Annotated in this window: 379 protein-coding genes, 14 tRNA genes, 1 other RNA gene, 26 pseudogenes and 1 riboswitch (1 of these 421 only partly in view); of the genes and pseudogenes, 205 read left to right on the top strand and 215 right to left on the bottom strand. The window is 35.3% G+C overall.

Annotation, left to right across the window (positions count from 1 at the left end):
• The 5 genes from groL to ABWU23_RS02085 form a co-directional block, all read left to right on the top strand.
• A protein-coding gene (gene groL / locus ABWU23_RS02105) for a chaperonin GroEL (protein ID WP_264688251.1) crosses the window boundary here: on the top strand, positions 1 to 1,449 show its 3' portion. 201 nt of this gene lie to the left of the window's left edge; 1,449 of the gene's 1,650 nt are visible here — the last part of the coding sequence; its start codon lies beyond the left edge, outside the window; it ends in the stop codon at positions 1,447 to 1,449.
• Positions 1,450 to 2,080: 631 nt separating this feature from the next.
• A complete protein-coding gene (locus ABWU23_RS02100; protein WP_353270719.1) occupies positions 2,081 to 2,356 on the top strand; it encodes a hypothetical protein in 276 nt (91 codons plus the stop codon).
• Positions 2,305 to 2,583 carry a protein-disulfide reductase DsbD domain-containing protein gene (locus ABWU23_RS02095; protein ID WP_353271031.1) on the top strand — a complete coding sequence of 93 codons (279 nt, stop codon included), beginning with the start codon at positions 2,305 to 2,307 and terminating at the stop codon, positions 2,581 to 2,583. The genes ABWU23_RS02100 and ABWU23_RS02095 overlap by 52 nt, the downstream gene beginning before the upstream one ends.
• 254 nt (positions 2,584 to 2,837) lie before the next feature.
• Positions 2,838 to 4,172, top strand: coding sequence for an alanine/glycine:cation symporter family protein (locus tag ABWU23_RS02090; RefSeq protein WP_353270718.1), 1,335 nt, complete (start codon positions 2,838 to 2,840; stop codon positions 4,170 to 4,172).
• A gap of 109 nt (positions 4,173 to 4,281) precedes the next feature.
• Positions 4,282 to 6,969, top strand: a complete 2,688-nt coding sequence (locus tag ABWU23_RS02085) for a hypothetical protein (RefSeq protein ID WP_353270717.1) — start codon at positions 4,282 to 4,284, stop codon at positions 6,967 to 6,969.
• Positions 6,970 to 7,243: 274 nt separating this feature from the next.
• Here ABWU23_RS02085 and ABWU23_RS02080 read toward each other — a convergent pair whose 3' ends face one another.
• Entirely contained in the window at positions 7,244 to 7,675 is a 432-nt protein-coding gene (locus ABWU23_RS02080; RefSeq protein WP_353270716.1) for a hypothetical protein, read from the bottom strand.
• Positions 7,676 to 7,740: 65 nt separating this feature from the next.
• A tRNA-His gene (locus ABWU23_RS02075) sits at positions 7,741 to 7,816 on the bottom strand.
• Between the two features lie 150 nt (positions 7,817 to 7,966).
• Here ABWU23_RS02075 and murJ point away from each other — a divergent pair.
• The 4 genes from murJ to ABWU23_RS02055 all read left to right on the top strand — a co-directional run bounded on the left by murJ (position 7,967) and on the right by ABWU23_RS02055 (position 13,049).
• Complete coding sequence (gene murJ, locus ABWU23_RS02070; protein WP_353270715.1) at positions 7,967 to 9,463, top strand: murein biosynthesis integral membrane protein MurJ; 1,497 nt, start codon at positions 7,967 to 7,969, stop codon at positions 9,461 to 9,463.
• The gene (locus tag ABWU23_RS02065) at positions 9,456 to 9,728 is read left to right on the top strand and encodes a hypothetical protein (protein ID WP_253309641.1); all 273 of its coding nucleotides are present in this window, start codon (positions 9,456 to 9,458) and stop codon (positions 9,726 to 9,728) included. Before murJ ends, ABWU23_RS02065 begins: the two co-directional genes overlap by 8 nt.
• Complete coding sequence (locus ABWU23_RS02060; protein ID WP_353270714.1) at positions 9,725 to 12,277, top strand: AsmA-like C-terminal region-containing protein; 2,553 nt, start codon at positions 9,725 to 9,727, stop codon at positions 12,275 to 12,277. The genes ABWU23_RS02065 and ABWU23_RS02060 overlap by 4 nt, the downstream gene beginning before the upstream one ends.
• 97 nt (positions 12,278 to 12,374) lie before the next feature.
• Positions 12,375 to 13,049, top strand: a complete 675-nt coding sequence (locus tag ABWU23_RS02055; RefSeq protein WP_265044955.1) for a hypothetical protein — start codon at positions 12,375 to 12,377, stop codon at positions 13,047 to 13,049.
• 302 nt (positions 13,050 to 13,351) lie between these two features.
• Here ABWU23_RS02055 and ABWU23_RS02050 read toward each other — a convergent pair whose 3' ends face one another.
• The 3 genes from ABWU23_RS02050 to ABWU23_RS02040 all read right to left on the bottom strand — a co-directional run bounded on the left by ABWU23_RS02050 (position 13,352) and on the right by ABWU23_RS02040 (position 15,244).
• The gene (locus tag ABWU23_RS02050; RefSeq protein WP_264688245.1) at positions 13,352 to 14,536 is read right to left on the bottom strand and encodes a phage portal protein; all 1,185 of its coding nucleotides are present in this window, start codon (positions 14,534 to 14,536) and stop codon (positions 13,352 to 13,354) included.
• 235 nt (positions 14,537 to 14,771) lie between these two features.
• The gene (locus tag ABWU23_RS02045) at positions 14,772 to 15,014 is read right to left on the bottom strand and encodes a type II toxin-antitoxin system RelE family toxin (RefSeq protein WP_264688493.1); all 243 of its coding nucleotides are present in this window, start codon (positions 15,012 to 15,014) and stop codon (positions 14,772 to 14,774) included.
• Complete coding sequence (locus ABWU23_RS02040) at positions 15,011 to 15,244, bottom strand: DUF6290 family protein (RefSeq protein ID WP_010081986.1); 234 nt, start codon at positions 15,242 to 15,244, stop codon at positions 15,011 to 15,013. Before ABWU23_RS02040 ends, ABWU23_RS02045 begins: the two co-directional genes overlap by 4 nt.
• Before the next feature lie 275 nt (positions 15,245 to 15,519).
• Between ABWU23_RS02040 and lipB the strand changes: the two genes are divergently transcribed.
• The 3 genes from lipB to ABWU23_RS02025 all read left to right on the top strand — a co-directional run bounded on the left by lipB (position 15,520) and on the right by ABWU23_RS02025 (position 17,860).
• Positions 15,520 to 16,137, top strand: a complete 618-nt coding sequence (gene lipB / locus ABWU23_RS02035) for a lipoyl(octanoyl) transferase LipB (RefSeq protein ID WP_353270713.1) — start codon at positions 15,520 to 15,522, stop codon at positions 16,135 to 16,137.
• A complete protein-coding gene (locus tag ABWU23_RS02030; RefSeq protein WP_253309636.1) occupies positions 16,137 to 17,114 on the top strand; it encodes an LD-carboxypeptidase in 978 nt (325 codons plus the stop codon). Before lipB ends, ABWU23_RS02030 begins: the two co-directional genes overlap by 1 nt.
• Before the next feature lie 548 nt (positions 17,115 to 17,662).
• Positions 17,663 to 17,860 carry a hypothetical protein gene (locus ABWU23_RS02025; protein ID WP_353270712.1) on the top strand — a complete coding sequence of 66 codons (198 nt, stop codon included), beginning with the start codon at positions 17,663 to 17,665 and terminating at the stop codon, positions 17,858 to 17,860.
• A gap of 89 nt (positions 17,861 to 17,949) precedes the next feature.
• Here ABWU23_RS02025 and ABWU23_RS02020 read toward each other — a convergent pair whose 3' ends face one another.
• On the bottom strand, positions 17,950 to 19,197 hold the full coding sequence (locus ABWU23_RS02020; protein ID WP_353270711.1) for an IscS subfamily cysteine desulfurase: 1,248 nt from the start codon (positions 19,195 to 19,197) through the stop codon (positions 17,950 to 17,952).
• Between the two features lie 462 nt (positions 19,198 to 19,659).
• Between ABWU23_RS02020 and ABWU23_RS02015 the strand changes: the two are divergent.
• A pseudogene (locus ABWU23_RS02015) lies at positions 19,660 to 20,675 on the top strand (IS110 family transposase).
• 227 nt (positions 20,676 to 20,902) lie between these two features.
• On the opposite strand, the pseudogene ABWU23_RS02010 reads toward ABWU23_RS02015, so the two are convergent.
• The 4 genes and pseudogenes from ABWU23_RS02010 to dapE all read right to left on the bottom strand — a co-directional run.
• A pseudogene (locus tag ABWU23_RS02010) lies at positions 20,903 to 21,605 on the bottom strand (transposase); the annotation flags it as partial.
• Positions 21,606 to 21,709: 104 nt separating this feature from the next.
• Complete coding sequence (locus ABWU23_RS02005; protein ID WP_253309626.1) at positions 21,710 to 22,459, bottom strand: alpha/beta hydrolase; 750 nt, start codon at positions 22,457 to 22,459, stop codon at positions 21,710 to 21,712.
• A gap of 1 nt (position 22,460) precedes the next feature.
• Positions 22,461 to 22,988 (bottom strand): c-type cytochrome, encoded by a 528-nt coding sequence (locus tag ABWU23_RS02000; protein WP_353270710.1) that lies wholly within the window; start codon positions 22,986 to 22,988, stop codon positions 22,461 to 22,463.
• Between the two features lie 644 nt (positions 22,989 to 23,632).
• Positions 23,633 to 24,838 carry a succinyl-diaminopimelate desuccinylase gene (gene dapE / locus ABWU23_RS01995; RefSeq protein ID WP_253309628.1) on the bottom strand — a complete coding sequence of 402 codons (1,206 nt, stop codon included), beginning with the start codon at positions 24,836 to 24,838 and terminating at the stop codon, positions 23,633 to 23,635.
• 42 nt (positions 24,839 to 24,880) lie between these two features.
• On the opposite strand from dapE, the gene ABWU23_RS01990 reads away from it, so the two are divergent.
• Positions 24,881 to 26,218: an iron-containing alcohol dehydrogenase gene (locus ABWU23_RS01990; RefSeq protein ID WP_353270709.1), complete on the top strand. Its 1,338-nt coding sequence runs from the start codon at positions 24,881 to 24,883 to the stop codon at positions 26,216 to 26,218.
• 195 nt (positions 26,219 to 26,413) lie between these two features.
• Here ABWU23_RS01990 and ABWU23_RS01985 read toward each other — a convergent pair.
• The 7 genes and pseudogenes from ABWU23_RS01985 to ABWU23_RS01955 all read right to left on the bottom strand — a co-directional run bounded on the left by ABWU23_RS01985 (position 26,414) and on the right by ABWU23_RS01955 (position 35,386).
• Positions 26,414 to 26,486, bottom strand: a tRNA-Met gene (locus ABWU23_RS01985).
• Positions 26,486 to 27,778: an adenylosuccinate lyase gene (gene purB / locus ABWU23_RS01980; protein ID WP_353270708.1), complete on the bottom strand. Its 1,293-nt coding sequence runs from the start codon at positions 27,776 to 27,778 to the stop codon at positions 26,486 to 26,488. The genes ABWU23_RS01985 and purB overlap by 1 nt, the downstream gene beginning before the upstream one ends.
• 112 nt (positions 27,779 to 27,890) lie before the next feature.
• Positions 27,891 to 28,436, bottom strand: coding sequence for a 50S ribosomal protein L9 (gene rplI, locus ABWU23_RS01975; RefSeq protein ID WP_264735518.1), 546 nt, complete (start codon positions 28,434 to 28,436; stop codon positions 27,891 to 27,893).
• Between the two features lie 7 nt (positions 28,437 to 28,443).
• Entirely contained in the window at positions 28,444 to 28,719 is a 276-nt protein-coding gene (rpsR, locus tag ABWU23_RS01970) for a 30S ribosomal protein S18 (RefSeq protein ID WP_064125330.1), read from the bottom strand.
• Positions 28,719 to 29,501, bottom strand: a complete 783-nt coding sequence (rpsF, locus tag ABWU23_RS01965; RefSeq protein ID WP_265016769.1) for a 30S ribosomal protein S6 — start codon at positions 29,499 to 29,501, stop codon at positions 28,719 to 28,721. The genes rpsR and rpsF overlap by 1 nt, the downstream gene beginning before the upstream one ends.
• A 48-nt stretch (positions 29,502 to 29,549) precedes the next feature.
• Complete coding sequence (gene dnaE, locus ABWU23_RS01960; protein WP_353271030.1) at positions 29,550 to 32,990, bottom strand: DNA polymerase III subunit alpha; 3,441 nt, start codon at positions 32,988 to 32,990, stop codon at positions 29,550 to 29,552.
• Between the two features lie 1,380 nt (positions 32,991 to 34,370).
• Positions 34,371 to 35,386, bottom strand: a pseudogene (locus ABWU23_RS01955) (IS110 family transposase).
• 223 nt (positions 35,387 to 35,609) lie between these two features.
• Here ABWU23_RS01955 and ABWU23_RS01950 point away from each other — a divergent pair.
• Positions 35,610 to 36,156: pseudogene (locus tag ABWU23_RS01950) on the top strand (IS256-like element ISWpi15 family transposase); the annotation flags it as partial.
• 2 nt (positions 36,157 to 36,158) lie between these two features.
• On the top strand, positions 36,159 to 36,374 hold the full coding sequence (locus ABWU23_RS01945) for a transposase (protein ID WP_373457553.1): 216 nt from the start codon (positions 36,159 to 36,161) through the stop codon (positions 36,372 to 36,374).
• Positions 36,375 to 36,421: 47 nt separating this feature from the next.
• Here ABWU23_RS01945 and ABWU23_RS01940 read toward each other — a convergent pair.
• The 6 genes and pseudogenes from ABWU23_RS01940 to ABWU23_RS01915 all read right to left on the bottom strand — a co-directional run bounded on the left by ABWU23_RS01940 (position 36,422) and on the right by ABWU23_RS01915 (position 41,374).
• A pseudogene (locus tag ABWU23_RS01940) lies at positions 36,422 to 36,806 on the bottom strand (transposase).
• 217 nt (positions 36,807 to 37,023) lie between these two features.
• On the bottom strand, positions 37,024 to 37,902 hold the full coding sequence (folD, locus tag ABWU23_RS01935; protein WP_253309370.1) for a bifunctional methylenetetrahydrofolate dehydrogenase/methenyltetrahydrofolate cyclohydrolase FolD: 879 nt from the start codon (positions 37,900 to 37,902) through the stop codon (positions 37,024 to 37,026).
• Entirely contained in the window at positions 37,886 to 38,551 is a 666-nt protein-coding gene (locus ABWU23_RS01930) for a UbiX family flavin prenyltransferase (protein WP_353270707.1), read from the bottom strand. The genes folD and ABWU23_RS01930 overlap by 17 nt, the downstream gene beginning before the upstream one ends.
• Positions 38,544 to 38,810, bottom strand: coding sequence for a DUF2312 domain-containing protein (locus ABWU23_RS01925; protein WP_064125346.1), 267 nt, complete (start codon positions 38,808 to 38,810; stop codon positions 38,544 to 38,546). The genes ABWU23_RS01930 and ABWU23_RS01925 overlap by 8 nt, the downstream gene beginning before the upstream one ends.
• Before the next feature lie 13 nt (positions 38,811 to 38,823).
• Positions 38,824 to 40,107: an HlyC/CorC family transporter gene (locus ABWU23_RS01920; RefSeq protein ID WP_353270706.1), complete on the bottom strand. Its 1,284-nt coding sequence runs from the start codon at positions 40,105 to 40,107 to the stop codon at positions 38,824 to 38,826.
• Positions 40,108 to 40,195: 88 nt separating this feature from the next.
• Entirely contained in the window at positions 40,196 to 41,374 is a 1,179-nt protein-coding gene (locus ABWU23_RS01915) for an aspartate aminotransferase family protein (protein ID WP_353270705.1), read from the bottom strand.
• Positions 41,375 to 41,648: 274 nt separating this feature from the next.
• Here ABWU23_RS01915 and ABWU23_RS01910 point away from each other — a divergent pair, with 274 nt between their 5' ends.
• Entirely contained in the window at positions 41,649 to 42,821 is a 1,173-nt protein-coding gene (locus ABWU23_RS01910; protein ID WP_353270704.1) for an NADH-quinone oxidoreductase subunit D, read from the top strand.
• An 18-nt stretch (positions 42,822 to 42,839) separates the two neighbouring features.
• Here ABWU23_RS01910 and recJ read toward each other — a convergent pair whose 3' ends face one another.
• Positions 42,840 to 44,579, bottom strand: coding sequence for a single-stranded-DNA-specific exonuclease RecJ (recJ, locus tag ABWU23_RS01905; RefSeq protein ID WP_264687720.1), 1,740 nt, complete (start codon positions 44,577 to 44,579; stop codon positions 42,840 to 42,842).
• Positions 44,580 to 44,706: 127 nt separating this feature from the next.
• On the opposite strand from recJ, the pseudogene ABWU23_RS01900 reads away from it, so the two are divergent.
• Both ABWU23_RS01900 and ABWU23_RS01895 read left to right on the top strand, forming a co-directional pair.
• Positions 44,707 to 45,643, top strand: a pseudogene (locus ABWU23_RS01900) (IS481 family transposase); the annotation flags it as partial.
• A gap of 90 nt (positions 45,644 to 45,733) precedes the next feature.
• A complete protein-coding gene (locus tag ABWU23_RS01895) occupies positions 45,734 to 46,900 on the top strand; it encodes an aspartate kinase (protein ID WP_253309957.1) in 1,167 nt (388 codons plus the stop codon).
• 179 nt (positions 46,901 to 47,079) lie between these two features.
• On the opposite strand, the gene ABWU23_RS01890 is transcribed toward ABWU23_RS01895, so the two are convergent.
• The 3 genes from ABWU23_RS01890 to ABWU23_RS01880 all read right to left on the bottom strand — a co-directional run bounded on the left by ABWU23_RS01890 (position 47,080) and on the right by ABWU23_RS01880 (position 48,172).
• A complete protein-coding gene (locus ABWU23_RS01890) occupies positions 47,080 to 47,568 on the bottom strand; it encodes a transposase (RefSeq protein ID WP_151807721.1) in 489 nt (162 codons plus the stop codon).
• A 158-nt stretch (positions 47,569 to 47,726) separates the two neighbouring features.
• A complete protein-coding gene (locus ABWU23_RS01885; protein ID WP_253309376.1) occupies positions 47,727 to 48,020 on the bottom strand; it encodes a transposase in 294 nt (97 codons plus the stop codon).
• Complete coding sequence (locus ABWU23_RS01880; RefSeq protein ID WP_264735643.1) at positions 48,005 to 48,172, bottom strand: hypothetical protein; 168 nt, start codon at positions 48,170 to 48,172, stop codon at positions 48,005 to 48,007. The genes ABWU23_RS01885 and ABWU23_RS01880 overlap by 16 nt, the downstream gene beginning before the upstream one ends.
• A 61-nt stretch (positions 48,173 to 48,233) precedes the next feature.
• Between ABWU23_RS01880 and ABWU23_RS01875 the strand changes: the two genes are divergently transcribed.
• The 5 genes from ABWU23_RS01875 to ABWU23_RS01855 all read left to right on the top strand — a co-directional run bounded on the left by ABWU23_RS01875 (position 48,234) and on the right by ABWU23_RS01855 (position 52,479).
• Positions 48,234 to 48,425 carry a hypothetical protein gene (locus tag ABWU23_RS01875; RefSeq protein WP_341814144.1) on the top strand — a complete coding sequence of 64 codons (192 nt, stop codon included), beginning with the start codon at positions 48,234 to 48,236 and terminating at the stop codon, positions 48,423 to 48,425.
• 138 nt (positions 48,426 to 48,563) lie between these two features.
• On the top strand, positions 48,564 to 49,742 hold the full coding sequence (locus ABWU23_RS01870; protein WP_353270703.1) for a hypothetical protein: 1,179 nt from the start codon (positions 48,564 to 48,566) through the stop codon (positions 49,740 to 49,742).
• 174 nt (positions 49,743 to 49,916) lie between these two features.
• On the top strand, positions 49,917 to 50,132 hold the full coding sequence (locus tag ABWU23_RS01865) for a hypothetical protein (RefSeq protein WP_264688148.1): 216 nt from the start codon (positions 49,917 to 49,919) through the stop codon (positions 50,130 to 50,132).
• A 170-nt stretch (positions 50,133 to 50,302) separates the two neighbouring features.
• On the top strand, positions 50,303 to 51,406 hold the full coding sequence (locus ABWU23_RS01860; RefSeq protein ID WP_309166543.1) for an ankyrin repeat domain-containing protein: 1,104 nt from the start codon (positions 50,303 to 50,305) through the stop codon (positions 51,404 to 51,406).
• Positions 51,407 to 51,501: 95 nt separating this feature from the next.
• Entirely contained in the window at positions 51,502 to 52,479 is a 978-nt protein-coding gene (locus ABWU23_RS01855; protein WP_353270702.1) for a hypothetical protein, read from the top strand.
• Between the two features lie 89 nt (positions 52,480 to 52,568).
• Here the strand turns inward: ABWU23_RS01855 and ABWU23_RS01850 are convergent, their stop codons facing one another.
• From ABWU23_RS01850 to ABWU23_RS01830, 5 genes and pseudogenes are all read right to left on the bottom strand, one after another.
• Positions 52,569 to 52,757: a hypothetical protein gene (locus ABWU23_RS01850; RefSeq protein WP_353270701.1), complete on the bottom strand. Its 189-nt coding sequence runs from the start codon at positions 52,755 to 52,757 to the stop codon at positions 52,569 to 52,571.
• The gene (locus tag ABWU23_RS01845) at positions 52,732 to 54,816 is read right to left on the bottom strand and encodes a hypothetical protein (RefSeq protein WP_353270700.1); all 2,085 of its coding nucleotides are present in this window, start codon (positions 54,814 to 54,816) and stop codon (positions 52,732 to 52,734) included. Before ABWU23_RS01845 ends, ABWU23_RS01850 begins: the two co-directional genes overlap by 26 nt.
• Positions 54,807 to 56,555 carry a hypothetical protein gene (locus tag ABWU23_RS01840; protein WP_353270699.1) on the bottom strand — a complete coding sequence of 583 codons (1,749 nt, stop codon included), beginning with the start codon at positions 56,553 to 56,555 and terminating at the stop codon, positions 54,807 to 54,809. The genes ABWU23_RS01845 and ABWU23_RS01840 overlap by 10 nt, the downstream gene beginning before the upstream one ends.
• Positions 56,556 to 56,791: 236 nt before the next feature.
• Positions 56,792 to 58,022, bottom strand: a pseudogene (locus ABWU23_RS01835) (IS256-like element ISWpi15 family transposase).
• A gap of 501 nt (positions 58,023 to 58,523) precedes the next feature.
• Positions 58,524 to 58,679, bottom strand: coding sequence for a hypothetical protein (locus ABWU23_RS01830; RefSeq protein ID WP_253309621.1), 156 nt, complete (start codon positions 58,677 to 58,679; stop codon positions 58,524 to 58,526).
• A gap of 253 nt (positions 58,680 to 58,932) precedes the next feature.
• On the opposite strand from ABWU23_RS01830, the gene ABWU23_RS01825 reads away from it, so the two are divergent.
• Together ABWU23_RS01825 and ABWU23_RS01820 are read left to right on the top strand one after the other, a co-directional pair.
• Positions 58,933 to 59,577, top strand: coding sequence for an alpha/beta hydrolase (locus tag ABWU23_RS01825; RefSeq protein ID WP_309166945.1), 645 nt, complete (start codon positions 58,933 to 58,935; stop codon positions 59,575 to 59,577).
• A gap of 5 nt (positions 59,578 to 59,582) precedes the next feature.
• Positions 59,583 to 60,398, top strand: coding sequence for an SDR family oxidoreductase (locus ABWU23_RS01820; protein WP_253309623.1), 816 nt, complete (start codon positions 59,583 to 59,585; stop codon positions 60,396 to 60,398).
• Positions 60,399 to 60,689: 291 nt separating this feature from the next.
• Here the strand turns inward: ABWU23_RS01820 and ABWU23_RS01815 are convergent, their stop codons facing one another.
• The 4 genes from ABWU23_RS01815 to carB form a co-directional block, all read right to left on the bottom strand.
• Positions 60,690 to 61,415: a hypothetical protein gene (locus tag ABWU23_RS01815; protein ID WP_353270698.1), complete on the bottom strand. Its 726-nt coding sequence runs from the start codon at positions 61,413 to 61,415 to the stop codon at positions 60,690 to 60,692.
• Between the two features lie 99 nt (positions 61,416 to 61,514).
• The gene (locus ABWU23_RS01810; protein WP_353270697.1) at positions 61,515 to 61,970 is read right to left on the bottom strand and encodes a hypothetical protein; all 456 of its coding nucleotides are present in this window, start codon (positions 61,968 to 61,970) and stop codon (positions 61,515 to 61,517) included.
• Positions 61,971 to 61,999: 29 nt separating this feature from the next.
• Positions 62,000 to 62,161 carry a hypothetical protein gene (locus tag ABWU23_RS01805; RefSeq protein ID WP_264688451.1) on the bottom strand — a complete coding sequence of 54 codons (162 nt, stop codon included), beginning with the start codon at positions 62,159 to 62,161 and terminating at the stop codon, positions 62,000 to 62,002.
• A 129-nt stretch (positions 62,162 to 62,290) separates the two neighbouring features.
• Complete coding sequence (carB, locus tag ABWU23_RS01800) at positions 62,291 to 65,593, bottom strand: carbamoyl-phosphate synthase large subunit (protein ID WP_353270696.1); 3,303 nt, start codon at positions 65,591 to 65,593, stop codon at positions 62,291 to 62,293.
• 384 nt (positions 65,594 to 65,977) lie between these two features.
• Here carB and ABWU23_RS01795 point away from each other — a divergent pair.
• Positions 65,978 to 66,993 (top strand): annotated as a pseudogene (locus tag ABWU23_RS01795) (IS110 family transposase).
• Positions 66,994 to 67,115: 122 nt separating this feature from the next.
• On the opposite strand, the gene ABWU23_RS01790 reads toward ABWU23_RS01795, so the two are convergent.
• On the bottom strand, positions 67,116 to 68,708 hold the full coding sequence (locus tag ABWU23_RS01790) for an ATP-binding protein (protein WP_264687818.1): 1,593 nt from the start codon (positions 68,706 to 68,708) through the stop codon (positions 67,116 to 67,118).
• A gap of 132 nt (positions 68,709 to 68,840) precedes the next feature.
• The gene (gatB, locus tag ABWU23_RS01785; RefSeq protein ID WP_264687817.1) at positions 68,841 to 70,265 is read right to left on the bottom strand and encodes an Asp-tRNA(Asn)/Glu-tRNA(Gln) amidotransferase subunit GatB; all 1,425 of its coding nucleotides are present in this window, start codon (positions 70,263 to 70,265) and stop codon (positions 68,841 to 68,843) included.
• A gap of 374 nt (positions 70,266 to 70,639) precedes the next feature.
• Between gatB and ruvX the strand changes: the two genes are divergently transcribed.
• Positions 70,640 to 71,107: a Holliday junction resolvase RuvX gene (ruvX, locus tag ABWU23_RS01780; protein ID WP_253309368.1), complete on the top strand. Its 468-nt coding sequence runs from the start codon at positions 70,640 to 70,642 to the stop codon at positions 71,105 to 71,107.
• Between the two features lie 44 nt (positions 71,108 to 71,151).
• Here the strand turns inward: ruvX and ruvC are convergent, their stop codons facing one another.
• The 12 genes and pseudogenes from ruvC to pheS form a co-directional block, all read right to left on the bottom strand.
• Positions 71,152 to 71,640 (bottom strand): crossover junction endodeoxyribonuclease RuvC, encoded by a 489-nt coding sequence (gene ruvC / locus ABWU23_RS01775; protein ID WP_353270695.1) that lies wholly within the window; start codon positions 71,638 to 71,640, stop codon positions 71,152 to 71,154.
• Positions 71,641 to 72,468, bottom strand: a complete 828-nt coding sequence (locus ABWU23_RS01770; RefSeq protein ID WP_265017353.1) for a cytochrome c oxidase subunit 3 — start codon at positions 72,466 to 72,468, stop codon at positions 71,641 to 71,643. It abuts the gene before it with no gap.
• A 47-nt stretch (positions 72,469 to 72,515) separates the two neighbouring features.
• A complete protein-coding gene (locus tag ABWU23_RS01765; protein ID WP_341816373.1) occupies positions 72,516 to 73,175 on the bottom strand; it encodes a TenA family transcriptional regulator in 660 nt (219 codons plus the stop codon).
• Positions 73,176 to 73,215: 40 nt separating this feature from the next.
• Positions 73,216 to 73,539 (bottom strand): hypothetical protein, encoded by a 324-nt coding sequence (locus tag ABWU23_RS01760; protein WP_265045020.1) that lies wholly within the window; start codon positions 73,537 to 73,539, stop codon positions 73,216 to 73,218.
• Positions 73,536 to 73,889, bottom strand: a complete 354-nt coding sequence (locus ABWU23_RS01755; protein WP_265045018.1) for a hypothetical protein — start codon at positions 73,887 to 73,889, stop codon at positions 73,536 to 73,538. The genes ABWU23_RS01760 and ABWU23_RS01755 overlap by 4 nt, the downstream gene beginning before the upstream one ends.
• Positions 73,890 to 74,014: 125 nt before the next feature.
• Positions 74,015 to 75,186, bottom strand: a pseudogene (gene metK / locus ABWU23_RS01750) (methionine adenosyltransferase).
• Between the two features lie 63 nt (positions 75,187 to 75,249).
• Positions 75,250 to 75,326: transfer RNA gene (locus tag ABWU23_RS01745), tRNA-Ile, on the bottom strand.
• A gap of 9 nt (positions 75,327 to 75,335) precedes the next feature.
• On the bottom strand, positions 75,336 to 75,605 hold the full coding sequence (gene rpmA / locus ABWU23_RS01740; RefSeq protein ID WP_096617064.1) for a 50S ribosomal protein L27: 270 nt from the start codon (positions 75,603 to 75,605) through the stop codon (positions 75,336 to 75,338).
• 10 nt (positions 75,606 to 75,615) lie between these two features.
• Positions 75,616 to 75,918, bottom strand: a complete 303-nt coding sequence (rplU, locus tag ABWU23_RS01735; protein ID WP_353270694.1) for a 50S ribosomal protein L21 — start codon at positions 75,916 to 75,918, stop codon at positions 75,616 to 75,618.
• Between the two features lie 330 nt (positions 75,919 to 76,248).
• The gene (locus ABWU23_RS01730) at positions 76,249 to 76,716 is read right to left on the bottom strand and encodes a P44/Msp2 family outer membrane protein (protein ID WP_264687812.1); all 468 of its coding nucleotides are present in this window, start codon (positions 76,714 to 76,716) and stop codon (positions 76,249 to 76,251) included.
• Positions 76,717 to 76,787: 71 nt separating this feature from the next.
• On the bottom strand, positions 76,788 to 78,080 hold the full coding sequence (glmU, locus tag ABWU23_RS01725; protein ID WP_353270693.1) for a bifunctional UDP-N-acetylglucosamine diphosphorylase/glucosamine-1-phosphate N-acetyltransferase GlmU: 1,293 nt from the start codon (positions 78,078 to 78,080) through the stop codon (positions 76,788 to 76,790).
• A complete protein-coding gene (gene pheS / locus ABWU23_RS01720; protein ID WP_353270692.1) occupies positions 78,081 to 79,124 on the bottom strand; it encodes a phenylalanine--tRNA ligase subunit alpha in 1,044 nt (347 codons plus the stop codon).
• A 145-nt stretch (positions 79,125 to 79,269) separates the two neighbouring features.
• Between pheS and ABWU23_RS01715 the strand changes: the two are divergent.
• The 3 genes and pseudogenes from ABWU23_RS01715 (at position 79,270) to ABWU23_RS01705 (ending at position 82,557) form a co-directional block, all read left to right on the top strand.
• A pseudogene (locus ABWU23_RS01715) lies at positions 79,270 to 81,057 on the top strand (hypothetical protein).
• Positions 81,058 to 81,297: 240 nt separating this feature from the next.
• Positions 81,298 to 81,894 (top strand): riboflavin synthase, encoded by a 597-nt coding sequence (locus ABWU23_RS01710; RefSeq protein WP_353270691.1) that lies wholly within the window; start codon positions 81,298 to 81,300, stop codon positions 81,892 to 81,894.
• Between the two features lie 57 nt (positions 81,895 to 81,951).
• A complete protein-coding gene (locus tag ABWU23_RS01705) occupies positions 81,952 to 82,557 on the top strand; it encodes a CvpA family protein (RefSeq protein WP_253307316.1) in 606 nt (201 codons plus the stop codon).
• Positions 82,558 to 82,607: 50 nt separating this feature from the next.
• On the opposite strand, the gene uvrC is transcribed toward ABWU23_RS01705, so the two are convergent.
• The 10 genes from uvrC to ABWU23_RS01655 all read right to left on the bottom strand — a co-directional run bounded on the left by uvrC (position 82,608) and on the right by ABWU23_RS01655 (position 95,620).
• Positions 82,608 to 84,428: an excinuclease ABC subunit UvrC gene (gene uvrC, locus ABWU23_RS01700; protein ID WP_353270690.1), complete on the bottom strand. Its 1,821-nt coding sequence runs from the start codon at positions 84,426 to 84,428 to the stop codon at positions 82,608 to 82,610.
• A 7-nt stretch (positions 84,429 to 84,435) separates the two neighbouring features.
• The gene (glyS, locus tag ABWU23_RS01695) at positions 84,436 to 86,529 is read right to left on the bottom strand and encodes a glycine--tRNA ligase subunit beta (RefSeq protein ID WP_353270689.1); all 2,094 of its coding nucleotides are present in this window, start codon (positions 86,527 to 86,529) and stop codon (positions 84,436 to 84,438) included.
• Positions 86,530 to 86,532: 3 nt separating this feature from the next.
• Positions 86,533 to 87,372, bottom strand: coding sequence for a glycine--tRNA ligase subunit alpha (locus tag ABWU23_RS01690; RefSeq protein ID WP_253307313.1), 840 nt, complete (start codon positions 87,370 to 87,372; stop codon positions 86,533 to 86,535).
• Positions 87,373 to 87,416: 44 nt separating this feature from the next.
• Entirely contained in the window at positions 87,417 to 88,175 is a 759-nt protein-coding gene (locus ABWU23_RS01685) for a phosphatidylglycerophosphatase (RefSeq protein ID WP_253307312.1), read from the bottom strand.
• 683 nt (positions 88,176 to 88,858) lie between these two features.
• Positions 88,859 to 89,857, bottom strand: a complete 999-nt coding sequence (gene hemB / locus ABWU23_RS01680; protein ID WP_265045006.1) for a porphobilinogen synthase — start codon at positions 89,855 to 89,857, stop codon at positions 88,859 to 88,861.
• Positions 89,850 to 90,875 (bottom strand): NADH-quinone oxidoreductase subunit NuoH, encoded by a 1,026-nt coding sequence (gene nuoH, locus ABWU23_RS01675; protein WP_264687804.1) that lies wholly within the window; start codon positions 90,873 to 90,875, stop codon positions 89,850 to 89,852. The genes hemB and nuoH overlap by 8 nt, the downstream gene beginning before the upstream one ends.
• Positions 90,859 to 92,907: an NADH-quinone oxidoreductase subunit NuoG gene (gene nuoG / locus ABWU23_RS01670; RefSeq protein ID WP_353270688.1), complete on the bottom strand. Its 2,049-nt coding sequence runs from the start codon at positions 92,905 to 92,907 to the stop codon at positions 90,859 to 90,861. Before nuoG ends, nuoH begins: the two co-directional genes overlap by 17 nt.
• A 5-nt stretch (positions 92,908 to 92,912) precedes the next feature.
• On the bottom strand, positions 92,913 to 93,125 hold the full coding sequence (locus tag ABWU23_RS01665; protein WP_006015760.1) for a hypothetical protein: 213 nt from the start codon (positions 93,123 to 93,125) through the stop codon (positions 92,913 to 92,915).
• A gap of 245 nt (positions 93,126 to 93,370) precedes the next feature.
• Positions 93,371 to 94,873, bottom strand: a complete 1,503-nt coding sequence (locus ABWU23_RS01660) for a leucyl aminopeptidase (RefSeq protein WP_264732578.1) — start codon at positions 94,871 to 94,873, stop codon at positions 93,371 to 93,373.
• 96 nt (positions 94,874 to 94,969) lie between these two features.
• Positions 94,970 to 95,620, bottom strand: a complete 651-nt coding sequence (locus ABWU23_RS01655; RefSeq protein WP_253310013.1) for a protocatechuate 3,4-dioxygenase — start codon at positions 95,618 to 95,620, stop codon at positions 94,970 to 94,972.
• Between the two features lie 513 nt (positions 95,621 to 96,133).
• On the opposite strand from ABWU23_RS01655, the gene ABWU23_RS01650 reads away from it, so the two are divergent.
• Positions 96,134 to 96,352 carry a hypothetical protein gene (locus ABWU23_RS01650; protein ID WP_353270687.1) on the top strand — a complete coding sequence of 73 codons (219 nt, stop codon included), beginning with the start codon at positions 96,134 to 96,136 and terminating at the stop codon, positions 96,350 to 96,352.
• Between the two features lie 529 nt (positions 96,353 to 96,881).
• Here the strand turns inward: ABWU23_RS01650 and ABWU23_RS01645 are convergent.
• Positions 96,882 to 97,897 (bottom strand): annotated as a pseudogene (locus ABWU23_RS01645) (IS110 family transposase).
• A 304-nt stretch (positions 97,898 to 98,201) separates the two neighbouring features.
• Entirely contained in the window at positions 98,202 to 98,387 is a 186-nt protein-coding gene (locus tag ABWU23_RS01640) for a hypothetical protein (RefSeq protein ID WP_264732356.1), read from the bottom strand.
• Here ABWU23_RS01640 and ABWU23_RS01635 point away from each other — a divergent pair.
• Entirely contained in the window at positions 98,381 to 98,506 is a 126-nt protein-coding gene (locus ABWU23_RS01635; protein WP_265016525.1) for a hypothetical protein, read from the top strand. The genes ABWU23_RS01640 and ABWU23_RS01635 overlap by 7 nt on opposite strands.
• Before the next feature lie 87 nt (positions 98,507 to 98,593).
• On the opposite strand, the gene pdhA is transcribed toward ABWU23_RS01635, so the two are convergent.
• Entirely contained in the window at positions 98,594 to 99,574 is a 981-nt protein-coding gene (gene pdhA, locus ABWU23_RS01630) for a pyruvate dehydrogenase (acetyl-transferring) E1 component subunit alpha (RefSeq protein WP_253302779.1), read from the bottom strand.
• A gap of 65 nt (positions 99,575 to 99,639) precedes the next feature.
• On the opposite strand from pdhA, the gene hemJ reads away from it, so the two are divergent.
• The 4 genes from hemJ (at position 99,640) to ABWU23_RS01610 (ending at position 108,134) form a co-directional block, all read left to right on the top strand.
• Entirely contained in the window at positions 99,640 to 100,068 is a 429-nt protein-coding gene (gene hemJ, locus ABWU23_RS01625; RefSeq protein ID WP_253302778.1) for a protoporphyrinogen oxidase HemJ, read from the top strand.
• Positions 100,069 to 100,337: 269 nt separating this feature from the next.
• A complete protein-coding gene (gene miaB / locus ABWU23_RS01620; RefSeq protein ID WP_264688421.1) occupies positions 100,338 to 101,657 on the top strand; it encodes a tRNA (N6-isopentenyl adenosine(37)-C2)-methylthiotransferase MiaB in 1,320 nt (439 codons plus the stop codon).
• A gap of 334 nt (positions 101,658 to 101,991) precedes the next feature.
• Positions 101,992 to 105,378 (top strand): isoleucine--tRNA ligase, encoded by a 3,387-nt coding sequence (gene ileS / locus ABWU23_RS01615; RefSeq protein WP_353271029.1) that lies wholly within the window; start codon positions 101,992 to 101,994, stop codon positions 105,376 to 105,378.
• A gap of 68 nt (positions 105,379 to 105,446) precedes the next feature.
• Positions 105,447 to 108,134: a hypothetical protein gene (locus ABWU23_RS01610; protein ID WP_353270686.1), complete on the top strand. Its 2,688-nt coding sequence runs from the start codon at positions 105,447 to 105,449 to the stop codon at positions 108,132 to 108,134.
• Here ABWU23_RS01610 and pheT read toward each other — a convergent pair.
• Together pheT and ABWU23_RS01600 are read right to left on the bottom strand one after the other, a co-directional pair.
• The gene (gene pheT / locus ABWU23_RS01605; RefSeq protein WP_353270685.1) at positions 108,128 to 110,524 is read right to left on the bottom strand and encodes a phenylalanine--tRNA ligase subunit beta; all 2,397 of its coding nucleotides are present in this window, start codon (positions 110,522 to 110,524) and stop codon (positions 108,128 to 108,130) included. The genes ABWU23_RS01610 and pheT overlap by 7 nt on opposite strands.
• Before the next feature lie 120 nt (positions 110,525 to 110,644).
• Positions 110,645 to 110,932, bottom strand: a complete 288-nt coding sequence (locus tag ABWU23_RS01600; protein WP_253309467.1) for a hypothetical protein — start codon at positions 110,930 to 110,932, stop codon at positions 110,645 to 110,647.
• A 230-nt stretch (positions 110,933 to 111,162) separates the two neighbouring features.
• On the opposite strand from ABWU23_RS01600, the gene ABWU23_RS01595 reads away from it, so the two are divergent.
• The 6 genes from ABWU23_RS01595 to ABWU23_RS01570 all read left to right on the top strand — a co-directional run bounded on the left by ABWU23_RS01595 (position 111,163) and on the right by ABWU23_RS01570 (position 115,735).
• The gene (locus tag ABWU23_RS01595; protein WP_253309466.1) at positions 111,163 to 111,888 is read left to right on the top strand and encodes a F0F1 ATP synthase subunit A; all 726 of its coding nucleotides are present in this window, start codon (positions 111,163 to 111,165) and stop codon (positions 111,886 to 111,888) included.
• A gap of 59 nt (positions 111,889 to 111,947) precedes the next feature.
• Positions 111,948 to 112,175: a F0F1 ATP synthase subunit C gene (locus ABWU23_RS01590; protein ID WP_250294934.1), complete on the top strand. Its 228-nt coding sequence runs from the start codon at positions 111,948 to 111,950 to the stop codon at positions 112,173 to 112,175.
• A 3-nt stretch (positions 112,176 to 112,178) separates the two neighbouring features.
• Positions 112,179 to 112,658: a hypothetical protein gene (locus ABWU23_RS01585; protein WP_264688424.1), complete on the top strand. Its 480-nt coding sequence runs from the start codon at positions 112,179 to 112,181 to the stop codon at positions 112,656 to 112,658.
• A gap of 8 nt (positions 112,659 to 112,666) precedes the next feature.
• A complete protein-coding gene (locus ABWU23_RS01580; RefSeq protein WP_064125097.1) occupies positions 112,667 to 113,143 on the top strand; it encodes a hypothetical protein in 477 nt (158 codons plus the stop codon).
• Positions 113,144 to 113,288: 145 nt separating this feature from the next.
• Positions 113,289 to 114,755, top strand: coding sequence for a glycosyltransferase family 2 protein (locus ABWU23_RS01575; RefSeq protein ID WP_253309464.1), 1,467 nt, complete (start codon positions 113,289 to 113,291; stop codon positions 114,753 to 114,755).
• Entirely contained in the window at positions 114,737 to 115,735 is a 999-nt protein-coding gene (locus ABWU23_RS01570) for a COX15/CtaA family protein (protein ID WP_253309463.1), read from the top strand. Before ABWU23_RS01575 ends, ABWU23_RS01570 begins: the two co-directional genes overlap by 19 nt.
• Here ABWU23_RS01570 and ABWU23_RS01565 read toward each other — a convergent pair.
• Complete coding sequence (locus ABWU23_RS01565; protein WP_353270684.1) at positions 115,718 to 117,796, bottom strand: acetyl-CoA carboxylase biotin carboxylase subunit; 2,079 nt, start codon at positions 117,794 to 117,796, stop codon at positions 115,718 to 115,720. The genes ABWU23_RS01570 and ABWU23_RS01565 overlap by 18 nt on opposite strands.
• A gap of 72 nt (positions 117,797 to 117,868) precedes the next feature.
• Positions 117,869 to 118,621 carry an ankyrin repeat domain-containing protein gene (locus ABWU23_RS01560; RefSeq protein ID WP_253309461.1) on the bottom strand — a complete coding sequence of 251 codons (753 nt, stop codon included), beginning with the start codon at positions 118,619 to 118,621 and terminating at the stop codon, positions 117,869 to 117,871.
• 149 nt (positions 118,622 to 118,770) lie between these two features.
• On the opposite strand from ABWU23_RS01560, the gene gltX (ABWU23_RS01555) reads away from it, so the two are divergent.
• Positions 118,771 to 120,201 carry a glutamate--tRNA ligase gene (gene gltX, locus ABWU23_RS01555; RefSeq protein WP_253309460.1) on the top strand — a complete coding sequence of 477 codons (1,431 nt, stop codon included), beginning with the start codon at positions 118,771 to 118,773 and terminating at the stop codon, positions 120,199 to 120,201.
• Between the two features lie 968 nt (positions 120,202 to 121,169).
• Here the strand turns inward: gltX (ABWU23_RS01555) and purH are convergent.
• The 5 genes from purH to ABWU23_RS01530 all read right to left on the bottom strand — a co-directional run bounded on the left by purH (position 121,170) and on the right by ABWU23_RS01530 (position 124,815).
• The gene (gene purH, locus ABWU23_RS01550) at positions 121,170 to 122,681 is read right to left on the bottom strand and encodes a bifunctional phosphoribosylaminoimidazolecarboxamide formyltransferase/IMP cyclohydrolase (protein ID WP_253309458.1); all 1,512 of its coding nucleotides are present in this window, start codon (positions 122,679 to 122,681) and stop codon (positions 121,170 to 121,172) included.
• A gap of 80 nt (positions 122,682 to 122,761) precedes the next feature.
• Positions 122,762 to 123,661, bottom strand: coding sequence for a methionyl-tRNA formyltransferase (fmt, locus tag ABWU23_RS01545; protein WP_253309457.1), 900 nt, complete (start codon positions 123,659 to 123,661; stop codon positions 122,762 to 122,764).
• A 19-nt stretch (positions 123,662 to 123,680) separates the two neighbouring features.
• A complete protein-coding gene (gene rplT, locus ABWU23_RS01540) occupies positions 123,681 to 124,046 on the bottom strand; it encodes a 50S ribosomal protein L20 (RefSeq protein ID WP_064125369.1) in 366 nt (121 codons plus the stop codon).
• Positions 124,047 to 124,066: 20 nt separating this feature from the next.
• Entirely contained in the window at positions 124,067 to 124,273 is a 207-nt protein-coding gene (gene rpmI, locus ABWU23_RS01535) for a 50S ribosomal protein L35 (protein WP_253309456.1), read from the bottom strand.
• 98 nt (positions 124,274 to 124,371) lie between these two features.
• Positions 124,372 to 124,815, bottom strand: coding sequence for a PAS domain-containing protein (locus ABWU23_RS01530; RefSeq protein ID WP_253309455.1), 444 nt, complete (start codon positions 124,813 to 124,815; stop codon positions 124,372 to 124,374).
• Between the two features lie 174 nt (positions 124,816 to 124,989).
• Between ABWU23_RS01530 and alaS the strand changes: the two genes are divergently transcribed.
• The gene (alaS, locus tag ABWU23_RS01525) at positions 124,990 to 127,599 is read left to right on the top strand and encodes an alanine--tRNA ligase (protein WP_353270683.1); all 2,610 of its coding nucleotides are present in this window, start codon (positions 124,990 to 124,992) and stop codon (positions 127,597 to 127,599) included.
• A 902-nt stretch (positions 127,600 to 128,501) separates the two neighbouring features.
• On the opposite strand, the gene gatA is transcribed toward alaS, so the two are convergent.
• Positions 128,502 to 129,971 (bottom strand): Asp-tRNA(Asn)/Glu-tRNA(Gln) amidotransferase subunit GatA, encoded by a 1,470-nt coding sequence (gene gatA, locus ABWU23_RS01520; RefSeq protein WP_264688431.1) that lies wholly within the window; start codon positions 129,969 to 129,971, stop codon positions 128,502 to 128,504.
• 98 nt (positions 129,972 to 130,069) lie between these two features.
• Here gatA and ABWU23_RS01515 point away from each other — a divergent pair.
• The 4 genes and pseudogenes from ABWU23_RS01515 to gpmI all read left to right on the top strand — a co-directional run.
• Positions 130,070 to 130,181: pseudogene (locus ABWU23_RS01515) on the top strand (IS5/IS1182 family transposase); the annotation flags it as partial.
• Between the two features lie 35 nt (positions 130,182 to 130,216).
• A complete protein-coding gene (locus ABWU23_RS01510) occupies positions 130,217 to 130,408 on the top strand; it encodes a hypothetical protein (protein ID WP_253309452.1) in 192 nt (63 codons plus the stop codon).
• 19 nt (positions 130,409 to 130,427) lie between these two features.
• Positions 130,428 to 130,499: transfer RNA gene (locus tag ABWU23_RS01505), tRNA-Asn, on the top strand.
• A gap of 33 nt (positions 130,500 to 130,532) precedes the next feature.
• The gene (gene gpmI / locus ABWU23_RS01500) at positions 130,533 to 132,107 is read left to right on the top strand and encodes a 2,3-bisphosphoglycerate-independent phosphoglycerate mutase (RefSeq protein ID WP_264688433.1); all 1,575 of its coding nucleotides are present in this window, start codon (positions 130,533 to 130,535) and stop codon (positions 132,105 to 132,107) included.
• 31 nt (positions 132,108 to 132,138) lie between these two features.
• Here gpmI and fabD read toward each other — a convergent pair whose 3' ends face one another.
• Complete coding sequence (gene fabD, locus ABWU23_RS01495; RefSeq protein ID WP_253309450.1) at positions 132,139 to 133,119, bottom strand: ACP S-malonyltransferase; 981 nt, start codon at positions 133,117 to 133,119, stop codon at positions 132,139 to 132,141.
• 128 nt (positions 133,120 to 133,247) lie between these two features.
• Here fabD and rpmE point away from each other — a divergent pair, with 128 nt between their 5' ends.
• The 3 genes from rpmE (at position 133,248) to ABWU23_RS01480 (ending at position 136,134) form a co-directional block, all read left to right on the top strand.
• On the top strand, positions 133,248 to 133,460 hold the full coding sequence (gene rpmE, locus ABWU23_RS01490) for a 50S ribosomal protein L31 (RefSeq protein ID WP_353270682.1): 213 nt from the start codon (positions 133,248 to 133,250) through the stop codon (positions 133,458 to 133,460).
• A gap of 27 nt (positions 133,461 to 133,487) precedes the next feature.
• Positions 133,488 to 134,282 carry an NAD kinase gene (locus tag ABWU23_RS01485; RefSeq protein ID WP_264688435.1) on the top strand — a complete coding sequence of 265 codons (795 nt, stop codon included), beginning with the start codon at positions 133,488 to 133,490 and terminating at the stop codon, positions 134,280 to 134,282.
• A gap of 91 nt (positions 134,283 to 134,373) precedes the next feature.
• A complete protein-coding gene (locus tag ABWU23_RS01480) occupies positions 134,374 to 136,134 on the top strand; it encodes a hypothetical protein (protein WP_353270681.1) in 1,761 nt (586 codons plus the stop codon).
• A gap of 862 nt (positions 136,135 to 136,996) precedes the next feature.
• Here ABWU23_RS01480 and ABWU23_RS01475 read toward each other — a convergent pair.
• From ABWU23_RS01475 to mnmE, 3 genes are all read right to left on the bottom strand, one after another.
• Positions 136,997 to 138,013, bottom strand: coding sequence for an NAD(P)/FAD-dependent oxidoreductase (locus tag ABWU23_RS01475; protein WP_353270680.1), 1,017 nt, complete (start codon positions 138,011 to 138,013; stop codon positions 136,997 to 136,999).
• A gap of 168 nt (positions 138,014 to 138,181) precedes the next feature.
• Positions 138,182 to 138,269: transfer RNA gene (locus tag ABWU23_RS01470), tRNA-Ser, on the bottom strand.
• Between the two features lie 47 nt (positions 138,270 to 138,316).
• Complete coding sequence (mnmE, locus tag ABWU23_RS01465; RefSeq protein WP_264688437.1) at positions 138,317 to 139,645, bottom strand: tRNA uridine-5-carboxymethylaminomethyl(34) synthesis GTPase MnmE; 1,329 nt, start codon at positions 139,643 to 139,645, stop codon at positions 138,317 to 138,319.
• A gap of 213 nt (positions 139,646 to 139,858) precedes the next feature.
• Between mnmE and nuoI the strand changes: the two genes are divergently transcribed.
• From nuoI to infC, 4 genes are all read left to right on the top strand, one after another.
• Positions 139,859 to 140,341: an NADH-quinone oxidoreductase subunit NuoI gene (gene nuoI, locus ABWU23_RS01460; RefSeq protein ID WP_038199316.1), complete on the top strand. Its 483-nt coding sequence runs from the start codon at positions 139,859 to 139,861 to the stop codon at positions 140,339 to 140,341.
• Between the two features lie 65 nt (positions 140,342 to 140,406).
• Positions 140,407 to 140,595 carry a hypothetical protein gene (locus ABWU23_RS01455; RefSeq protein WP_187297136.1) on the top strand — a complete coding sequence of 63 codons (189 nt, stop codon included), beginning with the start codon at positions 140,407 to 140,409 and terminating at the stop codon, positions 140,593 to 140,595.
• The gene (gene thrS, locus ABWU23_RS01450; RefSeq protein WP_253309443.1) at positions 140,592 to 142,493 is read left to right on the top strand and encodes a threonine--tRNA ligase; all 1,902 of its coding nucleotides are present in this window, start codon (positions 140,592 to 140,594) and stop codon (positions 142,491 to 142,493) included. Before ABWU23_RS01455 ends, thrS begins: the two co-directional genes overlap by 4 nt.
• 12 nt (positions 142,494 to 142,505) lie before the next feature.
• Positions 142,506 to 143,024, top strand: coding sequence for a translation initiation factor IF-3 (gene infC / locus ABWU23_RS01445; RefSeq protein WP_353270679.1), 519 nt, complete (start codon positions 142,506 to 142,508; stop codon positions 143,022 to 143,024).
• 28 nt (positions 143,025 to 143,052) lie between these two features.
• Here the strand turns inward: infC and nuoF are convergent, their stop codons facing one another.
• Positions 143,053 to 144,306: an NADH-quinone oxidoreductase subunit NuoF gene (gene nuoF, locus ABWU23_RS01440; RefSeq protein ID WP_253309962.1), complete on the bottom strand. Its 1,254-nt coding sequence runs from the start codon at positions 144,304 to 144,306 to the stop codon at positions 143,053 to 143,055.
• Between the two features lie 19 nt (positions 144,307 to 144,325).
• Positions 144,326 to 144,398 (bottom strand) — tRNA-Lys (locus ABWU23_RS01435).
• Positions 144,399 to 144,840: 442 nt separating this feature from the next.
• On the opposite strand from ABWU23_RS01435, the gene ABWU23_RS01430 reads away from it, so the two are divergent.
• From ABWU23_RS01430 to ABWU23_RS01415, 4 genes are all read left to right on the top strand, one after another.
• A tRNA-Ala gene (locus ABWU23_RS01430) sits at positions 144,841 to 144,916 on the top strand.
• A gap of 198 nt (positions 144,917 to 145,114) precedes the next feature.
• Entirely contained in the window at positions 145,115 to 146,647 is a 1,533-nt protein-coding gene (locus ABWU23_RS01425; protein ID WP_353270678.1) for an MgtE intracellular N domain protein, read from the top strand.
• Positions 146,648 to 146,709: 62 nt separating this feature from the next.
• Entirely contained in the window at positions 146,710 to 147,024 is a 315-nt protein-coding gene (locus ABWU23_RS01420; RefSeq protein WP_253309440.1) for a hypothetical protein, read from the top strand.
• 121 nt (positions 147,025 to 147,145) lie between these two features.
• Positions 147,146 to 147,574: a hypothetical protein gene (locus tag ABWU23_RS01415; protein WP_253309439.1), complete on the top strand. Its 429-nt coding sequence runs from the start codon at positions 147,146 to 147,148 to the stop codon at positions 147,572 to 147,574.
• A 77-nt stretch (positions 147,575 to 147,651) separates the two neighbouring features.
• Here ABWU23_RS01415 and ccmE read toward each other — a convergent pair whose 3' ends face one another.
• Genes ccmE through ABWU23_RS01370 form a run of 9 tightly spaced genes read right to left on the bottom strand, consistent with a single transcriptional unit; the run spans position 147,652 to position 155,785 of the window.
• Complete coding sequence (gene ccmE / locus ABWU23_RS01410) at positions 147,652 to 148,044, bottom strand: cytochrome c maturation protein CcmE (protein WP_253309438.1); 393 nt, start codon at positions 148,042 to 148,044, stop codon at positions 147,652 to 147,654.
• Positions 148,028 to 148,165, bottom strand: coding sequence for a hypothetical protein (locus tag ABWU23_RS01405; protein WP_253309437.1), 138 nt, complete (start codon positions 148,163 to 148,165; stop codon positions 148,028 to 148,030). Before ABWU23_RS01405 ends, ccmE begins: the two co-directional genes overlap by 17 nt.
• On the bottom strand, positions 148,162 to 148,884 hold the full coding sequence (locus ABWU23_RS01400) for a biotin--[acetyl-CoA-carboxylase] ligase (RefSeq protein WP_253309436.1): 723 nt from the start codon (positions 148,882 to 148,884) through the stop codon (positions 148,162 to 148,164). Before ABWU23_RS01400 ends, ABWU23_RS01405 begins: the two co-directional genes overlap by 4 nt.
• Positions 148,885 to 148,901: 17 nt before the next feature.
• A complete protein-coding gene (locus ABWU23_RS01395) occupies positions 148,902 to 150,266 on the bottom strand; it encodes an NADH-quinone oxidoreductase subunit N (protein ID WP_353270677.1) in 1,365 nt (454 codons plus the stop codon).
• On the bottom strand, positions 150,263 to 151,705 hold the full coding sequence (locus tag ABWU23_RS01390) for a NuoM family protein (RefSeq protein WP_253309434.1): 1,443 nt from the start codon (positions 151,703 to 151,705) through the stop codon (positions 150,263 to 150,265). The genes ABWU23_RS01395 and ABWU23_RS01390 overlap by 4 nt, the downstream gene beginning before the upstream one ends.
• Positions 151,706 to 151,708: 3 nt before the next feature.
• Positions 151,709 to 153,556: an NADH-quinone oxidoreductase subunit L gene (nuoL, locus tag ABWU23_RS01385; RefSeq protein ID WP_253309433.1), complete on the bottom strand. Its 1,848-nt coding sequence runs from the start codon at positions 153,554 to 153,556 to the stop codon at positions 151,709 to 151,711.
• A 4-nt stretch (positions 153,557 to 153,560) separates the two neighbouring features.
• A complete protein-coding gene (nuoK, locus tag ABWU23_RS01380) occupies positions 153,561 to 153,869 on the bottom strand; it encodes an NADH-quinone oxidoreductase subunit NuoK (protein WP_019236815.1) in 309 nt (102 codons plus the stop codon).
• Complete coding sequence (locus ABWU23_RS01375; protein ID WP_253309432.1) at positions 153,860 to 154,447, bottom strand: NADH-quinone oxidoreductase subunit J; 588 nt, start codon at positions 154,445 to 154,447, stop codon at positions 153,860 to 153,862. The genes nuoK and ABWU23_RS01375 overlap by 10 nt, the downstream gene beginning before the upstream one ends.
• A gap of 60 nt (positions 154,448 to 154,507) precedes the next feature.
• Complete coding sequence (locus tag ABWU23_RS01370; protein ID WP_353270676.1) at positions 154,508 to 155,785, bottom strand: hypothetical protein; 1,278 nt, start codon at positions 155,783 to 155,785, stop codon at positions 154,508 to 154,510.
• Between the two features lie 260 nt (positions 155,786 to 156,045).
• Between ABWU23_RS01370 and ABWU23_RS01365 the strand changes: the two genes are divergently transcribed.
• On the top strand, positions 156,046 to 157,959 hold the full coding sequence (locus tag ABWU23_RS01365; RefSeq protein WP_353270675.1) for an ATP-dependent helicase: 1,914 nt from the start codon (positions 156,046 to 156,048) through the stop codon (positions 157,957 to 157,959).
• Positions 157,960 to 158,318: 359 nt separating this feature from the next.
• Entirely contained in the window at positions 158,319 to 159,227 is a 909-nt protein-coding gene (locus tag ABWU23_RS01360; RefSeq protein WP_353270674.1) for an Rpn family recombination-promoting nuclease/putative transposase, read from the top strand.
• A 23-nt stretch (positions 159,228 to 159,250) separates the two neighbouring features.
• On the opposite strand, the pseudogene ABWU23_RS01355 reads toward ABWU23_RS01360, so the two are convergent.
• Positions 159,251 to 159,797, bottom strand: a pseudogene (locus ABWU23_RS01355) (IS256-like element ISWpi15 family transposase); the annotation flags it as partial.
• Positions 159,798 to 160,020: 223 nt separating this feature from the next.
• Between ABWU23_RS01355 and ABWU23_RS01350 the strand changes: the two are divergent.
• Positions 160,021 to 161,036, top strand: a pseudogene (locus ABWU23_RS01350) (IS110 family transposase).
• Positions 161,037 to 161,328: 292 nt separating this feature from the next.
• Complete coding sequence (locus tag ABWU23_RS01345; RefSeq protein WP_265017381.1) at positions 161,329 to 161,463, top strand: hypothetical protein; 135 nt, start codon at positions 161,329 to 161,331, stop codon at positions 161,461 to 161,463.
• A gap of 572 nt (positions 161,464 to 162,035) precedes the next feature.
• Here the strand turns inward: ABWU23_RS01345 and ccmA are convergent.
• The gene (ccmA, locus tag ABWU23_RS01340; protein ID WP_353270673.1) at positions 162,036 to 162,659 is read right to left on the bottom strand and encodes a heme ABC exporter ATP-binding protein CcmA; all 624 of its coding nucleotides are present in this window, start codon (positions 162,657 to 162,659) and stop codon (positions 162,036 to 162,038) included.
• 3 nt (positions 162,660 to 162,662) lie between these two features.
• Positions 162,663 to 163,094: a hypothetical protein gene (locus tag ABWU23_RS01335; protein WP_253309472.1), complete on the bottom strand. Its 432-nt coding sequence runs from the start codon at positions 163,092 to 163,094 to the stop codon at positions 162,663 to 162,665.
• A 195-nt stretch (positions 163,095 to 163,289) separates the two neighbouring features.
• Between ABWU23_RS01335 and aspS the strand changes: the two genes are divergently transcribed.
• Complete coding sequence (gene aspS, locus ABWU23_RS01330) at positions 163,290 to 165,092, top strand: aspartate--tRNA ligase (protein WP_353270672.1); 1,803 nt, start codon at positions 163,290 to 163,292, stop codon at positions 165,090 to 165,092.
• A gap of 35 nt (positions 165,093 to 165,127) precedes the next feature.
• Positions 165,128 to 166,390, top strand: a complete 1,263-nt coding sequence (locus tag ABWU23_RS01325) for an MFS transporter (RefSeq protein ID WP_353270671.1) — start codon at positions 165,128 to 165,130, stop codon at positions 166,388 to 166,390.
• Between the two features lie 7 nt (positions 166,391 to 166,397).
• Here ABWU23_RS01325 and ABWU23_RS01320 read toward each other — a convergent pair whose 3' ends face one another.
• Complete coding sequence (locus ABWU23_RS01320) at positions 166,398 to 167,318, bottom strand: RluA family pseudouridine synthase (RefSeq protein ID WP_341816378.1); 921 nt, start codon at positions 167,316 to 167,318, stop codon at positions 166,398 to 166,400.
• Between the two features lie 214 nt (positions 167,319 to 167,532).
• Here ABWU23_RS01320 and ABWU23_RS01315 point away from each other — a divergent pair, with 214 nt between their 5' ends.
• Positions 167,533 to 168,828 carry a Na+/H+ antiporter NhaC family protein gene (locus ABWU23_RS01315; RefSeq protein WP_265016436.1) on the top strand — a complete coding sequence of 432 codons (1,296 nt, stop codon included), beginning with the start codon at positions 167,533 to 167,535 and terminating at the stop codon, positions 168,826 to 168,828.
• Here ABWU23_RS01315 and ABWU23_RS01310 read toward each other — a convergent pair.
• Complete coding sequence (locus ABWU23_RS01310) at positions 168,788 to 168,922, bottom strand: hypothetical protein (protein ID WP_353270670.1); 135 nt, start codon at positions 168,920 to 168,922, stop codon at positions 168,788 to 168,790. The genes ABWU23_RS01315 and ABWU23_RS01310 overlap by 41 nt on opposite strands.
• A 783-nt stretch (positions 168,923 to 169,705) precedes the next feature.
• Positions 169,706 to 172,441: a pyruvate, phosphate dikinase gene (gene ppdK / locus ABWU23_RS01300; RefSeq protein WP_353270669.1), complete on the bottom strand. Its 2,736-nt coding sequence runs from the start codon at positions 172,439 to 172,441 to the stop codon at positions 169,706 to 169,708.
• 210 nt (positions 172,442 to 172,651) lie between these two features.
• Here ppdK and ABWU23_RS01295 point away from each other — a divergent pair, with 210 nt between their 5' ends.
• Positions 172,652 to 173,503, top strand: a complete 852-nt coding sequence (locus tag ABWU23_RS01295) for an Rpn family recombination-promoting nuclease/putative transposase (RefSeq protein ID WP_253309476.1) — start codon at positions 172,652 to 172,654, stop codon at positions 173,501 to 173,503.
• A gap of 106 nt (positions 173,504 to 173,609) precedes the next feature.
• On the opposite strand, the gene ABWU23_RS01290 is transcribed toward ABWU23_RS01295, so the two are convergent.
• Positions 173,610 to 174,965 (bottom strand): phosphomannomutase/phosphoglucomutase, encoded by a 1,356-nt coding sequence (locus ABWU23_RS01290; protein WP_253309477.1) that lies wholly within the window; start codon positions 174,963 to 174,965, stop codon positions 173,610 to 173,612.
• 130 nt (positions 174,966 to 175,095) lie between these two features.
• Between ABWU23_RS01290 and ABWU23_RS01285 the strand changes: the two genes are divergently transcribed.
• Positions 175,096 to 176,046 carry a hypothetical protein gene (locus ABWU23_RS01285; RefSeq protein WP_353270668.1) on the top strand — a complete coding sequence of 317 codons (951 nt, stop codon included), beginning with the start codon at positions 175,096 to 175,098 and terminating at the stop codon, positions 176,044 to 176,046.
• Positions 175,995 to 177,290: a hypothetical protein gene (locus ABWU23_RS01280; RefSeq protein WP_353270667.1), complete on the top strand. Its 1,296-nt coding sequence runs from the start codon at positions 175,995 to 175,997 to the stop codon at positions 177,288 to 177,290. The genes ABWU23_RS01285 and ABWU23_RS01280 overlap by 52 nt, the downstream gene beginning before the upstream one ends.
• Before the next feature lie 677 nt (positions 177,291 to 177,967).
• Here ABWU23_RS01280 and ABWU23_RS01275 read toward each other — a convergent pair.
• A complete protein-coding gene (locus ABWU23_RS01275; RefSeq protein WP_410530052.1) occupies positions 177,968 to 179,173 on the bottom strand; it encodes a hypothetical protein in 1,206 nt (401 codons plus the stop codon).
• On the opposite strand from ABWU23_RS01275, the gene ABWU23_RS01270 reads away from it, so the two are divergent.
• Positions 179,064 to 179,288 carry a hypothetical protein gene (locus ABWU23_RS01270; protein ID WP_410530051.1) on the top strand — a complete coding sequence of 75 codons (225 nt, stop codon included), beginning with the start codon at positions 179,064 to 179,066 and terminating at the stop codon, positions 179,286 to 179,288. The two genes, ABWU23_RS01275 and ABWU23_RS01270, sit on opposite strands and share 110 nt — an antisense overlap.
• A 160-nt stretch (positions 179,289 to 179,448) precedes the next feature.
• On the opposite strand, the gene lon is transcribed toward ABWU23_RS01270, so the two are convergent.
• The 5 genes from lon to ABWU23_RS01245 form a co-directional block, all read right to left on the bottom strand.
• Positions 179,449 to 181,899: an endopeptidase La gene (lon, locus tag ABWU23_RS01265; protein ID WP_353270666.1), complete on the bottom strand. Its 2,451-nt coding sequence runs from the start codon at positions 181,897 to 181,899 to the stop codon at positions 179,449 to 179,451.
• Between the two features lie 15 nt (positions 181,900 to 181,914).
• Positions 181,915 to 183,192, bottom strand: a complete 1,278-nt coding sequence (gene clpX / locus ABWU23_RS01260) for an ATP-dependent Clp protease ATP-binding subunit ClpX (protein ID WP_353270665.1) — start codon at positions 183,190 to 183,192, stop codon at positions 181,915 to 181,917.
• Positions 183,192 to 183,818 carry an ATP-dependent Clp endopeptidase proteolytic subunit ClpP gene (gene clpP / locus ABWU23_RS01255; protein ID WP_253309482.1) on the bottom strand — a complete coding sequence of 209 codons (627 nt, stop codon included), beginning with the start codon at positions 183,816 to 183,818 and terminating at the stop codon, positions 183,192 to 183,194. The genes clpX and clpP overlap by 1 nt, the downstream gene beginning before the upstream one ends.
• Before the next feature lie 11 nt (positions 183,819 to 183,829).
• A complete protein-coding gene (gene tig / locus ABWU23_RS01250) occupies positions 183,830 to 185,164 on the bottom strand; it encodes a trigger factor (protein ID WP_264688507.1) in 1,335 nt (444 codons plus the stop codon).
• Between the two features lie 158 nt (positions 185,165 to 185,322).
• A tRNA-Leu gene (locus ABWU23_RS01245) sits at positions 185,323 to 185,404 on the bottom strand.
• 140 nt (positions 185,405 to 185,544) lie between these two features.
• On the opposite strand from ABWU23_RS01245, the gene ABWU23_RS01240 reads away from it, so the two are divergent.
• The 3 genes and pseudogenes from ABWU23_RS01240 to ABWU23_RS01230 all read left to right on the top strand — a co-directional run.
• On the top strand, positions 185,545 to 186,141 hold the full coding sequence (locus ABWU23_RS01240; RefSeq protein ID WP_064124795.1) for a BON domain-containing protein: 597 nt from the start codon (positions 185,545 to 185,547) through the stop codon (positions 186,139 to 186,141).
• A 60-nt stretch (positions 186,142 to 186,201) separates the two neighbouring features.
• A complete protein-coding gene (gshB, locus tag ABWU23_RS01235; protein WP_353270664.1) occupies positions 186,202 to 187,131 on the top strand; it encodes a glutathione synthase in 930 nt (309 codons plus the stop codon).
• 104 nt (positions 187,132 to 187,235) lie between these two features.
• Positions 187,236 to 187,938: pseudogene (locus ABWU23_RS01230) on the top strand (transposase); the annotation flags it as partial.
• A 227-nt stretch (positions 187,939 to 188,165) separates the two neighbouring features.
• On the opposite strand, the pseudogene ABWU23_RS01225 reads toward ABWU23_RS01230, so the two are convergent.
• The 4 genes and pseudogenes from ABWU23_RS01225 to secB form a co-directional block, all read right to left on the bottom strand.
• Positions 188,166 to 189,181 (bottom strand): annotated as a pseudogene (locus tag ABWU23_RS01225) (IS110 family transposase).
• A 603-nt stretch (positions 189,182 to 189,784) separates the two neighbouring features.
• Complete coding sequence (putA, locus tag ABWU23_RS01220) at positions 189,785 to 192,925, bottom strand: bifunctional proline dehydrogenase/L-glutamate gamma-semialdehyde dehydrogenase PutA (protein ID WP_353270663.1); 3,141 nt, start codon at positions 192,923 to 192,925, stop codon at positions 189,785 to 189,787.
• A gap of 118 nt (positions 192,926 to 193,043) precedes the next feature.
• The gene (acnA, locus tag ABWU23_RS01215) at positions 193,044 to 195,629 is read right to left on the bottom strand and encodes an aconitate hydratase AcnA (protein WP_264688329.1); all 2,586 of its coding nucleotides are present in this window, start codon (positions 195,627 to 195,629) and stop codon (positions 193,044 to 193,046) included.
• 14 nt (positions 195,630 to 195,643) lie between these two features.
• Positions 195,644 to 196,147 carry a protein-export chaperone SecB gene (gene secB, locus ABWU23_RS01210; protein ID WP_353270662.1) on the bottom strand — a complete coding sequence of 168 codons (504 nt, stop codon included), beginning with the start codon at positions 196,145 to 196,147 and terminating at the stop codon, positions 195,644 to 195,646.
• Between the two features lie 164 nt (positions 196,148 to 196,311).
• On the opposite strand from secB, the gene ABWU23_RS01205 reads away from it, so the two are divergent.
• The 6 genes from ABWU23_RS01205 to lpdA (ABWU23_RS01180) all read left to right on the top strand — a co-directional run bounded on the left by ABWU23_RS01205 (position 196,312) and on the right by lpdA (ABWU23_RS01180) (position 203,425).
• The gene (locus ABWU23_RS01205) at positions 196,312 to 196,962 is read left to right on the top strand and encodes a Tim44/TimA family putative adaptor protein (protein WP_264688327.1); all 651 of its coding nucleotides are present in this window, start codon (positions 196,312 to 196,314) and stop codon (positions 196,960 to 196,962) included.
• 24 nt (positions 196,963 to 196,986) lie between these two features.
• A complete protein-coding gene (dnaQ, locus tag ABWU23_RS01200) occupies positions 196,987 to 197,682 on the top strand; it encodes a DNA polymerase III subunit epsilon (RefSeq protein ID WP_253309507.1) in 696 nt (231 codons plus the stop codon).
• 44 nt (positions 197,683 to 197,726) lie between these two features.
• Entirely contained in the window at positions 197,727 to 198,335 is a 609-nt protein-coding gene (locus tag ABWU23_RS01195) for an SCO family protein (protein ID WP_253309508.1), read from the top strand.
• Between the two features lie 69 nt (positions 198,336 to 198,404).
• Complete coding sequence (locus tag ABWU23_RS01190; RefSeq protein WP_264688326.1) at positions 198,405 to 198,635, top strand: hypothetical protein; 231 nt, start codon at positions 198,405 to 198,407, stop codon at positions 198,633 to 198,635.
• 165 nt (positions 198,636 to 198,800) lie between these two features.
• Positions 198,801 to 201,188: a DNA topoisomerase (ATP-hydrolyzing) subunit B gene (gene gyrB, locus ABWU23_RS01185; protein WP_253309509.1), complete on the top strand. Its 2,388-nt coding sequence runs from the start codon at positions 198,801 to 198,803 to the stop codon at positions 201,186 to 201,188.
• An 851-nt stretch (positions 201,189 to 202,039) separates the two neighbouring features.
• On the top strand, positions 202,040 to 203,425 hold the full coding sequence (gene lpdA / locus ABWU23_RS01180; protein WP_264736150.1) for a dihydrolipoyl dehydrogenase: 1,386 nt from the start codon (positions 202,040 to 202,042) through the stop codon (positions 203,423 to 203,425).
• A gap of 1 nt (position 203,426) precedes the next feature.
• On the opposite strand, the gene ABWU23_RS01175 is transcribed toward lpdA (ABWU23_RS01180), so the two are convergent.
• A complete protein-coding gene (locus tag ABWU23_RS01175; RefSeq protein ID WP_264688321.1) occupies positions 203,427 to 203,819 on the bottom strand; it encodes a hypothetical protein in 393 nt (130 codons plus the stop codon).
• A 73-nt stretch (positions 203,820 to 203,892) separates the two neighbouring features.
• On the opposite strand from ABWU23_RS01175, the gene murG reads away from it, so the two are divergent.
• Positions 203,893 to 204,978, top strand: coding sequence for an undecaprenyldiphospho-muramoylpentapeptide beta-N-acetylglucosaminyltransferase (murG, locus tag ABWU23_RS01170; protein WP_253309512.1), 1,086 nt, complete (start codon positions 203,893 to 203,895; stop codon positions 204,976 to 204,978).
• Here murG and ABWU23_RS01165 read toward each other — a convergent pair.
• A pseudogene (locus ABWU23_RS01165) lies at positions 204,919 to 206,149 on the bottom strand (IS256-like element ISWpi15 family transposase). The gene murG and the pseudogene ABWU23_RS01165 sit on opposite strands and share 60 nt — an antisense overlap.
• Positions 206,150 to 206,238: 89 nt before the next feature.
• Here ABWU23_RS01165 and ABWU23_RS01160 point away from each other — a divergent pair.
• The gene (locus tag ABWU23_RS01160; protein ID WP_264688485.1) at positions 206,239 to 206,457 is read left to right on the top strand and encodes a hypothetical protein; all 219 of its coding nucleotides are present in this window, start codon (positions 206,239 to 206,241) and stop codon (positions 206,455 to 206,457) included.
• A 261-nt stretch (positions 206,458 to 206,718) separates the two neighbouring features.
• Positions 206,719 to 207,324 (top strand): hypothetical protein, encoded by a 606-nt coding sequence (locus ABWU23_RS01155; protein ID WP_264688155.1) that lies wholly within the window; start codon positions 206,719 to 206,721, stop codon positions 207,322 to 207,324.
• Between the two features lie 173 nt (positions 207,325 to 207,497).
• On the opposite strand, the gene ABWU23_RS01150 is transcribed toward ABWU23_RS01155, so the two are convergent.
• The 5 genes and pseudogenes from ABWU23_RS01150 to ABWU23_RS01130 form a co-directional block, all read right to left on the bottom strand.
• Positions 207,498 to 208,877, bottom strand: a complete 1,380-nt coding sequence (locus ABWU23_RS01150) for a hypothetical protein (protein WP_353270661.1) — start codon at positions 208,875 to 208,877, stop codon at positions 207,498 to 207,500.
• Positions 208,878 to 209,092: 215 nt separating this feature from the next.
• Entirely contained in the window at positions 209,093 to 210,241 is a 1,149-nt protein-coding gene (locus ABWU23_RS01145; protein WP_353270660.1) for a hypothetical protein, read from the bottom strand.
• Between the two features lie 207 nt (positions 210,242 to 210,448).
• A complete protein-coding gene (locus tag ABWU23_RS01140) occupies positions 210,449 to 213,007 on the bottom strand; it encodes a hypothetical protein (protein WP_353270659.1) in 2,559 nt (852 codons plus the stop codon).
• Positions 212,968 to 213,186, bottom strand: coding sequence for a hypothetical protein (locus ABWU23_RS01135; RefSeq protein ID WP_353270658.1), 219 nt, complete (start codon positions 213,184 to 213,186; stop codon positions 212,968 to 212,970). The genes ABWU23_RS01140 and ABWU23_RS01135 overlap by 40 nt, the downstream gene beginning before the upstream one ends.
• A 1,228-nt stretch (positions 213,187 to 214,414) precedes the next feature.
• Positions 214,415 to 215,430: pseudogene (locus ABWU23_RS01130) on the bottom strand (IS110 family transposase).
• Between the two features lie 223 nt (positions 215,431 to 215,653).
• Between ABWU23_RS01130 and ABWU23_RS01125 the strand changes: the two are divergent.
• Positions 215,654 to 216,200 (top strand): annotated as a pseudogene (locus ABWU23_RS01125) (IS256-like element ISWpi15 family transposase); the annotation flags it as partial.
• Between the two features lie 19 nt (positions 216,201 to 216,219).
• Here ABWU23_RS01125 and ABWU23_RS01120 read toward each other — a convergent pair.
• On the bottom strand, positions 216,220 to 217,503 hold the full coding sequence (locus ABWU23_RS01120) for a M16 family metallopeptidase (RefSeq protein ID WP_353270657.1): 1,284 nt from the start codon (positions 217,501 to 217,503) through the stop codon (positions 216,220 to 216,222).
• 1 nt (position 217,504) lies between these two features.
• On the bottom strand, positions 217,505 to 218,113 hold the full coding sequence (locus ABWU23_RS01115; protein WP_264687915.1) for a superoxide dismutase: 609 nt from the start codon (positions 218,111 to 218,113) through the stop codon (positions 217,505 to 217,507).
• A gap of 858 nt (positions 218,114 to 218,971) precedes the next feature.
• On the opposite strand from ABWU23_RS01115, the gene ABWU23_RS01110 reads away from it, so the two are divergent.
• The 11 genes from ABWU23_RS01110 (at position 218,972) to dapA (ending at position 228,599) form a co-directional block, all read left to right on the top strand.
• Positions 218,972 to 219,709 carry a hypothetical protein gene (locus tag ABWU23_RS01110; protein WP_264735927.1) on the top strand — a complete coding sequence of 246 codons (738 nt, stop codon included), beginning with the start codon at positions 218,972 to 218,974 and terminating at the stop codon, positions 219,707 to 219,709.
• A gap of 191 nt (positions 219,710 to 219,900) precedes the next feature.
• The gene (locus ABWU23_RS01105; protein WP_410530043.1) at positions 219,901 to 220,113 is read left to right on the top strand and encodes a GIY-YIG nuclease family protein; all 213 of its coding nucleotides are present in this window, start codon (positions 219,901 to 219,903) and stop codon (positions 220,111 to 220,113) included.
• Positions 220,114 to 220,425: 312 nt separating this feature from the next.
• Positions 220,426 to 221,433: a tRNA (adenosine(37)-N6)-threonylcarbamoyltransferase complex transferase subunit TsaD gene (tsaD, locus tag ABWU23_RS01100; protein ID WP_353270656.1), complete on the top strand. Its 1,008-nt coding sequence runs from the start codon at positions 220,426 to 220,428 to the stop codon at positions 221,431 to 221,433.
• A gap of 558 nt (positions 221,434 to 221,991) precedes the next feature.
• Positions 221,992 to 223,737: a type I secretion system permease/ATPase gene (locus ABWU23_RS01095; RefSeq protein WP_264735926.1), complete on the top strand. Its 1,746-nt coding sequence runs from the start codon at positions 221,992 to 221,994 to the stop codon at positions 223,735 to 223,737.
• Positions 223,730 to 223,855, top strand: coding sequence for a hypothetical protein (locus ABWU23_RS01090; RefSeq protein WP_264687919.1), 126 nt, complete (start codon positions 223,730 to 223,732; stop codon positions 223,853 to 223,855). The genes ABWU23_RS01095 and ABWU23_RS01090 overlap by 8 nt, the downstream gene beginning before the upstream one ends.
• Before the next feature lie 204 nt (positions 223,856 to 224,059).
• Complete coding sequence (locus ABWU23_RS01085) at positions 224,060 to 225,499, top strand: hypothetical protein (protein WP_253309206.1); 1,440 nt, start codon at positions 224,060 to 224,062, stop codon at positions 225,497 to 225,499.
• 4 nt (positions 225,500 to 225,503) lie between these two features.
• Complete coding sequence (locus ABWU23_RS01080) at positions 225,504 to 226,112, top strand: hypothetical protein (protein ID WP_353270655.1); 609 nt, start codon at positions 225,504 to 225,506, stop codon at positions 226,110 to 226,112.
• Positions 226,113 to 226,116: 4 nt separating this feature from the next.
• Positions 226,117 to 226,932, top strand: coding sequence for a hypothetical protein (locus ABWU23_RS01075; RefSeq protein WP_353270654.1), 816 nt, complete (start codon positions 226,117 to 226,119; stop codon positions 226,930 to 226,932).
• Positions 226,933 to 227,042: 110 nt separating this feature from the next.
• Positions 227,043 to 227,116 (top strand) — tRNA-Arg (locus ABWU23_RS01070).
• Between the two features lie 67 nt (positions 227,117 to 227,183).
• Entirely contained in the window at positions 227,184 to 227,657 is a 474-nt protein-coding gene (gene ssb / locus ABWU23_RS01065; RefSeq protein WP_096616007.1) for a single-stranded DNA-binding protein, read from the top strand.
• Between the two features lie 9 nt (positions 227,658 to 227,666).
• Positions 227,667 to 228,599, top strand: coding sequence for a 4-hydroxy-tetrahydrodipicolinate synthase (gene dapA / locus ABWU23_RS01060; RefSeq protein ID WP_253309202.1), 933 nt, complete (start codon positions 227,667 to 227,669; stop codon positions 228,597 to 228,599).
• On the opposite strand, the gene ABWU23_RS01055 is transcribed toward dapA, so the two are convergent.
• The 4 genes from ABWU23_RS01055 to ABWU23_RS01040 all read right to left on the bottom strand — a co-directional run bounded on the left by ABWU23_RS01055 (position 228,589) and on the right by ABWU23_RS01040 (position 232,736).
• Positions 228,589 to 229,125, bottom strand: coding sequence for a hypothetical protein (locus ABWU23_RS01055; protein WP_353270653.1), 537 nt, complete (start codon positions 229,123 to 229,125; stop codon positions 228,589 to 228,591). The two genes, dapA and ABWU23_RS01055, sit on opposite strands and share 11 nt — an antisense overlap.
• A gap of 176 nt (positions 229,126 to 229,301) precedes the next feature.
• Positions 229,302 to 230,243, bottom strand: a complete 942-nt coding sequence (locus tag ABWU23_RS01050; protein WP_309166848.1) for an Rpn family recombination-promoting nuclease/putative transposase — start codon at positions 230,241 to 230,243, stop codon at positions 229,302 to 229,304.
• Between the two features lie 344 nt (positions 230,244 to 230,587).
• Positions 230,588 to 232,585 (bottom strand): NAD-dependent DNA ligase LigA, encoded by a 1,998-nt coding sequence (ligA, locus tag ABWU23_RS01045; protein WP_253309199.1) that lies wholly within the window; start codon positions 232,583 to 232,585, stop codon positions 230,588 to 230,590.
• 4 nt (positions 232,586 to 232,589) lie between these two features.
• On the bottom strand, positions 232,590 to 232,736 hold the full coding sequence (locus ABWU23_RS01040) for a hypothetical protein (RefSeq protein WP_264687924.1): 147 nt from the start codon (positions 232,734 to 232,736) through the stop codon (positions 232,590 to 232,592).
• A gap of 78 nt (positions 232,737 to 232,814) precedes the next feature.
• Between ABWU23_RS01040 and gltX (ABWU23_RS01035) the strand changes: the two genes are divergently transcribed.
• Together gltX (ABWU23_RS01035) and ABWU23_RS01030 are read left to right on the top strand one after the other, a co-directional pair.
• Positions 232,815 to 234,137 carry a glutamate--tRNA ligase gene (gene gltX, locus ABWU23_RS01035; protein WP_264687925.1) on the top strand — a complete coding sequence of 441 codons (1,323 nt, stop codon included), beginning with the start codon at positions 232,815 to 232,817 and terminating at the stop codon, positions 234,135 to 234,137.
• A gap of 163 nt (positions 234,138 to 234,300) precedes the next feature.
• Entirely contained in the window at positions 234,301 to 235,182 is an 882-nt protein-coding gene (locus tag ABWU23_RS01030; protein WP_353270652.1) for an Rpn family recombination-promoting nuclease/putative transposase, read from the top strand.
• A gap of 9 nt (positions 235,183 to 235,191) precedes the next feature.
• Here the strand turns inward: ABWU23_RS01030 and ABWU23_RS01025 are convergent, their stop codons facing one another.
• From ABWU23_RS01025 to ABWU23_RS01015, 3 genes are read right to left on the bottom strand one after another with little or no spacing between them, the layout of a single operon-like run.
• Complete coding sequence (locus ABWU23_RS01025; RefSeq protein WP_264735675.1) at positions 235,192 to 235,587, bottom strand: cytochrome c-type biogenesis protein CcmH; 396 nt, start codon at positions 235,585 to 235,587, stop codon at positions 235,192 to 235,194.
• The gene (locus ABWU23_RS01020) at positions 235,571 to 236,611 is read right to left on the bottom strand and encodes a hypothetical protein (RefSeq protein ID WP_353270651.1); all 1,041 of its coding nucleotides are present in this window, start codon (positions 236,609 to 236,611) and stop codon (positions 235,571 to 235,573) included. The genes ABWU23_RS01025 and ABWU23_RS01020 overlap by 17 nt, the downstream gene beginning before the upstream one ends.
• A gap of 2 nt (positions 236,612 to 236,613) precedes the next feature.
• Positions 236,614 to 236,973, bottom strand: a complete 360-nt coding sequence (locus tag ABWU23_RS01015) for a ferredoxin family 2Fe-2S iron-sulfur cluster binding protein (protein WP_064125547.1) — start codon at positions 236,971 to 236,973, stop codon at positions 236,614 to 236,616.
• Positions 236,974 to 237,892: 919 nt separating this feature from the next.
• On the opposite strand from ABWU23_RS01015, the gene murD reads away from it, so the two are divergent.
• The 3 genes from murD (at position 237,893) to ABWU23_RS01000 (ending at position 241,353) form a co-directional block, all read left to right on the top strand.
• Entirely contained in the window at positions 237,893 to 239,299 is a 1,407-nt protein-coding gene (murD, locus tag ABWU23_RS01010) for a UDP-N-acetylmuramoyl-L-alanine--D-glutamate ligase (RefSeq protein ID WP_353270650.1), read from the top strand.
• A 6-nt stretch (positions 239,300 to 239,305) separates the two neighbouring features.
• On the top strand, positions 239,306 to 239,905 hold the full coding sequence (locus ABWU23_RS01005) for a COQ9 family protein (protein WP_264329272.1): 600 nt from the start codon (positions 239,306 to 239,308) through the stop codon (positions 239,903 to 239,905).
• Between the two features lie 89 nt (positions 239,906 to 239,994).
• Positions 239,995 to 241,353, top strand: coding sequence for a hypothetical protein (locus ABWU23_RS01000; protein ID WP_353270649.1), 1,359 nt, complete (start codon positions 239,995 to 239,997; stop codon positions 241,351 to 241,353).
• On the opposite strand, the gene rsmD is transcribed toward ABWU23_RS01000, so the two are convergent.
• The 8 genes from rsmD to ABWU23_RS00960 form a co-directional block, all read right to left on the bottom strand.
• The gene (gene rsmD, locus ABWU23_RS00995) at positions 241,350 to 241,898 is read right to left on the bottom strand and encodes a 16S rRNA (guanine(966)-N(2))-methyltransferase RsmD (protein ID WP_253309159.1); all 549 of its coding nucleotides are present in this window, start codon (positions 241,896 to 241,898) and stop codon (positions 241,350 to 241,352) included. The two genes, ABWU23_RS01000 and rsmD, sit on opposite strands and share 4 nt — an antisense overlap.
• 120 nt (positions 241,899 to 242,018) lie before the next feature.
• A complete protein-coding gene (locus tag ABWU23_RS00990; RefSeq protein ID WP_253309160.1) occupies positions 242,019 to 242,651 on the bottom strand; it encodes a hypothetical protein in 633 nt (210 codons plus the stop codon).
• The gene (locus ABWU23_RS00985) at positions 242,635 to 246,009 is read right to left on the bottom strand and encodes a type IV secretion system protein (RefSeq protein ID WP_353270648.1); all 3,375 of its coding nucleotides are present in this window, start codon (positions 246,007 to 246,009) and stop codon (positions 242,635 to 242,637) included. Before ABWU23_RS00985 ends, ABWU23_RS00990 begins: the two co-directional genes overlap by 17 nt.
• Before the next feature lie 90 nt (positions 246,010 to 246,099).
• A complete protein-coding gene (locus ABWU23_RS00980; protein WP_353270647.1) occupies positions 246,100 to 249,093 on the bottom strand; it encodes a type IV secretion system protein in 2,994 nt (997 codons plus the stop codon).
• Complete coding sequence (locus ABWU23_RS00975; RefSeq protein ID WP_353270646.1) at positions 249,090 to 251,489, bottom strand: type IV secretion system protein; 2,400 nt, start codon at positions 251,487 to 251,489, stop codon at positions 249,090 to 249,092. Before ABWU23_RS00975 ends, ABWU23_RS00980 begins: the two co-directional genes overlap by 4 nt.
• A gap of 33 nt (positions 251,490 to 251,522) precedes the next feature.
• Positions 251,523 to 254,075 carry a type IV secretion system protein gene (locus ABWU23_RS00970; protein ID WP_353270645.1) on the bottom strand — a complete coding sequence of 851 codons (2,553 nt, stop codon included), beginning with the start codon at positions 254,073 to 254,075 and terminating at the stop codon, positions 251,523 to 251,525.
• Positions 254,068 to 256,473 (bottom strand): VirB4 family type IV secretion/conjugal transfer ATPase, encoded by a 2,406-nt coding sequence (locus tag ABWU23_RS00965; RefSeq protein WP_353270644.1) that lies wholly within the window; start codon positions 256,471 to 256,473, stop codon positions 254,068 to 254,070. Before ABWU23_RS00965 ends, ABWU23_RS00970 begins: the two co-directional genes overlap by 8 nt.
• Positions 256,474 to 256,482: 9 nt before the next feature.
• On the bottom strand, positions 256,483 to 256,779 hold the full coding sequence (locus ABWU23_RS00960) for a type IV secretion system protein VirB3 (RefSeq protein WP_253307377.1): 297 nt from the start codon (positions 256,777 to 256,779) through the stop codon (positions 256,483 to 256,485).
• 131 nt (positions 256,780 to 256,910) lie between these two features.
• Between ABWU23_RS00960 and ABWU23_RS00955 the strand changes: the two genes are divergently transcribed.
• Entirely contained in the window at positions 256,911 to 258,446 is a 1,536-nt protein-coding gene (locus tag ABWU23_RS00955) for a lysine--tRNA ligase (protein WP_353270643.1), read from the top strand.
• Between the two features lie 33 nt (positions 258,447 to 258,479).
• On the opposite strand, the gene ABWU23_RS00950 is transcribed toward ABWU23_RS00955, so the two are convergent.
• Together ABWU23_RS00950 and ABWU23_RS00945 are read right to left on the bottom strand one after the other, a co-directional pair.
• Positions 258,480 to 259,076, bottom strand: coding sequence for an RDD family protein (locus ABWU23_RS00950; protein ID WP_253309168.1), 597 nt, complete (start codon positions 259,074 to 259,076; stop codon positions 258,480 to 258,482).
• A 24-nt stretch (positions 259,077 to 259,100) separates the two neighbouring features.
• A tRNA-Leu gene (locus ABWU23_RS00945) sits at positions 259,101 to 259,183 on the bottom strand.
• Positions 259,184 to 259,290: 107 nt separating this feature from the next.
• Here ABWU23_RS00945 and ABWU23_RS00940 point away from each other — a divergent pair.
• The 3 genes from ABWU23_RS00940 to ABWU23_RS00930 all read left to right on the top strand — a co-directional run bounded on the left by ABWU23_RS00940 (position 259,291) and on the right by ABWU23_RS00930 (position 262,347).
• Positions 259,291 to 260,742: a replicative DNA helicase gene (locus ABWU23_RS00940; RefSeq protein WP_353270642.1), complete on the top strand. Its 1,452-nt coding sequence runs from the start codon at positions 259,291 to 259,293 to the stop codon at positions 260,740 to 260,742.
• Between the two features lie 124 nt (positions 260,743 to 260,866).
• Entirely contained in the window at positions 260,867 to 262,066 is a 1,200-nt protein-coding gene (locus ABWU23_RS00935; RefSeq protein WP_353270641.1) for a hypothetical protein, read from the top strand.
• A gap of 35 nt (positions 262,067 to 262,101) precedes the next feature.
• Positions 262,102 to 262,347: a hypothetical protein gene (locus ABWU23_RS00930; RefSeq protein WP_353270640.1), complete on the top strand. Its 246-nt coding sequence runs from the start codon at positions 262,102 to 262,104 to the stop codon at positions 262,345 to 262,347.
• Here ABWU23_RS00930 and metG read toward each other — a convergent pair.
• Positions 262,344 to 263,921 carry a methionine--tRNA ligase gene (metG, locus tag ABWU23_RS00925; protein WP_264687937.1) on the bottom strand — a complete coding sequence of 526 codons (1,578 nt, stop codon included), beginning with the start codon at positions 263,919 to 263,921 and terminating at the stop codon, positions 262,344 to 262,346. The genes ABWU23_RS00930 and metG overlap by 4 nt on opposite strands.
• A gap of 139 nt (positions 263,922 to 264,060) precedes the next feature.
• Between metG and ABWU23_RS00920 the strand changes: the two genes are divergently transcribed.
• Positions 264,061 to 264,531 (top strand): TrbC/VirB2 family protein, encoded by a 471-nt coding sequence (locus tag ABWU23_RS00920; RefSeq protein WP_353270639.1) that lies wholly within the window; start codon positions 264,061 to 264,063, stop codon positions 264,529 to 264,531.
• Between the two features lie 25 nt (positions 264,532 to 264,556).
• Here ABWU23_RS00920 and ubiG read toward each other — a convergent pair whose 3' ends face one another.
• Positions 264,557 to 265,726 (bottom strand): bifunctional 2-polyprenyl-6-hydroxyphenol methylase/3-demethylubiquinol 3-O-methyltransferase UbiG, encoded by a 1,170-nt coding sequence (gene ubiG / locus ABWU23_RS00915; RefSeq protein ID WP_253309173.1) that lies wholly within the window; start codon positions 265,724 to 265,726, stop codon positions 264,557 to 264,559.
• Positions 265,727 to 265,901: 175 nt separating this feature from the next.
• On the opposite strand from ubiG, the gene dnaG reads away from it, so the two are divergent.
• On the top strand, positions 265,902 to 267,650 hold the full coding sequence (gene dnaG, locus ABWU23_RS00910) for a DNA primase (RefSeq protein ID WP_264735691.1): 1,749 nt from the start codon (positions 265,902 to 265,904) through the stop codon (positions 267,648 to 267,650).
• Between the two features lie 184 nt (positions 267,651 to 267,834).
• Positions 267,835 to 268,916, top strand: a pseudogene (locus ABWU23_RS00905) (efflux RND transporter periplasmic adaptor subunit).
• A gap of 73 nt (positions 268,917 to 268,989) precedes the next feature.
• On the opposite strand, the gene grxD reads toward ABWU23_RS00905, so the two are convergent.
• The 3 genes from grxD to ABWU23_RS00890 all read right to left on the bottom strand — a co-directional run bounded on the left by grxD (position 268,990) and on the right by ABWU23_RS00890 (position 270,948).
• Positions 268,990 to 269,313, bottom strand: a complete 324-nt coding sequence (grxD, locus tag ABWU23_RS00900) for a Grx4 family monothiol glutaredoxin (RefSeq protein WP_164224629.1) — start codon at positions 269,311 to 269,313, stop codon at positions 268,990 to 268,992.
• Between the two features lie 9 nt (positions 269,314 to 269,322).
• Positions 269,323 to 269,547, bottom strand: a complete 225-nt coding sequence (locus ABWU23_RS00895; protein WP_353270638.1) for a BolA/IbaG family iron-sulfur metabolism protein — start codon at positions 269,545 to 269,547, stop codon at positions 269,323 to 269,325.
• A gap of 78 nt (positions 269,548 to 269,625) precedes the next feature.
• Positions 269,626 to 270,948, bottom strand: coding sequence for a malic enzyme-like NAD(P)-binding protein (locus ABWU23_RS00890; RefSeq protein WP_265045111.1), 1,323 nt, complete (start codon positions 270,946 to 270,948; stop codon positions 269,626 to 269,628).
• Positions 270,949 to 271,074: 126 nt separating this feature from the next.
• Here ABWU23_RS00890 and pgsA point away from each other — a divergent pair, with 126 nt between their 5' ends.
• From pgsA to lepA, 11 genes are all read left to right on the top strand, one after another.
• Positions 271,075 to 271,617 carry a CDP-diacylglycerol--glycerol-3-phosphate 3-phosphatidyltransferase gene (pgsA, locus tag ABWU23_RS00885; protein ID WP_253309177.1) on the top strand — a complete coding sequence of 181 codons (543 nt, stop codon included), beginning with the start codon at positions 271,075 to 271,077 and terminating at the stop codon, positions 271,615 to 271,617.
• 100 nt (positions 271,618 to 271,717) lie between these two features.
• Positions 271,718 to 272,716, top strand: a complete 999-nt coding sequence (locus tag ABWU23_RS00880) for a hypothetical protein (protein WP_253309178.1) — start codon at positions 271,718 to 271,720, stop codon at positions 272,714 to 272,716.
• Between the two features lie 60 nt (positions 272,717 to 272,776).
• On the top strand, positions 272,777 to 273,484 hold the full coding sequence (locus ABWU23_RS00875; RefSeq protein ID WP_353270637.1) for an outer membrane protein assembly factor BamD: 708 nt from the start codon (positions 272,777 to 272,779) through the stop codon (positions 273,482 to 273,484).
• 59 nt (positions 273,485 to 273,543) lie between these two features.
• Positions 273,544 to 274,284, top strand: a complete 741-nt coding sequence (locus ABWU23_RS00870; RefSeq protein ID WP_353271025.1) for a YebC/PmpR family DNA-binding transcriptional regulator — start codon at positions 273,544 to 273,546, stop codon at positions 274,282 to 274,284.
• Entirely contained in the window at positions 274,281 to 275,219 is a 939-nt protein-coding gene (locus tag ABWU23_RS00865) for a M23 family metallopeptidase (RefSeq protein WP_253309180.1), read from the top strand. The genes ABWU23_RS00870 and ABWU23_RS00865 overlap by 4 nt, the downstream gene beginning before the upstream one ends.
• Before the next feature lie 7 nt (positions 275,220 to 275,226).
• Positions 275,227 to 276,072, top strand: a complete 846-nt coding sequence (locus ABWU23_RS00860; protein WP_353271024.1) for an SPFH domain-containing protein — start codon at positions 275,227 to 275,229, stop codon at positions 276,070 to 276,072.
• A 76-nt stretch (positions 276,073 to 276,148) separates the two neighbouring features.
• Positions 276,149 to 276,251, top strand: a riboswitch (TPP riboswitch).
• Positions 276,240 to 276,482 (top strand): SemiSWEET family sugar transporter, encoded by a 243-nt coding sequence (locus ABWU23_RS00855; RefSeq protein WP_253309181.1) that lies wholly within the window; start codon positions 276,240 to 276,242, stop codon positions 276,480 to 276,482. Its footprint overlaps the riboswitch before it by 12 nt.
• A 13-nt stretch (positions 276,483 to 276,495) precedes the next feature.
• Positions 276,496 to 277,185: a thiamine diphosphokinase gene (locus tag ABWU23_RS00850; RefSeq protein ID WP_253309182.1), complete on the top strand. Its 690-nt coding sequence runs from the start codon at positions 276,496 to 276,498 to the stop codon at positions 277,183 to 277,185.
• 448 nt (positions 277,186 to 277,633) lie between these two features.
• Positions 277,634 to 277,759 (top strand): hypothetical protein, encoded by a 126-nt coding sequence (locus ABWU23_RS00845; RefSeq protein ID WP_353270636.1) that lies wholly within the window; start codon positions 277,634 to 277,636, stop codon positions 277,757 to 277,759.
• Positions 277,760 to 277,969: 210 nt separating this feature from the next.
• Positions 277,970 to 279,373, top strand: a complete 1,404-nt coding sequence (locus ABWU23_RS00840) for a malonyl-CoA decarboxylase (RefSeq protein ID WP_264687944.1) — start codon at positions 277,970 to 277,972, stop codon at positions 279,371 to 279,373.
• 79 nt (positions 279,374 to 279,452) lie between these two features.
• Complete coding sequence (gene lepA, locus ABWU23_RS00835; protein WP_265045113.1) at positions 279,453 to 281,249, top strand: translation elongation factor 4; 1,797 nt, start codon at positions 279,453 to 279,455, stop codon at positions 281,247 to 281,249.
• Here the strand turns inward: lepA and ABWU23_RS00830 are convergent.
• Positions 281,221 to 281,364: a hypothetical protein gene (locus ABWU23_RS00830; protein ID WP_353270635.1), complete on the bottom strand. Its 144-nt coding sequence runs from the start codon at positions 281,362 to 281,364 to the stop codon at positions 281,221 to 281,223. The two genes, lepA and ABWU23_RS00830, sit on opposite strands and share 29 nt — an antisense overlap.
• Positions 281,365 to 282,346: 982 nt before the next feature.
• On the opposite strand from ABWU23_RS00830, the gene ABWU23_RS00825 reads away from it, so the two are divergent.
• Positions 282,347 to 282,688: a TrbC/VirB2 family protein gene (locus ABWU23_RS00825; protein ID WP_253309185.1), complete on the top strand. Its 342-nt coding sequence runs from the start codon at positions 282,347 to 282,349 to the stop codon at positions 282,686 to 282,688.
• 43 nt (positions 282,689 to 282,731) lie between these two features.
• Here the strand turns inward: ABWU23_RS00825 and ABWU23_RS00820 are convergent, their stop codons facing one another.
• On the bottom strand, positions 282,732 to 283,745 hold the full coding sequence (locus ABWU23_RS00820) for a pyruvate dehydrogenase complex E1 component subunit beta (protein WP_253309186.1): 1,014 nt from the start codon (positions 283,743 to 283,745) through the stop codon (positions 282,732 to 282,734).
• A 301-nt stretch (positions 283,746 to 284,046) separates the two neighbouring features.
• A complete protein-coding gene (locus ABWU23_RS00815; RefSeq protein WP_264687946.1) occupies positions 284,047 to 284,169 on the bottom strand; it encodes a hypothetical protein in 123 nt (40 codons plus the stop codon).
• Positions 284,170 to 284,462: 293 nt separating this feature from the next.
• Here ABWU23_RS00815 and topA point away from each other — a divergent pair, with 293 nt between their 5' ends.
• Positions 284,463 to 286,913 (top strand): type I DNA topoisomerase, encoded by a 2,451-nt coding sequence (gene topA / locus ABWU23_RS00810; protein WP_353270634.1) that lies wholly within the window; start codon positions 284,463 to 284,465, stop codon positions 286,911 to 286,913.
• A 164-nt stretch (positions 286,914 to 287,077) separates the two neighbouring features.
• Here the strand turns inward: topA and ABWU23_RS00805 are convergent, their stop codons facing one another.
• Complete coding sequence (locus tag ABWU23_RS00805) at positions 287,078 to 287,905, bottom strand: rhodanese-related sulfurtransferase (RefSeq protein WP_265017441.1); 828 nt, start codon at positions 287,903 to 287,905, stop codon at positions 287,078 to 287,080.
• Between the two features lie 129 nt (positions 287,906 to 288,034).
• Here ABWU23_RS00805 and ABWU23_RS00800 point away from each other — a divergent pair, with 129 nt between their 5' ends.
• Positions 288,035 to 289,633, top strand: a complete 1,599-nt coding sequence (locus ABWU23_RS00800; protein WP_264687949.1) for an ABC transporter permease — start codon at positions 288,035 to 288,037, stop codon at positions 289,631 to 289,633.
• 10 nt (positions 289,634 to 289,643) lie between these two features.
• Here the strand turns inward: ABWU23_RS00800 and ABWU23_RS00795 are convergent, their stop codons facing one another.
• Together ABWU23_RS00795 and apaG are read right to left on the bottom strand one after the other, a co-directional pair.
• Positions 289,644 to 290,597 carry an Rpn family recombination-promoting nuclease/putative transposase gene (locus ABWU23_RS00795; RefSeq protein WP_353270633.1) on the bottom strand — a complete coding sequence of 318 codons (954 nt, stop codon included), beginning with the start codon at positions 290,595 to 290,597 and terminating at the stop codon, positions 289,644 to 289,646.
• Between the two features lie 323 nt (positions 290,598 to 290,920).
• On the bottom strand, positions 290,921 to 291,322 hold the full coding sequence (gene apaG / locus ABWU23_RS00790; protein WP_353270632.1) for a Co2+/Mg2+ efflux protein ApaG: 402 nt from the start codon (positions 291,320 to 291,322) through the stop codon (positions 290,921 to 290,923).
• A 96-nt stretch (positions 291,323 to 291,418) separates the two neighbouring features.
• On the opposite strand from apaG, the gene ABWU23_RS00785 reads away from it, so the two are divergent.
• Positions 291,419 to 292,483, top strand: a complete 1,065-nt coding sequence (locus ABWU23_RS00785; RefSeq protein WP_353270631.1) for a 5-(carboxyamino)imidazole ribonucleotide synthase — start codon at positions 291,419 to 291,421, stop codon at positions 292,481 to 292,483.
• A gap of 512 nt (positions 292,484 to 292,995) precedes the next feature.
• Here the strand turns inward: ABWU23_RS00785 and ABWU23_RS00780 are convergent.
• From ABWU23_RS00780 to ABWU23_RS00765, 4 genes and pseudogenes are all read right to left on the bottom strand, one after another.
• Positions 292,996 to 293,208: pseudogene (locus ABWU23_RS00780) on the bottom strand (toprim domain-containing protein); the annotation flags it as partial.
• 87 nt (positions 293,209 to 293,295) lie between these two features.
• Positions 293,296 to 295,317 (bottom strand): ankyrin repeat domain-containing protein, encoded by a 2,022-nt coding sequence (locus ABWU23_RS00775; protein ID WP_353270630.1) that lies wholly within the window; start codon positions 295,315 to 295,317, stop codon positions 293,296 to 293,298.
• Entirely contained in the window at positions 295,221 to 295,556 is a 336-nt protein-coding gene (locus tag ABWU23_RS07235) for a DnaJ domain-containing protein (RefSeq protein ID WP_410530042.1), read from the bottom strand. Before ABWU23_RS07235 ends, ABWU23_RS00775 begins: the two co-directional genes overlap by 97 nt.
• 1,237 nt (positions 295,557 to 296,793) lie before the next feature.
• Positions 296,794 to 297,828 (bottom strand): aspartate-semialdehyde dehydrogenase, encoded by a 1,035-nt coding sequence (locus tag ABWU23_RS00765; RefSeq protein ID WP_253307369.1) that lies wholly within the window; start codon positions 297,826 to 297,828, stop codon positions 296,794 to 296,796.
• 140 nt (positions 297,829 to 297,968) lie between these two features.
• On the opposite strand from ABWU23_RS00765, the gene ABWU23_RS00760 reads away from it, so the two are divergent.
• Positions 297,969 to 298,415 (top strand): hypothetical protein, encoded by a 447-nt coding sequence (locus ABWU23_RS00760; RefSeq protein WP_253307368.1) that lies wholly within the window; start codon positions 297,969 to 297,971, stop codon positions 298,413 to 298,415.
• Positions 298,416 to 298,423: 8 nt separating this feature from the next.
• Here the strand turns inward: ABWU23_RS00760 and ABWU23_RS00755 are convergent, their stop codons facing one another.
• Positions 298,424 to 299,701, bottom strand: coding sequence for an APC family permease (locus tag ABWU23_RS00755; RefSeq protein ID WP_353270629.1), 1,278 nt, complete (start codon positions 299,699 to 299,701; stop codon positions 298,424 to 298,426).
• A 122-nt stretch (positions 299,702 to 299,823) separates the two neighbouring features.
• Between ABWU23_RS00755 and ABWU23_RS00750 the strand changes: the two genes are divergently transcribed.
• Positions 299,824 to 301,242: a hypothetical protein gene (locus ABWU23_RS00750; RefSeq protein ID WP_265017439.1), complete on the top strand. Its 1,419-nt coding sequence runs from the start codon at positions 299,824 to 299,826 to the stop codon at positions 301,240 to 301,242.
• A 1,136-nt stretch (positions 301,243 to 302,378) separates the two neighbouring features.
• On the opposite strand, the gene ubiA is transcribed toward ABWU23_RS00750, so the two are convergent.
• The 5 genes from ubiA to ABWU23_RS00725 form a co-directional block, all read right to left on the bottom strand.
• Positions 302,379 to 303,236 (bottom strand): 4-hydroxybenzoate octaprenyltransferase, encoded by an 858-nt coding sequence (gene ubiA / locus ABWU23_RS00745; RefSeq protein ID WP_253307364.1) that lies wholly within the window; start codon positions 303,234 to 303,236, stop codon positions 302,379 to 302,381.
• Between the two features lie 3 nt (positions 303,237 to 303,239).
• A complete protein-coding gene (locus ABWU23_RS00740) occupies positions 303,240 to 303,656 on the bottom strand; it encodes a ribosome-binding factor A (RefSeq protein WP_164225054.1) in 417 nt (138 codons plus the stop codon).
• A 9-nt stretch (positions 303,657 to 303,665) separates the two neighbouring features.
• Positions 303,666 to 305,990 carry a translation initiation factor IF-2 gene (gene infB, locus ABWU23_RS00735; protein ID WP_353270628.1) on the bottom strand — a complete coding sequence of 775 codons (2,325 nt, stop codon included), beginning with the start codon at positions 305,988 to 305,990 and terminating at the stop codon, positions 303,666 to 303,668.
• A 9-nt stretch (positions 305,991 to 305,999) separates the two neighbouring features.
• Positions 306,000 to 307,562 (bottom strand): transcription termination factor NusA, encoded by a 1,563-nt coding sequence (nusA, locus tag ABWU23_RS00730; protein WP_264731488.1) that lies wholly within the window; start codon positions 307,560 to 307,562, stop codon positions 306,000 to 306,002.
• Between the two features lie 88 nt (positions 307,563 to 307,650).
• Entirely contained in the window at positions 307,651 to 310,725 is a 3,075-nt protein-coding gene (locus ABWU23_RS00725) for an efflux RND transporter permease subunit (RefSeq protein WP_353270627.1), read from the bottom strand.
• Between the two features lie 175 nt (positions 310,726 to 310,900).
• Between ABWU23_RS00725 and ABWU23_RS00720 the strand changes: the two genes are divergently transcribed.
• Positions 310,901 to 311,464: a hypothetical protein gene (locus ABWU23_RS00720; RefSeq protein WP_353270626.1), complete on the top strand. Its 564-nt coding sequence runs from the start codon at positions 310,901 to 310,903 to the stop codon at positions 311,462 to 311,464.
• 3 nt (positions 311,465 to 311,467) lie between these two features.
• On the opposite strand, the gene ABWU23_RS00715 is transcribed toward ABWU23_RS00720, so the two are convergent.
• Positions 311,468 to 312,205 (bottom strand): glutamine synthetase, encoded by a 738-nt coding sequence (locus tag ABWU23_RS00715; protein ID WP_265017437.1) that lies wholly within the window; start codon positions 312,203 to 312,205, stop codon positions 311,468 to 311,470.
• A gap of 326 nt (positions 312,206 to 312,531) precedes the next feature.
• Here ABWU23_RS00715 and dnaA point away from each other — a divergent pair, with 326 nt between their 5' ends.
• Positions 312,532 to 313,914: a chromosomal replication initiator protein DnaA gene (gene dnaA / locus ABWU23_RS00710; protein WP_253309363.1), complete on the top strand. Its 1,383-nt coding sequence runs from the start codon at positions 312,532 to 312,534 to the stop codon at positions 313,912 to 313,914.
• A 27-nt stretch (positions 313,915 to 313,941) separates the two neighbouring features.
• Here the strand turns inward: dnaA and ABWU23_RS00705 are convergent, their stop codons facing one another.
• Positions 313,942 to 315,207 carry a metallophosphoesterase family protein gene (locus tag ABWU23_RS00705; protein ID WP_353270625.1) on the bottom strand — a complete coding sequence of 422 codons (1,266 nt, stop codon included), beginning with the start codon at positions 315,205 to 315,207 and terminating at the stop codon, positions 313,942 to 313,944.
• 190 nt (positions 315,208 to 315,397) lie between these two features.
• Here ABWU23_RS00705 and ABWU23_RS00700 point away from each other — a divergent pair.
• The 8 genes from ABWU23_RS00700 to ABWU23_RS00665 all read left to right on the top strand — a co-directional run bounded on the left by ABWU23_RS00700 (position 315,398) and on the right by ABWU23_RS00665 (position 323,666).
• Positions 315,398 to 315,485: transfer RNA gene (locus ABWU23_RS00700), tRNA-Leu, on the top strand.
• Between the two features lie 31 nt (positions 315,486 to 315,516).
• Entirely contained in the window at positions 315,517 to 316,599 is a 1,083-nt protein-coding gene (locus tag ABWU23_RS00695; protein WP_253309361.1) for a GTP cyclohydrolase II, read from the top strand.
• Between the two features lie 72 nt (positions 316,600 to 316,671).
• Positions 316,672 to 317,352: a virB8 family protein gene (locus tag ABWU23_RS00690; RefSeq protein ID WP_253309360.1), complete on the top strand. Its 681-nt coding sequence runs from the start codon at positions 316,672 to 316,674 to the stop codon at positions 317,350 to 317,352.
• Positions 317,339 to 318,139, top strand: coding sequence for a P-type conjugative transfer protein VirB9 (virB9, locus tag ABWU23_RS00685; RefSeq protein ID WP_253309956.1), 801 nt, complete (start codon positions 317,339 to 317,341; stop codon positions 318,137 to 318,139). Before ABWU23_RS00690 ends, virB9 begins: the two co-directional genes overlap by 14 nt.
• 16 nt (positions 318,140 to 318,155) lie before the next feature.
• Positions 318,156 to 319,652 carry a TrbI/VirB10 family protein gene (locus ABWU23_RS00680; RefSeq protein WP_353270624.1) on the top strand — a complete coding sequence of 499 codons (1,497 nt, stop codon included), beginning with the start codon at positions 318,156 to 318,158 and terminating at the stop codon, positions 319,650 to 319,652.
• A gap of 1 nt (position 319,653) precedes the next feature.
• A complete protein-coding gene (virB11, locus tag ABWU23_RS00675) occupies positions 319,654 to 320,646 on the top strand; it encodes a P-type DNA transfer ATPase VirB11 (RefSeq protein WP_353270623.1) in 993 nt (330 codons plus the stop codon).
• Positions 320,647 to 320,676: 30 nt separating this feature from the next.
• Positions 320,677 to 322,692, top strand: coding sequence for a type IV secretory system conjugative DNA transfer family protein (locus ABWU23_RS00670; protein ID WP_253309357.1), 2,016 nt, complete (start codon positions 320,677 to 320,679; stop codon positions 322,690 to 322,692).
• A gap of 122 nt (positions 322,693 to 322,814) precedes the next feature.
• Positions 322,815 to 323,666 (top strand): P44/Msp2 family outer membrane protein, encoded by an 852-nt coding sequence (locus tag ABWU23_RS00665; protein ID WP_353270622.1) that lies wholly within the window; start codon positions 322,815 to 322,817, stop codon positions 323,664 to 323,666.
• Between the two features lie 194 nt (positions 323,667 to 323,860).
• Here ABWU23_RS00665 and prmC read toward each other — a convergent pair whose 3' ends face one another.
• On the bottom strand, positions 323,861 to 324,700 hold the full coding sequence (gene prmC, locus ABWU23_RS00660; protein WP_253309355.1) for a peptide chain release factor N(5)-glutamine methyltransferase: 840 nt from the start codon (positions 324,698 to 324,700) through the stop codon (positions 323,861 to 323,863).
• A 597-nt stretch (positions 324,701 to 325,297) separates the two neighbouring features.
• Entirely contained in the window at positions 325,298 to 326,626 is a 1,329-nt protein-coding gene (ispF, locus tag ABWU23_RS00655; RefSeq protein WP_353270621.1) for a 2-C-methyl-D-erythritol 2,4-cyclodiphosphate synthase, read from the bottom strand.
• A gap of 84 nt (positions 326,627 to 326,710) precedes the next feature.
• Here ispF and ABWU23_RS00650 point away from each other — a divergent pair, with 84 nt between their 5' ends.
• The 10 genes from ABWU23_RS00650 (at position 326,711) to ABWU23_RS00605 (ending at position 338,437) form a co-directional block, all read left to right on the top strand.
• On the top strand, positions 326,711 to 327,619 hold the full coding sequence (locus tag ABWU23_RS00650; RefSeq protein ID WP_353270620.1) for an alpha/beta hydrolase: 909 nt from the start codon (positions 326,711 to 326,713) through the stop codon (positions 327,617 to 327,619).
• A 49-nt stretch (positions 327,620 to 327,668) separates the two neighbouring features.
• The gene (locus ABWU23_RS00645; protein ID WP_353270619.1) at positions 327,669 to 328,742 is read left to right on the top strand and encodes an AI-2E family transporter; all 1,074 of its coding nucleotides are present in this window, start codon (positions 327,669 to 327,671) and stop codon (positions 328,740 to 328,742) included.
• A gap of 129 nt (positions 328,743 to 328,871) precedes the next feature.
• A complete protein-coding gene (locus ABWU23_RS00640) occupies positions 328,872 to 329,507 on the top strand; it encodes a DnaA ATPase domain-containing protein (RefSeq protein ID WP_253309351.1) in 636 nt (211 codons plus the stop codon).
• A 373-nt stretch (positions 329,508 to 329,880) separates the two neighbouring features.
• On the top strand, positions 329,881 to 330,867 hold the full coding sequence (locus ABWU23_RS00635; RefSeq protein ID WP_353270618.1) for a tyrosine recombinase: 987 nt from the start codon (positions 329,881 to 329,883) through the stop codon (positions 330,865 to 330,867).
• A 55-nt stretch (positions 330,868 to 330,922) separates the two neighbouring features.
• Positions 330,923 to 331,648 (top strand): lysophospholipid acyltransferase family protein, encoded by a 726-nt coding sequence (locus ABWU23_RS00630; protein WP_320109404.1) that lies wholly within the window; start codon positions 330,923 to 330,925, stop codon positions 331,646 to 331,648.
• A 51-nt stretch (positions 331,649 to 331,699) separates the two neighbouring features.
• On the top strand, positions 331,700 to 331,969 hold the full coding sequence (gene rpsT, locus ABWU23_RS00625; RefSeq protein ID WP_006279236.1) for a 30S ribosomal protein S20: 270 nt from the start codon (positions 331,700 to 331,702) through the stop codon (positions 331,967 to 331,969).
• An 80-nt stretch (positions 331,970 to 332,049) separates the two neighbouring features.
• The gene (locus ABWU23_RS00620) at positions 332,050 to 333,300 is read left to right on the top strand and encodes a citrate synthase (RefSeq protein ID WP_353270617.1); all 1,251 of its coding nucleotides are present in this window, start codon (positions 332,050 to 332,052) and stop codon (positions 333,298 to 333,300) included.
• Between the two features lie 1,211 nt (positions 333,301 to 334,511).
• Positions 334,512 to 334,709 (top strand): hypothetical protein, encoded by a 198-nt coding sequence (locus tag ABWU23_RS00615; RefSeq protein WP_353270616.1) that lies wholly within the window; start codon positions 334,512 to 334,514, stop codon positions 334,707 to 334,709.
• A 36-nt stretch (positions 334,710 to 334,745) separates the two neighbouring features.
• Positions 334,746 to 337,310, top strand: coding sequence for a DNA polymerase I (polA, locus tag ABWU23_RS00610; protein WP_264687966.1), 2,565 nt, complete (start codon positions 334,746 to 334,748; stop codon positions 337,308 to 337,310).
• Between the two features lie 59 nt (positions 337,311 to 337,369).
• Positions 337,370 to 338,437, top strand: coding sequence for a hypothetical protein (locus tag ABWU23_RS00605; RefSeq protein WP_410530050.1), 1,068 nt, complete (start codon positions 337,370 to 337,372; stop codon positions 338,435 to 338,437).
• A 37-nt stretch (positions 338,438 to 338,474) separates the two neighbouring features.
• On the opposite strand, the gene ABWU23_RS00600 is transcribed toward ABWU23_RS00605, so the two are convergent.
• From ABWU23_RS00600 to ABWU23_RS00580, 5 genes are all read right to left on the bottom strand, one after another.
• The gene (locus ABWU23_RS00600) at positions 338,475 to 339,254 is read right to left on the bottom strand and encodes an exodeoxyribonuclease III (protein ID WP_353270614.1); all 780 of its coding nucleotides are present in this window, start codon (positions 339,252 to 339,254) and stop codon (positions 338,475 to 338,477) included.
• Positions 339,254 to 339,961: a uroporphyrinogen-III synthase gene (locus ABWU23_RS00595; protein WP_353270613.1), complete on the bottom strand. Its 708-nt coding sequence runs from the start codon at positions 339,959 to 339,961 to the stop codon at positions 339,254 to 339,256. Before ABWU23_RS00595 ends, ABWU23_RS00600 begins: the two co-directional genes overlap by 1 nt.
• A 152-nt stretch (positions 339,962 to 340,113) precedes the next feature.
• Entirely contained in the window at positions 340,114 to 340,497 is a 384-nt protein-coding gene (locus ABWU23_RS00590) for a hypothetical protein (RefSeq protein ID WP_253309343.1), read from the bottom strand.
• Between the two features lie 81 nt (positions 340,498 to 340,578).
• The gene (locus tag ABWU23_RS00585; protein ID WP_264688469.1) at positions 340,579 to 341,052 is read right to left on the bottom strand and encodes a hypothetical protein; all 474 of its coding nucleotides are present in this window, start codon (positions 341,050 to 341,052) and stop codon (positions 340,579 to 340,581) included.
• A 70-nt stretch (positions 341,053 to 341,122) separates the two neighbouring features.
• Positions 341,123 to 341,207: transfer RNA gene (locus tag ABWU23_RS00580), tRNA-Leu, on the bottom strand.
• A gap of 62 nt (positions 341,208 to 341,269) precedes the next feature.
• On the opposite strand from ABWU23_RS00580, the gene tldD reads away from it, so the two are divergent.
• The 4 genes from tldD (at position 341,270) to ABWU23_RS00560 (ending at position 347,224) form a co-directional block, all read left to right on the top strand.
• A complete protein-coding gene (tldD, locus tag ABWU23_RS00575) occupies positions 341,270 to 342,688 on the top strand; it encodes a metalloprotease TldD (protein WP_353270612.1) in 1,419 nt (472 codons plus the stop codon).
• Between the two features lie 1,110 nt (positions 342,689 to 343,798).
• Positions 343,799 to 344,908 carry a PQQ-binding-like beta-propeller repeat protein gene (locus tag ABWU23_RS00570; protein WP_253309341.1) on the top strand — a complete coding sequence of 370 codons (1,110 nt, stop codon included), beginning with the start codon at positions 343,799 to 343,801 and terminating at the stop codon, positions 344,906 to 344,908.
• On the top strand, positions 344,901 to 346,289 hold the full coding sequence (gene lpdA, locus ABWU23_RS00565) for a dihydrolipoyl dehydrogenase (RefSeq protein WP_253309340.1): 1,389 nt from the start codon (positions 344,901 to 344,903) through the stop codon (positions 346,287 to 346,289). Before ABWU23_RS00570 ends, lpdA (ABWU23_RS00565) begins: the two co-directional genes overlap by 8 nt.
• A 2-nt stretch (positions 346,290 to 346,291) precedes the next feature.
• Positions 346,292 to 347,224 (top strand): tyrosine recombinase XerC, encoded by a 933-nt coding sequence (locus ABWU23_RS00560; RefSeq protein ID WP_253309339.1) that lies wholly within the window; start codon positions 346,292 to 346,294, stop codon positions 347,222 to 347,224.
• Here ABWU23_RS00560 and ABWU23_RS00555 read toward each other — a convergent pair.
• The 6 genes from ABWU23_RS00555 to ABWU23_RS00530 form a co-directional block, all read right to left on the bottom strand.
• Positions 347,169 to 348,173, bottom strand: coding sequence for a hypothetical protein (locus ABWU23_RS00555; protein ID WP_353270611.1), 1,005 nt, complete (start codon positions 348,171 to 348,173; stop codon positions 347,169 to 347,171). The two genes, ABWU23_RS00560 and ABWU23_RS00555, sit on opposite strands and share 56 nt — an antisense overlap.
• A gap of 35 nt (positions 348,174 to 348,208) precedes the next feature.
• Positions 348,209 to 348,748: an ankyrin repeat domain-containing protein gene (locus tag ABWU23_RS00550; protein WP_353270610.1), complete on the bottom strand. Its 540-nt coding sequence runs from the start codon at positions 348,746 to 348,748 to the stop codon at positions 348,209 to 348,211.
• Between the two features lie 236 nt (positions 348,749 to 348,984).
• Positions 348,985 to 349,923 carry a thioredoxin-disulfide reductase gene (gene trxB / locus ABWU23_RS00545; RefSeq protein ID WP_264687975.1) on the bottom strand — a complete coding sequence of 313 codons (939 nt, stop codon included), beginning with the start codon at positions 349,921 to 349,923 and terminating at the stop codon, positions 348,985 to 348,987.
• Positions 349,910 to 350,509, bottom strand: coding sequence for a peroxiredoxin (locus ABWU23_RS00540; RefSeq protein WP_265045135.1), 600 nt, complete (start codon positions 350,507 to 350,509; stop codon positions 349,910 to 349,912). Before ABWU23_RS00540 ends, trxB begins: the two co-directional genes overlap by 14 nt.
• 539 nt (positions 350,510 to 351,048) lie before the next feature.
• On the bottom strand, positions 351,049 to 351,804 hold the full coding sequence (locus ABWU23_RS00535) for an SDR family oxidoreductase (protein ID WP_353270609.1): 756 nt from the start codon (positions 351,802 to 351,804) through the stop codon (positions 351,049 to 351,051).
• Positions 351,791 to 352,606 carry a YihY/virulence factor BrkB family protein gene (locus ABWU23_RS00530; RefSeq protein WP_253309333.1) on the bottom strand — a complete coding sequence of 272 codons (816 nt, stop codon included), beginning with the start codon at positions 352,604 to 352,606 and terminating at the stop codon, positions 351,791 to 351,793. The genes ABWU23_RS00535 and ABWU23_RS00530 overlap by 14 nt, the downstream gene beginning before the upstream one ends.
• Positions 352,607 to 352,740: 134 nt before the next feature.
• Here ABWU23_RS00530 and ABWU23_RS00525 point away from each other — a divergent pair, with 134 nt between their 5' ends.
• Complete coding sequence (locus ABWU23_RS00525) at positions 352,741 to 353,070, top strand: TrbC/VirB2 family protein (protein ID WP_264687977.1); 330 nt, start codon at positions 352,741 to 352,743, stop codon at positions 353,068 to 353,070.
• Between the two features lie 329 nt (positions 353,071 to 353,399).
• On the opposite strand, the gene ABWU23_RS00520 is transcribed toward ABWU23_RS00525, so the two are convergent.
• Entirely contained in the window at positions 353,400 to 353,552 is a 153-nt protein-coding gene (locus ABWU23_RS00520; protein ID WP_264687978.1) for a hypothetical protein, read from the bottom strand.
• Positions 353,553 to 353,948: 396 nt separating this feature from the next.
• Here ABWU23_RS00520 and ABWU23_RS00515 point away from each other — a divergent pair, with 396 nt between their 5' ends.
• Complete coding sequence (locus ABWU23_RS00515) at positions 353,949 to 354,098, top strand: hypothetical protein (protein ID WP_353270608.1); 150 nt, start codon at positions 353,949 to 353,951, stop codon at positions 354,096 to 354,098.
• Here ABWU23_RS00515 and ABWU23_RS00510 read toward each other — a convergent pair.
• From ABWU23_RS00510 to ABWU23_RS00500, 3 genes are all read right to left on the bottom strand, one after another.
• A complete protein-coding gene (locus ABWU23_RS00510) occupies positions 354,075 to 354,926 on the bottom strand; it encodes a ParB/RepB/Spo0J family partition protein (protein ID WP_264731549.1) in 852 nt (283 codons plus the stop codon). The genes ABWU23_RS00515 and ABWU23_RS00510 overlap by 24 nt on opposite strands.
• Positions 354,923 to 355,765: a ParA family protein gene (locus ABWU23_RS00505; protein ID WP_353270607.1), complete on the bottom strand. Its 843-nt coding sequence runs from the start codon at positions 355,763 to 355,765 to the stop codon at positions 354,923 to 354,925. Before ABWU23_RS00505 ends, ABWU23_RS00510 begins: the two co-directional genes overlap by 4 nt.
• Before the next feature lie 90 nt (positions 355,766 to 355,855).
• A complete protein-coding gene (locus tag ABWU23_RS00500) occupies positions 355,856 to 358,336 on the bottom strand; it encodes a response regulator (protein ID WP_253309329.1) in 2,481 nt (826 codons plus the stop codon).
• A gap of 160 nt (positions 358,337 to 358,496) precedes the next feature.
• Here ABWU23_RS00500 and hemF point away from each other — a divergent pair, with 160 nt between their 5' ends.
• From hemF to sucD, 7 genes are all read left to right on the top strand, one after another.
• Positions 358,497 to 359,321 (top strand): oxygen-dependent coproporphyrinogen oxidase, encoded by an 825-nt coding sequence (gene hemF, locus ABWU23_RS00495; RefSeq protein ID WP_353270606.1) that lies wholly within the window; start codon positions 358,497 to 358,499, stop codon positions 359,319 to 359,321.
• Between the two features lie 406 nt (positions 359,322 to 359,727).
• Positions 359,728 to 359,799: transfer RNA gene (locus tag ABWU23_RS00490), tRNA-Glu, on the top strand.
• 28 nt (positions 359,800 to 359,827) lie between these two features.
• Complete coding sequence (locus tag ABWU23_RS00485; RefSeq protein WP_264687982.1) at positions 359,828 to 360,514, top strand: 16S rRNA (uracil(1498)-N(3))-methyltransferase; 687 nt, start codon at positions 359,828 to 359,830, stop codon at positions 360,512 to 360,514.
• Positions 360,515 to 360,739: 225 nt separating this feature from the next.
• Positions 360,740 to 360,813 (top strand) — tRNA-Pro (locus tag ABWU23_RS00480).
• A gap of 155 nt (positions 360,814 to 360,968) precedes the next feature.
• A complete protein-coding gene (gene rpsU / locus ABWU23_RS00475) occupies positions 360,969 to 361,169 on the top strand; it encodes a 30S ribosomal protein S21 (protein WP_064125049.1) in 201 nt (66 codons plus the stop codon).
• Between the two features lie 29 nt (positions 361,170 to 361,198).
• Positions 361,199 to 362,350, top strand: coding sequence for an ADP-forming succinate--CoA ligase subunit beta (sucC, locus tag ABWU23_RS00470; protein WP_264687983.1), 1,152 nt, complete (start codon positions 361,199 to 361,201; stop codon positions 362,348 to 362,350).
• Positions 362,351 to 362,353: 3 nt separating this feature from the next.
• A complete protein-coding gene (sucD, locus tag ABWU23_RS00465; RefSeq protein ID WP_353270605.1) occupies positions 362,354 to 363,226 on the top strand; it encodes a succinate--CoA ligase subunit alpha in 873 nt (290 codons plus the stop codon).
• Positions 363,227 to 364,067: 841 nt separating this feature from the next.
• Here sucD and ABWU23_RS00460 read toward each other — a convergent pair.
• Together ABWU23_RS00460 and ABWU23_RS00455 are read right to left on the bottom strand one after the other, a co-directional pair.
• Complete coding sequence (locus ABWU23_RS00460) at positions 364,068 to 364,544, bottom strand: RDD family protein (RefSeq protein WP_353270604.1); 477 nt, start codon at positions 364,542 to 364,544, stop codon at positions 364,068 to 364,070.
• 22 nt (positions 364,545 to 364,566) lie between these two features.
• Positions 364,567 to 365,046, bottom strand: coding sequence for an RDD family protein (locus tag ABWU23_RS00455; protein WP_264687985.1), 480 nt, complete (start codon positions 365,044 to 365,046; stop codon positions 364,567 to 364,569).
• Between the two features lie 143 nt (positions 365,047 to 365,189).
• Here ABWU23_RS00455 and icd point away from each other — a divergent pair, with 143 nt between their 5' ends.
• The 6 genes and pseudogenes from icd (at position 365,190) to ABWU23_RS00425 (ending at position 369,333) form a co-directional block, all read left to right on the top strand.
• On the top strand, positions 365,190 to 366,608 hold the full coding sequence (icd, locus tag ABWU23_RS00450) for an isocitrate dehydrogenase (RefSeq protein ID WP_253309322.1): 1,419 nt from the start codon (positions 365,190 to 365,192) through the stop codon (positions 366,606 to 366,608).
• 27 nt (positions 366,609 to 366,635) lie between these two features.
• On the top strand, positions 366,636 to 367,274 hold the full coding sequence (gene nth, locus ABWU23_RS00445; protein WP_253309321.1) for an endonuclease III: 639 nt from the start codon (positions 366,636 to 366,638) through the stop codon (positions 367,272 to 367,274).
• A gap of 152 nt (positions 367,275 to 367,426) precedes the next feature.
• Positions 367,427 to 367,528: an IS630 transposase-related protein gene (locus tag ABWU23_RS00440; RefSeq protein WP_253309320.1), complete on the top strand. Its 102-nt coding sequence runs from the start codon at positions 367,427 to 367,429 to the stop codon at positions 367,526 to 367,528.
• 52 nt (positions 367,529 to 367,580) lie between these two features.
• Positions 367,581 to 367,865, top strand: a pseudogene (locus tag ABWU23_RS00435) (IS630 transposase-related protein); the annotation flags it as partial.
• Between the two features lie 54 nt (positions 367,866 to 367,919).
• A complete protein-coding gene (locus ABWU23_RS00430; protein ID WP_264687987.1) occupies positions 367,920 to 368,045 on the top strand; it encodes a hypothetical protein in 126 nt (41 codons plus the stop codon).
• Positions 368,046 to 368,102: 57 nt separating this feature from the next.
• Positions 368,103 to 369,333: pseudogene (locus tag ABWU23_RS00425) on the top strand (IS256-like element ISWpi15 family transposase).
• 44 nt (positions 369,334 to 369,377) lie between these two features.
• Here the strand turns inward: ABWU23_RS00425 and ABWU23_RS00420 are convergent.
• The 3 genes from ABWU23_RS00420 to nuoE all read right to left on the bottom strand — a co-directional run bounded on the left by ABWU23_RS00420 (position 369,378) and on the right by nuoE (position 373,079).
• Positions 369,378 to 371,087 (bottom strand): hypothetical protein, encoded by a 1,710-nt coding sequence (locus tag ABWU23_RS00420; RefSeq protein WP_353270603.1) that lies wholly within the window; start codon positions 371,085 to 371,087, stop codon positions 369,378 to 369,380.
• Positions 371,088 to 371,366: 279 nt separating this feature from the next.
• A complete protein-coding gene (gene tgt, locus ABWU23_RS00415) occupies positions 371,367 to 372,578 on the bottom strand; it encodes a tRNA guanosine(34) transglycosylase Tgt (protein ID WP_253309318.1) in 1,212 nt (403 codons plus the stop codon).
• Positions 372,579 to 373,079 (bottom strand): NADH-quinone oxidoreductase subunit NuoE, encoded by a 501-nt coding sequence (nuoE, locus tag ABWU23_RS00410; RefSeq protein WP_253309317.1) that lies wholly within the window; start codon positions 373,077 to 373,079, stop codon positions 372,579 to 372,581.
• A gap of 342 nt (positions 373,080 to 373,421) precedes the next feature.
• Between nuoE and ABWU23_RS00405 the strand changes: the two genes are divergently transcribed.
• The 3 genes from ABWU23_RS00405 (at position 373,422) to rnpB (ending at position 376,822) form a co-directional block, all read left to right on the top strand.
• Positions 373,422 to 373,871, top strand: a complete 450-nt coding sequence (locus ABWU23_RS00405) for a hypothetical protein (RefSeq protein WP_265016635.1) — start codon at positions 373,422 to 373,424, stop codon at positions 373,869 to 373,871.
• Between the two features lie 261 nt (positions 373,872 to 374,132).
• Complete coding sequence (locus ABWU23_RS00400) at positions 374,133 to 376,316, top strand: hypothetical protein (RefSeq protein WP_353270602.1); 2,184 nt, start codon at positions 374,133 to 374,135, stop codon at positions 376,314 to 376,316.
• Positions 376,317 to 376,473: 157 nt separating this feature from the next.
• Positions 376,474 to 376,822: RNase P RNA component class A (gene rnpB, locus ABWU23_RS00395), an RNA gene on the top strand.
• A gap of 48 nt (positions 376,823 to 376,870) precedes the next feature.
• On the opposite strand, the gene ABWU23_RS00390 is transcribed toward rnpB, so the two are convergent.
• A complete protein-coding gene (locus ABWU23_RS00390; RefSeq protein WP_096616586.1) occupies positions 376,871 to 377,641 on the bottom strand; it encodes a response regulator transcription factor in 771 nt (256 codons plus the stop codon).
• Positions 377,642 to 377,966: 325 nt separating this feature from the next.
• Here ABWU23_RS00390 and ABWU23_RS00385 point away from each other — a divergent pair, with 325 nt between their 5' ends.
• Genes ABWU23_RS00385 through ABWU23_RS00370 form a run of 4 tightly spaced genes read left to right on the top strand, consistent with a single transcriptional unit; the run spans position 377,967 to position 381,400 of the window.
• The gene (locus ABWU23_RS00385; protein WP_253309313.1) at positions 377,967 to 378,950 is read left to right on the top strand and encodes an NAD(P)H-dependent glycerol-3-phosphate dehydrogenase; all 984 of its coding nucleotides are present in this window, start codon (positions 377,967 to 377,969) and stop codon (positions 378,948 to 378,950) included.
• Positions 378,951 to 378,969: 19 nt separating this feature from the next.
• Positions 378,970 to 379,452, top strand: coding sequence for a phosphatidylglycerophosphatase A (locus ABWU23_RS00380; protein ID WP_265016633.1), 483 nt, complete (start codon positions 378,970 to 378,972; stop codon positions 379,450 to 379,452).
• Positions 379,442 to 380,221 (top strand): GNAT family N-acetyltransferase, encoded by a 780-nt coding sequence (locus tag ABWU23_RS00375; protein ID WP_253309312.1) that lies wholly within the window; start codon positions 379,442 to 379,444, stop codon positions 380,219 to 380,221. Before ABWU23_RS00380 ends, ABWU23_RS00375 begins: the two co-directional genes overlap by 11 nt.
• A 42-nt stretch (positions 380,222 to 380,263) precedes the next feature.
• Positions 380,264 to 381,400: a hypothetical protein gene (locus ABWU23_RS00370; RefSeq protein WP_353270601.1), complete on the top strand. Its 1,137-nt coding sequence runs from the start codon at positions 380,264 to 380,266 to the stop codon at positions 381,398 to 381,400.
• On the opposite strand, the gene ABWU23_RS00365 is transcribed toward ABWU23_RS00370, so the two are convergent.
• The 8 genes from ABWU23_RS00365 to ABWU23_RS00330 form a co-directional block, all read right to left on the bottom strand.
• The gene (locus tag ABWU23_RS00365; protein ID WP_353270600.1) at positions 381,379 to 382,191 is read right to left on the bottom strand and encodes a succinate dehydrogenase iron-sulfur subunit; all 813 of its coding nucleotides are present in this window, start codon (positions 382,189 to 382,191) and stop codon (positions 381,379 to 381,381) included. The genes ABWU23_RS00370 and ABWU23_RS00365 overlap by 22 nt on opposite strands.
• An 86-nt stretch (positions 382,192 to 382,277) precedes the next feature.
• Complete coding sequence (ybeY, locus tag ABWU23_RS00360; RefSeq protein WP_253309310.1) at positions 382,278 to 382,730, bottom strand: rRNA maturation RNase YbeY; 453 nt, start codon at positions 382,728 to 382,730, stop codon at positions 382,278 to 382,280.
• Complete coding sequence (locus ABWU23_RS00355; RefSeq protein ID WP_253309309.1) at positions 382,724 to 383,122, bottom strand: EVE domain-containing protein; 399 nt, start codon at positions 383,120 to 383,122, stop codon at positions 382,724 to 382,726. The genes ybeY and ABWU23_RS00355 overlap by 7 nt, the downstream gene beginning before the upstream one ends.
• Entirely contained in the window at positions 383,122 to 384,318 is a 1,197-nt protein-coding gene (gene ftsZ, locus ABWU23_RS00350) for a cell division protein FtsZ (protein WP_253309308.1), read from the bottom strand. The genes ABWU23_RS00355 and ftsZ overlap by 1 nt, the downstream gene beginning before the upstream one ends.
• Positions 384,319 to 384,556: 238 nt before the next feature.
• The gene (locus ABWU23_RS00345; protein WP_264687995.1) at positions 384,557 to 385,009 is read right to left on the bottom strand and encodes a hypothetical protein; all 453 of its coding nucleotides are present in this window, start codon (positions 385,007 to 385,009) and stop codon (positions 384,557 to 384,559) included.
• Between the two features lie 84 nt (positions 385,010 to 385,093).
• Entirely contained in the window at positions 385,094 to 386,557 is a 1,464-nt protein-coding gene (locus tag ABWU23_RS00340) for a YifB family Mg chelatase-like AAA ATPase (RefSeq protein WP_353270599.1), read from the bottom strand.
• On the bottom strand, positions 386,487 to 388,118 hold the full coding sequence (locus ABWU23_RS00335) for a recombinase family protein (RefSeq protein WP_353270598.1): 1,632 nt from the start codon (positions 388,116 to 388,118) through the stop codon (positions 386,487 to 386,489). Before ABWU23_RS00335 ends, ABWU23_RS00340 begins: the two co-directional genes overlap by 71 nt.
• Positions 388,018 to 388,236 (bottom strand): hypothetical protein, encoded by a 219-nt coding sequence (locus ABWU23_RS00330; RefSeq protein ID WP_077188242.1) that lies wholly within the window; start codon positions 388,234 to 388,236, stop codon positions 388,018 to 388,020. Before ABWU23_RS00330 ends, ABWU23_RS00335 begins: the two co-directional genes overlap by 101 nt.
• Positions 388,237 to 388,436: 200 nt before the next feature.
• On the opposite strand from ABWU23_RS00330, the gene ABWU23_RS00325 reads away from it, so the two are divergent.
• Together ABWU23_RS00325 and ABWU23_RS00320 are read left to right on the top strand one after the other, a co-directional pair.
• Positions 388,437 to 389,633 carry a hypothetical protein gene (locus ABWU23_RS00325; RefSeq protein WP_353270597.1) on the top strand — a complete coding sequence of 399 codons (1,197 nt, stop codon included), beginning with the start codon at positions 388,437 to 388,439 and terminating at the stop codon, positions 389,631 to 389,633.
• Positions 389,599 to 390,708 (top strand): hypothetical protein, encoded by a 1,110-nt coding sequence (locus ABWU23_RS00320; RefSeq protein ID WP_264378039.1) that lies wholly within the window; start codon positions 389,599 to 389,601, stop codon positions 390,706 to 390,708. The genes ABWU23_RS00325 and ABWU23_RS00320 overlap by 35 nt, the downstream gene beginning before the upstream one ends.
• Before the next feature lie 12 nt (positions 390,709 to 390,720).
• Here ABWU23_RS00320 and ABWU23_RS00315 read toward each other — a convergent pair whose 3' ends face one another.
• From ABWU23_RS00315 to ABWU23_RS00295, 5 genes are read right to left on the bottom strand one after another with little or no spacing between them, the layout of a single operon-like run.
• Positions 390,721 to 392,742, bottom strand: coding sequence for an AAA family ATPase (locus tag ABWU23_RS00315; protein ID WP_143689650.1), 2,022 nt, complete (start codon positions 392,740 to 392,742; stop codon positions 390,721 to 390,723).
• A 22-nt stretch (positions 392,743 to 392,764) separates the two neighbouring features.
• The gene (locus ABWU23_RS00310; RefSeq protein WP_077188246.1) at positions 392,765 to 393,991 is read right to left on the bottom strand and encodes an AAA family ATPase; all 1,227 of its coding nucleotides are present in this window, start codon (positions 393,989 to 393,991) and stop codon (positions 392,765 to 392,767) included.
• Positions 393,988 to 394,476: a hypothetical protein gene (locus tag ABWU23_RS00305; protein WP_015587751.1), complete on the bottom strand. Its 489-nt coding sequence runs from the start codon at positions 394,474 to 394,476 to the stop codon at positions 393,988 to 393,990. The genes ABWU23_RS00310 and ABWU23_RS00305 overlap by 4 nt, the downstream gene beginning before the upstream one ends.
• Before the next feature lie 23 nt (positions 394,477 to 394,499).
• A complete protein-coding gene (locus tag ABWU23_RS00300; RefSeq protein ID WP_077188248.1) occupies positions 394,500 to 395,297 on the bottom strand; it encodes an ATP-binding protein in 798 nt (265 codons plus the stop codon).
• Positions 395,298 to 395,348: 51 nt separating this feature from the next.
• Positions 395,349 to 395,840, bottom strand: a complete 492-nt coding sequence (locus ABWU23_RS00295) for an RNA polymerase sigma factor (protein ID WP_077188249.1) — start codon at positions 395,838 to 395,840, stop codon at positions 395,349 to 395,351.
• An 874-nt stretch (positions 395,841 to 396,714) separates the two neighbouring features.
• On the opposite strand from ABWU23_RS00295, the gene ABWU23_RS00290 reads away from it, so the two are divergent.
• The 22 genes from ABWU23_RS00290 to ABWU23_RS00185 all read left to right on the top strand — a co-directional run bounded on the left by ABWU23_RS00290 (position 396,715) and on the right by ABWU23_RS00185 (position 413,913).
• Positions 396,715 to 397,185: a Holliday junction resolvase gene (locus ABWU23_RS00290; protein ID WP_077188250.1), complete on the top strand. Its 471-nt coding sequence runs from the start codon at positions 396,715 to 396,717 to the stop codon at positions 397,183 to 397,185.
• Between the two features lie 133 nt (positions 397,186 to 397,318).
• Entirely contained in the window at positions 397,319 to 397,798 is a 480-nt protein-coding gene (locus tag ABWU23_RS00285; protein ID WP_353270596.1) for a hypothetical protein, read from the top strand.
• 14 nt (positions 397,799 to 397,812) lie between these two features.
• Positions 397,813 to 399,279, top strand: a complete 1,467-nt coding sequence (locus ABWU23_RS00280; RefSeq protein WP_410530049.1) for an ankyrin repeat domain-containing protein — start codon at positions 397,813 to 397,815, stop codon at positions 399,277 to 399,279.
• Positions 399,276 to 401,102 (top strand): phage terminase large subunit family protein, encoded by a 1,827-nt coding sequence (locus ABWU23_RS00275; protein WP_353270594.1) that lies wholly within the window; start codon positions 399,276 to 399,278, stop codon positions 401,100 to 401,102. Before ABWU23_RS00280 ends, ABWU23_RS00275 begins: the two co-directional genes overlap by 4 nt.
• Position 401,103: 1 nt before the next feature.
• Positions 401,104 to 401,328 (top strand): gpW family head-tail joining protein, encoded by a 225-nt coding sequence (locus tag ABWU23_RS00270; RefSeq protein WP_353271023.1) that lies wholly within the window; start codon positions 401,104 to 401,106, stop codon positions 401,326 to 401,328.
• Positions 401,329 to 402,747, top strand: coding sequence for a phage portal protein (locus ABWU23_RS00265; protein ID WP_353270593.1), 1,419 nt, complete (start codon positions 401,329 to 401,331; stop codon positions 402,745 to 402,747). It begins immediately after the preceding gene.
• Complete coding sequence (locus ABWU23_RS00260; RefSeq protein WP_353270592.1) at positions 402,747 to 403,781, top strand: S49 family peptidase; 1,035 nt, start codon at positions 402,747 to 402,749, stop codon at positions 403,779 to 403,781. The genes ABWU23_RS00265 and ABWU23_RS00260 overlap by 1 nt, the downstream gene beginning before the upstream one ends.
• A 77-nt stretch (positions 403,782 to 403,858) precedes the next feature.
• Positions 403,859 to 404,233, top strand: coding sequence for a head decoration protein (locus tag ABWU23_RS00255; RefSeq protein ID WP_353270591.1), 375 nt, complete (start codon positions 403,859 to 403,861; stop codon positions 404,231 to 404,233).
• A 36-nt stretch (positions 404,234 to 404,269) separates the two neighbouring features.
• Positions 404,270 to 405,274 carry a major capsid protein gene (locus tag ABWU23_RS00250; protein ID WP_353270590.1) on the top strand — a complete coding sequence of 335 codons (1,005 nt, stop codon included), beginning with the start codon at positions 404,270 to 404,272 and terminating at the stop codon, positions 405,272 to 405,274.
• A gap of 83 nt (positions 405,275 to 405,357) precedes the next feature.
• Entirely contained in the window at positions 405,358 to 405,663 is a 306-nt protein-coding gene (locus ABWU23_RS00245; protein WP_052265018.1) for a hypothetical protein, read from the top strand.
• A 1-nt stretch (position 405,664) separates the two neighbouring features.
• On the top strand, positions 405,665 to 406,156 hold the full coding sequence (locus ABWU23_RS00240; protein ID WP_353270589.1) for a phage tail protein: 492 nt from the start codon (positions 405,665 to 405,667) through the stop codon (positions 406,154 to 406,156).
• 9 nt (positions 406,157 to 406,165) lie between these two features.
• Entirely contained in the window at positions 406,166 to 406,648 is a 483-nt protein-coding gene (locus ABWU23_RS00235; protein ID WP_353270588.1) for a hypothetical protein, read from the top strand.
• Entirely contained in the window at positions 406,635 to 407,099 is a 465-nt protein-coding gene (locus ABWU23_RS00230) for a phage baseplate assembly protein V (protein ID WP_264328558.1), read from the top strand. Before ABWU23_RS00235 ends, ABWU23_RS00230 begins: the two co-directional genes overlap by 14 nt.
• Positions 407,096 to 407,350, top strand: a complete 255-nt coding sequence (locus ABWU23_RS00225; protein ID WP_250295033.1) for a PAAR domain-containing protein — start codon at positions 407,096 to 407,098, stop codon at positions 407,348 to 407,350. The genes ABWU23_RS00230 and ABWU23_RS00225 overlap by 4 nt, the downstream gene beginning before the upstream one ends.
• A gap of 2 nt (positions 407,351 to 407,352) precedes the next feature.
• Entirely contained in the window at positions 407,353 to 407,688 is a 336-nt protein-coding gene (locus ABWU23_RS00220; RefSeq protein ID WP_264328559.1) for a GPW/gp25 family protein, read from the top strand.
• A gap of 2 nt (positions 407,689 to 407,690) precedes the next feature.
• The gene (locus ABWU23_RS00215; protein WP_353270587.1) at positions 407,691 to 408,491 is read left to right on the top strand and encodes a baseplate J/gp47 family protein; all 801 of its coding nucleotides are present in this window, start codon (positions 407,691 to 407,693) and stop codon (positions 408,489 to 408,491) included.
• On the top strand, positions 408,476 to 409,636 hold the full coding sequence (locus ABWU23_RS00210; RefSeq protein WP_353270586.1) for a phage tail protein: 1,161 nt from the start codon (positions 408,476 to 408,478) through the stop codon (positions 409,634 to 409,636). Before ABWU23_RS00215 ends, ABWU23_RS00210 begins: the two co-directional genes overlap by 16 nt.
• 168 nt (positions 409,637 to 409,804) lie before the next feature.
• Positions 409,805 to 410,542, top strand: coding sequence for an ankyrin repeat domain-containing protein (locus tag ABWU23_RS00205; protein WP_264328563.1), 738 nt, complete (start codon positions 409,805 to 409,807; stop codon positions 410,540 to 410,542).
• A gap of 68 nt (positions 410,543 to 410,610) precedes the next feature.
• Positions 410,611 to 411,144, top strand: a complete 534-nt coding sequence (locus tag ABWU23_RS00200; RefSeq protein WP_353270585.1) for an ankyrin repeat domain-containing protein — start codon at positions 410,611 to 410,613, stop codon at positions 411,142 to 411,144.
• Between the two features lie 236 nt (positions 411,145 to 411,380).
• Positions 411,381 to 411,947 carry an ankyrin repeat domain-containing protein gene (locus ABWU23_RS00195; RefSeq protein WP_353270584.1) on the top strand — a complete coding sequence of 189 codons (567 nt, stop codon included), beginning with the start codon at positions 411,381 to 411,383 and terminating at the stop codon, positions 411,945 to 411,947.
• Between the two features lie 23 nt (positions 411,948 to 411,970).
• Entirely contained in the window at positions 411,971 to 412,402 is a 432-nt protein-coding gene (locus ABWU23_RS00190) for a DUF2924 domain-containing protein (RefSeq protein WP_265037894.1), read from the top strand.
• A 2-nt stretch (positions 412,403 to 412,404) separates the two neighbouring features.
• On the top strand, positions 412,405 to 413,913 hold the full coding sequence (locus ABWU23_RS00185) for a recombinase family protein (RefSeq protein WP_353270583.1): 1,509 nt from the start codon (positions 412,405 to 412,407) through the stop codon (positions 413,911 to 413,913).
• Between the two features lie 405 nt (positions 413,914 to 414,318).
• On the opposite strand, the gene ABWU23_RS00180 is transcribed toward ABWU23_RS00185, so the two are convergent.
• Complete coding sequence (locus ABWU23_RS00180; RefSeq protein WP_353270582.1) at positions 414,319 to 416,742, bottom strand: ankyrin repeat domain-containing protein; 2,424 nt, start codon at positions 416,740 to 416,742, stop codon at positions 414,319 to 414,321.
• A gap of 688 nt (positions 416,743 to 417,430) precedes the next feature.
• Between ABWU23_RS00180 and ABWU23_RS00175 the strand changes: the two genes are divergently transcribed.
• From ABWU23_RS00175 to ABWU23_RS00165, 3 genes are all read left to right on the top strand, one after another.
• Positions 417,431 to 418,693, top strand: a complete 1,263-nt coding sequence (locus ABWU23_RS00175) for a hypothetical protein (protein WP_353270581.1) — start codon at positions 417,431 to 417,433, stop codon at positions 418,691 to 418,693.
• A 199-nt stretch (positions 418,694 to 418,892) separates the two neighbouring features.
• Complete coding sequence (locus ABWU23_RS00170) at positions 418,893 to 420,452, top strand: OTU domain-containing protein (protein ID WP_353270580.1); 1,560 nt, start codon at positions 418,893 to 418,895, stop codon at positions 420,450 to 420,452.
• A gap of 21 nt (positions 420,453 to 420,473) precedes the next feature.
• On the top strand, positions 420,474 to 430,442 hold the full coding sequence (locus ABWU23_RS00165; RefSeq protein WP_353270579.1) for an ankyrin repeat domain-containing protein: 9,969 nt from the start codon (positions 420,474 to 420,476) through the stop codon (positions 430,440 to 430,442).
• 337 nt (positions 430,443 to 430,779) lie between these two features.
• Here ABWU23_RS00165 and ABWU23_RS00160 read toward each other — a convergent pair whose 3' ends face one another.
• Entirely contained in the window at positions 430,780 to 431,676 is an 897-nt protein-coding gene (locus tag ABWU23_RS00160) for an Rpn family recombination-promoting nuclease/putative transposase (protein ID WP_353270578.1), read from the bottom strand.
• Between the two features lie 113 nt (positions 431,677 to 431,789).
• On the opposite strand from ABWU23_RS00160, the gene ABWU23_RS00155 reads away from it, so the two are divergent.
• The 4 genes from ABWU23_RS00155 to ABWU23_RS00140 all read left to right on the top strand — a co-directional run bounded on the left by ABWU23_RS00155 (position 431,790) and on the right by ABWU23_RS00140 (position 436,097).
• On the top strand, positions 431,790 to 432,689 hold the full coding sequence (locus ABWU23_RS00155; protein WP_353270577.1) for a helix-turn-helix domain-containing protein: 900 nt from the start codon (positions 431,790 to 431,792) through the stop codon (positions 432,687 to 432,689).
• A gap of 206 nt (positions 432,690 to 432,895) precedes the next feature.
• Positions 432,896 to 433,564: a RadC family protein gene (locus ABWU23_RS00150; RefSeq protein WP_262986483.1), complete on the top strand. Its 669-nt coding sequence runs from the start codon at positions 432,896 to 432,898 to the stop codon at positions 433,562 to 433,564.
• Positions 433,565 to 433,834: 270 nt separating this feature from the next.
• Positions 433,835 to 435,076, top strand: a complete 1,242-nt coding sequence (locus ABWU23_RS00145) for a hypothetical protein (RefSeq protein WP_353270576.1) — start codon at positions 433,835 to 433,837, stop codon at positions 435,074 to 435,076.
• 91 nt (positions 435,077 to 435,167) lie between these two features.
• Positions 435,168 to 436,097: a helix-turn-helix domain-containing protein gene (locus tag ABWU23_RS00140; protein WP_353270575.1), complete on the top strand. Its 930-nt coding sequence runs from the start codon at positions 435,168 to 435,170 to the stop codon at positions 436,095 to 436,097.
• Positions 436,098 to 436,156: 59 nt separating this feature from the next.
• Here ABWU23_RS00140 and ABWU23_RS00135 read toward each other — a convergent pair whose 3' ends face one another.
• The 23 genes and pseudogenes from ABWU23_RS00135 to ABWU23_RS00025 form a co-directional block, all read right to left on the bottom strand.
• Positions 436,157 to 437,077: a patatin-like phospholipase family protein gene (locus tag ABWU23_RS00135; RefSeq protein ID WP_353270574.1), complete on the bottom strand. Its 921-nt coding sequence runs from the start codon at positions 437,075 to 437,077 to the stop codon at positions 436,157 to 436,159.
• Between the two features lie 20 nt (positions 437,078 to 437,097).
• Positions 437,098 to 437,325, bottom strand: a complete 228-nt coding sequence (locus tag ABWU23_RS00130) for a hypothetical protein (protein ID WP_353270573.1) — start codon at positions 437,323 to 437,325, stop codon at positions 437,098 to 437,100.
• A 67-nt stretch (positions 437,326 to 437,392) separates the two neighbouring features.
• The gene (locus ABWU23_RS00125) at positions 437,393 to 437,923 is read right to left on the bottom strand and encodes an ankyrin repeat domain-containing protein (protein WP_353270572.1); all 531 of its coding nucleotides are present in this window, start codon (positions 437,921 to 437,923) and stop codon (positions 437,393 to 437,395) included.
• A gap of 52 nt (positions 437,924 to 437,975) precedes the next feature.
• Complete coding sequence (locus tag ABWU23_RS00120; RefSeq protein ID WP_213863737.1) at positions 437,976 to 438,911, bottom strand: contractile injection system protein, VgrG/Pvc8 family; 936 nt, start codon at positions 438,909 to 438,911, stop codon at positions 437,976 to 437,978.
• Positions 438,912 to 439,120: pseudogene (locus ABWU23_RS00115) on the bottom strand (tail protein X).
• Positions 439,117 to 439,473 carry a phage tail protein gene (locus tag ABWU23_RS00110; RefSeq protein ID WP_353270571.1) on the bottom strand — a complete coding sequence of 119 codons (357 nt, stop codon included), beginning with the start codon at positions 439,471 to 439,473 and terminating at the stop codon, positions 439,117 to 439,119. Before ABWU23_RS00110 ends, ABWU23_RS00115 begins: the two are co-directional and overlap by 4 nt.
• A complete protein-coding gene (locus ABWU23_RS00105) occupies positions 439,473 to 441,737 on the bottom strand; it encodes a phage tail tape measure protein (protein ID WP_353270570.1) in 2,265 nt (754 codons plus the stop codon). The genes ABWU23_RS00110 and ABWU23_RS00105 overlap by 1 nt, the downstream gene beginning before the upstream one ends.
• A gap of 115 nt (positions 441,738 to 441,852) precedes the next feature.
• The gene (locus tag ABWU23_RS00100) at positions 441,853 to 442,107 is read right to left on the bottom strand and encodes a phage tail assembly protein (RefSeq protein WP_353270569.1); all 255 of its coding nucleotides are present in this window, start codon (positions 442,105 to 442,107) and stop codon (positions 441,853 to 441,855) included.
• 88 nt (positions 442,108 to 442,195) lie between these two features.
• Positions 442,196 to 442,702 carry a phage major tail tube protein gene (locus ABWU23_RS00095; protein WP_353270568.1) on the bottom strand — a complete coding sequence of 169 codons (507 nt, stop codon included), beginning with the start codon at positions 442,700 to 442,702 and terminating at the stop codon, positions 442,196 to 442,198.
• A 14-nt stretch (positions 442,703 to 442,716) separates the two neighbouring features.
• A complete protein-coding gene (locus ABWU23_RS00090; RefSeq protein ID WP_353270567.1) occupies positions 442,717 to 443,874 on the bottom strand; it encodes a phage tail sheath C-terminal domain-containing protein in 1,158 nt (385 codons plus the stop codon).
• Between the two features lie 15 nt (positions 443,875 to 443,889).
• Positions 443,890 to 444,447 carry a hypothetical protein gene (locus ABWU23_RS00085; protein WP_353271022.1) on the bottom strand — a complete coding sequence of 186 codons (558 nt, stop codon included), beginning with the start codon at positions 444,445 to 444,447 and terminating at the stop codon, positions 443,890 to 443,892.
• A 22-nt stretch (positions 444,448 to 444,469) separates the two neighbouring features.
• Positions 444,470 to 445,925: pseudogene (locus ABWU23_RS00080) on the bottom strand (hypothetical protein).
• Positions 445,922 to 446,116, bottom strand: a complete 195-nt coding sequence (locus ABWU23_RS00075; protein ID WP_265022291.1) for a hypothetical protein — start codon at positions 446,114 to 446,116, stop codon at positions 445,922 to 445,924. The pseudogene ABWU23_RS00080 and the gene ABWU23_RS00075 overlap by 4 nt, the downstream one beginning before the upstream one ends.
• Positions 446,116 to 447,108, bottom strand: a complete 993-nt coding sequence (locus ABWU23_RS00070) for a hypothetical protein (RefSeq protein WP_353270566.1) — start codon at positions 447,106 to 447,108, stop codon at positions 446,116 to 446,118. The genes ABWU23_RS00075 and ABWU23_RS00070 overlap by 1 nt, the downstream gene beginning before the upstream one ends.
• Positions 447,109 to 447,236: 128 nt before the next feature.
• Positions 447,237 to 448,526 (bottom strand): group II intron reverse transcriptase/maturase, encoded by a 1,290-nt coding sequence (gene ltrA, locus ABWU23_RS00065; RefSeq protein ID WP_353270565.1) that lies wholly within the window; start codon positions 448,524 to 448,526, stop codon positions 447,237 to 447,239.
• 1,325 nt (positions 448,527 to 449,851) lie between these two features.
• Positions 449,852 to 450,618, bottom strand: a pseudogene (locus ABWU23_RS00060) (IS5 family transposase).
• Between the two features lie 90 nt (positions 450,619 to 450,708).
• Positions 450,709 to 452,232, bottom strand: a complete 1,524-nt coding sequence (locus ABWU23_RS00055) for a hypothetical protein (RefSeq protein ID WP_262986568.1) — start codon at positions 452,230 to 452,232, stop codon at positions 450,709 to 450,711.
• A 150-nt stretch (positions 452,233 to 452,382) separates the two neighbouring features.
• Positions 452,383 to 454,473, bottom strand: coding sequence for an AAA family ATPase (locus ABWU23_RS00050; protein WP_353270564.1), 2,091 nt, complete (start codon positions 454,471 to 454,473; stop codon positions 452,383 to 452,385).
• 35 nt (positions 454,474 to 454,508) lie between these two features.
• The gene (locus ABWU23_RS00045; RefSeq protein ID WP_353270563.1) at positions 454,509 to 455,693 is read right to left on the bottom strand and encodes an AAA family ATPase; all 1,185 of its coding nucleotides are present in this window, start codon (positions 455,691 to 455,693) and stop codon (positions 454,509 to 454,511) included.
• Positions 455,690 to 456,181, bottom strand: a complete 492-nt coding sequence (locus ABWU23_RS00040; protein WP_264374871.1) for a hypothetical protein — start codon at positions 456,179 to 456,181, stop codon at positions 455,690 to 455,692. Before ABWU23_RS00040 ends, ABWU23_RS00045 begins: the two co-directional genes overlap by 4 nt.
• A gap of 31 nt (positions 456,182 to 456,212) precedes the next feature.
• Positions 456,213 to 457,019, bottom strand: coding sequence for an AAA family ATPase (locus ABWU23_RS00035; RefSeq protein WP_353270562.1), 807 nt, complete (start codon positions 457,017 to 457,019; stop codon positions 456,213 to 456,215).
• Positions 457,020 to 457,042: 23 nt separating this feature from the next.
• Positions 457,043 to 457,855, bottom strand: coding sequence for an ATP-binding protein (locus ABWU23_RS00030; protein ID WP_353270561.1), 813 nt, complete (start codon positions 457,853 to 457,855; stop codon positions 457,043 to 457,045).
• A 52-nt stretch (positions 457,856 to 457,907) separates the two neighbouring features.
• Positions 457,908 to 458,396: a sigma-70 family RNA polymerase sigma factor gene (locus ABWU23_RS00025; protein ID WP_065095315.1), complete on the bottom strand. Its 489-nt coding sequence runs from the start codon at positions 458,394 to 458,396 to the stop codon at positions 457,908 to 457,910.
• A 251-nt stretch (positions 458,397 to 458,647) separates the two neighbouring features.
• On the opposite strand from ABWU23_RS00025, the gene ABWU23_RS00020 reads away from it, so the two are divergent.
• From ABWU23_RS00020 to ABWU23_RS00005, 4 genes are all read left to right on the top strand, one after another.
• Positions 458,648 to 459,331, top strand: a complete 684-nt coding sequence (locus ABWU23_RS00020; RefSeq protein WP_265027167.1) for a hypothetical protein — start codon at positions 458,648 to 458,650, stop codon at positions 459,329 to 459,331.
• 25 nt (positions 459,332 to 459,356) lie between these two features.
• Positions 459,357 to 459,653, top strand: coding sequence for a hypothetical protein (locus ABWU23_RS00015; RefSeq protein WP_353270560.1), 297 nt, complete (start codon positions 459,357 to 459,359; stop codon positions 459,651 to 459,653).
• Between the two features lie 17 nt (positions 459,654 to 459,670).
• Positions 459,671 to 460,423: a Tc toxin subunit A gene (locus tag ABWU23_RS00010; protein WP_353270559.1), complete on the top strand. Its 753-nt coding sequence runs from the start codon at positions 459,671 to 459,673 to the stop codon at positions 460,421 to 460,423.
• Between the two features lie 98 nt (positions 460,424 to 460,521).
• Positions 460,522 to 461,373 (top strand): hypothetical protein (locus ABWU23_RS00005; protein ID WP_353270558.1); only part of this gene is annotated, 852 nt, incomplete at its 3' end.

The raw sequence follows: 461,373 nt of genomic DNA, 5'->3' as shown, positions 1-461,373 counted from the left end.
GCAATAGCAAGCATCTTTGCCCAAAGTTGTTCTCAATGTAACGACAAAGTTGGTGATGGTACAACAACGTGCTCAATATTAACTAGCAGCATGATCATGGAAGCTTCAAAATCAATTGCTGCTGGAAACGATCGTGTTGGTATTAAAAACGGAATACAGAAGGCAAAAGATGTAATATTAAAGGAAATTGCATCAATGTCTCGTACAATTTCTCTAGAGAAAATGGATGAAGTAGCGCAAGTTGCGATAATCTCTGCAAATGGTGATAAGGATATAGGTAACAGTATCGCTGATTCCGTGAAAAAAGTTGGAAAAGAGGGTGTAATAACTGTTGAAGAGAGTAAAGGTTCAAAAGAGTTAGAAGTTGAGCTGACTACTGGCATGCAATTTGATCGCGGTTATCTTTCTCCGTATTTTATTACAAATAATGAAAAAATGATCGTGGAGCTTGATAATCCTTATCTATTAATTACAGAGAAAAAATTAAATATTATTCAACCTTTACTTCCTATTCTTGAAGCTGTTGTTAAATCTGGTAAACCTTTAGTTATTATTGCAGAGGATATCGAAGGTGAAGCATTAAGCACTTTAGTTATCAATAAATTGCGTGGTGGTTTAAAAGTTGCTGCAGTAAAAGCTCCAGGTTTTGGTGACAGAAGAAAGGAAATGCTCGAAGATATAGCAACTTTGACTGGTGCTAAGTACGTCATAAAAGATGAACTTGGAATCAAGATGGAAGATCTGACACTTGATGATCTTGGTACTGCTAAAAATGTTAAAATTACTAAAGATAATACCACAGTTGTCAGCGAAAATAGCGATTCTGACAGTGTGAAAGCTAGAATCGAGCAGATCAAATCTCAAATTGAAACTTCAACTTCTGATTATGATAAAGAAAAGCTAAGAGAACGTTTAGCGAAATTATCAGGTGGTGTTGCTGTGCTAAAAGTTGGTGGAGCAACTGAAGTGGAAGTTAAAGAACGTAGAGATAGAGTTGAAGATGCGCTGCATGCAACAAGAGCTGCAATTGAAGAAGGCATAGTTCCAGGTGGTGGAGTTGCACTTCTTTATGCTTCATCTGTTCTCGACAAATTAAAAGGTGCAAGTGACGAAGAGCAAATAGGCATAAACATTATTAAGAAAGTTCTCAGTGCTCCAATTAGAAGGTTAGTTAAAAATGCTGGTCTTGAATCTGCTGTTATCATTGACTATTTGATTAAGCAGAATGATAAAGAGCTTATATACAACGTTGAGGCTATGAATTACGCTAATGCATTTACAGCTGGTGTGATTGATCCAGCAAAAGTGGTGCGTATTGCTTTTGAAACAGCGATATCTGTTGCGAGTGTGCTGATTACTACTGAATCTATGATAGTTGATGTACCAAGCAAAGAAAATGCTTCATCTCCTATGGGCGCAGGAGAAATGGGTGGCATGGGTGGATTCTAAGTAGAGTGAAACCGTGGAGCAATTGCTCCACGGTAGTTCCAAAAAATCTCACATTTTACTATTCGTTAAAGGTAATACGTTTGGTGCAGAAAGGCACTACTGTTTGCATCCGTTTCACCCCTTTATATTGTGGTTGTCTAATAACAAAAAGGCAGCATAAGAAAACTATAATCCCTAGTATATTTATACTATAGCTGACCCAAGCAACACGTCATACCGCGATTCATTCACGGTATCTCTTGGCATAGATCCCGCTAACACGTAGCGGAATGACGAGCTTATTGTCATGCTGCCGCGAACCGTCATACCGCGATTCATTCGTGGTATCTCATCCGCTAACACGTAGCAGGACGACAGCAATCCTACGTCATACCGTGATTCATTCGCGGTATCTCGGCATAGATTCCGCTAACAAGTAGCGGAATGACGAATTTTTGTTTTTCAAATTGTCGGTAAATCTAAGTCAGTTTAGCTATATGTGTTTTCCACAATGACTTATTCTTTTCACCCATTTATATTACAGTTGTATATATTAGAATAATGCTATATTAATAAATAATCTATATAATGCTATTAAATATAACACTTAAAATCTAAATCACTTTCTCTATAAAAGGAGAAATTTGCCTTAATGAAAATACATATATATTTAATATTGTTTTTATTTTTTTCTTGCACCCAACTATATGCTGACGAGGAAATTGCAAAATTTGATTTACTTATTGGCGAGATAAATGAAGCAAACCTCACTCTTAAAGGTGCAATAAAGGTTACAGTAGAACCAGGCTGGCACATATATTATAAAGATCCTGGAGATTTCGGTCTTCCCACTTCTTTTGATTGTAAGGGTAACACATTAAACATAGTATTTACTGGCCTACTCCAAAGGAACATAGAGATAAAGTAGGAAGAGAGATATTTATCAGTAACGTATATAAGGATATGGTATTATTTCCCTTTAAGATGAATGTGTTTTCAAATCAAGGGTATATTGACCTTAACTTCCATATAAATTATGCGATATGTAAAGATAGGTGCATCCCTAAAAATGTTGAGATAAAAACCAGGCAACCACTAAAGGATTTTATAGATTCTGATATCAATAAACTTATAAATGAGTGGTATGAAAAATAGGGTTCTCATGGGGTAGGTGTCATTCCAGTGCGTGACACTGGAATCTCATTTACTTTTTTGTTCACTATGTGAGGAACTTGGGCCTACAAGTATATAAACATAATGGTTTCGCATAAAAAATTTAGATCCCAGTGTCACGCACTGGGATGACAAGAAAAGGTTTCTAGAATGACGGAAACGAAGTCATACATAGAAAATAGGTTAGGTATTCTCAATTTTTGTTGTATACTTAAATAAAAATCTCACTTTTACAGATGGATACAGTAAAGTTTGTTTTATTACTGCCAACAATATTACTCATGCTAGTTGCTGGTGTTTACCTATCGGTTAAACTAAAATGGCTACAGATATTTAGATTGCCGTACGCCCTTTCACTCATTGGAGTTAAAAGAGGGGAAAATAAATTTTCTTCTATAGCCGCCCTGTTTACAATCTTAGGGGGAAATTTAGGAGTAGGAAACATTTCAGGAACTGCTGTTGCTCTAAAAACCGGAGGACCGGGCTCTATTTTATGGATGGCAATAATTATTGTTATCACTTCTGTGATAAAATATGTCACTTGTTATCTAAGTATAAAAACCAGAAAGGAAAAGAACGGACGGTTTATAGGTGGCCCTGTAGCCTATATGGCTGATGCATTTAATTCTAGAAAAGCTACAATTGTGTTTCTGGTTGTTATGATGATGGTTTCAATAACAACTGGTAACCTTGTTCAGGTAAATTCTCTATCAATACCACTTAACATGATAGATGTGCCTGTAGTCATTGGTGGCATTGTAATGGCCATAATATTTTTTGTTGTTGCAGTTCTCAGCTTAAAAAAAATTAAAATTTTTATATCGGCTATGATACCGATAATGACGGTAAGTTACCTCACACTTTGCGGTATCATATTATTTAAGTTTAGTGAAAATATCCCTCCTTCTCTAAAATTAATAACAAGCAATTTTTTGACAGCTAGTAGCTTTAACTCTGGTTTATCTCTAGGTTTGATTTTAGAAATGTTGACTATTATTCAAGTCGGAACTTTGCGAGGTATTTTTGCAACAGATATAGGGCTTGGCCTCGAAGGAATCGTACATTCTTCAATTGTTCCTAAGAAAAATAATAATAAATTTATTATTGAGCAGAGTCTAATTACAATAATATCGCCTTTTATAGTTGCATTTATAGTGTTTATTACAACAATGGTACTGCTTGTCACAGATTCTTGGGTCACTGATTTAGAGAGTACTAACATGTGCATATTTGCTTTTAGAAAAGCTATGAATTGGCCCTATATTGACTATTTAATTATGGCCATAATGTTTTGTTTTGCCTTTACTACTATTTTTACTTGGTTTTTTTGCTCAAAACAGACAATACGCTATGTGTCTATGAATAATAAATACACTAAAATCTGGATTGTAATTTTTACCATGATCATTCCGCTTGGTGCAATAGGTAAAGTCCGATTGCTATGGGATGTCGCTGATATCTCGATTGCTGCTTTGTTATTTATCAACATACTCGCTATACTCAAGCTAACTTCTCAAGATCCAGAAGTGTTTACTGTGAGCAACAGATATTTAAAATTAGGCGCCAACTAAAAGTTGCCATCTGAGTAACAACACAACCTTCCTTAATAAAAATTCAACCAATGCTCGTGATAATTATATTAGCTAGAACTAAAGGCAGAGGGTTATTAGTGAGGGGTATATGAATACTAACAATATACAACAAAAACACATTTATAATGAGCGCGTTCAAGAATTTTTTCCTTTATTTGATGAAATAAAAAAGGAAGACGACCTAATTTATAATGTTAGAGTTGATTTTAACACAGTAAAGTTTTTAACAGAACACGCCGACTGGAATTGGGACGAAGATGAAAACAAAAATAAAGCATGTGGAGTTATTCTTCAGGAATGCAACAAGACAGCTAGACAAGAGCTTGAAGATAAAGCTAAAGAAGAGTTGAATAAATATATTACTAGTGCTAATAACATTAATGATGATGTTGAAGATAAAAAAGTTTCAATATACGGTAATCATGCCAGTATTACACTGGAGGATAACAAGAAAGAGTTCAAAATCAGCGAATTTTTAAACAGTGATTTTTGTCAGAAGAATGGAATCTCGGGATTTTCAACGTTGCATAGTGATGGAAAGAGCGGAATGCATGGTTTTGTTGCCGAGGAAGGAGGGAAAAAAATAAGACATTATGTCGTAACCGATGGTTCATATGAGATGACTCTGAAATGGTATGCGAAAGGGGAAGAATGCAAGATCAAAATTAAGATTGATGCTAACGGTGTAGACCTTGTTAAAGGTGATGATTTTTCTCTAGAACGGTTAGAAGCGAATCAAGATGTAAAAATAGGTGGTTTATTCTTGCATGAAATAAAATTTAGGGAAAAAGGAAAAGTGAATGAGGTGCAACATGACGGAAAAGACAATCAAGCCCTTAACAAATCATCTGAAATCGCAATAAAAAGTAACAGTAGAGATATTGAGCAAGAGGTCAAAAAACCTGTTCAAAAACACCAAGCTACTCATATGAATCGAGAAATTGGGTCTCAGACCCCTTCGCTGCCACCACTTAGAACTACACCTGAAAAAGATGTTTTCAATGAGCAAGGGAGTGGAAGCCAAAAACCAGATAGAAGTGAGCAAACACCTAATAATCAGCAAAAAGGTGCAACTTCTGATCCTTCGGACAGTTCTACTTTCACCAAGTCTGTAAGCCACAATCAAGATAATAGGCAAAAAGATGAACGGTATGACAATCCTACATTTGGACATGCTGTACCTGGAAGCCAAAAACCAGATAGAAGTGAGCAAACACCTAATAATCAGCAACAACCTAAAACCCAGCAACAAGAAGGAAATAGCAAAGGCGATCTATTACAAGACATCAGAAATTTCAAGAGAAACAGCTTACGGCGCACTGGTGTTGTTGATGGTAGCGGAGCATCAATGGAAGGAGGCAGGAAAAATGAATCAACGTCTTCTATATTAGAAACATTAAAGGACAAAGTTCCTTACTTGCCTTATTCAAATATACATGAACATGACAGTGATAACCGTGGTGCCAGTGATGCTGAGTGGGAAGAAAGTAAACAGCCACTTTCTGTTCCAAAACCCAATAGCAAAAGTGACTCGGGCTATTCACCTCAAATTCATGCTCAACCTCAAGTAGATCCTGAGCAGCCAAAGAGGAGCTTAGAGAACATTGAACAAAGTGACCAAACTCCACCTGAAAATCTTCTTAAAGAAATCAGAGATAGATCACAGCAAGATAATAGAGGATTAAGGCAAGTTGATCCTACTGATAAACTGTCACAAGATAAAGAAGATGGGTTGCTAAAAGACAGTTCAACAGATGTAAAAACAAACGATTCGGGCTATTCATCTCCAACTCATGCCAATCATGGACAATCTCAAGTAAATCCTGGACAGTTAAAAGCGAGCCTAATGAATATTGAACAAAGAGATAACACTCTACTTACGGAATTTACCAGTAAGTTGGATAAAGAAACTCAGAAGTTCCCACTAAAACCGGTGGATCAAAAAGGAATTAGTGAACAAACCAAAGAACATTTATTAGCAGCAGGATTGCTAAAAGACAGTTCAACAGATGTAAAAACAAACGATTCGGGCTATTCACCTCAAATTCATGCTCAACCTCAAGTAGATCCTGAGCAGCCAAAGAGGAGCTTAGAGAACATTGAACAAAGTGACCAAACTCCACCTGAAAATCTTCTTAAAGAAATCAGAGATAGATCACAGCAAGATAATAGAGGATTAAGGCAAGTTGATCCTACTGATAAACTGTCACAAGATAAAGAAGATGGGTTGCTAAAAGACAGTTCAACAGATGCAAAAACAAACGATTCGGGCTATTCATCTCCAACTCATGCCAATCATGGACAATCTCAAGTAAATCCTGGACAGTTAAAAGCGAGCCTAATGAATGTTGAACAAAGAGATGACACTCTACTTACGGAATTTATCAGTAAGTTGGATAAAGAAACTCAGAAGTTCCCACTAAAACCGGTGGATCAAAAAGGAATTAGTGAACAAACCAAAGAACATTTATTAGCAGCAGGATTGTTAAAAGACAGTTCAACAGACATAAAAACAGTGGCAGAACAAGAAAACAATGACACTAATTCAATTGTAGATAAAAATAGTAATCTATATAAATTACTAGAGAAAGATGAAGCACAACTGAAAATTGGAGTAATAGAAGAAGAAAGAAAAGATACTTTAACGGAACACACTGATAGTTATGATCGCAATAGAATTGCATTAGGTAACAGAAATAAAAGGCCACTGGATTGGACTAAACGTATTGCTGAGTCACAACAAGAAAAAGATACCAATAAAGGTATTTCAATATAAATTGAGGTTAGGGAATGTTCAAAAAAGCATACGCGTCAAGTTAAGGCCCAATATAGCACCATTCTGATACAATGTTGAACATTTCTTTTTGCATTTTGAATTCTATGGTATTTTGTTTAACATTGAAGCAAGAGTCCAGGCACTGCCTTTGTGTTTGAGGCAAAACCGGCTATAACACTTAACACACTGCCTTTGCAAACAAATGTTCGTACAGCTATATGCTGCACACTAGAATAACAGAAAGCAGAAACCTTACTTAATTGGTTTAAAGTGATTAGCACCCCTTCCCTTTTGAAGAAAAACACTCAACTATAGGAGAAATAATATATTCATTCACTTTTTTAGCAGCAAATGATGTAGCTATGATTGCAAATATCCCTGCAATTGGCGCTATGGCTCCTATTGCCGCACCTGTTAAAGCTGCAGAGCCCATTCCAAGCATTGCACCAGGAAAAATAGCAGTTGCGGCTGCAGCAAGGCCAACTCCAATTGCAGCGCTTGCAACGCATAAAACGGCCATATTGAAAAGATCTTTCTTGGAGCATTCTCCTTCGCATATATCACATGCAGTCAATAATATTACAGGAACGTCAGCAATAATTCCACCTATAACCAAAGGTGACAAAGCTGTGAAACTCAATCCCAAACCTGTAAGTGCACCTATTACTGATGCTACACCTAAAAGTATTAAATCTCCTTTATACATACAACCTCCCTAATTAATTGATATATTACCATTTGTTCATATTTCTGTAAAGCAGAAAATTTTAGTGGGGCGAGCGACCAGGATCGAACTGGCGACATTCAGTACCACAAACTGACGCTCTACCAACTGAGCTACGCCCGCCAAGATATAAAATATCTAACATACGAGCGCAAATAGTCAATTGATTATTTAACTCTCCTTTTGTAGAGGGTTTTAAGTTTAGCCAATAAATATTTTCATTGATACTTTTACTATTATAGTTAATTGTATTGATACTAATGAAGTAGTGGTATGTTTAAAAGTATTTTCACATTTAGTTTTTTTACGGCTATTTCAAGGATCTCAGGGTTAATAAGAGATGTATTGATTGCTACGGTTATTGGTGCAAACTCTCTTGCAGACATATTTTTTTCTTCGTTTCGTTTTGCCAATCTATTTCGCGCATTTTTTGCAGAGGGAGCATTTACCACGTCCTTTATACCGTTATATTCAATAGAATCACACGATGATAAAAAGGCATTTAATTTTGCAAGTAGTGTAATATCCATTACGTTTATTATCTTAGTAATTTTTTGCCTTATCATGCAAACTTTCTCCCCTTATATGATTCAAATTTTTGCTCCTGGATTTGACCAAAGTAAGTTTACCCTTACTTTTACTTTATCAAGAATTATGATGCCCTACATAATCTTTGTTTCAATTGCATCACTTATTGGTGGAATGCTGCAAGTAAAGCAGCATTTTGCTTCAACAGCTATTGCACCAATCGTTTTGAATCTCTGTTTAATCATCAGTTTGTTTGTGCCTTACATAAAAACTCCAGCGCACAACCTTTCTATAGCTGTCCTTATAGGAGGAATTTTCCAGCTACTTTTGATACTATTTAGTGCATACAAGTTAAAGGCAGCTTTTTCTTTTAGCCTTGAATTAAGCAATGAAGTAAGGTTGTTTTTTAAGCGTGTGATACCTGCAATTATCAACAATTGTGTAACTCAAATAAGTGTATGGATTGACACAATCATGGCGAGTTTTATACCAAATGCGGTGTCCTATATATATTATGCCGATAGACTAAATCAACTACCGCAGGGAATAATCGGTACTGCAATCGGTACAGTGCTTCTTCCTTTAATTTCAAAACAGGTAAATAATACTGAAAATATAGTCAAAATACAGAACAAGGCTCTCAACATAGGATTAATGTTAATTATGCCAACAACTGCTGCCTTTATTATTATTCCCGACATAATTTTACTTACGCTTTTTTCTTACGGCCGGTTTGATCATTATGCAGTGCAGCAAACTGCTCCCACGTTAATAGCATTTTCTCTTTCTTTACCTGCATTTATTATAAATAAAGTATTGCTACCCACGTTTTTTGCTAAAGTCAATCTAAAAATACCAACTATGTCCTCACTAATGTGCCTTGGAATTAATGTAGTGCTAAACCTTTTGTTAATGAACGAGTATCAGCACACGGGGATTGCTATCGCTACTTCCGTTTCCACTTGGATAAACTCCATTCTATTAATTAGTTATTTAACAATAAATAAAATATATAAGGTTAGCCAAGCGTTATTGTTAAATATCATGAAAATTTTTGTAGCAACGGTAGTCATGTCAATAGCCCTTTATATTTTTAATTCTTTGTTGGCAGGATTATTTTTTGATAAAATATTGGCTCGTATTGTTTATTTAACGACTTTAATAGCTTTGAGTGTTATTGTTTATTTTGGTATTCTCTATTTAATGTTTAGAGGAAATTTGAATAATTTGAAATATGTATAAACTAGATCTTTTGCTAAAGGAACAGCAAACGGTGTCATCCCAGTGCTTGACACTGGGATCCAGATATAAAAATATTTGCAAATTATGCAATAGACAACAGATTCTAGGAGCATACGCTGAAATAATGCCCATGATGAAAATAAGATGGATCCCAGTGTCAAGCACTGGGATGACAGGAGTGGGTGCTGGGATGACAAAGATAGACATTGAGATGACAAAGGTAGGAAATAGAGTAACTCCATTGCAATTAAGAGGCATATTATGAAGCTCTCAATATACGCCATATTATCAATCTCGCTGCTATTAATTCTCATGCACGTTGCTGCAACTTTTAAGGATTGGAGTGGCTACAGGAAATATATCATAAAAGAGTTGGAGAGAACGTATGATGCTAAAGTGCATATTGGAGGGAAAGTTGAAGTTTCACTCATTATTCCAAAGCTCACTATTCATAATGTATATATACAATACAACGAAAATAAAGAGCAAAAGCTATCAGATTTAATTAGTGTAAGAAAAATTGAAATAAGGCCATCGTTCCTATCGTTGCTTTTATTCTCGTTGCAACCAAAGTCAATCACATTGTTTGGCATGAAAAGCAATAAAGAAAATTTAATTAATATTATAAATACAAAAGCCAGTGGTAACACAGTCGATATAGTAATAAAAGACAGCCAAGTAAGTTTTAAGAATGATTTCGCTAATTATAGCAGCATTGTTAATATAAAGGAAGTTGCTGTAAAAAAAAATAGGCAATTCTCCGGTAAAGTAAAGGTAGGTGATAATAATTACGATTTTTCAGGAAAGGTTGATATCACAAAAAAGAATGTACACATTAGTGTTGAATCAAATTTTGTAAATTTGCTATTTACAGGTAATAGAAATCAAGAAGAACTCCAGGGTAATTTAACATTAACAATTAATAACAGTTCCGGTTCTGTGGGTGATTTAGCAAAAATCATTAATCTTAGCTTTCTCTCTTGTGTTATTCCTAGCGAAAATATCAAGATATCATCCAATATAAGTCTTAATGAAAGTGAGTTTACGGCAACTGACTTAAAAATTGATTCCAAAAGCATGCAAGCCAGCGGTACAATACAAAATGATAGAAAAAGCGATCACACTAATTTCAATATTAGCTTCAGTAAAGTTGACTTAGATTCCATACAAGACAATTCACAAAAAACAACGAATATAAAAGACCTTCTGGAATGTTTTAGAGCAGTTGTGCCAAAGAACTTGAGCTTAAATTTTAATATGGAAGCTTCTAACATTCAATATCAAAACAAAATATTGGACAATTTCCGTGCTGTACTAAAATCCACTGATGGCAAAGTAAAAGTTAATACGCTTCTTAAATTTCCTGGAATCAATAATATATCTTACTTATCAGGAGAGATCTCAAACAATAATGTCCTATCTGAATTCAACGGTGATTTGTTAGTAGAAGGAAATGATTTTGAGTCATTCATTTCATGTTTTTTTCCTTCTATAAAGATGAAAGAAAACCAGAAAAATCAATTTACACTAAGTTCTAAACTGCACCTTGCACCAAGAATATTATCTATCTCAGACATTAGACTGCTAAATAATAAGGAATCCTTGCAAGGGTCAATTAGAGTAAGCCACACAAAAAAACGCAGTGTGGTTGATGGTAAATTTAGCATGCATAATCTTGATGCAGATAAATATGATCATTCATTATTTAGCAGTTTATCTAAAATGCAACGGCTGAAAAATTTTCAGTATGATGCAAATATAAAGGCCAGTGTTAATAACCTTACATTGAATGATACGAAAATTAAAAATTTGGATTTTTTGCTGAAAATGGAAAAAGGTAAGCTAGTTGCAGATAAAATAAAACTATCTGGAGAAGATTTCGATATTACCGGTAATGCAAAAATATTAGTAGATCAAAAATACGCCAAACCTTTATTAGATGTGAACCTTACGGGCAATAAATTTAATGGAAATATCTTTAAATTACCAAATTTAGTAGAGGTAAAAAGAAATTCAAGAAATGAGATAGATCAAATTCAATGGTCAACAAAGCAGCTTGATTTTTTGGATGACAAAGAAGGCTTTGATGCAAATGTGCAAATCAATACTGCAGAATTTAAAACCGAGCAGAATGTTTTGAAAGATTTTAATTTGGATGCGGTAATGAGAAACAACGTTATCACTATCAGGCAGGCAAGTTACGTATTAGAACACGGGCAAGTGTTTTTTCAGGGTTATTTAAGATCAGACTCAATGAATACAAGATTTTCTATTGTAAATTTGGACACTAAAAAGATTGGTAAGGTTATAGGAATGGACAATGTAAATGGTCAGATAAGCTTAAGTGGTGCAATCAAAACTCAAGGAAAAAGTTTTCATGATTGGGCTAATAGCTTATCAGGAGATGTAAACTTACAAGCGCAGGGAATAGAAGTTACTAATGTAGATTTCAATTCATTTATCGCTAATTTGTTAAGCAGTAAGAATAAGTCTGAAATTTCCACATTTGCTTATGTTGATATATATAATGGCAGTACATTTTTTGAAAATATTAGCGGAAAAGCAAGTATTAAGAGTGGTATATGTTCAACTAGTTTACAATTCGGGATTGATCAAGCATCAGGGTCGATCTCTTCTAATTTAACCTTATCTAACTTCGCTTTAGCTTCTATATTCAGGTTCTTTTTCATACCACCAAACTATAGTAATCCAATCTATATCGATATGCATTTGTATGGCCCTATTTGGCGTCCTAAGATGAGTTTTGATGTAGACCAAATCTTCATCGCTCTGGTTGGCAAGAGAAATAGTTAATTTACTAACATCTGTTTATAAGAGTCATATGTGCTTGACACCTGGTTAATATTAGGTTAATATATTGATATGAGCGTTAAGTTGTAGGTAAAAAAAAATGTTTAGTATGTTTTCGAATCTTTTTGGCAAAAATTCTAATAATTCAAGTGTTATTGGAAGTGATGTAGAAGTTAGCCCTATAAAAGAAACAGTGACTCCTGTAGATATTGATGAGGGTTTTGAAGAGATTGATCTTGCAGAAATTGATGAGAAAGAATTTTTTGAATGTGCAGCAACACAAGAAGAACTAAATTCGTTGCTTGAATCTGAATCACAAGGTAAAACTATTTCTTATGCCCTTAAGCCATTGCTTTATACTGCAAAATATGGAGCTAAAGCGCTATCAGCAACAACGGTAGTTGTATCGTACGCCTTAAATGGGGCTTCATATGGTATAGCTGGTATATCTTATATTCCTCATGGTGCATCAAAAGTGCTTAAAAAATGCAAAGGAGAAGATAAAAACACAGTAGGGTATAAAATTACCACTTCTTCTCAGAACTTACTAGATTTTACGTCAGGTGCTATATATACTGTGTCATATGTACCATATGGTGCTGGAGTAGTTTTAAATGGAGTGTCTGGTATAGCGAATCAATTAGATTCCTCTTTATCTCCTAAAAAAATAGAGCAGATCTGCACTAAATCAGATTTGTTTGTAGACAACTTATCCAGTAAATTAAAGGGAATAAAAATAGAGAATTTTTCACAAGCTCTAGCGGTAGCTTGTTAGGCGTGTACGGTTTAGGAGACAATAAACTCATCTGAACGGATATCTTCAAGCATATCTGTTCAATGGTGCGGTAGAAAATGGTTGCGCAGACAAAGTTGCTATAGCTAGTGCAACCCTACGTCACACCGCCGCGGCGCTAACATGTAGCAGAATGAAGAACCCTCGGTAAACCCAAAACTATAGGATAAAATAGACTAAATATGGTGTAATTTGGCTGATTTTTTTAATATTTTACAAAGTACAAAGCAAAAACTTAAACTCTTTTAAGTTGTCTTTTAGCCGCACAACTGAACGGATCAAACTTAACCTAACTCATCACCACCTGGCAGTGGTGGCAAGCCAAATGCTTCCCTTTTTTCATTGAGTGTCATAAAGCTTGCGTTTTCTACGTATTTCCACAACTTTTGCCTCTTTTCCATGAGAATTTCTATTGCATCTTTGTCGTACGACAAGCACAGATCCTCGCCAAATTTTGGTGTTAGCCAAGAATTCAGGTGACAGATAATATTTTCTAGCGTTGGTAAAACCGTCTGTTCCCAGAGGGATAAGCGTGCTTCGACTAAATTGCTATAAGTGTTATCACCTGGTATGCCAAGCAACTGCGGTGGGACGCCAAAAGCCAGGGCAATATCACGAGCTGAACTGTGTTTGGACTCAATAAAATCCATATCCCTTGGTGATAAGCTCATTTCCTTCCACTCCAAGCCTCCTTCAAGCAATATCGGTCTTCCAGCATTGACAGAACCTGAATAATGATCATTTATTTGCTCTTTTAAGCGTTGGTACTGCTCTTGACTTAAACTTCCACCACTCCCGTCCTTCGCTGATTTCACAACTATTGCACCACTTGGTCTTGCCCCATTTTGCAACATCGCTTGATTCCAAGCACCCGCCTGATTATGCTGATCTATACTGTATGCAGCTGCCTCAATTGGTGATAATCCATACCAATCATTCAAAGGGTTAAAGGTCTTTAGGTGCAACACTGCTGAACGTCCGGTTAGTTTATCAACTTTAAAGTCATAACCGTTGTTATTTATGGTATAACGATAGATATAAGGAACGTTATTTCTCCCTGGAACAATTTCAACCCTATCAGGGCGCAGAAGATAAAGCTCTGTTGGTGGTTTTCTATTGTTCTGCGACTCAACCATCAATATATAAGAATTGCCGTTAACTAACCGATAAGTTACAATCCCCTCAATAAATTCCGATTTTGATGTCATTGGATTAGGAGAATAAAGTAATTTCAGTAATGGATGGGCTTTTAGTTGCGATTTTCCCTGTTCAGTAAGCTGGCAGAGAGTAAAAGGTACTGAAGATGCAGCACTTGCAATCATATTAATTGCTCGAAAGGCAATAACATTTTTTATGTAACCTTCCTCAGCAAAACTTACATAATCACGCTTACTCCAACTTGGTTCCATCATTAGCTGCAAAGCAGAATATTCACTGCTTTTCTTTCTTTGAAAAATGTTGAAATTCATATGTGCCTCCTAAAAAATTGAATTTGTGGTAGAATTATATCAATTGGTGTCACAGGAAGGATATACTAACGTACGAACATTATGTTTGAGAGCAATCTCTACACAGTAGTTAAATGGCAGGCACAATAAGGGGTAGCAAAAAGAATGAGCTTTTTTTTTGAGCTGAGCGAAGCCACCTAAGGTAGAAAATGAATCAGGAAGGAGTAAAAATATATTTAATGTTTATATGATGTACTTACTTATAAATATCTTTTCTGTGTCCTATCTCTGTGATAACCACTTCATATTTTATAATATTTACGGAATAGATAACGCGATAATCACCTACCCTTAATCTTCTTTGTCCTTTAAATCTGTAATATAATGGCTCACCAAGGTTAATGGGATCAATTGTAAGGCGCTTATTTATCGCATTTATGATCCTTAATCTTATTGTTTTTGGAAGAGCTGGAAGGTCTTTCTCAAGAACGCTTTCTATGAAGATAATATTGTATTCCAGTCTACATCCTCACTTCTAATTTTCTTTACACCTGAAACATTACGTTTAGCAGCACGCTCAATTAGTATTTTATCTTCCTCATTTTCAATTGCTTCTTGTATTAGCTTCTCTGTTAGTTCTTTAATGGACTTATTTCTTATTTTAGCTAGTCCAGCAAGACACTCTGAAATTTCGTTGTTGAAAGTTATGCTAAATTTTGAGTTTGCCATATATTTCACCTAAAATCTACTAATAATTATACAACATTTTTCTGAATTTTTCAATAAAAAAAGTTGCCTATACGTAAAGAGGACCTGTGTTGACAAACAATTAAACATTTGTCATGTACTATGTTTGTTAAGGAGAAATAGCACAGAAGTTAGTATTAAGTATATTAGGAATAAGAAAGGCTGCGCTCAGTGTCACACACTGGAATGACAAGAAGAGGGCACTTGGATGACAGGAAAAGAATGCATTGCTATACTAAAAAGAAAAGAAATTGAACATGACAGAATGGCTAATATCTAATCAGCTTATTGATTATAACTGTGCCGTAAAATCTATGGAAGAAAAAATTCAACAAATTTACAATAATTCAGCAGACGAATTGGTATGGCTACTCCAGCACCCTCCACTTTATACTGCAGGAATCAGTGCAACAGATGATGATATTGTTGAAAAACTATTTCCTATATATAAAACAGGAAGGGGTGGTAAACACACATATCATGGTCCAGGACAGCGCATCATATATTTAATGTTAAACCTTAAAAAAAGAAATAAATGTGACATAAAGCTATATATTAGAGACCTAAGTAAGTGGATAATAAATGTTTTAAAGCAATTTAATATACTTGGAGAATTTAAAGAGGATAGAATAGGTGTTTGGGTGAATAACAATGGAGTAGAAAAAAAAATTGCAGCTTTTGGTATTCGCTTAAGAAAATGGGTAACTTATCATGGCATAGCGCTTAACGTCTTTCCAGATCTCTCTCACTATAAGGGTATTATTCCTTGTGGACTGCAAGGTTATGGCATCACATCAATGGAAGAACTAGGAGTGAAAGTTCCACTCTCTGAATTGGATGATATACTAAAAAAAGAGTTTTATAAGATATTTTAATGATCATTTACCTTTTATATTTTATTTTCACTTTATGTGCTAACACAGGTATTCATGCAATCGACCGAGTTGATATTATTGCTCCTTCTTCCAAGGGAAAAGAATCAGATCTGACTACTATAAAAGAATATGTAGAAGCTTCGGATTTTAATCCCCATATTTCGGAAAAAATATATAGTAATGACAATCCATTTTATTCCAACTCTGATGAATTCAGAGCAAATGATTTGGTTAGTGCACTAACTAATGATAGTAAAATAATTTGGTGTATCAGAGGAGGAGAAGGGGCTTCTCGGTTAATTCCCTATCTAGAAAAGTTACCCAATGATAAAAAAGAAAGGATTGCTCAAAACAAAAAAATCCTCATAGGCTATAGCGATATAACTGCCTTGCACATCTATCTACAAGCTAAATATGATTGGCAAACTCTTCACGGCACCATGTTGGAAATGATAGTAAATAGCTCCGTTTCTGAAAGCTCTGTTGAAAAATTGAAAGAGTTAATTCTTAACAAGCGGGATTCTATCAGATTTGATAACCTAAAGATGATAAACAATGGCATTAGACTAAAAGATGGCAGATTAGAGTCTAAAGTCATCGGTGGTAATATGACTTTAGTTGAAAATAGTATAGGAACCGCTTGGCAAATAAATGCGAAAGGTAAAATTCTATTTTTAGAGGACATAAGAGTTTACCCATACGCAATAGAGCGCAGTTTAGATCACCTAAAACAAGCTCACATTTTTGATGGAGTGCATGCAGTAATCTTTGGGGATTTCGTTAACTGTTATAATGATAATCTTGTTGAAGTTGTAAAAGAAAGGCTTGCAAAAAGTGTTAACTTTCCTGTATTTACAATGAAAGGGGTAGGCCATGGACATACAAATGACCCTTTACCTCTTAACACTCACGCTATTATTAGCGTTCAAGACGAAAAAGAAGGTTTGTTTTTTATGGATGTGCAGAATGTTAGCTAATCTTATAGCTAATGCGAGCTCTACGTCATGCCGCCACGGTATCTCTTAGCCGCTAACACGTACTTAACCGTCATACCGCGATTCATTCGCGGTATCTCTAGATCCCGCTAACACGTAGCGGGATGACGAGTTATTATACCGCCGCGAACCGTCATGCCGCCGCGGTATCTCTTAGCCGCTAACACGTAGCGGGATACTTAACCGTCATACCGCGATTCATTCGCGGTATCTCTAGATCCCGCTAACACGTACTTAACCGTCATACTGCCGCGGCGCTAACAACTGTACGAACGTTGTAGTTTGGGCCACCAGTGGGGTGTCATCCATAAGTGTTGAAAGTGCTATAAGTGGCATTATATAAGGTGGTTAACGGCATAAATTTCAATGGTAATAAAATAAATTAAAAAAGCGCCTTTTTGCCTGTGGTTAGAAGGTTTAAGCGAATTTTCGACGTGGTTTATCTGCTTTCCCAACAACGAAGGTTGATATCAAGAGGAGATTTACATACCATTAATCACCTTGTGTGATTGCACTTTCAACACTTATGGGTGTCATCCCAGTGCCCAGACACTGGGATCCAGCTTCTATGCAACTTAATTAAAAACGTTTGTTTTAGCGTAAGACAACTACCTTTAGCTCATCAGCTCAGTTATAAGCAAAATTTCTGGATCCCAGTATCTGGGCACTGGGATGACACCATTTGCTGTGCACTTTACCTTCAAAAACGAATGTTCGTACAGCTATGAGTGAGATCAAAGAATTGCAGAATTAAGTGTGAATGGTTACAGAGTAATTTCAAAGTGCATTTGCAGTTGGACTGGCTGAATAGATATACTTAATGAAAGTCCCATTTCACGGTGTTCAAATCTACTCCTTCTTGTACCATCTCCCAAAGTGGGCTCATTTCTCTCAGTCGGCCAATATTTTTAGCAACAAGATCTGCTGCGTACAAAACTTCTTCTTTAGTTGTAAATCGGCCTAGGCCAAATCTAATTGATGAATGCTCAAGGTCGTGGCCATTATTTAGCGACCGTATGACATAGGAAGGCTCAAGAGACACAGACGTGCACGCAGAACCAGAACTTACTGCTAAATCCTTGATTGCCATGATGAGAGACTCACCCTCAACATAGGGAAAGCTCAAGTTTAGGTTGCCAGGAATTCTATTTTCATAATCACCATTTAAAACGATATCAGGAAATGCTTCTTTTATCTTATTGTACAAAATATCTCTCAGTCCTTCCAATTTGCTTGCTTCTGTTTCCATTTCTTCTTTAGCGATACGTGCCGCTTCACCAAAACCAACTGCAAGAGGTGTTGGAACTGTTCCAGAACGCATACCTCTTTCTTGTCCACCACCACTAATCAATGGTATCAGCCTAACACGAGGATTCTTTCTACGGACATATAATGCGCCTATTCCCATAGGTCCATAAATTTTGTGGCTAGAGAGACTCATAAGATCAATGCACATCTCATTAACATCAATTGGAACTTTTCCAAAGCTTTGAGCTGCATCTGTATGGAAAAATATATTATGCTTTCTGCATATTTTACCAATCTCCTTTACAGGCTGAATTACTCCGATTTCATTATTTACCATCATCACTGAAACCAGGATTGTTTTATCAGTAATTGCTTCCTCAAGCTTTGATAAATCTATAATTCCGTTTTGCTTAACAGGCAAATATGTAACTTTAAAGCCTTCATTTTCCAGATGCCGACAAGAATCCAGAACACACTTATGCTCCGTGCAGACAGTTATTATATGATTTCCTTTATTTTTGTAAAAGTGAGCAATGCCCTTGATTGCTGTATTATTTGACTCAGTTGCACCTGAGGTAAAGATAATTTCTTTGCTATCTGCGTTCACCAGATCAGCGATGTGTTTCCTTGCTTTTTCCACTGCTTCTTCAGCAGTCCAACCAAATGAATGGCTGCGAGAGTGTGCATTACTGAACTCACCAAAATAAGGTATCATTACCTCCAAAACACGGGGATCCACTTTAGTAGTAGATTGATAATCAAGAAATATTGGTAATTTTATTTTAGTATCATGTATTTTCTTACTTTCAACATTCATAAAGCTACCACAGGGACAAAATTTACAACTATTTAATAGCACTAAAACTTAATTTTTTCAAGGTATAATCTTGCATCAACAAACATTTTCACCAAAGGGATGTGTGTATGACGCTGGTTCACTCTGTGATGGTGTCATTCCAGCGCCCCTATGATGTCATCCGAGTAAGCTCCTTTTTTTGTCATCCGAGTAGCTGACACTGGTTCACTCTATAATAGTATCATCCGAGTAGCCCCTTCTTGTATCTTGAAAAAAGCATCTAGTGTTTTAAGCTTAAGCATTAGGTGGAGAAGGGAGGAACTCTGTGCTTCTTCTTAGATATAAAATCTGTAGAGGAGATAAGAATTCCCTTCTCAAAAGTATAGGCTGGACGGTATCGTAGAAAGACCTGAATGGTTCTAATTCTGTATTCACAAGACTAGCCTTACTTTTCATTTTTAATGGTAACGTATGGGGTTATATATGATCAACAACTTTTTGGGCATAGATATATCAAAAGATCGCTTTGATGTTTTTCTCTCATTTATAAGCAAAAAAGGAAAGCGTGAAACTAGAAAAAGAAGCTTTAAGAACGATGGTTTCAAAGTCTACTGAATTTTCTACACAAACATAATGTAGAAAAAGTAAAAACCTGCATGGAATCTACTGGTTGTTATAGCGAAGCACTGGCTGAATTTCTACACAATGCTGGACATTTTGTAAGTGTTGTAAATCCTTATTGCATAAAATCTTATGCAAGGAGTAAGCTGATACGACAAAAGAATGATCAGACCGATGCAGAAGTTATTGCTGATTATTGCCAAAGACAGGAACCTTCTAGTTGGACACCACCTTCTCCTGAAATGAAAAAATTAAAACATCTTTATCGTTGCTCAGTTGCGTTAAAAGATGAGTTAACATTAGTAAATAACCACTTAGAAAAAAAAGAGAGACTGCCTAAAGAAGTTGCAAATGCTTGGGAAGACCTTGCAATGAATATAGCTCAAAAAATAGAAACAATAAAAAACTCCGTACGTGAACTATTAAATCAACACAAAGAATTGTTGGAAAATTTTCAACTTCTATTGACTATTCCAGGCATAGGAGAAGAATCAGCAATAGCTATTTTAGCTGAAGTTTCTGATATAGAGGTTTTTAGAGATGCCAGGCAATTGGCAGCATATACAGGAGTTATACCACGAAATATGACGTCAGGTTCCTCTGTATATGCCAAACCCAGATTAAGTAAATCCGGTTCACAAACATTACGTAAGGCACTTTTCTTTCCTGCCATAGTAGCTAAGAATCACAATCCTATCATTATGAGCTTTTGCCAAAGATTAAAGGAAAAGGGTAAGCATAATATGGCCATCGTTGGTGCTGCAATGCGTAAGCTACTCCATATCATTTTCGGTATTCTGACATCCAAAAGTGCTTTTGATCCTAACCATATCAAAAACTACAGGGCTAGGAGGTTGACTGAAGGTTTAGTACTTTAAAATCAAAAATGCTTCCTATCTATCTTATGTAAAGTGGTATCTTACACAAATTTATTGAATGTTGTTGGTTAGTGGATATGTTGATAAGTAAATTTCATCTGTTTTGTGCGTATAAAACTAATTTACTTATCAACATATCCACTAACTATAATCTGTGTACTGTTACACAATTGGAAGTATTTTTTGATTTTATGATGCAACTTGGGAAATTTTATAATTTTTTTGTTGACTAACAAGACGGTATCTCCTCTTTCTTTGAGGTCATTTAGCACTCCCAACCAGAAGTTAGCTCCTTCACTTTCAGCCAAATAAAAACCTAATACTTCTTTTTTGCCATTTTGATCTATGCCTAATATGTTATACATGCATTTACTTACGCAATGCCCGTCCTCTTTGACTTTAAAAAACCATGAAAACTATCGGATATACAGACTGCAGCGGGCGACTACGCCATTCGTTGATTACTGGTAGCAATTTGTCAGTAATACTTGATATCTCTGCCACCGATATTTTGTGATCATAAATTTCCTCAACATGTGACACTATATCTCTATAGCCCATACCACTGGCAAATGTGCTCAAAATCTTCGTTTCAAGCTCTGGATGTAAGTTTGTTTGCCTTTTTTTGACTATTTGTGGTTCGAAACTTCCTTCCCTATCTCTTGGCGTCAAAAGCTCAAATGACCCTGCGCTTGTACGTAAAGTCTTTGCATTCCTCCCATTTCTTCGATTATTCTCTTCGCTTTCAGCCGACAAGTGGTTTTCTATTTCACCTTCCAGGCTTACCTCCAGCAACTTTTTTATAAACGGTGTTAATGCTCCATCTCTTCCTGTCAACGGTCTTCCTTCTCGTATAGACGACAGGATATTTGTTTCTAATTCTTTATAATCTACCAAACCGGTAGTTCTGTTTACTACTTTCTGACTCATTGTCAAACCTCCATTTTTTTATATCAATTTATTACTTTTTTTTCGGTTTGACACAGTTTATTTAACACTCCCGATTGAAGAATTAAGTGGAAATCTGTGAACGGTTACCTATATGTTTTTGCTGGCAAAAATTCTCTAATGGTCTTAAATAAAACTTTCAGTGAGTGATTGTCAGACATGTTGTGCTCTGCTGATTTCATCAAGTATACTTCAACATCGGTTGACTTAATTTTTTCAGCTAAATTCAATGAAGTTTGATAAGGAACATCTTTATCATTAATGCTATGCAATAAGCGCACAGGACAGTTTATATCTATTGCTTCTCTGTTTAAAAGAAGGTTCTTTCTTCCATCTTCGATCAAATTTTTAGTTATTTTGTATGTACAATGCTCTGAAGTAAAATCTATTACACCTTTAGAACCTAGTTCTTCTTTTTGCTTGCCTGACAATTGCTTGAATATCAAATCTTCAGTAAAATCAGGAGCAGACGATATGCCGATTAATGCTGCAATTTTTTCTGAAAATTGAAGGGCAATGAGCAGCATCAGCCATCCTCCCATACTTGAACCTATAATTATTTGTTTATCGCTAGTTAATTCACTTATCACTTTAGCACAATTTTCTTGCCAATCACTTATCGTGTAATCAATAAAATCACCACTTGAATGACCGTGACCAAAATAATCAAATAGCACAAGTGCTATATCGTTTTCTTGGCAAAATTTGTAAATAGCAGTTGCTTTAGTTCCATCCATATTAGATGCAAATCCACCGAAAAAAACTACAGAAGCTTTCTTTCCTTGTAGCTTTCGATATGCTATGTGACCATTATTTCCATCATTACAATAATCCATACTACTTTGGCAAAGCAACCGGGTTATCACTCAATTGACGCAAATAACTAACTAGATCTGCAATTTCTTGTGGATTGGAAATACCTGCAAATGCCATACGCGTACCTTTTATATAGGCTTTTGGGTTCTTTAAGAAAGCAAATAGCTCCTCATACCCCCATTTTCCACCTCTTTCAAGCACTGCTTTTGAGTAATTGAATGAGCTACCAAGATGAGCCTTTTTGTTTCCAACTACGTTCCATAAGTTTGGTCCTACTTTATTCATTCCACCTTTCTCAAAACTATGGCAGGCTATACATTTCTTCGCTGCTGACTTGCCTTTTTCAAAGCTAGCATTCTGCATGAGCGCTCCAATATCGAGCGCCACTTGCTCGATTTTTTGCTGGAACTCATTGTTACCAGCAGCTACTATCGTTTGGTGTTCAATCTTATATTCCTCTGGACTATACAGCATATCAACTACGTTGCTGACTATCATAATGATTAGCCCAGAAAGTAAAATCGATGCTGCAATCTTATTAAGCTCCATAGTTAATTTTTATCAATTAATGTTGCTTAAATTATGCAAATATTTTCGCAAATAGCAACCAATTACCTTGAAGCTCGCTAAAGATGAGAGTCTCTAGCTACAAATATTAAGAAATTTACCAAATGGAAAAAAAGGCAAAAGAAGCCCCGTGGTTGGCTAATTACTTACATTATACTTTCAAGTATGGCGTTTTTTTATTCTAAACGCTTAATAACCGCGATTTAGCTGCTTTTTAATGCAACTAACCTTTAGTCATAAATGTTTAAGAAATTTACTAAACAGAAAAAAAGGCAAAAGAAACCCTAGGGTAGCTAATTATTCACTATCCATTTTTTAAGTTGGCGTTTTTTAATGTTTTAAATGCTTTATAAGCGTATTTCAGCTTGTATAGGTAAAAACCTAGAAATTTGATAAAGACATAGAGTGCACATAGTGCAAAAAATTAAACATGAGACGCCAAATACGTTGAGTTTTTTTGTCATTTAATCTGTACAGAGAAGATAAATAAATAGCTTCATTTTCATGATAAGGGGGCTGGCGGAGTTTGTCAAGTGGTTTTTGTAGCTCTCATGGTTTTTGGATTCTAACGTCACACGCTGGCAGTTGTTACTCAAACAACAGTTATGCAAGAGATCTGATTACATCTAAGCTAACAATGGACCACTAGATATATTACTAACTACGTTGACCTGACTCAATATTTTATTAGTGGGATTGAAATAATTTTCTATAAATTCCTTATATATAGCTGTTAATTTATGTATATCATTTACTAATACGCATTCGTTTATCTGATGTGCGGTTTTGTTGATTATACCAAATTCAATCACTGGACAAACATCTTTGATAAACGCAGCGTCAGATGTGCCACCACTTGTGCTCAGCACAGCATCAATACTGGTAACTTTATTTATCGCATCAAGCATAATATCAGTATTTCTATCAGGAGTAGAGAGGAAAACGTCCCTGCTGCTATGCATAGAAAGTTTATAATCGTTAGTTACACTGGAGCATATTTCATCAATCAGCTTATATAAGCCGTCAGGTGTTTGTGTATCGTTATATCGAATGTTAAAACGTGTAGTTGCTGAACTAGGTATTAGATTGCTAGTATTATTTCCAACATCGATAGTAGTAACTTCGCAATGTGAAGGCTGAAAGTATTTATTACCATGATCAAAAGTAGTATTTTTTACCTTACTCAATATCGATATTACCTTATATATTGGATTATCTGCTAGGTCTGGGTAGGCAACGTGTCCTTGTTTTCCATGGCAAATTAATTCAAATGTTACAGAACCTCTTCTGCCTATTTTTATGGTATCACCTAATTTCTCACTACTGGTTGGTTCGGCAACTACACAAAAATCTATCTTTTTTTGCTTACTTTTCATCCATTCCAAAACTGCCTTTGTTCCATATTCTTCCGTGCTTTCTTCAGCACTGGTAATCAATGCACTTATCGAACCATTAAATTGAAACTTTTCTGCAATTAAATTTGCCATAGCAGCAATAAATGCAGCTATTCCGCTTTTCATATCAGCTGCTCCTCTTCCATATAGCATTCCATCTCTAACTTCTGGATTAAATGGACCAAATGCCCAATCTTTTAACTGACCCGGTGGTACAACATCAACATGCCCAGCAAAGCACAAATTTGGTACTCCATTTATATATTTCGCATAAAGATTTTTAACTTTAGTTCCATCATCACCAAATTCTAAAATCTCACAGTCAAAGCCACTTTTCTTGAAGATTGTTGCTATATGCTCTATTGCCCCGCCGTCCCTTGGTGTTATACTCTCAAAAGAGATCAATTTCTTAGTTAGCTCTACAGGGTCAATTTTCATGTCAACCTTAAAATAATTATATTGCTATATTGTAAACACTCTATGCACTATTTAAAACAAATATTACATCAAACCGAACAAACTTTTCTAAGAGAAGTAATAACAGATTACCACCTTGCTGATGATATCTATGAAATATGCACACGACACGGAAATGACATCTTTCTAGTTGCAGATGAAAATACAGCAAAACTTTTAAACAAAAACGTATTTAATAAAATTTCTCACTTAATTATCCCGAGCAATACCATTAGGCCTCTTGCAAAACCTCATATCATTTCGGATGCTCCCTACATTTTATCATCCCAGTCCTTCGAGACTGGGATCCAGGAAAAAAAATCAGCGTCACGCGCTGGAATGACACCAACCATGGGTACTAATCTTTCACTTGCCTCTCTTGAAACCATAAATCTAGTTAGAAACAAAGCAAAAGACAGTGACTTAATAGTTGCATTTGGTAGCGGCACCGTTAACGACATCTGCAAATATGCAAGCTACCTCGAGAAAAAAGATTATATATCGTTCCCAACAGCCGCTTCCATGAATGGATATACATCCGCAAATGCTTCAATATTAGTAAATGGATACAAAAAATCGTTCAAAGCACATCTTCCAAGAGCGATATATATAGATATAGACATACTTACCAATGCACCACTGCGCCTCACATTAAGCGGATTTGCAGATTTCATTTGCCGTTCGACAGTTCAGGCTGACTGGCTACTATCTCATTTGTTGCTTGGCACAGAATACAATGAATTACCTTTTACACTTGTTCGCGATTTGGAGCAAATTTTGCTAAGAGAGTATACGGCGCTTACTAAAAGAAGTAGAAAAGTGGTCCTATTACTTATGGAAGTTCTACTAATTTCAGGACTTGGAATGGTAATATCAAAAGGCAGCTATTCTGCAAGCCAAGGAGAGCATATGATAGCTAACGCAATGGAAATGGTAACAAGAGATCATTCCTCACTACATGGCGAAAAAATTGCTGTTACGACGATTACCATGGCTAATTTGCAGGAAAAAATATTATCAATACAAAACCCGATTATCAACCCGACCACTTTAGATGTAAAACATATAACTCAGTGCTTTGATAATATCGAATTTGTAAGAACTTTTGAACAGAAGCAAATTATGCAGCAAAAAATCCAAGAGATTATTTGTAAAGAATGGACTAATATTTCCAATTTAATTAAGCAAAATTTACTACCTGCAAAATACCTGCAAAAAATATTTGAAGATCTATCAATTCCGCACTTACCAGAGCACCTCAGTTGGAATAAAGAACAATATTGTAAAGTGGTCGATCTTGCGTTTGCAACAAGAGATAGATTCACCTTTCTTGACTTAGCTAATTGCATAGAAGAAAGTTAAGTTTTGTAGTGAAATTCTGTCATTTAAAGAGATCATAGGCCAAAAGCTAAACCCTTTTCACAATCTCTTATCCATTTTCCTCTAAACTGTACACCTAAGTGGATATACAACTGAACGTAACCATTCCAAGTAGCTGACACTGGGTCGCACTACTTCACCAATAGCACTATCTTGCTAAACATAGTTTAGTTCGAGTGGCTGAGGAGGGACTTGAACCCCCGACCAAGAGATTATGATCCTCCTGCTCTACCAACTGAGCTACTCAGCCTAATTGAAAACCTTGCTATATATGTGACCTACATGCTTTGTATAATATTTCAAATCAAACAAAGATTCAAGTTTTTCCGAGTTAATAACCTTAAGTAAAGGTTTATCTTGTTTCAATTCGGCCAGAAAATCACTGTTGTTTTGTTTCACTTTCATTGCATTGCTCTGAACAATTTTATACGCCTCTTCCCTCGCCAAACCACTATTTACTAACTCAAGCAATACACGCTGTGAGAAAACTAAACCTTTTGAAGAATTTAAGTTCTTTTCAATGTTTTCCTTATTGATTACCAATTTATCTATCAAATCTGTTAATCGCACTAAAGCAAAATCGATTGTTATACAAGCATCAGGAGCAATGCATCTTTCCACAGACGAGTGTGATATATCACGTTCGTGCCACAATGCAACATTTTCTAACGCAGGAAAAACATAACTGCGTATTAAACGTGAGAGTCCCGTCAGATTTTCACTTAAAATAGGATTACATTTGTGTGGCATAGCAGAGCTTCCCTTCTGCCCAATGGAAAAATGCTCAGAAATTTCGCCGATTTCAGTTCTTTGCAAATGACGAATTTCAATTGCAATATTTTCTATTGAGCTTGCAATCACTCCCAAAACCGAAAAGAACATGGCATGTCTATCACGAGGAATGACTTGAGACGATATGGTTTCAGGTATGAGTCCCATTTCTTTTGCTACATACTCTTCAACAAACGGATCAACATTTGCAAAATTACCTACTGCACCTGATATTTTACAAATTGAGATCTCTTTTTGCGCGCTAATTAATCTCTGATAATTGCGTTTAAATTCAGCATAAAATCTAGCAAATTTTAATCCAAGAGTTGTTGGTTCTGCATGCATTCCATGACTGCGCCCAACACAAACAATATCTTTATAGTCCTCAGCTTTTTTTTTCAATACTGCAAGTAAATTTTTTAGATTCCCGAGTAAAATATCACATGACTCTTTCAACTGCACCGCAAGGCATGTATCCAAAACATCAGAACTTGTCATTCCATAGTGGAGATAACGAACATCAACTCCCGCTTTTTCAGCAACATATGTCAGAAAAGCTATAACATCATGTTTTACAATGGATTCAATTTCGTTGATACGTTCAATATCAAATTCAATAGCACCAGAGAGCTTCTGAGCAACACTATTTGGAATCACTCCTAACTCTGCTTGAGCTTCACACGCTAATTTTTCTATTTTAAGCCATATATTAAATTTATTATTTTCCTCCCAAATGGAAGACATTTCTTTTTGGCTATAGCGCGGGATCATTAAATGACCCCCGTTTTATCTTTGAACATGCTAGATCCCAGTGTCACGCACTGGGATGACAGAAAAAAAAGGCACTGGAATGACAGGAATAGTTGATATATTTTATTCACTGCTATTTGTTATTTGTATCTTCTTGCTCCACTGCTTCACCTTCTTGTTGCTCAGACTTCTGATTTTGCAACTTTACTTGCCTTAATTCATGCGCATCTGTTTCGGATTTCACGACGTATATAGTAATTGGTACTACTACTTCACTATGTAATTCTACGTTTACTTGGTATTCACCCAAGTTTTTGATGCTTATTCCACCAAAAGATAAACTACGATGATCTATCGCATGTCCTTCTTGTAGTAAAACTTTCGCAATTTCACGTGTTGTTACAGAACCAAAAATTTTACCATCCTCTGAAGCTTGCTTTATCAATACCACAAACTTATCATGTAGTGACAATGCAAGCTCTTTTGCTACATTTAATCTTTTTATATTCTCTTCTTCCAGTAATAAACGTTGCTCCTCTAGCTTTGTTAAATTTTCCTTGGTAGCTTTCACCGCTTTTCTTTGTGGAAAAAGAAAATTACGTGCATAACCTGGTTTAACTTTGACAACTTCACCAAGCTTACCTAAAGTCCTTATATTTTCCTTTAAAATTATCAACATAAATTACCTAAACTTTTTTAGTACAGTAAGGAACAAGAGCCAAAAAACGTGCCCTTATGATCGCTAAGCGTAACTTCCTTTGTTTTTTTGCACATACGCCTGTTAACCTTCTAGGTAATATCCTACCATAGTCAGAGGTAAACTTGGATAATAAATCTGTATTCTTATAATCTATGTCTTCATCTTTAGACGTAGCAAGAGGGCAAACTTTAGAACGCCTAAAGCCAGTCCTATTATTTACAGATACGTAAGAATTATTAAAACTATTTCGTCTTTTCATCATTATGCGTTTTGCTCCTCAATTTGTTTATTCATCATATAAGATTTACCTTCAAAAAATTTATCAACCTGCACAGACAAGTGGCGAATAACGTTCTCATTAAGTTTCATTCTACGCACAAATTCATCCAGAATGTTTGCAGTAGAACTTATGCACATTATACAATAATGACCGCTCTTCATCTTATTTATTGGATATGCAAAATCCAAAAGACCCCAATGTTCATACTTGATTAATCCCGATGCTTCAATGTTTTCCAAAAGCATCTCCAATGCTTTACTCGATTGAGTTGGACCGTTTATTCTAAAATCTTTCAAAATATCTTGAAAAATCTTTATTAGATGTTCTGAAATATTTCTCTTCAAAGCATTTACTGCATTATGGATAAACGCACTTTTAGTAATTTGCTCACTGCCTCCTAGAAATTTTATAAAATCTTGCGTTATTCCTAAATCTTTTAGGTCATCTTTCAACTCTTTATCGATTTTTGACTTCACTTCTTTCAAATTTGAAAGATCTTCTTCCAATTCAACCCATAAAATTTTTGTAAGATCTTCCAAGAAATCAGAGTAAGCAACTAGACCTTCTTTAATGTCTTCAGCACGCGTTTCTAACTCTTGTTTTGTAAGCGTACTATTTTGCCTTTCCATAAGACTCTTGATCTTCTGGAAAATAACATCTGCTTTAATATTTTTCAATGAAACAGCTAGCTCTTGGACCATCTCCTCTACTTCTTGCTGTAATAATCCTTGTTGTGCTATAAAAGTAAATTCATAAAGATTCACTATATCTTCCTTTAATACCGATTAAATATTTCATTATATAAAGCTTTTTTATATAAGCAAGTTATTTGTATTAATTTCTACGCCTTTAATCCAGCTTAAGTTAGATATTTCATAAATAACTTGAGGAGCAATTGAGTATGCACCTGGTAATAAGATGCTCACTTTATGTTTTTCGAGAAGAAGTTTTAGCATTATTTTGGTTCTGCCTTTATCTTTCAATATTGCATTTAATTCCATAGCGGCTTTTTGCGAATCCGTGCACTCAGTGGTGAGAACTAATTCCTTTATTGTAGAAGCGATTCTTTTTGTAAACTCAGATATATCCTTGCCTGCTAATCTTGTCGTATTTTCCGAAGCTTCAAGATCAATTATCACAAATGTTCCTGGTGAAAATAAATCTCTTTTTTCTTCTATTATTTCATTATTATAAAATGCTATTTCAGAAACGTTATGGGGATCAGAAAGTGTGAGTATAACAAACCTTCCACGCTCTGAAGTTCTCATACGTGCATTTAATATTACCCCAGCAGTTTTTGCTGTTCTATTTTCTCCGATAAACCCAATATTTAACTTTTCCAGAAGAATTCTAAATTTTTCAAGTGGATGATTAGTTAAATAAAATCCTAGTGAAAATAACTCATGCTCTAATTTTTCCTCTTCATCAAAATCTTCCACATTCTCAAATTTCGGTTTGAGGACATCAAGACTACCAAACAAAGCAGCTTGACTTGATTCCCTATCCTGTTTGTTTTTATTTGCAAAGTAAATCAGCATGTCCATTGACTCATATAGCTGCTTTCTGTTCTTATGCACGCTATCGAATGCCCCGGATTTAATTAGGCTTTCTAGCGCTCTCTTATTTATTATATGACCTGAATTTTGAATGAATTCCCATATGTCCTTATAAGCGCTTGAACGTGTGTTCACTATTCCTTCTGCTATAGAAAAACCAACATTCCTCAAGGCAGCAATACCATAACGTATGCACTCACCCTCTATTGAGAATTCAGCTTGAGACTTGTTTATATCAGGTGGAAGAACGGTAACGCCACTAAACTTTGCTGCATGATAAAATAAATTCAGTTTATCTCTATCATCAATATTTAGATTCATTAGTGCTGTAAAAAATTCTAATGGATAATTAGCTTTAAGGTAAGCCGTTTGATAAGATATAACCGCATATGCAGCTGCGTGAGATTTATTAAATCCATAACCAGCAAATTTTGCAACAAGGTCAAAGATATAACTTGCCCTGTCATAATCAACGCCATTCTTCGTTGCCCCTTGGATGAAAAGTTCACGTTGTTTATCCATCTCTTCCTTAATTTTCTTACCCATGGCACGTCTCAGCAGATCTGCTTCCGCTAAGCTATACCCGGAAAGAATACGGGCTATTTCCATCACCTGCTCCTGGTAGATTATTACCCCAAATGTTTCTTTTAACACTCCTTCAAGTAACGGATGAATATAATCTGGCTTTTCAAGTCCATGCTTTCTTGCAACATAAGTTGGAATGTTATCCATAGGTCCTGGACGATAAAGGGAAATTAAAGCGATAATATCTTCAATGCAATCTGGCTTTAATTTGATTAAAGCTTCTCTCATTCCCGAACTTTCAAGCTGGAACACTCCAATTGAATCACCGCTAGAGAGCATCTCATAGGTTTTTTGATCATTCAAAGGAACTGAAGAAATATCGATCTTTTTTTCATCACGATTAATTAAACGACATACATGATCTATTAGTGTTAGCGTACCAAGTCCAAGAAAATCAAATTTTATTAACCCAGCTTTCTCCACATATTTCATGCTGTATTGAGTGATTGGCAGAGCCGAATTTGGATCGTAGTACACAGGAACAAAATTTTCCAACTTTTGATCACATATTACAATTCCAGCAGCATGAGTTGAAACGTGACGATATATTCCTTCAAGCTTTAGTGATATATCAAGAAGCTTTGCAATTATCTCATCACTATCCCGTTCTTTCTGCAGGTTTTGATCAAGCTCTATCGCTTGCGATAAAGTTACAGGATTTACTGGATTAAATGGAACCATTTTAGATATTTTATCCACTTGAGAGTAAGGCATTTGCAATACTCTACCAACATCACGCAATACTGCCCTTGCTTGCAATTTTCCAAAAGTGATTATTTGAGCAACATAACCGTACTTTTTCTGAACATAATCAATAACCAGGCCCCTTTTCTCTTGGCAGAAATCGATATCAAAGTCAGGCATTGATACACGATCGGGATTTAAAAACCTTTCAAATATTAGGCCAAACTTTATTGGATCAAGGTCTGTAATCTGTAAGCTCCAAGCAACAATTGATCCAGCACCAGAGCCTCTTCCTGGACCAACTGGAATGCCATTTGCTTTGCTCCAACGAATGAAATCAGAAACTATCAAAAAGTAGCCAGCGTAGTTCATCGAAGTTATTACGCTTAGTTCATAATCTAACCTGTCGTAGTATTGCTTGAAATCGATATCATGTTGTGTGTCATCATCTGGTTTGGTGTCATTCCAGCGCGTGACGCTGGAATCTCTCTGGATCCCAGTATCAAGTACTGGGATGACAGTGGAGGGTGTTCTGGTGACAGAAGAGGATTTTGCAATACGCAGCTTCAATCCTGCAACTGCCTGCTCCCTCAGTTCTTCATTCTCAGTTTTATTTTCTCGACAAGGAAATTTAGGCAAGATAGGCTGCCTGCTTCTTGGCATGTAAGAGCACCGCTTAGCTATCACTAAAGTGTTATGAATTGCTTCAGGAATGTCGCTAAACAGCTCCTCCATTTCTGCCACAGATTTGAAGTAATGCTCGGTAGTTAACTTCTTTCTGTTATTCTCCAGGGCATAACTCCCCTCCGATATGCACGTTAATATGTCATAAGCCTCATAATCAGACCTATTTGGAAAAAACACATCGTTCGTTGCAACCAGTGGTACATTGCGCTGATAAGCAAAATCTATTAAAGCTTCTTCAAGCTCTAGCTCTTTATTCAGCCCATGACGCTGCAATTCAACATATAAATGACCATCGAATGCTGAAAGCAGTTTTTCAACCGTTTCTTTATCTTGCCCCAACAATAGTTGAGCCAAACATCCACCGGTTAAAGCGATCAGACCCATACTTAAATTCAATAGCTCATCAAAATCAACGTAAGGAATATCGCTGTTATTCTTGCGCTTTTTAAAAGACTCACTCACCAAAGTGACTAAATTAGTGTACCCTTGCTCATTTTTTGCAAGCAATAATATAGGTAAATTTTGTTCTGAATGTTTAACTATAATATTGCATCCTATTATTAGCTGTATTCCCCTACTTGCTGCATATTCTGAAAATTCGAGCGAGCCAAACAAGTTGCCTGAATCAGTAATTGCAACCGCTGGCATTTTATTTCGCAAACAAAGGCCTATCAGCTCCTCAATTTTAACCGAGCTTTCAAGCAGCGAATAAACACTATGAACACGTAAGTGTATGAACATAAAAAACTTTAGATCAACAAAAAAGGATAACATTAATTTACCCATGAGAACATAATTTCATGAAAACAAAAGCCTATAAAATTCTAAAATTAAAATACAAAAACTTCCTTGACAAACTCCGCCAGCCCCCTTATTATGATAATAAGGGTATTTATGACTCAAAACTTGTTTTTGATCTGCGCAGGTTCAACAACAAAAATTCAGTAAAAAACTCAGGGTATTTATTGGCGGATTAGATAAAATTATAGCGGCTGCATGTCTTTTTTATTTTTTCTACATTCAGCCAAATCGCGCTTAAACTAAGCGTCAGCACATTATTACAGCGCCACTTACAGTAATATAGAGTCAAAACTCGCTACTCGGGGCTTCTTTTGCCTTTTTTTTCGTTTGGTAAATTTCTTAAATATTTATGGCTAAAGTAATTTAGGCCTACCGACAACCGTCATCCCGCTACGTATTAGCGGCTAAGAGATACCGCGAATGAATCGCGGTATGACGGTTCGCGGTGGCATCTCGTCATCCCGCTACGTGTTAGCGCTTACTATTACCCACAAATAAAGACATGGTATTGTATTTACTCAAATAATTTAATTTTATTAACCTGAAAGCTTATTGGATTAAAATTATTAAATTAAGAGTTATAATTTTAGCAACTAAAAGCTGTAAATTGCACCATATAAACAGTTATTTCAAGCAAAAGTTATGCCATTAAGAGCTATGCAACAAACATTTATATTTGTGGGTAATAGTAAGGTGTTAGCGGGATCTAGAGATACCGCGGCGGTATAATGGTTAAGTAATTCGTCATCCCGCTGCTTGTTAGCGGGATCTATGCTAAGGAGATACCGCGGCGGTATGACGGTTCGCGGTGGCATGACAATAACTTCGTCATCCCGCTGCTTGTTAGCGGGATCTATGCTAAGAGATACCGCGGCGGTATGACGGTTAAGTAGGGTGTCATTCCAGTCTGGAATCTAGTTCTTATTGTACATTTACTTGGTGTAGAGTTAAGTTTCCTGGATCCAAGTAGTCTGGGCACTGGGATGACGAGAAAGGAGCACTGCCATTATAGAGTAAAATGAGATCCCAGTGTCAGCTACTCGGATGACAAAAAAAGAGCACTGGGATGACAGGAGATACCGTCTTGTTAGTCAACAAAAAAATTATAAAATTTCCCAAGTTGCATCATAAAATCAAAAAATACTTCCAATTGTGTAACAGTACACAGATTATAGTTAGTGGATATGTTGATAAGTAAATTAGTTTTATACGCACAAAACAGATGAAATTTACTTATCAACATATCCACTAACCAACAACATTCAATAAATTTGTGTAAGATACCACTTTACATAAGATAGATAGGAAGCATTTTTGATTTTAAAGTACTAAACCTTCAGTCAACCTCCTAGCCCTGTAGTTTTTGATATGGTTAGGATCAAAAGCACTTTTGGATGTCAGAATACCGAAAATGATATGGAGTAGCTTACGCATTGCAGCACCAACGATGGCCATATTATGCTTACCCTTTTCCTTTAATCTTTGGCAAAAGCTCATAATGATAGGATTGTGATTCTTAGCTACTATGGCAGGAAAGAAAAGTGCCTTACGTAATGTTTGTGAACCGGATTTACTTAATCTGGGTTTGGCATATACAGAGGAACCTGACGTCATATTTCGTGGTATAACTCCTGTATATGCTGCCAATTGCCTGGCATCTCTAAAAACCTCTATATCAGAAACTTCAGCTAAAATAGCTATTGCTGATTCTTCTCCTATGCCTGGAATAGTCAATAGAAGTTGAAAATTTTCCAACAATTCTTTGTGTTGATTTAATAGTTCACGTACGGAGTTTTTTATTGTTTCTATTTTTTGAGCTATATTCATTGCAAGGTCTTCCCAAGCATTTGCAACTTCTTTAGGCAGTCTCTCTTTTTTTTCTAAGTGGTTATTTACTAATGTTAACTCATCTTTTAACGCAACTGAGCAACGATAAAGATGTTTTAATTTTTTCATTTCAGGAGAAGGTGGTGTCCAACTAGAAGGTTCCTGTCTTTGGCAATAATCAGCAATAACTTCTGCATCGGTCTGATCATTCTTTTGTCGTATCAGCTTACTCCTTGCATAAGATTTTATGCAATAAGGATTTACAACACTTACAAAATGTCCAGCATTGTGTAGAAATTCAGCCAGTGCTTCGCTATAACAACCAGTAGATTCCATGCAGGTTTTTACTTTTTCTACATTATGTTTGTGTAGAAAATTCAGTAGACTTTGAAACCATCGTTCTTAAAGCTTCTTTTTCTAGTTTCACGCTTTCCTTTTTTGCTTATAAATGAGAGAAAAACATCAAAGCGATCTTTTGATATATCTATGCCCAAAAAGTTGTTGATCATATATAACCCCATACGTTACCATTAAAAATGAAAAGTAAGGCTAGTCTTGTGAATACAGAATTAGAACCATTCAGGTCTTTCTACGATACCGTCCAGCCTATACTTTTGAGAAGGGAATTCTTATCTCCTCTACAGATTTTATATCTAAGAAGAAGCACAGAGTTCCTCCCTTCTCCACCTAATGCTTAAGCTTAAAACATTAGATGCTTTTGACAAGATACAAGTAGAAGATATCCTTATTGCCTGCGTTGATGGGCTGAAAAGCTTTCCTGCAGCTATAAACAGTGTCTTTCCTAATGCGGAAGTGCAGATGTGTATAGTGCATCAGATACGCAACTCACTGAAGTATGTGGCCAGTAAAGATGCGAAGAGTTTTTTGAGCGATTTAAAGAAGGTATATCAAGCTTCAAGCAAGGAAATTGCCGAGAATTATCTGTTGGAATTAGATGAAAAATGGGGGCACAAAGTACCCTATGGTTATAAAATCTTGGCAGAATAATTGGGAAAACTTGTCTGGTTATTTTAAGTATTCTGGTCCAGTTAGGAGGATAATCTACACCACCAATCCCATAGAGGGGCTACATAGGCAAATTAGGAAATTCACTAAGACCAAAGGCTCATTTACCAGCATAAATGCCTTGTATAAGCAGGTATATTGTGCTATAAAGAAGGCAGAGGAAAAGTGGACGATGCCTGTACATGATTGGGCATTAACTATCTCTCAACTTGATGTTTTCTTTCCTGGCAGATTGAAAATTGAGTTGAACTAAAAATGCGGTTTGACACAGTTTATTTAACACTCCCAATAGAAAGTGTTGGATGTAAAGTTTTATTTTTGCCGCCATACTCGTCTGATTTAAATCCAATTGAGAAGTTCTGGTTTGCCATCAAGCATGCCATAAAAAAAGCGCTGCCAAGCTTTTGGCCTGATATCAATTCTGCTATTGATTTTGTTTTTCAGTATTCAGGTAACCCTTTCTTGGGTTAGCTATAGGATCATCATCTATTCTTTTTTCTCTACAAGTATAGTATTTTCTAAAACGAATGATAAACGTCTAAAATGGTATTACCAACTAAAAGGTGTAAGTCTGTACATTGATGCATTAGAGTTCTGAGGCGACTTTTGATGGTGTGCCAACAATGCTCTATCGGATTTAGATCAGGTGAATATGTTGGAAGATAAAGCAAATGACAGCCAAAAGACTCTATTAATGACTTTGTTTTGGGAGTTTTATGGAATGTAGCATTATCCATAACTATGGTTGTATTACGCTGCAATTGTGGTTCGCTCTAACCATACATTAAATACATCTTTATTACACCCTCCTGTGAAGGTCATTGGTGCAATAAACTTCTTTTCAATCCATCCACCTATTATACTCACTCTTTCCCGCTTTTTTCCTGGAACATCAGCATATATTTTTTCTCCTCTTGGAGCTCGTGCATATTCTCAGTATAGAATATATTATACCTTTATCATTCGCTTTTGAAAATACTATACTTGTAGAGAAAAAAGAATAGATGATGATCCTAAATATTTAATAAATTTGACTACTGAGGAATTTCAAAAATCTCAATTTTTTATTAATTGTGAGATGTGGTACATTCTATCTTCATATAGCTTTCCTCTTCATACCTCAACTAATGAAATTAGAAGCATCAACTCCCTTCTGCAAGCAAGCAGCAATAACAGTGTTCATCATTAGAAATGCAATTGTCATTGGGCCAACGCCTCCGGGTACTGGGGTAATAGCTTTGGCTTTCCCTTTTATTCCCTCAAAGTCAACATCACCTACAAGCTCTCCTACATTAACACTATTTATGCCAACATCGATCACTATTGCACCTTTCTTTATCCAGTCTGCTTGAACAAAATTTGGCTTTCCGACTGCTGCAACTACTATATCCGCTTTAGAGCAATATTCAGCTAAATCTTTACTCTGTGAGTGCAAGATGGTAGCAGTGCAATTTTCCTGCAGCAATAGGTGAAACATTGGCTTGCCCACGATATTTGACCTACCAATCACCACTGCGTTTTTACCGGAAAGGTTCTCTTCAATTGATTTAATTAAATGCAAAGAACCTTTAGGAGTGCAAGGTATAAGGCAGTTTTTTTCACCTTTAACTAATCTACCAACGTTTTCATCGTGGAAGCCATCTACATCTTTTTCAATACTTACTGCGTTAATTACTCTGCTTGCACTAATATGATTTGGTAAAGGCAACTGTACTAAAATGCCATGCACAGATCGATCTTCATTTAACTCATTGATTTTTTCAATCAATTCATCTTCTGAAATATTATTAGGCAAAACAATGGTCTCAGAACTTATGCCTATTGATTCCGCTTTTTTCTGTTTGTTGCGAACATAAACCTGACTTGCTGGATTGCTGCCCACGAGAATTACTTTCAGGCAAGGAAAAATGTTATACTCTCTCTTTAAAATATCAATTTTTTGTGATAGCCTCTCACATAGGTCGTTTGCTATTTTTTTACCATCAATAATAATTGTCACTTCCTTGCCACTCCTTAAAGTCAGGTAATTTGATATCAAATAAATCCAATACTTTGCCAACAGAATGATTAATAATATCATCCAACGATTTTGGTTTAATATAGAAAGCAGGCACTGGTGGAGCAATTATTGCTCCCATCTCCGTTAATTTTAACATATTTTGTAAATGCCCAAGATGTAGTGGTGACTCTCGCACCATAAGAATTAATTTTCTTCTTTCTTTTAGCGTTACATCTGCAGCCCTTGTCAATAGATTGGAAGTAACACCTGATGCAATTTCAGACATTGTCTTCATAGAGCATGGTGCTACAATCATTCCTGAGGTTTTAAATGAGCCACTTGCTATTTTTTCTCCTATTTTTTCTTCAGAATAGTAAAAATCTGCAAGTGATGTAATATCTTCAAGTTTTTCTTTAATCTCATGAGCTAGAGTTATTTTTCCAGCACGACTTATCACTAAATGAGTTTCATAACCAAATTTGCAGCGCGTGACGCTGGAATCTATATTTCTTTTTCCCTGGATCCCAGTGTCAGCTACTCGGATGACAGGGATAAGAGATTTATTAATATTTCTTAACGCCTCTAAAATACGTACACCGTAAATAGAACCAGATGCTCCACTTATTCCAATTACAATTCTGCTATTCACTTAACTCTTCTTCGTAGCTCATTCCCAATGCACGTTTATAGGTATCAAGCAATATTTCCTGTTCCTCTCTGTCATCATCATCCATCTTCCTCAGCCTAATAATTTGTTTCATCACTTTTATATCCCAACCTTCATCTGCGGCTTTTACATATACATCACGAATGTGATCTTGCACATCCCTCTTTTCTTGTTCAAGTTTTTCGATTCTCTCTATGTAACCCTTCAACTCTTCAGCCGTTATTTTTACTGTATCTTCCATGAAACTCCACTAATTAATTGCTGCTACTAGTATTACCAGTTTTTACTTGCACTTCAACAACAGTAATAATATTTTTATCTTTTTTTAAAATCTTAAAGCGAAAACCATACATGGAAAACTCCTCGCCTTCGTCAGGAATGCGCTCTATTTCATTCACAATCATACCTGCTAGAGTTGTAGCTTCTTCATCAGGGAGATTCCAGTGTAACTGCCTGTTAATGTCCCTAATAGTAGATTTTCCTTCTATGTGATACATATTGTCAGATATTTTCTTTATGAAATTCTCCGTGATCAAATCATGTTCATCCGAAATTTCTCCAACTATTTCTTCCAGTATGTCCTCAAGAGTTACAATTCCCTGCAGTGCTCCATACTCATCAATAACAAATGCAAGGTGTTTCCTGTTCTTACGGAAGTTATGAAGTTGCACGCTGAGCGGTGTACTTTCTGGTATAAACCAAGGCTTTGACATAACTTGGGTAATGTCAACTTCTTCCGCTTTATTATTCTTTTCACGCAAGGCATTTATTAGACCCTTCACGTGAATTACACCGATAATATCATCTGGTTCTTTTTGCCATAAAGGTATCCTACTATGACTGCTAGTTAAAATTTCCCTTATTAACTCTTCTTTACTTCGATTTATATCAAGAGAAAATAAATTTCTTCTATGGGTCATAATTTGTGATATTTCTGTCTCAGCCAAATCAAGTATGCTGCTTAGCATATCTAAATCCTGTTGTAACATAGTTCCTTCACTGCGGTGAAGAGTAATCATATTACGCATTGCATCCGCTGCAGATATTACTTCCTTATCTTTATGCAGCCCACATAATTTCAGGATGAGGTTAACAATAAATTGAATACCTAGCGTCAATGGAGAAAAAATCTCTACAAAAAACAATACAAAATAAGCAGAAAATGATGCAAATTTTTCAGGATTTTGAATAGCATAAGTTTTTGGTAGAACTTCGCAGAATAATAAAATACAAAATGTCATTATAATTGTTGATAGGAGAATGCCCTCATTTCCAAAAAGATTGATAAATATTGCTGTAAATAAAGCAGAGCAAGTAATATTAATAATTGTATTGCCGAGCAATACCGTTCCTATTGTCAATTCTTTCTTATTTAATAAGCGGTCTATTATCCTGGCTCTTTTGTTACCGTCTAGCTTTAGCTTATTAACTCGAGAACGGCTAATTGAGGTTAAGCCTATTTCTGCTCCTGAGAACAAAAACGATAAAATTAACAAAATAAAAATTGCTGATGATACTAAGACCAATAACCAATCCATTAAAGTACGATGTTATTGTGATAAAAAATAAAATTAATTTTACATGTTATGAGAGGTATTTGCAAGCCTGAATTTATATTGCCGAATTTTATATATCTTTAATCTTAAAAAATAAATCATAAAGCATATTACACGCCGCATTCACATACTCATCCTCAATGATAAGTGGTGGGGTTATCCTTACTACTTTGTTGTTTGAAACCCTAGTTATTATTAAACCTTTATCAAGAGATCGACTAATAACTTTATCAGCTACAGGAGTTGCTAGTTCTATTCCCATTAGTAACCCTTCTCCACGAACTTCTGAAATCATCTCAGGAAATTCTTTAGCTAAAGGCAACAGCTTTTCTTTTAAATATTTACTAATTCTCTTAACATGATCAAAAAAGCCTTCTTTTAGCATTATATCGAGCACTGCATTACCAACAGTCATGGCAAGTGGATTGCCACCATAGGTTGATCCATGAGTTCCTGGAGTGATTGCTTCTGCTATGTAATCTTTTACTAAACATGCAGCTAGAGGAAAACCGTTACCCATAGCTTTTGCACAGGTTAGCATATCAGGTTCAATGCCGACATTTTGATAATAAAATAAAGAACCGATGCGTCCATATCCGCATTGCACTTCATCAAAGCACAAAATTATCCCTTGAGCTTTTGTTATTTTCCTTACTTTTTGAAGATATTCTACGTCTAGTGGATATACTCCGCCTTCGCTTTGTATGGGCTCTAAAAACACAGCAGCTGTTTCATTGCTGATTTTTTTCTCCAAAGCTTTAATGTCATTTCTTGGCACTTTATCAAAACCAGAAAGAAGCGGAGCAAAACCTTCGCGTGATTTTTCACTGTTTCCAGCAGAAATTGCAGCAATACTGCGGCCATGAAACCCTCCTTCAATTGTAACAATACGATTACGTTTTGCTTGCCTTTTTGAATAAAAGTAACGACGAATAAACTTAATTGCAGCTTCTGTTGCTTCAAGCCCACTTGAGCAGAAAAAAACTTTATCTGCAAAAGTAAGGGTTGTTAAACGGTCAGCAAGCCTTTCTTGCTCGGGAATAGTGAAAATGTTAGAGCAGTGCCATAGTGAGCTCAATTGCTCTTTCAGTTTGTCTGTAATGTATGGATGACAATGCCCTAAAGAAGTTGTAGAAATACCTGCAGCAAAATCTAAATATTTTTTACCATCTTTGTCAAAAAGATATGCCCCTTCTCCCCTAACTATAGGAGTGTCAAGTCTATTGTACGCATTAACAACATGATCCATTTTATAAGTATTGTGGTATTATCTGTATTATACCTGAAATGAATCCATTAACACAAAGCTTTTCCTTTAACCTCTTATGCTACCTCAACTAAAAATTTGGCTAATGCAAACCTTTTTTGTCATTCTATAGCTAAAGTGACTTAGTTTTACCAACACTTATTAGCATTGTAAAAGTTTTTGTTTCTATTGAATGACAGTTGTAGCCTATGCAAGAAGTCTATTGACTTTGAGCGCACTTTAGCCTATACAATTTTAATATCTTAAACTACTGGACATGCCCGATCTAAAGACAATGATGTTAAATTTTGGCCCTCAGCACCCAGCTGCACATGGAGTGTTGCGCCTTGTTTTAGAGATGGACGGCGAAGTGGTTGAGAGAGCTGATCCTCATATTGGGCTTTTGCACCGCGGTACTGAAAAATTAATAGAACATAAAACGTACCTTCAAGCTTTGCCTTATTTTGATCGCCTTGATTATGTATCACCAATGTCACAAGAGCATGCATATTCACTGTGTGTGGAGAAATTGTTGCAATGCGAAATTCCAATTAGGGCAAAGTATTTACGTGTCTTGTTTTGTGAACTGACGAGAATACTAAATCATTTACTGAACGTCTCTTCTCAAGCACTTGATGTTGGAGCAATGACTCCCCTTTTATGGCTCTTTGAAGAAAGAGAAAAAATACTGGAATTTTACGAAAGAGCTTCAGGTGCAAGGTTTCACGCAGCTTACATCAGGCCAGGTGGAATTGCAGCAGATGTTCCAGAAGGTTTGATTGAGGATATTGCAAAGTTTATAGAGCAATTTCCAAAGTATATAGACGATGTTGATGAACTTTTAACAGAAAATAGAATATGGAAGCAACGCACTGTAGGAATTAGTGAAATATCAGTAGCGCAAGCACTTGATTGGGGCTTTAGTGGCCCAATGTTGCGCGCTGCTGGGCTTGCTTGGGATTTGCGAAAAAGCCAGCCATATGAGATATATGATCAACTAGATTTTGATATACCGATCGGCCAAAATGGCGACTGTTATGACCGTTATCTAGTTAGAATGGCAGAGATCAGTCAGTCTGTTAGCTTAGTGAAGCAGTGTATAGAGAAAATGCCTGAAGGGCCAGTAAAAACTGAAGATAGAAAAATTTCTCCACCGCCAAGAGCGGAGATGAAAAAATCTATGGAAGCTCTCATCCACCATTTTAAACTTTATTCGGAAGGGTATCATGTACCAAAAGGTGAGGCTTACACAGCTGTTGAGGCACCAAAAGGCGAGTTTGGAGTGTATATAGTTTCAGATGGTACCAATAGACCTTACAGATGCCGAATAAGAGCACCTGGCTTTGCACATTTACAAGCCTTAGATTTTATGGCAAAAGGACACATGCTTGCCGACGTTGCAGCAATTATTGGCTCACTCGATATAGTTTTTGGTGAGATTGATAGGTAATTATTGTAAAATAGCAACTCAACTAATGGTCAATACATCTTCTATTAAAAATTGTACAAATTCATTGCCATTCCAGTAATTCATAGAGATTTTACCCAAAATAGCTTTAACATTACCCTGCATGATAGCAGAGCCAAGATGAGTATTTGCAGAACGAAATGCAATAGCTCTTACCATAATATTATCATCAGCAATAAAACATTTTATATGGTCAACTCCTATAACTTCAGGCTTTCTTATCTTTGCTCCTTGGATAATAAACCTTGGTTCAGGATTCCCAACTCCAAATGGTCCCAAGCGTTGCAATTGATTCCATAAAGATAAATTTATTGCTTTAGCAGTTACTATACTATCAGCTTTTAAAGTTTTCTCATTTATAGAGTTTGAAAATCTTTCAGTAAAAAAATCATGCAAATCATTTATTTTGTCTTCTTTAATTGAAAATCCTGCCGCCATACTATGGCCACCACCTTCAATAATTAAATTTGTAAACTTTGCGGAAAGGACTGCAGCACCGATATCAACTCCCAAAATTGATCTACAGCTTGCTTTTCCTATTCCATTGTTTAAAGACATCACTATTGTTGGTAAGTGAAACTGCTCCTTTAGCCTCGATGCAATTATACCGATTATTCCCTGGTGCCAGTTGCCGCTTACCATTATAAAATTTACACCTAATTGGGCAAATTTTTCCGCTTGTGCTGTAGCTTCCAAGAGAGCCTCATTTTCTAACACTTTCCTTGCATTATTCAAATCTATTAATTTTAGCGCGATTGAATGTGCCTCTTCATCATCATCGGTGGAAAGCAACCTTGCACCGAGCGATGCTTCTCCAATTCTTCCTCCAGCATTTATGCATGGCCCAATACTAAACCCTAATCGTGAAACACTTGGTTTTTCAAGGATCCCCAAAGCATCAAATAAAACACGCAAGCCAACGTTTTTTCTTGCTGACATAACTTTTAATCCTTGTGAGACAAATGCTCTATTGAGGCCTGTAATCTGCATAACATCGCAAACAGTTCCAAGGGCAACTAAATCCAGCAGATCAAATAAATCTGGTTCTTTTTTGTTGGTAAAAAATCCTTGCTCACGTAGGCTTTTATTAAGAGCAATAATCAGCAGAAATGACACTCCAACTGCTGCAAGGTTAGTATAAGGAGAGCTTTCATCAAGGCGGTTTGGGTTAACAACTGCTACGGCGCTTGGTAACTTTTCCGTACCAAGATGATGATCGACAACTATAATATCAAGACCAAAGACCTTTGCATCTTCTATTGGTTGATATGCAAGCGTACCGCAATCAACGGAAATACATAAATCGATCCCGTTTTTTTTAAGTTGTAATAAAGCATCTGTGTTTAATCCATAGCCCTCATCAACACGATCTGGAATGTAGATTATAGAGTGTATATCGATTGCTCTCAGGTACCTGTTAATCAATGCTGACGACGTTGCACCATCAACATCATAGTCACCAAATATTGCAATGTTTTCATTATTTTTTATTGCCCGTATTATACGAGAAACAGCTTTATCCATATCAAGAAGGTGAAAGGGATCTGGTAATAGCGATCTGATTAGTGGATATAAGAAGTCGCTCGCATTTTCTATGTTAACACCACGAGTAACCAATATTCTTGCTAGTACTTCTGGCAACTCAAATCTCTGTATAAGAGTTAAGATTTCCCTTTGATCTGCTTCTTGCAACTTCCACAATGCATTTGTTATGCTGCGCTTTTCAATTTCAAGTAGCATATTCTTTGTAAATAAAACTACTTTACCAGAACTTTTAAACTTGTTCTATAATTGTATTAGATGCACAGTTCCAGAGTGTGATGGTATGATAAAATGTGAGAAAAAAATATCATCAAAGGGAGGAATTATGGGACAAGTATTACATGGGTGCGCCAGAACAACAGAGACAATTCGTAGAGCAATACAAAATAGTAAAGAGAGCATAGCAAAACTCTCCAAGTGTTATAACCTTAAACCAAAAACTATTATTAAGTGGAGAAAACGCTCATTTACCAAAGATGCTGGTATGGGTCCAAAGCATCCAAGATCAACTGTTTTAACTTTAGAAGAGGAGGCTATAATTGTTGCATTTCGTAAGAATACTCTATTGCCATTAGATGACTGTCTCTACGCTTTGCAAACCTCAATCCCACATTTGAGTCGCTCCAGCTTACATCGTTGTTTACAAAGGCACAACATTAGCAGACTACCAGATGTCGATGGTGAAGTTAAATCAAGAAAGAAATTCAAACAATATCCTATAGGCTATTTCCATATTGATATCGCGGAAGTTAGAACAGAAGAAGGAAAGCTGTATTTGTTTGTTGCAATAGATCAAATTCACCTACGTTGAGTTGCACAAAAGTGCTACAAAACCCATAGCTGCTGAGTTTTTAGGTAATATGATTAGAATTTTACCGTATAAAATCCACACTATTTTGACAGATAATGGCATACAATTTACAAATCAGAAGCGCCATAAATACGCCTTCCAACACATGTTTGATAGAGTTTGTGAAGAAAATAACATTGAACATCGTCTGACAAAAGTTAGCCATTCTTGGACAAATGGACAAGTTGAACGTATGAATAAAACTTTAAAGAATGCTACAGTTAAGAAATATTACTATCGTTCGCATCAGCAACTTAAGGAGCATCTTTATGACTTTGTTATGGCCTACAATTATGCAAAGAGACTCAAAGCTCTTAGGGGTCTTACGCCTTTTGAATTTATATGTTCTCAGTTGACAAAGTCTCCTGAATTATTTATAATAGATCCACACCATCACACTCTGGAACCATACATCTTATACTCTACCTTAATTCTAGTTTCCGGACAACCTCTATCTCTACAAAAACTATATTTTTCTTCAGAAGAGAGTTATATTATAACTATGGACAAAATAATCATAAAAAAATTTGGTGGGACTTCGCTAACTGATTTAAACCGAGTTGCAAATTTGATAAAAAACGATATTGAGAAAGGTTGTAATGTAATCGTTGTTGTATCTGCTGTTGCAGGATTTACTGACCAAATGGCTTTTCAGGCTAGGCAAATCTCAAATTTAAGTTGCAGACAAGAGTTATCAGAGTATGACGTTATGCTTTCAGCAGGAGAACAAATTTCTTGCGGTCTATTAGCTATCACTCTCCAATCGATCGGAGTTAATGCTAAATCGTGGCTTGCCTGGCAGTTACCGATTGTAACTGATGATTTTTATTCTGAGTCTAAAATAAAAACAATAAAGATTGACCGTGTGAAAAGATCTTTTGCTGAGGGTTATACTGCTGCGATCATCGCTGGTTTTCAGGGTATAAATGATGATAGAATCACTACTTTTGGAAGAGGAGGCTCTGATATATCAGCAGTTGCCTTCACGGTAGCCTTTGGTGTTAGAACTTGCGAAATTTTTACTGATATTGATGGAATATATACAGCAGACCCGAGAATTGTTCCAAAGGCACGCAAGCTCAAATTTATCTCTTACGATGAAATGTTGGAAATGTCGTCATCTGGTGCTAAAATACTGCATAATCGTTCAGTACAACTTGCAATGAAGCATAACATTAAAGTGCAAGTGCTATCCACTTTTAAAGAAGTAGAAGGCACCACAGTACTACACAAAAGGGATGTACTAGAGAGATACTTAATTACTGGAATAGCTTATAGCACTAATGAAGCTCTTGTAACTTTCACTAACCTTGCAAATAACTTGCGTACTTTAAGAGATATAGTAGGGGCAAACGTTAAAATTGATATGATACATGGGTCAAGTTTTGTTATCTCCAAATTTGATATTGATTTAATGGAAAAGTTACTGAATAAGAATGAAAATTATGCTATAAACGATAATGTAGCTAAAATTTCAATAATTGGTATTGGTGTTATGTCTAACACTGAAGTGATGCACCGCACACTCAAGGTTTTAAGCGAAAAAAAGATAGAAATACTTGCTATCACAACATCCGAAATCAAAATCAGTATAATTGTTCAAAAAGAATACGTTGTAGCTTTGGTCAAAGATTTACATACTGAGTATGAGCTTGATATGCAACACTAGGATAGGCTCGACGTCCACAACTGTACGAACATTGCAATTTGGGCCTACCAAGGAGGGTGTCATTCTCCTGTCATCCAAGTAGCTGACACTGGTTCCTTTATGACGGTGTCATCCCAGTGCCCAGACACTGGGATGGCTTTGTTGCATCACACTTTATGAGATGGTGATTTATGGTAAATTCATGTAACTATCTCAAATTTAGCCATACCAATATCAGTGAATTTATTAAGCAAATAGCATTTGATTAGCAGTTCTTTTTCTCGATTTATCTCAGATTTATTCCTAAAACTAAATCCGAATATTTGCTTTAATCTTGAGAAAAACCCTTCAATATAAGATCTTTTCCCATAATTTACTTCTTTTTTCCATTCTTTCATGCCATCTTCACCGTATAATTTTATTAACCTAATAGCAGCATTCCTGTCAGACATATAATCTATTTCTGGATGTTCTGCCGCATTGTTTATTGGTGGAATTTTTGTCTTTATATCATATTCGTTACACAACTTATAAAACTTGTGCCTATCACATGCTCTATCTGCATATAGTGCTTTTATGGCATGCTGAAAATCAACTTCTTTTAGCAAATCACAAGCTCCATAGTGATCAGAGTAGACACCGTTACTGTATTTTACAGCTATGGCTTTTTTGTTGTTTATATTCAACATTACGTGCAATTTTCTCGTTTGCTCATAGCCACGATATTTTCTGTCAGTGCTATTTTCCTTGCTGTGTGTTGTTGTATATACTAATTCCTGTACTGTCTATAGCAATTTCGATATCTTCCATATTATTTTTATCAATTCTGCAATCATTTATCTTAATATTAAGTTTCTTTTGATGCTTGTGAATAGCTGATAACTGCCAAATCTCTTCCTATTTGTTGCAAATACCCTTTTATAAACCCGACTGTTTGTCTTAAACCAATTCTAAAGAAACTGACGATTATATGCACCAAAATCACAACTTTATCACTATAAATATAGTTGCCGCCCTGCATTTTTGGACAATTCTCGTACCAATTTTCTATGGCGTCATTGATATAACAAAAAATGCTTCCTCTTTCTTGGAGAAATTTGTTATATTCATGGCAGTTACTGACTCTCATTTTTTGTGGCATATTTTTTCTTCAACAGTTAAATGGCTATTTATAATGAATTTTGTCAGTAACTGCCAGTTCTTTTCACTTGAGCGATGCAACAAAGCCATCCCAGTGTCAGCTACTCGGATGACATCATAGGGGCGCTGGGATGACACCCTGACAATCGTCATCCCGCTACTTGTTAGCGGCTAAGAGATACCGCGGCGGTATGATGTAGGGGTTGCCGAGAACTTGTCATTCCAGTGCTTGACACTGGAATCTAGTTCTTATTGTACATTTACTTGGTGTAGAGTTAAGTTTCCTGGATCCCAGTGTCTGGGCACTTTAGACAATGTTACAAAAAATAATATCATAGAATTCAATAGGATAATCCCTAGAGAATTACTCATCTACAAAAAGCCAAATCGTGTTAATGCTGTTTAGATGTAAAAGATAAGCTAAATCTTTACAGGGAATTTAAAACAGTAGAATACCTTTGATTGAAAGAAAGCACCAACTTTATGGGGTGAGCAACTGCAACTACTACCACTAAATCAATAAATCTTAATAGGGGAAAACATTATGAAAACGTCAAAACTGACATTAGTATGTGATATATATGAGTTAACAGATAAAGATAGAAAGAATATACAAAAACTAGCAAGAAAAATAGAAGAAGGGGAAGGTGTTGCCGAAAAGTTCAAAAATGGAATATTCAAAAAGTCCAGCTATAACGCAAGCACGATTCTTTTAGCAAAAATAACTTACGAGTATCATGGTAGAGAGGAGACGTTGTCACTACTACATTATGCTATAAGTCATAAAAATAATCAAGCTGTAAAAGATCTTTTAGAAGAAGCCAAAAAACAAAAACTATTAAAGGAAGTTCTGAATGAAGAGATGACCACAAAACATTCAGATGGTCGGGAAGAAATTCATACAATACTTACAGATGCTATATCACGTAGAGACAATGACATGATTAGAGCAGTGTTAAAGATCTCTGAGGAAAATGGTATTTTGAAAGATATTCTAAAAAAGAGAATAATTATAAAACATTCAAATAGCAAGGAAATGACTTACACCCCATTCACCTATGCTGAAGCGTGTGAAAATAGTGAAGCTGTAAGAGAACTGGGAAATATTCTTAATAAGAGAGCAACCCAGCAGCCCACTGTTGTAACAGCCAAAACTACTACAGCTAGAAGTGAAAAATTGCTTCAAGATACTATCGGTAATATCGAGGCACCGGCTAACGCATATGAAAATAATAATGAAAGTAGTCTTGAAGAATCTATAGAACATAAATATCTTGAGCCATGCGAAAATAGTAATGAAAGTAATACAATAGCTATAGAGCACATCGCTGCTTCAATAGAAAAGCTTGATAATACTGGAATATGCGAAAAAAATGAAACTGCTGTAACAGAAACTGACATACAAGAACCAAATGCTTCCAACAGCCTTTCTTCTGCTGCATGTTTTGATAATGGATCTAGCAAAGAAAATACTGCAGACAAAAAAGAAAAACCATCAATGCAACAAAGACGAGCAATCTTGGCTGGTAGTGTTGGTGCGGCGTTACTAGTCAGTAGTGTTGTAGCTTATATATTGAAAATGTATGCCATAGCGATTATTGGGGGAAGTGTTGGATTAGCGTGTATAAGTTTTGCGTTGTATGATGCACTAAAGCCCAGCACACAGCTCGAGAAAGTGGAAAATGTAGAGCAACTAGATGTTAAATCTCTTCCTAGTTTGTGAAGGAAATGCTCTACCGAAATTAATATATTGATATCCTTACTATTATTAATAACAAATAAATATTTAAAAAATTTCTTGACTTCCGCCAAAATAGATGGCTTTATGCCAATACTACTAAGAAAATAGTAGTAAACATTAAAAAAAATTGAAGCGTTAATTAGTGAGGATTTTTACATGAGTAATAATAACAATAACCGAGAATCAGTGTTAGCACGACTACTATCAAAGACCCCTGAGCAGCTAAAACTATACTGCAAACTGCTCGATAATGAGAAAAGACAAGATCTTTATCAAAAGGTGCTAAAGGAAATGCGTGAGAACCCAGAGGTTAATCAGGTGAAGAAGCTGAACGAAATAGCTGCTGTTATAGAAGAGGCCATTGAAGAGTGAAGAAAGTGAGTTTATTAATTAATATATATAAGATATTAACACGATTAGGAGTATCCTCATGAGAGAGAATAAGCAGTGCATATAGGAATTTATACGGGTTTTATAGTTAATAAAAAAATAATGTTTGTGTCTGTAGAATGGAATAGTTTTATTAATTTAGTGAGGTTGGTATGTGTAATATCATAGAAAAGTATTTAGTAGATAAGAAAGATGTTAATGTTAAGAATGATGAAGGGAATACGCCTTTGCATTTAGCTGTGGAAGAAGGTAATCTTGAAGCAGTTAAACATCTTATAGAAAAAGGTGCTGGTATTAATGCTGTTAATAGGTATGGATATACTCCTTTGTATATTGCTGCTTATAAAGGTAGCACAGATATAGCTGTATATCTTGTAGAGAAAGGGGCTAATGTTAGTGATAACATTCTACATGAAGCAAGTAACTTAGATATAGTAAGACATTTTATAGCAAAAGGAGCTAATATTAATGCTACTAAAGAAAATGGTGAAACATTTCTGCATATAGCTGCTATAGACGGTAAGTTAGAAATAGTTCAATATCTAGTGGAAGAAAAAAACTTCAACATAAATGCAGCAAACAAGAAGGGTAATACTGTTCTGCATCACGCTGCTCATGGTGGTTGTGAGAGAACAGCTAGATATCTAGTAGAAAAAGGAGCAAACGTGAAAGCAACTAATAGACATGGGATAACACCCTTGCATATAGCTGCTTTTTGTGGGTACTCATATGTGGTAGAAAATCTTATAGAAGATGGTGCCGACAAGAATGCCATTAGTAGCAATGGTTGTACGCTAGCACATTATGCAGCTATAGGCGATGAGTCTGGTATGTCATGTGTCCTTGAATATCTAGTAGAAGAAGAAGGAATAAATTTTAATGTCACTGATAATCTAGGTAGTACACCACTACATTGGGCAGCTTATTGGAATAATAGTGAAGTAGTAGAGTATCTTGTGGAGAAGCGAAACGTGGATATAAATGTAACTGACAATGAGGGCAGAACGCCTCTACATTGGGCTGCTTACCACGCTAACATTGATTTAGTAAAATATTTCATAGAGAGAGGAGCTGAAATTAAGGCCACTAAGAAATATGGGAATACACCATTACATTATGCCCTTAATGGTCAATGGAATGATGATTATTTAGAGGTAGTTGAATACATAGCAGGAACAAGAAAATTAACTATTCCCGAAAATGTTGAAAACGTTGAGAAGGACAGCTTGGACATCATCAAATATGATTTTTACTGAAGTCTTACTCTCTTACGGTAGTGCAAAGGAAAGTCTCCTTTAATAGAATCTTAGGTTAAAGAGTATATCTTTTCTTGAGATTCTTTTAAAGAGACATGACTAATGACACAAAGTTAACAGACTACGAAGTAGGGAAAAAATTAAAACATGAGAGGGAAAAGAAAAGATATACTCAGGCAGGTCTAGGAAGTAAAGTCGGAGTATTAGAGAAGCAAATGTCCAGATATGAGCGAGGGGAAAATCCGATTTCAATCATTATATTCTGTATGATAGTAGTGGAACTAATGATTGATATGGCAAAACTACTGCCTGAATCGATGGCATCAGAGAAAGGTGAGGTAGAAAAAACATTAAATCTAGTTAGAGAATGTAAAAAATTTAGGAACCAGGAATTATGTAAGATAGCCTCTGCATTAAATAAATCTATCCAGGTGGGGGAAGAAGAAGGTAAAAAAGCAGGAAAGATTAAAGTAGCAAAGAATTTACTTAAAGCGGGTATTTCTGTTGATATCATTCTCCAAACAACAGGCTTGTCTAAAGATGAACTTGAGAAACATAATAAAACAGAGATAGTTAATTTTATAGCCTATAAAACAGGGGAAAATATGAAAGACTGGAGGCTAGCAAGAGGACGTTCTCAGGAGGATTTAGGAAATGAAGTCGGTTTAACAGGTGGTCAAATACGACGCTATGAGCAAGGAACACATATCATGACAATAGGAAAACTATGTAACGCAGCAGACAAATTATCAACGCACGCTCAAACTCTACTGCCGAAAATTAGTGAACTAATAGAAAAAGGCAATGTTGAAATTGAAAGAAGTAATGAGGATAGAGAAGGAGAAAATGGAGTACTAGATTTAGTGAGAGAGTATAATAAAATTGAGGATGAAGAAATACGTGATAAATTTTATTCATTAATTATGTCAGTATCTAAAAGAATACAGATTGATAAAGAAAAGGGTAAAAAAATAGGGAGAACAGAAATGGCAAAAAATCTACTTGAAGTGTGTATTCCTACCAATGTAATATGTCAAGTGACTGGCCTACACAATCTTGAAGCTATAAGATAATTTCTTTAGAAAATCTCTTAAACCATTAACCTAACATTACCTCCTTTCACACTTGTGCCATTTCCGCTTAACTTGCTACGCCTGTCAGATTAACGACATTGTGATCTGCTGTCTATTTTAATATCACTATCGTTATAATATAAAGAACTTAATGACTGACTGTGTGGAATTGGTTGCACTTTACTTAACCTGCTACTTGGACCTGACTGATCGTTATTGCTACTGCCAGAACTTGACAGGCTTGACGACCTACTACGCGACATTGGCAGCTTGAGCATTTGGTTTTTGTTGCTGATCAAATTTAGCATTAGAAGCCTGAATAGCTGATTCTTGTTGTTGATCGTTAGTACCTTGAGCATAGGGTTGTTGTTGGCTAGTACTTGCCTCTTCATTCTGAGCTATTCTGCTATATCCTATATAGTTAAACAATTCTTGCGTAAAGTTTTGTAACTCTTTTCTCGTTTTTCTACTCTCTTCTGTAGATCTCCTACATTCTTCTTCAAGTTTTGCATTCCCTCTTATGACCCTATTACAATCTTCTCGAAGCTTCCTATTCTCTATTCTAGAGCTCTCTATATAAGTGTCAGTATCAGCTATAGACTTCTCTGCTCTTTTCAATACATCATCCATAATCTTTGTCCATTTAATGTACTCTTCCATAATATATTTTCCAACACCACCTTCTATATAAGAATCAGGTTTAAATTTATGTGCTAAATTATTCTTGATTATTTTTATGATTTCAAAAAATCTATTTCTCACTTTTTCATGGCTGATTTCCTTATTACCTGTTATTTCAAGGATGTCTCTTACTTTTTTTCCGTATTCATTATTGCCGTTAAAATACGATGCTAAACAATGCGCATAACCGTATAACACCCTTTCTTGTTCAAAATTAATCTCTGAATTTTCCTTCGTTTCCTGTGATGAATTCCCTTCCAGAAGGAAAGAAAACCATGATTTCTTCTCTTTGTTTTTCTTTTTTTCTACGTTAACACACATCTTACTGCACATCAATAAAACGCTAACATATTCTATAAACGGTAGCACAAAATATTCATCCGCATCTTCATAAACTCTGGGAGGTTGAAACTTTTTTTGTAAGGAGTCTGTAGCAAACTCATCTAATTCTTGCAACATATCCAATTGCATTTCACTCTCAATTAACATATTACATATTGAAGAATATATACCTTTCAGTGCTTTATCTTTCTCGCACACTTTCCCACACTCTTTTTTTACTTCATTAAACTCTTTAACTAATTTTTTATATCCCTTAACACACATGCTTAAATAGAGTAGAGCATCATCTCTATTTCTTTTAAAATTATCCAACTCATCATTAATAAAACTTTCTATACCACATTGGCCTGCCTTTAAAAAGCTATTTATGTTTGCTATTATTTTCCCTTGTTTAATTTCTGACACTCTAGCTAATTTATTTAATATTCCAAAATTCAGCTTGTTTACCTCATCTTCATTTCCTAGTAAACTAATTTCCATTTTTGCATAAAACCCATACTTATAGTCAACATCAAGATCCTTTAAAAATGCTTTAGTAAGGCTATTTAATACCGTTCTTGTTGTACCCAGTGCGGTTTGCATCTCTTTAGCTTGTGCTACTTCTTCATCAGAGCCACCTCTATTTTGAACTCTATCAGGGTGATACTTTAAAGACAAATTCCCGATTTCCTTATCAGCATCCTTAACACGTTGTTCATGTTCTTTTTCATCCTTTATATGCCTTCTTACCTCTTCAAGACTAACGTCAAGTTCTTGTAGCAGCTTAGGTAAACCAAACAATTTTAATACATCACCCAGAGTCATCAAATCAGGTCCTTTATTTAAATTATCAGAAATATTAGTCGATGTTGTTGGTACTTCTTGACTTCTGTTTCTTGCTTGATTTCTGCCTTCAAAACTTCCCTTTTTAAACATACAACCCCCATAATAATTTGTAACTAAACTGTTCCATTGTAGAACCCGGCAATGAATCAAAACTGAAGTAAATAGACCCAAAACTATCTTCCAAAACCAAGAATAGTTCCCATATTCTCCTGCCCTCTGACATTGTTTCTTATCTATTTGAGCATCTCTTAGCTTACCACTCCACGGCCACCACCAATACAACTTTTCCTCACCAAAAGCCTCAAGCAATGTTATACACTGTTCTTTTATTCCTTCAGAAAACTTATCTTCTAAAAGTTTTTTAGCATTAAAGCCTTTCTTTTTGCATAAACTCTCAAGCAGAGTGGGGCCAAAACCCCACCATAGTACTCTATATTTTCTCTGCCCAGCAAGAAAATTAATTGCTTCTTCTTGCCACATTAACGACATTGTGATCTGCTGATTATTTCAACATCACTATCGTTAGAATGTGAAGAATCCAGTGACTGACTGCGCGATATTGGCTGCACTCCACTTAGCTCGCTACTTGGATCTGGCTGATCATCTGCTTGGTTTGCAGGCTGTTGCTGGCTAGATGAGCTACAACTAAGTTTGTTGCGTTGTTCTTTAACACTTTCAATCATTTTTTTTAACCTTTCCTCCCTTTCTGCACTGGCTGCTTCCTCACGTTCTAAATGTCCTATTAAGAACTCTGAATCTTGCCTACAAGACTCTGAAGCTTGTTTATAAAATTCTCCTTGCTCGCGAATTTGTTCGCACATCTCTGATACTACTTCATTCCGCTCCAAATGCACTTCGTAAAGTTGCTCATTGTATTGCCTCAGATCTTTACAAAATTCATCACCCAAATTTTTCATTGTCCTCAGAAAATTCATCTGCACTTCTGCAACTTTTTCATAAAAATCCTTTTCAGGCTGAAATTCCTTTTCCAGATAATTTGAGTATACATTGATTATTTGAACAAGCAGCTGTAATGCATGTTCTTTATCCAATGAGTTAATATGCAAAAGCTTAGCAGCTAATTTTCCATTTTCCTCATTTCCATAGCAATAATATGTTACAAGGTAATGAGAAAGTTCATGCAATGATAAAAAGCTATTTAAATTTCTAATAACCTTGTTATCAGCCACAGTTTTATATATTGTTTCATTACTAACAAGCTCTCTCCACCTTTTTGTATTAACTATCTCATTACATATAGCTAAAATGTTAGTATACTCTATAAACGGTAAAGTAAAATCTTTCTCTGCTTGTTCGTAACTTCGTTTATCATTAATGCAATAAGAATATTCGTGATTTATTAAATGACCAGAAACTTTATTTAATATTTTACCCTGAGTTTTACACTCTTCTAACATCTGAGTTGCAATAGGTTCCATGCGATCATTTTCTTTGCATAGATCACAAAACAACTCTAGATTAGTACGCAATTCTTCATAACCAATTAAATAACTTTGAAAATAACATTCAGCATTATCTTTTTCTTTTTGGAAGTGGTCCACATTATTTGAGATAAAACCTTTCATGCTAGCTTGACTTGACCTTAAAAACCCATTGAGATCAGGTACCAACCTCTCGTACTTAATATGAGATAACTCGCCTAGCTTGTTTAGTACTGTGTAAGTTATGTTTTTTAATTTTTCCTTGTTACCTAAAAAATCAACTCGTACTTTGCTAAAATAGCTGTATTTAAAATTATCACATTGGGAAAAGTTTTCATTAAAATGCTTCAATATACTTCGTATGTCATCTAATTTTGCCTGTATTGCTTGAGCTTTTGGTCTTTCTTCTTCAGGTATACTGTGCCATTTTGGCGAGTTAGGATGATATTTTTTACAAAGTTGTGTAAGTTTCTTGTCAACTTGTGTTTTAAAATATTCCTTGTGGTTTTCTATAGTTCTCTTTCCCGCTTTAACGTCCTTTAGATCATTATCAAGCTCAGACAACACGTTATCAGATTTAAGTATCCTGAGCGTATCTTCCAAAGTCATATGATCTATTACTGTTAAATCATCTTGCCTCTGTTCTCTTTGAGAATTAGATGCAGTAGGAATTTCTTTATCCTTACGTTCTACACCTTGAGAATTAAGTGATACATTAGGAACTTCTTTATGTTGTACACTTCCCATACCAGTGCTACTAGCACCACCATTTTTATTTGGTAACATTTTACTACCCTCCTTTTTCCATTTAAAAAAATACATTAACAATAAAATAAGCAAAAGAACCACTAATGCTACAATTAATAAGAGGACTACAAGATCCCTATTTTTCACAAAAACCCCCTTATAACTATAACATTATAAATCATCTGCTGAGGTTATTACTTACGTGATTAGACAATACAGGCTCGTCTATATCAGAGCTTAGGGGAGTGTTAAATAAACTGTGTCAAACCGCATTTTTAGTTCAACTCAATTTTCAATCTGCCAGGAAAGAAAACATCAAGTTGAGAGATAGTTAATGCCCAATCATGTACAGGCATCGTCCACTTTTCCTCTGCCTTCTTTATAGCACAATATACCTGCTTATACAAGGCATTTATGCTGGTAAATGAGCCTTTGGTCTTAGTGAATTTCCTAATTTGCCTATGTAGCCCCTCTATGGGATTGGTGGTGTAGATTATCCTCCTAACTGGACCAGAATACTTAAAATAACCAGACAAGTTTTCCCAATTATTCTGCCAAGATTTTATAACCATAGGGTACTTTGTGCCCCATTTTTCATCTAATTCCAACAGATAATTCTCGGCAATTTCCTTGCTTGAAGCTTGATATACCTTCTTTAAATCGCTCAAAAAACTCTTCGCATCTTTACTGGCCACATACTTCAGTGAGTTGCGTATCTGATGCACTATACACATCTGCACTTCCGCATTAGGAAAGACACTGTTTATAGCTGCAGGAAAGCTTTTCAGCCCATCAACGCAGGCAATAAGGATATCTTCTACTCCTCTTTCTTTGAGGTCATTTAGCACTCCCAACCAGAAGTTAGCTCCTTCACTTTCAGCCAAATAAAAACCTAATACTTCTTTTTTGCCATTTTGATCTATGCCTAATATGTTATACATGCATTTACTTACGCAATGCCCGTCCTCTTTGACTTTAAAAAACCATGAAAACTATCGGATATACAGACTGCAGCGGGCGACTACGCCATTCGTTGATTACTGGTAGCAATTTGTCAGTAATACTTGATATCTCTGCCACCGATATTTTGTGATCATAAATTTCCTCAACATGTGACACTATATCTCTATAGCCCATACCACTGGCAAATGTGCTCAAAATCTTCGTTTCAAGCTCTGGATGTAAGTTTGTTTGCCTTTTTTTGACTATTTGTGGTTCGAAACTTCCTTCCCTATCTCTTGGCGTCAAAAGCTCAAATGACCCTGCGCTTGTACGTAAAGTCTTTGCATTCCTCCCATTTCTTCGATTATTCTCTTCGCTTTCAGCCGACAAGTGGTTTTCTATTTCACCTTCCAGGCTTACCTCCAGCAACTTTTTTATAAACGGTGTTAATGCTCCATCTCTTCCTGTCAACGGTCTTCCTTCTCGTATAGACGACAGGATATTTGTTTCTAATTCTTTATAATCTACCAAACCGGTAGTTCTGTTTACTACTTTCTGACTCATTGTCAAACCTCCATTTTTTTATATCAATTTATTACTTTTTTTTCGGTTTGACACAGTTTATTTAATACTCCCTTTCTATTAATTCTTTCGTCTTGTCAGACTTATGAAAACTCGCATTGTCAAACCTAGCCAGGTTTTAATATTGGCATAAGCCTATTTTCAACATACGCTTCAAAAAGCTCACTGTTGCAATATCCCTCATGGTGCCTCTTCACTTAGGGCTCCAATTATTTCTTCCTTTGTATCCTGGTTTCTCCGCAAATAGCCCTTTTCCTCTTCGAGACCATCCATATTCATAAAATTCGTTGTCTTCTATACCTGATTCATCTATGAATACTAAATTTTCTTCATTTATTTCTGCTACCTTTTGTATGACTTCCTTTCGTTTTCCTTCATCCCTTTCCTGGTAGAGAAAAGTTTTTTTTATACATATAGTTCACTTTTTTAAGGTAGTTATATACTTTGTCTTTGCACATATTGCCAAATTTTTCAATTATCTTTTCAACTCTGATTTTCATCTAGAAATTCGACAAAGCTATCTAAGTCTTTAATTTTATGACTATGCCCCTTTTGATAGCCTGAAGATGGTTTTATGCTTCCTGTTTCTTCTCTTCTTTTCCTCCACCAATATATTGTTTTTCTATCAATTTTGAACATCTTCCTCCATAGTCATTTTTTTCTCGTCTACTACTTTCAAAACACGTTCCCTCAGATCCTCACTTTGGCATCATTCTACCTTATCCAAAGCCATTTTATACCTTTTTATCCCTTCTGAGGTAACCTTTTTTCAGTTAGCTATAGGTATAAAATAATGGAGTATGTCTCTCCATCATTCAACAGCAATCACAGTATGTTTTTACAAATTTGAAAATTGGTGTTAAATAAAAATATAAATGCAAAAGGAAAAGAAATGATTGAACTTAAAGGCCAAGAAATTTGTGCAGGCGGAAATAAGAAAAATTTGATTATTTTTTTACATGGTTGGGGCTCAAGTGGCGATAATTTCATTCACCTTGCTAAAGTTATGAGCAAGTTTTTACCCGAGTCATATTTTGTAGCACCCAATGCTCCGTTTGAAAGAGAAATAGGTGATGGTTATCAGTGGTTCAGCTTGGAAGATCGTAGTGAGGAAGCGCTATATAATGGAGTAAAAAATGCTACATCAATTGTAAATCATTTCATTGATACAAAATTAAAGGAGCTTAATTTAAAAGATACGCAACTTTCTTTGGTTGGATTTTCTCAAGGAGCAATGCTTGCAATACATACAGCTCTCACCCGCTCTCAATCCTGTGCATCAGTTGTTGCATACTCTGGTAGGTTTCTTTCACCTTCAAAAACTGCACCAGAGATCAAGTCAAAACCTAACATATGTGTTATCCATGGTGATGCTGACGACGTGGTACCTTTTTCGTCCCTCGACTTAGCGGTTAAAGCTTTGAAAGAAAATGGAATAAATGTTGAAGGGCACCCAATTCATGCATTAGGGCATATTATTAATGAAGAGGGGATAAAATTAGGAGTAGAATTTATCAAGAAGAATTTTAAAAATTAATTTTCATGCACTTGTTTTGCTTTGGTTATGGATATGTGGCTAAATTTTTATCGAAAAAACTGCTGAACTTAGGTTGGAAAGTCAGTGGAACATCAAGAAGTAAAAATATACAAAATGTAATCCTCTTTAATTATGAGAAAGTTAGTCAAGATCTGCTTAAAAGCGCAACGCACGTTTTAATTTCTATTCCTCCAGATGGTGATGATGTTATGGAGAGATATGGTGATTGCCTGCAAAATGTTAAATGGTTTGGTTATTTGTCTGCAACTAGCGTTTATGGTGATTACTCTGGTAATTGGGTGAATGAGGAATCTGAAACAAAACCTATAGAAATCAGAGGAGAAAAGCGCCTTAGATCTGAAAAGAAGTGGCTGAATAGCAAACTGCCTGTACATATTTTTCGTTTAGCTGGAATATACGGTCCTGGTAGGAACGTGTTAATTGACTTGCAGCTTGGCAAAGCAAAAAATGTGAAAAAAGAAGGGCATTTTTTTTCTCGTATTCACGTTGAAGATATATCGAACATTCTATTTTCTTCCATGCAAAACATAAAACCTGGTGAAGTATACAATTGTGCAGATGATTTACCCACTACACAATCTGAAGTGATAATGTATGCAGCCAAACTCCTCAATGTTAGTCCTCCAGAGCCAATTGAGGTTTCTTCCTTACCAGATTATGCACAGAGTTTTTATTTAGGGTCAAAAAAAGTAAGTAATGTTAAAATTAAAAAAGATCTTAATGTCTCTCTAATTTATCCTAACTATAAGGTGGGATTAGAGAGTTTGCATGTAAAAAAAACTGAAATCACATTAGAATGAAGTAGATAGACCTATTGTTTAGTTGTATCCGTTCAGCAAAGTGGCAAAATAGGTAGGCGAGATAAACCAAAAAATCAAGAAAAAAGTAAGTTTACAACAAATGGTGTCATTCCAGTGCTTGACACTGGAATCCAGCCTTTCCATAATCATCAAAACATTGTATTTTAACGTAAAACAGCTATTTTTATGCTCACCAACTTAATAAAATTCCTGGATCCCAGTGTCTGGGCACTGGGATGACAAAGGAGAGCAGTGTCAAGCACTGATCACTTTTGCTTCAATATTTGCACATTAGCCATGCCTTGAATCAATACGTTTAGTTCTGTAATTGTGTCCGCTCAGACTAATGTTCTCTAGGTAAGATTGTGGAGTATTCGTTGCAGCATTTGGCTGTTCAATTACGCTAGTTGGTATAATACTTCTATTTCTTTCAAAATTTCCATCTCGTATAGCTTCCAGAACGCTTTTTCCTCCTAAAAGACAGTTTTCTCCTAAACTTTTCCCCTTATCTTCTAACTCGTTAAGCCTTGCTTCGCTCTCCTTATCAATCTTTACTTCTATTTCATTACTATTTTCCTTAGGATTTAGATGAATACTGATTTTTCCTGCTTCACTATCAAAAGATAATGTTACACCTTGCTTACAAACATCCAGATAATTTCTTTTTCCGTTGTAGCTTTCAACTCTTACTATACTTTTCCCAATTTGCAGTATACCAACTCTTAAGTTTAAACCTTTATTCTTTTCATTGCTTAGGATTTTTGCAACTTCAACAGTACTATCTTGTGGATATTTTATACAAAAGCACTCATTATCTATCTCTACTTTTAATTCTAATTTGTCCTTTTGAGCTTGCTCATTTTTGTTTACAATACTTTCATATGCTGCATTTTTTAGATCGTTTTCAATTTCCTTACATTGTGCAAAGAGATCATTTACATAATCAGAATCAGAAGTTACATGTCCTAGCTCACCACCATCGAAAAGACCTCTTTCTACTTTCCCACCTTTTAACAATAAATCCCTAATGGTGTTTCTTATGATGTCTAAATTACCATCTTCCAGTGCTTCATTCGTGTTGTCATCATCTTGATCTTCATTGTTACAGGAAACATCCTAACCTCTAAATGCATGCGCTTTACTGCTAGGGCATAGGCCTTCATTATTGATAACATCTATTATTTCTTCAAATATCAAATTTGTTACAGTTCTATAACGATCACCATAACATGAATTTAGTCTTATCCCTTTCCCTAAATATTTATTTGTTATGTCTCGAACAAGCCTTAAAGCACTTCCTTTGTTATTTTCTTCTTCCACCTTTTTCATCTCCTTACAAAATTCATCAATCAGCTTCTCTTCATTTTCAGTTAATGGTATTTCTAGATCCATTAAAAGTGAGCCACCTTCCGGAAAATAAGAATAATCTGAACTACAGCTCGAATTTGAGTCCCAATCACTTGGTTCAGTACAAGGCGTCTGATTACCATCAGCAGAACTATCATATGAATCATAATCACTAAAGTTCTGTAGTCGATTATCACTTTCGTGTTCATCTGTTTTGTTTGACAAATCACTGCGAGAGAACTCCATCGGATCTTTTATATTACTTCCAAACTTTGTTGATTATCACTTTCGCCTAACCTAATATCAGTTAGTGTTGGATCATATAATTCTTGGGTATTTTTTGCTTCTGTTTTCCTCGTCTTACGTAATGGATAAGGCTGATAAAATTGAGTTCGTTTCCTTTTTACCTTATTCATGTTGCATAACCGTTATTCAATAATTCTTTAACAAATACCATAATACATAGGCAAGTCAGTAAAAAAATTTGACTTACATTACTCTACCACAATTTTGAGATAGAGTAATGAATTATTTTCGTTTGGCATTTAAACGTTTTGTATCTGCTGTAATGATTTCACTTCCAATTTGCTATTCTTTACATATTGAATTGCAAGCACTAACGCTTTACTCCCAGAAGCTGCGGTGCTATAAGCTATATTTTGCAAAATAGCAGTTCTCCTGATATCTTTGCTATCTGAGACTGATTTCACACCTTTTGAAGTATTGATTACTAGATTTATTTTTCCATCTTTGAGCATATCAACTATGTGGGGTCTGCCTTCTCTCACTTTATTTACAGCTTTTGCAGCAATGCCGTTATTATTCAGATATAAAGCTGTGCCTTTGGTTGCATATATTTCAAAACTCAGTTCTTTCAACATTCGTGCAACAGGCAATATATACTCTTTATCATCATCTTTTACTGAAACCAGAGCTGTTCCTTCTATTGGTAACTTGTATCCTGCAGCCATGTGCGTTTTTGCAAGTGCAGCTTCAAACGATGAGTCAATTCCCATTACTTCTCCTGTTGATTTCATTTCAGGACCAAGTAGAGTGTCAATTCCCGAAAAGCGCGTGAATGGAAAAACAGCAGCTTTAACTGCAAAATGATTGAAAGGCTTGTTTTCCTGATTCAATTTTTTACCCAAAATAACCTGAGTGGCAAGCTTTGCAATAGGAATATTGATTACCTTGGAAATAAAAGGAACGGTTCGACTAGCTCGTAAATTTACTTCAAGTATGTATACATAACTCTCTTGAACAGCAAACTGAATGTTTATCAGACCTTTCACTTCTAGTGCAAGAGCTATTCTTTCAGTTTGGAGCTCGATCTCTTTTATTACTTCGTCACTCAATGTATTTGTCGGTATTGAGCATGTTGAATCGCCAGAGTGGATACCAGCTTCTTCAATATGCTCCATGACCGCTGCAATGAAAACTTTTTTCCCATCACACACAGCATCAACGTCAACCTCAACTGCATTGACTAAAAATTTATCAAGAAGCAGCGATCCGTGTTCAAAAATTTTGGTTTGATTCAAGACATACTCTTTAAAGCTCTGAGTATCGTGTCTAATCGACATAGACTGACCGCCGAGGACATATGATGGCCTGACTACTAGTGGAAACCCCACCTTTTCTGCGTTGGTTAACGCTTCTTTTACTGAATGGCAGATAGAACTTTCAGGTTGTTTTAAATTAAGTTGCAAAGCAAGGTTTTTAAACCTCATGCGATCTTCTGCAAGGTCAATAGAATCAAACGAAGTTCCCAGAATTTTGAAACCTCTCTCGTTAAGCACTTTGGCTAACTTTAAAGGTGTTTGACCACCTATTTGAACTATTACACCAACCAGTGTGCCATTTTCTTGCTCTTTACTTAGTATTTCAAGCACATCCTCTGCAATCAGTGGGGCGAAATATAAACGATCAGCGGTATCATAATCAGTTGAAACGGTTTCTGGATTACAGTTGATCATTATTGTTTCATACCCCATTTCTTTGGCGGCAGAAGCTGCATGTACGCATGCATAATCAAACTCAATACCTTGACCAATGCGATTTGGACCACTTCCTAAAATGACAACCTTTTCTCGGTCAGAAACATCTGCTTCGCACTCCATTCCCTCTGTCATCCGAGTAGCTGACACTGGGATCCATTCTTCCTTATCTCTGGATTCCAGCGTCAAGCGCTGGAATGACATCATTGTGTTACCCTCATAACAGCCATACATATAAGCAGTGCTCGATTCAAATTCAGCTGCACAGGTGTCTACACGCTTATAAACTTGTTTAATGCCAAATTTTTTTCTTATTTCTTCAATTTGCTCTACTTTCTTATTGCTTAATTTTGCCAATCTTGCATCTGAAAACCCCATTTTTTTCAGCTCTAACATTTCATATGCAGTCTCAGGAAGGCCGTTTTCCTTGATTTTTTGTTCAGCTAATATAATTTGCTGTATATTCTGCAAAAACCATAAGTCATATCCTGTAATCGAATTTATTTCTTCTATGCTTATTCCATGACGCATTGCGTCAGCAGCAATCAGTAATCTGTTTGGCAGCAATTTTGCTAATTGAGATCTGATGTGATCAATATCAGTATTTTCAGGAAATACTTCATTAAGTCCCGTAAGCCCAGTTTCAAGCGAGCGAAAAGCTTTCTGCAGCGACTCATTAAAAGTGCGGCCGATCGACATCACTTCCCCCACTGATTTCATGGAAGTTGATAGTTCACAATTCGTCCCCTTAAACTTCTCAAATTCAAAACGAGGAATTTTAGTGACGATGTAATCAATCACTGGTTCAAATGCAGCAGGTACAACTGGAGCGCAATCATTACGTATCTCATCGAGTGAATAGCCGATAGCAAGTTTAGTTACAACTTTTGCAATAGGATAACCTGTTGCTTTTGAAGCAAGTGCAGAAGAGCGAGAAACCCTTGGATTCATTTCAATCACAACGAGGCTTCCATCTTCTTTAGGATTCACTGCAAACTGAACATTTGCACCACCGGCACTAACATCAATTTCTCTTAGCACTGCTATAGATGCATTTCTCATCTGTTGGTATTCTACGTCACGCAGAGTCAAAGCAGGAGCAACCGTGATACTATCTCCGGTGTGCACTCCCATTGGATCAATATTTTCTATCGAACAGACTATTATGCAGTTATCTTTACAATCACGGATAACTTCCATTTCATATTCTTTCCAGCCGATAATTGATTCATCTATCTGAACTTCATTTATTGGCGAAATTTTGAGAGCACTTTCTGCAATATTGAAAAACTCCTCTTTATTGTATGCTATGCCGCTACCTGCACCACCAAGGGTGAATGACGAGCGGATGATTGCTGGTAATCCAATGTAATCCAAAGCCTTTCTTATTTGTTCTTGATTTTTTATAATGATACTTTTGGGGTATTTTAGCCCTATTTTATCCATGGACTGACGGAATAACTCTCTATCCTCTGCTTTTTTTATTGCTTCTCTATTTACCCCTATTAATTCTACATTGTATTTGTCTAACACTCCATCATCTGCAAGTTTTATTGCGCAATTGAGTGCTGTTTGCCCGCCCATTGTTGGCAATATTGCATTTGGCATCTCCTTAATTATAATTTTCTCTATGATTTCAGGCAGTACCGGCTCAATATAAGTTGCATCAGAAAACTCAGGATCTGTCATTATAGTTGCGGGGTTGGAGTTAACCAAAATGACTTTATAACCTTCACTTTTTAATACTTTACAGCTTTGCGTTCCGGAATAATCAAACTCGCATGCCTGACCTATAACTATTGGGCCTGCTCCTATTACTAATATAGATTCTATATCTGTGCGTTTTGGCATAATTACAATAACGATTTCTGTTCAAATAATGTTACCAATCTTTCCTGTATATGTGAATTTTTATTAAACCTATTAGCTAACTGTTTTTAGGCTTGACGCATAACTGTACGAACATTGTGATTTGAGTCCACTAGGAGGGCGTCATCCAAGTAGCCTTCTACTTGTATCTTGTCAAAAGCATCTAATGTTTTAAGCTTAAGCATTAGGTGGAGAAGGGAGGAACTCTGTGCTTCTTCTTAGATATAAAATCTGTAGAGGAGATAAGAATTCCCTTCTCAAAAGTATAGGCTGGACGGTATCGTAGAAAGACCTGAATGGTTCTAATTCTGTATTCACAAGACTAGCCTTACTTTTCATTTTTAATGGTAACGTATGGGGTTATATATGATCAACAACTTTTTGGGCATAGATATATCAAAAGATCGCTTTGATGTTTTTCTCTCATTTATAAGCAAAAAAGGAAAGCGTGAAACTAGAAAAAGAAGCTTTAAGAACGATGGTTTCAAAGTCTACTGAATTTTCTACACAAACATAATGTAGAAAAAGTAAAAACCTGCATGGAATCTACTGGTTGTTATAGCGAAGCACTGGCTGAATTTCTACACAATGCTGGACATTTTGTAAGTGTTGTAAATCCTTATTGCATAAAATCTTATGCAAGGAGTAAGCTGATACGACAAAAGAATGATCAGACCGATGCAGAAGTTATTGCTGATTATTGCCAAAGACAGGAACCTTCTAGTTGGACACCACCTTCTCCTGAAATGAAAAAATTAAAACATCTTTATCGTTGCTCAGTTGCGTTAAAAGATGAGTTAACATTAGTAAATAACCACTTAGAAAAAAAAGAGAGACTGCCTAAAGAAGTTGCAAATGCTTGGGAAGACCTTGCAATGAATATAGCTCAAAAAATAGAAACAATAAAAAACTCCGTACGTGAACTATTAAATCAACACAAAGAATTGTTGGAAAATTTTCAACTTCTATTGACTATTCCAGGCATAGGAGAAGAATCAGCAATAGCTATTTTAGCTGAAGTTTCTGATATAGAGGTTTTTAGAGATGCCAGGCAATTGGCAGCATATACAGGAGTTATACCACGAAATATGACGTCAGGTTCCTCTGTATATGCCAAACCCAGATTAAGTAAATCCGGTTCACAAACATTACGTAAGGCACTTTTCTTTCCTGCCATAGTAGCTAAGAATCACAATCCTATCATTATGAGCTTTTGCCAAAGATTAAAGGAAAAGGGTAAGCATAATATGGCCATCGTTGGTGCTGCAATGCGTAAGCTACTCCATATCATTTTCGGTATTCTGACATCCAAAAGTGCTTTTGATCCTAACCATATCAAAAACTACAGGGCTAGGAGGTTGACTGAAGGTTTAGTACTTTAAAATCAAAAATGCTTCCTATCTATCTTATGTAAAGTGGTATCTTACACAAATTTATTGAATGTTGTTGGTTAGTGGATATGTTGATAAGTAAATTTCATCTGTTTTGTGCGTATAAAACTAATTTACTTATCAACATATCCACTAACTATAATCTGTGTACTGTTACACAATTGGAAGTATTTTTTGATTTTATGATGCAACTTGGGAAATTTTATAATTTTTTTGTTGACTAACAAGACGGTATCTCCTCTCACATTCCACTTACAGTCACGAGAAGTAATTAAAACATAAGGTTTTTTATGCCTAGGATGTAAAGATGAAGGTAAAAACCTTTTAATACCTTTATATCCCTCAGCATTATCAAAAATGAACAGGCTTCTCCTTCCCCTTCTTGCAAAAAAAGCATATGTTTCTTTAACAATAGTTTCTATCATCTTGTCATTTCCGTACTTATCCTGGGGAGAAATGCCTAGTTTATCATCTTTAGCTAAGTCCAGAAAAGAACTTTCCATAGTCTTAGAGTTTTCAGCACTTATCCATATAACATTGCCACCATAATACTTTCCATACTTGTAAGCATATTTCCTAGCTAACTCACTTTTTCCCACTCCTCCAAGACCACTAATAGTAGCAACCTGCGATATCACCGCTTGCCTGCCCGTGCTCCTTTGTAGTGCGTCATGTAAGGCTTTTAATTCAATACTTCTACCAGTAAAAGATGCCACTGGCTCTATTATGCCAAACCAAATCGCTCCTAAAATTTCCTCTCTTATTTTTTCAAAAAACTCATTTATTTCTTCATGTGATAGAAACTTTCCCTCTCTTGCTTTCATCCAATCCAGAACTTCTACCAGAAAGCGACCATAAACGTTCTTTTTATCGATATTATTAAATTCTTTGCCTAACTCATTCTCAATGATTTCCGCTAGTTTTATCTCGTTAGGTTGATTTACTGCAAATACTAATTTATCAAAAAATTCCCTTATATTCTCTTCTAACCTGCCTTCATTTGTCATTCGCTCAAACTCACGTTGCCATACCTGATTTCTTTCCAATTTTCTTTTTGAGTTTTGATCTGATTTACCTTGAAGTTCTTTTATCTCCTTTTCCAATTCTTCTATTGCTTCTTTTACAGCACTCTTAAATGCCGGTTGCACTATTGAAATCATGTTATCGTGAGTATAAGAGAACTTGTATCTCGTACCGCCGTATTTAAAAAAAATATCACTAGTGCTTATTACTTCAACTGCAATTTCTATTCCCTTGTTTGGTCCCGAAGTTTTTACTTTCAACTTTTTTATTGTATTTTGTGTTGTACTTTGAGCTAGATCGAAACCGATATTAGTACAGATAATAAAGTCCTCTAGGTCACCATCTGCAAAATCTTGATTATTTTTAGTCTTTAGGTAGGGAACAAAATATTTTGCCAAGCTAAATTCACCACTTTTATCTTTTGAAAGCAATTTGCCTACACCGATTTTTTCGCATTCATTTTGCTTGTGTTTGATTTGTACAAACCTATGTACTGTTGTTCCATTTTGCCTATATCGAAAAACAATATCATCAAAACCTGCAGCTGATTCCATTTCTGTGGCTAAGCGGAAAGAATATTCTCTATCTACTGCACGTTTGAGAAACAGCATTAGCCACTTCAATTGGTAAATATCACCATGAAAAGAGCGTTTTCTCCCTCCAGCAGGATAAGTTTCAGGCATCCTCAACCTCACATAATTTTATAAATAGTACCCATAAATGGTAAAAAAGTTATATGTCATGATATACAGATATCGTAACAAAGACCTTGGAATATCTACGAGATGTGCTGTTATGTAAATAAAAAAATGTGACTAATTACTTAATCTTTCACTCAAAATTGAATTCACAACATCAGGGCTGGCTTTTCCCTTGGTGAATTTCATGACTTCACCAACAAAGAAACCATATAATTTTGTTTTACCGCTTTTGTATTCTTGAACTTTATCTTGGTTGTCATTGATGATTTTATCTATTACCTCTGAAATTTGACATTTGTCAGTTATTTGCTTGAGATCCTGCTCTTCTATAATAAGGGATGCAGGCTTTCCAGTTTCAAACATAATATCAAAAACTTGTTTACCAAGTTTAGCAGAGATCGTTCCATCAACGATAAAATCTAAGAGTTCTGACAAAGCATTTGCTTTGATTGGGGAGCTCACAATATCAATATTTGCTTTATTTAAACGACCGAAAAGCTCTACAGTTAACCAGGTGACCGCGAGCTTTGAATCATGTTTTTTTATCAATTCCTCAAAGTAATCAGCAATCGCCTTATCGGAAGTAATGACATTTGCATCGTATTCGTTGATACCTAATTTTTCAATGTATCGCTGCTTTTTCTGCTCTGGCAACTCAGGCAAAGATGATTGAATTAAATCAATTTTCTCCTGGCTTACCTCAACAGGTAATAAATCAGGCTCAGGGAAGTATCTATAGTCGCTTGCATCTTCTTTGTTTCGCATCACTTTTGTTTTTCCCGAAGCAACGTCAAACAATAAGGTATCTTGACTTATTTCTTCCCCACCTTCTAAAATTTCAATTTGTCTTTGTATTTCATAGTCTATAGCTTGCACAATATAACGTATCGAGTTCAGATTTTTTATCTCACAACGAGTGCCAAATGTGCTACTGCCTTTTAGGCGGACAGAAACATTTGCATCACAACGAAGTGATCCCTTTTCCATATCACCATCACATGAACCAATGTAACGCAAAATCTGCCTCAATTTTTTCATGCATTCTGCAGCTTCCGCAGATGAACGGAGATCTGGTTCTGAAACAATTTCCATTAAAGCAACCCCTGCACGATTTAAATCCACATAAGTTTTGCTTTCCTCATGAACGCTCTTTCCTGCGTCTTGCTCTAAATGAATTCTCGCAATTCTTATTTCCTTTTCATTGTCGTTGATAAATACTCTACCATTTTTAACTATTGGCTCAAAAAACTGGGTTATCTGGTAACCTTGCGGTAAATCAGGATAAAAATAATTTTTCCGATCAAAGTAAGAACACTTATTAATTTCTGCAGAAATTGCAAGACCGGTGCGTATTGCTTGCTCTATGCAGTAATAATTTAGTATTGGCAGCGTACCTGGCATTGCTGCATCAACTAGAGAAACTTGAGTGTTATGCTCAGCACCAAACTCCGTTGATGAGCTAGAAAATAGCTTCGTATTAGAAGAAACTTGAGCGTGCACCTCAAGCCCAATTACCGCTTCCCAATCCTCTTTCGTCATGTATTTTATTTAAATGATAATCTTAATATTCTGCAAAATTAACACAAAAAGTCAAAACAAAACCCACATTTTTATTTTTTGTCTTAACTTTTTAACCTATAGTAATTAAAATATGACCTTACCCAGAAAGAGTGAAGAGAAAGAAAAGGCGTTTTTTTATAATAAAAATGTTTTTTCAAAAGGAGTAGTAATGACAAAAAGAAGAGAATATACAGTTGAGTGTTAATTAGAAGCTGTGTATTAAACAGCGTAGACATTCTGCTATTAATTATTGCATTCCTGAGCAATTTGATTCATTATTCTTTTTGTAAAAAATTTTCTTGACTTTCTCTCTACTTTTTCTGGGTAAGGTCACTTTAAAGGAAGTCTAATAGATGCTACATAGAAATCCAGATGAGTTTCTAAAGTCTATTCCAAAAGATAAGCGCATAATGTGCCTTGACATGGGAGAAAAGCAAATAGGTATAGCATTTAGCGATAAAACACAGCTTATAGCCACAGCTCATAGTGTATATTATAGGAAAAATATGAGCAAAGATTTAGGTTATCTGCATAGAATATTCAAAGAAAATGAAGCTGGATCAATGGTAATAGGACTACCATTAAAAATGGACGAGCAAGAAACTAAATGGTGTAAAACCATAATCCAATTCGCAAATAAAATAATAAAAAAATATAAAGTACATATATACTTACAAGACGAAAGCTTCTCAACATCTATCGCAACTCATACACTAAAAATCACTGGAATATCAATCACAAAATCAAAAAAAATAGATGATAAAATCTCCGCATGTATTATTTTGCAACGAACGTTAGACAAAATAAATACAATCAAATAGTTTTTTCAGATCTGGAAATCTTCAAACTGAATCTCATATAAAAGTTACTCAACAAAACAAGAACCTTTCGTATAAGCATGACAAATTGCTACAGCAAGAGCATCAGCAGCATGGTGACATTTTATACTCAAATTTTTAACTATTTGCTTCACCATAAATATAATCTGATCCTTATCAGCATGGCCATTTCCGGTAATGCTTTTTTTTACATAGTTTGCATCATATTCATTCATAGTTAGCTTTGTTATTTTTAACGCTAAAATTACAACCCCTCTTGCATATCCTAAAGTTAGTGAAGATTTAGGATTTTTATTAACAAAAATTTTTTCTACTGCAGCTTCATTCGGAGAATATTGAAATATTACTTTCTTTAATTGTTCAAAAATTATATGTAAGCGTTCACCTGTACCCAATTTTCCATCAGTTGATATGGTACCGCCGTCCAAAAATTCAATATTATTTTTCTCGTTCAGGCTGATAATGGCCCAACCAGTCTTGCTTATCCCTGGATCTAGACCTATTATTTTAACCACTTAATAAACGCTTAACCAATAGACAAACAAAAATAAAAACATCCAGACTACATCTACAAAGTGCCAATACCAGGAGGCAAACTCAAAGCACAAATGGTCCTGAGGTGTAAACTGGCCTTTCCGCGCTCTAAATAAACACACTGATAAAAATATTATTCCTATTATAACGTGTGCGCAGTGAAAACCGGTAATCATATAAAAATTGGATGTATAAATAAGCTTTTCTCCTGTTTCTTGTAGAGAAAAACTCGCTTCATGATACTCTATTGCTTGCACTATTATAAAAAAAACCCCAAGCAATATAGTTATGGACAGCATTTTAATCGTGCTCTTTTTATCATTTTCAAGTAAAGAGTGATTTGCCCAAGTAATTGTTGTACCAGAAAGCAATAATATTAATGTATTCATGAATGGTAGTGACCACGGATCAGGTGGCAAAATTCCCTCAGGGGGCCATTCAACTTTTTTTGCAGGAGAAAACGCCTCAAATAAAAAAACTGGATCAAGCCAGGCTTTAAAGAATGAACAAAAGAACACTATAAAAAATACGACCTCCGAGAGAATAAATAAGTACATTGCAAATTTGAGTCCATGTTTTACAATGGTAGTATGACATTTATCATAAATGGCCTCCCTTATTACATCTCTCCACCAATAGAACAGCACCCCTGATACTGCGGAGATTCCCAGAACTAAACAAAACATTCCGAAAATTTGTTTATGAAGCGCGCCAACTAATCCAAGTGCAAGAATAAGAATTGCTGCTGATATAGCAATTGGCCAAGGACTTGGGTCCACTAAATGAAAATCATGTTCTTTACTTTTCATAGCATTTTAAAAAATACTTACTAAGGATACAAATTAGCTTAAAATTGTCAATGTTCCTTAGGAAATTGATTGAATCTTGAAAAATTATATGCACCATTCAAAAAATCTAACATGAATTGGGCGCTTATTCTAAATAACTTAAGCATCCTGCTCTTTTCATTTTCTCTTGCCCTGCTGCAATATTCATCAACAATATTTTCCAAAATAATGCATCCAGATTCTATAAAACTACCGCTATAATAATCAAACCAATCCTTATATCTATTATTTTTCTTGAATCTATTTTTCATACTATCAACGATAGTCTTGTATATAAACATATAAGAATACAAAACTGTTATGGCTTCATAAGTGTTGCTATATGAGGTAGACAAAAGAAAATTAGTAAAATTTAAGCACTCAAGAGATTTCTCTCCACGACTTATAGCATATATAGCAAAGTAGTGGTTATGCAAAATTCTCTCAATAGCAATTGCCCCTCGAGCCACCCTAATAAGTGAAACAACATTGTTACAGCCTTCTACCCTGGATGCAGTAATTAAGACGGTACGAATATAATCACTCAAGAGTAATGTACCTTGTTGAATATAGAATCTGAAACTTTCTATACTTAGAGTGTTATTCTCCAATTCAACATTAAAAGGATGCTTAATTATATCCTTTAAAAGATTTGATCCATAACAACTCTTAATTATACCACTGAACACTACAATACTGCCAACGTAAACAACTTGTGCTAATGCGTTTTTATTGAGGTATATTAGAGCAATATGCCTCATCCAAAAACATTATCTCTAGCTCCAGTCCTTTCCTACAAAGCTCATATATCTTTTCCTTTTCACAGTCACTAGCTCTTTTGTATAGCCTACTTGTAATATCACTAACCTCCTCAACCACCGCGTCCATTCCTTTGCTATTACAGATACCAATCCACTTTTTGTATTTGTTATTTTTAATCCCCTTAGTTGTTATCTCATTTGCCATATGGCATATAACAATTTGGTATACATTAAAGGAAGAATAAGACAATACTAAGGTCTCAGTAACAGAATTGTGATACGCAGTACTCATGAAAAGGTCAACACAGGCAGAACAAGCTCTTGACTTTTTATGATTATCAGATAGATCACAATCCTCAAATATTTTTTATATTGTTCTCGAAAATCAAATGCTCCTTTTGCTATATCAATTAACCTACTTATTGTTTCAACATCATTAACTTTAGCTGCAACAACTAAATGAGCACGAGCACAATCTACAGAACCTAGAAAATCCTGCTGAAGGTAAAATTTAAATCTTTTATAATCTAAAGTACCATTCATCAATTCAACATAAAAAGGATGTTCTTTCATCCTATCAATAAGATCGGAAAGCTCTTTTACAATTACGTTGTACAGTTCTCCTTCTATTTCGTTATACACTTTATGAGCCTCATAATAAAAACTGAATATAATAATTATCACTAATATAGTATAATTATTATGAAAAAGCAATTATACTTCAACAATAAGCTAGTATATAAATATGAGGCTGTAAATCAAAAATTTTAGCAATCTAAAGAAATTTTACTATTACCTTCTATATTGAATTCTCTACAAAGATCAGCAGACAAGTTCATGCTTTCCCAAGAAAATCCACCGTCATTTTCTGACTCTTTACCAAAATGTCCATAACAGGCTGTACGTTTATATATAGGGCGATTAAGCGATAAATGCTTGATTATGCCTTTTGTTGATAAATCTATACTATTCTCGATAAACTCTTTAATTACTCTTTCCTCCACCGCATTCGTACCAAATGTATCAATATAGAATGAAGTAGGTTTTGATACACCAATTGCATAAGAAAGCTGCACAAGACAACGTTCAGCTAACCTGCAAAGACAATATTTTTAGCAAGGTATCTTGCCATATAAGCTGCAGATCTATCAACTTTGGTTGCATCTTTTCCGGAAAATGCCCCTCCACCGTGTGGAATATAACCTCCATAGGTATCAACCATAATTTTTCGTCCGGTTAATCCACAATCACTAACCGGTCCACCAATAACAAATCTACCAGTTGGATTGACTAAGAGATTTTCCTCAGGACATATCCACCCTTTAGGTAAAGATGAAACTATGTAAGGATAAATTATTTCTTTTACTTTTGATTGATCCAAATCCTCAGGGTGCTGTATTGAGACAATGATACTTTCAGCACGTACCGGGAGGTTATTCTCATATGCCAAAGTGATTTGTGATTTTGCATCCGGACCAAGCTTTGCTTCTTTAACTGCGCTCATGATATTTTTCAGAATCGAGTGTGCATAAAAAATGGGTGCTGGCATAAGGTTTTCTGTCTCTGTTGTTGCATAGCCATACATTATGCCCTGATCGCCAGCACCTTGATCCAACCCTATTGCAATGTCATTTGATTGCTCATGCAGCAGTATATTTACCTTCACTTTTCTCCAGTGGAAACCATCATGCTCATAACCAATATCTTTTATTGTATTCCGTACAATACTTTCAATCCTGCTATTTTTGATGTTAGGTCCGAATACTTCCCCAGCTATAATAACGTTATCTTTGGTGACTAAAGTCTCTATTGCAGCTCGCGCAAAAGGATCAGTGAAAAGGTATTCATCAAGTATTGCATCTGAAATTTGATCTGCTACTTTATCTGGATGACCAGCCGCCACTGACTCACTGGTTACTAAATTTTTATATAAACTCATGCTTTAGGTTTCTGCTTATACAATACCAAAACCGCTATAAAAACACAGTTAGTAATTACTAAATGGTGGGCCTGGGAAGAGTTGAACCTCCGACCTCACGCTTATCAGGCGTGCGCTCTAACCACCTGAGCTACAGACCCCTGATTTATTCAAGCTGAAGCTTTCATATTATCTGTAGGCAAGATATCAATAAAAGTCTTTTTATTTGCTGACCTTCTAAAGCTGACCCAGCCTTCTACTTTGGCAAAAATCGTATGATCTTTACCTATACCAACATTCTTCCCAGGATGGAATTTTGTGCCTCTTTGGCGCACAATTATGTTACCAGGAATAACCTTCCCATTCTTCTTTATTCCTAACCTACGACCTGCTGAATCTCTACCATTACAGGAACTACCACCTGATTTTTTAGTTGCCATATCTTACCTCTTACTTTTGAAGATTAATTTCATTGATACGAAGAACAGTTATATACTGCCTATGACCAGTCTTTCTACGGTAATTTTTTCTTCTTTTCTTCTTAAAGATTATAATTTTTTCTCCTCTATACTGCTCCAATACTTCAGCTTTAACAGTAGCATTAGATGAATAAGATAAGCCATTATTTGAAATACAAATCACCTTATTGATTTCTACCTCTTTTTTTTCTTCAACTTCTAACTTCTCTACTTTTATTATACTGCCTTCTTTTACTAAATATTGTTTTCCACCAGTCTCAATTACTGCAAACATGATAAATATAAATTATTGTTATTAACTTTAATCGTAAACGATGTCATATATGCTGTCAATATAAATAAAAAACATGACTTAATGCTCCTTCTGAGCTACTTAAATACTTCTATCTTTTTTCACCTTGTTATCTGCTTTTTCTCAGACAATAATTAATTCTCAAAAAATCTTGTTTTGAACAGAAGCAAAACTTGATCATTTTTAATCTCCCTCACTTTGCTTTTGCGGTAGGTCTCTAATTAAAACTCCATAATATGGCTTATTAATTATCTAGCAAAAATTCAGCTTCAATTTGAAAAAAGTACAACCTGTTGCTATTCAGCTGGGGTTTTATAAGTTATAATTTATTCCAAGCTCAAATCCATGATTATAATCTTCAAATGCTTTCAATAGACTATAACCAGCAAAAGCACTTGTCCTTGAAGAAAGCGGAAAATCAAGACCAGAGCTTATTTTATATGAGAAACCAAACTTTGACTGTCCAATAAAATCGATAGCAGCACCTATACCAACATTGACATACGGAGTGATATCCGTGTTTGTAAACTCGTAATGATAACGTAAATTTGCTAAAATTCCTCCTTGCAGTCTGTATTTAAAAATATTTGCAACTGAAATCATAGGCTCAACTGAAATTTTTACGCTGTTTGTGTAGTGATAACCGATACTATGACTAAAATTGCCAGAACTGTATGACGAAGAAGTATAGATCCTATCTCTAACCCAATCAACTCCAAAACATGGTACTGACAAAGAAACAGCAGGCAATATAGCTACTAAGGTAAGTAATTTTTTCATTTTTACCCTCCAAATATTGATATACGCATGTATACAAATATAAGCATTAAAAATAATATAATTACAGCGAATTACTTTATTCTCTTAATCACCTGCTTTTCTCTTGCTATTGCAAGGCTTTTTTCTGGTACATCTTCCACTATAACACTACCTGCCGCAATTAAAGAGTCATCATGAACATTAAGCGGTGCAATGAGTGAGCTATTGGCACCAATAAAGCAATTGCTTCCTATGTTCGTTTTATGTTTCTTTTTCCCATCATAATTACAAACAATAGTACCTGCTCCTATATTACTCCTCTGCCCTACTTTAGCATTTCCTATATAACTTAAGTGTTTTATTCTAGTGTTTTGACCAACTTCACTTGTTTTCACTTCCACAAAATTTCCTATTTTTGCCTTATTACCAATTGTTGTGTTTCCGCGTATTCTGGTAAATGGACCGACCTCAGCATTACTTTTAATTAAGCAGTTTTTTAAATGCGAAAATGGCAGTATTTTCGCACCAGACTCTATTTTCACTCCAGTACCGAAAAAAACATATGGGTAAATAACTGAATCTCTGGCAATTTGCGTATCAAGAGAAAAGAAAACAGTCTCTGGAGCAACAAGCGTTACTCCAGAGTTGGTAAAAAATTTTCTTTTGTTTTCTTGAAAGTAAAATTCAGCTTTTATAAGGTCATTTCTGTTATTTATTCCCGTTGCCTCTTCTCCACCGGTAATAACGTAACCGACATTTAAATTACTCTTCACTGCAATGGAAACTATATCGGTCAAATAATATTCATGAGTTGAGCTATTGCACTCTATTTTCTCCACCAATTCACGTAAATTCTTTGCACATGCAACCATTATTCCAGCATTTGCAAGAAACTCTTCATGATTATTTTTATCACTCTTTGCTTCTACGATTTCTCTTAAGGAACCATTCTCAATAATTAACCTACCGTATTCTTTATTGCTTGTCCTAAAACCTAGGCAAACTAGAGCCTTGCCTTCTAAGCAACTAACCATTTTAGTTATTGTGCTGCTTTTTATGAGTGGGGTATCTCCATACTGCACAATAATTATGCTCGAATCTGGCAATTCTTTCAGGTTTCTCATCGCAGTTTTGACTGCATCTCCCGTGCCAAGTGTTAATTCTTGTGTAATTAACTGTATATCCTTAAAGCACTTTAGTCTTTCAATTAAAGGCAGATCAACTACAACAGCAATATTTTCAGGATTTAACTGTTTTGCATTGTAAATGACATGCTGGAGCATGGAAAAACTGCCTATTTTGTGTAGGACCTTAGGCAAATCTGAATTCATCCGCCTGCCATGCCCTGCAGCAAGTATAACGAACGTATGAGTTTTACTTATCACTTATCTTAAAGATGAAAAATGAAAACCGTAATGATCAAGCCATCTGATTTTGTTGTCATAAAAGCTCCTTAAGTCGCTAATTTGATATTTTAGCATTGCAAGCCTTTCTATACCAATGCCAAACGCAAAACCGCTGTATTTAGTGTGATCTATTCCAACATTTTGAAATACATTTGGATGCGTCATACCGCATCCCAGTACTTCTATCCATTTACTACCTTTATAACTTATGTCCACTTCTGCAGAAGGCTCGGTAAAAGGGAAAAAACTATTACGAAAACGTATCTTCAGCCCTTTATCTCCAAAAAACTTATTAAGGAAGTGATGAATAGTAAATTTTAACTGGCCCATATTGACATTCTCATTGACATATAACCCCTCTATTTGATGGAACATAGGGGTGTGAGTTGCATCAAAGTCGTTTCTGTATACTCTACCAGGAGATACGATTTTAATCGGAAAAGTTTTCGCTTTTTCCATAGTTCTGATCTCCACAGATGAGGTATGAGTGCGCAGCACCATTCTTTTGTCGTTTATTTTATTCTTTAAGTAGAAGGTATCTTGCTCCTCCCGCGCAGGGTGGTGACTTGGAGTATTCAGTGCATCAAATACATGAAATTCATCTTCAATGTCAGGGCCATCAACTGCTTTAAAACCCATATGTGCAAAAATAAGCTTTACTTCATTTAGAACCTTACTGAGTGGATGGACCTTGCCCATTTTTTCTGGTCTAACGGGCAACGTGATATCAACCGCCTCGTTCTGCAATTTAAAGTTAACTTCTTCGGCTTTTAGTGCATTTTCCTTATTCATTATAAGCTGATCTAGCTTATTACGTAAAATGTTGATAACTTCGCCTAAATTGCGCTTTTTTCCTGCGTCTTCTATCTCTTTTAAGTTGTCAAAATAAGCTTTAATTACACCCTTTTTTCCCAAATATGATAGCCTGACTTTTTCTAAATCTTGTAAAGAAGAAGCATTCTCAATTTCAGAGACCGCTTTATCTTCAAGTGAAGGTATTTCATTCAGTAGCTCTTTATTCATCTTAGAAACGCTGGCTTAAACTTTAATTATAGTAAAATCTTGAATAGCATCAACAATCTAAAAACTGTCCCATTTTGATTATTAATTTATTGACTAATTAGTTTTTTTTATTTACCTTTGCGTTGATGAATTTGCTGTATCAACCATGCACAACAGTGACACTGAAACTGATAATAAGTACAAAATAGAGGATTTACCTAAGTTCTTTAAGGAAAGATCCAAAAACATAAGTAAAGCATTTTCTAGCAAAATAATTAAGATCAGTACCATTCGCTCGAGAAGTATTGAAAGTAATATACAAGAATTTTCATTTGAGCTAACAGCAACAGGTAAAGACACCTTTAATACAAGACCATTTCAAATAAAATCTTTAATTGATTTTTTTAAAATCTGCCTTTCTCGGGAAAAAAATTTTACAGTCAACATAAAAGTACCAAAAGAAAGCAGTGAATTATATAATAACTACTGTAAAACTAGTAGTGATAAAACTGTAGAAGAATTCGTAAATAATGCTCCGCCTCAAATCCTTCTGCAAGGAATAACAATCATACTACAAACAAATGTTAAAGACATTAACTTAGATAATTTGCACCAAATAGGGTCATTTTTAAATGAAAGGCTAAAACATGCAGAAAAAACTGAAAATGAGGAACAGAGTCAAGTTACACTACAAGTAAAAGAAGCAGAAAATAAAGACAGACAAGAACAGAGTGAAACTAAGCAAAAAAACGCACAAAATAGACAAATTGTACCATTTACAGGCTCGTTTGGCTTTAACGTAGCAAGCAAAGTAAATTGTAAAGCTCCAGTGGTTACTGCTGCAATAAAAGCTAATATACCAAAATATAGAATCTTCCTTCCCTTATCCAATTTTTTTAATGATGTAATAAGGTTATCCCTTTTAAGAACACCAAAACCTTCTATACAGAGCAACAATATACCATTTGGTGTCATTCCAGCGCTTGACGCTGGAATCCAGAAAAAAAAAGAAAAATGGACCCCAGTGTCAGCTACTTGGATGACAAGTAGTATAGGAAATCCAATACCTCAAGGAGCAGAACAGAATGTAGGTCAAACTACTTCGCACACAGAGTATTTTAAGGCTAACAGAAAAAAGAAGTCAAAAAAGCAGACCAAAGAACTATCAGAGAAAGAAAAACAATTAGCCATAAAACAAGCACAAAATGATGCTAGAGTAGCTATGTGAGATAACCAGATTGAGCGCAGGGGAAAAAAACTCGATGAAATATTTATTGAAGTGATGAATGGATACAAAAATCAAGATCCAGAAACATTTCGCAATGTTTTTAACTCAATATTCAATATTGTTTATTTTCAAGATAAACAATTACATGAAATATTGGAGTCAGGTGAGATATCAGAAGTATTAGAAATACTAGAAATACCACAACCAGCTGGCAAGTCTTCTTTTCCAAAAGAGTATTTACATAAGCAAGTATATAAAAAAAAAGAGCAATTGCTCAAATTAGTTTCAGGTGTTTATATACAACAACCTCCTACGCAACATGAAAATACTCCTCATAAATCTACAAACCCTTTACCAATAAATAAATCTAAAGATCCTTCACCAGCAACAAATGAAGCTAAAACTCTACCACCTACTAACATTACACTCAAATCACCGTTAAAAACTGTATTTTCCTCAAAAAAGGCTTATTTTTGTCTATTTATAATAGTAGCATCTGCATCAACACTTTGCTTATGGCATTTTCCATTAGGAAAAGTGTCAATGTTAAAAGAATTAGTGCCACCAGAAAAAAGAGAAAATATTGGGTTAGCATTGAACATAGGGTTACCGACATTGATTACATTATGTGTTTTGAGTTTAGCTTACTTTATATATTCTGAATATTCTATAGAATCTGTTAAGCAAGTAAGTGAAAACGATCCCCTTTCTCGCGCCTATAGCTAGTGCAGGCTCAGTTTTCCTACGTCATACCGCCGCGGATAGATCCCGCTAACAAGCAGCGGGATGACAGCAGTCCTACGTCATACCGTCACGGTATCTCACATAGATCCCACTAGCAAGCAGCGGAATGACGAATTTGTCATTTTTTAAATCGTTGGTAAACCAGAATTACTTTAGCTATAACAAAATAGAAGTAAGTTGTTGTAAAAAAATTTTCATGGTAAAATTATTTATTTTCACCATATGTTTAAAGGAATTATCACGGATATCGGGACTATAACTGATACTACCACTCACTCCAACTCTGATCAAATTTTCCATATCAAAACACAAAATTTACCCTCTATAAACAAAGGAGATTCAATAGCTTGCTCTGGTGTATGTTTAACTGTTGTGAACATACTGAACGATGTATTCACAGTTCAAGTGTCTCAAGAAACTATGAAGGTTGCTAACTTAAATACGTGGAGAATAGGAAAAAAAATAAACCTAGAACAAGCAATGCGGCTAAGCGACAGAATCGATGGCCACTTGGTTCAGGGTCATGTTGATGGGATAGTAAAAATTTTAACAATTGAGCGAAATTTAGATTCTCATGAAATCAAACTATCGTGCCCACAAGAATTAATTAAATTTGTTGCAAAAAAAGGCTCCGTTACACTAGACGGGGTTTTCCTTACAGTGAATTCAGTTATTAATCAGGAATTTATAGTAAATATAATTCCCTATACATGGGAAAATACAACTTTTCAGTACAACAAAATAAATGATTATCTGAATTTAGAAATTGACATGATCGCTAGGTATTTAGATCAATTGATGCAGCATAAATACAATTAATTTTACAACCTTGTTATTTACAACTATTATATCTTGAAAACCATATAGATATAAAATATGCTTTTCGATAGCCTAATTATCTTCATTGTTGTTCTATGCGTAATAATCTCGGTAACTAGAGGTTTTATAAAAGAGCTATGCGCATTGATGTTTCTATTTTTATCAATTTTTCTGACAGCTAATCACTATGATTTTTTCACTCCAAATTATAGTAAATATTTTGATTCTAAAGTTATACTAAACATACTTTCTACAATCTCTGTATTTATTATACTTAATCTTATATTCATGATAATAAACAACTGGCTAATGTACATATTATCACCCATAAGGTTGGGGTTTATCGATAGAGTTACTGGAATCTTTCTCGGAGTGCTTAAAGGAATATTGCTCTCTTATGTATTATTTTTTGCTGTGCACTTATATTGCTACACAGTATATGACAAAAAAGAATATGGCAAAAAAGAGGAACATTCTGAAATAAAAGCAGAAGACATATTGCCTAATTGGATAATAAATTCACACTCTTATCAGGCTTTATTTGTGACAGCAGAAGAAGTAATTGACATGTATGTACCAGAGTCGTTGATACTAAAAATAAAAGAGATCGGTGGAGAAATGGTTGATCAAGAAAAACCCAAAAACAATAAAAAAGAAGAGTAAATATTTATTTATAAATATGTTCATTAGGAGTATTCAAAAAGCCATATGTGTCAGGTTAAGAGCACTCCTCTCTTATAATTCACGTATTTAAGAATGACTTCTGCTAAACCTTTACTAATTCCATGTACGTTTTGAATTTCAGCCAGAGAAGCTTTGCTTATATTTTTCACTGAACCAAAATAAGACATCAACGCCTTTTTCCTTTTGTTGCCAATGCCGGATATTTTGCTTAATTGTGAAACTATAAACTGTTTATCGCGTTTTTTTCTATGTGAAGTTATCGCAAAACGGTGGGCTTCATTACGCAGCAATTGTAAGTAAAGCATGACTTTGCTGTCATTTGCCAGACTGAATTCTTCCCTGCCCAGCATATAAAATGTTTCATTTCCTGCGTTACGATCAGGACCTTTTGCCATACAAGCAAAAGGAACGTTTATATTCAATACTTCCAGTACATTCTGTACTATGGAAACATGTCCTGGTCCACCATCAATCAGTAAAAAATCAGGTATTATGCCTTTTATATTGCCGGAGAAACGTCTGGTTAGCACTTCCCTCATCATTTTATAGTCATCGCCTGAAAATTTTTCCTTTATAGTAAATTTTCTGTACTCACTTTTTAAAAAACCCTCCTGCCCTGCAACAACCATTACACCAATTTGTTGATTTCCAAATATATGGCTATTGTCATAAACCTCAATACGCTTTGGAATGTTTGGTAACAAGAAGATTTTGCTAAGCTCCTCAAGCTTTTCTAGGTTATTTCTATAATTGATAAGCTTCTGCTCTAAGCTATGCTGAGAGTTATCATAAACAAATTTCAATAAATCACGCTCTTTTTTATTCTTTGCATGCAGAACTTTTACTGGCTTTTGAGCAACCTTATATAGTGCTTGTTCTATAATTTCCTTATCCACAATAGAATCTGGAACGTAAATTTGTATTGGAGGTATGTTAGCTGAATTATAAAAATTGACCAAAAAGGTGGATAAAATTTCATCATTTGAGTGATCACCACAGTTCTCGGCAAAGTAAGGAGTGCTGCCGTAGTTGTCTTTATTTCTGAACGATAACACACTAATACATGCTAGATCCTCTTCACGTACAATACTGAAGAAATCTGCATCTTTTTCAAAAGAAAAATCCGTGTGCTGTATTTGAATTTGCTCAAGAAACTTTACCCGATCTCTATATATAGCAGCAAGCTCATAGTTTTCTTCACTGCTGCACTTTCTCATTGTGAAAAGTAACTGTTCTTTCACTTCCTTATTTCTTCCAAGCAATGTATTTCGTGCCTGTTTTACTGATTGGCAGTAGTCGTCTTTTGTGATTTTGTTTATGCATGGTGCTGAGCAGCGCTTAATTTGATATTCAATACATGGTCTTTTTGTTGAGGAAAAGTATTGATCTGAACATACTCTTAGGAGAAAAGCTTTTTGCAATGACAATATAGTTTGCTTAACAGCAGCGGCAGATGTAAAGGGACCATAATAATGAAACTCATTCTTCTTAAATTTGCCTCTATATTTTGCTATTCTTGGATAATCGTGCTTGGAAATTGTTATATAAGGATAAAATTTTCCATCCTTGAGCACAATATTATAAAGTGGTTTCAATGATTTTATTAACTGTGCTTCAAGAAGCAGTGCTTCGATTTCATTCTCAGTGATGAATATTTCAACCTTAACAACCTGTGAGAGCATAACTCTAATTCGTTCAGAAAGGTTTTCGAATTGAAGGTAGTCAGATAATCTCGATTTCAAGTTTTTTGCTTTACCAATGTATAAAACTTTATCCTTATCTCCAATCATCTTATACACACCACAAGACTGCGGAGATAATTTTACCTGTTCTTTATATTGCTTGAACATTTATCCATTACTTGACTTGTATGAGGTTAAAATCTGCTACTAAATGAAAGACGGAAACTACATTTTCAAGCAAAGATAATCTGTTTCTTCTCAGCTTATCAGAATCACAGTTAATCTTTACACTGTCCATAAACTGATTGATAAACGGAGCAAAACCAGCAAGTTCATCAAGCGCTGCATTAAAGTGGTTATTTTTTATCGCTTGTTTTATGTTTTTACAAGCAGTTATAGCACAATTTGATAGCGCAATTTCTTCATTTTCAATCAAAAATCTCTTACCGTAAGATGCACTATAAGTAGTGCCATCACTTTTCCTTACTTTGCTCATCATGTTACTGACTCTTTTGTAAGTGCTTAGAATCTGTTCACCTTCTGGCGTACTAAGATAACGATCCAATATAACAGTTTGCTTTTCTGCTGTCAGCAGATCATTAATATCGATTTTATATAGTATTGAATCTACGACATCTTGCCTTATATCTCTATTTTTTAAAATAACCTTGAATCTTTCTAAGCAGAATCTAAATACTAGTTCTGAAATTTGTTTTCTATTTGGCTTATCAACTGACGTTGTATTTTCATTAAATAGAAGCCTTGAATATAAAGATACTGACTTATCTATCAATAGCCTAATTGGAATATGCAAATTATTTTCAAGTATTGTTCTAATTATACTAATTGTCATTCTCCGCAAACCAAACTGATCATACGAACCAGAGATTTTCTCACCTGCTGCAATTAAACCAACTAAGCTATCCACTTTGTCTGCAATTGACACAGCAATTGCTGAAGGGGATTTAGGACACTCCTGCTCTGGCCCGATTGGCTTATAGTGTTCAGTTATAGCTTCCACTATTTCTCTATCTTCTTGAAAATAAGAAGCATAATATCCACCCATTACTCCTTGTAATTCTGGAAACTCTCTTACTATCGATGTTGCCAAATCAGCTTTTGCCAAATATGCAGCACGTTCAACTTTTATCAGCGAAGCATGTGGAATAAATATAGCTATATACTTTGACAGAGACGTAATACGCTTCACCTTTTCCCCCACGCTGCCAAGAAAAGCATGAAATAATATCGAACCCAATTTTTTGACATAATGATCCAGATCTTCCTTTTTGTCCTGAGATATCAAAAATTGTGCATCAGCAAGACGTGCTTCTAATATTCTTTCGTGTCCTTTAACAACTTCACCATTGTTGACGTTGACAACAGTGACAAAGTGTGAAATTCTCTTTCCATTACTTAAAGCAAGATATTTTTGCTGCGTATTAATTATACTAAGAATTACTTCCTTCGGTAATCCAAATGACTTTTCTTGATTCACTTCACCAAACAGTACGATTGGCCACTCTATAAGCCCTGTCAATTCATTTAGTAAATAATCATTTTTCTCAAGTTGTAAATTCTGCTCTTTTGTGAATTTATCAATCTGATCTAGTATAAATTGCTTTCTTTTGTCCAGCTGGAGAATTACGCTGTTTTTTTCTAGCAATTCAAAATAGTCTTTAGGTGCTTTAATAGTTAACGTCGCATCACTTGAGAGAAATCGATGGCCATATGTTGTGTTAGATGCTGTGATCCCTGCAAAAGACACAGGTATTATTTCGTCATTTAAAATGCATAAAATGTTTTTAATTGGCCTAACCCACCTTTCTTTTCCTTCGCCCCATCTCATGCTCTTCAACCAAGAAAAGTTTTTGAGCATTTCCTCCAGTTGATTTTTGAGGAATTCTCTGATGTTAAATGAGCAGCTTTCTCTTTTAATGAAGTAAAAATCCTCATTATTTACTTTTCGAACGAGCAAATCTTCTTCATTTTTCTGATATTTTCTTAAAAAACCTTCGATAGCACTTTTTGGTGCGTTAATGTTTGGTCCCTTAACTTCGTTATTGGAATCCTTTAGCTCCAAAGCATTTATGTTGTCAACAAATAGGGTAATGCGACGTGCCGTTACAAAAACCTCCATTGATGTAAATTTTACATTATTTTTGTTAAAAACATTGGCAATACAGCTCTTAACTTGAGTTGCAGCTACATTCTGCATTCTCGATGGTATTTCTTCTGAAAGGCACTCAAATAACAACTGCAACGACATACGCTATTTACTCATGTACAATTCGCAACATTTTTTTGTCAGCTCTCTAACTCTACCAATATGCGCTGTACGTTCATTGACACCAAGCACACCTCTTGCATCAAGCAGATTAAGTAGGTGACTAGTTTTAATACATTGGTCATAAGCTGCAATTGGTAGCTCCTTTTCAATAAGGAACTTACATAATTTTTCCGTATCTTCAAATTGCTGCTGTACCACTTTAGTATCATAATAATCTAACGCTAAATAAGAAAATTCATATTCTCTTTGTTTAAAAATATCTCCGTAAGTTACACCGTTATCGTTCCAAGTTATATCGTAAACATTATCTACACCTTGTATGCACATTGCTAAACGTTCCAACCCATATGCCACCTCACCAGGAATCATCTTGCAGTCAATCCCTCCAACTTGCTGTATATAAGTAAGCTGTGTTACTTCCATTCCATTGCATGTAACTTCCCATCCAAGTCCTGATGCACCAACACTTGGGTTTTCCCAATCATCTTCAACAAACTTAATATCATATTTTTCTGTAGATATGCCAAGAGCTTTTAAGCTATCTAAATAGACGTTTTGTAAATTATTACCAGATGGCTTTATTATAACTTGATATTGGTGATGTTGATACAAGCGATTAGGATTATCACTATAGCGTCCATCTGCTGGCCTAATTACTGGTTGTAGATATGCAATTTTTGTCGGTTTTGTATCAATTGCAGACATAATTGTTGCAGGATGTAATGTACCAGCACCAACTTCAGATGTGTATGGGTGAAGTATAACGCACCCTTCACCAGCCCAAAAATCTTGCAACTCTTTTATTATACTTTGTAAATTCACACAAATTGCACACTTTTTATACTAAATATATAAATAAATAAGTACTATTCAATATTTATTTTTTTTGCAGCACTATGTAAATAATCACCTAAAACTGCTGAACTTTCCCTCACATACTGAATTATGCTTTTATTTAGGACAATTGCATCATGCATAGTTAAATCGCAGAATATAAATGCTGTTAAATACAGTAAAATCACCGCATAAAATGTGTGAAAAATCCCCTCAAATGTAATTGAAATTGCATTATTATAGCTGAGTTGTATTGAACTTATTGGCCATGGTTTTATCACTTCTACGACATTAAAAAATACGTAAGGTATCATAAGAAAAAAGAAAAAGTGCATAAAATCATTAAACCAAAATGGGCATTGAAACATCTGCTTACATATACTCCCATAGAGTTTACTTACAGTATAATAAATTGACATTATTGCTGGCATTGAAAGTGCTACAGTCAATACTTGCCCTGACGCTATTTGTATTACTATTTCTTCACCACTGTTTGCTGAAGGGTCCTGAGCATGAAAAATAAATATTCCAATTAATTGTATTACTAACATAACTATTGCCAATTTTGTAAAAACAGCAGCTACAACTATTCCTGAATTTGGCATTTTATATAGTAAATATTCGCCTCCATATGTAAAAATCAATATAACATCGACAATAAATAATATTAAAAAAGAAGACCAATAGTTCTGCCAACCTGGTAAATATCCTATTCCCAAAAAAGAGCTTACTGTTTTGGCAGGAAAAACCTTACCTAGCATCTTTCCCAAAAATTCAAAAAAAATCCCCATGCTCTAAGTAACACTTGGTTTATATTATTTATAATACTGTATTGTAACGGACTTATCAATAGACTTCTTGCATAGAAAAAAGGCAAATAGTTATTATAGCCCTAAGTTTACCGACAACCGTTCCTCCCTGTCATCCGAGTAGCCTTCTCTTGTATGGTCCCAGAGTGTGATGGTGTGGGTCTATTATAAATATCAAGCAAATAAAAAAAAGGCAAAAGAAACCCCGGTCACTGTTTATTTTCAGTATTGGCGTTTTTTTAAGTCTTAAACACTGCAATTTAGCTGCTTTTAAGTGCAACTAACCTTAGCTTTAATATTTAAGAAATTTACTAAGCAGAAAAAAAGGCAAAAGATATCCCGTGTTAGCTAGTTGTCACTCTCTAATCCTGCAAATCGGCGTTCTATACTGTCTTAAACGCTTTGTAAGCGCGTTTCAGCTTATATGGGTAAAAACCCAGAAAGGTTGTGAAGACATAAGGTGCACATAGTGCAAAAAATTAAAAATAAGACGCCAATCACGTAATACTGTTGTCGTTTAATCTGCACAGATTGAAGATAATAAAATACCTTCAGTTTCATGGTAAGGGGGCTGGCGGAGTTTGTCAAGTAGGTTTTGCATTTTCATGCTACTTGGATTTTTCTAAATCATAATGTTTGCACAGACGTGCCTTTTAGCTACACTGCTAAACGGATACCAAATTTTTTGCAACATCAAGTGCAGCGTAAGTGAATATTGCACTTGCACCCGCACGTTTGAAACCAATCAAAGATTCATAAATCACCTTGTCATAATCTAGCCAGCCATTATTTGCAGCAGCTTTTATCATTGCGTACTCACCGCTTACTTGGTAAGCAAAAATCGGAAAATTAAACTTATCACTTGCTGTTTTGATAATATCCAAATATGGCATACCTGGTTTAATCATAATAAAATCTGCACCTTCATTTATATCCATTTCAATTTCGCAAATTGCTTCGTGCGCATTTTTATAATCCATTTGATAACCACTTTTGTCTATAGAATGTGATAGCCCACATGAACCAACGACTTGCCTGAATGGAGCATAGAAGCTAGAGCAATATTTCACCGCATAAGATAATATTAATACGTCTTGAAAGTTATTATCATCTAATGATTTTCTGATTCTTCCTATTCTACCATCCATCATATCAGAAGGAGCAACTATATCACATCCTGCCTTCGCTAAAGCAAGTGCTTGCTTACACAGTACTGATATAGTTTCATCGTTTTCTACATCCATCTGATTATCTTTTAAAATGCCGTCATGGCCATGAATAGTGTATGGATCCAGTGCAACGTCTGCAATAATACCAATTTCAGGTACCTTTAATTTTACAGCACGGATTGCTTTGCAGATTAAGTTGTCAGAATTATATGCTCCCTCAGCGTTTTCAGATTTTAGTTTACTATCAACTACAGGAAAAATTGCAACAGCATTAATTCCTAAATCTTTAGCTTCCTTAACTATAGACACTAATCCATCTATTGAATAACACTTTACGCCTGGTAAGCCAGAAATTGGTTCAGTTGTTTCTTTTCTGTCGTGAACAAACAGAGGAAGAACCAGATCATTTACTGATAGACTATTTTCACTTGTTAAATTGCGAACCCATTTGCTCGAGCGCCTGCGCCTTAATCTTGTATTTGGAAAATTAAACATTGGACCCAGGTAAATTCCCAGTAAAGAGCAACACTCCTGAAATGAGTACCACCCAAAGCACCGATATTGGCAGAAACACTTTCCAACCAAGACGCATTAGCTGATCATATCGATAACGAGGTATTGTTGCTCTAATCCAAATAAATACGAACAAAAGTATAACTATCTTCAAAACGAACCAAATCAAACCTGGAATTTTGTAAAGTAAACTGAACTCCAGCGGCGGATACCATCCTCCTAGAAAGAATATCGTCATCATAGCACTTGCTAGAATCATATTTGCATATTCTCCAAGAAAAAAGAGGGCAAAAGGCATGGATGAATATTCAACGTTATATCCAGAGACAAGCTCTGCTTCAGCTTCTGGTAAATCAAATGGGTGACGATTAGTTTCTGCAAGCAAAGAAATAAAAAATATTATTCCTATAGGCATTAGTAGCAAATCAACCCAAAATGGCATGTTGTGTTTCGCTACCACCATCTCTCCAAGGTTCAACGTACCAGTTGTAACAACAACTGTAGCAACTATTAAGCCTATTGAAACTTCATATGAAATCATCTGAGCAGCCGACCGTATAGCGCCAAGAAATGCATAATTAGAATTGCTTGACCAGCCTGCAATAATTACGCCGTATACTCCCAGCGACGATATAGCTAGCACATAAAGCACTCCAACATTAATATTTGCTATAACCTTAGGAATCACTACTTGCTGGCCATTTTCTACAATTACTTCAGCACCAAACGGTATAACTGCCCAGGCAATTAATGCCAAGATAAAGGTAAGCATTGGAGCCATAATGAACAGTATGGTGCTCGCTCTAAATGGTATTATCGGCTCTTTAATCAGTAGCTTAATAGCATCTGCAAATGGCTGCAATAGCCCAAAAGGTCCAACTACACTTGGGCCATGTCTCAGTTGAATTGCACCAATAACCTTACGCTCAAAGTATACCAAGTACGCAACTGAAAGTAGTAGCGGTACTAAAATAAATAAAATATTAACTAGCGTGTTCATAAAAAGCTTTAGTACAATCTGCCATTATTTTTGAAGCGCGACTTATTGAATCCATCATATAAAAATTACACTCCTTTAAAGTGAAAGGTGTATTACTTAAGCTTATCCCATCATTGCTAATTGGCACCCATGTGTTTTTTACCACTTGATCGGCATTTCTAAACTGTGGACCGATAGTATCTAATTTTTTTCTCACATCAAATAAACTATCATACGGTAAAGAAAGGTCTAAATATTGTGAAAGATTTTTAATAATTAACCAATCCTCCTTTGCTTCACCAGGTGGGAATACAGCTAAATTTGTTCTTTGCACTCGACCTTCAGTGTTTACATAAGTTGCATATTTTTCTGTATATGCAGCACCAGGCAAGATAACATCTGCCACATGTGCACCCTTATCACCGTGATGACCTTGATAAATTACAAATGTATTTTCTAATTTTGATGTATCAATTTCATCTGCACCAAGAAGATAAACCACTTCTATGTCACCACTTTCTGCATTTTCCAGTATCTGATTAGTGTCTTTTCCACCTTTTTCAGGAACAAACTCAACGTCCAGACCACCGACTCTTGCTGCAGCTTTATGCAGCACATTAAAGCCATTCCAATCATCTCTGATCATGTTAAATTTTTCTGCAATTTTGCCAGCTAGAATTAGAATTGATTCAGAATCATCTCTTATTAATGCATCTTGACCAATGATCAGCATAGGGTTTTGGGCGGCTACCAGCAGCTCACAGAATTTATGATTTCCATTTGCTATTTCACTCAAAATATCAGGATTATCGCCCAATTTCTCAACATGATACAAATATTCAATGTTAGGACCAACACTTGCAATAGGAAAGTTGCCCTGTAAATATCTCTTTCTCAATCTTACATTAATGATCGGTGCTTCTATCCTTGGATTTGTATTTATAAGCAGACACAAATCTGCATTCTCTATACCCTGGGTAGTGGTATTGAACACATAAGATCCGCGATTACTTGGTATAAGCTTTGCACCATCTTGCCTGCAGTCTATATTCCCCGAGCCGAGCTTCTGCATCACTTCTTTGAGTAGAAGCATAGACTCACAATCTGCTAAATCACCTGCAATTGCAGCTATTTTATTTGATTTTGTATTCTTTAATTTCTTTGCAGCAATAGTTAATGCTTCATTCCAATCAACTGGGGCTAATTTACCATCTTTTTTTACATAAGGTTGATCAAGACGCTGAACTTTTAGTCCATCATAGGCAAAGCGGGTTTTATCTGATATCCATTCTTCATTTACCTCTTCGCTCAGTCTTGGTAATATTCGCATAACTTCCAGGCCACGATAATCAACTCTAATGCTACTTCCCACAGCATCTAGCACATCTATAGTCTCACAATGTGATAGCTCCCATGGACGCGCTGTAAAGGAGTAAGGCTTTGAAGTTAAAGCCCCTACCGGGCAGAGATCTATGATATTTCCAGATAATTCAGAACTAATATGCCTTTTTATGTAAGTGCTAATCTCTACATTTTCTCCCCTTCCGATTCCTCCAAGTTCATTTGTACCTGCAACATCAGACAAAAATCTAACACACCGAGTGCAATGAATGCATCGATTCATCGCAGTCTCAATCAGTGGTCCGAAGTGTTTTTTTGGCACAGCCCTCTTATGCTCATCAAGTCTGCTGGTTCCTTTCCCATAAGCCATCGTGATATCTTGCAAATCGCATTCACCACCTTGATCGCAAATTGGGCAATCAAGCGGGTGGTTAATTAGCAAAAACTCAAGCACACCTTCACGTGCTTTTTTAACCTTAGGGGTATCAGTGTGAATAACCATCCCTTCTGCAACTGGCATTGCACAAGAGGCTACTGGTTTTGGAGGCCCACCCTCAACTTCAACCAAACACATTCTGCAGTTACCAGCAATTGCTAAACGCTCATGATAGCAAAAACGTGGAATTTCAACGCCCACGACTTCACAAGCTTGAATTATAGTGAGCCCATGCTCTACTTCACATTCCTTAGAATTAATAGTAACTTTAACCACAACTATTATACAGCTTCCCACTTTATAGGATTGCCGCTTACCTCATCTTCAACCAGATTGCCGTTATCATATTGAGCAGACATATAATTCATGCGCGAGTCACGATCTATATATCTAACAGGTTTTACCGGTTTATCTTTATACATTTTTTGCTCGGCCTTCTTACGCTGAGTAGGGTTATTTTTACTAGCTGTCTTTGCTTTCCCACCTACTGCCATATAAACTCCTAAAAACTTTTCATTCTATTTTAACACTTAAGTATATAGCGTCAATATTTAATAACTTTAAAATTTCAATAGATCTCTTATTATAATCACTGTTTAAATAAAAAGTTACTCCTTGATATCATTCCAGTGCTTGACCAGAAAAAAAGAAATATGCATCAGCTACTTTCATTTGCTGCGCCTCGAAAATAAACGTTCATGTAGCTGTGAGTCAAGCCATAAATCCAGTATAAAGACCTTTAATCATTGGCTTCGTAGTACTTTTTAACCAACTTATTAAGTAACCTTACACCAAAACCTACTGCTCCTCTTGGACAAATGTCAGTACCTTTTTCGTACCAAGCAGTGCCTGCGATATCTAAATGTGCCCAGCAAGTTTCATTCACAAAACGCTGTAAAAACTGTGCAGCCATTATGCTATCTCCACCAGAGCCTGCAGGAGCGATGTTTTGAACATCAGCAATCGGTGAATCAATAATTTTGTCATAAGTTTCATTCATAGGAAAACGCCATAACTTCTCACTTACTTCATTTCCTGCATCAATCAGACGGTTTGCTAATTCATCATTATTTGAAAAAAGACCAGCATATTCGTTATTTCCAAGTGCAACCACTATAGCACCAGTTAAAGTTGCAAGATCAATCATAAATTTTGGTGAGAATCTGTCTTGCGTATACCATAAAGCATCTGCAAGTATGAGCCTTCCTTCTGCATCGGTGTTCAACACTTCTATCGTCTGTCCAGACATTGAAGTTACTACATCACTCGGCCTTTGAGCATTACCACCCACTGCATTCTCTGCAAGTGCAACCACGCCGATTGCATTTACTTTTGCTTTTCGTCCTGCTAAAGCATGCATCACCCCAACTACAGCAGCAGAGCCTGCCATGTCATATTTCATCGACTCCATACCACGTGAAGGTTTGAGTGATACTCCACCAGTGTCAAACGTTATACCTTTACCAACAAAAGCTATTGGCTTTTGTTCTTTAGAAGCCCCATTCCATTTTATCACTACTAATTTTGGTTCTTTACTACTTCCTTGTGCGACTCCAAGCAAGGCTCCCATTTTTTTCTCTTCCATCTGCTTTTTATCAAGCACTTCGATTTCAAGACCAAGCTTAGTAAGCTCTTTTTTTATATGATCAGCATAGGATTCTGGATATAGAATGTTAGGAGGCTCTGTTATAAAAGAGCGCGCAAGGAATATACTCTCACCTTCTTGCCTTAAGTGCTCAAATGATCTTTCAGCATTACTTAATTGCTCATCTTTTACTAATACGGTAATTTCCTCTACCTCTGTAATTTTCTCATCCTTTTTAGTTTTATACTTATCAAACTTAAAACTACGCAAAAACGCACCATATGCAACATTTGCTGCACTACCTTCGATTAAAATCGCTGCTTTCTTAATTTTTAATCTGCTTAGCTCACAATATATTTTACCACCAATATTTAATTCTTTATTTTCATTCCATTCATCCTTCTTACCAAGTCCAACAACTACAACGTTTTTTCCTTCTGGTAAAATGGTAGAAGAAAATTCACCAAAGCTTCCATTAAAATCGCTAAATTGCTTTATATTATCTATGATCTGTTTTCCTTGCAAAACTCCGCCATCATTTACGGTTTCGTTGTCCTCAAATAAACCCATTACTATTGTTTTAAAATCGGGCGAAATTTTAGAAATTGTTATTTTCATTGCTGGCATCTCCGTTGCAAATAATTGTAAACTGTACATAAAACATAGCAAAAACATCAGTAAGATATTTTTCATATACATCCTAAGTACAATAACATTCAAGTTTACTATGGACTACCTTACATGCAAGGGTTTTTATCTTTTATTAGAGAACTTATTATATCCACCCAAGGTAATGTTAAACGTATAGGTTTTTATGACCTGATCACTGTAAGTAAATGGTGTTATGAGAAGGCTTGCAAGCCCATTACTAACAAAATCTCCAAGAACAGGATCAGCACAATTATCGCAATTATGGTCAGCAAAAAACATTTGCGTTGTGAATTCTGGAAAATCTGGATGTTGAACTAGAAAGTTAATATGTGGAGCTCTCTCACCAATTTTACCAGGTGCTATCGTAATAAAATTATAATAGCCAAGATTATTCACTACAAACCTTCCTGATCCAGCAAAATTCGGATCGAGTTGATTATCCTCTATATTCTCATCGTAATGGTTCACGCCGCGTGAATTCGCGTGCCATATAGAAACTACAGCATTTTGTATTGGTAAACAGTTTATATCAGTAATTCTACCCACTATGTGTATTAATTCTCCTATTGCACTATTTGGAGAACCAGCTTTCCTTCTTAAATTGTTTGAAGAGCTAAAATTTTTTGGCCTTGCATCAAGGTCATATATTTCTGGAGTTTCAATGCAGTTGAGCAAAACAGGATCAGCTGCAAATAGCGGCAAACTGAATACCGTTTGTACTAAAAACGCTAATAAGATATTTTTCACATTCATTTCATTCACAATAGACTTCTTGCATAACCATATAACAAACTTTTATTGGGAATAGAAACGAAAAAATTACTTTACAAGCTTCGCCAGCCCCCTTATCATGAAAATGAAGCTATTTATTTATCTTCTCTGTACAGATTAAATGACAAAAAAACTCAACGTATTTGGCGTCTCATGTTTAATTTTTTGCACTATGTGCACCTTATGTCTTTATCAAATTTCTAGGTTTTTACCTACACAAGCTGAAATACGCTTATAAAGCATTTAAAACATCAAAAAACGCCAACTTAAAAAATGGATAGTGAATAACTAGCTACCCTAGGGTTTCTTTTGCCTTTTTTTCTGTTTAGTAAATTTCTTAACGTTTATAATTTAGATTAGTTGCGGTTTAAAAGCAGCTGAATCGCGGTTATTAAGCGTTTAGAATAAAAAAACGCCATACTTGAAAGTATAATGTAAGTAATTAGCCAACCACGGGGCTTCTTTTGCCTTTTTTTTCATTTGGTAAATTTCTTAATGTTTATAGCTAAACGACAACCGTCATTCCAGTACCTTCTCTTGTCATCCCAGTGCCCAGACACTGGGATCCAGTTCTTATTACCTGGTATAAAGTTAAGTTTTCTGGATTCCAGTGGGCTTTGTTGCATCGCTACTTATGAAAGGCTAACTATAGCTAGGATTATAAGCAACCTATTGAAAATCTTGTTTTTTTACAATCAATCTGATCAAATTTAAGAATAGTAATTTATTATTTATATTAATAAACTTAATTCTATTGAAAATAGCTAAAGCATTGAAATTCTTGAATTTTAGCCGGATTAGTGAGTGGTAGTGAAATTTCTTTTACTCAAATTTAGGTATTCACTGACCGTTCTTGTTATAAATACCAGAATAATAAGCTACTGATATTCTCCATCTTTTTTATCTTTAATCCATCATAGCTAGCGATGCAACAAAGCCATTCCAGTGTCTGGGCACTGGAATGACACCGTCTTGGATGGAAGGGCTGGATGACAGGAGATACCGTCTTGTTAGTCAACAAAAAAATTATAAAATTTCCCAAGTTGCATCATAAAATCAAAAAATACTTCCAATTGTGTAACAGTACACAGATTATAGTTAGTGGATATGTTGATAAGTAAATTAGTTTTATACGCACAAAACAGATGAAATTTACTTATCAACATATCCACTAACCAACAACATTCAATAAATTTGTGTAAGATACCACTTTACATAAGATAGATAGGAAGCATTTTTGATTTTAAAGTACTAAACCTTCAGTCAACCTCCTAGCCCTGTAGTTTTTGATATGGTTAGGATCAAAAGCACTTTTGGATGTCAGAATACCGAAAATGATATGGAGTAGCTTACGCATTGCAGCACCAACGATGGCCATATTATGCTTACCCTTTTCCTTTAATCTTTGGCAAAAGCTCATAATGATAGGATTGTGATTCTTAGCTACTATGGCAGGAAAGAAAAGTGCCTTACGTAATGTTTGTGAACCGGATTTACTTAATCTGGGTTTGGCATATACAGAGGAACCTGACGTCATATTTCGTGGTATAACTCCTGTATATGCTGCCAATTGCCTGGCATCTCTAAAAACCTCTATATCAGAAACTTCAGCTAAAATAGCTATTGCTGATTCTTCTCCTATGCCTGGAATAGTCAATAGAAGTTGAAAATTTTCCAACAATTCTTTGTGTTGATTTAATAGTTCACGTACGGAGTTTTTTATTGTTTCTATTTTTTGAGCTATATTCATTGCAAGGTCTTCCCAAGCATTTGCAACTTCTTTAGGCAGTCTCTCTTTTTTTTCTAAGTGGTTATTTACTAATGTTAACTCATCTTTTAACGCAACTGAGCAACGATAAAGATGTTTTAATTTTTTCATTTCAGGAGAAGGTGGTGTCCAACTAGAAGGTTCCTGTCTTTGGCAATAATCAGCAATAACTTCTGCATCGGTCTGATCATTCTTTTGTCGTATCAGCTTACTCCTTGCATAAGATTTTATGCAATAAGGATTTACAACACTTACAAAATGTCCAGCATTGTGTAGAAATTCAGCCAGTGCTTCGCTATAACAACCAGTAGATTCCATGCAGGTTTTTACTTTTTCTACATTATGTTTGTGTAGAAAATTCAGTAGACTTTGAAACCATCGTTCTTAAAGCTTCTTTTTCTAGTTTCACGCTTTCCTTTTTTGCTTATAAATGAGAGAAAAACATCAAAGCGATCTTTTGATATATCTATGCCCAAAAAGTTGTTGATCATATATAACCCCATACGTTACCATTAAAAATGAAAAGTAAGGCTAGTCTTGTGAATACAGAATTAGAACCATTCAGGTCTTTCTACGATACCGTCCAGCCTATACTTTTGAGAAGGGAATTCTTATCTCCTCTACAGATTTTATATCTAAGAAGAAGCACAGAGTTCCTCCCTTCTCCACCTAATGCTTAAGCTTAAAACATTAGATGCTTTTGACAAGATACAAGAAAGGGCTACTCGGATAACAAGAAAGAGGCTACTCGGATGACACCCTGACAACCGTCATCCCGCTGCTTGTTAGCGGGATCTATGTTAAGAGATACCGCGAATGAATCGCGGTATGACGTAGGACTGCTGTCATCCCAGTTCCCAGACACTGGGATCCAGTTTTCCATATAATCTCATCGAAAATGTTGTAACCACTTTCTATGCTAGTTTGCTTGCTTACAAGCAAACTTTTCTGGATCCCAGTGTCGGGGCACTGGGATGACACCATTCTTTTTCCTGGATCCAAGTAGTCAGGGCACTGGGATGACAAGAAGAGGGCACTGGGCCGTCATAAAGGAATCAGTTTCAGCTACTCGGATGACAAGAAGAAGGCTACTTAGATGACGGGAGAAGGAGCTACTTGAATGACATCGTTTACTATACAATGTTCGTACAGTTAGTTGCCACCTGGATAAAAAAAAAGAAGCCTACTTAGCTAACAAATTTATAAACATCAGTATACAACTCATCAACGCTTGGTTCTTTACTATTTTTGGCAAAATCTTCCGACTTTTTTACTAAATCACGTACTTCCTTATCAATTACTTTACATTCTTCTTCTGAAGCAATTTTATTATCTATCATGTATTTCTTTAAAGTGCCTATAGGGTCATGATTTTGCTTCATATCTTCAACTTCTTCTTTTAAGCGATAAGTAGCAGGATCTGACATCGAATGGCCGCGATATCGATATGTCTTCATTTCAAGCAGGATAGGCCCTTTTCCGCTGCGTGTGTGTTCCGCTGCTTCGCTTGTAGCCGCATAAACAGAGAAAAAATCCATTCCATCAACTTGTTTTCCAGGAATACCAAAACTTTCTCCTTTTTTATATAGCTCAGTTACCAAAGTGGATCTTTCTACAGAAGTACCCATTGCATATCCGTTATTCTCTATAATATAAACTACAGGTAACTTCCATAAAGCTGCCATATTAAATGATTCATATGTTTGCCCTTGATTTACAGCACCGTCACCAAAATACGTGAATACCACGTTGTCTCTTTTCTTATATTTATTAGCAAATGCTATTCCTGTGCCAATTGGAACTTGTGCCCCCACTATTCCATGTCCGCCGAAGAATTTTTTTGCAACGTCAAATACGTGCATCGAACCACCTTTACCTTTCGAGCATCCTGTTTCTTTGCCAGTGAGTTCTGCCATTACAACATTTGGATCAGAATTACATGCGAGCATTAAGCCATGGTCTCTATAACTTGTGATAAAAGCGTCACCTAATTTTGATGCAGCTTGAGTTCCAACTGCAACTGCTTCTTGCCCTATTGATAGGTGACAGAACCCACCTATTAATCCCATTCCATATAATTGTCCTGCTTTTTCTTCAAATCTGCGTATGAGTAGCATTTTCCTGTAGAATCCAATTATCTGTTCTTTAGTGAAATTTTCTGCTTTCATATCGATTTCTTTTTCATTAAACTAAAATAATATCAGAAATTTTTAACATTTTGTAATAAATCTCAATGGATTACTACCACTGGCTTGAAGCTTTTCACGTTATCTCCGCCATTATGTGGATGGCAGGTATGCTTTATTTACCCAGGCTTTATGTCTACCACGCAACTGTAAAACCGGGATCGGAAAATGATAGCTTGCTTCAAACAATGGAAAAGAGGCTACTTAGATATATCATAAACCCTGCAATGCTTTTCTCACTTGGTCTTGGAATCACATTAATGGTTATTAGGGAAGCATATCGTGAAGGATGGTTTCATGTAAAAGCATTTGCAATACTTTTGATGTTAATTATTCATATGCTACTTGCAAAATATAGGAAAAATTTTGCAATGGGTTCAAATGAAAAAAAACACGTTTATTTTCGTGTTTTAAATGAAGCAGTTACAGTATTGATAATAGTTATAGTTATTATGGTTGTTGTAAAACCTTTTTGACTGACCTTACCCAGAAAAAGCAGAAAGCTCAGCTACTCTTCTATTTTCATTTTTGACTTTTTTGAAAATAACATAAGCTAAAGTTACTGAGGTTTACCAATGATTTTTACAGGGATACTGGTGAAGTCGAGTTGCAATAGCTGTGTGCTTGACATTGGGATCCAATTTTATAAAAATCTATTGTGCTAGCAAGTTCACTAGCGTCACGCGCTGGTCTGTTGGACATTTAATGTGATTATATGTAGGGTTTTGAAAAAGACATACCAAATATGAAAGGCCTATATATTAAAACTTACGGCTGTCAGATGAACGTTTATGACTCCGTTTTAATGGAAAATATAATTAAACCTTTGGGGTTCAACGTTGTTAGTGATGCAGAAAAAGCTGATTTGGTGATACTGAACACTTGTCACATTAGAGAGAAGGCAGCAGAAAAGCTTTATTCTGAGCTCGGGAAGATTCATTCGTCACGAAAAGAAATTACTATAGTGGTGGCTGGATGTGTAGCGCAAGCAGAGGGAGAAGAAGTATTCAGAAGGGCTCCTTTTGTTGATATTGTTGTTGGTCCGCAGAGTATCGCTACCTTACCGGAGCTGATAGTCAAAGCAAGCAGAAGTAAAGGTCATGTAATAAACACTGATTTTCCTGAAGTTGCAAAGTTTGATAAATTGCCAGATGAATGCTATGGCAATAGCCAGGGGTCTTCTGCGTTTCTTGCCATACAAGAAGGTTGTGATAAATTTTGTACGTTTTGTGTAGTACCATATACTCGTGGAGCTGAGTATTCACGGCCAGTGAATGAAATATTTCGTGAAGCATTGAAATTAGTTGCAAATGGGGCGAAGGAAATCAATTTGCTTGGTCAGAACGTCAATGCTTACCATGGGAAATGCGAAGGGGAAGTGTGGGATTTAGGCAAATTAGTTAGTCATATTGCTAAAATTGAAAAGCTAGAGAGGATTCGTTATACAACTTCTCATCCAAGAGATATGCATGAATCTCTCTACTTGGCACATGCGGAAGAGCCAAAACTCATGCCATTTATTCACCTGCCTGTGCAGTCAGGTTCGAATAAAATATTGCACGCGATGAACAGAAAGCACACTGCAGAGGAGTATTTGGAAATAATAGACAGATTTCGCAAATTGAAACCTGAAATCGAATTTTCTTCTGATTTTATTGTTGGTTTTCCTGGAGAAACCGAAAAAGATTTTGAAGAAACTGTAAAATTAGTAGAAAAAATTAGATATGCTCAGGCTTATAGCTTTAAATATAGCCCAAGACCAGGTACACCAGGAGCAGAAAGAAAAGATCAAGTACCAGAAGAGGTTAAAACAGAACGCCTTCTTCGTTTACAGAAATTAATTAGTAAGCAACAACTTGAGTTTAACCAGAGTATGGTAGGCAAAACTATACCTGCTTTGTTCAGTGATAAAAAAGGCAAACACCAAAACCAAATTATTGGTAAAAGCCCATATATGCAATCAGTGTGCATTGATGATCCTGAAGGGAAGTATAGAGATAAAATAGTAAATGTGAAGGTATTGGAAGCTCGGCAGAATAGTTTGTTGGGGTGTGGTGCAGGATAGCTCTGTTGGACATCCGTCAGAGAATTATTTTGATTGAGAGAAAGTACCCCTATAGAACAAGATAGAAGTACTTCACGTAGTTTATTTCAAGTTTATCAACTATAGCTAAAGTAATTTAGGCTTACCGACAACCGTCATCCCGCTACTTGTTAGCGGGATCTAGAGATACCGTGACGATATGACGGTTAAGCTGAGATACCGCGAATGAATCGCGGTATGACGTGGGATTGTGTTAGCTATAGGGTGTGGGGTGCAGGAATAAGTTTGTTTCTTTTTGCATTTGTAATTTTCTAGAAAGCCCTATATTCTTTGGCTTTATCCGGTCAAAATGAACATGAAGTCAAAGCATTATCCTGATACAGTAAGTAGTCCTGATTTTTCGTCGTTAGAAAAAGAAATCATAAAATTTTGGCAGGAAAATAAAGTTTTTGAGCGGTCAGTTGGAGAACGTTCCAAGGATAATTGTTTTGTGTTTTATGATGGGCCTCCGTTTGCAAATGGACTTCCACATTATGGACATTTACTCACTGGTTTCATCAAAGACGCATTTGCAAGATATCAAACTATGCTTCAAAAAAGGGTTGAACGTAGATTTGGTTGGGATTGCCATGGATTACCGGCTGAGATGGGTGCAGAAAAAGAACTTGGAATATCTGGTAGAACTGAGATAGAAAAATTCGGCATTGAAAAATTCAATAACCATTGTCGTACTTCTGTAATGAGATTTTCATCAGAGTGGGAAAAATATGTCAATAGGCAGGCAAGGTGGGTGGATTTTCATAATGACTATAAAACCATGGATAAATCATTCATGGAGTCGGTCATGTGGGCATTTAAACAGCTTTATGATAAGGGTCTAGTGTATGAATCAGTACGCGTTGTTCCATATAGCTGGGCGTGCGAAACTCCATTATCCAATTTTGAAACAAGGCTTGATAACGCATATAGAGAAAAGACTAGCAAAGCTGTAACTGTTGCATTTGAGCTTTTAGAAAACCCACAGCAGTTTAAAAGTGTTAAACAAAAATGTAAATTACTTGCTTGGACTACAACTCCTTGGACTCTTCCTAGCAATCTGGCATTGGCGATAGGAAAGGACATCAAGTATTGTGCAGTGTCAGTCCACTCTTTGGTGTCATCCCAGCGCGTGACGCTGGAATCTATTTCTGGATCCCAGTGTCGAAGCACTGGGATGACAGAAGTTAATGAAAGGAGTTCAGTGAAGAGTGAAATTTATATTTTCGCTGAAAGCTACCTAGAAAAATTTATCAGCCACTCTGAACAAAACAATATTCCATATGAAAACTGCAATATAAAACTTAAAGCGAATGATCTTGCAGGCCTTTCCTATAAGCCGCTGTTTGATTACTTTAAAGATACAAAGAATGCATTCCGTGTTTTTGTTGCTGATTATGTTACAGGAGAAGATGGTACTGGCGTTGTACACACTGCTCCTGGATTTGGTGAGGAAGATTTTTACCTTTGCCAAAGCCATGATATTCCAGTTATTTGTCCAATTGATAACAGTGGAAAATTTACTGCTGAAGTTTCAGATTTGGCAGGGGTTCATGTTTTTGATACCAATGATACAGTAATAAAAAAATTGAAAGAACAAGGAAACTGGTTCAAAACTGAACAATATATTCACAATTATCCACACTGCTGGAGAACTGACACTCCTTTGATCTATCGCACTATGCCTTCTTGGTATGTTGCCGTTACAAAATTCAAAAGCAGAATGGTAGAGCTAAATAAGAGAGTTAATTGGATACCAAACCACATTAGAGATGGTCAATTTGGAAAATGGCTTGAAGGGGCACACGACTGGTCAATTTCACGCAATCGATTCTGGGGTACTCCGATTCCTGTGTGGCAATCAGATGATACAAGATATCCAAGAGTGGATGTATATGGTTCGATAGAAGAACTAGAGCGAGATTTTAATGTTAAAGTAGATGATTTGCACAGACCATTTATCGATACTTTAACGAGGCCAAATCCTGATGATCCAACAGGAAAATCAGTTATGCGTCGTGTGCCTGACATATTTGACTGCTGGTTTGAATCTGGCTCGATGCCATTCGCACAAGTCCACTATCCGTTTGAAAATAAGGAGTGGTTTGAAACTGCAGATTTTATCACTGAATACATAGCGCAAACCAGGGGGTGGTTTTATACGCTCTTTGTATTGTCCACTGCTTTGTTTGATAGGGAACCATTTAAGAACTGCATATGCCACGGTGTTGTTTTGGATGTAAAAGGGCAAAAATTGTCCAAGCGTTTGAATAACTATGCAGATCCAATGGAGGTTTTTGATAGATACGGTTCTGATGCACTGCGTTTTCTTATGCTTTCTGGATCTATTGTTTGTGGTGGTAATTTGCTACTTGATAAAGAAGGGAATTTAGTACGAGACGTTCTGAAAAACGTAATAAAACCTATTTGGAACAGTTATCACTTTTTTACCATGTATGCAAATGCAGATGGAATTAAAGCTGAAGTTTGTAAGGATTATCAAAGTACTATTGATCGCTACATGATTTCCAAATGTTTTGAAGCTGTAGAAAGTATCCAAACTTCTATGAACAGCTATAACTCCCAAGAGGCTTGCAAAATTTTGATGAACTTTTTTGAAGTGCTAAATAATTGGTATATTCGTCGCAGTCGCGAGCGTTTTTGGAAAAGTGATTTGGATCAGGATAAAACTGATGCTTATAATGTTCTATATACGGTTTTTTATTACATACTAAGAGCTGCAGCCCCTTTGTTGCCACTTATAACAGAGAATATATGGCAAGGGCTTAAGTATGAAGAAACATCTGTTCATTTGGCTGATTTCCCACAATTAGAGAAGTTTGATAGTCAGCTCATTGCCAAAATGGATCTAGTGAGAGAGATATGTAACTCTGCACTCTCTATTAGAAACACTTTTAATATACGTATCAGACAGCCACTTGGCAGTATGATCATTTATCATCAGTCTTCCTGTAGTTTTCTTGAAGGTGAGCCGTTTTCTGTCATCCCAGTGCGTGACACTGGGATCCAGTGTGCTGAAAACTCAAATGAGTACCAAGAGATGATAAAAGATGAGGTAAATGTAAAAAAACTGAAGTTAGTAAACAGACTTGAAGATATTGCATCACTAGAGTTAAAACTCAACTTCCCTGTGCTTGGAAAAAGAATTCCGGAGAAGATTAAGACACTGGTTCAATATGTTAAACAAGGAAAGTGGAAACAAGTTGAATCCGGTGTCATCCGAGTAGCTGACACTGGGATCCAGACGCAGATTCCAGCGTCACGCGCTGGAATGACAGAAAGAGGTCTCATATTTTTGGGGGACGAGTCAGAAAATTATATCATAGAAAAAGGCGAATATGAACTATTATTAAAAGCAAACAGTGAATTCTCCTCTGTATTTGATAACAACAAAGGGGTTGTTATCCTAAACACTACTTTAAATGATGAATTGATTCTAGAAGGGCTTGCAAGAGATGTAGTGAGGCTCATTCAGGAAACTAGGAAACAAGCTGATTTTCATATGTCCGATAGAATCAGAGTAATAATCAAAACAGAAGATGAGAAAATTAAGGAAGCAATAAATACGTGGATTGAATATATAAAAGAGCAGACCCTTGCCTTATCTTTGGACATTAATACAGAAATTGGAACTAACTTTTATTCTAAGGAATATCAGGATTTAAATGTTAGCATTGAGCGTTAGATTTTTAATAAAGTTGCAAGATTGTCAGTATTTATGCTATACTTAAGGTAATTGGATAAGGTTATGGTATGAATGCTGTTGTAGGTTGTGAGGAAGTTGTTGACTTAAATAACAATAGTGGTGATTTAGATGCATTAAATGGACAACCTAATTTACAAAGAGAATCTTTTGCTACTTCAGAAAAACAGGAAGGACCTGTTGCTACTTTGGAAGAGCAAGAATCTGTTAGTAATTTAAAAAAAATAGGTGCTGATTTTAGCATTCCACTAAGTATATTTCATTATAAAGGTTACGGCTCCGATTTTTTTACTTCCTGGTATAATATATCAAGCGAAATATTTAAGGAAATAAACAGAGCTTGCCTGGAGAAGAAAGTATTAAATTCAGCTCTATCAGTTTTAATGTTTCCTTATGTTGCTTCTGTTGCATTGGGGTTAGTTATATATAAAACAAACAGTAAAACACAAACCAGTTCAGAGGAAAGTAAAACAAAAAAGAGTGAGGTAAGTACAGCAAAAAGATTGGCATATGGCGTTCTTGCTGCAATTGCAATTCTTGTTGATATAGCTGTGCTTATAGCCTTAATTATTCCTGCAACACCCGCCTTAGCTACTTTTTATCTTACAAACAGAAAGTTATCTCATTCTTTGGTTGCTGCTCTAAAAATAAGTAATGGGTTATATCAGAATGAACACCAGAATATTGAAGTGTCTTTTCGTGAAATAGATGCTGGTAAGTCGGACATTAAGTGGGATATGGAAGTTAAGTTTCCACCGCAATTTGAACAATTACTTAGAGATTTATATGAAGATAAAGATGGTAGTTGGTTTAATGTTGCGCGTGATTCAGAACATAATACCATACTGAAATTATCAGCTAATATCAATTTAAAAAACGGCCTTAGGCCTTTACGTAATGAGATCAAGAATGTGCTTGCAATTTCGATTCAGGAATTCGCAAAGACTATGGAAGAGCTAATGAAGCTAGAAGGAAAAGATATTACATATGATAAGCTGAAGGAACTGTTGAACGAATTCAGACTGAAAGTGGTGGATAGTGTAGATTCTAAACTGGTGAATTACTTAATACAAAATGCTTATCGAGTTGCTTTTATACAAGCAATTAAATTTGCACAAAAAAGAAGAGAGGAAAAGGAAGATTTTTCATTAGAAGAAAGACTGAAAGAGGTATTAGTGGAGCAAGAACTGAAAAGCCAAGGTAAGGAATTGCCGACTGAAAAGGAAATGATACTAGAAGATCTAAAAAAATCAGGAGCAAAAGTACCAGATGACTTGGACGATAGAGGGCTTCCTATGTTTAAAGCAAAATGGAAACAGCTTATAAAAGAAGGGAAAATAGCTGAAAGGACAATAATTAATACTTATGAAGATATGTACCCTCAAGAAACAAAGAAAGCTCTAGATAATGCTGAAAGAGAGATTAAGGATTTAAGAGAAATAGGACAGAAAAGATATAATGGGATATGTGAAAAATTAAAAGAGATGCATAAAAATAGGAAAAACGGTAACTTAAAAGATGGTGCTTTAAAAAGGAAATTAGAAGATCTTTTTAAATTTGAATATGATGATCAAAAAGTTGAGGAAAGGCTAATAGAATCGAGAATAAGGACTATTAACACTCTACTGAGTAAGTCAGATAAAAAAATAAAGCAATCTTTAGCAGAAGATTTTAGTGAATTAAAGGAAACAAGGACTTCGGATAAAGTGAATGACTTTGTAGAGAAGATGTATTTAGAAATAACAAGATGTAGAATTCAAGAGTTATTTGAAAAGCAAGGGGAAAGTATAAAGAATGTAGAAGATAATAAGGACATGCTATTCAATGGAGAAGATGAAAAACGTCTAGTAAACAAGATTGTTTCTTATCGAAAAGAAATTGGAGAATATTTTACGCAACCTACAAGACTGAAGGAAATAATAGGAAAGCAGAATGAGGATTTGGATGTTGAGAAAAATAGTAAAGAAGAGAAATCTTCAAGTATGGAGTTAATAGAGTTATGCTTGCGAAATAACCAAGAAATTTTAGAAGCATTAGAGCAATTAGAGTTAAAAAAAGAAGGATTGTTGATAAATGAAGAAACAAAAAATAATTATAGAGAAGAGCTGGAATCTCGTGAAAAAATAAAATTTGCAATAATAGAAGATGATTTACTGAAAGCGTTCGAGCATGAAACTTTTAACGAAGAAGCAATTAAGAGATTATTAGAGGAAGCGGAACTTGAGTACTATTTGGCAGAAAGATGCATCAAATATCCTGTGATTAAAACGAAAGATAATATCAAGCATTTTTGTCAAGATTTATTGTCTCCTCTGGTAGACAGGTTAGCGAACCTCATAATAAATAATGTACCAAAAGATAATGGGAATAGTTTGTGGAAGATTTGGAACTCTCTTAAAGTTGGTTTTAATTATAATGTGATTGGATGGTCAGCTACCGTAAACAAAGATAAGAGCACAGAAGGAAAAGCGTTGAGTGTGGCACATGATACTCATAAGGAAATAGAGACATTTCTTCAACATTTCGAATCAAGTTATGAAGAAGTAGGAGCCTTGATAGGTGATGTATTTTCTGATGATGGGAAAACATTTAAAAATGATGTATGGCCTAAAGTAGAAGAGCATTTGCATGGAATGTGGAATAGATTTTTTAAGGATGTTGAATTCAAGATTGGGAATAGATTGGATGAAGTAAGTGTGACACAGCAAAAGCAGAACTCTATGATTGTGACTCAATGATGAGTTCTCAAAGTTCCTCCGGTATTTTCATATACCAAATTGACTATAGCACTTGATTCTTTTTGGATCTCTTTTTCAGTTAAAGTGTGGATTGGAGAGCAGAAAGTAACTGACAATGCTATAGACATCTTATTCGGTTCTATATTGTTTCCATGGTATACGTCAAATACTAAAACTTCTGTGATGAGCTCTGAGCTTTTTTTTACCACATTGATTATGTTACCTACTTCCACATCCTTATTTACAATAAATGCAAAATCACGTTTTACACTTTGGTATTTATAATCGATAAATTTCTTTCTACTTACAGGTAAATTTTCAATATTTTCTAGTATTACCTCAAAACCTACAACTTTTTGCTTGATGTCAAAAAGATCTAATATATTAGGATGCAACTCTCCAAAATAACCTGCTACTTTATTCTTAAAAGAGAGAGTGCCTGACTTTCCTGGGTGGTAATGTTCTTTTTCTGCTCTCTCTATCGTTAAATTATCGCAATTGACGTTAAAAAACTCCAAAGCTGCTATGCAATCAGCCTTTGCGTCAAAAACATCTACTTTCCTATCAATATTATAATGGTTTCGCGGTAAATTATTTCCTGTTCTTATTCCACTTAAGACATGTTTAGACTGAGCTTCACCATCGTAAATCGGCCCAATTTCGAAGATTGCAAGATCAGATACTCCATGGGCAATATTATCAGCAGTGACTTGCAATAAATTTGGCATAATACTTGGTCTCATCATATTAAAGTTATTGTTAAACGGATTATCGATGATAAATAACTTATTCGAGTAACCAAATTTTTCAGCTGTTGATTCACTCATAAATGACCAGGTTAGCACTTCATGAAACCCTCTGTTTGTCATCAAAATACGCAAATTGTCGTATGTACTATCTACTTCTTCAACATTATTTGGTAGTGGTTCTTCTTTTATTTTGTCATAGCCGTATATTCTTGTTACTTCTTCAATTAGGTCAGCAGGTATAGTCACGTCCGGTCTCCAGCTTGGTACTTGTACATTCCAATTGCCTTCGGTTTTTTTATCAATACTAAACCCTAGTTTCGTTAAGATATCGAACGTCTCATCAGGTGATACAGATACACTTCCAAACTTGTTTATATCTTGGTAATCAAGGCTTATCTTAGCATCATTCCGGCATGGTTTTTTCTGGATCCCAGTGTCAGCTACTTGGATGACAGAGGTGTATTCTTTATCTAGATTACCGGCAGACACTACGCTTGAGACTTCTCCACCACATAAATCCAAAATCATTTTGGCTGCAAGATTGAGTCCATCAAGGGTAAATCCAGGATCGATTGAACGTGCAAATCTGTAACTAGCGTCTGTGGAGATGCTGAGCTGTCTTGAAGATTTAGTGATAGAGATTGGATCGAGCAAAGCTAATTCCAAAAAAATATTGGTGGTTTCAAGAGTACATTCACTGCACTTTCCACTTATAATTCCAGCAACTCCATGAATATTTTTACTATCAGAATAAATGTTTATATTATTGTCCAGTAAATATTCCTTACCATTTAAAGCAAAGAAGCTTTCTCCATCATTTGCTTTTCTTATTGTAAGTTTGCCATCTACTTTGTTTGCATCAAACGCATGCATTGGACGATTAAAAGATATCATAATATAGTTAGTAATGTCAACTATTGTAGAAATGGAGCGCATTCCTATCGATTCCAATTTATCTTTTAGCCACTTTGGGCTTTCTTGATTTTTTACATTGGCGATGTATATTCCACTAATAAAACTTTCTCCGTCAGTCACTTCAACATCGATTGGTGAATTTATGGAGCTGGTAAGTTGTGGAATGCTTAAAGTCTTTAATGTCCCAATTCCAGTTGCAGCAAGGTCGCGAGCTATTCCATAAATGCCTAAGCAATCTCCACGGTTTGGAGTAACATTTATCTCAATTACAGGGTCACAATTGAAAAATTTATCCCCTACTTTATAATCATCGGAAAGCTCGATTATTCCTTCACTTTCCTCTTGAACTAGCGCAAGTTCAGAAGCAGAGCAGAGCATCCCTTCACTTAGCACTCCTCGTATTTTTGTAGGCTTGATTGTGAAATCACTTTCTGGCAATGTGCTACCAAGAGATGCAAGCACAGTTTTCATACCTTCTCTAACATTGTTTGCTCCGCAAACTATTTGTAGAGTTTTACTTCTGTCATCTACTTTACATAATTTTAATTTATCGGCATTTGGATGAGGTGCAACTTCTAATACTTTTGCAACAATAAAACCAGCTAATTTGGTATTGTCGATCACATCTTCTACTTCTAACCCTATGTGAGTTAATTTATCGGTAATTTCTTCTAAACTAGCATTGGTTTCTAAGTGTTCTAATAACCAAGATAATGTGAATTTCATGAACCTTTAAAGAAATAAAAGAGTTATTGTAATATAAAATGTAGTGCTTTTAAAGCTTGTTGTAATGGAATAAAAGGTAACTTCTACATCATAAACAAGGATGCAGAAGTTTTTGTAATTTTATATATTATTGTAGAGAGAATTTATCTTCTCGATATCACCTTTTAAATCTATCTCCATAGAGAGCTTAAGATTCATATTGTGGTTATCTTCATGGAAGTTATGAATGTAACCATCAATAGTTAAGTTTCCTATCATATTATGGCTTTTATCTAGTATTTCGCTTCCCATTTGATAATGGCCAGTATATTCGTTAAAGGAGCCATCTGTTAGTTTAATGTATCCACTACCAAATTCCTGCTCTAAATTTAAAGGATGATTAGTGTTAATAAAATCTATTTCGTTCATAATAATACCTCACTAAAAATTAAATTATAATTAAAATAAGATGTTAAGTCAAGATATTGAATTATTTAATAAGATTAGTAAGTTTTAAAATACAGAGCTGACTGTAATTAACACTCTAATTACATATTTTGTTAATGTATCAATGTTATAATGATACAGGGCTTTATCTTAATTCTTGACTTTGTCCTATAAAATTCATACTTTATTTACTGTTTATAGTTCAGATTAAAATGGCATTAAATCCACTGGAACAGTTTAAAGTATATACAATAATAGAGTTACCTAGGTTATTTGGGTATGACGTAAGCTTTACCAATTCATCTCTTTTCATGATGATTTCGGTGATATTGGTGATACTCTTTTTGCTTTTTGGAATAAAGAAGGGGTCAGTAATACCAGGATATTTGCAAGCTGCAGTTGAATATGTATATGATTTTGTTGTTTCAATAATAGAAAGTAACACTGGAAGCAAAGGCTTGCAGCACATTCCATTGATATTTACAGTGTTTATTTTCATTTTATCATGTAATTTGGTTGGTGTTCTTCCTTATAGTTTCACGGTCACAAGTCATGTGATAGTCACCTTCGCTTTATCGATGGTGGTTTTTATTTATATAACGATTGTTGGATTTAAAGAAAGGGGAGTAGAATTTTTACGCATATTGCTACCAAAAGGAACTCCTTCGTGGCTTGCACCTATAATAATTATTATTAAGTTGTTTGCTTATTTAGTAAGGCCGATTAGCCTATCAATAAGGCTTGCAGCAAATATGATTGCGGGTCATACAATTATCAAAGTGATAGCAGGGTTTATTGTAAATATGAACATATTTCTCACTCCTGCGCCGTTTTTGTTCATAATTGCATTGATAGGGTTTGAAGTATTTGTTGCAGTTTTACAAGCTTATATATTTACTATATTAACATGTGTATATTTGTCAGATGCAGTAAAGTAATTGACTTCCTTGCAGAATATTTTACAATTATATTATAAAGAAATGTTTAAAGGTAATATATGGATTTAGTAGCTTTAAAATTTATAGCAATTGGTTTAGTTGCGTTTGGAATGCTCGGTGCTGGTTTAGGTATAGCTAATATCTTTTCTGCTATGCTGAATGGGATTGCGAGGAATCCTGAATCGGAAGGTAAAATGAAAACTTACGTTTATATTGGTGCTGCTATGGTTGAAATAATGGGATTGCTTGCGTTTTTACTTGCAGTATTATTAATATTTGTTGCTTAACACATGCCACAGCTTGATGTTTCAAACTTCTTTTCTCAAGTTTTTTGGTTTTTAATTTTTTTCTCTTCACTTTTTTTTGTAGTAAGTTGTTTATTTTTACCAAAGTTAGATGAAATAATAAGCACTAGAAGTAAAAAAGTATTGGATTCTTTTAATAGTTCTGTTCATCTTTTAAGACTCACGGAAGAGCAGATTGCCAAGTATAATGCCGCTTTAAACCAAGCTAGAATACAGGCAAAAAGGATCATAGATGATGCACTTGCTCAGGTAGAAGAAATGAGAGCTAATGTTAAGAATATATTAGAAGAGGAAGACAAAAAAATGAGCAAGCTTATTGAAGAAAAAGTGGCAGAATTTAAATCTGAATATACTGATCAGTTAAAACAAATGGCTACTAGTATTGCTTTAATTTATTATACTAAATTGACCAATTCTGAAATTGAAGAGGAGTTTGTTGCTGACTTGGTGTCCAAAGAATTTTAGGGGTTTTTATGTCTACATCACTGATTATCGGTCTTGCCTTCTTGGTAAGTTTTGTCCTTTCGTATAAATTGCTAAAGAAAGTGATAAAAAATGCGCTTAACAATAAGCGTAACAAAAGCAAATTTTCAAGTGAAGAAACTGAAAAATTCAGGAAAGATATGTTGGAGTATTACAAAAAATCTTCTGAAAAATACAAAGAATTAGATGCAGAAGTTAATAAAATGATGAATGAAGCACTTGATAAAGCTAATAGTATCATTAAGCACAATAGACAGCAGCTAGATCAGACATTAGATGACAATGCCCATTCTAACTTGAAGAAAGTCACTGACCAAGTTGAAAAAGCTCTTGGAGACTTACAGGCTAACACAGCGAATATAGCTGCTGATGCTGTAAAAAAAATAATGCATGAACGTAAAGATGATAAGCGTAGTAGCGAGGTCATATCTTCATTTTCACGTGACTTAAATAAAAAATTGCATTAGGTTTAATGCAACAATTGCCTATACTTCAAGCTGATAATGTAGAAAAATTAAGTTTGATTCTAGTTTATGCAAAGAGCAAGAGAAACTTTTTTACTATAAATTTAATATAATTCCTTGGCAAAAATTAAATGATACTACTTTTTTTATGGTTGAAGACACAAGCCGAGATATCAACCGTTGGGTCGAAGCTCATTACGGTATTGACTATGTATTAATAAAAGTGGATAGCGAACAGATTTTAAATCTTCTTAACTCGCACTTTGGTATTTCAGAATTTGCAAGCAACTACTTATATTACAAGAATGCTAATTTTTCAGCTAAAAGCATTAAACTAAGCTCAATATTTTTTGCTTCTTTCTTTATTGTAACTTCAATTTTAACACTAACAGAGAAATATACATATTTTGCTTTGATGTTGATATTTATAATCGGATGTTCTAGTTATTTATTCAAGTTTATAGCTACAATTTTTAACTTATGTGAAACCTCCAACCAAAAAGTGGATTATAGTAAGCTGAATGAAGAAGATTTTCCTATATATACTATTTTATTGCCTGCTTTTAAAGAAAGTGCAGTGATAGAGCAATTGATCGAAAGCATTGAAAGTTTGGATTATCCAAAATCGAAATTAGATGTGAAGCTTCAGGTAGAAAGTGATGACCAGGAAACGCTAGCAGCTATAGAAAAGTACACTTTACCACAGTATTTTGAAGTAATAAAAGTGCCTCATTCTTTGCCTAGAACAAAAGCCAAGTCATGCAATTATGCTATGAGCTTTGCTAGAGGAAAGTATGCAGTAATATATGATGCGGATGATAAACCAGACCCATTGCAGTTAAAAAAAGCACTGATTGAATTTAATAAGGGCGACGATAAGCTTGCCTGTGTACAGGCAAGGTTGAATTACTATAATTATGATCATAATTTTCTGACAAAATCCTTTTCTCTGGAGTATATGAACTGGTTTCAATACTTATTGCCTGGATTCCAAAAAATGAACATGCCAATGCCTTTGGGTGGTAGCAGTAATCATTTTTCAGTAAAAATTCTAAAAAAATTGTTTTTCTGGGATGCTTATAGTGTTACCGAAGATGCTGACCTTGGTTTGAGACTTGCGCAAATGGGATATAAAACCAGGATGATTGACTCAGAAACATTGGAAGAGTCACCAATTGCTGTATTTGCTTGGATTAAGCAAAGAGCGCGCTGGATCAAAGGCTATATGCAAACTTATATTGTTCATTTAAAAAATATAAAGTCACTTTATAAACACACTGGATTTAAGGGAATTTTGCTATTGAATCTTTTTGTTGGCTCTGCAGCTTTTATATTTTTTACTACTCCATTTTTACTGCTTTCATTGATATTAACTAAAGTTTTAAATGAATTATTTTTGTACTACTTTGTAGTGGTATACGTTACTAACCTGATTCTTTTGGTAATAGCTGTCAAACAGCAAAAGATGCCTTTTTATTTTTATATAGTATCGATATTTTTTCCGGTCTATAGTCTGCTACATAGTGTTGCAGCTTTTCTTGCCTTATGGGAATTTATTCTTTACCCTGAGCGATGGAACAAAACTCAGCATGGTTTATGGAATCAAAACCTGTAGCTATTTGGCTTTTTCTCTGCTGTATTATGGTAATTCTCATGGTGGGGATTGGTGGATTTACCAGACTTTCAAAAGCAGGATTGTCAATCACGGAGTGGAAACCCATCACTGGAACATTGCCACCACTGAGTGGACAAGATTGGCTACAAGAAAAATTAAAATATGAAACTACACCTGAGTATAAAGCATTCAACTATGGTATGAGTATGGAGGAATTTCAGGCTATATACTTAATAGAATATGTACACAGATTGGTTGCAAGACTAACAGGTTTAGTTTTTGTCCTGCCATTTATATATTTTACATTAAGAAGAAAAATATCTAAAAAGGTAGTAATAAGGCTATTTGTGGCATTATTATTTGGAGCTTTACAAGCTTTTGCTGGTTGGTATATGGTTAAAAGTGGTTTAGTAACTGAACCTCATGTTAGCCACTATAGGCTTGCACTTCACTTATTATTAGCATTAATTGTCTTTGCATTATTGTCATATCAATTTTTTGATTACCAAATCAGGCCAAAGCAAACTAAACTTAAGATTAGTAGTGACACTATATACTACACAGGGATGATTTTGGCCCTAATTGTAATACAAATAATTTTCGGTGCGTTTGTTGCGGGATTAAATGCTGGTTTGATTTACAATACCTTTCCACTAATGGACGGACAAATCGTTCCAGAAGATTTATTTTTCTTACACCCTATATGGCTGAATATCTTTGAGAACAGAGCAACAGTGCAATTTATACATCGAGCACTGGCATTGCTAATACTAGCTTTGGTAGTAATACTCACAGTAAAAAATGCTAGCGTAAAACCGGTATATATTATGCTGCTCTCCGTTATTATTCAGATCATTTTGGGTGTAATTACTCTATTATTGCACATACCAATAGCCATTGCCATAGCTCATCAAGTGTTTTCATTTATCTTGTTTGGGTCAAGTTTATACTTCTTGTGTTATTTAAGAAAGCAGAGCTAATACTACATCACCAATTTGCACATTTTTTCCTTCTTGAACGAGAATATTTTTTATCACCATTGCTGCTTCAGCACATATGATATTTTCCATTTTCATTGCCTCCACCACAAATAAAGGTTGTCCTATTTCCACCTGATCTCCTATATTTACGTGCAACTTAACTAATAAGCCAGATATTGGGGATTTTACAGCATCTGCTGAAATCCCTTCTGTTTCATTATTTAGCATTAACCTACTTAATTCAGCTACATGAGGCTTAAATATACAACACTCAGCTTTCATGCCTGCATGTCTTATGAAGTATTTGCTGCCTTGTTTTTCTACTTTAAATGTTATATCAGCATCATCATTAATTGTAATATATAGTAACTTATGACTTGATTTCCACTTGCCTACTACAGAGTATGTATTGTGGTTATATACTGTTGTTAATATATTATCTTGATATCTTGCACTTACGGAGTACTCATTGTCATTTATATTCACTATGAATAAATCTCTTGCACGGTCACCTGCCATCCGAGTAGCTGATACTGGTGCCCCTTCTTTTTTACTAGATTCCAGTGTCACGCACTGGAATGACACCTGAGGTGTTTCATTCACTGCTTTATGATGGTACCTTTCTTCATTTTCCAAATGAACATATAACGCAGTGAAAATAAATATTTTAATATACTCCTCTGTAACAAAATCGCCGTGAAACCCACTAGGGTAATGGTCTGGAATGAATCTCGTATGGAGCTTTGCTGCAATAAAATTTGGGTGATGGAAGATGGATTCTAGAAATTCTATATTATTTGTTACTCCTTCTATATAGCATTCAGACAATGCTTTTTGCATTCTACTGATCGCTTCTACTCTATCTTTTCCATATGTTATAACTTTTGCAATCATTGAGTCATAGAACGTGCTAATTTCTGAACCTGCAGCAACTCCATCATCTATTCTTACATAATCATTTTCATCCGGTTTATCGTAATATTTTATTCTTCCGCTGGAAGGGAAAAATTTCTTCGATGGGTCTTCAGCGCAAATTCTACTTTCTATTGCAGAACCAGTAAGTTTAATATCATCCTGATTGAATCTCAATTTCTCTCCACAGGAAGTTCTAATCATTTCTTCTACTATGTCTATTCCAGTTATAAATTCTGTTACTGGATGCTCAACTTGCAATCTCGTATTTACCTCAAGAAAATAGAAGTTTTGGTCTTTATCTACAACAAACTCAACAGTGCCTGCTGAAAAATAGCCAACTTGCTTTGCCAGAGAAACACATTGGACATACATTTTTTGTCTTACTTCTTCACTAATGAATAGACTTGGCGTTTCTTCCATTATTTTCTGGTTATTCCTTTGTATCGAGCATTCTCTTTCTCCAAGACACACTATATTGCCATATTTATCTGCTATGATTTGTATTTCAATATGTCTTGGTAGTTCTATATATTTCTCTATAAAGATACTGCCATCCTTAAAACTTTTCTCTGCTTCATTTGTTGCTGATGTGAACGCTAGTTCAATTTCTTTTTTGGAATTTACAATTCGCATTCCTTTGCCACCACCGCCTGATGCAGCTTTAAGCATAACCGGAAAGCCAATTTCTTCAGCAACGATGGCTGCATGAGCGACATCTTTAATCTTGCCCATATATCCTGGTACTACATTTACTCTAGCCTTTCTTGCCTCTTCTTTTGCCGTTATTTTATTGGCTGTAACTTCTATTGTTTCTGCACTGGGACCGATGAAGTCTATATTATGTTTTTGAAGAGCACGTGGAAAATCTGGATTTTCCGCTAAAAACCCATAACCAGGATGAACTGCCTGTGCACCTGTTTCAACTGCTACCTCGCATATTTTTTCGATGTTTAAGTAACTGAGGCAAGATGGCGAAGGGCCAATATACCTCGACTCATCTGCTTGCCTTACATGCACAGAATTTATATCCGCATCCGAATATACGCATACACAAGATATATCCATCTTATGGGCAGTTCTGATAATCCTGCAAGCAACCTCTCCTCTGTTTGCTATTAAAATCTTACTGTACTTCTTTTCCGTCATCGTATCAGTATACTTTCTTAAGTTAAGAAAGTAAATTTCTATATCATTGCCTGCAAGTAATTTCTAGCTTCATCAAACACCCAAACCTTCTCCTGCAAGTTGTACATTAGTTTCCACTAAAGTGCTTTCGTTATGCAAGGCATGTATCTCGTTACATGCCTTAACTGACAGGTATGTGACTCCGCCAGAAGCTATTGCAACCATCGAGCTTAGTGCAAAAGTCTGAGAAGATAGATACAGAAAATATAAAGATAAACACAAGGCAGCAATACACGCTATAGCCCCTACTATATATAAACACAGGTGAAACTTCTGATTACATATAAAGCTGTCTTTTATGTCTGCGATTTGCTTAATTTCTTTCTGTTGTGCAGCATCTAAGTAATAAAGAGGAGTTTCCCTTTTCTTATTAAAAGCATGGTCTTTACTGCAGAGCGCATCTTTAATATATTTTTTATTACATTTGAGTTCCTCTTTCAATCTGCTTACTTCTTTCCGATCTCCAGCTTCTTCTGCTTTTGTAATTTTGTTATCAGCTTCCGTCTCTAAGTAATGCACAATCTCTTTTACTGCAGGCAACAAAATCCCACTCCTTGCTGCTTCATGAAATGGATTATTTCCATATTCATTATGCGCAGTTACAGAAGCAATGTTCTTCCTGCAAATGTCTACAAATTTATCTTTTTTTGGTATTCTTGCAGCTAGATGCAAGAGATTATCTGCCCGTACTATTTGTTTTGTTTTATCAAAAGGGCCGGTGTAACGCCAACTGACAGTAGCTTCATTATCTGAAAGCAATTTTGCTATATCTACAAGTCCATCCATAACTCACCTCGCTATATTCAACCAATAATAAATTATACAACATAACTTATGAAAAACAAGTAAATCTTATCTCTCAGAATAAATAAATTCCACATTGTTGCAAGCATAAATTTTAGCTATCATCATTTACATTACTGTAATAGACAAATATGCCAGACGTAGTCACTAGATTCGCTCCATCACCAACAGGGTTTTTGCACATTGGAGGGGCTCGTACTGCTTTATTTAATTGGCTCTACGCGAGGCACCATGGTGGCAGGTTTTTGCTAAGGATTGAGGACACCGACAGAAAACGTTTAACACAAGAAGCAATTGATGCAATTATAGAAGGGCTAAAATGGCTCGGTGTGAGTTATGATGGAGAAATAGTATATCAGTCAAAAAGAATAGAGCGGCATAAAGAAGTAGCAAACCTTTTAGTTGAGAAGGGTAGGGCGTATCACTGTTACTGCCCTGAAGATGAAGTTGCAGAAAAGAAAATAAAAGCAAGAGAAGAGGGCAAGATATACAAGCATAAATGTACTACAAAACCTCCTTCTTGTCATCCCAGTGCTCGACACTGGGATCCAGAAAAAAATATGTGGTCACGCGCTGGAATGACATCGGGTGTGAGGTCAGTTATCCGTTTCAAAGTGCCAGACTCGCAAGAGATCGTCGTTGATGATAAAATATACGGCCAAATCAAAGTAAATAGCGACCAGCTTGATGATATAGTGATCTTACGCTCTGATAACACTCCAACATATATTTTCGCCGTGGTAGTTGACGATCATGATGCTGGAATAACTGATATAATACGCGGTTCTGACCATCTCACTAATACTTTTAAGCAATTGCTAATATACCAGGCTCTTGATTTTGATGTTCCACGTTTTGCACACGTACCGCTTATCCATGGGGAAGATGGGAATAAGCTATCCAAAAGGCATGGTGCCACAAGCGTTTGCGATTATGAAAAGATGGGAATATTGCCAAAAGCGATGCGTAATTACTTGCTGAGACTTGGCTGGAGTCACGGCAACGATGAGATTATTAGCGATGAGCAAGCAATAGAGTGGTTTAATTTAGAAAGTATTGGTCGTTCACCTGCACGGCTCGATTTCAAAAAACTGGAGCATTTGAATAACCACTATATTAGTAATATGAGCAATGAAGATATTCTGACTCTAATGCTTAGAGAAAATACTCTAACTGACAAAAAAAAGGGCTATTTACTGCAGGGACTGACAGAGCTGAAAAAAAGAGCAAATTACCTGACCGAATTATTGGATTTAGCAAAATTTTATATTCAAGATCCGCCACTTGATTTAAGTGAAGAAGCTTGTCAAATTGTCAAATCTAACCTCAATATAATTAAGTTACTCGCATCATTTCTGTCAAAGATCGGTGATGAAAATTGGAATAAGGGTTTTTTATCTTCTCAGATCAAGGAATGTGCAAAATCACATGATATGAAAATAAGCAGTGTATACCACTCATTACGTGCCCCTATAACTGGAGTAATGGATGCACCTGGAATCATCGATATCATGGTGATTCTTGGTAAAGACGAGTGTATAAGAAGGTTACAAGCAATTTAAATGAAATAAGAAAATTTCTTGACAAACTCCGCCAGCCCCCTTATTATGACAATAAGGGTATTTATGACTCAAAACTTGTTTTTGACCTGCAGGCTCAATGACAAAATTCAGTAAAAAACTCAGGGTATTTATTGGCGAATTACATAAAATTATAGCGGCTACATGTCTTTTTTATTTTTTCTACATTCAGCCAAATCGCGCTTATTTTAAGCGTTAGCACATTATTACAGCGCCACTTACAGTAATATAGAGTCAAAACTCGCACCACGGGGCTTCTTTTGCCTTTTTTTCGTTTGGTAAGTTTCTTAACGTTTGTAGCTAAACGACAACCGTCATCCCGCTACGTGTTAGCGGGATCTCTTGTTAGCGGATGAGATACCGCGAATGAATCGCGGTATGACGGTTCGCGGTGGAATGACGATAACTTCGTCATTCCGCTATGTGTTAGCGGCTAAGAGATACCGCGGCAGTATGATGGTTAAGTAGGGTGTCATCCCAGTGTCAAGCACTGGGATGACAGCTAGCCTGACAACCGTCATCCCGCTGCTTGTTAGCGGGATCTAGAGATACCGTGGCGGGATGACGAGGATGCCGCCGCGAACTTGTCATTCCAGCGCGTGACGCTGGAATCTAGTCTTTATTATGCAGCCACTTATTTAAAGTTAAGTTTCCTGGATCCAAGTAGTCAAGCTACTCGGATGACACCTTGACGATTTGAAGAATCGTCATCCCGCTACTTGTTAGCGGGATCTATGTGAGATACCATGAATAAATCACGGTATGACGTAGAAGCTATACTTTTATACTCACCAGCTCAGTGTCCAATCTGGATCCAAGTAGTCAGGGCACTGGGATGACAGGGGAAGGAGGCTACTTGAATGACATCCTACCTTGTGGACTCAAATCACAACGTTCGTACAGTTATGGTGGTATGATATGGAAAAATCTCTAGCCATAAGACACAAAGCCTAATGGAAAAAACTGCGAACGCCAGTGAAAAACATAGCAATTTTATTTTCATTTGCAGCTTTTATCACATCTTGATCTTTCAGCGAGCCACCAGGCTGAATTATAGCTGTAATTCCATGTTTTGCACTTTCTACTATGCTATCTGGGAATGGAAAAAATGCATCTGAAGCAAGCACTGCACCTTTACATTTTTCACCTGCTTTTTTTACTGCAATGTTCACACTATCTATTCTGCTTGTTTGCCCTGCACCGATGCCAATAGCACAACCATCTTTTGCTATAACTATTGCGTTGGATTTCACATGTTTACATATTTTCCAGGCAAAAATAAGATCTTCCTTTTCTTTTTCTGTTGTAGTGCATTCTGTTACTTGTTCTGCTTTTATTGTGTGGTCATTATTTTCTTGCACCAAAAACCCACCAACAACATTTTTAGTTTGGTATTTCACATTTTGTTGGAAAGATTTATGAATAATCACTCTTAAATTTTTCTTTCTTTGCAAAATTTTTAGTGCTTCATTGCTGACTGAAGGTGCTATCACTACTTCCAAAAATATCTCGTTTAATTTTTCTGCTAGCTTTAAATCTATCTCCCGATTTAAAGCTACTATACCACCAAAACTGCTTACTTCATCACACGATAGGGCCTTTTCATATGCCTCCAAAGCATTATCACTAACAGCAGTGCCACATGGGTTATTGTGCTTTATTATCACTGCTGCAGGCTCTTTAAACTCAGAAATTATGTTAAGTGCGGACTCTATATCTACTATATTATTATAACTCAACTCTTTCCCATGTATTTTTTCTAGCGGATATTTGGTAAATTGATTACTATAAAATGCAGCTTTTTGATGGGGATTTTCACCATACCTGAGTTCTTGTACTTTATGTCCATATAGTGCAAAAAACTCTGGCAACTCATTATTTTTACTCTGGGATAAAAACCAACTGTGAATATTAGAATCATAGTGTGCAGTGAGAGCAAATGCTTTGGTTGCTAAATGTTTTCTATATTCCAATGTTGTTTCATTGTTATTTTTTATCATCTCAGCTTTTAGTGCTTCATAGTCTTGAATGCTAGAAATAACTGAAGTAAAACAAAAGTTTTTTGCTGCAGCTCTAATTAACGCCACTCCGCCGATATCAATTTGTTCTATAATTTGATCTTCATTTGAGCCGCTACTTACTGTCTCCCAAAATGGGTATAGGTTAGTTATAAGCAGGTCTATTGGCTCAACACCTAGATTTTGCATTTCCGTTTTGTGCTTTTCTCTATTGCAAAGTATTCCTCCATGAATTTTAGGGTGTAAAGTTTTTACTCTACCACCCAGTATCTCTGGAAATTGTGTGTAATCTGAGACCTCTTGTGTTTTTATTCCGGCATCAGATAGTGCTTTATAAGTATTTCCCGTTGAGAGAATTTCTATTTGTTGCTGCATTAAAAACGATGCAAGATCAATTATATTCGTTTTGTCGTATACTGATATTAAAGCTCTTTTTATTTTCATTTTTGTACGGAAAGTTTTTTAAGATTATATCTAAGAAAAGGAAATTTAGCTATTACATTTCTACACTAATTTAAAGCAGTCTATTCTATAAATTTTTTTACCATGCTTGATTTCAAGCCACGAATAAAATCTTCAATACTGCAAGGATTTCTCCCTTCCATTTGTACAACTTTAGGAATTAAAGTGCCACCTTTTAAACTTATGTGCATATTATCGTTAACAATCTTACCTTGTTCTGAAGCGAGAGCTTCAAAGTCAGCATCAAGTATCCTGATACGTTTATTCTCTATCTTGATGAACGCTTTTGGGTAAAACGCTTTAACCTTTCTATAAGCAACCTCACAAGCATCACTTGCATAAATTTTATAGTCTTCCACTTTGTCAGCGTAACATGCATCATTATCGTTCTGTTTTAAGGGAACCTGTTTTTCAATTTCGTTTAGCACTTTCAGCAGTAAATCACTGCCTAATTCAGACAATTTATCATGCAATGTCTTGTAGTTATCGTTCTTTTCGATAAGAAATTTTTCCTGTTTTAAAATAGGGCCGGAATCTAATCCTTCATCCAATTGCATAATGCTAACCCCGGTTTCTTGATCTCCTGCTAAAATTGTGTGCTGTATCGGAGCTGCACCACGCCACCTTGGTAGTAATGAAGGATGAATATTAATACAACCATATTTAGGAATATTCAAAATTTTTCTTGGAAGTATCAATCCATACGCAGCAACAACTGCAACGTCTGGTTTGAAATTTCTAAATTTTTCTTGCTCTGCCAAAAACTTTAGAGAGATAGGAGTACATACCTCTATGTTACTTTCTTCAGCGATAACATGTACTGGAGATTTCGTTGGCTTCTGTCCACGTCCTGAAGGTTTTGGAGCCTTGGTGTATACTGCTACTATTTCATTCTGTGATTTCAATAGTAAGTTTAGCGTACTAACAGCGAATTCCGGTGACCCCATGAAAATAATTCTCACGCTTTCAAGTGTTTTTGCTTTAAGAATTCTCCGCTAATTTACCACTTACAGCTTCTACTAATTTGGCAAAATCATCCTTATAATTAACGGCCATCTCAGCAAGAATTTTTCTATTTAAATCAATGCCGGCAAGTGTAAGACCATGCATAAACCTACCATAAGTAAGCCCATGCTCTCTTGCTGCTGCATTAATACGTATTATCCATAAGCTACGGAAATCACGTTTACGGGTTCTTCTGTCTCTGTAAGCATATTGCAATGCTTTTTCAACTCTTTGTAATGCAATTCTATAACAGCTTTTTGCACGTCCTCTATAACCCTTTGCCAGTTTCAATATTTTTTTATGACGAGCGTGAGTAGTGACTCCACGTTTTACCCGAGCCATTTTATTTTACCTCCATTTTGTTAAATATCATAAGGCATATAAAGCTTAACTATACGCGAGTCAGATTTACCAAGAATCGTTGTACCGCGCTGATTACGAATATTAGATTTACTTCTCTTTACCATGCCATGCCTTTTGCCTGACTGAGTAGAAATGACTTTACCCTTAGCTGTAAGGTGAAAGCGCTTTTTAACAGAAGATTTGGTTTTTAATTTTATTCTCTTCATATTCCAAATAAATTTACAAACACTACTATTGAGTTCTTTAATAGTAATTAAGCATTAGTATAAATAATTTTATTAAAGAATCAAATTAAAATTGTATATTAAAGGAGTTTAAAAGTAATTACGCCCAATATGTGTGTTATACCTTCTTTATTCCCAAGTGGCAACAATACTTGCCTCATTTTAACACTTTCACTTTCTTCCTCTTCATTGATTGGGCATTTACTCTCTATTACAGCATCAAGTTTATCAATAACTGCATCTATTTTATATAGTCGCAAAAATGGTGCATCAATTGCATACTTATTATCAATGCGCGTCTTTTTCTCAAAACCATAGAATTCAACAGCCTTTTCTCCTGCATTTTCACAAATATAACCTTGATCCTTGACTTCAATGATAAAACAATGCTGCCATGACTCCATTATTTCTGCAGTGTCTATTTCGTGCCTTTCTGGCCAATCTCTGTCTGGTCCTTTTATGTCACTCCAGTGCTCAGTTACCACATTTGCTATTCTTTTTTCTTTGCCTACATAAATTTCCATTCCAATTTCCACATATAAAACACAGATATGAGGTAAATTTATCGTGAATATATTGATTTTTCCTTACCACAAGGTGCATATCACTAGAAGTTCTGAGATCTAGAGAGTGGTGGTATTGTAATTGATTTTATTTCCATTGCAGCTTATTATTCATGAATAATCTCAATAAAAATAATGAAGTTAAGTGAAATCAGAGAAAGATTTATAAAATTTTTTATAAGTAATGGCCACGAACAGGTTTCTTCTTCTCCTTTGATTCCAGAACATGACCCAACACTCATGTTTACAAATGCTGGTATGGTGCAGTTTAAAAATATTTTTACTGGTGCTCAAAAAACTGAAATGAAACGTGCTGTCTCAAGTCAAAAGTGCCTAAGAGCAGGCGGTAAACACAACGATCTTGAAAATGTTGGCTATACAACTCGGCATCACACATTTTTTGAAATGCTCGGAAATTTTAGCTTTGGTGATTACTTTAAGGAAACTGCGATAGAATTTGCGTGGAAATTTATCACTAAGGAGTTATCTCTTGATAAAAACAGACTATCCATAACCGTCTACCATACTGATGATGAGGCGTACGAGATTTGGCGTAAGATAAGTGGCTTTTCAAGTGATAAAATCATAAGAATTGCAACGGACGATAACTTTTGGAGTATGGGAAGCACTGGTCCATGCGGTCCATGTTCTGAAATTTTTTATGATCATGGGAGTCCTAATTTACAAGACGACGATAGAATTGTTGAAATCTGGAATCTGGTATTCATGGAGTTTAACAAAGATGAAGAAGGTAATTTACACAAATTGCCAAAAAAATGCATCGATACTGGAATGGGTCTTGAGAGAATAGCTACTGTAATGCAAAATGTCCATGATAACTATGATATTGATCTATTTTCTGCTCTGATCAATAAATCTCAAGAGTACTGTGGAAGAACGGAAAATAAAATAGCGCATAAGATCGTAGCAGATCATCTTCGCGCGGCTGCATTTCTCATCGCAGAAGGAGTGCTTCCTGGAAATGAGGGCAGGAATTACGTATTACGCAGATTAATTAGGAGAGCCGCGCGTTATATCCACCTGCTTGGATATAATGATTCTCTACTCCATCGCATTTTTCCGGCGCTGATAGATAGCACGAGTTCGGCTTATATGGGAGATGTTTATCCTGAATTAGTCAGAGCCAAAAGCTTAATAGAAACGACGTTAAAATCAGAGGAAGAAAACTTTAAAGACACTTTGATGAAAGGTATCAATCTTCTGGAGAAATTCACTACAGATTTAAAATCGGGCGATACTTTACCTGGAGAATCAGCATTTAAGCTATATGACACCTATGGGTTTCCTTTGGATATTACACTTGATGTTTTAAAAGAGAAAAAAATAAATTTTGACCAGAAGGGTTTTGATAATGCAATGGGAGAACAAAAAGAGAGAGCACGTGCTAAATGGGCTGGATCTGGTGAAAAATCTGTTGAGCAAGTATGGTTTGATTTGATCAATAAATTTGGCAAAACAAAATTTGTTGGTTATGAGTTCAATGAAGTAAGTGATGCGAAAATACTAGCTATAGTTTCCTCTAAAAATGAAGTGATTGATTCTGCAAAGGAGGGAGAAAAGATAATCATTATACTTGATAAAACACCTTTTTATGGCGAGTCAGGTGGACAGGTGGGGGATACTGGCAGTCTGATCAAACCTGGTAGAAGTATTATTATAGTCGAGAATACCCATAAGGTTAATGACCTATGTTTGCACAGATGCATAGTTAAATTCGGCTCAATTTGTAAAGGTGATGTAGTTACAGCAAGCATCGACAAGGAAAGAAGGCAAACCTTAAGAAGAAATCATTCGGCTACGCATCTTCTGCACTTTGCATTGAGGAAAATCTTGGGTGATCATGTCACTCAAAAAGGTTCCCTAGTTGCACCAGATAGACTGAGATTCGACTTCAGCCATAACACTCAAGTGACTCAAGATCAGTTATTCTGGGTAGAGGATATGGTAAACTCTCTAATCAGAGAAAATCTTTCTGCATCTACAAAAATTCAAAGCATGAATCAGGCAATAGACGAAGGAGCCATGGCGTTGTTTGGTGAAAAATATGGTGATCAGGTTAGAGTTGTAAATATTGGAGATTCGAAAGAGCTATGTGGTGGCACGCACGTTGAACATACTGGAGAAATCGGTTTATTTAAGATAGTAACAGAAAGTTCTGTTGCTTTTGGAGTGAGGAGAATTGAAGCTTTAACTGGTCAGGAAGCAATCAATTATGTACGTGATAATGAAATTAACTTAAAAAAAGTTGCAGAATTCGTAAAAGTGCCAGTAAGTGAAATAACAAGCAGATTAAGTGTTTTAAGTCAAGAACACAAAAAATCCGAAACCAAAATAAGAAACCTATATAAAAAGCTTGTGAGTGAAGAGAATATAAAAAGCACTGAAATAAATGGAATAAATTTTATAAGCCACACTTTCACTGATATTCCAGCAAATGTGATAAGAGAGTTTGTTTTGCAGCAACAAAAACCAAAAACGGTAATAGCTTTCACGGCAACAGAAAAAGATAAAACAGTCTTGATTATTAAAGTAAGTAAAGACTTAATCAATAAGATTAGCGCAAAAGAACTAATATCAATAGCAGTTGAAAAGAACTGTGGTGGGAATGCTGAACTTGCACAAACAGGCTGTGATAGCAATAAAATAGATGATGCCATTACAGCCATTTATAGCAAAATAACCGCTTCTAAGCACTCTACATCATACCGCCGCGGTATCTCTTAGCCGCTAACAAGTAGCAACTGTTCTCCCTCGTCATACCGTAACGGTATCTCTAGATCCCGCTAACAAGCAGCGGGATGACGAGGTTATCGTCACATGCCGCCGCGAACCGTCATACTGCCGCAGATCGTCATACCGCGATTCATTCGCGGTATCTCATCCGCTAACACGTAGTGGGATGACAGCAGTCCTACGTCATGCCGCCGCGAACCGTCATACCGCCACAGACCGTCATACCGCGATTCATTCGCGGTATCTCTTAGCATAGATCCCGCTAACAGGCAGCGGGATGACGGTTGTCATGGTGTCATGAAAGTAGCTGACACTGGTTTCTATCCAAGAGGGTGTCATCCGAGTAGCTTGACTACTTGGATCCAGAAAACTTAACTTTAAATAAGTGGCTGCATAATAAAGACTAGATTCCAGCGTCACGTGCACAACTGTACGAGCGTTGTGATTTTGGCCCATCAGGAGGGTGTCATCCCAGTGCTTGACACTGGGATCCAGGAATTTTAATTGTAAGTAAGCATACTGAGTTGATAAGTATAAAAGTAGCTAGAAAATAAACATTTTTGATGAGATTATATGGAAAACTGGATTCCAGTGTCAAGCACTGGAATGACAAGAAGAGGGTACTTGGATAAGGGGCATTGCCCTTCTGGTAGGCCCAAATCACAATGTTCGTACAGTTATGCGTTATGCGCTGGAATGACAACGTAAGGTGAATTTTTCAACATCCCAAAATTACAGAATTTAGTCTGTTTAATTAAGTGTGAACTGTTACACGAAAATTTTGTAAACAGATTAATATGCCCTGTTTTTGCTATTCATCTAAAAATGGAGCCATAGAGTACGTTGATGAGCATAAGCAAATTTTAATGCAAAAATTACTATCAGAAAATAGATTACGCAAGAGGTCTAATTATTCTGCCGCAATTTTGCTCTATCAAACTTGCCACATTTAATATTCCAGCTTCGTCATAATAATTTCCAATCACTTGCAAGGCAAGTGGTAAACCCTCATTGGAAAGCCCAACAGGAACAGAAATAGCAGGCAATCCTGCAAGACTTGCTGGCACGGTAAACACATCATTGATGCACATAATTAGCGGATCTGGCTTTTCATTTAAGCCAAAAGCTTCTGTTGGAGCAGATGGCACAAGTATGTAATCTATTTTTTCAAACGCTTTTATAAAATCATTTCTGATTAATGCTCTAATGCACTGCGCTTTTTCGTAATATTCATTATAATGACCTGAAGAAAGCGCATAAGCGCCAATTAAAATTCTTCTTTTCACCTCTTTACCAAAACCTTCTGCTCTTGTTAGTGAATACATTTCTTCAAGGGTATCAGCATCAACCCTTAATCCATAACGCACACCATCGTAACGAGCAAGATTGGATGAAGTTTCAGCAGAACAGATTAAATAATAGACCGGTATTGCATATTTAGTATGTGGCAGAGTAATGTCAACAACTTCAGCGCCATTTTCTTTTAAATAGGAAGCAACTCTTTCCCAATTATGAACTATTTCCTCTGAAATTCCATCCATCCTATATTCTTTTGGTATACCAATACACTTACCCTTGACATCACCATTTATAAAGCTAGAAAATTTAGGCACTGGCTTTTCGCTCGATATTGAATCTTTTTTATCATAGCCACAAATTGCTTCCAGCATTAATGCTGAATCAGAGACAGAACGAGTAATGACTCCTGCTTGATCCAGAGAACTCGCAAATGCAATCATACCAAAACGCGAGCATCTTCCATAAGTTGGCTTTATTCCAACTACTCCACAATAAGCTGCTGGTTGGCGTACAGATCCACCGGTGTCGCTTCCTAACGCTCCAGCGCATAAAAATCCAGCAACCGATGCTGCAGATCCACCAGATGATCCACCAGGAACAACTTTTTCCCCATCACTTTTTCTAATCCACACATTTTCAACAGGGCCAAAATAGCTGTTTGTGTTCGCAGAACCCATAGCAAATTCATCCATATTAAGCTTACCGAGCATGGCTGCTCCACTTTTTAAAAGCAAGTCAGACACCGTAGATTCGTAAGTCGGAACGAAATTTTCCAGCATTTTTGAGCATGCTGTTGTTTTTATTCCTTTTGTACAGAATAGATCTTTGATGCCAACTGGTATACCCATGAGCGGCGAGATTAAATCATCCTTTTGCCTAGAGAAATGTTCATCTGCAGCTTTAGCAGCTTTCATTGCTATCTCTGGGGTTTTTGTTATAAATGCATTTAATTTCTCATTTTCAACCGCACTGATGTGCGCCTCCACGAGTTCAACAGCGGAAAAACTCCTTTTTTTGAGCCCGTCATGCATTTGTGTAATACTTAACTTTTTTAGTTCATTCATCAATATTTAATTTTTAGCAAGACGTTAATTATAACATGGCACGATAAAAAATCCATACATTTATAGTTACAGCTAGAAATATAGCTAAGAACCTGTACATAATTGATGCTCAGAGTGTAAAGAACGCAGATACTGCTGAAGAAAAAGGCTATGACGCTGGTAAAAAAATCTCAGGGCCATATCGCAGTTGATACTCAAGACATGCAATTTATGTAGCAACTGCAGGAACAACTAGTGCTGTGAGAATGGTCAACAATGCAAAAGAAAACCTTTCTGGAGTTAAAAATATACTGGTTGATGCGGGCTATACAGGAGAGAATTTTGCAACTCAAATAAAAGATATTATTGGTGCAACTGTTGAAGTAATAAAGCGAAGTGAATTTGAACAGGCTCTTACAAAGTATACAAAAAACGTTTACAATCAACGTTCAACGTGATAAATTAAAGACGGTTTATTCCTCGGTAGCTCAGTGGTAGAGCAGTTGGCTGTTAACCAATTGGTCGCTGGTTCGAATCCGGCCCGGGGAGCTCTTCTCTGTGAAATTCTAGTGTTAATCTTATATGGGCATTAAATCAGTTGTCTTATGTATACTAGATGGCTGGGGAAATGGAGTAGAAAGCAGTAAATATAATGCTATTAGCAACGCAAATCCACCCTGTTGGCAATATATTAGCTCTAATTATCCAAAATGCAGTTTGTCCGCCTGTGGAACTGATGTTGGGTTACCTGGTGGTCAAATAGGTAATTCAGAAGTTGGCCATATGAATATTGGCAGTGGTAGAGTAGTAATGCAAAGCCTTCAGCGCATTAATCAAGAAATTGGAACAATAGAAAACAATGCAAATCTACAAAGCTTTATTAGTAATCTAAAAAGTAAGAACGGAGTATGCCATCTGGTGGGATTAGTGTCAGATGGCGGTGTTCATTCGCATCAAAAGCATATTTCGACTTTAGCAAATAAAATATCACAGCATGGAATCAAAGTGGTGATACATGCATTTTTAGATGGCAGAGACACATTACCAAATTCAGGAAAAAAATGCATTCAAGAATTTATAAAGAGTATAAAGGGAAATGACATAAGAATTGCTACTGTTTCTGGGCGTTACTATGCTATGGACCGTGATAACAGGTGGGAGAGAACAATTGAAGCTTATGAGGCTATCGCATTTGCAAAGGCACCTCGTCATGATAATGCAGTATCGTTGATTGATGAAAATTATCAAAATAACATAACTGATGAGTTTGTCAGGCCCGCAGTAATAGGTGACTATCAAGGTATAAAACCAGAAGATGGAGTGCTGTTGGCTAACTTTCGTGCTGATCGAATGATACAATTAGCAAGTATTTTACTAAACCAATCAGGTGTCATTCCAGCGCGTGACGCTGGAATCTATGGTCAAACTACTCGTACGACAGAAGGTCGTAAACGAAAACCATTTTCTTCAATTCTAAGTATGATGAAGTATAAAGAAGATCTTAAAATTCCTTATATTTTTCCTCCTATATCTTTTGCTAACACTTTAGGACAAACAATAGAAGACAATAAATTGCAACAATTACGCATCGCCGAAACCGAAAAATACGCTCATGTGACTTTCTTTTTCAATTGTGGAAAAGAAGAACCTTTCTCTGGTGAAGAAAGAATACTCATTCCCTCACCAAAAGTTCAAACTTATGATTTGCAGCCCGAAATGTCAGCCTTTGAGCTCACAGAAAAGCTTGTAGAAAAAATTCACTCCCAAGAATTCGCACTGATAGTTGTAAATTACGCTAATCCTGATATGGTAGGGCATACAGGTAATATAAAAGCAGCCGAGAAAGCTGTGCTAGCTGTAGATGATTGTCTTGCGAAAGTGCTGAGTGCTGTTAAAAAGTCAAGCAACACTGCATTAATTGTTACTGCAGACCATGGTAATGTGGAATGTATGTTCGATGAAGAAAATAATACACCTCATACAGCGCACACTCTAAATAAAGTGCCATTTATTGTGTCTTGCGATAATCTAAAACTAAGAGACGGAAGATTATCTGATATCGCTCCCACTATTTTACAGCTACTTGGAATTAAGAAACCGGATGAAATGACAGGCAGTTCGTTGATTTCTTGCATTACCCTCTGTCATTCCAGCTAGGCAGCGTCATGCGCTGGCAAATAGATGTGTTTTAACTTAACCCAACTTTTAAATTTTTCGCTGTTAGTACTAATGATTCATTAAAGAAGCTGTCTATATCACCAATATTACCTATACTTTTTGTACTGATAGATTGGTCAATCCTTTTGACTAAATTAGATAAAACTTTATTAGGGCCAATTTCAACAAATTTGTTAATGCCACGGCTTGCCATATACAAAACCATTTCTCTCCATTTCACTCTGCTTATGACTTGTTTAGCAAGTAAAGCTTTTATAACTTTGGGATCACTCTCCTCTTTAGCTGTAACATTTGATATCAAAGGAACTATAGGACGGGTTATTTTAATACCCTCCAAAAATTCCAAAACTTTTTCATCAGCAGGTTTCATAAGAGATGAGTGAAAAGGTCCACTAACCTGTAACTTAACTAATCTCTTGATGTTCAAGTTCTTGAGCAAATCGGGTAATATTTCAAGACCCTCTCTAGTACCACTTATAACCACTTGTCCGCCACCGTTATCGTTTGCAATTTCACAAATTCCGTCAATTTGAACTGATTTCAATATATCTTCCACTTCATTTATCTCTGCTCCAAGCAACGCAACCATTCCCCCTTCACATTTCAAAGAAGCTTCATGCATTGCTTCGCTGCGAACTTTCAGCAGCTTGATTGCAGACTCAAGAGTCAATGCCCCTGCAGCACATAGCGCTGTATATTCACCGACTGAATGTCCACAAACATATTTAATTCCATAATTAGAAAAAAGAGATTCACCAAACACATGCTCGATAACGCGTAGCGTCGCAATTGACACTGCCATTATAGCTGGCTGAGCGTTTTCTGTAATGGTTAATTCTTCAATAGGACCGTTGAAGATTAAATGAGACAGCTTTCTACCCAATATGCTATCCACTTCATTAAATACTTGTCTTGCAACGGAAAACTCACTATATAAGCTCTTTCCCATTCCTACAAACTGAGAGCCCTGACCAGGGAAAGCAAAAATCATGATAACTATTATTTATTCCTTATTAAGTATAACATTTTATTTATTTTTTGTCAATATTTTAGAATAATGATTGACTTAGTGAATTAAGTTCACTAGAATATTAACTGACTAAAAGTTTATAAGCAACAATGGCAGAAATTGATTATCATAAGGTTACTATAGTCATGACAGATGGTCAAGAGTTTGAAACTCGTTCCACTTATAGAAAGGAAGGTGATAAGATAAAACTTGATAGGGATCCTCTCACTCACCCTGCATGGACTGGAAGTTTGACAAGCGGGTCAGCAAGTAAAACTAGCAAATTAGCTAAGTTTAACGATAAATATGGGGATATTTTCTAGTTTTTCGCTTCTTTTTCAGAGTGAAGCATGCATAAATACAAAAATATAGGCTATATCGCTTCTGAGTCACCAAAATCGCAGGAAGTATCTAAACTATTAAAGAAACTTAATTTTATCAATATAACAGAAGAAAATAAGTCCGAAATCGATCTATTGATAGTTGTTGGCGGTGATGGCTTTATGCTACGCACCTTGCATAATTACGTTATAGAAAACAAAAACACACACGTATACGGAGTAAACACTGGCAATGTTGGGTTTTTGATGAATAAATGCTTTAGCCGCAGTGAAGATTTAATTGATCATATAGAGCACGCAACTTCAACTCAGTTAACTTTACTAAAAATGGAAGCAACAGACACAAGTGGCAAGAAATACCACTATATAGCGGTAAACGAAGTATATGTTTTTAGGAAAGCAAACCAAATAGTAGAGATGAATATTACTATTAATGATAAACTAAAAGTAGAAAAATTTAGAGGGGATGGAGTAATATTATCTACTCCCACAGGCAGCACTGCATATAACTTCTCTGCCGGTGGCCCAATCTTGCCACTAAATTCAAACTTACTTGCACTGACCTCCATCAATAGCTATTACCCAAGGCATTGGAATGGAGCACTAATCTCAAATGATACGATCGTACAAATTGACATTAACGACACAAAAAATCGTCCAGCGCTTGTAGTATCAGATTACAAAGAGTTTCATAATATATCACAGATAAAAATACAAAAAGACCATGAGAACACAATCACTCTGCTTTTTGACAAAGACGACTCACTCAATGAAAGAATCTTTGATAGGCAATTTCTATACTAAATTTTTCATAATTATCCGTAAACTGGTATTTACTACATCTTAATAACTATAGCGTAATCAACACAACATAGTAATTAATTTTGGAGTAAATATGGGACCAGTAACGAATCTACCATCGTCTGAAGAGAATGCACTATTAATATTTGACTTTGATCAAACAATTACAAATAAGTCTATGCGCAATTTCTTTACATCCAAGGGATATGATGATTATGATTCTGGCAAAGAAAAAGCAGTAATTAAAGAAAAAATAGAAGAATTTTTACAAAAGGAAGGCTCGGGAATCAAAAATAAAGAAAAGCTAAGGTCTGTATTAGATTCTGCACTTTCAAGCGGAGTAGAAGTTGCTATTGTATCGTCTGCAAAATACATAAAAGCAGTAGAGTATGTAGTGAAAAATCATTTAGGCTTAACAGAAGAGCAGGCACAAGGTATTAAAGTAGTTGGAGGAACGACTAAGCGTCAAGATCCACTAAATTCAGCAGAAGTAGCTAAAAGAATGAATGAGCCTCAAGATCCACAAATTGGAAAACATCTATGTGTTTTATCTCTTTTAAAAGCATATAAGAAAGACAAAGGTATGTTACCGCAAAAAGTCATGTTAGTTGATGGTAATCAGCGGGGCATTAATCCTGCTGATGACTTTTATAAAAGCATCAAGGAAGGATTATTAGAAAAAGATATGAAGGGTCTCTTAGAAAATATAGATCAAGAAATAGCGGAAGTTGATGTCAGGGAAGAGGAAATAAACAATATTGCATTTAAAGGGATTAATGTATCTAGTGAGCCAACAACAGGAACAGACGGAGCAGCGGATGATGGTTATTTAGGCAAAGTAGAAAAATGGATTGGAGAACCTATACCGAATCCTCAGGATATTAAAAGTCCAGGTACGTTTCCAACTCCTCCACCATCGTATAAAAGCAAAGATGACTCTGAAGAGTCTTTGTCACTAAATTCTGATATAGGTAGCACAACAAATAAAAAAACAAACAGATCCTGGCCAAGAGCAAAATATGCCATGCAGCAGAAGGGCTTTATAATTTTTGGTGCAAGTGCTATTATACTTGGCACATCTGCAGCTTTATTATACTTACAAGATAAAGCAAAATTTATTGCATTTTTTACAAACAGCCCAAAATATATCACTATACCAGTTATCGCACTTGCTGCGTTGCTTGCAATTAGTCCAATACTTTTTGCAATAAGGCAATTTAGAGATACTGCAGAGCATAAAACTCAAGAAAAAAATGCGGATGGAATTTTAGATGAGGTGTTAAAGCATCAGCCAGAAAATAAAGCTATAAAATCTGTAAGATTAGAGTATAACAACAACACTCATTCAAATTTTATATTTAATGCTTGGGAATCTAAAAACGACTTCATTAACATTGATGAAAAAGTAATTAGTAGAACTAATAAAATAGAATCAGTAATTAACAATAGGCCACTATTTACTGCATTACTGACCGGTGTAGTTGCTGCAAATATAGCACTTCCTTTATTGCTGTACGCGGAAGGCGGTGTTAATAACGTACAAAAATTTTACCAAAACCCTTTGACTAATAACATAGGGTTATCATTGCTTATAGGCTCAGGTGTACTTGCATTATTAGTTGTATGTTTTGGCGTGCATTATTATAACAAAACAAATTGCACTAACCTTATATATTCTCAGGAAAAGATTAACACTGAAAGCGTTAACAAGAAATTCATTGAAGAAATAAAACAAGAAAGAACAGAGGTTCTTGGAGAAAACCACAGTAAAGATGCTAAACGCAGCAGCTTAACGCTTGAGCAAGTTGTAGTCCAATCTCATAATTGTAAGGATGTTGTTTATAGTGTCGGTTAATAAAATGCATGATATAGCTAGTGCAACCCTACGTCATACCGCCGCAGAATAATTAACCGTCATACCGCCGCGGTATCTCAGCCGCTAACAAGAGATCCCGCTAACACGTAGCGGGATGACGAATATACCGCCGCGGTATCTCTTAGCCGCTAACACGTAGCGGGATACTTAACCATCGTCTACACCGTCATACCGCCGCGGTATCTCAGCCGCTAACAAGAGATCCCGCTAACACGTAGCGGGATGACGAATATACCGTCGCGGTATCTCTTAGCCGCTAACAAGTAGCGGGATACTTAACCATCATCTACACCGTCATACCGCGATTCATTCGCGGTATCTCGCTAACACGTAGCGGGATGACAGCAGTCCTACATCATATCGTCACGGTATCTCTTGGCCGCTAACAAGCAGCGGGATGACGGTTGTCGTTTAGCTACAAATGTTAAGAAATTTACTAAACGAAAAAAAAGGCAAAAGAAGCCCTAGTCATTGTCTATTTTCAGTATTGGCGTTTTTTAAGCCTTAAACACTGCAATTTAGCTGCTTTTAAATGCAACTAACCTTAGTTTAAATGTTTAAGAAATTTACTAAGCAGAAAAAAAGGCAAAAGAAACCCCGTGGTAATTAGTGTTCACTCCCTAATCCTGCAAATTGGCGTACTATACTGTCTTAAACGACTTATAAGCGCGTTTCAGCTTATATAGGTAAAAACCTAGAAATATTGTGAAGACATAAGGTGCACATAGTGCAAAAAATTAAAAATAAGACGCCAACTACGTTGTTTTCTTGCTGTTTAATCTGCACAGATGAAGATAACTGAATACCTTCAGTTTCATGATAAGGGGGCTGGCGAAGGGTGTCAAGTAAGTTTTTCTTTTCCGTGAATTCCCTTTGAAGTCGAGTATTGAAAATTGACTGGAGAGTTGTGGATTACTTTGTATATGTCATAACAAGCCATGGCACTCTCGGCAAAACCACTTAGTATCAACTTGAGTTTGCCTGGATAAGTAGCTATATCTCCGATTGCATATATTCTATCTCTACTGGTTCTAAGTGTAGCTGGGTCGACAATTATGCGGCCATGTTCTAACTCTATACCCCAACTGTTTATTGGACCAAGATTCATTGACAATCCAAAAAATGGCAGCAAAGAATCAGCGGATATTTCTTTTTCTTCCTTAGAGGCAATGTTTTTTACTATCACTGCGCTCAACTGCCCATTACCTCCTGCTAGTTCGTGTAATTGATATGGCACTACCAGTTCTATCTTTCCATCATTTTCAAGTGATTCTAATTTATTTCTAGTTTCAGGAGTGCAGCGAAATTCCTTTCTTCTATGTATCACATAAATTTTCTTTGCAACTTTAGAAAGTTCTACAGTCCAATCAGCTGCAGAATCACCCCCCCCTGCAATGACTATAGTTTTGTCCTGAAAATCAGAAATTTTATTTACACTGTAAAATACAGATTGATTTTCATATTCTAATATACCACTTAAGGGTGGACGGTTAGGTTCAAACATTCCGTTACCTGCAGCAACAATAACAGCCTTACATTTTACCTCTGTACCTGTGTTAGTTATGATAGTAAAGCTTTGATCACAGTTATTCGAAATCTTTTCCATTTTTTGACTTAAATGGTAAACAGGCTCAAATGGTGAAGCTTGCTCCATTAATTGCTCAATTAATTTTTGGGCAGTAATTACAGGATAACCAGGTATATCATATATTGGCTTTTCTGGGTAAAGAGCTGTGCATTGTCCTCCTGCTTGATCCAAAACATCTATTATATGACATCTCATATCAAGCATTCCTGCTTGAAAAGCAGTGAATATTCCAATAGGCCCTGCACCTATTATTACTATATCGGTTTTCATATTCAGATGGTAATCTATTTATAGATATTAGCTTTCTTCGCTAATAAGGTCAATTTACAAAGGGATGTATTTTTAAAAGATGTGGCTAGATTAGATAAGATTTCCAGCGTTATGAACCACATAGTCCAAATAAGCTCTAAAAATCAGCTAACATCGCGGGATGCTGTGCGGACGGAATGGGATTCGAACCCATGGTACGCTCATCACGTACGTCAGTTTTCAAGACTGGTGCCTTAAACCGCTCGGCCATCCGTCCATTTCTTTTCTATCACAACATTTGATTTTAAGCAATCTATAAAAGCTTTACTTGCCCACGCAAAAGTTGCTAAACACACTACTCAATATTTCCTCAACATTAATAATTCCAATCACCGCACCAAGTTCAAATGCAGCAAGCCTCAAATCTTCAGATATCAACTCAATTGGATTATCGATATTAAAACGTTGTAAATGTTCCAGTGCTTTCTGCATGTGACTCCTATGTCTTTGCCGAGTAATCACAGGAGTGTCTCTATCATGCCCAAATTTTTCCTCTGCCTTCTTTTTTATGAGAGAGATCAACTTGTTTGTACCTATTCCCTTTAAAATAGAAATAGGTAGAAAATCTACATCGCCAATCAGTATATTTCTGTCATTAATTGCATCGTCAGCTTTGCTCAATACATAAATAGTATCGCTATTTACAACGTTGCAATTGATATTATAACGTTGTTCAAAAGGAAATAGTTCTATTCTTAGATCAGCTTCAAAAGACCTCTTTTTTGCTCGACTTATGCCTTCTGATTCTATCGGGTCTGAACTCTCACGAATTCCAGCAGTATCAGAGAGAATGATTGGGTATCCGCCAATGTCAATATGAGCTTCAAGCACGTCTCTTGTTGTGCCTGCATATTCAGAAACAATAGCAATATCACGCTTGGCTAAGAAATTAAATAGAGTTGATTTACCGACATTTGGTTCACCAGTTATTACAATATGTAAACCCTCACGCAACCTTTCGCCCCGTCTATTATCATTTAAATGCTCTTGTATCAACTGCACGAGAGATTGCACTTCATTATTAATTTTTTTCAATTCACTTTTTTCTGCCCAAATGTCCTCTGGAAAGTCTATATATGCTTCGATTTTGGATTGTATCGTTATTAATCTTTGCCTCCAATTGCTGTATAGTCTCTCCAATTCTCCCGATATCTGCTTAATCGCTTGTTTAGCTTGCATTTTCGTCTCAGCATCAATTAAGTCTGCAATCCCTTCTATTTGCGTTAAGTCAAATTTACTATTTAGAAAAGCCCTAAGTGAGAATTCTCCAGGCTTGGCCATAACGAAAATTTTTGATAATTCCTCCAAGATGATTTTTATGACTGCCTTGCTTCCATGCACTTGTAACTCTATAACGTTCTCGCCAGTGAAACTGTTTGGAGCAGGGAAATAGATGATTATTCCATTATCTATCAATTGATTGGAATCATCATATAGATCAACTAAAGTAGCAAATCTTGGTTTAATTTCTTTCTTAATATGAAAATGATTTAAAGCTTTAAGCGCGTAGTTGCCTGAAATTCTGATTACTGCAACTCCTGACTTACCCAATACGGTCGATAAAGCGAAAATAGTTTCATTTGTGTTTGTCATTATTTATATAAACTACTTAGCAATATTACACTTAAGAAACCAAAATACCTAATTTGAAAATATTCAAAATTTTTATCTATCTTGCTAGTTTATAGTAATATCATATTAATAAATACATTATATAAAAAACTGCAAAGGTCACTCAGGTGAAAATATTTATTTTGAAAACTGATAATATGATTTATAATTATCAACATAGGTTTTAAATATTTTATGCTCAAGAAATTAGCTTGGTATTGGTCTTTTGTAGAGTTAATTAAAGGGTTTGTTATTACATTAAAATATATGTTTAAGCCAAAGGTTACTTTGAGGTATCCTATGGAGAAGGGCCCTTTAAGTCCAAGGTTTCGTGGTGAGCATGCGTTGCGTAGGTATCCAAACGGTGAAGAACGATGCATAGCTTGTAAATTATGCGAAGTTATCTGCCCTGCTCAAGCAATAGTTATTGAAGCAGAGGAAAGAGAAGACGGTAGTCGTCGCACCACGCGCTATGATATTGATATGACAAAATGCATATACTGCGGACTTTGCCAAGAGGCATGTCCAGTTGATGCAATTGTGGAGGGTCCTAACTTTGAATTTGCTACTGAAACAAGAGAGGAGCTAATGTACAATAAAGAAAAGTTATTGCGTAATGGTGAAGTTTGGGAAGACGCAATTGCACTCAGGTTAAAAAAGAATAGACCGTACTACTGATGTTAAAAATTTATAGCTTTCAAATCATTCCTCTGTTACCCAGGTGCTGTTTTTCTGTCATTTCAGTGTTCCTTTTTTTGTCATCCCAGTGCGTGACACTGGGATCCAGGTATAAAAATATTTGTAAATTGTGCAATGGACAACAGATTTTAGGAGCATACGTTAAACTAATTTCCATTATAAAAATAAGATGGATCCCAGTGTCACGCACTGGGATGACAAAGAGAGGGTTAGACAAAAGGGTCGATAAATGATTAAAATTACTTTTCCAGCTGAAAAAAGAATAGAAGAATATGACGATAAAGTCACTGGCTTTGATATATTACAACTGGATGCTTTGAAAGAAGCAGTTGCATTGAAAGTAAACGGTGAGTTATATGATCTCTCACGTGAAATTGAATCTGATACAGAGATAGAGGTGATACAACTGAGTGACGAAGTGGGTTTGGACATAATAAGGCACGATGCTGCTCATATAATGGCGCAGGCAGTGAAAGAGCTATTTCCTAATACTCAGATTACTATTGGCCCAACAATTCAGGACGGTTTTTACTATGATTTTGCTACAGATCGTACCTTCACTACGGATGATCTTGCTGCAATAGAAAAGAAAATGAAAGAGATTGTAAAAAGTAATCACAGATTTGTTCGAGAGGTTTGGACTCGCAAGCAGGCAGTTGATTTCTTTAGTGGTATAGGCGAAAAATATAAGGTTGAAATTATATCCTCTATACCAGAGAGTGAAAACCTAACTGTTTATAGACAAGGCGATTTTGTTGACTTATGCCGCGGTCCACATTCTCCTTCAACTGGCAGAGTCAAAGCGTTTAAGCTTATGAAAGTTGCAGGAGCATACTGGCGTGGTGATTCTAAGGGTCCAATGTTACAGCGAATATATGGCACCGCATGGAGAAATAAGGATGAATTAAACGCTTACCTTGAGTGTCTCAAAGAAGCAGAAAAACGTGATCACCGCAAAATTGCTAAGGATATGGATTTATTTCACATCCAAGAGGAAGCTGTCGGGCAGGTTTTTTGGCATGAACAAGGATATACTCTATATAATGTTCTTGAGTCTTATATAAGAAAGAAATTGATAAATAATGGCTATTTTGAAGTAAAAACTCCTATTTTGGTAAGTAAAGAACTGTGGGAAAAGTCGGGACATTGGGATAAATTTCGTGAAAATATGTTCATTGTTGATGAATCTGAAAGCAAAAAGCTAGCAATAAAACCTATGAATTGTCCTTGTCATGTGCAGATTTTTAATTCTCACACGAGAAGCTATCGTGATCTACCAATACGTATGGCAGAGTTTGGTACATGCCATAGAAATGAAAGCTCAGGCTCATTGCACGGACTGATGCGAGTGCGTGGTTTTACGCAAGACGATGCACACATTTTTTGTATGGAAGAACAAGTAAATTCTGAAACTGTAAAGTTTTGTGACCTTTTAAAAGAAGTATATTCAGAGCTTGGATTCAATGAAATTTCTGTGAAATTTTCAGACCGTCCAGATATTAGAGCCGGTAATGATGAAGTGTGGGATAGAGCTGAAAAAGCGCTGCTTGAAGCCGTTAAAGAAGCGGGCTTGAGTTATGAACTGAGCCCTGGTGAAGGTGCATTTTATGGTCCAAAGTTAGAGTTCGTTTTGAAAGACGCAATAGGCAGAAATTGGCAATGTGGAACATTACAAGTTGATTTCATTTTACCAGAACGTCTGGGAGCTTTTTATATAGGGGCAGATGGGCACAAGCATCACCCTGTCATGTTACATAGGGCAATTCTTGGGACTTTTGAGCGTTTTATCGGAATTTTGATAGAAAATTATGCAGGAAAATTTCCAGTTTGGCTTGCTCCAACGCAACTTGCTATTCTGACCATTACAAATGAAGCTGACGGTTACGCCACAGAAATTAGCAATATTTTAAAAGAACAAGGTGTGAGAGTCAAGACTGATTTGACCAATGAAAAAATTAGTTATAAGATACGTTTGCATAGTTCAAACAAGGTTCCTATATTATGGATTATAGGCAAAAATGAAGTTACAAGTAAAACTGTGTCAGTGAGAAATTTAGGATCAGAAAGACAGGAGTCTTTTTCTTTGGAAAAGGCTACTGAATCGCTGTTAAAAAGTGTTAATTTGAATTAAGGGAGTTAAAGTTTGCAAATAAAAAAGAACAATAAAAATAGAATTAATGAACTCATCACAGCTAAGGAGGTACGCTTAGTTGATCACAGTGGTGAAATGGTCGGAATTGTGCCAATAGAACAAGCTTTGGCATCTGCTCAGAATGTCGGTTTAGACTTGGTGGAAATTGCACCTGATTCAACTCCTCCAGTATGTAAAGTTCTGGATTACAGCAGACAAAAATATGATGCAAAAAAGAAGGCAAGTGAAGCAAAAAAGAAACAAAAAGCATTAACTATAAAAGAAGTTAAACTGAGTCCCAATATTGGTGATCACGACTACGAAACAAAATTGCGTCAAACAATGGATTTTCTTGTGCATGGACATAAAATTAAAGTTACAATGAGATTTAGAGGGAGAGAGCTTATAAACACTGAAGTTGGACTGGAAAAATTAGAACGGCTAATTAGAGACACTGAAGATATTGCAAAGGTAGAATTAGCACCTAAAAGAGAAGGAAATCAATATTTTTTAACTTTGGTTGCTAAGTAGCAAAACGGCTTAAGAAGTATAAGTAGAGTTAAATTATCGCTCTCTCTTTGATAACATGGCGAAAATGTCTTATTAATCCTTGAATCGGCCAAGCTGCAGCATCACCAAGCGCGCAAATTGTATGTCCTTCTATTTGAGTTGTAAGGTCAAGCAGCTTATCTATTTCATCAGGCTTAATATCTCCTGCCACCATCCTCTTCATAATCCTCCACATCCATCCAGTACCTTCACGGCATGGTGTGCATTGTCCACAGGACTCATGCATGTAAAAGTGTGATAACCTCTCTATTGCAGCTATTATATCAGTTGATTTATCCATCACTATTACAGCAGCAGTACCAAGCCCTGATTGTGCGGTTCTTAATGAATCAAAATCCATTTCAATAGTATCGCATATAGATTTTGGAATTAATGGCACTGAAGACCCACCAGGTATTACAGCAAGTAAATTATCCCAACCCCCTCGCACTCCACCTGCGTATTTTTCAATCAATTCACGTAGTGGAATTCCGAGCTCTTCTTCAACATTACACGGGTTGTTTACATGTCCTGAAATACAAAAAATCTTAGTACCAGTATTATTTGGTTTACCAAGAGATGCAAACCATTCTCCTCCGCGATTTAGAATATCTGGAACCATGGCTATAGTTTCAACGTTGTTTATTGTGGTTGGACAGCCAAAAAGTCCAACACCTGCGGGAAATGGAGGTTTCATGCGAGGAAAGCCCTTTTTTCCTTCAATTGATTCGAGTTGAGCTGTTTCTTCCCCACATATGTAAGCTCCTGCACCCCTATGGATAAACACATCAAGATCATAACCTGATTTGCAGGCATTTTTTCCAATTAAGTTTTCTTTATAGGCTTCCTCAAGTGCTTTTTTTAGAACTAAATATTCATTATAAAATTCACCCCTGATATAAATATACGCAACTGATGCGCTGATCGCTTTGCCGGCTAGGAGAATTCCCTCAAGTAACTTATGTGGCTCATATCGCAATATATCTCTATCTTTACATGTACCAGGTTCTGACTCATCTGCATTGACTACTAAATATGCTTTTGGGAGATTTTTGGGCATAAAGCTCCACTTAAGGCCGGTGGAAAATCCTGCACCCCCTCGACCTCTCAAACCAGATTTCTTTACTTCATCAATGATCTTTTCTGATCCTAAATCTAGTAACTCCTTTGTTTTTTGCCAGCTACCACGTTTTTTTGCACCCTTAAGTAGTGGAGTTTCTTTACCATTTAGGTTGGTGAATATTTTGTCTTGTTCTTTTAGCATGTTTTTCAAAATTTGTGAGTGATCCCGACGCGATTCGAACGCGTGACCCACTGATTAAAAGTCAGTTGCTCTACCGGCTGAGCTACGGGATCATTTCATTTTTCAGCTATACTAAACATCAATACAGTTTTTATCCGTTTTAATCAAACTAAAATTTTCATGTGTGGTTAAATAAATTATATAATATACTGCGTTAGTGATAATTTAGTTAAAAAATCTATGGATAATTTAAAAAATTTTTAAAGGAAAACTTCTTGTTAATTTTCAGTTCACAGATTTATTTGGATGGTGTGAAGTATAACGCTAAGGAGATAAGAAAAATAGAAAACTGTATATACCCTGCAGAATTTGTGCACTATTATAATGCTTAGCAATAGCCTATAGCTAACACGTCACACTGCTGCAGATAGATTCCGCTAACACGCAGCGGAATGACGGTTTTTCAAATTGTCAGTAAATCTAAGTCAGTTTAGCTATAACAGATAAATATTTCTTGCATTTCAGCCTGAGTGATTTATGCTTTAAGCAAGAATTGGGGGCATAGCTCAGCTGGTAGAGCATCTGTTTTGCACGCAGAAGGTCAGCGGTTCGATCCCGCTTGCCTCCACCAATATAGGTTCTAGCATATCATAAAGTCAGCTTATTTTAGCCCATTAGTATTTTATACTAGTTCCCTAAAAAATCCCTCTTTCTGTAACTTTTCTTTATGCAAGTAATGTTTGTTATTATAATTCTAATATATACCAATTTAATAATAAATTAATCAATAAATGTTAGAATACTAACAGTTAATTTATTGGTAATGCCTATGAGTGGAAAAAAGCATGTTTTTAAGATGGTACCTGGAAAGTCTCTTGTGATAAGCGAAGGAATGACATGCTATCCAGGCAAAAATGTTTGTTTAGGAACCTCTTTTTCTGGCAGAGATAATGCTGATGTGAGTAGACCATACAAAATTGCTAAACTTGCTTTTATACCGCTGAATGATAAAAGTGAAGAGGTGCTAACACTAAACGTAAACTTCTGTCAATTTCATAACGGAACGTATACTTGTCTTAATGAATCGGGACAAAGTCTGAACGCTAATAACTGGTATAACCGAGATGCCACTAATAATTCTCTTATATACCTTAATGATCAGCTAGTAAACGTAGTAACTAGTGTAGGAGATAACAGTGAAAGATACAGTAGTGTGGATTTTCTTGCACAAGCTGTATCGTATCAATACGTAACGCGAGACGAAAGTGGTAAATACTATTTCTCAGATAAAAAAGGAAATATTATCGATTCACCTTACAATACAGCGCTGCAAAAAAACGTAGCACCTTGTAATGCAGGGGAAATAAAGGAAATAGTGAATAATATGTTACTTGATATACCTATTCAACTGCAAAAAATAATTTTTGAACTGAATTCAAATCAACTCCAGATTTTAGCACAGAATTTAACGAATGAGCAGCTGCAAAAAATAATTCCTGAACTAAATTCAAACCAGTTGCAGGTCTTAGCAGAGAACTTAATGGATGAACAACTCCAAGCTTTAGTGGATCATCTAACCAATCACCAGCTAAAAACCCTTGCTCAGGAACTAAATCCAGAAAAGTTACAAATAATTGTTCCTCTTTTAGATAAAAATCAGCTTACAAACCTAGTGAAAGACTTAAATCTAGACCAAGTAAAAGAAATTTTCCCTCATCTTAAAATGAATCAGTTTCTGGAGGCTATCAAGACAATAAGCAATGATCAGTTTGTAGAACTAATAAAAGATGCAGATGAGAAAAGTATAAACACTATTTTGGACGAAACGTTGAAAAATCGACTTCCAGCCCTAGTACACAATTTAGAAGGAGATAGATTACATGATTTAATTAATAAGCTAGACCACAAGAAACTTGCAATAGTAGCTGGAGATTTAACTGATCCTAATAAGATTCAGATTATCATTAAGTCTTTAGTTGATAACCCAGACAAACTTCAAGCTTTTGCTCGCAATATGTCTAATGAGCAGTTTAAAGAACTTTTGGATAACATAGGCACAGAAGAGCTTAAAGACATCATTCACAAACTGCCTTATGAGAAAGTGACAGCTGTGATTGGTGATCTCAGCAATCAAGATCAGTCTAAAGCTATTATTGATGCATTAAAAGAGAAGTTTGATGAACAAAACAAGAAACAAGAGGAAATGAAAGAAAAACTTGAAGAACTTAAGGAATTGCTGGAAGGTGATGATATAGTTAACCCCAATCAATTTAGCTATCAACATTCTTCTGTAGTAAATGAAGAGTATTACCTTAACAGTAATGATGCTTATACTGTTCAGGATTACTCCATATCTGTTTAGCAGATTACAGAAGATAATGAATAACATTATTTTTAATATTATTATTTAAGGAGTTAATAAACATGAATAATTCAACAGAAGATAAAAAATTTAATGTGGAGTTAATTGAGGCACCATTAAAAGAGATAACAGGAACTAAAGGGATGGTAAAAGCTGACACATTTGTAGAATCAGTCAATCCCATAATAAAACATATCAATAATGTAGTAAGCCAAACCACACAGCACTTATCTACAATAAAGAAGGAAATTGGTGATAAAGATTCAGGTTTAATTGGGAAAATCGATAAATTGAGAGATGAAGTAGATTCATTCACGGATTCTGACATAACAAATCCCAACACCTTTTTTTCTCCAGAGTTAAATCCACTAGGATAGAAAATAGCTAATAATTAGCAAAAATAAGAAAAAGTAATAGCCCAGTGGGCTATTACTTTTTTCACATACCATTTCAAGGTAACTAGTTAGTTTTAAATTCTAATTTTTTATAGGAGTTAATATGAGTAATTACAGTGTAAAAGAAAGCGAAAGCAACTTTGGAGTAACAAGCAGAATGAGCGGTACCAATCGTAGAATAATAAATGACATAGAGGTCAAAATTAAGCCTAAATCTTTTGAAGGCAATAAAGAAAAGAATGCGTCGGTCGATTACGTCCACAAAATTCTAGATAAACTAGTCAAAGATTTAAATGACACATTTGTTCCTAAATTGAATGACGTGTTGAAAGGTCATCAAGATTATATGGATGAATTGTATGATAATTCAAATAGGGTTGAAGAGCTAGTTATGGATAATAAGAAGGATCTTAAATTTTTGAAAGAAAACTTTGACAACCTAAACGAAGAGGTTGGAAAATTAAAAACAGGAACAACTGGTGGTGATAACATAGATGAATGGGAAGCGCCAACTCACTCTGATATATTATAGTAGTTAGGAAAGTAACAGCTTGCTAGCAGGCTGTTACTCTCTCTACATATCGTTTCAATACAGCTGAATTAGGGAATCTATTTTAAAACTTTCGGCATATAGTTCTCATCATGTTTTGCAAACACTGTATCTGCAAGAAAAGTACTATTATCAAACATTTTACCTTGCACAACAACACCACTTTTTTCTGAAAACATTGGTGGAAGTATTCCCTGATATTTCACCATAACGCTCTTATTAAAATCTGTCATTTGAAAAATCACTTCGCTTTCGCTCCGTATCACACTATTTTCAACAACCATTCCACCAACACGGATTGGCTTTTGATTATTTGGTAAAACTATTGCCTCACTTACTGTATAGAAAAATGAGATATTTTCTTTGAGCGTTGTTAAAATAAAAAAAACTGCACAACTTAAAAAGCAGAAAATTCCTGAAGTTATAAGTAATCGCTTATGTTTCTTCTTCATTATTACTTTTAAGGCTTTCTAAGATTTTTTTACTTTTAATATAGCAAGAAATGGTAAAAATTAGCTCTCCAGCAATCAGCGTGAAACTAATAAGGTAAGCAAAAATTACATATGTATTCATAATGCATTATCAATAAATAACTCACCTGCATCAAAATAAATTAAGCTTCCATCCTTTTGCTGCAACACCAATTTACCACTTTTATCTATATCAGCAAAAATTCCTTCATACAATTTGTCAGCTAACTTTACACTGATTTGCTCATTCATTTTGAATGCTTTTTTTAACCACATTTCTCTTATAGCATAAAACCCATCAAATAGCCATTGCTTTCTTAGCTTATTAAAATTTATTATTAATTCCTTTAACAGATCCATGTTAGACACAGATTCACCGTAATTGCTAATGCACGTTGTTCCTGGAAGTGGTGCATGATTGACATTAATTCCAATTCCTATAATGAGCCAATTCGAATTGGATCTTTTTTCAAGCAATATTCCACTTATTTTCTTGCCATCGATTAGAATGTCATTTGGCCATTTATGTTGAACGTTACTGTCACTTATAAATGATAGTAACGTGTTGCCAACAGCAAGAGCAGTAACAAAAGTCAATTCTGTCAATTTGCTGACATCCGTTTCTTGGTTAATTATCAAACTCGCATAGAGATTACCCTCTGGAGAAATCCAGCTTTTTCCAGTGCGTCCCCTACCTTCTGTTTGTTTATCAGCAATAATGACAGTTTCATTTGATATTCCTTTATCAATTAAATCTAACGCTTCTTCGTTAGTGCTTGAAACTTCTTTGTAATGATGAATATGAAAGCCCTTAGGGATCACCTTGTCAGCCCTTTAGTTCAATGAGTGAGTAAAACGTATAAGAAAAGAACGAGGTTGATAAGTGAAGCCACTGAAGTGATAATGAATAGACCCTTAGAATAAGCAACCTTATTACCACTAGCTTTATCAAAATACATAACTTTCATGATATTTAAATAATAGTAGCATGATATCACACTCGCTATTACAAGGATCAAAGACAGGCTGATAAAGCCAGAATTTATTAAACTTTTGAATATAAAAAATTTAGCGATAAAACCTGCAAGTGGAGGTATTCCCGACATCGAGAGTAACAGTACAGAAAGATGAAATGCTACAATTGGGTGTTTCTTCCCTATACCAGATAAATTTGCAATATCACAATCGTCATCGTCAATTTGTACGAGATATGAGAATAGTCCTATGCTTGTGATGATATATATCACCAAATACATTAAGGCACTATCTGTTCCTGCTTGTGTAAAAATAGAAAGTGAAGCAAATATAAAACCAATGTGACCAATTGAACTGTAAGCAAGCAGCCTTTTTAAGTTTTGCTGACGCAAGGCCCCAAAAGCTGAGATAAGCACAGACAATGCTGAAACGTATAAGAAAATAGGCTGAACATAACTTTTTACATTTACTAACTCTTCATTCATCAATCGAATTAAAAATGTTACAAGTGCAGCTTTTGGGGCCGTAGAAAAAAACGCAGTTACTATGGTAGGTGCACCTTGATAGACATCTGGAGCCCACATATGAAAAGGAGCAATAGCAAGCTTGAAACACAAACCAATAAGGATAAAAACTAACCCAAAAACTATTCCATAAGTTATCTGATGGTTTTGCAAGAATGAACAGAGCTCAGAGAAATTGACTTGTCCTGTATATCCATAAAGCAGCGACATTCCATATAGCATAATGCAGGAAGATAGTGCACTAAGTGTAAAATATTTCACTCCTGCTTCACATGAATAAGCTGAATCTTTATTAAAGCTCGCAAGAACATATAAAGATATACTCATCAACTCAAAAGCTAAGTAAAAAGAAATCAGACTATTTGCTGAAACCAAAGTTATCATGCCAAATAGCGCAAAAAGAATCAGTATTGAAAATTCATATTTATAGTCATATTTTGATAAATTCAGCATCAAAAGTATTAAAATTCCTGTGCTGAGAATTAACCCTTGGGCTGAACTGATGTATAAATTGAGTTTTAACAACGAATTAAAGAGAAAAATTTCATTGTTTTCTGCCGAAATAATTAAAATAATCAAAGTTACCACTGTGCAGCCAAGTGCTAATAAGTTGATAGTTCGGCGGTTAAATATAATTCCAAGCAGTAGCAACACTAACGAGGAGATAATAGAGAACGTTTCCGGCAATATCTGTATATAATTCATAGCGCATTATATTTGACTAACAAATTTGCCATACATGGCTTCAAATAATTCAGTGCAAGGGTTGGGTAGAATCCAAGCAAAATAACAAACACTGCAAGCAGAATTAAGACAGAAAATTCTATGCTATCCAAGCGATTATTTAATAATTTAGAATAGCTAACCCCCCATATTATTTGCTTACATAAATTCAGCATATAAACTGCGCTTAAAATAGTGCCAAGTGCGATAAATCCTGTAAAAAAACCTATGCTCTTAAACATTCCAACCATAGCCAAAAACTCACCTATGAACCCAGATGTTCCAGGTAGCCCTATTGAAGCCATTGAAAACAAAATGAACATAAAACCAAATTTTGGCATTGTATTTACTATGCCAAAGTACTTTGCAATCTCCAAAGTTCCAGTTCGAGTATATAGCATTCCAACACACAAAAATAAAGCAGCAGAAATAAGGCCATGACTAATCATTTGAAATATGCTACCCAGTACTCCTTCCTCACAAAATGAAAAGAGGCCAGCGGTAACGATTCCCATATGTGCTATTGAAGAATAAGCTATTAACTTCTTTATATCATCTTGAGCAAACGCAACTAGAGAAGCATATATCACCGCAATAATGCTCAGCACAACAACGAAATTTGAAAAATACAAACTTGCCTGAGGAAGCATTGGAATAGAAAACCTTAAAAATCCATATCCCCCCATTTTAATAAGCAAGCCAGCTAAAATCACAGACCCAGAAGTTGGTGATTGCACATGCGCATCAGGAAGCCAAGTGTGAAATGGAAACATAGGTACTTTTATTGCAAAAGAAATAAAAAATGCAATCCACAGCAATGACTGCACTTCAAGATCAAGGCTTGGCACTAATGTAGCTAATTTTTGTATACTAAACGTTCCAAAAACACTATAGATGTATACCAACCCAAGTAGAAATAATAATGAGCCAGTTAATGTATAAAGAAATAACTTAAACGTCGCATATATCCTTTGCTTCCCTCCCCAAATGCCAATAATAAAGAACATTGGTATTAAGACAGCTTCAAAAAACACATAAAAGCTTATAGCATTCAGTGAAACGAAAAAACCGACTACAAAACTCTCAAGCAGTAGAAATAATGCCATATAGGCTTTTAGGGTCGTATAACTCATTTTGCAATTATAGAGCATACAAATAACAAACAAGAAGGTCGTAAGTAGAAGGAAAAGCAACGATATTCCATCCACCCCTATTCCAATATCTCTTACTGGATAGCTGACAAACTGAAAGTCCGCATTGTTATAATCAAATTCTATACAAGCTACAATGCTAAGCAAAAATGGAAGTACAGCAAAAAATAGGGCAAGGAATCTTAAGTGTATAGATTGATGATTAATCCTGATCGAGGATAAAATCAACGCTCCTATCAGTGGAAGCAAGAATATACTAAGTAACAACACCTTCTATTTAATTCCAATAATATATAAAGCACCGATTATTAAAGTAACAAACATAATAAATGCATAATCAAATATATAACCAGTTTGTAACTTTATAGAACTTTTTGAACATTCGTTAACCAACCTTACAACACCATTTGGTCCAAATGAATCAATAGCCTTAACATCAAACTTCCATAGAAGCCTAGATATAAACCTTATCGGTGCAATTATAACAAACTCATACACCTCATCAAAGTACCATTTATTCTGCAAAAACTTAAGTAAAAATTTACTCTTAATTTGCCTAATTACTTGATATTGGTAAATCAGGTACGCAAGAGCTATTCCACTTAGGCTTGCCAAGGTTGGTAGTAGTTTTATAAAGAAATTATGAACTCCATGCTCATCAATCACCATTAAACTTGATTTCCAAAACGCATTACTAGTTATGTTCAAAATATTTGCTCCCCACACTCCAGAAAATACCGATCCAAAAGCAAGTATCAGTAATGGTATAAGCATAATCTTCGGTGCTTCATGTATATTAATTTTACTTTGTTTTTGGCTATGGAACACAAGAAGCAATAACCTCCAAGAGTAAAACGCTGTGAAGAATGCAACAACTAAGCTTATTACAAAAGCAAAGCTATCCGTGCTATAAGCATGTTCAATTATCAAATCCTTTGAGTAAAAACCTGCAAATGGAAATATTCCAGAAAGCGCAAGAGACCCAATCCACATGAGAGTGTAAGTGCAAGGGATTTTCTTCCAGCAATTTCCCATTTTCTGAATGTTTTGCTCATGATGCATTGCATGAATTACATTGCCAGCACCAAGAAATAGTAGAGCTTTAAAAAAAGCGTGTGTCATTAAATGAAAAATAGCAACATTGTAAGCAGAAAGCCCACATGCCATGAACATATAACCAAGTTGGCTGCAGGTTGAATAAGCAATTATTTTTTTTATATCGTTCTGAGTAATCGCAACCGTAGCTGCAAAAAAAGCAGTAAGTGCCCCAACAATAACTATTAATTCTCGTGCCACATTTGATAGCTCAAACAATGGAGAACATTTTGCTACTAAAAATATACCTGCTGTTACCATCGTTGCTGCGTGAATGAGTGCAGAAACAGGGGTTGGCCCTTCCATTGCATCTGGCAACCAAACATGTAAACCAAGCTGTGCAGATTTACCCATACAGCCAATAAAAAGTAATATGCATATTATATGAATTATTTTAAATTCACAGCAGAATGCCCTAATGTTCTGTGCGCCAAGAAGATCAGCTGTGTCAAAAACTTCAGTAAATTTCAAAGAGTGAAATGTATAATAAATAAGAAAGATTCCAATTAATAGTGCAAAGTCTCCTACCCTATTTACAACAAATGCTTTAATTGCTGCATTATTTGCAGAATATTTTTGGAACCAAAATCCTATGAGTAAATAAGAACATAGGCCAACCCCTTCCCAGCCAAAAAAAAGCTGCACGAAATTATCGCTTACAACCAGCACAATCATGCAAAACGTAAATAGCGATAGGTAAGAAAAAAACCTCGACTTCCCTTTATCATGCTCCATATAACCGATAGAATAGAGGTGGACTACTAGTGAAACGGTGGTAATAACAATAAGCATTAAGGATGAGAGAGCATCCACACTAATTGCCCAATTTACTTTTAATACACTTAATGAAAACAAAGGAAATAAAACTAAATGATAGTTTTCAGAGAAGGTGAGAAAAACATACCAAGATAAAACTGCAGATATTCCAATCCCTGCCGTTGTAACTAACTGACTTTTTCTAAAAAGTGCTGCAAATAGCGAACCAAAGAGTGGCAAAAATACTATTAATTTCAGTATATCCATCATACTTTCATTCTTTCATTAAGTTCGCTTGTTCAACATCTATATTGCCACGACTTCTATAATATACAACCAATATTGCAAGCCCAACTCCTGACTCTGCTGCCGCAACAGTCAACACAAACATCACAAAAATTTGCCCAACTATATCATTCATAAAGGCAGAAAAAGCAACTAAATTGATGTTAATCGCCAGCAATAATATTTCTATTGATAACAGTATATTGATTATGCTCTTACGGTTAATGAAAATACCGCACACCCCAATAGTGAACAAAATAGCAGCAACTATCAAAAAATGATTTAATCCTATTTCCATTCTACTCCTTTTCCAAATTTAGCCTTAACCAATTTTACAGATGAAGATTGTGTCAATTGCTTTAATACATTCTGTTTTTTAACTCCTTTTTTCTTGTCCTGCAAAGTAAGAGCAATTGCACCGACAATTGCAACAAGCAGCAGAATACCAGAAAGATGAAAAGCGTACATGTAGTCAGTGTAGAGCAAATTACCGATAGCTTTCACGTTATTGGCATTATAGTTTATAACATTACTTATATTCAGCGTTGAGCTGCGGATTACAAAACTGATAATCAGAAAAAACACAACACATAATATAGCACCAGGAGTGAAATGCTTCGCAAAACCCTGGCGCAACCTTATGTAGTCAATATCGAGCATCATAACTACAAAAAGGAATAACACTGCAACCGCACCGATATATACTATCAGCACCATCATAGCAATGAATTCAGCTCCAAGGAGAATAAAAAGAACTGCAGAATTAACGAAGGTGAAAATTAAAAATAATACTGCATGCACAGGATTTCTTACACTAATTACACAAACAGCAGATAAAATGCTAAGAATTGCGAAAAAATAAAAGAAAAAAGGCATCGATACTTTAACTGCAACAACAATTACTAATTTAAAGTGACTATCGTTGTAAAGTCAATACTAAATGCCTACCTTATGGATTAAACACTCAGGGATAAGGACATTCTTAATTGCAGTACACATACTCATATCAGGATCATTTTGCTTCTCTTCACTGACCTTTTCACAAAATTTTCCAATACCATAACCCACCAGTGCACCAACAACAGTGGCTGCAATAAATACTGCAACAGCAATAACAGGAGTTAAAGCAGCAGCTCCTGCAAGATATGCTATGCTCAAACCTAAAAATAAGCCAATTGCTGTACTGTAGCCAGCATAATATTTGCTATTGTTTTCAGGACTGAATGGTAGATTTTGATTATGGTAATGTACAACAACAGTACAATTTGTAAGCTTAGCTTCTAGCTCTTTTCTAACTTCATCACCAACACCTTCGGTTAAGATAAGATGTTGAAGCTTTGTAAAGTTACCATTAGCTAAAGCTTTTGCACCTTCATTACGAATGTAGTTGTCTTTTAAACTAAGGTATTCAAGCTTTGTAAGATTGTTATTAGCTAAAGCTTTTGCACCTTCATCACCAATATTGTTGTTTTCTAAGTTAAGCTGCTCGAGATTTTCAAACTTACCATTGGCTAAAACTTTTGCGCCCTTTTTACCAATCTTATTCTGGGTTAAATTAAGTTGAACAAGATTGATAAGATTACCTTCAGCCAACCCTTTTGCACCTTCAGAAGCACCAATATTATTTTGCGTTAAATCAAGATATTTAAGATTTTCAAGCTTACCATTAGCTAAAGCTTTTGCACCTTTACCACCAATTTTGTTACATGATAATTTAAGCCATTCAAGACTTGTAAGATTATCGTTAGCTAGAGCTTTTGCACCTTCATCACCAATATTGTTGTTTTTTAAATTAAGCTGCTTGAGATTTTCAAGCTTACCATTGGCTAAAGCTTTTGCACCTTCATCACCAATATTGTTGTTTTCTAAGTTAAGCTGCTTGAGATTTTTAAGCTTGCCATTGGCTAAAGCTTTTGCACCTTCAACACTAATATTGTTACTCAATAAGTTAAGTCTAGTCAGACTGGTAAGACCAGCTAAAGCTTTTGCACCTTTATCACTAATGTTGTTCATGGATAAATCAAGTGAAGTAAGATGTGTAAGCTTAGCTAACTCTTTTGCATCTTCATCATCAATTTTACACCATTCTAGACCAAGTTCTGTAATGTGTGTTTCATTTTGTAAAAACCTTACTAGCTCTTTAACCACTATATCTACAGCAACACATCCATGTATAAAAAGTGCATTGCCTTTAATATATTTGTCAAAATCCATTTTTCCTCCTCACAAGAATTATCATATAAACATTTTAGCCTGTATCTCAGTGATTGTCAATTATTGACTTGTATCCTTATAATGTAAGGTATTGGAACTGAAATAGATTGTCCCGGCAGGTTATACTAGAATTAGTACAATAAATTGGTATGGTGGGACCATACACCTAGGACATTCTTTAACTGTTCTATTCAATAAAACCTTTACAATATTTCGATCATAGGTTTAACTTTACGAAGTTATAATCTATAGAGCTGCAAATGAACGATTATCTCTCACTGCTAAATCCAGAACAACAATTAGCTGTAACTAACATAGATGGACCGGTTTTAATATTGGCAGGAGCCGGAACCGGAAAAACAAGAACGATCACTTCAAGAATAGCGCACATAATTAGGAACGGTCACGCTTACTCTGATGAGATATTAGCAGTGACATTCACAAACAAAGCAGCAAATGAGATGGTATCAAGGGTACTTGAGCTAACAGGCACAAACATACCATGGCTTGGCACTTTCCATGCAATTGCAGCAAAAATTCTACGTCATCATGCTGAAGTCGTGGGGCTAAATTCCAATTTTACAATTATTGGTGTGGATGACCAATTACAGGTAATAAAAAACATCATGAATGAAATCAGCCCTGATTACCTATCAGAAAAATGTAAGACCATTATGAATATTATTCAGCAATGGAAAGAGAAGTGTTTGTTGCCATCTGAAGTGGAAGACGTTCAATCATTTAGATCAGTATACGTGATTGCACTCAAAGTCTATCACCAGTATCAGGAAAGGTTAAAATTCCTTAACTCTGTCGATTTTGGTGACTTATTGCTATATAACATACAACTCTTTAATCAAAAGACCGAAGTTCTGTCCTACTACCAAAACAAGTTTAAGTATGTCATGGTAGATGAGTATCAAGATACAAATGCAATACAATATCTTTGGCTAAAATACCTTGCAAAAAAGCACTCAAATATTTGCTGTGTGGGAGATGACGATCAGTCAATATACAGTTGGCGTGGTGCAGAAGTTGAAAACATTTTAAAATTTTCTGATGATTTTAAAAATGCAAAAACTGTCAAACTAGAGTGTAACTATAGATCAACATCTCACATACTTGCAACTGCGTCATATGTTATCAATCACAATAAAACTCGGCTAGAAAAAAAATTGTGGACAACAAACGTTGAAGGGGAAAAGGTAAATCTAATAAAATTATGGGACGGAAAAGCTGAAGCAAGGTTCATAAGCGAACAGATATTAAAGCTCAATAAATACAGATTTAGTGACATTGCAGTGCTGGTAAGGGCCACTTTTCAAACTAGAGTTCTCGAAGAGTATTTTATAAAATATTCAATTCCCTACAAGATTATAAGTGGCGTAAAATTCTACGAACGTCAGGAAGTCAGGGATATAATTGCATATTTAAGACTCGTTACAAACAATAACGATGACTTAGCTTTCGAAAGGATCGTAAATCGGCCAAAAAGAAGCATAGGAGCTACAACTCTAAAGAAAATATACACGACTGCTCAGGATAACAAAATTTCTTTTTTTGAGGCAGCAAAAATATTAGTTAATAGTAATCAAGTAACCGAAAGAATTAAACTCTCACTAAATGATTTTTTAAATAAAATTAAAGCTTGGGAAGAAATAGTAAGCGTAAAACCACTGCATGAATTCGTTAAAATCGTAGCAAACCAATCAGGGTATATTGAAATGCTTGAAAATGAGGAGGTAACAGGCTTAGCACGAATAGAAAATGTCAAGGAGCTCATCTCATCTTTAAAAAATTTCGATAATGCCACAACTTTCTTGGAGCATATAAGTCTAGTGATGGAAGTGGATAATATGAATAACGATGACACCGTATATGTTATGACTCTTCATGCAGCCAAAGGACTTGAATTCCCGTGCGTGTTTCTACCTGGTTGGGAAGAGGGATTATTTCCTCATCAAAGATCTTTTGAAGATAAAAGTGGTAAAGCTTTAGAAGAAGAAAGGAGACTCGCATATGTTGGCATAACCAGAGCCAAAGAAAGGTTAATCATTTCATGTGCAGATAGGAGGGAAATTAACAACCAGTGGCAACCGATGCGCACTTCTCGGTTCATTAAAGAATTGCCAAGAGAAAATGTTGAGGTAATCAAGAGTAAAGCCTACTGTTGAAGCTATAACTGCAGATAAACATATCTTACAAATCTGAATTACTTCAACTATATGTGTAACCAGACTGCATTCTGTGATTTTTAGCAAAACATGATCTTTCATTTGAGCTTTCTTCAATTTAAAATAAATACAGAAAATTGCTGCCTATAGCTAAACTGACTTAGATTTACCGACAATTTGAAAAACCGTCATTCCGCTACTAGTTAGCGCCGCGGCGGCATCCTCGTCATCCCGCTACTTGTTAGCGGGATCTATGCTAAGAGATACCGCGGCAGCATAGCTATAGCTATCTTCAAAAATATGGTTGAATAATTGTTAATAATAGTGTATAATTATTAATATTTTCAAGCATTTTTGCCATGGCTCTTTCAAAATTTCTCGATCCTCGCAATGATTTGTGTTTCAAAAAAATCTTTGGAACGGAAAAAAATAAGAATATCCTGATCCACTTTTTGAACGATATTTTAGGGTTTACTGAGATAAATGCAATACAAGAAGTTGAGTTTCTTAGCACTATTATGGATCCCGAAGTTGCCTCTGATAAACAAAGTATTGTTGATGTTCTCTGCAAGGATTCTCATGGAAATAGATATATAGCAGAAATGCAGCTCGCTAGAGACAAGGGCTTCGAAAAACGCGCTCAATTATATGCCGCTAAAGCCTACTCAAGACAATTAGATAAATCTGGCAACTACATTGATTTAAAGAAAGTCTTCTTTATTGCTATTTCCAATTGTAACTTACTTCCTGAAGAAGTTGGTTATATCTCTACTCATAATATACGTGATATAAAAACCAACGGCCATTACTTAAAAGATTTTCAATTTGTCTTTATTGAGTTACCTAAATTTACAAAAAGCAAAGTAGAACAGCTAGAAAGCATAGTAGATCGTTGGCTATTTTTCTTTAAATATGCTGAAGAAACGACAGATGAAGATCTAAAGAAAATTGCAGAAAAAGCGCCAATAATAAAGCTAGCATATGATGAATTAGACAAGTTTCGTTGGAACGAAAAAGATTTAGTAGCTTACGAAGAAAGAATAATGGATCTACGGAAAGAAGAAGCCATTCTTGAATACAGACTTGATCTTGCTGAAGAGAAAGGTATACAAAAAGGTATAGAGAAAGGAAAAATTGAAGGGAAAATTGAAGGGAAAATTGAAGGGAAAATTGAAGTCGCAAAAGCAATGCTGGCTAATAATGTTGATGTCAACACTATTGTCAAGTTTACTGGCCTTTCTATTAGTGAGATTGAAGGGGAGTGTTAAATAAACTGTGTCAAACCGCATTTTTAGTTCAACTCAATTTTCAATCTGCCAGGAAAGAAAACATCAAGTTGAGAGATAGTTAATGCCCAATCATGTACAGGCATCGTCCACTTTTCCTCTGCCTTCTTTATAGCACAATATACCTGCTTATACAAGGCATTTATGCTGGTAAATGAGCCTTTGGTCTTAGTGAATTTCCTAATTTGCCTATGTAGCCCCTCTATGGGATTGGTGGTGTAGATTATCCTCCTAACTGGACCAGAATACTTAAAATAACCAGACAAGTTTTCCCAATTATTCTGCCAAGATTTTATAACCATAGGGTACTTTGTGCCCCCATTTTTCATCTAATTCCAACAGATAATTCTCGGCAATTTCCTTGCTTGAAGCTTGATATACCTTCTTTAAATCGCTCAAAAAACTCTTCGCATCTTTACTGGCCACATACTTCAGTGAGTTGCGTATCTGATGCACTATACACATCTGCACTTCCGCATTAGGAAAGACACTGTTTATAGCTGCAGGAAAGCTTTTCAGCCCATCAACGCAGGCAATAAGGATATCTTCTACTTGTATCTTGTCAAAAGCATCTAATGTTTTAAGCTTAAGCATTAGGTGGAGAAGGGAGGAACTCTGTGCTTCTTCTTAGATATAAAATCTGTAGAGGAGATAAGAATTCCCTTCTCAAAAGTATAGGCTGGACGGTATCGTAGAAAGACCTGAATGGTTCTAATTCTGTATTCACAAGACTAGCCTTACTTTTCATTTTTAATGGTAACGTATGGGGTTATATATGATCAACAACTTTTTGGGCATAGATATATCAAAAGATCGCTTTGATGTTTTTCTCTCATTTATAAGCAAAAAAGGAAAGCGTGAAACTAGAAAAAGAAGCTTTAAGAACGATGGTTTCAAAGTCTACTGAATTTTCTACACAAACATAATGTAGAAAAAGTAAAAACCTGCATGGAATCTACTGGTTGTTATAGCGAAGCACTGGCTGAATTTCTACACAATGCTGGACATTTTGTAAGTGTTGTAAATCCTTATTGCATAAAATCTTATGCAAGGAGTAAGCTGATACGACAAAAGAATGATCAGACCGATGCAGAAGTTATTGCTGATTATTGCCAAAGACAGGAACCTTCTAGTTGGACACCACCTTCTCCTGAAATGAAAAAATTAAAACATCTTTATCGTTGCTCAGTTGCGTTAAAAGATGAGTTAACATTAGTAAATAACCACTTAGAAAAAAAAGAGAGACTGCCTAAAGAAGTTGCAAATGCTTGGGAAGACCTTGCAATGAATATAGCTCAAAAAATAGAAACAATAAAAAACTCCGTACGTGAACTATTAAATCAACACAAAGAATTGTTGGAAAATTTTCAACTTCTATTGACTATTCCAGGCATAGGAGAAGAATCAGCAATAGCTATTTTAGCTGAAGTTTCTGATATAGAGGTTTTTAGAGATGCCAGGCAATTGGCAGCATATACAGGAGTTATACCACGAAATATGACGTCAGGTTCCTCTGTATATGCCAAACCCAGATTAAGTAAATCCGGTTCACAAACATTACGTAAGGCACTTTTCTTTCCTGCCATAGTAGCTAAGAATCACAATCCTATCATTATGAGCTTTTGCCAAAGATTAAAGGAAAAGGGTAAGCATAATATGGCCATCGTTGGTGCTGCAATGCGTAAGCTACTCCATATCATTTTCGGTATTCTGACATCCAAAAGTGCTTTTGATCCTAACCATATCAAAAACTACAGGGCTAGGAGGTTGACTGAAGGTTTAGTACTTTAAAATCAAAAATGCTTCCTATCTATCTTATGTAAAGTGGTATCTTACACAAATTTATTGAATGTTGTTGGTTAGTGGATATGTTGATAAGTAAATTTCATCTGTTTTGTGCGTATAAAACTAATTTACTTATCAACATATCCACTAACTATAATCTGTGTACTGTTACACAATTGGAAGTATTTTTTGATTTTATGATGCAACTTGGGAAATTTTATAATTTTTTTGTTGACTAACAAGACGGTATCTCCTGTCATCCCAGTGCTCTTTTTTTGTCATCCGAGTAGTCCCTTTTTTGTCATCCCAGTGCCCCGACACTGGGATCCAGAAAAGTTTGCTTGTAAGCAAGCAAACTAGCATAGAAAGTGGTTACAACATTTTCGATGAGATTATATGGAAAACTGGATCCCAGTGTCAAGCACTGGGATGACAGCAGTCCTACGTCATACCGCGATTCATTCGCGGTATCTCTTAACATAGATCCCGCTAACAAGCAGCGGGATGACACCTCTCTTGGGCTCTTTTAGCTACAAACGTTAAGAAATTTACCAAACGAAAAAAAAGGCAAAAGAAGCCCTAGTCATTGTCTATTTTCAGTATTTGGCGTTTTTTAAGTCTTAAACACTGCAATTTAGCTGCTTTTAAATGCAACTCACCTTAGTTTAAATGTTTAAGAAATTTACTAAGCAGAAAAAAAGGCAAAAGAAACCCCGTGTTAGCTAGTTGTCACTCTCTAATCCTGCAAATTGGCGTACTATACTGTCTTAAACGACTTATAAGCGCGTTTCAGCTTATATAGGTAAAAACCCAGAAATGTTGTGAAGACATAAGGTGCACATAGCGCAAAAAATTAAAAATAAGACGCCAACCACGTTGTTTTCTTGCTGTTTAATCTGCACAGATGAAGATAACTGAATACCTTCACTATCATGATAAGGGGGCTGGCGGAGTTTGTTAAGGAAGTTTTTTCGTTTCTAACGGTTGTTAACGTGCTGCCAAAAACTATGCAAGAAGTATATTGAAATCGCGTATATCAATCGTTGTAAAATCACACAATTGCTCTGTAGAGCTATGCCCTGTAATAATTACTATACCATTTTGCTCAGAGCGTATTGAGATTAGGTTCAGCACTAATTCACACGTTGCACTATCAAGATTACAAAATGGTTCATCTATCAGCCAAACGTTTGCATTAGAAATCAAGAGGCGAGCAAGTGCAACTCTTCTTCTCCAGCCTGCAGAAAGTTCGCCATATCTAATATTAATTACAGGCTGCAACTGCAAGCAACAAATAGCTGCCACAATCAATTCCCTAGTATTTCGTATTCCTGCCCAGAATTCTATGTTTTGGGCAACAGTTAAGCTATCTTTACAGGCATTCTTATGCCCTACGTAGACCATAGAAGGTATATAGGATTTTGGATCATCATATATGTCTTTTCCGCAGTACCTTATATTGCCTGATACCGGCGGTAAAAGTCCAGATAAACTTCTAATTAAGCTGGTTTTACCACTACCATTTGGACCAGTGATTAGAATCTTTGATTTTGGCTCAGCTTTAAAACTGAGATGTTTAAATAATACTTTGTTATTACGAGCGCAGGATAAATTTTCACATTCGAGCATGAATTATCTGCCCTTCCCCTTATGTTTACCTTGAGTTGAAGCCTGAGCTTTTACAAATAGCTCCCAAAATCCTTTCTTTCCGCCTTCTCTATGTATCAATTGTGCAAAACGCTGCATTAAACCATTACCCATCATAACCATCTTTGTCCATTTACCTACCGGTTTTGCTATGTCAACTATTTCTAGATCTTCTTTATAAACCTGTATATCTTTTTGCTTTTCGCGTAGCATTTCCTGTTGTTTCATCAACTCTTTTTGCTTATTTTTTTGATATAATTCGTTGAATTTTCTGTCTTCTTCCCACTCTTCTTTAAAAACTTTTCTAGGAAATATGATTTTTCTAATGCGATTTTTGTATATTTTTCTCAAAAAGAGAAATACTGCAGCTACAGCAAGTAATGTTACGCTATATAATATGATCTGTGTAAGTGGCATTTCCTGTATCTAATTCATTAAAAATACCCTTACTATTATACCATAATTATAGAAATTGTGCAATTTCTTTGCGGGTAAAGACAGTATAAAAGTAATACTGCTCTATTTCGTAAATTGGACAAATATCTGAGAATGGGCTTGTATGTAGTAAGGTTTATTTCTATACTTTTTAAAGAATTTAGAAGTAAAACAAATATGAACTGCTATAAAACTCACACGTGTGAAGAATTAAGGAAGAACGACGTAGAAAAGGAAGTTACCCTCTCTGGATGGTTATATCGTAAGCGCGATCACGGTAACTTAATTTTTGTTGATTTAAGAGACTTCTATGGAATCACTCAACTAGTATTTAATAATGATAAAGACTTTTTTGATGAGACATCAAATTTAAAATTGGAGAGTATAATTACTGTTACAGGAATAGTTGAAGCTAGAACTGAAGATACGGTAAACAGCTCTATCGCAACCGGAGAAATTGAGGTTGTAGTTAGCAATTTACACGTTGAATCAGAAGTTGAGTTCCACTGTGATGAAGAAATAGCAAAAGAAGAAAGAAGTATATTAGCGAGCATTGCTGGCGAACAAGAATACCCAGAAAATATGAGATTTAAATATCGTTTTCTTGATTTAAGGCGAGAAAACACCCGCAACAATATTATTCTGCGCTCACAAATTATTGCAGAACTCCGCAAGCTCATGATAGAGCAAGGGTTTTTGGAAATTCAGACTCCAATACTTACTGCTTCGTCCCCTGAAGGTGCACGTGATTATTTGGTGCCAAGCAGACTAAATCTTGGTAAATTTTATGCATTGCCGCAAGCTCCACAGATTTTTAAGCAATTGCTCATGGTTTCAGGGTTTGATAAATATTTTCAAATTGCACCGTGTTTCCGTGACGAAGACGCAAGGGCTGACCGTTCTCCGGGGGAGTTTTATCAACTAGATCTTGAAATGTCTTTTGTGACTCAAGAAGACATCTTTCAGATTATTGAGTCTACCTTATATAAAATGTTTGCCAAATTTTCTTGCAAATCAGTTGATAAAGATTTTCCGCGCATTACATACAAAGACGCAATGCTCAAATATGGATCTGATAAGCCAGATCTGCGCAATCCATTATTAGTCAGCGATGTTACAGAAATTTTCCGTGATTCAGAGTTCAATATTTTCAAAAGCAATATTGAGCGCGGTATGGTAGTGAGAGCCATCCCTGCTCCTAAAACAGCAGAAGAACCACGCAGCTTCTTTGATAAAAAAATAGAACATGCGCAAAAAGAATTCGGCGCTAAGGGGCTTGGGTATATAACATTTGATAAGGACGGCATCGCAAAAGGGCCAATTGCTAAATTCCTTGATGAAAACAGGCTAAATTCTATAAAAGAAATAACGGATGTAAAGCCTGGAGATAGTGTATTTTTTGCTTCTGATAAGGAAAATGAAGCAGCAACAATTGCAGGGAAAGTGCGCACTCTTTTAGGGTCAGAACTCAGTCTTATAGATGATAATATCTTCAAGTTTTGTTGGATCATTGATTTTCCCTACTTTGTATATGACGATAAAAGTAAAAAAATCGATTTCTTTCATAACCCATTCTCCATGCCACATGGTGGCTTGAAAGATTTAGAGGACAAAAATCCACTGGATATCCTTGCTTACCAATATGATCTTGTTTGCAATGGAATAGAATTGTCAAGCGGGGCGATTCGTAGTAACAAGCTGGATATCATGTATAAGGCCTTTGCCATTGCAGGCTACAGCAAAGAAGAAGTTGATACAAAATTCGGTGCGCTCGTGCGTGCATTCAGGTTCGGAGTGCCGCCTCACGGCGGTATAGCACCAGGGGTTGACAGAATGGTTATGCTGCTTGCTGATGAGCCAAATATTCGTGAAGTAATCTGTTTTCCTATGAACCAGCAAGGTGAAGATGTTCTAATGGGTGCTCCTTCTGAAGTGGACAATAAACATTTACGTGAATTATCCTTAAAGGTTATTGAATAAAAATTTTTATAGCGGAGTGTGGTAAACCGAAAATCATGAACGATATTCAAAAAGCAATACTATCAAGCATAATCTGCAATATGATTATATGGTATGAAGTAACTCTATTTGGAGTTTTAACACATATAATAAGCAATGTTTTTTTTCCTTCAGAAAGCGATTATTTAAGCACAATCAAATTTCTTGGTAGTTTTGCAATTGGATTTGGATTTAGACCGCTTGGTGCGTTTATTTTTGGTTGCATTGGAGATAAGTACGGTAGGAGGAAAGTTTTGCTGACTTCCGTAATATTAGCTTCGATATCATCTACTGCAATTGCGGTCATACCAGGATTTAAAGAAATAGGAATATTTTCTCCTATATTACTTCTGCTTTGTAGAATAATACAAGGAATGGCAACAGGAGGGGAAACGAGTATCAACTCAGCCTTTTTAATAGAGCATTCAAGCGATAAAAAAAATCTAGGCTTTTTAGGTAGCATGAAAGCTTTTAGTGGTGCTCTTGGTTCTATTACATGTTTTGTAATGATAGCTATTTGCAAAAAATTTACAGGTGAAAATTATGAAATTTGGGGCTGGAGGTTGCTCTTCTATTTCTGCTTTATTATGGGCATAATAGGCTTCTTAATAAGATACATAATGGAAGAGAGCCTAGCATATAAAATTCATGATCAAAATAGAAGCTTATCTGATTCTCCATTTTTAGAATTAATCAGGGACTATAAAAAGGCATTTGTGCTAGCAATTGGGCTTGGCGTTGCCCAAAATGCAATCGTTTATTCAGCAATCATGTTTTACAACATATCTGTAAAAGAACTTATTCTCTCAGGCATCAATATTAAAAATGTAGTAAGGATTATAGTTGAAATTACATTTGGAGCGTCTGCAGTGCTGTTTGCAATACTGTCTGATAAAGCTGGAAGAAAAAATGTAATGATTCCTACATTAGTAGCTCTAGCTTGCGCCGGTTTGCCGGTACTTTCGCTATTATCGTATGATAATCACTATGTTATAACGCCCACTTATTGGCTAATAACCATACCAATAAGTGCATCTTTTGGAATATATAATTCTCTTGCTTGCGAGTTATTTCCAACGAAAGTTAGGTGCACGGGCTTTAGCCTCGCACATAACATATCTGCAGGAATATTTGGTGGCCTTTCTCCATCCATATGCATGTGGCTTATAGAAAAAACCGAAACAAAACTTGCAGCAGGCATTTATCTTACTGCCTGCGCATTAATTAGCCTAATATCTGTGCTTCAAATTAAAGCCAAAGACAGAAAAGTTGATTGGTGAAATCGTTTCAGTCGAAAAATAGCGCTTCAATGGATTTTTCGATGTGTTTAGTGATAGGAGCGGTGATAGTGATTTCTTTATTGTTTGGCAGTTTTAAAGATAAAGAATGCGAATGAAGGTGAATTTTATTTGCTATCCCATCAATAAAAGCTTTTTTACCACCATATTTACCGTCACCAAGAATAGGGCAATTTATATGAGCTAAATGTGCACGTAACTGATGGGTTCTGCCGGTAATTGGTTGTAATTTTAAATAAGCAACATTGTGTTTGGATTTTGCTATAATTGAAAAATGCGTAGTGGCATTCTGAGGTGAATTTTCATCAACGACCACTTTTTCTTGACCTGAAACATATTTTTTCACCAATGGATAGTCTATTGTTCCACTATCCTTGCTCGGTATGCCAGAAGTTAATGCTAAATAAGTTTTTTTTACTCTTCGTCCTTTAAATTCTTCCATAAGGTATCTGGCAACATTAGCGTTGCGTGCGAATATTATCACTCCACTCGTATCTCTATCTAGCCTATGGACAATTTTAAATGTTTCTCCCTCTCTTATTTGGTCAAGCAAATCACTCATGCTAATCTTTACTTTTACGCCACCTTGAACGATGACCCCTGCGGGCTTGTTTATAGCTAGTATATATTCGTCTTCATATAATATGTTCTCTCTTAGTAGATTCACTAACTTTTCATTATATTTGCGATCAGAATTAGCGTTCTCAATATAATTCAAGTGCTTCAGCGTTATAGTTTGTCCAGAATTTACTCTATCACTAGACTTTGCTTTGCAATCATCAACTTTGATTAACCCTTTCCTTAAAGATTTTTCAATTACAGATTGCTTTAGATCAGGAAAGATTCTTCTGATGTACCTATCCAGCCTAACGTTATCGTCTTTTACTGATATGGTTTTTATATTCTCCATTACTTTATTTGGATGTATGCTAATATCAACTGTTTGCATGACATAAAATAAAGTATAGCACAAGATATAAACCCTTCGGCTACATGTGCTATTTATTTAGTAGATTAAATATGAAGTTTAAAACTCTGCTGTCAACTTCCTGCAAAACTAGTGAAAACCAAACTTGCTTAAAACCACTTAATTAGTTATAGTCGTAAGTTTGAGGTACAGTAAAATGACAGCTTTTGTCCCTTTGATTGTTTTTTTAATCTTGTACCTTGGAAGTGGTGCTTATTTTTCTTTTATCGGAACTGATAATCCACTTCATCAGGTTTCACCAGTAATCTGCTTGTTACCAGCGCTATTTTTTGCTGTCTCACGTGGTACAAATAAAATTCAGCATAACATCGATACTGTTATCAAGGGCATGGGTGACAAAAATACCCTTACTATGTGTTTAATTTTTTTATTTTCTGGAGCATTTTCTGCGGTTACTCAATCAATTGGTAGCGCAGACACTGTTGCTAATTTAATTCTTAATTTCCTTCCAGCAAGATTAATGCTGCCTGGAGTATTTTTGGCTTCTGCTTTTATTTCAACTGCAATTGGTACATCTATGGGAGTTGTTGCGCTGATGGTACCTATAGCTGTTAATCTGGCAAAAAGTGGAGCTTTTGGCCTTGAAATAGGAACTGCAACTGTAGTAGGTGGTGCCGTGTTTGGTGACAACCTCTCAATGATATCTGATACCACCATTGCATCTGTTTCTTCACAGGGAGCTTCAGCAAAAGATAAACTTAAAATAAACTCTAAGGTTGCATTTACTGCAGGTATTATAACACTCACCTATCTGGCAGTGATTTCAAGTAGTACAAAAATTATTTCTATATCAAATTTAGATTATTATTCTATAATAAAAATTATTCCTTATATTTCTTTAATAATCATGGGGCTGCTTGAAGTCACCACTTTAGTAACAATAACTGTAAACATAATTATTGCTGGTGTGCTAGGAATAGCTTTTTTTGATTATGCCATCGTTCAATTTCCTCATGACGTGTACGACGGTTTCAAAAAAGTAAACGAAATAGTAATATTTGCTCTATTTATCGGTGGGTTGAGCCATATAATGTACAAACAAGGTCAAAAAGCGTTGCATAAACTCATCGATGAAAGCAATATCACAAAAACTAAAGCTGAATTTTTGATAGCAGGAATTGCGTCTATGTTTACTACCTTAGTTGCCAATAATACCATTGCTATTTTACTAAGTGGTGGCATTGCAAAAAGACTCGCACAGAAACACGATATTGTACCATACCGCAGTGCATACTTATTAGATGTTTTTGCTTGTGCTACAAAAGGCATCTTACCTTATGGTTCTCAACTATTGCTGGCAGGTAGCATCGCCTTTGTATCACCTGTTTCTTTATTAACACAGGTATATTACTGCTTTATTTTAGCAGCAGTTACAATAGGCGAAATAATCATCAACAGCAGAAAAGAGAAACATCGTGCGGCTGCAACTTAGAGTTTCTCTTTTTTTTACCCATAAGGAACGGAATTACTTGACAAACTCCGCCAGCCCCCTTATCATGAAACTGAAGGTATTCAGTTATCTTCATCTGTGCAGATTAAACAGCAAGAAAACAACGTAGTTGGCGTATTATTTTTAATTTTTTGCACTATGTGCACTCTATGTCTTCACAATATTTCTGGGTTTTTACCTATATAAGCTGAAACGCGCTTATAAGTCGTTTAAGACAGTATAGTACGCCAATTTGCAGGATTAGAGAGTGACAACTAGCTAACACGGGGTTTCTTTTGCCTTTTTTTCTGCTTAGTAAATTTCTTAAACATTTGCAGCGTAGGTTAGTTGCAATTAAAAGCAGCTAAATTGCAGTGTTTAAGACTTAAAAAACGCCAAATACTGAAAATAGACAATGACTAGGGCTTCTTTTGCCTTTTTTTTCATTTGGTAAATTTCTTAAATATTTATGGCTAAACGACAACCGTCATCCCGCTACGTGTTAGCGGGATCTCTTGTTAGCGGCTGAGATACCGCGAATGAATCGCGGTATGACGGTTAAGTAGGGTGTCATCCCAGTCTGGAATCTAGTCTTGATTATGCAGCCACTTATTTAAAGTTAAGTTTCCTGGATCCCAGTGTCTGGGCACTGGGATGACAGAAGAAGGAGGCTACTTACATGACATCATTCTTTTTCCTGGATCCAAGTAGTCTGGGCACTGGGATGACATCATAGAGGCGCTGGCCCTGACAATCGTCATCCCGCTACGTGTTAGCGCCGCGGCGGTATAACGGTTAAGTAGGGTGTCATTCCAGTGCTTGACACAGTTGTCTAAGTGAGGAAAGTCACCAGTGGTTATATTATTGCTATATTTCTCACTTACCCAACAAACTTAGATTTTACACTAAAATGTGCTGCCACTAACTTTGCAACCGGTACTCTATAGGGTGAGCATGAAACATAATCCACCCCTGATTCGATGAGAAACTCTATAGATTTTGGATCTGCTCCATGCTCTCCACATATACCTAGTTTTATTTCTTTTCGGGTTTTTTTGCCTCTTTCAATGGCTACCTTGATTAACTCCCCTACCCCTTCGATGTCCAGCACTTCAAATGGATCATTGTCAAATATATTGCTTTCCTTATAAGAATCGAGGAAATTAACTGAATCATCTCTTGAAAGTCCCATGGTTGTTTGCGTTAAATCATTAGTGCCAAAACTAAAAAACTCTGCATGTTTTGCTAACTTATCAGCAATCAGTGCTGCTCTTGGTAGTTCTATCATCGTTCCAATTGAATAAGCCTTGTCTGATGTCATTCCAGCGCGTGACGCTGGAATCTGCGTCTGAATTCCAGCTGAGATGACAGAGGATTCTTTCTTTGCTAGCTCGCATATCAGAATAAATTCTTTCTCATTCATTATAAAAGGGATCATGATCTCAGGCTTGATTTCTACACTTTTTTCCTTTTTTAGCTCATTTGCAGCACTAAGTATTGCCCTAATCTGCATGCTATATATTTCAGGATGAGAAATGGCAAGTCTACAACCTCGATGGCCAAGCATTGGGTTCTTTTCTGACAACTGTGCTATTTTATTTTTTACTGATTCAACTGACTTACTAAGTGATTTGGCGATTTTTTCTATAGTAGACTGATTATTGGGTAAAAATTCATGTAAGGGTGGATCAAGCAACCGTATAGTGACTTCCCTACCCTCCATAATAGAAAATATTTCTTTGAAATCAGACTTTTGCATTTCTTCCAGTTTAATGAGCGCATTTGCCCTTTCATTTTCATCGTCAGCTATTATCAACTTTTGAATGAATTCGATTCTATCACTAGCGAAAAACATATGTTCTGTGCGACATAAGCCTATACCTTCTGCACCGAATTCTTTTGCAATTTTTGCATCTTTTGGAGTATCAGCGTTCGCTCTCACTTTGACCGTTTTGATTTCATCTATCCAGTTGATTATCGTTTTGAATTCTTGCGATAATTCAGGTGAAATTGTAGGAAGAATGCCAAGCATAACCTCCCCTGTTCCTCCGTTGATGGTAATTGGTTCACCTTTATTTACTTTTGTATCCCCCACAGAAAAGAAAGTTCCATCTTTATCGATATAAAGTCCACTTACACTGCAAATGCATGGCTTACCCATTCCACGGGTTACAACAGCAGCATGCGAGGTCATCCCTCCCCGTGCTGTTACTATGCCACTTGCAGCATTCATTCCATTAATATCTTCAGGACTTGTTTCTGACCTTACTAAAATCACTTTTTTACCCTGCTCTGCAGCTTTTTCAGCATCACTTGCACTAAACACTACATATCCAGAAGCAACCCCTGGAGAAGCCGGCAGTCCCTTCCCTATTACTTTTTGGTCACTCTTAACGTCAAGAACTGGATGCAATAAATTGTCAAAAGTTTTTGGATCAATTCTCAATATTCCTTCTTCTTTTGTAATCGTTCCTTCGTTTACCATATCAACTATTATGCGAATAGCAGCTTCAGCCGTGCGCTTGCCAGACCTAGTCTGCAAAATCCATAACTTACCGTCCTGCACAGTAAATTCGATATCCTGCATGTCTTTATAATGCCTTTCAAGTTTTTCACATACCACACATAATTCTCGGTAGACACTTGGCAGCAACTTCTCCATGGTGTTTTCTTGCTCTCCGTCAATTGGCATAGGAGTATAAACACCAGAAACCACATCCTCACCCTGAGCATTAACCAAAAACTCACCAAAAAGCTTTTTTTCTCCAGTTGAAGGATTTCGTGTAAATATCACACCAGTTGCAGAATTATCATTTAAATTACCGAAAACCATTGCTTGCACGTTGACCGCTGTTCCAAGGTTTTCAGGAATGTTATGTATTCTTCTATAGGAAACAGCCCTATCATTTTTCCAAGAGGTAAATACTGCATTAACTGAGTTTAACAATTGCTCTTCAACGTTCTGCGGAAAATATTTTCCTGTTTTTTCATGTACTATCCTTTTGAAATTGTTAACAATTCTCTTTAAAACATCAACATCAAGATCAGCTAAGCTTTTTGCTCCACTCTTTTGCTGATTATTATCAACAACATCTTGAAATAGGTGATGGTCAAGCTGTAGTACAACATTGGAGTACATCATAATGAAGCGGCAGTAGCTATCGTAAGCAAAACGTTCGCCACTTTTTTTTGCAAGCCCAACAACGGTTTCATCATTTAGACCAACATTTAAAATAGTATCAAGCATGCCCGGCATTGAACTAACACTACCAGAGCGTATTGAAACTAATAAGGGATTATTTAAATCCCCAAACTTACAACCGATGTCATTTTCGAGCATCGCCATGTAGTTTTTGATTTCACTACATATGTCATTCCAGTGCGTGACCACATTTTTTTCTGGATCCGAGTAGTCAGCTACTTGGATGACAGAAGATCTATTGTCTTGATAATAGACTTTGCAAGCAGAGGTGGAAATTGTGAAACCAGGTGGAACAGGAATGCCAACATTGCACATTTCTGCTAAATTTGCCCCCTTTCCTCCCAGCAGATTTTTCATTTCTGCATTGCCTTCGCATTTACCCTGGCTAAAGTAATGTATTAACTTTTCCCCCATCGTTTTCTCCGGATTTTCACTGATAAACACATTGTACATATAGTTCCAATAAACCTGTGAAGACTTGAAACCTTAGGATAATAAATTTTACAAAATTTTGCAACAACGTTCCTTCTGGCAACATCAGTAAAGTTAGCAAAAAAGATGACAAATTATTGAATTATTATCAATAAGAATATATAATATAAAGATACATTTAAAAATTTTTTTATGGCTCTTTCTAAATTTCTCGACCCCAAGAATGATGTTGCGTTCCGGCGTATTTTTGGTACTGAAAAAAATAAAGACATCCTCATTCACTTTCTCAATGATATTTTGGGGTTCACTGGCAAAGATGAAATAAAAGAAATAGAATTCCTCAGCACTATTCAAGATGCTGAAATTGCCTCTAAAAAACAAAGTATCGTTGATGTACTCTGCAGGGATGAAAATGGGGTGCAAGTAATAGTCGAAATGCAAGTTGCCAAAACTAAAGGCTTTGAAAAACGTGCTCAATATTACGCTGCTAAAGCTTATTCAAGGCAAGCTGATAAAGGTGATCAATATCATAATCTTAAAGAAATTATCTTTATTGCTATTGCTGATTGTATTCTCTTTCCTAATAAATCTGAGTATAAGTCAGATCATGTAATGTTAGACAAAGATAGCTATGAACATGATTTAAAAGATTTTTATTTTACATTTATTGAGTTACCAAAATTTCCTAAAACTAAAGAAGACCAATTGGAGAGTATAGTTGAAAAATGGATCTATTATTTTAAATATGCAGATGAAACTAGCGAAGAAGAATTGGAAAAGATAATAGGTAGTGATGTAATAATTAAAAAGGCATATGAAGAACTAAATAGATTCAACTGGTCAGAGAAAGAATTTATTGCCTACGAACAGGAAATAAAACGTATTCGTGATGAACGGGCTGTTCTTGAACAAAAACTTGATGATGCTAAAAAGGAAGGAAAAATTGAAGTTGCAAAAACAATGCTGGCTAATAATGTTGATGTCACCACTATTGTTAAGTTTACTGGCCTCTCCATGAGTGAGATCAAAGAATTGCAGAATTAAGTGGACCCGCAAACGGTTACACGAAATAATGCTGCAGCCTGACCAGGTGATAAGTACATTTAGCCTATTTATCTTTATACTTTCATGCCAATTTTATAAATCAAATTTATTTCTGTGAATAGCTACAATTTAAAGACCTTGCTTCATCAATGTAATGGAACAAAACCTTTTTAGTAAGTTCAAAACCTTCTAAAGTCTCTCCTTCGCATCTTGCTGTAATGCAGTTTTGCGTATTTGATACCCTAAGAAGCCACCAACCTTTATTATCGGTTACTTTAACACCATCAAGATCTGAAAATACAATATTTTGCTTCTCCAGTATTTTCTTTATTGATTCAATTATTTGAAATTTTTTCTCATCTTTCACTACAATCTTTACTTCATGAGTGATATATAACCTCGGTAAATCCTCAATTACCTGAGATAGGCTTTGGTTTTTCTTAAGCAAAATGTCAACTGCTTTAACAGCAGAATATAGCCCATCATCAAAACCTAGCTCAGAAAAGAAGAAGTGCCCGCTTAATTCACCAGCAAACTTTGCCTCTTCCTCTACCATCTTCTTCTTAACTAGTGAATGTCCAGTAGCGCAGGTAATAACTTGCCCTCCTAACTTACTAACAAAATCATGCACTTTCATACTCATTTTTACGTTGGCAATAACTTTGCTTTCTGGATATTCCTCCAACACTTCACGTGCAAAAATTATAAATAAATGGTCATTGGAAACAACACTGCCTTTATTATCAATTAAGCGCACCCTATCGCTATCGCCATCTAGCGCAATGCCAAGATCACATCCATATTCCTTCACAATGTCAATTAATTGAGCGAGATTTTTTTCCTCTATGGGATCTGGATCATGCAGTGGAAATGCCCCATCTATAGAGTTATTGGTTACGATGTGTGTATGACCAGGCAAGATCTTTTCAATATACCTTATAATTCCACTTGCTGGACTATTTCCACAATCCCAGGCTATTTTTAATTTCTGTGTAGTATCGTTCTTCACTGCACTTTTTAATATGCGAATGTACTCACTATATATATTTATGTTAATTAAGCTTCCAATCCTTGTACTGTCTTTAATTGGATTGCTTATAATTTCCTTTATCTCTTGATCTGAGAAGACTTTTTTATTACTAAAAAATTTAAAGCCATTGTATTCACTTGGGTTATGAGAAGCGGTTATTACAATACCAAGATCCGCCTGCGTGATTTGTGTTGCAGCGTAGAGCATAGGTGAAGAGCATAGTCCAACGCGTATAACATTTGCACCGGATAAAGTTAAGCCCCTAATTAATTCTCTTTCTATACCTGGTGAATCTATTCTGCTGTCGTAGCCGACACAAACACTAGCTACGGTTTGGCCAAACTTTCTACCTATCTCGTACCCATCATTAATCTGCAAATCTTTGCCTACTATACCTCTAATATCGTATTTTCTTATAATGGTATTGTCCATACTGCACTGCTTAAGGAGTAACTACTATATAACATAATGGACAAGTGCTCAAGTTTATTTACTCAACGATTAGTTGATTTTTTAAAAAAATCTGTTAATATTATAGTATACTTTTTAAAGATGCAAAATTATGCCACAGGAAAACGAAAATGTATTTATAGCTGAGAATCAAAGTCTAAATGTAGATGAACAGAAGAAAAATGATATTCTAAGTGTCATTGAATCTTGCAACGATCTTCAGGATTTTATTAAAAGACTGGAGGAAGAAAATTTAATCTGGTACTTTATTGGTCCTTTACGCAAAGATGAGGACATTACAGGACAGATAAATTTAAAGTGGGAAAAGGAGTTCCAAAAATTTGAGCAATCAATAAACACAATGCATAAAGAACTTAAGTCGTCTCTGCCTGGTCAAAATTTCTTAGCGTATTCAACAAAAGATAACGACTTCAAAATTAGATTTGAAAATGAAGAAAAACCAATAGAAATTAGCAATATTTTAAGAGCCAGCAGAGAAGGTAAGGTTTATAACATATCTTTAGAGAAAGATAGTCAAATAACTGCGACCAAAAAAGGCAGCGAAAGGCACTATGATTTTACTGGTTCAAGCTCATGTGAAATGACCATTAACTGGCAGGCTAAAGATTCTGAAGGTAACAGCATAGACTGTAGCATGATCGTAAAATTGGATTCTAGTGGTATACAAAGTGTCATTGGTGAGCCAAAGTTTGGTGATTTAAAGTTCACACCAGAGGAAATAAAAGATAAAATATTAAAATTAGTTGAGCAGAATAAAGAAGTTTTTATCAATGGAAAAACTCTGCATCAAGCTTTTACTGACATGTCCAGGAGTGTAGACGATCAGCAAGTACCAGCAGAGGAAATATTACAAAAGATCCACATATATCACCACAGTCACCTACACCAAGCAGCAGTGGGTATTCCTCTCCTAGCACACCTTCTTCACGTAGAAGTTCTTTCTCTAGTGTTAGTGAATTTAGTGATGAAGATGAAATACTTGAGGATGATATGTCTAGTGATGAAGAAGAGCATGAACAAGAAGGAGCAAAAGGTGAAGTAGACGAAATTGAGGAATTAGAGAAAGAAAAAGAAACATTTGCTAAATATTTTGCAGCGCAGGCAAAGCAGCTTGAGGATCTAAGATTAGAACGTGACTTCTTGAGAGATGAAGTTAATGAACAACGGCAAGTTATATCTGAAAAAAATCAAAGAATAAAGGAACAAGGTACTTTAATTGAGTCGCTTATGAGTAAAGAGCAATTAAAGAATCAAGAGTTAGTTAAGGAATTAAATCAACTGTACAAAGAAAAAGAAGATTTAGAAATGGCAATTCAGCAATCTGGTATAGGTAAAAAGTCTCTTGCAGATGAGATAGAAGAAGTGGAGAAAAATGAGAAAATAGAGAGTTTGAGAAAAGAAATTAAGCAGAAGGATGAAAAGATACAGCAGATAGTAAGAGAGAGCCAGAAATTAGAAGGAAAGCTTCAAGATTTAAGGGCAAAGTATTCGGAAGTAAAAAACGAAGATAGTGAGTATATTGAAAATTTAACCCGTAAACTAAAACAAGCTGAGATTGAATTTATCGATAATAAAGATAAGCTGACTGAGCAAATAGAAAAATTGGCAGAAGAAAAGGAAAATTTATTTAGACAATTAAGAGCAAAAAGTACAGATTCAACATCGTTCAGAAAGCAACAATCAGAAATAGATAAGCTTAAACAACAGCTTAAGGAAAAGGAAGGGATGTTAACGTGTACACAGGAAGAGCTGGCATCTGTCAAAGAGAGTCTAGAGCAACTGCAGAACATATTACAGCAGGAAAAAGGTCAGGCAACTCAAACTGAAGTTGAATATGAAAGTAGAGGAACAAGCATGCAGCAGCAAGACCAAGGTACACAAGCTGTAAACAACAACTCAAGCAGAATAGCTAATGGGTTAAGACAAGAAAACAAAAAATTGACTAGAGACAAACTAACTATATCTGAACAATTAAAACAAAAAATAAGAGAGATTGACGAGTTAAAGAAAAATTTAAAGCAATTACAAGAAGAAAATAAACAACTAAAACAAGAAGTTACTAAAAATGCAGGAGTTGATACACCATCTTCAACAGGTCAAAAAGAAGCTAAAGAAGCAGAAGTTATACCGCAAAACATTATGGATTGGCCTGTTCCAATTCCAGACGATAAACCGGAAGAGCAGAAAACTCCATTAGAGCCAATCAAGGTAAATACAGAATTATCAGATCCAAAATCAATCCCCGCTGAGGATCCAGAAAAATCTCCTCCTCTTTCAAAAGGATGAGTTTTGCTTCTATTGTTAACTATAGCTAAGACGTCATACCGCCACGGCGCTAACGAGTAGCGGAATGACGAGGTTATCGTCATTCCGCCGCGAACCGTCACACTGCCGCGGTATCTCACATAGATCCCGCTAACAAGCAGCGGGATGACAGCAATCCTACGTCATACAGCGATTCATTCGCGGTATCTCATCCGCTAACACGTAGCAGGATGACGATTGTCAAGGTGTCATCCGAGTAGCTTGACTACTTGGATCCAGAAAACTTAACTTTAAATAAGTGGCTGCATAATAAAGACTAGATTCCAGCGTCACGCGCTGGAATGACACCATTTTCGGTCTCTTAAATTGCTTTAGCTACAAACATTAAGAAATTTACCAAGCGGAAAAAAAGGCAAAAGAAGCCCCGTGGTGCGAGTTTTGACTCTATATTACTGTAAGTGGCGCTGTAATAATGTGCTAACGCTTAAAATAAGCGCGATTTGGCTGAATGTAGAAAAAATAAAAAAGACATGCAGCCGCTATAATTTTATGTAATCCGCCAATAAATACCTGAGTTTTTTACTGAATTTTGTCATTGAGCCTGCAGGTCAAAAACAAGTTTTGAGTCATAAATACCCTTATTGTCATAATAAGGGGGCTGGCGGAGTTTGTCAAGTAAGTTTTTTCGTTTCTATGGGTTAGTTGGTACGCGCTTTGCGTTTTAACAGATGTAAAAGCACAATTATTACGAACAACATTCCACCAATAACTGATATAGCTCCACCCGCAATAAAACAAGCACGTGCCAACATTGATGAAATACTTGGCAGATCTGCAACTTTTCTTAAGGCACCATATCCACCAAGCCATACAAGTCCAGTAATATGGAGAAAATGCCCCACACTGTAAGCATAAATCTGTAATCTTACCATGGAACTTTTTACCTCTTTAAAGTTTAATTTAGGTAACAGCCAATAAATGAAATTCATAAAAGCTATAGTGATCCCAACTACAGAACCATGATAATGAGCGGGAATGGTGACATTTCCTTCAATAGTCAGCACTCCAAGCACATCTCCATAAATGAACAATAAAAATGAATGTAATAAATAGTTGCTTTTATCATTAGTAAAAGTCCTGATGTTGCAGCACACTAATATTATCAAAAAGCACGGCAAAACTGCTCCAGCAATTCTCATATGCCAAGTAAAAAACTGTATTAACTTGGCGCTATCAATTGGATAAACAAAATATATAAACGATGCACCCATAGCCAAAATTGTGTTTATAAATAGTGGTAAAATAGTAATTTTATTGCTTGAAGCTAAACTAGCATCGCTTAACATTATTAAATAGACTAAAAACATTCCTTGAGTAAAAGCAAACTGCAATAAATGTCCGCCTCCCCAAAAGAGATATTCGTAAAACAAATTCTTATCTGAGTGATATAGACCTGGAGGCATATTTTGATATGCTAAAACAAAGCAAAGAAATGACGAAACAAGTGTAATAACCAGCCCAACTTGCCCCACAGAGAGAAATGAAACCTCTTTTTTTGATGTGTATGCTAGCATTGCATTTACTAATATACTGGTGGTAAACAAACCAAGACCAAATAAGAATAATTTGTTTTGTAACACGGGAATATAGTTACTTTTGATAACTTCAGTGTTTGGAACGAATGCAGATACAAACATCAGCAGCATCGAAAGGGTTGATAGAACCCATGAAAAGTTAAACCAACTATTGGTATTTTGTAGGTTTATGATAAAGAGCAGAGATATTATAGAGCACATCCACACCAAAATTGACAAATTCACGTGTATCACCAGCGCATTATCAAAGATATATTGTGCAGAAGGAACGAGAGAGGAGATAAAAGGCAATCGTAAAAAAATAACAATTATTGACAGTAACCCAGAGCAAGCAAGAGCACATACTGCTAAGAATATCCACTGTTTGCAAAGTGTAGCGTTATTTTGTATGTTGAGCACGGTCATTTTCTCTTTTTATTTTTGATTGATAAAGTATTATAATATAAAGCGCTATAAATTTTTCAAATTAATTGGCATTGATGAATAATATCACAGCAAAGCAGGTCATATCCTTATGGAATGCGCAAGTTGGTGGGTTTTTGCCGGACAAAAGAGAAATGGAGATTGTATAATATCTTCTTAATCTAATGCTTCAATGTTTCCGACATAGGAAAAGTATCATCTTTATTTTCTATAGAGGAAGGCACACTATTTTGATTATCACTATCAATTGGAATAGTAGGGTGCATTAAAGCAACTTTCATAACTTCATCAATATTCTTAGCAAAAACTACGTTGATCCCCTCTTTGATGCTTGCCGGAATCTCTTGCATATCTTTCTCATTTTCACTTGGTATAATCACAGTTTTGATTGATCCTCTGAGCGCTGCAAGCAATTTTTCTCTTAAGCCCCCAATAGCTAAAACTCTACCACGCAATGTCACTTCGCCTGTCATAGCAACATTTTTGTTAACTGGTATATTCGTCATAAGAGAAACAATAGACGTACATACCGCGCCGCCAGCAGAAGGGCCATCTTTTGGTACCGCACCCTCAGGTACATGTAAATGTATATCATTATTTTGGAATTTTTCGGGCTTTATACCAAAAAACAAACAATTTGATCGAATATAACTATACGCAGCTTTTATAGATTCTTGCATAACCTCTCCAAGCTTTCCTGTGTATTTTATTTCTCCCTTGCCCGGAATTAGGACTGATTCTATCATCAAAATATCACCACCTGTTTCAGTATAGGCAAGCCCAGTTACTACTCCCACTAAACTCTCATTTTCTGCAATACCAAAGGTATATTTACGTACCCCTAAATAATCTTGTAAATTGTCAACCCCTACGGATATTTTCTTATTTTTATCAGTCAATATTTCTTTAACTGCCTTTCTCATGAGCTTTGCAAGCTCCCTTTCCATACTCCGCACACCACTTTCACGTGTATATAAACGTATCAACTTGTATAACGCCTCATTAGTTATGTCCCATTCCTTCTGATACAAACCATGCTCCTTCTTTAACTTCGGAATAAGGTGGTGTGTAGCAATACTGATTTTTTCATCTTCAGTATACCCGGACAATTGTATAATTTCCATCCTATCACGCAAAGGATGTGGCAAATTTAAGCTGTTTGCCGTAGCTACAAACATTACACTTGAAAGATCAAACTCAACTTCCAAGTAATGATCCGTAAAGTGTTTATTGTGCTCAGTATCTAAAACCTCAAGTAATGCAGATGCAGGATCGCCACGCGAATCAGAACCCATCTTATCTATTTCATCAAGCAGAAAAAGCGGGTTGCATGAATTAGCTTTTTTCATATGTTGAATAATTTTACCAGGCATTGAGCCAATATAAGTTTTCCTATGCCCTCGTATCTCGGACTCATCACGCACACCACCAAGAGCTATGCGAACAAAATCTCTTCCTACTGCTCCTGCCATAGACTTAGCTAAAGAAGTTTTACCAACACCTGGCGGTCCAACCAAGCAAAGTATAGGACCTTTTATCTCTTTTACTCTTTTTAATACTGCTAAAAATTCTATTATCCTATCTTTTACTTTCTCTATGCCATAATGATTTTCATCTAAGATTTTCTTAGCTGCATTTAAGTTAATTTTTGCATCTTTGTACTTTCCCCACGGCAAATCAAGTAACCAATGCAAGTAACTAGATATAACTGTAGCTTCAGGAGAAATGGGATTCATTTTCTTGTATCTCTTCAAATCAGTTATAGCTTTCTCTCTTGCTTCCTGAGAAAGCTTTGTTTCATTTATCTTTTTTTCAAATTCATTGAGTATATTCCCTTCATTACCATTCTCAAATTCGTCTAATTCTTTCTGTATAGCTTTCAATTGCTCGTTAAGGTAGTAAACTTTCTGAGTGCTTTCAACTTGCGATTTAATTGTCTTATATAAACGGTTTTGTGCGTTCAAAATACTTATTTCTCCCTCAATAAAAGCAAAAGCTTTTTTTAAACGCTCTTTTGGGTCATAAGCCTCAAGTATGCTTTGTTTATCCGATACTTTTATATTTAAATGTGAAGCTACCGTGTCTACAAGTTGATCAACTTCTTTGATTTGATCAATGGGGTTAATGGCAACTTCAGGCTGATTTTTCTTGTTTAGCTTACACCAGCTATCGAACGCGTCTATAACAGATCGCCTTAAAGCTTCTAAATCAATATTGTCTTCATCTTCTTTATAATGATTGCCTAACTCTACCCTGGCTTGTAATAAAGTATGAGAGCTAATATATTCTACAACTCTTCCCCTTCTTATCCCCCGGATTATAACTTTTACTGCATTGTCAGGCAATTTTATTAATGGTTGTATAATGTTTGCTAACACACCTACTTCATAAAGATCTTCAGGCTCTGGATTATCAACAGAGCCATCTTTCTGTGCTACAAGAAAAATCTCATTTTGGTGACTACTACTACTTGTTGCATATTCTAGTGCATTAACAGATTTTTCTCTGCCTATGAATAAAGGCACCATTATATTTGGAAAAATTACTACATCTCTTAAAGGTAATACTGGCAATGCAGTAAAACTAGAGCTCACAGCACGTTCAATGTTCATAATATATGCCTCAAATTAATCATTAACCGTTATAACATTGCCATTATTATTATGATTAACCGTTGCTTTTCCTAATTCTACCATTTTCTTAGTGATTACTATAGTGCTACCTTCAAAATCTCCGTTTCCAGCTGTATACATAATGTCAAGCAAAAGTGACTCCAAGATAGCACGTAACATTCTTGCACCTGTTTTATAGCTTATAGCCTTTTTAGCAATAGCTGATATTGCTTCATCTGAAAACTCAAGGTTTACTTTGCTAAACGCAAGCAATGCTTTGTACTGTTTTATTAGTGCATTCCTTGGCTCTGTCAACACATGTATTAAATCTTCATGATCCAACTCATCTAAAACAGCAGTTATTGGAACCCGCCCTACAAATTCGGGTATTAAACCGAATTTGATTAAATCTTCAGGTTGAACATCATGTAAAGCATTCTTTTTCTTTTGCTCTTTAGACTGACTTATATCTGCTCCAAAGCCAACTGACGTTCCCTTTTTTCTCGCTTCAATAATCTTATCGAGGCCTTCAAAAGCTCCTCCACAAATAAATAGTATGTTACTAGTATCCACTTGTATAAACTCTTGTTGTGGGTGTTTTCGCCCTCCTTGTGGCGGAACATAAGCAACTGTACCCTCCATAATCTTAAGCAGAGCTTGCTGGACCCCTTCACCTGAAACGTCACGGGTTATTGAAGTGCTTTCAGATTTTCTTGTAATCTTGTCTATTTCATCTATAAACACTATACCACGCTGTGCTTTTGCAACGTCATAATTTGCAGCTTGTAATAAACGCGACAACACGCTTTCTACATCATCACCCACATAACCTGCCTCAGTTAAAGTTGTCGCATCAGCCATGGCAAATGGCACATCTGAAACTTTAGCAAGTGTTTTGGCTAGCAAAGTCTTACCAGAACCAGTGGGACCAATAAGCATTATATTTGACTTCTCGATTTCAATATCACTTATAGCATGAAATTGTACCATGGATTGACAATGGTTATACATAGCTACAGATAAAACGTGTTGCGCGTGTTCTTGACCTACAACATGCTTGCTGAGAAAATTTTTTATATCCTCAGGTTTCTTTAGTAATAGCTTCATATCAGATATACGATCTGAATTAAAAGATCTATCTTTCTTTTGACTTATTGCTTTATGGGATAATTCTATGCACTCATTACAAATAAACACCTTTAAACCATCCGAGGAGTTAGTAATCAATTTATCTACTTCATCTTGCGCCTTGTTGCAAAAAGAACAGTAGTGTAAATCATTATTGTTATCCATTAACCCACCTTTTGTTTAACTTTAATATTTTCAATTTCAATATCTGTACGCTCAGCTATCACCCTGTCAATTAAGCCAATTTTCCTTGCTTCTTCAGGATCCATGAATTTATCTCTTTCCATCATTCCTTCAATTTTCTTCAGTGAATTTCCAGTATGTTTTTCATAAATTTGATTTAGTTTTTTCTTAACTCGCAAAATTTCATTAGCATGTATTTCTATATCAGTTGCTTGACCATGATAACCACCAGATGGCTGATGTATCATAATTCTTGAATGAGGTAGAGAGTAGCGCTTACCTTTTGTACCAGATGCAAGCAATAAGGAACCCATAGACGCAGCTTGACCTATACATAAAGTTGAAACGTCTGGGTTTATATACTGCATTGTATCGTAGATCGACAAACCAGCAGTTACAATACCACCTGGTGAGTTGATGTACATACAAATGTCTTTATCGGGATTTTCCGATTCTAAAAATAAAAGCTGTGCTACTATTACACTGGCCATGTTGTCCTCAATAGGACCTGTTACGAAAATTATTCTTTCTTTCACTAGTCTTGAATATATGTCATAAGCGCGCTCACCGCGACTAGTTTGTTCAACTACAATTGGTATAAGAGTCATACCTTTTCCTATTAAATATTACCAAACAATTCCTTTAATTCTTTCACAGAAATAATCTGCTCTTCTTTACTAACTTTTTCTATTATATAATCTGTCACTTTATACTCAAGCGCTTGCCCTCTAACTAATTCTTGAAATTGTTTATTTGATTCAAAATGCTTAAGTACTCTGTCAAACGGTACATCCTTACTGACATATTGATTTACAATAACATTCAAAACATCATTTTGAGTTAATGATATTTTATTTTCTGCACTAAATTTCATAAATAACATAGCAAGCTTTACACGTTTTTCAGCTTCTTTACAAGAATCATTTTGAGCACCCAGTTCTCCTTCCATTCTTTGTTGCTCCTGTTTTACTATGTCTGTGGGTAAATCAAAACTATAATTAGCATCCAAATAATCAAATAGCTCCTTTTTAATTAAGAGATTTCTCATTTCGGTGCACTGATCACCAATCATTTTTTTTGCATGACTTATTAGCAAAGAATAATCTTTAAAACCAATACTCCTAGCTATTTCATCATCATTTTCAAAATCTTTGGCAATTTGAATCTCATTAACTCGCACAGAAAAATCAGCTTCCTGTCCTGCAAGTGAAATGGCTTGGTAATTTTCAGGAAATTGCAACTTAAAGTCCTTTGTTTCTCCCTTTTTCATACCAGTTAATTGATCTTCAAAACCATTAATAAATGTGCCAGACCCTAAATTAACGGCAAAATTTTTGCTACTTCCACCCTGAAAGAGCTTATTCCTAATCCGCCCTTCAAAATCAATTATCAATTTATCCCCATCTTTCGCTTGATAAGAAGCATCATCAACAGAGGCGAAATTGGGGAACTTTGTTTTAATAGAATCAATAAATTCTTTTATATCTTCCTCTTCAATCTTTGCTTCAATTTTCTTTAAGTTTATTTTGTCAAGATCTATCATCGGTACTTCAGGCATCGACTCAAAAGATAGCTTGTATACAAAATTGCCCTCCTCATTTTCTTTGCCCAGATCTGGTAATGATATAACATCAACCTTAGGATAAATGTGAGACTTGACTTCAATTTTTTTCATCAAATCACTTGAGCAATAATCAATTGTATTATTTATCACATATTCCAAAGCTTCGTTTTTATAATTTGCAACAACAAGGTCATAGGGCATCTTTCCAGCCCTAAACCCAGGTGATTTTGCATTTTCTGCTATCTCTTGCAACCTGGAATTTACCTTTTGTTTTATATAATCACTACCAACTGTGATTTCATACTCATACTTTAGTTTATCTATACTAAGCTCTTTGTAGGTATATACGCTACTTACTTCGACTGTATTTTGAGGTATATTATTAGACATCATAATTCATTTATTAACATTTTAATTCATATCTTAATAGAGTCATTTTACCAGAATTTAAGTTAAACACAATCCTTAAGAACAGGTTTTTATACAAACAAAAGTGTATTCAGTGATTATAAATTTTCCCTTAAAACCTAAGTTACATGACTTTAAAGTGCGGATAGAGGGACTTGAACCCCCACGAGCAAGCTCACCAGGACCTAAACCTGGCACGTCTACCAATTCCGCCATATCCGCAAGAAATTTTCAGTACCCTATTATAGGTATTCCATTAAAAATATTCAAGGTTTAAAGTCTTACTTAATTTATAGTATTTACACAATCAAAAAAGCTTATTAACATTTCTTAATGAAAGCTCTAAATCCTGAAAATCAATAATGAGATTAATAACAAGCTTCTTACTTGCAATTTTTTTGATTACACAAAGTGGTTGCACAACCCTTATAATAGGTGGTGTGGTGGCTACAGCGACAGCAACAGCAATAACAATGCAGGACAAATCCTTGGGAAATATCATTGATGATACGACTATGGTCATCAGAATTAATAAGGGGCTCTTAAAACATGGGCTATTTTCATCCATAAAAGTTAAAGTAAGTGAAGGAAGAGTATTGCTCATTGGAAGTGTTGACACTCCTGAAAAACAACTTACAGCAGAAAAAATAGCTTGGCAGCAAAAAGAAATTAAAGAAGTGATAAATGAAATAAGAGTAATACCAATTCAAATGGCTTCCATGCTAGACACTACTGTAGATGGCATGATAACAGCGGAAATAAGAACAAGACTTCTGGGGAAAAGAAATATTAAATCAATTAATTATAGCGTTAATACGGTTGATAGAGTTGTTTATTTGATGGGTATAGCCCAAAATAAAGCGGAATTAAAAGCTGTAATATCAATTGCAAGAAAAGTAAAGGGAGTAAAACAAGTTGTAAGTTATGTACGATATAAGTACAGTAAATTACGCCATTAGGCAAAAATCGCCTTCAAATTATAACATTTGTACAGTTGTGACAATAGGTAGAGAACATAAATGAAAGTTGCCTTTCAGATGGATGAAAATATAAATTTTGAAACTGACACTACATTCGTGCTAATAAAGGAAGCACAAAGGAGGAAGCACGAAGTTTTTGTCTATGCTCCTAACAATTTAGCACTAAAGCTAAACCATCCAATTGCTCTTGCTCAGAAAGTCAGCGTTGATGATTTTAGTTTTATCTCTAAAGAGGATGTAGCAATCAACTTGAATGAAATGGACATCATATTTATCAGACAGGATCCACCCTTTGATATGCGCTACATTACAACAACCTATATCTTAGAAAAAACCAGCGCATTGGTAATTAACAATCCAACAGAAATAAGAAATTGTCCTGAAAAATTGATAACTTCATTATTTCCAGAGCTAATTCCGCCGACTTTGATCACTGAAAATATATCGATGATTAGAGATTTCTACCACAACTATCAAGATATTATTCTGAAGCCGTTGTATAGTTATGGAGGAAACGATGTAATAAGAATACGAGATGAAAACAGCATTCAAGTGGTAGTGGATCTCATGATAGCAAAATATGAATGTCCTGTAATTGCGCAATCATTTTGTAAAAACATAGATAAAGATAAAAGAATATTGCTACTTTATGGTCAACCAATTGGAGTAATGAAACGAGTTCCAAAAATCAGTGGAGAGATCAGAACAAACATGCGACTTGGAGCAAGTTTTGAGCTCGCTCAAATGAACGATAGAGACAATGAAATATGTAACAAAATTGGTCCTGAATTAAAGAAAAGGGGGCTAATATTTGTTGGTATTGATATTATAGATGACTTCCTGCTCGAAATTAACACAACTTCACCCACGGGAGTGGTTTATATCAATAAATTATATAATATATCGCTAGAAAAAGACCTTTGGGATGTGTTTGAAGAAAAAGCAAGCAGCCATCAACTAAACCTGTGAACAATTACCTTAACAAACTCAGTAGTCCCATTGGGAGTGTTAAATAAACTGTGTCAAACCGAAAAAAAAGTAATAAATTGATATAAAAAAATGGAGGTTTGACAATGAGTCAGAAAGTAGTAAACAGAACTACCGGTTTGGTAGATTATAAAGAATTAGAAACAAATATCCTGTCGTCTATACGAGAAGGAAGACCGTTGACAGGAAGAGATGGAGCATTAACACCGTTTATAAAAAAGTTGCTGGAGGTAAGCCTGGAAGGTGAAATAGAAAACCACTTGTCGGCTGAAAGCGAAGAGAATAATCGAAGAAATGGGAGGAATGCAAAGACTTTACGTACAAGCGCAGGGTCATTTGAGCTTTTGACGCCAAGAGATAGGGAAGGAAGTTTCGAACCACAAATAGTCAAAAAAAGGCAAACAAACTTACATCCAGAGCTTGAAACGAAGATTTTGAGCACATTTGCCAGTGGTATGGGCTATAGAGATATAGTGTCACATGTTGAGGAAATTTATGATCACAAAATATCGGTGGCAGAGATATCAAGTATTACTGACAAATTGCTACCAGTAATCAACGAATGGCGTAGTCGCCCGCTGCAGTCTGTATATCCGATAGTTTTCATGGTTTTTTAAAGTCAAAGAGGACGGGCATTGCGTAAGTAAATGCATGTATAACATATTAGGCATAGATCAAAATGGCAAAAAAGAAGTATTAGGTTTTTATTTGGCTGAAAGTGAAGGAGCTAACTTCTGGTTGGGAGTGCTAAATGACCTCAAAGAAAGAGGAGATACCGTCTTGTTAGTCAACAAAAAAATTATAAAATTTCCCAAGTTGCATCATAAAATCAAAAAATACTTCCAATTGTGTAACAGTACACAGATTATAGTTAGTGGATATGTTGATAAGTAAATTAGTTTTATACGCACAAAACAGATGAAATTTACTTATCAACATATCCACTAACCAACAACATTCAATAAATTTGTGTAAGATACCACTTTACATAAGATAGATAGGAAGCATTTTTGATTTTAAAGTACTAAACCTTCAGTCAACCTCCTAGCCCTGTAGTTTTTGATATGGTTAGGATCAAAAGCACTTTTGGATGTCAGAATACCGAAAATGATATGGAGTAGCTTACGCATTGCAGCACCAACGATGGCCATATTATGCTTACCCTTTTCCTTTAATCTTTGGCAAAAGCTCATAATGATAGGATTGTGATTCTTAGCTACTATGGCAGGAAAGAAAAGTGCCTTACGTAATGTTTGTGAACCGGATTTACTTAATCTGGGTTTGGCATATACAGAGGAACCTGACGTCATATTTCGTGGTATAACTCCTGTATATGCTGCCAATTGCCTGGCATCTCTAAAAACCTCTATATCAGAAACTTCAGCTAAAATAGCTATTGCTGATTCTTCTCCTATGCCTGGAATAGTCAATAGAAGTTGAAAATTTTCCAACAATTCTTTGTGTTGATTTAATAGTTCACGTACGGAGTTTTTTATTGTTTCTATTTTTTGAGCTATATTCATTGCAAGGTCTTCCCAAGCATTTGCAACTTCTTTAGGCAGTCTCTCTTTTTTTTCTAAGTGGTTATTTACTAATGTTAACTCATCTTTTAACGCAACTGAGCAACGATAAAGATGTTTTAATTTTTTCATTTCAGGAGAAGGTGGTGTCCAACTAGAAGGTTCCTGTCTTTGGCAATAATCAGCAATAACTTCTGCATCGGTCTGATCATTCTTTTGTCGTATCAGCTTACTCCTTGCATAAGATTTTATGCAATAAGGATTTACAACACTTACAAAATGTCCAGCATTGTGTAGAAATTCAGCCAGTGCTTCGCTATAACAACCAGTAGATTCCATGCAGGTTTTTACTTTTTCTACATTATGTTTGTGTAGAAAATTCAGTAGACTTTGAAACCATCGTTCTTAAAGCTTCTTTTTCTAGTTTCACGCTTTCCTTTTTTGCTTATAAATGAGAGAAAAACATCAAAGCGATCTTTTGATATATCTATGCCCAAAAAGTTGTTGATCATATATAACCCCATACGTTACCATTAAAAATGAAAAGTAAGGCTAGTCTTGTGAATACAGAATTAGAACCATTCAGGTCTTTCTACGATACCGTCCAGCCTATACTTTTGAGAAGGGAATTCTTATCTCCTCTACAGATTTTATATCTAAGAAGAAGCACAGAGTTCCTCCCTTCTCCACCTAATGCTTAAGCTTAAAACATTAGATGCTTTTGACAAGATACAAGTAGAAGGCTACTTTCATGACATTATCATAAAGTAAAATGAGATCCCAGTGTCTGGGCACTGGGATGACAAGAGGGGGGTATTGGGATGACAAAAAAAGGAGGCTACTGGGATGACGAGAAAGGAGCACTGGAATGACATCATAGGGGCTACTTTCATGACATCATTCTTTTTCCTGGATCCAAGTAGTCAGGGCACTGGGATGACATCATAGAGGCACTGAGATGAAACCGAAGGGGCTACTCGGATGACACCTTTTTTCTGCTTAGTTTAGGTTATGCAAGAAGTCTAGTGCATGAACTGGTCCTTTTCTGATTTTAGCGCTGTCTGCACGAACGTCTAGTTTAGGGGTAAGATAGGAGAAAAATTAGGACCCGCAAATTAATCCAAACACATAAGTGTAGTGTTACCACCGAATGCTGTAGTGTTAACACTTACAACTTTTTCTGTAGAAAAACGCTGTAAATAATGAGGACCACCAGCTTTTGGCCCAGTGCCAGATAGTCCTCTACCACCAAATGGTTGTATCCCAACTGCTGCACCTATCTGGTTACGGTTGATGTAGACATTTCCAACTGATATTTTTTTGCTTATTAAATCGATCTGATTTTGTATACGGCTCTGCAAAGAAAATGTAAGCCCATATCCTGTATTGTTTATATCACTTATAACTTCATTTAATTGTGACTTGTTAAAACGTATGATATGCAAAATAGGACCAAATACTTCTTGCTTTAATTGCGAAATTTTTTGTATCTCATAAATATATGGAGGAAAGAAATAACCATTATGAGAATTTGTATCCATGGGTACTTTAAATAACAGATTTGAATCTTCGTCCTCTGACATTTTTTGCGTATGTTGAGTTAGTATATCGATAGATGCTTTGTCAATTATTGGACCAATATCAGTACTAAGTTGTATTGGGTCACCAATCTTGAGTTCTTGCGCTGCACCACATATCATTTTTATCTGCTTCTCTGCTATGTCCTCTTGAATAAACAGCACTCTAAGTGCAGAACAGCGTTGGCCGGCACTGCGAAACGCAGAAAGTACAACATCTGTAGTCACTTGCTCTAAGAGAGCGGAGCTATCAACAATCATAGCATTGAGCCCTCCTGTTTCAGCAATAAGCGGTACAATAGGACCATCCCTATCCGCAAGCATTTTATTAATTATTTGAGCAGTTTGTGTTGAGCCAGTAAAAGCTACTCCAGCAATTCTATTGTCTGGAACTAATATTTTGCCTAAATATCCACCATCCCCAGGAATGAGGTGTAACACATTTTTTGGTATCCCAGCTTCATGTAGTATCTTAACAGCTTCGTAGGCAATAATCGGCGTTTGCTCTGCCGGTTTTGCCAGCACCGCATTACCTGCTGCAAGTGCAGCTGAAACCTGCCCAATGAAGATAGCAAGTGGAAAATTCCATGGTGATATACACAGGAAAACTCCTCTGCCTTCAAAAAAGATGAAGTTATCTTCACCCGTTGGACCTGGCAATTTTTTCCAGTCGCTCAGTTCATTTTTTGCTATCGTTGCGTAGTAACGTAAGAAATCCACTGCCTCTCTTACTTCCGCTATTGCATCAGATAAAATTTTTCCTGCTTCTACGATCAGAATGTAAATCAACTCTTTCATCCTTTCTTCAAGCAAATCTGCAGCTTTTTCAAGGCATTTAGCGCGCTTTTCTGCTGAAACATTCTGCCATTCAGTAAAAGCATTATGTGCTATTTCAAGAGCGTTTAAAACTTGAGCACTTGTTGTATTTGACACTTCTCCAATTACATTTTCTAAATGTGCAGGATTCACCACTTCAGTAAATTTGGCATCATCAAAAAGTGACTGTCCGTCAATTATCGGCCCAACTTGCCATTTTTTTTCACTAAAGCTCTTTATATCATCTGCAAATTGTGAGACTATCACCGAGTCACTAATATCCATTCCCAAAGAATTTTTTCTTTCTGGTCCCAAAATATCTTGTGGTAACGGAATGCCTGGATGAGGTTCATAATTAAAATTTATAGCTTTTTCCAGTGGATCTGAAATTAACTCATCAATTTTAACGTTAGAATCATTTATTTGATTAACAAATGAACTATTAGCTCCATTTTCAAGAAGGCATCTTATAAGATAAGGCAACAAGTCACTATGTTCCCCAACGGGTGCGTAGACACGACAGCTAACATTTGTTGCAAGCTCTGACATTGCATAATCATATAAGTCTTTTGCCATTCCATGTAAGCGTTGAAATTCAAATCCAGGGTGGTTTTTATCAGCAAGTTCCATGATAGAAGCAAAAGTATAGGCGTTATGAGTTCCAAAGCATGGGTAAAAGCTGTTTGGTTTACTCAAAAGTTTCTGTGCGCACGCGAGGTAAGATACGTCAGTATAGCTTTTTCTTGTAAATACTGAGTAATCATTTAATCCCAATTCTTGCGTACGCTTGATTTCTGAATCCCAATATGCACCTTTTACAAGTCTGACCATAATTTTATGATTTGATCGAATAGCAACATCCTCTACAAAGTCAAGAACAGATAAAGCACGTTTTTGATATGCTTGTACAGCCAAGCCAAGCCCTTCCCACTCAGAAAGTGATTCATCAAGCCGTAATTGTTCAAACAAGATTAAGGACATTTCAAGCCTTTCTGTTTCTTCTGCATCTATGCATAATGAAATGTTGTATTTTTTTGCTTCATGACAAAGCTCTAGCAGTTTAGCTCTCAACTCTTCAGCTATATTATCGAATTGACCAAATTCATAACGTGGATGTAACGCAGACAATTTGATTGAAATTCCATGCGATTTAAAACAATCATTTATTTCAGTGGATTCACCTATAGCTTTTATTGAGTGCATGTATGAATTAAAATACTCTTCTGCATCTTCAGCTGTGTGAGCAGCTTCGCCAAGCATATTAAAAGAGTATAAAAACTTACTATTGTCATCTAGTTTTGCATACCTTAAAGCTTCTTCTGTGGTTTCTCCAACAACAAAATGATTACCAAGCATAGACATTGCTTGTTTTACTGCTTTGCGAATGATCGGTTCTCCTAAATTCTTAAGTAACTTAGAAATTGCGTAATAGAACTTCGAATCGCCTTCATTATCTCTCAATATACTGCTACCTATCATCAAGCTCCATGTGGAAGCATTGACAAACAACGAAGAAGAGTGCCCTAAATATTTATTCCATTCCTGATTGGCAATTTTATCTTTGATTATTTCGTCTATTGTATAATCATCTGGTATTCTAAGTAGCGATTCAGCAAGGCACATCAATGCTATTCCTTCATCATTGGAAAGCGAGTATTGCTGCATAAAGGAATCTACAATACTTAATTTATTGTGTTTGATTTTTTCAATAACTTGTTTTGCAATATTATAAATTCTACTTTTTGAATCAGCTGAAAGCTCTGTTTTTTCTATAAGGCGGCGTACATAACTTTTCTCATCAGCACGATAAAATCCTTGTAAACGTTTTCTCAATTCGTTAGGTTCTTGTATAGAGGTAATCATAATTATTTATAAAACACCTTTACTATATGTAAGGTAAAATTATATCATAACTTTGCACAGAGCAAATTGTTATTTATAAAGGGATCAGGGCTGGCTAAAAGAAGTCCATGCAATAACTTTAAAAGGATTGTGCAAGTATGTAGCTTAACACTCCGCCATGCATTAAGTATTTAATCTCAGTTGCGGTTTGTACACAGCATTTGAGTTGAATTGATTGCTTTGAATTATCCTTTCTTTTGATGATACATTCTAGATTTCCACCTGGCACTATTTCACCTTTTATGCTTATTACCTCACTACCATCAAATATCTTTCTGGTTATTCCATTTTGGAATATAAGTGGAAGAACACCCATGCCGACCAAGTTGGACCTATGTATACGCTCAAAGCTTTCTGCAATTACAACTTTAATCCCCAACAATAAAGTACCTTTTGCTGCCCAATCCCTACTTGAACCTGTGCCATACTCCTTTCCTGCCACAATGATGAGAGTTTCCTTGTAGCGCATTGCTGCATCAAAAATCGACATAGTTTCTTGAGAAGGAATATATTTTGTATAGCCGCCTTCGATGCTTACCATTTCATTTTTTATTCTAATGTTAGCAAAAGTCCCACGCATCATTACATTGTGGTTACCACGACGAGACCCATACGAATTAAAGTCCTGTGGCTCAATTCCAAGATTTTTTAAATATATACCTGCAGGACTACTTGAGGCAATATTTCCAGCAGGGGAAATGTGATCAGTGGTTACGCTATCGCCAAACATTGCCAATATTTGTGCACCTTTTATATCGATTGTTTTATCTTTATTATTTTTAGGTGATAAATTATCAAAATAGGGCGGATCTTGTATGTAAGTGCTGTTTGCATCCCAATTATAGATTTCACTTTTTTCACACTTTATCTTTCGCCAATGTTCATCACCAGAAAAAACATCCTTATACTTTTGTATAAACATCTCACGTGTTACCACATTTTTAACACAATCTTCGATTTCATTGTTTGTTGGCCATATATCTTTGAGATAGACATCATTTCCATTCTTATCTTTGCATATTGAATCTTTTGTCAAATCAGTTTGCACAGTACCAGCAAGTGCATATGCAACAACAAGTGGAGGAGATGCCAAGTAATTAGCTTTGACTAACGGATGAATTCTTCCTTCAAAGTTACGATTACCGGATAAAACTGCAGCAACAGTTAAATTTTTGTTTTTAATGCCATCTTCTATATCTTTATTAAGTGGACCAGAATTCCCAATGCAAGTTGTGCAACCATATCCAACTAGATTAAAACCCAAAGCATTTAGATCTACCTGCAATCCAGACTTTTCTAAATATTCTGTTACAACTTGTGACCCTGGAGCAAGAGAAGTTTTAACCCAAGGCTTTGATTTTAATCCAAGTTTAATTGCATTACGAGCTACAAGACCTGCAGCAATCATTACACTTGGATTTGAGGTGTTAGTGCAGCTTGTTATTGCTGCAATAACTACACTTCCATCTTGAAGCTTATCACTTTCCTTTAATTCGTTAACTGAAAATGATTTAGAAAAAGACTCTGCCACTTGTGAAAGAAAAACCTTATCTTGTGGTCTTTTGGGACCAGCCATTACTGGCTTCACGCTTGATAAATCAAGCTCTAGTATGTCAAAAAATGCTAACTCATTATTGCCACGCCACAATCCTTGCTCTTTCGCATAAGCCTCAACTAGCTTTTCTGGCCTTCCGGTTAAGCTTAAATAATCTAGCGTTTTCTGATCAATTGGAAAAAATCCACAAGTTGCGCCATACTCTGGGGCCATGTTTGCTATAGTTGCCCTATCTGCCAAAGATAAATAATCTAAACCATCACCATAAAATTCTACAAACGTACCAACAACACCCTTTGTTCTTAGGATATTGGTAACCGTCAGCACTAAATCAGTCGCAGTTACTCCTTCCGGCAGTCTGCCAATTAATTTAAATCCAACTACTTCTGGAATCACCATACTAATTGGTTGACCAAGCATCACAGACTCAGCTTCTATGCCTCCAACACCCCAACCAAGGACTGATAACCCGTTAACCATCGTAGTATGGCTATCCGTACCAACCAAAGTATCAGGATACAAAACCCCATCCTTATTACATACAACTTGCGCTAAATACTCAAGATTCACTTGGTGGCAAATTCCAGTACCTGGCGGTACTACTCTAAAATTTGTGAAGGATGATTCTCCCCACTTTAAGAATTGATATCTCTCCAAATTTCTTTTTACTTCTAGCTCAACATTCTTACTGAATGCGGAAACACTTCCATAACTATCTACTTGAACAGAATGGTCGATCACAAGATCAACGGGCACAGACGGATTTATGCTGCTTGGATCGCCTCCATTTTTCTTGACATAACTCCGCATAGAAGCTAAATCGACGACAGCAGGAACCCCTGTAAAATCTTGCATCAACACCCTTGCTGGCTTGTAGCTAATTTCATGATTAGCGTGTTTATTAACGCAACTTGCTAGTATTTTTATATCATCCAGCTTTACGTTTACTCCATCTTCATTGCGCAATAAATTTTCAAGCAGAACCTTAAGTGAGCAGGGCAATTTAGTTACATCTATTCCTAAAAATTCACTAGCACTATTTAGGCTAAAATAGTTGTATGACTTCCCGTCAATGTTTAAAGTCGTTTTTGCGTTTAAAGAATTATTCATCAGGTTACATCATATTAGTTAAAATTGGAATTACTACCGTTACTTCTTTGTTGTTGACTTTGCTGCTCGTACATAGTTTCAAAATCTATGGGATCTAGCATTAGTGGGGGAAATCCACCACTACTTGTAACTCTTGCAATTATTTCTCTTGCAAAAGGGAAAAGAAAAGTAGGTCCGCCAATAAACAAAGCTTGTCTTACCTCTTCCTCACTCAACTCTTTAAAATTTTCTATTGAAAAAATGCCACAATATTTTGTCTCACAAATGAAAGCTACGCCATCTTTTATATCTTCATCTTTTATCGTTGCTCTGACTTCTATATGTAAAGTAATTTCATGGAAAGATTTTTCTTCATTTACTCCTTCTTTGTTTTCCATTCCTTCTAATTTCGCTGAATTGATATTAACCATTACATTAATATCGGGAGCTTTATTTGAAGGAAGGAATGGCGAATTCGGATTCTCAAACGATAGATCTTTAACATATTGACCGTGAATTCTCATTTTTTGTTGTGGCATTTCTTACGTCTCCTTTAATTAAGTTGAGATATTTAATACTTTCTTATATAATATATTCATTTACAAACGAATAGCAAACCTGATTATAAGTTGATATGAAAAACATATTTTCATTAATAATTAATAATGTTCGGATACTTTATATGCCAAGGAGTTGAGTTACTATGATAGAGCTTGTAATATATACTTTATTAGCGGCGTTCATTTTTTCACGTTTGTATAATTCTTTAGGAAGGTCAGCCAATCTCAATCTAAAAAAGCTAACTAGTGTGTTGGATGTAAGCCGAAGTAAAGAAGATGTAGTAGAAAACATTGAGGGTTACATTGATAGCAACGATGAAAATTCAATAAAAGTTACTTATGAACAAATATTAAAAAAAAACAAAGATTTTTCTATTTCCCACTTTATAGAAGGTTCAAGCATAGCTTTTGAATTAATAATAAAGTATTTCAATCAAGGAAATTTGTCTCAGTTAAAACCACTTCTCGATAAAGACTTATATGATAATTTTGCAGAGAAGATTAAACATCGTAAAGAGGTGCACGAGTCTATAATTGTTTCTATCGTTTCACAAAAGATTTTAGAAATAAAGCTAGTAAAAAACACAGTGTTTATTGCAGTATATTTCCTTTCAGAGCAAATTAACTTTATTAAAGATAGCTCAGAAAATATAATATCAGGTAGCACATCCACCATTAATAAAGTTGAGGATGTATGGCAATTCAAAAAAAATGTTAATTCATCAGACCCAAGCTGGTTGCTTGTTTCTATTAACTATAAAAAGACAAATAACGATAAGACAAATGACAAGTAAGATTAGTTTTATTTAGAGTTAACCATGGAAAGCAAGCTGCGCGAAATAGTACTTGACACTGAAACGACAGGTCTTGACACTGGATCTGGTCATCGAATTATTGAAATAGGGTGTGTGGAATTAATTAATCGTATTCCAACAGGTAAAGTACTCCATCGGTACCTTAACCCAGAAAGAGATATACCTTATCACTCGTTTAAGATTCACGGTATTAGTGAAGAATTTTTAGAAGATAAACCATTATTCTCAGATGTTGCACTTGAATTTCTTGACTTTATATCTAATGATATTTTGGTAATTCACAACGCTGAATTCGATGTTAAGTTCCTTAACATGGAGTTAAGCAAGCTGAATGCTGGGTTAATTTCCTCAGATAGAGTGCTAGATACATTACCTCTTGCGAGGAAAAAATTCGTAGGATCACCTGCTTCTTTGAATGCATTATGTAAGCGTTTTGATATATCGCTAGAGAATAGAGAATTGCACGGAGCACTAGTTGATGCTCAATTGCTTGCAAAGGTATATGTTGAACTTACAGGAGGGTTACAAACCTTTCTGTTTGATAATGAATGCAATCAGGACAGTAACTCTACATTCGTTCAGCATAAAGTGCGTAATCTAACTCCCAGAGAACATTCACCAAATAGTGAAGAAATTGATGAACATAAGAAACTGTTAGACAAAATTAACAATACACTTTGGGATAAATATATTGAATAGGTTAACCAATAAAGATACAATTTGATTTTACTGAGAGCATTCTAATGGTAAGGTTTATAAGATTGTTATCTAATGTGCTAGCAGCATTAGCAGTTGTTTTTTTAGGTTATTGTTATTTCACTAAAAAAGGCATATTTGCCCCGGCAGCGATTCACAACGCGGAAGTTAAGATAGGCGGAGATTTTTCTTTAATTAATCAGGACGGACAGATTCTGCGCAGTAGTGATTTTAAAGATAAATACATGATGATTTTCTTTGGATTTTCCTCATGTAAAAGAATTTGTCCTATGAACCTTGGGATAATTTCAGAAACACTTGCAAAGTTAGATGAGAAAACTAACAACAAGCTACAAACATTCTTCATCACAGTTGATCCTGAGCGCGATAGCACGGAAAGACTTAAAGAATTTCAGCAGCAATTTGACCATAGAATACAAATGTTAACTGGTGAAAGAGAAAAAATAGACGAAGTAGTTGCGAAATATAAAGTATATGCAAGCAAAGTAGACGGAGAAGAAGAAATCAACCATTCTTCGATAATATATCTTATTGGCCCTGGAGGAAAATATGTTACACACTTTGCAGCTGATTTAAATTCAGACGAAAGTCAATCTGATAAGATTTTGGCTGAGATAAGAAAATACGTAAACTGAATTATAGATTTTTCTGTTAATTAGTCGAGCACGCAACTGCATGAGCATTATGATTTGAGAGCAATCTCCATGGGAAGACATACACAACTGTACGAACGTTGTAGTTTGGGAGCAATTCCCACCAGTGAGGTGTCATCCCAGTGCCCAGACACTGGGATCCAGCTTCTATGCAACTTAATTAAAAACGTTTGTTTTAGCGTAAGACAACTACCTTTAGCTCATCAGCTCAGTTATAAGCAAAATTTCTGGATTCCAGACAGGAATGACATCATCTGTTGTGCAATTTACCTTCAAAAATGAATGTTCGTACAGTTATGGAAGACGCATTGGAATGACACTATTTGCTGTCTTCAAAAATAAGCATTCGTAAAGTTGTGCTTTTAACATGGGTTATCAGTTTAAAAATGTTGCTAACTAGTATATCTGGATGTAATATTAATTAACATTCATAAACGAAGCAATCTAATGGAAAATAGTTATAATGCCGATGCAATAAAAATCTTAAGGGGTCTTGATGCTGTAAGGAAACGTCCAGGTATGTACATTGGTGACACTGACGATGGATCTGGCTTGCACCACATGGTATATGAGGTTGTTGACAACGCAATAGATGAATCTTTAGCTGGATATTGTGATAAAATTGAAGTTAGCATAAATAAAGATGGTTCAGTATCTGTAACTGATAATGGTCGTGGCATTCCAACTGACCTTCATGAAGAAGAAGGAATATCAGCAGCAGAGGTAATAATGACTCAACTCCATGCTGGTGGTAAATTTGACAGTAATACCTATAAAGTTTCTGGGGGATTACATGGTGTTGGAATCTCAGTTGTGAATGCATTATCAAGCTGGTTGGAATTAACTATTTGGCGCAATAAGAAAGAACACTTTATGCGCTTTGAAGATGGTGAGTCTATTGAACCTTTAAAGGTAGTCAACGAAAATACAAACAAAAGAGGAACTAAAGTCACGTTCATGCCATCAACAGAGACTTTTAATGGCATTAATTTCAGTTACTCAACGCTTGAAAGTCGTATAAGAGAATTAGCATTTTTAAATTCAAATATCGACATTACTTTACGTGATCTGCGCAATGAACCATATACAGAATCTCATTTCAATCAGAGCAATCAATCTAAAGACAATTTTGGTACAGCGAATTTTGTGCGGTACTTAGATAAGAATAAGACACATGTAACTAAAATTGCCAGTATGAAAGGAGATGCAGAAGATCTTGGCATCAGCTTGGAAATATCGATGGAATGGAATGATTCCTACTATGAACATATGTTATGCTTCACGAATAATATAAGGCAACGAGATGGTGGTACGCATTTGGCAGGATTTAGATCTGCACTAACTAGATGTATCAATAACTATGCAACTAATGAAGGGTTTTTAAAGAAAGCAAAAGTAAATTTAACTGGAGAGGACGTTAGAGAAGGTTTAACTTGTGTTTTATCTCTCAAGATGCCTGATCCTAAGTTTTCTTCACAAACAAAAGATAAACTAGTTAGTTCTGAAGCGCGTACAGTTGTGGAGAGCATAGTTTCTGATAAATTGAGCACAATCCTTGAAACTGATCCCAAATTGGCAGCAAGTATAGTAGAAAGAGCAATCAGATCAGCAAAAGGAAGAGAAGCCGCAAGAAAAGCACGAGAGTTAGTTAAAAGCAAAAACAATATTGATATTGCAACTCTGCCAGGAAAGCTTGCTGATTGCCAGGAAAAAGCCCCTGAGTTATCGGAATTATTTATAGTAGAGGGTAATTCAGCAGGTGGTACTGCAAAGCAGGGGCGTAATCGTAAAACACAAGCAGTGCTTGCCTTAAGAGGAAAAATTCTAAACGTAGAACGTGTAAGTTTAGATCGTATTTTTTCATCTGCAGAAATAGGCTCTTTAATTACTGCAATTGGTGCTGGAATAGGGAGTGAACACTTCAATATTGAAAAAGCTAGATATCATAAAATTATCATCATGACAGATGCAGATGTTGATGGTTCACATATAAGAACTTTGATTCTAACTTTCTTTTTTAGACATATGCGTGAAGTTATTGAAAAAGGCTACTTATACATAGCACAGCCACCCCTTTATAAAGTTACAAAGAATGCTAAAGACACTTATATTAAAGATGACGAAACTTTTGAAGAGTATATAATAAACTCAGCAGTTAAAAGATTAACACTAAGTGGTACAGCTACAGAATTTAACGACTTGCGCCTTATTTTGAATAAATGCGTTAGCATTTCTAATATTAGCAAAAATTATGATAGAGAAATACCACAAAATCTCTTAGAGTCATTGCTAATTTTAAGCAAAAAGAATGCTCTATCATCGGCTGATGAGATATTAAAGTATTTAAAATTAATGTACAGTGAATATACTTGGGAAGTAGAAATAAAGGATGAAGAAAAAGAAATTCACATCTCTAAATTATTTCAAGGATTGGCAGACAAATATATATTTGCACTTAGTATGCTTGAAGGCAAAGATATGCAAAACATATTAAGTTTGCTTGATGGTATAAGTAATTTATTTAATGGTGATTCATTTTTAAAGTCACAAGAAACTGAAATAAAAATCACTTCTCCAAGTACGCTTGCAAAAATAATAATGGACTATGGTAAAAAAGGTTTAACTCTGCAGAGATTTAAAGGTCTTGGTGAAATGAATGCTGATCAGCTATGGGATACTACGTTAAATCCTGAGGCTAGAACTTTATTGAAGGTTGAAATAAGAGATTGTGAAGAAGCTGATTCCATATTTTCAATATTAATGGGTGATATAGTTGAACCACGCCGTGATTTTATTAATAGTAATGCACTCAACGTGCATGATGTTGATATTTGAACTTTTAGCAAAATGTACGAACGTTACGGGTTTAAGCAAAAACTATGTCATTCAAGTAGCTGACACTTGGATCCAGATTGGATACTGAGTTGGTGAGTATAAAAGTATAGCTTCTACGTCATACCGCGATTCATTCGCGGTATCTCATCCGCTAACACGTAGCGGGATGACGAGGTTATCGTCATGCCACCGCGAACCGTCATACCGCCGCGGTATCTCACATAGATCCCGCTAACAAGCAGCGGGATGACAGCAATCCTACGTCATACAGCGATTCATTCGCGGTATCTCATCCGCTAACACGTAGCAGGATGACGATTGTCAAGGTGTCATCCGAGTAGCTTGACTACTTGGATCCAGAAAACTTAACTTTAAATAAGTGGCTGCATAATAAAGACTAGATTCCAGCGTCACGCGCTGGAATGACACCATTTTCGGTCTCTTAAGTTACTTTAACTATAAACATTAAGAAATTTACCAAGCGAAAAAAAAGGCAAAAGAAGCCCCGTGGTGCGAGTTTTGACTCTATATTACTGTAAGTGGCGCTGTAATAATGTGCTAACGCTTAAAATAAGCGCGATTTGGCTGAATGTAGAAAAAATAAAAAAGACATGCAGCCGCTATAATTTTATGTAATCCGCCAATAAATACCTGAGTTTTTTACTGAATTTTGTCATTGAGCCTGCAGGTCAAAAACAAGTTTTGAGTCATAAATACCCTTATTGTCATGATAAGGGGGCTGGCGGAGTTTATCAAGCAAGTTTTTTCGTTTCTATGTTGTCAGCTACCTGAATATTGATCATACGGGTTCCATCTGTTATATATAATCTTTTTGAATACGAAGAAAACTGATGAATGAGTATGATATTACGGTTATAGGTAGCGGTCCTGGTGGTTATATAGCAGCAATTAGGGCGGCACAGCTTGGGTTTAAAACTGCAATTGTAGAAAAAGAAAAAAATTTAGGCGGTATATGCTTAAATTGGGGATGTATACCAACAAAATCACTACTTAGAGCATCTGAGGTTTATAGGCTAATAAAAAGATCAAAAGAGTTTGGTATAGAAGTAAAGGGAGCGAGTTTTGATATACAATCAATAGTGAAATACTCAAGAAACGTTGTTGATAAATTGTCAAGCGGTGTTGCATATTTGATGAAAAAAAATAACATCAAAGTTCATCAAGGCTTTGGTAAACTTGCAGGCAATAGTACTATAAAAGTTGCTGGCGATAAGGAAGAACAAGAAATTGTTTCCAAACATATCATTTTAGCAACAGGCGTGAGAGCACGGAATCTGCCTGGAATAGAGGCAGATGGAGATTTAATATGGAATGCGCAGCACGCTATGACTCCAGAGAGATTACCAAAATCACTACTAATCATAGGGTCTGGTGCAATTGGAATAGAATTTGCAAGTTTTTATAGTACTTTGGGGGTTGATGTAACAATCATAGAGATAAAGAGCACTATTTTGCCGCTGGAAGATAAAGACATTTCAGGCCTAGCAGAAGAAATATTCACAAAACAGGGGATAAAAATATATACAAACAGTAGCGTAAAAGCTCTTACTAAAAGTAAAGACTCTGCTCAAGTGCTACTAAGTAGTGGCGAGAGCAAAGAATTTGATAGGGTGATTGTTGCGGTTGGAATTCAAGCAAATATTGAAAATATAGGTTTAGAAAATACAAAAATTAAATTAAGCCCTTCTGGTTTTATTGAAATGAATGAATGGTATGAAACTAGTGAATCAAATGTGTATGCAATAGGTGATGTAGCTGGCCCACCATGTTTAGCACATAAAGCGAGCCATGAAGCTGTGATCTGCGTTGAAAAGATTGCTGGTAAAAGTGCTCATGCGTTAAAAAAAGAATGCATACCAAATTGCACTTATTCTCATCCACAAATAGCGAGCATCGGCCTTACTGAGGAACAGGCAATAAGAGGTGGGTATGATGTAAAAATAGGAAAATTTCACTCTAACTTTAATGGTAAGTCTATTGCACTCAGTGAAACTGAAGGGTTAGTGAAAACAATTATAGACAAAAAGACAGGCGAACTTCTGGGTAGCCACATGATAGGTGCAGAAGTAACGGAGTTAATTAGCAATTTTGCTCTTGCAAAGCAGCTAGAAGGAACAGACTTCGACATAAAATCTACGATTTTTCCTCATCCAACCATTTCAGAGATGATACACGAATCAGTGCTTGCTGCAGATGATGAGTCGTTAAATAGTTGAACTAACGTTCCATCGTTTTAGAGTTGTCAATGTCTTGGGTAGTAGTTTGATTAGGCACTTTAGTTTCAATAGATTGATTACCACCAGCATCAGAATTCTGTAACTCTTCTTTCAATCCCTTAGCTGCTTCTTTAACTTTAAGCTTTGCCTTTGGATGAAGATCTTCTGGGCCTTTTCCTTTAGTATCCAAACCTTGTTGTAGATTAGTGCTTTTCATTTTATTATGCTGCTCGTGCTCAGGTAGGTCAACAACCGAATTGAAAAGAATTTTTATTATATTTTTTAGCAGTTCTAAAAAACCTCCGCTTCTGCCTTCTCTTTGTTCTTGAGGTTTATTTTTCTCATTAGGTTCTTTTTTACTATTACTTTTAGGCATTTTTAACTCAACTATCATAAAGCTTAATAAAATTCTACGTGCAAATTATTAAATAACAGTTAACAATCTAGTGTTAATTTGTTATTTACAGATGGATATTATTTTAGCAACAGGTGGCACAGGTGGGCATATCTTTCCGGCCATAGCCTTAGCAAAAGCACTAAAGACACAAGGATACAATTGCATATTATTCACTGATAAAAAAACAAATAAAAATATCGACATAGAAAGCTATATTTTACCATTACGTAGACCAAGCGGCAACAAATTTAAATTTTTTCTTTTATTAATGTATAGTTGTGTGCTAGCAATATATAAAATCAGAAAATTGAAGCCAAGATTAGTAATTGGTTTTGGTAGCTATGCTTCTTTTCCAACTCTTCTTGCAGCAAGGGTTCTTTCTATACCTATAATTTTACATGAACAAAATACAGTTTTAGGAAGAGTAAATAGATTCTTTTTTAAGAGTGCAAAATTAATTGCAACCAGCTTTCCGGAGACTAAATATACAGAAGGTAATAAATGTATTTTTACAGGAAATTTTATTGATATAAAAGCACAGAGCCATTCTAGCACTGAGAAAGTCCTAAATATATTAGTCATAGCAGGTAGCCAAGGTGCAAATTTTTTTGATGATGTAGTAAGCAGCGTAATTTGTAATTTGCCTATTAAAATGAAAAAGAAAATTAGAGTGACGCAGCAATGTACGAAGAAAAATGTAAACAAGGTCAAGAGTCTATACAAAAGTGAAAAGATCGATTGTGAATTGAGTGAATTTTTTGATGATATGGAAAATAGATTGGCCAATGCTCACTTGGTAATTAGCAGAGCAGGAGCAACTTCAATAGCAGAGATCACTCTTGCTAGGCGCGCTGCTATATACATTCCTTACCCTGACTCAAAAGATAATCACCAATTTTATAACGCAAAATATATTGAAGATTCGGGAGCAGCTGTAATAGTTGAGCAGAATAGTGAAGCAAAAAAAAATCTAACAGAGGTACTATTTGATCTATTAAATAATTCTCAAAAATTGCGTGATATGACCAATAATACAAAAAAAACAGGGATAAAGAATGGAACGGGAGTGTTAAATAAACTGTGTCAAACCGCATTTTTAGTTCAACTCAATTTTCAATCTGCCAGGAAAGAAAACATCAAGTTGAGAGATAGTTAATGCCCAATCATGTACAGGCATCGTCCACTTTTCCTCTGCCTTCTTTATAGCACAATATACCTGCTTATACAAGGCATTTATGCTGGTAAATGAGCCTTTGGTCTTAGTGAATTTCCTAATTTGCCTATGTAGCCCCTCTATGGGATTGGTGGTGTAGATTATCCTCCTAACTGGACCAGAATACTTAAAATAACCAGACAAGTTTTCCCAATTATTCTGCCAAGATTTTATAACCATAGGGTACTTTGTGCCCCATTTTTCATCTAATTCCAACAGATAATTCTCGGCAATTTCCTTGCTTGAAGCTTGATATACCTTCTTTAAATCGCTCAAAAAACTCTTCGCATCTTTACTGGCCACATACTTCAGTGAGTTGCGTATCTGATGCACTATACACATCTGCACTTCCGCATTAGGAAAGACACTGTTTATAGCTGCAGGAAAGCTTTTCAGCCCATCAACGCAGGCAATAAGGATATCTTCTACTCCTCTTTCTTTGAGGTCATTTAGCACTCCCAACCAGAAGTTAGCTCCTTCACTTTCAGCCAAATAAAAACCTAATACTTCTTTTTTGCCATTTTGATCTATGCCTAATATGTTATACATGCATTTACTTACGCAATGCCCGTCCTCTTTGACTTTAAAAAACCATGAAAACTATCGGATATACAGACTGCAGCGGGCGACTACGCCATTCGTTGATTACTGGTAGCAATTTGTCAGTAATACTTGATATCTCTGCCACCGATATTTTGTGATCATAAATTTCCTCAACATGTGACACTATATCTCTATAGCCCATACCACTGGCAAATGTGCTCAAAATCTTCGTTTCAAGCTCTGGATGTAAGTTTGTTTGCCTTTTTTTGACTATTTGTGGTTCGAAACTTCCTTCCCTATCTCTTGGCGTCAAAAGCTCAAATGACCCTGCGCTTGTACGTAAAGTCTTTGCATTCCTCCCATTTCTTCGATTATTCTCTTCGCTTTCAGCCGACAAGTGGTTTTCTATTTCACCTTCCAGGCTTACCTCCAGCAACTTTTTTATAAACGGTGTTAATGCTCCATCTCTTCCTGTCAACGGTCTTCCTTCTCGTATAGACGACAGGATATTTGTTTCTAATTCTTTATAATCTACCAAACCGGTAGTTCTGTTTACTACTTTCTGACTCATTGTCAAACCTCCATTTTTTTATATCAATTTATTACTTTTTTTTCGGTTTGACACAGTTTATTTAACACTCCCTAAGTAAAAAAAGTCGAATATGTAAAATAGGATCTGAGCGTATTCGCAAAGCTCTTTATATGCCAGCTATAGTAGCCAAGAATCATAATTCTCACTTTCAAAAGTTTTGCCAACGTTTAGAAAGTAGAGGAAAATGCCCAATGGTTATAATTGTTGCGCTGATGAGAAAACTAATGCATGTATTTTTTGGTATTCTTAAAAACAATCAACCATTCAATGGTGGTTTAGTTAAGTGACTCATTGACATGAGAAAGTTGCTTACCTTTTCTAACTCTTTGACCAGAGATAGTAGAGTTTTTACTGAGAAATGTAACAAATAGGTCAGCTTCCCTAAATTAGTGTAGCTGTGCGTCCGCACAAACTTAAAGCACAGCTACACTAATCAATGGAATTTAAATTCGGTTTAAAAAGTTTTTTAAAATTACTATTGACATGAAAGACAGTATCTGGAAAAGTTTTATGATCTTAATTTATAAAAACAATAGGAGAAAAACATTATGAGAACACCGAAAAAAATATGGAAAAGTATTGCTAAAAAATTCAAAAATAGCGCTGCCGCAAAAGAACAAGAGCCAAGTGTTTCTAGCAGCACAGAAAAGAGAAGAAGGCAAAAAATTTTAGAAGATATTCCTAGCATAAAAACGACCATAGAACAGCAAACCACACCTACAACCAAAACTACTACAGCTAAAGATGAAAATAGTAAGGAAGTGCGTGAAGTATGTAAATATGGTGTAACAAATAAAGATACTACTCACGTAATTGATAAAGCTACAGAAACTGACACAAAATTATGTAATATAAATAGTGAAGATCTTCAACCTATAAGTGAAAGCAGCGAAAAAGCGCAAATAGAAACTACTGTAGAGCCAACTTCCGAACCATGTTTTGATAGTAGATTTAGCAATTCTGTAGACGAAAAAAACAAACCGTTAACGCAACAAAGGCAAGCAATCCTGGCTGGTGTTGTTGGTGCGGTGTTATTGGTAAGTTGTGTTGCATCTTATCTACTGATTGAATATTCCAAAGTACACGTTATAGCGGTAGTTGGAGGGATTGTTGGGTTGGTTTGTATGGGTTTTGCGTTGTGTATAATGCTCTAAAGCCTGGCACAAAGCTAGAAAAAGTGGAAGACATAGAACAACTGGATCTACAGAATCTTAAAGCTAGTGGTATGATTGAAAGACCATAAATGTCAAGTAATTTTTCAAACAAGATAATTTCTTTAGAAAAACTCCTAAGTTATTAATTTAATATCACCATAGGGATCTCCACCCTATAAATGGCCTACTGTTTGACTTGAAGCTTCCTTCTTTTTCGGCGAGTCTAAACTACCAATCGGACTCACAAGAGTAGACGGAACGCCTGATTCTTTCACTACACAATCTGATTGTTTAATAGTTTCAGCTAACTCTATAGGTATACCACCGTTTCTTTCAAAACCTCCATCTTTTACAGCTTGTAGAACACTTTTCCCTCCTAAAAAGCAGCTTTCTCCTAAACTTAATTGATCTTTTAATTTATCAAACTTTCCCTGGCTCTTTTCATCGAGCTCTACTTTTATTCTATTACTACCTTCATCCCTAGAACTTAGATAAATACTAATCTTTCCTACCTCAGTAGTAAAAGACATCTCGACGCTGCCTTCTAAGACATCTGTGTAATTTCTTTTTCCTCCTACATTTTCAACTCTTATTATACTTTCTCCAATCTGTAAAATGCCACTTTCTATATTGAAATTTTCATTCACCTTACTATTTATAACCTTTGCAACTTCAACAATACTGTTTTGTGGCCACCTAAAAAAAACAAGATTGTTATCCGCTTCTACTGTTAGATCATCATCTTGAGCTTGTTCATTCTTGTTTACTAAACCTTTATATGCTATACTTTTTAGTTCTTTCTCAATTTTTCCGCATTCTGCAAAAATAGGTTCATCATTTCCCCACATAACTTCACTTACCATACTATGATCATAAAAATCAGACTCTATTTTTGCACCTGCTGATAATATCTTATTGACAATATTGAATAAAGGTTCTTCACCCTCTGTCCACTCATCTATTGCCTCTTCCTCCTCCTTATAATCTTTATACCGTGATCTAGTAGTAGGCGTTATACGCATAACACTATCAGCATTAGCAATATCAATTATTTTTTTGAACACAAAGTTCGCTACAGTGTACTCATAGCCATCACAGCGTAAATTTAGCTTTATTTTCTTTTTCAAATATTCATCTATTAAATGTTCCATATTCTCCAGGGTAACCTTTGTAGAATTTCTGTGTTCACCTTGGCGAGGCATTTCTACCTTTGCTCTTACTATATTTTCCATCTTTCTATAAAATTCATCAATCAAAACTTTTTCGCTTTCAGTTAACAGCTTTCCTAACCCCATTAAAACTGAGTTTGCTGAAATAAGAGAATTTTCAACAACAGTATTTTTATCTGCAATACCGGACTCATCCCAGTAATCAGAATCATCACTTTGTTCTTGACTTGACGATACTGTACCACTTTCAAGAGTTTGCCGATCAAAATGTTCTGCATACAGTTCTTCAGTAACTGACCCACTAGGTGATTCTTCTGTCTCACTTATTTTGAGATTTATTTTTGCATTAGAAACCTGCTCAGGTTCAAAAATACCTTCAGTCATACACCCCCTCGATAAAGATATTATGTATAATATACATAGCACGGATAAAAGCTAATGCAAGAATAATTTTTCTAACTTTAGTATTCTTGACTTCCACAAACTTCACTGACATTGATGTGCACACCTCTGATCCTGCTATGCTTCTGCTTGTTAATTAGCTATGCCTGCCAGATTAACGACATTACGGTCTGCTGATTACTTCAATATCACTATCGTCAGAATGCAACGAGCTTAGTAACTGAACATGCCGGCACTGATTGCGCTTCACTTAACCTGCTACTTAGATCTGGCTGATCATTAGTTTGATTTGCAGGGCTAGTAGTTGCTTGCTGTGAATCTCTTGCAGCTCTAAATTCCATAAGCTGAGCTCTTATTTCTTCTATTTCTCTTGCCGTATTTTGCCTTTCTTCTTTTAACTTTTCTATTTCTCTTGCCATATCTTGTCTTTCTTTTCTCAATCTCGTTATTTCGGTTTGGTGCATCTCTTCCATTTCTCTTAATCTATATGCTGTTATTTCAATTTGATATCTCTCTTCTAATTCTCTCACCCTATTTTGACTTTCTTCCATTTCTCTTAATCTTGTTGTTTCAGCTTCACGTCTTTCTTTCAGTTTAGCTAATGCTCCTGCACCATCATCACCAATACTGTTATTATATAAATTAAGTTTAGTAAGATTTGTAAGATTACCGTTAGCTAAGGCCTTTGCACCTTTTTTACCAATATTGTTAGACTGTAAGTTAAGTGAAGTAAGATTTGTAAGATTACCGTTAGCTAAGGCTTTTGCACCTTTTTCACCAATATTGTTAGACTGTAAGTTAAGTGAAGTAAGATTTGAAAGCTTACCTTTAGCTAAGGTCTCTGCACCTTTTTCACCTATACTATTACCCCTTAAACCAAGTGAAGTAAGATTTGCAAGATTACCGTTAGCTAAGGCCTTTGCACCTTTTTCACCAATATTGTTAGACTGTAAGTTAAGTGAAGTAAGATTTGAAAGCTTACCTTTAGCTAAGGCCTCTACACCTTTTTCACCAATATTGTTAGACTGTAAGTTAAGTGAAGTAAGATTTGAAAGCTTACCTTTAGCTAAGAACTCTGCACCTTTTTCACCTATACTATTACCCCATAAATTAAGTGAAGTAAGATGTGAAAGATTCCCATTAGCTAAGACCTCTGCACCTTTTTCATCAATATCGCAAAACGGTAAAAAAAGTTTTGTAATGTGTATTTTACTTTGTAAAAAGCCTACCAATTCGCTTATATTTATTGTGGCGTTATATGATACTAAAGCGTCATCTTTGACATATTGAGAAAAGTTCATTTTACCCTCTATATTAATGCTATCATGTAACATACAAGCATACATAACAAATATACCTATACTAACGCTATCGTTAAGATATCCAAACTATAAGTCAACCACTTTTTCACAAAATATTTTAACAAAGATACCATGTCAATTAGTGTCATAACAAATTTGTTTATTTACTTTCCCCAAAAACACGAAAAGGTACGTATATTTGTGAGAACAATTCAAATAAAAGCGGCGTTGTGAAAATAGGCTAATTTTGAACTAAAACTGCAACGTTTTAGAATACCCAGTAGCAAATGCACCAAAAAGCACACTCTTAACAGCAGCACATGTACTTATATCAGAATTCTCTCGTTTCTCTTCACTAACTTTTTCACAAAACTTGCTAATACCATAACCCACCAGTGCGCCAATCACTGCAGCTACAAGCAACACTGCAATAACAGTAGCAACAGAGGTTAAAGCAGCAGCTCCTGCAAGGTATGCTATAGCTACTCCAATAATCATACCACACCCTATTTCTATAGCATAGGCTTTACTGCTTGTTGATTTGAATTTTGTTTGTGTACTACCACTTAAACCATTACATACAGATTGTACTCCTATTCGTTGTTCATCATTTTTCTCTTGTATTTGATTTCTAATATCATCTGAAGAAGCAATAGAGCTTTGTATTAATGGTTGTGATCGATCGTTACTTTCTTCTTCTATTTGTATGCTTGTTGTTTTATTCGATTGCTCTGTAACCTGGTCATTGTCTACACTTTTACCTTGTACAAAATCTTGCATTGCCTTAACTTTACATAACTCATTGATGATAATTACATACTCGTCCACTTTTGGTATACTTCTATCATAATTGGGCAGGAATTCCTGGATACTTGCAGTAAATTCTTGATTGATTTTTGCTAAAACCTTTTGCTGTCCAAGTGAAATTTTCTTAGGTTCTTCGTAATGTACTCCACTCATCATAAAATCGTCTACCAAATTTTCTCCAAATTCTGGATTGTCTTTAGCATATTGAATTAATTTGCCAGCTAAATTTTCTACAAATGGTGTAATATTCTCCTCAGTGATAGAGTTTTGTTGCTTTTCCAGTTTTCTCTCCTTTTCTAAATATTGATCGCACTGCTCCCTTAAGTTTAAATCAATTTGACTTACACTGTTAATAATGTGACTCCATGTACCTTGAATACAGGCATTAATGTTTTCACCAGTGTTTCTACTAATATATGTTGTTGCCGCCTCATATATTTCTTGTAGAAGAACAAATTCTTTCTGCTCTTTCCACGTTTCTTCTATGTTAAAGCCACTAATTTCCTCAAACAGTTTGTTTACTTTATCAGCATCCACATCATTTAATAACTTATGAAACTCTGCTCTATTAGTTATTTGCTTTTGAGAAACATTATCATTCCCAAGCTCTGATTTTATTCTAGATAACTTTTGTTGCACCAGCTCTGGATTCTGGTTCACAAGAGTAACGAGCAGTTCTTTTCTTGCCATCAATGGAATAGTGAATCTATCAATTAGCAATTTAATATAACCTATAGATTCAGGTATGGTAACTTTTGCATTATCCCTCGTGTAATCATATTGTAGTTTTCCCCTAGACATTTCTTCAATATATTCACCTTCTTGATCTTTGCTTAAGTATTTTTGCTTCAACACTTCCTCGACTTTTTTAAAGGTTATTTCAATAAATTCTTTATCATCTGGTACAGCTGCATTTTTACGTAATACTTGTTCCATTACAAGTCTTTTTCCATCTTTGGTCAGGCCAAGTAACTTTACTTTCATCTGGTCGTTTTGATATTGCTTAAGTAGTTTAGGCACGTTTTCCATATAAGAAGTTGCAGCTTGTTTTAATTCATTCTCATTAGCATTTATAGATTTTACTAACTTTGCAGTGAAAAAACACGTTTCCTTATTTGCTGCTCTTGCATGGACAGACTGTCTATTTCGTAAAATACCCTGTAACTCAGCATCCCTTTCTAGTTCTGGTTCTTTTTCAGGAATTAAACCATGTTTAAATAAAAATTCTTGCATTTCAGGAGAGTGGGTATAGAAATGAGATAATGTATGCCCTTGTTCATCTTGTGAGTTGATCAAAAAATGGTATTTGTTAGGTTGTGTGAGGATATGCTTAACTATCTTGCCACTATTATCATGTTGGGCTACATTAAAAATCATCTTTTTTACGCCCTTTTTATATGTAACTTGATTGTGAGGACGTGGTTTCAACAGGAAATCACAAAAGATTCTATGTGATATTTCTTTCAAAGAATGAATTAATTTAACTCCGGAATTTTTAATTTCAGCTAGACTTTCTATACCTTCAATACCAATTTCAATTTCACCAAGGCGAAGTTTTTTAAGGTTCTTCAGGCATGAAGACTTAGTTAAAGCCTTTAAACCTTTATCATCAATCCTGTTACCCGATAAATTAAGTGAAGTAAGATTTGTAAATTTAGCTAATTCTTTTACACCTTCACTACCAATCTCGTTAACCGATAAATTAAGTGAAGTAAGCTTTTTAAGTTTAGTTAATTCTTTTACACCTTTATCATCAATCCTGTTACCCGATAAGTTAAGTGAAGTAAGATTTTTAAGTTGAGCTAATTCTTTTACACCTTCATAATCAATCTTGTTACTAGATAAATCAAGTGAAGTAAGATTTTTAAGTTGAGCTAGTTTTTTTACAGCCTTGGTACTAACAGTATATCTGTTATCAACATATCCAGACATTAGAGATGATGGTGTATAAAGCTCAAGTTTAGCTAATCCTCTTGTAACTCCATCACCAATCTTATTGCACAATAAATTAAGGTAGGCTCAGTTAATTCTTCTACAACTTCACTACCAACATTGCAATTCTTTAAAGAAAGCCTTATAATGTGCGTATTACTTTGTAAAAAGCTTAGCAATTTCCCTATGTCTACCGCAGTAGCGTCCTTTATTATTAAAGAATCATCTTTAACGTATCGATCAAAACTCATTTTACTCTGCTGTTTAATGCTATCATGCAAACATGATATCAGATATTTTAGTAACTTTCAACTATGTTAAAAAATTACGTAAAAGTTTATGAAAATGCTGCTTTCTATAGCGTCACCAAAAATTTTATTATTTACTTTCTTCAAAAAATATAAAAATAGTACGTACCTTTGTGAGAACAATTTAAACAAAAGCGGCGTTGCGAAAATAAAAACGCAAAATTGCTGCAACAAAGTTAGGCAAATCAGTTCGTACCTAAATGTGGCAAAAGTAGGCTAATGTGGCTGGTTTTGCGGTATAGTGGAATTATTATATAGAAAAGTTCGAACGTATTGTTTGGTAGCTCACAGAAATGCAAAACTTACTTGACAAACTCCGTCAGCCCCCTTATCATGAAACTGAAGGTATTCAGTTATCTTCATCTGTGCAGATTAAACAGCAAAAAAACAACGTAGTTGGCGTCTTATTTTTAATTTTTTGCACTATGTGCACCTTATGTCTTCACAACATTTCTGGGTTTTTACCCACACAAGCTGAAACGCGCTTATAAGTCGTTTAAGACAGTATAGTACGCCAATTTGCAGGATTAGAGAGTGACAACTAGCTAACACGGGATTTCTTTTGCCTTTTTTTCTGCTTAGTAAATTTCTTAAACATTTGAACTAAGGTGAGTTGCACTTAAAAGCAGCTAAATTGCAGTGTTTAAGACTTAAAAAAACGCCAATACAGAAAATAGACAATGACCAGGGCTTCTTTTGCCTTTTTTTTCGTTTAGTAAATTTCTTAACGTTTATAGCTAAACGACAATCGTCATCCCGCTGCTTGTTAGCGGGATCTCTTGTTAGCGGCTGAGATACCGCGAATGAATCGCGGTATGACGGTTAAGTAGGGTGTCATTCCAGTCTGGGATCTAGTCTTTATTATGCAGCCACTTGGTTAAAATTAAGTTTTCTGGATCCCAGTGTCAGCTACTCGGATGACAGGAGATACCGTCTTGTTAGTCAACAAAAAAATTATAAAATTTCCCAAGTTGCATCATAAAATCAAAAAATACTTCCAATTGTGTAACAGTACACAGATTATAGTTAGTGGATATGTTGATAAGTAAATTAGTTTTATACGCACAAAACAGATGAAATTTACTTATCAACATATCCACTAACCAACAACATTCAATAAATTTGTGTAAGATACCACTTTACATAAGATAGATAGGAAGCATTTTTGATTTTAAAGTACTAAACCTTCAGTCAACCTCCTAGCCCTGTAGTTTTTGATATGGTTAGGATCAAAAGCACTTTTGGATGTCAGAATACCGAAAATGATATGGAGTAGCTTACGCATTGCAGCACCAACGATGGCCATATTATGCTTACCCTTTTCCTTTAATCTTTGGCAAAAGCTCATAATGATAGGATTGTGATTCTTAGCTACTATGGCAGGAAAGAAAAGTGCCTTACGTAATGTTTGTGAACCGGATTTACTTAATCTGGGTTTGGCATATACAGAGGAACCTGACGTCATATTTCGTGGTATAACTCCTGTATATGCTGCCAATTGCCTGGCATCTCTAAAAACCTCTATATCAGAAACTTCAGCTAAAATAGCTATTGCTGATTCTTCTCCTATGCCTGGAATAGTCAATAGAAGTTGAAAATTTTCCAACAATTCTTTGTGTTGATTTAATAGTTCACGTACGGAGTTTTTTATTGTTTCTATTTTTTGAGCTATATTCATTGCAAGGTCTTCCCAAGCATTTGCAACTTCTTTAGGCAGTCTCTCTTTTTTTTCTAAGTGGTTATTTACTAATGTTAACTCATCTTTTAACGCAACTGAGCAACGATAAAGATGTTTTAATTTTTTCATTTCAGGAGAAGGTGGTGTCCAACTAGAAGGTTCCTGTCTTTGGCAATAATCAGCAATAACTTCTGCATCGGTCTGATCATTCTTTTGTCGTATCAGCTTACTCCTTGCATAAGATTTTATGCAATAAGGATTTACAACACTTACAAAATGTCCAGCATTGTGTAGAAATTCAGCCAGTGCTTCGCTATAACAACCAGTAGATTCCATGCAGGTTTTTACTTTTTCTACATTATGTTTGTGTAGAAAATTCAGTAGACTTTGAAACCATCGTTCTTAAAGCTTCTTTTTCTAGTTTCACGCTTTCCTTTTTTGCTTATAAATGAGAGAAAAACATCAAAGCGATCTTTTGATATATCTATGCCCAAAAAGTTGTTGATCATATATAACCCCATACGTTACCATTAAAAATGAAAAGTAAGGCTAGTCTTGTGAATACAGAATTAGAACCATTCAGGTCTTTCTACGATACCGTCCAGCCTATACTTTTGAGAAGGGAATTCTTATCTCCTCTACAGATTTTATATCTAAGAAGAAGCACAGAGTTCCTCCCTTCTCCACCTAATGCTTAAGCTTAAAACATTAGATGCTTTTGACAAGATACAAGTAGAAGATATCCTTATTGCCTGCGTTGATGGGCTGAAAAGCTTTCCTGCAGCTATAAACAGTGTCTTTCCTAATGCGGAAGTGCAGATGTGTATAGTGCATCAGATACGCAACTCACTGAAGTATGTGGCCAGTAAAGATGCGAAGAGTTTTTTGAGCGATTTAAAGAAGGTATATCAAGCTTCAAGCAAGGAAATTGCCGAGAATTATCTGTTGGAATTAGATGAAAAATGGGGGCACAAAGTACCCTATGGTTATAAAATCTTGGCAGAATAATTGGGAAAACTTGTCTGGTTATTTTAAGTATTCTGGTCCAGTTAGGAGGATAATCTACACCACCAATCCCATAGAGGGGCTACATAGGCAAATTAGGAAATTCACTAAGACCAAAGGCTCATTTACCAGCATAAATGCCTTGTATAAGCAGGTATATTGTGCTATAAAGAAGGCAGAGGAAAAGTGGACGATGCCTGTACATGATTGGGCATTAACTATCTCTCAACTTGATGTTTTCTTTCCTGGCAGATTGAAAATTGAGTTGAACTAAAAATGCGGTTTGACACAGTTTATTTAACACTCCCTTTAAGCATAGAAACCACTTTATCGTAACTTGGCAATGATTTAATTTCTCCAATTGCAGCTAGAGTGGTTTTTTCATGCTGAGATAACAATTCTTTTGCTGCTTTTTTTACGTTAGCAGTGGTAACTGCACTAATTTTTTCTATTAATTCATTTTTACTGATGTACCTATTATAGTTACCATAGTAGTGCCCCAATGTTTCAGCGCGTGAGCTAACACTTTCGTGTGACATTAAAATTTGGGATTTTATTCGCTCTTTCACTCTATTTACTTCTTCTTCCCTCAGATTATCTGTAGACAGCTTCTTCAACTCTGTCGTCATAGATTTTAAAAGCTTATCTAAGTTACTACTATCTGTGCCAGCAAAAATGGAAAACATCCCTGTATCAGTGTAGCTGGAATTAAATGAATAAACAGAGTAAGCTAATCCCTGCTTTTCCCTTACTTCCTGGAACAGACGTGATGACATTCCGCTCCCTAATATAGAATCAAGCACTTGAAACGTGTGATATTTATCGTCATAACGAGAAACGCTAGGTAGACCAATTAGCAAGTGCACCTGATCTAATTTACGATGTTCTAAATACTCACCACCAGTGTAGCTCGTCGCATTTTGGCTTTTTTTCAGCTTTTTAGAATGAATCTTTGAGAGAAAATCTTTGGTTAATGCAACAACTTCTTCATGTTCAACATTTCCTGCAACGGCAAATAGCATATTCTCGCCAAAGTAATGCTCATTTATGTAGTTATTTAGATCTTCTCGAGTAAAAGATTTTACAGTATCTTGCGTGCCTAAGATTGACCTGCCGAAAGGTTGATCTTCATAAGCTGCCTCAAAATATTTATCGAAAACAATGTCACTTGGTGAATCATTAGTTTGAAAAATCTCTTGTATTACAACGCCCTTCTCACGTTCCAATTCATCTTCTGGAAATGTTGAATTCATCAATATATCTATTAATATATCAATACCAGTTTTTATGTCTTTCTTGAGGACTTTTGCATAATAGGTGGTGCTTTCCCTACCGGTGCTGGCGTTGAAAACCCCACCTATGTCGTCAAAAGCTTTTGCAATTTCAAACGCAGTTCTTGTCTTCGTTCCTTTGAAAGCCATGTGTTCTAGAAAATGGGATATTCCATTTTGATTTGCACTTTCCGCTCTACTGCCAACACCAACTCGTATGCTTAAAGCTACGGAATCAACATCACGCACCTGCTCAGTTATTATGCGCAGACCATTATCTAATTTTGTTACCTGAGGTGTATTCATCTTATGTATTCTTTTTTAAATTTTCTTCTGCAAAATCCCAATTAATCAAATGGTCAAGGAAAACTTTTATGTAGTCAATTCTACGGTTTTGACAATCTAAATAATAGGCGTGCTCCCAGACATCCATAGTGAGTAATGGAACTTGGCCATAAATTAATGGCAAATCTGCATTTGGAGTTTTGGTGATTTTGAGCTTTCCTTTTTCGAGCACTAACCATACCCATCCACTACCAAATTGGCTTACTCCATGATTGGCAAATTCCCCACAAAACTTATCAAAACCACCGATATCATCTTGAATTTTTTTTGCCAGAAAACCATCATCTTTAGGTTTACCACCACCATTCTTCTTCATTGAATTCCAATAAAAAGTGTGGTTCCAAACTTGCGCTGCGTTATTAAATATGGGAACTTTATCGCTATTACCATGCACTTTTGTTATTAATTCCTCAATTTTCACATGTTGATAATCTGTATTTTCAACTAGCTCGTTGAGTTTATTTAAATATCCTTTATGGTGCTTATCATAATGAAAATCTAAGGTTTTTGCAGATATGTAAGGCTCCAAAGCTGTTTTATCATATGGTAATTCAGGTAAAGTAAAACTCATGACAATCTCCTTATTTTTGACCTACTTGGATGGTATTGTAATATGTGCTCTTGTGCAACATATAATTAATAGCTAAAACATTAGGTATCTATTGCATTATTCTAAGTTTTATATCACAATAATGATTATTATATAAGCCATAGAAACGGATTAAATACAAAAACTTCCTTGACAAACTCCGCCAGCCCCCTTATCATGGTATTGAAGGTATTCAGTTATCTTCATCTGTGCAGATTAAACAGCAAGAAAACAACGTAGTTGGCGTCTTATTTTTAATTTTTTGCACTATGCGCACCTTATGTCTTCACAATATTTCTAGGTTTTTACCTACACAAGCTGAAACGCGCTTATAAGTCGTTTAAGACAGTATAGTACGCCAATTTGCAGGATTAGAGAGTGACAACTAGCTAACGCGGGGTTTCTTTTGCCTTTTTTTCTGCTTAGTAAATTTCTTAAACATTTAAACTAAGGTGAGTTGCATTTAAAAGCAGCTAAATTGCAGTGTTTAAGACTTAAAAAACGCCAAATACTGAAAATAGATAATGACCAGGGCTTCTTTTGCCTTTTTTCTTCGTTTAGTAAATTTCTTAATGTTTATAGCTAAAGTAACTTAGGTTCATCGACAATCGTCATCCCGCTACGTGTTAGCGGGATCTATGCTAAGAGATACCGCGAATGAATCGCGGTATGACGGTTCGTGACGGTATGACGGTTCGCGGTGGCATCTCGTCATCCCGCTACTTGTTAGCGGTATGACGGTTGTCAGTAAACCTGAATTACTTTAGCTATGCAATGAGATTTCCTAAAAAACACTTTATAGCTCTTGAGTATAAAAAAAAATTCCTTTAATAATAAGGCATGCTAATCAGGAATTTAATCAAACAAGCGACTAAAGTAGGAAGCAGTGAAAATGCAATACGATATATTGAGTATCTCTATCAATTTGAGAAGTTTAGAAACACATTAAACCTCACTTTATCACTAATAAAGCAAAATAAGCTTTCGTTTGAAATATACCAAGAGGGATTAGTGGATATGGAAGAAGGGGTGTGTAAGACAATCAGGTCTTCCGGTGTAAATAGGTATGTTATTGTGCTGAGAAGGTCAAATCCATACATTATAGTGCATGAACTTTCACATATGGTTGAAAATGAGCTTAACTTGAGCCTAGAGCAGGAATTTCTCCATAAGGTTTACCAGGATATTGAGCAGAATTTAAGGCAAGCAAATGTTCTTGTGCAGAAAATTATTAGCCAAGTTATATTTAAGGAGATACAAGCTTATCAAACTGCAAAGTCACGCGCATCTGAATTGTTTGCACGCTATTTTGAGCTATTTGCTTGGGCACAAGAGGTTTATCCTAAGGATAAAGAATACTTAATTCGCACTCAAGATTTAAACAAAGTGTTCCTTGCTACTGATCAATGGAAAAAGAGCTGCCTGGATCCACAAATGATGGATAGAATAGATAAGGAAATCAAGGAATACAGCAATAAAACCGCCACTAAAGACGTAACCAAAGTGCAAAGCAGTTGGACTAATAAATTTTCTCCTGGGGGCAAAAAAATTAGCTCCATATTTGGAGATGATGATTAGCTTATAGTGCAGGTTTTCCTACGTCATACCGCAATTCATTCCACGACTGTACGAACGTCTAGTTTAGTGATAAAATGTATATAATTATTGATGTCATTCAAGCATTTACATTTGTTACATCAGCACTCACATTTGTCATCTCAGTCTCCTCTTCCTGTCATCCCAGTGCGTGACACTGGGATCTAAATTTTATGAAAAACTATTATATTTATATACTTGCAAGTAGACACAATAAGGCTCTATGTATAGGTGTTACGTCGAATTTAATTAAACGAATTTGGGAGCATAAGAACAAGGTTATTCCCGGTTTTACGTCGAAATATAATGTACAAAAATTAGTTTATTTTGAAGAATTTCAAGACGTAGATTCGGCTCTTGATAGAGAAAAACTTCTAAAAAGTTGAAGAAGGGAATGGAAAATCAATTTAGTTGCAAGAAAAAACCCAAATTGGTATGATTTATATTACGAAATTACTAAGTGAGATCCCAGTGTCACGCACTGGGATGACGAGAGAGGAGACCTGGAATAACAAGAAAGTGCTCCATCTCAATAGCGCAATGTTCATACGATTGTAGATTCATTCGCGGTATCTCATCAGCTAACAAGCAGCGGAATGACGGTTGTCGGTAAATCTTTTAGCTATAGAAGTTAACTTTGCAGTTAACTTCTACAGCGTTTCAAGGTATAGTTTTTATAATAAAGTGCTCGAATATACATGAAAACCATTTTAGCTGTTGAAACAAGCTGCGATGAAACTGCAGTAGCGATTGTAAATAGTGACAAGCAAGTCCTTGCTCACGAAATTCTTTCCCAAGCAGAACACAAAAAACGCGGTGGGGTGATCCCTGAAATAGCCTCACGTGCTCATATGGAGCATTTAAGTGGTCTAATAAAAAGCGCCGTGGAAAAATCTAACCTTAACTTTTGTGATCTCAATGCAATTGCAGCAACATCAGGACCAGGACTCATAGGTGGATTAATAGTTGGTACAATGATGGCTAAAGCAATTGCGCATGTAGCACAAAAACCGTTCATTGCAGTGAATCACTTAGAAGCGCATGCATTAGTTATTAGGTTACTGCATGAGGTGAAATTTCCGTTTTTAGTTCTATTAATATCAGGTGGTCACTGTCAATTTTTAATTGTACAGGATGTAGGTAAATATATTAAACTCGGGGAGACACTTGATGACTCGTTAGGAGAAGCATTTGATAAAGTTGCTAAGATGCTGGGTTTAAGCTATCCCGGAGGGCCATTAATTGAAAAGTTAGCTAAAAAAGGCAATGGTGCAAGGTTTAAACTGCCAAGGGCGATGATAAAACGTTCTGGATGTAACTTTTCGTTTTCTGGAATCAAGACAGCAGTAAAAAACTTAGTGCAGAAACTCGAAATGAGCGAGCAAGATGTGTGTGATGTGTGTGCTTCGTTTCAAGAGTGTATTAGTGACATACTGCTGGACAGGGTTAGTAATGCGATTATTATGGCCGAATCTTTAAATATCAAAATCAATGACTTTGTGATTACCGGCGGAGTTGCAGCAAATAATTTTTTGAGAGAAAAACTGAAAGAACACATAAACTTAAACATATTTTTCCCCCCTAATAATCTATGTACAGACAATGCAGTAATGGTTGGATGGGCAGGAATTGAAAGGTTACAGAAGAATTATATAGATCCACTTAATTTTGCACCAAGACCTAAGTGGGAGTTAGAAAGTTATTAAAAACTCTCAATTCTGAATTATAGCTAAAGTGACTTAGGTTTACCGACGATTTGAAAAACGACAAATTCGTCATTCCGCTACGTGTTAGCGGAATCTACGCCGCGAATGAATCTATAGCTGTACGAACATTGTGATTTGAGAACAATTTCCACAAGGGATGACAGCTACCCTGACAACCGTCATCCCGCTACGTGTTAGCGGGATCTCTTGTTAGCGCCGTGGCGGTATGACGTAGGATTGCTGTCATTCCGCTGCTTGTTAGCGGATGAGATACCGCGAATAAATCGCGGTATGACGGTTTGCGGCTGCATGACGATGGTTTATACCTCGTCATCCCGCTGCTTGTTAGCGGGATCTCTTGTTAGCGCCGCGGCGGTATGACGTAGCTCAGCTATAGGCAATGAAGGAAATATTAACTATACTTCTTTTTACCATTGTTTATATTTCCTATTCACATATATTAATATTTTACTCACTTAAAGCAGGCTAACTGCCGTTATTAATATTTTTGTAATAAAAATTGTATATGGTGCATGTAATTAAATTAAGAGGAAGATTGTGGAAATTACGCCATCAATAAAAAAAGAATTGAAGCAAAGTACTCTATATATTTGCCTAGAAAAATGCAAAAGTGCATTTTGGTTTATCTTTTGGTTTAGTGCGGGAATCAATTTATTAATGTTATTTCTACCACTTTATACCTCTCAAGTGCTTGATCGGGTGATATCAAGCGAAAGTGTATCAACACTAACTATGCTGACAATTATCACTTTATCTGCATTTGCATGTTCTGCAATGCTTGAAACTTGTCGATATTTAGCCATGGCAAAAATAGGTGATTGGATCGATAAAACTGCAACACCAGATCTGATAGTAAGGTCAATCAGGCTAACGTCAGTGCAGAGCTCAACTTCAAGTGGTGAAGCAATACGAGATCTCGGGGTAATAAAAAATTTCATTACAGGAAATGGTATATTCTCACTGTTTGATACTCCATGGTCGTTAATTTACCTTGTTGTGATTTTCATGATACACACCTCCACGGGGTTTATAGCTATTGCTGGAATCATTATATTAGTCTCTATGGCAATATGGAATGAACTTGCCACTAAACGAATATTACAAGAAACCAACGAAGAAACTATACGGAATATCAATGCTATAGATGTTGCAACAAGAAATGCAGAAGTAGTTGAAGCTATGGGCATGTCAGAATTCATAGTCTCTGATTGGTGTAAACGAAATGATCAGAATCGAGCAATGCAAATTAAAGCACAAAATCGCTCTAATGTAATTACTGGAATCACTAAGTTTTTGCGCTCAACTCTGCAAATATCAGTAATTGGAACAGGTGCATTACTTGCAATTACAGCTCATAAAACTGCTGGTAGCATCATCGCTGCTTCAATTTTAATGGGTAGAGTATTAGCACCATTTGACGCTGCGGTTCATACTTGGAAGTTTTTAAATCAGGCTAGAATGTCATATGGAAGGCTACAAAGACTTATATTAACATCACCAAAAAGAGAGCAAACGATGGCTCTACCAGAACCTGAAGGAAAATTGGAATTTGATAGAGTATTTTTTACTCCTTATGGAAGCAATAAGCCAACAGTAAAAGGAATATCATTTATTATAGAACCAGGGGACGTAGTAGGTGTGATTGGTGCAAGTGCTTCTGGTAAATCCACTATCGCAAAATTAACTGTTGGTGTATGGAAGCCAATATCTGGTGTAGTCAGACTAGATGGCGCTGATGTATATACTTGGAATCGAGAAAATTTTGGTAATTATGTTGGCTACTTACCTCAAGATATTGAGTTATTTAACACTAGTGTCAAAGCTAATATTGCTCGCATGAGACCAGATCCAAATCCTGAAGAAATAATCAAAGCAGCAAAAATTGCAGGAATACATGAACTAATACTAAGCTTACCAAATGGATATGATACAACAATAGGAGGTCCTGGAGGAGTAACGCTCTCTGGCGGCCAAAAACAGCTTCTTGGACTTGCCAGAGCTTTTTATGGTCACACAAAACTTTTAGTACTTGATGAACCAAACGCTAACTTAGATAGCAATGGAGAGGCATGCTTAATTAATGCAATTGGCATTGCAAGAAAGCAAAATACTACTACTGTTATCATCACTCACAAGCTACCGTTATTGTCCGTAGTTGATAAGGTGATCCTCATGTCAGATGGTGTCATTTACGCTATGGGACCAAAAGATGAGATTTTGAGCAAATTAGTTGCTCCATCATCAAATACCAAAGAAGATGAGCGCTCTTCAGCAAATGGTTAGTTTACTTACACTAAATTCTGTATCTGAAATAACAACTGTTCCAGTATTACTAGAAATGTTTACCATTAGAAATAATATTACAAGAATAGTAAATAGATTAATAACTCCTATTAATTAAAGTTAATCGGCAGATAGTGTATATTTCTAATTAATGAGTTTTTTAATTTATTAATTAAATAGCTTAATATTAGTAGTGATTTTATAAAAAAATTATAATATAAATAATGTTGCTGCGAAAATTTATAACAATATTTCCCTCTAACGTTTAATGAATTTCAATAAATTGCCTTTTTAATTCTAGATAAGTATATGCTTTGTTAATATGTTTAGTTCAAAATCCAAAAGTAAGTTTATGCTTTCTATTGGAGAAGAAGGCATAATGTTACTATATTTTAAAAATAATACTTTAAATAAAAGGTATTTTGTTAAGGGCAAAAACGATAAAGCAGTTTCCGATTTAATTTCATGTCTTTCATCAGACAAAAAAGCACCTTTATACCTGGTGCTTAATCATGCAGATCAAAATTACTCGCTACAGTTTATTACAAGGGCAAACAAGATTAGTGCCTATCTATCAGCAAAAACAAAGATGGAGCATTTTTCTCGTAATAATGACATAAGTTCAGTTTTTTTGGTTGAGAAGCCAAACAAATTCAATCAAAACTGGTGCTATCTTCTTGTTTCATCAAAAGCAAAGCATTTAGTAGAATATTGGTTGAATGTGTTTATTGAGATAGGCTCCAACTTTAAGGGAATATTAATGTTTCCTATAGAAATAAGTAATATAACAAAAAAGATTCTACATAAAGATCCTAATAATTGGAAAATTATAGTTGCTGCAACTAAAACGGGAGGCTATAGACAAGTGGTTCTTAAAGAGAATAAAATGATATTTACGCGTTTAGTACCATTTACTAATGATAATTTACCAGGAATTATTGCTGGTGGAATATATCAGGAAGTGCAAGATACTATTCGATCCTTAACTAAGTTTGGGTTTGAAAAAAATAACCCTATCGACCTTTGCATCATAGTGTCAGAAGATATTAAAGCTAGTTTATCAGTCATAAATTTTTCAGAGAACAGTGTGAACATATTAACTCCATATGAGTTAGGCAAACTATTAGGAGCAGAACTAGCTATAAGTGAAAAAGATAACTTTTGCGATACCATAATTTTGTTTCACAGCTTTAAGAATAAATTAGCAGCTATTTTTAATACAAAGGAAACTAAAGAATTTTATCTATTCAATTATCTTTATTTAAACTCTCCTCAAATTTTTCTATACTTCGCTTTGGTTTTAGTCGTAATTAACGCCCTTTGTTTGCTAAATTTGTATTCAAACTTCAGTGTCGCTGATAATTTATCCGCAAAGCAGAGCACCTTAAATAACCAATTAACAAAACTTAGCCAAAGCTATAATGTAAAAAAAATAGATGAAATTTATGATTTTATTAATATCAATAATATTTTATCAAAAATAGAATACTCTCCTCTTACACAAGTTAAGTATGTAGAAAAGTTAAAAGTACCAGGTATAGAGCTTCGATCATTTGAATGGAATTATAATGAGGCAAAAAGTTATATTACCACAACTTTAAGGTTTAATTTTCGATCCGGTAAAAATATTTCCTATCAATACGAGAAACTACGAAAAAATTTAAACGATAATTTTCGTACCTATGACATTAATATTTCTAACTTACCTGCTGCTAAAGGGCAAAATCTATCTATTGATGTTGAAATAGGAGAGGCAATGTAGATTAATGACTATCTCTCAATTAAAAAGAAAAGCTACAATTCAGTTTATATCGTGTTTGTTATTATCTGTTGGATTAATAGGGTTATTAACATATGTTGTTATCTATAACGAAAAGGTTTATAATAAAAACCAAATTGCGATTGATAAAATACGTTCTATTAATTTACAGATTACTGGAATTCAAAAAAAGGAAGTTGTTCTAAATAAAAACCTAGATTTATGGAAAAAAATTTCTTCTTCAAATTTACACAGTAGCAGATACATTGCAAATTTAAATTTCGAGCTTAGCAGGTTATATAAAAAGTACTATATATTAGAACCTGAAATATCAATTTCTATACCCGAAGAAGTTGAGCTCCACAACAAAAGTGAACGCACAAAAGTAATAAAAAGTGAAGTGGTCCTAAATTTAAGTTCAATCAGCGATAAGCATATTTTTTTATTTCTACAGTCTATTCCAAATCTGCCCGGTTATGTTATGATCAAATCTCTTATTTTAAACAAGCAGAGAAATATTGATGCTGCAATTATGAATCAAATTTTGAATGGTAATATGATAGAGATAGTGAGAGTTAATATAGTCTTTGATTGGTATACTATATTAAGTAGATAAGGTGATGAACATAAAGCTGTTTTTTATTTTTATGCTACTCATTTCCAATGTTAATGCATATTGCAGTTGTGAAGATATCATAGAAAGCATAGAAATTTGTAAGGAGTATTCTTGCCGACAATATATTGGCAATGAAGATTTTATTGAGCATAAAATATTAGGATTAAATAGTGGAAATTTATGCGTATATATAGAAAAACAAGGTGATGATGAAATGGTTTGTCATCATTCTCAGTATGGAATGATGATAGAAAAAAGATATTTTGAAAGTATTCTTAAAGTTGGCAATCAAGAAATCGATGATTTTATTGATATAGCAAATTTGCGTGCAAAAGAGTGTTTCTTTATTAACAATCAAAAACTAAGCTATACAGATCGGGACGATATAATAAGAGAAGCAGTGGAAAGTGACTTTGACGTTTTGTCACAATATAGTAACGTAAAAAGCATTTTTTTTGATGAAGAGCCAGTTAATAGAATGGTCAATGAAATGGAAAAGTTCAATTTACGGTCTTCAAGAGCTGCAAAAGAGGAGGTATCAGATAATTTCAACTGTAAGGTAGTGAGTTTAGACTCAATTTTATATCTTTCTTCCGATACATGGAAAATATGGGTAAATGGAAAGCTGTTTATAAATACTAAGGACTTAAAGGTGCACTCAGTCACTGAAAATTGTGTGACTTTTGTATGGGCCGTAGATCAAAAAGCAATAAAAAAGCATGCGAATGATTCTCAAAATGTATATCTTGGACATGGGAGTGTTATGTTTACGCTTTATCCAAAACAAAAATTTGACTTGGATAGCTTATCTATTAAATAATTTAGTATATAGCCAAAGTGACTTAGGTTTACCGACAATTTGAAAAACCGTCATCCCGCTGCTCGTTAGCGGGATCTCAACATAGATACCGCGGGTGGGTAGCTATATATGCGCTTGTAGCTCAGTTGGATAGAGCGTTGCCCTCCGGAGGCAAAGGCCGTGGGTTCGAATCCCTCCAAGCGCACTTTTAATTAAATTTGACAATAGTACTTTCACATAAGATAATAAAGGGATTTATTTAGAGCATAATTATGTCTGGTGGTACCATAAACAAAGTCATATTAGTTGGTAATTTAGGAAAAGATCCTGAAATTAGGACTACACAAAATGGAAAAGAGATGGCAAGTTTTTCAATAGCCACGTCTGAAAGTTGGACTGACAAACTTTCCGGTATGCGCTCTGAAAAGACAGAATGGCATAATATTGTAATTTTTAGTGAAGGATTAGTAAAAATCGTCAAAGATTTTGCACGCAAAGGCAGTAAAGTTTATGTTGAAGGTTCTTTGAGAACTAGAAAATGGACTGACCAAAACGGTAGTGAAAGATACACAACAGAGGTGGTTCTATATAATTTTAATAGCGCTCTTACTCTCTTGGATTCGCGACCAAATTCCGATTACAAGCCAAGTGAATACAAGCAAAATGAAACAGAACAAAAAAATAAGCACGAAAGTTTTGACAACGATATAAAAGATGAACTAATCGACGATGAAATACCATTTTAACAATTTAAATTGAAATTTATATTTTTATGGACTGCTTGTGTTACTCCTTTTAATTGCAATGGGGATGACATAGATTACCGCAGTTTGCAGCGTTTACTTACAATACAAGCTGAAGCTGAAAATGGCGTAGTGTTACTGGGTAGCACAGGTGAAGGCCTATCGCTTACTGATTCTGAAAAGCGTACATTAGTTGAATTTGTATGTAAGCTAAAATTAAATACGAAAATTATAATTGGTGTACCAGGAGTGAATCTATATCAAACTCTTGAATGGCTTGATTTTTGCAAGGGTATGCCTATTCATGGCTATCTAATGACAACTCCCATTTATGCAAAGCCCGGAATTATGGGGCAGACTTTATGGTTTGAAAAGCTGCTTGAGAAAGCACATGTGCCGGCTATGTTTTACAATATTCCATCGAGAGCAGGAGTGAGTCTTCACGCTGAAACTGTACGCAACTTATCCAGCCACGAAAAATTTTGGGCTATCAAAGATTCAAGTGGCACCGTTGATACTTTAGCTCAGTATAAGAAAGTTGCTCCAAATATTGAGGTCTTTTACGGAGATGATAATATGATATCCGATATGGCCGCTTATGGTGCGGCTGGTCTGGTTTCCGTTGCTTCCAATGTTTGGCCACATGTAGCACATGAATATGTTAAGCAATGCCTACTGTCATTCCAGCACGTAACTAGAAAAAAAACAACTCCTCAAATGACAGGAAATGACATGAAAAGTTCAACAGATATCTGGCAACAAGCTTGCAAAGCTCTATTTATTGCCAGCAACCCAATACCCACTAAAGCACTTTTGCATGATATTGGTCTTATAGAACATCAAACTGTCCGCCTACCACTCAGCACAGAAGACTTGCCTTCTGTTGAAAAATTGAGGCAAGCCAATAAAATGATTCTTGGATGGAAAGAACTGACTAATGACTAGGGCTAGGAACACAACCTGCACTAGCACCATTAACTTTCACACCGCTGTCAACCGAGCTACCTGGTGGTGTTGGTGGAGAAGAAGAGCGTTCATTTATTGCACTAAAAAGTGACATAATAACTTTGCATGCTACTGCAGCTAAGACGGCTATAGCTAGGGGCGATTCAAGGCCAAGGGCAGCTAAACCTGCTCCAACTCCAAAAGAAACAACAGCCCCTGCTATAAGAGGTAAAACACACTTACTCAATTTATCAAACAATTCAGCTTTTTCATTTATCTTTTTTTGGTCATATATATTACCGTATATTTTATCGAGAGAGCTTCTATCTATAAGCAATAAAATGCCAACAAGCGTACACGCAACTAGCGGGAGCATAGAGCCAATCATCCCCCCTGCGATCAAAGGCGGTAAACTAGGACAATATTTAAGAGCTGTGATACTAGCTATAAGCCCTACAGACCCTATGGCTATTGCTGCATATGATGCAAACTTTTTTAGGTTTACCGACGATTTGAAAAACGACAAATTCGTCATTCCGCTACTAGTTAGTGGAATCTATGCCGAGATACCGCGAATGAATCGCGGTATGACGTGTTGCTTGGGTCAGCTATAGGACCTGTACCAGCACCATGACCTTACCCAGAAAAAATGGAGAGAAAGAAAGGAGTTTTTTTGTGGTAATCCAATCAATCCGTAACCGTTCACAAATTTCCACTTAATTCTTCAATCTCACTAATAGAAAGGCCAGTAAACTTGACAATAGTGTTGACATCAACATTATTAGCCAGCATTGCTTTTGCGACTTCAATTTTCCCTTCAATTTTCCCTTCAATTTTCCCTTCAATTTTCCCTTCAATTTTCCCTTCAATTTTTCCTTTCTCTATACCTTTTTGTATACCTTTCTCTTCAGCAAGATCAAGTCTGTATTCAAGAATGGCTTCTTCTTTCCGTAGATCCATTATTCTTTCTTCGTAAGCTACTAAATCTTTTTCGTTCCAACGAAACTTGTCTAATTCATCATATGCTAGCTTTATTATTGGCGCTTTTTCTGCAATTTTCTTTAGATCTTCATCTGTCGTTTCTTCAGCATATTTAAAGAAAAATAGCCAACGATCTACTATGCTTTCTAGCTGTTCTACTTTGCTTTTTGTAAATTTAGGTAACTCAATAAAGACAAATTGAAAATCTTTTAAGTAATGGCCGTTGGTTTTTATATCACGTATATTATGAGTAGAGATATAACCAACTTCTTCAGGAAGTAAGTTACAATTGGAAATAGCAATAAAGAAGACTTTCTTTAAATCAATGTAGTTGCCAGATTTATCTAATTGTCTTGAGTAGGCTTTAGCGGCATATAATTGAGCGCGTTTTTCGAAGCCCTTGTCTCTAGCGAGCTGCATTTCTGCTATATATCTATTTCCATGAGAATCCTTGCAGAGAACATCAACAATACTTTGTTTATCAGAGGCAACTTCGGGATCCATAATAGTGCTAAGAAACTCAACTTCTTGTATTGCATTTATCTCAGTAAACCCTAAAATATCGTTCAAAAAGTGGATCAGGATATTCTTATTTTTTTCCGTTCCAAAGATTTTTTTGAAACACAAATCATTGCGAGGATCGAGAAATTTTGAAAGAGCCATGGCAAAAATGCTTGAAAATATTAATAATTATACACTATTATTAACAATTATTCAACCATATTTTTGAAGATAGCTATAGCTAAAGTGACTTAGGTTTACCGATAATTTGAAAAACAAAAATTCGTCATTCCGCTACTTGTTAGCGGAATCTATGCTGAGATACTGCGAATAAATCGCGGTATGACGTGTTGCTTGGGTCAGCTATAGGACCTGTACCAGCACCATGACCTTACCCAGAAAAAATGGAGAGAAAGAAAGGAGTTTTTTTGTGGTAATCCAATCAATCCAATTAACAGCTTGCTCATTATAGTCTTGCAACTTTGATTTAATATACAATCCAAATGTTATTTGAACACTCCCAAACTTATCACTTTATGCCACTGGTCTTCATCTAAAATTTCTACACCTAATTCCACTGCCTTTTTATATTTGGATCCTGGTTTTTCTCCTGCAATTAGGTAGTCAGTTTTAGCAGAAAGATGTGAGCTGACCTTTGCTCCTAGAGTTTTGGCTCTTACTTTTGCCTCTCCTCTACTCATAGCAAGTAGCTTACCAGTAAACACTATAATTTTATTATTTAAAACAGAGTCACTAGAGTTGGAGTTCACAGGAAGAATTTGAAGACAAGCAGTAAGATCATTTAACATTTTGATGTTATGTTCCTTAGAAAAAAATGATTCCAAAGATTCAGCCCCTTTTTTTCCTATGCCGTCTATACCGACTAGCTCAGTATTATCTGATGACAGTTCAATCATCGAATTATACCAATTATCATAAGAAACATAATAATCTGCAAGCAATTCTGCTGCAACTTGGCCAATAAATCTAATACCTAAAGAAAATATAAACCTATCTAGAGTTATTACCCTTCTGCTTTGTATAGAATTTAACAAATTAGCTATAGATTTCTCGCCCCAGCCAGACTGTCCTTCCAGATTAAATTCATCCAATTTTTCTTCTAAAGTAAAAATATCATGGATTTGTTTTATCAGATCAAGGTCGTAAAAAAACTCTATCTGCTTATCACCAAGGCCAACAATGTCAAATGCATCTTTCGATACAAAATGCTTTAGTTTTTCTATTATTTGAGCTTTACAGGCAAATTCCTCAGGACATCTTACTGCCGCCTCTCCCTCAACCTGACGTACTTTACTACCACATTCAGGGCATACTCCAGGAAACACAAATTCAGGTGTATTTGGAAGACGAGAATCTCTGCTTACTTCAACGATCTGGGGAATTACATCTCCTGCCCTTTTGATTGTTACAATATCTCCCTCTCTTATGTCTTTACGTTTTATCTCATCTTGGTTATGCAGACTTGCTCTACTAACTAGCACCCCACCAATATTGACTGGCACTAAATCTGCAACTGGAGTTAAAACCCCTGTTCTGCCCACCTGTATAAATATCTTATTTAACTTTGTTTTTGCATAAACCGCAGAAAACTTGTATGCAAGTGCTGAGCGCGGTGCTTTGTGAGTATTCCCTAGACGATTTTGTAGTACCAAATCATTTACTTTATAGACTATTCCATCAATATCATAATCCAAGTTATAGCGACAATTATAGACCTCGTTATAGAACTTCAGCATTCCATCCAAACTACTCGTTAAGGACTGATGCTCATTTACGCAAAAACCAAGTGCCTCAAGCTTATTTAGTATTTCACTTTGACTTTTCTCTGCTCCACCAATCAAAGAATAAGCAAAATATCTAAGTGGTCTACTTGCTGTAATGTTTGCATCCAATTGCTTTAGAGAACCAGCAGCTGCATTTCGAGGATTGGCAAATTCATCGTTTTCATTTAACTTTAAAAAGTCGCTGTTACTGATGTATATTTCACCTCTTACTTCTAGTCTTCCTTGCACGCCTTGCAAAAACTTAGGAAAGCCTTTTATTGTTGCAACATTGTGAGTGACATCTTCCCCTAAAAAACCGTCACCTCGAGTTGCAGCTTTAACAAATCTCCCATCCTCATAAATTGCAGAAAACGACAACCCATCAATTTTTGGCTCACATAATATCTCTATTTTGTCCTCAATTAAAAACCTCTTTATTTTAGACAAAAATTTCTCTACATCTTGTTCATCATAAGCATTCTCAAGAGAAAGCATAGGTTCTTGATGTTCCACCTTAGAAAACCTCTCATCAGGTGGAGCACCAACACTATCTTGTGTTGCATAAATTTCTGGAAATTGTGCCTCTATTTCAGCTAACTTTTTCTTCAGTTCATCATATTCAGCATCACTTATTTCTGGCTTATTTTTTTGGTGATACAAAACATTATGATAATTTATTTGATCTTGCAGTTTTTCTCTCATCTTTTCTAAGTTAGTCATGATATCAATATGATGCTACATTAGCCTTTGTCGTCAAGTTGTGAATTTTCTTGAATTTATCATATGGTCTTAATCCATCAAATATCAAAGGTGCCACAATGCTATAGCCATACTTATTCTTCTCTTGCTCAATTGTATTAGCAGATCTCACTTGCTTTAGCCGTATATTTATATAAAATTAAAATAAATTAGAGTAAATAAGTTATTATTTTACAATATTGCTATTTAAATGCTAACAAGATTCGCTCCAAGCCCAACTGGCTATCTCCACGTAGGAAACGTACGGACTGCTTTGGTTTGTTGGATGTACACACGTAATCAAAATGGAAAATTTCTACTCCGTTTTGATGATACTGACCTTCAGCGTTCAGATGTCAAATATATAAATAATATCATAGAAGACCTAAAATGGATTGGCATAGATTGGGATGCAAGTTTTAAGCAATCAGAGCGCTTTGAGCGTTACAATGAGGTGTTTTTGCAGTTAATAAAAGAAGGGCATGTTTATGCATGCTATGAAACAAGAGAAGAGTTAGACATTAAACGAAAATTGCAGTTAAAACAAGGACTTCCCCCGGTATATGACAGAAGCGCGTTACTTCTAACTGAGCAAGAGAAAATTCATTATGAGCAAGAAGGAAGAAGACCACATTTCAGGTTTAAATTGGATAGAAATGAAGTTGTTAAATGGAATGATGAAGTTAAAGGTGAAATAAATATTGCAACAAGTCACATCAGCGATCCTGTGGTAAAAAGAGAAGATGGAATTTATACATACATGCTACCTTCTGTTATTGATGACGTTGACTTTAATGTAACCCATGTTGTACGTGGGGAAGATCATGTAACTAATACCGCAGTTCAGATCCAAATGATTAAAGCATTAAAAGCGAAAATTCCTATATTTGCTCACCTTTCTCTACTACATTTTGATGATAGCAAGATATCGAAACGGAAAGGCGGGCTGGATATCAAGTCCATAAGAGAAGATGAGACTGAACCAATGGCGCTAGTTAGTTATTTAGTGAAGCTCGGAACATCCAATCCAATTGAAGCTTGCGCCTGTATGCAATCTTTGATTGACTCATTTGACATTAAAAAATTTAGCTCAGCATCTGTACAATTCAGCTTGAGTGAAGTATACAAGCTAAATAGCAAAGTGCTGCAACAAATGTCATTTGAAATTGTACAAGAACGTTTAAATCAAATTGGAGTGGGCTCCTCAGAGTTTTGGTATTTTATAAGGAACAATATAGAAAGGTTTTCTGAGGTGGCCAAGTGGTGGAAAATATGCAAATCTGATATAGAGCCTGTGATTCTTGATAAGGAGCTTATAAAAATTGCGTTCAATGCATTGCCTCAAGGCGATTGTAACGAAAACACATTATCAGAGTGGGTAAAAGCTATTCGACAGACAGTGGATATAAAGGCAAAAGACTTATTTATGCAGCTGCGTTCAGCTTTAACAGGAACAGAAACAGGACCAGAGCTCGCTAAATTATTAATTTTTATCGGCAAAGAAAATATCATTGCAAGGTTAAAAAAAAAGTGAAAATCAAAAAATTATATAGTAACCAGACTGCATTCTGTGAAAAACACGATCTTTCATTTGAGCTTTCTTCAATTTAAAGTAAATACAGAAACTAGCTATCTTCAAAAATATAGTTGAATAATTGTTAATAATAGTGTATAATTATTAATATTTTCCAAGCATTATGGCTCTTTCAAAATTTCTCGATCCTCGCAATGATTTGTGTTTCAAAAAAATCTTTGGAACGGAAAAAAATAAGAATATCCTTATTCACTTTTTGAACGATATTTTAGGATTTGCTGAGGCAAGTGCAATACAAGAAGTAGAATTCTTAAGTACTATCATGGATCCCAAAATTGCCTCTGATAAACAAAGTATTGTTGATGTTCTCTGCAAGGATTCTATTGGTAATAGGTTTGTGATTGAGATGCAACTGGCTCGTGATAAAGGTTTTGAGAAACGCGCTCAACTATATGTTGCTAAGGCTTACTCAAGACAATTAGATAAATCTGGCAACTACATTGATTTAAAGAAAGTCTTCTTTATTGCTATTTCCAATTGTAACTTACTTCCTGAAGAAGTTGGTTATATCTCTACTCATAATATACGTGATATAAAAACCAACGGCCATTACTTAAAAGATTTTCAATTTGTCTTTATTGAGTTACCTAAATTTACAAAAAGCAAAGTAGAACAGCTAGAAAGCATAGTAGATCGTTGGCTATTTTTCTTTAAATATGCTGAAGAAACGACAGATGAAGATCTAAAGAAAATTGCAGAAAAGGCACCAATAATAAAGCTAGCATATGATGAGTTAGATAAGTTTCGTTGGAACGAAAAAGATTTAGTAGCTTACGAAGAAAGAATAATGGATCTACGCAAAGAAGAAGCCATTCTTGAATACAGACTTGATCTTGCTGAAGAGAAAGGTATAGAAAAAGGTATAGAGAAAGGAAAAATTGAAGTCGCAAAAGCAATGCTGGCTAATAATGTTGATGTCAACACTATTGTCAAGTTTACTGGCCTTTCTATTAGTGAGATTGAAGAATTAAGTGGAAATCTGTGAACGGTTACATTACATAAAAGGTTTAAATATACTGGACATACTGATATACTTTCGTATTAAAAAACACCCAATAAGCAGAGTTGTGAGTGGAATAAACCACAAAATGTAAGTGCTAGGTGGGGTAGTTATAATTGAATTGCCGTAAGAATTTTTTAACTCTGAGATTATCTCTTCATCTGTGTATCCATCATTGATTTTTTTACGAATTGCTTCTCGCATATCATACGCAATCTGAGATCCAGATTCAGACAATGATTCGCCAGAACATATTGGACACCTTATTATTTCAAATAAACTGGTTGCTCGTTTTTCCATGCTTTTATCTCTGAGTTTATTATCCAGAGTAAAAGCGTTTACGCCTGAGTGAAATATCAATATGAAAAGTAAACTAACTACTGCTCTCATCCTTGGTTAATTGGGTTATTTTACTGAGTTGGTTCATAAAATCAGTGGTGGATAACTTTCCAATAAAGCTTGACCCTACATCATCATCGTACTTTATTGAAAATTGAACGCTGTCATCAGTTGTTTTTTCTGATAAGGAAGACATTAATTTTTCAAACGCATCTGAAGTTTTTGAGTCACCAATCATAAACGAGATTAATTCTTTATAATTTGATATAGCCACGTTGATTTTGTCTTTAAATGAAGACGTAACCAAATTATAATTTTGCATTCCACCATCTGCAGCAAGAGAAAAATTATTACTTTGAATTAAAAATTTCTCTATGTTGAAATTAACTCTGGAAGCTGAGATGTGGTTTACAAATTCGTAATCAAATTTAGTGTCGATACTAAGGTAACTTTCAGGACTTGCAGTATTTTTATACCGATAAGTATAAAAATCAAATCCTAGTTTAGTATTTCCACTTGGTTCTTTATCGAGGTGAAATTGAATGTAATTGCTTTTATCATTCACTTCAGTTATAACACTTTGCTGATTTTCTGAAACATCACATTTTAATCCATAATCTGCGTAACGAAGTGTATCTATATAGTCTACCACGGTACTATTTCTGTTGAATCGCAATGAAGATGGTAAATCATTTAGTCTAACAACAAAGTGGCTGCTATCGTTTGTGTGGCATTTTATATTCTTTTTCTCATCACCATGAACAACAATGTTGACTTCATTGCTTGGTATGTAGATATATACTGATTTATCAAACAATCTATTTTTTATCAATAAAGCATCAGATGAGATGGTTAATTGCTTATTGGAAAATTTTGGGTTTGTCACACGGAAAATTAGGTTAGAAGGAAGTCCACTGAAATCATGTGAAATATCAAACTTTTCGTCGTTAATGTATAGTATTGCTTCAGCTAAAAGATTTTTTACCTTACATGCAGAAAAATACCAAAAACCACCATACGCTACAGGAATAAACAAAAGTAAAGAGATGATAATATAGATAAAAATCTTACGCATAGCTAATTATTCCCCTGTTTATCCAATGATATATTTCTTGTACCCCTTGGTATGGTTACACACAAACCGTCGATATCTTTTGTGATTTTTATTTGGCACCCAAGTCTTGATGTCTCTGTTAAGCCGAAGGCTAGATCTAACATATCGTTTTCCTCATCAGATATGGGATTATGCGTTTCTACAGCATCATAAAATTCTGGATCAACAATCACGTGGCATGTAGAACAAGCAAGAGAGCCTTCACATGCACCTTCAAGCAGATCTGGATCACTTCTGTGGGCTAAATTAAGCAGAGTTTCTCCCTCTGCAGCTTCATAGCTTTTCTTACTCCCATCAGGTAAAACAAAAGTAACAGATGGCATATTATTCCTATTAAAATCCTTACTAATTTCTCTGTATTCTACAGGTAATAACTAATATTTGCAAACTCTTTGCAATTCCAGTGCCTATTTTTTGTCATCCAAGTACCCCTTTCTTGTCATTCAAGTAGCTGACTACTTGGATCCAGATTGGATACTGAGTTGGTGAGTATAAAAGTATAGCTTCTACGTCATACCGCCACGAACCGTCATACCGTGATTTATTCACGGTATCTCATCCGCTAACACGCAGCAGGATGACGAGGTTATCGTCATGCCGCCGCGAACCGTCATACCGCCGCAGACCGTCATACCGACGCGGTATCTCTAGATCCCGCTAACAAGTAGCGGGATGACGAATTACTTAACCGTCATACCGTGATTTATTCACGGTATCTCACATAGATCCCGCTAACAAGCAGCGGGATGACGAGGTTATCGTCATGTCACCACGAACCGTCATACCGCCGCAGACCGTCATACCGCCGCGGTATCTCCAGATCCCGCTAACACGTAGCGGGATGACGGTTGTCGTTTAGCTATAAATATTTAAGAAATTTACCAAACGAAAAAAAGGCAAAAGAAGCCCCGAGTAGCGAGTTTTGACTCTATATTACTGTAAGTGGCGCTGTAATAATGTGCTGACGCTTAGTTTAAGCGCGATTTGGCTGAATGTAGAAAAAATTTAAAAGACATGCAGCCGCTATAATTTTATGTAATCCGCCAATAAATACCTGAGTTTTTTTACTGAATTTTGTTGTTGAGCCCGCGCGGATCAAAAACAAGTTTTGAGTCATAAATACCCTTAATACTACAATAAGGGGGCTGGCGGAGTTTGTCAAGGAAGTTTTTTCGTTTCTACTGAATGACAGTTGTGACCTATGCAAGAAGTCTGTTGTAGTTTGTACGATATCTTTATAAAATGGTTCGCATAAGTTATCTAGCAGTGCAACTAAACAAATACAAAAATCAAAACGTCGCGGTTTTTGGTCTTGGTAAAACTGGTTTATCCGCCATTAACGCTCTAATAAAGAGTGGTGCAAGAATATATGCATGGGATGATCATGAAGAGCAAATATCAAATGCAAAAATGATGTATAAAAAATGTAATTTTATTCATCCCAAGGAATACAATTGGCATGAGATCAGTGCATTGATTTTAAGCCCTGGAGTGCCAACAGAGCCACATTGGATAGTAAAACTTGCAAGGAGATTTGATTGCAAAATAAAATCAGACATTGAGCTATTTCTTGAAGCTAAAACTACTAACCAGAAGGTAATAGGCATCACAGGAACAAATGGTAAATCAACCACTACATCACTAATAGGGCACATATTAAAATCTGCAGGGAAAAAAGTAGCTATTGGTGGAAATTTAGGCGTTCCTGTTTTGGATCTGGAAAGAGATGCAGAAATTTATGTAATTGAATTTTCCTCTTTTCAATTGGAGTTGATGAATGAAATTAACGTGGACATTTCAGCACTGCTCAATATTACACCAGATCACATAGATAGGCATGGAAGTATGGAGAACTACATAGCAACTAAATTAAAACTGATAAACGGTAGTGAGGTTGCCGTAATAGGATGTGACAATGAGATTACTGCTGACATATTCAACAAATTCACTGGAAACAAAATTCCAATCTCAGCTTCGATGTCATCCTCTTTGTCATTCCAGCCACTTCTTTTGTCATCCCAGTGCTTGACTACTCGGATCCAGAAGATCTCGTTAAAACTAGAGAGTCATAGCTTATCAGTAAGCGACGTGAAAATAAACCTAATATCCAACGCAGAAAACATAGCAGCCGCATATGCCGTATGTAAGCTACTTGGAGTAGATAGCAACACTATTATCAATGGAATCAAGTCCTTTTCAGGACTGAGGCATAGGAATGAACTGCTTGGCAAAATAAGAAATGTGTTTTTCGTGAACGATAGCAAAGCAACTAATGCAAAGTCGAGCGAAAAGGCGATCTTATCTTATGAAAACATAAATTGGATCGTTGGTGGAAGAAGCAAAAAAGGTGGAATAGAATCATTAAGCAAGCATTTCACGAGGATTAGAAAAGCTTTTCTTATTGGAGAATCAACCGAAGCCTTTGCAAACACTATGGAGAATAAAGTAGATTATGTTAGATGTTGCAATCTAGAAGATGCATTCAGATTGGCTTTTGAAGAGGCCTTAAATAGCGCAGAAGAAGTAACTATATTACTTTCTCCCGCGTGTGCTTCTTTTGATCAATGGAAAAATTTCGAGGAACGTGGTGAAGCATTTTGTAGAATGTTTGAAAATCTCAGGTACAATCACACATGCTGTTTAGTATAATGTTGCGTGGAACAAGATGAAATAAAGTTAATAATAGATAAGCTAATTAGGGTTATTCCATTTGAAGGGATAAGCGATGAAACCCTATTAAAAATTTGCACAGACCTTAATCTAGCTAATAGCTTTTGCAAATTTCAGAATGGAATATATAGCGCTTTGGAGCACATAGCAGAGGACTTAAATAGCTCAATGGAAGCTGAACTAAGAAATTCCAATTTAGAAGATATGAAAGTGCGAGAGCGGGTAAAATTAGCTATTCAAATACGCCTTTCAAACTACGCTAAGCTACCGAATTATAGAGAACTTTTAAAAAATGTTTTATCATTCTCCGTATCACCAAAAAATACATATTTTTCTAGTAAACTTTTATACAGAACTATTAGCGCGATTTGGTATGGCATTCATGACCAATCAACAGATTTTAACTACTATACAAAAAGAGCAATATTAGCTGGAGTGTACTTAAGTACGATACTTTTTTTTATCAATGATTATTCAGAAGATTTTGCGGATACTTTATCGTTTCTTGATAACCGTATCAACAATGTCATGACATTTCAAAAATTCAAAACTCGCTTAAAAGGAATCATAGGAAATTTCTTATAAGCTTTTCATCATACTGGTTATTCATATTTATATTCTCTTGTTTTTTTTGATCTTTATGTTAAAATAACTAAATATTCATTAACGATAAAATGAAAGTTATTTATCATACCAATAGTGATATCAAGCCAGAAAAAAATACAAAACACGTGATAAACTTTTTTGGAGTACTTGGGTGTATTAAGGTTAATGCTCGTGGTAAAAATCCACTTAAGGGACAAGAAAGTAAGTTAGTTAAGCATTATTTTGACTATCCCTATTTCTCTAGAATTGTTAATCCAAGATTCTTTCAAGAAGAATTAAATGCTGAAGAAAAAAAATTCAATAGGAGAATAATCTCACTATGGTTATGTTCTGCTATATTGTCCACTGCTTCTATTGTGTCGTTATACTTGGCATACCAGAATCAAAAATCAAAAAAGGTACTTACAGGGTTAGCTTTTGCATCAGTAGTGCTATCAATTTTGGCTACCATATGTTTTATCGTACTTTGCCTATGGATGCTTTTTGACTTTATTAAGAAGAGATTTGTAGTACACAGAATTGAAAGCTTTTTAGAAAATGAAGTCAGCCCTGAGTGGATAAAGCGTTATAAAAAAGAACTTATAGATAAAGATTCGAAAAGAGATGCAGAAGCTTGTGATCAAGAGTTGGAAAAAGATATAGAGGATATTATAGAGTTCCTCTTGGAAAGAAAGAAAATTGTAGCGCTATATGAATTTCTAACAAACGGTGAAAAGTTAGTTCAAGCTGGAATGGCAATGGTAAACATGTTACTTGTAAAAGGTGTGCATCCAAACAATATAATTTTGGATACTAACTCTCTTGGAGGAGGAATTGCAGCAGAAGTTTTAAAAAGATTTGAAAAACAAGGTATCTATTTAACATTAATTCATAGTAATTCTTATAGCTTACTTAAGGATGCAACTAATAACTTTCCTCATGGGATAGGGAATTTTTTCATGAGACGGCTTCCTGCAAAATTCTTGAATTTTTGGTTTAATCGTTGCGGATTGGAATTTAATTCACGAGAGATTATAGAGAATACAAAATGCCCTGTATTAATTGCTGGCAGGAAAGGCGATACTGTAATTCCACAGGAAGCACAACTCGTTGGTAAACTTCCAGATTCATCCACATCTGACACATCTGAATGGTTTAGATGGAATATAGTACTTGAACACGATCCTCAAAACACGGAGTGTAAGAGCAAAAATATTCATGCTGATCATAAAGAACATTTAGTTTATCGTGAGGATAATGATGATATAACAAAATACACCAGTTACGAAGAAAAAGAAAATAAATTTATTGAAAAAGCACATAAGTATTTGTTGAAAGGTAAATTTAATAGAAATTTTAAGCTAAAAGACTACTGTAAAAGTAGTATCTTTGGAAGCTTGACGGAAATAGAACTGAAACCCATCAATGAAAAGCATATACAAGTTTAAGTTAATAGAGAAAGAAAAATTATTCTTGCTATACCGTAGGTACGTTCCAAGATTATACTGAAGTTTTTATTGCACTCAAAACCTTCGTTTTTCCTAATCTCTAGAATTATCAATGCATCATCACTTAACCAGCCTGAGTGAGCTAGTCCATTCAACGTTGATTCAACTAGATTGCTATTGTAAGGTGGGTCTATAAAAACTACATCGCACTTTGAAATAGGTTGTGGCAATTTGTTAGCACTGCAACAAATTAGCGTGACATTGTTCGTAATTCCAAAATCTTCTGCTGTTTTTTTAGGCAGTTGCAAATTGTAATAATCTGAATCCACCATGAATGCATGTTTAGCGCCGCGAGAAAGTGCTTCAAATGAAAAAGAGCCACTTCCGCAGAATAAATCAAGTACATTCAAGTTATAAATAGGTTTTCTTGAGGAAAGTATACTAAATATTGCTTCTCGGACAACACTCATAGTTGGTCGTGCAGCTAAATGCTTACCTGTAGTTATTTTTCTTCCGCGATATTTGCCTGCAATGATGCGTAGCATACTAAATAAGCTCCAAAATAACTAATTATTTAATACTATATGATTAATGTCAATATGGCTTTAGCAGTTTAATAGAGAGAAGCTATCGAGTCGCTTGTAAGAAAAACACAAACACAAAACTCATCCGTTATTTTTTTCTGATTTGCCTACTGCATTAATTGCTTGACCAATCTCATCTTGTAAACCACCATAATCATTTCTTTCATCATGATTTATCCCTTCAATTCTGCTTTCTAACTCCAGCTTAATTATAGTATTAATTTTATCTATGTTATCGAGAAAGCTTTTACATTCTTCATCACTATACTCTTCGCCAGATGCTTTTTTTTCAACAAATAGGTTTTTAAATCCTACTAAATTGGAATTCTGATCGGTATTCAGTACAACATTTCTCTCTACGAAGCTAAGATCTGATAGTAATAAACTAACCTCTAATAGATCTTCACTTTTAATGTTTGCAAGATTATCAAGATTGTCTAAAATATTAAACACCTTAAGCCTTTCTTGTGCAATCTCTTTGTCTTCCTTATCAAATTCAGACAATAAACTATGATTATCTACAAATTTCTCACTCAAAGCTTTATTTAATTTAGTGAGGTCGATATTGTTGTCTAGTGTGTTGTCTAATAGTAGATCTACTCTTGCCCTACGCGCATTTAAAATGTCATCGTAGTCATTTAACTTTATATTACCATCACCGTCTTGCTGCAGACCATAATAATTTAATCCTTTAAAGTTATGATTCTTCGTCATTATCACCCCTGTTATCAGCCCTTTCATTATTCTCACGTTCTGTATCTTCTCCAAAAAGTAATGAGGTGTCGTAATTTTCGCCTTCTTGATCTCTTTCTTTTTTTCTTCTAGCTCTTTCAGCACGTTTTTCTATATCTTCCGGAGTATTAGTGTATTTTTCTGTGCCTAACTCTCGTGCTAATTCATTTGATTGATCAGACTTATTTTCCTTTAGTGGTTGATCAAGCTTGTCTTTTTCTGGTTCTCTCTTACGTCCGATAGTGTAATCATGAAGTTTTTCTAAGAAATCTCGCCTATGCGATTTTGCTCTACAGAGCAGATTACCTTGGTAACCATCTTTTTCTCCTGTACGGTGGCTAACTCCTATAGAATCAAGGCCATGCTCCCAAGTAAACTTCATAGCATCTTCTATTGTATAGCCCAAATGTGACCCTACATATCCTTTATAATAATCTAAATATTTACCAATCCTTCTATGTGTAATATCTTCTTTATCAACTCCAAATGCCCTGTAAATTTTTTCCTCAAGCTTATCAATGTCATTTTCAGGCGATGTCACAAATTTTGTTGCTTCAATAGTAGCATTTACAAGTTTACGTGGCGCATCAATAGCATGTTTCAGTACACCTCCAACTCTTGGTATCCTACCCAGTAGATTAGCTGTACCTCCGGCTAATCTGTCTGGTAAATGAGTAGCCCAACTGCCTAAAGACTCTAGTTTTCCACCAGCAAAATCTTGCCACTTCTGCTTTAATCCTTCTGCTACACCAGCTAAAGGTGACGCATGATACATGCTAGATATGCTGTAAACGCTGTATCCACCACCGGCAATACTTGAGCCCATTTGTTGCACAAACTCACGTAAGGAGAACATTAAGAATGAGAGCAAGAATAATACAAAGATTTCCCCCGCATTGATTAAATAGCCCCTCTGTATGTCTTGCACCCTTTGGTAATCGCTATTTTCTTGATAATTTTTGCAATCCTCACAATCTTTACATTTCTGACAGTATTCACTGTTGGGATCCCTATATAATTTGTGCAAATCCTGTAATTGGCAATGTGGCTCTCGTCTAATAACATCCTGCACCAAAGACTTTATCTCTCTTTTAAGATCTGGTCTTATGGTACCTTTTCTGTAGTCATCCACTATTTTCCTATAATTTTTACATTTTTCTTCATCTTGCTGAGGTTGACAGTAAAGCTCTGTTATTTTACTATTCATACCACCTATCTTTTTGTCTATATTGTTGATCAGTAATATAATGTTAGCCCTCTCTGATGCATGAGATAAACTATTTGTTAAGCGTACTAGATCCTTTGCACTACAGTTATTATCCACTACTATATCACTTCCCGCAATATAGTGGTCTGCTGGATTCCTTTTAGTACCAGGAATTGGATTAAAGAAAGGATAATCTATATAACGAAAACCTTTTTCAATGTAATCCGGTGGAAGCAGGATATATCCAGCGCCTCCAGTAAATTTTATTGTACCACCTTCTCTGCTTATCTTTTCTATACCTTCTATGTTCTTATCTACGTTCAGCGGAGAAGCTTCTCCAAGAGTGTAAGGTACGAAAATTTGCCCTGGGGTCCAACCAAAGTACTGCTTATCAACGATACAAAAACCGCCAAACACCCATTTTGGAGCACATAACCTTACCTCAAACCATTTATTGTAGCATACAGTAAAACCTAACTGCCTATAAAAGGTATTCATTATAATGGAAGCCAGTAATGACAAGAGAGCAAATATCATAATCGACTGTAAACAAAAGCTGATGCAGAATTTTATCCAACCTTCAAACAGACTTTTCAGCGGTGAAAATAAAATAGAGATCAGGAACAATGGCATGATAGCTATAAGAAAAGCTATACCCATAAAACCAGAGAGAAATATTATGTAAGCATATAAGCACAGCAAGAAATATAAAACTATCCCTATGAAAATTGCTGGTATCATAAGTAAGCTTGCCCACATTTGGTAATGTAAAAACGCTGCAAACTTTTTCCAAACAGAATAAGCAAAAAACTTATTGAACATGTCCTCCATGAACTTAAACAACTTAGCTTCATCTCCTTGAGCAATACTTCCGGTGTTCATGTTGGGAGCAAAATTAGTAATTATACTTATCAGTTGTTCAAGACCTTTAACGTATAGAACGAGAAAATGATCATAGAAAAATCTAAAACTTCCAGGAGATATAAGCACTATTACTAGAGTGATTTTCATCATTCTGATGAGCATATCATGCTTAGTTTCTCGTATCATGCCAAAAAGATAAAGAAGCGATGAAATCATTACAAATAGAACAAGCAAGGAAAGAACAAAATTGTGAAAACTTGAACCTTTTTTAACTATATTCTCAAACATAGTTTGCGCAGCCGCACACTCACTACCTTTACAATCTTTATTAGGTGAGATCAATAAAGTGTCTTTTAGATAATGATAAACTTCATTGAAAAATCCAAAGGTACCTGGTTTTTGTACTCCATGCAAAAACTCAAAAGAGTAGCCACCTACATTATCTAAGTAATATCTATCTAATATTTTTACATATATTTTCCATCCCTTTTCTAACTTCAACTCATTACAATTTCTGTCCTTTAATTCAGTGCTATCTCTGTCCAAAGTAAAAAGTCCATTGGCGCCCTCTGCTGTGGAGTTATAACCTAGATGTACAGTAGGATATTGAGGATCGCGCATTAACTTTAGATTTTCGTTAGGATCATCTTTCCCCGTTTGAAACAAAAGATAAGCACCATGACCATTGGTAAACCAGCATGGAGCACCACGTGATACTGTATTTGCGCTATCATCTTCATTAATGCACTTGCAATTTACAGTGCAACTTGCATTAGGCTTACTTGAAAATTTTTGTATGCTAGGTTTATAATCATTACAAACTAAGTGAAAGTCAGGTAGACTATTATCACCTGACTTGCCTTCAAATTTAGTTGCATATTTTAACTGCTCCAAGCTTTGTAAGGTATAACTGCCTTTTTTAGATTCCTTCTTGTTATTATTGCTCCAAGATGTCCATGCACCATTAACTCGCACTCTTAAACTATCTCCATTGGTTTCGAGTCCGGTATCCTCCCACTTCACCACTTGGTTATGGTGAAAACCATAATTAATTTCGCCAGTTTCAGGATCAATAACTTCTCCATCTTCTGGAATAAACGCATCGTGATCGTTTGTAAAATGAGCGCTTACTGCAATAGGTTCAGGACCAAAATAATCGGCAGATATGCACCTTGGGAAAGGCATATCGTTCTTACTACAACCTGTAATCAGCACATAAGCTGCAAGAAGTAATACCCTAAACCAACATTTGCCTAAGCGTGATTGCATATCTAAACTTTTTCCAAATATAGAAATAAATTTCTAAAACTTTACTTAAAATATCTTTTTAATTAGTTACTCCATAACATCATTCATATCTTACTTCTCTCCATTTCCTTCCTTGTTTTTAGCTTTATCACTAGGATCACTTCTTATTGTTTCATCAGGATTTTTTTGCTGACCTGATTGTTTTGGTGCTTCAGGTTTAGAGCTCCCCCTCTCCTTTTTATCAGGACCTTCTTGCTTACCTGATTGTTCTGGTATTTCAGATTTAGGGCTCATGGAATTATCCTTCACGCCAACTTCCGTCCGATCTTTACCCACTTGTTGCCTAATGTTCTGTATCATACCTTGGGTGTTATTATCAAGGCCAACAGTTGACAGTATAGCTTGTGATGCGCTTGTGGCAACTTGACGAACACTGCCAGCAACTCCCCAACCAGAGCTGAATAGTGCTTGTGCCATAGTTTCTGATATAGTAACAAAAGCTTCCATTGCATTAGCAATAATTAAGTACATAAATGCTTGGATCAGATCTATGGGCAACGCTGCAAAGTGCCCACCAGCCCTTTCTCCGGTACTGAGTGCAACATCAACATTAGTGCCAGGACTGTATCCAAGAGGCAGTATTGATTTCATCAAGCACAGATCATACGATAAGAAATTTACGCTAATTAAACATTGATAGCATGCAGAAAAATTTGTGAGATTGTATAGAACTGAATACATCAACTGATTTAAAAGAGATAAAGATGAAAATAAAATAACTGGTTGTACTGCAACGTGAGCCAGCGTTTTTATCCAGTTATCAAACAAGGGTTTAGTCTGTTGAAATAAAATAAACACGATAAACAAAGGTGTTAATGACAGTAAAAACGCTACTAGAACAGTAGATATTACATATTTAAACGTAGCGCTAATAATGCATTTTAAAAACGCAAAAGTAGCGTAGAGTATTGCCAAAAATGCAATAAAGCCAAAAGGACCAGAGAGCATCAACGATAAAAACTTTAACCAAGTTTCTGCTGTGAATAATATTCCTGCTGTCAAGTCTAAGAATGCAAATTTTCTCCCCCCTTCCCCTATATAGCCAGAAAAGCTATCAACTAAATAAGTGCTACCATCTATAAAAAGTCTGGATAAAGTTGTACCAAAAAGTTCCCAGCTTCTATCGCTAAAGGCAAAAGCTATAAATGCTATCTTGAACATTCTTACAATGAAATCAAATTTACTTAGCTGTATTGTTCCAAGCATATAGCCAACGACAGTAAATATAACGTATAGAGTAAGCAAAGCTCTTACTCCTTGAAGAAGACCTCTTGCATATCCTTTGTATGAATCTTTAACGCTGTCACCAATTACTTCTTTTTTCATAAAACCAAATATCTTGTTTATATTTGATGAAATAAAATCATTAATTTTTCTTTTGACAAATAAAGTTACACTATACTTATTGTTTTCGTAATATTTGCCATTTTTGTCCGTAATGTCATCTCTCTCTACGTTGCTTACATCAATACCAAAATATATCTTCTTAGATTCTTCGTTCTGAAAGTGTTTTCCGCTTATTACATCTAATATAGTGTACTCATCTTTTCCGTCTACTCTTTCTCTCACTCCTACCACTTTGAAATCATTAGTTCCCGCACCATGCAAATCTTTAGGTGGCTCATCACCCAAATACACATACAGTTTTTCGCCATTAATATATTCACATGATCTAGTCACTTTAACATGGTACCCACCCCTATTAGCTCCATAATGATCATAATCTGCAATGGCAAGCATCACACTGCTACCAGGTGTTACACTTCCTATTGGATAGTCATGATTTAATTTCAGAGAAAAATCTCCAAATTCATCTTTAATTTGTGAACACACATTATCCCCTTTTGCACCCCTTTCCTTTGGAAGACATTGAATACCTTTAGCAGTATCTTGATCACCAAGATCACCAATTTTTGCAACAAGAGCCTCAGCCCATGAGATATCTTCTTCAGTGTTTGATGTAAAATCAACGTTAATCTGCATGGGACCCCCTTTATTTTCTTCTATCCTCTTAAGCTTATCTTCAACTCCTTTAAGGTGAGAATACATGTCACATTTATTTCCTTTATCATATTTGCTATACCTTATAGAAGAGACACAGTTCCGTTCTTTGTCTTTATATGTATAATTCCATATACCCTTCTCGGTATAGCACACGTTCTGATAGTAACAATTAAGCTCATAAGAGCTGTACTTTTTCACCTCGTTAGAATCGCAGTTTTTTCCATCACATAATTCGTTCAATCCTATTTTAGCGCGGCGTAAATCGAGTAGCGAGCCATATATCCATGGTTCGTTGTCTTGAATATAACCTTTATTAAAATGTACCTTATTATCATATGGGGTGTAACCATTGCCAACTAGCACTTTGCTTTCCTTTGCTTTTGTTTTATCAAGAGGTAAAAATTGTATTTCATTTTTTGTACCATCTTTACCATCACAAAAAAACTCTCCCCCCTGATGTACTTCACTCACTGTAGCTTTCTTATATACAGTTTCCTTACGGTCATTTTCTACAGCTTTATAACAATTATCATCAAAATTGATGCCTTTCCCTTCTGGATTGTCATAATCAATTGTTATTTTTCTGGGAACTAAGCTAAAGCTTAACCTGTCACCAGGACTTACTTTTATTCCAGTGTCTACATAACGTCTATTGCTGCCAAATTCTTTACCGCCGCACAATTCGTTTTCATTTACGCCATAATTATTAGGCACATCGTTAATATTTGCAGCTTTACTATAATTTGGTTCTGAGCCATCAGCACAAAAGCTAGCTGGCACAAGTACTTTCCTTGGATTTTTGTCTTCTTTAAAAGGGCAAAAATTTACTGATCCATCGAGGGTGAATTTGATTTCCTCACCCTTGCTAATTATCTGACCAGAATCAACCCAATGAATTTTAACTCCTTCATCTGCTTTATGAACTGGAACATCCACATTAACGCTGGTGTTTCTGCTCTGCAACCCAGGCTCAACACACTCCATAGTACAACCAGTGATTGCAAGACACAGTATCAATAATAGTGATCTTTTACTTATCATTGCTGTCTTCCTGGTTGTGGTATCTGAGGCGTTGACCTTTGAGTCCCTTGTGGTATTTGAGGTCTTGACGCACCTGACTGTTGAAAAGTACCTCCTCCTCTTCTTTGAACGCTTTGTTCATCTAACCCTACTGTTCCCATTAAGCTTTGTTGATATTCTTTTCCAGGTTCGTTTTGCACATAAGCACCAAACAACGAGTCAGATATTGCCGAAGAAGCTTTAACTAAAGCTTTCATAGCGTGTCCCAAAATAACAAAAGCCATCATAGTGGTAATATTAGGTGTATATTTGGAAGCATAACCATAGAAGATACAAGGGTTAAAAATCTTTAGGTTAATACTAAGTATACACGTAGAGCAGACTTCAAAATCAAATACTGAATATATGATATAATCCATAACCTGACTTATCAGTGATATAAAAATTAAAAGCACTACTGGATGAATCGCAAATCTTGCTAAATTTTTAACCCAGTTGTGAAACATCTGCCTAGTATACGCAAATAAAAGACAAATAATAAAAATAGGTGCTAAAGAAAGCAATAACGCAACTATTGCTATAGATGTAATAAAAGAAAATAAGGCATTAAAAATAGATAAGCTCACTGTGATTAAACCCCAAATCACCAAGCAAAAAGATACAATGCCCAAAGGGCCAGAAAATATAAGAGATACTATTAACAATACTGAATGCGATGACAGAAATCTATTTAACGGCAAATCAAGAAACTCAAAAACATTTGAAGTAGTGCCTCTGAAATTTGCTATTTCTATTAACTGTTTTGGGGTGTTAATAAAAATAGAAAATGCATTGTTATAAAAAAAATTCCAACTGTTGTCCTGCAGCAGCTGGGTAATAACTCCTATCTTTACGCATATAATTAGAAACTCATATATAGAAATATGAGTTAATCCAAAAAAGTAGTAAAGGGTATATAAGATTATGTATAATACTAACAGCGATATTATCGTAGATCTAATGATATTTGTTTTGCTTGATTTTAGAAAACTTTCGTAAAGATGCTTTACAGGACTAGTATCAGAGTGAATCGCGTTGGAGTCTTTATAGCTGGAACCAAAAAATGCAGTTTTTACTTTTTCGTCAAAAAAATTATAGATTGCACTAAAAGTTCTTGTAGGTGGCTCTTTAGTTGTTAGGTTAATGCTAAACTGACCTTCATTTTTGTAATCGCAGCCATGGTCTCTTATTCCGTAATATATGGTGCCTGTTTTGTCTTTTAACTTTTCTTTTAAGCTTTCCATGTATTGAACGTCATGAACTTGGCTAATATCCACAGATATATCCGCTTGGTCTTCACCAGGCTTATGGTCAGGGAATTTATCAGAAACACGTATATATAAGTTATTTTTTAGGCTATGGTTCTTTGTTACTCTTATGTTGAAACCACCTTTGTCATTTCTATCGTAGCAGTGCTCGTCATTTCTACTACATAAACTAAAAGTTAAACTTGGTGTTCGATGGTATTTTTCTATCTTATAATCACAGTTAGTACATATGCCACCTGTTGGAATGTATTCAAAATCTTCACCATCCATGTGAATTTTCAAAAGTGTAATGCCAGTTTTTATCTGTTTTTCTTTTAGTATTTTACTAATAGCTTCAACATCAGACCGGGATATCTCACCTTCTACACTATTGTATTCAATATATGCGCAACCTTTGTTTCCGCTGCCGGAAGGAAATTTACATATACGTCCGCAGAGTAAATTCAAAATGCGCGTATCTATTTCGCTTGCGCTGCTATCTGAAAGGCTCCTACAGTCTATATTTTCTCCTTGTTTTATAGAATTGATGATATTTTTAATCTTTTTTTCATCTTGATCTAACTTCGAAAACCAGTACTCTTTTCCATTCAACCATTGCGCATCGCCTATTATATATTTATTAGGACATATTCCATCTTGAATACTACCTTGACATTCTTCTTGATTTAAAACATGTGCAAAATGTTCCGTTTCTTGCTCGCTACACTTTTCATCGATTTTCACATACCTGATTTTTGTCTCACTCTCTTTATCTTTACACACTTTACTTCCAATAACACTAAAGCTTATCGTATCGTCTTTTTTAAGTGCAAATGGTAATGTAACGTCATTTCTCCCAGGCCTAATTGCAAAATCTGCATACTGCTTAGGACAAAAATTAACCTTACTAGGCACTATATTAATCTCTGTTACGCTTCTTATCCCATCTGAGATGTAAACACCAGAATCAACCCACTTCTGCTCTGTTGACACTATATCTAGTTTTTCACGCAAACCTGATAAATTTTCTGGCTTAATACAGTGATCCTCCCCGCATCCAGACAATAAAAAAAGTACCACAAAACTTATGCATAGCTTACCCAAGTTTTGGTTACTTAAACGTTTAAGCATCTGTTACTTACCTTAACTAGCATCACCGCCACCTTAGTTAATCTTTTCGCTGGAACCTTTACCACTATCTCCACCTCCTCCACCAGCACCACCTCTTGCCTTCTTGACAGCCGCAGCAGCAGCTTGACCAACACCTCCAGCAGCGGCTTTGGCAGCAGATAAAGCTTTGCCCACCATTTGTCCAGGTGTACTACCAGAACCGAGTAATGCTCTATGGTTACCAGCAAGTTCAGCAGCCATGTTAGGAAGAATGTTTAAAAAGTGGTAAAAGAGGAATAACACTAGACACAACTTTAATAACTCTCCGATGAGAGAGCTGCCAAACTCCATGTATTTAAAGTAGAATAGACCAAGTATGTTGCTCTTTTTAAAGCTATAATTTTGCATCATACATGCAAGAGTAGTTTCATTTTTATCACATTCACCATCCTTCAATTTGAACCACTGTTTTTTCTTACTATCTGAGGTTTCTGCTTGTTTCTTTTCATATAGCTTATCCGATTCAAATTTCAAATTTTCAAAATATATTTTATCACATGCTATGAACATAAAGGACAAAAACGCAAAAAGGATAACCGGGTATAAGCTATAGGTAATCAACTCTTTCACCCAGCCGTCAAAATATCCTTTGGTGTGTTGGAATAAAACCATAGGAATAAACAAAGGTGATAGAATAACAATTACACTTAAAGCAACTAGAGATAAAATAAATACATAGCACAGCCACAAAATAACCATCATCATCAGAACGGCCATAAATATACAGACAAGAGCTACTAAAATTTGTCCACCAGCGAAAATAATACCAATCACCGAACCTGCAACTAACAAGACAGGAGCAGCACCAAGCAAGACTGCTAACGTTGCAACACCTCCAGTACCAATTTTGCCACCAATTCCATCTAAAGGGGCACCTAAATAAAATAAAATTCTACAATCAAGCCTATCCCAAGGTGCAAGATAACTGTAAGATACCTTCTTTCCTTCACGAGTATATTCATAATCTGTACCTGCTTTATAATTACATATGCCTTTACTTTCAGATGACGCTTTTAGCACTATCTCTGACAAACCATTTGAGAGACGAGTTAATTCTCCATAATAATGAGACATGGTACTGCCTGTTGTGAAGTAAATCACTAAAGCGAATTTAATAATCAACATGTACATTTCTTGTGGGCTGCGAACTCCACCAGACATAGCTTTTATAGAGAACAGTATTAAAGCTAAAACCAAAACAGCAGTTACAGTGTTTTTCAACCTCTTTTGTGCTACAGATAAGAAACTGCCCTTGTTATGTCCATCTTTATCTTTAAGTGGGCTGCCACTTGAATCAATACCTGCAACTAAATTATCTAACGATTCCTTAATGCATTGCACTATCATAGAAGTGATGGGAATAGGAGCTAATGATTTACTTCCTGCCTGATTATAGCAAGCTTTAGAGACATACGAGCTAAAACAGCCAGCATTATCATAACCTACAAAAATTTTCCCCCCTTGTCTGTTGAGTCCTTTTTCTTTAGATCTGATAATAGTTTTATAGTCATCATTATTACCAATAGAAACTTTTTCCTCTCCTGTACCATCTTTATTTTTGAATGTCATCATAGATTTTTCACACATAGGAGCAAGTGGGTCAGGTGGCAATTCCGTGCACCCCATATCAACCCCTTGCGGCCAAGGAGTCATTTCGATACCAAGCATGCTCACACTTCCCAGCTCCACACACAACCTGCCCATTTTTCTTACTGCTTTAAATGTTGACCCATGTATGGTTTCGCTTTGCCCAGCTTTAAGAACTTTACATTTCAGCTCACCATCGACCGTCGGGGACCATGACCCATCTACATATCCAGTATCTTTTTCCCTTACATCAAAGTCTATGTATCCAGGTTTTTCTCTGGAATCAAAGTCTTTCTTGTTAAAAAGATTACCAAAAGTTAAAGGATTTCGATGACATATTTCTATATATTCACTGTATTGCACACCGTTTTTTGGCCAGTAATAACTTTCTGTACTCTCCTGAACGTTAGAATTTAAGGCTTCTTTTTCTGCTCTTTTCCCGTCATAGTCTTTTTTGTTCACGTCTTCCCGAGCTTTATCTTGCAAACAAGAAAAATATTCATCTTCTGTTTGGTAATTTTTATTGGTGCAGCCACTATAACCTGTGTCTTCTTTAAAATTTTTGTATTTTCCATCATGATCACGTGCAACTGGGTGTTTAACAAAACTATGTTCACAAACAACAAGCCCCCCTATTGCTTTCCAGACTCCAACAATTGCAGCTATCATTCCAACAATAACAAGAGCGGTAAACAAACCAGCAGAAGAGACGATTAAGACAATGCCAGTAAATATTGCGCCAACAGCAATCGCTATTCCAGCAAGTGCTGCAGCTGTTTTAAACGCCCCACAATCAGGATTAGAGGCACGACTGAAGCTGCCAGTGGAATTCAATCTGCTAACAAATTCTGTCTTGTCAGTACCACTTACTCCATCTGCAAGCACTGGATATGAGAGTAAAAAGTCTATATTTAGTAAAAATATCGCAATTAATAGCAATGACAGCTTAGTCTTAAACATTTTTTACCTTCTGATAAAATATAGGCAACCATACTTTTGGGTTGTCCCCAACTTCATTTAATATATCGTGTAACAATAGAACACTTTCTGCACGCCCGGATAATACGTTGATTATATCATCTAAGTCTTTTAAGTCTATTCTAGCTACCACAGCATTAACTCCTTGTTTCACCAAAAAGAATCTAGTACTCGGATCTGTGTGCTTAATTAATATATATTCACGTTCAGTTAACATAAAAACATCCCGATAGACACTAGTAGCTTTCAGATTTGGTAAAAAAATCTGTGTCGCTGTTTGTTGTACAAGCGTATCGCTAATAGCACTTTTACTTGCATCCTCAACACTCTGAGTAGCAAAAATCACAAAAGCATTTAGTTTTCTCAGTACCTTCAACCAGTCTTTTATCTTGGGTGCAAAAACTGGATTATCTATTAATGCCCATGCCTCATCAAGAACGATAATAGATGGAGTGCCATCAAGAGATATACTAATCCTATGAAATAAATAAATCAATACTGGTCCAAGGGCAACAGGATCTTTGAGCAAGCTAGCCATCTCAAAACCAAATACTCTTGCTCGTGAAAAATCTAGCAAATCTTCTTTATTGTCAAATATTGCAGCATGAGAACCATTATCATGCCACATAGATATTGCCCCAGCTAGAGTATCAGGACCTGCAAGTCCTAAAAACGGTACAAGGTTTCTCAAGAACCTGTCTTCTTTTCTTAATTTAAAATTTCCTTCAATTGCATCATTAATTCGTGCAATATCTTCTGAAGTAAATTTATCATTATATACCGAAATTAAAGACTTTATCCACTCCATTAAAAATGTTCTATTATCAGAGGTGTCATCAAGTTGCAAAGGATTAAAATTTGTTTTAGTTCTTGGTTCTATTACAGTATAGATACCACCAAGTGCTCTTAAGAAAATCTCTGCACCGCGATCTTTGTCAAAAAAGAATATTCTTGGAGAAAATTTTATCGCTTGAGCACATAAGAAATTCATTAAAACAGTTTTACCAGCACCAGTTGGGCCAATTATCATAGTGTGTCCAACATCCCTTATATGAAAGTTGAAAAAAAATGGAGTACCAGATGTCGTGTCGAAAACTGTAACGGCATCTCCCCAGTGGTTATTGAATTTATTACCAGTAGGATAATTATGTTGAGATGCAAATCCAGCCAAATTAAGACTACTTATTGTAGCTTTTCTCACTATATAATCGAAATTACCAGGAATTTGCGCCCAAAATGCTGGTTCAAGGTTAACTCTCTCACGGACAGGGTAAACACCGCAATTAGAAAGCTCTGATTCTACCAACGACAGAGCGTTATCCAATGATTTAGGACTTTTTTCTATACATAAAATAGTCAGGTGATGTTGACCAAATGCAATCTTACCACTCATTGCGTCATCAAGCGCTTGAGAAATTTCTGCTATTTGAGAAATAGCTTTATCTGCAGACTGTATCATTCGATTTTGCTGTATCTGCATTTTTCCAATCGCCATTTGCCTGTTTATAAATTGAAAAGATTGCGTAATTATAAACTCGTAAGGAAGTTGTAAAAACGAATCAAGCATTCCTGCAGAAGTATGATTTCCATATTCTTTGATACTAACTACTCCAGCATATTTACTCTCATTATGAGTCACAACCTGTATCATCTTACGGCCAAAGAATAACCTATGTACTGGTAAGTATCTTGATATTTCAGTTCTTAGCGGAAAAAGCGTATTTGTAACGAAGCCACAATTTACGATTCTAGATAGAAACTCCATTATTTCGCAGAACAAACCATCTGGAGTTTCTTTTACTCCAAGAATTTTAGGCGAATAATTTCTAAGGCTTGTCACTACACGATTTGTCGTTTCCTCTAAATCTTCATACGTGGCACGCATATCACTTTCCCAAGCATGTTTTGAAGTTACATGTCCGAATTTTTTTAGTAGATATGACAAAAATTCTACTCCTTTTGTGTCTGCTCTACGGATAATCGTAATGTATAGGTCATTAATAAATGATTGCCTTGTTGCGTGTTTTTCTCTCCATTTTAGATTTACGTAATTAGCGAAAAAATTCGGCAAACCTTGACTTGCAAATTCATCAGAAAAAATATTTTTTTTACGTCTGATAGTATGAAAATACAAACTAAATGCCGGAGATGAAATGCTTCTGAGCATCTGATTCCTGATATTATTTTGTATTACTAAATCCTCGTCATCGGCGGTTTCAAATGCAAAGCCACTTAGTTTTATAACCTTCACCAACCAATTTTCTTTTGTCATCAAGGTTGTGCTATTCCAATAGCAAGAATAAGGAATAAATTCAGCAGCGTGAACTTCCCTGCTCAGAGTAGATTTACTCTTTGATTGAATAGCCCTAAACCTCAGCATCACACAACATTAAGCAATATCATAAGAATTGGCTCCATGATAAAAACGATTTAAACATTTCGAGCACTTTCCTAATTTTACCATAAATAATTCAATAAACAAAGGTTCTTTTGCAGAAGCTATATAGCCAAGTCCATGTATACCTGGTAACATTAAAAGAATCACTCTCAAATCATTTGAATTAATGAAAATTAGCAGGCAAATCAGGACGTTTAATATTGCAAACATATAACTCACACCAAAGAGCATTGCAGGTCTTGTAAGACCTTTAAATAATTGATCTGTTTGTATACTACCTGTGGACATATCTTTAACCTTCTAATAATAGCTCTAACACTAATACTATATCATTATATTAAAAATCCATATATTAAAAATCCATTGAAACTAGTAGCACTTTAAGTTAAGATACATTGATTAATAATTTAACCCAGATAATGACAAGTTGGCCATTTCAAGAAGCAGAAAAAATATTGCAAGAGTTTCCTAATAAAAAAGAAATAATATTTGAAACTGGTTATGGACCCTCTGGTTTACCCCACATAGGAACCTTTGGAGAGGTTTTCCGCACTACAGTTGTTGTAAATGCATTAAAAAAAATAGCTCCTGGTATAAAAACCAAAATCATTGCAGTTTCAGATGATATGGATGGTTTGCGAAAAATACCAGATAATGTGCTAAATCAAGAGATGCTAAGGGAGCACTTAAATAAACCATTGACTATGATACCCGATCCATTTGGCACTCATGAGAGTTATGGTCATCACATGAATTCGTTGTTGTGTAAATTTCTTGATTTGTTTGAATTTGAATACGAATTTAGGAGTGCAACAGAGTGTTATAAATCTGGCGTTTACGATGAAAAACTTTTACTCCTGCTGAAAAATTATGATAAAGTGATGGACGTAATGCTTCCATCATTTCGGGAAGAAAGGCAGCAGACTTACAGTCCATTCTTGCCGATATGCCCAAAAACTTCCCAAGTTTTACAAGTTCCAGTAATTGAAACAAATACAGATAAAGGAACAATCACGTATGAAGACCCAAACGGGGAAAAAATAGAAGTTCCAGTGACAAAAGGAAAATGTAAACTGCAATGGAAACCTGATTGGGGAATGAGGTGGGCCGCATTTGGAGTAAATTATGAAGCTCACGGAAAAGATTTAACTCCATCTGCTGTGCTTTCAAGTCAAATATGTGAAATACTTGGAGAAAAGCCACCACTTCTGTTTTGCTACGAGCTTTTCCTTGATAAAGAAGGAAAGAAAATATCAAAATCAAGAGGAAATGGCATTTCGATTGAAGAGTGGCTAACTTACGCACCAACGGAGAGTTTATCACTGTATATTTTTCAGAGTCCTAAAAAAGCTAAACGTTTATATTTTGATGTGATACCAAAATCAACCGATGAGTATCTAGAGTTTGTAAGGTGCTATAATGAGAGTAAAGAAAAAGATATAAATAATCCTGCATGGCATATTCATCAAGGTGAAGTTCCCAGTATAGAAACTTCAGGTATAAATTTTACGCTACTTTTAAACCTAGCGGCGGCTTGTAACGCTGAAAACAAAGAGATTCTCTGGGGTTTTATATCCACTTATGCACCAAGCGTCACACCAGAAAATAATAAAATGCTTGATAGACTTTCAGACTTTGCAGTAAAGTATTACCACGATTTTATCAAACCAACAAAATCATATAAAACTCCAAATGCAAAAGAGAAAGAAGCGTTACTAGATTTGAAGGACACTTTACATTCTCTATCTACAACTGTTACTGCTGAAGAAATTCAATCTCAGGTATTTTCTATTGGAAAAAAATATGATTATACCAACTTACGTGACTGGTTTCAGCTATTATATGAAACGTTACTTGGCCAAAAAACCGGTCCAAGAATGGGATCTTTCATAAAGCTTTATGGAATAGATAATACGATTTCTCTCATAGAAAGCGCTACTAAATGTATACTGTAGAGTTTACCTTCTTTCATTTGAGCTCTTTAGTTTTTAGTTCTGCCTTCTAAGGCTTTTACTCGTGACAACCACTGTGCCTGCGATCTTGTCGTGCCAAGTTTGACAGCGTTTGTTGAAATTTGACCATAAAAAGCCCAAGAATAATGGTGCAGCTGACAATATAAAGGAAAAAAATCTCTTTGTTGCTTGTCTTAGGGTCATCTTTTCGAAAGTTTGTGCATCCACAACTCTAAGCCCAAGTAATAGTTTTCCAGGTGTAGCAGCAAACCTTACCCACATATATGTTACATAGCAAAAGAGCATAATGCATTGGACTATTTGATTTAGGATTTGTAATTTTATAAGTCTACTCTGCGTTGTCTTTTCTTCTGCAGACAGTGGCGCTTGCATTTGGTATTTTGCAGCAATTTGACTTAATATTTTGCTATCCTCTGAGTTCATAAAGAGCTTATTTAAGGCTTGGCTGCAAAACTGCAAGAACAAAACGATAATAATCAAATCAAGCAATACTGATATATAGCGCCTAAGTCCTGTTACATAACATATCCCATTTTCATCTTTCTTTACCTTTTGAATAACATTTATAGAAGAAAAAATAGAAAATAAACGATTAAAAAATTTATGTAACATATATATACTTTCCAATATTTAACGTGCCCCTGGCCGGACTTGAACCAGCATGCTTTTGCAAGCAACAGATTTTGAGTCTGCCGTGTCTACCATTCCACCACAGGGGCATTAAGTTTTAATGCTATAGGCAACACGGAATTAGTCAAATTTTATATGTCTTTCAAATGAGGACTAAATATTCTACAATAATCAACAGTTACTCTCAAAACTTAAAATGAATGAATTAGCTAGTCTCCTCAGTTCAAGAAGTGTAGATAAGGAAATATGTAAATTACCGCATAATTTAGAAGCTGAACAGATGCTTATTGGTGCAATGATTCGTGATAATAGAATCTGTGATGCAGTTGAAGACACAATCACAGCAGAAAATTTCTATGATCCATTACATCAAAGTATTTTTACGCAGATATCCAAAACCAGGAAACACGGTATAGTTGCCAATGAACTAAGCCTCAAAATGTTTTTTGAGAACGACCAAGCGTTTACCGAGTGTGGTGGGGTAGAGTACTTAGCAAAGCTTGCAGCAAAGGCAAGTATTGCACTTGATATCTATAGTTTGACTAGAATAATCCGTGATACTTACTTAAGGAGATGTTTAATTAAGCTCGGGCAAGAAATAGTTGGTGATAGCTACAACTACGATATTGAAAATCCTGCACAGGCGCAAATTGAACAAGCAATGACAAAATTGTTCAACTTAGCAGTAAAAAAACAAGGTGAGAAAACATATATAAAACTTGCAAGTTCAATTAAAGACGTAGTTGAGAAGATCAGCACACTGAAAAATAATCCAGAAGCGCTGGGCGTTACAACCGGACTTCAAGATCTAAATCAGCTTCTTGGTGGCCTACAAAAATCTGATTTATTAATTTTAGCTGCAAGGCCTTCTATGGGTAAAACAGCACTGGCGCTAAACATCGCACTTAATGCTTGTAAGATGTTGCAAAAAAGAGGAGATAAACAACATTATGTAGCGTTTTTCTCACTTGAAATGTCAGCAGAACAATTAACCGCAAGGCTGATCACTATAGATTCAGGGATTAGTTATTATAAGGCATTAACCGGGAGAATTAGTGATTTTGAATTGCATGAATTTATCAATGCTAGTACAGAATTATCTGAACTGCCTTTCATCATAGATGACACCCCTGCGCTATCAATTAGTGCCCTTCGCACCAGAATACGCTTGCTGTATCAATTATATAATGTAGAAGTGGTATTCATTGATTATTTGCAGCTAATCAGAGGAACAACAAAAAGAAGTAATGAAAATAGAGTACAAGAAATCTCGGAAGTGACGCAGGGTTTGAAAGCAATTGCAAAAGAGCTGAATATTCCCGTTGTTGCACTATCTCAGCTCTCTCGTTCTGTTGAGCAGAGAGACGACAAAAAACCACAACTTTCTGATTTGCGTGATTCAGGAAGCATAGAGCAGGATGCAGATATAGTGATGTTCCTCTATAGAGAGGAATATTATGAATTGAGAAAGCAACCAAGTGAAGGAAGCAATAAACATCGAGAGTGGCAAGAAAAAATGGAAAAAATTAGAAATATTGCAGAGCTTGTTATTGCAAAGCAGAGAAATGGGCCAATTGGCAGTGTGAAGCTATATTTTGACTCTAACAGAGGTTCGTTTAAAGATTACACGGAGAGGCATAGTGTGTAGCTTGGCAGCAATCTTCTTGTTCCCAAGTTCATCAATTGTTTTTTTATGTAAAAAGTTAGCTTGACAACTTCCTTTAAATCCTTTTATATGGTATTATATTTTACAATACGTGAGGAATAATCATATGAGTAAAAACAATTTACCCTATTATATAGCTGGAACTCTGGCTGCTTTAACTTTATTAGCATCTGGAGTGTTTGCTGCAGCTCCTTATATTGGTTTCTTAGCTCCTGTTGCAGCATTAAGTGTTGGCCTGCCATTTATTATTGGTGGTGCTGTATTTTCTGCTGTAGCTATGGCACTTTCGTATAAAGCAATTAGTAAGAATAAAACTATTTCTGAGAAAGATGTTCAACTGACTGAGAAAGTAGAAGAAATATCTAAAAAAGATGCTCAACTAGCTAAAGAAGAAGATAAAGTACAGGCTCAAAAGCAAACAATTTCTGGGCAAAATGACCAACTGACTAAAAAAGAAGCGGAAGTAAAAGCTAAAGAGGAGGAAAATTCTAAGCAAAAAATTGAAATTAATAAAAAAAATGAGGAGATTGATAATCAAAAAAAAGAAATAGAAGAACTTAAACACAAGAAAACTTTTGTTCCGCAAGCAATGAAGAATATCAAAGAAGCATCTCAAGAAGTATTTGCATATGTAGCAGAAGCCTACAGTAGTGGGCGCGTTCATAGTACTATTAAGCAGCGCCGTAGTGATGTTGCGAATGACTTAAAAAATGTCGTAGGTAGTGCGAAAAATGCTTATGGCACATCAGTTGAGTATGTAAAAGGGAAATTTAATAGTGCTGGAAATAAATTAAAAAATGTTTATGGTACATCAGCTGAGTATACAAAAGGAGCACTTAACAGCGTTGGAAGCAGCTTGTACAGTAGATTTCATGGTACTAAGGTTTCTAGTTCGGAAGAGCAGTTTAAGCGTGAAGATGGATCTAAACCTAGTATGCAAGAACTAACTAGTTTGGATTACTTAGATCTTGCAGTTTCTTCCAGTGAGCAAAAGCAACGAGCTAATAGTTTGGATTATTTAAATATTGATAACGACGTTCCTAAGCAACCTGATCATTTAAGTATTGATGCTGCTAAAAGGTATTTAATGAGTCTTTCTGAGGATCAGGAGATATTTTATGATGCAGAATCTGGTGGTGAAAAAGATACTGAGACTTCTAGCCTGAAAGAGCAGTTAGATGAAAACAGTAAAGCAAAAGTTCCGTCAAGAATTTCTGATTTATGTGAGTCAGTAAAAGGAAAGTTTACCAGCTTTTGGAGTGGGGTACAAAGTATTTATAGTAAGAATGTTTATAATGTGCACTAGGTACTGATCTGTTGCATGCTCAACATAAAAACACCTTGGCTAATGTACCACAAGAAGAGGTTGTAAATAAAGAAGCTCAAAAGCCAGAAGAGCAAGCAGGCCAAAAGCCAAATCTTCAAAGGGACAACAGCATAAACAATACGGAAGAAGGCGGTAAAAATAAAAGGAGTGGAGCCGCAAGAAGAAAAAGAAAACAAGCACGAGTAGAACAACCTATAGTGTATACAGTTACAACAAGTAATAAATATGATGTGTTGCTACCTGAATGCTTCCTTAGTTAAACATCAACCCTCAAAAAAACCGGCGTAGGTTTAGGCAGCGTAATGCCTGAACTTACGCACGTATCGCACAAAGATTTTAAACCTCGTTGCTCTTTCGGAATTTGCAATTGATCGAGTATCATTTCCGCTGACCTCGGGACAATTGGCTGCAATAAAGTGCCAATTATCCTGATGTATTCCAGTAGCTTATAAATTACTAAGTTCATGCGCTCTCTGTCAGTTTTGCTTAGTGTCCAGGGTGCACTTTTATCTATATAAGCATTGGCTTCAGAAGAGATGTTGATGATTAGAAGTATGATATGGTTAAACTCATACTTTGATAGGTGATTCATCACCTGATCGAGTATAGCTTTGCAACCTGGAAGACTTTCTTCACCTTTAAGTAGGCTTTGATCGATTGTTGGTACAATTCCAGAACATTGCTTGTGTAAAAATGAAATTGTTCTTTGTACTAAATTGCCTATATTGTTTGCAAGTTCTGAGTTTATGCGGCTGATCATGTTTTTCTTACTAAAGTTGCCATCCTGGCCAAAACTTGCTTCTCGAAGGAGAAAATAGCGTAGTTGATCAACACCAAACTCTTGAGCGAGGCCAATTGGATCTATGACATTACCAAGAGACTTGGATATTTTTTCTCCTTCGTTTAGCCACCAACCATGAACTGCAATTTGTTTTGGCAGTGGCAAATCTGCTGCAAGGAGAATCGCTGGCCAATACACAGCATGAAAGCGCAATATGTCTTTGCCGATTACATGAACGTTGAAAGAGTTGTCAGCTAGGTTTGCAGTGCTTGACACTGGAATCTGTATTTCTGGTTCTGCCCAAAACTTCTTATATTCTTCACCTTCAGTACTAGGGAAACCTATTGATGTAAGATAATTGGTTAATGCATCTATCCAGACATAGATTACGTGTTTGTCATTACCTGGTACTTTTATTCCCCAGTTAAAACTAGTGCGAGAGATTGAGAGGTCAATGAGCCCTGATCTTACAAACGATACCACTTCATTTTTTCTGCTCTCAGGAAAGATAAAATTTGGCTGATTTTCATATAGTTCTAGTAATTTATCCTGCCAATTCGACAAACGAAAAAAGTAGCTCTCTTCTTTTACCCATTCAACCTCAGCACCTGTTGGTGCTTTGCCATCTATCAGCTCTGATTCCTGATAAAATGCTTCATCACGAACTGAATACCAACCCGAATAGGAATCCAAATATATTTGTCCTCTCTCTTCAAGCCTATTCCATAAAGCTACCACTGCTTTTTCATGACGTTCCTCCGTAGTGCGAATAAAATCGTCATACTCAAAATTCATGAACTTAGCTAATTCTTTAAATGAAACACTCACTTCATCTGTAAATTCTTTTGGCTGCATTTCCTTTGCTTTAGCTGCTTTTTCTATTTTTTGTCCATGTTCATCTGTACCGGTGGTAAATTTGACATTTTTCCCAGCTAGTTTCATGAACCTTGCCACCACGTCACACAAGAGAGAAGTGTATGCATGACCGATATGCGGCTTATCGTTTACGTAATATATTGGCGTGGTGATGTAAAAACTCTCAAATCGATCCATGGTTTAGCATTTTGATAAAAATCAACTGAGTTAATTATAGTATTAAAAAGGCAGTAATAAATAAATATTGATTGGGTTAAGCATAATTTTTGAAAAAAGCTATTTACTGAAATTTTATTAAAATAAGAAACAATCAGGTATGATTATTGAAAGAACAATGGGAAATTTTCTTGTAATTCTATTTATAGTTTTCTATGCATTTGATGCACACGCTGATGGAGCAACAGATGTAATGTGTAATGTAATAGGTTACGTTCATGGAATAGGTGGACCAATGATTACAGTAGTAGTAATTGGTACAAGCTTGCTTGCAATATTTGGAAGAATGCCTTGGCCTTCACTTTTCTCACTTGGTATGTTTGTTGCTGTGTTTTTTGGTGCACCTAAAATTGCAACAGCGATAACAGAAAAAAACGTTTGTAATTTTCTTGAAGATCAAATGCCGGTTCGTTGTCCTTATAAAGGTCAAACGTTGGTTCAAGGAAAGTGTGTTGCTGCTCCTGGATATGAACGTTTAGGTACAAGTTATTCTTGTCGTCGCGGTTGGGCGCTAACTAATAAAGGCTACTGTATAAAAGCTGGCCAAGATCCTTCAAAGTATTGGAAGTGAAAATGGTGCTTTTATAGAGTTAAATCTAACTACTCATCAAACCACAAAGTATATAATTAATATCCACACCTTTAGTTAAATTCCACTCACGCTTTATTACGTTGTACTCCATGCCAGCCATGTTTTGCAGCGTTACATTATTTTCTCTTAAGTGATTTGCAATTTCTGACGGCTTGAGAAATTTATTCCAATTATGCGTACCCTTAGGCAGCCAATTTAATATGTACTCTGCGCCGACTATTGCAAGACAGAAGGATTTGATAGTTCTATTTATTGTGGATATAAAGATTAGCCCTTCTGGTTTCAGCAATTCTATTGCTCTTCTCATAAAGAATTCTAAATTATCTACATGCTCGACTACTTCCATCAGCAGAACCACGTCGTACTTCTTGTCATTGCTTAGCTCTTCAATGCTGGTGTGCATATATTCTACATTAAGCCCTACTTTTTTCGCATGTGACTGTGCCACTTTGATGTTTTCTTCACATACATCTATTCCCACAACGTTAATGCCAACGCGTGCCATTGACTCTGACAAAATGCCACCACCGCATCCAACATCAAGCAATGATAATTCTTTCAAATTGCATTTTTTTAACTCTTTTATTTTCTCAATAATGTAAGATACTCTAACAGGATTCATCATGTGCAATGGTTTGAATTTGCCGTTCTCATCCCACCACTGGCCTGCCATTTTAGCGAATTTTGATATTTCATCTTCGTTATAAGTTTTTGTTTTTTTTTTCTTAGAGGTTATATTACTGAGTTTATCAAGGCGTTTTTTATGTCTGCTTTCTTTTGAAAATTCTGTTTCGAGGAATTGTTTGACTATGTCTTTTGCTAATCCACTCGCAGTAAACCCTGCACCAAGACACAGTACATTTGCGTTGCCATGCTCGCGAGCTAATTTTGCGATCTCAACACTGTTACATAAAGCAGCGTAGATTCCTTCAAAACGATTTGCCACAGTACTCATGCCCAAACCTGTACCACAAATTAATATCCCATAATTTGCTTTTTTGCTTGTTATATCTTCTACAACTTTAACAGCATAGTCTGGGTAATCTACACACTTTTGCTTAGCAGTGCAGCCTTGATCTACCGCTGTGTAACCCAGGGTTTCCAGGTAGGATTTTATTTCTGATTTTAATTCATAACCAGCATGATCTGAGGCAATTGATATTATATCTGACATATAAAAAGTTGATCTTGCATAACTTAAGGATATTTATATGGGTAATTTATTTTGATCTTTCTGTCAAGCCGTTTTAATACTCCTGATCTTTCGGGAGTCCTAAAGCTTGAAATAAATTTCGAGTCAGATGTGTATAAATTCTATATAATTTTTATCCTACTACTAATTCAATAAGATGGATCACATAGATATTATAAAATCAAAATTATTATTATCTGACATAGTAGGTAAAAAAGTCAGGCTAATAAAAAGAGGAGATAGTTTTGTTGGGCTCTGTCCATTTCATAACGAAAAAACCCCATCTTTTTCGGTGAGCAATACTAAGGGGTTATATTACTGTTTTGGTTGTTCAGCTAGTGGTGATGCATTTGAATTTATTTCACAAACTGAAGGATTAAGCTTTAAAGAAGCATTGGAAAGATTAGCATCGGTTACAGGTGTTGAACTGCCCAAAAGTCTTAGTATTACAAAAGGGGACAATAAACTATTTTTAGCGCTTGATTTAGCTGCAAATTGGTTTGCACAAAAAAATCAGGGCATTGTAGATTATTTAAAGCAGCGCAAGATTTTACCTGAAATCATAGATAAATTTAAGATAGGTTATGCACCAAGCTCTGGTTTGAAAGAGTATTTAAACTCTTCAGGTATTGAAGACAAAATTTTAATTGATATTGGATTAGTAAACAAAAATTTTCATGATTATTTTTATGACCGGCTGATATTTCCTATATACAACATTGCAGGAAGAGTTATTGGTTTTGGCGGACGTGCGCTGAGTTCTGAGCAACAGCCAAAATATTTAAATAGCCCAGAGAGTCAGCTCTTCAAGAAGAGGGAGAATTTATACGGATTAAACTTTGCTTTAAGCGAAATACGTAAAAAACAGCACATATTTGTTGTTGAAGGATATATGGACACTATAGCGCTACATCAAGCGGGAATTAGTAATGCAGTTGCTCCACTTGGTACCGCAATTTCTGCAGAACAGATAAAAAACCTGTGGAGATTTGCTAAAGAAATCTCCATCTGTATGGATGGCGATAATGCCGGATATCGTGCTGCTACACGAGTTGCGGAACTTGCTCTGCCAATATTAGAGCCTGGATACACGTTAAAGTTTGTGACTTTGCCGAGTAATAAAGATCCATACGATATATGTAACGAACTGGCATACAAGAAAGAAGACGTGTTGACTGCTCTTGACCATTCAACAAAACTGCATTCTGAATATTTATGGCGTCACATAATCGATAGCAACTTTCAAAATTATGAAAAACTTGCTCCGGAAAAATATTCAATTCTTGAGCACAAGTTCATGGAATATGTAAATACTATTAGCAACAGCAGTATTAGAAGGTATTATAGAGATTATTTTTACAATAAGGCTAGTGAACTAAGAAGTAGCTTCAAAAAACAGATTTTTAATAGTAAAACTAGAGCAACAAAAGGTGAGTATCTTCATAACAAATCTCCAGAGCTAATTGAGGCAGAGCAAAATCAGGCCATAATTTTGCGTATAGCCGTAGAATTTCCTGAAATCTTGAACCGTCCTATATTTTTTGAGCAATTTTCTCATTTTGAATTTACTAATGAGATGAAAAGATTACAACAGCGTGTAATTGATGTAATAAGTAACAAAAGCAAACTTGGTAAAGAGGCTTTGTTACAAGAATTGAAACAGTTTGACGTTATAAAGTATGTATTTGAAAAAACTAGTGTACTAAATAGCCAACTGAACGAGAGAAAATCTGCAGAAATTGTGTGGAATAATATAGTGTTACTAAAAGAATTAAATGCGTTACGAAAAGAAAGAACCGAAGCGAGGCTGAGCGGTAATCTTGACTTAGAGGAAAGGTTGATAGAACAAATAGAGCAAATAGAAAGTAATATACAAGAAATGCAAATGGAGTTTATTGAAAAGTAGGCTGCTACAGTTAATTATTTTTAGGTTGTTTGTCATTCTGCTGCTTTTTAACGGAATTTATACTGCCTCTTAGCAATAAAAAACTTACTTATTGTAGGAAAATCTTGTGTTTGTTCTCATATAAAACTATTTATGGAGTGACAATGGTGCATGTATTATACTTACATTTTTGATTCGAAAATTTATGCAGTTGTTTCTAACAAAATTAGTCAACAAATTCTATTGTTTAAAGATGAGAAATAAAGTAATCATCATTTCTAGTATTGCTTTTATTCTACTGTTTTTTATCAGCAGTGCATTTTTAAAAAAAGATCAGGCGGTTCATAGTGATAATGCAACTAGTAGCTTTTCAGTAAAAACTCAAGAATGTGCGCCGCAAAACCGCACTATATATTTAAATTTTTCTGGTACAGTAAATCCCTTACATAGAGCTAGCCTTGTCTCAAAAATAAGTGGTAAGATTATTGCTATTTATTTACCTGATGGTGAAAAGGTAAAAAGAGATGATGTAGTGTTAAAGATAGAAGATTATGACAGGATTGAGCAATCTCAGAAAGCCAAAGCTTTATTAAAGCAGCGTGAAATTGAGTATGATTCCTCTCACAAACTGAATAAAACAGGCTATGGAGCACAAATACAAGTAGAAGCAGCTTTTACTGCGTTACAAAGTGCAAAAGCTGACCTAAAAAGCTAGAATTGGATTTAGAAAATACTGCAGTCAAATCTCCTATAGATGGTTATATTGATAAAATCAATGCAAACGAAGGGGATTTTGTTAATGCTGGGCAAAAAATAGCTGACGTGGTTGATTTCGATCAAATTTTTGTGGTGTTATACGTTTCGGAAAATGAAGTAAATAAAATAGAGCTAGGCAGCACAGCTCAAATTAGTTTACTGGACGGAAAAGAATTGGCAGGTGAAGTAAGTTTTATTAGTAAAATTGCTGAGCCTAAAACTGGGTCTTATAGGGTAGAGGTAAAGGTAATTAATAATAAAATGATATCCTTGCAGGGACTAACTGCCAACGTAAGACTACCTTCAGGCGAAAGATTTGCATATAAAGTTCCTTCTTCAGCCCTGAGCTTAAGTGACGAGGGTGCTCTTGGAATAAAGATTGTTGATGACAATAATTATGTAATATTTGTACCAATAGAAATTGTTGATCATGAGAGCGATGGGGTTTGGATAGTAGCAAATAACGAAGGTAAACCCATAAAGTTAATAGTATTGGGCCACCTATTTGTTAAGCCTGGTGATAAGGTTTAAGACATAAGATCCTTTTTCATAGCTTATACTACGTTATACCAATCCCAGCGTCTGGGCACTGGTTTCTTGGTACTTATTCCGCAATAATTTTTTTTTCCTTCAATAAATTTTGCAGTTCGCCTTTTTCGTACATCTCGCGAGTGATGTCGCAACCACCGATAAACTCTTCCTTTATATATAATTGTGGAATTGTTGGCCAATCAGAAAACTTTTTTATAGATTCACGTATTTCATCATTCTCCAACACGTTAATATACTTAAACTTCACGTTCAATTTTTTTAGGATTGACACGACGAGTCCAGAGAATCCGCATTGAGGAAAATCAGAAGTGCCTTTCATGTACAACACCACATCATTTTCCGCTATATCTTTTTTTATTTGTTCAAAACTGCTCATAAATTCACCTTATTTTGAAGTATTAGTTTCCAGTTGCAAGGCGTGTATAGACTGACCTTCCAGAGCTTTATATACCATTTTATGCTGTTCTATTTTTGTCTTTCCAAGAAAGCGCTTGGAGGTTATTTTTAAATGATAATGATCATCATCTCCAGCAAGGTCCTGAACCTTTATATCAGCGTCGGGGAACGATTGTTTGATGATCCTTTCTAATTCGTGAATTGCAATAGTCATTGATTTGCTTTAAATTACAATACTTTCATTATAAATCTAAAACGACTGGGTGCAATTGAATTATTGATTATATGGTTACTAATATTGTGAAGACAGTAGATTCAGCGTGTTAAGTGTACTAGCAAGGCGAGATTTCAATTGATTTTCATATTTACTCCAATCTTGTATTGCCTTTCTTGCAATACCTGAATCAACTGCGGCTTTTGCAACAGCAGGAGATACTATAGAAATTAATCTTGGGTCAAATGGAGTAGGTATTATATATTCACGTCCATAGCTCATTTTACGACCGCCATAGGCTGCAGATATCTCGTCAGACACTGGCTCACGGGCAAGCTTTGCTATTGCATCTGCAGCTGCAATTTTCATCTCATCATTTATTGTTGTTGCATGTACATCAAGCGCTCCTCTGAATATATAAGGAAATCCCATTACGTTGTTGACTTGATTGTTGTAATCTGACCTGCCAGTTGCGATTATTGCATCTGGCCTCACAGATTTTGCAAACTCAGACCTTACTTCTGGATCGGGGTTGGCGAGAGCGAAAATAATCGGGTCTTTGCCCATACTCTTTAACATCTCTTCATTTAACACATCTTTTGCAGATAATCCGATGAATACATCAGCGCCTTTTATTGTATCAAGTAGAGAACGTTCGGAAGTATCAATTGCATATTTTTCCTTCCACTCATTCATGTCCTCGTTTCTACCTTTGTATATTACTCCTTGCTTATCACACAGCACTATATTTTTAGCGCCCATGGACTTTAGTATTTCTAAACATGCAATACCGGCTGCTCCAGCACCATTCATAATGATCTTAACGTCCTCTAATTTCTTTCCGACAATATCAAGAGCATTTTCTATACCAGCTGCAACAACCACTGCAGTTCCATGCTGGTCATCATGGAACACTGGAATATCCATCAGTTCATTCAGACGTTTCTCTATTATAAAACAATCGGGAGATCTTATATCCTCTAAATTTATCCCCCCCCAACTTGGCCCAAGGTACCTTACTGCATTGATGAAATCTTCTATATTTTCTGTACCAACTTCTATATCAACTGCATCAATATCAGCAAAACGCTTAAATAAAACAGCTTTGCCTTCCATGACAGGTTTTGCAGCAAGAGGACCGATATTACCAAGCCCAAGCACTGCAGTGCCATTTGAAATGACAGCTACAAAATTGCTTTTTGCCGTATAATCATAAACAACCTCAGGATTTTTAGCTATTTCAAGGCACGGAGCTGCAACGCCAGGAGAATAAGCAAGTGACAAATCATACTGGGTAGATAAAGGTTTTGTTGGCATGATTGAAATTTTACCAGGGTTACCACCTCTACTGTGATACTTAAGTGCCTCTTGTTTTGTGGTATTATCTAAATCATCGTTCATTCTTATATTTTAAGCTTGTAATTTTTAAGTATATGGAGTTTTTATAAATGTTCAATTGTAAACTATTAGCTTGTGAACTCTGTTGTACTTCTGTATAAGTTTACCTATTACGTAAGATGATATTACATGCTTAAGAAAAACGTGCCTAATTTGCTTACAATTTCTCGTGCACTTGCAATACCAGCAATAATATTAAGTTTTTATATAGAAAATAAATATGCAGGCCTGATAACAATATCAATCTTTGTGTTTGCGTGCATTACGGATTTTTTTGATGGTTACTTGGCGCGTGCGTGGAAAGTACAATCAAAGTTTGGCAAGCTATTTGATCCAATTGCTGATAAATTAATAGTGGTTTCAACGATAATTATGCTAGTTTATAAGCAGAAGATAAATGATTTTACAATAGTACCATCGATTATCATCATCTGTAGGGAAATATTAGTTTCGGGTTTACGGGAGTTCCTTATAGCTATAAATGTTAGTCTACCTGTAAGCAAAGCTGGCAAAATTAAAACATTTTTGCAGATGGTTGCTGTAGTAGCGCTAATAATGAACGATTACGACACAACTCAATATATAGGTGCAATTTGTTTATGGGTTGCAGCTATTATAACTATGTGGTCAGGCTATAATTATATCCTAGCCGGCATCAAACAGGTTGACTGAATTTCTTGAGAAACAGTTAATATACAAAAGTAGTTAATACTTTCATAATATTGACTGAATAGTTAAAATCCTGTATAATATATTAGTTAATAGGGTTTATATGACTGATAACTTTAAGACTACGTTTTCTCCTGAAGATTTTTTTGGGGATTTTTGGCTGACAGTTGATAAGGAAGTCAAAAAAGAAAGGTCAGAACAAGAGTCATTAACACTAAAAGAAGAAGCAGAAAAAAAGAAGAAGCTTGAACAGGAGTTATTAATGCTAAAAGTAGGAGAAGCAGAAAAAAAGAAGAAGCTTGAACAAGAGCTATTAACACTAAAAAAAAGAGAGCTATATAGACAATGTGTATCATTGGTAACAATGGTTCCATTTGCATTATTTATGGCTATTGAACTGGAAAAAATATGTAGCGATCAGGTATTACTTGGCGTGATAAGTGGCGCGCTAAGCCACACTATATTACCTTCTATGGTCCTATCTCTTATTTGTACGCTATATTTAATTTACAATAATAGGAAAATAGCACAAAAAGAACGAGAGTTGGAGAATATTGAAAATGGAGAGGAAGTAAAGGAAAAAGAGCACAATATTTCTGATATAGGTCAGTGTTTGATCTATATTGAGGCTATAACAACTGCACTGATTATTGTAGGTATGATAATGGGTGAAACATCTTCACTTGAAGCAGCAGAGGATGCAATTTTATTTCTTGCCAATGCAATTGCTTTTCTTGTAACTCTTGTTTCTTATATTGATGAGCATGAAAAAAATAAGAAAAAGGAAACAGAAAAATCTAATCTTGATGAAAAATCTAGCAAGAAAACTAGCAATATGTCTGTAGCCGGATTGGCGCTTGCTGGTTCTTCTATATTTTTAATAAGAAGGATAATGTTAATGGCATTAGCATCGTCCTTAAATCCTGCTGTTGGGCCTACTTTAGGCTTGATAGGTATTGCACTTTTTATGGTTGTACAGATATTAACTACACATTCCTACAGCAAAACGCTGAAAGATCCAAAAGTGGAAGGACAAGGTAAATCGAGGAATGCAGGTAGTTCTGACCGTAGTTATAAAGAGGAAGGGCCGGCTATTGCCTAAGAAATTTATTTATTTAAGTAATATTTAGGTCTATACTTTATTTTGATCGAAAAAAATCTTATGTATAAGACTTTAATCACGTGCTTTATTTTCCTAATTTGCTCCTTTACACAATCGTATGCGGATGATCTTGAAAAAACTGAAGCTGAACTATATGAGGAAGCAGTTGAACTTTTTGACCAGAAAAAATATAAACAAGCTATTAGGGCATTTCAAAAGATAGAAGATTTGTACCCTTTCTCTTATTGGGCAAGGAAAGCAAAATTATTATCTGGGGTTTCTCACTATAATATGGGTAACTACAGTAGTGCTGCAAGTGATATGGATGATTATATATACGTTTATTCAAATGGTGAAGATTTGCCATATGTGTATTACTTAAGAGTACTATCTTATTACATGCAAATTAACAAAGTGCAGCTCGGGCAACAAGTTGCATATAAAACTTTAGAGCTAGCTACAGAGTACATTAATCTCTTTCCAGGCAGCGAATATGTAGACGAGGTGAAGGAAAAAGCAAAGCTGATCACAGAGCATATATCAACAAAAGAGTACTCTATCGGTAAGTTTTACCTGAGGCGTGGTGAATATTTAGCAGCAATTAAGCGTTTCCAGAATATAGCAAGCTATAAGGATTCTAAATATTTTTCTAAGTCTATTAACTATTTAATAGCAGCCCATTCAGCTCTTGGCCTTGACTTAGAAGCTGAGCAGTATGAAAGTATGTTATTAGCAGAAAACCTGCAAGATGCCAAGCCAGAGGCTTGAAAATTTGCTTTAGCTTTTTCTATGCTTTGATATATAATTAGGTTTTTAACTATTTGAATATGGCTGGTCATTCACAATTTTCAAATATAAAACATCGGAAAGGCACTCAGGATGCAAAGCGCTCTCAAAAATTTACGAAGCTGATTAGAGAAATAACAGTTGCTGCAAAGCAAGGGCTACCCGATCCCGAACTCAACCCGCGCCTTCGCTCTGCTATATTTGCTGCACGCAAGGAAAATCTACCAAAAGATAAAATAGAAACAGCAATAAAAAATGCAACTGGTAACGTTGCTGGAGAAAATTATGAGGAAATCCAATATGAAGGTCATGGGCCTTCTGGCACTGCACTTATTGTCCATGCCTTGACTAATAACCGCAACCGTACTGCTTCTGAGGTACGTTATATATTTTCTCGCAAGGGTGGAAACTTGGGAGAAACAGGAAGTGTTAGTTACCTTTTCGGTCATGTAGGCTTAATCGTCTATAAAGCAGAGGGTGTGAATTTTGATGATTTATTTAATTATGGGATCGAGTTAGAAGTATTGAATGTTGAGGAAAATGACAAAGAAGGATTACACGTTATAACTTGTGAAATAAAAGATTTTGGTAAAGTACGCGATGCCTTTTATGCAAAATTCGGAGAACCAGAACTTGCTCGTCTTTCGTGGCAACCAAAGGATCTAGTTGAAATTAGCGATAAAGAGTTGATCGATAAATTATCCACATTGGTTGAAGAATTAGAAGATAATGATGATGTACAGTATGTTGAAGGTAATTTTACTTTTGTTGATAAGCTATGAGGCTGGTAATATTTGTATTGCTTTGTATTTTACCAGCATATGCTACTGAAACATCAACAGATCTTGCACAGCCATTCCAGCATGGAATCAGAAAAAAAAAAGCTACTTTGACGACAGAAAGTGATGGAAAGTTGTTATTCATATCTAGTGACATAAAATCCTCTTTTTTTGACACGGAAGGGTTGGCGCCAAATACAGTGGTAAAATTGATCAACATATATAAAGATTTTGGTGTTGATTTTAAAAAAGACATTGTGCCGAAGAGTAAATTGGAGGTTCTTTTTGAGAGATCGCTCAGTAATCAGAAGACTGAAGAAAAGATTTTATATGCTTCACTGACAATAAACAAGAAAGCTATTAGTTTATATCATTATAAATCGCAAGACGGCAAAGAAAGGTATTTTAATAAAGAAGGAATAAGCTTAAAAAATGGCGAAATTTTTGCAAATCCTTTAAATGGAGATTATCGCATATCCTCAAAATTTGGCAATAGAAAGCATCCTGTTCGCGGTAAAATTGCTTTTCACAAAGGAGTGGATTATGCAGCTAAGCTTGGCACTCCCATATACGCTGCTGCAGAGGGTGTGGTAGAATATATAGGAAAGAATGGTGGCTATGGAAATTACATCAAAATAAAACACAAAAATGAATATTCAACCTGTTATGCGCATATAAGTAGATTTAGTGGCGATATAAAGTTAGGCTCTAAAGTAAAACAGGGGCAGGTCATTGCCTATGTTGGTAGCACTGGTGTTGCAACAGGACCCCATTTACATTACGAAGTTATATATAACGGCAAACACATCGATCCGCTTACGATAGCGCATGAAACTGAAGTAAAATTGCCTGATCATGAATTAAGAGAGTTTAAACTATTTGTAAATAAGATAAATAAAACGATCAACAGAGAGGGTTCAAGTGAAAAAGAAGTTTAAAGACAATATGGATAAGAATACGATAAACGATAGAAATTTAAGTCAACTCCGGTTTTTTCCTGTACTAATAGCGCTAGGATTAATTTTATCGCTGCTTTTTTTTGCATATGACAGCACAATTGCGCTTGGAGTTGCTGCTGTTTCAATTTTGACTTTTCTTCAAGGATTTTTTATTAATGACCCTAATGAAGCAAGAGTGATAGAGTTTTTTGGTCATTATATTGGAACTTATTTTAAGTCTGGAATATGTGTAACGCTTCCCTTTTCAAGCAAATATATAGTTTCCCTAAAATTTCAAAATATCAACACAGAAAAAATAAAAGTGAATGATGCAAATGGAAGTCCAATAGAGATTTCTGCAGTAATTGTTTGGAGAGTAAACAGCCCTGCAAAGGCGTATTATAATGTTAACAACTATCACGAATTTGTTTTTGTACAAAGTGACTCAGTAATAAGAGAATTAGCAAGCAATTATCCGTATGATAGCGAAAGCGATGAGGAATCTTTACGTAAAAATTCTGATAAAATTTCAGATGAATTGCGGTCAATGTTACAACAAAGATTAGATATTGCAGGAATTGAGATTACAGAAGCAAGAATACCGCATTTGGCGTATTCGTCCGAGATTGCACAAGCAATGTTAAGGCGTCAACAAGCACATGCTATCACTTCGGCAAGAAGGCATATAGTGCAAAATGCAATAGGAATTGTCGAGGAAGTAATAGCTCATTTTGAAAAAAACAAAAGCTTACAATTAGATGGCAAGCAAAAGGTTCAATTAATAAATAATTTGTTGGTTGCCCTAATCTCTGAGCAAGATGCACAACCGACGATTAGTTTGGATAATAATTAGCATAGAAGCCGATTGGGTTTCATGAATGCAAGTCACTATTAATTTCTTGATTAATAGACTAAATGATGTTATAAATTACACGCATTAGGGGTGCTCTAGAAAAGCTGAGAGTACATAAAGTACAACCCTTTGAACCTGATATTGTTAAAGCAAGCGTAGGAAAATGTATGTATATAAATATTGAAGAATGCTTCGGCTTCATTGCGTTAATTGCATCTCTAATTGGATTATCACCTCAAGTATATAAAGCATATATCACTAAAGTTACTCGTGATGTATCGATGCTAATGTTAGTAAACTATCTTATTTGTTCATTGTCTTGGATTGGCTATGGTCTTTACCAGAGCTCAATTTTTGTGGTGCTTAGCAATATTGCTGGATTAGTGATTAGCATAATATCAATTATTTAAAAATGTTACTACGATGCAAAACCTGCACCATGATCATGTGCTGCACTGCAGTACACAACAACAATATCGTTCTATTGTAGTGCTAAATGGAGAAATACCGAGCTCATCGTTTTTTAAACGAGATATACCTATTATTGCTGTAGATGGAGGAGCAAACAAGCTTCTATCAATTGGCGTAAAACCTGATCTTGTAGTAGGAGATTTGGATAGCGTAAATCTGGATTTACGTGCTAATTTGAATACGATATATCTACCTGATCAAGATTATTGCGACTTTTCTAAAGCAATGGCTCACTTAAAAACAGTAAAGTTATTGCCATCAATAGTAACGGGTATTACTGGAGGAGCAATTGATCACATACTACAGAATATTAACATTTTTCTAAGTACGGGCAGTATCTTTTACACACCTTCACCTCCCATGGTAGGTTACATCCTACAAAAAAGTATTACCCATTTTTCTTTGCCGAAAGATACTAAAATATCTTTACTTGGTATACCGAGAGCTCAAATATCAACCAAAGGATTAAAATGGGAACTGCATCTTAGCAACCTTGCTTTTCCAGGAAAGAATTCTTGCTTTAATCGAAGTTTAGGCAGTAAGTTATCTATAGAAGTACACAGTGGTATATGTTTGGCGATGGTTTATTTAGAAGCAGTAGATGATGCTGCAAGACATCATGTGCGTCAAGTTAAGAAGTAAATAGACTTCTTGCATAACCCAAACTAAGTAGAAAAAAGGTATCATCCAAGTAGCTAACACTGGTTCCTTTATGACGTGTCATTCCAGTGTCAGCTACTTGAATGACAGCAGTCCTACGTCATACCGCCGCGGTATCTCTAGATCCCGCTAACACGTAGCGGGATACTTGACCTTTACAGGGATGACGGTTGTCGTTTAGTTATAAATATTTAAGAAATTTACCAGGCAGAAAAAAAAGGCAAAGAACTCCCGTGGTGCGAGTTTTGACCCTATAATAATTTAAACTGGCGCTGTAATAATGTGCTAACGCTTAAAATAAGCGCGATTTGGCTGAATGTAGAAAAAATTTAAAAGACATGCAGCCGCTATAATTTTATGTAATCCGCCAAAAAATACCCTAAGTTTTTTACTGAATTTTGTCATTGAGCCTGCAGGTCAAAAACAAGTTTTGAGTCATGAATACCCTTACTATCATAATAAGGGGGCTGGCGGAGTTTGTCAAGGAAGTTTTTTGTTTCTACTGAATGACAGTTGTGGCTTGGGAGGTAGTGCAAGAAGTCTATTGTATTACTGAATTATTAATAATTCAGTAATAGTGCCTGCTATGTAGCTAAAATTTTCCTTTAACTTAAGCTATATGTAGCTAAAATAACTTGGGTTTACCGACGATTTGACAAACGACAAATTCGTCATCATGCTGCTTGTTAGCGGGATCTAGAGATACCGCGGCGGTATGACGTAGGGAAACCTGACTTGCATTAGCCATGTATAATAAAGGGAATCTATGACAAAAGAATCATTGGTAAAAACTGATATAGTGAAAGTTGAAGACAAAAAAGCGGTAAGAAGCTTTTTTAAAATACTAGGTGGAGTGGCAGATGCTGTAAGATCGTGGATTGGTAACATCGGTCCTGATTTAAGCAACAGTCGCGATATCGATAGTTTAGTCTTGAAGATGAACGAGTGCTTAAACCCAAAGGGAGGAGAGGTTTCAGCACGTAAGAACGCTGTATCTCTTGGTAACCTGTACTTGAGCTTATCAGAGAAAGGTAAAATAAAATTTCTACAAACCCTGGCAGAAAAATTTAATCCGAATAAAGCGGAAATAGATGAGAAAATTAAAGAGTATAAGAAAAACCAAGATCCCGAGTTAAACTATAAATTTGAACAGGATTTAATAAAAATTCTTGAATCACCGCGTTCTAAAATATTGAAGCAATTTATTTCTCTACCAGAAGGCCTCAAGTTTATTGTTGATATGCGTTCTGATGTGCTTAAGCTAAAGAACCAATATAGAAGCTTGAATCCACTAGAGAATGAATTAAAAAATATACTCTATACTTGGGTTGATGTTGATCTACTCGATCTTCGTCAAATCACCTGGGATTCACCTGCATCATTGCTAGAAAAACTTATAAAATATGAAGCTGTGCATAAAATTTCCTCTTGGGATGACTTAAAAAACAGACTAGATTCTGATCGTCTCTGTTTTGCTTTCTTTCATTACAAAATACCAAACGAACCTCTAATTTTTGTAGAGGTTGCATTGGTGAATAAGATTGCAGATAGCATTCAACACCTTTTAGATGAATCAGTACCTTCAAGTGATCCAAGTAGTGCAAGCACTGCTATATTCTACTCAATATCAAATACTCAAGCAGGGTTATCTGGAATCAGCCTTGGTAATTTTTTGATCAAAAGGGTTGTAGAAAAGCTATCGCAAGAGTTTAAAAGTATAAAAACATACGCAACTCTTTCTCCAATACCTGGCTTTACGAAATGGCTAAAAAACAATCTAAACCAAGATGTCACTTTATTGGGCAAACTAAATATAAAACAATCTAGTGCAGAAATTTTAGAAAGTGCAGAGCAATTAAAAACTAACGTTGAATGTACAAATGAAACTAAACAATGCATGCTTAAACTGTGTACATATTATTTACTAAAAGTGAATAATAGTAATGGAAATGCTTATGATCCGGTGGCACATTTTCATTTAAGCAATGGCGCATCAATAAAACAATTAAACTGGATGGCGGATACTTCTGAAAAGGGTATTAGTCAGTCGGCTGGAATGATGGTGAATTATCTGTATGAGTTGCCTAAAATAGATAACAATCATGAAAACTATATGGTTAATAAAGTGATTTCCTGCTCGAAAAAAGTGTCGTCTATGTTGAAGGAGTAAATAGTCTCTTAATAAATAATTGCCCTCACAACACTTAAAATGTAAAATAGTTTTACTAATTAAGTATAGTAGGCCATAAATGAACAACATAAGAAATTTTGCAATAATAGCGCATATAGACCACGGTAAGTCAACGCTTGCTGACCGTTTAATAGAGAAATGTAACGGCCTTGAAGCAAGAGAAATGATCAATCAAATACTCGATTCAATGGATATAGAGCGTGAACGTGGCATTACAATTAAAGCACAGACGGTAAAACTCAATTATACGGCAAACGACGGTAATCAATATTGCCTAAATCTCATGGACACCCCAGGTCACGTTGATTTTTCTTATGAGGTAAGTCGAAGCTTAGCTGCATGTGAAGGTTCACTTTTAGTGGTAGATAGTAGCCAGGGTGTTGAAGCTCAGACTCTTGCAAATGTATATAAAGCTATTGACAACAATCATGAAATAATAGTTGTACTCAATAAAGTTGATCTCCCTGCTGCAGATCCAGAAAAGGTAAAACTCCAGGTTGAGGAAGTAATTGGCATTGACGCAAGTGAGTCAGTTTTAATATCAGCCAAGACTGGTCTTGGAATAAGGGATGTATTAGAAGCTATAGTGACAAAACTTCCAGCTCCTCAAGGTGATGTGAATGCTCCACTACAGGCAATTTTAGTTGATAGTTGGTATGACACTTATTTGGGAGTAGTAATTTTAGTACGAATTAAAAATGGAGTGCTAAAAAAGGGCATGAAGATTGTTATGATGTCTAATAACTCTACATACCAAGTGGACAATATCGGTATTTTTACTCCTAAAAAAGTAATGACAGGTGAACTCTCAGCAGGTGAAGTTGGTTTTATCACTGCTTCAATGAAGGAAGTTGCAGACTGTAGAGTGGGAGACACTATTACTGAAGAGAAAAGACCGTGCAGCAAGGCATTGCCTGGTTTTAAAGAAGTGCACCCTGTGGTATTTTGTAGTATTTTTCCTAATAAAACGGACGACTTTAAATATTTAAGAGAAGCACTGGAAAAATTACATTTGAATGATGCAAGTTTTACTTTTGAAGCAGAAACTTCAAATGCGCTAGGCTATGGATTTCGTTGTGGTTTTTTGGGAATGTTGCATCTTGAAGTTATTCAAGAAAGGCTCGAGAGAGAATTTGATTTAGATCTAACAGCAACTGCACCGAGTGTTATATATAAGGTTACAACGCAAGGTGGTGAAGTTCTGAGCATTCATAATCCTAGTGACATGCCAGATCCAACAAAGATTGAAATGGTAGAAGAGCCGTGGATTACTGCAACTATAATGGTCCCTGACCAATATTTAGGTGAGATTATATCATTATGTGAAGAGAGGAGGGGAGAACAGGAAGATTTATCTTACATTGGTAACACAACAACAGCATTGTTAAGATATAAGTTACCACTGTCTGAAGTTGTTTTTGACTTTTATGATCGATTAAAATCAATTTCCAAGGGGTATGCAAGTTTGGATTGGGAAATTTCCAGCTATCTGGTAAGCCAAATAGATAAATTAAGCCTTTTAATTAATGGAGAGCCCGTAGATGCACTGGCTTGTATCGCTCACAAAAGCAGAGCAGAAAAAAGGGGGCGTGAAATATGCGCACGCTTGAAGGATCTAATACCACGTCAGCAATATAAAATCGCGATTCAAGCGGCAGTGGGCGGGAAAATTATTGCCAGAGAAACGATTAATCCATATAGAAAAGATGTAACAGCTAAACTCTATGGTGGAGATGTAACGCGAAGAATGAAACTACTTGAAAAGCAAAAGAAGGGTAAAAAAAGGTTGCATTCTATAGGGAACGTAAATATTCCACAGAATGCTTTTATTCAAGCTTTGAAGATAAGTGATTGATCTTAAAAGACTTCTTGTATAGTTTTTGGCAACAACCGTTAGAAACGAAAAAACTTACTTGACAAACTCCGCCAGCCCCCTTATCATGGTACTGGAGGTATTCAGTTATCTTCATCTGTGCAGATTAAACAGCAAGAAAACAACGTATTGGCGTCTTATTTTTAATTTTTTGCACTATGTGCACCTTATGTCTTCACAACATTTCTGGGTTTTTACCTATATAAGCTGAAACGCGCTTATAAGTCGTTTAAGACAGTATAGTACGCCAATTTGCAGGATTAGAGAGTGACAACTAGCTAACACGGGGTTTCTTTTGCCTTTTTTTCTGCTTAGTAAATTTCTTAACGTTTACAATTTTGTTATAAAAGTAGCTAAATTGGAGCGTTGAGAGTAAAAAACGCCAATTTATAAAGTTAATATAGATAATTAGCCAACCATGGGGTTCCTTTTGCCTTTTTTTTCGTTTGGTAAATTTCTCAAACATTTATGGCTAAAGTAATTTAGGTTCACCGACAACCGTCATCCCGCTACGTGTTAGCGGCTAAGAGATACCGTGAATAAATCACGGTATGACGTAGGATTGCTGTCATCCCGCTGCTTGTTAGCGGTATCTAGAGATACCGCGGCGGTATGACGGTTCGTGGCGGTATGACGGTTCGCGGTGGCATCTCGTCATCCCGCTACTTGTTAGCGGGATCTATGCTAAGAGATACCGCGAATGAATCGCGGTATGACGAGGGAGAACAGTTGCTACTTGTTAGCGCCGCGGCGGTATGACGGTTCGTGGCGGTATTACGGTTAAGCAATTCGTCATCCCGCTACGTGTTAGCGGGATCTAGAGATACCGCGGCGGTATGACATAGGACTGCTGTCATTCAGCGCGTGACGCTGGAATCTAGAAAAAAGAAAACGGATCCCAGTGTCTGGGCACTGGGATGACATCGTTTACTATGTGATATCGTGCCATATTACAATGTTCGTGCAGTTGTGTGTCAACTACTTTTGTGGCACCGTTTGTTATTCAATCTTTATGCTAGCTTTACTAAAAATTATAGTATTTTAGGTATAATTGCAATATCTAAATTTAAGGTATAGGGATGAACCCTAGGAAAGTTTTTAATATTCTTTTTATAGTATTATTTATTTCTTTTTCTCATGTTGGGAGTGCTGCCGCTGACACTAATGCTGATACAACTGCTCAAGTAATATGTAATATTATTGGCTACGTTTGGGGAATAGGTGGACCGCTTATGACCGTAGTGATAATAGGTGCAGCTTTGCTTGCGATATTTGGTAGAATGCCATGGCCAGCTCTTTTTGCACTCGGTATATTTTGTGCTGTATTTTTCGGTGCTAAAACTATTGTGACAAAAGTAATGGGTGGTATAGGTGGAAATACTTCTTTGATGGACCAATGTGGAGTGGACAAACAGAAATAAATTCCGATAACATTTTGCCAGTAAATTGCTTTTATATATTGTATTAGAAGTTAAAAATTATTTTTTTTCTAAAACAGACCTGATGCACGGCTTCAACTATATCTTCCACTTGTGGTAATGCTTTTTTTTCTAGATTTGCAGCGTAAGGTAAGGGGATGTCCTTGCCAGTTACGCGCATAACTGGAGCATCAAGGTAGTCAAATCCTTGTTCCATAACAACGGCTGACAGCTCTGCTCCTATTCCTGCAAATGGCCATCCTTCTTCTACACTAACTAACCTATTAGTCTTCTGAATAGAGTTAATAACAGTTTGAGTGTCAAGTGGTCTTAAGGTTCTGAGGTCAATAACTTCAGCTTCTATACCTTCACCTGAAAGTAAATCTGCTGCGTTTAAAGCATCCATTAATTTCAGTGAGAAAGCAGTGATAGTTACATCCTTTCCTTCCCGTATAACAGCAGCCTTGCCTATCTCAAGTAGATAATCTTTATTTGACAGCTCAGAGTCAGAAACTTCATGTTCATGTCCGTAAGCTATTTCGTTTTCTAGAAATATTACCGGACTCAGGTCACGAATTGCAGCTTTAAGCAGACCTCTGCAATCGGAGGCAAAGTAAGGTGCTATCACTTTTAATCCCGGTATATGCGAATACCAAGATGCAAAGCATTGAGAGTGTTGTGCAGCAACTCTTGCTGCAGCACCATTTGGCCCACGAAATACTATGGGGCATCCAAGTTGTCCACCTGACATATAATTTGTTTTTGCTGCAGAATTCACGATTTGGTCGATAGCCTGCATAGAAAAATTAAAAGTCATAAATTCGACAATTGGCTTTAATCCAGCGAATGCTGCTCCAACAGCAAGGCCAGCAAATCCATGTTCGGTAATAGGCGTATCAACCACTCTATTTTCTCCAAACTCTTTCAGTAATCCTTTTGTTACTTTATAGGCACCATCATACTCTGCAACTTCTTCACCGATGATCAACACGTCAGGGTCGTTTTGCATTTCTTCTCTGATCGCTGTGCATAAAGCTTCTCTTACACTTAAGGTTGCCATTTATAAACTTTTATAGACTTTAACTAAAGTAACTATATCAGAATTACTAGGAAGCGTACAAATTAAGTTTTACAAACTGACCTTACCCAGATGATATGAATAAGTATTACTTGGTTGAAAGCAAGAGAAGATAATAACTTCTCAGAGTGGATAGGTGGCAGTTCTTTTGAGGCACTGTCTGCTCTTACATGGAGTGTAGGAAGAAGACCTCGTGACCCAGATTCTGCCACCGATGAGGCTCAGTCACCTTTTGATAGCCTGAAGATGGCTTTATGTTTCCTGTTTCTTTTTTCCTTTTCCTCTATAAATATATTGTTTTTATATTCAGTTTAAATATTTCACTAATTCTTTTTATCGTCATTGTTTTTTCATCAACTGCTTTGAGAACTCGTTCTCTGAGGTCTTCACTATATGGGCTTGGCATTTTTCATCTCTTTAATATGCCATTATAACCTATTCTATCCTTCAGGTAAACCTTTCTTGGGTTAGCTATAGCAGTGGGAATAGCAGTTGGAGCTTATTGTCTGGTTGCTGCTGCAATCATATACTATTGTAATAGACCTTCAAATTCACTTGAAAATAGCAAGGGTCTAAGGGTTTTCTGGAAACCATGAACAACCTACTCTGTAAAATTCACAAGACCTATTAAAATATTTTTTTACTTTTCATCGTATATTTCTCAACATATTATCTTTAAATACTAAAATAATTAACAATATGGCATTATTAATAGTTGAATCACCTGCGAAAGCAAAGACAATAGGCAAATATTTAAGTAAAGAGTTCAAAGTAGCTGCATCCTTTGGACATGTGAGGGATCTTCCAGCAAAAAACGGTTCTGTCGATCCGGATAATGATTTTGCTATAAAGTATGAAACCATTAAAAAAGCAGAAAAGTATATAAAAGAGTTAGTAAAAGCAGCGAGTAAAGCATCAGATATATATCTTGCAACAGACCCAGACAGAGAAGGGGAAGCAATGGCTTGGCATGTGATAGAGACATTAAAAGAAAAGAAAGCAATCAGTAATGAAAACAACATTTATAGAGTAGTCTTTAATGAGATAACAAAGAGCGCAGTTCAAGAAGCAATAAAGAATCCACGTGAAATTAATATGGACTTAGTGCGCGCACAGCAAACACGCAGAGCTTTGGATTATCTAGTTGGATTTAGCTTGTCACCGCTGCTGTGGACAAAATTGTCGGGAAGCAAATCTGCGGGGCGAGTTCAATCTGTTGCATTAAAGCTTATATGCGAACGAGAAGATGAAATCAGTAAGTTTATAACACAGGAGTATTGGAGCATAAAGGCAGAAATGCAAAATAGCAAAGATGAGGCTTTTTTTGCTATGCTGAGTCACTATGACAATAAGAAGATAGAAAAATTTGATATTAAAAATGAAGAAGAAGCAAAGAACTTAGTCAGGGAGATTGAATCAAGGCAATATGCTGTAAGCACAGTAGAACGCAAGCAAGTTAAGAGAAATCCGCTTCCTCCATTTATTACCTCTACTCTACAGCAAGATGCAGTGAATAAGCTGTATTTTAATGTGAAAAATGTTATGCGCATAGCGCAAAATTTATATGAAGGTATCGATATTGGTGGTGAAACTGTAGGGTTGATAACTTACATGCGTACAGATGGGTTTCATATTGCAGATGAGGCTATAAACTCAATTAGAGGGTCAATTAAGTCGTTATATGGTGATAAATATTTACCACAGTCTCCTCGTAAATATGTAAAAAAGGTCAAAAATGCTCAAGAAGCACATGAAGCAATTCGTCCAACTGATATCAATAGAACGCCGGGTAGTATTAAGGATTACTTAACGCCAGAGCAATTTAAATTGTACGATTTAATCTGGAAAAGAACCATTGCAAGTCAAATGGAATCGGCGATTCTTGATCAAGTGGTAGTTGAAATTAGTTCTACTGATCAGAAAGTGATTCTGCGAGCAAGTGGATCAAGTATATTCTTTGATGGTTTTTATAAAGTCTATCAAGATAACATGGAAGCCGAAAATGAAGGCCTGCTACCTGCCATGAAGGAAGGGGAAGCATGTAAGCTGATTTCAGTTGAGCCAAAACAGCATTTCACTCAACCGCCACCTCGTTATAGTGAAGCAAGTATCGTTAAAAAAATGGAGGAAATCGGTATAGGCCGTCCATCAACTTATGCGACAATTATTTCGGTATTGCAGGATCGTGAGTATGTTACACTGGATAATAAAAGATTTATTCCAAGCAGTCGTGGTAAGATCGTTACCATATTTTTAGAAACTTTTTTTCAGCGTTGTGTAGAGTATGATTTCACAGCACAAATGGAAGAAAAGCTTGATTTAATCTCAAATGGACATGCAGATTGGAAAAAAGAATTGAGCCACTTTTGGGTGCCATTTTTTGGTCATGTAAATTCTGTCAAGCAAATGACACATGATGAAGTTTTCAGCGGCATTCACGATTTGGTAGTTAATTGGTTTTGTTCAGAGGAAGGAAAAGAAGAAATAGGTAAGAAATGCCCTGCTTGCTCTGATGGTATATTAAAATTGAACTTTGGGCGAGCAGGAGTGTTCCTTGGATGCTCTAACTATCCTGAATGCAACCATACAAAAGAAATTACAGGTAGTAATGACAATTTAGAATATCCAAAAAGTTTAGGTGTAGATGATATAACAGGCCAAGAGGTAGTAATTAAAAAAGGTCCTTTTGGGCTTTACCTTGAGTTTAATAGTGAGTCCAAAAAGAAAAAAACAGTTTCCATACCAAAGGATCTAAATGTTAATGATATTGATCTGAATACCGCTACTCAGTTACTTTCCTTGCCAAAAGTAATCGGAGAACACCCTGAGACCGGAAAGGAAATAAAAATAGGCCTTGGACGATTTGGGTACTATATTTTTTATGATGGTAGATATTTTTCTCTTAAAAAAAGCTCTAAAGAGGTGCTGAATACAGAATTGAGCGAAGCTGTACAAATTATTGCAAACAGTCCACGCAAAGAGTTAAAATCTCTCGGGGTTAATGAAAAAGGAAAAGAAGTTTTCATCTGCAACGGTAGGTACGGATTCTATATAAAATGCGATAGAACAAACGTTGCTTTGGGTAAGAATGCAGATATTGAAAGCATAGATTTGAAGAAGGCTTTAGAGTTGATTAAGGGTAAGAAATAGACTTCTTGCATAACCATATGCTCTTTATTGTCATTCCAGCGCGCGACGCTGGAATCTAGAAAAAAAGAACCTGGATGCCAGTGTCTGGGCACTTGCATGACACCCTTTCTGGTAGAGGTTGCTCTCAAATCACAACGTGCATACAACTGCAGCGGCATGATGTTTTATTTATTATAGCTATAACACTGAAGTTTACAATCAGAACAAACCACTTGGCCACGTGGAACTGACTTCAGCTTGTCCGTTGAAACTTGATTTGAGCAGAATATACATTTTATTGTGTTGCTTGGAGTAAGTGAGTTGTCAACAGTAATTCTATCATCAAAAACAAAACACTCACCTTCCCAATTACCATTTTTATTATAAGTTTTTTCAAGGTAAGAAAGAATGCCGCCTTTCAGGTGGTATACATTGTTAAATCCAAGATTTTTCATGTACGCTGTTGATTTTTCGCATCTAATCCCACCAGTGCAGTACATAGCTACTTTCAGGTCTTTACTCTCAGAGAAAGACTTTGCCCACTCAGGAAAATCGCGAAAACGCTGAGTATGTGGATTGATTGCATTTTTAAACTTGCCTAATTTCACTTCATACTCATTTCGTGTATCTATTACTAAAACGTCAGGTTGAGAAGTAAAATCATCCCAATGCTCTGGATCAACATATTTACCCTTAAGGGAAATATCAAGATTGCCTACACCAAGATTCACAATCTCTCTTTTTAATTTTACCTTCATCTTGCTAAATGGTTGATATTCTGCTGCACTCTCTTTCCATGTAAGGTCCCTTAGCCTATAATCAGAACGTAGAAAATCGAATATTTTATCAATCGCGTTTCTTTCACCAGATACGGTTGCATTAATACCCTCTTCTGCAAGGAGTATAGTACCCTTTAATTCAATGTTGTCGCATGCAGTTTTTATTTCGTCTTTCATGTCATAATAATTAGAGAGTTCTACAAAGTGATAGAAAGTTGCAATGACGAAGCTCATGATTATTCACTTATCAACTAAAAACATGATATACAAAATTATAAAGATATTCAATAGTACGGCTGTTAATTACTGGATATCTTCAGTTTTTACATATAACATTTTAATATCAAATATAGATACAAATTAATGTTTTTGAGAGTATTTAAAAATATATTCTTATTTTTAGTAAGTATATTATTCGTCTGTCCTATACTATCGTTAATATCGATTCTATTTACAGAATCAGCAAATTCTGGATGGGTAATCAGCACACTTTTCCCTGAATATATACTGAGTACGCTAATTTTGATGATAGGAGTGGGGGGGATATCCTTCATATTTGGAGTGATTCCAGCATGGCTCACCACATTTTTTTCATTTCCTGGAAGTAAAATTTTTGAGATTGCTTTGTTCTTTCCGATATCGATTCCTGGATATATAGTAGCGTTCGTCTATGTAAATACACTAGAATTTTCAGGTCCGGTGCAGAGCTCATTAAGAGACATTTTAGAGTGGAGCAAAGGTGACTATTGGTTTCCTGAAATAAAATCCCTAGGTGGTGGAATATTAGTAATGGGATTTAGTTTATATCCATACGTTTATATGCTAGTCCGCTCAAGTCTAAAGAATGTTAGTAACTCAGTCACTATTGCGTCAACACTTGGGTTCTCCTCATTACAGAGCCTGTTTTCTGTCATCATACCTTCCATACGTCCATCAATTATAGCTGGGTTGTCCTTGGTACTAATGGAGGTAATTACGGATTTCGGCACACCACAGTTTCTTGCTATCGATACTTTTACGACAGGAATATATCGCACCTGGTTTTTACTGCATGATAAATATTCAACTACTGTTTTAGCAGTTGCAGAATTGATTTTCGTTGCAACACTAATAGCTATCGAAAAGAAACTACAAAAAAAAGGAATATCTTACTCTTCAATCAACGCTAATGCAGATTATCACAACAAACGGAGTGTAAGTGGCACTATACCATTGATCTTTGCTTATCTTATGTGTGTATTGCCGATATTAATAGGTTTTATTTTGCCAATGATTCCGCTCATATATTGGAGCATAGAGAAGGGGTTTTTCATATACGAAGCAAGGTTCTATAATATAATAGCAAATAGCGTTAGTTTATCATTTATCACCGCATTAATCTCAATTAGCATTGCAATAATGATTGGATATACGGCGCGTAAAAGTAAGGTAATCAATAATGTAGCACGTCTCATTTCTTTAGGCTACGCAATTCCAAATGCAATTATCGCAATTAGCATAATAATATTTTTAAGCAGAATATCTTCTTTCATTACTCAATATATTGTGGAAATTAGCTTGGTAGGAACTATTGGCGCATTAGTTTACTCATATTTATTTCGTTTTTTTGCTATATCTTTCAAGGCGGTAGAATCAGGGCTCAAAAAAACACCAAATGAAATTGAGTGGACTGCATATACCATGGGTCATGGGCCTATTTCCACATGTTTGAATGTTCATATCCCTCTCATCAAGAAGAGTATATTATCGGGATTTTTGCTCGTATTTATGGATACTATCAAGGAGCTCACAGCAACACTCATTATAAGACCATTTAGTTTTGAAACTATATCAACTAGAATATATGAACTTGTAAGCGATGAGCGCTATAGAGAAGCTGCCCCATTTTCGTTGATAATAGTTATAATAGGCTTAATCTCTACAATAACCTTATTTACACTTGATGATAAGGATAAAAAATAAACGTAACCGTTCACAGATTTCCACTTAATTCTTCAATCTCACTAATAGAAAGGCCAGTAAACTTGACAATAGTGTTGACATCAACATTATTAGCCAGCATTGCTTTTGCGACTTCAATTTTCCCTTCAATTTTCCCTTCAATTTTCCCTTCAATTTTCCCTTCAATTTTCCCTTCAATTTTCCCTTCAATTTTTCCTTTCTCTATACCTTTTTGTATACCTTTCTCTTCAGCAAGATCAAGTCTGTATTCAAGAATGGCTTCTTCTTTCCGTAGATCCATTATTCTTTCTTCGTAAGCTACTAAATCTTTTTCGTTCCAACGAAACTTGTCTAATTCATCATATGCTAGCTTTATTATTGGCGCTTTTTCTGCAATTTTCTTTAGATCTTCATCTGTCGTTTCTTCAGCATATTTAAAGAAAAATAGCCAACGATCTACTATGCTTTCTAGCTGTTCTACTTTGCTTTTTGTAAATTTAGGTAACTCAATAAAGACAAATTGAAAATCTTTTAAGTAATGGCCGTTGGTTTTTATATCACGTATATTATGAGTAGAGATATAACCAACTTCTTCAGGAAGTAAGTTACAATTGGAAATAGCAATAAAGAAGACTTTCTTTAAATCAATGTAGTTGCCAGATTTATCTAATTGTCTTGAGTAGGCTTTAGCGGCATATAATTGAGCGCGTTTTTCGAAGCCCTTGTCTCTAGCGAGCTGCATTTCTGCTATATATCTATTTCCATGAGAATCCTTGCAGAGAACATCAACAATACTTTGTTTATCAGAGGCAACTTCGGGATCCATAATAGTGCTAAGAAACTCAACTTCTTGTATTGCATTTATCTCAGTAAACCCTAAAATATCGTTCAAAAAGTGGATCAGGATATTCTTATTTTTTTCCGTTCCAAAGATTTTTTTGAAACACAAATCATTGCGAGGATCGAGAAATTTTGAAAGAGCCATGGCAAAAATGCTTGAAAATATTAATAATTATACACTATTATTAACAATTATTCAACCATATTTTTGAAGATAGCTATAGCTATGCTGCCGCGGTATCTCTTAGCATAGATCCCGCTAACAAGTAGCGGGATGACGAGGATGCCGCCGCGGCGCTAACTAGTAGCGGAATGACGGTTTTTCAAATTGTCGGTAAATCTAAGTCAGTTTAGCTATAGGCAGCAATTTTCTGTATTTATTTTAAATTGAAGAAAGCTCAAATGAAAGATCATGTTTTGCTAAAAATCACAGAATGCAGTCTGGTTACAAATAAACTATTTTGATAGTTAATGGGGTCTAGTTTTGACGTATGGACTATCCAAAGAAAAGGGTGGTATCATAACCTCAAAAATTTTTATGCTTTCTTCATTCAGAAATTCATACTTACCCTGCATTATTCCTGACGGTGCATTTAAGTATGTTCCACTTGTGTATTTAAATACCTCTCCAGATTTTATCACAGGTTGTTCTCCGATAACACCAACTCCGGCAATTTCATTTATTTTTCCCTTATAATCTATTATTTGCCAATGACGACTTAATAATTGAATAGTTGATTGGCTTTTGTTTTTTATCTTAACGTTATACATCCATATATAGCAATTTTCATAAGGAATGGATTGCTCTTCAATATAAATTGGTAAAACTATAACTTCAACAAAGTTGGTAGTTAGTGTGTACTCTATCATTATAGAATATTCATGATAAAAAGATAGTATTTTAATTATATACTTTTTTCATAGATTTTTCAAGTATACTTTAATTAGGAAATATCAATTTATAGTATGAACGAACCAGATGCGCTTAGCAAAAAAGTAATAGGAATAATAGGTGGTGGACAATTAGGTAAAATGACTGCTATCGCTGCAACAAAACTTGGACAAAAAACACATGTTTTTGCCAGTGCTAAGGACGATCCGGCTTGCTCTGTTGCTGATGATTTCACAATAGCAGATTTCTCTGATAAGAAAGCGCTTGAATCTTTTGCACAGAGTGTGGATTTGGTCACTATTGAGTCTGAAAATATTCCATGTAGTGCAATTGATATCGATGTAAATTTTTATCCGGGTAAAAAAGCGTTACACATTGCGCAAAATAGGCTTAGAGAGAAAGATTTCATTAGAAGCTTGAGTATAAAAACTGCTGAATACAAAAGTATACAAAATTATAATGAGCTACTGAAAAGCAGTAGAACTTTTGGCTATCCAACAAGGCTGAAAACAACAGAAATGGGTTACGATGGAAAAGGGCAATATGTGCTTGAGAATGATTCTGAAGTGAAGCAATTTGCTTCCTTTGATTGGAATACAGAGTACATTCTTGAAGCAAGTGTTGATTTACTGAAAGAGGTTTCAATAGTCATTGCAAGAGATAAAAACGGTAAAGTAGCTTTTTTTCCTATAGCAGAAAATTACCACGTTGATGGAATACTTGATATTTCAACAGTGCCAGCTAAAATAGATAGCAAATTAACTCAAGAGGTACAACGAGCTGCAAAGAAAATAGCAAATGCGCTCGATGTAATAGGAATTCTGGCTATTGAATTTTTTGTTACTAAAGATAACGAATTGTTAGTTAATGAACTAGCTCCAAGACCTCACAATTCTTGCCACTGGAGCTTGGATGCATGTAACGTTAGTCAATTTGAACAGCTGGTTAGGATAATATGCGGGCTACCTATGCAGGAAGTAGTATTACGCTTTCCTTGTATGACGAAAAATATAATAGGTAACGATATATATGATTCTCATAAGTATTTGAGCAACGAAAAAGCTAGTTTAACCATATATGGAAAAAAAGAGGTTAGAGATAAGCGTAAAATGGGACATGTCAATATAGATTTAAGTTAATAGTTTTTCTACGTCATTCTGCCACAACTGTACGAACATTGTGATATGATGAGATGTTACATAGTAAACGGTGTCACTCTAGCACGTATTTGTACGAACATTGTTATTTGAGCACACCAGGAAGGATGTCATTCAAGTAGCTCCTTTCTCGTCATCCCGCTACGTGTTAGCGGGATCTCATTTCACTTTATGAGGGTGTCATCCAAGTAGCTGACACTGGTTTCCATCCAAGTAGCCCCTCTTGTCATCCCAGTGTCAAGCACTTGGATCCAAGATTGGATACTGAGTTGGTGAGTATAAAAGTGTTGTGTTATGGCTAACGCTGACTCTACGTCATACCGTCACGGTATCTCTAGATCCCGCTAACACGTAGCGGGATGACGGTTGTCAAGGTTTCATCCCAGTGTCAAGCACTGCCTTTGTGTTTGTACGAACATTGAGATATAAGAGTCAAGAAAAAAGATGTCATCCCAGTGCCCAGACACTGGGATGGATCTGTTGCAAGGTGATGTTTTACTCGCTTGCTTTGCCAGCTCTTTTACATATTTTTCTGCTTTCTCAATAATCTCATACTTTATGGCAAAATCATTATCTGGATCAACAGAGCCGTTTTTTGCTGGAAGATCTCTCACATGTCCAAAGGATGCAGCTACTTTGAACTCTTTACTTAAATATTTGCCTATTGTCTTTGCTTTCGCAGGTGATTCAACTATTAATAACGCCATATTGTTAATTATTTTAGTACTTAAAGATAATATGTTGAGAAATATACGATGAAAAGTAAAAAAATATTTTAATAGGTCTTGTGAATTTTACAGAGTAGGTTGTTCATGGTTTCCAGAAAACCCTTGGACCTTGCTATTTTCAAGTGACTTTGAAGGCTGATTACAACAATATATGATTGCAGCAGCAATAAGACAACAAACTCCAACCGCTACTCCAACCGCCAACATTTCTAAGTAAACTGCAATAGTTATTCCTAAAGCAACTCCAGCTATTGCCAGTACAGAAGCAGCTATAATAGTTCTCTTTTCACTTCGTGGAGCAGCAGCATTTGGTTTACTTGGTTGTTGATTATTGTTTTGAATACCAATTTTTTGATCTGAAACTTCAAGCTGCTCCTGTTCAGGAGTTTTTTCTTCTTCTAGGTTACTTGGCAGTACATCATCGTCTTGATTTACTTGATCCAAAACTTCAGGCTGCTCCTGTTCAGGAGTTTTTTCTTTTTCTGGGTTGCTTAGCTGTACACCATCGCCTTGAGTATTATTTTCTTGATCTGAAACTGGTATTTCAGGTTGGCTTAGCTGCTCCTGCTTATTTCCTGGTGTTTTTTCTTCTTCTAGGTTACTTGGCAGTACATCATCGTCTTGATTTACTTGATCCAAAACTTCAGGCTGCTCCTGTTCAGGAGTTTTTTCTTCTTCTTGTTTTATTCCCAAAACTTCTAATGAATTTTTAAGAGCAGCAGATTTTTCCTCAGCAGAACAATTAATATCTTCCTTCATATTTTTACCTCTTTCTACCAATAGGTCTATTGGGGACTTGTCATTATTGTCCTTAGCATCAATTTTTGCCCCACCTTTTATTAATGCTTCTAATTTGGGATAAAAACGTTTATTTACTTCTTCAAGCTGAAAACTCTGACCTACCTCCTCAACGCTGTTGCAATATTCTGAAACAACGTAATGCAGCAAGGTTTGCCCTAAAGAATCAGGAGTATTTAGATCTACTCCATTTTCAATTAAAGATTCTATAGTAGAAACATCACAACATCCTTTAACTAATGCGTTTTTGCCACTGCTATCCTCTTCCATTAAGTCAATGTTTGCTTTATTTTCGACGTGTGGATAAATATTATGCTCTACAATCTTGTGTGATATAGGAATACCGTTTGCATCCTTTAATCCTATAATTCCTTTCTCAACAAAAACATTCATCATTGAATAGTATGCTTTCTCTGTTTCCACGCGATCATAATAAAAGATGTAATCAGTCCATAAACTCTTTCTATGATTATCTACAAACTGGTCAATACACACATCAAGTGAAGTTACGTGTTCACTATTTGAAATATCGTAACGTACACCTTTATCTATAAGTGAGTGAAAAAAGGAAACAGCATTCTTAAGAGATATAATTACACTCTCTCTTGCACAACCTTCCCTAAATTCCATTGAGTTCATTTTTGACTGGCATTGATCAAAAAGCTTAATTATATTTTTATAGAGAGGACTTGTATTACAACTGATGTTATTATCTTGTGTATCTTTCTGAACATTAGGGTTACTACTATTTTCGGAAGAAGACTTCTTAGAAGAAGGTTGACCAAAATTAAAAGCATCAAAGTTAAATAACGTCTTTTTTAGAACAAAATCATCAGAATTAGGGTTATTAAAATACTTAAAGAAATCATGGAAAATCGTATTCCCGTCACTATCTTGCACATTAATATCGTCCACATCTAACTTCCCTAACAGCAAGCCTGCGGTTTTATAAGAATTTAATTTGATAGCAAGACGTAAAGCGTCAATCAGAGATACTTTTGCTCCTTTGCTAATCAAATAATCAACAATTTGCTCATGATCTTCTTTAATTGCATAATTAATCGGAGTAATACCAATATATATGCAATCATACTTAATATTAATATCGACACTGAACTTTTCTACTACTGTGCGTACAGATTCTAGATCACCTGCAAGAATTGATTGGTACAAAAAGTGGTATGGTTGCTTCCTTATATAATCTGCAAATAAATCATCAGATTTTGCTGTATTTTTCTCTTCACAACCACTTTTATCATATTCTTTTCTTTTTTTCTCGTTGGATAACACTTCATATGCCTTTGAACCTCTAGAAATGGCATTACAAGATCTTGCATTTCTTTCGATTCGGACTCAGATAAAATACCACCACCACGTTGCTTTTCTGACAATTCTCGATATCTTTCTTTTTTTTTAGGTGGGAGTTTATCAGGATGATATTTCAGTGCTAATTTTTTATAAGCTTTGTTTATTTCTTCCGGAGTAGCATCTTTATTTACTTCTAGTATTTCATAGTAGTTCCTAGCCATATATACCCCAACTCACAAATAATATATATTAGCATCATATGACATAAAAATCAAGTGAACTCACCCAGGAAAAGTAGAGATGTAGACAATGCTGGAATTTCTATATACTATAGCTTCCTACTTCATACCGCCACGGCGCTAACAAGCAGTGGGATGACGGTTGTCAGGCTAGTACCTTCTCCTGTCATCCCAGTGCCTTCTTCTGTCATCCAAGTAGCTAACACTGGGATCTCATTTTACTTTATGACGGTGTCGTCCTAATACCTTCCCCTGTCATCCAAGTAGCTAACACTGGGATCTCATTTTACTTTATGATGATGTCATGAAAGTAGCTGACACTGGGATCCAGAAGACTTAATTTCAACCAAATAATAAAGGCTAGATCCCAGTGTCACGCACTGGGATGACAAAAAAAGGAGCACTGGTTCACCTTATGACGGTGTCATCCAAATACCTTCCCCTGTCATCCAAGTAGCTAACACTGGGATCTCATTTTACTTTATGATGATGTCATGAAAGTAGCTGACACTGGGATCCAGAAGACTTAATTTCAACCAAATAATAAAGGCTAGATCCCAGTGTCTAGGCACTGGGATGACACCTGTAGCCCTACGTCATACCGCGATTCATTCGCGGTATCTCTTAACATAGATCCCGCTAACACGTAGCGGGATGACGGTTGTCGGTGAACCTAAGTTACTTTAGCTATAAACATTAAGAAATTTACCAAACGAAAAAAAAGGCAAAAGAAGCCCTAGTCATTGTCTATTTTCAGTATTGGCGTTTTTTAAGTCTTAAACACTGCAATTTAGCTGCTTTTAAATGCAACTCACCTACACCGCAAGTGTTTAAGAAATTTACCAAGCAGGAAAAAAGGCAAAGAAAACCCAGAGTAGCTAGTATTCAAATTCTCCCTTGTCAATTTGACGTTTTTTGCTGTCTTAAACGCTTTGTAAGCGCGTTTCGGCTTATATAGGTAAAAACCTAAAAATTTTTAAAGACATGCAATGCACGTAGTGCGAAAAATTAAACATGAGACGCCAAATACCCTAAGTTTTTTGTCATTAACCTGCACAGATTGCGAAGATAAATAAATAGCTTCACTATCATGATAAGGGGGCTGGCGAAGGGTGTCAAGTAAGTTTTCGTAGCTCTCATGGTTTAAAAAGCTGGATTCCAGCGTCACGCGCTGCCATGTGGTATACAAATTTCCTTCGAATTACAACGTACGTGCACTCTATATGCACTTGATTGACAAATGCTCTCTTATCAAAATCTCAAGAATCTGCACTATATTTAGTGCTGCACCTTTGCGCAGGTTATCAGCTACTATCCACATATTTAATCCGTGCTCAACAGTATTGTCTCGTCTAATACGCGATACATATACAGCATTCTCCTGTACAACATCAATTTGAGTTATGTATTCACTGTCTTCACGCCTGTTGTATACTAAAACTCCACTATCTTCGGCTTCACTTAGCACTTCACGAGCTTGTTCTTCAGTGATATGTTGACCAAATTCCACATTTACTGCCATAGCGTGGCCGATAAAGACGGGTACCCTTACACAAGTTGCAGTAACTTTTATATCTTCCTCTAAAATTTTTTTTGTCTCCTCTTGCATTTTCCATTCCTCTTCTGTAGAACCATTCTCCATGAATTTCCCTACATGGGGAATGCAATTAAACGCTATTTGCTTGGGGAATATCTCGGGCTTTTTAGTCTCATTCATGAAGATTTTTTTTGTCTGGTCATAGAGCTCATCCATTGCTGCTTTGCCTGCGCCAGAAGTTGATTGATAAGTTGAAGCAACGATTCTCTTTATTTTTGCTTTCTGGTGTAATAGATGTAGTACTAGCAGCATCTGTATTGTAGTACAGTTTGGGTTGGATATTATGTTGTGGTTTTTATATTCCATAATTTTTTCTTTATTAATCTCCGGAATAATGAGTGGCACACCCTCTTTCATTCTAAAATGGGAAGTGTTATCTATTACGATGCACCCAGCCTCAATTGCAGTCGGTACGTGTTTCTCAGAAACATGAGATCCGGCACAGAAAATGGCTATATTAACTCCAACGAAGTCATAATTCTCAAGGCACAAGACAGTTAATTCTTCATTACCGAAACTCACCTTCTTCCCTTCTGATTTTTTCGACGCAAGTGCAATAACAGAATCTATTGCCTCATCTTGAAACTCAGCAAGCGTGCTTAATACCTCACGCCCTACTCTTCCGGTTGCTCCAATAACAGCAATTTTGTATCCCATATAGATGAACCTCTAACTTTAAAGTTCTATTATATTTTTACTGACAAAATTTACAATTGTTTTAATATTTTTACCTTGCAATTAATTGTAATTTAGCTATTATTATGCAATATTAGTAATATTACATAATAAAGTGAAAGATGAATAAAGAATACAATGAAACTAAGGTTAAACCTGCAATGTCTACACCTCAAGAGCCTGAAAGAACCAATGGATTAAAGGCTCAAAATGTTCTTTCGAAAAAAAGAAAGCCTGCAATAAATTTTGATGATAAAAAGTATGGTGTAAAAAACCTTAAAATAGACCAACAGTTCCTAAATAAAAGACAAGAATCTTCAAAGCTAAGAGATTTCTTAAGATCAATACCAATAATAGGGAGATTTTTAGCAAGGATTTTCACACCTGAAAAAATAGAAATCATCAGTAACCCTATATATGACAACATGGAAGCATATGAAAAATCGCAAGCAGGTCACTCCAGTAAGATAAAAGATGAGACTAGTGTAGATGATGAACACGCAAAAGAAGTAGATAGTAAACTTGAGAAGGGTAATGTTGAACAAGTGGACAATAAGAAAAGTCGTTAAACTCTATTTTATTGTGCAGGAGCTCTGCAGTACCAAAATAAATAAATGGGTATGCCACTTGCGGTGAATAAGCTTCCGATCAGCAAGGTATTCACAGAAGTTTCAAATATTACCCAGCAGCAAAAGGTTGTTGCTATACTGCCAATTAAAAATTTGTAATAGTTTTTCTCCTTTATAATAACCTTGAGAAAAGCAAGACTGCATGCAAGGTAAACAAATAAAAATGAAACTACAGAAAAGTCGATAATTGATGTGATCTGTTTAGCAAAATTGTTGCTTGAAGTGAGAATTAGTAGAACTGAAGTGCCAACGGAGCTGATTGTTATGCCCCAGAAAGGAGAACCGTGCTTGTTTCTTTTAGCAAAGAACTGTGGCATCAGTTTATCTTCTGCAAGGCCAAGGGCCACTTGTCCACTAGCTAGTACCCAAGCATTTAAACTGCCAACACAAACAATAAAAGCAACAATAGAAATGATCAAATGCCAATTACCAGGAAACATAATTTTTATTGCGTCAACATACGGCGCTTTTGAATTAACTAGATCATTGCCGTTTATCAATCCCATGATTGCAAGGCTATTAATGAAATATATAACTGCAACAGAGATTGTGCCAAGTACTATGGCTCTTGGTATAGTCTTTGCTGGATCATTGACTGATCCTGCAGGTGCTGTTGCTGATTCAAGTCCAATAAAACACCATAGAGTGAGTAGTGTAGAGCGAGCAAGGACTTGAGACATCGTGAGGGTTGATATTTCCTCACTTATGATAAAATTATTCCTATCAAAGAAAAACAACGCTGTTACTGGTATAGCAAGCAGTGCGGTAATTTTGACAGTCATCAATAAAAGCTCAACACATCCAGCAGCAGTGACACCTCTTAAATTTATTAGTGTAATGATCGTAAATAATAGTATTTCTAAAAATAAGCGTATATTTTGAATATCTCCATGAAAAAGCGAAGTAAGATAGCCAATACTTGCAACGATTACTGCTGTCGTGCTAACCCATGAAATTACCCAATATGTCCAACCAACAAAGAAAGCTGCAGCAGGGCCAAAAGCATGCTTTACATAAACGTGAGGACCACCCGTTTCTGGAAATTTTGCACAGAGTAAGGCAAAAACCAAAGCAAGAGATATAGCACCAAGCCCTGATATCACCCAGCTTACAAGGCTGTACATGCCATATGGAGCAAGGCTAATTGGAAGCATAAAAATTCCAGAGCCAATTTGGCTACTAATCACTAAGGCAAAAATAGCCCAAAAACCTATTTTATTTGACACAATAATTTTTATCTAAATAGACTAACGATATAACTGAAGCTCAGAAATTTCAATCGATCTTTATAAAAACTTGCATTTTTTAAATTTATGCATATAATGAAATAGATTATTAGGAGAAGGCTATGAATCCGAGGTTAAAAACATTTTTGGTTGTTTGTGGGTATGTTTTATTAATTGGTGCTGCTATTGGAACATTATTTTATCATGATTCTCTGCTTAAGATCTTTATTAATGCGCTTTATGCATTCCTTCTTGCCAAAACTTCAAGTGAGGTATTAGCTGCTTTTGGAACACTTGCAATTTCTCTTGCTGCCTGTGTTGCATGCTATGGCATACATAAGCTCTGTTCTATCTTTACAGAAAAAATTACAAGCAACTATCAGTCTTTCAAAAATAAAAACAGTGATGATAGTATTTTTTCTGAAGTATATAACGACCCAACAATAGGGTTGAAAGATAAGATTCTATTTTTCTCTATATATTTAATATATTACATTCAATTACCATTTTTGTACTGTGCATCGAAAATATCTGCCCTTAATGGGTGGCTGCTACTGAGTACTAGAAGAGAAATACCAAGTAATCACATATTTCTTGTGCTTATAAATGCTGTATTATTAATTCCAGTAGCACTTCTTGAATTGATAAAGTATCCATTAGTGAGGCTTTTCTCACCTTTGGGTTTGAATGTAAAGCAGCTAAGCTTTTTGTTTAATGTAAGTGATGTGGGCACTGGCAGTCAAAGTGTTCACACGAGTAGTTTTGAACATAGTATTTTCCAATGCGCTCAAGAGTTAAAACAGAAATTTGGAGCTCAACCAAATGTACTCAATAAAGAGTTTGAAGACTACATAAATAATTCAGATGAGCTTACAACTGAGCAAAAAGAGCAATTAAAACTTTATCTTAACTTTAATGGTTCCAATGGAGCAGCTTATAGAGAATCAAAAACTAGCCTTACTCTCACGCAAGCTGCAAATTTAGTTTTGACTGCAGCTAAGGATCAAAAGTCAGATATAGATTTTCTAAAGTGCATGTTACTGATACGTTTCAAAGAGGGAAATGGTAAGTGCAATCTAGGAATGTTCAATCGTATTATTTATTCACTCAGTTGTCTTGAAGCTAAAAATAACTTTACAGTTGAGGTAAACGCTCAAGTGTATGAGAGAATGCCAAGCATTACAGAAAAATTCCTGAGAAGCTGTAACAATAAAAAAATTACAGTTTTAAAGGACAATTTTGATAATTTTTATTCTGATGGTGATATGGATCCTCAAATAAAAAGCAACATCAGTAAACTGATAGAAGAAGCAAAACAATCTGTCTTTAATGAATTATATGTGGATTATTACAATAGGTATGGGCAAGATGTTGGAAGAGGCCCTATAAAGCATAAATTAAAAGAGTTAATTACAAGCGATGATGTAAAAGAAGCAATAAGCGCTGTTATAGATGGTATAGAAATTCCTCCAGTACCACCTACTTATCTTGAAAGAGTAAAAGCATTTTTTGGAGGTCATGCAAGGTCTTCTGCTGCTTAGTAGTGCTATAGCAGAAAACTTTTTTATTTTAACTAAAAAAATTACTTCTGCATATTCAAAGCCTTATTATAATGACAATTAGAGATATTTAGAGAGCTCAAAATCTATCTCCGTCTGCAGACTTTTCATCTAAATTTCAGTTAAAAATGTGGCGTATCTTCTTCAGCGTGTATACATATACTTAATCTCTGCCCAATGTACGTTGCATTTTTTCTGAATCTTGTTCATATGGGGGATTCTATGTCTAAAATTCCAGACACTTGACTTTAGCTAAAAACCATCTGGCGCCTATGGTTTTTTATAGTTTTGTCTTCCCTTTTCTGAATGGTTTGCAAGCTGCTGTAGCTAACCAAGAAAGGTTTCCCTACGTCATACCGCCGCGGTATCTCTTAACCGCTAACAAGCAGTGGGATGACGAAGTTATCGTCATCCCACCGCGAACCTTCACATCGCCGCAGACCGTCATACCGCCGCGGTATCTCTAGATCCCGCTAACAAGCAGCGGGATGACGAAGTTATCGTCATGCCACCGCGAACCGTCATATCGCCGCAGACCGTCATACCGCGATTCATTCGCGGTATCTCTTAGCATAGATCCCGCTAACACGTAGCGGGATGACGATTCTTCAAATCGTCAAGGTGTCATCCGAGTAGCTTGACTACTTGGATCCAGAAAACTTAACTTTAAATAAGTGGCTGCATAATAAAGACTAGATTACAGCGTCACACGCTGGAATGACACCATTTTCGGTCTCTTAAATTGCTTTAGCTACAAACATTAAGAAATCTACCAAACGAAAAAAAGGCAAAAGAAGCCCCGTGGTGCGAGTTTTGACTCTATATTACTGTAAGTGGCGCTGTAATAATGTGCTAACGCTTAAAATAAGCGCGATTTGGCTGAATGTAGAAAAAATTTAAAAGACATGCAGCCGCTATAATTTTATGTAATCCGCCAAAAAATACCCTAAGTTTTTTACTGAATTTTGTTATTGAGCCTGCAGGTCAAAAACAAGTTTTGAGTCATGAATACTCTTGTTATCATAATAAGGGGGCTGGCGGAGTTTGTCAAGGAAGTTTTTTCGTTTCTGCGAGCTACCTGAGTTTATTGACTTCATTAGAGCCAAAACTCTTGAGACCTAGGTGATAATTCTATCTAAAAGGATGCCAAAAAAGAGAAGCAACCCTACGTAGGAATTATTTTTAAATATGGACATGCATTGACTGGGATCGTCAGGATTGAAATTTTTGTATTGGCGGTGAAATATGAACCCTACAGCAAGTAGAGCAATATAAAAGATGTTATTTAATGATGATAAGATACCAGCATATAGCCACGTCATAAGAGATATTAAATAAAATCTTTTCAACCAAGATTTTGTTGTATCACCAAAATATAATGCGGTAGATTTCATTCCGAGTTTTTCATCATCTTTTTTATCTTGATGAGCGTATATGGTGTCATAGCTAAGTGTCCAAAAGACGCATCCTATATAAAACAGCAAGGATTCTATACTGATCTGGTTTATTATTGCTGCTGAGCCCATGAGCGATCCCATATTGAAGGTAAACCCTAAGAACAATTGTGGCCACCAAACATACCGCTTTAATAAAGGGTAAGTAGCTATCATACACATTGAGATTATTCCAAGTATGAGTGTGGTTTTATTAGTTAACAATAAAATTACCAAGGCGATAGATAGTAGCAGTGAGAGTAAAACCAAAGCCTGCTTGATGTTTAATGCACCACTTGCAAGTGGCCTATATTTTGTTCGTTCAACGTGCGCATCTATTTCCCTATCGAAAATGTCATTGATTATGCACCCTGCAGGTCTCATTAAAAATGCACCTATAGTAAATAAAACAAGGAGAAAAAGAGCCTGATACGATAGAGAAGTTGAGGCTAAAAGAATACCGCTCAAACTGGGAAATAGCACAAGCCACAAACCTGTTAAACTGTGCAGTCTCATTAATGAAAAGTAACGGTTGAAATACATTAATTAAGTGTGATTATGTAATATTTTGCTTACATTAACAAAATTATCGAACGCTAAATCAGGCTTGAAAACTAACTCAGGTATAAATCGCAAATCAACATAACACAATATAGATTTACGTATTGACCATGCAGATTGGTTCATTTCATTAACAACAGTGTTAATATCACAATTATCCTCAGAAGGATCTCCAGTGCGTGATGCTGAAATCCATGTACTTTTTTCTGAATCTGAGTAGTCAGCTACTTGGATATTCAATGAAGATAACACAATATATACATCTGCTTTTTTCAAATCTTTACTTAATTTTACGTCAGATACCGCTACATTTTTATTGAACACCTTACCTTCCATTAGGACTCTTGATATTGCTCTATGCAATACCGATGCTATTTTTAGGTTTCTAATTTCCTTTTTCATATCCATCTACTATAACACCCTTTCTTCTTGCACTAATTGATAAGCTTCCAAAATATCTCCAACTTTAATATCGATATTACCCTCTAGTGATACTCCGCATTCAAAGTTTACACCTACTTCTTTAACATCATCTTTAAATCTACGTAGTGCTTTTAACTTTCCTTCATGCACCAATTTGCCACCACGCACTACCTTAATTAAAGAATCTTTTCTTATGACTCCATCACTTACGTAACATCCAATGATATTACCAGCTTTAGATACGTTAAATATTTGCCTCACAGATGCAGAACCAACACGAACCTCTCGTGTAACAGGCTTTAACATTTTAGTTAAATACATTCTCATGTCGTCAATGAGCTCGTATATTATGTTATAAATATGTATTTCTACACCTTTTTGTTTTGCCAAGTCCCTTATTTTTGAGTCCACTTTTACATTAAAAGCTAAAATTACTGCACTTGATGCTTCTGCAAGCAGCACATCTGAATCTGTTATACCTCCTACTGCTTTGTGTAGGATATTTAATTTCACTTGGTCTTTACCGAGTTTATCAATTGAACTTGATATCGCTTCAATAGAACCAGTTACATCGCACTTTAAAACTACAGATAGTTCTTCTGTTTCACTGTTATTACGACTGAATATATCTAAATTATTGTCGTCTAAATCTTCTTTCTTTTTCTTGATCAACTCTAGCCTGTATTCAACAATTTCACGCGCCTGCTTTTCAGAATTTACAACAACAAATTTATCTCCAGCATTTGGCACACCATTTAGACCAGTAATTTCAATTGGAGCGGAGGGTAGTGCTGCTTTTTCTCTTTGACCAAGGTGATTAACCATACTACGTACTTTGCTGTATGTTGTACCAACTACCAATATATCACCAACCTTTAACGTTCCTTCCTCAACTATCAATGTAGCTGATATTCCTTTCGCTTTATCTATTTTGGATTCTATTACCCATCCAAGTGCTCGACAATCTTTTATTGCTTCTAGCTTCATTAATTCAGCGATTAACAAAATCGCCTCTTCTAGTTTATCTAAATTAGTTTTCTTTTTTGCTGATACTGGCACAATCATAATATCACCACCAAGCTCTTCAGAGATGAGATCATATTGAGGCAAACTATTAATTATTTTTTCTACATCACCAGGTTCAGATTTATCAATTTTATTAATAGCAACTATAATAGAAACATTTGCTGCTTTTGCATGATTTATTGCTTCAACTGTTTGTTTCATGATTCCATCGTCAGCTGCAACTACTATTACAACTATATTAGTAATATTGGCACCACGTGCACGCATCGCAGTGAACGCTTCATGTCCTGGTGTATCAATAAAAGTAATTTTTTGCTTATCTTTTGTCGTTATTTGATAAGCACCTATGTGTTGAGTTATGCCACCTGACTCTCTTTCTGCAACATTAGATTCACGAAATGCATCGAGCAATGAGGTTTTACCATGATCAACGTGTCCCATAAAAGTGACGACTGGTGGTTTAGGTTCTTTAGACAAGCTTTCCCTGTCTTCTATGAAAAATAAATCCTTTTCTCTGTTGGTATCGCTCACTCGTTTAGCCGTATGATTGAATTTTTCCACTATTTCATATGCTATATCTGGATCCACCAGATCATCTACTCTATAACTCTCACCGACTTCTTCTTTGAACATTTTTAGCACACTCTTGCTATCTTCTGCCATACGAACAGATAACTCCCTGATAGTTATTTTGTCTGGTATAATAACTTCTCTTGATATATTTTTACCCTTAGTAAACTTTGACTTTCTACTTCTTATACCAAATCTTTGCTTAAATACAGGGGGTTGTTCAGTTTTTTCATCTATTGCCTGTGCAATTACCAGTTTAGAATGCTTAGAATATATATCTTTGTTGACTTTAGAAGACTTTTTATCGTCGCTCTCATAGTCAATATTATCTTCTCTTAGTTCAACTAAGTGAGTATTACTTAAAACTTTCTTATTTATTTCTTTAGATAAAGTGTCCGCTTCATTTTTCTCGTCAATCTCTTTATTGCTGTCTTCTTTTGCTGTTTTCTCTTTTTCTTCTCTCTGATTTCTTTCTTTCAGCAAAGCAGCATTCTGCACAGCATTAATGCGGAAAATTTGTTCTTTCTCTGTTAAAGAACCTAATTTACTCTCGTCAAATAAATTATGTTCTTCTGCATCATGAGATTTTTTTCTTCTTTTTTTTACTATTGTAGCTCCAGTACTTGGGCTAGCTGAAGAGTTTAAATTGAGGTCTAATTTAAGCTTGCTTAAGCCTTGGAGCGTTAATTTTTTATTACTGATATCTTCATTATTCATATTATTTTATTATATTAACCCAAGCTTTTTACGTGCTTCTATGATTATTGAGTCTACTGTATCTTTTAGATTTTCTTTACTATCAGCTGAGGAAGAGAGTATGCTGCAAAACTCATAACTTGATAAATCTGCTATGTCCTCTAAAGTCTTAATATCATGTTTACTAAGAGCAATTTTATTGTCTATTGATAAAGTTAAATTGATTACATCATCTTCCATACCTAGACTTTTTAGCTCTTCTATTTTTCTATCATTTTCTGCTTTCAGGTGCTTGTTTGCTCTGTTATGAAGTTCGTTTGCAATATCCTCATTAAAGCCCTCTATTGAAGAAAGCTCTTTAATTGAAGCGTTGGATATATCTTCTACGCTTGAAAAACCTTCTGTTACCAATAGCTGACCCATAATCTCTTCTAAGTTTAAAGCTTCAGCAAATAAAGCTGAACATTGACTAAGTTCTTTACTTCGCCTTTCTGATTCTTGCTGAGTGCTTAATATCTCAATTTTCCATCCAACAAGCTCTGAAGCTAATCTTACATTCTGGCCCTTTTTTCCTATAGCTAAACTCAATTGATCTTCAGCAACTATTAACTCTATGCAATTTTCATTTTCATCAATAATAACCTTCGATACTTCTGCAGGAGTAATGGCTTTAATAACAAATTGACCCAAATCTGAGGAGTAATTTATAACGTCAATTTTTTCACCATTTAATTCGTGTATAATAGTTTTTATTCTATCTCCCTTAACTCCAACACAAGCACCTACTGGATCAATGTTCTTGTCAGGAGAGAAAACAGCAACCTTAGACCTTGAGCCGGCGTCTCTAGCTATACCTTTAATTGTTACTAACCCGTCAGCAATTTCTGGTATTTCTTGATTTAATAATGCCTCTAAAAAGCCTTCATGAGTCCTAGAAAGAATAATTTGACGTCCATCATCAGAGCGCTTAACGGTCTGTATGTAAGTTTTAACCTTATCGCCTTCACGAAATGATTCACCACCGGTCAAATTTCGCAATGGAAGATATGCCCTAGTGCCATTTATGTCTATAATAAGATCTGAATATTCTACTTGTTTAACAATACCATACCTTATTTCTCCCACCTTATCTTTAAATTCCTCATATTGCTTTTTTGACTCTTCATCTTTAATTATTTGAGCAATCTTTTGCTGGGCAATCCTTGCTGAAGCAAGATCAGTGTTAAGAGAGAGCAATTCACTAACAGTATCTCCAACTTTTGCATCTCCTTTTATTAATTTAGCTTGTGTCAGCGTAATTGATTCATACTCAGTGTTCTCTTCTTCATTTGATTCGTCATCAATAACTTTTAGTTTTCTGTATGAAGTAACTTTGCCTGTATTTCTATCTATATTAACTACAATTTTACTTTTGCTACCATACTTTTGATAAGCCACTGCTTCTATAGCACTTTCTAGTGCCTTTATTACAACATTAAAATCTAAACCTTTTTGAAGTGAAAGTTCTCCTGCTGTTTTTATTACATCAAGGCTTCCAACTATGTTATTCTTGTTACTTTTCTGCTTAACACTGCTTTTACGATTAGCAATCATAATAAATAAATCCAATGTAATTAGTTATAATTATAGCTTCAACGGGCAAAGAACGCTATCTTAAATGTTAAATGATTGCTAATTTAAGTCAAGTTTTTTCATGTCTTTGTATGACAAGCAACGCCGGAATAAAGAATAAAGTTAAGACCGTTGCAGCCAATATTCCACTTGCTATGGTTGTTGAAATGTCAACCCACCACTGGCTTGATGGAGCATCATATGTGATTTGTAGCGTAAAAAAATTGATATTTAACCTGGTAATCATCGGTATTAAACCAAGAACTGTGGTTGCAACGGTAAGCAATATTGGCCTAACGCGAGAAATTGCAGCGTTTATTACACATCGCTTGATGTCATTTTTGTGTACCTTAATTTGGTGATGAAAGGCATCAAGCAATAGTATGTTATTATTTACTATAATTCCTGCCAAAGCAATTATCCCCACTCCACACATAACAACTACGAAAACTTGTTGGATAAGAAAGAAAACAAAAAACACACATGTTGTGGATAAAAACACTGCTGTCATTACGATAAATGTATGGTATACATTATTAAACTGTGTCACTAATACCAATATCATTAGTGTAATTGCTAATATAAAAGCCTTTAACAAAAATGTTCCTGATTTTTGTTGATCTTCTTTGTCGCCTTTAAAATCAATTTTTACTCCCTTGTCCCAATCCTGGGCAATAGAATTCTGAATGAACTTTACTCTTTCATTAACAAGATAGCCTGTATCCACATCAGCGGAAATTGTCACTGTACGTAATCCATCAATCCTATTTAGTTTGTTTACCTTTTTTTCGGGAGCATATTTTACTATGTTGCTCATAGGATGCGGGCCATTAACTGTATTGATAAAAAGATTATCTATAGTCTTCATGTTGCGGTCCCTTCTGGGGAAACGGAGTACAATATCGATTTCTTCATCCGTGTTATTTGGTCTATATTTTCCAATCAACACTCCATTTGTAACCATCTTTATAAAATCGCCAATGGTTGCAACACTTACTCCAGAACTTGTAGCCTTACTCTTATTAACACTCATATTCCACTCTATTTCAGGTGCTGATCTGCTATCTTGAATATTTATAAACCCGGATGAAGGTTGGTCCATAATTTTTAGAATTTTCTCTGCTGCTAAATTCAGATTGGATGCACTTCCGCTGAGGTTAATTTGTATTGGCTTGTCAGCCGACGGTCCTGACTTTTCCTCTTGAACATTAATTATTATTCCTTTCATGTCTTGCACACTGCTCCTTATATCGTTTAATATGTGCTTAGCTTTGCGCCTGAAGCGCCAATCCATAAGTTCTAGTTGAATTCTGGCGATAACGTTGTCTGAAAATGCTCCTGATCTAGCATAAGAAACATGAATTTCTTTTTCAACGCTCAAAATGCGTTCTTCCACTTCTTTGAGTATCAGATCTCGTTCTTTGGCTGATAAGCTTTCTTTTGCTTTAACACTGATTAAAATATTATCTGAATCCACTTTCGGAAAAAACTTCACTCCAGGACCAAAGGTAAAGTACAGCACACTAAATGAAAACAGGACGAATACAGTAGCACATATGAATTTTTTAGAATGATCTAAAACCTTCTCTAGCATGCGTATGTAAGCTCTTATTATAGACCCAGCATTTTTTATCTCACCACTTTCTATAGCACTCATTTTTTTTATTTCTTTTTTTGAAGTTATTGAAGGCTTACCAAATATTGCACCAAGTGTTGGTATAAAAACCAAAGCCATAATGAGCGATCCAGTCAAAGTTAGAATTATTGTAATTGGTATGTACTGCATGAATTTACCAACAGTATCAGGCCAGAATAATAGAGGAAAAAACACTGCTAATTTAGTTAACGTCGATGATAGAACCGGATAAAACATATCACGAACTGAAGTGTGAAAGGCTTCTACTTTGTCCATTCCGCAGATCATCTTTCTATCGGCATATTCGCTGATCACAATTGCATCATCAACCAGCATGCCAACAGCCATGATTAAACTGAAGAGCACAACGATATTTAAGGTTATGCCCATAAAGTAAAGAGCTATTATCCCAATGAGAAAGGAACCGGGTATCGAGAGTGCCACAAGAATAGCAATCCTTGTTCCCATAGAAAGCATCATTATGATCAATATTAACAACACAGCGAATATTATGCCGTTTTCCAAGTCATCAAGCACATCGCGGACGTTTTTTGACTGGTCATTTAAGTACACCACTTTTAAATTTTCAGGTAATTGATCTTTTGCCTTATCCATTAAGTATTTTACTTGATTTACTGTGTCTATTATGTTTTTTCCGTTACGTTTTGAAATTTCTAGCACGACACTAGGTAATCCATTAATGCGAGCAAACCCTTGGTGATCCTCAAACCTAGGGTATACTTTTGCTATATCTTTGATTCTCAAAACTGCATCGCCTTGAGATCTAATAGGAATATTCATAATATCTTCTATATCTTTTAATAACCCTGATATTTTAATCGAATATTTACCGGTATCATTTTCCAGTGACCCAGCTCCCACTAGTCTATTATTGCTTGATATAGCTTGGAATATTTCGTTTGATTGAATGTTATATTTTGTTAGAACTGTGGGCTCAATTATAACTTCCACTGTTTCTTTACGCATACCTGCCACTTCAACTTTGAGAACATTTGGCAGAGATTCTATTTCTTTCTTTAGCTTGCGTGCTATTTCAGTTAAGGCTCTTTCTGACAAATTACCAATTAAGCCGACATTGAGTATCGGAAATAAGCTCAAGTTTATTTCATTGATTATCGGAGATTCCGCTTCAACAGGTAACTTCGATTTTATGTTTGAAAGCTTTGAACGGACATTATCGAGCACTTCTTTATTATCATACTCTGTTCCAAATTCGAGTATCATGTGAGCACCATCATTAGTTGCAAAAGCTCTCAATTCTCTTACACCTTCGATGGATCTTAGTTCATTTTCTATAGGCAGCACTAATAGCTTTTCACTATCTTGAGCAGAAATCCCAGGAAGTCCAACAAACACGCTGATTATAGGAATCTGTATATCAGGGTTACTTTCCCTTGGCATTTTTACATAAACGTATGAACCGAAGATAAAAATTACTATAAGTAATAATACCACCGCCCTGTTTCGCTCTATGAGTAAGCTCTGCATGTTGAATGTTAACTAAATATGTGTGTTTGTACAATATTATAGTCGAGATACGTTGCATATTAATTAATCCTTGTATAGCTTTAAAACTTTACGCAAATAATTAAAATTTTCGCAAAATTGCAAGTATAAGAAAATTTCTGTATAATAATTCTAGAACAGTATTTGAGAGGTTATTATGGTGGCAATTTTAAATGTAACAAAAGGCAAGAGAAAAGTTATTGTGTCTGGATTAGCTGGAGCTTTATCAGCTTTAATATTTTTAACAGCAATCCACATTGCCGCAAAGATAGCCATTATCGTTTCTGCTGCTGCAGTTACTTACTTATTACTTTTGCTGATTCATAAAATAAGAACTAAAGCTGAAATTACTCGTGTTTCAGAAGATGAAGGTGAAGAAAAAGATACGGAAATATCCGTAAAAGAACCAAAAAGAACTGAAACTGAGCTAGCAGAAGAATTAAAAAATAAAAGAGCACAAGAAGAAATGAAAAATGGACTACCTGAACATATGGATTTCAAAGGTAATTCACTTTCTAAAAGCACTAACGCTGATGATACAAGTCGGACTAAATACGCAACGAACTATATGGACTTAATGCGATCCCCTCCTATGCATATGAATGGATATGAAAAAAAAATCAAAGAACTTACCAATGCTCCGAGGACTTTTTTCAGTGATAACTTAATGAGAATGCCAGAGCGGCTAACTATGGAAGATATTGTTAACCAACGTGGTTAGAGTTTATATCAAACTCTTCATCTTATATTGAGAATCAGATGCAATGCCGTAGACCCTATTTGGCGGAGCAATTTTGTTCTCTATACCAAAAACTATACCTTCAATTATTGCTGTGAGTACTTTTTCAAGGTTACAGTCTGCTCCAGGAACACGGTGCTCTAGGCGGCATCTTTTGGAATCGTTGCCAAAATAGGGAATTCTTATCGCAGCAGTTCTGTTATTTACTCCCCAACTAATCGTAGTTGGAGTGTGAATATCCGGGTACTGAAATCTTAAATATGAATCATCATTTGGAGCAAAAAACAACATATGTTTTTTCATCATTGCACATAATCCGCCAATACTATGAATCAAATAATCACTATACTTTTGCTCATTGATATAAAATAAGTTATCGTTATTTGAATTCACGAGATTAACATGCACATTTAATGCACTGCCTGCTCTATCCAAATAAGGCTTTGCTTTAAAAGAAACGTTCCCACCAAGTTTTTGTACTACTTCAGTAAGTAATTGTTTTGCTAACTCAAAATGCTTAATTAAATTGTCGGAGTTCGTATAACAACCACTTTTTATCTCATATTGATGTGTAGAATTCTCCTTCTCGCAGGAAAATTCAAGAAATGCTATTTTATTTTTGATGCTATTCAGAAATAAATATTCTTTTTCTATTCCTTCAATGTAAAACTCTAGTTCAATACCGAATACAGCATGACAACTCAAATTACTTAATATAATCATAAATTTGCTTCAGTAAATCTATATTAGGTTAGCTATATTTATATGAATACTTTACTTATTTGCCAGTAAATTTAACATCTTATTTATACATAATGTATTACTATTTTTAATAGCATGCTTCTAATCCTCGATACAAGCGACATTTACAAATTTTTCATTTTTTTGAAATAAAAATGATCAATTTTAGTGTTTTTATACCCTTTACAACTCATCAAAAAATCACCATAATTTTTAGTATGTATTAAGTAGTATTAGCTTTTCATTTTGCAGTAAGCTATTGATTATCTTATATTTTTCTAATTGTTGCTTTTTTCTTGGTATGGTATATGAACTTAACTAGCCCTAAGGTTTCTACTATGTTTTTTGATCAGATTATTACAGTAACGGATCACAATGTTACTTGGGAAAAAATCCAAAATTGTCTTTATAATCTTTATGGAGAAGCAACATATAACAGCTGGCTGAGTTCGCTAAAATTTGTCAGTAGCAGAAATGGGGAAGTTCTTTTATCCGTGTCAACAAGGTTTATAAAAGAGTGGATTACAGTTCATTACATGAAAAAAATATTATCATTATGGCAAAGCGAAGATAAAAGCATACGTTCTATTGATATTCAAGTAATTGAGGAAAGGAATTCAAATTTTAATGTTATACTAAAAAACAGAGAGGAAAGTAATCATAATCTTGGTTCGCCGCTGGATCCAAGGTTCACCTTTGATAATTTTGTAGTGGGAAAGCCAAATGAATTAGCATTTACGGCGGCAAAGCGTGTGGCAGAATCTATAGATCCAATATTAGGCAGCAATCCTTTGTTTCTATATGGTGGAGTGGGACTTGGTAAAACACATCTAATGCATGCTATAGCCTGGCACATAGTCAATTCCCCATCAGAAAAAAGAAAAGTAGTATATTTATCAGCAGAGAAATTCATGTACCAATATATTACAGCGCTGCGAAGCAAAGATATTATGTTATTTAAAGAGCAATTTAGATCAGTAGATGTATTGATGGTAGATGATGTGCAATTTATCAGTGGTAAAGATAGTACACAAGAAGAATTTTTTCACACTTTCAATGCATTGATAGACCAAAATAAGCAATTGGTTATATCAGCTGATAGGTCTCCTAGTGATCTTGATGGAGTGGAAGAAAGAATAAGATCACGACTCGGTTGGGGGTTGGTGGCAGATATTAATGAAACAACTTTTGAATTAAGGCTTGGTATATTGCAGGCAAAAGTGGAGCAGATGAATATGTATGTTCCGAAAGATGTCCTAGAGTTTTTAGCAAGGAACATAAAATCTAATATAAGAGAATTAGAAGGAGCATTAAATAAGGTTACCCATACCTCATTAATTGGAAGAAGTATGACGGTAGAATCAGCTAGTGAAACCCTAATCGATCTTCTTAGGTCAAATCATAGGTCAATCACAATAGAAGAAATACAAAAGAAAGTAGCTGAATTTTTCAATATAAAGGTTGCAGATATGCAATCCAATAGAAGACTTCGCAGTCTTGCAAGGCCAAGACAAATAGCTATGTATTTTGCCAAAAAATTTACGCAAAAAAGCCTACCAGATATTGGGAGAAACTTTGGTGGCAGAGACCATGCTACCGTTATACATGCAGTAAAACAAGTAGAAAATTTTATAAAGACCGACTCAAAATTTGCTGATGAAATCAATCGATTAAAAAAAATGTTTAAGTAGCGTTGTTAAAATAGCTAATAACAAGTCCTAAAATGAATCGACTATAGTTTTAATCCGTTTAAGTTTAAAATCTTCTGTTAGCTTCGCAGAATACATTTCCTTATTGTGTTGATTATAGAAGGTAAATTTGTGATCATCTAAGTTTAGTATTGCAAAGCCAAAACCGAAAAAGTTTCTAACCTCGTGTGCTAAGTAGTTTCTACCATTTGAATAGTCAAATTCTACATTTTGATAAACAGGCTCTTGATCTTGAGCGTGTAATAATGCACCACCGTTTCCAACTATAATCTGGTCTGGAACATTATCCATTAATAAAATCTGGGCTATATGAATGTGGCCAGAAACTATGGTAGTGACATTGCTTGGAAATTTATCTCCAAAAGCTTCAATTTGTGTAAGATTACCATGGCTTTTTAATGTCAAAAATTCTTTTTTTGGAGATCTCCAAAGCGGTTTATGAGTTAAAAACCACGTGGGCTTATCTTGTATCAATTTATCAAATTGCCTTTCAAAAGCATCAATTGTGCTTTGGGTTGTAAAAATATCCTCACCGGATGAAGAGTCGAAGATAAAAAATTTCATCGGTCCAGCATCTAAGGACCAAATAGAAACGAAGTTTCCACATTTTTCAGACGAAAAGGGGTATGAATCTAGATACCTGAACCATCCTTCATAAGCTCTATTACAACTCTCATGGTTTCCACGAACAAAAAGGAAAGGGGATTGTAATGAAATATCCTTTGCAGGCTCAAACCAATCAGCGTACCAAGCTTTTTTATTATATCCATAAATATCGCCACACTTTTTTGTATTTCTACATTTTGTTTGTCTATAATGATAATCACCAACATGGATAATTAAATCTGGTTTATGAAGGGCGATTGAATCTAAATTTTTTTTTAAAGGCCAGCTATCTACCGAATTACATTCCTGCTGAAATAACATATTTATTCTACAACCCGTGTCACCAATAAAAGCAATTTTATTAACCTTTTCTGGTAATATAGGAACTCGTAGATCCTCAATACTAATGTTTTTGGCACTTGTTTGTACTGTCAGTTCACAAACTGTTTCGTTATGATCACCATTGTTAATTGAGCTGCGATTCAGCATTTCTATTTCCTCGCCATCGACATAAACAATGGGACACATGTCATTGTCTGTAATTGCACGTATGCTTAATTTATTTTCTGGGATAACTTGAGACCATGTGTATAATATCTGTGCATGGACGAAATGAAAGCTAGTTATAAGAGAGAGAGCTAAAAAAATAAAGATATTAGCTACATTCATTTGTATAAAAACCTAAGTTAAAAATTAGTAGTAAGGTTGTCTTAAATGATTAAAATTTATAATCACAAAATTCATAATCAAATTATACAAGTAATTTCTAAATTATTCTAGTATCAGATTGACACTCTAGATGAAAAATTCTAAAATGATTAAATAATTTAAAATAATTATATAAAAACTAGAATATAGTGCGGCCGTGGTGGAATTGGTAGACACGCAGCGTTGAGGTCGCTGTGGCTCATAAGGCCTTGGAAGTTCAAGTCTTCTCGGCCGCACCAGTTTTTTCATAGCTGCTTAATATGGGTAAAAATGTTTATAGGAAATCAGAGTAGCAATAAGGTAGAAAGAGCTATCAGCGAAATCAGGCGCGGCCGGCCAATTGTAATATATGATAAAAGTAATTACCTATTGTTCGCTGCTGCTGAGGCTTTAGAAAGAGATTTATTTAATCAATACAAGCTTATATCAAGTAATGTATATGTTACTTTAACTTCAAGTAAGGTAAAATACATATCTCAGAATAAAGAACATAACAGCAAACGTCTGTTGGTGAATAATTTTGATGAACTGCTCCATTTAATAAACTGTTCAAAGGAAGATTGCATAAGAGAGTTGCAATGCTCAAAGACAATAGATGAATGTGCTATTGCCTTGCTTAAGTTCTCAGAATTATTGCCATACGCGTTAGTGGCTGATATGACTTTTGAGAATAACCATGAAATGCGAAATTGGTGCGAGAAAAATGACGTTATTGCACTGGACACGTCATTCATAAATAATTTTCAAGAAAATCAGGATGTATATGAAGTGTGCAAAACATCATTATTTTTAAAACAGACTCAAGAAGTAAATATCATATCTTATAGAACAGAAAGTGGTGGAAGAGAACATCATGCAATTATCATTGGCAATCCAGATAAAGATGGCGAACCATTAGTAAGAATTCATTCTTCGTGCTATACGGGTGACTTGTTAGATAGCTTATCATGCGATTGCAGAAGTCAGTTACATCAAGCAATTCAAATGATAGCTGACTCTGGAAGTGGTATTATATTGTATTTGATGCAAGATGGAAGAGGCATTGGTTTAACTAATAAGTTAAGAGCTTACAGTGTGCAAAGAGGACATAATCTTGATACTGTTGATGCAAACAGAATATTAGGTTTTGAAGATGATGAAAGGAGTTTTGCTGTTGCAGCTAAAATGCTTAATAAATTGAACATTAACAAAATCCAATTACTTACAAACAATGATAGGAAATTGTCAGAATTGGAAAGTAGTGGTATAGGAGTTACAAAGTGTCTACCACTTATTGTGGAACGTAATAAATATAACGATTCATATATGGAGACAAAGTTTGGTAAGCTAGGCCATAGATTAAGAGTTTTTTAGCTTTTTTGTTGTAACTACTTTGTTAATTTGCTATGTTTATTAACATAAGTTAAGATTTTTAGGAATACTAAAATGCTAAGATTTTTTAAGCGAGAAAAAAATACTGAATCCTTAGATAAGGATATAGATTGGAATTCAAACCGCTACAGCACAGTTATTGCTCAAAGGAATATTCTACTTTTATTTGCATTAATATTATTAGCAACGATCTCTATCAGCATATTAGTCATATTTAAAATTAGCACAAGTAGCACTATTGAGCCATTTGTTATAGAAATTGACAAGAAATCAGGAATAGTGCAATTGGTTGATCCTGTCACAGTAAAACAATATTCTGCAAATGAAGCGCTAAACGTTTATTTTATTTCAGAGTATATAAAAGCAAGGGAGGTTTTTGATCCATATCATTATAATTATAACTATTATACAAAGGTGAGGTTGTTTTCCTCACCTAATGTGTATAATGAATTTAGAAATTATGTAGGATCACAGAATATGGATGATCTTTTTAATTTGTACTCAGATACCAAAAGTGAATTTAAAATTCGCTCAATTCAAAAATTGGGTAACGATGCTCTTCAGGTGAGGTTTTTTGTGGAATTTATACGGAAAGATGGAAGTTCCACAAGAAAAAATAAGATAGTTATTATGTCATATAGATATGCATCGCTTGAAATGGATGATCAGCAAAGATATATTAACCCATTAGGATTTCAAGTTATTTCATATAGAGTAGATGATGAATATGTATAGGATATTATTAGTTTTAGCTTTACTTGTAAGTGGCAATTTAAACGCATCCATTAATTATAATGAGCCTATTTCTGTAGATAGTAGAATAAAGACTTTTGTGTATAGCCCTAATGAAGTATTTACGGTGGTTTTTAGTCAGGGTTACTATTCTTATATTGAATTTGCGGAAGGAGAAAAAGTTAAAAATATCGCTGTTGGTGATGCATCAAGTTGGAAAATTAATCCTTATGACAATAAATTGCTTATCATGCCATTTGAAGTTAGTAGTCGCACTAACATGATTATTACAACAACTAAAAAAAGAAATTACATTTTTGATTTAATCTCAAGGCCAAACTACGATAAATACCCAGATACTGATGCTAAGAAAGTGGGTCACGATTATTCTGCTGAAAAGGATATATCTTACGTAGTACGTTTTTATTATCCTCAAGAAGAAGGTGAATTTGATCTTGATTTAGATGAGGTTTCTTTACCTACTCAAATGCAATATACTACAGACAAGCCAGAAAAAATAATACAAGAAAATGATACGAAGTACAATTATACATATATTGATGAAGGTGGTAATGCGGATATAGTTCCGATTGAGCTATTTGATGATGGTTATTTAACCTATTTAAAATTTAGAAATAATAATAAAATACCTCAGATTTTTGTAGAAGAGGAGGATAAACCTTGTAAAAGGCTGTTATTTGATGATTATGTTATAATAAAAGGAGTACATAAAAAGCTATTTATGCGTTATGAAGATGGTGAAGTTGAAATTATAAATAGGTCACTTTAGCTGTGGTATATGCAATATGAATAAAGAAAGGCGTAACAATTCAGAAGATGAATCAGAAATAGAGAACAAGGTAGTAACAGTTGGCTCTAATCAAGGTCATAGGGCATTGATGGTCATTATTTTAGTGCTTCTGGTTGGTGGAGTGTATTATCTCTATTTTAGTCCTTCTCATAAAGAGGGTTCAGAAGTTATTAAAAAAGAGGAAACAAAGCAAAATGTTCAAGAATTGAAGGGAAAGTTGGAACAAGTTCCAGATAATGTAATGGTTCCTGAAAGAATAATAACTGATCCCTTACCACCCTTACCTCCTCTTCCTACACCACCAATCATACCAGAAATAAAACAAATTAGAAAAGAAGAAGAGAAACCAAAAGAAACTCCTGTGTCAAATATACCTATTTTGCCAAAGCAAAATTTTCCTTCTAGTAATGTTATGGGCAATTTACCTACCTCGTTTCCTACAATAGGGGGTAGCGGTTATCCTAGAGACAGACGTAGTGCACAAATGTTAACAATTTCAAGTGATGGTGGAGAGAATAAGGCTGCTGATGCTATTTTATCTGACACTTCAGCACAATCGAGCAAAGCTACCAGAGTAGGAAAGCTTGGTTTAATGGTTACTCAAGGTAAAATTATTGATGCTGTTCTTGAAACTGCAATAAACTCTGATCTGCAAGGAATGCTGCGTGCTATGGTGAGTAGAGATGTTTATGCAGAAACTGGTGATACAGTTTTAATACCTAAAGGCTCAAGATTGATAGGCAGTTATTCATTTGACTCGAATGTCGCAAGAGCTCGTGTAAATATAAACTGGAGTAGGGTCATTCTTCCTCATGGAATAGATATTGCTATTTCATCACTTGGTACGGATGAACTTGGCAGAGCAGGAATAGCTGGAATAGTTGATAATAAAATAGTAAGTGCATTATTCTCTTCAGTGGCACTTGCTGGTGTTTCAATTGGTTCGGCTGTTATAGGGCAAAAGGCCTCTAATCTTATTGATACGCTAACTGCTATGGATGCGATGAGATCCATCACTGCAACTGAAATAGATATCTCTTCTCTCAAAGGGGCTATTGTTGAGAGATTGGAGGATGCTATAAAAACTGAAGTTGGGAGGGTAGGAGACGAAAAATGGAAATTGGGTCTTAGGGCTATTGAAAAAATTCGGAATGCTAAAAGTGATCAGGATTTACTGAGAATAATAAAGGAAGAAATAGTAAGTGTGATAAAAAGTTCTGGAGCTAGTGGAGTTGATGCAATTACTAGTGACAATATCGGTATAACTTTAGACGATGTACGTCAACTGTTGAGGCAAACTCAGAAAAGAAGCAAGTCTGTTTATGATAAAGCAATCGGGAAATCAATCGAGGATTTTTCTAAAGATATGCGGGATATAGTAGGCAGATACACAGATAAAAAACCAACTATTTATGTTGATCAAGGCACCGCGTTGAAAGTATTTGTTAACCAAGATATAGTATTTCCTCCACAGGCAATATTAAATCAATGAAATGAATTATGCTGCACTTGATACATATTTGGAGCCATTACAAGGCATATTTCAAGAAGAAGGCGTAAATGAAATATCAATAAATAAGCCAAAGGAAGTATGGATTGAAAATCGCGGTGAAATAAGGTGTGAAAAATTAGAAGTATTCGATCTTAACCATTTGAAATCTCTTGGCAGACTGATTGCTCAAGCTACAGAACAAAAACTTAGCGAAGAAGCACCTTTACTTTCGTCAACATTACCAAATGGTTATCGTATACAGATAGTATTTCCACCAGCATGTGAACCTGATAAAGTAGTCATGTCGATTCGTAAGCCTTCTAGCATGCAATTAGCACTCGATGATTACGAAAAAATAGGGGCTTTTTCTGAAACTGTTACAGAAGCAACTGATAATCCAGTTGACCGTCATTTGGATTTACTGTTAAGGCAAAAAAAAATAAAAGAGTTTTTAGAATACGCTGTAATAAGTAAGAAAAATATTATAATTAGCGGTGGAACTTCCACTGGTAAGACTACTTTTACTAATGCTACTTTGCGTGCTATTCCAACTGAGGAAAGAATTATTACTGTTGAGGATGCAAGGGAAATCGTTTTGAACGATCATCCAAATAGAGTGCATCTGATTGCCTCCAAAGGAGGGCAGGGCAGAGCAAAAGTAACCACTCAAGATTTGATAGAGGCGTGCTTACGTTTAAGGCCAGACAGAATAATAGTTGGTGAGCTCCGTGGAGCGGAAGCTTTTAGTTTTCTTAGGGCGATAAATACTGGTCACCCTGGATCAATATCAACCCTTCATGCGGATAGTCCAACAATGGCCCTTGAGCAAATAAAATTGATGGTTATGCAGGCAAATCTTGGCATTCCTCCAGACCAAATTATACCATACATTAGAAATGTGATTGATATTGTTATTCAGCTAAAAAGAACCGGTGGGGGCAAAAGAAGCATTTCTGAGATATTATTTACTAGATCTGCAAGCGAAAATGCTTAAATTTATACATAAGTTAAAAAAGAGTAGTTTATGAGTAATGGAAATCACCTACGTAATATTCTCATAGGAGGTGTAGTAGCTTTTAGCGTACTTGAGTTTTGCTTCTATCTATCTGGTATATTGTTCTTTCTATTAGTTGACGGTCCGGATGCTGTGGATTTTAAGGCAATTAATCCTAGTTTGACGCCTTTCCCTCAAGCTCTTTGGCCAACGATTTTTGATCATATACAATATTGTTGGCACCACCCAGAGTTATATAGCCTTGAGCTCAAATTAAAATTAATTCTATCTTCTACAATGCCTATTGTTGTTTTAATGATTATCTTATGGAATTTAAGAGAAAGGATAATTGAGTGGCGACCATTTAAAAAGAAAGAATCACTTCATGGAGACTCGCAGTGGGCATCAGAGAAAGACATACGAAAAGCAGGATTAAGAAGCAAAAAGGGATTATTGCTTGGTAAAGATAAAAGAGGATACTTTATTGCTGATGGGTTTCAGCATGCATTGTTATTTGCACCTACAGGTTCTGGTAAGGGTGTTGGCTTTGTAATTCCTAATTTATTATTTTGGACTGACTCGGTAATTGTACACGACATAAAATTAGAAAACTATGAAATAACAAGTGGTTGGCGAGAACGACAAGGACAAAAAGTATACGTATGGAATCCAGCGCAGCCAGATGGAATAAGTCACTGTTACAATCCATTACAATGGATTAGTAAAAAACCTGGGCAGATGGTTGACGATGTGCAAAAAATAGCTAACCTCATCATGCCTGAACAAGACTTTTGGCAAAATGAAGCAAGAAGCTTATTTGTTGGAGTGGTATTATACTTACTTGCTGCACCAGAGAAAGTTAAATCTTTTGGTGAAGTTGTGCGTACGATGCGTAGTGATGACGTAGTTTATAATCTTGCTGTTGCTCTTGATACAATGGGTAAAATACTACACCCTGTAGCATATATGAATATTGCAGCTTTTTTACAAAAAGCTGATAAAGAAAGGTCGGGTGTTGTATCAACTATGAACTCATCGCTTGAATTGTGGGCAAACCCATTGATTGATACTGCAACTGCGTCAAGTGATTTTAATATTTTAGATTTTAAAAAGAAGAAAACTACAGTTTATGTTGGTTTAACTCCTGACAACTTGACTAGGCTCAGGCCTTTAATGCAGGTTTTTTACCAACAGGCAACTGAGTTTTTATGTAGAAAATTGCCATCGGATGACGAGCCTTATGGCGTATTGTTTTTAATGGATGAGTTTCCTACACTTGGAAAAATGGAGCAATTTCAAACAGGTATTGCATATTTTCGTGGTTATCGAGTTAGGTTATTCTTAATTGTTCAAGATACTGAGCAGCTCAAAGGAATATACGAAGAAGCAGGAATGAACTCCTTTTTGTCAAACTCGACTTACAGAATAACTTTTGCAGCCAATAATATTGAAACAGCTAATTTAATATCGCAACTTATAGGAAATAAAACTGTACAACAAGAATCGTTGAATAAGCCTAAATTTTTAGATTTAAATCCTGCTTCAAGGTCGTTGCATATCTCTGAAACACAGAGGGCATTGCTATTGCCTCAAGAAGTTATTATGTTGCCACGCGACGATCAGATAATTTTAATAGAGTCAACTTACCCAATTAAATCAAAGAAAATTTTGTACTATAGTGATAGCACCTTCACAAAAAGACTGCTCAAGCAAACTCGTGTGCCTACACAAGAACCATATGACCCAAACAAAGTTCTTTCTGCTGCTGCGAGCAAAGATAAGGTTAATAACGAGGGGAATAATGCTCTTGAGGGGCCTAGCGCTGCTGATTATCCTGCTGAAACTAAAACAGAGGATGCAGTGTATGATGAATCAGATGAATTTGCAGACGAAGATATTGATGATGAAGATATTGACGATAAGTTTGAAGATGATGATGACGGGTTTGATGACGAGAGGAGCGATGATGGGTTTGATGACGAAGACGAGGAGGATGAATTTGAAGATGAGGATATTGACGATAAATTAAAAAATGATCAAAAATAAAGGTTAACTTTGCCTATTTTTAGCTCAGAAAAGTGCAAGTTATGCAAATAATTAGGTTTTTCATATTAAGCCATTTTTAATTAATTAGTATTAGATTAGCTATTTTAACTAGGGGAGTAGTAATGATTAGTAAAAAAACATTAGCGGTTACAGCACTTGCTTTGCTGTTGTCACAACAATCTTTTGCAAGTGAAACAGAAGGGTTTTACTTTGGCAGTGGGTATTACGGTCAATATTTAAATTACATGGGTGAGTTGAAAGCAAAAATTGGAGATACTGCTGCTACAGCTGCCAATAATGTATCTGTAAATGACAGGAGTGCTCAGAATACAGAAGGTCAATCACTAAGTAAGTATAAAGGAGATTATAATCCACCTTTTGCTGCAAATGTGGCACTTGGTTATACAGGGGAATTGAATGGCAATAGCTACAGAGCTGAATTGGAAGGAATGTATTCTTCTGTAAAAGTGGATAATATTGGTTTAGCAAGCAGCCAGATAACAATATCCTACATAAAGGATAAAGCTAACCCAGAAGAGAGATATGGAGCAATAGTCAATCATGACCAGATAGAAAACGCGTCTTTAATGGCAAATGTTTATCATCATTGGAAAAGTGACCGTTTCTCTTTTTCTCCTTACGTTGGTATTGGAGTCGGTGCAACAAGAATGAAAATGTTTGAAAAATCGTCAATAAGACCCGCAGGTCAATTAAAAGCTGGCCTTGATTATCGCATAAACGAAGATGTAAATATGCATATTGGATATAGAGGTTTTGGTGCTATTGGTAGCAGTGAGTTCAAACTAGAAACCTCAAAGTGGGATCCCAATTTTAATAATGGCACAGGTAAGCCAAAAGGTAAAATGGTTGAACAAACAGGTGATAATCAAGTATCTACTACCATACAGAATGGCTTTTTTCATACACACGGCATAGAGGCTGGCCTTACTTTCCACTTTGCCAGCAAAGCTTAAACATGTTGCCCTTTTAAAAAATGCATAAAACCGTTCCTGTCATCCTATGGCTTGACCATAGGATCTAGTTAAATATAGATCCCAGTGTCACGCACTGGGATGACGAGGTAGAGGGTACTGGGATGACGAGGTAGAGGGTACTGGAATGACATAGGATAATATGGGATGAAGGAGATAATACAAGAAAACATTAGCTATGTTTTTTGCACAACAATGCACCTCTTCATTCCTGCCAAATCATGTACATATTCCTGAAAAGCTAATTTGTATGAGGGTATTATTTTGTCAATATCATTTTGATCTTCACCTATCTCCAATATCGCAAACCCATTTTTTTTAAGACACCTCCTTAATATTGAAAAAATACTCAAGTAACAGTTTAAACCATCAATTCCACCATCAAGAGCAATTCTTGGTTCCTTTTGCACTTCGGCTTGCAGGTCTTTCAATTTGCTTCTTTTAATATATGGAGGATTACTGATTATAAGATCGAATGAACCTCTGCACTCTGTCCATGAGCTTGGAAATATTTTGGCTCTGCTGAGAAGATTATGTTTCTTTGTGTTCTGATAGGCAACTTTGTATGCTTCCAAGCTTTTTTCAAAACCGATCCCAACGGCATTTTCATACTCACTAAGTACGGATATCAATAAACAACCTGTGCCTGTACCAAAATCTGCAATTTTTAGTCTCTGCTTTTTATTTGGGTAATATTTTAACACTGCTAGGATTATTGTTTCACTATCTGGTCTTGGATCCAAAACATGCTGGTTAACTATAAAATTTTTACTCCAGAATTCACGATTACCTATTATTTGCGATATTGGATATCTTTCCGCTCTTTTTTTTGTTAATTTCCAAAATAAAAGTTCTTTCTCCATCGGCACTTGATCAGCATGATTCATAATTATGAATGATCTTTCCACTCCAAGTACGTGCTGCATGATGATTTCACAATCTAAATGTGGTGATTCAACTTTATGTGACGATAATAACTCCGATCCTTCTTGAATTAAAGTGCTGATTGTTTTCATTATTCTAAAAATGTGTTCCTTTCAGCCAAGAATAGCAATTCCAATTTAGGGTAGCTGCACTAAATCCAAGTGTCAAGCATGGGTTCTTGCATAACCTAAACAGAAAAAAGATACAAGGTATTATTTTAGATATAAGCTATAAATATTTAAGAAATTTACCAAATGAAAAAAAAGGCAAAAGAAGCCCCGTGGTTGGCTAATTACTTACATTATACTTTCAAGTATGGCGTTTTTTAAGTCTTAAACACTGCAATTTAGCTGCTTTTAAATGCAACTCACCTTAGTTTAAATGTTTAAGAAATTTACTAAGCAGAAAAAAAGGCAAAAGAAATCCCGTGTTAGCTAGTTGTCACTCTCTAATCCTGCAAATTGGCGTACTATACTGTCTTAAACGACTTATAAGCGCGTTTCAGCTTATATAGGTAAAAACCCAGAAATGTTGTGAAGACATAAGGTGCACATAGTGCAAAAAATTAAAAATAAGACGCCAACTACGTTGTTTTCTTGCTGTTTAATCTGCACAGATGAAGATAACTGAATACCCTCAGTTTCATGATAAGGGGGTTGGCGGAGTTTGTCAAGGAAGTTTTTTCGTTTCTATTCCCAATAAAAGTTTGTATGCAATAACACAGAAGCATATGCTGCTATTCCTTCATTTCTTCCAAGAGAACCTAATTTTTCTGCAGTGGTTGCTTTGACATTTACGAATTCATCATCAATCTCTAATGCTTTTGATATGAATTTCTTCATTTCTACTTTGTAAGGCGATATTTTAGGCTCCTCACAAACTATAGTAATATCTAAATTAGACACGCTGTACCCTTTTTCCTTTGCTTTTTTAGCAGCAAAGTCAAGAAAGTGAGATGAATTGCAATCTTTCCATTCAGAGGAACTAGGAGGAAAGTGCTCTCCTATGTCGCCACATCCCAGTGCTCCGAGTATTGCATCAACGATTGCATGTATTGCAACATCACCATCAGAGTGCGCTTCTATTGCCATGTTGTGTTCAATTTTCACACCGCAAATTTTTATAAAGCTCTCAGCACCATTTTGAACTTTAATGAACTTATGTATATCATAACCAGTTCCGACACGAAATTTTGGCTCTTCAAAGAGAAGCTTTGCCATATTGATATCCTCTTTTGTGGTTAACTTAAAATTGCTTTTCTCACCTTTAATAATCGCAACATGTTTTTTGTGCTCTACCATTAGTGATGAATCGTCAGTAAATTCTTTGTCTGATTGATGGCACAATAATAATTCTTTGAAATTAAAAATTTGAGGAGTTTGTATGGCTCTGAGTTTTCCTCTTGAAATCGTAGATTCAACGAAATTATTACCCACCAATGACATAGTGTCTTCGACTTCTATTGCTGGTACTACTCCTGTATATTGATCATTAATCATGGACTGAGCCAAGTTATCTATCAGAACATCTGACACAAAAGGCCTACAAGCATCGTGTATAACTACAAAATCTGGGTTAATTTTTTGTAAGCTTTCAAGCCCTAGTTTAACTGAATTTTGCCTGTTTTCTCCTCCATATATTGGACTTAGTAATTTAGTATCTACACCTCCTGTCATCCAAGTAGCTTGACTACTTGGATCCATACTTTCTTTTTTTCTAGATTCCAGCGTCACGCGCTGGAAGGAGTGTACTGCTGATTTTTCACTTAAATAATGGTTGGATAAGAGATCCATTGCTTCCCTATAAAAACTTTCATGGTCTCTATTAATTGCTATTCTTATGTAATCTATATATTGGTTAGCCAGAAATCTTTTAATTGCATGAAATAAAACAGATTTACCTGCAAGTTTTGTATACTGCTTAGGAATTGTGTTACTGCATCTACTGCCTACTCCTGCTGCAACTATTAATGCTGCTATTTTGTATTTCTTAAGTCTGTTAGTGTGCATATTTATCATTTTCAGCGTAAGTGTATAGTAACAAGTTATTTACAGTTTTAAAAAAAGAGTGTATTATCTTATAAGATATAATACGATGCTAGAATGCACATTACTAAGTGTAATAAAGAAAATGAGATACACCTTATATTCTTTCATGGAATAGGGGATAATCATAAAAATGCTCAACAATGCTTACAGCATTTATGTGGCAGAAATAGGCTAAAAGCTATTGCTCATACACATAAATATCCGGCTATATTCCAAAACTACATAACTTATGCTGCAGTTAGCTTTTTGTTCCTCGTGGCATCTGTATCAGCGCCCATTGCAATATTACTACTTATAAGCCCCATAACAGCTGGAGTAGTTGGTTTAGCAAGCTTAGCTGCTCTAACTTGCATTTTTTTATCCGTAATGCTTATTATTATTCCCTTTATAAATAGAGATCAAAGTTTGCTTAAGCCCTCGATAGAAGAAATCAATGAATTAATGGACAAGGGTGTGAGGCCTGAAAACATTATACTTTTTGGCCATTCCTTTAGAGGAGCAGTTGCATCGGCAGTTTTGAAGCACTTTGCAGACAAAAACGTTAAACTTGGAAGTGTTATTTTTACTAGCACTTTCAGCTCTTTTCATACAGCAATAGGGCATTTTCCGATCCCTCAAGCAAAAATTTTAAGTATGTTGCCCTCATCCATTTTTAAAAAATTGCTAAAGGCTTTAGATCTAGATTTTGATTTAGTGAACGATATACGAAAGTTGCGAGATGAGGGAAAATTGAATATGCCAATAATAGTTATTAATAGCAAAAGAGATTACTTAATACCACAACCTGCACAATTGGCGCACGCAATAGAAAATGATGTATTGCTACGTGGAAAATTGATCAAGATTGTTAATTCGAAAAGGTATGAAGATGATCCACATAACGGAGTTTTATCTAGTTGGGAATTGGGTGAAAATTTGATTGACCTAATACTTAATAAAATTGATAAAACAATGAATAGATAGTATTTACAATAAACTGTATATTTTTCAGTAAATTGACTATGCTAAACGCATGCAAAAACGTCATATAACTATTTGTTTTATACTGCTTTTTATAATAGGGATGTTATTCCTGATGCGTCCTATGATTTTTCCATGTTTAATGTCTATTGTTATTGCATATTTGTTTAATCCGCTAGTAGTCAAGTTTGAAAAGTATAGAATACCGCGTTCATGTTCTGTAATTTTTATAATACTTGTTTTATTAATAGCTTTTATACTAGTTATAACATTTGTTTTACCTATTATATATGTTCAAATTACTTCAATATTAAATTTCTTAGTGAGTAAAGTGCCTTCATTAAAACTTAAAGTAATCCCCTCTGTATTAGAATTTCTTAATATAAAAATCGAGGATAGCTTATTTGATCACTTATCTAAAAATCTAGCAGAAAATGACAGCGACTATGTATCTTATTTCATAAATGCTCTTGATATTGCTAGTAACTTTATAATCCAAGTGTTAAGTTCAAGCTTTAGCTTGATTCACACGGTATCATTAATGGTGATTACTCCTGTAGTGTTTTTCTATATATTACGTGATTGGCCTTTAATTATAGAAAAAGCTAATAAATTAATTCCTGTTTCTTATAGAGAAAAAGTTGCAAATTATTTTTCCAAAGTGGATTTCATCATATCTAATTATCTAAAGGGGCAGGTAAATGTATGTATTGTCATGATGGTCTTTTACTCTGTGAGCCTGAGCATAATCGGATTGAAACACTCTATTGTTATTGGAATTTTATCAGGAATATTAACGTTCATACCTTACGTAGGACCATTATTATATACCATTATTTGGTTTTTGAGCGCTATTACTCAATTTAGTGAATGGTTTGAAAGTGCTGCCGTTTTGCTATTATTTGGTGTTGGACAATTAATAGATTCAAACATATTAGTTCCTTTATTAATAGGAAAAAAAGTTCATATACATCCAACTGTAATTATTCTGGGAATTACTATATGCGCTTCATATTTTGGATTTACAGGTATATTACTTTTTATTCCAATAATAGCAATGTTCAATGTATCAGTAGAATATGCAATCAATAAATATTTTAAAAGTGAGCTTTATAAAAACGGCTAACAGACCTTTTGCATAATCAATTTATGGTAAGAGGAGAAATGAGCCCAGAATACCTGAGATATTTGAGGAGCGTAAGTAAATTTCTGCGCAAAAATTACTACCAGAAAGAGGTTACGTAAGAGGTTTAATGTGCAATTAAATTTATTTAACAACAATCAAGCTGATTATAGTCGGCAAAATTACATCATCTTAGATGAAAATAAGCACATATATAATTCAGTAATTGAGGATTTATCTTGGAAATCTCTCATTCTTTTTGGACCTAAAAGCTCTGGTAAAACTCATCTTGCTCATATTTGGCAGTCAATAAACGATGCAATTTTTATCAATGTGAATAACTTTGTAAGCGAGATTAGGTATAGCGATGCTTTTATTTTAGAAGACGTACAAAACATTAAAGATGAAGAAATGTTATTACATTGTTACAATTACATGAAAGAAAATGATAAGAAGCTGCTAATCACTTCTTCAATTTCGCCAAAAAAACTTAACTTCAAACTAAGAGATTTAAGTTCTCGAATATTATCAACTATCAGCGTAAAAATTTTGCCTGCAAGCGAAGAATTATTAAGAATCATGCTAATAAAACGATTTTCAGATAAACAGTTAAAAATTGATTTAAAAGTGATTAATTATATTTTAGCAAGAATAGAACGTTCTTTCTATAGCATTGATAAAATTATAGAGAAGATAGATAATGAATCTATAGGGTCAAATGTGACCGTTCCTTTTATTAGCACTTTATTTAAAAAAGATGCCATTTGATTTCTTCTTTTGTAAAGTACTCATTGTATATATTAAAAATTTATTAACACCCATAACACTAACGTAATTGAAATCTCTATCTGTCCATGTTAGAATTATAATAAATGTTATGTTATAATAAATATAGATAGATACAGCTAAGAAGTATTCTATATTTATAGTAGAGCTCACTTTATAAGGTGTTTTTTATAGATTTGACGTTATAATTTAACTATGATAAGAGTAAGATTAAATTTAAAAAAAAGGTTAAAGCAAAGGTTTGTGATGTTCACTCTATTGATAAATGCCTTATTTGTCTCATATTTTCTCATAAGACACATAGGAAACACTTCCAATCAAATTATAGCCAAAGAAATAAATATAGGAGCTGATAATGAAAAATAAACAGTCGCAAAATAAAAAAGAAAATCTTTACATAACATATTACATAGATGCTTTGGCTTCAGAGAGGTCCGCTACACAAAATACTCTGGAAAGTTATCGTTCGGATTTACACCAGTTTGAAGAATTTTTATTAGAAAGCGGCACTACCTTGGTTGGCGTAAACAAAACCAATATTAAAGATTATGTGAAATATCTATGTACACAAAAAAAATATAAAAGTAGCTCTATATCAAGAAAAATATCCGCTATGAAAAATTTCTATAAGTGTCTATTTAATGACGGAATAATAGATTTTAATCCAGCACCGGCTAATGATGCTGAATTAAAGAATCCAAAAGTTTCTCGTCCTTTGCCTAAGTATTTAAGTGTCGAAGAAATATTTTTGCTAATGGACGCAGTGAGAAAATCAGCAAGCGAATCGAATAAAGAGATAAGCAGTAAAAGGCTATGTGCGATTTTAGATATCCTTTACTCTTCTGGAATGCGTGTTTCTGAACTAATTAATATGAAGTTATGTGAAGTGTCACATTTAATAAACAGTAATAACAAAGAATGCTATATAATAATAAAAGGAAAAAGTGGTAGAGAGAGGCAAATTCTTTTTAATGAACAAGCATTGCAGAGCCTTAGAAATTATTTATCAGTTCGTGACAATCTGATCCCTAACGAAAAGGAATCCGATTGGCTATTCCCAGGTGATAAACCTAATAAACCAATTACAAGGCAGAGGGTCGGTCAATTAATGAAGGAGTTAGCAAGAAAATGCAATATTGATGAAAATAAGATCTCTCCACACGTGATTAGGCATTCTTTTGCTACCCATCTACTGGATAGCGGAGCAAATATTGTGTTGATACAGAAAGTTCTTGGCCATACTAACCTTTCTACAACACAAATATATACTCATATTGCTAACGAAAAGTTAAAGGACAAATTAGCTGATTCGCATCCTATTACTCAGATGATCAATAATTAAACTTATTGCTTTTAATTTGTAGTAAAGTTAAATTCAAATAAGTTTATGTGAGTTTGTGATTTCAAGTTTATTGTTTAATTTCTTCCTTATATTATGGGAAGTATTCTATACTTTAATTGCTCTCCCTGTAATTTTCTTTCCTGAGTATGTAATAACCATTTTCCTCGTCTGTTCGGTGAGAGTTGTATTATTCATGCTGCGTTTATTATGTGGCATTAAATATGAAGTGAGGGGAATGGAAAACATTCCTAAGCAACCTTTTATCATTGCATCTAAACACCAATCTCCATTTGAAACATTTATTTTTATACTACTATTTAGAAAAGCGGTTTTTATTTTAAAACGTGAATTGAAATGGATTCCATTCATTGGTTTACATCTTATAGCGCTGAAAATGATTTTTATTAACCGTTCAGATGGTATCAGTTCTATACGCCATATAATTAAACTAGCAAAAATGCGTATAAAAGAAAATAGAAGCATAATAATATTTCCTGAAGGTACAAGAACGACTATAAACCAAAATATAAAATATCAACCAGGTATTGCTGCTTTATATAGCGTATTATCTGTTCCTGTGTTACCGGTTGCTTTAAAGACTGGTTTGTTTTGGCCAAAAAGCATACTTTCTCTGAGAAAGAATCCCGGAAAGGCAGTAATAGAAATATTGCCCCCAATATATCCTGGGTTAAACAAAAATGAATTCTTGCAAAGTTTAGAAAAAATTATTGAAGAGAGAAGCAGTAGATTAACCATAGAAAAAACTGATATTGCAAATTAACAAAAAAACTTTATAATTAAAAAAAAAGTACAGTATTTTAGGTATTAATATATGGCAAATCATAAGAGTGCTAAAAAAATGATAAAGGTAATAGCAAAGCGCACTTTAATAAATAAGATGCGGAAAAGTAAAACTCGCACCGCTATTAGAAAATTGGTTGATATAATCAAGTCTGGCGACAAAGAAAATGTTGTTCTGGCATTTCGGAATGCTGAATCTAATTTACACAAGTGTGTGAATAAAGGTGTTATTCATAGGAATACTGCTGCGCGTAAAATAAGTCGCTTAAATGCAAAAGTAAAAGCATTGATGACCGCTTAATACGGTTAATGTAAAGTTAACTGTATTAATATATACTCTTCAGTTTGTATATTCTGTATAAAATTTAAGTAGCTTAAGTGATGGATAAAAAAGTGCTATTAGAACTAAGTAATGGATTAAAAATTGAGCTACCCATATTAAGTGGAACAATAGGTCCTGACGTGTTAAATATCAAAGATTTATATAAGACGACAGGATTATTCACTTATGATCCGGGGTTTGTTTCCACAGCTTCATGTTCTTCTTCGATTACATTTATTGATGGAGATGAAGGAGTTCTTAAATATAGGGGACATGATATAGCTGATTTGGCAGAGAATAATAGTTTTACTGCTGTGATTTATTTATTACTCTATGGTGAACTACCCAGTTCAGAGCAACACAAAAAATTTCTTCTCAAAATACAAGAATCATCCAAAGTATCAGAGCAAGTTACAAATGTAATCAAAGCATTTCCAAAAACTGCTCACCCTATGTCGATTTTAGTTGCATGTTTTGCAAATTTGTCAGCATCTTACCATGAAACACATGGCAACAATGTCAATGGTGAAGATTTAGATTTTGGAATTTCTGCAATAGCACAAGTTCCTGCAATTGTTGCAATGATTTATAGGCATATCAACAATCAGGAATTCATAAATGCTAACAATGAATTAAGTTACAGTGAAAATTTCTTAAAGATGATATTTGGCGATGCTGTTGATAATGATAAAAGCGCCCTTTTTGCAAAAGCTCTGGATAAAATATTTACTCTCCATGCTGATCATGAACAGAATGCTTCTACGGCGGCTGTCAGATTGGTGGGATCGGCTGGCTCTAATCTGTTTGCAAGCCTCTCTGCAGGAGTTGCTACACTTTGGGGATCAGCACATGGTGGAGCTAATGAAGCAGTTATAAATATGCTAAAAGAGATAGAGCAAAGTGAAGATATAGATAAATTCATCGAAAAAGCTAAAGATGATAAAGATCCATTTAAATTGATGGGATTTGGACATCGTGTTTATAAAAATTATGATCCGCGCGCACGGATATTGAAAGACGCTTGTCATGAGGTTCTAAGTAAACTAGAACAAAATAATGAATTGCTCAAAATTGCAAAAAAACTTGAAGAAATAGCTTTAAAGGATGAATATTTTATCGTGCGTAAGTTATATCCAAATGTTGATTTTTACTCAGGTATAATAATGAATGCTATCGATATTCCCTCAAATATGTTCACGCCTATTTTTGCACTTGCAAGAACCACTGGTTGGGTTACTCAGTGGTATGAAATGATAAATGATAAAGAAACTAAGATCTGTAGACCAAGGCAACTCTATTTTGGTAAATAAATTTATTTTCACTTCATTAGACTTCTTGTATAACCCAAGCTAAGTAGAAAAAAGGTATAGCTAACACGTCATACCGTGATTTATTCATGGTATCTCTAGATCCCGCTAACAAGTAGCGGGATGACGAGATGCCACCGCGAACCGTCATACTGCCGCAGACCGTCATACCGCGATTCATTCGCGGTATCTCATCCGCTAACACGTAGCAGGATGACGAGGTTATCGTCATACCACCGCGAACCGTCATACCGCCGCGGTATCTCACCTGCTAACAAGTAGCGGGATGACGAGTTACTATACCACCGCGAACCGTCATACCGCGATTCATTCATCGTCATACCGCGATTCATTCGCGGTATCTCTTAGCCGCTAACAAGTAGCGGGATGACGAGCTTATCGTCATGCCACCGCGAACCGTCATATCGCCGCAGACCGTCATACCGCCACGAACCGTCATACCGCCGTGGTATCTCTAGATCCCGCTAACAAGTAGCGGGATGACGAGTTACTATACCGCCGTGAACCGTCATACCGCCGCGGTATCTCTTAGCCGCTAACAAGTAGCGGGATGACGAATTACTTAACCATCATCTACACCGTCATACCGCCGCGGTATCTCTCAGCCGCTAACAAGTAGCGGGATGACGAGATGCCACCGCGAACCGTCATGCCACCGCAGACCGTCATACCACCGCGAACCGTCATACCGCCGCGGTATCTCTAGATCCCGCTAACAAGCAGCGGGATGACGAATTACTTAACCATCATCTACACCGTCATACCGCCGCGGTATCTCTAGATCCCGCTAACAAGTAGCGGGATGACGATTGTCGTTTAGCCACAAATATTAAGAAATTTACCAAATAAAAAAAAAGGCAAAAGAAGCCCCGATTAATATCTATTTAAAAACATTGGCGTTTTTTAAGTCTTAAACACTGCAATTTAGCTGCTTTTAAATACAACTTACCTTAGCTAAAATATTTAAGAAATTTACTAAGCAGAAAAAAAGGCAAAAGAAACCCCGTGTTAGCTAGTTGTCACTCTCTAATCCTGCAAATTGGCGTACTATACTGTCTTAAACGACTTATAAGCGCGTTCAGCTTATATAGGCAAAAACCTAGAAATGTTGTGAAGACATAAGGTGCACATAGTGCAAAAAATTAAAAATAAGACGCCAACTACGTTGTTTTCTTGCTGTTTAATCTGCACAGATGAAGATAACTGAATACCTTCAGTTTCATGATAAGGGGGCTGGCGGAGTTTGTCAAGTAGCTTTTTCGTTTCTATTCCCAATGTTATATGGTTATGCAAGAAGTCTAATTGGTATAACCATGCATGAATGCTATTTTCGGCAGAATCTCTTACAATGCCCAAAAGCAGAAAAACAAAAACTTGATTTTCGCAGCTAAATAGTGGACCATCAAAAGCACGCATAAATATCTACAATGAAAGAAAAAACTTTCACAATCATCGATGGCTATGGTTTTCTTTTCAGAGCTTACTATGTACTACCTCACTTAATTACCACAACAGGAATGCCAATAGGTGGTGTATATGGCTTTCTGAATATGGTTCTTAAGTACATTGCCCATTCGGACTACTTAACTATAGCACTTGATGCAGGAAAAAAGAATTTTAGGCACAATTTATATCCTGAATACAAAGCAAACAGAGTAACGCCTCCTGAGGATCTAATTCCACAGTTCACCATACTGAGGGAAGCGGTAGAAGCTTTTAACCTCAGCTATGAAGAAATTGAAGGTTATGAAGCAGATGACATAATCGCAACACTAGCTGCAAAATACGCCAACCACCAAGACTTTAAAGTGGTAGTCGTTTCATCAGATAAAGATTTATTTCAACTCTTGAACCACAATATTTTAATATTCGACCCCATTAAAAATATATATATAGATGAAAAACAAGTAATAGAAAAATTTGGTGTAAACTCACACAAGCTTCTTGATTTATTTTCTCTAACTGGTGATGCATCTGACAACATTCCAGGCGTTCCGGGAATAGGTCCGAAGACTGCAGCTAAATTACTAGATGAATTTGATTCATTGAATAATATTATAGAGAACATTGATAACATCGAGCAAACGAGGATTCGTAATATTCTTGCTGAACATAAGGAAAAAGCGCTAATTTCAAGAGAACTTTTATCACTATGCGAAAAAGTAGACCTTCAACATGATATTGCAAAATGTGAAGTTCGCCCTCCAAATATGGAAAAACTATTATCCTTTTTAAAGAAGTATGAATTCAATTCCTTAATAGGTAAAATAGAAAAGCTTTTTTCCTATAATGGATCTAGCACAAAAGAGAAAATAGAATATAGTAGTGAAGAGTTAGAGAAATTTTTGGAGCATTGTAGATATGAAGGCAAAATTGCAATTCATTACCACCTTGAAAACAATGTATTAAGTCTATCTTATAGCGAAAGTAATATTTTTTGTATAGAGCAAGATAGCATACAAAATGCACTCATTACAATCAACTCAACTTTACTCTCAAATGGGGTGCTTAAAATAATACATAACATTAAAGAGATGAGGAAAATCTTCCCTGCAGTGGAGAAGATGCTAGATTCAGTTGATGATTTGATGATAATGTCGTATAGCTTGGATACAGGAAAACATGATCACAGTATTCCAAACATAGTTGCGCATAATTTGAGTGAAAATGCAGAAATTTTCTCGGCAAAAACTTTAATAGCAATTCATGAAAAGCTAAAGCAAAGGTTATTTCAGGAAAAATTGTTCACAATTTACGAGCGCTTCGATAAGCCACTTATGAAAGTGATATTTAATATGGAGAAAAATGGAATATTGCTAAATATTCAAAAATTACAGGAGCTGTCCGATAAATTTCAGCAGGTAATTGCTGTACTTGAAAGTGAGATATATAATTTGGCAGGGGAGAAATTCAACATTGCGTCACCAAAACAATTAAGTGATGTTTTATTTAATAAAATGGGGCTTAATAAAAAGAAAAAGTCAAAATCTGGATCGTATAGCACCAATTATGAAGTTCTAGAGGCACTCGAAGAAGAAGGGGTAGAAATTGCAGGTAAAATTTTAAGTTGGCGACATTCAAGTAAATTGAAGAGTACCTACACTGATGCATTAATAAAACAGGTTGATCCGCTCGATGATAGAATACACACAAGCTTTTCAATAACTGCAACTGCAACTGGAAGGCTGAGCTCCAGCAATCCTAATTTACAGAATATTCCTATCAGAAGCGAAGAGGGAAATCTTATCAGACAAGCATTTATTGTGCCAAAAGGGTGCAAGATAATCTCTGCTGACTATTCGCAAATAGAATTGAGGCTCCTGGCACACGTTGCAAACGTTGCAGCATTTAAAGAAGCTTTTGCAAACGGACAAGATATTCACGATATCACCGCTAGGCAAGTTTTTGGAGTGCAAGAAATAGATGAGCAATTAAGACGCAAAGCAAAATCCATTAATTTTGGAATTATATATGGAATCAGCCCGTTTGGCCTTGCAAAACGGCTTGGAATTACCATTGCGGAAGCTGCTGAATACATTAATTACTATTTTTCCTGTTACCCAGAAATAAAGGCCTATATGGAAAAAGCAGTGTCTATCGCAAGATTGCATGGTTATGTAGAAACTTTGTTTGGCAGGAGATGCTTTGTAAGAGACATAAACAATACAATTCCTTATGTAAGACAATTTGCAGAAAGGGCAGCGATAAATGCACCACTGCAAGGAACTGCTGCTGATATAATAAAACGTGCGACGATTCAGCTTTTTGATCAGTTAAAAGTAGGTAAAATAATCCTCCAAGTTCACGATGAACTACTGGTTGAAGTAGAAGACGAAAAGGTACAAGAAACAGCAAAACTTATGAAAGACGTAATGGAAAATGCAATAGAAATTTCTATACCACTTGAAGTAGAAATAAAAATTGGCGACAACTGGGCTCTTAATTATGACTTAAACATGGCGGATTCTAAGAGTATAGATTATTTGAATTAATATGAAAAATATGCTACAATTAAAGTATAGTAAATGTGAGTAACTCAGTTATGACAAAAATATTAACTCCACAAACAAAGAATTTGGAGCCTTCAAATCAGGTAACTAACAAAGATGAGAAAGTTTTTAAATTTAAAAACGAGGAGCACCAGTTAATCTATCGTGCTTTCCTAGATACTTTAGAAAATCCAGAAACTCTAGAAAATCTAAAAAAGCAAACGAAACAGGAAATAGAAAAGAAGGAACAGAAATTGAAAGAAGAACTTCCAGATCGAGAAAAACAAGAATTACAGGATGATCTGAAGTCATTAGATGAACGATTAGAGCGATTACAGAATGGAAATGAAAAGAAAATTTTTACTTTTATATCAAAAAATCATGAAGGTATATTCAATAATATTAATCAAGAAGATATAAAGTTACTAAATGAAGAAAACTTTTGTCAGCTTTTACTTTCCGTATTTGAAAAAATTAGAGAAAAAAATTTAGCTAGTGAAGAGAATTTAAAGAATGACAAAATAAAGCAAGAAGTAGCTGAATGTGTAGCTGATATACGCGGTACAGAAGCTAAAGATTCACTCATAAAGCTTGCTGGGTGGCCGCTTGGAATAAAGATAGACCCAAAAAATATTTCCAGCTCTTTTATGAATGGGGTGAAAGAAAAAATACCATTCTTAGGTAAAGATAAAAAAGAAGAGGATGAACCACCACTCAGTGATGAAGAGATGGCAACAGCATTCTTACGTAAGATTTTTCTTCCTATTTCTTTTTCCATTGCTTCAATATTAATTTTTGGTCCTACTACACTCGCGATAGTTGCTGCCGTTATTGGTACAATATTCGCCATAAAAGGGGGAGTGGAGGTTCTTTTTTCAAATGACAAAAAAGGTACTTTATATAACCCTCATTCACGAGATGAAAAGAAAAAAGAAGGATGGGATGGGAAAATTCTTGATGGTATTAGTAAAATTTTAGGATCCAAAGTTAATGAAACTGGGCAGGGTAATCAACCTGCTGTAACAACTGAGGAGCAACTTACTCAAAAGAGTGAGCAGTCTACTGTGCTTGAACAAGTTACTTTAGATCAGCAAAAAACCACAGGGCAGCAACCAAGTAAGACTACCTGAGTTTGCCAATAAAGTGAGTTGTGTAAGAGGTCTACTATTATTCTATAACGCATACAACAGGAGTATGATCAGACGGGTTTTCTAGCTTACGCAATCTATCATCTACGTAGCATGTTTCCAATTTATCTACAGCTTGTGGCGATAATAGCATATAATCTATTCGCATTCCTTGATTGTTTCTGAGTGAATTGCCTTGATAATGCCACCAAGTGAATTGTTGCAAATTGGGGTGGGATATTCTAAACGTGTCTTTAAACCCAAGATTCAAGATTGCTCTTAACTTCTCACGTTCTTTTATATGAAAGCACACTTGGCCATTCAATAAATTTGAATCAAAAACATCAATTTCATCCAGTGCAACATTACAATCGCCAGCTATAATAGTTAACTCTTCATTTTTCAACAAAGTGCTCATCCTTTCATATAGGTTATCAAAAAACTTGAGTTTATACTCAAACATATGAGAGTCTGGGCTTTGACCATTTGGAACGTATACACTTCCTACCCTTACCTTATGATTGGTGTGTTTTATCACACATTCTATATAACGTGCTTCTTGATGACTCTCTACAACATCAATTTTTAATTTTTCCAGTATCGGATATTTAGATAAAACACAAACGCCATTTCTTGCAACTTGTCCATAGATAGCATATTCATATCCTAACTTTTCTATCTCTACATAAGGAAATTGCTCTTCCGTACATTTTATCTCTTGCAGCAAAACTATATCTATCTGACTGTCAACTATAAAACTACAAAGTTGGTTAACTCTTTTACGTATGGAGTTTACATTCCAAGTTGCAATCTTTAGCATCAACAATCCTTATTAATTATATCAATTAAACTCTCCCCAGTAGGCAACCTCGATGTTATAATTTTTTTCCATTTGATTAACCTTAAACTATCAGCAATGTTTTTACTCATGGTATATGCAACTGTATTATTCATCACATGAGATAGCCCACTTTTTAGAACTAATGAACAAAATACCCCTGCTGTCTGTGAGGAAAAAAAAGCAACACTATCAATTTTACCATCCAACAGTAAATTTTTACACCTATTAGTTAGACTCCTTTTTATAATTGTTTTATAGAGTACAACTTCTCTTACATTAAAATCTTCTTCAGATAATCTCTTTTTTAGGTCACATGATACTTCTTGTCCCCTTATATACAAGAACTTTATTGCGTTTGAATAATGAGCTTTTATGAATGATATCAGACCATCAACGTTGCTGTCTGCTGAGATTATATCAGAAAATCCCAAATTTTTTGCAGCCTGCATGGTTGAATTACCAACTGTAATAATCGGAAAGTCATCCTCTTTGCATATTTGACTAAAAGCCTTTACACTGTTTTTACTTGTAGATATCACAACGTCAAATTCGTACGCAGATATATCAGGATTTAAGTACTTTATTGTGAATACTGGTTCTATAAAAACTTTGTATCCATACTTTCTCAATATATTTCTTGTATTGAACGAATCCAATAAAGGCCTCGTTAATAAAATAGACTTCATTCTGATTTATTTCACTACTAGTAAAATAGTACCCTTTATACACAAATTACTGAATAAAAATTTTTATTTTGATGGCTTGAGCAACTATTCAAGTAATTGATGTTGAAATAAGGATACTCAGTCCCCTATTTACCACTAAGCTTTAAATTCACTTATACTTTTCTAATGCTAATTACATTGAACTCTGTTGAATCATTCCATTTACCTGGAGTTATATTGAATACTAATTCTCTCTCATCTAAAGATAAAGTTCCATTATCTATCTTATAGTTATTTGTATAACACTGTTCGATTCTGCTATCTTCTATCCTCTCTTCTATTTGTAAAGATTTTGGATTAAGCATTATATCTTTATGTACGTTTCCATCGGAACGTATATATGTATATAAGTTTTTGAATACCAAATTCTCATATGCATCACGTTCTACTACATATGTACTAAGATCTGTAAGATCTCGATTATCCGTATTATATTCAGATATTACATAATAAGCATTATCCTCAAAAAAATCTGGGTGACTGTTTAAAAAATCCATATACTAACCTCTTTTATTATTAAACTATTAATATTATAGCTAATATTCCTATACAAGTCAAATAAGTTAACTTGTTGACACTTAAACTGCTTTTACAGATGGAGAGAGGGTATCAGTAGGTTTTTCTGCCTGTGGTTTGCTGATCAAAGTCCGAACGATATTAGCTGCCATAAAGGTACAGCCTAGAATAAAAAAGGCAGTAGAAACAAAAGGAATGATAGGAGATTCGAGAGGCAATATAGATGCAATTCCTCCTATTAAAAACGAAACGTTAGATGTAATATCAAGACAGATCTTTGTTAGTTTTTTTTGTCCTGCTACACCAAGTTGCTTCTGCTGTAGGAAATGATCCTTTAATGACCATATATTTAAAGCAAACGAAAGTACACTTAATATAGTGCCGGCAATACTAAAATACAGACTTAAGACAGGAATACTAAAGGCTAATGCTGCTATATATCCAATAAAAGAAGCAGTAGATAGTGTAGTAACTAAGCGTTTCGAGTAAGTTCGTACCTTCTTTCTGTAGGCTAATTTATCTTTTTCACCATACATAGCATAAATATTACCTAATACGTTATATTGTAGCATTAATTAATTCAACAAGCAATATGGAAGCTAAAAGTGCCCGAGAGAAGACTTGAACTTCCACAACTTAAAAAGTTACTAGCACCTGAAGCTAGCGCGTCTACCAATTCCGCCACCCGGGCTTTTTATAGTTTACTATGTTAAAGTTAAATAATATACTTAAACAATTTTTAGTTCAAAGGTAATGCCAAATCTAGATCAAATATTTTTCGCTCAAAACAATGTTAATATTAATAACGTATATAAAATAGTCAATAACGCTTTGAGCAATAGCGATGGTGGTGAGCTATTTCTAGAATTTTGCCAGTCGGAGTCCCTGATTTTCGATTATAACATATTAAAACACGTGGATTTGAATACCAGAAGGGGATTTGGTTTAAGGTCTTTTTGTGAGGATAGTACATCTTTCGTTTGTTCTTCTGAGATTAGCGAAAAAGAAATTAGTAATGCTGCTTCTATGGTAAAAAGCTCAGTGTCTTTAAACAAGACAAATTCAATAAATTTAAACGAAGAGACAAAAAGCCTATATTCGAGGATTAACCCTACAAATGAAATGGATCTGAATTCAAAGATTAAACTACTCAATGAGGTTAATGAGTATGTAAGGTCCAAAAATAACTGCGTGAAGCAAGTAAAAATAACTCTAAGTGGAGAATGGCAAGTCGTACAAATAATAAAGGGTGATCACAGATTAAGCGATATCAGGCCTCTGGTACGTTTTAATGTGCTAGTCATTGTAGAAAAGGATGGCCGTACCGAGAGAGGCTCCGCAGGACACGGTGGAAGGGATTCTTATAGTAAGTTTATTTCTGAGAAAAAGTGGAAAGAAGTTGCAAACCAGGCTTTGGAACAAGCACTGGTAAATCTTGAAGCAATTCCAACTCCAGCCGGAGAAATGACAGTTATTCTAGGTCCGGGCTGGCCGGGAGTATTGTTGCATGAAGCTGTGGGTCATGGACTCGAAGGCGATTTTAATCGTAAAGGAGTCTCAGCATTTTCAAATTCTATTGGTAAACAAGTAGCAGCTAGTGGCATCACAGTAGTTGATGATGGAACTCTGCCTAATTTGCGTGGTTCTATTAGCATAGATGATGAAGGTACTCCACCCAGTTATAATGTGTTGATAGAGGATGGAATTCTCAAAGGCTACATGCAGGATCATATGAATGCTAAACTCATGGGTGTGAATCCAACTGGTAATGGTAGAAGAGAAAGTTATAAAGAAGTTACTATGCCGCGCATGACAAACACCTATATGTTACCAGGGAAACATACGCCGGAAGAAATAATATCTAGCGTAAAGAAAGGTCTGTATGCAGTAAATTTCGGTGGTGGGCAAGTTGATATAACGTCAGGGAAATTTGTTTTTTCATCTTCAGAAGCTTACTTAATAGAAAATGGTAAAATTACACAGCCAGTCAAAGGAGCAACACTAATTGGTGATGGGCCAACAGTGCTAAAAAAAGTATCCATGGTTGGCAACGACTTAAAGTTGGACCCCGGTGTTGGCACATGCTTAAAAGATGGACAAAATGTGCCCGTTGGAGTTGGTCAACCAACACTCAAAGTCGACGCAATAACTGTTGGTGGAACTGAGATATAGATAAGGGCTAAAACGGGTTCCAGCGCATGACGAACAATTGTACAAACATTGTAGCCGTTATTCAAGTAGCCCGCAGAAACGAAAAAACTTACTTGACAAACTTCGCCAGCCTCCTTATTATGACAATAAGGGTATTTATGACTCAAAACTTGTTTTTGACCTGCAGGCTCAATGACAAAATTCAGTAAAAAACTTAGGGTATTTTTTGGCGGATTACATAAAATTATAGCGGCTGCATGTCTTTTAAATTTTTTCTACATTCAGCCAAATCGCGCTTATTTTAAGCGTTAGCACATTATTACAGCGCCACTTACAGTAATATAGAGTCAAAACTCGCACCACGGGGCTTCTTTTGCCTTTTTTTCGTTTGGTAGATTTCTTAATGTTTGTAGCTAAAGCAATTTAAGAGACCGAAAATGGTGTCATTCCAGCGTGTGACGCTGTAATCTAGTCTTTATTATGCAGCCACTTATTTAAAGTTAAGTTTTCTGGATCCAAGTATTCAAGCTACTCGGATGACAGCTACCCTGAAAACCTTCATCCCGCTACGTGTTAGCGGGATCTATGCTAAGAGATACCGCGAATGAATCGCGGTATAACGGTCTGCGGCGATATGACGGTTCGTGGTGGCATGACGATAACCTCGTCATCCCGCTGCTTGTTAGCGGGATCTATGCTAAGAGATACCGCGAATGAATCGCGGTATGACGATCTGCGGCAGTATGACGGTTCGCGGCGGCATGACGTAGGATTGCTGTCATCCCGCTATGTGTTAGCGGCTGAGATACCGCGAATTAATCACGGTATGACGCAGAGCTCGCGTTAGCTATACTTTTATACTCCAACTCAGTATCCAATCTGGATCCAAGTAGTCAAGCTACTTGGATGACATCTTTCTTCTTGGTATAAATTACTTTTATATCTCAATGTTCATACAGCTATGCACGTTGCCGCATAGTGGATGAGGTGTATTACCTCTAAGAGTATGATTTTTACATAATAATATAATATTCTGTTCATAAATCAATGTTTCAACGTACAACAAGAACATTTTCATTGTGATTAAGATTTCTAGTATGTATATTAATAAATCTTGTTCTCAACTAAGTAATGAAAGTAATAATTGTTATAATAATGTTATTGTGTAGCAGTTACACAATGGCAAGCGAGCGAATAAGTCTAGTGGATAAAAAACTATCTCAAGGATATGTAGCTCCAGTGCTTACAGAAGATAGCGTTATTTTATCAGACAAGCACGGCGCTTTATATTCCTTTGATATTGATAACTCAAAGGCTATGAATTGGAAATTACACCTCTCACGTAGGAAAAAAATTGGTAACATGAGCCTATCGCATTATGAAAAAAATGTTTTCTTTATAGTGGATAACACTTTACACGCAATAGATGCAAAAACTGGCAAGATTGAGTGGGAAAAAGAATTGAGAGCTCCAGTAAGAGGGAAAGCAGCAGTAATAAATAATAAATTGGTAGTATTGACTATTGATAATTATCTGTACGTGTTTGATATAAAAGATGGCAGCTCCGTTTGGGCTTATCAAAACGGTATCAATGAGGTTCGAGGTTTGTATTCCATATCGCCAACAATTTCTAACGATAAAATAATAGCACCATTTTCAAATGGTGAGTTAATAGCTTTTAATGAAGACGGTAAAAAATTGTGGAGCCAAAAATTGGCTACAAACCTTTTGGATACACAGCTCACAGATGTAACTACTACACCGAGAGTGCTTGGCGATACTTTAATAGCTACAAACAATTCTTATATTTATGGTATTGACGTGAAATCAGGAAATATTTTGTGGTCAAAGTCACTGCAAGTAAAAAGTGTATCAGACATTGAGTCATATTATAGTCCTCTTATTCCTGCAGAGAAACAAAAAGAAGGCGGAAGAATTTTTATAGTAACTGAAGATAATAAAATAATCGGCCTGGATATAAAAAATGGAGAAACAGTCTGGGCATCTGATTTAATAGAAAATACGCAATTGTTTGCTCCAATTGTGCATGCCCATACACTGTGGGTGACAAGCAATAAAGGTTCAATGCTTGCTTTTCCTGGATCTGAAAGTGCAGGAAAGGTAATCAAAGTACCTGGTAATGTGTTTCACACTCCAGTGTTTACTCACGATAAAATATATGTAACAACTGAGGGAAATGGTGTTTATTCTTTAGAAAATAGGTTTGTTCTTTATGATTGATTATGACCTGATTGTTATAGGTGGTGGTCCAGGCGGTTATAAGTGTGCTATCGCTGCTGCAAAACTTGGATTGAAAGTTGTCTGCATAGATAAAAATAGCATTTTTGGTGGTACATGCTTGCGAGTTGGGTGCATACCTTCCAAAGCACTACTTCATTCTTCCTATCAGTATGCTCACACGAAAAATGATCTGTCGAAGCTTGGCATAAAAATTAAGGATGCAAGTTTCGATTTAAAAGAAATGCTAGGCTATAAGGACGCCAGAGTTCAGGAACTTGGAAAAGGTATAGAATATCTGTTTAACCTTCACAAAATCACTAAAATCAATGGACTTGGGAAAATTACTTCTTTTGACCAAGGTAATCTTGAAGTTTCAGTTGAAGATAAGGTGCTGAAGACAAAAAATATAGTAATTGCAACCGGTTCTGACGTTATTTCTTTGCCAGGAATTAATATCGATGAGAAAAGTATTATTTCATCAACTGGTGCATTGTCTTTAACTGAAGTACCAAAAAAACTTGTCGTAATCGGAGCCGGGGCAATAGGGCTTGAAATGTCTTCTGTATGGAGGAGGCTAGGGTCTGAAGTCACTGTAGTAGAATTTTTTGACAGAATCGCTGCAGCAATGGATGGAGAATTAAGTAAGTCTCTACTTTCTAGTCTACAAAAACAAGGAATAAAATTTTTACTTAGCACTAAAGTTGAGGGAATAAAACAAAGTAGTAACTCTTTGAGTGTGAAAGTTTGCTCTGTAAAAGATAATCAAACAAACACTATAGAGGCGGATAAGGTATTGGTGGCAGCAGGACGCAAACCATGCACTGAGAATCTTAGTATTGATGAAAAAATAGAAAAAGATAATCGCGGTTTCGTTCAAGTTAACAACAGATATGAAACTAATGTGAAAGGAATATTTGCTATTGGTGATGTGATTGGTGGAGCAATGCTTGCTCATAAAGCAGAGGAAGAAGGAGTGGCAGTTGCAGAGATAATAGCAGGACAGTCACCTCACGTTGATTATGAAATTATACCATCTGTCATTTACACTCACCCTGCGGTTTCTTCGATCGGTAAAGCCGAAGAGGAACTCAAAAATGCTGGCTATAAGTACAAAGTTGGTAAATGTCAATTTGCTGCAAACGGCAGAGCAAAAATCACTGATGATGCTGAAGGATTCGTGAAAGTGCTGACTTGTAGCAGAGCAGATACAATACTAGGTGTGCATATCATAGGAGCATACGCTGATACGCTAATCAACGAAGCAGCGGTTGCAATGGCATATGGCGCAGCAGCAGAGGATATATACAGAATTTGTCATTCTCATCCTGATATAAATGAAGCCTTTCGAGATGCGTGCATCGATGCTTTCTTTAAAAAATAATTGTGGACCTCGGTTCAATCATTGAAAAATGGTATGAGTGGCTGAGGTGCAACAGATCTTATTCACCAAACACTTTAGAGTCATACATGAGGGACTTGAAGGATCTTATAAGTTTCCTAAATACTCACATTGGTGGAGAAGTAAATGTTGGTACTCTGAAAAATTTAAGTATACCTGAGTTAAGAAGTTGGCTTACCTCTCGTTATGCAAGAGGTGTGAATGCAAGATCTAACGCTCGTGCATTGTCAGTAATCAGAAATTTCTTCAAGTACATAAAAAACAACTACAATATAGACAATGAAGCTGTATTTTCCTTATCAAGGCCAATTCAGAGAAGAACTCTGCCCAAAGCATTATCAATACCTGATATAAAAACTTTGGTGAAAGAAATGAAATTATCTGACTTGAGCGAACCTTGGGTGGTAAAAAGAGAAATTGCAATTATCGTCCTGCTATATGGTACAGGCTTAAGAATCAGTGAAGCGTTGAACCTTGGGGTTAGTGATATTAACAATGAAAGTTTAATAGTAACAGGTAAGGGAGATAAACAAAGGCAGGTATTCATTCTTCCGGTAGTAAAAAAGTGTATACAGGAATATGTAAAAGCCTGTCCTTATCTTGGCATTAATAATGAAACACAATATCTTTTTTTGGGAGTAAGAGGAAAAAAATTGGGAAGAACTTATGTGGCTAATCGTTTGCAGAAAATAAGGAGAATATTAAATCTGCCAGAAATCTTATCTCCACATGCATTTCGTCATAGTTTTGCTACTCATTTGCTTCAAGAAGATATTGACATAAGATCAATACAACAACTGCTTGGCCACTCAAGCCTGGAAACCACCCAGGTTTACACTCACCTCAATTATCAAGATGTTTTTAACATGTACAAAAATTTTCAGCAGGGCCTGGAGAAGAAATCAAAACCCTTGTAACTTGAGGATTGTCGGTGGTACCACCAGGTCCTATATCTCGTTCATCCGCTTTACATAAATAATATCCTACTAAAAAAAGAACCAGTGCAACTGCTGTAAGACAAGCACCTATTACTAGATAATCGTATAAAATTGCTAAACCTACACAACCAGTCAATGCTCCAGATAATATAAAAAATGCATAAGCATAGTTGCTTTGTTTTTTACCAGGAGAAATTGCCTCCGAGGATTTTTCGTTTTTATTACTCAGACTTTTAGTACGGAGCAGTATATTTTCTGATGAAAGCCTATCTCTTTCTTCCCTTACTTGTTTCAAATCTCTTTCTAATTGTAAAATTTTGCTAGTTTCGCTCGTTTTTTCACGCACAACCTTATCCAGCTTTTGCTCTGTTTCTGCAAGTTGAGCTTTTGTCTTTTCAAGTTCATCTACAAGTTTTTGTGCAAACTCCTCAAAACCTGCTGGTATATTATTCGTATTTGCTACAGGTTGCTCTGCACTTGTAGGGAATTTTTCATTTAGATAATTTCTGATACGTTCAATACTTTCAAATGCAGCAGTAACAATTGCACGATTTATGAAACAATTATCCTCTACTAACTTTTCTACATCATCTAAATCTTTTCTATTAATAGCATCAGTTAATCGCTCTGTAATAGCTTGTTCAATTATTTTCTTCAACCGTGAATTTTGCTCTATAGCTCGTATTGGCTTTATTTGACTAAAATCTAGGTCTTTATGTTTTAAAAGTTTAATCAATACTTCTTCGTTATCTTGTGTTATTCCTTGTAAACATATTAAGCTCAGGGGTGTTTCTATTTCTCCATTTTGGTTTCTTTTCCAGCAATTAGGATTAAGCTCTTGAGCCAACAGTGTTTTTGCTCGGTTAATATTTCCATTAAAAAGAGCATCTAATAATTTTTTTCCTTTTTGTGCTTTTGTTATTTCCATTGTAAGATGCGAAAAGTCCTTTTTTTGTATTCGCCCTATTTTTTCAATATATTCCTTAGAAGTATAAAAAAAACATTGGTTGTACTCGCATGTTCTATAAGATATGCTCTGGTACGATCATGTTCAGGCTCAAGATATTTATCCTGAAGAAGAAAAACTTTGTTTTTACTGTTTGTATTAATGCTAGGATGTCTAAGTAACATCCGTATAAAATTCTTATTTTCCATGTGAAAGGCTAGATGTAGAGCTGTATTACATTTTTTAGTTTCTTGAGCATTAATATTTAAATTTTGATGTTGTAAAAGCAACATCATCATTTTTAAGCATATAGGGCTGTCATCACCATTCATGATAATAGTCATTAGTGGTGTATATCTCTCATCAAACGCATTAACATCCGCACCTTCTGCTAGAGCTTGTTTAAAATTCTCTAGGTTTTCATCATCAATAGCTTTAAATAACTGTTTTGTTGATTCACTTAGCTGTCTTAAAGTTGTCGAATTTCGAGCTTGCGATGCCGTGTTATCACCACCTCCATAAGCTCCATAATATGTTACACCGTTTCTATAAGGCATACTAAACCCTCTTTATTAATGATTTACTAATATAATTATGTAAAAAAAAAGGAAAATTGCAAGCGATTTATCTATAGCTAACCCAAGAAAGGTTTTCCTACGTCATACCGCGATTTATTCGCGGTATCTCAGCATAGATTCCGCTAACAAGTAGCGGAATGACGAATTTTTGTTTTTAAAATTATCGATGAACTTAAGTCACTTTAGCTATAAAATCCTAATTCTGAGTTAATTAATTACGACTCTAAAAACTTCTCTGCATCAAGTGCAGCCATGCACCCTGTTCCTGCGGCAACTACTGCCTGGCGATATACCTTATCTTGAACATCACCTGCAGCAAATACTCCTGCTTTACTAGTTAAAGTTGTTCCAGGTTTTGTAATTATGTAACCCTGTTCATCCATTTCAACAAAGCCTTTAAAAATACCTGTATTTGGTGCATGCCCAATTGCAATGAACACTCCATCGACTTTCAATTCTTGAGCTTCCGTTGATTTAACTATAATACCAGTAACTTTTTTCGGATTTTCTTCTCCAAGAATCTGCTCTACGGTATGGTTCCACATTACTTTTATTTTATCATTTTTAAAGAGCCTATCTTGCATTACCTTTTCCGCTCTCAATTTATCACGCCTGTGTATTAATATCACTTCTTTGGCAAATCGAGTTAAAAATATTGCTTCTTCAACAGCGGTATTTCCACCACCAATCACGGCTACAACTTTATTCCTAAAAAATGCACCATCACAAGTTGCACAAGCCGAAACTCCGTAACCTTGAAATTCCTTTTCACTCTTGAGACCAAGCCACTTCGCTTGCGCACCAGATGCAATTATAATTGCATCTGAATAGTAGTCATTAGTATTACCAGAAGATCTAAACCTATACTCATTAGAATCCTCAAGTTGTTCAACGCTTTTTATCTCATCATCTATTATTTTTGCTCCAACCTGTTCTGCATGCAACCTCATTTGCTCCATTAGTTCTGGACCCTGTATTGAAACAAAACCAGGATAGTTTTCAACATCTGTAGTAATTGTAAGCTGACCACCAGGCTGCATTCCCGTTACTACAATTGGCTCTAAGTTTGCACGTGCTGCATATATAGCAGCAGCATAACCCGCTGCTCCAGATCCAATAATAAGAACTTTTGTACTAAATCTATAATTCTTCACTGTATGAGTTTAGATAATCAGCTACTCCTTCATCGCTTGCCTGCATTGCTGGCTTACCTTTTTTCCACCCTGCTGGACATACTTCACCACGCTCCTCATTATGTTTAATTGCATCAATGATTCTAACGAATTCATCGATATTACGCCCTAAAGGCAAATCATTTATCGATTGATGACGTACAATAAATTTATCATCAATAACGAAAGTTGCTCTCAGCGCAATTGAGTCATCATATAAGACCCCATAGTCTCTTGATATAGACTTTTTGATATCAGACACTAAAGTGTAGCTAACCTCTCCAATACCACCATCATTAACTGGAGTGTTTCGCCATTTATAATGTGAAAATTTTGAATCTACACTTATTCCTATCACTTCAATACCACGCTTTGCAAACTCATTTATTCTATTATTGAGCGATATCAATTCAGTTGGGCAAACAAAAGTAAAATCAAGTGGATAGAAAAAAAGGACAGCATACTTATTTTTTATGTGCTTACTCAGACAGAAATCATCAACAATTTCTCCGCCGGAGAGAACAGCTGAAGCAGTAAAATCGATAGCAGATTTTGTTACAAGATTCATAATTGACCTATTCTTTTAAAACAACTCTAATTTTACACTTGATGAACTTATATGCAAGTTTTCTTTAGTTTTAGCCCTATAAAAACTTCCTAAAATAGCTCTTCTTTTTTACCGATAAGATACAATCCAGATTGGACACTGAGTTGGTGAGTATAAAATTCTACGTCATTCCACCATGAACCGTCATACCGCCGCGGTATCTCTAGATCCCGCTAACAAGCAGCGGGATCCAGGATTTTGATTGGGTTGGTAAGCATAAAAGTATAGCTTCTACGTCATACCGTGATTTATTCACGGTATCTCACATAGATCCCGCTAACAAGCAGCGGGATGACGATTGTCAGGCTAGCTGTCATCCCAGTTTGGAATCCAGGAAAAAGAATGGTGTCATCCCAGTGCCCAGACACTGGGATCCAGGAAACTTTGATTGTAAACTAATTTGGTAAGCATAAAAGTAAAACACAACGTTCTTGATTATGTTAAATTAAAAACTAGATCCCAGTGTCTGGGCACTGGGATGACATCCTTTCTAGTGTAATTTATTCGGGAGATTTGCTAAGCGGTAAGATTTTTCCTGATACGCTGCAATCGTTAGAAGCTAACTCCACAAATTTGTCTGTTAGTTTATCAGGTGACACCAATTCAGATCCAGGAAATGCCTGCTCACTACCCACAGGTCCTTTCGTGTATACAGCATTTACACATAATTTTGTATGTTTTGTCTCAGATGCATATATCTGCACCATTATTTCTATTGCAACTTTACTTGCAGCATACGGCATCCAATATGGATAAGAGGAAGGAGAAAGTGTCACCTCTGAGGTCATGAATATCACTCTTCCAGCATTAGACTTCTTTAGCATTGGATCTAAGTTTTTTAGTAAGTACCAATTGGCAGTAAAATTTGTATTCATTACGTTCTGTAGCTCTTCAATCTCACAGTCGTGAATAGGGTTCAATTTGCCTAAAATTCCAGTACATGCAACTAATATATCAAGTGCTCCAGATTCTGATAATTTCAGGCTTTCTATCATGTTTGTCAGTATCTTTACATTCTCAAAGTCTAAAAGATCAAGCTGAATTAGTTTCACAGAGCCTTCTTTAAATTCTTCAAGCTCTTCAATTTCATTATATAGTGGCTTGAGATTATCAAGAGATCTTGAAATCAGAATTACACATGCACCTTCTTTTACAAATCTTTTTGCAACAGCAGAGCCTATTTCACCTGAAGCTCCGGTGATTAAAGCTACTTTACCTTCTAACTTACTCATTTCTTTCTCCTTAGCGAGATTCATTGAAATATTTTAGCTGAAAATTAAATTTTGCTCCATATATAAAAATCAAACTTAGCATATAAAAAAATAGTAATGACACTACCATACCACCTAAACTTCCATATATCAAATTCAGTTGATCAAAGGAAGCTTTTAAGTATTGCTTGAAAGCTGAAGCAGAAATTGTCCAAAGAATAACAGCCACACAAGATCCAGGAAAGACGTCTGATAAATTTTGTTTTATGTTTGGCAACATAAAATATAGCCAAGAGACTACTGTGAAAAGTACAAATTCAATGAGGAGATATTTAGTATAACTAATCCCCTGATAGGAAAAATCAATTAGCATTGGCACTAATGTAGAGAACACTATAGTTAGAGTTATAATAAGCGTGATCACTAAAAATTGTAGTATACTTAACAACCTTCTTAATATATAAGGTGGCGAAACCGGAACTTTATAAGCTTTGTTCAATATTGTTCTTAGCCCTTCAATTGTTGACGAGGCGGTCCAAACAGCGCCTACAATTGCTAAAGTTAGTAAGCTTTGCGGCGGGCCTGATATTATCTCTCTGATACGCGGCATCAAAGATGATAAAATATCCTGTGGCATGTTATCAATGATAAATACCCAGCCAATGTTATACTGGTCTAAGAAATTTGCGAATGTTGACGCCACAGCCATTAAAACGATGAGAAAAGGGAATATTGATAACAGGATTAAAAATGATAGATACCCTGCATGCTCCACTCCATCATTATGAATTGTGTCAATCAAAGCACGATAAAGGCAATAAACGATGCTGTAAAATTTCTGTAGCATGTAATATAAACGAACCAAGAAAAGTATTCTAAATGAAATAAAGGATACTTTTAAGCAAAAAATCCTCACCATTTACTTAAACTTAATCAATGTGATAGATAATCAAATATGAAACAGAAATTATAGGAGGCGTAATGAAAAATTTTCTTCTACTTGTAGCTTTAATTCTCTCCTTTGCATTTGATGCAAATGCTGATACTAGTCCTACTTTTGTTGATCAAAATGATACAACATCATTAGTGATATGCAAGATAATAGGCTATACTCATGGCATAGGTGGACCAATGATCACAATAGTGATAATTGGTGCAGCGTTGCTTGCAATATTCGGCAGAATGCCGTGGCCAGCGCTTTTTGCACTCGGTGCATTTACTGCTGTGTTTTTTGGCGCTCCTGTAGTCGTTTCAAAAATAACACCAAGCGGTGTGATTTGTAAAGACGGTGCAGTAGCGGTTCATCCATAGAAATTATTGGAGGCACAAAACGTAGTTTTCTTTACTTGAAAGTGGTAAGTTTTATCACTTTCAGTGTCTATGACTACCTAATAAATTCTCTTTCTGTAATCATATCAGTTAAAGTCTGGATTCCAGCGTCACGCGCTGGAATGACAAGGTTATCGTCATGCTGCCGCATACCGTCACGGTATCTCTAGATACCGGCTAACAAGCAGCGGGATGACGAAGTTATCGTCATGCCACCGCGAACCGTCATATCGCCGCAGACCGTCATACCGCGATTCATTCGCGGTATCTCTTAGCATAGATCCCGCTAACACGTAGCGGGATGACGATTGTCAAGGTGTCATCCGAGTAGCTTGACTACTTGGATCCAGAAAACTTAACTTTAAATAAGTGGCTGCATAATAAAGACTAGATTCCAGCGTCACGCGCTGGAATGACATCATAGGGGCTACTCGGATGACGAGAAAGGAGCACTGGGATGACACCTTCCTGCCCAGTTCATGTTAGCTATAAACATTAAGAAATTTACCAAACGAAAAAAAAGGCAAAAGAAGCCCTAGTCATTGTCTATTTTCAGTATTTGGCGTTTTTTAAGTCTTAAACACTGCAATTTAGCTGCTTTTAAATGCAACTCACCTTAGTTTAAATGTTTAAGAAATTTACTAAGCAGAAAAAAAGGCAAAAGAAACCCCGTGTTAGCTAGTTGTCACTCTCTAATCCTGCAAATTGGCGTACTATACTGTCTTAAACGACTTATAAGCGCGTTTCAGCTCATATAGGTAAAAACCCAGAAATGTTGTGAAGACATAAGGTGCACATAGCGCAAAAAATTAAAAATAAGACGCCAACCACGTTGTTTTCTTGCTGTTTAATCTGCACAGATGAAGATAACTGAATACCTTCAGTTTCATGATAAGGGGGCTGGCAGAGTTTGTCAAGTGATTTTTGTCTCTCCATGCTACTTGGGTGACACCAACAGTTGTATTTTATATTATCTTTTTGCTCTACTAGCACTCAAGTTTCCTATTTAAAATTTTTAATATTAAATTCAATTCATTTGGATTATTATACCGTATCATAACTTTACCCTTAGAATTACTGTCATTAATTTTGATCTTTAAACCAAGTTGAGAAGATATAGCACCTTCTAGTGCTGCCATATCTTGATTTTTGGTATATCTCTGCTCTTTTTGGTTGTTACTTTGATGTAAGTCTTTTATCAATTTTTCAGTTTGCCTAACGCTTAAGCCTTGGGAAATTATTTTTTCTGCAATACTTTCCGCATTTTCAACATTAATCAACGCTCTTGCATGGCCCATAGATAGCTTTTTTTCGTTGATCATTGTTTTTACTCCATCAGGAAGTGACAACATCCGAATCATATTGGTTATGTGACTGCGGCTTTTGCCTATAGTTGAAGCTAATTCTTCATGTGTATAGGAAAACTCATCTATCAGTCTCTTATACGCTTCACCTTCTTCTATTGGATTAATATCTTGCCTTTGTATGTTTTCAATAATGGATACTTCCAAGCATTCCTTGTCGCTCAGATCTTTTATGATAACGGGTGCACTATCAAGATTTGCAATCTTGCTTGCTCGCCAACGACGTTCCCCAGCTATTATTTCGTAACCATCATCATTTGAATCTTTGCGTACCACGATAGGCTGTATAATGCCACTTTTCTTTATCGAATTTGCAAGTTCTCTTAATGACTCCTCGTCAAAATGTTTCCTCGGTTGAAATTTGCTTGGGTGCAGTAATGAAATAGGCAAATACTCTTGTCGATCTTCTTTATTATCATAATTATCGCCTATGAGGCCGGCAAGACCTCTGCCGAGGCGTCTATCATCCTTCATACCACGCCCTCACTCACTAGCTTCTTCTCCTTACAACTGCTCGCGTGCTTTTTTAAAATTTCCCTTGCCAAACTTATATATGCTTGTGCACCAGGACACTTAAGATCATACACAATAGCGGGTTTTCCATGAGAAGGCGCTTCTGATAACCGTACGTTACGTGGAATAACAGTCTCATACAATGGGATGATAGTTTTGTATACTTTATCATTTAAATACTGGCAAATATCGTTTTTAATCTGTTCACTGAGTTTGTTGCGCCTGTCATACATTGTTAACACGATCCCTTCTATTGCCAAAAAAGGGTTTAGGTTATTCCTTTTTATCAGTTCTACAGTTTTAACTAAATGGCTTAATCCTTCCAGAGCAAAAAACTCACACTGAAGAGGAACAATAATAGAATTAGCAGCAGTCAAAGCATTTATGGTTAGAAGCCCAAGTGATGGAGGGCAATCGATGATTATATACTCATAATTATCGCGTATCTTCTCTAATGCGCTTTTTAGAAAAAATTTTCCTCGCTCAAGTTGCGATAATTCAATTTCTGCAGCTGACAGATCAACTACTGACGAAATTAGTGATAAATTTGGAATTTCCTTTATATTGAAAATTGCCGATTCTATCAATTTATTTTCTCTGCTCAGTAGTATTTTGTATATATTTTTTTCTTCCCTACTACGATAAGAAATCCCGAGTCCGGTGCTAGCATTTCCTTGAGGATCAAGATCTACCAATAAAGTGCTTTTTCCCACAGCAGCAAAGGCTGTCGATAAATTTATACTAGTTGTGGTTTTGCCAACTCCACCCTTTTGATTTACTATTGCAATAATCTTGCTCACGCCTTTTATCTTATGTATAAAATAATTCTATTGTATATATGCAAGAAACTTTTGCATTAGAAAATTTTTTTGTTGCTAATCACACTAAAATTAGACTGTCTTTTTTGCTTTGTGTAACACACTTTGAACCTTGTTTCCTAATTCATTCAGAGTGAATGGTTTTGGCAAAAAGTGAAAATCTTCTATATTGATGTCATCACTCTTTAAAAAAGCATCTTCTGCATACCCAGAAATAAAAATAACGTTGATATTTGGCCTATGGATCAATGCTTCTTTAACTATTTCTGGACCACTCACCTCTGGCATGATTACATCAGTGATTATTAGATCTATGTGTTGATTTTTTTTACTGATTATTTCTAGCGCCTCGCTGCCTATGCTCGCTTCTATTACATCAAATCCTTTTCTTTTGAGTGCTTTAGAGATGAATTCCCTTACTGAATTTTCATCTTCAATCAATAAAATTATACCATTACCTTTAATTTCACTTACTACCGGTCTTTCTATTTCTTCACTATCTTCCTCTATCAGATTTTCATCTGATATGTAAACCATGGGCAAAAATATGCTAAATTTAGTTCCATGATTTACTTTGCTAGCAACATAGATGTATCCTTCAGTTTGTTTAATAATGCCATATACAGTAGAGAGGCCAAGACCTGTACCAGAGGTAATATCTTTGGTAGAAAAAAATGGGTCAAATGCCTTTTCAATTGTATCACTTGTCATTCCACATCCAGTATCAATTACTTCAATCACAACATAATTTCCATGTTCGATCGTTTCCTTGTCTGGAGAAAACATGTCCTGAGATGTAGAATTTAATGAGTCAATCTTTTGATTAAAGGTTCGTATAGTTAATTCTCCGCCCTTTTCCATAGCAGCACTAGCATTGACTGCTAAGTTAAGTATAACTTGCTCTAATTGCCCTTGATCAGCCCTAACAGCACCCAAGTCTCTACCATAATAAATATTAAACTTTATATTTTCACCTATTAATCTTTTTATCATTTCATAAAGATTAGCTATAGTACTATTTACATCAATAATTTTTGGCTGCAAGGTCTGTCTTCTTGAAAAAGCAAGCAATTGTCTTACTAAATTTGATCCACGCTTTGCATTTTGCTGTATCTGTATTATATCTCCAAAAGATGGATCACCAGCTGAATGTTGGAGTAAAAGCAAATCGCAAAATCCTATTATCCCAGTCAATATATTGTTGAAATCATGCGCAATACCACCTGCTAACTGCCCTATAGCTTGCATCTTTTGATAATGCTCAAGCTTTATCTCTAGGTTTTTGTGTTCAGTATTGTCAATAAAATAACAAAGTATGAAGATCATTTTATTATGAAGAAACTTATTGAAATATATTTTTATGTTATTATCGCCGTTGAGCTGTACATCAAAGGACGCATTATTTATTCTATTACTCGAAAAATATTCACGTATTTTCACATGATAACTATCTAATATCAATGTAAAGATTGAATTATTATCTGACCCTGCAAGCTTTATTAGTGCCGTATTTTTCTTTACAAAGTTGCCGTTTATGTCACATTGTGCAATAGCAATTGATGAATTTGCAAAACAAGGGTGTAATTGATAATCAACAATATTTGATTCGGTTGGTGTTATAAAGCCATATATATAGCTATGGTTGTATTTATCACAAAATATAGCAGTGCTCATATAAGCCTTGAATGGAATACCACTTATAGTAAAAAACAAAATTTCATTATCGGTTGTTGTATTGTTATATTTAGATTGAGATATAAAATCACTGATTGAGCTACCTTTTTCCAGTTTTTTCAGTTCAAATATATCTAAAAATCTTTTATTTACAGATAAAATCACCCCTTTGGCATTTGCAATGTAAGTTCCTATACTGTGTTTTTCTATTAACTCTTCATATATCTGCTCCTTGTTTATCTGTGTTGCTTTTAACACAAAATACCCATCTGGCCTTGCTATTGGCACTAATGATAAATTTAAAATCTTATTACTATTTATAGCAATTTGGGGATTATCTGGTATCGGCTCAAAGAGCAAAAGAAAGTTAGATACTCTATTCTTCTTGTTTAAGGAAATGCATACTTGTACAGAAGAGTTATTTTTTAGTGCATGATAGAGTACTTTTTTGTCTTCTTCTGAAACATCTCCTATTTCAAAAATCTTGCCTAACGTAATGTCATCATCTATATGATCTTTAAACCTTTCGTAGAATCTTGCATCAGCATAAATAATACCCTCATCTCTATGTAAAATAAGGCAAAATTCTGTATTATGATTTAGTGCATTTGCAAATATTGCATTTTGAAATTCTATAGTATTAAGTAGGTGTCTGTAGCGTTTTACATTATATATCATAAAGAGAGTTGTTAGAATGCTCACTAATAAATTAATCTCTATATTAATATGCTGACTATATATATCAAAAAAGTAGAGTATCGATATTGCTACTGGAGGTAAGAGCATAATAACTGCCATCACAACAATTGACATTCCATAATTTCTTAGTATGAAGTCAACCCTGTTCTCTTTCTTGTTATCTATGTATCTTTTATTCATTATTGCTATTTGGCATTGTTGTATATACGAAAATGTTTTATTATATTGATTTAATTATTATAGATTTATTAACGTCTTTGATAGATAATTATCATCCAAATCTAATTAAGTTCCTTAAATATCAGATATAACAATGTTAATAAGCTAGCAAGAGGACATTATGGAAAAACAAAAAACACAAGCATTTAAGTGGTTCTGTGCACTAAGAGATAAGATCATAGAATCTTTCTTATTAATTGAAAAACAATCATCCACAGAGCCAAAGATTGAAAAAAGAAAGTGGGATCGCCCAGGTGGTGGAGGTGGTGAATCTACAATTATTTTTGGCAATGTTTTTGAAAAAGTTGGAGTAAACGTTTCAAAAGTACACGGAAAATTTGCAGATTCAGCCATTAATGAAATTCCTGGTGCAAGTGAAAGTAACGGAGAGTTTTGGGCAAGCGGTACATCTTTAGTGTCTCATATGCAATCGCCCCTTATCCCTGCAGCACATATGAACACAAGGCTGATATATACTTCAAAACAATGGTTTGGTGGAGGGATGGATTTTACGCCAATATATAAAAATGAAGAAGATTGCAAGTATATTCATGAATCAATCAAAATGACATGTGATAGATTTGACACCGGATATTATCCAAAATTTAAAGAGCAATGTGACAACTATTTTTTCTTACAACATAGAAAAGAGCCGCGTGGCATTGGTGGTATTTTCTATGATAATCTGAGTTCTGGCAATTGGAGAAATGATTTTGAGTTCACAAAAGCAGTAGGTGAAGCCTTTTTGGAAATTTATTTGCACATCATACGTAAACATATACAAAAATCTTGGACAAAAGAACAACGAGAAAATCAATTAATAAAACGTGGCAGATATGTAGAATTCAATCTGTTATACGATCGTGGCACAAGGTTTGGTTTAATGACTGACGGCAATCCAGATGCAATTATGATGTCAATGCCACCACTTGTTAAGTGGTTATAGAGAGCTGCTATTAGCAGAAAATAAATCATCATAGTTTAAAGTTGTACCATGATAGTGAGCTTTTATATAGGGGGTATAATCATGGGTATAATAGATAATTTTTTAATTAAATCTGTCAAAAACAATGACATAAAAGGTGTTAAACTGACTCTAAGTCTCTACAATGCACTAAAAGGCTGGCTTTAGTGTAGAAGAAATAAAGCAGAAATATGAGCGTAGAGATTCTGGCTACGATTCTGGCTATGATTCCGATACAAAAGTTGAACAACAATTAGAATTAGGATCTAAAACTCCTAAATCTGAAATAAATTCAGTGAATATTAAATATGGAATAGAGAAAGACGTTTGCGCCATAAAATAATTGACTTTATGTGCATAATCAATATAACTTGAGTTAATTCGCATTGACTCTTTCGTCTAGTGGTTAGGACACCACCCTTTCACGGTGGTAACACGGGTTCAAATCCCGTAAGAGTCACTCAAGTAGAATATAATTAAAGTTTTGAATGGGAAAAATTAGGCTTTATTTTGAAGAAGCTTTATCACAAGGCGTGAGTTTAGCACTTAATCCACAACAAAGTCACTATATTTGCAATGTAATGCGGCTTAAGAAGTATGATAATCTCTCTCTTTTTAATGGAAAGGATGGAGAATGGTTAGGAGAAGTAGTTAATATATCGCGTAAATTAACAAAAGTTACACTCAAAGAATGCACTAAACAACAGCAATATGAGGAAAATTTATACTTATATTGTGCCATGGTAAAAAGTGGTGCTTTAGGCAACATAGTAAGACAGGCAACTGAAATGGGAGTAACCTGCATTCAATTTATTTCAACGGAACGTACAGTAGTAAAAAACATTAACCTAAGTAGAGCAAAATTACAGGCAATCGAAGCTGCGGAACAATCCGGTAGGATGAGTATACCAGAGATTTTGCCTCCTATTAACTTTTGTGAGTTACCTGATTCCCAGAGTAAAAATTTTGTTTTATGTGATGAAACAGGTAAAGCTGATAAAGTGCTGAAAGGTAAGAAAAATGTTGCTATTATTGTTGGCCCTGAAGGTGGTTTTTCATCTTATGAACTTGATCTTGCCGATAAGTTTTGTCAAAAATTGAGTCTAGGAAAAAGAATTTTAAGGGTCGATACTGCTGTGGTTGCTGCACTAACTTTCACCAATTGGTGTAGCTAGATTTTTAAATATGGCTAAGGTTTGGGCCATAGAGAAATCTGATTCAGTGTTGCACGCGCTAACTGTACAAACTCTATAGGCCGCCTGCGAAGCAGTTTGCTACTAAAGAGGAGCTAATAAAAAACATATTCTAAAATAATATTAAATCTTATATTATATTTTTTCTAAAATAAACAAATGAATCTTGCATTTTGCCTGAGTTATTGATACTCTGAGTAAAGAAGTCGGGGCGTAGCGCAGCCTGGTAGCGCATTTGGTTTGGGACCAAAGGGTCGGGAGTTCAAATCTCTCCGCCCCGATGCTAGCAGAAGTTTTAACGCTTTTAATAGTTAGAGCTTTTAAAGGCATTTCGTTCATATTGCAGTTTAACGCTCAAGTTTATAAAATAATTGACAATGTTAATTTTCTAATTTATAAATAAATTTTGAAATGATTACCGAAGGAGGTATAGAGTTTGATTGAAGTATCAGTCCATTATGGTGATGTAGACAGAGCTCTTCCAGTATTGAAAAAAACAATTCAAAAGGAAGGAAGAGGGTTGAAAATGAAAAAACAATATCATGAAAAAAAATCAGAAAAAAGAGCTAAAAAGAAAGCTGAAGCGAGAAAAAAGAGGCACCAGCAAGAATGCAGAAGGCAGCGTTACGGTTGGTAATTTTTTAATAGTTTATCATTGGTTGTTTTATGAATATTCACGAATATCAAGCAAAAGAGATTTTGCATAAATTTAATGTCTCGGTGCCAAAAGGTTTTGTCACTATATCTGCAGAAGGAGTAAAGACTCAAGTAAGTCAATTAAAATCTGACGTGTTTGTGGTTAAAGCTCAAATTCATGCAGGTGGTAGGGGTAAAGCCGGTGGCGTAAAGCTAGCAAAGTCAGCTGAAGAAGCTCAACAGTTTGTAAAAGACATGATTGGTATGACTTTAGTTACTCATCAAACAGGGCCAAGCGGGCAGCAAGTAAGAAGAGTATATATTGAAGAAGGCTCAAGCATTAAGAAAGAGTATTACTTAAGCCTGGTAATTGACCCGAAGCTCAGTAGGCCAATATTCATATTTTCCTCAGAAGGTGGAATGGACATCGAAGAAGTGGCGAAAAATTCTCCCGCAAAAATTGTGAAATTTGATATTGATCTTGCTACAAGTTTTGATAGCAGCAAGTTAAGCAGCAGTTTTAATTTGAGTTCAGAACAAATAGAAAAAATAACAAATGTTGCAAAAAATATATATGATGCGTTTATTGCAACTGATGCGAGCCAAATTGAAATTAATCCACTGGTTGAAACAAGTTCTGGAGATTTTATTGCGCTCGATGCGAAAATTAATTTTGATGACAATGCTTTATATCGTCACCCAGAAATTATGGAACTTCGTGATTATGATGAAGAAGTGAAAGAAGAGATAGAGGCTTCAAAGTATGGGCTCAGTTACATCAAAATGGATGGCAGTATTGGTTGCATGGTAAATGGTGCAGGTCTTGCTATGGCAACAATGGATATAATAAAATACTACGGAGCAGAGCCTGCTAACTTTTTGGATGTTGGTGGTGGAGCGAGTAAAGAAACTGTAACTGAAGCATTTAAAATCATATTGTCTGATAGCAACGTAAGAGGAATTTTGGTTAACATATTTGGTGGTATAATGCGTTGCGATATTATCGCAAGTGGAATTGTTGCGGCTGTAAAAGAAATGAGCATTAAAGTTCCTCTAGTGGTTAGATTATCAGGCACTAATTTCGAAGAAGGAAAAAGAATTTTAGAAGAGTCAGGATTAAATATTATTGCTGCAGATGAACTGGGCGATGCTGCGCAGAAAATAGTACAAGAGGTGAAATAGAGTATGTCCGTTTTAGTAAACAAAGATACAAGGTTAATATGCCAGGGTTTTACTGGTGCGCAAGGTACATTTCATTCAGAGCAAGCAGTTAGCTACGGAACAAAAATGGTTGGTGGTGTAACTCCTGGCAAGGGTGGTAGCACTCACCTTAACTTACCAGTTTTTAATACTGTAGCAGAAGCCAAAGAAAAAACTGATGCGAATGCCACGGTAATATATGTACCTGCTAAGTTTGCAGCTAATGCAATACTTGAAGCAATAGATGCAGAGATAGAGCTAATAGTTTGCATTACAGAGGGCATTCCTATACTTGACATGGTAAAGGTGAAGCATGCTCTTGCTCGTTCAAAAAGTCGATTGATTGGTCCTAACTGCCCGGGAATTATTACGCCCGAAGAGTGCAAAATAGGGATTATGCCTGGCCATATCCATAAGCGTGGACATATAGGGATTATGTCTCGTTCTGGAACTTTAACTTACGAGGCAGTAGCACAAACGACCGCTGTTGGTCTTGGTCAATCCACGTGTATCGGAATTGGGGGGGATCCAGTTCATGGTATGACATTTGTCGACTGTATGGAGTTCTTTTTAAAAGATGACGATACTCATGGTATTGTAGTTATTGGTGAAATAGGTGGAAACGAAGAAGAAGATGTATCACATTTTGTGAAAACAGAAAAAACTAAAAAGCCAATCGTTGGTTTTGTAGCAGGTCAAACAGCACCTCCAGGAAGACGTATGGGACACGCTGGAGCAATCATCTCTTCCAGTGGTGGAAGTGCTGGTGCAAAACTAGAAGTTATGCGGAGCGCCGGGATTGCAATTGCTGAAACCCCTGCAGTGATTGGTAAGAAGGTATTGGAAGTAATGCATTAGTGCCTAATCTAAAACGCAGCTGTACGAACGTTGTGATTTGAGGAGCAGTTTCTGCTAGAAAGGGTGTCACTCAAGTAGCTGACACTGGTTCACTCTATAATGGTGTCATCCGAGTAGCTTGACTACTTGGATCCAGGAAAGTTTGCTTGTAAGCAAGCAAACTGATTTGGTGAGTATAAAAGTATAGCTAACGCTGACTCTACGTCATACCGCGATTCATTCGCGGTATCTCATCCGCTAACACGTAGCGGGATACTTGACCTTTACAGGGATGACGGTTGTCGGTAGGCCTAAATTACTTTAGTCATAAATATTAAGAAATTTACCAAACAAAAAAAAGGCAAAAGAAGCCCCATGGTTGGCTAGTTATTTATATGTACTTCAAAATATTGGCGTTTTTTATTCTAAACGCTGCAATTTAGCTGCTTTTAAATGCGACTAACCTAAATTATAAACGTTAAGAAATTTACTGAGCGGAAAAAAAGGCAAAGAAACCCTAGGGTAGCTAGTATTCAAATTCTCCCTTGTCTATTTGACGTCTTTTACTGTCTTAAACGCTTTATAAGCGCGTTTCAGCTTATATAGGTAGAAACCTAGAAGTTTTATAAAGACATGAGGTGCACATAGTGCAAAAATTAAGCATGATTTACGCCAAATACATTAAGTTTTTTGTCATTAATCCACTGCAGAGATTGCGAAGATAAATAAATAGCTTCAGTGTTATGATAAGGGGGCTGGCGGAGTTTGTAAAGTAATTTTTTGTAGCTCTCATGGTTTTTGGATTCTAACTAACGTCACGCGCTGGAATAACACCCTTGGTGGTAACAACTAAAGAAAAATATCAACTAGGTTTATAATCTATCACTACCGTGTTTGCAATTTTGTCATGAAAAGCTTGTTTATGTTTATCATCTACTGCACATACTAAAACTAGGATTAGTATAGCTAAAAGTAAAATAGGATTATAAAGCGATATACAGTAAATTATGAAAAAAGCGATGGTTCTTTTTATTGCTTGTATTAGAGTGATCTGCTCAAGTGTATCTTTGTCTCTTACACGCATGCTAAATAACAAGTGCCCTAGAGTGCCGCCAAATTTTACTAGCATGAATATATGAAATATACATGGTATCATTAAAAATAAAGAAAATACAATCGTGGTGATTACAATTATTGCACCCATGATCCCTTGTATTACGTGTGTAAGTGAGAAACCTACCGCCATTAAAGCAAATGGTATTGCGATAAATAAAATACAATCAACTATAAATGCTAGAATACGCCTTGTCATTTTTGAGTAGTTTACGTTTTTATCCATACACTGCCTATAAAGAAAAATATCAACTAGGTTTATAGTCTATTACCACTGTTTTTGCAATTTTATCATAAAAGGTCTGTTTACGTTGGTCAAATATTGCAAACATTAAAACTAAAGTTAGTATAATAAAAAGGCATCCAGAAACATAGCCAGGCAGAAGATAAGACAGAAAATTATAAATAACCCAAATGCCTTCCCTAAAAATGTATCTTATTGTTGCTTGCATTAGAGTAACGTTTTTAAATGTATTTGCATCTTTTATACGTACGCCGCACAGTAGTCTTCCTGGAGTGCAACCGTACTTCGTTATTGTTAATATATTAAATACTATATATGTTATAAGCAGTGTTGCCATAAGGATTATCCTATGGGTAGATATATCATCTACATCGTAATTTAGAAAAAGGAGTGAAACAAGTGCTATTATCATCCATAAAACACCGTCGATCGCACATGCTGAAACTCGCCTCAGAATCCCTGCATAACTTACTTTAGTATCCATACTCTGCCCATGTTCTACTGTGACATAACTAGTATAAAAATATGTTATTAAATAACCGTAAATATACTAATTTGGATAATACTAGCTACTTGTGCCACTCTGTTATTTGAATTAATATTAAATCATTTATAACTAGGAAAGTTATGTCAACACCAATCACAGTTGCATATGGTGATGGTATCGGACCAGAAATCATGGAAGCGGTGCTGTCGATATTGCGCAAAGCGGAAGCAAAAATCTCAATAGATATTATTGAAATAGGTGAGCGTGTTTATAGTAAGGAATGGTCTCACGGAATTTCTCCAAGTGGTTGGGAATCAATTGAAAGGACAAAAATATTATTAAAATCTCCAACAACAACTCCTCAAGGTAAAGGCCACAAGAGCTTAAATGTTGCACTCAGAAAAAATCTAGGGTTGTATGCAAATATCAGACCATGCGTTTCATATCATCCTGTTATAGAAAATAAATTCGATAAGTTTGATATCGTAGTGATACGCGAAAATGAAGAGGACGTTTACACCGGAATAGAGCATAGGCTCACTGGTGATTCTTACCAATGCACTAAAATTATTACTAGATCTGGCTCAGAGAAGATATGCAGGTATGCTTTTGAATACGCGAAAAAACACAACAGAAAAAAAGTAACTTGCCTGACTAAAGACAACATAATGAAAATGACTGACGGAACTTTCCATGCAGCGTTTGATCGCATTGCAAAGGAATACCAGGACATAAAGGCAGAACATTATATAGTTGATATTGGAATGGCACGTGTTGCCACAGAACCGGAGAATTTCGATGTTATAGTAACTGAAAATCTATATGGCGACATATTATCAGACATAGTGGCACAAACCTCTGGATCTGTGGGACTCGCTGGAAGTAGCAATATAGGTAATGAATATGCGATGTTTGAAGCGGTTCATGGTTCTGCTCCTGATATTGCAGGAAAAAACATAGCTAATCCTTCTGGTCTTTTAAATGCTGCAGTGCATATGCTAATTTACATAGGTCAAGTGGGTACTGCAAAACTAATCTACGATGCATGGCTGAAGACTTTAGAGGATGGAATACACACTGCCGATTTGTATAAGGAGAAAAGAAGTAAACAGAAAGTTGGTACAAAAGAATTTGCAGAAGCTGTTATAGATAATCTAGGAAAGAAACCTGCAACATTACCTGAGCTTATAATTAGCAGTGGTTCAGATAGTAAAATAAATAAAGTACAAGACAATTACGAACAAGATTACAAAGTTAAAAAGCTAGTGGGTAGTGATATAACGCTTGCTTGGGACAAATCCAGCAATTTTGATCAAATAGTAGGATTAAATAATCTGCAAATGATAGCAATATACTCAAAAGGACTGGCAATTTGGCCAAGAAGCTCAAAATCTTCAAGCGATCAAATAACCTGTAGGTTTATCGCAAATAATGAAAAGAAAACTATTACAAATATTGATGTGAATAACTTGCTAATCAAACTCGAAGAAAATAGCTTTGACGTGGTGAGAATGGATAAGTTGTATTTATATGATGGGAAAGAGGGGTTCTTTTCTTAATTCTTTAAAAGAGGTGTGGTAAATGAAATGGATTCAAAAAAAGTAGAATTGATATTTGAAAAGTTTCAACAATCAAATCCTATACCGAAAATAGAGCTAAATTATACCAATCATTTTACGTTATTAGTTGCAATAGTTCTATCAGCGCGGACAACCGATGTCAGTGTTAATAAAATTACAAAGGAGCTATTTAGTATCGCTGATACGCCAGAAAAAATGCTGAGCTTTGGACAAAATGAGCTGAAAAAATGCATAAGCAGTATTGGTTTATATAATTCCAAAGCAAAAAACATAATCGGGCTCAGCAAAATATTGATTGAGCAGTACAATAGCAAAGTGCCTACTGATTTCGATGATTTGGTATCTTTACCAGGGGTTGGGAGAAAGAGCGCTAATGTGTTCTTAAATTCAGGACTTGGTATTCCAACATTGGCAGTTGATACTCATGTTTTTAGAGTAAGCAATAGACTTGGACTTGTGAGAGAAAAAGATGTGTTTAAAACAGAGCAATCTCTTTTAAATGTAGTTCCAAAAGAATACCTGCTTTATGCTCATCACTGGCTAGTTTTGCATGGTAGATATGTTTGCAAAGCGCAAAAGCCTTCGTGTGAAACGTGTATAATTCATGATTTGTGTGAGTTTGAATGCAAAAGGTATAAAGTCTAGCACACTATGATCCCTTTCTTGTCACTCCGATATTCCTTCCTTTTATCATCCGAGTAGCTGACGCTGGGATCCAGGTTGCTCATAAGCAAACTATAGTATTTTCAAAAGCGAATGATAAAGGTATAATATGTTTTTTTAAAGTAGGGAAAGCGATGGTATATAGTGTAGATTTAAGGGAAAAAGCAGTGTCTTTGGTAGAAAAAGGAAAGTCAAAGGTTGAAGTTGCAGAGGTTTTTGAGATAGAAACTATATAGATGGCTAAAAAAGAAAGCTACTGGCCAAGGTCTCAAAGCGGTAAAAAGTACTGGTTTTATTCGGAAAATAGACCCAAAAATACTTGTAGACTATGTTAAAAAACACCCAGATCACACACTAGCAGAAATGAAACAAAACCTTGGCTTTGGAATAAGTGCAATTTGGTATAGGTTAAAACAGCTAAAAATAACCTTAAAAAAAGTCACATTCTATCAAGAGCGCAATCAAGAAGATAGGCAGCAATTTATCGATAAAGTCTCAAAAATAGACCACTGTAGCATTTTATATATAGATGAAGCAGGAGTTGATAATAGACTATACCGAGAATATGCATGAGCTCCAAGAGGAGAAAAAATATATGCTGATGTTCCAGGAAAAAAGTGGGAAAGAGTGAGTATAATAGGTGGATGGATTGAAAAGAAGTTTATTACACCAATGACCTTCACAGGAGGGTGTAATAAAGATGTATTTAATGTATGGTTAGAGCGAACCACAATTGCAGGGAGTGTTAAATAAACTGTGTCAAACCGAAAAAAAAGTAATAAATTGATATAAAAAAATGGAGGTTTGACAATGAGTCAGAAAGTAGTAAACAGAACTACCGGTTTGGTAGATTATAAAGAATTAGAAACAAATATCCTGTCGTCTATACGAGAAGGAAGACCGTTGACAGGAAGAGATGGAGCATTAACACCGTTTATAAAAAAGTTGCTGGAGGTAAGCCTGGAAGGTGAAATAGAAAACCACTTGTCGGCTGAAAGCGAAGAGAATAATCGAAGAAATGGGAGGAATGCAAAGACTTTACGTACAAGCGCAGGGTCATTTGAGCTTTTGACGCCAAGAGATAGGGAAGGAAGTTTCGAACCACAAATAGTCAAAAAAAGGCAAACAAACTTACATCCAGAGCTTGAAACGAAGATTTTGAGCACATTTGCCAGTGGTATGGGCTATAGAGATATAGTGTCACATGTTGAGGAAATTTATGATCACAAAATATCGGTGGCAGAGATATCAAGTATTACTGACAAATTGCTACCAGTAATCAACGAATGGCGTAGTCGCCCGCTGCAGTCTGTATATCCGATAGTTTTCATGGTTTTTTAAAGTCAAAGAGGACGGGCATTGCGTAAGTAAATGCATGTATAACATATTAGGCATAGATCAAAATGGCAAAAAAGAAGTATTAGGTTTTTATTTGGCTGAAAGTGAAGGAGCTAACTTCTGGTTGGGAGTGCTAAATGACCTCAAAGAAAGAGGAGTAGAAGATATCCTTATTGCCTGCGTTGATGGGCTGAAAAGCTTTCCTGCAGCTATAAACAGTGTCTTTCCTAATGCGGAAGTGCAGATGTGTATAGTGCATCAGATACGCAACTCACTGAAGTATGTGGCCAGTAAAGATGCGAAGAGTTTTTTGAGCGATTTAAAGAAGGTATATCAAGCTTCAAGCAAGGAAATTGCCGAGAATTATCTGTTGGAATTAGATGAAAAATGGGGCACAAAGTACCCTATGGTTATAAAATCTTGGCAGAATAATTGGGAAAACTTGTCTGGTTATTTTAAGTATTCTGGTCCAGTTAGGAGGATAATCTACACCACCAATCCCATAGAGGGGCTACATAGGCAAATTAGGAAATTCACTAAGACCAAAGGCTCATTTACCAGCATAAATGCCTTGTATAAGCAGGTATATTGTGCTATAAAGAAGGCAGAGGAAAAGTGGACGATGCCTGTACATGATTGGGCATTAACTATCTCTCAACTTGATGTTTTCTTTCCTGGCAGATTGAAAATTGAGTTGAACTAAAAATGCGGTTTGACACAGTTTATTTAACACTCCCTGCTTAAAGCTTAGTGTATTCTGTTATATTGATTTGGCTGCTTTACAATTGAAGCAATGTGCTGTGAACTACACGCTTCTTTTATATTGCTTCTAGGAGGAGATGATGATGCTTGACCTTGAGGTGTAGTGCTGCTTGCAGGATTCAAGTTTTTATTTTTCTTTTGCTGATGATAGTTCCATGCTTCTTGAACGGTTTGATGTGTAGGTTCTCCATCATTATAGTTTCCTCTCACAGAGTTTGAGTTTATGTCTTTCTTTTGCGGAGGATAATTCGATGCCTCTTCACGAGTCTGGAATATAGGCTCTCCATCATTATAGTTTGAGTTTATATTTTCCTTTTGCAAACCAGCGTTCAATAATTTCGATATCTCTCGCCCTAGCTGATCACCTTTATAATTATTGTTAAGATCTTTGATTTTCTCTTTTTTCTCGATTATTTGAGCTAAGGACTCGACAATAATATCTTTGTTTATTCTTGAAGCATCTATTGGCTTACTTCCTTTGACAGTAATTTCACTACTTCCTTGCTTACTACTTACATTATAGCCCTGCCCTTCAATTTTTGTTGCCACTTCTCTTCTAAATAAATTGCAAATAGCATTTATTACCTCTTGAATACAATCTTTAAAAAAAGCTTTGATTGCTTTAAATTCCTGTGCTAAGGAGATAGTCTCAGTGTATACTTGTTTTTTATTCTCACCATCAGTAACCATACCATCACTTGATTTCCTTTTTTGAGGAAGTGATGGTGATGCACTCTTATGTATAGGCTTTGCTTGCACTTTTAATGCACTCTTAATATCTTCAAAATTTTGGTATATACTTTCCTCTGGCACTATTTTTGATGCCTTAAATCCCTCTATTACTTGATCCGAAGCATCTTTTATTATCTCCTGAACCTTTTGAATATCTATTTGCTTACTCCCTTTGACAACAATTTCTTTTCTGTCCTTATTGCTCACACCATAGCCTTGCTCTTTGAGTGCCCTTATCGCCTCCTCTTTAAACAAGTCTTGAACACTATGTACTTCTTTCCTTAATTTATAACCATTTTTAATAAGAACAGACTTAATTGTCTCCATTTCTTTCTCTAAGGAAACAGTGCTTTTATTAATCTTAGCATATAGCGATTCTTGTTCCCTTGAGTTTTCATAATTTGGTTCTTGTATCAAACTGGTATTGATAAACTTTTGTACCTTTCCTAGATAACCAACATTTTTATCCTCTTTAGGTACTCGCACACCTTCAAATTTGATTTTTTGTATCTCTTCAATACTCAGCCCATTTTTTTCAAGCCATTCCTCTCTTTTACTCATTGATGCAACAAACTCATTAATCTTTTGAATATTTTTTACATCATCATCAACTAGCATGACAGTTTTTGGCAACTCACCATGTTTATCCTTATACTCCACAATTGCCTTACAGATGTGTAAATTTTTTCCAACTTGATTTTTTTGTTCTTTGAGACCTTTTGGAAGCTCATTATCATAATCTCCTGGAAACCCACCAAATACAGAAATACCGCCTGCTTGTTCTTTAGATAAACCCAAATGATTCTCTACAACCCTTCTCACAGCGTCTGAATATCCTGTATACGATGCGATATTAACTTTCACTCCATTTGAAAGTGCAGATTGCAACACAGATTTTAATGTCTCCTTATTTTTTACTCCGCCTGTATTCTTTAGAAAATTTCCTATATCAGTATCGTTCACTGCATATTCTGCACCAGAATTGAAATCACTTTTTTTGAACCCGGAGTGTTTACCGGAGAAAAATATTATGCATGTGTCCATTAGTAATAGTGTTATCAAAATCAAATATTAATAGGGTATTATTTCCTTTAGCCATATCTTCACCTCTAATCCTTACAAATCATATGGGTAGAGACTAACATTAATAGATTAATTATTTATTATAACCTTTCTAATTAATAGTGTGATAAATAAAGTAAATATAACAAGAAGTAAAAATCAACGGCATAAAGAAAAGACTTAAAGAGAGGCCAAATCAAAGTGCAATGGTATTTCACTAATCCAATTATTTTTCTCTTGATCTAGCCTATCATCCAATATTGCCTGCCTTATAGATGCCATTAACTTATTCATGAAGAAAACGTTATGAATGGTAACGAGTGTGTAAGCCAGGAGCTCTTTAGCTTTCAGTAAATGGTGTATATAAGCTCTTGAATGCTTTCTGCAGGTAAAACATAAGCAGTCACTTTCAATTGGGTTATTGTCCAGCTCGAATTGTTGATTTCGCAAATTAATATGCTCTTTGCACTTTGAAGAAATAGAATCTCTATTTTTTACTTTAATAAGCGCACCACCATGCCTTGCTAAACGGGTTGGATGCACGCAATCAAACGTATCAATTCCAAGACTAACTCCGCGAAAGATGTCCACAATTCCACCAATACCAAGCAAATGAGTAGGCCTATCTTTTTTCAGATGGTCCATAGTGAAAGAAACTACATCGTACATCTGCTCTTTACTTTGACCAAGTGATCCACCTATTGCTTGACCAAAAAATGGCAAATCGTTAATAAAATTACAACTTTCTCTACGTAAATCTTGATATACTCCGCCTTGACTAATTCCATACAGTGCCTGCTTGCCATTATTGTTTTTTTCAAATTCATTTAAAGAACGTTCAGCCCATTTGTGGCTCATGAGCATTGATTTTGCTGTGTATTCTTTGCTTATGTGAAATGGAGTACATTCATCTAAGACTAAATCTGCACCTAGTTTCTGTTGAATTTGTATAGACTTTTCAGGAGTCAAGCAATAAGTTTTACCATTAATGTAAGAACGAAAAATTGCCCCATCCTCATTAATTTTGATCAGAGTTTTTTGTTTTTTTCTTATTCCTTTTATCTCTTCCGAAACTGATCCGTGCCCTAAGCTAAATATCTGGTATCCACCAGAATCAGTGAGCATTGGTCCACTCCATCCCATCATCTTGTGCAAACCACCAAGTTTTGCTACGGTATCTTCCCCTGGTTGGAGCATTAGGTGATAGGTGTTGGAAAGTATTATCTGAGTACCTGCTTCACTAATTCTCTCGATATCTGCAGCTTTAATTGCAGCTTTTGTTGCACAGAATATAAAAGCTGGTGTTTCTACGCTTCCATTTGGAGTTTTAATTGTTCCAACTTTTGCAGAACCTGATTGCTTGATTATCTTGAATGCAAATTCTTCTTTCATCTATTTGCCTGAAAGTTCTGTTATGATGTTTTCTACTTTCTCAGGAGTAAGATTTTCATAGAAGTCATTATTGATCTGCACAACGGGAGCATTAACGCATGCACCTAGGCATTCAACTTCTTTTAAAGTGAACAAATTATCTTTAGTAGTCTCACCGATATTGATTCCAAGTTTTTTTTTAAAGGTATTTAAAACTTCTTCACTATTGCACAACCAGCAAGGAGTTGTTCTACAAATTTGTATTAGATATTTGCCTACTGGTTTTAAATTATACATGGTGTAAAAATTTGCCACTTCATATACACGAATATGTGGAATATGCAGCATATCAGCAACATAACGCATAGCAGATTCAGAAACCCATCCGCATTGCTCTTGAACCAGGTATAGTAAAGGCATGACAGCACTACCTTCTCTACCTTTGGGATACATCTCTATAAACTTTTCCGCTTTCTTAAGGTTTTCTGATGTAAAACTAAACTGCTCTTTTTTTTCTATCATTCATGAGACTCGTGTAAACTTTACAGATTATACCTGTAGAACCAATGATTGCAATTGTTGGTTTTTTGAGAAATAGCATTTTGCAGTATCATACTACCCATACTGCCCAACTTGTAAATTCTTTTGGCTTGGCCATAGGATCCAGTTAAAAAATCTGATCATGCGCTAACTTCAATTGTTTCATAAGCTTGTTTTAGTAAATCTCAATTATTTTAGCTACAGCTAACTACTTTAAAAAAATGCTTAAGAAATTATAGTATATTATTTATAAATACACTATCCTTGACATTTATTATAAATGTTGTGTATGATAAACTATATTTATTAATATGAGGTTAAACTATGAGTAAACAATTAAATTTATGGATAAAAGAAACTGGTGAAGAGAAATTTAAAAATTTTCTCACATCACTAGATAAAGAAAATCTTCAAAAGCATGCCACAACTATTTACAGAAATTACGAACAAAGTTACAATGAAAAGTATTTCATGTACAACAAAATTGGTTCTGGTGCAGTAGTAATAGGATCTTGTGCTCTCATTCTGCTATCTCGATATTTCGATCTAAGAGAAAAAGTGCAAAAACCACTTGAATACATGGCACTTGCAGCAATTGTTATCTTTGGAGTTGGATTTCTATACTCACTTTATCAAGAACATGAATATAAAGCCTCCAACAAAAAGGGAGAATATGTATCAGATCACGAAAAACATAAGGAGCTTCCTGAGGTTCAAACAATTATAGATGAGCTAAAGGCAGAAGCCCTATTAGGGAGTAAAAAAGAAATTTAGCCAAAACTTAAGATTCCGCTACTTGTTAGCGGAATCTGCATAAGACATAACGAATAAAAATTTACCTTTAAATATAGATTATAGGGTTTTGAGAACTCTACCTTCCTTTCATCTATAAAACTTCTTAGCCATTTTCGAGCCTATACTTACTTTTTAGTATAAAATAAAGACGTTAATTTTTTAATTTTAGTTAAAATTTTCATTGACATTAACACACAGGAGTAATCATAATAGCATTTTATTAATATTTTAAATAAAATTATGTCTATATTAGGAAGATTGCTCGGGATCAACTCAAATACACCGGAAGTTAAAGAAGCGGTAGGTTTTAACCCAGCAAACGTAGGGTTGATTGAAGGAGATGGAGTCGCTTATGGACTTAGCTATCAAGATAATGGTAATGGGAGCAGTAAAGTAAAATTACTTATTAGTCCATTATATCAATCAAAAACATACGAATGGGGTACAAATGTCAGCGTAGTAAATGAATTCAAAGATCAATTGTCTCTCACATTAATAGAAGATTCAGCTGAAACAGATAAAGTTGGAGTTATCTTTCCTACAGAAGAAATTAACAAAAAAGAAAAATGCATCAAAGGCTTAACATTCAACAATTACGAAATCAAGCATTCAATTAATGTTCCCTTAGTTGAATACGTAGGAAAAGTAAAATTATACAAGAACATTAATAGAGATAGTCTTGCAAATGAAGACAATAGCTACTTTCAACCAAAAGCAGTAAAAGTTGGTAATGGTAATGTTATTGTAATTGCTCATAACTTAAAGGATCAAACTTTAGTTTCTTGGTATTTACAATCAGACACAAATGGAAAATTTAAGGTTTTGCGTGAAAAAAACGGTCTTATAGAAAGAAAATTATTCAAATTTGATAATCCAGGGCAATTAGTACTAGATGAAAATACGATACTTTATTCGCAAGTGAGAAAAAATAGTATTGAAAATCAAGAAGTAAGAACAAATATTTTTAAGTTCGATATGGCTAAAGTGGTTAAGGATCTAAAAAGTGGCAAGAAAGATGAATGTTTGCTTAGTAAGAGATGTCAGATAGATAATAAAGCACTATCTCTTTCCAGAGAATATGAAATAAGCTTTTTACAGTATGTGAAACGAACTGAAGGCAATGATCTAGTTGCCTTTCTTGCAGAAGACCGGTTGTCTGATAAACAAACGTTACATTTAACAAGTCTTGTTAAGAATGGATCAAAATCGAACTTTACTATTTGCGAATTTGCAGATTCTATAGAGCAATTGTACGTTAAAGACAATGGTCAAGACAGTTTTATTGTAACTGCAATAAGTGAAGAAAACATCGCAATTTTCAATCATCAAAGATTTGAAAAACCTTCTAAGGTAACAATAATACCGGCAAGTAGTATCAAAACTCTCAGTGATTTTGTTGATATCATTAACGGTCGATTGACACCTGATATCATTTCTAGTAGTACCGTGGCTCCTGTAACTATTACAGAAACGGTTGTGACTTCTAAGAAAACGCTGACTGCTGCAATTACTAGCACAACAGAAACCGACACTGTAAAGATTACCAAATTAACAACAGAAGCATCAACTACCGTTGCACCTACTTCTACAATAAGTAAACCTTCAACAGAGTCAACGACTCAAACAAGTACAGTAACAGTGGAGCCAACAACAGAAGCCGTTACACCTACTTCTACAATGAGTAAACCTTCAACGACTCGAACAAGTACAGTAACAATGGAGCCAACAACAGAAGCCGTTACACCTACTTCTACAATGAGTAAACCTTCAACGACTCGAACAAGTACAGTAACAATGGAGCCAACAACAGAAGCCGTTACACCTACTTCTACAATGAATAAACCTTCAACGGAGTCAACGACTCAAACAAGTACAGTAACAGTGAAGCCAACAACAGTAGCAAAAACAACTACTACTTCACAAGTGACCACGGTTGCTACAACGTCAACTAGTGTGCCAATAATAAACTCAGAGAAAACTATACAAACAGTATTTAGTATACCAAGTACTAGAACAAAAGAGTCAACAACTCCTATATTTACCACGACTTTACTTCCTCAACCTACTTCTTCACCACAGCCTACTCAACTTGCTATAGGGTCTAATAGGGCAGGAATGATAGGAGGATCTTTGATTGGAACAATAGGTATTGCTGGAATTATAGGATTTATAGCATATAAATGTATTAAGAAATATCACGGTTATTATAATGCTGCTCATGTGTTAGAATTAGCTGATTTGGAATCGCATTCAAATAGCAGCAATGAAGAAATTTTTTTCACCCATAGCAGAACAAGCAGTGATAATAACATATCTATACAAACTATGTATCAATCTGAAACAATGCTAGACAGTATATCGGTAGAAAGTAGTAGTAGGTCAAGAAGTAGCTCATCGTCTTCAGGCGGTGGACCAAGCTCTTGACTGACTGAAGCGGAGTCTAAAAGTGAAAAAAGCTTATCTTGGGATAGCGATGATGTGCCGGAATATCACCTTTAGCTATTTGTCTGAATGTTTTTAATATGTAGACTGTTAGGAAATTGTCTTTTGCTTTTGTGATTTTCATGTTAAAGTATAATTCCTGGGTGAAATAAGTAGCTGCTGTTGTGTGATAAACATAGCAGAGGAAAGTCCGGGCTCCAAGGAAAAATAGTGACGGGTAACGCCCGCCGGAGGTAACTCCAGTTATAGGGCTACAGAAAATTACCGCCTAAAATATTTTAGGTAAGGGTGAAAAGGTGTGGTAAGAGCACACCATGGCAATGGCAACATTGGTAGTCGAGTAACCAACACTAGGAGCAAGATTAAATAGAAGTAGATTTTATGTTTTTCTCATATCTACTCGGGTAAATCGCATGAGGTAAATGGTAACATTTACTCCAGATAAATAGCTACATAAACAGAACTCGGCTTATATTTCACCTAGGCGTCACATGATACGTGCGATATAAGCCATGCTATATTTAAGTGTAGGCATTTCATGCGTTGTCCTTCACTTGTTCTGCTTGATAGCCATCACTACTTTCGCCTACATTAACATTAGAATATTCTTCATCATCAATATACTCTTTCAGAACATACCCTCTGCCCCAAACGGTTTCTATGTGGCTTTTTCCATCATTTGCACTTTCAAGTTTCTTACGTAATTTGCACATAAAAACATCAACTATCTTGTTATCTGAAGGTTCATCCAAGCCATTGTAAAGATGATTTAAGAACATTTCTTTTGTTAGTACTGTTCCTTTACGCAGTGCTAGCAATTCTATCATAGAATACTCTTTATTAGTAAGGTGAACCGTTTTACCTTTCACCTCAACAATCCTGTGATCAAAATTGATATTTATATTACCAATCTTTATCACCGATTCAGGATGGCCTTTAGTACGACGCACTATGGCCTTAATTCGAGCTAATAACTCGCTTTTATGAAATGGCTTGGTTAAGTAATCATCTGCACCATACCCAAGCCCTTTAGCTTTGTGATTGACAGCGGATATACATGAAAGTATTAAGACAGGAACTTTGATTTTTGCACTTCTTAGTCTTAACAATATATCATATCCGTCAATATCACCAGGCAAGTGTATATCTAAAATAACTAGGTCATAGTAATCTCCGTTTGAGGAAACCATATTATTGTTATAATCTTGTGCAGAAGTAACAACGTCACAGAAGTGTCCATCAGAAGTTAAGGCATTAACCACAGTCTTTGCACTTACTTGATCATCTTCGATTAATAATATACGCATATTTTACACCCCATAAATAATTTATAATTTTAGTAATATATATAACTAAGGAAAGTAATAAATCAAATCTTTATTAACAAATGATCAAAATTACACTTATTAATTAATAATAAATATATTGTTCCAAAGTTATATAAGTAGATCTAAAATATAATAGATATACCATGGTAGTAATAATATTTTTAGTAAATATTGAATTAAAGTTACTATTATTAAAAGAATACTTCGGTTAATAAATATTTAACTATTCTATATGTCTGTGTTATATTTTTAATTTACTTATCCTACTGTTTTAAAGTATAAGTAATACTTTCAGGAATATTGTGTGGCAATATCAATTTTAGGTGCTGGTGCATGGGGTACAGCAATCGCAATTTCACTCAGTAGTAAGAAAGATGTGATTTTGTGGACTCGCAATGAAACTACATTTGAATCAATCAACGGGAAAAGAGAAAGTGACAAGCTACCCGGTTGTCGAATTTCTGATAATGTGTCAGTAAAATTGGCTATTGAAGACACAATTAATGCTTCAGTAACAATCCTCGCTGTTCCCACTCAATCTCTGAGGGAGGTATGTCAGCAATTGCATAATTGTAATCTGAAAAAAGATGTAGCAATAATTTTAGCTTGTAAGGGAATAGAAAAGTCTACATTAAAATTACCTAGTGAAATAGTAAATGAAGTTTTACCTAACAATCCTATTGCTATTTTTTCAGGCCCTAGTTTTGCTGTAGAAGTTGCAAGAAAATTGCCCTATTCAATGGTTCTTGCATGCCGAAATAACATATTGGGTTCAAAGCTAGTATCAGAACTACAGCAAGAAAATGTTAAATTACGCCTTAGTAGCGATGTTATAGGGATACAGGTTTGTGCAGCGTTAAAGAACGTTTTTGCTATAGCGTGTGGGATTGTTCTAGGTAGTAAACTTGGGTTTAATGCTCATGCAGCATTGATTACGAAAAGTGTAAGCGAAATTAAGGCTTTATACTCAGCAAAAGTTGGTAACGGTAATGTGGATATAAATACACTACTTGGACCGGCATGTCTGGGTGACCTAATTATGACATGCACATCCTTGAATTCAAGAAACCTATCTTTTGGGTTTAAAATAGGTAATAGTGACAATGGCTTTAATGTTCAGCAGATTTTGTCAGAAGGCAAGTCAGTGATTGAAGGTTTTAGCACTGCTGAGCCCATATTTAATTTAGCAAGAAAGCTAAAGATAAAAATGCCTATATGTGAAGCGGTCTATAGATTATTGTATGAAAGCGCCTCTATAGAGGATACTATTTCTGTTCTTGTAAATTAGTTTTGTACTTTGGTGTATTGTGAAATTTTTATATAAATTGATATCAACATGGTGGCTGTCTGGCACAGTAAAAAAAATGCCAGGTACCATAGGCAGCTTAGCTTCTTATCCAATTGTTCCTGTGATACTGAGTGACAGAATTTTAGGTGCAGCAATTATTTTTTTTTTATTTTTGATTGGACTATGGTCTATAGGCAATTATATAAAACACTACAAGACTTCATGTGATCCAAAAGAGGTAGTAATTGACGAAGTAGTTGGTCAATTGCTGACAATACTTTTAGTTTCGATATTGTTAAGCCAAGAGATGAATTGCTCTTCATTGTTGTTGTGCTTTTTTTCTTTTAGGTTTTTTGATATAATAAAAACGTGGCCTATAAATTTGATCGATAAAAATACCAAAGGTCCTTTAGGTGTTATGCTAGATGACATTATAGCTGCAATTTTAGCCTGTGTTCTTATAGGAGCCTTTTATTGTTTATTGTTGATGTATGCAGGATAAAAAAATTTATTATTCAAGCTTAATTGTTCAAAATTTAAAGGATTATATACTGTACACAGCGAATTTATCTGAGTGGGAAGTACACGATGAATTTGATAACGTTACATTTACAATAAATGGTACTAGGGAGTCATTATTTAATTTTGTGTTCTGTGGAGATCAATGTACCGAGCTTTCTATACAAAAAACTCTAGATTATCTCAGAACAAGAGATATAGAAGCAACATGGGTAATAAATTCACATATGAAAATAAGAGATATTTTAGAAAAGTGTGAAATAAAACACGTTAGCACACCAAAAAAAGCTTTACTTAATATGAAAAATTACTTTTTACCTGCTGATGTTATTCCAAACTTGAGGTTAAATGCTGTAAATGGTAGCGACCTCTTAGAACAGTTAGATTTACACACTTCTAAAATTTTTTATCATGGCGTTGGAATTGTCAGCACATTTTTTCGCGGATTATCAAATTATGATGATAAAAACTCAAGATTAAGATTTTTTCTTGTAACACTAAATAGTGAAATTATTGGGACATGCGGTCTTTATGTTCAAGACAGTGTAGCTGGTTTTTATAGTGATGGAGTTTTACCAATTTACAGGAATCGTGGAATAGGTACCCAAATGGTTTTAGAAAGAATAAAGATAGCTAAACAGCTTGAATGCAAATATATAGTAGCACATTGTATGAAACCTTCTGTAAACCTTTATAAGAGATTGGGCTTTCAGATGTTAGGCAATCTTTACTTATATAACTCTTCAGCATAATTCTGAGCGGTTACAAGTTTTTACATCTGTTTTAGAAGTGCTATGTTTTTTTTGTATGAAGTGGTTTTAATATTGATTCTAATATTATTCTTTCTCTCTTATTCTAAATTAAAAATTAGTAATAAGATTAAGAACTTACAACATCGAAATGTTATCATAAATAATTTAATTGATACTGTGAATGATGGGTTTTATATTTGGGATGCAAAAAAGCGTATAGAAAAGTTCTCTCCCAACTTACTAATTTTGCTTAATACTGTTTTTTACTCATTTAATGAGTTTGTGAATTTTTTTGAGCAATCAGAAAGTTTAATTAAAAATTTTGCTGAGGCAAAGGAAATAAATAAATCTTTTACTCTAGATTTAAAGTCAAAAGACAGTGAGGTTTATTGCATATGTTATGGTAGAAGCATAATAGATGATTCTAACAATGTGATTGGTGTGCTGTTATGGATAAGGAATGTCTCAGACTGTAAAATAAAAGCTCACGGACTTGAGCTAGAAAATATTAAGCTTACACAAGAAGTGGAGAGCTATAAAAATGTTTTCAACTCTTTACCATTTCCAATACTAAAATATAACAAGAATAGAAAGGTAGAATTTTATAATTTGTTTTATGATAAATATGTAGATGGCTCTAAGAAATTTGCTATTACCAGTAGCGCTCATAGCACAAAACCAGGAAGGCATGTCGTAACTTACAAGAACGAACCTAAGGTTTTCGATTTTGTTAAAATTCCAATACAAGGTTCTGGTAGCATAGTAATGTATGGGAAAGATGTTAGTGATGCAGAGAAATTATATACTGAATTAAACAGTTATTTAGCTACACAGAAAAATTTGCTTGAGAGGTTGCCGGTTGCTATAGTAATATATAGTAAGAATCAAAAGCTAAAATTTTATAATAATGCTTTCATAAAAACCTTTCAATTTGACCCAAAATTTTTGGCATCTTACCCAACTTATCATGAAGTTATGCTTTACCTCTTCGAATCTAAAAAGCTTTTAGAAAAAGAGGATTTTCAAACTATTAGTAACCAAAGACATGAGTTATTCAAAAAATTATTTGCATCGTATGATGATACGATGCATTTCACGAATGGAAAAGCGTTCAGGGTATTAACAATACCCTACGCTTCGGAAGGTTTGCTGTTCTCTTACGAAGAATGCAAAAGATGATACTTAACTCCTTCTTTCTCTACCATGAGCTGTTTTACTTTCGCTATTGCTCTTGCTGGATTAAGTCCTTTAGGACAAGTTTTTGTGCAATTCATTATTGTATGACAACGATACAACTTGAATGGGTCGTTTAAAACATCAAGTCTTTCACCTGTCTTATTATCACGGCTGTCAGCAATCCATCTGTAGGCTTGTAATAGTATTGCTGGTCCTAAAAATTTATCACTATTCCACCAGTAGCTTGGGCAACCAGTCGAACAGCAAGCACATAATATACAGTCGGACAAGCCATCTAATTTTTTTCTATCTTCAGGAGATTGAGAGTATTCTTTATTTGGTAGGGCAGGCTTATCTGCTTGTAACCAAGGTTTAATTGATTTGTATTGCTCATAAAATTGGCTCAAGTCCGAGACTAGGTCCTTTATCACATACATGTGAGGTAATGGATATATTTTTACATCACCTTTTATATCGTGTATAGATCTAGTACATGCAAGAGTATTGGTTCCGTCAATATTCATGGCACAAGATCCACATATGCCTTCTCTACAAGAACGTCTGAAAGTTAAAGTCGAATCTATTTCATCCTTTATTTTTATTAATGCATCAAGTACCATAGGGCCACAACTATCCATATCAATAAAAAATGTGTCTATTCTAGGGTTTTTCTCGTCATCAGCAGACCAACGGTAAATTTGAAATCTTCTGATGTTTTTTGCTCTAGCAGGAATAGGATAAATTTTGCCCTTTTGATTAATTTTAGAATTCTTTGGCAAAGAAAACTGAACCATATCACTTACCTTTTATTGTTTATAGCTAAAACCCTTTGTAGATAACATATTTTATTATCATCTACTATATTTTTATTAAATTCCTTTTAAATCGCGCACATATTGTAGCCAAGCGAAGCTAAAATTTCTCTTTCTAGATTTTTCATTATAATTTCTTCATCTTTTTTTTGGTGATCATGACCAAGTAAATGCAGTAATCCATGCACTAACATGTGTGCAATGTGAGCAAGAATAGGTATACAATACTCATGCGATTCTCTTTTTATTGTGTCTATTGAAATTGCTATGTCTCCTAAATCGCACTCATTAGACAATTGTTCACACGGAAATGATAGTACGTTAGTTGGCTTATCCATTTCTCTAAATTTTAAATTAAGTTGATGTAGCAAATCATCATCAGCCAGAGCTATTGATATATTTGGTTTATAGTGGTCTATTTTTAATTCTTTTAGAGAAGCATTGATGACACCTAATACAAAATTTTTAGGATTTTCTATAATGCTGCACCATTTCTTGTCAAGAATATTTACTTCTAACATTCACTCATCCTTATTACTTCATTCCATTCAATTTCCGAAACTGGGGCAATTGATAAACGTGGTTGTTTTAATATAGACATATTTTTCAAAAGTGGGTTTTGTTTTATATTATTTAACGTTACTTGGTTATTTAAAGGTTTCAAAAACTTTACATTCACTAATCCGAACTTGGGATCATTAATATGATAATACTCTTTAAATACTTCAACGATTCCAAGTATTGCTTTCTCTTTACCTGTATGATAAAAAAACGCAAGATCGCTTACTTTCATAATTTTCATGTAATTTTGAGCTTGATAATTGCGCACGCCATCCCACTCAACTACCTGCTCCTTTTCCATTTTTTGCCATGAATATTCACTTGGCTCTGACTTGAGTAGCCAAAGTTGCATTATTTTTTTCTTCTTAAATAAGCCGGTATATCATAAACATTGCTGCCCCATTTAGCTCCTTCGCTTACCTGTTCAGTTGGTTTTGTTTCCAGTGTTTTGTCTTGCGTACTTTCACTGTGACTATAGGGCCACTTAAATTTCTCTTTCTCTGAGTCTTCGCTCTGACTTATAGGTGAAGTTTCTGACTTATTATTGCGACCATCAATGCCAGTTGCAAGAACAGAAACTCTAACTCTTCCCTCCATCGCTTGATCAAAAGTAGCACCAAATATTATATTTGCATTTTCATCTACTTCTTCACGCACTCTATTGGCTGCAGCATCAACTTCAAACAGAGTCATATCTCCGCCACCAGTAATGTTAATTAATATTCCTTGCGCACCTTTCATTGATACATTGTCAAGCAATGGATTGGATATTGCAGCTTCCGCAGCACTAATTGCTCTATCTTCTCCTTCTGCCTCTCCGGTGCCGATCATCGCTTTGCCCATCTCGCTCATTACTGTTTCTATATCAGCGAAGTCAAGATTAATAAGCCCTGGCATGACCATCAAGTCAGTTACTCCTCTGATGCCAATATGCAGAACATTATCAGCAAGTTTAAATGCATCAGAAAATGTAGTTTTTTCATTTGCAATTCTAAATAAATTCTGATTTGGAATGACAATAAGTGTATCCACGTATTTTTGCAGTTCTTCAAGTCCAAGCTCTGCAATGCGCATGCGGCGCACACCTTCAAAACCGAACGGTTTAGTTACAACTCCAACAGTCAATATCTTTTTTTCTTTTGGCGCTCTATCCTTAACTGCAGCTCTTGCTTCTCTGGCTGCTTTTGCAATTACCGGTGCTGCACCGGTTCCGGTACCACCGCCCATTCCTGCTGTGATGAAAAGCATATGACTATCTTTTATATGCTCCATAATTTCATCGATTGATTCTTCTGCTGCACCTTTCCCAACATCAGGCAAAGCACCAGCACCAAGACCCTTAGTTAAATTAATGCCAAGCTGAATTTTTTTATCACATAACGACTTTTCTAGTGCTTGAGCGTCGGTATTTGCGACAACAAAATTCACTCCTTGCAAATTAGATTGGATCATGTTATTCACAGCATTTCCACCAGCACCACCCACTCCCACAACGGTAATCCTTGGGTGTAATATAGGTAACTCCGGCAGACTAAGATCAATAGACATTTAAATTACTCAAATTTAGCGAATTCACTTGATAGTAAGTTACCGCTTTTTTAATAATATGCAAATACTTTTCACTTCTATAGGCGTAAACAGTAAACGGGATTTACTTATTCTTAATATTTATACTAATAAGTGCTATTTTATAATTACTAGATTTTTGGATGATATTACTTCAAAAAAATAAAAAATGTTTATAAAAAGGGACAGAGACCTATCCCTTTTTGTTTTGTTGAAGTTATTATACACCTTTTTCTGCTTTGTTCGATGCTTCAACCACAACATCTTTTAATTTTGAGGCAACTTGATATGTTCCATAAAGAACAGCAGCTGCAGCAATTGTCATTATGGCACCTGCAACTATCTGACCAGCAACACCTGTTCCGATAAATCCAGGTAATGAAGCAGCTATTGCTTGATTTGTCCCAACAAAGTAGCTGGCAGTCTTAGCAAGAAACCCAGAAGCTTCTGCTGCACTAACAAAGCCTGCTTTCATATGCATTGCTGTAAAGACAACACTTGCAACTGCAACCGGAAATAATGCTGTTCTTAACTTATTATCCTTAATATACTGACCAAGCCCACCAGCAGCACCTGTAACTCCCCAGTGTCCATTATCAGGGTTTTTATATCCCTCTGAAATAGCGTGAAAAACACTATGTTCTTGTTCGTAATTATATTCTGTTAATGCCATAACTCTACTCCTTAAATAGAATGTTAAAATTTCATTAAGGGCAGTATATAATGAAACAAATTGTCTGTCAAGTAAACTAATTTTTTAATATATCCTTATTCTGTAATTCAGCGCTTCAGCAATGTGTGCTCTTTTTACTTCTTCACTTTTTGCAAGATCTGCAATGGTTCTTGCAACTTTTAATACGCGTGTGTAGCCTCGATTGGAAATGTAATTTTCTTTCAGTACGTATTTTAGCAATTCTAACCCTGCCTGATCTGGTTCAGTAAATTTATTAAATGCTTCACCGCTTACTTCTGCGTTACAACGAACATTCAATTTACTATAACGCTCAGTTTGAACTTTTCTTGCTGCTATCACTCTTTCTCTTATGATTTTAGTACTTTCTCCCTCCACAGAGATTTCAGGAGAGAGTATGCTAACGTTTGGCATTTCAATGCATATGTCTATTCTATCAAGCAATGGTCCTGATATTTTGTTTTTGTAATCTGTGCCACACTTTGGAGCTTTGTTGCACGATCTACTTGCATCCCCCAAGTAACCACATCTGCAGGGGTTCATCGCAGCAATCAGTTGAAAATTTGCAGGGTAGGTTATGTGAGCATTTGCCCTTGCAACGGTAACTTTTCTATCTTCAAGTGGTTGGCGCAGAGAATCAAGCACAAGTCTTGGAAATTCAGGTAGCTCATCAAGGAATAACACGCCATTGTGAGCCATAGTGATTTCTCCAGGTTTTGCATTCTTTCCTCCCCCTATCATTGCTGACATAGAGCATGAATGATGAGGTTCACGAAAGGGGCGAGTTACTTTGAATATTTCATTACCAGTTTTTGTTATGCTGGAAATAATATTAACATCAATCATCTCCTGTTCGGTCAAATCAGGCAGCAATCCTATAAAGCGCTTAGCAAGAATTGATTTTCCAGTACCAGGAGGGCCAACAAGAAGCATATTATGCCCACCTGCTGCTGCAATTTCAGCTGCTCTTTTTGCAACAACTTGGCCTTTGATATCCTTCATATCGGGAACCAATCTTTTTTCTTTGGGTGCATCACTATAATTAAAAATTACTGGCTGAATTAATTGCTCACCCTTAAAGTGTCTGATAATATCAGTTAATTTCTCTATAGCTAGAATTGAAACATTCTTTACCCATGAAGCCTCTACTCCATTTCCCCTTGGGCAAATTACTCCTTTATTTGCCTTTTTTGCATTAATTGCTGTTGGCAGCACTACTGAAACTGGAATAACTCTGCCATCAAGAGCCAGTTCACCCATGATTATATAAGACTGAATTTTTTCAACTGGTATCACATTCATTACAACAAGTAGTCCAATAGCGATAGCCAAGTCATAATGACTGCCTTCTTTCAGCAAATCCGCAGGGGAGAGATTAACTGTAATTCTTTTTGGAGGTAGTAGTAGATTGATTGAATTTAACGCTGCTCTGATGCGCTCTTTGGATTCCGCAACAGTTTTATCCGGCAATCCAACAATATTGACTGCTAGTACAACATTGCATAATTCTATTATGGCTATTTTGATCAAAATTTGCAAGACTTTTTATGCGAAATACTATATACAAGTGATTGTGATTGATTTCAATTTGATGAATTAACATTCTAATAATATTTTGCTTAGTCTGCCAATCCACTTGATCAAGCTTTGATTCAACACTTGAGGAAAAGTTTTTCAAGCTATCTGTAACAAGGCTCAATTCTTGTTGTAGTTTTTTTTGATCAAGCGTTCTTTCTTTCTCTTCTTCAATTTCTTTCAAATGCTGTTTCATTGTTGTGATTCTTGGTTCAAATTCTTCTTGGCTTATAAACCCTTTAGCATAGCTATCAATAAATTTTTTGATACTTAATCTTAACTTACTTTCTTGCTTTTCACGTGTTTGATTATGTAAAGGTTTTTTGTTCTCTGATAATCTACGTTGATATTCATTTGCAATCCTATCTGGCTCTTTCAAGATACTCTTGACTTCTTCCCATATAACTCCATCTAATATATCAGTGCGTATTGATTTATTATCGCAGATTTTATTGCCATTGAATTTGCTAGAGTTTGTACCAGAGCAACGATAGTAATAATATGTCGACTTTTTATGAACGTGGTTTGTACCACAATAAGTATATTGACAACGTTGACATACCATTAAACCTTGCAATAAATATGTTTCTCTTCTTTGTCGTACTCTTGCTCTTTGCCTATTTTCAGTTAGTTGTGCCTGCACTGAATCAAATAAATGCTCATTGATTATTTTTGGTACTGGAATATAAGTCCAATTCTCTTTATCACTATTAAAGCGACCACTTTTAAGTTTACCACAAGTTCCTTTTTTTGATTTTTTTACTTGTGGTTTTGAGCATGTCCTAGTTTTACCATAAGCTGCTTGTCCTATATAAGCAGGATTTTTTAACATGTTCCAAATAGTGCTCCTTTTCCAATACCTTTTTCCTGTTCGTGTTATTACCGGTATCTTATTCAGTTCATGTACAACTTCTCCTATACTTGCTCTTTCTTGGCCAACCCGACTAAATATTTTACGCACTATATTTGCCTCTTCTTCATCAACCTCAAATTGAGCACTTCCTTCACCTACATGTTTTGCTATGTAGCGATAACCGTAAGGCGCCCTACCCATCACACTTATACACCCAGCTTTGGCAGCATGAAGTTTACCTCTACGGTTTCGTTCCATAATCTTTGCACGTTCATACTCTGCTATTGCTCCCTGAATCTGTAGAAATAAATGGGAATCCGGATTATCATCAAACTTATGATTCAAAAATACTATTTCAGATCCAGCCTTTTTAAACTCTTCGAGTAAGATCATTTGATATGAAAATTTACGTGATAGCCGATCAGGTGAATGAATATATATCTTATCAATCTTACCTTCTGCTACTCTATCACGTAAATTTTCTAAGCCAGGACGTTCTAAATTTGATCCACTATAACCATTATCGACAAACTTATGCTCATCTAATAACTCATGTCCATCACTACCAATGCGACGCTCCAATTCTACAATCTGACTCTCTATCGTATTCTCCTGTGCCTGTTGTCTTGATGAAACTCTTGCATACAAGCTTACGGTTGTCATTTTCTTCTACCTCCTTTGTTTTACATTTCAATAATTGTTCATAAGCATCTGCTAGATATGTATCTGCCAATCGATTAGGCTTATAACCCCAATAAATAGCCAACTCTCCTTTTTGCATGTTTTTCTTCCTGTGAATTTTTTTATAGGTTAGGAGACTTCTATTAAACTAAACCAATGCACACCTTATGTCTCGTTTAAGAAAGCTATCTAGTTCACACAAATTCTCCCTAATAAATATACAAGATTTGAAGAAATTATGTCCAAAAAATCTTTGCCTAAATCATCATATTATGTATAACATGGCTTATTTAATATGTTATGGAGATTTATCCAAGTCATAAATTCTGGGAGAGCGACTTAGAAGTTCCTGTTAACCTTTTATTAGATCGTTTTCAGGATTCTAATATACGTCAGTCTTGGTTAGATTCCCTTTCTGGTAAACAACTGAGCATTATTTTTCAGCATTGCTTTAAAAATCATTTAAATGGACAACTTTTTCAAGACGGAGACTACGATGATAGATTCACTCAACAAAAACGTAAGATACTTGCCAGTTACTCTGACTCTCTTTTTAACTATTATCTCATTAGCTACTTTGATCGTACGAAACTTGAAGCTACAGTCAGTGAAGTAGCAAGATTTGCCCTCACTCAAGAGTTAATGAGATCGTACCTGATAAAAAATAATACTAAGTATGATAAAAGATCCTTGTTATTTTTACTGTTTCACATAAATTGTGAACTTCTAAAATCTGTCTATCACTTTGATAAAGTACAAAAGAGAGGTTTCGTATCATTTGCTCTACAGAAATCACCAAGACAAATAAACACTTCATTCAAGGAATTTATGTCACAAGAAGCTGTAGAGCAGATACTGAAGTTTGAAAACCAATTGCAGGGTTTTTTCCATCATCAAGATCGGATATATATGTTTGTACGTCGAGGAAGTGACATGGATTTACTGCTTAATTCAAACAAAGTTGTTCATGGCCATAAACCTGAGTGGATGATTTTAGATTTTTCGATTGATGGTACAAAGGTTAATCTCTGTGCTAAAAATACCAATAAAGCTGTGGAAATAGCAAATAGTATTGTAAGTGGTTATTTTAACTGCGAATGTACTTTTGTAAATATACAGGATAAGAACTTTCTACTACAAGTGCATAAATTCCTTCAAGCATGTATAGAGGGTTCTGACCCTAATATTTGTATATTTGAGTTAAATTTTAAGTCAGATTATTTTAAAAATAGTAATACATATCTTACTTTGAGTGTAAAGCCGTACGATCCTATTGCACCAGAGTTACATATTTTAAAGCCGTCTATTGGCAACATACTACAATCTATTCAATCAGCTAAAGTAATGTTCCAAAACAAAAAGGTAACATTTTCTTTCAAATCAAGTGGGGAAATTTATTATTCAGAGCATCCGCTCAATAAAAAAGAAAGAGAGGACCTGAAGAAACATATGGAACAATCTTATGGTCTTAAAATCCTTTCACGAGCAAATTGCTGATCTTTTAAGTTCAAATAGTTCTTGGGTTAATCCAAGTCAAAATCACATTAAAGCAGCAAGATACTTATTTGATCTTGGATTGATAAAAATGCAAGAAAGGTACTATATTGTTTGCTCTCGTGAAGAAGATCATCTTGATTGGCCAAATGTAATTGATCCAAGTTGTAGCAATGAGATTTTTATCGATCCAGACTTTGATGAAGCATGTGATGACGCTATTTGTGAAAACTGTTCTCGTCATATTTTGCCTAATACTTATAAAAAACAGAGATTTCATCTCTTATCCATATACTTAAATATAGAGAAAATCATAGACTGGTTTGAAACAAAGTTGAATGATTCAAGACTTATGTGGGAAAAAGTGGAAAAAGGAGTTTATTATATTTGTAATCAAGGTCGTATTGTAAATCTAATAATCCTTGATTTTTGTACTGATGCGATATTTTTAACTATAGATAAACTTAGAGTCCATCCGACAGTTCTCATCACTCTAAAAAAAGATATACCAAATCTATTGCTGAATCTATATGTAGTGCCAATGGTGAAACTGTTTTGTCAGCTTAAGACTGTAACTGAGATATTCCAAGAGGCAGATAAAAGAGGAGTACCAGAGGTGGTAGAAAATACTTCTTTGCAAGTTTTACCAGCTTCATATATTTCGCTTAAACGTGTTGAACCAATTATACCAACAAAACTTTTGGAGTTACAAGTAGTTAAAGGTATGGTATATGTTAATAGTATTGAAGTTATAAATAAAAAAGCTGCATCATGCCTTAATATTTTTCGAATATTGTTCAAGCAATTTTTACATGACTGTGAGAAAGAATTACCACCTGAAAAACATACACTTCTCAATATTAATCAGTTAGAAAAACTCTTGGGACTTAGTTTAGAAGCAGATTTAGAACATCAAATCAGAAAACCATTAAATAAAATGCAAAGAACAATCAAAGCTACGATCGCTGAGAAATTAGGATTAAGTATTGAACGTGATGATGTAATACAAACCCTTGGTTGGCAAAGATCATCATATGGTTATCGTATTAACCCTTTTACTTTGACTATAAAAAAATAGAGTTTTTTGTTATCAAAAATAGTTTTTTTCAGCTCCATGAATAAATTTTCCCACTCCACGTGCAAATGGTCCTGTTTTAATATCGAGCCATTTATCCTCTTTTGAACCATTAGCCATTCCTTTAACTATTTGCTTTGCCTGTAAAAGCTCTTGCACTATACGCTCTAATCTATCTCTTCCCATACTATGAAAAACTTCAGGCAGTCTATGTCGTTGTTTATGTATTCCTGCACTTCCTGTGTGAGTAAATGGATGTCCTGAAATAGCAGCTCGCGCAATTGAATCAATAAGATATATTTTAAGATCTTTATCGCTAATATTTTGAGCTTTTAATTGTTCAGTGATGTCTTCCAATAGCCCTGTTTCTTCATTTCTTAGGTAAGTGCGTATGGTACGATCAGCCAGGCCATTTGCTTTAACAACAGCTCCATAAAATAGTGCATTTTGTCTTGGGATTTTTCCAATTGACCTAAAAATCATTGGTTTAGTCATATCTTCAACAGGCCAAAAAGCAAAAGAACACCTGACTCCATTTACGAGAGCAGAAGTGCCTCGAATAGCATCTCGTGCTTGCTCTACTGTTGATATAGGCTTTTCTCCCTTCAGCTTTCTCATATGATGTGCAGTAATTATTGAAGCTCCAGTGCTACATGCTAAATCAGATAATAAACACATGAGATAATCCCCTACTGCTGGATCAGCATTTAAATCTGCATGAATGAAAGAAGCAAGGGGATCAAATATAATGAGCTTTAAATCCTTTATCCTGCTCAGCTGCTTCATTACCGACTCAAATTCTGGAGAGATTTCTACAACTTTACCGCGAACGTTCTTAAGTATGGTAAGAGATCCTCCGATGTTTGGTAATGGTACAATAAATAGCCTACCTTTATATTTCAATCTCTCGCATTTTGGATCAAGTCGTTCTAAGCGACGATGTATTTCATTTGTATCATCCTCCGCAGAAAATACCACCACAGATCCATGTTCAGTAACAAGTGGACCAAATCCGCATACCTGATCTATGCTACCTGCAACCTTGAGGGCTAGGTCAAGAAGTAGCATACCTTTGCCTGTATCTCCCATTGCAGCCAAAATGGAGGTTACACCCAAAGGAAATAATCCTTCAACCAAGAATCTTTGCTTTGGTACTGGGCCTACAAAACGCTCTACGCTCCAGCTAAAAATATCAAGTGGTGGTTTAATAATTATTTTTCTTGAGTTTTTTTCGATAAATTCTTCAATATTTATTCCCTCTAACACACAATCAGCAGCATCCCAACTCTTTGGTTTATTCGGTGGAATCTTAAGCGTAGCAAGTGATGCAACACCAAGTTCTAAAAGTCTCTTTTCAGCGTTTTTGGTATATTTATTACCTGCTTCATCGTTGTCTGGCCAAATAATAATATGCTTGCCCTTAAGCGGAGTCCAATCTGTTTTATCAATAGGCGCATTTGCTCCAAACATTGCTGTTGTTGCAGTTATTCCTTTCTCTATAAGTGCTTCTGCGCATTTTTCTCCTTCAACCAGAACAACCTTATCAGATTTTAAAATACCTGGAATGTTGTAGAGTGGCCTTATTTCTGGCTCTTTGAATCTTTGTTTTTTAACATCAAATGGTTTAAACTGTTTTTTCTCTAAAGGAGGATCATAACGGTAGACTATTACAATCAATTGGTTATTTTCATCGTAGTAGTTCCAACTACAAGTTAAGTATTGTTCTAAATTTCTCTGTTCTTTGAAGTTGGTTTTTCCAAGCCATTCACTTATTGAGAGCATTACTTCAGGAAACTCTATTCTCGCATTCTTCCCGTGTACCGTTGCCCAAAGATCAATAATGTCACCACCTTCTCCAGTTGCAAAATCTTTCCATAATCCGGCTCTTTCGCCTGTTAACTCTATTACAGTACTTTTGCCCTTGTTACCCTGTACATCACCTACATAAAACTTATCACCACGAAATGTCCCTCTTGGTAAAAGATGAAAAAGACAAGATCTGATGTTTTGCAAAAGCTGAGTTTTTAGCTCTAGCATAGTGTCGGTTTTTGTGGATAAATTAAGCCGTAGCTATAACTTTAGAGTTCTGCCAACGCCCATTTACTCTGCTAATGAATTTTGCTGGTATTGATTTACCGTTTCTTAGCTCATATACTACTTGCAAGACATTTGCACGTTTATTTGGTTGAAACATTACCATACCAGATGTATAAAAACTTCTTAAAGCATTAGCACCAATTAAAGCTTGAAAAGGACTTTTTGCGAGTGTAGCTGTGGATACTTTTCTGGTATGACGTGTAATAATGATTCCAGCCATAGGATTAATTACAGAACGTAGTTTTTCTACTCTGCTTTGCAGGCCAGAAAACATATTTTCATAGTCAAGAGAATCCAAAACGATAAGATCTATCGTTTTAAATTTTTCTCCTATTATATCTTTTATTCTCTCTATACCTTCATCATTTAAAGTTAATCTCATCTTTGTAGTAACAATCAAGTTTTCCTCTGCTAGATTTGGCAGCCTTTGATTAGTTATGATTTGTTGTATGCGTTCCCTGATATAATTGTACTCCATCTCATTTTGCAGATAGATTATTTTTAGTGGCCTTGCTGACTTCATCTTAAGAAACGACACTCCTGCTGCAAGATGTGCAAGCAAAGAGAGAAGAAAATAACTTTTGCCAACCTTTGGCGTACCACCAATGACTAAAAGACCACCTGGAGTGAGAATTCGTGGAGCTATTATATCTTCTGGTATTGGTGATTGATCACTTAAGTACTGCTTTACAGAAAATATTTTTTCTTCTCTTTTCCGCCCTTTTTTTTCTCCACTCTTTGATTTTTTATTGAGCCACTTTCTAGCAGAATATATATCACCCTTAATTAAAATCCAAAGATCAATAATATCACCACCAGTTCCTTCAGTAAAATTACGCCAATCACCAGCTTCCTTACCTACTATTTTAACTGTAATTGTATTTCCATTTAAGTCTCCAATATAAGTTTTTTCTCGGTAAAACTCACCATTTGGAAGTAGGTAAGAAACACACTCCTTGATATTATCAATCAATAACATCTTTAACTCTTTTTGCTTTTTAGACATAAAATTCCCATACATATTTTTCATACGTGTAAAGTTGAGATTAGCTAGCTCACAAACAGTTTCAAAAGATTTTGAATTCAGCCAATTAATTGCTTCTTCTCTTAGCTTTGGGTTTTTTCCTACTGCGTCCTGAATACCTCTAGTAACGACAGCAGACCAAAGCTTTTCCTCGTCGTACTTCAAAATGGTACTCTGTCAATTTCATAATTTTTGCGGTATTCTGGAGTAACTACCGAGGCAATTTTGTTCTTCTCTCCATATTCATCAGTTATAACACCTACCTTTACTGTAAACTCTAAGCCATTTAATTCTGCAACTGAATTTAACTTACGAGCAAGGATTGCATTTTCTGAGTTATCATGTGGATGAATGTCACGTGCCGATTCCAAGATACTGCGAAGCATAGAACGACCCATTTCTCCCCAAGTATCTTCTGCTTTACTACTTTTAATACCAATTATTTGATAAATTTTGTGCTTTGCGTATGGGCCTTCAATAACGGTAAATTCTGTATTTAAATAAATGCTACCGGTAGTGGGGCTTTTAGTAAACCAATGCTCATAACCTCCAGGCTTGATTGTCATTTTTACCTTTACTATTGTACCTTTTGGTATCAATCTACTTTGCGGTTTTACAGTGTTAAAATCAGTTAATAGGTTTTGTAACATATATCACTCTCCATGTTTAAATTTTAAAACTTGCTTTTAATCTTTGTAAGCAGCTTGCCTAAATGCGGTTCTTCAACCATACTCAGGCGTCCACTGCGGTCTTTAGCTGGGTATCCCCAAGGGTTTAAAGTGTGGCAAACAAAAGAGCGTTTCTCCGTTCCATCATCTCTCTTGATTCCAACCATACTGATTACTTCATCAACTATTCCAGGAATCTCACTAGCAGTTTTAGTCCCTTCGCATTGAGGTAGCCAAATTGGACGATTGAAATCATCGAGATATTGACCTAAAGTGCCAACTATGATGATGTCTTTGTCTCTGATGTGTTGAAATTGATTGAGCCAAGCCATCATTTCCTGAGCAAGTAATCCATATGCAGCTCTCATGTCCTGTTTTCCCGATCTCTCAGAAAAAGCCTCAGGTTGCATTTTTGCCCATAATAGACATAAACGTGAAGCAACGGTTATACTATCTACAAAGATGCATCGGTATTTAGAAAACTCAGGGAAAAGATCTTTGTACTTACCAGATACATGTTCATGGTGTCTTTGGCTATATGCTTGATCATACTTCAGCGCAGGATTAGGCCCCCCTATAAGACAAGCAATATCTCTAGCTTCATTCCAAGTGCGAAGACTAATTGAATCTCCTTGCCAATCTTGAACAGCAAGAAGCCCTGCTTCAAAATCAAGGCAAAGTGTTGGTTCATCTACGGTCTTTAGGAGACTTGTTTTACCAATACCATAAGGACCAAAGATGACCATTTTTACAGTTGATATTGTTTGCAATCTTTCATTATTATTCAAAATTTTAAGAACCATTATTTATCCATGCTACGATGTATATATATACAAGAAAGGCAAAAATTTTGTTCAATTTTTCTTTTTGCCTTCGTAGTAAATAGGAGAAAGTTTGGCACGTATCTTCTTGATAATATTGTTTAAAGTGGTTCTTGAAACGTTGTTCATTTTGGCAACTTCATGTAAGTTAAAAAATTTAAGTTGCTCACATATATTTTGCCATTCCTTTGGTAAAACCGAGATCATATAGTCTACATCAATGCGTTTTGTTATTTCACCCTCAAGTAGCTCTGTTACATCGATACTAATATAGTTATTGATATCGCGTTTTGCACATCGCTGTTTCTTTAACAGGTTAATAGCTTTATTTTCAGTTAATCTTGCTACAAAGGTGTTAAAGCTACTTTTATCTTCATCATACTGATCAAGGCATGGCCAAATTTCACAGAAGAGTTCTTGTTCAAGGTCTTCGTTATTCTCATCAATAAAGCACTTAGCAAGTTTTAGTCTATAGGCTTGGTATTTTACGTTTTTAACAATTATAGCTATATTTTTTAATTTCATGGTTTTCCCTAAAACAAATTAATGCTTTAAGGATGGAAGTTATTAATGCCCTTATGTAGGACAGGAGCAAAAATAAATAATACTGATGCAATTTTTAATCTATTGATATTCTATTGTTTTTTTTTGAGAATAATACTGATGCAATTTAAAATAATACAGTTCAGGTTTTTGGAACCTATTTTGAATGGATTTCAATATTTTTAAGAATGGGTAGCTCAGGCTTCCTAAAGTTATATTAAAAACATATAAGAATTTCATATTTTGAAATTCAATATCACCTAAAGAGCTAAAAATGTGGATTTCGCTATTAAAAGAATAGCTTAAATTTTTAAGAGGAAAATAGTTGAAAAGTATGCTCTCTATAACCTTAAGTTCCGTTCCTAATTACTGGCTTCCTAAATCAGGAATTAGGAATCAGGAATCTAGAATTAGCCTGTATGGCGGGTTTTCACCATGCGTTCCTAAAACCGTTCCTAGGAACGGCATATCTGAAGTCCGCCAATATGGAGGATTCTAGCTTCCTGAAACCCTTATATATAATATATATATATAATACATATATAAAAATATACACATATATAAAAACATATAAAATATAAGAGTAGAATAATAAAAACCTCTAAAAGTAGAGAAACCCGTTTGAAAGGTCTTCAAATTCAAGAATTATAAAAAAAAATTCCTAAAAATTTGAAGATTTTTTGGACGAAAATTTTTCAAATCTTGTATATATATGTACACAACAATTGAAAGGCTTGGTAAACAAACTGGCTGTAAAAGAGTTTTTATGTTAGTTGTTAAATTTCGAAAATTAAAGATTTTTTGGACTTAATTTTTTCAAATCTTGTATATATATGTACTCGGCAATTGAAAGGAAATGCTCACCCTAGATCTTGGCAAACAAACCGGCTGGACTATTTTAAATGATGGAATAGTGCAAAGTGGAAGTAAGAGTTTTCATGTTAGCAGGTTTAGTGGTGGTGGAATGCAGTTTTTAAATTTTCGTAATTGGCTTAATTCACTTAAGTATAAATTTCCAGGCATTGAAGTTGTATACTTTGAAGAAGTGAGAAGACACTTGGGAACTGATGCTGCACATATCTATGGAGGGTTTTTAGCACACCTTTCTGCTTGGTGTGAAGAAAGTAATATTCCCTATCAAGGTGTTTCGGTTAAGACTATTAAACGTTTTATAACTGGCAAGGGCAATGCAAGTAAAGCTGATGTAATTGAAGCAGTGCAGGAAAAGGGTTTTTGTCCAACAGATGATAATGAAGCAGATTCTTTAGCATTAATGTTCTATGTTATGAATTTTAGTAAAGATTTCAATACGTTGAAAATATCATAAAAAGTGGGTCCTTTTGTCCAGGCTGGCGGGTTTGGTGGTCCCGACCTCGGGCCTTCTTTAGCGTTAGATATATTTCAAATGTTAACTACTTACGAAATTATAGCTGAGCAGTGCTAAAAAAGGAGAAAAAAAGGTGAGAATTACGCAAGCAGAATGGGCAAGGGAAAAAGGGTTTTCGAGGCAATATGTCTGTTATTTAGTAAAAAAAGGAATAGTTGAGTTGGAGGATGGACTCATTGACCGAGAACAAGCAAACAGGGCTATAGAAACAATCAGAGATCCAAGTCAACCACTGAGAAGAAAAAACTATTCAGAAAGCGGAGAAAAACTTTCCACGATGTTGCTTAAAACGCGAATAAAAAATGAAATGGAACGAGGTAAACTTCTTGAGGCAAAAGCTAGGGCTGAGATAGGAGAACTTGTAGCAGTAGAAGAAGTAAAGCGCGATGCATTTAATGTAGCAAGAGTTGTCCGTAATAATTTACTTAATATTCCAAATAGAGTTTCAGCATTGCTTGCATCACTGAGTGACACTGAAAAGATTCATATGGCGCTAACTGAAGAGATTACAAACTCATTACAAGAATTATCTAATACTAAATTTCAAATATAAAAAAGATTTTGAATATAAAATGGCTAAGTTTAGAGTTAATAAAATGCCTCATTAATCAACCTGGATTAGATGTTAATGTCAGAGGATTAAATGGAAAAACCCCACTACATTGCGCTATAGAGTTTGATGAATTAAGTATGGTAGATCTGTTACTCACGAAAAAGAACATTAATCCTTTTATAGAAGATAATGATGGTAAAACATCTCTTGATTACGCCAAAGAAGGGAAAAAAGCAGAAATATTACAAGCGCTAATTAATAACAAATACGGGTCAGAACAAGATAGCTTACTTCATTTGGCTGCAATGATAGGTGAAGTTAATGCAGTTAGATATTTGATAGGAAAAGGTATTGACGTTAATGTACGAAATGCTTTGCACCATACGCCATTACATCTAGCAGCAGGCATAGGACATGCAGAAGTTGTAAAGATTTTGATAAGAGAAGGAAAAGCTGAAATCGAGGTTTTTGATGCACGAAATCAGACACCGATGCACTATGCAGTTAACAACAAAAAATTGGAGATAGTAAAGTTATTACTGGAGCTAGGAGCAGATGTAAATAGCGCACGTGTAGGACAAAACTCGATGAAATTATCACCTGTTCATATAGCTGTAAGTAATACTAATTATGATGAAAGAGACTTATGTCTTGATATCCTCAAATGCTTAATAAAGGAGCCTAATGCTCAAGTAAATTTGCAGGACTACGAAAATAAAACACCACTACATTATGCTGAAAGACTGAAAACAATAGAAGTTTTACTAACGCGAGAAGATATAGACCCTCTGGTAAAAGACGATAGCGGCAAGACACCATTTGATTACGCTAAACCTGAGATAAAGAAGGCTTTGATGAGTAATAAATACGGTTCTGAAAAGAATAGTCTACTCCATTTAGCTGCACAAAGAGGAGAAATTGAGATTGTAGATGCAATTTTAAAAGAAGAAATCAATATTGATATTGTAAATAATAAAGGTCTATCACCAATTTATCTTGCTGCAGAAAAAAGGCATTTACATGTAGTAAAGTTATTGCTGAAAAAAGGAGCAAACTATACACCTGTTTTGCACTTAGCAATCAAGTCAAATAATTTAGAATTGCTAAAAACTTTATTTAAAGAAAAGAGCATCAAATTACCAGACGAGATAGGCAAGTCTGTACCAGTTTATTATAGGTGTATAGAACATAGAGATGCAAAAGTAAGAAAATACAACAATGTGATCTGTGTTTTTACCTCAGTAAGTGCAGTAGCAATAGCGGTATGTATAGGGTTAACAGCAACAACAATAAGCAATGCAATCATTTTTGCAACAATAACAGGGATATTTGCACTTATTATAGCAATAATGATAAGTGAGGTGAGCAAAAGATATATAGAAAACGAATTTCAGAAAAAGATGTTTATGGAACTGGAGGAGTGTAGTTCTACTGTTAATGACGTTGAGTTAGAACCAATTACTAGTAGATGCAGACAATGATATACGCTAGAGCTTTTTCTGAAGGTTTAAGACCAGATCCCCAGCTTAAAGTGTCAGAGTGGGCAAATGAGTATCGAGTTTTAGCACCAACTGCAGCATCAGAGCCAGGAAAATGGAGAACAGAGAGAACTCCTTATTTAAAAGAGATCATGGATTCACTTTCTCCGTCCTCACCAGCAGAAAAAGTAGTATTCATGAAAGGAGCGCAGATTGGGGGAACAGAAGCTGGCAACAATTGGATTGGCTATATCATCGATCAAACACCAGGTCCAATGCTGGTAGTACAGCCAACAGTTGAAATGGGAAAACGTTGGTCGAAGGGAAGATTTGCACCGTTAATAGAGAGTACACCATGTTTAAAAAGTAAAGTAAAAGACCCAAGGTCAAGAGATTCAGGGAATACTGTACAAAGTAAGGAGTTTCCAGGTGGAATAGTAGTAATAACTGGAGCGAATAGTAGTGTAGGACTGAGATCTATGCCAGTAAAATATCTCTTTCTTGATGAAATAGATGCCTACCCAGGAGATTCAGGAGGAGAAGGAGATCCAGTACTGCTCAGTATTGCTCGAACTAATACATTTGCAAGGCGAAAGATTTTTTTAGTATCGACACCAACGATTCATGGAATAAGCAGAATTGAGAAAGAATTTGAAGCAACAGATAAGAGATATTTTTTTGTTCCCTGTCCGTATTGTAATTACTATCAAGTTCTAAAATGGTCACAAATAAAATGGGAAAATAACGACTCAAGAACAGCACATTATGTCTGCACTGAATGTAGCGGCAAAATAGAAAATCATCAAAAGACAGAGATGCTAGAACGTGGAGAATGGAGAGCTACAGAGGCAAAAGAAGGGGAGAAAAAAGGATTTCATCTTTCAAGTCTTTATAGTCCAGTTGGCTGGTATAGTTGGCAACAAGCAGTAGAGGACTTTCTCCATGCAAAGGAAAGTGAACAATTACTGAAAGTTTGGATAAATACCACTTTAGGAGAAACTTGGGTAGATAAAGGAGAAGTACCAGACTGGAAGCAATTATTTAACAGGAGAGAATTTTTTCAGATTGGCACAGTACCAAAAGGCGAAGTAGTTCTCACAGCAGGAGTAGATGTCCAAAAAGATCGTCTAGAGGTGGAAGTTGTAGCATGGGGAAAAAGCCGCGAAAATTGGTCAATAGACTACCGAGTATTTGAAGGAGATACAGGAGGTGGGGAAGTATGGGGAAAGCTTTCAGAATTACTTAATCATCATTTTATCGGTGAAAATGGGCTTGAATATATAATAAGTATGATGGCGGTTGATGCTGGATATGCAACACAAGAAGTATACAATTGGGTAAGGAGTCATCAGGGGTCTGGGAAAGTAATGGCAGTCAAAGGTGTAAATAAAGCCCTAGTGCCACTGAGCAGCCCAAGTAGAGTAGATATAACAGTTGGTGGTCAAAAGCTAAAAAGAGGAATAAAGCTCTGGCCAGTAGGAGTATCGATATTAAAGTCAGAGCTTTTTCAGCTACTTAATATTTTAAAAGAAGAAGAGAAAGTGCCAGCAGGATATTGTCATTTTCCTGAGTATGCACCCGAATATTTTAAGCAGTTAACGGCAGAGCAATTAGTCAGTAAGGTAGTAAAAGGATACACCAAACAAGAGTGGCAAAAGGTAAGAGAAAGAAATGAAGTATTAGACTGTAGGATTTATGCAAGAGCAGCATCGATAGCACTGGGAATAGACAGATGGCCAGAGAGTAAGTGGAATAGTTTGAGTGGAAAAATGGAAAGTAAAAAGCCTAAAAAAGTGAGACAAAGTAAATGGTTGAATGAGAAGTAAAATGTACAATCAGGAATATTTAAGTCAAGTCGAAGAAGCGATAAAAAAACTGCAAAGCGGAGAAAGAGTTGTCTCAATTGCATATGGTGACCATGTTGTGCGGTACGGAGAAGTTCAAATAAATGATTTATTGAATTTAAGACAACGAATTAAGGCTGAGTTAAAAGTTGCAGGCATGAGGCCAAAGAGGAAAATTGTTTTTTCAACGAGTAAAGGAATTTTATAAATGCTGCTAAAAACCTTCAAGCAATTATTTAACAAACCAAAGATAAAAAGCTCAGCGTGGGATGCAGCAGGCTCAGGAAGAAGATTTTTTCACTTTCAACCAGAGTTAGGAAGTATAAACAATTTGCTGTCTCAAAGCCTTGAGCACTTGCGTAGCCGCTCTCGTGATATGGTGAGAAAAAATCCATATGCAGCAAATATTATTGATACAATAGTAAGTAACTCTATTGGAACAGGAATAAAGCCGCAATCAAAAGCAAGAGATGGAGAATTTCGAAAGAAGGTGCAAGAATTATGGCTAAAATGGACAGATGAAGCAGATAGCTGTGGAATAAGTGATTTTTATGGATTACAAGCTCTAGTATGCAGAAGTATGATAGAGGGAGGAGAATGTTTTGTACGTTTAAGAACGAGAAAGCTGGAAGATAGATTTTCTGTACCACTACAACTGCAAGTACTTGAGTCTGAACATTTAGACAATAAAACAAATCAAACTTTAGCAAATGGTAATGTAATAAGAAACGGGATTGAGTTTAACAAGCTTGGGCAAAGAGAAGCATATTACTTATTTAGAGAACATCCAGGCGAAGGCTCATTTGGAGAATCAGTAAGAGTACCAGCAAATGATGTTTTACATATTTATAGACCACTAAGACCTGGGCAAATCAGAGGTGAGCCTTGGCTTTCGAGTATACTGCTAAAGCTTTATGAGCTTGATCAATATGATGATGCAGAGCTGGTGAGAAAGAAAACTGCAGCGATGTTTGCAGGGTTTATTACAAGGCTCGATCCTGAAGCAAATATCATGGGAGAAGGTGAAGCAAGTGAGCAAGGAGTAGCACTATCTGGCCTAGAACCTGGAACAATGCAGCTTTTAGACCCAGGAGAAGACATCAAATTTTCGGAACCATCTGATGTTGGGGGAAGCTATGAAGCATTCATGAGACAGCAACTCAGGGCAATAGCAATAGGCATAGGAATAACATATGAGCAGCTAACAGGAGATTTAACCGGTGTTAATTATTCATCCATTCGAGCAGGGCTGATAGAGTTTCGCAGAAGGTGTTCAATGTTGCAGCATAACGTGATAGTGTTCCAGTTTTGTAGACCTATTTGGAATAGATGGCTAGAGTTAGCAGTACTTTCTGGAGAACTGAGTATAGATGAAAAAGTAGTAAAAGCAGCGAAAGAAGAAGTAAAATGGATACCACAGGGATTTGATTGGGTGGATCCGCTAAAAGATCAGCAAGCACAGCAAATGGCGGTAAGAAATGGCTTCAAGAGCCGCTCAGAAGTAGTATCAGAAATGGGTTACGATGTAGAAGAAATAGACCAAGAAATAGCAGAAGATCAAAAGCGAGCTAATTCTTTTGGACTTTGTTTCGATTCTGATGTTAATCATAAAAGGGAAGGAAGGTGATGTGGATAAATAAGCCAATAATGGTAGAGAGAAGAAGCTTTGAACTACTATCATTATATAACAGCAAACAACCTATCTTTAAGAATTTAAAGCATTTTCATATAAACCCAAAAGGAATAGCAATAATACGTATTTATGGAGTTTTGACTAAAAAAACAGAAGCTTTTGATCATATTTTAGACATGACTTCGTATGAAAATATTCATGAAGAGATAGAGAGTGCTTTAGAAGATAAAAGCATAGAGACGATTCTACTTGACATAGACAGTCCCGGAGGGGAAGTAAACGGTGTCTTTGACCTAGCTGATTTTATTTATGAATCAAGAGCAAAAAAGAGAATTATTGCAATAGCAAATGATGATGCATATTCTGCTGCGTACGCTATAGCCTCTAGCGCTGAAAAGGTATTTGTGAGTAGAACTTCAGGAGTAGGAAGTATTGGAGTAATAGCAAGTCACATAGATCAAAGTAGGTTTGATGAAAGGCAAGGTATTAAGTATACCACAATCTTTGCTGGTAGTCGAAAGAATGATTTAAACCCGCATGAGCCAATGACGTCTGAAAGTTTAGAAAGCTTACAAAAAGAAGTAGGCCGACTATATGAAATGTTTTTGCAGCTAATAGCGAGGAACAGAGGTCTTTCAATTGAAAAGATTCGATCAACAGAAGCAGGTCTATATTTTGGCAAGAAAGCAGTAGAAATAGGTGTTGCAGATGGAGTTACAACATTTTTTGAATTTATCAATAATCATAGGAGTGTTAGTATGACAACTAATGAGTTAACTGAGGAAGGCTACGAGAACTGTCGTAGAGAAATTTTAGAGATAATAAGATTATGTAATATATCAAAGATGCCAGAAAAGATAGGAGAATTTATAGAGCAAAGCGTAAGTGTTGAGCAAGCCAGGGAAGTGTTAATGGAACTACTAGCAGAGCGAACAATAAAAGATAAAATTTTCAGCACTTTACCACAAAATTCATCAGAAGATTTGATGATACAAGTAGCTAAAGCTAGAGCACAATCAAGTATTTAAAGTATTTTTATAACCGCCGGGTACAACAACTACAAACATGGCAGTAAACTAAAGGGAAAAAAAGGAGAAAAGAAAATATGACATGTATAACTGAACAAAATAATCTAGGTGACTTATTAAAGTATGAGGTATCAAGTCTATATTCAAGAGACCAAATAACTGTAGCGAAAGGTCAAAATATTAAACTTGGTACAGTAGTTGCCAAGAAGACAGATGATGGTTTTATTAGAGTGCTGAACCCCACTGGAACAGACGGTACGCAAACAGCAGTAGGAGTAATTACAACCGATATACATAGCAAAGATTCTGATATGAAAGGAGTAATTATTACTCGCAGTGCAATGCTAGCAGATCATGCAGTTGTGTGGCCAGCAAATATCACTGAAGAACAGAAAGCTGCAGCAATAAAGCAACTTGAAGCACGAGGGATCATTATCCGCAAGGGAGCTTAAAAAACTATTAAAAATACAAAAGGGGGAAAAGAAAAAATGCAAAATCCATTTACAAATACGGCATTTAGCATGACGGCACTAACAAATGCGATGAATATATTGCCGATAAATTATGGACGTGTTGAAAATTTAAACTTGTTTCCAAATAGGTCAGTAAGATTTAGACATATCACCATAGAAGAACATAATGGAGTTTTAAGCCTATTGCCAACACAAGTACCTGGAGCACCAGCAACAGTAGGAAAAAGAGGAAAAAGAAAGGTAAGAACATTTACAATTCCACATATTCCGCATGATGATGTAGTACTGCCAGAGGAAGTACAGGGAATAAGGGCATTTGGATCAGAAAGTGAACTGAAAGCGCTGGCAGACGTAATAACTGACCATTTACAGCTAATGAGAAACAAGCATGCAATAACGTTAGAGCATTTGCGAATGGGAGCGCTGAAAGGGATTATTCTAGACGCAGATGGCAGTGAATTATTAAATCTGTACAACGAATTTGAAATAACACCAAAAGTAGTAAATTTTGCGCTAGGAACAGCAACAACTGATGTAAAACGTAAGTGTCTGGAAGTATTGCGGCACGTAGAAGATAACCTAAGTGGTGAATATATGACCGGAATTCATGCTTTAGTAAGCCCTGAGTTTTTTGATGCACTTACTTCTCATACTAAAGTAAAAGAAGCATACGAGAGATGGCAAGAAGGAGCAGCATTAAGGAACGATATGAGATCAGGATTTACGTTCTGTGGAATAACGTTTGAGGAATATAGAGGGCAAGCAACTGATCCTGAAGGAACCGTAAGAAGATTTATAGAAAGAGATACAGGACACTGTTTTCCAGTAGGAACAGCGAGCACATTTACAACATATTTTGCACCAGCAGATTTTAATGAAACAGTAAATACACTAGGACAGCCACTCTATGCAAAACAAGAGCCAAGAAGATTTGATAGAGGGACTGATTTGCATACGCAGTCAAACCCTCTGCCAATGTGCCACCGTCCAGCAATACTAGTCAAGATCGTTGCAACATAGGTAGAGCAAATATAAAGCGGTGTGAGGCAGAAGAATGCTTTACCTCTTCTTAGCATATAAATGTTAGTATATAGCGGAGAAACGTGCAAGAGAATATTAAGAGATTATTTAAAGATTGTTTTGCCCATTTAGGAGAAGTGGCTTTATATAAATCAAAGGATAAGTCATATATGGTACAGGTATTAAAGCAACAGCCAGATAAATTATACGAGATTGGTGAAGGACAATTTGTGGGAGAGATGCTTTTTCTTGAGGTAAGCATTTTTGATATACTGAGGCCAATTGTAGGAGATATTTTTGTTATAGGTGATTGCAAATACAAAATACACACACCACCACTTAGAGATAAATCTGGAATGGTCTGGCGAATCGAAGCGTATGGGGTGTAAAATGTCTGTTCATATAGAAGTTGAGGTAATAGAAAGTGTAAATGCTAAAAGAAAAAAAATAGAATTAGCAATAGTGAGAGCGTTAAACAGAACAGCACTATGGCTAAAATTGAAGACAGCAAAAGAAATTAGTGAGGAAAAGAAGATAAAATTAAGTTTGATAAGAAAGAGATTAAGAATTTTTAAGGCGAAAACTAGCAGATTAGAAGTGTTAATTAGAGCAAATCTCTATGACATTAGAGCATCGACAATTGGCAAGATACAAAAAACAAGAAGAGGATCGAAAGTAGGAAAGCATGAGTTTATAGGAGGATTTGCAGCAGTTATGCCAAAAGGAAATAGCGGTATGTTTAAACGTAAAGGAAGGGCAGCATTGCCAATAAAGGAAGTTAAGTTGCCACTGAAACCTGAGGCTTCAAGGATAATAGGGAATCTTGTTAATTATGAAGTTGAAAAGGTATTTGAAAAATATTTTATACATTACATGAGTTAAATTATATGCATGACAAAGTTCTGGAAAGATTTACATCAAGCAATTTGCAGCACACTGAAGGAAGAAATACCGTCTATACAGACATGTGAAATTTATCCAGCAATAAGGAAAGAATTATTAGCGCCAGCGTTATTTGTAGAGCTTGTGAGTTTAGAATCGGGAAAAGATCCTGGAACAGAGGAATTAGCGCTGAAAGCAAGATTTGAAGCGAGAATTGTAGTTGATGGAACAGTCGAGTATTCCTCGTTAGTTGTAAGGTCATTAGCAGCAGAAGTAGCAAGAGTAGTAAATAAAAATACTTGGAACGTGAAAAATGTTTCACCAGGAGAATTTATATCAGGAGGAGGAGATGATTTTAGGCCAGAGCTCGATGCATATTTAGTGTGGTTGGTTGAATGGGTTCACTATCTGCATTTTGAAGAATCAGTCTGGTTAGAGGGGAAAATTAAGCCACATAAAATAGCAGTGGGAGAAATGCATGTTGGAAAATAATTTTGCCATTGCAGAGTTACAGAGAAAAGTAGCGAATATTATTCGTATCGGAATTATTAAAGAAATAGATTATGAAAAAGCAAAAGTAAGAGTGAAAATAGGAGAATTTTTAACAGATTATCTGCCATGGGTAACGAGCAAAGCAGGAAAAGATAGAGATTGGTCTCCACCAGATATCGGTGAACAGGTTATGATATTTTCTCCTTTTGGTGAATTATCATTAGGAGTGGTATTAGGAGGAATATATCAGGAAAAATACCCTGCACCAGAGAATAAAAAAGAAATAAATAGTATAAAATTTCAAGATGGAACAAGATTGTTATATGATAAAGGGAAGCATCATTTAGAGATTGAAGTAGTGGACAAAATAACACTGAAGGCTGGGAAATCAAGTATAGAAATGACAAAAAGTGGAATAAAACTGAAAGCAGAAAGGATTGACTTAAATTGAACAAAGGAATAGTAAGGTTAGGAGACTATTGTGGAGAAGCTATACCACATTTCTGCATTAGCGGAAGTAATAATGTTTTTGTAAACGGTAAGTCAATATGTAGACAAGGAGACAGTTTTAGTGAAGGAAAAGTAATGATTCAAGTATCAAAAACAGTGTTTGCAAATGGTCTTAGTGTAGGAAGAGTAGGAGATATAGTTTCATGTGGGTTTAAAGTAATAAAAGGCAGTGAAAGCGTCTTTGCAAAATAGAAATGAAGGGTATGGATGGTAAAACAGGAAAAACATTAGAAGGAATAGAGCACTTAAAGCAATCGATAATTGATATACTGACCACTCCTATTAACAGTAGAATAATGAGGAGAGATTATGGGTCAAGATTATTTGAATTAGTGGATAAACCAATTAGTAGAGATTTTACTTTGGAGATCTATGCAGCAACAGCAGAAGCACTGGGGAAATTTGAGAAGAGATTTAAGTTAGAAAAAGTAAAAATTACAGAAGTAAAAGAAGGAAAAGTGATTCTTGTACTTCAAGGTATTTATCTTCCAGAAGGCAAATTCATAGATATTAGAGGAATAGTTGTTTAGAAATGCAGACACCTAATATTATTGAAAAGCTGAGTTATGAAGAAATCTTTTCGAGAATGAAGGAAGAATTGGTCCGTAGAGATGAAACCTTTTCAGCATTAGTTGAAAGTGATCCAGCGGTAAAGATTATGGAGGTAGCAGCATGGAGAGAACTTTTGCTCAGAGAAAGAATAAATGAAGCAGTAGAGAGTAATTTACTGAAATTTGCAGTAGGAGAAGATCTTGATAATTTGGCTGAGTTTTACGGAGTGGAGAGGCAGAAAGAAGAAGAGGATGAAAGATTTAGAAAGAAGGTAAAAGCAAAAATAAAAGGCTGGAGCACATGTGGGAGCAAGGAGTATTATAGGTATCATGCACTGTCAGCAGATAGTAGAGTAAAAGATGCATTAGTAGAATCAACTATACCAGGGAAAGTACAAATTTCAATCTTATCAACACAATTATCCACAACTGGCATAGCGTTAGAAGAGCTACTAGAAATTGTAAAAAAGCAGGTTACTAGAGATGATATAAGGGTTTTAACAGATACAGTAACAGTAATTGGCTGCAATATTATGGAAATAGATATCCACAGCAGAATGAGCATAAGTCCTGTAATATCGAAGGAGGAAATCAAGAAGCAGTTTATTGAGAAGTTTGAATTAGCAAAAAGATTAGGGTGGAGTGTAACAAGATCGTGGATAATAGCGAATCTATTTGTAGATGGTGTAGAAAATGTGGAATTAATAGAGCCAAAAGAGGATGTTGTGGTACTGGGGAATGAGTGTGCAAATTTGCGAAATTTAAAATGCTATTGCCACTAAACGCAACAAAACAAGAAAAAGCATTGGTAGATGCGATAGATTATAAAGTAGATCCAAACTGTATCAGAGGATTTAAGTTTAGTCTTAAAGAAGAAACATTGCCGTGGATAATAGAAGAATATGGTTTAGAAGAGATACTGCGTTGGGTAAAAGATAGAAGAAAAGCCGTAGTAGAAGGAGTAAAATTTCAAAGACTACGTGGAACCCCAGCATCACTCAAAATAGCACTAAAGTGGGCAAATATAGAAGATATTACAATTATTGAAGAGCCACCCGGTAAACACTTTTTTGAGTTGCAAGTAGGGATAAAAGAGGTACCAAATGACTTCTTCGTAGATGCAGTAGTAGAGCTGGCAAAACTATCACTGCCTGTAAGATCCAGATTAATGAGGATTTTTAACGATTATTATAATGTGCAGAGATTTATATTGGATGAGAGTTTATTTGGAGATCTTCTTTCTGATTATTCAGGGGTAAAAATAGAAAAAGATGGACCAGTGTTATCGTTTGGAAGAGTAAATTTTTTCAGGTCTAGTGGTCCAGTTATTAGGATTATAGAAAACTATCTACGCGATCATTATGAACGAGCTTTAAGCAATGATATATATCGCCTAGATGTAGCAATCCTTGGAGAAACCGAGCCTCACACAAGGGATTATAAAGGCATCTATGAAAGAGATCATTTGTGGTACAACTTAAAAGCACTATATCCATTACCACAGAGTTTATTACCATCGATTAAATTTGCAAAAGCGCAGATTGTACTGTCAGATAGCTGGAAATTAGGAGAAATAAATAGCTGTTTTCCGGTTGGTAGAATAGAAGAAGAAGGAAATAAATTTGTATTGGGAAACGATAAACTTTCAGGGCAACATTGGAGTTTAAAACACAAGCCAATTTTAGAAAGGTTTAGCATTACTCACAACTACAAAGTAGAAAATTATACAGATCAGAAGGTCACAAAATATGTTTTAGCAGAGCACAATATTCATTTTGAAAGTGAATTAGATTCAGAGCAAAAAGACTCAATACACGAATTAGAAAATTACATTTTAGTGTTTTACCCAGGAGTACTGAAGTGGCACGAACATCGACATTTGCACAGAAGTTGGAAAAATAGTCAAGTAATATCTATAATAAGTTAAGTACTTATATTTATATCCTCATATATTATATTAATAATAGGTTAAAATATATGAAATAAAAAGAAAAAGACTTGCTTTCTTATGCTAAAACGGACATGACTTGAATAGCGGCAGGTAAATATAAGAAATTTGTCTGGCGCTAGAAAAGCTAATTTTGTGAGGTATGCAATGGGGTTCAACGAAGAAAAGAGAGAATCTTTTAGTAAGTTTTTTAAAGAAGTATCAAGTAACGGGTTTGAAAACATTAATAAAAGAAATGAAGAAGGAGAGACGATATTACACCAAGCAGTGGAAATCTCTGATTACAAAACAGTAAGGTTATTAATAAATAAGGGAGCAAATGTGAATGCAAGAGATAAAAAGGGTTATGCACCACTGCACTGCGCAGTATTTGCGAGAAGTTTAGAAAATGTAAAAGTGCTGATCAGGGGAGGAGGAGAAGTAAATGCTACTCAATATATCAACGGATGTACGCCACTGCACTCTGCATGTAGGCTAGGGGCAGGAATTGCAATAATAAAAGAGCTAGTAAAAGCAGGAGCTGCAGTTAATCAACTGGATAAATATGGTGCAACACCAATGTACTATATCTGGGAAAGTGAAAGGTATGGCCTATGGGATAATGGAGAGAATGAAAAGGCGAGGAAATTTCTGGGAAAGCAAGGCGGAATAACAAAAAGTAGAGAACTGACGTGCTATGGAATAGAGAGGCTAGTGGGAGAAATAGCAGACATGTTGAATAGGAGTTATTTGCCTGAGTTAAAAATAATAGAGATAGGAGAAATAAGGAAGAAAGATAAGTCACTAATAAAGGAAGAATGTAAAAATTTAGCAAGCAAAATAATGAGCCAAGTGAACGAAATGATAGATGAGGTGGTGGAGGCAGACTTAAGCAAGATGTGGTGAGGAGGGAGCTCAAAAAGATGAGCAAAGAGTTTGGTTGCGAAAATTTCAAAGGGAAAGTGAGGTATTTTATGTCAAGGAAAGAAGCAAGGAATGTTTTTGATAGGTTATTGAAAGCATTATCAGAAAACAGGTTTCAACAAATAAATGAAAAAGACGCAGCAGGTTGCACAATATTGCACCGAGCAGCACAGGTGTCAGAGCCAGAAGTAATAAAGTTATTAATAGAAAAAGGTGCAGGTACAAACGATAGAAACAATAGAGGCGAGACACCGTTGCACCTAGCAGCGTTTTTAGGAAGAAGAAAAAATGTGAAAGTGCTGATAGAAGGAGGAGCTACAGTAAATGCAAAATCAAACAATAAAGCAGTACCACTACACTTAGCCTGTTTAGCAAGAAGAATAGGAACAATAGAAGAGCTGATAAATGCAGGAGGAGATCTTGATACAGTAGATAAATTTGGATGTAGCCCACTAAACTATGCAAAAATTTACACGAAAGTGACAAGTTATCTAGAAAAGAAGGGAGTGAATATGAGAGATGTAGAAGTGATGTATGGAGAAGCAAACAAGGCAATAGAGGAGGTAATGGAGAAACGAGACTGAAAAAATGAAGTCACTTAGAAAAGGAGGTATTGTTTAACAGGTTAAATAGATAGACATACATCTTAATATATTATATTAATATTCGAAAAAATGTGTAAATTTAGCAAAAAAAACTTGCTTTTTATGCCAAAACAGCCCTAAGTGAAAAAGTAGCTAGTAAACAAACAAGATTTGCTAAGCACTAAAGTGAGCCAAATTGGAGGCACTTTATATTACATTAATAGCTGAGGAAAGTTATGGTAAAATTTAGTAAAAAAGAAAGAGAAGAGTTTAATAAGGCGTGGAAAGAGGTATTAGATAACTCAATAGAAAATATTAATAAAAAAGACACAAAAGGAAGGACGATATTACATTACGCAGTAGGAATGCCAGATACAAAAAAAGTGAGGTTATTAATCAAAAAGGGAGCAGATGTAGATGCAGCAGATGCCGGGAAATATAGACCACTGCACTTAGCAGTCATGGGACAACGTGTAGAAAATACAAAAGAGCTGATAAAGGCAGGAGCCGATGTAAACGCAGTGGAACGAAGTAGCAAATTTGCTGCGTTACACCTTGCCTGCATGGTAAGTGAGATAAAAATAGTAGAAGAACTAGTAAAAGCCGGAGCGAATATAGAGCAAAAGGATAAATTTGGCAAAACAGCAATGTATTATACGAGAAAAAATAAAGAGATAATAGAAGTGTTAGAGAACGTAAAAATGGCAAATAAACAGAGGGAGTTCATAGAAAAAATAAAAACCGTATCGGAAAGTACGGCAGCAGGTGTAAAAGAAGAGCTTGTGGATGGGAAAGTGCTATAGCGTTTAAAAATTCAGGTGATTATATGGAAAAAAAAGTAGAAAAAGAGGTAGAATATTTAGAGAAAAAAGCGTTGGAAGAGCTGAGGAAAATATGGAAGAAGGTATTTGAGGAAGAGGCACCTAGACATTCAAAGAAGTATCTAATACCGAGGTTAGCATATAGAATACAGGAGAAAGCGTATGGAGAAATATCAAGAAAAGGGGCAAAAAGACTAGAATATCTAGCAGATCGGTTAGAGAAGGGAAAAAGAATAAGTAGTGATAAACTGCCAGTAGCAGGAACAGAGCTAATATTAGAGAGAGGGGAAGAGACGCATGCGGTAATGGTAACAGATAAGGGTTTAATCTACAGAGAAGAGTTTTATACGTCATTGTCAGCAGTAGCAGGGAAAATAATGGGAATGAGTTACAACGGACCTTTATTGTTTGGAATGCGTGATAAAAGTGGAAGTTGAGAATGTTAAAAGAGGTAAGATGTGCAATATATACGCGAAAATCAAATGAAGACGGTCTAGAGCAAAAGTTCAACAGCTTGGACGCGCAACGAGTAGCATGTGAAAAGTACATAAAAAGCCGAGAAGGCTGGGTAGTATTGGCAAAAAGATACGATGATGGAGGATATTCAGGAAAAAATTTAGAAAGACCAGCGATAAAGGAGTTGTTTGAAGATGTAAAGGCAGGAGAAGTAGATTGTGTAGTAGTATATACATTAGACAGGCTATCAAGGGAAACAAAAGATAGTATAGAAGTGACATCATTTTTTAGAAGGCACAGAGTAAATTTTGTAGCAGTAACGCAGATATTTGACAATAATACGCCAATGGGAAAGTTCGTACAAACAGTGTTATCAGGGGCAGCACAACTAGAAAGAGAAATGATCGTAGAGAGAGTAAAAAACAAAATAGCAACATCAAAAGAACAAGGATTATGGATGGGAGGAACTTTACCGCTTGGGTATGATGTAAAAGATAAAGAATTAATAATAAATGAGAAAGAAGCAAAGACAGTGAAGCATATATTTGAAAGATATTTGGAGCTGAAGTCAATGGCAGAATTGGCAAGGGAGTTAAACAGAGAAGGATACCGAACAAAGAGATTTGAAGCAAAATCTGATGGAGGAGAAATCTTAAAAAAAGCAACGGTAAGGAGAGTAATAACAAATCCAATATATATGGGAAAAATAAGGCATTATGAGAAACAATATGAAGGAAAGCATGAAGCGATAATAGAAGAAAAAAAATGGCAAAAAGCGCAAGAATTAATAAAGAATCAACCGTATCAAGGGAAAAAATATGAAGAGGCACTACTAAAGGGAATAATCAAGTGCAAGAGCTGTGATGTGAATATGACACTGACGTATGCGAAAAAGGAGAATAAGAGGTATCGATACTATATATGCAATAACCATTTAAGAGGAAAAGATTGTGGATCAGTGAACCGAACAGTAGTAGCGGGAGAAGTAGAAAAAGAAGTGATGAAGAGAGCAGAGCACCTATACAAAAATTGGCAAGAAAAAGCGGAAGAATGGAAAAATTTAAGTTTCAGAGAACAGAAAGAAGCAATGAAAAAATTAATAAAGGGAGTAATGGTGAGAGAAGATGGAATAGGGGTGAGTTCTGAATCAGAGGAAAAATTTATACCAATGAAGAAGAAAGGAAACAAATGTACAGTAGTAGAGCCAGAGGGGAAAACAAACAATGCACTACTGAAAGCAGTGGTAAGAGCCCATCTGTGGAAACGGCAACTAGAAGAGGGAAAATACGAAAGTGTAAAGGAGCTGAGTGCTAAAATTAATATAGGTACAAGACGTATACAGCAAATTTTGAGGTTGAATTATTTAGCTCCAAAAATTAAAGAAGACGTAGTAAATGGCAGGCAGCCAAGGAGTTTGAAGTTAGCTGACTTGAGGGAAATACCGATGCTGTGGAGTGAGCAATTAGAGAAGTTTTACGGCTTAGAATCTTAATTTACAAAAGCAATAGGCAATGGAAAAGACTATGTGCCAGAAAACCAATACTTTAAAACAAAGAATAGGAGGTAAACTAATGTTACAGGAACTGACACTTAATTATGTAATAAAAATAGTGATAATCTTAAACATATGTATGAAACGATTCCAGAACTCCCAAAGTTATTGCGTAAGAGCTAAATGTCCCTGACCGCTCTTCTCCCGCTGAATCATGTGTTGGGTCTGATAAAGGAAATTCTGTAGGTATCAAAAAAGTCAATTCAATCAAACACAAAAGGCTATACCTATAAAAGAATAAGGATCAAGAGAGAAAAATAATTTCTTTAGAAGAATCTCTAAATTATTAACTTAATATCTAAACAGTTATCCCACCACTGCTATCCTTTCTCAACTTGTGCTATTTTAAACTTCCACAGCCGCAGAATCAATACCATTTTTAACTTCAACATTACTAAGCGCTGTATTTGCCTTATACGAACAGTAACATCCTACTGCAAGAAAAGTTAATGCAGCTACAGCGAGTGAAATACACATTGCTAAATGAAACATTGTTAAACTTGCACCAACAGCAAATGTGCCAGATAATACAAAAGAAACGGAGGCATAGATTACTTGCTTTCTACTCTCAGCACTTACTGTTGAGAATCCTTTGTTTTCGTTGTTTAGACCAAGATCTTTTTCTTTGACAAGCAGACTATTTTTTGATAAAAGTTCATCTTTTTCTCTAGTAAGATCATCTATTTTCCCTTGTTGACTCGATTGTTCTTGTCTTAACTCATCTGTTAATTGTAAAACATTTCTCTTTGTATCATCCAGCTCTCTATTCTTTTCTTCAAGCTGAGCTTTTGTCTTTTCAAGATCCTGTTTAGTATTTTTAGGGATGTTTTCAAGGTTATCTCTTGTTTCAGCAAGTCCAGTTATCTGATTATTTAATTTGTTAATTACTTCCTTCTGTTCTGCGAATTGAACTTCTATACTCTTAAGTTCTTTAGTTTTTACCGATAATTCTTTCTGTAGCTTTTCAAGCTCAGTCTCCGTGCTACCAAGTTTCTCAGCTTTATTGTCCAAGCTTTGCTGTATACGGATTAGCTTATCTTTCAGTTGACTTTCTTCTCCAGTAAGTTGAGCCACTCGACTAGTTTCTTCAGTTAGTCTTTTTTGCGTATCATTTAGTTTATGTTCCAAATCTGAAACTTTTTGTTTTACACTACTCAGCTCTTTACTCTTCTCTGCAAGACGAATTTCTGCACTCTCAAGTTTATTAATTTTTTCACTGAATCGTTGCTGTTCACTATTTAGCTTTTCCTCTAATTGACTTACTTGATCATTTGACCTGCTAATCTCTTCTTCCTTTTTTACAAGCAGAGCTTGTGTGCTCTCAAGTTCATTAGTTTTCCCAATCAAGCTTTGCTGTACACCACTCAACTTCTGCTCTAAATGTAAAACTTTTTCATTTTCTTTACGCAATTGAGCTTCTATGTCTTTAAACTCTTCCCGTATTGTTTCTAGTTCTTTCTTTTCACTTTGAAGTTCTTCAAGCTGATCCTTTGTACTATTGAGTATGTCAGTTTTCTTATTTAGTTCTTGCTTTGCACTATTCAGCTCCTGTTCTAACTGTACAACCTTTTGACTTGTGTCATCCAGCTCTTTATTTTTGTTGTCATGTTGTGTTTTTAGATCTTCGATTTGACTCTCTAGCTGTTTAATTTGACTTTTAACTTTATCTAGCTCTTTGTTTTGATCCTCCAGTATTGTATTTTGTGTTCTCAACCCTTGGATTTCATCTTCCAGATTTTTATTTTCTCTTTTAGACTTTTCCAGCTCTTGCTTTGTATTACCTAGCTCTCTCTCTATCTCTTGGAACTCATCTTCTGTCTTATGAAATTCCTTTTCAGATTGAGTAACTTCAGTAGCAATCATCTTACCCCCCTTATAATTATTATTAATGGACTCCTGTATTGAATCCTTTCTTTCGTTTTCTTGCAAAACATTTTTTTCGGTTGCAGAAGTATCTTCATAATTGTTCTTTACACAAGGAAAAATGTCTTCACCTACACGGGGCTCAGTTGTTTCTGAGGAGACATTTTTATCAGCAATGCATAGAGAGTTATCGACATCATTATTTTTTGCACAAGGAGCAACCTTATTTAAACTTGCAAGATATTCAGCTATTTCTTTGTAACCTCTTTGCATAGCAATATTGTAAAGATCATCTACATCATGATTTTTTACATCAAGAACAACATTTTTTTCATCTACAAGATATTTAAACACTTGTAAACTACCATATAATATAGCATTATATAATGGAGTGCTACCATTATTGTTCTTTGCGTCAGGAGCAACACTTTTTTCATCTACAAGATATTTAACTATATCTAAGCAGCCGCTGAGAGTAGCCATATGTAAAGGAGTATCGCCATTATTATTCTTTACATCAGGAGCAACATTTTTTTCGTCCACAAAATATTTAACTATATCTAAGCAGCCGCCCCAAGTAGCCATATGTAAAGGAGTATTACCACAATCATCCTTCAACTTACTATTCAAGCGTTTTTGACCTATAAAATATTTAACTATATCCAAGTAACCATGATAAGCAGCTATATGTAGCAACGTAGTCGTGAGGTTCATTTGATAATTTGATCTGGTAAGTGTTATGTTGAATTTGTGATCTAGTCTATATGCATTATTAGCCCAATCTTTGAATACGCTGTTATTTTGTTTACATAACTCTTTCTTTATTATACTAATTAAATTTTTCCTGCTGGAGTTACTTGGAGCATCTACTTGATTAAAGATTTTTTCCCACCGGTTGGAGCTCATAAATTAGGTAGTTTGAAAACACATACTTTCATTATTACACAACTCATATTAAGAATCAAGAATTTTATATCTTCTCCTCAAAATTAAGAACGGTTAACTTGTTTTACTTAGTGTCATGAAGAATTTAATTATTTACTCTTTCCAAAGTTATAAAAATAGTACATATATTTGTGAGAACGCGTTGCGTAAAAATACGGTTGTGAAAATAAAAGCACAAAGTTGTTGTAACAAAGCTAAGCAAATTAGTTCATATGTAAATGTGGCTGAAGTAATTTAATATAGCTGGTTTTAGAGTATAGTAAAGTTACTATAATAAAAAATTCGTATGGTACGCTTGGTAGACCATGCCATCCCAAAAAAAATAGTTCTCACCGCCCTTGGTTTTTAGTGTTGGAAATGGTTATATTATTTAATTCATTAGCGATATATAATATTAAATTAATAGTAATTCATTTAACAATAAGTATTAAGATAAACTTATAAAAAACAGAATTTAAAATAAACAAAGTGTCATGTATCTCTCATATTAAGAGGCTTTTGTTGAGAGTTATTCAAGTCTAAAAAATTTTTCAAGTTGATGATTGACAAAACTTAGAAATGGGATATTCTACTCGAAATGGTATCAAGTTACTATAGTGTATGTTAGACGTAACAGTTTTCATGTTTTTCCATTTATAGAGGGGTGATTATGCTGCATTCAGATATTCCAAAAGTTTTATTTTCGTCTATTAAAGAGGATGATCCCCATAGAGCATCTAAGCTTTTTCAAATTGAACGCTGGTGCTATGCAAATTGGCGTCTGCACCAAAAAAGTGGCAAGAAAGGACGTAATTTTCTTGCACAGGTATTGTCTAGCGAGGATTGTTGGAAAAAAGTAGACAATTTACACGGAGTTAAGCTTGATAGGCAAATGGTAGGTAAAAAATTGATTGTGCAAAATTCAAATAGTCCTTTTAGTACTGATAAAAGATATGAGATTGCCTGTCGTTATTGCCTGGAAGAAGATATTATTGCTCTATTTGAAGAGAGAAAAAATAAACTATCAGCTCAAGGTAAGAGCAGTCTGTTGGAGTATGGTCACTTAGTTAAGACTCTAGGAGGCAACCTTTTAATAGTTTTTTGGTCACATTTTGTTAGTGGTTACATCTCTAAACTAAATTTAGATGGCTGTCATCCATATGAGTACGGGCTTAAATGTGCTGTGAGTCTTAAGCAAGAGCAGGCAGTGGAATTCTTCTGGAATAAAATAAAATCATTACCTGAAAGTGAGATGAGCGAACAGAAAAAGGATGAAATCTTGATGAAGACAGCAGTATATGTAGCAGGGAACCGTTGTAATAGTTATCCTGAAATATTCGAGTTTTATTTTAGTCAAATAAGTCCTGATAAATATCCAGAACTTCTAAAAAGAGACTTAGCTGAAAATGGTTATTATGGTAGTCTAAACACGCTACAGGGTGCACTTCGCTTTGATCAATTTCAAAGATTGTTTGATTGCTTAAAACCAAGTGATGTTTCAGGAGATTATTATTGTGTTTGGTTAAAGTATATAAGAAAAATAGAAAGCTATTCAAAATCTTGCGTAGATGAAGGAATAAGGCTTTTTATGCATATGTGGACAAAGGAAGGGTTTGATAGCCATCGTGCCTTATTACTAAGTGAAGAAATGAGAAGTAGCCCTGTGTTTCAAGGGAGGTTGTTAGTACCTCTAATTAATAGGGGGTGTGTGGAACCAGCATGGGCAGTATTGAATAAAGCTAGTCCTAATCAAATTAAAGAGTTTATGAGTTCAAGACATGCAAATCACATCTGTTCTATATTAAAAGAAAGAGGAGATGAAGCTTCGTTAAGTAAGTTTTTATCATACGGTAAGTCCACAACTGAAGAGTTTACTAGCTTAACTGAGGTTAAATTAAGCAAAGCATGTGAGCAATTAGGGTTGAGTAATTAAGGTATTATAAGGTAATTCTATAAAGTATATAAAGTAGGTGGTGATTTCTCTTGTTACTACTTTAGCTTCTGTCAAAAAGGCGTTGCATTATAATACAAATGTTATATATCCAAGTTAGTATGCGGGTAAAAATAGCTTGTATTGTTGATATCTCTGATAATAAATAGTGGGTTTGGTATAATGTAATGAAGGGGGCTTTATGTTTAAGACACAATATCTAACAGATCACCTAAAAAAAGAAGGCGTTAATTCAAAGATTACCGAATTATCGGATCAAATACAATATATAGAGCAAGCTAAAGAATTTTATCAACTTAAGCGTTATCGTAGATCTGATGTTGATTCCGAAAGTGGAAGTCAGGTTAAGAGAATCGATGTTCCAGGAGACGGTAGTTGCTTATTTTGGTCTGTTACTATGGCTTACTTAATACCCGTCAGAAACGACGATGCTTTATTTCGACAAAGGTATGAAGTACTATTTGGAAATGATGGAACTGTAACCCAAAATTTAGATCATATTAGAGGTTTGGTTCGGAATTTAGGTGCTGCGAATTATGATGATACATTTGCAAATTTAGTAAGAAACTTATTTCGTAATCGAGTAGTTGATCACATAAGTTCTTATAGAAATGAGTTCAGAGATTTTGTTGAAGGTGATTTTGAGCGTTACTTGGAAAACATGAGGAACCCTGATACTTGGGGAGGTGAACCTGAAATAAGAGCAATGAGTGGAATGCTTAGCGCAACGATTAGTGTTTCTGGTGAGGTTGAAACTCAATATGGTAATGGAAATACTCAAATACAGTTATTTCATGTTGGTGCACCAGGTAAACGAAACCATTATAATTTTGGTCTTGAAAGGAATATTATTGATAATGATAAAGAGCTTGCAAAAGGCTTAAAAAGAGTCATGGGTAAAGTAAGACCACAAGACTTTGAGTTAATACAGTTATTGATAGAGGAAGCAAGTAAAGAAGTTGTTATAAGCCAGCAAGATGAGGATTTTAAATCTTTTGAACCGAGATTTCAGTCATTTGTGGATCAGATTCCATCTTATTTACACTCTGTAGAAAAAGCAGGATTTTTTACACACTTCTTCCTAGGGAGCTTTTCTACTTTGCTAGATACAAAAATTGCAGAAAAGTTAAATATTAAAAAGATTTATTTTAGTTTTGATACTTCAAAAACTTTAAAAGTAGCTATTGTTAAAAATGGTCAAATTGGAAATGCTGAAGATGCTATTAATAATATAGATTTATTTTCCATTTCAGAAGGTAAGCGTGGCCATCAGTTTACTGTTAATGAGTTGGAGAACATATTAAGAAATAATATAGATAGGAGTAAGATTAGAGATCGGGATGTTGAGAATGAGATCCTAAATATTAAGGATGAAATTCAAGATAGAATAAAATCTAGATTAGTACAGATCTATAAAGGAAAGGGTGATATTTTTGTTAATATGGAAGCTAAAGAGATACTTGATTCTGCTACTAGCAAAGAATTTCATGAAATAGAAAAAGGAATATGGAATAATCCAGAAGCTGATATAGCTGAGCTAAATGGCTCTGATGAGGCAATAGTTGAAAGATCTCTTGAGAGAGTTCTTGGAAAGATTAGTGAAGTTCATTCTAAATATGAAAACTCATTAATCTATGATAATAGTGCACGTGAAGCAGCACATCATGGATTTATGGTAGGCGTTTTCATGAATTTCCACTATAGGTATAATCTTAGAGTTTACCCAGAGCAATTTGCATGAAGGGGTTATGCAGATATTATCTTGCTGGCTCGTGGTCCTGATCGTGCATTGGATTCTATTCCCATTATTATTGAATTAAAAGCGGGAGCAGGTTCTAATGCTACTCCAGATAAGGCTTTGCAGCAAGCAGAAAGGTATGCACAAGGTTTCCAACCAAATGTTCAGCGAGTTCTAACTACTGCAGATAACATTTTATATGTTGGTGTCAACCTTGATAATCCGTCTCCTATCTCTGATATTAAAGTATCAAATCGTGGAGAAGAAATAATTCCTCTTTTTCAAGATATGTTAAAATCCTCTGATGATTGGGATACGCAAGAGATTGGTAAAAGAGAATTAAAAGAACAGATAAAAGATAATATGGAACGTATTTATCATACGTTTCCTGGTACATCAGAGAAGGGAGATAATCATTATTTTAGTAGGTTTTTACTAGGGCAATCATTATTATTAAGTGAAGATTCAGGAACAAGTTTAAAAAAGTATATTTTTATCTATGGAGACAATATACCTACTGAAGTGCATCCTAATCTTCGTAGGCTTGGACGTCCGGCAGCTCAAAGAGCCAGAGAAAGACTGTCAGCTAACCTTGATGCAAGCCATGCAGTTGTAACAATGGTGCTCATCCCAGAAAATACAGAGAAGTTGGTTTATGTGATGAATATTGTTGAAGCTAACAGAAAAGATGTTTTGAACGGGCTGAATGAAGTTCTTCCTCTTGATAGATTAAATAGAGAAATAGGGAATAGGGAAATAATCGAATTAAGTCTTAATTTTGATACTAGATACAAGTCAGATTTTAAAAGATATCTTACTATTTGGGCTGAAAAATACAATTCTTTACAAGAGTACAACAACGGAGATAATAGATTTCAAGGTACTTTTAAAGAAGTTACTTATCCTAATGAGTTAAAAGAAACATTTGATAAAGCACTAGATATCCAATCCTTATCAATAAGAGGATATAGTAGATTATTAGAAAAAATTGGAGAAGGAATCTTTCCTTTTAAGAGTCTCGTTAATAAAGAAGCTCATTTCCAGGGAATATTGAATGGAGTGTTTAGTTATTATAGTGACTTAAAATTACAGGAATCACCAGAAACTAGAGCATTAGTTTTAACTGAGTTTCAAACTGGTAGAGGGGAACGTATTGACATGCTAGTTCATGGTATTAAGTTTGTGGCTCAAGGTGGAAATGCTGAGGAGTACACTCCAATAGGGTTAGAACTTAAGGCATCAAGGCAGGGTAAAGGGGCTCAAGCTTTATTGAGGGAAGCAAATGATCAAATAAATGAAGAGTACAAAGAAGGTGTTACCTATAAAACACTTACAGATGGTGATGAGGTAAAATTTATCGGTGTTGTTTTCGATAAAGGATCTAATAATCCGAATAAACTTATTTTAACAAGTAGGACAGCCGAGGAAGGATTTATTCCTGTTGGAGTAGTTCATAGTTCACATCATATGTTGCCTACTGTAGGGCAGTGTTCTAAAAGAAAATCTTCATCGCCGGAGTATCCACCAAGTAAAAAGCCAAGAAGAGAAAGAAGTGTAAGTATGGCCTGCATAGATTCGTTTGATGAAGAAAAGATTACAAAGGAAGAAAAAAAGCAACGTGTTAAAGAGCTATTTGATATTGATAATGCTAAGGATTTAACTAATGAAATTGTAGATATAGGTCGTGAGCAAGTGTTTGATATGATAGGCAATGCTGATAGGACTGATGTATATGTAAAAGTAAAAGATAACAATGGTAATGATAAAAAATTGATAATAGGTGATATTATAGAAATGAAGAATGCAGAAAGATATTTTGTAGATGATTATAGTGATGGTATTGAGATCTTAGTAAAAGTAGTCAGAGATAAGGATCGCGTTATAAAAGAAAAAATAAAAGGACAAAATATTGAGTATTATTTAAGCATCGATGGCTATGAAGTAAAATTCGATGATATAATTAAAAATTTTACTACAGATGCAGAAAGAGAGAAAATTCATAATAAATTACATCAACTATCAAATGATAAGCAGTTGTTAGAGAATAAAAAATACATTGAAGATATAGGTGATGTTCAAACTAATCAAGATTACTCTAATATTGTAGAGGAAATTAAACAGAACTTGCTAGCAAAAGGTGTTAGGGAAGATACTTTTGATACGTTTAAAAATCATTTTGATGATCTTGGTGAAAAAGTTTTTGCAGATTATATTAGTAATGTAGAAAGCAGCCTTCAAGAAAAAGGAATTGCATTTGATCGTGATAAATTTGATTCAGCGAAAATAAAAGGAGCAAAAGGTGGAAAGTTTTTTTCCATGATGGCTATATATGACTTGCTTGATAGTATAAGTGATACAGCAACACTTGGACGACATGATAATAATGCTTTAAAGCAAGTATTTGGTATCAATGGTATACTAGATGCTATGGATGATGTTAGGACAAGCGTAAGTATTTCTCCTAATAGTAAAGTGGGAAAATTGATTAGTAAGGTACCACAGCCTGTACGTCAAACGTTTGTTAAGATTATCAGTAATCCTATAGTTCAAAGTATTACATTTGCAACTATTGCTTATCAATTTGGATATAGTATAAACGAAATAGCTCAAGGTAATCATCATCCACTAAATTATTATTGGACAGCTAGTAGTGGTGTAAAACTAGCAAGCATGAGCATAAGGCCTGTAAGTGCAGGAGTTAGCTTTACAGTGAAAAGTGTAAGTACAACTACTAAGATTTTAAGAGGATTATCTGCTGCAGGCAAAGTTTTGGGTAGGGCAGCAGTAGTTACTATGGTTGCTGATGTATTAATAACAATTGGTGTAGAAATTCATGAGAGAATAGAGTATACAAAAGCAATAGCAGAACAAGTACCTCTATTACCTGGTGGTGAACAAGCGGAAGTATTTTTTGCAGGGGTAATCAAGTTTTTTACAGGAAGAGATGTAGAAAAAGAATATGAAGACACAATTAGAATAAAAGGTTATTTAACTTACGTAAAAGAAGCAGCTATTAAACTGTTAAATGACAATTATGACATAGATGCGGTTGTACAATACGTAATCTCCATTGAAGAGAAATATAGTGAGGTGATTAAAAATATGGGTGCACAGGCTATATGTATTATGCCATCACCGTATGGTCCTGAGTGTGCGACGCAGATGAAGTGGACATGTGATTTAGAAAAAAAATATAAAGATATCTCTTTTGACAAGATCAATATAGCCTCTAGTGTAAAAAGAGATTTGTCTTCTATTGATATCTCTAAGATATTGACTATGACACCTTATACTTTGGTTATGAGTGAAGGTTGGGAAAGGTTTATCTGTGGTATAAAGAATAGTCCTCAATGCTATCAAGAGATTGAAGAAAAGAAAGTTTATGTTGTTAATACGGATGCAAAACATATCCCTCATCTAACAAAATACGAGTATGAAAATCTTGGCTTAAGAATTGTAGATGCACCATTAACAAATCCGATACAAAAATCTCAATGCAGCAAAACAATCAATACAAAGCACAAAGGTGACGATGCGTTCGCTCCATGTAACAGTGGCAAAATTTATAGAAATTGTCAAGAGAGCTTTACTCTCTCAGGAGAACCTTTTATCTTTACTAATCCAACAAGAAAAGAGCATAGTAATACAAAAAAGCAAACATTTCCTAGAGGATCAGTATTATATATTTCAGGACCTAAAACATTAACAGCAGCAGCAAATTATCCAGCAGTAATGCATATTTCAGAGGGTAGTAATATACGTTATGTCGGCTCAAAAAATAATGAAACTATTTTTATTATTAATGACTATATGTCTGGTACTCTTGAAGGTGGACCAGGAAAAGAAAATACTCTAGTAATGAATGTTAAAGCTAATAATATCGCTGCAAATTTGCATAGTGGAACTATACGTTATGGTAATAGTAATAACATAAGATTGGTTAACACATATAACTATGTGTCTAATTCTGACAGCAAGCAAAATATTACTACTCACTGTAAAACAAGATTGATTAATGTAAAAAATGCAGAAGTCTGGGAGAATTCATTTAACTGCACAGACAAAGATTATGAAGTTAGAGTAGTTAACAAAGAAAATGTGCATAACAGGGGATTAAAACAAACAATATTTGTTGTTAATGAAGATAGTGATAATGCTAAGATAGTAAGTGATTTGGGCAGTACAGGAAAAATAAAAGGAAATATTGACATAATAAAGGTTCAAGTTGCTAATATCACACAGTGGGGAATAAGTGAAGATATAGAAAAGGTCGGCTATAGCTTAGATGTTTTAGCTAATAATACACAAAGTATTGTTTCAAGTACTAAAATCAATGATTTTAAAAATCTAGTAATTCAAGTAAATAGCAATGGAATAACAGAGTCTGTTGCAATACAAGATAAGTCTTTGTCTGATACAATAGAAGATATTAGATATCAAGAGCTGAAAAGTTCAGGAAGTGATATTAGTAGAGAGGTAATACAAAATAGTGCAAAAAAGTTAAAAGCATTTATACAAGCAAGTATTCTAGACCAACAATTACTTGATACTTACCAAATTGCAAAAGATATTGTCAATAACAATAATTTTGACATACCAGTATCTCAAGTAGAAGTTATTAAAAACCATATGGGAGTACCTAGTGAAAAAGTGATAATTGCTGGCATGTACTCAGGTCAAGTCATTGTTGATTTTAGCTATAGTAGCTCTGACGTTACAAGTAGTTATCAGAAATACCTTAATGGTGGACGGAACTATGGTTATGATCACTATCTGATGCTGTGTAATTACTATCAGGACATTACAATAGAAGGAGAGAAAGGGCAACACCAGTATATTATCAAACTACCAGATACATTAAATAGCAAAACTTCATTGTCGCCAATAAGGCTCAATTTAAAAATAAAAAACAAAGTGGTGTCTTATCAAAACATACCTTATAGTATCATTGATTTTGCTGAGTTAAGTGTAACAGATGTTGATGGTATAAGCATAGAAGAAGGTAAAAGGGATTATATAAATGAATGTTATGGCAAATCAATCTCTGACCTTACAGAGGGTAGTTTAGAGATACAAGATATTACAATACTTGATAGTAAAGGTACTAAATGGTCTTTATCCATTGGGTTAGTTGATTATTTTAAAAATCCAGAGAATCAACAAATTGTATTACGAATAAACAATGAGCTTTATAAAATCGATAGTACAAACTTAAGGCTTGAGCATCTAGAGATCAATCCTAGCTTTTTCAGATACTATCAACCAGAGGAACAAGGATTACAAATTTATCATAATCAACCTATCGATAAAAATGATATTGGTTTGGTTGATTTTAGAGATAAGTCTATATTGGATTTTGATACCGAGATTACTGATGATAGTTTAGTGTTATCACATAAAAATAATACCTTAGCAAAAGTAGAAAATTGGAATACCTATCAACCAGCAAGAGAAATGGTGTTCGCTTTTAATGATACGATGGTTTCTAATTTGAAATGCATAGTTTCTGCTTGTAATTCGGAAGATATTCTAGAGGACTTTAATAAGGAGAAAGTAACTTTATTAAAGGAGAAAATGTTTGATGCTATAGTGCGAAACAATATTAATGAAGCTAAAGGTTTAATTAGAAAAATTGAAAGTGTGAATACTGAAAGTAAGAATGAATTAACGCCTTTATGTATGGCTATTCAAGGAGGTAGGTTAGATGTAGTAAAAGTTCTTTTTGATAGAAAGGATTTTAGTGTTGAAAATAAGGACGCCCTTCCTCTGCACTTAGCTGCTCAGGAGGGTAAATTAAATATAGCTGAGTTCCTTATCGATAAAGGTTATGATATTAAAGCTGAAGATAAAGATAGTAGAACACCTCTTCGTATAGCTGGTTGCAATGGTAATTTAGATGTGGTCAAATTCTTCCTTAGTAAGGATGCAACAAATATTGAGGATAGAAACAACGATCCATATAAGATGATGGAAAGGGTTAAGGTTTTAAAGAAGGAGATTATTAATCAAGCAGAAACCGTGCCTAACGTAAAAAGATGGGCAGAGTTTTTTGTAGAAAAGTTAAAATATTCAATAAAAAATGTAGTAAAAGAGAAGCTAAAGGATGGTATGTTACATGATCGTTATGGTTCGGTTAATACACTTGCTAATGACATTTATAATTTCGATCAAAGGTTGTTTAATAATACAATTAAGGGAGTGATAAATGACGTATATGGGAAAGTAGATACGAAAAAAATATTAAGTTGTGTAGAAAGCCATAATGATGTTAGTCAGCGTATATTGGGTTATGTGGCTGTATTTAACGCAATGCAAAGAAATAATGATTTAAATAATGATGCAGTATTTAAGTTAGCTTACTATGTCAAAGAAGTAATGGAGATGAAGAACTATTCTGATGTCAATCAAGAAGATAGATCTAACCTTGAGAAACTAAAAGGCAGATTGCCAGAATCAGTGAGAAATGCAGTATTTGCGTCAGAAGTATGCATTAAAAATATTGATCATAATGAATATTTATATGCTGCTAATAGTTGTTTTAATTATGACAGCAATAGAAGAAGAGTATTTACTTGGATTTCAAAGGATGAAAAAAATGATAAGTTTAGGTGGAAGATTAAACCTGATGGTGACAACTTTAATATAGTGAATGCTGAATTTAATGAAAATTTATATGCTGCTAGTGATTATTTCAATTATGACAACGACAGGAGAATGGTATTTACTTGGGTTTCAGGTGGAGGAGTTGCACGAGATGTGTGGATGATTAAACCTGATGGTAACAACTGTTCTATAATGAATGTTAAGCTTAAAGAACATTTATATGCTGCTGATTATGCTAAATATGACAATGATAGGCGTAGAGTATTTACTTGGATTCCAGGAGATCAGGTTCTGCAAGGGATGTGGATAATTGAAGATTGTGGGTCTAATGTAAGAAAAACGAGAAATGCAGATGCTGGTTCTAGTTTAGATATAGTAAGGGTTTCAAGGCAAGCACAATTAGATCATGCATTGTTGAATGTAACAAAAGTTGGCAATATTAGTGAAGTAACAGGCCTTGTTAATCAAGGAGCTAATGTTAATACTGAAGACAGAGATGGTAATACTCCTGCACGCAATGCTGTATTAAAAGGTCACTTTGGTATATTTAAATACCTTGTTGAAAATGGCGTTAGTTTAGAGGGTAAAGATCATCGTTGTGGCCCTTCTATATGTGATGCTTCTTATAGTGGTAATTTGGATATACTAAAGTACCTTATTAGCAAATGTGTTGATATTAATGATACTGATAAAAATGGTTGGACACCGCTACATTTTGCTGCATGGAGAGGCTTCTTAGAAGTTGCTAACTTTTTAATAGAAAAGGGTGCTGATATTAACGCTGAGAACATTTTTGGCAGAAAACCTATACAAATTGCCGCTGAAAACAATAACAAAGACATTATAGATTTTTTTCTCAGCAAAGGAATGAGCATTGATGATACTGGTAGAGATGGTCGGACGTTACTATACTTGGCCTCTCGGAATGGTCACTTGGATTTAGTAAGGTACCTCGTAGATAAGGGGGCTAACGTTTACACTCAAGACAAAGGCGGTAAAACATTGCTGGATATTGCTACTGATCAAAAACACAATAATATTGTAGAGTATTTAAAACGAGTGCAATTAGATAAAGAATTATTGATTGCAGCACAATATGGAAATCTTAGCAAAGTTGAAGATCTTGTAAGTCAAGGAGCTAGCTTAAGTGCTAAGTATAGCGATGGCCGAACTCTTATGCATTGTGCTGCTTATGGGGGCGAGCTAAATGTAGTAAAATATCTTGTGGTAGGTGAAAAAAGTAGTTTAAAAATTAAAGATAATAGTGGTAGAACTCCCCTTCACTATGCTGCTTACAATGGTAAACTAGATATAGTAAAATATTTTATAGACGAAGAAAAAATTGATGTTAATATTAAAGATCATGGTGGCTGGGCGCCTCTATATTATGCTTCTTGTGGTGGTTATTCTAATGTAATAAACTACCTTGGTAAAATACATAATTCAGATTTGATAAGTAACTTACAAGGAAATTCTACGTCTTTAGAAATCCCAAATAGTAATAACATTGAGGTTCAAGACGAACTTGGTAGAACACCCTTACATCTTGCTGCCAAAGCAGGTGATCTGAGCAAAATAAACCTTCTTTGTGATGATTATAATGCTAATATTGAAGCTCAAGACAATTTTGGTTATACACCAATTTTTTTCGCTACTCAATCAGGAAAATTGAATGTAGTGAGTCTTGTTCTTTATTATGGTGCTAATATTAATGCTCAAGATATGTATGGTTCTACGCCTTTACACTATGCTGCTCAAGAAGGTAACTTAGGTATGATTCAGCTTCTTCTTAGTAGATGTGCTAGGATTGAGCTTCTAGATAGGAATGGTTGGACACCTATACTTTTTGCTGCTCGAGAAAGTAAATGGAATGCAGTAGAACTTCTCGTTAGTAAGGGTGCTAAATTTAATAATGAAATAACGTATCAGGGAACACCTTTACATTTTGCTGTTCGAGAGGGTAATTTGGATACGGTTAAATTTCTTATTGATAAAGGTGCTAATATTGAGTCTCAAGACGACTATAATAAAAAACCTTTGCATCTTGCTGTTAGGGTGAACAGATTGGATATAGTAAAATTTCTTCTTGATAAGCACGCTAACATTGAGGCTAGAGACATGGATGGTGATGTACCTTTAGAATTGGCTATTCAAAGTGGTTACAAAGATATAGAGGAAGTCTTAAGGCAAGCACAATTAGATCTAGATAAAGAATTATTGAATGCTGCAAAAAGCGGAGACCTTGATAAAGTTAAAGAATGTATCAAACGGGGTGCTTATATTAATACTAAGAGTAGTAATGGAAGGACTTCTTTACACTGGGCTGCATTTGAAGGTTGCTTACCCGGAGTAGAGTATCTTATAAAGGAAGTTGCTGACATTAATGCTAAGGATAACACTAGTAGGACTCCTCTACACTATGCTGCTAGAAATGGTCATTTAGATGTAGTAAAATACCTTATAGAAGAAGGTGCTGATTTTGAAGTTAAAGACAAGGATGATAAAACACCGTTGGATCTTGCTTCTTGGAAAAAACATAATGATGTTGTAAAATATTTAGAGAAAATCAAAGAAGAAAGAGACAAAACTGTTCAACGCAAACGCCGTCATCACCATGGAGATCATGCTCGTCACCATATGTCAAGAAAACCACTTGCTATAGATTCAAGTAATCAACCTGAAATAGCAACAAGCAGTGCAATAAAACCATCTTCCTGGATAAATGATTTATTTAATTGGGTAAAAGGCTCTGTAGGTGGATTATTAAATTCTAAACCTACATTATCTAAGGAAACATCAAGCACTTCAAGTCCAATCTCACAAGTTGATGCAAAAATGGATGTAAATGGTACAATAATGTTACTTGACGTGCTCGTTAGAAAGGTTACGGGTCAGAAGTATATTTCTACTGTAGATCAGTCTATATCTCCACTAGAAGCACAGGGCTATGCACTCAATATTACAAAGGGATTTGAGAAAGTAGTAGAGCAAGCTGCATTAAAAAGTGGCATATCAATGCACCGGTTAAATATTGATTATATGGGAATGCAGAAAGAGATTACCAGAGAAGTCATGAGTGGTAAATTTAATGAAATTTCAGGGATTTTAAAATCGTATGTAGAGAAAGCATGTCCTGGTGAAGAAGCTGGTAAATTAAGTCCAAAGAAATTTGAAAAGTTTATAGCTAAATTTAATAAGGGTCTGCTAAATCAATCAATAGAGCAGATATTACACAACAGAGATGGTAGATTAGAAGTTGATGGTGCAAAGCAAATGAGTTTAGAGCCTCAAAGTTATTTAAGTAATGCTTCAGTTCACAGCCATTCAGAAGTATCAACTTGTCTTTCTGAGATAGGAGTAACCAAGCTTGGAGGTAATCTCAATAGGTAGGTTATAATATAAGAGGTGGAGCTATAATATGCCAAGTAGTAGAAAATTTAAAGTGAGGGTAGTCAAAATAATTAGGGAACCAGTATCAAGTTTGATGGTCTTAATACTAAAATGGATAAAGTAGACATTAAATGCTAAGTGGTTAATGTGTTTTCCATATTGAACTTACAGCACGTAGCTTTGATATAGAAGTTTGGGTAACGTTATGATAGTAATTTATATAATTCTATGTGTAATCTTTATAGCCATTTTAGACAGTTCACTAGATTCTTAATGAGGGGATATTTCTAACTTAGAGAAGGTTTGCATAAATGTTGAAGTGAATAAGTTGTAGTATTTATGTTTTTTCCCTGAGTTGTAAAATTTCAGAATGAGAGAGACCGGTAATTTGAGCTATAACATCTATAGGGACACCGGCCTTGAGTGAGTTTTTGGCTACTTCAATATCCCTTTCTTTGCGACCTTCCACTCTGCCTTTTTCATGGCCGATTTGGATGCCTTCATGTTTAGCATCATCAAGTTTTTGTTCCAAGATAGCAGCTTCTTTTTGTAAATCCATTACCCTTTCTTCATAAGCTACAAGATCTTTCTCATTCCAATGAAATTTATCTAACTCATCATATGCTAACTTTATTATTGGTGATTTTTCTGCTATTTTTCTTAAATCTTCATCAGTTGTTTCTTCTGCATACTTAAAGAAAAAGCACCATCTCTCAACCGTAGTTTCCAACTGCTCTACTTTGCTTTTTGTAAATTTAGGTAGTTCAATAAAGACAAATTGAAAATCTTTTAAATAATGTCCGTTAGTCTTTATATCGCGTACATTATGAGTGGAAATATAATAAACATCTGAAGGAAAAAGAGTACTATTAGAAATAGCAATAAAGAATACTTTCTTAAAATCAATGTAATTACCAGACTGTCTTGAGTAAGCCTTAGCAGCATAGAGTTGAGCACGTTTTTCAAAGCCTTTATCACGAGCGAGCTGCATTTCCGCAATATATCTATTTCCGAGAGAATCCTTACAGAGGACATCAACGATACTCTGTTTATCAGAAGCAATCTCAGGATTCATAATGGTGCTGAGGAACTCAACATCCTGAATAGCATTGACTCCAGTAAAGCCTAAGATATCATTCAAAAAATGGATAAGGATATTCTTATTTTTTTCAGTACCAAAAATTTTCTTAAATGTTAAGTCTAATTTTGGATCGAGAAACTTGGAAAGAGCCATGAGAAAGTAAGATAAAAAGCATTAATAATTATACACAATTGTGAAGAAATATTCAACTAAAATGCAAACATTTTGTATATCTTTATTTGGTAGTATTAACCTGTATAATATTTATGGCAAATATCTCGATAAGGTACCAGATAGCACAAAAAGTAAGGAGCTGGAGGTTAAAGAGAAAATATACTCTGAAAGACTTAGTAGACAAAGCAAGCATAAACTACCACACGCTGCTAAGATATGAGCAAGGAACATGTGGTATTCCAGTTGAAAAGTTAAAAATCATAGCAGAGTCGTTATCAATCCCTATTAGAAATCTCTTTCCTAGACGAAAAGTACTAAAAGAAAGTAGTTGTTTCGACAAAGCTAAGACCCAGGAAATGTATAATTTTATAGAAAAAACAGGAGGACACAAAGCAATTTATGCATTAACCAAATCTATCCGAGCTGAGGAAGAAAGTAATATAAAAGCAGCAAGAATAAAAATTGCAAAGAATCTAGTTAAAGCAGGGTTTGATAATGACATTATCTATCGAGCAACAGGCTTACCAATTGAAGAATATGCTGATAGAGAGAATATCGGCTGTACAAGCCAAAACGGAGGACAAGAGATCAAGAAGTGGAGAATAATCAGAGGCTATACGCAAGAAGAATTAGCAAAAAAGCTAGATGTAGGTCCCTCACAGATACATCACTATGAACAAGGTAGCGTTACTCTTTTAAGTGAAAGGTTATGGGAAATAGCAAGAGAATTATCAGTAGATGCTGAAGATCTAATAAAGGAATACAAAGAAAGTGATTGCGAAGGAGAAAATGAATTATTAAGTTTGGCAAGAGAATATAGAAAAATTGACGATCAAGAATCACGAGATGAGCTAAATATATGGGTAGAATTTTTATTGCAAAGAAAGCAAATTTACAAAGAGAAGATTAATAAAATAGAGGAAATGAAAGTTGCAAATAATTTACTTCAGTTAGGTTTTTCTACTGATGCTATTTCTAAAATAATTGATTAATAACAATTTTTTTTACATGAAGAATTAATTTTCAATTAGATAAAAATAAATATCTATTAAGATTTTAACCTATTCATAAGAAAATAAGTAAAAAAGATTGAAAAATTGATTTGACTTCACTCGGAAGCTATGGCTTTATGCCAATGCTGATAAAAAACAGCAGTAAATAATTAAAAACAATTTGTTATTAACGAGGAGTATATTTTATGAATAATGGTAAAAAACTTACAGAAGAAATAGAGAGAGTATTACAGAGTGGAGGAGGAAGTGCTCTATTTGATCGTGAGATAGTGTCAGTGCTTCTAGGAGCAGTTCACGACAGAAAGCAAGCACAAGATGTTACTAAAACTCTAATGGATAACTGCCCAGGAATAGGAGAAATTTTGGGACGAGAAATCGATGATCTGAAAATGATAGAAGGAATGACTGAACATGCAGCTGCAGCAATTGAATGTGTGAAAGAAGCTTATAAGAGAGCACTCAGAGAAGGGTTAAAAAGAGGACCTGTAATGGATAGCCAAGAAAAGCTGATAGAGTATGTAAGGGTAAATATAGGCTTTTCAGCAAAAGAAGCTGTTCAGATAATATATTTGGATAAACAGAACCGTTTGATAAGAGATGAAGTTTATTTTGGTACAATAGACGAAGTACACCTATCTGAAAGGAAAGTGGTAAAAAAGGCATTATCAATGGAAGCAGCATCGATAATATTATCTCATAATCATCCGGGAGGAAGTTTAGAGCCATCAGAAGATGATAAAGTAATGACTAGAGAATTAGTGTCAGCATGTCAAGGAGTGGGAATTGAGTTAGAGGATCACATTATTATGACAGACAAAGGATATTGCAGTTTTAAGGAAAGAGAGCTGTTATAAACCAAATTTCAATTGCTTGAGAAGTTTGGCTACCACACAGTAGCAAAAAAACTTAGTCAAGAATCTGTATTGGAGAATTACAAAATATGAAAGGTCTTTGTATAATTTGTATATTAAGTCGTAATTAAAGAATAAAAATCCTAAAAAGCTATTCTTTTATTATAAATAGTTGCAAGATATACAAGATCTTTTTATAATTTGCGTATTAAGTTAATTATAAAGCAATAAATTGCTCTGTAGACTTGAATAACATGCTTAATAGGAGGCTATATGACTACTAAAAAAACAGTATCATTTGATGATATGGATGGAAATACTTATGAGTTAATCATTGATTCTAAAAAGTTACCAAAAGGACTTTATAGCGCTATTGAAGGTATAAAGCGTACTGATAAAAAAAATCAGCAGCCTATACTTGTAGACGAGACTGATCCGAAAATATTTGATGATAAAAGTAGGTTTGAGAAGCCTGAAGGTGTGCCTTCCCCTAGCGATGTTTCTGAAAAATCAATCAATCTTGGAGAAGGACGTAAGATTTATAACACAAAATCTTCAAATCGTCAAAATCCGTTTATTCCAGCCTTAAGTAAGATAGAGCCAAGTGCAAGTGAAAATGCAGAATTGAGATGGTTTAAAAATGCAGTAGTAAAGGCAAAAAGCGTAGAAGAACTGAACAAAACTATAGACCAAGCATTAAGTTCTGGAATCAGGATAAATGCGTATAGCGAAGGACAGAAGAGTTTTGCTGATACAGTAATATCGAAAGTATCTTCGATCAAATGCAAAAAAAATGAGAAGGAAGACATAATATGTGAATTGATGCTAAATGGAGCAATATTCAGTTACGATCTATTGCAGGATAAGGGAATAAGTGAGATGCATAACAAACTGTATCAAGAGGTTCGTCCACAGATAGATGAGTGGCTTAAAGAACTGAGAGAAATCGGTGAAAGTGCTATTGAAAATGAAGGAATCATAGAAGACGTGGAAATGGATAATCAGACGTTTTTTATGAAATTTTCTGAAAATAGTAAGGTAAATATTGCAAGGGTATTGGAAGGTACAAAAAATTTAGGGTTAACCACAAGGGAGGTAAAATTAGGAGGTGATGTTATAGAAATAGGAAATAGTAAGGTTGAAGTTAGAATTGGAAAAGAAGGTGAAAGGAATTACGTTGATGTGTCTGATAATAGTGCTTTTGAAATAACATTTCCTACAAGTATTGGTAGCCTAAAAATTGTAGTATACCATAATGCGGAAAATGACAGTCAAGTAGAGGTCAGAGTGGCAGATAAAGAAATGTGGTCTGAACTACAAAAGAGAGGGGAAAATATAGGAAAAGGGTGTTTTTTTGGAGGAATGACGGTCACAGAAGCGGTAGAAAAAGGAAGTTTTCCTAGGAGTGGCAAGTGGAGTAAAGATAAGGTTGAAAAGACAATTAGTAATAGCGAAACATTATCGTGGGTTGATAAGGTATGTGGAGGTAGTAAAGAAACTTCTCGGAAACTTTAAACGAAGGGAGGTTTTCTTCCCTTCTTACTTACAACCATAAAATTGAAAAAGGCTTTCTAACAGATGTTTATTTCGGTAAAATTGTTACGATATGGCAAATATCTCTATAAGATACAAAATAGCACAAAAAGTAAGAAGCTGGAGGCTAAAACAAAAGTATACCCTAAAAGATTTAGTAGATAAAACCGGCATAAAATATCATACATTGCTAAGATATGAGCAAGGAGCATGTGGCATTCCAACTAAAAAATTAAAAGTCATAGCGGAAGCATTATCAATTCACGTTGGTAGCTTGTTTCCTAGACAAAAAGTACTGAGAGAAAATTGTTCTTTTAACAAAGAATGGATGATAGCAAAAATAAAGGGACAAGAGTCATGCAAGTTGATTCGCGATTTAACTGGGTTTATTCAAGCTGAAGAGGAAAATAATGTAAAAGCTGCAAGGGTAAGCATGGCCAAGAACTTAGCGAAAGTGGGGTTTGATAATGATATTATCTATCGGGCAACTGGTTTATCAACTGATGAATATGATAATAAGGAGAAAAAAGGCTCTGAACATTCAAACGAAGGACAAGAGATAAAAAAGTGGAGGATAATAAGAGGATATACTCAAGAGGATTTAGCAAGAGAGCTAGATATAGGACCATCACAGATACATCACTATGAACAAGGTAGTGTTACTATTTTAAGCGAAAGATTATGGGAAATAGCAGAGAAGTTATCAGTGAATGCTGAAGATCTGATGAAGAAGTATGAAGAAGATAATTGCAAAGCAGAAAACGAGCTATTAAGTTGGGTGAGAGAGTCTAAAAAAATTGACAATCAAGAATCACGAGATGAACTGGATATATGGGTAGAATTTTTATCGCAAAGAAAGCAAGTTTACAAAGAAAAGATTTATAAAGCAGAGGCAATAAAAGTTGCGAATAATTTACGTATGTTGGACGTTTCTATTGATGCTATTTCTAAAATAACAGATTTATCTATTGATGAGCTTGAAAATTATGCTTTTAAAACTTAGCCTGAACTTCAGTAGTTTGCTTATTCATAAATAATATATTTAAATATTAGAGAGAATGATTATATATTTAATATATCTATACAGAATTTCTCTATCACTTTCTGATTATCCTCTATCATTGCATTTGCCTCTTGCTGAAGAGATTTGATATTTTTTGATGTAATATTATCCATGTCAGGTGATGCTATTTTTAACTGTGATTGTATTCTTAAATACTTACTACCTATAACTTGATCCAACTGATAATTTACTGCATCTAAACTTGAGGCAAAAATTACATTCAACAGCGGTTTTATCCAACCTATCTTTCCAAATTTCCTCGAGTTAGAATACCTTATACTTCTATCTGTTCTGCCAGTACCTATCGATAACAGTAGAATATCATCATTTGGAAATAACCTCTTACCACTTGCATATGCACAAGCCGCTGGATTATTGGCAAAAACCCCTCCATCCACTAATACTCTGTCTATCTGGTTGATTTTTAGATGTTTTGGTATGAAATAAGTAGGTGCAGCTGTTGTAGCTCTGAGTGCATCTTTCAGCTTAATATTACCTTCTTTCCAGCTTTTGAAGAAAAATGGACAATTATTGTTAATATCGTAACTTGTGATTAGCAAATTACTTAATGTCTTTTTTAGAATATCCTCTCCAAAATATTTATCCAGTACAGATTCAATATTTTTATGTGGATATTGTGCGCAGTGAAACCAAGATAGTATTGATCGCCTAAAAAATGAAGACTTAAAAATATATGGTCCATATTCCCGATAGAACTCGACTAAATCATTAGCAGAATATTGAGGTTTATCTTTTTTACATAATCCTGCTACAACAATTCCACCGGTTGAAGTACCTGCTATAAGATCAAAGATTTCAGCTACCCTCTTTCTTGTTCTTTTTTCTATTTCTGCTAGAATAATGGCAGGAATGATTCCTCTAATTCCACCTCCATCAACGGATAAAATATATTTAATCATTATGAATTTAGGTAAGGGTATTAAGATTTAATTTTTCCGCCTAGAACGTGTAATTTAAACTCATCCAATTCCTCAGAAAGATTTTTTACCCTTTCCTCAAGTACTAACACTTTTTCCATTAAACCATATTCAATAAGTTTATCGTGAAATTGTACCCTTGAGTCTAACTTGGATAACCACCATATGATTGCTACTGTTTGGATTAATAACGTGATAATTACTGTAATTGGGATTTTTTGCTTTTTCATGTGAAAGTATTAATCTGTTATGGATAGTTTTGGAAGTTTATATGGAGATCATAAAAAACTTGCAGCTTTAGTGATTTCTTTCTGTTGATTCGTATCGATCCTCTGCTTCTGCAAGTAGCTTTATTATTTCTCTGTAAGGTTTATCTTTATTGTGCCTTGATCTTAGTACAGCTACATCTCTTGGGTTTTTCCCATCTGTGTCTCTAATGGTAGGGTCTGCACCTTTGTCTAATAAAAACTTAATAACTTCTAGGTGTCCTTCACCTGCAGCGTGATGTAAAGCTATTCTTTTAAATGCATTTCTATCAAGTGCGTTTATATTTACTTTTTCCTCTTCTATTAAAAATCTGATAATGTCTAAACATCCTTTTCTTGCTGCAAAATGTAACGTTGTTCCACTCAAGTTTGGAGCCATGTCTTTTACTAAAAGTTTTACTATTTCTAAGTTGCAATTATTAGTAGCCACTTGTAATGTTTTGTTATAATTATCTGCAGCTTTAGATCTTTGGTAGCAATAAGTAATAACAACACATACCATTAATATTATAAACCATACAAAATGTATTTTTTCCTTTTCATTACATTTCAGTTGACTCATATTCAGTAGTTTCTTTACATTGAATAGACTATATACTTATTTTTCCTTAACGTTACTTACTCAAAGATGCTGATAACATAGTAAGGTAGCCTGAGCTATTTAGAGTATGCTCCGCTCTATTAACTATCCATTCACCATCTACCGCTTGGTTAAAGTCTATAAGATTAAGTTTAGCTTCTGCAAAAATTTGAGGATTACCAGGCATAGTTATATCTAAAGTTTCATTGTTACGCTTCAATTGTTTCAACTTGGCATTTGCTGCACTCAGCGCTGACTCTGCATTAGAGTAAAGTTCCAGCATAATATAACTTGGCTCGCTACTACCAACTGTTTCTTTAATAGTTTCGCCCTTTTCATAGCTGTGCCATTTTGCTACTACTGAATTATACTTATCACGTACGGTAAAATGCACTTTCCAATTAATTGTGTCTTGAGTTCTAATAGTCGTTGTTCCTAAAGCTTTTCCTGTGGCTGATTTTGCCATATTTTTTGAAATAAACAATATATACCCACCAGCTAATTTTGCCATTGCTTCACGCTCTGTTGCGATCTTTGTTAACAGACTTATATCACTTTCATCTGCCTGATTAATATGGGGTATCAATACATTCTTAAATTCCTCAGCGACTTTGTATCCATATCCATGTTTTTGAGCTATTTCTTTTACTAAGTTTTCTATGGTAATTTGGCGCCATTCTTTTGATACTTTTGCCTTCAAAGATATTCTTAAATTTGTTGCATGAGCTTTTATTAGTAGGGTCTTAGGTGGGCCTTGTATCGTAACTTCATTGACTGTATATACACCCATTGGAAAGATTCCCGTTTCCTTATAACCTAGTGCTATGTTCAATTCATTTGGAACTTCTACATTTTCATTGCCATAATCAACACATACCTCTGCGATATCATCTATAGTACCAGATTCATCAGTAAGATGCACCGATATTACATGATCTTTTATTCCTTCAATGCTAAATTCAGGTTTCATTTATTCCCACACTTTTAACTTCGATTTTTTTAATTGCTCTTGTATTCTAGGTAACCTGATCTTTAATCCTGCAGGCAAAAAACTTCCATACTCTGCAAGACCAGGATTAGCCTCAATACTATTTCTACTGCTCCAGAGCTATATCCATAGTGCTTAAAACATATGTAATCTAACATTTCATTTTCTCGGGTTATATAATGTACTGTCATACATAACTCCTTAAACTTAAGCTAAATTCAACCTTTTTTGGTAATCCACAGGGAAAATACGACGTTTGCTTTTCTTCCAACCGCACAATAACAAATCTTCCCAAAACATTCCCTAAATTGTCTACTAAGATACTTGGTTCATGATTTTTCTCAGTTTCTTTCATACTTTTTAATTGATTTAAATCATTCAGATTATGGAAATAAACTATTCCTTCTAAGTCTATATTTTCTGTACCTTGGCCAATATTTTGTAATGAAGGTATTTTACCAATACACTCAATTGTACTCCAACGATTTTCTTTACTATACCTTACACTTGTTGGAGAAAGCTTATGTTGACCAAGTGATAGCATTAGTAAATTGGTTCTATTGAATCAAATAGAACGTCTCGCGATTTTTCTCTTATTCTTTTTATCACTGCATCGGCAAGACTACGTACATCTTGGTTAGGTTCTGCTTTAATACTTATATTAAATGTAAAAGTTTGATTGAAAATTTTTTGTTCACACTTTTCACAGTCTTTTAAAACTTTCTCTGAATTATCTGCTACAGAACCTTTTTCTGTAATCACACTTTCAATATTCGTTCTACTATTCGAAATTCCACTAAAAGCATTATTATTTAATAAAGGATTTCCTTTACTAAAAACATTTCTATTTTCACTAGTTGCACTGCCTATTTTTGCTTCTACTGGTTTCTCTAATGCTTTTATTGGATTATCATTAAACAATTTTCCTATACCAATCCAATTTTCTATAGGTTTTGTAATTGATTTCCAGATACTTGAGAAAAAGTCCTTTACCTTTTGCCAATTAGCGATTACAAGTGCTGCACCAACTGATAGTCCAGCAATAGCAGCTCCTATAGGATTGGTTAGCGTTAAAGCTTTCAGTCCCATGATTACTGCTGGAATTACTCGTGCTGATAACGAAGTTAATACTGGCAAAAGTGTTCCATGCAAAATAGCATTAAAAGTTAATAGTCCACCTCCAGCCAATGCAAATGCATAACCAAAACCTACCACTGCAATCTTGCCAATAATAAGAGCTGAAATTATGCTCATAACTCCTGTAGTCAAAATTGGACACTTCTCTGCAAACCAAGCTATACCTGTAGATATAGACCTCAAAATCTTACTTATCCAATTTAAAGGAGGTAGCATAACTGACCCTAAGTTCATTCCTAGCTCTGCTATTGTATTTTTAAGTAGCTGCAAATTATTTGCTGTAGTACTTGCACGGTTATTAAATTCCTTTTGCATAGATTTATTATACTTTTCTTTATCAGTCACAAAACCTATTGCTTTTTTATATTCTTCCAAACTCCCAACTATCAATGCAATATCATCTTGATATTCTTGACCGAAGAGGTTGAGAAGAATTTGCGAACGTTCCTGTTTATCTATTTTCTCTAAAGTTTTAAAAAAGTAGAGTAATGCTTCTTGACCGTTTTGAGCAACTTTTTGTGACATCTCTTCTGCAGTTATTCCTATGGATTCCAATGCTGCTCTGAACTCTTTTCCCTGTCCTTCAGCAGTCTGAAGTTTACTAAGTAGAGCGTTTATTGCAGTTGCTGCTTTTGCTGGTTGTTTACCTAAACTAATGAAGGCATTTACTAAACTACTTGTTTCCTTAATATCAAGACCAAACTGTTTTGCAGTACCACCAACTATTGCTAGAGCTTCAACCATATCTTTTGCTTTGGCAGCAGTGTTATCTGATAGGTAATTTATAACATCACCAACTCCTTCCATCTTCTCTACTGCAATTCCATAAATGTTAGCGAGTTTAGCTATGGAATCACCAGCTTGTTCGGCAGACATGTCAAATGCTGTGGCCATTTTAGCTACTGTTGTGGTAAATTCAAGTAGCTTATCTTTGTCGATACCAAGCTGACCACCACTTGCAGCTATTTTTGCTAACTCTGCAGCCGATAATGGTATTTCACGGGATAATTTCTTCAATTTTCGAGTAAATATATTAGCTTCATTATCACCATTAAATTCTACTACTTTCCTAACGTCAGCCATGGCACTCTCAAAGTCAATCGCAACTTTAATTGGCGCTGCAAGTGAAAGCCCTAGTCCTATAGTCTCCATTACTTGTGATCTATAATGCGCTTTTTTTGCCAAAGCATTTTGCTGTTTTTGTATTACAGATCCTAATTTATTGTATTTCCCTTTGAGTACTTCAATAGATGAACCAAGTTTAGTTTGATCCCTCACTAAAGATTTAATATCCTTTCCACTTTTTCTTATTTCTTCATTTAATGTATGAAGTATATCTCTCTTTTTGATATAAGCCTCTTTTGCCTTTGATGCCGATGCTTTCAATTTTTCGAATTCATTTCTCAGTGCTTTGCTTGGTTCTTTTTTTTCCTTTTTTTCTTTAGCAATTGCTGCAGCTGATTCTTTTGCTTTCTTCTCCGCTTCCTTCCAATTCTTCATGGCTTCAAGGGCATCATGATTTAGTTGCTTAAATTTGGAAACAGATTTCATTGACGAATCAAGTTGCCTTATACTATCACCCAACTTAGAAAGCTTTGCTGCACTACCTGTCATTGCACTATTAAAACTGCCATCTAACGTTGCACCTATTTTTATTGAAAGCATTGACATTTTTTTGTTACTCCTTCACTTACTTCTAACCACTTTAGAAACTCTTTTGTACTCATATTAATAATTTGCTCAATTCCACTTCCTGTTGTTGAGCTAAGTTTTAAAATATTGAATCTTAACTCCTCTGTTCCAGCGGCGACAAAAAACCTTTTAGCACCTTCTGTATTTCTACATAATCTTTAATACATAAATCTTCAACTACTTCTTTTGGTACGGATGCTAGATTAGCAATTAAAGCTACTTCTTTCAAAGCTTCTCCTTCTATGCGTTCTATAGCCAGTAAATCTCTTACTTTAGGTTCACGCATCGATAATTCTGAGACAGAAATTCCATCAACTGTTATTGGGTTATTAAGTGTTATAGTTTCCATAAAATTCTCCTAAAAAATAAAATATTTTTACACTTTTAAAGTTATTTTAATATACTTCTCCTTAAAAAATAAAATTTCAAATAAGTTTTCATATTCCTAGAATCGTTTGCAGCAAGGCCATTTGATCAACACCATTTATCTTTCTAATCATATTTTCAGCGTCGATCTCTATCAGTTCATTACCACCTATCGTAAGTTTATAATAATGGGCAGCTACAGTGCATTTGAGAGTGGCTTTTTCAGCAGGTTTCCAGCTACCAAAATCAAATTCTTTGAATATGCCTCTGAGATTGATTACTACAGCTTCAATATCGTTACTACCACTCCCTTGCATTCCACCACGGAGCGTCAAAGAAACTGAATTCCCATTTATTAGACCAAATAGCCTAAACAGCTCTGTATCGTATTCAGAAAAAGTGAAATCTGCTTCAAGCTTCTCCATGCCCATATCAATATTTATTGGAATATCCATACCACCAGCTCTGTATTCTTCTGTTTTTATGGTAAGTTTTGGCAAGGTTACTTCATCTATTTTTCCTGCATAGCCACGACCATCAACAAATACGTTAAAATTCTTTAGGATCTTTGGTAACATCTCTCTTTCTCCTTTTACAATATTGCGCCACTCACAAGGTGTGACCTGAAAGTAATCTGTTCAGCTGGATATGGCGGTGTAAACTCAAAATCAAAATACACTTTTCCGCTTGCAATATTTGCCGGTGTATTGAGTTCGGGAGTTGCATAACATTTTCCGCTGATAATTGCTCCTTGTGCTTTTAAATTGGCCAAATAAGAATTCACCCCCTCAATCACATCATCTATATAAGTTTTAGTGATATTGCGATCAACTGCCCATAAATGAGCCCTAAGTAAACTATCGTTAATTAAATCTGCAGTCCTTCTCACTGACAAAAAAGCCCATTTTGAGTCATTTGAACATGTTCTATTTCCCCAAAGCCTATAGCCATTTTGATGAATTATCGTTGTTACTTCATTTTCATTCAAGTGGTTTGCTCTACAATTTGTATTACCGAGCGTAAAATCAATAGGCCTGCTTGTTCCAACAATACCGTTTATCTTTTTATTTGAAGGTGAATGCCAAAATCCTTGTTCGCTATCTACTTTTGCTATTAAACCAGCTACAAATGAACTTGGAGGGAGAATTTCTTCTTTTCCTTCAATAAGTACCTTAACCCATGGATCAACTACGTAAACTCTTGAGCTGCCTACACTTTTTCTCCATTTTATTGATTCTTCATCATTAGTATTTGGTCCATCTGCTACTATTATGCTTCTCAGCTTTTCTGCTATAGGAATTAATGCTGCAACTACTGGATTTTTGCCATCTTCTGGTAGTTGGTGAGTAAATTGAGGTGCAATTAATATTCTTGGAGCAATATGAACTATGCTTTCACTGCTTAAGAACGCTTGAATTCCCTGATATTCTCCAGTTTCTTCGTTAACTCCACCAATGACATTGCTGAGCGTCTCTTCTACTTTCTCCTCAACTCGAATAACTACTACTGTTGCACCAATTTGGGAAAAAATTGCATTAATAGCTGAAGGCAAAGTCCCAGATTGACCAAGTTTTGCTGCTTCTTTTAAGCTTCCTGCTATTAATATTGGTTTATTTAGTGGAAACTTTTGCCCGTCAGCATCAGGTGCAGTACCAATTACTCCAATTACCGATGATTTAGCTGTTCGTACTGTCCTCGCTCCTGAGGTAACCTCGATAACATTTACTCCATGTAGAAACTGTTCTGTCATTTCTTTTTCCCCTTTTCAACTTTCTTGCATTTTTTGTTTACAATTATCTAGCAAAGTTTGCAGCTCTTCCTTACTTTTAGCTTCACCGATTTCCCTTTCAGCTATATCCACCAATTCTTCGCACTTGATTATTGCTTTTTTCGCTCTTTTTGCTTTTTCCTGAATTATTCTTGCCATTTCTACTACTGAAATTCCTCGGACTTTTGCTAATGGCTCTATAATTTCTGCATCTTTTTTGTCTATAGATTCTGGTGCTGCTAAAATGTTCTCTGCGGCTTTTGCTTGTATTTCGTACGACTTAGACTTCTGATGAGAATATCCTGCGTATTGGTGAGTATAGTTATCATAATAAGCATGAAGATTAGAAAGTGCAGAAAACTTCGCATTTTGTAGTAACTCCAATTCAATATCTTCTTGATTCCGCTGAGCAATTTTGCCTCCTTCTGTTAAACAATAGCTTTTTTGCCAATCAAAATCTTCTGGTGCTTCATACCAATCATTTTCAGTTGGCTTGCTTTCAAGTGTTGTTGTCTCTACTTGTTTGTTATTTTCAAATCTAATATAAATTGGCATTGGTTTTCTCCGTTTTCTAGTATCAATTCCAAATTTTGTGGGTGGCATCTAATCCTGGACATTGCCAAGCTCTTAGCGTTCTCTCTACGTCCACCTCAAGTCCTGTGGTGAGAAAATTGCTACGTATGTTATAAATTCCCCCACTGGATAAATTGACCATAGTTGTGTACATAATTTGATGCAAGCATACCTTGACTAACTTGTGTTCTGGAATACAGGTAAGATGATGTGTAAAGTAATATTGCAACTGTTTTTCCTGCTGGAATCTCCACATTACCAGATCCAGCTAATTTGCTATCAGAACTCGTGTATTGGTAAACATTTTTCCACATTATTTTAGAGATTCTTGACTTACTGGAATTAGTATTATCTGGCGTTCCCACAAATAATCCTGCACCTCCATACTCCGTACTCGAATATGATGATCCAACAAATTCTATTGCTTTATTTATGTTCACATTGGTTGTATTTTTTACAAATACTACTCCAAGTGCAGCATATGGGTAATAGTATATCTCATCATAACTACCAGAAAAACTTTTTGTGCATAACTCTCCGTAAATAAATGTTCCTTTACTTCCCTCTATAAAACTTAGTTGTCTTGGCCGATAAAAACTAACGTAATCTGTATCGTATGTATGGCTACCTGCTAGTAGTTGTAACATATAGTCAGTTTTTGTTATATCACTACTCCACTTTCCAAGCTCTGTCATAAAAGTTCCGTGGCCAAAGTAATTATTTTTTCTTCCAAGTACACCAAATAAGAAAGGTAATGACCCTGATTCAACCATGTTGCGCTTTCTTATTTCATTTATAAGAGACGCTTTTAACTGTTCATCCCGAGTTTTTACCTCATTAGAGATGTTTTCAATTCGAGTTTCTATTTCTCCTATAATTGATGAGCCAGGTGGTACATTATTAACAGCACGAAAATCTTCTACTAAACCTTTAAGACCATCTTTATGACTGTTACTAATGCTATTTATTGCTGCAATATTGGCATTCTTTCTCGTATCAAGTAGCGATATGTGCGAATCTGATTATGCTTTTAAAGTATTTAAGGAATTATCCCTAAGCTTGTTGATTTCATTAACAGACTCTGTTTTTACTGCAGTTATTGCTGATATTGAGTTTGTTTTATTGCTGTTTATATCATTTAGGTGTTTTTTTGCACTATCAAGAAGTTCTTTTAGCTTACCATCAGTCATTTGCACAATTTCAGAAACCGCACTTTTGTCGACTATTGATTCCAATGCTTTAGCAAGATATGCTAATTGATCTGGTGTACTGTTTTCTACTAAATCCTTAAGCCTCTTTTGTAGTGCATCAATTATTCCTTTTACCTCAGTCATCTGCACAATGTCAGCAATAGCTTTTTTATCTGCTATCAATTCCAGCGATTTTGCAAGATATGCCAGTTGATCAGGTGTGCTATTTGCTGCTAAATCCTTTATTCTTTGGTATATTGCTTCTTTCATTCCCAAAAATTCAAAAAAGTTTCAAATCTAAATCGTTTAAAATTATTTTTTAGTTGATTATGCTCATCTTCTCTTTCGGTAATATCTTCATCTATTTTTTCTATAGCTCTTCGAATACGTACCACATCTTGAACTGCAATATTTTCTGGATGAGGCAGTGGATATTCTCGTTTGGTTTGGTCAACAGTCATTATGTGACAATCACTCTGAGATTTTTTACCTTAGGGCGATAAACAACTGTTCCACTTAAAACTAATTTTACCCTAGTCTCATTGCCATTAAAGTTTGTCAGCACATGAGTTCTCTCTACCCAATTTTCTCCAATTGGTTTTCCTGATGTTAAATTTACTAATTGCCAATCCACGTTTTTTTGTACATATGCTTTAACATCTGCAGTGCCAGGTATTAGCGCATCATAGGTAATTGTTATCTTAGTGTTAGCTCCTGCTGTAATGCTCCTAGTTACATAATCTCCTTTTTCCCCTATATTACCCATAACTAGCTGTAACCCAGGATATAGCACTGGACTTTTTTCTCGCCCTCCTTTTAGGCTTGCTTTTACCGTTAATTCTCCATTTATTCTTTCGCGCAGTGCAAGCGGCAAATTATCAGACAAAAAGTTTTCTCTTCCCTCTTCATCTGTTAAGATAAATTCTACATTGGTATCAAATGCTACTTTTTCAACGTTCGTCAAAACTATCAAATCCGATACATTATTCGCATTGACTTTGCCAAGATTAAAAAGGTGAAAAAGTTCGCTAAATTTTGCAGCTAGTAATCGAAAGGTAAGGTCTAAATTCTGATGTGGTGTCCAGGTACTTGCATTGCTTGATGAAAGTAATACTCCTACTTGATAAGGCTGACTCGTTACCCAACGGCTATTTACTGCATCATATTTGCCAAGCTCTGCTATTTTTACTGCAGTACCAGGATCATCAGTAAGTAGCACTATTGCATACTCTTGTTCTGCATGGCAAAACACTGGTGGCCATTCTATACGTGTTGCTGTTCCATCTATCTTTATATCTTTTGGCTCAATATAACTTTCAGCAATGACAGTCTGCGAGGGCATTCCCACTGCTGTTTCTCTAATCTGCACAACAACACGTTTTTTGCCGTTATTTAGTAGGGTCGAGAACTGGCGCGCCTCTTTAGGGTTTGGTGGCTGATCCATTATTTTCATGTTGGGCCTCAATCCAAAATTCCCATGTTTACGTTTCCAATTCCCGCCTCATCAAACGCAGCATGCGGATTTCCCGCACTACGCTTTCCTAGTAGATTCTTACCAAAGTTTATAACATATTGTGCTGGTTAGGCTTTCGGAACGTAATATCTTATTCTATAGTCCGAATATAGACCAAGGGTCTCATATATACATTCGCTACTCCACCTTTTCCAACCAAATCCTTTTGCTTTTCTGGCTTGCATCATATTGCGTCTTGTTTTCTTCTCTACCCACTGTTTAACGTAGCTGAAGCTTCGACTTGAGTTTCCTATTCTAAAGTAGTTTACCCACCCTCTCAATATCGGATTGATGATCTGAATCACTCTCCGTATTGGTTGCGATTTATAGTTACTGAATACCTTCTTCAACTTTTGAAGTAGGCTTGTTCGTGTTTTCATCTGTGGTGTTATCTGTACTCTCCACTTTCCTTGTTTTGTAATTTTCTTTCGAAAGTCAAATCCTAGAAAGCTGAATGTTTCTCCTCTCTTTAGATTGGCAATTTTTGTCTTTTCTTCATTTACACTTACTTCTAGTTTTGCTAATTCTTCTTGTAACCTTTTGTACACTAATTTCTCGAGCCATTCCCATCTCTGGTACCCATCTATCAGTATCACTAAATCGTCTGCCCATCTGGCGTATTCTATACGTTGATATTTTTCTTCCCTGGTCACCTCTTTTGCTCTCTCTAGCATTTTGTCTACCTCATTGAGGTATATATTGCTCAACAACGGTGAGATCGGCGACCCTTGCGCTATTCCTCGTTTTCCTCCTACCTTAAGGATTAGCTTGATCAAGTGCATGATTTCTTTATCATTTATTCTCTTGGCAATTTTCTCCATGAGAATATGATGTCGTACGTTATCAAAATAGGATTTCAGGTCTACATCAATACATTTTGTATTGCCTTTGATTGCTGCTTTCGCTACTCTGCTTACTGCTTCATGCGCTTTTCTCTTGGGTCTATATCCATATGATCCGTCCTGAAAGTCAGATTCATATATCGGTTCAATTATTAGCTTTAGTGCACTTTGCACTATTCTATCCCGGATGCAGGGTATGTTCAACGTTCTGAGTTTTCCCCCAACTTTTGGTATTTCCTTTCTCCGGTTCCTATTTGGGCTATAGGTTTTGGTTATTAGTTCATGTCTTATTTGCTGAAGATACTTTTCTAAGCCTTCTGCCTCTATCGATTTGAATGTTACCCCATCAATTCCTGGTGCCCCATTGCTTTTCTTTGTTAGCTTATATGCTTCTTCTAGTGTCTCCATCTTGCAGACGTGTACATATATTCCCCAGAATCGCCATTCCGGTTCTGCTTTCGCTTTGATATATATCTTTCTTCTCAGGTCTTGTAATTTTATTGGCATTTTTGTCATTTTTACCTTTACCTTCCTTTTGTTAAAAGATCTCTACTAGTAGGGTGCCTTTGCTCCATGGGCGTTACCCCATTTCTTCGCTACTACACACCCATCCGCCACCCTTTCATCTTCGGTTCATTTCCTGTTTTCCAGTTATAGAACCTACCACTCCAAGGTTTTTCTCCTTGGGATGAGGAGGGTTTCTCCAGTTGCTTTATATGTCCTTATTACCATGCTGCCACTATCACCCCGCTAAAGTAGGTATGCTGTATCATTCGTGTTTCAGCCTCCTATATTGCTTTCGCCCTGGTTTGGTGGGCTCGGCCTTTAGTACTTAGAGTTTTTCGGGGCCACCCATGTGTTCGTTTTCACTGCGGCCTGGTAATTCGCCATTATCCTACGATAACGTTGTCGGTAGGCTTCAACATTTTGGTTTCCCTCCACATTGCTACCCTAGCTACAGGACTCCGACTTTTATCCTGGTGGGTCTGACTCCCACTGAACATCTTCACCTTCTCTGGACACACCAAACCATAACTCATAAAATGCTTTAAAATACTGTATTTGCTTCTTTTTATTTTTGTATCTTTAATCAGTAGTTTATAGTAAGGTAGAAAAGGAAAACAAGGCCTTCAACACAAAGCATTCCGTCTCGCAGTCGCTTCTGTTCTTTGCCGTTCATCTGGTTTATTATTTTGAAAAAATATTTTACAACGAATAAAAAACGTGATAAGCTAGGCAAGGGTTTCTTTTACAAAGATAAAAGTTTAAAGCAAAAGAAATGCCTCGTAATTGAGTTTTAAGCTATCCTACACGAGCAACTTAGGTCTCAGTGATCAATTGTACCATGAAGTCGTAAAATCCCTTTAAAATCGTACTAACCGCAATTGTCTCTAAATTGTATTTTTTTCATTAAATCTAAATAATGTTTTTCGGTGGTCTTTTTGATCTTCCTTCTTTTTGATAAGTTTTATTTATTTGTAGTTTATATATTTATTTTATTTATTACTATTGTTATTATATATATATAATATATAAGAGTTTTAGGAATGGTAAAATCAGCCATATTAGCTAACTTTAAGTATGTAGTTACTAGGAATGCTTTTAGGAATGTAGGTCAAAAAGTCTAGGTTTTATGCAGGTTTTAGCTTCCTTGATTTCTAACTGTTTAGTGAATAACCCAGGAATCAGGAATGTAATTCAACCATTTGATGTCTTATCCCTTTTTAATTGAAATCATAGCTTATAATAGGTTGTAGTTTCTGGCTCCAAAGTTAATATTTTTGATTAAGTAGATTGAATAAAAAAATAGATTAAACTCTAAGAGCATGTCTTGAAAAGATTTAAACGGTTAATTTAGCAAGCATAATAGTAATCATATCAAAGAAGATATTAGTTTTTGAAGTAAGTGGCGAGTGTTCATAGTCCTTACTCATGCGCCTAAAATTCGAAAGCCAAGCGAAAGTTCTTTCAACAATCCATCGCTTAGGAATGACCTAAAACCCTACAGAATCACTAGCTTTTTTGGCAATTGTGAGTAGACATCCTGTCTTCAGAAAACAGCGATTTTGAAGCTCACCTGTATATCCTTGATCAGCAAAAAACTTCTGTAATGTTGGAGTTTTCTGTTTAGCTTGAGAAAAAAGATTCAGAGCGCCGTCACGATCTTGAACACTTGCACTATGAACGTCAGCTACATTGATTAGGCCTAATGTATCTACAATAATATGGCGTTTACGGCCTTTTATTGTCTTGCCAGCATCGTAACCTCTGGATCCCCTTTTTGAGTTGTTTTTACTAACTGGCTGTCTATTATCCCAACTGATGGTGTATCATTTTTACCAACCATTTCTCTTACCTTTTTCACCAAAGTGTCATGTATTTCCTGCAATTTTCCGTTATTACGCCATCTAAAATAATGATCATACACAGTCTTCCACGGCGGAAAGTCTTTTGGCAGCATTCGCCATTGGCAGCCACCTCTCATTATATACCTTATTGCATTAATAATTGCTCTGATGTTGTGCTTCCTTGGCCTCCCTATTGCTCCTTGTGCAACATGTGGCTCCAAAATTTCCCATTCCTTGTCACTTATATCGCTTGGATACAATTCTTACCTCCTATTTTTAACTTACCTCATCATTCCCTTTTTTTCTTTTCAAGACAGGTTCTAAGATATTTAAAGAGCATACCAGTGTTTTTAATGTAAATGTTCATGTGGTTCCATAGATAATCTCTGTTTTTTGATTCTATCTGTCCATTTATCATTTTCTATATCTTGTTTGTTGGTTGCTTTTTTTTCTTGTTCAACAATTGCCTTATCTACCTTCTGATGAATTGCATCAATTGCATTAATCGCACCCTTTTTTTCATACATCTCGCTTTTCCCTTCAATAATTAAATTGGTAAAAATATTTACAACAAACTGAACTTGGTTATGATTAACCTTATCTTTTATCAAAAAAGGTAAAGATCCTAATACTTCTGATGATATTTTACCTTGAAAGGAAAGCCCTAAATTATCTGCTACTTCACTTATTAATAACTCCCTGTTTTCTTTATTATCTTCCAATTTGGCATAATCACTAAGTAGATCCATAACTGCAGATACTCTAACTTCAATAATACCATCAACATCTTCATCTCCTAGAGCAACTCCTGATTCCAATAACCTCCCTCTGAGATTTTTGCTTAAAAGATGGATAAACTCTTTATTTGCATCTGATCCTGTGATTGATATTGTGTCACCTAAGTAGTTACTTACTTTGATTTGAGTACCTAAGTCATGCTCTATTTGTATTTTTGTCTTATGTTTAAATCCTAATTCTGCACAAAATTTCTGAAAATATTCTTTAATAATGTCAAACAAGCTCTTGCCATTATCTTTATAATTTTTTAACTCTTCAGGAATAGTGAGTGATAATTTACCTTCTTTATATATTATATCATCTTTGTCATTTTGAGATTCGAGTGTGAATTCTAATGAGCTGGATAGGTCGCATATTTTCTCTTCCGGATTGTCAACCGTGGTTATAGGCATTGCCATATCAGACGTCACTTTTATGCAGTTGTGATCAGTGCAGTAAATGTTTAGCGCTTTTTTAGGACTGTGTGGAATTAAGCTACAACTACTGAGTGCTGCATGAGATTCATTAAATATACCAGCCCCATACCCTGCTTGATTACAATTGGTGACTAACTCTTCTAAAATAGCATCACTTGGTATTTCTGCTTCAGCGTATCTAAACATTTCCTTGAAAGTTTCCTTTGCTAATGCACGGTAATCTTTTTTGGAGAATAGATGATAAGAGCTTCTCCCTGTGTTATAAAATCTCTCAAATTCCTTTCTATATTCATCAATTTTTTTTTCATCAGCAACTGTAGGGCTATTACAATGATTTTCCCAAACTTCAGATAGTCTATCTTGATCAAGCTCCTTAAGTACTGGTTCCATAAAAGCTTTACCTTCTTCAGAGAGGTTATCAAAATTATCACGGTTAAAAATCTCATTTTTATAATCTTTAGCTCCTTCCTTAAATGCAATAATAAGATTTTTATCTATCTCTTTTCCGTTAATAATAAAATTCATCCTTTGAAAATCTAAGAACATTGTTTCACCGGAATTCGCTAATTTATTAGCTTGATCTGTTCTTAATTTAAGAAAATTAAATTCTTTAGCTGTAGCCTTTAATCTAACTACTGGATTCTTCTTTGCCTCTTTCATGATTAACACCTTACTATAAATATGCTGTAAGTTGTATCATATAATGATAAATAATTTGATAATATATTAAGAAAACTGATAGTATATTTTAGAATCCCTATTTATAGTATTTTAAACCTGTATGAGGGATTTGTAAATAAAGATAGAGACTTATAAGCTTTGTCTACAGCTAAAATCTTCAGCTCCAGGAGTGAATTTTCCTATACCACAAGCAAATGGTCCTGTTATAACGTCAAGCCACTTATCTTCTCTTGAACCTTTAGACATTCCTTTTACTAATTGTTTTGCCTGCAAAAGCTCCTGCACCACACGTTCTAATCTATCTCTTCCCATACTGTGAAAGATTTCAGGTAGCCTATGCCGTTGTTTATATACTCCTGTGCTTCCTGTATGAGTAAATGGATGTCCTGCAATAGCAGATCGTTTAATTGCATTGATAAGGTATATCTTAAGACTTTTATCACTAATGTCTTTAACTTTTAATTGTGCCGTTATATCTTCTAGTAGTCCTGTTTCTTGATTTCTTAGGTAAGTACGTACAGTGCGATCAGCTAACCCATTTGCTTTAACAACTGCCCCGGAAAATAAAGCATTTTGTCTTGGAGTCTCACCCATTGACCTAAAGATTTCTAGCTTAGCTGTATCTTCTATTGGCCAAAAAGCATATGAACATCTAACACCATTAACAAGGGCAGAGGTACCTCTAATTGCATCTCTTGCTTGCTCAACAGTTAGTATAGGTTTTTCTCCTTTTGGTTTTCTCATATGGTGAGCAGTAATAATTGCAGCTCCAGTACTACACGCTAGATCAGATAGCAAACACATCAGATAATCTCCTACAGCAGGATCAGCATTTATATCTGCATGAATAAATGAAGCAAGTGGATCAAATACTATCAGTTTTAGATCTTTTATTTCCTCGAGCTGCTTCATGATTGATTCAAATTCAGGAGAAATTTCAACGATTTTACCACGAACATTTCTGAGTATTGTAAGTGATCCTCTGACATTTGGCAGTGGTACAATAAATAATTTATCTTTATGTTTTAACCTTTCGCACTTAGGGTCGAGTCGTTCTAAGCGGCGGTGTATCTCACTTGCATCATCTTCTGCTGAAAAAATTACCACTGATCCATGCTCAGTAACAAATGAACCAAAACTACATATCTGATCTTTATCACTTATAACTTTAAGTGCTAGATCAAGAAGAAGCATGCCTTTACCTGTATCTCCCATAGCAGCCACTATTGAAGTAACTCCTAAAGGAAATACTCCCTCAACAAGAAACTTTTGCTCTGGTACCGGACCTACAAAGCGTTCTGCACTCCAGTCTAAAATCTTTAGTGGCGGTTTAATCATTACTTTTTTTGCGTTGTTCTTGATAAAATCAGAGACGTTTGTGCTTTCTTGTAAATAGTCAGCAGCATCCCAGCCTTTCGGTTTATTCTCTGGAATTTTAATCATAGAAAGTGATGCAATACCTAAACTAATAAGTTTTGTAGTAGCATTTTCAGCATACTTTTTACCTGGTTCATCATTATCTGGCCAAATAATAATATTTTTACCTTTAAGTGGAGTCCAATCTGTTTTCTCAATAAGTGCATTTGCTCCAGACATTGCTGTTGTTGCTGTAATACCTTGTTTTATCAGAGCTTCTGCACATTTTTCTCCTTCAACCAGAATAACTTTATCAGACTTTAAGATTTCTGGAATATTATATAGAGGCCTTACTTCTGGTGCAGTAAAAATAGATTTTTTCACATCAAAAGGACGATATTCTTTTCCTCCGGGAAGATCATAACGGTTGACTATGACAATAACTTGATTGTTTTCATCGTAGTAGTTCCAACTGCATGTTAAAAATTGTTCTAGATTTTTATATTTCCTAGTATGTTTTTTTCCAAACCATTCAGCTATAGAAGCCATTACTTCAGGAAACTCTATTCTTGTACTTTTTCTATTTACTCCCGCCCAAAGGTCGATAATGTCACCACCTTCTCCTGTTGCAAAATCATGCCATAGGCCAGCTTCACTACCACTTAATTCTACTACTAGACTCTTTCCTTTATCACCTTGTACATTGCCTACATAAAACTTATCACCACGAAAAGTTCCTCTTGGTAATAGATATGAAAGGCATGATCTGATATTTAACAGAAGCTGAGCTTTAAGTTGTTCTTTTTCTACTAACGGTGCATTTTTTCGTGGAGCTGCAGTATTAAAATCACAATAGATACCCATAAAATCTCCAATATATTTAAAGTTTAGAAATTTGGTTAAGCTGTGGCTATCCAGCGTCCGTTAACCATGTTTATGAATTTTGTTGGTATTGGTTTGCCGTTTTTAAGTTCGTACATCAATTGCAGAGTATTCCTTTCTGGCCTAAATATCATTACTCCAGATGTATATAAACTTCTTAAAACATTAGCACCACTCAATGCTTGAAATGGATTCTTTTTTAACGTGGTTGTTGACACTTTTTTTGTGTAATGTGTAACTATTACTCCAGCCGTAGGATTAGTTATAGAGCGTAGTTCATCAATACTATTTTGCAGAAAAGAGATCATACTCCTATAATCAAAAACAGAGTCTATTACTATAAGATCAACTGTTTTTACATCGAGATTTTCCGACATAATTTCCTTTATTTTTTCCACATTCAAAGTTAACTGTACTTTTTTAGTAATAACTAAGTTTTCTGTTCCTTCATCAAGGATTTTCTTGCTTATTCTTAGCTTCTGTAAGCGCTCTCTTATGTAATCATATTCCATTTCATTCTGTAGATAGAATATCTTAAGTGGCTTTGCAGGCTTCATACCAAGAAATGATACTCCAGCAGCTAAATGTACTAACATGGAAAGTAGAAAATTACTTTTTCCTATTTTTGGAGTTCCACCTATGACCAAAAGACCACTTGGAGCTAGAATTCTTGGGCCTATTATATCTTTTGGCATTGGTGATTTATCATTCAAGTAATGCCTTGCTGAAAACGATGTAATTTTATGTTTTGTTGTGTTTTCTTTAGTATTTAACCACTTCTTAGCGGAATTTATATCACCTTTCACTAAAGTCCAAAGATCAATGATATCACCACTAATTCCTTTAGTAAAATTATGCCAATTTCCAGCTTCTTTACCCACTATTTTAACTGTAATCATATCCCCGTCACAGTTGCCAACATAAGTCCTCTCTCGATAAAAATTACCGTTTGGAATTAGGTAAGGTACACACTCCTTAATATTATCAATCAATAATCCTTTTATTTCCTTTCTCTGCATAAAACCCCCATACATACTTTTCATACGTTTAGAGCTGAGATTAGCTAGCTCACAAACAGTTTCAAAAGACTCTGAATCAAACCATTTAATTGCTTCTTTCTTTAGCTCTAGATTTTTTCCTGCTGCATCTTTGATAGCTCTCTCAATTACAGCAATCCAGAGCTTCTCTTCGTCGTACTTCAAAATGGCAACCAATCAACTTCAGATTGTTCTGGAGTAATAACCGTAGCAATCTTGTTCTTTTCTCCATACCGATCAGCTTCAATACCAACTTTTGCAGTAAACTCTACCCCGTTAAAGTCAGCTATAGAGTTGACTTTTCTAGCAATAGCTGCTTTTTCTGAAGTGTCATTTGAATGAATGTTCCGTGCTGACTCTAAAATACTTCTAAGCATAGAACGTCCAGCTTCTGCCCAAACATCTTCTCCTTCAACTCTTGCTTTGCCACTTTTAATACCAATTACTTGAAAAATCTTGCGTTTTGCATATGGACCTTCAGTGACAGTAAATTCAGCGTTTAAATAGATGCTGCCGGTAGCATAGCTTTTAGTGAACCAATTTTCATAACCTCCTGGTTTAATTGCCATTTTTACCTTGACTATTGTACCTTTTGGTATTAAATTACTTTGTAATTTTGCAGTATTAAAATCAGTTAAAAAATCTGTTAGCATATTGTTCCCTATAAATTAAGTAAAAAAAGAATCAACTCCATTGGTCTACAAGCTGCCAATGACCATTTATCTTATTGACAAGCTTGCTTGCTACACGCTCACCATTACGAAGCTCAAATACTATTTGACGGACAGTGTTTTCCTCATCATGAGCAAACATCACCATGCCAGTGCTATAAAATCCACGTAAAGATCCAGCACCGCTTAGGCCTTGAAATGGATCTTCTTCCAGCATCTTTTTGGACAGTTTTTTTGTGTGGTGAGTGAGTATTATGCCCGAATCTGTATTGATAACATTTCTCAGTCTTTCAAGTGTTTTTTGCAAGAAGAATAGCATAGCGCTGTTGTCATTTTCGTTGCCATATTCACTTGAGTTAAAGATATTACGAAGAGGATCAATCGCAATAATATCAGGTTTAAAACGCTCTTTAACAGTATTTTTGATTTCATCTATTTCTTCACTGCTGAAAGATAATTGCACTTTTGGCGTGATAATTAAGTTATTGGCAGCTATATCCAAAAGTTCCTTATCAAGTTGAAGCTGTTGCAAACGTTCCTTCATATAGTCATACTCAATTTCAGTTTGCATGTAGAAGATCTTCAAAGGTCTATTTGGCATCATACCAAGAAATGATCTACCAGCAGCCATGTAGACAAGCCAAGAGATCAAAAAGTCGCTTTTGCCGATTTTAGGTGGGCCACCCAGTACCAATAAGCCTCTTTTTGTTAAAATTCTTGGTGAGATTATATCTTCTGGTATTGGTGATTGATCATTCAAGTATTCTTTCACACTGAAAAAGGGAATTTTTTGACCGATATTGAAAAAGCTTTGTCCCATAATAATTATTCTCCAATTTTTAATTAAGCAATAGGTGCCAAAGTTTTGGCTTTAATTTTTGCAAGTAATTTACCCAAATGTGGTTCTTCAACCATATTCAAGCAGCCACTGCGATCTTTAGCTGGATATCCCCAAGAATTAATAGTCTGACAGACAAATGAACGTTTCTCTGTTCCATCATCTTTCTTGATTCCAACCATGCTGATTACCTCATCAACTATCCCTGGAATCTCACTAGCAGTTTTAGCCCCTTCACATTGAGGTAGCCATGTTGAACGATTACAGTCATCAAGATATTGACCTAGTGTGCCAACTATGATGATGTCTTTATCTCTGATGTGTTGAAACTGATTGAGCCATGCCATCATCTCTTGAGCAAGTAACCCATAAGCAGCTCTTTTATCTTCTTTTCCCGATCTATCAGAAAAACACTCAGGTTGCATCCTTGCCCATAAAAGACATAAACGTGAAGCAACGGTTATACTATCCACAAAGATGCATCGGTATTTAGAAACTTCAGAAAGAAGATCTTTATACTTGCCAGATACATGTTCATGGTGTTTTTGACTGTATGCTTGGTCAGATTTCAGCGCAGGGTTTGGACCACCAATTAGGCAGGCAATATCCCGAGCTTGATTCCAAGTACGAACACTAATTGAATCTCCCTGCCAATCTTGAACAGCAAGCAGACCTGCTTCAAAGTCAAGACATAGTGTTGGTTCACTTATAGTCTTTAAGAGGCTGGTTTTACCAATACCGTAAGGACCAAAAATTACTACTTTTATGCCTGTAGTTGTTTTCAATCTTTCATTATTGTTTAAAATTTTAAAAGTCATTTATTCACCTCAATGGTATATGTTATATATTCAGGAAAGGTAGAATTTATGTTCAATTTTTCTTTTTGCTCTTGTAGTAGATGGAAGAGAGTTTTATACGTATTTTTCTTACCATAGTATTTAAAGTAGTTCTTGATATGTTGTTCATCTTAGCAACTTCATATAAGTTAAAGTACTTGAGTTGTTCGCATATCTTTTGCATCTTTCTTGGTAGCGTTGAAATCATGTAATCTACATCAGTACGTTTTGCTACTTCATCTTCAAAAGCTTCTGTTTTCTCAATATTGACGTAGTTATTAATGTTGCGTTTAATACATAGTTGTTTCTCCAATAAGTTATTGGCACGACGTTCAGTTAATCTTGCTACAAAAGTGTTAAAGCTACCTTTACTTTCATCATATCTATCAAGATAAGTCCAAATTTCACAGAAAAGTTCTTGCTCAAGATCTTCATGAGTTTCATGAGCAAAGCATTCAAAAAGTTTTAATCTCTTAGCTTGATACCGTATATTTTGAACAACTATGGCAGTTTTTAGTTTCATAACTTTTCCCTAAAACAATTAATGCTTTAAGGATGAGAACTTATAGGTGCACTTTGTAGGACAGGAGCAAAAATAAATAATACAGATGCAATTTTTAACCTATTGATATTCTATTGTTTTTTTTCGAGAATAATACAGTTCGATTTTTAAATAATACTGCAACAAAAAATTAGGCAAAAATTCATTTTTTTTGGACAAAAATTTTCCAAATCCTGAATATATATTATATAAGCCTTTCAAACTCATCACAGGTGTCAATTCTTACACAATCAGGAAGAGCAGCAATAGCAGCCAGCATAAAAGAGCAAGTTATACATCTTGCTTGGGGTAGTGGTGATGCCAATTGGGAAAGTAGCCATCAGGTCGAAAAAGTTTTTATTGAGGGTGAAATAGCTCTAAATCACCATACTATTAAAGATGTAAGGGTTTTTACAGGACAAACAACTTATCAGCCAAGTATAGATTATATAGTTGATAGCAGTACTGGTGTAATTAAACGTACGGGAAATAGCTCTATCAGGGCAAATAGTGCAGTTACTGTAGAATATAGTGAAAGCACACCACCAGAGCTGATAACTTCTGAAAAACTGCTCAATGAGCTTGGCAGACGTACTGCGAACGAAGTGCTCTTCTGCACAGGTGATGAGAATGGAGAGCTTTTGACCCCTTCTGGAAGGTTTAGGCCCTCAAATGTACCAACTAATAATCTCTATCTTAAATTTACTTTCGATTTCACGGACGCAGCAAATCAAGTGATAAGGGAATTAGGGGTTATGGTTGGTACTAAAGTAAAAGAAGGGTTACCTAGAGGACAAAGATATTTTGAACCAAAAGACGTGGAAAATCCTGGAATCTTATTAGTTTTAGAACACACCGTACCACTTATCAGAACTGCAGCAACCCGGGAAACATTTGCCTTTGTAGTAACATTTTAAAAAATTTATGAAAGGAAAAAAAGAAATGACAAATGATGCGCTTATTCGTTTACAGAAGATGGGACTTGATGATTCCACTGCTGAGCAGCTACTGAGTTTTAAAGACGATGAAAACTTCTTATATGACTCAGTGTTTAAAATTACTGACTTATCCGAGAATAGGTTTGTTGAAGTAGTAAAAGATACATTTTTAGAAAGCACGGCACGGGATATCTACCAAAAAGCTGTAGCCAGAAAGAAGTTTATTTCAGTTTATGTAGCAAATGCTAAGGAAATTTCTGAGCTTCATTATCGAGCTCAACGCTGCTGCAACATACATTAAAATTTATAGGGGAAAACATGCATATATCAAAAATCTTTAATACTGATGATTACAATCAGTGTGAAAGTTGCCAATCAGTACTAAGTCCTGCAGCTTATCTGGTTAAGTTATTGGAAATAGTTGGTAAATATATTACAGCACAACCAACTAAATCACTCGAAGAACGTCGTCCAGATCTCTACGATATCAAACTCGATTGCGACAATACCAACAAAGAGAAGTTATATCTTGAAATCGTAAATGAGATAATGGAGGAAAAGCTAAAGCATGATCTTGGAGATGATGTTCTAAGTAAACTTGCAACTGCCAAATATCCTTTTAACCTTCCAGCAAATTTTCCACTAATGAGTATACGTGCTTATCTTAAGAAGCATAAGACAAGCTTAGCAGAGATATATAAAATACTCATTGCAAATGCTGATACTGATGCAGAGTTTTTATGTCTTTCTCCGGAAGAATATGAAGTAATTACGTCTGATAACAAAACAGAAACTTATTTAAAAGAAGTATATGGAATAAAAGATGGGGAAATAGATCAACTAAAAAATGTTGATAAATTCATTGCACAAACAGGTATGGAGCACGATAAACTTCAGTCATTACTTGATAGCTATAATAAAATTAAAGGTTCAATAATACTTGCCGTTACAGAACAAACTATAGATGAGCACAAAAAACAAATTATAGATAACCTTGATAACCAAGCACTAAGCTTTCTACATCGCTTTATTCGTTTAGCAAACAAACTCACTGGTCATTTGATGAGTTAACTCAAGCACTAAGTGAGGGTAAAATTGATCAGAAAAAAATAGCAAAGATTAAAAATCTACATGAAAAATTTCAACAACCTTTAGCTAAAATATTTGCATTGTATGCTGATAGTCTACCAGAGGGTATATCAAATAAAATTGACAGTTTACCAGAATTTAAAGCACTTTTAAGTCAAAAAAGCCTCAAAGATTTAGCTGCCACAGCAAGTAACTATAGTACATTACAAAATATTTTAGGAGTAAAGAGTAATGAATTAACTTCTTTAATTAACTACCACAATGATCAAGAGGTATTCGGAGAAAAAATTTTAAAAGTATACAAACAAGTTCTGCTTGCAAGATTAGTAAACATACCAATAGCAGAGCTCTTATCACAATTAAAGATAGAAGGAGTAAATCAAGACAATGTAGTTGAGTTTAATGATTGGCTAACAAAACATGCAATTACGACAGAGCAAATACGCAGATTGATTGATCCTGCCTCAAGCAAGCAACTTGCAGAACAATTGCACAATTCAGTACAAGGAGTAAAAGATCAGCAAAGTTTCTATAACGAGGTGTATAAGTTTGTAGGTAATATTCAACCTGAAATACTAGATGCTATTTATACATTTACTGCTGATCCAGAGAATCCGCAATCATTTTCAGACAGAGGATTTTTAGAAAAGTTTCTTCATAATATAGATGTATTTACAACATTAAAATTTGAAGTAGAGAGTATTGCAAATTACAAGAGTGCATATGGAGGACAAGAAACCTGGTCAATTGAGCAGATCAAGACTTTAGCAAACTATAGAACACTAAAGGGATTATATTCTAAGTTGCCAGAATACATAAGCTGGCTATATGGAAATGACTACAAAAGTGACAAAATAATAGAAAAAATGGTTCAGCTAACTGGTTGGAATCAAGATACGCTAGAAGCTATTAAAGAGGTCAAAATATTTAGG

The sequence above is a fragment of the Wolbachia endosymbiont (group A) of Hedychridium roseum genome (assembly GCF_964028325.1).
In the GTDB taxonomy this organism is placed as follows: Bacteria; Pseudomonadota; Alphaproteobacteria; order Rickettsiales; family Anaplasmataceae; genus Wolbachia.
This window is presented reverse-complemented; position numbering and strand designations above follow the sequence as displayed.

Bases quoted from the DNA above. Each gene is read 5' to 3' on its own strand.
- ABWU23_RS02100 (WP_353270719.1), top strand. From the start codon at position 2,081: ATGAAAATACATATATATTTAATATTGTTTTTATTTTTTTCTTGCACC.
- ABWU23_RS02090 (WP_353270718.1), top strand. From the start codon at position 2,838: ATGGATACAGTAAAGTTTGTTTTATTACTGCCAACAATATTACTCATG.
- ABWU23_RS02085 (WP_353270717.1), top strand. From the start codon at position 4,282: ATGAATACTAACAATATACAACAAAAACACATTTATAATGAGCGCGTT.
- ABWU23_RS02080 (WP_353270716.1), bottom strand. From the start codon at position 7,675: ATGTATAAAGGAGATTTAATACTTTTAGGTGTAGCATCAGTAATAGGT.
- murJ (WP_353270715.1), top strand. From the start codon at position 7,967: ATGTTTAAAAGTATTTTCACATTTAGTTTTTTTACGGCTATTTCAAGG.
- ABWU23_RS02065 (WP_253309641.1), top strand. From the start codon at position 9,456: ATGTATAAACTAGATCTTTTGCTAAAGGAACAGCAAACGGTGTCATCC.
- ABWU23_RS02060 (WP_353270714.1), top strand. From the start codon at position 9,725: ATGAAGCTCTCAATATACGCCATATTATCAATCTCGCTGCTATTAATT.
- ABWU23_RS02055 (WP_265044955.1), top strand. From the start codon at position 12,375: ATGTTTAGTATGTTTTCGAATCTTTTTGGCAAAAATTCTAATAATTCA.
- ABWU23_RS02050 (WP_264688245.1), bottom strand. From the start codon at position 14,536: ATGAATTTCAACATTTTTCAAAGAAAGAAAAGCAGTGAATATTCTGCT.
- ABWU23_RS02040 (WP_010081986.1), bottom strand. From the start codon at position 15,244: ATGGCAAACTCAAAATTTAGCATAACTTTCAACAACGAAATTTCAGAG.
- lipB (WP_353270713.1), top strand. From the start codon at position 15,520: ATGACAGAATGGCTAATATCTAATCAGCTTATTGATTATAACTGTGCC.
- ABWU23_RS02030 (WP_253309636.1), top strand. From the start codon at position 16,137: ATGATCATTTACCTTTTATATTTTATTTTCACTTTATGTGCTAACACA.
- ABWU23_RS02020 (WP_353270711.1), bottom strand. From the start codon at position 19,197: ATGAATGTTGAAAGTAAGAAAATACATGATACTAAAATAAAATTACCA.
- ABWU23_RS02005 (WP_253309626.1), bottom strand. From the start codon at position 22,459: ATGGATTATTGTAATGATGGAAATAATGGTCACATAGCATATCGAAAG.
- ABWU23_RS02000 (WP_353270710.1), bottom strand. From the start codon at position 22,988: ATGGAGCTTAATAAGATTGCAGCATCGATTTTACTTTCTGGGCTAATC.
- dapE (WP_253309628.1), bottom strand. From the start codon at position 24,838: ATGAAAATTGACCCTGTAGAGCTAACTAAGAAATTGATCTCTTTTGAG.
- ABWU23_RS01990 (WP_353270709.1), top strand. From the start codon at position 24,881: ATGCACTATTTAAAACAAATATTACATCAAACCGAACAAACTTTTCTA.
- purB (WP_353270708.1), bottom strand. From the start codon at position 27,778: ATGATCCCGCGCTATAGCCAAAAAGAAATGTCTTCCATTTGGGAGGAA.
- rplI (WP_264735518.1), bottom strand. From the start codon at position 28,436: ATGTTGATAATTTTAAAGGAAAATATAAGGACTTTAGGTAAGCTTGGT.
- rpsR (WP_064125330.1), bottom strand. From the start codon at position 28,719: ATGATGAAAAGACGAAATAGTTTTAATAATTCTTACGTATCTGTAAAT.
- dnaE (WP_353271030.1), bottom strand. From the start codon at position 32,990: ATGTTCATACACTTACGTGTTCATAGTGTTTATTCGCTGCTTGAAAGC.
- ABWU23_RS01945 (WP_373457553.1), top strand. From the start codon at position 36,159: ATGCGGTTTGACACAGTTTATTTAACACTCCCAATAGAAAGTGTTGGA.
- ABWU23_RS01925 (WP_064125346.1), bottom strand. From the start codon at position 38,810: ATGGAAGATACAGTAAAAATAACGGCTGAAGAGTTGAAGGGTTACATA.
- ABWU23_RS01920 (WP_353270706.1), bottom strand. From the start codon at position 40,107: ATGGATTGGTTATTGGTCTTAGTATCATCAGCAATTTTTATTTTGTTA.
- ABWU23_RS01915 (WP_353270705.1), bottom strand. From the start codon at position 41,374: ATGGATCATGTTGTTAATGCGTACAATAGACTTGACACTCCTATAGTT.
- ABWU23_RS01910 (WP_353270704.1), top strand. From the start codon at position 41,649: ATGCCCGATCTAAAGACAATGATGTTAAATTTTGGCCCTCAGCACCCA.
- recJ (WP_264687720.1), bottom strand. From the start codon at position 44,579: ATGCTACTTGAAATTGAAAAGCGCAGCATAACAAATGCATTGTGGAAG.
- ABWU23_RS01895 (WP_253309957.1), top strand. From the start codon at position 45,734: ATGGACAAAATAATCATAAAAAAATTTGGTGGGACTTCGCTAACTGAT.
- ABWU23_RS01890 (WP_151807721.1), bottom strand. From the start codon at position 47,568: ATGTTGAATATAAACAACAAAAAAGCCATAGCTGTAAAATACAGTAAC.
- ABWU23_RS01885 (WP_253309376.1), bottom strand. From the start codon at position 48,020: ATGCCACAAAAAATGAGAGTCAGTAACTGCCATGAATATAACAAATTT.
- ABWU23_RS01880 (WP_264735643.1), bottom strand. From the start codon at position 48,172: ATGACGATTGTCAGGGTGTCATCCCAGCGCCCCTATGATGTCATCCGA.
- ABWU23_RS01870 (WP_353270703.1), top strand. From the start codon at position 48,564: ATGAAAACGTCAAAACTGACATTAGTATGTGATATATATGAGTTAACA.
- ABWU23_RS01865 (WP_264688148.1), top strand. From the start codon at position 49,917: ATGAGTAATAATAACAATAACCGAGAATCAGTGTTAGCACGACTACTA.
- ABWU23_RS01860 (WP_309166543.1), top strand. From the start codon at position 50,303: ATGTGTAATATCATAGAAAAGTATTTAGTAGATAAGAAAGATGTTAAT.
- ABWU23_RS01855 (WP_353270702.1), top strand. From the start codon at position 51,502: ATGACTAATGACACAAAGTTAACAGACTACGAAGTAGGGAAAAAATTA.
- ABWU23_RS01850 (WP_353270701.1), bottom strand. From the start codon at position 52,757: ATGCTCAAGCTGCCAATGTCGCGTAGTAGGTCGTCAAGCCTGTCAAGT.
- ABWU23_RS01845 (WP_353270700.1), bottom strand. From the start codon at position 54,816: ATGTCGTTAATGTGGCAAGAAGAAGCAATTAATTTTCTTGCTGGGCAG.
- ABWU23_RS01840 (WP_353270699.1), bottom strand. From the start codon at position 56,555: ATGTTACCAAATAAAAATGGTGGTGCTAGTAGCACTGGTATGGGAAGT.
- ABWU23_RS01830 (WP_253309621.1), bottom strand. From the start codon at position 58,679: ATGTTCAAAATTGATAGAAAAACAATATATTGGTGGAGGAAAAGAAGA.
- ABWU23_RS01825 (WP_309166945.1), top strand. From the start codon at position 58,933: ATGATTGAACTTAAAGGCCAAGAAATTTGTGCAGGCGGAAATAAGAAA.
- ABWU23_RS01820 (WP_253309623.1), top strand. From the start codon at position 59,583: ATGCACTTGTTTTGCTTTGGTTATGGATATGTGGCTAAATTTTTATCG.
- ABWU23_RS01805 (WP_264688451.1), bottom strand. From the start codon at position 62,161: ATGAATAAGGTAAAAAGGAAACGAACTCAATTTTATCAGCCTTATCCA.
- carB (WP_353270696.1), bottom strand. From the start codon at position 65,593: ATGCCAAAACGCACAGATATAGAATCTATATTAGTAATAGGAGCAGGC.
- ABWU23_RS01790 (WP_264687818.1), bottom strand. From the start codon at position 68,708: ATGCCTGAAACTTATCCTGCTGGAGGGAGAAAACGCTCTTTTCATGGT.
- gatB (WP_264687817.1), bottom strand. From the start codon at position 70,265: ATGACGAAAGAGGATTGGGAAGCGGTAATTGGGCTTGAGGTGCACGCT.
- ruvX (WP_253309368.1), top strand. From the start codon at position 70,640: ATGCTACATAGAAATCCAGATGAGTTTCTAAAGTCTATTCCAAAAGAT.
- ABWU23_RS01770 (WP_265017353.1), bottom strand. From the start codon at position 72,468: ATGAAAAGTAAAGAACATGATTTTCATTTAGTGGACCCAAGTCCTTGG.
- ABWU23_RS01760 (WP_265045020.1), bottom strand. From the start codon at position 73,539: ATGAGTACTGCGTATCACAATTCTGTTACTGAGACCTTAGTATTGTCT.
- rpmA (WP_096617064.1), bottom strand. From the start codon at position 75,605: ATGGCAACTAAAAAATCAGGTGGTAGTTCCTGTAATGGTAGAGATTCA.
- rplU (WP_353270694.1), bottom strand. From the start codon at position 75,918: ATGTTTGCAGTAATTGAGACTGGTGGAAAACAATATTTAGTAAAAGAA.
- ABWU23_RS01730 (WP_264687812.1), bottom strand. From the start codon at position 76,716: ATGAAAAAATTACTTACCTTAGTAGCTATATTGCCTGCTGTTTCTTTG.
- pheS (WP_353270692.1), bottom strand. From the start codon at position 79,124: ATGAATAAAGAGCTACTGAATGAAATACCTTCACTTGAAGATAAAGCG.
- ABWU23_RS01710 (WP_353270691.1), top strand. From the start codon at position 81,298: ATGTTTAAAGGAATTATCACGGATATCGGGACTATAACTGATACTACC.
- ABWU23_RS01705 (WP_253307316.1), top strand. From the start codon at position 81,952: ATGCTTTTCGATAGCCTAATTATCTTCATTGTTGTTCTATGCGTAATA.
- uvrC (WP_353270690.1), bottom strand. From the start codon at position 84,428: ATGTTCAAGCAATATAAAGAACAGGTAAAATTATCTCCGCAGTCTTGT.
- glyS (WP_353270689.1), bottom strand. From the start codon at position 86,529: ATGTCGTTGCAGTTGTTATTTGAGTGCCTTTCAGAAGAAATACCATCG.
- ABWU23_RS01685 (WP_253307312.1), bottom strand. From the start codon at position 88,175: ATGGGGATTTTTTTTGAATTTTTGGGAAAGATGCTAGGTAAGGTTTTT.
- hemB (WP_265045006.1), bottom strand. From the start codon at position 89,857: ATGTTTAATTTTCCAAATACAAGATTAAGGCGCAGGCGCTCGAGCAAA.
- nuoH (WP_264687804.1), bottom strand. From the start codon at position 90,875: ATGAACACGCTAGTTAATATTTTATTTATTTTAGTACCGCTACTACTT.
- ABWU23_RS01665 (WP_006015760.1), bottom strand. From the start codon at position 93,125: ATGGCAGTAGGTGGGAAAGCAAAGACAGCTAGTAAAAATAACCCTACT.
- ABWU23_RS01660 (WP_264732578.1), bottom strand. From the start codon at position 94,873: ATGTACAGTTTACAATTATTTGCAACGGAGATGCCAGCAATGAAAATA.
- ABWU23_RS01655 (WP_253310013.1), bottom strand. From the start codon at position 95,620: ATGAATGTGAAAAATATCTTATTAGCGTTTTTAGTACAAACGGTATTC.
- ABWU23_RS01650 (WP_353270687.1), top strand. From the start codon at position 96,134: ATGTTTATAGCTAAACGACAACCGTCATTCCAGTACCTTCTCTTGTCA.
- ABWU23_RS01635 (WP_265016525.1), top strand. From the start codon at position 98,381: ATGACACCATTCTTTTTCCTGGATCCAAGTAGTCAGGGCACTGGGATG.
- pdhA (WP_253302779.1), bottom strand. From the start codon at position 99,574: ATGAAAGCAGAAAATTTCACTAAAGAACAGATAATTGGATTCTACAGG.
- hemJ (WP_253302778.1), top strand. From the start codon at position 99,640: ATGGATTACTACCACTGGCTTGAAGCTTTTCACGTTATCTCCGCCATT.
- miaB (WP_264688421.1), top strand. From the start codon at position 100,338: ATGAAAGGCCTATATATTAAAACTTACGGCTGTCAGATGAACGTTTAT.
- ileS (WP_353271029.1), top strand. From the start codon at position 101,992: ATGAAGTCAAAGCATTATCCTGATACAGTAAGTAGTCCTGATTTTTCG.
- ABWU23_RS01610 (WP_353270686.1), top strand. From the start codon at position 105,447: ATGAATGCTGTTGTAGGTTGTGAGGAAGTTGTTGACTTAAATAACAAT.
- pheT (WP_353270685.1), bottom strand. From the start codon at position 110,524: ATGAAATTCACATTATCTTGGTTATTAGAACACTTAGAAACCAATGCT.
- ABWU23_RS01600 (WP_253309467.1), bottom strand. From the start codon at position 110,932: ATGAACGAAATAGATTTTATTAACACTAATCATCCTTTAAATTTAGAG.
- ABWU23_RS01595 (WP_253309466.1), top strand. From the start codon at position 111,163: ATGGCATTAAATCCACTGGAACAGTTTAAAGTATATACAATAATAGAG.
- ABWU23_RS01590 (WP_250294934.1), top strand. From the start codon at position 111,948: ATGGATTTAGTAGCTTTAAAATTTATAGCAATTGGTTTAGTTGCGTTT.
- ABWU23_RS01585 (WP_264688424.1), top strand. From the start codon at position 112,179: ATGCCACAGCTTGATGTTTCAAACTTCTTTTCTCAAGTTTTTTGGTTT.
- ABWU23_RS01580 (WP_064125097.1), top strand. From the start codon at position 112,667: ATGTCTACATCACTGATTATCGGTCTTGCCTTCTTGGTAAGTTTTGTC.
- ABWU23_RS01575 (WP_253309464.1), top strand. From the start codon at position 113,289: ATGGTTGAAGACACAAGCCGAGATATCAACCGTTGGGTCGAAGCTCAT.
- ABWU23_RS01570 (WP_253309463.1), top strand. From the start codon at position 114,737: ATGGAATCAAAACCTGTAGCTATTTGGCTTTTTCTCTGCTGTATTATG.
- ABWU23_RS01565 (WP_353270684.1), bottom strand. From the start codon at position 117,796: ATGACGGAAAAGAAGTACAGTAAGATTTTAATAGCAAACAGAGGAGAG.
- ABWU23_RS01560 (WP_253309461.1), bottom strand. From the start codon at position 118,621: ATGGATGGACTTGTAGATATAGCAAAATTGCTTTCAGATAATGAAGCT.
- gltX (WP_253309460.1), top strand. From the start codon at position 118,771: ATGCCAGACGTAGTCACTAGATTCGCTCCATCACCAACAGGGTTTTTG.
- purH (WP_253309458.1), bottom strand. From the start codon at position 122,681: ATGAAAATAAAAAGAGCTTTAATATCAGTATACGACAAAACGAATATA.
- rplT (WP_064125369.1), bottom strand. From the start codon at position 124,046: ATGGCTCGGGTAAAACGTGGAGTCACTACTCACGCTCGTCATAAAAAA.
- rpmI (WP_253309456.1), bottom strand. From the start codon at position 124,273: ATGAAGAGAATAAAATTAAAAACCAAATCTTCTGTTAAAAAGCGCTTT.
- ABWU23_RS01530 (WP_253309455.1), bottom strand. From the start codon at position 124,815: ATGGAAATTTATGTAGGCAAAGAAAAAAGAATAGCAAATGTGGTAACT.
- alaS (WP_353270683.1), top strand. From the start codon at position 124,990: ATGAAGTTAAGTGAAATCAGAGAAAGATTTATAAAATTTTTTATAAGT.
- gatA (WP_264688431.1), bottom strand. From the start codon at position 129,971: ATGAATGAACTAAAAAAGTTAAGTATTACACAAATGCATGACGGGCTC.
- ABWU23_RS01510 (WP_253309452.1), top strand. From the start codon at position 130,217: ATGGTCAACAATGCAAAAGAAAACCTTTCTGGAGTTAAAAATATACTG.
- gpmI (WP_264688433.1), top strand. From the start codon at position 130,533: ATGGGCATTAAATCAGTTGTCTTATGTATACTAGATGGCTGGGGAAAT.
- fabD (WP_253309450.1), bottom strand. From the start codon at position 133,119: ATGATTTTTGCTTTCCCTGGTCAGGGCTCTCAGTTTGTAGGAATGGGA.
- rpmE (WP_353270682.1), top strand. From the start codon at position 133,248: ATGGCAGAAATTGATTATCATAAGGTTACTATAGTCATGACAGATGGT.
- ABWU23_RS01485 (WP_264688435.1), top strand. From the start codon at position 133,488: ATGCATAAATACAAAAATATAGGCTATATCGCTTCTGAGTCACCAAAA.
- ABWU23_RS01480 (WP_353270681.1), top strand. From the start codon at position 134,374: ATGGGACCAGTAACGAATCTACCATCGTCTGAAGAGAATGCACTATTA.
- ABWU23_RS01475 (WP_353270680.1), bottom strand. From the start codon at position 138,013: ATGAAAACCGATATAGTAATAATAGGTGCAGGGCCTATTGGAATATTC.
- mnmE (WP_264688437.1), bottom strand. From the start codon at position 139,645: ATGACAAACACAAATGAAACTATTTTCGCTTTATCGACCGTATTGGGT.
- nuoI (WP_038199316.1), top strand. From the start codon at position 139,859: ATGCTCAAGAAATTAGCTTGGTATTGGTCTTTTGTAGAGTTAATTAAA.
- thrS (WP_253309443.1), top strand. From the start codon at position 140,592: ATGATTAAAATTACTTTTCCAGCTGAAAAAAGAATAGAAGAATATGAC.
- nuoF (WP_253309962.1), bottom strand. From the start codon at position 144,306: ATGCTAAAAGAACAAGACAAAATATTCACCAACCTAAATGGTAAAGAA.
- ABWU23_RS01425 (WP_353270678.1), top strand. From the start codon at position 145,115: ATGAGTGGAAAAAAGCATGTTTTTAAGATGGTACCTGGAAAGTCTCTT.
- ABWU23_RS01420 (WP_253309440.1), top strand. From the start codon at position 146,710: ATGAATAATTCAACAGAAGATAAAAAATTTAATGTGGAGTTAATTGAG.
- ABWU23_RS01415 (WP_253309439.1), top strand. From the start codon at position 147,146: ATGAGTAATTACAGTGTAAAAGAAAGCGAAAGCAACTTTGGAGTAACA.
- ccmE (WP_253309438.1), bottom strand. From the start codon at position 148,044: ATGAAGAAGAAACATAAGCGATTACTTATAACTTCAGGAATTTTCTGC.
- ABWU23_RS01405 (WP_253309437.1), bottom strand. From the start codon at position 148,165: ATGAATACATATGTAATTTTTGCTTACCTTATTAGTTTCACGCTGATT.
- ABWU23_RS01395 (WP_353270677.1), bottom strand. From the start codon at position 150,266: ATGAATTATATACAGATATTGCCGGAAACGTTCTCTATTATCTCCTCG.
- nuoL (WP_253309433.1), bottom strand. From the start codon at position 153,556: ATGATGGATATACTGAAATTAATAGTATTTTTGCCACTCTTTGGTTCG.
- nuoK (WP_019236815.1), bottom strand. From the start codon at position 153,869: ATGGAAATAGGATTAAATCATTTTTTGATAGTTGCTGCTATTTTGTTC.
- ABWU23_RS01375 (WP_253309432.1), bottom strand. From the start codon at position 154,447: ATGCCTTTTTTCTTTTATTTTTTCGCAATTCTTAGCATTTTATCTGCT.
- ABWU23_RS01370 (WP_353270676.1), bottom strand. From the start codon at position 155,785: ATGGATTTTGACAAATATATTAAAGGCAATGCACTTTTTATACATGGA.
- ABWU23_RS01365 (WP_353270675.1), top strand. From the start codon at position 156,046: ATGAACGATTATCTCTCACTGCTAAATCCAGAACAACAATTAGCTGTA.
- ABWU23_RS01360 (WP_353270674.1), top strand. From the start codon at position 158,319: ATGGCTCTTTCAAAATTTCTCGATCCTCGCAATGATTTGTGTTTCAAA.
- ccmA (WP_353270673.1), bottom strand. From the start codon at position 162,659: ATGCTCGAATGTGAAAATTTATCCTGCGCTCGTAATAACAAAGTATTA.
- ABWU23_RS01335 (WP_253309472.1), bottom strand. From the start codon at position 163,094: ATGCCACTTACACAGATCATATTATATAGCGTAACATTACTTGCTGTA.
- aspS (WP_353270672.1), top strand. From the start codon at position 163,290: ATGAACTGCTATAAAACTCACACGTGTGAAGAATTAAGGAAGAACGAC.
- ABWU23_RS01325 (WP_353270671.1), top strand. From the start codon at position 165,128: ATGAACGATATTCAAAAAGCAATACTATCAAGCATAATCTGCAATATG.
- ABWU23_RS01320 (WP_341816378.1), bottom strand. From the start codon at position 167,318: ATGGAGAATATAAAAACCATATCAGTAAAAGACGATAACGTTAGGCTG.
- ABWU23_RS01315 (WP_265016436.1), top strand. From the start codon at position 167,533: ATGACAGCTTTTGTCCCTTTGATTGTTTTTTTAATCTTGTACCTTGGA.
- ABWU23_RS01310 (WP_353270670.1), bottom strand. From the start codon at position 168,922: ATGAAGATAACTGAATACCTTCAGTTTCATGATAAGGGGGCTGGCGGA.
- ppdK (WP_353270669.1), bottom strand. From the start codon at position 172,441: ATGGGGGAAAAGTTAATACATTACTTTAGCCAGGGTAAATGCGAAGGC.
- ABWU23_RS01295 (WP_253309476.1), top strand. From the start codon at position 172,652: ATGGCTCTTTCTAAATTTCTCGACCCCAAGAATGATGTTGCGTTCCGG.
- ABWU23_RS01290 (WP_253309477.1), bottom strand. From the start codon at position 174,965: ATGGACAATACCATTATAAGAAAATACGATATTAGAGGTATAGTAGGC.
- ABWU23_RS01285 (WP_353270668.1), top strand. From the start codon at position 175,096: ATGCCACAGGAAAACGAAAATGTATTTATAGCTGAGAATCAAAGTCTA.
- ABWU23_RS01280 (WP_353270667.1), top strand. From the start codon at position 175,995: ATGTCTAGTGATGAAGAAGAGCATGAACAAGAAGGAGCAAAAGGTGAA.
- lon (WP_353270666.1), bottom strand. From the start codon at position 181,899: ATGAACATTGAACGTGCTGTGAGCTCTAGTTTTACTGCATTGCCAGTA.
- clpX (WP_353270665.1), bottom strand. From the start codon at position 183,192: ATGGATAACAATAATGATTTACACTACTGTTCTTTTTGCAACAAGGCG.
- clpP (WP_253309482.1), bottom strand. From the start codon at position 183,818: ATGACTCTTATACCAATTGTAGTTGAACAAACTAGTCGCGGTGAGCGC.
- tig (WP_264688507.1), bottom strand. From the start codon at position 185,164: ATGTCTAATAATATACCTCAAAATACAGTCGAAGTAAGTAGCGTATAT.
- ABWU23_RS01240 (WP_064124795.1), top strand. From the start codon at position 185,545: ATGAGATTAATAACAAGCTTCTTACTTGCAATTTTTTTGATTACACAA.
- gshB (WP_353270664.1), top strand. From the start codon at position 186,202: ATGAAAGTTGCCTTTCAGATGGATGAAAATATAAATTTTGAAACTGAC.
- putA (WP_353270663.1), bottom strand. From the start codon at position 192,925: ATGATTACCTCTATACAAGAACCTAACGAATTGAGAAAACGTTTACAA.
- acnA (WP_264688329.1), bottom strand. From the start codon at position 195,629: ATGAATAATTCTTTAAACGCAAAAACGACTTTAAACATTGACGGGAAG.
- secB (WP_353270662.1), bottom strand. From the start codon at position 196,147: ATGCCACAACAAAAAATGAGAATTCACGGTCAATATGTTAAAGATCTA.
- ABWU23_RS01205 (WP_264688327.1), top strand. From the start codon at position 196,312: ATGATAGAGCTTGTAATATATACTTTATTAGCGGCGTTCATTTTTTCA.
- dnaQ (WP_253309507.1), top strand. From the start codon at position 196,987: ATGGAAAGCAAGCTGCGCGAAATAGTACTTGACACTGAAACGACAGGT.
- ABWU23_RS01195 (WP_253309508.1), top strand. From the start codon at position 197,727: ATGGTAAGGTTTATAAGATTGTTATCTAATGTGCTAGCAGCATTAGCA.
- ABWU23_RS01190 (WP_264688326.1), top strand. From the start codon at position 198,405: ATGGGAAGACATACACAACTGTACGAACGTTGTAGTTTGGGAGCAATT.
- gyrB (WP_253309509.1), top strand. From the start codon at position 198,801: ATGGAAAATAGTTATAATGCCGATGCAATAAAAATCTTAAGGGGTCTT.
- lpdA (WP_264736150.1), top strand. From the start codon at position 202,040: ATGAATGAGTATGATATTACGGTTATAGGTAGCGGTCCTGGTGGTTAT.
- ABWU23_RS01175 (WP_264688321.1), bottom strand. From the start codon at position 203,819: ATGATAGTTGAGTTAAAAATGCCTAAAAGTAATAGTAAAAAAGAACCT.
- murG (WP_253309512.1), top strand. From the start codon at position 203,893: ATGGATATTATTTTAGCAACAGGTGGCACAGGTGGGCATATCTTTCCG.
- ABWU23_RS01155 (WP_264688155.1), top strand. From the start codon at position 206,719: ATGAGAACACCGAAAAAAATATGGAAAAGTATTGCTAAAAAATTCAAA.
- ABWU23_RS01150 (WP_353270661.1), bottom strand. From the start codon at position 208,877: ATGACTGAAGGTATTTTTGAACCTGAGCAGGTTTCTAATGCAAAAATA.
- ABWU23_RS01145 (WP_353270660.1), bottom strand. From the start codon at position 210,241: ATGTATGCTTGTATGTTACATGATAGCATTAATATAGAGGGTAAAATG.
- ABWU23_RS01135 (WP_353270658.1), bottom strand. From the start codon at position 213,186: ATGAGTTTTGATCGATACGTTAAAGATGATTCTTTAATAATAAAGGAC.
- ABWU23_RS01120 (WP_353270657.1), bottom strand. From the start codon at position 217,503: ATGAATACACCTCAGGTAACAAAATTAGATAATGGTCTGCGCATAATA.
- ABWU23_RS01115 (WP_264687915.1), bottom strand. From the start codon at position 218,113: ATGAGTTTTACTTTACCTGAATTACCATATGATAAAACAGCTTTGGAG.
- ABWU23_RS01110 (WP_264735927.1), top strand. From the start codon at position 218,972: ATGCTAATCAGGAATTTAATCAAACAAGCGACTAAAGTAGGAAGCAGT.
- ABWU23_RS01105 (WP_410530043.1), top strand. From the start codon at position 219,901: ATGAAAAACTATTATATTTATATACTTGCAAGTAGACACAATAAGGCT.
- tsaD (WP_353270656.1), top strand. From the start codon at position 220,426: ATGAAAACCATTTTAGCTGTTGAAACAAGCTGCGATGAAACTGCAGTA.
- ABWU23_RS01090 (WP_264687919.1), top strand. From the start codon at position 223,730: ATGGTTAGTTTACTTACACTAAATTCTGTATCTGAAATAACAACTGTT.
- ABWU23_RS01085 (WP_253309206.1), top strand. From the start codon at position 224,060: ATGTTTAGTTCAAAATCCAAAAGTAAGTTTATGCTTTCTATTGGAGAA.
- ABWU23_RS01080 (WP_353270655.1), top strand. From the start codon at position 225,504: ATGACTATCTCTCAATTAAAAAGAAAAGCTACAATTCAGTTTATATCG.
- ABWU23_RS01075 (WP_353270654.1), top strand. From the start codon at position 226,117: ATGAACATAAAGCTGTTTTTTATTTTTATGCTACTCATTTCCAATGTT.
- ssb (WP_096616007.1), top strand. From the start codon at position 227,184: ATGTCTGGTGGTACCATAAACAAAGTCATATTAGTTGGTAATTTAGGA.
- ABWU23_RS01050 (WP_309166848.1), bottom strand. From the start codon at position 230,243: ATGGCTCTTTCAAAATTTCTCGATCCTCGCAATGATTTGTGTTTCAAA.
- ligA (WP_253309199.1), bottom strand. From the start codon at position 232,585: ATGACTAACTTAGAAAAGATGAGAGAAAAACTGCAAGATCAAATAAAT.
- gltX (WP_264687925.1), top strand. From the start codon at position 232,815: ATGCTAACAAGATTCGCTCCAAGCCCAACTGGCTATCTCCACGTAGGA.
- ABWU23_RS01030 (WP_353270652.1), top strand. From the start codon at position 234,301: ATGGCTCTTTCAAAATTTCTCGATCCTCGCAATGATTTGTGTTTCAAA.
- ABWU23_RS01025 (WP_264735675.1), bottom strand. From the start codon at position 235,587: ATGAGAGCAGTAGTTAGTTTACTTTTCATATTGATATTTCACTCAGGC.
- ABWU23_RS01020 (WP_353270651.1), bottom strand. From the start codon at position 236,611: ATGCGTAAGATTTTTATCTATATTATCATCTCTTTACTTTTGTTTATT.
- ABWU23_RS01015 (WP_064125547.1), bottom strand. From the start codon at position 236,973: ATGCCATCTGTTACTTTTGTTTTACCTGATGGGAGTAAGAAAAGCTAT.
- murD (WP_353270650.1), top strand. From the start codon at position 237,893: ATGGTTCGCATAAGTTATCTAGCAGTGCAACTAAACAAATACAAAAAT.
- ABWU23_RS01000 (WP_353270649.1), top strand. From the start codon at position 239,995: ATGAAAGTTATTTATCATACCAATAGTGATATCAAGCCAGAAAAAAAT.
- rsmD (WP_253309159.1), bottom strand. From the start codon at position 241,898: ATGCTACGCATCATTGCAGGCAAATATCGCGGAAGAAAAATAACTACA.
- ABWU23_RS00990 (WP_253309160.1), bottom strand. From the start codon at position 242,651: ATGACGAAGAATCATAACTTTAAAGGATTAAATTATTATGGTCTGCAG.
- ABWU23_RS00985 (WP_353270648.1), bottom strand. From the start codon at position 246,009: ATGCAATCACGCTTAGGCAAATGTTGGTTTAGGGTATTACTTCTTGCA.
- ABWU23_RS00980 (WP_353270647.1), bottom strand. From the start codon at position 249,093: ATGATAAGTAAAAGATCACTATTATTGATACTGTGTCTTGCAATCACT.
- ABWU23_RS00975 (WP_353270646.1), bottom strand. From the start codon at position 251,489: ATGCTTAAACGTTTAAGTAACCAAAACTTGGGTAAGCTATGCATAAGT.
- ABWU23_RS00970 (WP_353270645.1), bottom strand. From the start codon at position 254,075: ATGTTTAAGACTAAGCTGTCATTGCTATTAATTGCGATATTTTTACTA.
- ABWU23_RS00965 (WP_353270644.1), bottom strand. From the start codon at position 256,473: ATGCTGAGGTTTAGGGCTATTCAATCAAAGAGTAAATCTACTCTGAGC.
- ABWU23_RS00960 (WP_253307377.1), bottom strand. From the start codon at position 256,779: ATGTCCACAGGTAGTATACAAACAGATCAATTATTTAAAGGTCTTACA.
- ABWU23_RS00955 (WP_353270643.1), top strand. From the start codon at position 256,911: ATGACAAGTTGGCCATTTCAAGAAGCAGAAAAAATATTGCAAGAGTTT.
- ABWU23_RS00950 (WP_253309168.1), bottom strand. From the start codon at position 259,076: ATGTTACATAAATTTTTTAATCGTTTATTTTCTATTTTTTCTTCTATA.
- ABWU23_RS00940 (WP_353270642.1), top strand. From the start codon at position 259,291: ATGAATGAATTAGCTAGTCTCCTCAGTTCAAGAAGTGTAGATAAGGAA.
- ABWU23_RS00935 (WP_353270641.1), top strand. From the start codon at position 260,867: ATGAGTAAAAACAATTTACCCTATTATATAGCTGGAACTCTGGCTGCT.
- metG (WP_264687937.1), bottom strand. From the start codon at position 263,921: ATGGATCGATTTGAGAGTTTTTACATCACCACGCCAATATATTACGTA.
- ABWU23_RS00920 (WP_353270639.1), top strand. From the start codon at position 264,061: ATGATTATTGAAAGAACAATGGGAAATTTTCTTGTAATTCTATTTATA.
- ubiG (WP_253309173.1), bottom strand. From the start codon at position 265,726: ATGTCAGATATAATATCAATTGCCTCAGATCATGCTGGTTATGAATTA.
- dnaG (WP_264735691.1), top strand. From the start codon at position 265,902: ATGGATCACATAGATATTATAAAATCAAAATTATTATTATCTGACATA.
- grxD (WP_164224629.1), bottom strand. From the start codon at position 269,313: ATGAGCAGTTTTGAACAAATAAAAAAAGATATAGCGGAAAATGATGTG.
- ABWU23_RS00895 (WP_353270638.1), bottom strand. From the start codon at position 269,547: ATGACTATTGCAATTCACGAATTAGAAAGGATCATCAAACAATCGTTC.
- ABWU23_RS00890 (WP_265045111.1), bottom strand. From the start codon at position 270,948: ATGAACGATGATTTAGATAATACCACAAAACAAGAGGCACTTAAGTAT.
- pgsA (WP_253309177.1), top strand. From the start codon at position 271,075: ATGCTTAAGAAAAACGTGCCTAATTTGCTTACAATTTCTCGTGCACTT.
- ABWU23_RS00880 (WP_253309178.1), top strand. From the start codon at position 271,718: ATGACTGATAACTTTAAGACTACGTTTTCTCCTGAAGATTTTTTTGGG.
- ABWU23_RS00875 (WP_353270637.1), top strand. From the start codon at position 272,777: ATGTATAAGACTTTAATCACGTGCTTTATTTTCCTAATTTGCTCCTTT.
- ABWU23_RS00870 (WP_353271025.1), top strand. From the start codon at position 273,544: ATGGCTGGTCATTCACAATTTTCAAATATAAAACATCGGAAAGGCACT.
- ABWU23_RS00865 (WP_253309180.1), top strand. From the start codon at position 274,281: ATGAGGCTGGTAATATTTGTATTGCTTTGTATTTTACCAGCATATGCT.
- ABWU23_RS00860 (WP_353271024.1), top strand. From the start codon at position 275,227: ATGGATAAGAATACGATAAACGATAGAAATTTAAGTCAACTCCGGTTT.
- ABWU23_RS00855 (WP_253309181.1), top strand. From the start codon at position 276,240: ATGTATATAAATATTGAAGAATGCTTCGGCTTCATTGCGTTAATTGCA.
- ABWU23_RS00850 (WP_253309182.1), top strand. From the start codon at position 276,496: ATGCAAAACCTGCACCATGATCATGTGCTGCACTGCAGTACACAACAA.
- ABWU23_RS00840 (WP_264687944.1), top strand. From the start codon at position 277,970: ATGACAAAAGAATCATTGGTAAAAACTGATATAGTGAAAGTTGAAGAC.
- lepA (WP_265045113.1), top strand. From the start codon at position 279,453: ATGAACAACATAAGAAATTTTGCAATAATAGCGCATATAGACCACGGT.
- ABWU23_RS00830 (WP_353270635.1), bottom strand. From the start codon at position 281,364: ATGAAGATAACTGAATACCTCCAGTACCATGATAAGGGGGCTGGCGGA.
- ABWU23_RS00825 (WP_253309185.1), top strand. From the start codon at position 282,347: ATGAACCCTAGGAAAGTTTTTAATATTCTTTTTATAGTATTATTTATT.
- ABWU23_RS00820 (WP_253309186.1), bottom strand. From the start codon at position 283,745: ATGGCAACCTTAAGTGTAAGAGAAGCTTTATGCACAGCGATCAGAGAA.
- ABWU23_RS00815 (WP_264687946.1), bottom strand. From the start codon at position 284,169: ATGCCAAGCCCATATAGTGAAGACCTCAGAGAACGAGTTCTCAAAGCA.
- topA (WP_353270634.1), top strand. From the start codon at position 284,463: ATGGCATTATTAATAGTTGAATCACCTGCGAAAGCAAAGACAATAGGC.
- ABWU23_RS00805 (WP_265017441.1), bottom strand. From the start codon at position 287,905: ATGAGCTTCGTCATTGCAACTTTCTATCACTTTGTAGAACTCTCTAAT.
- ABWU23_RS00800 (WP_264687949.1), top strand. From the start codon at position 288,035: ATGTTTTTGAGAGTATTTAAAAATATATTCTTATTTTTAGTAAGTATA.
- ABWU23_RS00795 (WP_353270633.1), bottom strand. From the start codon at position 290,597: ATGGCTCTTTCAAAATTTCTCGATCCTCGCAATGATTTGTGTTTCAAA.
- apaG (WP_353270632.1), bottom strand. From the start codon at position 291,322: ATGATAGAGTACACACTAACTACCAACTTTGTTGAAGTTATAGTTTTA.
- ABWU23_RS00785 (WP_353270631.1), top strand. From the start codon at position 291,419: ATGAACGAACCAGATGCGCTTAGCAAAAAAGTAATAGGAATAATAGGT.
- ABWU23_RS07235 (WP_410530042.1), bottom strand. From the start codon at position 295,556: ATGGCTAGGAACTACTATGAAATACTAGAAGTAAATAAAGATGCTACT.
- ABWU23_RS00765 (WP_253307369.1), bottom strand. From the start codon at position 297,828: ATGGGATACAAAATTGCTGTTATTGGAGCAACCGGAAGAGTAGGGCGT.
- ABWU23_RS00760 (WP_253307368.1), top strand. From the start codon at position 297,969: ATGAATAAAGAATACAATGAAACTAAGGTTAAACCTGCAATGTCTACA.
- ABWU23_RS00750 (WP_265017439.1), top strand. From the start codon at position 299,824: ATGAATCCGAGGTTAAAAACATTTTTGGTTGTTTGTGGGTATGTTTTA.
- ubiA (WP_253307364.1), bottom strand. From the start codon at position 303,236: ATGTATTTCAACCGTTACTTTTCATTAATGAGACTGCACAGTTTAACA.
- ABWU23_RS00740 (WP_164225054.1), bottom strand. From the start codon at position 303,656: ATGAAAAAGGAAATTAGAAACCTAAAAATAGCATCGGTATTGCATAGA.
- infB (WP_353270628.1), bottom strand. From the start codon at position 305,990: ATGAATAATGAAGATATCAGTAATAAAAAATTAACGCTCCAAGGCTTA.
- nusA (WP_264731488.1), bottom strand. From the start codon at position 307,562: ATGATTGCTAATCGTAAAAGCAGTGTTAAGCAGAAAAGTAACAAGAAT.
- ABWU23_RS00725 (WP_353270627.1), bottom strand. From the start codon at position 310,725: ATGCAGAGCTTACTCATAGAGCGAAACAGGGCGGTGGTATTATTACTT.
- ABWU23_RS00720 (WP_353270626.1), top strand. From the start codon at position 310,901: ATGGTGGCAATTTTAAATGTAACAAAAGGCAAGAGAAAAGTTATTGTG.
- ABWU23_RS00715 (WP_265017437.1), bottom strand. From the start codon at position 312,205: ATGATTATATTAAGTAATTTGAGTTGTCATGCTGTATTCGGTATTGAA.
- dnaA (WP_253309363.1), top strand. From the start codon at position 312,532: ATGAACTTAACTAGCCCTAAGGTTTCTACTATGTTTTTTGATCAGATT.
- ABWU23_RS00705 (WP_353270625.1), bottom strand. From the start codon at position 315,207: ATGAATGTAGCTAATATCTTTATTTTTTTAGCTCTCTCTCTTATAACT.
- ABWU23_RS00695 (WP_253309361.1), top strand. From the start codon at position 315,517: ATGTTTATAGGAAATCAGAGTAGCAATAAGGTAGAAAGAGCTATCAGC.
- ABWU23_RS00690 (WP_253309360.1), top strand. From the start codon at position 316,672: ATGCTAAGATTTTTTAAGCGAGAAAAAAATACTGAATCCTTAGATAAG.
- virB9 (WP_253309956.1), top strand. From the start codon at position 317,339: ATGAATATGTATAGGATATTATTAGTTTTAGCTTTACTTGTAAGTGGC.
- ABWU23_RS00680 (WP_353270624.1), top strand. From the start codon at position 318,156: ATGAATAAAGAAAGGCGTAACAATTCAGAAGATGAATCAGAAATAGAG.
- virB11 (WP_353270623.1), top strand. From the start codon at position 319,654: ATGAATTATGCTGCACTTGATACATATTTGGAGCCATTACAAGGCATA.
- ABWU23_RS00670 (WP_253309357.1), top strand. From the start codon at position 320,677: ATGAGTAATGGAAATCACCTACGTAATATTCTCATAGGAGGTGTAGTA.
- ABWU23_RS00665 (WP_353270622.1), top strand. From the start codon at position 322,815: ATGATTAGTAAAAAAACATTAGCGGTTACAGCACTTGCTTTGCTGTTG.
- prmC (WP_253309355.1), bottom strand. From the start codon at position 324,700: ATGAAAACAATCAGCACTTTAATTCAAGAAGGATCGGAGTTATTATCG.
- ispF (WP_353270621.1), bottom strand. From the start codon at position 326,626: ATGATAAATATGCACACTAACAGACTTAAGAAATACAAAATAGCAGCA.
- ABWU23_RS00650 (WP_353270620.1), top strand. From the start codon at position 326,711: ATGCACATTACTAAGTGTAATAAAGAAAATGAGATACACCTTATATTC.
- ABWU23_RS00645 (WP_353270619.1), top strand. From the start codon at position 327,669: ATGCAAAAACGTCATATAACTATTTGTTTTATACTGCTTTTTATAATA.
- ABWU23_RS00635 (WP_353270618.1), top strand. From the start codon at position 329,881: ATGAAAAATAAACAGTCGCAAAATAAAAAAGAAAATCTTTACATAACA.
- rpsT (WP_006279236.1), top strand. From the start codon at position 331,700: ATGGCAAATCATAAGAGTGCTAAAAAAATGATAAAGGTAATAGCAAAG.
- ABWU23_RS00620 (WP_353270617.1), top strand. From the start codon at position 332,050: ATGGATAAAAAAGTGCTATTAGAACTAAGTAATGGATTAAAAATTGAG.
- ABWU23_RS00615 (WP_353270616.1), top strand. From the start codon at position 334,512: ATGAAGATAACTGAATACCTTCAGTTTCATGATAAGGGGGCTGGCGGA.
- polA (WP_264687966.1), top strand. From the start codon at position 334,746: ATGAAAGAAAAAACTTTCACAATCATCGATGGCTATGGTTTTCTTTTC.
- ABWU23_RS00600 (WP_353270614.1), bottom strand. From the start codon at position 339,254: ATGCTAAAGATTGCAACTTGGAATGTAAACTCCATACGTAAAAGAGTT.
- ABWU23_RS00595 (WP_353270613.1), bottom strand. From the start codon at position 339,961: ATGAAGTCTATTTTATTAACGAGGCCTTTATTGGATTCGTTCAATACA.
- ABWU23_RS00590 (WP_253309343.1), bottom strand. From the start codon at position 340,497: ATGGATTTTTTAAACAGTCACCCAGATTTTTTTGAGGATAATGCTTAT.
- ABWU23_RS00585 (WP_264688469.1), bottom strand. From the start codon at position 341,052: ATGTATGGTGAAAAAGATAAATTAGCCTACAGAAAGAAGGTACGAACT.
- tldD (WP_353270612.1), top strand. From the start codon at position 341,270: ATGCCAAATCTAGATCAAATATTTTTCGCTCAAAACAATGTTAATATT.
- ABWU23_RS00570 (WP_253309341.1), top strand. From the start codon at position 343,799: ATGAAAGTAATAATTGTTATAATAATGTTATTGTGTAGCAGTTACACA.
- lpdA (WP_253309340.1), top strand. From the start codon at position 344,901: ATGATTGATTATGACCTGATTGTTATAGGTGGTGGTCCAGGCGGTTAT.
- ABWU23_RS00555 (WP_353270611.1), bottom strand. From the start codon at position 348,173: ATGGAAATAACAAAAGCACAAAAAGGAAAAAAATTATTAGATGCTCTT.
- ABWU23_RS00550 (WP_353270610.1), bottom strand. From the start codon at position 348,748: ATGCCTTATAGAAACGGTGTAACATATTATGGAGCTTATGGAGGTGGT.
- ABWU23_RS00540 (WP_265045135.1), bottom strand. From the start codon at position 350,509: ATGAATCTTGTAACAAAATCTGCTATCGATTTTACTGCTTCAGCTGTT.
- ABWU23_RS00535 (WP_353270609.1), bottom strand. From the start codon at position 351,804: ATGAATCTCGCTAAGGAGAAAGAAATGAGTAAGTTAGAAGGTAAAGTA.
- ABWU23_RS00530 (WP_253309333.1), bottom strand. From the start codon at position 352,606: ATGCTACAGAAATTTTACAGCATCGTTTATTGCCTTTATCGTGCTTTG.
- ABWU23_RS00525 (WP_264687977.1), top strand. From the start codon at position 352,741: ATGAAAAATTTTCTTCTACTTGTAGCTTTAATTCTCTCCTTTGCATTT.
- ABWU23_RS00515 (WP_353270608.1), top strand. From the start codon at position 353,949: ATGAAGATAACTGAATACCTTCAGTTTCATGATAAGGGGGCTGGCAGA.
- ABWU23_RS00510 (WP_264731549.1), bottom strand. From the start codon at position 354,926: ATGAAGGATGATAGACGCCTCGGCAGAGGTCTTGCCGGCCTCATAGGC.
- ABWU23_RS00500 (WP_253309329.1), bottom strand. From the start codon at position 358,336: ATGAATAAAAGATACATAGATAACAAGAAAGAGAACAGGGTTGACTTC.
- hemF (WP_353270606.1), top strand. From the start codon at position 358,497: ATGGAAAAACAAAAAACACAAGCATTTAAGTGGTTCTGTGCACTAAGA.
- ABWU23_RS00485 (WP_264687982.1), top strand. From the start codon at position 359,828: ATGGGAAAAATTAGGCTTTATTTTGAAGAAGCTTTATCACAAGGCGTG.
- sucC (WP_264687983.1), top strand. From the start codon at position 361,199: ATGAATATTCACGAATATCAAGCAAAAGAGATTTTGCATAAATTTAAT.
- sucD (WP_353270605.1), top strand. From the start codon at position 362,354: ATGTCCGTTTTAGTAAACAAAGATACAAGGTTAATATGCCAGGGTTTT.
- ABWU23_RS00460 (WP_353270604.1), bottom strand. From the start codon at position 364,544: ATGGATAAAAACGTAAACTACTCAAAAATGACAAGGCGTATTCTAGCA.
- ABWU23_RS00455 (WP_264687985.1), bottom strand. From the start codon at position 365,046: ATGGATACTAAAGTAAGTTATGCAGGGATTCTGAGGCGAGTTTCAGCA.
- icd (WP_253309322.1), top strand. From the start codon at position 365,190: ATGTCAACACCAATCACAGTTGCATATGGTGATGGTATCGGACCAGAA.
- nth (WP_253309321.1), top strand. From the start codon at position 366,636: ATGGATTCAAAAAAAGTAGAATTGATATTTGAAAAGTTTCAACAATCA.
- ABWU23_RS00440 (WP_253309320.1), top strand. From the start codon at position 367,427: ATGGTATATAGTGTAGATTTAAGGGAAAAAGCAGTGTCTTTGGTAGAA.
- tgt (WP_253309318.1), bottom strand. From the start codon at position 372,578: ATGAAAGAAGAATTTGCATTCAAGATAATCAAGCAATCAGGTTCTGCA.
- nuoE (WP_253309317.1), bottom strand. From the start codon at position 373,079: ATGATAGAAAAAAAAGAGCAGTTTAGTTTTACATCAGAAAACCTTAAG.
- ABWU23_RS00405 (WP_265016635.1), top strand. From the start codon at position 373,422: ATGAGTAAACAATTAAATTTATGGATAAAAGAAACTGGTGAAGAGAAA.
- ABWU23_RS00400 (WP_353270602.1), top strand. From the start codon at position 374,133: ATGTCTATATTAGGAAGATTGCTCGGGATCAACTCAAATACACCGGAA.
- ABWU23_RS00390 (WP_096616586.1), bottom strand. From the start codon at position 377,641: ATGCGTATATTATTAATCGAAGATGATCAAGTAAGTGCAAAGACTGTG.
- ABWU23_RS00375 (WP_253309312.1), top strand. From the start codon at position 379,442: ATGCAGGATAAAAAAATTTATTATTCAAGCTTAATTGTTCAAAATTTA.
- ABWU23_RS00370 (WP_353270601.1), top strand. From the start codon at position 380,264: ATGTTTTTTTTGTATGAAGTGGTTTTAATATTGATTCTAATATTATTC.
- ABWU23_RS00365 (WP_353270600.1), bottom strand. From the start codon at position 382,191: ATGGTTCAGTTTTCTTTGCCAAAGAATTCTAAAATTAATCAAAAGGGC.
- ybeY (WP_253309310.1), bottom strand. From the start codon at position 382,730: ATGTTAGAAGTAAATATTCTTGACAAGAAATGGTGCAGCATTATAGAA.
- ABWU23_RS00355 (WP_253309309.1), bottom strand. From the start codon at position 383,122: ATGCAACTTTGGCTACTCAAGTCAGAGCCAAGTGAATATTCATGGCAA.
- ftsZ (WP_253309308.1), bottom strand. From the start codon at position 384,318: ATGTCTATTGATCTTAGTCTGCCGGAGTTACCTATATTACACCCAAGG.
- ABWU23_RS00345 (WP_264687995.1), bottom strand. From the start codon at position 385,009: ATGGCATTAACAGAATATAATTACGAACAAGAACATAGTGTTTTTCAC.
- ABWU23_RS00335 (WP_353270598.1), bottom strand. From the start codon at position 388,118: ATGACAACCGTAAGCTTGTATGCAAGAGTTTCATCAAGACAACAGGCA.
- ABWU23_RS00330 (WP_077188242.1), bottom strand. From the start codon at position 388,236: ATGCAAAAAGGAGAGTTGGCTATTTATTGGGGTTATAAGCCTAATCGA.
- ABWU23_RS00325 (WP_353270597.1), top strand. From the start codon at position 388,437: ATGGAGATTTATCCAAGTCATAAATTCTGGGAGAGCGACTTAGAAGTT.
- ABWU23_RS00320 (WP_264378039.1), top strand. From the start codon at position 389,599: ATGGTCTTAAAATCCTTTCACGAGCAAATTGCTGATCTTTTAAGTTCA.
- ABWU23_RS00315 (WP_143689650.1), bottom strand. From the start codon at position 392,742: ATGCTAGAGCTAAAAACTCAGCTTTTGCAAAACATCAGATCTTGTCTT.
- ABWU23_RS00305 (WP_015587751.1), bottom strand. From the start codon at position 394,476: ATGTTACAAAACCTATTAACTGATTTTAACACTGTAAAACCGCAAAGT.
- ABWU23_RS00300 (WP_077188248.1), bottom strand. From the start codon at position 395,297: ATGGTTCTTAAAATTTTGAATAATAATGAAAGATTGCAAACAATATCA.
- ABWU23_RS00295 (WP_077188249.1), bottom strand. From the start codon at position 395,840: ATGAAATTAAAAAATATAGCTATAATTGTTAAAAACGTAAAATACCAA.
- ABWU23_RS00290 (WP_077188250.1), top strand. From the start codon at position 396,715: ATGCTCACCCTAGATCTTGGCAAACAAACCGGCTGGACTATTTTAAAT.
- ABWU23_RS00275 (WP_353270594.1), top strand. From the start codon at position 399,276: ATGATATACGCTAGAGCTTTTTCTGAAGGTTTAAGACCAGATCCCCAG.
- ABWU23_RS00270 (WP_353271023.1), top strand. From the start codon at position 401,104: ATGTACAATCAGGAATATTTAAGTCAAGTCGAAGAAGCGATAAAAAAA.
- ABWU23_RS00265 (WP_353270593.1), top strand. From the start codon at position 401,329: ATGCTGCTAAAAACCTTCAAGCAATTATTTAACAAACCAAAGATAAAA.
- ABWU23_RS00260 (WP_353270592.1), top strand. From the start codon at position 402,747: ATGTGGATAAATAAGCCAATAATGGTAGAGAGAAGAAGCTTTGAACTA.
- ABWU23_RS00255 (WP_353270591.1), top strand. From the start codon at position 403,859: ATGACATGTATAACTGAACAAAATAATCTAGGTGACTTATTAAAGTAT.
- ABWU23_RS00250 (WP_353270590.1), top strand. From the start codon at position 404,270: ATGCAAAATCCATTTACAAATACGGCATTTAGCATGACGGCACTAACA.
- ABWU23_RS00240 (WP_353270589.1), top strand. From the start codon at position 405,665: ATGTCTGTTCATATAGAAGTTGAGGTAATAGAAAGTGTAAATGCTAAA.
- ABWU23_RS00235 (WP_353270588.1), top strand. From the start codon at position 406,166: ATGACAAAGTTCTGGAAAGATTTACATCAAGCAATTTGCAGCACACTG.
- ABWU23_RS00230 (WP_264328558.1), top strand. From the start codon at position 406,635: ATGTTGGAAAATAATTTTGCCATTGCAGAGTTACAGAGAAAAGTAGCG.
- ABWU23_RS00220 (WP_264328559.1), top strand. From the start codon at position 407,353: ATGAAGGGTATGGATGGTAAAACAGGAAAAACATTAGAAGGAATAGAG.
- ABWU23_RS00215 (WP_353270587.1), top strand. From the start codon at position 407,691: ATGCAGACACCTAATATTATTGAAAAGCTGAGTTATGAAGAAATCTTT.
- ABWU23_RS00210 (WP_353270586.1), top strand. From the start codon at position 408,476: ATGCTATTGCCACTAAACGCAACAAAACAAGAAAAAGCATTGGTAGAT.
- ABWU23_RS00205 (WP_264328563.1), top strand. From the start codon at position 409,805: ATGGGGTTCAACGAAGAAAAGAGAGAATCTTTTAGTAAGTTTTTTAAA.
- ABWU23_RS00200 (WP_353270585.1), top strand. From the start codon at position 410,611: ATGTCAAGGAAAGAAGCAAGGAATGTTTTTGATAGGTTATTGAAAGCA.
- ABWU23_RS00195 (WP_353270584.1), top strand. From the start codon at position 411,381: ATGGTAAAATTTAGTAAAAAAGAAAGAGAAGAGTTTAATAAGGCGTGG.
- ABWU23_RS00190 (WP_265037894.1), top strand. From the start codon at position 411,971: ATGGAAAAAAAAGTAGAAAAAGAGGTAGAATATTTAGAGAAAAAAGCG.
- ABWU23_RS00185 (WP_353270583.1), top strand. From the start codon at position 412,405: ATGTTAAAAGAGGTAAGATGTGCAATATATACGCGAAAATCAAATGAA.
- ABWU23_RS00180 (WP_353270582.1), bottom strand. From the start codon at position 416,742: ATGAGCTCCAACCGGTGGGAAAAAATCTTTAATCAAGTAGATGCTCCA.
- ABWU23_RS00175 (WP_353270581.1), top strand. From the start codon at position 417,431: ATGCTGCATTCAGATATTCCAAAAGTTTTATTTTCGTCTATTAAAGAG.
- ABWU23_RS00170 (WP_353270580.1), top strand. From the start codon at position 418,893: ATGTTTAAGACACAATATCTAACAGATCACCTAAAAAAAGAAGGCGTT.
- ABWU23_RS00160 (WP_353270578.1), bottom strand. From the start codon at position 431,676: ATGGCTCTTTCCAAGTTTCTCGATCCAAAATTAGACTTAACATTTAAG.
- ABWU23_RS00155 (WP_353270577.1), top strand. From the start codon at position 431,790: ATGGCAAATATCTCGATAAGGTACCAGATAGCACAAAAAGTAAGGAGC.
- ABWU23_RS00150 (WP_262986483.1), top strand. From the start codon at position 432,896: ATGAATAATGGTAAAAAACTTACAGAAGAAATAGAGAGAGTATTACAG.
- ABWU23_RS00145 (WP_353270576.1), top strand. From the start codon at position 433,835: ATGACTACTAAAAAAACAGTATCATTTGATGATATGGATGGAAATACT.
- ABWU23_RS00140 (WP_353270575.1), top strand. From the start codon at position 435,168: ATGGCAAATATCTCTATAAGATACAAAATAGCACAAAAAGTAAGAAGC.
- ABWU23_RS00135 (WP_353270574.1), bottom strand. From the start codon at position 437,077: ATGATTAAATATATTTTATCCGTTGATGGAGGTGGAATTAGAGGAATC.
- ABWU23_RS00130 (WP_353270573.1), bottom strand. From the start codon at position 437,325: ATGAAAAAGCAAAAAATCCCAATTACAGTAATTATCACGTTATTAATC.
- ABWU23_RS00125 (WP_353270572.1), bottom strand. From the start codon at position 437,923: ATGAGTCAACTGAAATGTAATGAAAAGGAAAAAATACATTTTGTATGG.
- ABWU23_RS00120 (WP_213863737.1), bottom strand. From the start codon at position 438,911: ATGAAACCTGAATTTAGCATTGAAGGAATAAAAGATCATGTAATATCG.
- ABWU23_RS00110 (WP_353270571.1), bottom strand. From the start codon at position 439,473: ATGCTATCACTTGGTCAACATAAGCTTTCTCCAACAAGTGTAAGGTAT.
- ABWU23_RS00105 (WP_353270570.1), bottom strand. From the start codon at position 441,737: ATGTCAATGCTTTCAATAAAAATAGGTGCAACGTTAGATGGCAGTTTT.
- ABWU23_RS00100 (WP_353270569.1), bottom strand. From the start codon at position 442,107: ATGGAAACTATAACACTTAATAACCCAATAACAGTTGATGGAATTTCT.
- ABWU23_RS00095 (WP_353270568.1), bottom strand. From the start codon at position 442,702: ATGTTACCAAAGATCCTAAAGAATTTTAACGTATTTGTTGATGGTCGT.
- ABWU23_RS00090 (WP_353270567.1), bottom strand. From the start codon at position 443,874: ATGACAGAACAGTTTCTACATGGAGTAAATGTTATCGAGGTTACCTCA.
- ABWU23_RS00085 (WP_353271022.1), bottom strand. From the start codon at position 444,447: ATGCCAATTTATATTAGATTTGAAAATAACAAACAAGTAGAGACAACA.
- ABWU23_RS00075 (WP_265022291.1), bottom strand. From the start codon at position 446,116: ATGACTGTTGACCAAACCAAACGAGAATATCCACTGCCTCATCCAGAA.
- ABWU23_RS00070 (WP_353270566.1), bottom strand. From the start codon at position 447,108: ATGAAAATAATGGATCAGCCACCAAACCCTAAAGAGGCGCGCCAGTTC.
- ltrA (WP_353270565.1), bottom strand. From the start codon at position 448,526: ATGACAAAAATGCCAATAAAATTACAAGACCTGAGAAGAAAGATATAT.
- ABWU23_RS00055 (WP_262986568.1), bottom strand. From the start codon at position 452,232: ATGAAAGAGGCAAAGAAGAATCCAGTAGTTAGATTAAAGGCTACAGCT.
- ABWU23_RS00050 (WP_353270564.1), bottom strand. From the start codon at position 454,473: ATGGGTATCTATTGTGATTTTAATACTGCAGCTCCACGAAAAAATGCA.
- ABWU23_RS00040 (WP_264374871.1), bottom strand. From the start codon at position 456,181: ATGCTAACAGATTTTTTAACTGATTTTAATACTGCAAAATTACAAAGT.
- ABWU23_RS00035 (WP_353270562.1), bottom strand. From the start codon at position 457,019: ATGGGACAAAGCTTTTTCAATATCGGTCAAAAAATTCCCTTTTTCAGT.
- ABWU23_RS00030 (WP_353270561.1), bottom strand. From the start codon at position 457,855: ATGACTTTTAAAATTTTAAACAATAATGAAAGATTGAAAACAACTACA.
- ABWU23_RS00025 (WP_065095315.1), bottom strand. From the start codon at position 458,396: ATGAAACTAAAAACTGCCATAGTTGTTCAAAATATACGGTATCAAGCT.
- ABWU23_RS00015 (WP_353270560.1), top strand. From the start codon at position 459,357: ATGACAAATGATGCGCTTATTCGTTTACAGAAGATGGGACTTGATGAT.
- ABWU23_RS00010 (WP_353270559.1), top strand. From the start codon at position 459,671: ATGCATATATCAAAAATCTTTAATACTGATGATTACAATCAGTGTGAA.